The sequence below is a fragment of the Pseudomonas sp. LBUM1673 genome (assembly GCF_059695645.1).
The window spans coordinates 975839-1431596 of sequence record NZ_CP166780.1; the positions used below are offsets into that span (position 1 = coordinate 975839).

Below are 455758 nucleotides of genomic sequence, written 5' to 3' on the forward strand. Positions count from 1 at the left end.
ATCGGTGTCACCCAGTGTGGATATCTGCCCTTGGCTCGGGAGCAAACTGCCCACTATCAGGTTGGCAAACGTGGACTTTCCGACGCCACTGGTACCCATGATCACAACGACTTCATTCTCATGGAACGATTGGTTGAACTGTTCGAGCACCGTTGAGCCGCTGTTCGGGTTAACGAACGTGACATCGGAAAAAGACACTAACGGAGCATTTGAACCGACCTTTGTTTGCACCGGCGAAGTTCGCGGTTGAAGGCTGGCAACTACCAGTCGATCAGCACTGTCCAGGACTTGCCTGAGTTCAACGAGGCATCTGCCGAGTCGTGAAAAAATAGCAATAAGGCTGTAGGAGAGACTGATTGCCAAAACGTTCGCCATGCTGACCGTGCCCGTTAAATGGAAGTAAATCGTTGACGCGACGATGCTAGACAGGAAAAAAACGCCCATCAAATCCAGCTTGTAGCTATACCAGCGTCGCGTTGCAGCATTGTCCAGCGAGGCGGATGCACGAGTGACCAGACTGAGTGACAACCAATCCAGAATCATCGAATTGTTGTGTGCATTATCAAATCGACCACCCGCCCAATTCAGTGCCTGAACATGTGAAAACAAGGTGGACGTGGCGTCGATTTCCCCGGTATTGAATCGCTGTAGTAACTCGCCGGATTGTCTTGCGCCATACCAGTAACAAAGACCGATGACAATGAACGGCAGCAGTACATAGAGGTTGTTCAGCATGACGTAGCCGATTGTTATCGACAGCAAGGTTGCAGCGCCAAGCGTTTCCAGTAGCAACACCGGCAGAACCTCGTCGACGCGACGCTGATCCCAGGTCAGCTTGTTCTGGCTGTCACGATTAACTTCTTGAGCCAGAGTGTGGTCCAGGCTTGGATTCATCAAATTCGAGAAGTAATGAATGCATTGGGTTGAGGCTGCATCAATACTTTTCCTGACGGTATTCAGCGCCCCGAAAATCGATAGGACAGCACTCACCACTAAAACACTGACCAGCCCGATCAAGGACAGCTGCAAGTGTGTGGTCAGGTAACCGCTGGCAATAATGTAATCACCCGCAATGGTAAAAACTTCTTTAAGGGCGAATAGCACGAAGGCTATCAACGTGATTCTCCATAGGCCGAAATCCAGCAGGCTTTTTGTGATTGACCTTGAGCGTGTCGCAGCAGGATCTGACGGCTCGGGTACAGAGAGAGGCTCTGCTTCGTCTGCCGGAACAATCGGGGTGAGGTTTTCGGTGCGGGTGCCAGCAAGTCTCGAACGCGTTGCAAGTTGATTGGTTTGCACGTGCGAAATGCTGCCGCCCGCCACTGTCCAGATTTCTTGCGCGGCCACTTTCTCTTCCTGTTTGTCCGTGACGAAAATGACGTTGGTATTGCGCCATGGACCTTGCAGAAGTGAAACAAGCAGGCCCGCCGCGAGGTTTTCGTCCAGACCTGAAGTGGGTTGGTCAATAAAGATCCATTGCGGTTGTGCGACCAAGGCTCTGGCCAACTCAAGGCGCTTTCCCTGGCCTCTGGAAACGTCCCAGTTGCCCTCTGCGCCATGGGTGAGCTCTCTCAGGTAATCAACGTAAAAGTGCTCGGGCAAGCGGGACAGAGTGAGGGCGCGGCAGACCTCGTCGTCTGAAAAGTCTCTGCGGTAAAGGCTCAGGTTCTCGCGAAGCCCTCCGGCAAATATCCACGGCTCGTCCGGAATGAAGATTGCTCGGCCGTCAGTGTCGTCAAGACATTGCGCTCGGTTTCGTAGCACCGAGGTCTTGCCGCTGCTAGCGGTCCCGACAATCGCAATATGTTTAGCTTGGGTGGTCGGTAGCTGTACCCGTGCAAGGGGGGACGAGTCGGCGTGATTGTCACGAAGGAAATGCTCAATGTTTTTGTGCCCGACAAATCCTTGAGAGATGCTTTGCACAATATCCGGAATGTTATTGGCGACGGATCTCAAGCCGCCAATCAATGCAATGGCCGCCAATACTCCCGGCGCATCGATGTGACCCAGATAGACTAGCTGCAACAGTGCCGCACTGAGCAGCGCCGCAATGGGCGTCATCGTCGAGATCAAGCTGATCGCCGCCACCAAGCGGGCCGCTTTTTTCAGCGACGCTGCTTCGAGGTTTCGTTTGTCGGCGTAGTCGCTTATCAGTTTGGCATTCCAGTTCTTAAGCCAGGCCTGACGTCGGTTTTTTTGGGCGAACGCGCCTATCTCGATGCGTTGCGTGGCGTTCAGCGACAGTTGTGCATAGGTCATGCTCAGTCGTTGAGCCATCCAGAACACGGCTAATGAACTGACGGCAATGACCGCCAACGCGGCCAAGGCACTGACGCCTAGGGCAAAGAAGAAGAATGTTGAGGTAAAGATGACCGTGGCGAGTGCCAGCGAGATTGTTATAAGTCCAGACCATGAAGATTCGACACGTGCCGCTTCGCGGTCAAACAGCGTGGTGAGGCTAAGTGGAGACGAGCCACCCAGTGCACTGTTCTTTTTGAGCAGAAGGCGTTGTTCCACATAAGAGCGACCGCCAACACCCACCAGTTCAGCCAGAAAAAACGAGTGGTTGAGCGCCAGCCAGGCGCAGTAGGTCAGCGCCATGCAGGTGGCACCGAGTGCGATGTTCGACATGACCGCCAAGTCGTCTTGTATGAGCCGCGCCAGTAACGACTTGAGGATAATGGCGGCGCCAAACGCCGCCGCGGTATGCAGACCGATGGCTACAAACGCCAACACGATATCTTGTCTGAGGGCCGCAAAAATCCTGAGGTGAAGCCTGTCCTTCCCCGTTTCTTTCCCTGCATCCTGTATCGCAGCGCGACGCCAGCGCTGCCAGCGGGACGCGTGTACAGACCGCGCGCCTCGATGGCGTTCAAGTTCAGGGATCTGAAACCATAAAATTGTGTTCAGGATTTCTGCAATCTTCATGGGGTCAGTTGTATGCCGGCTTGGTTGGAGGTGTTGTATCCATTGCACGATGCGAGTGGTCAGCGCAGGCGATGTCGGCAAACCGGTCGCAAAGCAGAGTGATCATGTTCCACCCTTCGCTCAGGGTTTCACGCAGCTCTTCTATTTCTTTGGGCGATGCCTGATTCAGCAGTTCTATGCCCATACTGACGTGGCTGCCGTCATCTTCACCGTGCTCTTGAAAGTGGGGCATGCTGGCAAACACACGGGCCGCCTCGCTATGGAAAATCTCGCCGCTGCCTTCCAGCACGATGTGCATCAGCAATGTCTTGACCATGTCGTTCTTGTAGAGCATTTGATGCCTGAACCATTCCATGGTGGACAGGAATGCCGCGTCCCATATGGGCGAGTGAGTTGAATCGCGCTGATTGCGCAGGTTGTTGTTGTGTCCCAGTTCTTCCACTAGGTGTTCAAGCGCGATTTTCTTGTGTGCAGGATCAAGCGTCATCGCCACACGTATATGCAGCAGGTTCTGAAACATGTCTGACCAGGTCTGTAGGCAATCGAGAAGCCTTTCACGTACTTCGGGCTGATCGATCGACGGCGAATTGATCAGCGAAAGCAGCCGACTGTTCCTGAAACTCTCCAGATAACCATCGTTATCTTTTAACAGCGCGTCGGTGGGCTTGGCATTGACTGTTTCTTGAGTATTGAAGACGACCTTCGGTTGGAGGGTGTCCTCGTACAGGGCCTTACCGTTGAACTGGATGGAGAGTGCCCAGAAACCATCGTTGGTGCCTTTGAAACCGTGCAGCGAGTGGGGCGGCACCAGCACCATATCGCCTGCTTCAATATTTCGTTCTGTATCTCCAAGGGTTTTTCCTGAGCCGTCACAAATCAGGATCAGACTCGCCTCGGGATGTTGGTGAACCGACAGTTCCTGGTCTTTTTCGAGTCTGACCCAGCTAAGGGCCAGCTCGCTTTTGGACGAAATGAACTGGGCCAGCGTAGGATGTTGGGAGAATATTTTTACAACACCCAAATCGTGTAAGGCGCCATTCACCACCACGCTGTTGAGGGGGGCGATGTCGCTTCTAGAGATAACTTCCATATTGTCTATTCCTTTTGTTGGCAATTAACTTGCGGAACTTAATCTGTTCAGGTGTTCAATGGCGGTATAGAACTTCTTGCAATCATTGCTGGCAATGACCACCAGGCCGATTTTGTCATCATTGATTTGCGGTCTGCCCAGCGGGGGATTGGCTTCACCCATTACTAGTCTGATGATGTCCACTTCCTGCATGTAATTCCTGATCAGGTCCGGGTTCAGTGGTTCATAAAAGAGATGAGAGCCCGCGAATTTGTAGTGTGTCAGTTGAGCGTCGTTAGTGTCTGATTTGGCTTCATGGCTATGGAAGCGCAGTGTTTCTCTAAAAAGATCAACGCCTGTTGTGAGCTCGACCAACAATCCTATGTAATCGCCACCGACGCGGTTGTTGACCTCTATCAGGTGAAATTCTCCATCCGCTATTGTTACTTCAATATGGCAAGGACCATGTGTGTGATTGATTGCGGTCAGCAGGCGCTCGCAATAACGGCTCAATTCTCTGAATGTGTCGCTGTCGAGATTGTCCGGCGAGATGATGTGCTGCTCTTCTGCGAGCGATGTTTTGTATAGTTGTTTATTAGTGACGGCGAGGACTTGGTGTTGTGAATCGATGGTCAGTGTTTCGACACTGACTTCCCGTCCGTTTAAAAACTCTTCCGCCAGCATGACGAAATTTTCCTGATTGAGTCTCTCCAGCGTATCGAGCAGGGACGCAGAGTCTTTGATGATGAAGACGTTTTCGCTACCTGAGCCCGTTGGGTCTTTTAAGACCATTCCGTTTGGATAGCAGTTGAAAAACGCTTTGACGTCCCTTCTGGTTCTACAGATCTTGCTGGCAACGGCGAATTCAGTATGTTTCAGCCTGGATCGCATCAAAGGTTTGCAGATGCATATTTCGCAGGTTTCGTAATCGATGCCCGGGATGGCGTAATGTTGACTGACACGTGCGGCGGGTAGCAGCCCATCCTCCGTGAATGAAAAAATGAAATCGACAGGTTGCGTTTTTAATATTTTATCCATTTTTTCGATGATGGTGATTTCGGAGAGGTCATTGACGAGATGAATATGGTTGGTAAGTGCAACGAGGTTTTTGCCTAATGACTCAGGAAGTTGTAGGACGATGAAGTTAAAGCCTAAGCCTTCGTAGTGAATGAAGGTCTCGTCATGTCCGCCTATCAGTACAATGTTTTTCATAGGGTTCCATTGTTGGCGAGTGGGGTCGATGGTCAAGACTGTTGTCTCATGCTTTTAGGAATGACATGAGCCTGATTTTAATGGGTGGAAATTCAACTGCACATAATGAATTGGTTGGGTGGTTGGTGTACGGCAAGAGCTATCTATAACTGGATATTAGCTCGGTTAAAGTTGGCAGGAAATGGTGTGTGGAAAAAACAGATCCATCTTACAGTGGCTGAGCGGTATGCCTTAATTTGATGAGAGATGTTTCCTGAAAGCGTGTAAGTTGTTTCCTTCAGAAATGTTGGCGCTCGTATAGAGTTGTTTTCTATAACTCAGCGATCGACCGTGAGATCCCGGGCGATGGCGGCGGATTCATCATTACAAATCATCAGACACCCCCCCGGCTTCCGCCAGGCAATAAAAAACGGCGATCATTTCGGTGATCGCCGTTTTTGTGTTCGGGTTATCGAATCACTGCATCAACACTTCAATCGCCCCATCCGCCGTCATGCTGACCTGGCTGGTGCCCGCTTCAACCTCGGGCGTCACTGGCGCTGAATCCATGCCGGCGGCTTTCATCATCATCGGCCCGCGCATGTACGGTTGTGGATAACCGTTGCTGTTGAGGTTCAGGTTGACGATTTTGTAGCTCTTGCCGCCCAGGGCGTCGGTGGTGAGTTGGGCGCGGGCCTTGAAGGCGGTCACGGCTTCTTTGAGCAGGGCGTCTTCGCTGGCTTTGCGGGTTGGGGTGGCGATGGCGAAGTCCATGCCGCCCATTTTCAGGTCGGTGAGCAGTTCGCCGGTGAGTTTGGACAGGGCGGCGAAGTCCGAGCTTTCCAGGCGCAGTTCGGCGCGTTCACGCCAGCCGGTGATTTTCTGGCCTTTGGTGTCGTAGATCGGGTAGCTGTTGCGGCTGCCCTGACGCAGGGTGATGTCTTTGACTTCTTTAGCCTGGGCCAGCGCCTTGTTCATGGTGGTGCTGACGTCGGCGGCGAGTTTGGCCGGGTCGGTGTTTTGCTCTTCGGTGTAGAGGGTCACGATCATCAGGTCGCGGGCCACTTCCTGACTGACTTCGGCGCGCAGGGAGATCTGGTTGTAATGCAACTCGTCGACGGCCAGGGCCGGGAGGCTGGCGACGGTGCCAACGCTTAAGGCAAGAAGGGCGGCGCTGCGGCGCAATGTGTGCATGAAAAGCTCCTTGGACGATGCGCAGGGGTTAGGGTCCGAACCTGCGTGAAACCATCAGACTCTAGCTTCAATGGCCTGGTTCGCCCAGTTACAACTTCTATACAGATGGAATGCAGGTGACCCTGTGGCGAGGGGGCTTGCCCCCGTTGGACTGCGAAGCAGTCCCAAAACCAGCCACCCGTGTTTTATCAGTCAAACCGCGTCAGCCGATCCGCGACTGCTGCGCAGCCGAACGGGGGCAAGCCCCCTCGCCACAGGGGTACTTCGTCACAGATACATTGCTTGGTGGCTGTGGTCGTTTGCCGCACTTTCGCCTCTCAGGCCCGTGGCTTGGTTATACTCCGTGCGATCCGCCTGGAGCGCTCATCAGGAGAGCTCATGCTCGCCCCCGTTCAAATCACTTCCGCCACTCGCCAGAACCTCTGGCGGCTCACGTTCATCCGCACGTTGGTGCTGGCCGCTCAGGCCGGTTCCGTAGGCCTGGCCTATTGGTTCGACCTGCTGCCGTTGCCGTGGGTACAACTGGCAATGACCCTGGGTTGCTCGACGCTGCTGTGCGCGTTCACGGCGATTCGTCTACGCACCTCGTGGCCGGTGACTGAGCTGGAATATGCCCTGCAACTGGCCTGCGACCTGTTTATCCACAGTGCCTTATTGTACTTCTCCGGCGGTTCGACCAACCCGTTCGTTTCTTATTACCTGGTGCCGCTGACCATCGCTGCCGTGACCTTGCCGTGGCGCTATTCGGTGATTTTGTCGGGTATCGCCCTGGCGCTTTATACGCTGCTGCTGGCGCGGTTCTATCCGCTGGAAACCTTCCCGATCGCCCGGGAAAACTTGCAGATCTACGGCATGTGGCTGAGCTTCGCCCTGGCGGCGGCAGTCATCACCTTCTTCGCCGCGCGCATGGCCGAAGAGCTGCGTCGTCAGGAAGAATTGCGCGCCATTCGTCGCGAAGAAGGTCTGCGCGATCAGCAATTGCTGGCCGTCGCGACCCAGGCTGCCGGTGCCGCCCATGAACTGGGCACGCCGCTGGCGACCATGAGCGTGCTGCTCAAGGAAATGCGCCAGGACCATCCCGACCCGTTGCTGCAGGACGATTTGAGCGTGTTGCAGGATCAGGTCAAACTCTGCAAAGAGACTTTGCAGCAGTTGGTTCGGGCGGCGGAAGCCAATCGTCGTTTGGCGGTGGAGATGCAGGACGTCACCGACTGGCTCGACGAAGCCCTGAACCGCTGGCACCTGATGCGCCCGGAAGCCAGTTATCGCTTCCAGCGCCTGGGCCAGGGGACCGTGCCGCGCATGGCGCCGCCGCCGGACCTGACCCAGGCCCTGCTGAATTTGCTGAACAACGCCGCCGATGCCTGTCCCGAAGGCTTGCAAGTGACCCTGGACTGGAATGCCGAGGACCTGACCATCAGCATTCGCGACCATGGCGCCGGTGTGCCACTGGCCATTGCCGAGCAGATCGGCAAGCCGTTTTTTACCACTAAGGGCAAAGGTTTCGGCCTGGGCCTGTTTTTGAGCAAGGCCAGCGTGACACGCGCCGGCGGCTCAGTGAAACTCTACAGTCATGAGGAAGGTGGCACGCTCACCGAGCTGCGCCTGCCCCGTGTCGCCCGAGGAGACGAACATGAGTGACGAGATCCAAGTCGAAGGCGAAGAACTGCCGCATTTGCTGCTGGTAGACGACGATGCAACCTTTACCCGCGTGATGGCTCGCGCCATGGCCCGCCGTGGTTTTCGCGTCAGCACTGCCGGTTCCGCTGAAGAAGGCCTGATCATCGCTCAGGCTGACATCCCGGATTACGCCGCCCTGGACCTGAAAATGGACGGCGACTCGGGGCTGGTGTTGCTACCGAAACTGCTGGAACTCGACCCGGACATGCGCGTGGTGATCCTCACCGGTTACTCGAGCATTGCCACCGCCGTCGAGGCGATCAAGCGCGGCGCCTGCAATTACCTGTGCAAACCGGCGGACGCCGATGACGTGCTGGCCGCGTTGCTCTCCGAGCACGCCGACCTCGACACCCTGGTGCCGGAAAACCCGATGTCCGTGGACCGCCTCCAGTGGGAGCACATCCAGCGCGTATTGACCGAGCACGAAGGCAACATCTCCGCCACCGCCCGTGCCTTGGGCATGCACCGCCGCACGCTGCAGCGCAAACTGCAGAAGCGCCCGGTCCGTCGCTGAACCGGCGCTGAACAATTGTTGTCACACCTCGTTATAAGCCGAGCCGTTCATTTATGATCGGCTCGTGTGTGTTCTTTTCTTTATCGAGCCTTATCCATGAATCAGAACGCTGAATATTCCGCGGTCAACGATGCGGTGCGCGGGCAGTTTTTTCGCAAAGTCTGGGCGATGACCACGCCTTACTGGCGCAGCGAAGAGAAGGGCAAGGCCTGGACGTTGCTGATCGCCGTGATCGCGTTGTCGTTGTTCAGCGTGGCGATTTCGGTGTGGATCAACAGTTGGTACAAGGATTTCTACAACGCCCTGCAGAAGAAGGACGAAGCGGCGTTCTGGGAGTTGATCCTGTATTTCTGCGGCATCGCCGCCGTGGCGATTCTCGGCGCGGTGTATCGGCTCTACCTGACTCAAATGCTGACTATTCGCTGGCGAGCCTGGCTCACCGAAAAGCATTTCACCCGTTGGCTCGGCAACAAGAACTACTACCAGCTGGAGCAGGGCGGTTACACCGATAACCCAGACCAGCGGATTTCCGAAGACCTCAACAAGTTCACTACCAACACCTTGGGCCTGGGCCTTGGTTTGATCCGTAACGTCGTCAGTCTGGTGTCGTTCTCGATCATTCTGTGGGGCGTGTCGGGCAGCATCGAAGTGTTTGGCTTCACGATCCCCGGCTACATGTTCTGGTGCGCGCTGGTTTATGCCGCCGTCGGCAGCTGGCTGACGCATGTGATCGGCCGTCGCTTGATCGGCCTCAACAATAACCAGCAACGTTTCGAAGCCGACCTGCGTTTCTCCATGGTGCGGATCCGCGAGAATGCCGAAAGCATTGCGCTGTACAACGGTGAACCCAATGAGAACCGTCGTCTGAGCAGCCGCTTCGGCCTGGTCTGGCACAACTTCTGGGACATCATGAAAGTGTCCAAGCGCCTGACCTTCTTCACCTCCGGTTATGCCCAGATCGCAATCATTTTCCCGTTCATGGTCGCTGCGCCGCGTTACTTCGCCGGCAAGATCGAGCTCGGTGAGCTGATGCAAATCAACTCCGCGTTCGGCAACGTGCAGGAGAATTTCAGCTGGTTCATCAGCGCGTACCAGGACCTTGCCGAGTGGCGCGCCACCTGTGATCGTTTGCTGAGTTTCCGTCAGGCCATGACCGACAACGAAGAGCGCGCACCGGCCATCGATGTGCAGAATCAGGGTTCGGCGCTGAGGGTGCACAACCTTGGGCTCGACCTGGCTGACGGTCGTCATCTGCTGACCAGCGCCGACATGACCGTGGAAGAGGGCGAGCGCGTCATGCTCAGCGGGCGTTCCGGCAGTGGTAAATCGACGTTGCTGCGGGCGATGGGGCATCTTTGGCCGGCTGGCCACGGCAGCATCCGTCTGCCGACGGCGCGTTATCTGTTCCTGCCGCAAAAACCCTATCTGCCGATTGGCAGCCTGCGCGAGGCGCTGAGTTATCCACAGCCGGGCGACACCTACCCGCACGAGCGCTACGTCCACGTGCTGGAAACCTGCCGCTTGCCGCACCTGGTTTCGCGTCTGGATGAAGCGAATCACTGGCAGCGCATGCTCTCACCGGGTGAGCAGCAACGGCTGGCCTTCGCCCGTGCGCTACTTTATGCGCCGCAATGGCTGTACATGGACGAAGCGACATCGGCGATGGATGAAGAGGATGAAGCATCGCTGTATCAGGCGTTGATCGATGAATTGCCGGGCTTGAGCATTGTCAGCGTCGGGCATCGCAGCAGTCTGAAACGTTTCCACCCACGGCATGTACGCATCGAGAATGGCCATTTGGTGGACCAGGCCGTCACCGCCTGAACCTGTAGGAGCGAGGCTTGCCCGCGAAGAACGATAACGCGGTCCTCAGTCGGAAACCGCGTGAAGGCCTTCGCGGGCAAGCCTCGCTCCTACAGAGGCGGTGGTGATCGTACAACCGTGTTGAGCTATGATGCGGGTTCAGCCGAATTTTCGAGAAAGACGTTCACCATGGAAAACCCGATCGACGCACCTCGCCTCCCGCGCAAGCGCCGTAGCCTCGCGCAGGAACTGGTGACGGTGCTGTCCGAACAGATTCGCGATGGCCACCTCAAACGCGGCGACAAGTTGCCTACCGAATCGGCGATCATGGATGCCCATGGCGTCAGTCGCACCGTGGTACGTGAAGCTATCTCCCGTTTGCAGGCCGCAGGGCAAGTTGAAACCCGCCACGGCATCGGCACCTTTGTGCTCGACACGCCGAGCCCGAGCGGTTTCCGTATCGACCCGGCGACCGTGGTGACCTTGCGCGATGTGCTGGCGATTCTGGAATTGCGTATCAGCCTGGAAGTGGAATCTGCCGGCCTTGCCGCGCAACGTCGCAGCCCTGAGCAACTGGCCGCGATGCGTGCGGCGCTGGACGCGCTCAATGAAAGTGCTGCTCACGCCAGCGATGCCGTGGCCTCGGACTTTCAGTTCCACCTGCAAATTGCCCTGGCCACCGGCAACCGCTACTTCACTGACATCATGACCCACCTGGGCACCAGCATTATTCCGCGCACACGCCTCAACTCCGCGCGCCTGGCCCACGACGACCAGCAGCACTACATGAGTCGACTGAGCCGTGAGCACGAAGAGATTTACGATGCGATTGCCCGGCAGGATTCGGATGCGGCGCGGGCGGCGATGCGCTTGCACCTGACGAATAGCCGCGAACGGCTGCGTCAGGCCCATGAAGAGGCGCAGGCCCAGCGTTAAATTGTGCGTGGCAGGAAGACGCTTGGCACAAAAACGCGCCTGACCGCTAAACGATCAGGCGCGAAGAGGGTCAGGCTTCGATATACAGTTTCAGGGGCTCCGAACACGGCTCCAGACTGGACTCATCCGCGAATTTGTAACGCAATTCGATTTCTGTGTTCTGGTACTTTTCCAGTTCCACTTTCGGGATTCGCAGTTCAATTCCCGTCAGCTTTGCCATGTCGTCGCTGGCATCATCCCAGACGCCGGTAGTCTCTGCGAGACCCTCCCAATCGGGTGCTTCCGTATTCGCCCCAAGGATTGGATAGACATCCCAGTTCGGCGGAATATCGTTCGGATCCGGGACGCGGACTATCAAGGAATCACTCAAGTTCGATAGCTTGACGATTGCTTTGTCGGGCTCGTGAGAAGGGAACTGAGGAAGAACCGGGATAGAAAAAGTCATGATAATCGCTCTCCGTGCGAAGTCTGCCACGATCCATTCATGGCAGTGGTCACACTGTACGTGGCGCATTTACGACGTGCCGAGAACGATTTTGACCAGGCATTTCAGAGTAAGACTCAGGCCCTTTCGCAGTCACTTCAGCCAGCCCCAAGAATTGAGCGATCCACTCTCACTGCCAGTTCAGCAGCCCCGGGTTTGGCATCGAAGACCGCATGCCCCTCGGGCAATCGGCAGATAACGCCCCCAATGGAAACAGCGCCGAGACGAAACTGCCGCCGCCGGTGATTTTGTTCCACTCTTCCGACAACGTATCTCCGAGGGAATCATAAGCCTCGTGAGGCTGTTTACCGTCCCTGATCGCTTGATTGACGGCGGCGATTTCCTTCTGCATGACACCAAGAATCAGCTTGGCCTCGGCATCTGAGGCGGGCAGTACCGACAGCGAGTTGAAGGCGTTGGCAAAACGCTGAAGTGGGTCTGCGGCTGTTGCACCTTCGCAGATCGGTTGACTCAAGGAATTACCTTTTCTGACTCAAATGTTGAGACCGGCGATGAAATGCAGTTGACGGTTGTATTTTAAGTTGTACGATGACCTACAACTTCGGCGAAGGCTGAACGGTTATTTCACACAACGTGCTATCCAGGGTGTTCGAATAATGAATCCACAAGAACTGAAGTCCATCCTCTCTTCCGGGCTGCTGTCGTTCCCGGTCACCGACTTCAATGCTCAGGGCGATTTCCATCGCGCGGGCTACATCAAGCGTCTCGAATGGCTGGCCCCATACGGCGCCTCGGCATTGTTCGCCGCGGGCGGCACCGGTGAGTTCTTCTCTCTGGCGGCCAGCGAATATTCGCAAATCATCAAGACTGCCGTCGACACTTGCGAAACCAGCGTGCCGATCCTGGCCGGTGTCGGCGGTTCGACTCGTCAAGCCATCGAATACGCTCAGGAAGCCGAGCGTCTGGGCGCCAAAGGCCTGTTGCTGCTGCCGCACTACTTGACCGAAGCTAGCCAGGACGGTGTTGCCGACCACGTTGAAGCGGTATGCAAATCGGTAAAAATCGGCGTGGTGGTATACAACCGCAACGTCTGTCGCCTGACCGCTCCTTTGCTGGAACGTCTGGCCGAGCGCTGCCCGAACCTGATCGGTTACAAGGATGGCCTGGGTGATATCGAGTTGATGGTGTCGATCCGTCGCCGCCTCGGTGATCGTTTCAGCTACCTGGGCGGTTTGCCGACCGCTGAAGTCTACGCCGCGGCCTACAAGGCGCTGGGCGTGCCGGTTTACTCCTCGGCGGTGTTCAACTTCATCCCGAAAACCGCGATGGATTTCTACCACGCCATTGCTCGCGAAGATCACGCCACCGTCGGCAAAATCATCGACGACTTCTTCCTGCCGTACCTGGACATCCGTAACCGCAAGGCCGGTTACGCGGTGAGCATCGTCAAGGCCGGGGCAAAAATTGCCGGCTATGACGCAGGTCCTGTGCGTGCGCCGCTGACCGATCTGACGGGCGAAGAGTACGAAATGCTCGCCGCGCTGATCGACAAGCAAGGTGCGCAATAACACTCGATAAAACCAGGGCCGCTGAGCAATCAGCGGCTTTTTGCGTGAGGAGAGATTTCCGTGGCTGATTCAAAGCGTTTCGATAACTACATCAACGGCGAATGGGTGGCGGGCAGTGATTACTGCGCCAACATCAACCCGTCCGAACTGACCGATACCATCGGCAACTACGCCAAGGCCGATCTGGCTCAGGTCCGCGCCGCCATCGACGCCGCTCGCGCCGCGTTCCCGGCCTGGTCCACTTCGGGCATTCAGGCTCGCCACGATTCACTGGATAAAGTCGGCAGCGAGATCCTCGCCCGCCGCGAAGAGCTCGGTACTTTGCTGGCCCGGGAAGAGGGCAAGACTCTGCCCGAAGCCATCGGCGAAGTGACTCGCGCCGGCAACATCTTCAAGTTCTTCGCCGGTGAATGCCTGCGCCTGTCCGGCGACTATTTGCCGTCGGTGCGTCCGGGCGTCAACGTTGAAGTGACCCGTGAAGCGTTGGGTGTGGTCGGCCTGATCACCCCGTGGAATTTCCCGATCGCGATCCCAGCGTGGAAAATCGCTCCGGCCCTGGCTTACGGCAACTGCGTCGTGCTGAAGCCTGCTGATCTGGTACCGGGTTGTGCCTGGGCGCTGGCCGAAATCATTTCCCGCGCCGGTTTCTCGGCCGGCGTGTTCAACCTGGTGATGGGCAGCGGTCGTGTGGTTGGCGATGCGCTGGTGCAAAGCCCGAAAGTCGACGGCATCAGCTTCACCGGTTCCGTGGGCGTGGGTCGTCAGATCGCTGTCAGCTGCGTCTCGCGCCAAGCCAAGGTTCAGCTGGAAATGGGCGGCAAGAACCCCCAGATCATTCTGGATGACGCCGACCTCAAGCAAGCGGTCGAGCTGTCGGTACAGAGCGCGTTCTACTCCACCGGCCAGCGTTGCACCGCGTCGAGCCGCTTCATCGTCACCGCCGGGATTCACGACAAATTCGTCGAAGCCATGGCCGAGCGCATGAAGTCGATCAAGGTTGGTCACGCGTTGAAAACCGGCACTGATATCGGTCCGGTCGTCTCGCAGGCTCAGCTTGAACAGGACATGAAGTACATCGACATCGGCCAGTCCGAAGGCGCGCGTCTGGTCAGCGGCGGTGGTCTGGTGACCTGCGATACCGAAGGCTACTTCCTCGCGCCGACGCTGTTTGCCGACAGCACAGCTGCGATGCGTATCAGCCGCGAAGAGATCTTCGGCCCGGTGGCCAATATCGTTCGCGTGGCCGATTACGACGCGGCGCTAGCGATGGCTAACGACACCGAATTCGGCCTGTCGGCGGGCATCGCCACCACGTCGCTGAAGTATGCCAACCACTTCAAGCGCCACTCCCAGGCCGGGATGGTGATGGTCAATCTGCCGACCGCCGGCGTGGATTACCACGTTCCGTTCGGTGGGCGTAAAGGTTCATCCTATGGATCACGTGAGCAAGGTCGCTATGCGCAAGAGTTTTACACGGTCGTGAAGACTGCCTACATCGGTTCCTGATACACCGCAGTACCTGTGGGAGCTGGCTTGCCTGCGATAGCATCACCGCGTTGAGACTGACACTGCGCGGTGCCTGCATCGCGGGCAAGCCCGGCTCCCACAAAAGCCAGATATGACAAAAAAATTGTTATTACCCGCATAAAAATAATCAGTGGGAGTACATCTACAATGCAATCGACCAAGCCGACTCACGTCCGCTATTTGATCCTGCTCATGCTGTTTCTGGTGACCACGATCAACTACGCCGACCGGGCCACCATCGCAATCGCCGGCTCCAGCCTGCAAAAAGACCTCGGCATCGACGCGGTCACCCTCGGTTATATCTTCTCCGCATTCGGTTGGGCCTACGTGGCCGGGCAAATTCCCGGTGGCTGGCTGCTGGATCGTTTCGGTTCGAAAAAAATCTACGCGCTCAGCATCTTCACCTGGTCGTTGTTCACTGTGCTGCAGGGCTATGTCGGTGAGTTCGGCATGTCCACGGCAGTGGTTGCGCTGTTCATGCTGCGCTTTTTGGTGGGCCTGGCCGAAGCGCCATCCTTCCCCGGCAACGCACGCATCGTGGCGGCCTGGTTCCCGACCGCTGAACGCGGCACTGCCTCGGCGATCTTCAACTCGGCGCAATACTTTGCCACCGTGTTGTTCGCGCCGCTGATGGGCTGGATCGTTTACAGCTTCGGCTGGCAGCATGTGTTCATCGTCATGGGGGTGATCGGTATCATCTTCTCGGGGATCTGGCTGAAGGTGATCTACAGCCCGCGCCAGCACCCGATGATCAACGACGCCGAGTTCAAGCACATCGCCGACAACGGCGGCATGGTCGACATGGACCAGGACAAAGGCAAAGGCAAAAAAGGCGACGGTCCGAAGTGGGACTACATCCGCCAGCTGCTGACCAACCGCATGATGCTCGGCGTGTACCTGGGCCAGTACTGCATCAACGGCATCACTTACTTCTTCCTGACCTGGTTCCCGGTGTACCTGGTGCAGGAACGCGGCATGACCATCCTCAAGGCCGGTTTCATTGCCTCGCTGCCGGCGATCTGCGGGTTCATCGGTGGTGTGCTTGGCGGGGTGATTTCCGATTACCTGCTGCGCAAGGGGCATTCACTGACGTTCGCCCGCAAGGCGCCGATCATCGCCGGCCTGCTGGTTTCCAGTAGCATCGTGGCTTGCAACTATGTGGATGTGGAATGGATGGTCGTCGGCTTCATGGCCCTGGCATTCTTCGGCAAAGGCGTGGGTGCGTTGGGCTGGGCGGTGGTGTCCGACACCTCGCCGAAACAGATCGCCGGTCTCAGCGGTGGTCTGTTCAACACCTTCGGCAACATCGCGTCGATCACCACGCCGATCGTTATCGGTTACATCATCAGCTCCACCGGCTCGTTCAAATGGGCGCTGGTGTTCGTCGGTTGCAACGCGCTGGTAGCCGTATTCAGCTATCTGGTGATCGTTGGCCCGATCAAGCGTGTGGTACTCAAAGAGCCGCCTGTCAGCGGTCCTGAAACCAACAATAAGTTATCTGAAGCGCATTCCTGAGGAGCGGCGTCATGCAGTTGATTGAACATTCCGACTCGCCGCGCTACATCCGCCTGCACGAGCGGGACAATGTGGTGATCGTGGTCAACGATCAGGGCGTGCCGGCCGGCACTGAATTCCCCGATGGCCTGGTCACCGTGGATTTCGTGCCGCAGAGCCACAAGGTCACTCTCGAGGACATTCCCGAGGGTGGTCAGGTGATTCGTTACGGCCAGACGATCGGGTATGCGTTGCAGCCGATTCCTCGCGGCAGCTGGGTCAAGGAAGATCAATTGCGCATGCCGACCGCGCCACCGCTGGACAGCCTGCCGCTGTCCACCGAAGTGCCGGCCGCGCAGGCACCGCTGGAAGGCTTCACCTTCGAGGGTTACCGCAACGCCGACGGCACCGTCGGCACGCGCAACATTCTCGGCATCACCACCACTGTGCAATGCGTCACCGGGGTGCTTGATCACGCGGTAAAACGCATCAAGGATGAGTTGCTGCCCAAGTACCCAAACGTCGATGACGTGGTGGCGCTGACCCACAGTTACGGCTGCGGCGTGGCAATCACCGCCACCGACGCATACATCCCGATCCGCACCGTACGCAATCTGGCGCGCAACCCGAACCTGGGTGGCGAAGCGCTGGTGATCAGCCTGGGCTGCGAGAAATTGCAGGCCGGGCAGGTGATGCACGAGAACGACAGTTCGGTGGATTTGAGCGAGCCGTGGTTGTACCGCTTGCAGGATTCCAGCCACGGTTTCACCGAGATGATCGAGCAGATCATGGCGCTGGCCGAGACTCGTTTGAAAAAGCTCGATCTGCGTCGTCGGGAAACCGTCCCGGCGTCCGAGCTGATCCTCGGCATGCAGTGCGGCGGCAGCGATGCGTTCTCTGGAATCACTGCCAACCCGGCGCTCGGTTATGCCTCAGACCTGTTGTTGCGGGCGGGGGCGACGGTGATGTTTTCCGAGGTCACCGAAGTGCGCGATGCGATTTATCTGCTGACTTCCCGTGCGGAAACCGAAGAAGTCGCTCAGGAACTGGTGCGGGAAATGGACTGGTACGACCGTTACCTGGCCAAGGGCGAAGCGGACCGCAGCGCCAACACCACGCCGGGGAACAAGAAGGGCGGGTTGTCGAACATTGTCGAGAAGTCCTTGGGCTCGATCGTCAAATCCGGCAGCAGCGCAATCAACGGGGTGCTTGGCCCTGGCGAACGCGTCAAGCGTAAAGGGCTGATTTTCTGCGCGACCCCGGCCAGTGATTTTGTCTGCGGGACGTTGCAGTTGGCGGCGGGGATGAACCTGCATGTGTTCACTACCGGTCGCGGCACGCCTTATGGCTTGGCGATGGCGCCGGTGGTGAAGGTGTCGACCCGGACCGAGCTGGCGCAGCGCTGGCCGGATTTGATCGATATCGATGCCGGGCGGATTGCCACCGGACGGGCGTCGATTGAAGACCTCGGTTGGGAGTTGTTCCACTACTACCTGGACGTGGCCAGCGGCAAGAAACAGACGTGGGCGCAGCAGCATAAGCTGCATAACGACATCACCTTGTTCAACCCGGCGCCTATCACCTGATACCGCGTTATCGTTTATCGCGAGCAGGCTCGCTCCCACAGTGGATCTTCTTCGTACACAGATTTTGTGTTCGACACTGGACAAATGTGGGAGCGAGCCTGCTCGCGATGGCGGTCTACCTGACGCCGGTGTCCTCGGTGGCTTATTATTAGCCCCCTAACGACGCCCACCCAAGGTTACCCCCGGCATGCTGGCTATTTTCCTCGAAACCCTGAACATCACCGCGCCGGTGTTTGCCATGCTGTTTCTGGGGGCGCTGCTCAAGCGCATCGACTGGATCAACGACAATTTTATTCATACCGCGTCGGCCCTGGTGTTCAACGTCACCATGCCGGCGTTGCTGTTTCTGGGCATCTTGCATGCCGACCTGCACGCCGCGCTGCAACCGGCGCTGCTGATCTATTTCTCGGTTGCGACGCTGCTGTGTTTTGCGATTGCCTGGGGCTGGGCGATCTGGAAATGCCCTCGGGAAGACCGAGGCATCTATACCCAAGGCGCGTTTCGCGGTAACAACGGCGTTATCGGTCTGGCATTGGCGGCGAGCATGTATGGCGACTACGGGATTTCCCTCGGGGCAATTCTCGCGGCGTTGGTGATTGTGTTCTACAACACGCTCTCGACCATCGTGCTGGCGGTCTACAGCCCGGTGATCAAGTCTGACCCGTGGAGTATCTGCAAAAGTGTGATGGTCAACCCGTTAATCATCAGCGTGTTTACAGCGGCGCCATTTGCCTATTTCGAAATCGGTTTGCCGGGGTGGCTGGAAAAGTCCGGCCAGTACCTGGCACAAACCACCTTGCCGTTGGCGTTGATCTGCATCGGCGGCACGTTGTCGCTGGCGGCGATGCGCAAAAGCGGCACGATGGCGCTGAGTTCAAGCCTGGTGAAGATGATCGGCCTGCCGGTGCTGGCGACGCTGGGTGCCTGGCTCTGGGGTTTTCGCGGGGCGGAGTTGGGTATTCTGTTTCTGTACTTCGGCAGCCCGACCGCCGCGGCCAGTTTTGTCATGGCTCGACAGGCCAATGGTAATCATGAGCTGGCGGCGGCGATCATCGTGATTACCACGCTGATGGCGGCGGTCACTACCAATGTCGGGATCTTTTTGTTGCAGTGGGGTGGGTGGATTTAGCCGAAGGTTTTGCGGTGTTCTTCAGGGCCTCATCGCGAGCAGGGGAATGCATTCCAAATGTGGGAGCGAGCCTGCTCGCGATAGCAATCTTTCTAACACTACAAACGCCAGCCTATTACTCCGGCTTCTGGTAGCTATCAATCACTTCCTGCGCCGCCCGAAACGCATCGATCGCCGCCGGCACGCCGGCATACACCGCGCAATGCAGCAGCGCCTCGCGAATTTCTTCCACGGTGCAGCCGTTGTTCAGCGCACCGCGCACATGGCCTTTGAGTTCTTGCGGGCACTTCAATGCGGTCAGCGCGGCGAGGGTGATCAGGCTGCGGGTTTTCAGCGGCAAACCTTCGCGATTCCACACACCGCCCCAGGCATGCTCATTGACGAAGTCCTGCAACGGTTGGGTGAACTCGGTGGCATTGCCCAAGGCGCGGTCGACGAACGCGTCGCCCATCACTTGGCGACGGACTTCAAGCCCAGTCTTTTTATCAGTGCTCATGGCAATTCCCTCTTGTGGTGTTGGCGACGCCAGGCGCGCAGCGAGGTGAACAGCAAAAATGCCCCCAGCGCCGGCAGGACGAAAAGCAGCATCAGGTGTTCAAGCTTGCCGGCCAGCGGCATGCCGGTGGTGAACGACACCACGTGCAGCCCATACGCCAGGTACAAACCCAAAAACAGCAGGCCTTCGGCACGCGTCACCCGGTAGCCGGAATAGAACACCGGCAGGCACAGCACCGCGACACCGAGCATCACCGGCAGGTCGAAATCCAGGGCGTTGGGCGAGACCGACAGCGGCGACGGTGCGATCAATGTGGTAAGCCCGAGCACACCCAAGAGGTTGAACAGGTTGCTACCGATCACGTTGCCCACCGCGATGTCCCGCTGACCGCGCAAGGCGGCGATCAACGACGTGGCCAGCTCCGGCAGGGAAGTGCTGACGGCGACGATGGTCAGGCCGATAATCCGCTCCGACAACCCCAGGTCGGTCGCGACCGCCACCGCGGCGCCGAGCAGCAAGTGCCCGGCGAATACCAGCATCGCCAGCCCGGCGACGATCATCAGCAGACTGGTGACCCACGGTGCCTGCGGCGCTTCATGAGCCCCCGATGGCGGACGGGCCGAGTGCCGCGACTGGCGCAGCAGCAAGCCCAGATACAGCACCAGCGCGGCCAGCAGAATCATGCCGTCGACCCGGTTCAGTTCTTCGTTCCACGCCAGTACGAACACCAGCAGGCTGGCGCCGATCATCAGTGGAATATCCAGGCGCACCAATTGCCGCGAAACCCGCAGCGGAATGATCATCGCCGAGAGCCCGAGGGTGACGAGGATGTTGAAGATGCTGCTGCCGATCACGCTACCGACCGCGATGTCGGCGTTTTGCGCCAGGGTGGCTTGCAGGCTGACCGCCATCTGCGGCGCGCTGCTGCCGAGGGCCACGATGGTCAGGCCGATGATCAGCGGCCGCACATGCAGTCGCGCGGCCAGGCGCACGGCGGCGCGCACCATCAGCTCGGCGCCGGCGATCAGTAAAAATAGACCGCTGAGCAATTCAATCACGCTAATCAGGGGTAAATCGGCAAGTCCGAAAATAGTCAGCGCTCCGTCTATCAGTCGTCGAGGGCTTGCACGCGAACCTTCGCGGTGCCACTGCGCAGCATGCCCAACTGTTCGGCCGCTTCACGTGACACGTCGATCAGGCGCCCACGAGAGTATGGCCCGCGGTCGTTGATGCGCACCACGCAGGACCTGTCGTTATTCATGTTGGTAATCTTCACCCGGGTGCCGAACGGCAACTGGCGATGGGCGGCGGTCAGGCCGTGCTGGTTGAAACGCTCGCCGCTGGCGGTGCGTTTGCCATGGTGTTTGGCGCCGTAATACGAAGCTACGCCGGTCTTGTCGTAGCCGTGTGGATCAACAATATCCGTACTGGCACAACCGGCCAGCAAAGAGAGCAGGGCGCAGGCACTGAGCAGACGCTTCATAAAAGGTATCCCGGAAACAAATGTGGGAGCGGGCTTTGTGGCGAGGGGGCTTGCCTCCGTTGGGTCGCGAAGCGGCCCCAAAACCAGAAGTTCTAGGACTGCTGCGCAGTCCAACGGGGGCAAGCCCCCTCGCCACAAAAGCCCGCTCCCACAGGGAATGGAGCCAGGCTTGAGATCTGGCCCCATTCCGGTCAGCCTTCGAGCTTGCTTTTAAGCAGTTCGTTGACCTGTTGCGGGTTGGCCTTGCCTTTGGAGGCTTTCATGGCCTGGCCGACGAAGAAGCCGAACATCTTGCCGCGTTTGGCTTCGTCTGCCGCACGGTACTGTTCGACCTGTTCAGCGTTGGCCGCGAGCATTTCGTCCAGCACCGCCGAGATTGCACCGGTGTCAGTCACTTGCTTGAGGCCGCGCTTGTCGATGATCTCGTCCGCGCTGCCTTCGCCGTTGGCCATGGCTTCAAAGACCACCTTGGCGATCTTGCCGGAGATGGTGTTGTCCTTGATGCGCAGCAGCATGCCGCCCAGTTGCTCGGCCGACACCGGCGACTGGTCGATGTCCAGGCCTTGTTTGTTCAACAGGCTGCCCAGTTCAACCATCACCCAGTTGGCCGCCAGTTTGGCGTCGCCGCCGATGCTCACGACTTTCTCGAAGTAATCGGCTTGTTCACGGCTGGTGGCCAGAACGCTGGCGTCGTAGACCGACAGACCGAACTGTTCCTGGAAGCGCTCGCGTTTCTGCGGTGGCAGTTCCGGCAGGGTGGCGCGCACGTCGTCGAGGAACGAGTCTTCGATGACCACTGGCAGCAAGTCCGGATCGGGGAAGTAACGGTAGTCGTTGGCTTCCTCTTTACTGCGCATTGGACGGGTTTCGTCCTTGTTTGGATCGTACAGACGGGTCTGCTGGATTACCTTGCCGCCGTCTTCGATCAGCTCGATCTGGCGCTGCACTTCACTGTTGATCGCCTTCTCGATGAAACGGAACGAGTTGACGTTCTTGATCTCGCAGCGCGTGCCGAATTCAACCTGGCCCTTTGGACGGATCGAGACGTTGCAGTCGCAACGCAGCGAACCTTCGGCCATGTTGCCGTCGCAGATGCCGAGGTAGCGTACCAGCGCGTGGATGGTCTTGACGTAGGCCACGGCTTCCTTGGCGCTGCGCATGTCCGGCTCGGAAACGATTTCCAGCAGCGGCGTACCCGCACGGTTCAGGTCGATGCCGGTGGCACCGGTGAATTCTTCGTGCAGGCTTTTGCCGGCGTCTTCTTCCAGGTGCGCACGGGTTACACCGACACGTTTGATCGTGCCGTCTTCCATGGCGATGTCCAGGTGGCCTTTGCCGACGATCGGCAATTCCATCTGGCTGATCTGGTAGCCCTTGGGCAGGTCCGGGTAGAAATAGTTTTTACGGGCGAACACGTTGTGCTGGCCGATTTCGGCATCAATGGCCAGACCGAACATCACCGCCATGCGCACCGCTTCCTGGTTCAGCACCGGCAATACGCCGGGCATGCCCAGGTCAACCAGGCTGGCCTGGGTGTTCGGCTCGGAACCGAAGGTGGTGGAACTACCGGAAAAGATTTTCGACCGGGTGGTGAGCTGGGTGTGAATCTCCAGCCCGATCACGACTTCCCATTGCATGTGTTTCTCCTCAGAAGCCGGTTGGGGTGCGGGTGTGCCAGTCAGTGTTGAGCTGATACTGGTGGGCAACGTTCAACAGGCGGCCTTCCTGGAAATACGGAGCAAGCAGTTGCACGCCGACCGGCAGACCATCGACGAAACCTGCAGGCATGGACAAGCCCGGCAGACCGGCGAGGTTGGCGGTGATGGTGTAGACGTCTTCCAGGTACGCAGCGACCGGGTCGCTGTTCTTGGCGCCGAGCTTCCAGGCCGGGTTCGGCGTGGTTGGGCCGAGGATGATGTCGACCTCATTAAAGGCAGCCATGAAGTCGTTCTTGATCAGGCGACGGATTTTCTGCGCCTTCAGGTAGTAGGCGTCGTAGTAACCGGCCGACAGCGCGTAGGCACCGACCATGATCCGGCGCTGCACTTCCGGGCCGAAACCTTCGCCACGGGAACGCTTGTACAGGTCTTCCAGGTTTTTCGGGGCTTCGCAGCGATAGCCGAAACGCACGCCGTCGAAACGCGACAGGTTGGAAGACGCTTCCGCCGGGGCGATCACGTAGTACGCAGGGATTGCGTGCTGCATGTTCGGCAGGCTGATTTCCTTGACCACGGCGCCGAGCTTTTTCAGCTCCTCAACGCTGGCCATGACCAGGTCGGCGATGCGCGGGTCGAGACCGGCGCTGAAGTATTCCTTCGGCACGCCGATGCGCAGGCCTTGCAGCGAACCGTTGAGGCCGGCGCTGTAATCAGGCACCGGCTCATCGATGCTGGTGGAGTCCTGCGGGTCGAAACCGGCCATGCCTTGCAGCAGGATCGCGCAGTCTTCGGCGGTGCGGGCCAATGGGCCGCCCTGATCGAGGCTGGACGCGTAGGCAATCATGCCCCAGCGCGAAACGCGACCGTACGTCGGTTTAAGGCCAGTGAGGTTGGTCAGTGCGGCGGGCTGACGAATCGAACCGCCGGTGTCGGTGCCCGTCGCCGCTGGCAACAGACGAGCGGCAACCGCAGCAGCCGAACCGCCGGACGAACCGCCCGGAACGTGTTCCAGGTTCCACGGGTTTTTCACCGCGCCGTAGTAGCTCGACTCGTTGGCTGAACCCATGGCGAATTCGTCCATGTTGGTCTTGCCCAGGGTCACGGCCCCGGCAGCAGCCAGTTTGGCGACCACGGTGGCATCGTACGGTGCTTTAAAGTTGTCGAGCATCTTCGAGCCGCAGCTGGTGCGGATGCCCTGGGTGCAGAACAGGTCTTTGTGTGCGATCGGCGCGCCGAGCAGGGCGCCGCTCTCACCGTTGGCCCGACGAGCGTCAGCGGCTTTCGCCTGCTGGAGCGCCAGGTCTTCGGTGAGGCTGATGAAACTGTTGAGCTGCGGGTCGAGCTGGGCGATACGCGCCAGCAGGACTTTGGTCAGCTCTTCGGAAGAAAACTTTTTATCGGCGAGTCCGCGGGCGATCTCGGCCAGAGTCAATTGATGCATTGCAGGCTCTTTCCCTTTAGTCGATGACTTTCGGAACCAGGTACAGGCCGTTTTCGACCGCTGGTGCGATGGACTGATAGGCCTCGCGATGATTGGTCTCGGTCACGACGTCTGCACGCAGGCGCTGGCTGGCTTCCAGTGGGTGGGCGAGCGGCTCGATACCGTCGGTATTGACCGCTTGCATTTCGTCGACTAACCCCAGAATGCTGTTCAGGGCCGAAGTGATGTGTGGAAGATCGGCATCATTGAGGCCAAGGCAGGCCAAATGAGCGATTTTTTCCACGTCGGAGCGTTCAAGCGCCATGGGAATCTCCAGTGGAAAACAGAACGGACGGCGTCCGTGTGTTAGATTGTCGGAACACTACCGCATTTCTACGGTCGTAAGGCCGCGATTGTGGGGTTTGGTGCACAGAAAAGCGGCCAATTTAACATATTGGCGCCTTGCCCAAAATCCCTGTCGTTGTTAGAGTTTGCCGCACTTTTTTACCCACGCGTTGCCTAGGGTCCCTTTCCCATGTTCAAGAAACTGCGTGGCATGTTTTCCAGCGATCTTTCCATTGACCTGGGCACTGCCAACACCCTTATTTACGTGCGCGAGCGCGGTATCGTCCTGAATGAGCCCTCCGTTGTGGCTATTCGGACACACGGTAATCAGAAAAGTGTCGTTGCTGTCGGCACCGAGGCCAAGCGCATGCTCGGCCGTACGCCGGGCAACATTGCTGCCATTCGTCCGATGAAGGACGGCGTGATCGCCGACTTCAGCGTCTGCGAAAAGATGCTGCAGTACTTTATCAACAAGGTTCACGAAAACAGCTTTCTGCAGCCTAGCCCTCGTGTGCTGATCTGCGTTCCGTGCAAATCCACCCAGGTGGAGCGTCGTGCCATCCGTGAGTCGGCCCTCGGTGCCGGTGCCCGTGAAGTGTTCCTGATCGAAGAGCCAATGGCTGCTGCGATCGGTGCCGGTCTGCCGGTTGAAGAAGCACGCGGTTCGATGGTTGTCGATATCGGTGGTGGTACCACTGAAATCGCGCTGATCTCCCTCAACGGTGTGGTCTATGCCGAATCCGTACGGGTTGGCGGCGACCGCTTCGACGAAGCGATCATCACCTACGTGCGTCGCAACTACGGCAGCCTGATCGGCGAATCCACCGCCGAGCGCATCAAACAGGAAATCGGTACGGCCTACCCGGGCGGCGAAGTGCGTGAAGTCGACGTTCGTGGCCGTAACCTGGCCGAAGGCGTTCCACGCGCATTCACCCTGAACTCCAATGAAGTGCTGGAAGCTCTGCAAGAGTCCCTGGCCACCATCGTTCAGGCTGTGAAAAGTGCACTGGAGCAATCGCCTCCGGAGTTGGCATCGGATATCGCCGAACGTGGTCTGGTACTGACCGGTGGTGGCGCCTTGCTGCGCGACCTCGACAAGTTGCTGGCCCAGGAAACCGGTCTGCCGGTAATCGTCGCCGAAGACCCGCTGACCTGCGTTGCTCGCGGCGGTGGCCGTGCATTGGAAATGATGGATAAACACACCATGGATCTGCTTTCCAGCGAATAAATCGCCGGATCGCCTCTATGCTGTTGAGCGCGCAGGCAGCACTTTGCAGTGCTGCCTGTTGCGTTTATCTTCTGTCAGTCTGCATCCAGGCCGGTTTGATGCCGTATGAATAAAGAGAACATTTGCCTGGGAGGAGCGGCTTATTAAACCGCTTTTCACCAAAGGCCCCTCACTGGGCGTGCGCTTGTTGGTGCTGGCCGTGCTATCGGTCGCGCTGATGGTGGTCGATGCCCGCTTCACACTGCTCAAGCCAGTGCGTAGCCAAATGTCGCTGGTGCTGATGCAGTCTTACTGGATCACCGACCTGCCGCAGCGGCTATGGCAAGGTGTGGCCAGCCAATTCGGCAGCCGTACCGAACTGGTCGCCGAAAACGAAAAACTCAAAACCGAAAACCTGCTGTTGCAGGGCCGCATGCAAAAGCTGGCCGCCCTCACCGAGCAGAACGTTCGGCTGCGCGAGTTGCTCAACTCTTCCGCGCTGGTCAACGAAAAGGTCGAAGTGGCCGAGTTGATCGGCATGGACCCCAACCCCTTTACCCATCGCATCATCATCAATAAAGGTGAGCGCGACGGTGTGATCCTTGGTCAGCCGGTACTCGATGCCCGTGGCCTGATGGGCCAGGTGGTGGAGTTGATGCCATACACTTCCCGCGTACTGTTGCTGACCGACACCACCCACAGCATTCCGGTGCAGGTGAACCGTAACGGTCTACGGGCGATTGCCAGCGGCACCGGTAACCCGGAACGCCTTGAGCTGCGTCATGTGGCCGATACCGCCGACATCAAAGAAGGTGATTTGCTGGTCAGCTCCGGCCTCGGTCAGCGTTTCCCGGCGGGTTACCCGGTGGCGACGGTCAAGGAAGTCATCCACGATTCCGGTCAGCCGTTTGCCATCGTCCGTGCCGTGCCGACCGCGGCATTGAACCGCAGTCGTTATCTGTTGTTGGTGTTCACTGACGGCCGCACAGCCGAGGAACGCGCCAACGAAGCCGCCCAGGCTCAGGAAGCGCTGGACCAGCACGGCGGTGGGCCGATCATTCCTGCGACCGTGCCGAAACCGGCCGCGTCAGTGATTCCGACTGCCGTCGCTGCTCCGGCGGCTGCACCTGCTGCACCTGCCGCCGCGACCCCGGCCAAACCCGCTGCCGCCCATCCTGCCGCCGCCAAGCCACCCGCGACAGCACCTGCGGCCGCCAAACCACCGACGGCCCAGCCCGCTGCCGTGAAGCCTGCTGCCAAACCGCCTGTCTCCGCGCCGGCTACCACTGGGGGAAGAGAATAATGGGTGGTACAACTTCATCCCAAAACGGCTGGATGGTCTGGTTGACGTTCGCCATCGGCATGCTGCTCAGCATTTCGCCGTTGCCGCAATTCATGGAAATCCTGCGTCCTCTGTGGCTGGCCTTGCTGTTGGCCTTCTGGGCGTTGGCCCTGCCGCAGAAAGTCGGCATGGTGACCGCCTGGTGCCTGGGGCTGGCCGAAGACGTGCTGTATGGCACGTTGCTGGGCCAGAACGCGTTGATCCTCACGCTCATTACGTTTTTGGTGCTGTCGCTGCAACAGCGCCTGCGCATGTTCCCGATGTGGCAACAGAGCCTGGTGATTCTGGTGATCTTCGGCCTCGCCCAACTGGTTCAGTTGTGGCTGAGCGCCCTGACCGGCAATCGTCAGCCGACGCTGGCGCTGGTGTTGCCGGCGCTGGTCAGCGCGTTGCTTTGGCCATGGATCAGCTACGGTTTGCGCGGTTTGCGTCGACGCTACAAAATCAATTAATTCGGTCAGGCATGTGCCCGCACCTGGTGCCCTGTCTCGCCAAAAAGGAACCGTATTTGTGAGACCAGGCACCAGACAGGGAGATGTCTTGATGAAACAGCTCTACCTCGCCTCAGGCTCGCCGCGTCGGCGTGAACTGCTCACGCAGATCGGCGTGCCGTTCTCCGTCATCAGCGCGGACATCGATGAAACCCCTTTACCTCAAGAATCCCCATCGGCTTATGTCGAGCGTCTGGCGCGCGGCAAGGTTGAGGCCGGGCGCGTGACGGTCGTGTCCGATACGGATTTCTGCGTGCTGGGCGCCGATACCGCCGTGGTGCTGGACGGGAAAATTCTTGGCAAGCCGGTGGACGAAGCCGACGCATGCGCCATGCTTATGCTGTTGTCCGGTTGTGAGCATGAAGTGCTGACAGCGATTGCGGTGCGCGATGGCGAGCGCTGCGAGTCTTTGGTGGTGCGCAGTCTGGTGCGTTTTCGCAACATCGGACGCGACGAAGCGGCGGCCTATTGGGCCAGCGGCGAACCCCGGGACAAGGCTGGCGGCTACGGGATTCAAGGATTGGGCGCGGTGTTCGTTGCCGGGCTCAATGGCAGTTACTCGGCGGTGGTCGGATTGCCGCTGTGCGAAACCTTCGAGCTACTCGGCCATTTCGGCATACCCTGTTGGCAAACCCTTAACGCGCGCTGAGCGTCGTACTGACAAGATGCGGCCATTATCGTGAACATGCCTGAACGAGACCCTGCCATGAGTGAAGAGATTCTGATCAACATCACGCCGATGGAGTCGCGCGTGGCGGTGGTCGAAAACGGTGTCCTGCAAGAGGTCCACGTCGAGCGCACGCAAAAGCGCGGGATCGTCGGCAACATCTATAAAGGCAAGGTCGTGCGGGTATTGCCGGGCATGCAGGCAGCCTTCGTCGACATCGGTCTGGACCGCGCCGCATTCATTCACGCCTCGGAAATCTCCCTGCGCGAAGGCCCTGCGGTGGAGAGCATCAGCGCGCTGGTTCATGAAGGTCAGAGCCTGGTGGTGCAAGTCACCAAGGACCCGATCGGCTCCAAAGGCGCGCGCCTGACGACGCAACTATCGATTCCGTCGCGCTATCTGGTGTACATGCCGCGCACCGCCCACGTCGGCATTTCCCTGAAGATCGAGGACGAAACCGAGCGTGAACGTCTCAAGCAGGTGGTCACCGACTGCGTCGCCAAAGAAGGCATCAAGGAAGCTGGCGGCTTCATTCTGCGCACCGCTGCCGAAGGGGCCGGGGCGGATGAAATTCTCATGGACATCCGCTACCTGCGCAGGCTCTGGGACCAGATCAACGAACAGATCAAGACCATCAGCGCGCCGAGTGTGATCTACGAAGACCTCGGCCTCGCGCTGCGCACCTTGCGTGACCTGGTGAGCCCGAGGATCGAGAAGATCCGCATCGACTCCCGGGAAACCTTTCAGAAAACCACGCAGTTCGTCGCCGAACTGATGCCGGAAATCGCCGACCGTCTGGAGCATTACCCTGGCGAACGGCCGATCTTCGACCTGTATGGCGTCGAAGACGAAATCCAGAAAGCCCTGGAACGCAAGGTGCCGCTCAAGTCCGGCGGTTATCTGGTGGTCGATCCGGCGGAAGCCATGAGCACCATCGACGTCAATACCGGGGCCTTCGTCGGTCACCGCAACCTCGAAGAAACCATCTTCAAGACCAACCTCGAAGCCGCCACCGCCATTGCCCGTCAGCTGCGCCTGCGCAATCTGGGCGGGATCATCATCATCGACTTCATCGACATGGAAGACGAAGAGCATCAGCGTCAAGTGTTGCGCACCCTCGAGAAGCAGCTGGAGCGCGATCACGCCAAGACCAACATCATCGGTATCACCGAACTGGGCCTGGTGCAGATGACCCGCAAGCGTACCCGCGAAAGCCTTGAGCAAGTGCTGTGCGAACCGTGCAGCAGTTGTCAGGGGCGCGGCAAGCTCAAGACCCCGGAAACCGTGTGCTACGAGATCTTCCGCGAAATCCTGCGTGAGGCCCGGGCCTATCAGGCCGAAGGCTATCGGGTGCTGGCGAATCAGAAAGTGGTCGACCGCTTGCTCGATGAAGAGTCGGGCAACGTCGCCGAACTCGAAGGCTTTATCGGGCGCACCATTCGGTTCCAGGTTGAAACCATGTATTCCCAGGAACAATACGACGTGGTGCTGCTCTGAAACGTTGTGTTTCAACTCCACTAGAACGGCTGGCCTCAGCTTTTTGCAGTATTTTTGCCATGGGAGCCAACTGACATGGACCGTCTGACACGCATTCTGGCCGCACTGACCCGCTGGGGTCTGGGCCTGTGTGCGTTGGTTTTAGTGCTGATGGCGTTGTTCGTCAGCCTCGGCCGGGAGCTGACGCCGCTGGTGGCCGAGTACCATGCCGACGTCGAAACCAAAGCCAGCGATGCCTTGGGCATGCCCCTGCAGATCGGCAAGCTGGAAGGCAACTGGAGCGGCCTTGCCCCGGTTCTGCTGGCCCATGACGTGATGGTCGGCGAGGGTTCCAATGCCTTGCGCCTGGATCAGGTGCGCGCGGTGCCGGATCTCTGGGCCAGCCTGCTGGCTCGCGAAGTGCGTATTGCACATCTGGAACTCAGTGGCCTGAAGATCAGCCTCAAGGAAGGCGAGGACGGTCATTGGGCGCTGGAAGGTTTGCCGGTGCAGCAGGATCAGTCATTCGACCCGGAGCAGTTGCTCAATCGCATGCAAAAGGTTCAGCAATTGTCGGTGCTCGACAGCCAGGTGACCTTGCAGCCTCTGGAACAGCAACCTCTGACCCTGACTTACGTCGGCCTGAGTCTGAAGACCGGGGTGTCGCGTCAACGGCTCGATGCCCGTCTGACCCTGCCCGATGGTCAGCCAGTTGCGATGAGTTTGCGTACCCGCTTGCGCGCGGGCCAATGGAAGGATGGGGAGGCGGAGGCTTACCTGAGCCTGCCGCAAAGCGATTGGTCGAAATGGTTGCCCGAGCGCCTGACCCAGCAATGGAATTTCTCCGAGATCAAGGCCGGTGGCGAGCTCTGGGCGAGCTGGGGCAAGGGTACCCTGCAAAGCGCCGCGATCCGTTTGAACGCGCCGCAACTCAAGGGCGCCTACGCCGAGCGCAAGCCGATCCAGATCAACAATCTGGCGCTTAACGGGTATTTTCAGCGCAGTTCCACAGGTGTTCAGGTGACCCTGGATTCTCTGGCCATGAACCTGGGCGACACCCGTTGGGAATCGAAACTGCAGTTTCAACAAACGGCGGCGACCGACTCGACGCCAGAGCTCCAGCATTTGCAAGCCGACCGTCTCGACCTCACGCCGCTCACCCCGTTGCTGAACGCCTTGGGGCCGCTTCCGGAAGGTCTCGCCACGACGGTTGAGCGGCTCAAGGTCACCGGGGTTTTGCGCAATGTGCTGATCGACTTCCGCCCCGAGGCGACCGATGACAGCAAATTCAGCTTTGCCGCCAATCTGGAACAGGTTGGCTTCGACGCTTATCACGGTGCGCCGGCGGCGCGAAATGTCAGCGGCAGCATCAGCGGCGACCTCGGGCAGGGCGAGCTACGCATGGACAGCAAGGATTTCTCCCTGCACCTGGACCCGATTTTCGCCAAGCCATGGCAGTACATTCAGGCCAACGCCCGGCTGACCTGGAAACTCGACAAAGAAGGTTTCACCCTGATCGCGCCGTACCTGAAGGTGCTGGGCGAGGAGGGCAAGATTGCCGGCGACTTCCTGATTCGCCTGCATTTCGATCACGCCCAGGAAGACTACATGGACCTGCGGGTCGGCCTGGTCGACGGCGACGGTCGCTACACCGCCAAATACCTGCCGCAAATGTTGAGCCCGGCGCTGGACGAATGGCTGCGTACGGCGATTCTCAAAGGCGCGGTGGACGAAGGCTTCTTCCAGTACCAGGGTTCGCTGAACCACGGGGCCGCCGAAACGGCTAGCAGCATCAGTCTGTTTTTCAAGGTTCACGATGCCGAGCTGGCATTTCAGCCGGGTTGGCCGCATGTCAGCAAGGTCAGCGGCGATGTATTCGTTGAAGACAGCGGCGTGAGGATCCTTGCGAGCAAGGGCCAATTACTCGACACCCAGATCAGCGACATTTACGTCAATATTCCCCATGTGCCAACCGGGCAGAGCAATCATCTGTTCCTCGACGGCGCGTTCGCTGGCGGGTTGGGCGATGGCCTGAAGATTCTGCAGGAAGCGCCGATCGGCACCGCCGACACGTTCGCCGGTTGGGAAGGCGAGGGCGATCTGCAAGGCAAGCTCAAGCTCGATATCCCGCTGGTCAAAGGCGAACAGCCGAAAATCCTCGTCGACTTCAAGACCGCCAAGGCCCGTTTGAAGCTCAGCGAGCCTACTTTGGAACTGACGCAACTCAAGGGCGATTTCCGTTTCGACAGCACCAGGGGGCTGAGCGGGCAAAAGATCACAGCGCGAGCATTCGACAAGCCAGTGACCGCACAGATCTTCGCCGAAGGCAGTGCGGGCAAGCTCAATACTCGGGTCGCCGCTGCGGGTGAGGTTGAGGTCAAGAAACTCACCGAATGGCTGAACGTCACTCAGCCGTTGCCGGTGACGGGCAGGATCCCTTATCAGTTGCAGTTGAACCTTGATGGCGTCGACAGCCAATTGATGGTCAGCTCCAGCCTCAAAGGCGTGGCGGTGGATTTGCCGGCGCCGTTCGGCATGGCGGCCGATGTCGGGCGCGATACCGTGTTCCGCATGACCCTGCAAGGCCCGGAGCGACGTTACTGGGTCAATTACGGTGAGCTGGCGAACTTCACGTTTGCGGCACCGACCGGCAATTTCACCGATGGTCGCGGCGAGTTGTTTCTCGGTGGTGGCGATGCCGTGTTGCCCGGTACCAAAGGCTTGCGCGTACGCGGTGTACTGTCCGAGCTGGATGTCGCCCCCTGGCAGGATCTGGTGAGCAAGTATGCCGGTCAGGACCCGGGTGGCAGTGCCAAACAGTTGCTCAGTAGCGCGGATTTGAAGGTCGGCAAGCTCAGCGGCTTCGGCACTACCCTCGACCAGGCGTCGGTGCAGTTGGCGCGTAAACCGGCTTCGTGGGCCTTGCAACTCGACAGTCAGCAGGCCAAGGGCAGCATCGGCCTCCCCGATGCGAAAGGCGCACCGATTGCGGTCAATTTGCAATACGTGCGTTTGCCGGCGCCAGACCCGACCGTGCTGGCTGACGAGAATTCTCCTGATCCGCTGGTCACCGTGGACCCGACGAAGATCCCGGCGCTGGATATCACCATCAATCAGCTATTACAGGGCCAGGATCTGGTGGGTGCCTGGCAACTGAAAGTCCGGCCGACCGCCAAGGGTATTGCCTTTAATACTCTTGATCTGGGCCTCAAGGGCATTCTCTTGCAGGGCAGCGGCGGTTGGGAAGGCACGCCGGGTAACTCCAGCAGTTGGTACAAAGGCCGGGTCAGTGGCAAGAACCTCGCCGATGTGCTCAAGGGCTGGGGCTTTGCACCGAGCGTTACCAGCGAAGAGTTTCACATGGATGTCGACGGTCGCTGGCCCGGATCACCGGCGTGGCTCGCCACCAAACGCTTCTCTGGCAGCCTTGATGCTTCGTTGAATAAAGGTCAGTTCGTTGAAGTCGAGGGCAGCGCCCAGGCGCTGCGCGTATTCGGCCTGCTCAATTTCAACTCCATCGGTCGCCGCTTGCGCCTGGACTTTTCCGATCTGTTTGGCAAAGGCTTGAGCTATGACCGGGTCAAAGGTCTGCTGGTCGCGAGTAACGGGGTCTACGTGACCCGTGAACCGATCTTGCTGACGGGGCCGTCGAGCAATCTGGAACTCAATGGCACGCTGGACCTGGTGGCTGATCAGGTCGATGCCAAGCTGTTGGTGACTTTGCCGGTGACCAACAATCTGCCGATTGCCGCGCTGATCGTGGGTGCACCGGCCATCGGCGGGGCGCTGTTCCTGATCGATAAGCTGATCGGTGACCGCGTGGCGCGTTTCGCCAGCGTCAAATACACCGTCAAAGGCCCGTGGAAAGAACCGAAAATCACCTTCGACAAGCCTTTTTGAATTCTTTTGAAAAAGCACTCTTTGGGCCTATGGAGTAGCATGGCCAAAGGTTTTTTGTAGCGGCCACATTCCGTGTAGCAGCCGAACGCAGGCTTCGCCAGCTGCTACAAGGGAGCGTCGTTGACCTGCGGCAGTGTGAAATCACAAGAAAGGAATAGGCCATGTCTGTAGCGGTGATTCAAATGGTCAGCCAGAGCGACGTGCTGGCCAACCTGACCCAGGCCCGTCGTCTGCTTGAGCAGGCGGCGAGCGGTGGCGCGCGACTTGCCGTGCTGCCGGAAAACTTCGCTGCCATGGGCCGTCGCGACATTGCCGACATCGGCCGCGCCGAAGCCTTGGGCGAAGGCCCGATCCTGCCGTGGTTGAAACAGACCGCTCGCGACCTCAAGTTATGGATAGTGGCCGGCACGTTACCGTTGCCGCCGGTGGATCAACCGATGGCCAAATCGCATGCGTGCTCGTTGCTGGTCGATGACCAGGGCGAGACCGTGGCGCGTTACGACAAGTTGCACCTGTTCGACGTGGACGTGGCGGACAATCGCGGGCGTTATCGCGAATCCGATGACTATGCTTATGGCAGTGGTGTGGTGGTTGCCGATACGCCCGTCGGTCGAGTCGGCCTGACCGTCTGTTACGACTTGCGATTTCCGGAGCTGTACAGCGAACTGCGTGCTGCCGGCGCGCAATTGATTACCGCACCGTCGGCTTTTACCGCGGTGACTGGCGCGGCGCATTGGGACGTGCTGATTCGCGCCCGGGCCATCGAGACTCAGTGTTACGTGCTCGCGGCCGCCCAGGGTGGGACGCATCCAGGGCCACGAGAAACTTTTGGTCATGCCGCCATCGTTGACCCCTGGGGGCGTGTGCTGGCACAACAGGATCAGGGCGAGGCCGTGCTGCTGGCCGAACGCGACAGCAGCGAACAGGCGTCCATCAGGGCGCGGATGCCGGTGTCCACTCACCGGCGCTTTTTCTCGCAGGGCGTCCAGCGACCTGCATCAGAACGACGAATTTAAGGTGTAAAGCATATGAGCGAGTTGTTGTCCTCCGTCAGTGAACACCTCCTGGCGCCCGGCGGCGTAACGATCGAGAGCCTGCAAGGTGTGCTCGGCGATCTGGCCGGCCCGGGCATCGATGCCGCCGACCTGTATTTCCAGGGGCAGATTTCCGAGTCCTGGGCGCTGGAAGACGGAATCGTCAAGGAAGGCAGCTTCAACCTCGACCAAGGGGTCGGCGTGCGTGCGCAATCGGGTGAAAAAACCGGTTTCGCCTACAGCAATGCGATCACCCTCGAAGCGCTGGGCGCGGCAGCTGGTGCGGCCCGCTCGATCTCCCGGGCCGGGCAGAACGGCACCGTGCAGGCGTTCACCACCCAGGATGTTGCCCAGTTGTATGGGCCGGACAACCCGCTGGAAGTGATGAGCCGTGCCGAGAAAGTCGAACTGCTCAAGCGTATCGACGTGGCGACCCGCGCCCTCGACCCGCGTATCCAGCAAGTCACCGTGAGCATGGCCGGGGTTTGGGAGCGGATTTTGATCGCTTCCACTGACGGCAGCCTGGCGGCGGATGTGCGACCGCTGGTGCGTTTCAACGTCAGCGTGATCGTCGAGCAGAACGGTCGCCGTGAACGCGGCGGTCATGGCGGTGGCGGTCGTACCGATTACCGCTATTTCCTCAGCGACGACCGCGCCATGGGCTATGCCCGTGAAGCGTTGCGTCAGGCGCTGGTGAATCTGGAAGCCATCCCGGCTCCGGCCGGTACGTTGCCGGTGGTGTTGGGGTCGGGTTGGTCCGGCGTGTTGCTGCACGAAGCCGTCGGCCATGGTCTGGAAGGCGATTTCAACCGCAAGGGCAGTTCGGCCTACAGCGGACGCATGGGCGAGATGGTTGCATCGAAGCTCTGCACGATCGTCGATGACGGCACCCTCGCCGGGCGCCGTGGTTCGCTGAGCGTCGACGACGAAGGCACGCCGACCGAGTGCACCACGCTGATCGAAAACGGCGTGCTCAAAGGTTATATGCAGGACAAGCTCAACGCGCGTCTGATGGGCGTGGCCCGCACCGGCAACGGCCGTCGCGAATCCTACGCGCACCTGCCGATGCCGCGCATGACCAACACCTACATGCTTGGTGGCGAAAGCGACCCGGCGGAAATCATCGCCTCGGTGAAAAAAGGCATTTACTGCGCCAACCTCGGCGGTGGCCAGGTGGACATCACCAGCGGCAAGTTCGTGTTCTCCACCAGCGAGGCGTACCTGATCGAAGACGGCAAGATTACCGCCCCGGTGAAAGGCGCGACGTTGATCGGCAACGGCCCGGAAGCCATGAGCAAGGTGTCGATGGTCGGTAACGATCTGGCGCTGGACAGCGGTGTAGGAACGTGTGGCAAGGATGGGCAGTCGGTGCCGGTGGGTGTCGGCCAGCCAACGCTGAAAATCGATGCGATCACTGTGGGTGGTACAGGATCGTAAAGGGCTCTTGAAAAAGTGAAGCTTCGGGTGAACCGCTTGGCGGCTCACCCGAGAAGGGACTTAACGCAGACCGCGTTGAGTCTCGTCCAGCTCACGGATGTACTTGAAGATTTTACGGCTCGAAGCCGGTGGCTTGTTGGTCGCCAGTTCGTGCTGGGCCTGACGGATCAGGGAGCGCAATTGTTGACGATCGGCCTCCGGGTAATCGACGACGAATTTCTCCAGGACGCCGTCGTCGCCCGCGATCAAGCGATCGCGCCAGCGTTCCAGGCCGTGGAAACGTTCGTTGTACTGCCGGGTGGAGGCATCGAGTTGATCGAGCAGAGTGAGAATGGCGTCAGTGTCCTGATCGCGCATCAGTTTGCCGATGAACATAAGGTGCCGTTTACGCGCGATATTCGCGGTGTGCTTGGAGGCATCGCCCAGAGCCCGGCGCAAAGCGTCGGTCAACGGCAGTTTTGCCAGCAAGTCAGGCTTGAGCGTTGTAAGGCGCTCGCCGAGGTCAACCAGAGCATGCAGCTCGCGTTTAACCTGGGATTTGCTTTTTTCTCCCGTATCGAGGGAGTCGTCGTAAGAATCAACCATGGTGGCCGTCCGCAAAGAAACGCCGCCATGATAACCAGTCGGGGGCCGCTTGTCCGGCCCGGTCGCTCGAAGGCCCCAGCCGAAAGCAGAATTTGAGTGGAGAACAGCATGAGTGCAGTTGAAAGCGTCGGCCCACAAGCGTTGCCGGCACTGCAAGAACAAGTCGAGCAGATCATCGCTGAAGCCAAGCGTCAGGGTGCCAGTGCCTGTGAAGTGGCGGTGTCGCTGGAGCAGGGCCTGTCGACCACGGTGCGTCAGCGGGAAGTCGAAACCGTTGAGTTCAATCGCGACCAGGGTTTTGGCATCACCTTGTATGTGGGGCAGCGCAAAGGCTCGGCCAGCACTTCGGCCAGTGGTTCAGAGGCGATCCGCGAAACCGTCGCCGCCGCGCTGGCCATTGCCAAACACACATCTGAAGACGAAGCCGCGGGCCTGGCGGATGCCGCGCTGATGGCCAAGGATCTGCAGGATTTCGATCTGTTCCACCAATGGGACATCACTCCGGAGCGAGCCATCGAGCAGGCCCTGGCTTGTGAAGCAGCGGCGTTTGCCACCGACAGCCGGATCAAGAACGCCGACGGTACCACCCTCAGTACTCACCAGGGCTGCCGGGTTTATGGCAACAGCCACGGTTTTATCGGCGGATATGCGTCGACCCGTCACAGCCTCAGCTGCGTGATGATCGCCGAAGCCGATGGCCAGATGCAGCGCGATTACTGGTACGACGTGAACCGTCAGGGCAATTTGCTGGCCTCTGCGCAGAGTATCGGCCAGCGTGCTGCGCAACGGGCTGCGAGTCGTTTGGGCGCGCGTCCGGTGCCAACCTGCGAAGTGCCAGTGCTGTTTTCCGCGGAACTGGCCGGTGGCTTGTTCGGCAGTTTCCTGTCGGCGATCTCCGGCGGCAATCTGTACCGCAAATCGTCGTTCCTCGAAGGCACGCTGGGGCAGAAGCTGTTCCCGGAATGGCTGACTATCGACGAACGTCCGCACTTGATGCGCGCCCTGGGCAGTTCGGCCTTCGACGGCGATGGCCTGGCGACCTACGCCAAGCCATTCGTGGAGAAGGGCGAACTGGTGTCTTACATACTCGGTACCTACTCCGGCCGCAAGCTTGGCATGCCGAGCACCGCCAACGCCGGCGGTGTGCACAACCTGTTCGTCACCCATGGCGATGAAGATCAGGCAGCCTTGCTGCGCCGCATGGGCCGTGGCCTGCTGGTCACCGAACTGATGGGCCAGGGCCTGAACATGGTCACTGGCGATTATTCCCGTGGTGCGGCGGGTTTCTGGGTCGAGAACGGCGAAATACAGTTCGCGGTCCAGGAAGTGACCATCGCCGGCAACATGCGCGACATGTTCAAGCAGATCGTGGCGGTCGGTAATGATCTGGAGCTGCGTAGCAACATTCGCACCGGTTCGGTGTTGATCGAGCGGATGACGGTGGCGGGTAGCTAACCTTCGATCGCTGCACAAAAAGGCGCGCCACCCAATGGGGTGGCGCGCCTTTTTTATGAGTTGGAAAAGATCCCTGTGGGATCGGGCTTGCTCGCGAAGAGGCCATCACATTCGACATCCGCGTCGGCTGGTACACCGCTTTCGCGAGCAAGCCCGCTCCCACAATGAACGCCTTGGATTGTCGTGCTTGTTTTGGTTCTGATTATCATCCAATAATAAATCTCATTACCGAATGAGCCCGGATCATGAGTTCTGCCTTGCACGAGCAGCCTTACCTCGAAAGCTGGCGCTGGATGAGTCGCCAGATCCGTTGTGCCATGGACCCAGACGAGCCGCGCCTGATCGAACATTACCTGGCCGAAGGCCGGTATCTGGCCTGTTGCACGGCGACCTCTCCCTGGACCATCGCCGAAACCTCCTTACGTTTATTGCTCGACACTGCTGCCGACGTCGCGTTGCCCTGGCACTGGCGCAGCCTGTGTCTCGACCAGGCCTGGCGACCGCTGCGCGATCTCGAACGGCAATCACTCTGTAAATGCCGCCTCAAGCGCTGGCAGAGCTACGCCTGGCAACTGGCGACCTGCGAGTTGCAACCCTCCATCCCTCTCATAGAACTGGTGCAAGGATCTCCTGATGAATAACACTCGTATCGAACGCGACAGCATGGGCGAGTTACAGGTCCCGATTGATGCTTTGTATGGCGCACAGACCCAACGCGCTGTGGATAACTTCCCGATCAGTGGCAAACAGATGCCCGTGCAGTTCATCCGGGCGCTGATCCTGGCCAAGGCTGCCGCTGCCCGAGCCAACGTCGAGCTCAAGCAGATCAGCGAATCCCAGGGCAAAGCCATCGTCGACGCAGCTCAAGGCCTGCTCGAGGGCGACTTCATGCAGCACTTCCCGGTCGATATCTTCCAGACCGGCTCCGGCACCAGCTCCAACATGAACGCCAACGAAGTGATAGCCACCCTGGCCAGCCGCTTGCTGGGTGAGCCGGTGAACCCCAACGATCACGTCAATTGCGGCCAGAGCAGCAACGACATCATTCCGACCACCATCCATGTTAGCGCTGCGTTGGCCTTGCATGAGCAATTGTTGCCGGCGCTGGTGCATCTGGTGCAGGTGATCGAGCACAAGGCCGAGCAGGTGCATACATTCGTCAAAACCGGGCGTACCCATTTGATGGACGCCATGCCGGTGCGCATGAGCCAGGTGCTCAACGGTTGGGCGCAACAGCTCAAGGCCAATATCGGTCACTTGCAGGATCTGCTGCCGAGCCTGCAATCCCTGGCTCAGGGCGGTACGGCGGTGGGCACCGGGATCAATGCCCATCCGGAGTTTGCGGCGCGTTTCAGCCAGCAACTCAGCCAACTGACTCAGGTGCAGTTCACGCCGGGCAAGGACCTGTTTGCACTGATCGGCTCGCAGGACACGGCGGTCTGCGTTTCCGGGCAGCTCAAGGCCACAGCGGTTTCGTTGATGAAAATCGCCAACGACCTGCGCTGGATGAATTCCGGCCCGCTGGCCGGTCTCGGTGAAATCGAACTCGAAGCCTTGCAGCCGGGCTCATCGATCATGCCGGGCAAGGTCAACCCGGTGATCCCGGAAGCCACTGCGATGGTCGCCGCTCAGGTGATCGGTAACGACACGGTGATCACCGTTGCCGGTCAGTCGGGTAATTTCGAGCTGAACGTCATGCTGCCGATCATCGCCCAGAACCTGCTGAGCAGCATCGAGTTGCTGGCCAACGCCAGCCGTCTACTGGGCGACAAAGCCATCGCCAGCTTCAAAGTCAACGAGGACCGGCTCAAGGAAGCACTGTCGCGCAATCCGATTCTGGTCACTGCACTCAACCCGATCATCGGTTACCAAAAAGCCGCTGAAATCGCCAAGAAGGCGTATCAGCAGGGCCGTCCGGTGATTGATGTCGCCCTGGAACACACCGACCTGTCACGCAGCCAACTGGAAGAGTTGCTCAACCCAGAAAAGCTCACCGCAGGCGGTGTGTAATCCCCGCTACCGCTTTGGAGGCTCACCATGGAGCACTGGAAACGCACGATCGAAAGAGCAAATCGCTGTTTCATGCTAGGCGAGCTGGTCGATGCCCGCGAGGCCTATTTGCAGGCATTGGCCCTGGCCCAGGTGTTGTTCGAGCGCTGGGCGGATGCCGACGAAGCGGTGGCGGCCTGCGTGATCTCCCATCACAACCTGGCGGACCTGCACTTGCGTCTGAACCAGCCGGAGGAGAGCGCCGAGTATTTGTGCGCGATCCATCAACGGCTGTTGCAGACCATGCAGGACCCGCGACTGTCGCCGGCCCTGCGTGAAGCCGCGTTGCGCCAGAGCAGCAAAACCTATGTCGAACTGCTGAACTTTATTAGCGAACACGGCGAGTATCCGCGCACCCACCGATTGCTGCACACCGAGACGTCGCCCGGGCATCAGCCTGCGCCCTTACAACATGGAGCTCATTGAAAATGGCTTTTACCTTACCTGCCTTGCCGTACGCCTACGATGCCCTGGAACCGCACATTGATGCGCAGACCATGGAAATCCACTACACCAAACACCACCAGACCTACATCAACAACCTCAACGCAGCAGTCGAAGGCACCGAATTTTCTGAATGGCCTGTGGAAAAACTGGTGGCGGCGGTCCAGCAATTGCCGGAAAAACTCCGTGCGGCGGTGATTAATCAGGGCGGTGGGCATGCCAACCATTCACTGTTCTGGGAAGTCATGGCGCCCAACGGCGGTGGCCGGCCTGAAGGTGCGCTGGCCAAGGCGATCGAGGAACAACTGGGTGGTCTCGACAGCTTCAAGGAGGCTTTCACCAAAGCTGCGTTGACCCGTTTCGGCAGCGGTTGGGCCTGGTTGAGCGTGACACCGCAAAAGACTTTGATCGTTGAAAGCAGTGGCAACCAGGACAGCCCATTGATGAGCGGCAATACGCCGATCCTCGGGCTGGACGTCTGGGAGCACGCTTATTACCTGCGCTATCAGAACCGCCGTCCGGAATACATCAATGCATTCTACAACGTGATCAATTGGCCCGAAGTCGCTGCACGCTATCAGGCTGCACTGGTTTAAGTCTCTATAAAACAATCCAGGGCTGACTATGGGCACTGAAACACTGGCGATCGGAAGTGGACGGATGTTTCGTTACGCACTGGGATCGCTGTTGCTGCTGGCGGGCATGACATTACTGGTTGCCCAGGGGCTGAGCTGGCTGGACCTTGAACCGAAACTGCTGCGCGCCCTGCAAGGCGGGGCGATCTGCGCCTTGGGCACAGCCCTGGGCGCTGTGCCGGTGCTGGTGATTCGGCGGATGCCTCAGGCGGTCAGCGACACCCTGCTCGGTTTCGGGGCCGGGGTGATGCTCGCGGCGACGGCATTTTCGCTGATCGTGCCGGGCATTACCGCGGCCGAAAACCTCGGGCTGACGCCTTGGGTGGCCAGCGGTCTGATCAGCTTTGGCATCATGCTGGGCGCATTCGGGCTGTTTCTGGTGGATCGCAAGGTGTCTGGCGCTACGGCTGAAATGCTTGTGGGGACGCTGGAGCGACCGGTGATTCCACCGCGGATCTGGTTGTTTGTGTTTGCCATCATTGCCCACAACATCCCCGAAGGCATGGCGGTCGGCGTCTCGGCCGGTGGTGGCATGCCTGACGCCGACAGCCTGGCCATGGGCATCGCTTTGCAGGATGTGCCGGAAGGGCTGGTGATTGCGTTGGTGTTGGCCGGAGCGGGGATGTCGCGGGTCAAGGCGTTCCTGATCGGTGCTGCGTCAGGATTGGTCGAGCCGGTCTTCGCATTGTTGTGCGCCTGGCTGGTGAGCCTGGCCGAACTGCTGTTGCCGTTGGGTCTGGCACTGGCGGCCGGTGCGATGCTGCTGGTGGTGACCCACGAAGTGATTCCCGAGTCGCGACGCCATGGTCACGACAAACTGGCTAGCCTTGGGCTGCTGATCGGGTTTTGCCTGATGATGGTGATGGATACCGCGCTCGCCTAGAGCGCGTTACCCGCCTTCGCCGAAGTAGTCATTGATCAAATCCACCAATGCCTGCAGCGCCTCATCGGCCCTTTCTCCTTCGGTGCTCAGGTGAATTATGGTGCCCTTGCCCGCCGCGAGCATCATCATTGCCATGATGCTCTTACCGTCGACAGTCGATTCCGGCGTGCGTCCTACTCTGATCGTGCAATCCTTGAACTCACCGGCGACGCCAACGAATTTTGCTGAAGCGCGGGCATGCAGGCCCAGCTTGTTGATGATTTCGATTTCCAGAGCAGGCATCGCGATGTGAATCCTTTAGCTGAGGTCGCGGTGGCGAACCTGGACGTTCTTCAGGGATTGTTGCAGGACCTGACCCAGACGTTCGGTCAGGTAGACAGAGCGGTGATGCCCGCCGGTGCAGCCGATGGCAATGGTGACATAGGCGCGGTTGCTGGCGGCAAAGCGGGGCAGCCACTTGAGCAGGTAGGAGGAAATGTCCTGGAACATCTCCTCGACGTCCGGCTGTGCCGCCAGGTACTCGGCCACCGGTTGATCGAGCCCGGACTGTGCTCGTAGCTCTGGCTTCCAGTAAGGGTTGGGCAGGCAGCGCACATCGAACACCAGATCGGCATCCACCGGCATGCCACGCTTGAACCCGAAAGATTCCACCAGGAACGCAGTGCCCGGTTCCGGCTGATTCAGCAGGCGCAGCTTGATGGTATCGCGCAGCTGATACAGGTTCAGATTGGTGGTGTTGACCTTGAGGTCGGCCAGATCGGCAATAGGCCCCAGCAGATTGGTTTCGTCCTGTATTGCCTCCGCCAGTGAGCGATTGGCGCTGCTCAGCGGGTGACGACGGCGGGTTTCCGAAAAGCGTTTGAGCAGGGTTTCTTCATCGGCGTCCAGGTACAGCACATCACACTGGATATGCCGGCTGCGGACTTCTTCCAGCAGTTCGGGAAACCGTGACAGGTGGCTCGGCAGGTTGCGCGCATCGATGGACACGGCCACCAGCGGTTGTGCCAGTTCGGTGTGAATCAGCGCGCGTTCAGCCAATTCCGGCAGCAAGCCGGCAGGCAGGTTGTCGATGCAGTAGTAGCCGTTGTCCTCGAGAACATCGAGGGCGGTGCTTTTACCTGAGCCGGAGCGGCCACTGACGATGATCAGGCGCATGATTAGTGACCGTTTTGCTCGTCCAGGACAACCTGATACAAGGCTTCGTTGCTCGGGGCGCTGCGCAGTTTTTCACGCACTTCCTTGCGATCAAGCATGCTGGCGATCTGGCGCAGCAGTTCCAGGTGCGCATCGGTGGCGGCTTCCGGGACCAGCAGTACAAACAGCAGGTCAACCGGGGCACCGTCGATGGCGTCGAAATCGATGGGCGCATCCAGGTGCATCAGGGCGCTGATGGGCGAGGTGCAGCCCTTCAGGCGACAGTGGGGGATTGCAATACCGTTGCCAAAACCGGTCGAACCGAGTTTTTCACGGGCAATCAGAGCCTCGAAGACATCTTGCATCTCCAGATCCGGCACTTCCCGGGCGATCAGGTTGGCAATTTGCTCGAGGGCTTTCTTTTTACTGCCGCCCGGCACGTTCACGAGAGAACGGCCGGGGGTCAGGATGCTTTCAAGTCGGATCATGGGTTGGGAGTGTTAACGACCGGTCGCGCCCTGGAGGAGGCTTTGGGTCTTTTCCTTATGCTTTTTGAGTTGTTTATCCAGCTTGTCGGTCAGTGCGTCGATCGCCGCGTACATATCGGTATGCTCCGCGTTTGCGACTACTTCATTGCCGGGAATATGCAGCGTGGCTTCGATTTTCTGCTTGAGCTTTTCGACCGTCATCGTGACCTGCACGTTGGTGATCTTGTCGAAATGCCTCTCTAATCGTTCGAGTTTTTCGCCGATGTAGGTGCGAAGAGGTTCGGTCACTTCCAGTTGGTGTCCACTGATGTTGACTTGCATACAGCTTCTCCTTCGTTGCCAGTGCATAAAGCGGCAGGCAGAAATACCTGCCACTGGAACGCTGTGGCGTGGCTTACATCAACCGCTTGCGTTCGCTCGAAGGCGCGATCCCGAGGGATTCGCGGTACTTGGCGACGGTGCGGCGAGCCACCTGAATGCCTTGTGCCTCCAGTAAACCAGCGATCTTGCTGTCACTCAACGGCTTTTTCTGATTTTCCGCGGCAACCAGTTTTTTGATGATCGCGCGAATCGCCGTGGACGAGCATTCACCGCCTTCGGAGGTACTTACGTGGCTGGAGAAAAAATATTTCAGTTCATAAATTCCCCGTGGGGTATGCATGAATTTTTGTGTGGTCACCCGTGAAATCGTCGATTCGTGCATGCCCACCGCTTCGGCGATGTCATGCAGCACCAACGGCTTCATGGCTTCGTCGCCATATTCAAGAAAGCCGCGCTGATGCTCGACGATCTGGGTGGCCACTTTCATCAGGGTTTCGTTGCGGCTTTGCAGGCTCTTGATGAACCAGCGAGCCTCTTGTAACTGATTGCGCATGAAGGTGTTATCCGCGCTGGTATCGGCGCGGCGCACGAAACCGGCGTATTGGGCATTGACCCGCAGGCGCGGCACCGACTCCTGATTCAGCTCCACCAGCCAGCGCTCGTTGTCCTTGCGCACGATCACATCGGGAACCACGTATTCGGCTTCGGTGGACTCGATCTGCGAGCCCGGGCGCGGGTTGAGGCTCTGGACCAGTTCGATGACCTGGCGCAGTTCATCTTCCTTGAGCTTCATGCGGCGCATCAGCTGGCTGTAGTCGCGGCTGCCGAGCAGGTCGATGTAATCGGTGACCAGACGTTTGGCCTCGGCTAGCCAAGGGGTCTTGGCGGGCAGTTGGCGCAGTTGCAGCAGCAGGCATTCGCCCAGGTTGCGGGCGCCGATGCCGGCAGGTTCGAATTGCTGGATGCGGTGCAGGACGGCTTCGATTTCGTCCAGCTCGATGTCCAGTTCCGGATCGAAGGCCTCGAGGATTTCCTCGAGGGTTTCGTCCAGATAGCCCTGATTGTTGATGCAGTCGATCAGGGTTACGGCGATCAGGCGATCAGTGTCGGACATTGGTGCCAGGTTCAGTTGCCAGAGCAAGTGACTTTGCAGGCTTTCACCGGCCGACGTACGGGTGGTGAAATCCCATTCGTCGTCATCGTTGCTCGGCAGGCTGCTGGCGCTGGTCTGGTAGACGTCTTCCCAGGCCGTGTCGACGGGCAGTTCGTTGGGAATGCGCTCGTTCCAGTCGCCTTCCTCGAGGTTATCCACCGTCGGGGCGGTTTCCTGGTAGGAGGGTTCCTGAACGTCGGCGTTGGGTTGCTGTTCGGTTTTGTCGGCCAAGGGGTCGGCGTTATCGAAGTCGTCGCCTTCTTCCTGGCGTTCGAGCATCGGATTGGACTCCAGGGCCTCCTGGATTTCCTGTTGCAGGTCCAGGGTCGACAATTGGAGCAGGCGGATGGCCTGTTGCAGCTGCGGTGTCATCGTCAGCTGCTGGCCCATTCTCAAGACTAGCGATGGTTTCATGGCAGGGGCTTAACACCTTATTCGCCGGCGCACATGCGCCATCCACTACAGGGCGCCGAAGCGCCAAACATAAGCAAATTATATGCCTGAAACTGAAGTGTTTGCCTAGAGCGCTGTAACAATAAAAATCTATTGATTTTTTATTGAAACGAGCGCTTGGGCGACTGGCCAGCACCTCAGCGCTTACAGGCGGAACTCATGGCCCAGATACACTTCCTTGACCAGTTCGTTGGCCAGGATGGTGGCGGAGTCACCTTCGGCGATCAGCTGGCCATCGTTGACGATGTAGGCGGTTTCGCAGATATCCAGGGTTTCACGGACGTTGTGGTCAGTGATCAGCACGCCAATGCCTTTGGCCTTGAGGTGATGGATGATCTGCTTGATGTCGCCGACCGAAATCGGGTCCACGCCGGCGAAGGGTTCGTCGAGGAGGATGAATTTCGGGTTGGTGGCCAGTGCCCGGGCGATTTCCACGCGGCGACGCTCACCACCGGACAGGCTCATGCCGAGGTTGTCGCGGATGTGGTGGATGTGAAATTCCTGCAGCAGGCTTTCCAGCTCTTTGCGGCGACCGGCCTTGTCGAGTTCCTTGCGGGTTTCGAGGATGGCCATGATGTTGTCGGCCACCGAAAGCTTACGGAAGATCGACGCTTCTTGAGGAAGATAGCCGATACCCGCCTTTGCACGACCGTGCATCGGTTGGTGGCTGACATCCAGGTCGTCGATCAGCACGCGGCCCTGATCGGCCTGCACCAGGCCGACGATCATGTAGAAGCAGGTGGTCTTGCCGGCGCCGTTGGGGCCAAGCAGACCGACGATCTGACCGCTGTCGATTGACAGGCTGACGTCACGCACGACCTGGCGGCTCTTGTAGCTCTTGGCCAGATGCTGAGCTTTCAGAGTTGCCATTACTGGGCCTTTTGCTCGTCGGTTTTCTTCTTCGGCTGGATCACCATGTCGATGCGAGGACGCGCCTCGGTGACCTTGTTACCCGTGGCGCGACCGGCGCTCGCGAGTTTTTTGACCGTGTCGTAGACGATTTTCTCTCCTTGGGTGACGTTGTTGTCCTTATCGATGACCTTGGCGCGATCGATCAGCACGACGCGGTTTTGCGAGGCGTGGTACTGGATAGTCATCCCGTAACCCTGAACCGGCTTCGTGTCGCCTGCAGTTTGCAGTTGCTCGAAGTAGGCGAGGTTGCCCACCGAAGTCACCACGTCGATGTCGCCGGCCGGGGTGCGGGTGATGGTCACGGTGTTGCCGGTGACCTTCATCGAGCCCTGGGTGATGATCACGTCGCCTTTATAGGTGGCAACGCCATTCTTGTCGTCCAGTTGGGCATCGTCGGCCTGAATGCGGATAGGCTGCTCTTGATCGTTCGGCAGAGCCCAGGCGCTCACGCTTCCCAGTGCTGCGCCCAGACTGAGCAAAATAGGGAGAGTTTTAACGAGCCTCATACTGTCCTCTTACGTTCGATAGCAGGTGTATCCTGCTTTCTTTCAAGTACGCTTTCATTCCGTTGCCTGTCGATACACCGCCAGCGCCGTCGATTCTAACGGGTTGATCGGTCTGCGCATATTGCTGCTGCGGGAACACTGTCATACGGGTGGTGGTAATCAGGGTTTTGCGGTTTTTTTCGTCGAAGCGCGTGATACGTACCGAGTCAATCAGCTCGACCTGGGTGCCGTCCGGGTTAACTTCGCCGCGCTCGCTCTGGACGTGCCAGGGGAACTCCGTGCCGCGAAACATGTTCAGGTCAGGATTGGTCAGCAACGTCACTTCGGTTGCTTTCAGGTGTTCGACCTTGTCGGACGTCATTTCGTACTGCAATTTGCCGTCCGGCAAGTACTGCACGCTGTGGGCGTTGATGGCGTAATAGTCGATCGCCGCTTCATCGACCTGCACCGCCTGCTTGTCGAGGAAGCGTTCCGGGCTGATGTTCCAGTAGCCGACCGCGGCGAACAGCGCTGCGATGCAACCGAATATCAGAATGTTGCGAATCTTTTTGCTCAGCATGATGGGCTCACAGGTACGCGGCGTTGGCCGCATCGAGATGGCCTTGGGCGCGCAGGATCAATTCGCAGAATTCGCGAGCGGCACCCTCGCCACCACGGGCCTGGGTGACGCCATGGGCATGTTCGCGCACGAAGCTGGCAGCGTTGGCCACTGCCATGCCCAGGCCCACACGGCGAATCACCGGCAGGTCTGGCAGGTCGTCGCCGAGGTAGGCCACTTGTTCATAGCTTAGGTTGAGTTGGGCAAGAAGCCCGTCGAGCACCACCAGTTTGTCTTCGCGACCCTGGAACAGGTGTGGAATGCCGAGGTTCTTCGCTCGCCGCTCGACCACCGGCGTCTTGCGGCCGCTGATGATAGCGGTCTGCACGCCGGCGGCCATCAACATCTTGATACCCTGGCCGTCGAGGGTGTTGAAGGTCTTGAACTCGCTACCGTCTTCGAGGAAGTAGAGGCGCCCGTCAGTCAGCACGCCGTCGACGTCGAATACCGCCAGTTTGATCTGTTTGCCGCGTTGCAGCAGGTCCGTGCTCATTACATTACTCCCGCACGCAGCAAGTCGTGCATGTTCAAGGCGCCGACCGGGCGGTCTTCGCTGTCGACCACTACCAGTGCGTTGATTTTGTGGTCTTCCATGATTTTCAGCGCCTCGGCGGCGAGCATCTCGGCGCGGGCGGTCTTGCCGTGGGCAGTCATCACTTCGTCAATGGTCGTACTGTGGATATCAATGGTGCGGTCCAGGGTGCGGCGCAGATCGCCATCAGTGAAGATCCCGGCGAGCTTTCCATCGGTGTTCAGTACGACGGTCATGCCTAGCCCCTTACGGGTCATTTCCATCAAGGCATCCTTGAGCAGGGTACCGCACACCACTTGCGGTAGCTCGGCGCCGGCATGCATGACGTTTTCCACTTTCAGTAACAAACGACGGCCAAGGGCGCCACCCGGGTGGGAAAAAGCGAAATCTTCAGCGGTAAAACCACGAGCTTCAAGCAAGGCAACGGCGAGGGCGTCACCCATGACCAGCGCCGCGGTGGTCGATGAAGTAGGTGCCAGATTCAACGGACAGGCTTCGTGTTCGACGCTTACATTGAGATTGACTTCCGCTGCCTTGGCCAGTGGCGACCCGGGGTTACCGGTCAGGCTGATCATTTGAATGCCCAGGCGCTTGATCAGCGGCAGCAAGGTGACGATTTCGTTGGTGGACCCGGAGTTCGACAGTGCCAGAATGATGTCATCACGGGTGATCATGCCCATGTCGCCGTGACTGGCCTCGGCCGGGTGCACGAAAAAGGCTGTGGTACCGGTACTGGCCAGGGTGGCGGCAATCTTGTTGCCGATGTGCCCCGATTTGCCCATGCCGACCACGACCACGCGGCCTTTGCTGGCCAGAATCATCTCGCAAGCGCGTACGAAATCTGCGTCGATATGGGGTAGCAAGCCTTGTACGGCTTCCAGTTCGAGGCGGATGGTACGTTGTGCTGATTGAATCAGGTCGCTGGATTGGTTCATGTCGGAAATCGTATAGCCTGATGAAAAGGCGGCGATTATAGCGGTAATGATCGAAACCCTCACGCAAGTTCGTCGCGGTTTGTCATTCCTTGTTACCGAATCCCTCTAAATAGATGATTTCAGGCCGTCATCTTGCTGACCGTGCCCGGCTTGGGCCTTGGGCGCTTGGCCTTTGCAGTGATATAGTTCGCCGCCAGTTCGGCCTGCCCGGGGAGGTATGTGCTTTCGCCAGAAAGCCAGGCGTCCGAGTGAGAGGCTGCATCGCAAGGAGTTTAGATGAGTGCCGATAACGCCTACGCGGTCGAGCTGAAGGGACTGACCTTCAAGCGCGGTTCGCGCAGCATTTTCAATAACGTCGATATCCGCATCCCACGCGGCAAGGTCACCGGCATCATGGGGCCTTCCGGGTGTGGCAAGACCACGCTGTTGCGGCTGATGGGTGCACAATTGCGCCCCACCAGCGGCGAAGTCTGGGTCAACGGCCAGAACCTGCCAACGTTGTCGCGCAGCGATCTGTTCGATGCGCGCAAGCACATGGGCGTGCTGTTTCAGAGCGGCGCACTGTTTACCGATCTCGATGTGTTCGAGAACGTCGCCTTTCCGTTGCGCGTTCATACCGGGCTGCCGGAAGAAATGATTCGTGACATTGTCCTGCTCAAGTTGCAGGCCGTGGGTTTGCGTGGCGCCATCGACCTGATGCCCGACGAATTGTCCGGCGGCATGAAACGTCGCGTCGCGCTGGCCCGGGCGATTGCTCTCGATCCGGGAATCCTCATGTATGACGAGCCCTTTGTCGGCCAGGACCCGATCGCCATGGGCGTGCTGGTGCGCCTGATCCGCCTGCTCAACGATGCGCTGGGCATCACCAGCATCGTGGTCTCCCACGATCTGGCCGAGACCGCGAGCATCGCCGATTACCTCATTGTGGTGGGCGACGGACAAGTGTTGGGGCAGGGCACGCCAAAGGAATTGATGAAATCCGACGAACCACGTATTCGTCAATTCATGACAGGCGAACCCGACGGCCCGGTCGCATACCACTTTCCAGCGACGGATTACCGCGCAGATCTTCTGGGGAAGCGCTGATGCGCAAGATTTCACTGATAGAAAGAGTGCGCCGGTTTGGCTATGCCGGCATCGATGTGCTTGCGGTGTTCGGGCGTTCGGCGCTGTTCCTGTTTCATGCCTTGCTCGGTCGCGGCGGCATCGGCGGCGGTTTTGGCTTGCTGGTCAAACAACTGCATTCGGTGGGCGTGATGTCCCTGGTGATCATTGTGGTCTCCGGGATGTTCATCGGCATGGTGCTGGCGCTGCAGGGCTTCAATATTCTGTCCAGCTACGGTTCGGAGCAGGCCGTCGGGCAGATGGTTGCGCTGACGCTGCTGCGCGAGTTGGGTCCGGTGGTCACGGCCCTGCTGTTCGCCGGGCGCGCGGGTTCCGCGCTGACCGCCGAAATCGGCAACATGAAGTCCACTGAGCAGTTGTCCAGTCTGGAAATGATCGGGGTCGACCCGCTCAAGTACATCATTGCCCCGCGCCTGTGGGCCGGTTTCATTTCCCTGCCGGTGCTGGCGATGATTTTCAGCGTGGTGGGGATCTGGGGCGGTTCGTGGGTGGCCGTCGACTGGCTGGGGGTCTATGAAGGCTCCTATTGGTCGAACATGCAAAACAGCGTGACCTTTGTCGATGATGTGCTCAACGGCATTATCAAAAGCATCGCTTTTGCTTTCGTCGTGACCTGGATCGCCGTATTCCAAGGCTATGACTGCGAGCCCACTTCCGAGGGGATCAGTCGTGCCACTACCAAGACCGTGGTGTACGCCTCTTTGGCGGTACTCGGCCTGGACTTTATTCTGACCGCCTTGATGTTTGGAGATTTCTGATGCAAAACCGCACCCTGGAAATCGGTGTCGGCCTTTTCTTGCTGGCTGGCATCCTGGCTTTGCTGTTGCTTGCGTTGCGGGTCAGTGGTCTGTCCCCGAGCTCAACCACCGAAACTTATAAACTTTATGCGTATTTCGACAATATCGCCGGTTTGACGGTCAGAGCTAAAGTGACCATGGCCGGTGTGACCATCGGCAAGGTCACGGCGATCGATCTGGACCGCGACAGCTTCACCGGTCGGGTGACCATGCAACTGGAAAAGCGCGTAGATAACCTGCCGACTGACTCCACGGCATCTATCCTGACCGCTGGTCTGTTGGGTGAGAAATACATCGGTATCAGCGTGGGCGGGGAAGAAACCCTGCTCAAGGAGGGTGGAACCATCCACGACACGCAGTCGTCGCTGGTGCTCGAGGACCTGATCGGTAAATTTCTGCTCAATACCGTTAGCAAAGACGCTAAATGAGGAGCTTTTGAATGATCTCTATCTTACGACGTGGCCTGTTGGTAATACTCACGGCCTTGCCGTTGATGGCTAACGCCGTGGCGGGGCCTTCCGCGCACGATCTGGTACAGGACACCACCACCCGGTTGCTGGCGGATCTTGCCGCCAACAAAGAAAAGTACAAACAGGATCCGCAAGACTTTTATGGGGCGCTGAACAGCATCGTTGGCCCCGTCGTGGATGCCGAGGGTATTTCCAAGAGCATCATGACGGTCAAGTACTCGCGCAAAGCCACGCCCGAGCAGATGCAGAAGTTTGTCGAAAACTTCAAAAAAGGCCTGTTCCAGTTCTATGGCAATGCATTGCTTGAGTACGACAACCAGGGCATCGTCGTCGATCCTGCCAAGGATGAGTCGGGAGACCGTACCAGCGTTGGCATGACGGTCAAAGGCAGCAATGGCGCGATCTATCCTGTGTCTTACACACTCGAAAAGATCAATGGCGAGTGGAAGCTGCGCAATGTGATCATCAATGGCATCAATATCGGCAAGCTGTTCCGCGATCAGTTCGCTGATGCGATGCAGCGCAATGGCAACGACCTGGACAAGACCATCAACGGTTGGGCCGGAGAAGTCGCCAAAGCCAAGGAAACCACCGAAAAATCTACCGAGAACCAAACCCAATGAGTGAATCGGCCATTCGCATGAGCGAATCCGGCGAACTGCTGCTCAGTGGCGTGCTGGATTACCGGACAGGCCCGAACCTGCGCAAGCAGGGGCAGGCGCTGATCAAGTCCAGTAACGCGGCTGCGCTGGTGGTTGATTGCTCCTCGGTGGAGAAGTCCAGCAGCGTCGGCTTGTCGCTGCTGCTGTGCTTCATGCGCGATGCCCAGGCGGCCGGCAAGGCCCTGAGCATTCGTGCGATACCCGAAGATATGCGTGAAATCGCTCAGGTCAGCGAATTGACCGAGCTGTTGGCGCATCCCTGAACCGCATCTATAAAGAAGCCCCCCGTCAGAGTCCTGCTTCGCGGGGTTCGCAGGCGCGGGGCTTTTTTGTATGATGTCCGACCCGCGCGCACAGGGCGCCGATTGAGGTTGAGCATGCAGGCTGTAGAAGTGAAGAGCTTCCTTGAAGGAAAGCTGCCAGGAACTCAGGTAGAAGTTGAGGGCGAAGGCTGCAACTTTCAGCTGAACGTGATTAGCGATGAACTGGCGGCGTTGAGCCCGGTGAAGCGTCAGCAGCAGATCTATGCCCATTTGAACCCATGGATCACCGATGGCAGCATCCATGCGGTCACTATGAAATTTTTCAGCAGCGCGGCCTGGGCCGAGCGCACCTGAGCCCAAGGGCGTCGAGATTCTTATGGATAAATTGATTATTACCGGCGGCGTTCGTCTTGATGGCGAAATCCGCATCTCCGGGGCAAAGAACTCTGCCCTGCCGATCCTGGCTGCAACCCTGCTGTGCGATGGCCCGGTTACCGTTGCCAACCTGCCGCACCTGCACGACATCACCACCATGATCGAGCTGTTCGGTCGCATGGGCATTGAGCCGGTGATCGACGAGAAGCTCAGCGTCGAAATCGACCCGCGCACCATCAAGACCCTGATCGCGCCGTACGAACTGGTGAAAACCATGCGTGCCTCGATCCTGGTGCTGGGCCCGATGGTTGCCCGTTTCGGCGAAGCCGAAGTCGCACTGCCTGGCGGTTGCGCCATCGGTTCGCGTCCGGTCGACCTGCACATCCGTGGCCTCGAAGCCATGGGCGCGGTCATCGACGTAGAAGGTGGCTACATCAAGGCCAAGGCCCCTGAGGGTGGCCTGCGCGGTGCGCACTTCTTCTTCGACACCGTCAGCGTGACCGGTACCGAGAACATCATGATGGCGGCCGCTCTGGCCAAGGGCCGCAGCGTGCTGGCAAACGCCGCTCGCGAACCTGAAGTCATCGACCTGGCGAACTTCCTAAACGCCATGGGCGCCAAGATCACTGGCGCCGGCACCGACACCATCACCATCGATGGCGTCGAGCGTCTGCACCCGACCACTTACAAGGTGATGCCTGACCGTATCGAAACCGGCACCTATCTGGTGGCGGCAGCAGTGACCGGCGGTCGCGTGAAGGTCAAGGACACCGATCCGACCATCCTTGAAGCCGTTCTGGAAAAACTCCGCGAATCGGGTGCCGAAATCACCTGCGGTGAAGACTGGATCGAGCTGAACATGCACGGCAAACGGCCGAAAGCCGTCAACGTGCGGACCGCTCCATACCCGGCGTTCCCGACCGACATGCAGGCGCAGTTCATCTCCCTCAACGCCATCGCCGAAGGCACTGGCGCTGTGATCGAGACGATCTTCGAAAACCGCTTCATGCACGTTTACGAACTGCACCGCATGGGGGCTCACATCCAGGTCGAAGGCAACACTGCCATCGTTACCGGCATCGAAAAGCTCAAGGGCGCGCCAGTGATGGCCACCGACCTGCGTGCTTCGGCCAGCCTGGTGATATCGGCGCTGATCGCCGAAGGTGATACCCTGATCGACCGCATCTACCACATCGACCGTGGTTACGAGTGCATCGAAGAGAAACTGCAGATGCTCGGCGCCAAGATCCGCCGCGTACCGGGCTAGTTTCTGCTGCATGGGCGCAAGGACGCTGCCCGTTGATTTGTTGAAGTCGAGCCGGTTTCCGGCTCGATGTGTGTCCGGCGCCGTTTGCGACCGGGCATGAGTACCTTGATAAGGACTGACGTTTCCCATGCTGACTATCGCACTGTCCAAGGGCCGCATCCTTGACGACACCCTGCCGCTTCTGGCTGAAGCGGGCATCGTGCCGACCGAGAATCCGGACAAGAGCCGCAAGCTGATCATCCCCACGACCCAGGCCGATGTGCGCTTGCTGATCGTGCGCGCCACCGATGTGCCGACCTACGTCGAGCATGGTGCCGCCGACCTCGGCGTCGCCGGTAAAGACGTGCTGATGGAATACGGCGGTCAGGGCCTGTACGAACCGCTGGACCTGCAGATCGCCCAGTGCAAGCTGATGACGGCCGGTAAGGTTGGCGCGATCGAGCCCAAGGGTCGTCTGCGCATCGCCACCAAGTTCGTCAACGTCGCCAAGCGCTACTACGCCGAACAGGGTCGTCAGGTCGATATCATCAAGCTCTACGGCTCGATGGAACTGGCGCCGCTGATCGGTCTGGCGGACAAGATCATCGACGTGGTCGACACCGGTAACACGCTGCGGGCCAACGGCCTGGAGCCACAGGATTTCATTGCCGCCATCAGCTCACGGCTGATCGTCAACAAAGCATCGATGAAAATGCAGCATGCCCGTATCCAGGCGTTGATCGACACCCTGCGCAAGGCAGTGGAGTCTCGACACCGCGGCTGATTCACCTGCGCGACGTTAAGTTGCGCCCGTCTATCCGCCTCATAGCCAGAATCTCAGGTGCCCAAGCGGAAACGACTGCTAAGTTAGGGCGCCTGAGTTCTTGCCATTCCTATGAGGCTATCGCTATGACCGTACCGACTACAATTCGCCGACTCAACGCTGCTGACCCGGATTTCGCGCATCATCTGGATCATCTGCTGAGCTGGGAAAGTGTGTCTGACGACTCGGTCAATCAGCGGGTGCTGGACATCATCAAAGCCGTGCGTGAGCGTGGCGATGCGGCGCTGGTGGAATTCACCCAGAAGTTCGACGGCCTGGAAGTCGCGTCCATGGCGGATCTGATCCTGCCTCGCGAACGCCTGGAACTCGCCCTGACCCGAATAACCGTGCCTCAGCGCGAAGCGCTGGAAAAGGCTGCGACCCGCGTGCGCAGCTACCACGAAAAACAGAAACAGGATTCCTGGAGCTACACCGAAGCCGACGGCACGGTGCTGGGCCAGAAGGTCACACCGCTGGATCGCGCCGGTCTGTATGTGCCGGGCGGCAAGGCGTCGTACCCGTCGTCGGTATTGATGAACGCGATTCCGGCCAAGGTGGCCGGCGTGACCGAAGTGGTCATGGTCGTGCCGACCCCGCGCGGCGAAATCAACGAGTTGGTGCTGGCTGCGGCCTGCATCGCTGGCGTCGACCGCGTGTTCACCATTGGCGGCGCCCAAGCGGTTGCCGCGCTGGCTTACGGCACCGAAAGCGTGCCGAAGGTCGACAAAGTGGTTGGCCCGGGCAACATCTATGTCGCCACCGCCAAGCGCCATGTATTCGGTCAGGTCGGCATCGACATGATCGCCGGCCCGTCGGAAATCCTCGTGGTGTGCGACGGCCAGACCGACCCGGACTGGATCGCCATGGACCTGTTCTCCCAGGCCGAGCACGATGAAGACGCCCAGGCGATTCTGGTCAGCCCGGACGCCGAGTTCCTCGACAAGGTCGCCGCCAGCATCGCCAAACTGCTGCCGACCATGGAACGCGCCGAGATCATCGAAACCTCGATCAATGGTCGTGGTGCGCTGATCAAGGTCCGCGACATGGAACAAGCCATCGAAGTCGCCAACCGCATCGCGCCGGAGCACCTGGAGTTGTCGGTCGCCGATCCGCAGGCCTGGCTGCCGCAGATTCGTCACGCTGGCGCGATCTTCATGGGCCGTCACACCTCTGAAGCCTTGGGCGACTACTGCGCCGGTCCGAACCACGTGTTGCCGACCTCCGGCACCGCGCGTTTCTCCTCGCCGCTGGGTGTGTACGACTTCCAGAAACGTTCGTCGATCATCTTCTGCTCCGAGCAGGGTGCCTCCGAACTGGGCAAAACCGCTTCCGTGCTGGCCCGTGGCGAGTCGCTGACCGCTCACGCCCGCAGCGCCGAATACCGCATCGTTGACGACAAGAAAGGGAACTGAGCATGAGTAAATTCTGGAGTCCCTTCGTCAAGAGCCTGGTGCCTTACGTGCCGGGCGAGCAGCCGAAGCTGGCAAAACTGGTGAAGCTCAACACCAACGAAAACCCGTACGGTCCATCGCCCAAAGCGTTGGCCGCGATGCAGACCGAACTGAACGACAACCTGCGTCTGTACCCGGACCCGAACAGTGACCTGCTCAAGCAGGCTGTTGCCAAGTACTACGGTGTGCAGGGCAATCAGGTATTCCTCGGCAACGGTTCCGATGAAGTCCTGGCACACATTTTCCACGGTTTGCTGCAGCACGATCAGCCGCTGCTGTTCCCGGACATCAGCTACAGTTTTTATCCGGTTTACTGCGGGTTGTATGGCATTGCGTACGACGCGGTGCCGCTGGATGAGCAATTCCAGATCAATCCGGCGGACTACGCCAAGCCGAACGGCGGGATCATTTTCCCTAACCCGAACGCGCCGACTGGTTGCCTGTTGGCGCTGGACGCTGTCGAACAAATCCTCAAGGCCAGCCCGGATTCGGTGGTCGTGGTGGATGAGGCTTACATTGATTTCGGCGGTGAAACGGCGATCACGTTGGTGGACCGTTATCCTAACCTGTTGGTTACTCAGACCCTGTCCAAGTCCCGTTCGCTGGCGGGTCTGCGGGTTGGCTTCGCGGTGGGGCATCCGGACCTGATCGAGGCGCTGGAGCGGATCAAGAACAGCTTCAACTCCTACCCGCTGGATCGTCTGGCGATTGTGGGGGCTGCGGCGGCGTTCGAAGATCGTGAGTATTTCGACAAGACCTGCCGGTTAGTCATCGAGAGCCGCGAGAAGGTGATCGCGCAGCTGGAGGCGAAGGGGTTTGAGGTGTTGCCATCGGCGGCGAACTTCATTTTCGCGCGTCACCCGAAGCACGATGCGGCGGGGCTGGCGGCGAAGTTGCGTGAGCAAGGCGTGATCGTTCGTCACTTCAAGCAGGAGCGGATTGCCCAGTTCCTGCGGATTTCCATCGGCGCGCCAGAGCAGAATCAGGCGCTGATCGACGGCCTCGGCGATCTGTAAGGCTTCCCCGATCCTGTGGGAGCGTGGCTTGCCCGCGATAAACGATAACGCGGTCCACCAGTTGCACCGCGGTGTCTCCATCGCGGGCAAGCCACGCTCCCACAAGGTTTGGTGTGTTACTCGTGATGTGGTTCGCCAAGGAACGTCAACGAACTGAAGAGCCCGCGCGTCGCCACATCCGGATTGTCCTTGAGCTGCATTTCTACATGCGCCGCAATCACATTCAACCCTTCATTACGCACCAATACTTGTGCCCGACCGTCTGCATCGGTTTCGGTGCTCAAGGTATTCGGCGCGCTGCGATAGTCGCCCACCAATTTCACGCCCGCCGCCGGTTTGCCATCCAGTAGCACCCGTACCGGCAACGATTTCCCCGGCCCGACCGTCAGCGGATCGACCTCCGGCAAAATAAGCAATTTCATCTGATCGAGCTTTGGCAACTTCGTCCCCGCCTGATAAATCGCCAGGCTGTACTTGAAGGTCTGGGTCGACTCGATCGCTCCCGGCACCTTGCTGCGTCCTTCGTTGATCCACTTCTTGTCGGCGGTCCGCGACCACATGCCATTGTCCAGAGCGACTGCCAGCACCGCGGGTGATTTGAGTGGCTGCAGGCGCGCATGGTCGGCCAGGCGTTGCACGGTAACCGGGATCATCTTGCCCTCGGCGTCATAGGCCCAGGCGCCGCTGATTTTCTGCGCCTTGAAAGCATTGTCCTCGGCGCCTTCACCGTAGATGGCTTCGATATTGCCGCGACGTTGTTCGGTCCACAGGCCATGGGCCGAGACGTGAGTGGCGAACATCGCGCCGAGCAGACCCAGCAGAGCCAGTGATTTAGCTTGTTGCATGGCGATTCCCTTTTACAGATTGAGTGTCAGGCTGACGGTGAAATTGCGCGGCTCGCCGGGGTTGAGCCAGTAGTTGCTGTAGGAGCGCTCGAAATATTTCTCGTCGAAAAGATTGTTCAGGTTCAGCCCCACGGTGACGTTTTCACTGGCCTTGTAATGGGCCAGCAGGTCGACGGTGTGGTAGGCCGGCAGTTCGAATTCGCTGCCGGCCTCGCCCGAGCGATCGCCGACATAGGTGAACGCTGCGCCGAGGTCCGAACCGCGCAAATGGCCATCCTGAAACTCATAAACCCCCAGCAAACTGCCGCTGCGTTTTGCCACGCCGAGAATTCGGCTGCCGGTGGGAATGACTGTATCGCCTTGGGTGACTTCGGCGTCGATGTAAGCGAAAGCACCGATCACTCGCACGGCGTCGGTTACTTGCCCGGTGATTTGCAGGTCGACACCCTGGCTGCGGGCTTTGCCCATGGCGCGGTTGGAGTCGGTGCTCGGGTCAAGCGTGAGGACGTTTTCCTTTTCGATATGGAAGGCGGCGAGGGTGGCGCTCAAACGTTCGTCGAACAGCTCGCTCTTGATCCCGACTTCATAACCGACACCTTCTTCCGGGTCGAAGGATTTGCCGGCGGCATCCAGACCGTTGTTCGGTTTGAACGAGGTGGAGGCATTGGCGAACAGCCCGACTTGCGGCGTCAGTTGATAGAGCAGACCGGCCCGTTGAGTCAGTGCGTCGTGGCTCTGGCGACTGGTCGCGTTGAGGCTGTGATCGTCGATGCTTTGTTCGAAGTGTTCGACGCGTGCACCGAGCATGCCGCGCAGTTTGTCGGTGAAGACGATTTGGTCCTGCAGATTCAGCGCACGGCTTTCGACGTGTTCGAAGAAGTCGCTTCCCGAGCGCGTGCCATCGGGTTTTGGCTGGCCGTAGATCGGGTTGTAAAGGTCGATGGCATACGGGCTGCCGGCAATGTTGGTGACCCGTTCGTTTTTGCGGTAGTTCTCGTATTCGCTGCCGATCAGCAGTTCATGCTGCCAGCTGCCAATGTCGAACAGGCCACGCAGTTCAAGCTGAGTGATGCTGTCATGCCAGTTCATATCGCGTTCGCGGTAGCGGCGGTTGAGGGTGTGGCCGTCTGCATTCAAAGGACGGTTTTCGGAGGCGAAACCCCACAGCTTGCCTTCCTTGTAATGGCTGGCTAGGCGCAGTTTCCAGCTGTCGTTGAGCTGATGCTCGAGGGCGGCTTGCAGCATGTTGTTGTGGTTGTCGATGTTGTCGTCATTGGGTTCGCCGAGAAAGGTCGAACGGGAGACGCCGCTCCACTTATTGTTCGGCGCGACGATGCCGCGATCGAATGTCGAGCTGTGGCGGACGAACTCGCTTTCCACCAGCAGGCTGGTGTCCGGGTTCAGTTGCCAGCTGAACGAGGGTGCAACGAATACGCGCTGACTGTCGACGTGATCGCGGAAGCTGTGGTTGTCCTCGATAGCCAGGTTCACCCGGGACAGAACGTTGCCGTCATCATCCAGCGGCGTGTTGACGTCGAGGGCGGTGCGATAACGATCCCAACTGCCAGCGCTGGTTTGCAAGGTCGTGAAGGCTTCGGGCTGAGGTTTCTTGGTGACGATATTGACCGTTCCGCCGGGGTCGCCACGGCCATACAGGCTGGCCGCAGGGCCTTTGAGTACTTCGATGCGCTCGATGTTGGCGGCATCCGGCGTGCTTGGGTAACCGCGGTTGGCGCTGAAACCGTCCTTGTAGAACTCCGAGGTGCTGAAGCCGCGCACGCTGTATTCGTAGAGGGTCAGGCCGCCGAAGTTGTTTTGTTTCGAGACGCCGCCGGCAAACTCCAGTGCGCGTTCGACGCTGGTGCTGCCCAGATCCTTGAGCACGCTGGCGGGGATTACGCTGATGGACTGCGGAATATCCCGGATAGCCGTATCGGTTTTGGTCGCGCTGGAGGAGCGAGTGGCGCGATAGCCCTTGACCGGGCCGGTGGGGGATTCGTAATCGGAGGTGACGCTGATGGCGTCCAGCTCAAGGGTTTGGGACTCTTCAGCGAAGACCGGATCCCCCAGCAGGCCGAGGGTAAGGCCAGCCAGGGAAGCGATTGTTCGAGGCGACATGTTATTTTGTTCCAAGAGTGATGTCGAAATAATATAACATGTCTAATGAGAATGTATATTGTTAGCGGCTTCACAATGGAGTAGGGCGCAAAAAAGATCGTCCGAACCTTCGGCAGCTCCCTGTGGGAGCGGGCTTGCTCGCGAAAACGGACTGACACTCAACATTGGTGTCGACTGACACACCACCTTCGCGAGCAAGCCCGTTCCCACCAAAAGCAGCTTCTGCGGCTTACTCTCCTTCTTTTTCCTTGATTGGCGCAGGTGGTGGACGCAGACCGATTTCTGCCGTGAGCTTGAGCTCTTTACCGTTGCGCATGACCTGGATCGTGACCTTGTCGGTCGGCTTGATTCGCGCCACCTGGTTCATCGAGCGGCGACCGTCGCCGGCCGGTTCACCGTCGATGCTGAGGATCACGTCTCCCAGTTGCAGGCCGGCCTTCTGCGCCGGGCCGTCACGGAAAATCCCCGCGACCACAATTCCCGGACGTCCCGACAGACCAAACGACTCCGCCAGTTCCTGACTCAACGGTTGCACTTCAATGCCGAGCCAGCCGCGAATCACCTGGCCGTGTTCGATGATCGACTTCATCACTTCCATCGCCAGCTTGACCGGGATCGCGAAGCCAATGCCCTGAGAGCCGCCGGACTTGGAGAAGATCGCCGTGTTGATACCGGTCAGGTTGCCATTGGCATCCACCAGCGCGCCACCGGAGTTGCCGGGGTTGATGGCGGCGTCGGTCTGGATGAAGTCTTCGTAGTTGTTCAGCCCGAGCTGATTACGCCCGGTGGCGCTGATGATGCCCATGGTCACGGTCTGGCCGACGCCGAACGGGTTGCCGATGGCCAGGGCCACGTCGCCGATGCGAATGTTGTCGGAACGGCCGACGGTGATCGACGGCAGGTTTTTCAGGTCGATCTTCAATACCGCGAGGTCGGTTTCCGGGTCGCTGCCGATGACCCGGGCCAGGGTTTCACGGCCATCCTTGAGCGCCACCACGATCTGGTCGGCACCGCTGGTCACGTGGTTATTGGTCAGCAGGTAACCTTCCGGGCTCATGATGACGCCCGAACCAAGGCTCGATTCCATGCGTTTCTGCTTGGGCGAGTTGTCGCCGAAGAAGCGGCGGAACTGCGGATCCTCGAACAGCGGATGGCTGGGCTTGTTGACCACTTTGGTGGTGTACAGGTTGACCACCGACGGCGCGGCCGTGGTCACCGCGTCGGCATAAGACACTGGGCCCTGCTGCAGACCGATGGTTTGCGGAGCTTGCTGCAGATTGACGTCCAGGCTCGGTAGCCCGACCCACTGCGGGTAACGCTGCATAATCAATAGAGCGATAAGCACGCCGGCCAACAGTGGCCAGCCGGAAAAACGCAGCGCCTTGAGCATTAAGCACGTCCTACGGAGGTTGCAGGCAGTGTGAGACCGCCCATAATGTCGCGCATTATACGAGGCCGCGCGCGCCTCTGAACGGGATATTTAGGAGTCTTTTATGGCCGTCGCCCTGAGCACCCTGGTCGAAGAAGCCGACCGCTACCTTGCCAGTCCCAGGATCGCCGATTACTGCCCCAACGGTTTGCAGGTCGAAGGCCGGCCGCAAGTGATGCGCATCGTCAGCGGCGTCACCGCCAGCCAGGCGTTGCTGGACGCTGCGGTGGAGGCCCAGGCCGATCTGGTGCTGGTGCATCACGGCTATTTCTGGAAAGGCGAGAATCCGTGCATCACTGGCATGAAGCAGCGCCGGTTGAAAACCCTGCTCAAGCACGATATCAGCTTGCTGTCCTATCACTTGCCGCTGGATCTGCACCCGGAAGTCGGGAACAACGTGCAGCTTGCCCGGCAACTGGACATTACTGTCGAAGGCCCGCTGGACCCGGACAATCTGAAAGTCGTTGGCCTGGTCGGCTCGTTGAACGAACCGATGACCCCTCGCGATTTCGCCCGGCGCGTGCAGGAAGTCATGGGGCGTGAGCCATTGCTGATCGAAGGCAGCGAGATGATTCGTCGGGTCGGCTGGTGCACCGGTGGCGGCCAGGGTTACATTGATCAGGCGGTGTTGGCTGGCGTCGATCTGTACCTCAGCGGCGAAGCCTCCGAGCAGACGTTCCACAGCGCCCGGGAAAACGACATCAGCTTCATCGCCGCCGGTCACCACGCCACCGAGCGTTACGGTGTGCAGGCGTTGGGCGATTACCTGGCGCGACGTTTCGCCCTCGAGCACATCTTCATCGATTGCCCGAATCCCATCTGATTTCAGAACTGAATGGGGTTGCCCTGTAGGAGCGAGGCTTGCCCGCGAAGAACGATAACGCGGTATGGCTGATGCACCGCGTTCTCGTTCTTCGCGGGCAAGCCTCGCTCCTACAGGGAAGAAGCCCCAAACGAGGGGGTATATTCATATACCCTTTCGATCTAGCCGCCGTCCTGATTAGAAGAGGGCGCTGTGCTAGGATTCCCCGCTCGAACACGGCCCGCAGGCCGTCCATAAGATCGTTTTCGTGAGTAGCCATGGTCGACAAACTGACGCATCTGAAACAGCTGGAGGCCGAAAGCATCCACATCATCCGCGAGGTCGCCGCCGAGTTCGATAACCCGGTGATGCTGTACTCCGTCGGTAAAGACTCCGCCGTGATGCTGCACCTGGCACGCAAGGCATTCTTCCCGGGCAAACTTCCGTTTCCGGTGATGCACGTCGACACCCAGTGGAAGTTCAAGGAAATGTACGCGTTCCGCGACCGCATGGTCGAAGAACTCGGCCTGGACCTGCTGGTGCACGTGAATCCCGAGGGTGTTGCGCAGGGCATCAACCCGCTCACTCACGGCAGTGCCAAGCACACCGACATCATGAAGACCGAAGGCCTCAAACAGGCCCTCGACAAGTACGGCTTCGACGCCGCATTCGGTGGCGCCCGTCGCGACGAAGAGAAATCCCGCGCCAAAGAGCGCGTGTATTCCTTCCGCGACACCAAGCACCGCTGGGACCCGAAAAACCAGCGCCCGGAGCTGTGGAACGTCTACAACGGCAAGGTCAACAAGGGCGAATCGATCCGCGTATTCCCGTTGTCGAATTGGACCGAACTGGACATCTGGCAGTACATCTACCTTGAAGGCATCCCGATCGTGCCGCTGTATTTCGCGGCCGAACGCGATGTCATCGAGATGAACGGCACCTGGATCATGATCGACGACGAGCGCCTGCTCAATCACCTGAGCGACGAAGACAAGGCGCGCATCGTCAAGAAAAAGGTCCGTTTCCGTACGCTGGGCGACTACCCGTTGACCGGTGCGGTCGAGTCCGAGGCCACCAGCCTGACCGACATCATTCAGGAAATGCTCCTGACGCGAACTTCCGAACGCCAGGGCCGAGTCATCGATCACGATGGCGCAGGTTCGATGGAAGAAAAGAAACGTCAGGGTTATTTCTAAGGGGTTGTCATGTCGCACGCATCTGATTTGATCAGCGAGGACATCCTCGCCTACCTGGGCCAGCACGAACGCAAGGAAATGCTGCGCTTTCTGACCTGTGGCAACGTCGATGACGGCAAGAGCACCCTGATCGGGCGCCTGCTGCACGACTCCAAAATGATCTACGAAGATCATCTGGAAGCCATTACCCGCGATTCGAAAAAAGTCGGCACCACTGGCGAAGACATCGACCTGGCGTTGCTGGTCGACGGCTTGCAGGCCGAGCGTGAGCAGGGCATCACCATCGATGTCGCCTACCGGTATTTCTCCACCGCCAAGCGCAAATTCATCATTGCCGATACCCCTGGCCATGAGCAGTACACCCGCAACATGGCCACCGGTGCATCCACCTGTGACCTGGCGATCATCCTGGTCGACGCTCGTTATGGCGTGCAGACCCAGACCCGTCGCCACAGCTTTATCGCCTCGTTGCTGGGCATCAAGCACATCGTTGTCGCCATCAACAAGATGGACCTCAACGGCTTCGACGAAAGCGTGTTCGAGTCGATCAAGGCCGATTACCTGAAGTTCGCCGAAGGCATCGCGTTCAAGCCGACCACCATGGCGTTCGTGCCAATGTCGGCGTTGAAGGGCGACAACGTGGTGAACAAGTCCGAGCGCTCGCCGTGGTACACCGGCCAGTCGCTGATGGAAATCCTGGAAACCGTCGAAATCGCCAGCGACCGCAACTACACCGACCTGCGTTTCCCGGTGCAGTACGTCAGCCGTCCGAACCTGAACTTCCGTGGTTTCGCCGGCACCCTGGCCAGCGGCATCGTGCACAAGGGCGACGAAGTCGTTGTGTTGCCGTCGGGCAAGAGCAGCCGCGTGAAATCCATTGTCACCTTCGAAGGTGAGCTGGAGCATGCAGGTCCTGGTCAAGCGGTGACGCTGACCATGGAAGACGAGATCGACATCTCCCGCGGCGACTTGCTGGTGCATGCCGACAACCAGCCGCAAGTGACCGACGCCTTCGACGCCATGCTGGTGTGGATGGCCGAAGAGCCGATGCTGCCGGGCAAGAAATACGACATCAAGCGCGCCACGACTTACGTGCCGGGTTCGATCACCAGCATCGTCAATCGCGTGGACGTGAACACGTTGGCCGAAGGCCCTGCCAGCTCGCTGCAGCTGAACGAGATCGGTAAGGTCAAGATCAGCCTCGACGCGGCCATCGCGCTGGACGGTTACGACAGCAACCGCACCACCGGTTCGTTCATTGTCATCGATCGTTTGACCAACGGCACGGTCGCGGCCGGCATGATCATCGCCCAGCCGTTGAGCCATGGCAGCAGCACCCACCACGGCAAACTGGCTCACGTGGCCACCGAAGAACGCGCCCAGCGTTTCGGTCAGCAGCCGGCCACTGTGTTGTTCAGCGGCTTGTCGGGCGCTGGCAAAAGCACCCTGGCCTACGCGGTTGAACGCAAGCTGTTCGACCTGGGCCGTGCAGTGTTTGTACTTGATGGCCAGAACCTGCGTCATGACCTGAACAAAGGCCTGCCCAACGATCGCGCCGGGCGTACCGAGAACTGGCGTCGTGCGGCGCACGTTGCGCGTCAGTTCAACGAAGCCGGTCTGCTGACTTTGGCAGCCTTCGTTGCGCCGAGTGCCGAAGGTCGTGAGCAGGCCAGGGAGCTGATCGGCAAGGAGCGTCTGCTGACGGTCTACGTCCAGGCCTCGCCGACGGTTTGTGCCGAGCGTGACCCACAAGGCCTGTACGCGGCGGGTGGCGACAACATCCCGGGCGAATCTTTCCCGTACGACGTGCCGCTGAATGCCGATCTGGTGATCGACACCCAGTCGCTGTCGGTGGAAGAAAGCGTCAAGCAAGTGCTGGATCTGCTGCGTAAGTGTGGCGCGATCTAAGCGTTAGCTGAAAATAAAAAACCCGCAGATGAGTGATCGTCTGCGGGTTTTTTTGTGTCTGGGAGCACGCCTTCGCGGGCAAGCCTCGCTCCTACAGGTTAACGTCGGGCCATGGTGCGATCGTCCAAAAACTGTAGGAGCGAGGCTTGCCCGCGAAGAGGCCGGTACAGGCACCTCAAACCTTGGCGGGATACTCGCGGTGCATCTGCCTCAGCAGCGCATCCTTGTCATTCCACAGCTGATTGATCCAACCCTGAAACTCCAGGCGATACACACTATCCTGGTCGTAGTTTTTACCGACGAACTGCGGTGGAATTTTCAGTTCCTGAAAGTGCACCACCACATCCTTAACGTTCCCACAGAGCAAATCCCAATAACCCGGACGCCCCGCCGGATAGTGGATGGTCACATTGACGATGGCTTCCAGCTGGTCGCCCATGGCATCCAGCACGAACGCAATGCCGCCCGCTTTCGGCTTGAGCAGGTAGCGGAACGGTGAGCTCTGCTGTACGTGTTTACCCTCGGTGAAGCGCGTGCCTTCGACGAAGTTGAAAATCCCCACCGGGTTATTGCGGAATTTGTCGCACGTCTTGCGGGTGGTTTCCAGGTCTTTGCCTTTTTTCTCTGGATGCTTTTCCAGATAGGCCTTGGAATACCGCTTCATGAACGGAAAGCCCAGCGCCCACCATGCCAGACCGATCACCGGCACCCAGATCAGTTCCTGTTTGAGGAAGAACTTCAGCGGGCGGATGCGACGGTTGAGCACGTACTGCAACACCATGATGTCGACCCAGCTCTGGTGGTTACTGGTAATCAGGTACGAGTGCTGATAGTCCAGGCCTTCCAGCCCGCTGAGCTGCCAGCGCGTGTGCCCCAGCAAGTCCATCCAGGCTTTGTTGTTGCTGATCCAGGTTTCGTGGATGTGGCCCATCAGCCAGTTGGTGAGACGCTGGGCGGCGGGGAAGGGCAGCAGCAGTTTGAAGATCGCCACGATGAATAACGGCGTGCAGCAGACAATAGTGTTCAGTGCCAACAACAGCAAGGCGATCACGCCGCGCACGGGGGCAGGTAGAAAATCCAGCATTTAAACATCCATAGGTCGGTTGGCAGCTTGAATCGCGGTCAACGCGATGGTGTAGACGATGTCGTCGACTTGCGCGCCGCGCGGCAGGTCGTTCACCGGTTTGCGCAGGCCTTGCAGCATCGGCCCGAGGCTGACGCAGTCGGCGCTGCGCTGCACGGCTTTGTGGGTGGTGTTGCCAGTGTTCAGGTCGGGGAACACGAACACCGTGGCACGACCGGCCACCTGGCTGTTCGGCGCCAGTTGCCGGGCTACGGTTTCGTTGGCAGCGGCGTCGTACTGCAACGGGCCGTCGATCAGCAGCGAGTTTTGCTGTTCGTGGGCGAGTAATGTGGCCTCGCGAACCTTCTCGACTTCTTCGCCGCTGGCCGACTCACCGCTGGAGTAGCTGATCATTGCCACGCGCGGAGTGATGCCGAACGCGGCTGCCGAATCGGCGCTTTGCAAGGCGATCTCGGCCAGTTCGCTGGCGCTCGGGTGCGGGTTCATCACGCAGTCGCCGTAGACCAGAACTTCTTCTGGAAACAGCATGAAGAATACCGACGACACTAACGTGCAGCCCGGCGCCGTTTTAATCAGCTGCAGGGCCGGGCGGATGGTGTTGGCGGTGGAGTGAATGACCCCGGACACGAGGCCGTCGACTTCATCCAGCGCCAGCATCATGGTGCCGATCACCACGGTGTCTTCCAGTTGTTGCTCGGCCATCGGCGCATTGAGGCTTTTGGTTTTGCGCAAGGCGACCATCGGTTCGACGTAACGCTCGCGGATCAGGTCCGGGTCGAGAATCTCCAGCCCTGGCGGCAACTCAATGCCTTGGGCGCGGGCCACGGCTTCGACGTCTGCCGGTTTTGCCAGCAAGACACAACGGGCAATGCCGCGCGCCTGGCAGATCGCTGCGGCCTGCACGGTCAACGGCTCGCTGCCTTCCGGCAGAACGATGCGCTTGTTGGCGGCCTGGGCGCGCTGGATCAATTGATAGCGGAACACCGCTGGCGACAGGCGCATTTCCCGTGGCGTGCCGCAGCGCTGGTGCAGCCAGTTGGCGTCGAGGTGGCTGGCGACGAAATCGGTGATGATTTCCGCACGCTCGCGGTCGTCGATCGGGATTTCCTTGTTCAAACCGTTCAACTGGTTGGCGGTTTCGTAGGAACCGGTGCTCACCGACAACACCGGCAGGCCAGCCTGCAAGGCGCCACGGCACAGATCCATGATGCGCGGGTCGGGCAGGGTGTCGCTGGTCAGCAACAGGCCTGCCAGAGGCACGCCATTCATCGCCGCGAGGCTGACCGCCAGGATGATGTCGTCGCGATCGCCGGGGGTTACCACCAGCACACCGGGCTTGAGCAACTCCACGGTGTTACGCATGGTGCGGGCGCAGATGATGATTTTGGTCATGCGCCGGGTTTCGTAATCGCCGGCGTTGAGCACCTGAGCGCCCATCAGGTCGGCCACGTCGCGGGTGCGCGGCGCGTTCAGTTCCGGCTGGAACGGGATGCAGCCGAGCAGACGGAAATCACCGCTGCGCAGCAACGGCGAATGCTCTTTCAAACGCGAAGCGAAGACTTCCATGCTTTCGTCGGCTTTGACCTTGTTGAGGATCACGCCAAGGACTTTCGGGTCTTTCGGACCACCGAACAGTTGCGCCTGCAATTCGACCCGACCAGACAGTTCGGTCAGTACTTCGTTTTCCGGTGCCGAGACCAGAATCACATCGGCGTCGAGGCTCTTGGCCAAATGCAGGTTGACCCGCGCCGCGTAACTGGCGCTGCGGGTCGGGACCATGCCTTCGACGATCAGTACGTCCTTGCCGACGGCGGCCTGCTGATAGAGGGTGATGATTTCTTCGAGCAGTTCGTCCAGCTGGCCGTCGCCGAGCATCCGCTCGACATGGGCCAGGCCCAGTGGCTGAGGCGGTTTCAAGCCGTGGGTGCGGGCCACCAGTTCGGTGGAGCGCTCAGGGCCCGTGTCGCCCGGGTGCGGCTGGGCAATCGGTTTGAAAAAGCCGACTTTGAGACCGGCCCGCTCAAGCGTACGCACCAGCCCGAGGCTGATGGAGGTCAGACCCACACCAAAATCGGTGGGCGCGATAAAAAAAGTTTGCATGCGGATTCTCTGGAAGTGCATGTGGGCAGCCGTGGCCGCCAGGCGATCATCTATATCTGACGATCTACCGAATTTCAGTCGCCAAGGTTATCGCTAACCGAGCCTTGTGCGCACCAACCGCAATCAAAGGGCTGGCCTATTTTTTCATTACGCAGCAAAGGGTCCAGCACCCAGGCCCGGGATTGCCACGGAGGCTGGTGCCGCAAGTGCTGTGTATGACCGCAGGAAAGCTCGGCCACCCAGTGGCCATCCTCGTCCTGATGAAAGCCTGTGACGGTCGAGGCTTTCGCCGCCACCCGTCTGTCCGGGTTGTGTTCGCTTTCGGGCGATTGCTTCGCTAAACTTGGACATTCATCTTTCTTATGCAAAAGGTCTCGCCCCATGCTGATCGCCGCAAATAAGGCTGTCTCCATCGACTATACCCTGACCAACGACGCTGGTGAGGTCATCGACAGCTCCGCCGGCGGCGCGCCGCTGGTCTACCTGCAAGGCGCAGGTAACATTATCCCGGGCCTGGAAAAGGCACTGGAAGGCAAAGCAGTCGGTGACGAACTGACTGTCGCCGTAGAACCTGAAGATGCCTACGGCGAATACGCTGCCGAACTGGTCAGCACGCTGAGCCGCAGCATGTTCGAAGGCGTCGACGAACTGGAAGTGGGCATGCAGTTCCACGCTTCCGCTCCGGACGGTCAGATGCAGATCGTCACCATTCGCGATCTGGACGGCGACGATGTCACCGTCGACGGCAACCACCCGCTGGCCGGTCAGCGCCTGAACTTCCAGGTCAAGATCATCGACATCCGTGACGCCAGCCAGGAAGAAATCGCTCATGGTCACGTCCATGGCGAAGGTGGCCATCACCACTGATTTCTGCGCTAAGCTCAGAGAGCTGGAGAGGCGCCCGAGGGCGCCTTTTTAGTCCGCCGCTGTCCTTGGTGACACCGTCAGGTGGCTGTTTCGAGAAGAACACGGGAATTTGGAGTTCGTCATGAGTGCTTTTCACGACCTTAAATTGACAGCCCTGGATGGTCAGGAGCTTCCGCTGGCGCCCTTTAAAGGGAACGTCGTGCTGGTGGTCAACGTTGCCTCCAAATGTGGTTTGACCCCACAGTACGCGGCGCTGGAAAACCTCTACCAGCAGTACAAGGACAAGGGTTTCTGTGTGCTGGGCTTGCCGTGCAACCAGTTTGCCGGACAGGAACCGGGCACCGGGGAGGAGATCCAGGCATTCTGCAGCCTCAACTATGGCGTGACCTTTCCGTTGTCCAGCAAGCTGGAGGTCAACGGTCATGAGCGTCATCAGTTGTACCGACTGCTGGCGGGCGAAGGTGCCGAATTCCCTGGCGACATCACCTGGAACTTCGAGAAATTCCTGCTGGGCAAGGACGGTCGCGTGCTGGCGCGGTTTTCGCCGCGCACACCTCCGGATGATCCGGCTGTGATTCAGGCGATCGAAAAAGCACTGAGCTGAGTTCCCCTCTGTAGGAGCGAGCGGTGCGGCGATCCGACTTGCCCGCTCCTACAGATGTTTCCTATCTTTTAGACCTTAATCACCGCAATCAATAGTGCTGTTCAAGCCTTGCGACTCTCCATATTATCGCCGTCATAAAGTCTATATCCCGTGGAGCGTCCCCATGCCCGTCAAAGCCCTGTTCAAGCCTTTTCACCTAGGCGCTCTCGAGTTGCCGACCCGCGTCGTCATGGCGCCGATGACCCGTTCGTTTTCGCCGGGCGGCGTTCCCAATTCCAAAGTGATCGAGTACTACCGTCGTCGCGCCGCCGCCGGGGTTGGGCTGATCATCACCGAAGGCACCACTGTTGGTCACAAGGCCTCCAACGGCTATCCGAACGTGCCGCACTTCTACGGTGAAGCGGCATTGACCGGTTGGAAGAAAGTCGTCGACGCGGTGCATGCCGAAGGCGGAAAAATCGTTCCGCAACTGTGGCATGTGGGCAGCGTGCGCCGCATCGGTACCGAACCGGATGCCAGCGTGCCGGGTTACGGTCCATCGGAAAAATTGAAGGACGGTCAGGTCGTGGTTCACGGCATGACCCAACAGGATATCCAGGACGTGATTGCTGCGTTCGCCCAGGCAGCCAAAGACGCTCAGAGCATCGGCATGGACGGGGTGGAAATCCACGGTGCCCACGGTTACCTGGTGGACCAGTTTTTCTGGGAAGGCAGCAACCAGCGCACCGACGAATACGGTGGCAGCCTGGCGAACCGTTCGCGCTTCGCCATTGAATTGATTCAGGCGGTGCGTGCAGCGGTCGGCGAGGGCTTCCCGATCATCTTCCGTTTCTCCCAATGGAAGCAGCAGGACTACACCGCGCGTTTGGTACAAACCCCGGAAGCGTTGGGTGAGTTCCTCAAGCCATTGTCCGACGCCGGCGTGGACATTTTCCACTGCTCGACACGGCGTTTCTGGGAGCCTGAGTTCGACGGGTCCGAGCTGAACCTGGCCGGCTGGACCCGCAAGCTCACCGGCAAGCCAACCATCACCGTCGGCAGCGTCGGCCTGGACGGCGAGTTCCTGCAGTTCATGGTCAACACCGACAAGATCGCGCAACCGGCCAGCCTGGAAAAACTGCTGGAACGTTTGAACAACGATGAATTCGATCTGGTGGCGGTAGGCCGTGCGTTGCTGGTGGACCCGGACTGGGCGCAGAAAGTGCGTGACGGTCGTGAGCAGGACATTCTGCCGTTCAGCCGAGAGGCGTTGATGACGCTGGTTTAATGTGGCGAGGGGGCTTGCCCCCGTTGGGCCGCGAAGCGGCCCTGAAACCTCAAAATATGTTTCATCAGGCACACGGTGTGCGCTGGGTTTACGACTGCTTCGCAGCCGAACGGGGGCAAGCCCCCTCGCCACGAGGATCGTGACAAGCCCCCCGCAACTGCCCCTCAAACTGCTCGATAATCGCCGCCCAGCCTTGACGGCTCGCATGCTGGCGAGCATTGAGCCGTACGCAACGCAAGGTTTCGCGCTCCTCCAGCAGCCAACATGCTGTATCGCAGAACGCCTGTTCATCCCCGGGCATCGCCAGTACGCCGTTGTAGCCATGGCGAATATGTTGGGCCGCCGCGGCCTGATCGTACGCCACCACCCCCAGCCCAGAGGCCAATGCCTCAAGCACCACATTGCCGAAGGTTTCGGTCTGGCTCGGAAACAGAAACACATCTCCCGACGCATAGTGACTGGCCAGGGCTTCGCCGCGTTGTGAGCCGCAGAAAATCGCCTCGGGCAATTCCCTCTCCAACGCCGATCTTTGCGGACCGTCACCGACCACAATCAATTTCATTTTTCGCTGTGGATAAGTGGCTTTCAGCGTGTCGAAACTGCGCTTGAGCAAGCCAAGGTTTTTCTCCGGTGCCAGGCGTCCTACGTGGATGACGGCAATATCATCCTCGGTCAGTCCCCATTGCTCGCGCAGCGGTTTCAGCCGTTTGGCCGGATGAAACAACTGACTGTCGACGCCTCGAGAGAGCAATGCCAGGCGCTGGAAACTGCGGCGCTCCAGCTCCAGTCTCTGGCTGGCGCTGGGCACCAGGGTCAGGGTCGAGCGATTGTGAAACCAGCGCAGGTAGTGGGTCAGCAGGCGCGACAGCAGACCGAGGCCGTACTGGCTGGAGTACTGCTGGAAATTGGTGTGAAAACCGCTGACCACCGAAATCCCCAAGCGCCGTGCCGCGCGCAACGCCGATAAGCCCAGCGGTCCTTCGGTGGCGATGTACAACACATCCGGGCGATGCCGTTTCCAGCGCCGCAACAGCTTGTGCATCGACGACTGACCCCATTGCAGGCCGGGATAACCCGGCAGCGGCCAGCCCCGGCACAGCAGCAACTCATCGTTGTTGCCCGTGAGCGGATCGCAGCCCTGACGTGGCCGCACCAACTCGACCTGATGGCCACGCGCGCGCAAACCGTCGAACAAGCGGCCAAGGGTATTGGCCACGCCGTTGATTTCCGGTGGGAAGGTTTCGGTGATCAGGGTGATGTGCAGAGCTGTCGTCATGACCCCAGTGTCGGCTGAGGCCATGTCGTCATTGTGACGGTTGAATGATGGATTTGTGACGTGATTAACGGCGCTCTGCCACCAGGTTTTCCGCCCCACGCTCACGCACCCAGAACAGCGTCGCCCCAGCCACTGCCGCCGGCATCATCAGAATGTTGACCACCGGAATCAGCAACACCAGATAAACAATCCCGCCAAAGCTCATGCTCTGCCAGCGTTTCTGCCGCAGCCAGGCGAGCATCTCGTTCCAGCCCAGTTTGTGGTTATCCGCCGGGTAGTCGATGTACTGGATTGCCATCATCCAGACCCCGAACAGTAGCCACAGCGGCGCGGCGATGATGTTCACCACGGGGATGAGCGAGAGGATGAACAACCCGATGGCGCGCGGCAGGAAGTAGCCGAGTTTGCGCATTTCCCGGGCCAAAGTCCGGGGGATCATGGCGATCAGTTCGCCCCAGCTGAAGGCCGGGAAGTCGTCGGTGCCGCGCACCACCACTTCGACTTTCTCCGCGAGGAAGCCATTGAACGGCGCGGCAATGACATTGGCGAGCATGGTGAAGGTGAAGAACACCATCAAAACCACCAACACGACAAAAATCGGCCAGAGGACATAGCTGAGGAAGCTCAGCCAATCGGGCAGCGACGGCATCAGCGTATCGACCCACAGGCTGAACTGATGGCTGGCCAGATAGATCAATCCGACGAACAGCACCAGATTGATCGCCAGCGGCAACAATACGAACAAACGCAGGCTTGGGCTCAGGACCAGCTTGAGGCCCTCGCGTAAATATTGCGGGCCAGACAGAACAGGGGCGGGCATAACGTGCTCCGAGCAAAGGGTAAACGCGCCGACCTTACCGGCTTTACCTGACAGGCGAAAGCGCGGTAGCGGCATCGACATTAACTGTAACAAAGGCGCCTATATGTTCACTGCAACGGCATAGAGACCGCCTATGAGCTGGATTGTTAAACCGTATTTCCTTAATCTTCGCCCCCTCGATACGCTGCACCCATTCTTTTTACAGGACTGTCGAGCCCAAGCCTTCCCCAAGTGCTTTCAACGGTCCTTTTTTATTCCCGCCGGCAAGCCGGCGTTCCGCGCCCAGTGATTCGGGCCGGTCAACAGGAGCAGGTCATGTCTGAAGTTCGTCATTCGCGAGTGATTATTCTCGGTTCCGGCCCTGCCGGTTACAGCGCCGCAGTTTATGCTGCCCGTGCCAACCTCAAGCCACTGCTGATCACCGGCATGCAGGCCGGCGGTCAACTGACCACCACCACCGAAGTCGACAACTGGCCGGGCGACGTCCACGGCCTGACCGGCCCAGCGCTGATGGAGCGGATGAAAGAGCATGCCGAGCGCTTTGAAACCGAGATTGTGTTCGATCACATCAATGCCGTGGACTTCGCTGCCAAGCCATACACCTTGATTGGCGACAGTGCGACTTACACCTGCGATGCACTGATCATCGCCACCGGCGCCAGCGCTCGGTACCTGGGGCTGCCGTCGGAAGAAGCGTTCATGGGCAAAGGCGTTTCGGCCTGCGCGACCTGCGACGGTTTCTTCTACCGCAACAAGCCAGTGGCTGTGGTCGGTGGCGGTAACACTGCTGTCGAGGAAGCCCTGTACCTGGCCAACATCGCCAGCCAGGTCACCCTGATCCACCGTCGCGAAACCTTCCGCGCCGAAAAAATCCTGATCGACAAGCTCAATGCCCGAGTTGCCGAAGGCAAGATCGTCTTGAAGCTGAACTCGACTCTGGACGAAGTCCTGGGCGACAACATGGGCGTAACCGGTGCTCGCCTGAAGAACAACGACGGCAGCTTCGACGAGCTGAAAGTCGACGGCGTGTTCATCGCTATCGGCCACACCCCGAACACTTCGTTGTTCGAAGGTCAGCTGACGTTGAAAGACGGCTACCTGGTGGTACAGGGCGGCCGTGAAGGCAACGCCACTGCCACCAGCGTCGAAGGTATCTTCGCCGCCGGTGACGTGGCTGACCACGTTTACCGTCAGGCCATCACCTCGGCCGGCGCCGGTTGCATGGCGGCACTGGATACCGAGCGCTACCTCGACGGTCTGCAGAACGCTTCGTTCTGATTCCGTAGAAATTAAAAAACCGGCTTCGGCCGGTTTTTTTGTGCCCGCGATTTATTGCCTGATCACATTTCCAGTGTGGGAGCGGGCTTGCTCGCGAATGCGATGTGCCAGGCAATATGAATGTCGACTGACACACCACATTCGCGAGCAAGCCCGCTCCCACATGGACTGCATGGAATTTATGATCAGGCCAATTTCTGCAGGCACGCCTCAAGAATATCCAGCCCTTCCTCCAGCACAGTCGCTTCGGTGGTCAATGGCGCCAGCAGCCGAATGATGTGGCGCGACTTGCCGCTGGGCATCAGCAGCAAACCCGACTCTCGCGCCAGGGCCAGCAGCTGTGTCAATTGCGCCGAGGCCGGTGTGCCGTCGGCATTAATCAGTTCGATGCCGCGCATCGCCCCAACGCCAGTCAAACGGCCCAGATAGGGTGACAGTTCGCGGGCTCGCCAGGCTTCGTAGCGACTGACAATCGCTTCTTCCTGTTGCGTGCCCCAGGCGTGCAGGTGTGCATCACTCATTTCGTCCAGGGTCGCCAACGCCGCGGCGCAGGCGATGGGATTGCCCGAGTAGGTCCCGCCTAACCCGCCCTTGGGCAAGTTGTCGAGTAGCGACTTGCGCCCGACAACCGCACCCAGCGGCACGCCGCCGGCAATGCTTTTGCCCAGCAGGATCAGGTCCGGTTCAATCCCCAGTCGCGAGAACGCAAACCGCTGGCCGGTGCGGCCGAAGCCGGACTGGATTTCATCGGCGATCAACAGGATGCCTTTGTCATCACACAAGCGTCGCAGCGCCTGGGCGAATTCCACGTCCATCGCCAGAAAGCCGCCTTCGCCCTGTACCGGCTCGACGATAAAACAAGCCACGTCATCCACGTCGATCTCGACGCTGAACAGCCGCTCCATGGCTTTCAGGGCCTCGGCGCAGGTCACGCCATTGTCTTTGCTGGGGAAGGGCAGGTGATACACCGGCCCTGGTAGCACACCGACTTTCTGTTTGTAGGGGGCGACTTTGCCATTGAGGTTGAGAGTGGCCAGTGTGCGGCCGTGGAAGGCGCCGTCAAAGGCAATGATCGCGGTGCGACCGGTGGCGCCACGGACGATCTTCAAGGCGTTTTCCGCAGCTTCGGCGCCGCTATTGGTGAGCATGCCGCTGACCGGGTAATTCACCGGAATAAACGCGGTCAGGCGATCCATCAGTTCGAGGTAAGGCACATGGGGAGCTGCGTTGAACGCATAGTGGGTCAGCCGGGTGGCTTGTTCACGAATGGCCTCGACGATGCGCGGATGGCAATGACCGAGGTTCAGCACGCCGATTCCTCCGACAAAGTCGATGTAGCGCTTGCCATTGGTGTCCCACACCTCGGCATTTTTTCCGTGGCTGAGGCTGACGGGGTGAACGATGGAGATCGACTGACTGACAGATTCGCTGCGCATGGATGGCTGACTCTGAAGAAGGGATGCTTCTTTTTATCTAAGCCGCGAGCAGAGGTGCCCGGCAAACGAAATAAAGTTGCCGGATCAATATTAAAAGTCGGGATGTGTTCGAATGCCTATCAGATGAGAGCTGGGGTAGGCAAAGCGCAACCTGTGGCGAGGGAGCTTGCTCCCGCTGGACCGCGCAGCGGTCCCTCTTTTTTTGGGCCGCTACGCGACCCAGCGGGAGCAAGCTCCCTCGCCACAGGTTCAGTGTTACACGGAGCGTTTTTTGCGGGCTTTAATCAGCGGCGAGTCAGCGGCTGCTGAGTGAATTTCACACCGGCCAAGCCATTGGCAATCAATGCCCGGATATTGCCGTGATCGCTGCCTTCAGGCGTGGCAACCACCGAACGGTAATGCTCACCGAATGCCAACAGTGCTTCTTCATCACTCAAACCTTCCAGCAGCGCCAGACCGAGGGTCTTGCACGAACCTTCGTTTTGCCCGGCGGCGTTTTCCACACCACCGTTATTGAAGGCTTGGGGCTGATAGTCGTAACCGACGGCGATGAACGCCAGAGTATCGGCGAAAACATGTTCGCCGCTCTTGAGGCTGGTGCGCAGGGTGTTCAGATCACTCATTGGGTTTTCCTTTGGCGAACGCCGCTTGTTGGTCGGCGCTGGCTTCTTGCTGGTATTGGGCTTTCCACTCGGCGTACGGCATGCCGTAAACCACTTCGCGGGCTTCGTCGAGGCTGACGTCGATCTGGCGTTCGTCGGCCGCGGCCTTGTACCACTTGGACAGGCAGTTGCGGCAGAAACCCGAGAGGTTCATCAGGTCGATGTTCTGCACGTCCTTGCGGCTGTCCAGGTGGGCAACCAGCCGGCGAAAGGCGGCGGCTTCAAGTTCCAGGCGTTGTTGATCGTTCATGATGGGCTCTGTGCAATCAAATCGTGGCGCGGATGATAAAAGCCTGGCGACCGATGCGCCAGACGCGGTCAGCGGCTCGCGGCCAGGGTAATCGATACCGACTCGGCGAAGCGCAAGGCGTGGGGCTTGTCGACTTCGACTTCGGCATACAGCACCGACTCGTTGGCCATGACCAGGTCCAGCAACTCCTGGGTCAGGCGCTCGAGCAGGGCAAAGCGATTGCCCTCCACGTGGGCGATGATCGCCTTGGTGATGGTGCGGTAGTTCAGCGCGTGATCGATGTCGTTGTCACGCACGGCGTCCTGGGCGGCATACAGGATGGTCAGGTTGATCAGCACATCCTGCTTGTTGAGGATTTCGTCCTCGTTGATCCCGATGAAAGTCCGCAAACACAGGTCCTTGACCCGGATGCGTGCCATTCCTGGTTGAAGTTGTGGCATTGCTACTTGCTCCGTCCAATCAATTGCAGGAACTCCTGGCGGGTGTTGCTCGACTCGCGGAAGGCGCCGAGCATCACCGAGGTGTTCATGGTCGAATTCTGTTTTTCGACGCCGCGCATCATCATGCACATGTGCTGGGCTTCGATGACCACCGCGACACCAGCGGCGTCGGTCACTTGGTGCACGGCGTCGGCGATTTGCCGGGTGAGGTTTTCCTGGATTTGCAGTCGGCGGGCGAACATATCCACAAGCCGTGCAATCTTCGACAGGCCCAGCACCTTGCCCGTTGGAATATAAGCCACATGAGCCTTGCCGATGAAGGGCAGCATGTGATGTTCACAGAGCGAGTACAGCTCGATGTTGTCGACGATCACCATTTCATCGTTGTCGGAGGCGAACAACGCGCCGTTGACGATTTCCTCGACACTTTGTTCATAACCATGACACAGGTATTGCATCGCCTTGGCGGCGCGAACCGGGGTGTCTTGCAGCCCTTCACGGTCGGGGTTTTCACCGAGGCCGATCAGGATCTCGCGATAGCTCTGGGACAGGGAGTTGTGTGGCAGGAATAACGTCATGGGACATCCTCGCGGGGGCGACTTATTTGACGTGCCGTCCGCCGTTGACGGTCAGGGTCGTGCCGGTGACATAAGGGTTGTCGAGCAAATAGCGCAGGCTCTGGTAGATCACTTCGCTGCCGGGCTCGATGCCCAGTGCCGATTTGGCCAGAACCCTGGCGCGGTACGCCGCGTCGTCGTCGGGATTGAACAGTAACAGGGCTGGCGCGATACCGTTGACCTTGATGCCTGGCGCGTACTTTGCGGCAAAGGACAGGGTCAGGCTGTCGAGCCCCGCTTTGCTGGCGCAGTAGCCGATGTGCTTGCTGCTGCCTTTGCGGGTCACGTCATCGCTGATATGGACGATGTCGGCGGGGCTTGAGCGTTTGAGCAAGTCGGCACAATGCAGGTTGATCAGGTAGGGCGCCAGCATGTGCACGCTGAACATGCGGGTAAAGGCTTCGGCTTCGGTGCCTGGGGTTTCGACCAGCCATTCGGAGGCGTTATGGATAATCGCCCGCAGGCTGTCGGTGTGGTTCTTCAGTTCGCCGATGAACGCGAGGATTCCGGCCTCGCTGGAAAAGTCCGCGAACACGGCGATCGCCCCCAGATCGCGCAGGTTTTGCACACCAGGGCGTTCGCTGCGGTAGCTGAAGATCACCGGATGGCCGTCTTCGAGAAAACGTTGCGCACAGTGCAGGCCGACACGCTGACCGGCACCGGTGATGAGGATGGGGGCTGCGGAAGAGGTCATGAACGGCTCGCGTCGCGGTAAGAGTAAAACTATACCAGCGACGGGAGTTGTTCACCTATGTCCTGTAGGAGCGAGGCTTGCCCGCGAAGAACGATGACGCGGTTTGGCAAATAGACCGGGTTGTCTTCTTCGCGGGCAAGCCTCGCTCCTACAAAGGGATTATTGATTTTGGGTTGAGGGTTCGGCGGGCAACGGACGCGCAGATGGGGTATGCAGCCAGCCGGCCAATAGACGAGTCGACAGCGGAATGAAGAAATACACCATCAATGGCGTCAGGCACAGGGTGCTGACAAGCACGCGGGTCAGCAAACCCGTTTCAGCCAATAGCGGCCCGAAGGCAAAGTTGAACAACAGGGACACCGGGAAGAACGCCAGCCAGATGGCCACGGCCTGTTTCCAGCGTGGCGGGCGTTGGCCGACCGCACCAAACCAACCGTCGATGCCACTGACCCGATGCTCCGAAGGGTGGGCGAACAAATCACTGCCGCGCCCCAGCCAGGCCGTGCGCGAGGCGGAATGCTCCCAAGCGTGCATGGTCTGCTCGTCGGCGAAGCGGAAGATAATCTGGAATTCGTTATCGTCGGGTGGTGGAGCGAGCACGCCAGAGCCGAGATAACCGGGGAAGTCAGTGGCCAGTTGTTCGCCTTCGCGCAACCAGGCCATCAGGTCCTGATAACGCCCATCGGCGACGCGGCGCGCGACCATCAGCGTGACGGGTGAAGTAGACATTGTGTATCTCCATATTACTAACGCGTCGCTCCGGATAAGAGCTTCGCCAGGCACAGCGCCGGGGTGGTGGGCTGCGTCTCGGGACAAGCAAGGATTATTCCTGATTATACCTGGAACGTCAGTGCCTGCTTCTTTCAACAACGTGTTGAATGCTGTCGGGTTAGAATACGTCCAAATTTTTACATGGATGTAGATTCAAAGATGCCTGTGCTGACCCACCTTGCGCCTAGCTTTCCCCGCAGTACCTCCCTGATTCGAGAAGAGCTGTTTCCGATCCGTGAGGTGGCGCGCCTGACGGGGGTCAACCCGGTCACACTACGAGCATGGGAACGACGCTACGGTCTGATACTGCCCACGCGAACCGAAAGCGGGCACCGCTTGTATTCGATGACTGATATTGAGCGTGTTCGCAGCATCCTTGGCTGGCTCGAGCGTGGTGTCGCGGTCAGCAAGGTTGGAAAAATACTGGCCAAGACCGAGCCGTTTAAAGCGCTGCCGCCGATCATCTGCGATGAACAGGTCCAGATTGACTATGCGCAATGGCAAGAGCAGCTCCAGGCTGCCGTCAGTGCCTATGACGATGTTCAACTGGAACGAATCTATGGGCAGATCTTTTTCAGCTATCCCAAGACGGTGGTGTTTCAAGACATCCTGATTCCGCTGTGGAAGCGGTTATTGCAGCGTCAGGAGACGTTCGGCCCGGTCAGCGAGTGGCTGTTCCTGGATGCCTTTCTGCGTTCTCGAGTGTCGAAACGGCTGCTGCTGATGCGCTCTACGCAAACACGCCGCGTGCTGCTCAGCGCCTTGGACAGTCAGTGCCGCGAGCTCGAACTGTTGATCGCGGCGTTACTGCTCAGCAGCACTGAGGCCAATATCCGGATGCTGACTGTCGGCCAGCCGTTCGATGAACTGACACTGGTCTGCGAGAGAAGCAAACCTGCGGTGCTGGTGCTGTTTTCCAATCACCTGCCTGCCCCAGAACTGCCACGGCGTTTGAGCCGCCTGGCCTTGAGCCTGGATTGTCAGCTGTTACTGGCCGGGGATGCATCGGACCTGGCACAGGAGAGTCTGGCCGGATCGTCGATCGGTTGTCTGGGAAACGAGGGAGTGTTGATGCGCCAGCGTCTGAAACAGTTCCTGGCGGGAAACCTGGATACCTGAGCCCGGGTAGCCAGGCCGATCAGATATGCAGTGCGGGATGGGTCTGGCGATGTTGCTGAAGGATGTACTGACGCAGACGTTCGGTTTCATCCTTATCGCTCTGGCTCAACTCGTAGGCGTAGAAACCTTGCTCGGCTTCACGTTCGAAAGTGCCGCGCAACGCAATCCGCTCATAGCCTGACGGGCTGAACCACAACGCGAAGTGCTTTGGTGCCTTGGTTTTGTTGCGAACTTCCAGCAAGACCCCTTTGAACGATATTTCATGCACCCACATCGTACCGGGTTGCCCCTTGGCATTTTCCAGCGCCACTGGCTCTTCGAGCATCAGACGCCATGGCCGCATCATCGGCCCGTCCTCATAGATGCTCGGGACTCCGAGGCGTAGATGCAGCGCGTGAAATTCATCTTCCACCAGGTGCAGCGGGAAGGTCATTTGCTGATTTTCGAAATTGGCCTGGATGGTGACTTGCTCATGAGCGGCCAGGCGTGTGAGCAAGTCACGAATCTGCGAACCACCGTTGACGAGCAGGCTCGACGTCGCATCCCGCACATTGAGTTGCGGGTTGTGCTGCATGGTCTGGATAAAATCCAGCTCATCCTGGGTCAGGAGTGCGTCGCGCATGATTTAGCTCGAAAGGAATAATTACAAAGTCATCGGTGATTGTAGTAAATGACCACTAATTCGCAGATTGGTTTGAGCCGTTCGTCGTTTTGAATGCAGCAATTTCTGCCTGTGTCTCGGCCAATTGCGCTTGCGTCCTTTGCGTATAGATTGGCAGGTTGCATTCTAAAAGATCAAAAAGGGCCGTGCTGTTAATATCTCGGCCTTTTACTCAGCTTCAGGATCAGATTGATGAAAGTCGCCATCCTTTCCGGCTCGGTGTACGGCACGGCCGAAGAAGTCGCCCGCCACGCTGCAAACATTTTGAAAACCGCCGGTTTTGAAACCTGGCACAACCCGCGCGCGACACTCGCCGATGTTCAGGCCTTTGGCCCCGAAGCATTTCTGGCGGTGACCTCGACCACCGGCATGGGCGAGTTGCCGGATAACCTGCAGCCGCTGTATTCGGCGATTCGCGATCAATTGCCCGCGCTCTGGCGTGGTTTACCGGGGGCGGTGATCGGGTTGGGCGATTCGAGCTATGGCGATACGTTCTGCGGCGGCGGTGAGCAAATGCGTGAATTGTTCGGCGAACTGGGCGTGCGCGAAGTCCTGCCGATGCTGCGTCTGGATGCCAGCGAAACCGTGACGCCGGAAACCGACGCCGAGCCTTGGCTGGCGGAGCTGGTCAGCATTTTGCGGGGCTGACCGGCCACTCGCGCCTTTATTGGCGGCAGTGCTTTGACCTGGATCCAGACTCACCCCGCACTGACCCGCTCGGCCATCAAGCTGGCTGCCAATGCAACTACACGAAATCCGGAGGCTGACTAGACTGCTGTAACGTCAGAAAAATAAAAAACAAGAAAAATAAAAAGAGAGATCCTTGCCGTGAGCGTAGCCCCCGTCCAATCGTCACATAGCGTTAAAGACAAGGTCAGTGCCGCCGAGTGGCAGGCCCGCGTCGATCTGGCGGCCTGTTATCGTCTGGTCGCCCTGCATGGCTGGGACGATCTGATCTTTACCCACATTTCGGCCAAGGTGCCCGGCACTGAAGACTTCCTGATCAACCCGTTCGGCCTGATGTTCCATGAAATGACCGCATCGAGTCTGGTCAAGGTCGATCAGGCTGGCAACAAGCTGATGGACAGCCCCTACGAGATCAACCCGGCGGGTTACACCATCCACAGCGCCGTGCATGAAGTCCGTCATGACGTCGTGTGTGTGCTGCACACTCATACGGCGGCGGGGGTGGCGGTATCGGCGCAGAAGCAGGGCATCTTGCCGATCAGTCAGCAGTCCTTGTTCGTCCTGTCCAGCCTGGCTTATCACGCCTACGAAGGCGTTGCGCTGAACCATGAAGAGAAAGCGCGGCTGCAAGCCGACCTTGGGGAAAACAATTTCCTGATGCTGCACAACCACGGTCTGCTGACCTGTGGCGGCACCATCGCCGATACATTCCTGATGATGTTCACCTTCCAGCGCGCCTGCGAGATTCAGGTCATGGCGTGCAACGGTGGCGCGGAGCTGATAGCCATCGAACCGCAGATTCTGGCGGGCGCCAAGGCGATGATCGCCGGCGTCACCAAAAGTGCCCAAGGGATGGGGGGCGCGCTGGCCTGGCCGGCACTACTGCGCAAACTCGATAAACAAGACCCGGGTTACAAACTCTAAATGGCACTCGCCGAGATTCCTCTATGTGTCTGGCGAAAACGCGGCCAGACGTTCGTATTTCGCGGTCAAACCATCCGCTATTGGACAGCGGGGCAGGGGGAGCCGCTATTGCTGATCCATGGCTTCCCGACCGCCAGTTGGGACTGGCATTACCTGTGGCAGCCGCTGGCGCAGCGCTATCGGGTGATTGCCTGCGACATGCTTGGCTTCGGCGATTCGGCCAAACCGGTGAACCATGACTACAGCCTGCTGGAACAGGCCGATCTGCAACAGGCATTACTGGCGCATCTGAATGTCGAGCAACCGATGCATGTGTTGGCACACGATTATGGCGACAGCGTGGCCCAGGAACTGTTGGCCCGGCACTACGAAGCACGCATCCATATCGCCAGTTGCGTGTTCCTCAATGGTGGCCTGTTTCCCGAAACCCATCGCCCGGTGTTGATGCAAAAACTCCTGCTCAGCCCCTTGGGCTGGATGATCGGACGAGCCTTTACCCGTGGCGCTCTGGTGAAGAGTTTCCAGCGGATCTTCGGTCCGCAGACCCGACCCACCGAAAGTGAACTGGATGATTTCTGGAGCCTGGTCGACAGCAATCATGGGCAACGGATCATGCACAAAGTGATCAGTTATATCCCGCAGCGACGTGTCCAGCGTGAGCGTTGGGTCGGTGCCATGCAGCGCGGCGAGGTGCCGTTGCGGGTCATTGATGGCGAGGTCGATCCGGTGTCCGGCGCACACATGGTGGCACGCTATCGGCAACTGATTCCCGACCCGGACACGGTGCTCCTGCCGGGGATCGGTCATTACCCGCAGATCGAAGCGCCGGTGCAGGTGCTCAAGCACTATCTGGAGTTTCGCGACCGGTTGGTTTTACCGCCGCGCAAGGTGGCGTGCTCCTGACTATCCTGCTGCCTTATCGCGCACCATTCAGGCCCACCCGTGTTTATTGTGACCGGCAGCCCCGTGCCTGACACTCGCACTCATTGTCCCTGCCTGCTGGAGTTCCCCATGAATGAGTCTGTGCGCTTCGAAGATAAAGTGGTGATCGTCACCGGTGCGGGCGGCGGCTTGGGGCGGGCGCATGCGTTGCTGTTCGCAAAACAGGGTGCCAAAGTGCTGGTCAATGATCTTGGCGGCTCGACTCAAGGTGAAGGCGCGAACGCTTCGGCAGCGGATCGTGTGGTGGCGCAAATTCGCGAAGCGGGCGGCACCGCCGAGGCCAACCATGACTCCGTCACCGACGGTGACAAAATTGTCCAGAATGCTCTCGATACTTTTGGTCGCGTCGATGTCGTGGTGAACAATGCGGGCATTCTGCGGGACAAGACCTTTCACAAAATGGATGACAGCGACTGGGACCTGGTTTACCGCGTCCACGTCGAAGGCGCCTACAAGGTCACTCGCGCCGCCTGGCCGCACCTGCGCGAGCAAAACTATGGCCGTGTGATTTTCACCGCGTCGACCTCGGGCATCTACGGCAACTTCGGTCAGTCCAACTACGGGATGGCCAAACTTGGTCTCTATGGCCTGACCCGCACGCTGGCGATCGAAGGCCGCAAAAACAATATCCTGGTCAACGCCATCGCCCCGACAGGTGGCACCCGCATGACCGAAGGCCTGATCCCGCCGCAAGTGTTCGAACAACTCAAACCGGAGCTGGTCAGCCCGTTGGTGGTGTACCTGGCCAGCGAACATTGCCAGGAAACTTCGGGGTTATTCGAAGTGGGTGGCGGCTGGATGGGCAAGGTGCGCTGGGAGCGCAGCCTGGGCGCCGGGTTTGATCCTCGGGTGGGTTTTTCGCCGGAAGATGTGGCGGCGCATTGGCAGCAGATCTGCGATTCCGAAAGCGCTGCTCATCCGCAGGACAATATTGAAGCGCTGAAGGAAATGATGGAGAACTTGCAGAGGTATTCGATTTAAGTGGGGTGGGCCACCAAGCTGAGACTTGGTGGCCCACTTGCTTGTTAAGAGTATTTGTTTTGGGTCATGAACTTGGGGGCTTTCCAGTTCGGGCCTTTGATAGCGACTGGGCCTTCACCATTGGCCAGTACACCCTCCTCGAAAAGCCTTGCGTAGGTTTTTAGCAGCTCGCCACTTTCAATGACTTCATATCGATAGCGTCCAAACATTCTGTCTAGAGATGGAATAGCGGAACCGAGTGCGAAAACAGTCAAGACATCTTCTACTGTTTCATTTTTAACGATTTTCTCGACGATGCTCACTGTTTGCCTCCTTTCAAAAAATTTTTGAAAAACACTTCATCTTGTCGATCCGCAGCCGCTATGGCGTCTTTTGTGTAGAGCAACGACTCATCATCATGAAGCTTGAAATCTTCCAGGGTTGCCGTGTGCGCGTTGTTCCAGATCGGCAAATCTTTGTCGGGATTGAAATCATCGCTGAGCCCCAACGCTCGAAACCTTTCAAGCTCCCTCATCTCATGAGTGTAGTAGCGCAGATCCGTGTCAGTGGGTTGCCAATATCCGTTCAGGATTTTCTCAAGGCGTTGCACCATCATGTCATTGGCATCGGATTGATCGAGCCGTGCGATGTGTAATTTCACCGCATTAATTCCGGTTTGGGTAATGACCACCGTACGCCAGTCCAGATCCAGTATCGGCCCTCCCACCTGCTCCGGATTGAAAAGACGCCCGCTGTATTTGCCTTCAACGGAAGCCCCTTGATAGGGACTGCTGATAACGACATACAGCGGCGCAATTCCCGAGTCATCCGGAAATACGATGATGAACCTGTCCCAACCCTCCACCAGAACCGGATGAAGATCCAGCCGACCCTCGACTGGTGCGATCGGAGCACCGGAATACACCGGAGTTTCAGCTGGAACAATCGGCCGTTCGGTCGAACTGTTACCCGGCGTAATGGCGGGTGTCCAGGTCAGGAAGTCGGTTGGCGAGTCCGGCAATGCTGTCTCGTAGACGTCATTCAGCAAATCGTAAGTCGCGTGCAGTACGGGGACGCTTGAGCGAACGTTGAAGTCGTCGGCCGTGACGACGAACACCTCTGCGCCTGAGCCGATTGGCCTTACACCCAACCCCACGGGCAGATCCAGCGTTCCTTGTCGATCAGCGATCTCTCGCAGTGCCTGCGAGGTTTCAGACGTCAATTCCGAGAGCGGCACACTGATGGTGAAGCGCTCGCCGTTTCCTAGACGGGAAGGCATCAGCAGGGCTGCGAAGCCAACTAACACCGGTGCGAGCAACGCTGTTCCCGCCGCCGTTATTGTCGATATTGCTGATCGCAGTGCCGTGAGTATCGCGAACGACGTTGCGGGGGTGAGGCGGATGGCGGTCGAGGCAAAGGAAAAGACCGGGCTGGTGGCAGCCACCGCACCTGAGGCGGGATAAACATGGTGGGCTTCCAACGCCGCCTGCTGTTTCTCGCGTTCTCGCCGTTCAGTTTCCGCACGAAGCAATTCAGCCTGACGTTGAGCTTCAGCCAGCGCTGCAAGGTGAGCTTGTTCGGCAGCCACTTGTCGGGCGGCGGCTTCGGCGGCAATCCGCGCCTGTTCGGTAGCCAACCGCAGGGCTTCTGCCACCGCTGCAAGTCGTGCTTGCTCTCGAGCTCGCACCGCGGCTTGCTCGTTGATCTGTGCCAACTCGGCGGCGACCCGTCGGGCTTCCTGTTCCGCGGCCATCCGCGCCTGATCATTGGCTTGCACGGCGGCCAGCCAGTTGAGCACTTTGACCTGTTGCTGGTTAAGCATCTGGATGGTTTGGGACAGCAGTCTTGTGTCGTAGGCCGCTTTGTACGACGCGACCCAGGCCTGTATCGCGATACTATTCGGCCGGACCGGTTTTTCCATGGTCAAGGCTTTTGGGTAGAACTCCTGCAAAGGCCTGTTAATGGGGTCGACGCCGTAAAAACTATTGGCTATCGCTTTTTTGTCATGAAACTCAGCGGTCTTTCGAAGTAAAAGTTTGTTACGCACGCCCACTTCGCGAATGATCGCGTCTGCGGGTGGAAGCGGGACGGTTGAACCTTCCAGTCTTGTGGTGGCCAGTTCATGTTCAATGGTCTGCGGTAGTTGGCTGGATCGGACTTGATACTCCTGTTCTGAAGTCTTGGTGGTAGTCCGCAATGTGTTCAGGATACTCCCGACTGCCGGCTGGAAACCGAATTGGCCGCCGTTAGGAAAACGTTGTGAAGTTGCGGGTACAGGGTTTGCGCCTGGAGGCGCTACTGCTGTGATGTGCACAGCTTCGGTCAACTCCCATGTTGGAGGTCTTTGCATATTCATATCCTTATTAAATGTGCGTTGTATTCAAGAAGTGTTTGTGGGTCGGTGATTGCTTCGTGTCATTTAACGTTACAGTAGAAATGACGGGTGTGAGTCCGAGAGGTGTGTAAGTGGTTACATATAAAAGAGAGGGATATTTCGGTGAGAAAGAAATAAAGGCAGGATGTTCGTTCGCATAAAAAGACATTTCCTATGCTGTTACGGGAAATATCTTTCAAGGAAGTCTTCAACAGTAAAGGGGGCGCTATCGCTGAAAAACCACTGCCCATAAAAAAGGCCGCTGCAAACGCAGCGGCCAAAGAAAGACGTGGATCAAGGAGCTACAAATCAACGTCAGTGAGCACGGGGCGATGAGTCGAAAAATACGCTTCAAATCATCTGGATTCTGTCGCCAATGGGGGGGGGTTATCACCTCCATCGATTCGTGCTTTCAGGCCGTTTGCCGTGAAAGCCCGGCAAGAATAAGGGTTTGAGCGCAAAGGAAAAATAGCGATTCCAGACATGCACTGTTGCAGTCCGAGCAACAGTCTCGGGCTGGCCGTGTAGCAGCTGCCGAAGGCTGCGTTCGGCTGCGAAGCAGTCGTAAACCCTGAATCCACAATGTGCCTGACGGAACGCAGCGCCTGATTTTGCGACTGCTTCGCAGCCGAACGCAGCCTCGCGAGCTCGGCAGCTGCTACCAGCGAACGCAGCCTTCGGCAGCTGCTACACCCCCGGTTTCCCCCCTGTCCCATGCGCTGCGCTGATAACCCTTCATCCAGCCCATCCATACCCTGCGCAAACCCCCGCCCCATGCGGGCATTCATCCTTTGGAGGTACATCACGAATACCTCCTTGGTGCGCTTATCGCTCCCGGCGAGCGGCAGTAGGGTGGGGCCTTCTGTCACTCACCGGGGAAGACGCATGACAAAAACAACAATGCGCGCCATCTTCAAACCGCAAGCGCTGGCCGCTGCGGTGGCCTTGGGCTGCTGCGCCCAGGCGCAGGCTGTTTCATTCAACATCGGCGAAATCGAGGGGCAGTTTGATTCTTCGTTGTCCGTCGGCGCGAGCTGGGGCATGCGCGATGCCGACAAGTCGCTGGTGGGCACCGTCAATGGCGGGACCGGCCAGGCTTCGACCGGTGATGACGGACGCCTGAACTTCAAGAAAGGCGAAACCTTCTCCAAGATATTCAAGGGCATCCACGACCTTGAATTGAAGTACGGCGACACAGGTGTATTCGTCCGTGGCAAGTACTGGTACGACTTCGAGTTGAAGGACGAAGACCGCGAGTTCAAGCAGATCAGCGACAGCGGTCGCAAAGAGGGCTCCAAGTCTTCCGGTGCGCAGATCCTCGATGCGTTCGTCTATCACAACTATTCCATTGCCGATCTGCCGGGCACCGTGCGCGCCGGCAAGCAGGTGGTCAGCTGGGGTGAAAGTACCTTCATCGGCAACTCGATCAACAGCATCAACCCGGTGGATGTTTCCGCCTTCCGGCGCCCTGGCGCAGAGATCAAGGAAGGCCTGATTCCGGTGAATATGCTGTTCGCCTCCCAGGGTCTGACCGATCAGCTCACGGTGGAAGGTTTCTACCAACTGGAGTGGGATCAGACCGTTCTCGACAATTGCGGCACCTTCTTCGGCGGTGACGTGGCGGCGGATGGTTGCACCACCGGTTACACCGTCGGCAGCCCGGCGATCGCCCCGTTGGCGCCGCTGGCGGCAGCCTTTGGCCAACCTATCCAGGTCACCAGCGAGGGAGTGGTCATTCCTCGCGGCGGCGACCGCGATGCCCGGGATTCGGGGCAGTGGGGCACGGCCTTACGCTGGCTCGGTGACGACACCGAGTACGGCCTCTACTTCATGAACTACCACAGTCGCACACCGACCGTCGGCACCACCACCGCCGGGTTGTCGACACTGGCCAGCCTGCCAGGCATGGTCAGCGTTGCCAACAGTCTGGCTGCTGGCAGCGGTGCGGCCCTGGCCCGAAGCGTGATGCTCGGGCGCGGCCAGTACTTCCTCGAATACCCGGAAGACATTCGCCTGTACGGCGCGAGCTTCTCCACCACCTTACCCACCGGTACTGCCTGGACCGGTGAAATCAGTTACCGGCCCAACGCTCCGGTGCAGCTCAACACCACCGATCTGACCCTGGCGTTGCTTAACCCGATTGCAGGCGGCGCGGCATCGCCTATCGCTAGCACGGCAGGTGCCGACAACACCGGTTACCGCCGCAAGGAAGTGACCCAGGTCCAAAGCACCCTGACGCACTTCTTCGATCAAGTGCTGGGCGCCCAACGGCTGACCCTGGTCGGTGAAGCAGCGGTGGTGCGGGTCGGTGGTCTGGAGTCGAAGACCAAGCTGCGTTACGGCCGTGATTCGGTTTACGGCCAGTACGGTTTCGGTGGCGATACCGACGGCTTCGTCACCTCCACCTCCTGGGGCTACCGCGCCCGGGCGATCCTCGATTACGCCAACGTGATCGGCGGGATCAACCTCAAACCCAACCTGTCCTGGTCCCATGACGTCGCCGGCTACGGCCCCAACGGACTGTTCAACGAAGACGCCAAGGCCGTCAGCGTCGGTGTCGATGCCGACTACCGCAACACCTATACCGCGAGCCTCAGTTACACCGACTTCTTCGGCGGTGACTACAACACCCTGGAAGACCGCGACTTCCTGGCGCTGAGCTTCGGCGTGAACTTCTGATCTGGCTAAGAAGGATGATGTTAATGCGCAAGATAATTCTGCAATGCGGCGCCCTGGCACTGAGCCTGCTGGCCGCCAACGTGATGGCGGCGGTCTCGCCGGAAGAAGCCAACAAACTCGGCACCACCCTTACCCCGCTGGGCGCCGAGAAGGCCGGTAACGCCGATGGCTCGATCCCGGCCTGGACCGGTGGCATCCCGAAAAACGCCGGTGCGGTCGACAGCAAAGGCTTTCTCGCCGACCCGTTCGGCAGTGAAAAACCGCTGTTCACCATCACCGCCGCGACCGTCGACAAGTACAAGGACAAGCTCTCGGATGGCCAGGTCGCGATGTTCAAGCGCTACCCGGAAACCTACAGGATCCCGGTCTACCCGACCCACCGCACCGTGGGTGTGCCGCCGGAAATTTACGAATCGGCCAAGCGCAGCGCACTGAACGTGACCAGCATCAACGACGGTAATGGCCTGGCCAATTTCACCGGCAACCGCTACTACGCGTTCCCGATTCCGAAGAACGGCGTCGAGGTGCTGTGGAACCACATCACCCGTTACCACGGCGGCAACCTGCGTCGCATCATCACCCAGGTGACCCCGCAGACCAACGGCAGTTACACGCCGATCCGCTTCGAGGAGGAGATCGCCGTTCCGCAATTGATGAAGGACCTGGACCCGGAAAAAGCCGCCAACGTGCTGACCTTCTTCAAGCAGTCGGTGACCGCGCCGGCGCGGCTGGCGGGTAACGTGCTGTTGGTGCACGAAACCCTCGATCAGGTGAAAGAGCCGCGTCTGGCGTGGATCTACAACGCCGGTCAACGCCGCGTACGTCGCGCACCACAAGTGGCCTATGACGGGCCGGGCACTGCCGCCGATGGTTTGCGGACTTCGGATAACTTCGACATGTTCTCCGGTGCACCGGATCGCTACGACTGGAAACTGATCGGCAAAAAGGAAATGTACATCCCCTACAACAGCTACAAACTCGACTCGCCGAGCCTCAAGTACGATGACGTGGTGAAAGCCGGGCACATCAACCAGGACTTGACCCGCTACGAGTTGCACCGGGTCTGGGAAGTGGTTGGCACGGTCAAGCCGAGCGAGCGGCACATCTACGCCAAGCGCCACATGTACCTCGACGAAGACAGCTGGCAAGTGGCGCTGGCGGATCACTACGACGGTCGCGGCCAACTGTGGCGAGTGGCCGAAGGTCACGCTCAGTATTACTACGATCACCAGACTCCGGCCTACACCTTGGAGGCGCTGTACGACATCATTGCCGGCCGATACATTGCCCTGGGAATGAAGAACGAAGAGAAGCACAGCTTCGAATTCGGCTTCGATGCCAAGTCTGCGGACTACACCCCGTCGGCCCTGCGCGCCGAGGGTGTTCGGTAAGGGTTTTGATACATTGGCATCACGAGAGGCGACCTGTGGGTCGCCTTTTTTATGGGGGCCAATCAGCGTGCTGAATACTTCTCAACAAGCGGGTCAGGGAGGGCTAGGGTGGCCGGACAATTATAAAAAGGCACGCCACAATGACCGCCATGAATCCGTGTCTGGACCGTTCTGGATTCCTGCCCCGCCTGTCCTCTCATCACCTGTCGCGGGCTCGCTTGACCGAGCCGTTACTGGCCTCCACGGCACGGGTGAAATTGCTCTGCGCACCCGCCGGCAGTGGCAAGACTGCGTTGCTCGCCGAATGCTTTTTGCAAGCGCCAAACCAGTGCCGAGTGCATTGGCTGCCGTTGTCTGGCGTGGCGTCGAGCGCGGCTGATTTTCGTCATCGTCTGGCACAGACGTTGGGGTTGGTTTCGTCGGACGAAGCCGAGTTGCTTGGCTATCTGGCGCGATTGCAGACACCGACCTGGCTGTTTCTCGATGACTACAGCCGTCTGCCGAACCCGGAGCTGGACTCACTGCTGGATCGCATGCTGGCGATCAGCAGTCCGATGCTGACCTGGTGGCTGGGCGCTCGCCGCCGGCCGCCCTGCAACTGGCCAAGGTTGCTGCTCGATGACGAGTTGTATGAGTGCGAAGGCGCGACGCTGGCGCTCGCGCAGGGCGAGATCGCACAGTTTTTGTTTCACCTGCCTTCGGTACAGGCCGACAAGGTGGCCGGAAATATTTTGCAGCGCACCGGCGGCTGGTGTGCCGGCGTGCGGATAGCGCTGCTGCAAAAATGCGATTGGTCGCGTCAGGACAACCCCCAGGGACGGACGCAGACCTTGCTCGATTATCTGGAGCACGAATTATTCAGCACGCTGACGCCAGAGTTGAGCGAGGCCTGGCGCGTGCTGGCCCACTTGCCACGCTTCAATGCCCGGCTGTGCGATCACCTGTTTGGGGCCGGGGAGGGCGCGCAGTACCTGAAGACATTGCAAACGCTGGGGTGTTTTATCGAGCCTTGGCGGGAATCCACCGACTGGTTGCAGATTTTCACCCCGTTCACCCAACTGATGCGCGATGAGCAATGGCCAACGGGACGCTCCTGGCATCGGCGCGCCTGCCAATGGTTCTGCGCCGAACAGGACTGGAAATCGGCCTTCGAACAGGCACTGCTCGCTGAGGAGTACGAAGTGGCGGTCAGCCTGCTGCAGCATTTCAGTTTCGAGCAGTTGTTCGAGGAGCAGACCGTGGTGCTGTTGCTTCGTTTGCATGAGCAGCAAGGCGAGGAACTGACGTTGGGTAGTCCGCAGTTGGTCGGATTGATTACCGCAGCGCTGCTGTTCGCCGGACGATTCGAACAGGCGACCACCTGCATTGCTCATCTGGCGGATTTCACGCCTCAACCCTCGGCACTGCTGCAGCGTCAATTGATTGCGCGTTGGCAGGCCTTGCAAGGTTGGTTACTGCATTTGCAGGGACGAATGGAGACTTCGCGCGCGCACTTTCTTGACGCGTTGAACGCGCTCGATCCCGACTGTTGGACGGCGCGGCTGATGTGTTTGTCCGGTCTGACGCAACAGGCACTGCTTAGGGGCGAGCTCGACGTGGCGCAAGCTCATAACCGCGAGGCCTTATGCCTGGCGCGGGCGCAAGGTTCGCTGGTGTTCGAAGGCCTGATGGAACTCGATCATGCGCAATTGCTGGAGCAACGAGGCGCGGCGGTGCGGGCCGAAAGTTTGCTGGCCAGTATCCATGAACTGCTCTGCCAGCGAGCGGATCGGCCCACACCGCTGCTCGGGCGCATTGCGTTGCGCCGTGGGCGATTGGCATTGAGCATGGGGCAGGAAGAAAAGGCCGCGGGCTTTTTTCAGCGCGGCCTGGAGGACTGTCTGCGCAGTCACGACAAGCGCGTGTTGTATGGGTATCTCGGTCAGGCACAACTGGCGGCCAATCGGGGCGATTACGCCTACGCGTTTGAACGACTGCGCGAGGCCGAAAGGCTGATGCAGCGGCGGCAGATTCCGGACACTGTCTATCGCGGTGTGCTGTTGCAGGTCAGCAGTCAGTTCTGGTTGCAGCAGGGGCGCCCGCAGCTGGTGCATGAGGCCCTGAGCCGTGTGTTGCGCCACTATCAGGAGCCAAATGCATTACAGGCGCCTCCGGCGACGGTCGAGCTGATCCCACGTATCGAATACTTACTGATATTGGCAAAGGCTTACCTGCGACGGGCCGGCAATCCGGTCAGTCAACTCCAGTCACTGCTGCACAAAGCGCACAACGGTGGAGCCCTGGCACTGGAGGCCGAGTTGCATTTCGCCCTGGCCGAAGTGGCGTTGCTGCAGAACGAACCGTTGCTCGCTCGGCAGCATTCAGAACAAGCGCTAGGGCTTGTTCAACGATTTGATTTGCACGGGTTGATCCGCCAGGTTGCTTTACGCCAGCCGAACCTTTTCCGAGAAGTTGCGGCAACAGATTCGATACCTGATACCTGCGTCGTGTCGGAAGGTGGAAACCCGCTCAGTCAGCGAGAGTTTCAAGTACTGAAGCTTATTGCTTCAGGCGATTCAAACCAACAAATTGCACAAAAACTTTTCCTTTCATTGCATACCGTAAAAACTCATGTGCGAAGAATATATGGGAAGTTGGGCGTGGAGCGTAGAACCCATGCCGTGGCAAAGGCAAAGTCGATGGGGCTCCTTTAAGGTATTTGTAACTGAAGTGCTTTGATGGTGGGGGGGCTCAATACTATAAAGATTTGCAATGTATACTTGTTGAAATAAAGTGGGTCTACTTGTTTTTCGAAGGAGAATCTATCTTGTGGTTACTTGGCGTGGCGGCATGTCGCTGTCACGAATGAAGTAATCAGGATTAAATGATGGATAAGATGTTTGAAAGTCTCATGCACGGCTCCGAAAGTGAGCAAGTAACCTGGCGGATGGAGTGGGAAAAGGCATCCGACGCGCAGCGCGAACTTTTTGCCATTGTCGATGCGATACCGACGGTTAGGTTCATCGCCCGGCAGGTGTTGGAAGGCGGATTGAAACGGATGAGGAAGTCGATTGATATCGATAAGGTATATGTCAATACGGAGGATTTGCCAGGTGACAATGAAAGGCGACCGTCGGGAGCACTTTCCGAGGTTTTGTTTTATTGCCTGGATAATAATGTAGTACCAGGTTATGTGTTGGGGGGTGATGGTGTTTTTTATCTGCCGGATACTTTGAATGATCAATTTAAAGTTGCGGATTTTAGCATTTTTGATGTAGAGGATGTCATTACAGATACATTGCAGAAGCTGGAAAAAAATCTCCATGCAGAGCTTGAAAAATTTTGGGCGGCTCCTGCGAAATCTGCGTCATCTGAAAAACCAGTGCTGACAAACAAAGAGGCCTTTCAACAGGCTTATGCGTTGGTGCTGACGGCGGAACTTTCGCTAACGGCCATGGCCGGTTATCTTGACTATAATCTGGCCAGGCGATTTGCTTATCTGTTGAAATCGGAAAATGGCCTGGGTGCTTATAACGTTGTTTTGAGTCCTCAATATGACTATCTGGCCGGGCTCGGGCCTAGCTTCATTCTTGACAACGCCGAGCGGGCAAATTCTGAAATGAAGTTGGTTAACGAGTCTACCAGCTATATTATGCATACGCCTGAAAATGGTTTCGAGTATTTCGAAAAAAATCTCGAATTGCACGACAAGCTGCGAGTTCGACTGTCTCTGCCCGACAGCAGAATCAGTTACCCTAAATCAATGCAAAGTGTCTTTTCCTATTGTGTCGATGCTCACCTGAAAGGCCAGCTTGAGACGGTTTCAACTCTTTTGCGTGACCGTGGCGATCATGATCAGCCCTTGAGCACCCTATTGCAGAACAACCAGAACCTGCATGTGCTGCGCTATGGAATCAGTACTCGCTTTTCCCTACTCTGGGCTGCTCTTAAACGTAACGAATGGCCACTTTGGTTGAGGAAATCCAATAATAGTGTCCAAGAGCGCTTTGCGAAACTTGAAGATTCGATGGGTCAATACGAAGTCGAATACCAACAAGCCTTCGACGTAAGTTTCTCTTTCAAGGATTATGTATTACGGACGTTTTCCGAATGGTCGATGAGAACGTTGGGAGAGGATCTCGATCCAGACGCAATCGAGGTGCATAGCCTTTACAAAGTGCCGGTAGGCGGTCGTACCATCGAGCAGGAAGATACCCGAACCCTGACCGAGTTCATTATTTTCGGTCTGCATGATACTGGCTATAGAGCTGAGATCAGCATCTCCGGCACGTCTCCCGGCAGTAGGCTGTCCTCCGTAGTGCTTGAGCAATGGTTGAGCCAGCGCAATATGCGCACGCAGTTTGTATTGGATATTCCGGCCGGGGCATCGCCTGAGTTCCAGCAGGCTTACCGCAACTACCTGTACAGCAAGATGGAGGTCGCACTGTTCATTGCGCGTCATTCCGGAAGTTACAATGATGCGGAAGCGAAAATTATTGAGCGGGCATTGGCAGGCGATCCATCGGTATTGGTCCGTGGCATTAAATTGAAAGATCAGGCGCCCGCCCTGAAAGATGTGCTGGTTTTCTCGGTTCGAGAACATCAAGGGTATTTGGTGTTTGCAAAAACACCTGGGGGGAAGTTTGAATTTCTGAAGTTTTTCCAAGGCTATGATCTGAATAAGTGGTTTGAAGCGGCGCTGTCCGCTGACCGCGACTATGCCGCGTCGTTGATTAGCCCGGAATACTTGCAGGGTGCCGGAAAATTGCAAGGTACAAACCGCGAGCATTTAAGATATACCTATGTGATGGATGCACGACTTGCTGATCTTTTTCTGAAAGCCGAGACACCATTGTCCGATTATGTGATCTTCGCTTATCGGGCGGAGGTCGCGCTACATAAGACCATCGCGCCTGTGGGTTATCGGTATCTCGGAGTCGAAGGTCGCAAACGATATGCTCGATTGAATACTGAACTCAAAGCGTTCTCAACGGTTGATACAAGAGAGAATGGTTTTCCCTTCTTTGAACGGTTTACTTACGAGGAAGTGAAGAAGACAATCGAAAGCGTATTGCAGTCTCGGGGGCGATATGTCGAAGTTGATCCGGATCGGATTTTTGTTCAGACTGATGATTTTCGCAAGAGTGTCACTGAACTGCTAATCGAAGGCCTCGCATTTGAAGCGAGTCATCCGGCGTATGCTGCAAAAAACGATCCGATCTATTTTCTAACAGGTGGGCATCCTGCGATTGATGAGCTGGATATTCGGGATCTTTCTTCAATCTCGAAGACGTTCCGTCCAGGGGATAAATATACGGCGATGCTCAAAAAAGAGTACTTGGACAAAAAACATCCTGATTATGCGTTCAAGCGAGCTGTGCATGCAAAAAAAGTTCGCTGCGAAATGCATTACGATGCCTTGTCTGATTATGTTGATGGCAGGCTTTCGCTGGAATTCCTGGGTGGCGTACAACGAATCATTGACAGTTTGAAAGAGAGTGGAGGCTATAACCCTGTTTCTAATAGTGTGTCCGAAGGCGACGAAGGTTTATACAAGTTAAATTTGGGGCAGCTCGGTTTGACGACAGCAAATGATCGAACGGTTGAAGGTGTCTATATTTTTCGCTTGAAAATTGGCCTTGGATTCCATGATCTGCTATATACGCCAGAGGCTCCGGATCGTATTTCGTTCCGGCCGATTCAGGAATTCATTCCTTCCATCCGCCATCGATTCGGTCCATTCAGAAATTATTATATCGATCGAATTTTGCTTGTTGATCAAAAGGTGATCAATGATTACTTTGATAACCTTGTGGCAACAGTTGATACCCGGCCGCCGATCAAGACGCAACATCGTGCCAAATTGCTCGATCTGTATACATTCCATGATGAACGAGTCCGTCGTGTGTTGAGTGATATCGATGAGAGAACCACCAGTTTGAAGGAGGTTATTGCAGGTCTTATTTACGATAATTTAATAAAGGCAGCGAGTCTCATCAGTATTGCGGTTCCTCCGATAGGGACAGTGGTAACCGCCATTCAGATGATGAAAAGCATCTACGATGGAGCGCAAGCGCATAAGCGCGGCAATTACTCGGCAGCCCAGGGCCACATAAAGGACGCGTTGATTGGTCTGTTCACGCTGGGCAAAGCAGGTGCGGCCGGCCAAGAGGCCAAGAAAGTTACAAACGCCCAGCGATCGTTCCTCAGTCTTTTCGAAGATGCCAGATCGGTGGCGCAATTTGTTACTGAGATCTCGGGCCAGAAAACGGCGGATCAAGTGTTGATCGATTTCTTCAAGGACTTGATGAAGGATTTACAATCAAGCCCTAGCAAAACAACAGTACGGTGAAATTCCGATGAGTGTGTGCAGGGCACCAGCATGAATTAATTGCCTTGCTCATACCCCATCCGCCAACTCACGGCCCGCGTCGCAGCCAATAACCGCTGCGCCGCCGGGCCGTTTTCGTCGGCGTGGAACAGCGAGGTCGGGCCGACGATGGTCAGCACCGCGGCGATCTGTCCGACGGCGTTGAACACCGGCGCCGACAACGCATCCACCCCTGGCATCAGCAAACCATGCACGTGATGCAGGCCGCGTTCGCGGATCTGTTCACACAACGTCGCGTAAGCCTTTTCGTTCGCCAGAGGATGGGCATCGACGGCGATTTCCCGTTCGCGTAACTCATCGGTTTCCCGATGCGGCAAATAGGCACTGAACACCAGCCCTGTCGATGAGCTGAGCAACGGCAATACCGAGCCCAGTTGCGTCACCACCGTCACCGCGCGCACCGCCGGTTCGATGTGCACCACCGTCGCGCCCTGATTGGCCCATACCGCCAGAAAACAGGTTTCGTTGAGGTCGTCGCGCAGTTCGGACAGGGGCAGGGAGGCGACTTTCAGCACGTCCATACTGTTCAGAGCCGCCAGGCCCACGCGCAACGCTTCACGGCCCAGGCCGTAGTGGTTGGTGGCGGGGTTCTGCTCGGCAAACCCGCTGGCGATCAGCGCCTGTAGATAGCGGTGAACCTTGCTCGCCGGCATCTGTACGTGTTCGGCCAGGCGCGACAGCGAGGTGGATGGCGACAACTCGGCCAGGGCCTTGAGGATGTCGGTGCCGACCTCGGCCGAGCGGACTTTCTGTTTATCGTTGCTGCGCGGCGTTTCCATGGAGGCGGTCTGATCCCGGGACGAATGGGCGTCTTTATAGCTTGACGGTCAATACCAATCAAATTACGTTAAGCGTAATCGAATTACGATAAAAATAACCCGGGCGTGCCGAGACCTCTTAAGCGGAGCGACAGGCCATGTCTACTCCCTGTTCAGGAGGCTCCATGAACCTCGATTCAACGGCGCCAGCGCTGGCTTATCAGTCCGGCTTCGGCAACGAATTCAGTAGCGAAGCGTTGCCCGGCGCACTGCCCGTCGGCCAGAATTCCCCGCAAAAAGCGCCTTACGGTCTCTACACCGAACTGTTCTCCGGCACGGCATTCACCATGCCTCGCAGCGAAGCGCGGCGCACCTGGATGTACCGCATTCAGCCGTCGGCCAATCACCCGGCGTTCGTCAAACTGGATCGGCAACTGGCCGGCGGCGCGTTGGGTGAAGTGACCCCCAACCGTCTGCGCTGGAACCCGTTGGACATCCCGACCGAGCCAACCGATTTCATCGACGGACTGGTAAGCATGGCCGCCAACTCGGGCGCGGAAAAACCGGCCGGGATCAGCATCTTCAGTTACCGCGCCAACCGCTCCATGGAGCGCGTGTTCTTCAACGCTGACGGCGAACTGTTGCTGGTCCCTGAGCTGGGGCGTCTGCGCATCGCCACCGAATTGGGCGTGCTTGAATTGGAGCCGTTGGAAATCGCCGTGCTGCCGCGCGGGCTGAAATTCCGCGTCGAACTGCTCGATCCGCAAGCCCGCGGCTACATCGCCGAAAACCATGGCGCCCCTCTGCGCTTACCGGATCTTGGGCCGATCGGCAGCAACGGTCTGGCTAACCCCCGCGACTTCATGACCCCGGTGGCCCATTACGAAAACCTCAAGCAACCGACCACCCTGGTGCAGAAATTCCTCGGCCAGCTGTGGGGTTGCGAGCTCGATCATTCGCCGCTGAACGTGGTCGCCTGGCACGGTAATAACGTGCCGTACAAATATGACCTGCGCCGTTTCAACACCATCGGCACGGTCAGTTTCGATCACCCGGATCCGTCGATTTTCACTGTACTCACCTCGCCGACCAGCGTGCATGGCCTGGCCAACCTCGACTTCGTGATCTTCCCGCCACGCTGGATGGTGGCCGAGAAGACGTTCCGTCCGCCGTGGTTCCACCGCAACCTGATGAACGAATTCATGGGCCTGATCAAGGGCGAGTACGACGCCAAGGCCGAAGGCTTCCTGCCCGGCGGCGCATCGTTGCATAGCTGCATGAGCGCCCATGGCCCCGACGGCGAAACCTGCACCAAGGCGATCAACGCGGAACTGGCACCGGCTAAAATCGATAACACCATGGCTTTCATGTTCGAGACCAGCCAGGTGTTGCGCCCAAGTCGATTCGCCCTCGATTGCCCGCAACTGCAAAACGATTACGACGCCTGCTGGGCTACGTTGCCCGCCACTTTCGACCCGACCCGGAGATAACCCATGACTCAGACTTCCATCACTCGTAGCTGGGTTGCCTCCGCCAACGGCCACGCGGATTTTCCGCTGCAAAACCTGCCGTTGGGCGTATTCAGCGCGAAGGGCGCCGCGCCGCGCAGTGGCGTGGCAATCGGCGACCATGTCTTTGATCTGGAAGCAGCATTGGATGCCGGGCTGTTCGATGGCATTGCGAAGAGAGCAGTCGAAGCCACCCGTGGCGGCCAGTTGAATGCGTTCTTCGAACTGGGCCGCGATGCTCGCGTTGCCCTGCGCGAACGGCTGTTGGAGCTGTTTACCGAAGGCAGCACCCTGCACGGCAAGATCGAAGCCCAAGGCGCAAAACTGCTGCCACTGGCGGCGGATTGCGAAATGCACCTGCCGGCGAAGATCAACGACTACACCGACTTCTACGTCGGCATCGAGCACGCACAAAACGTTGGCAAACTGTTCCGCCCGGATAACCCGTTGCTGCCGAACTACAAGTATGTGCCGATCGGTTACCACGGCCGCGCCTCGACCATTCGCCCATCTGGCACCGACGTGCGTCGGCCGAATGGCCAGACTCTGCCGGCCGGCCAGACCGAGCCGACGTTTGGCCCGTGCGCGCGTTTGGACTATGAACTGGAACTGGGGATCTGGATCGGTCAGGGCAACGCGATGGGCGACTCGATCGCCATCGGTGACGCCGCCGATCACATCGCCGGTTTCTGCCTGCTCAACGACTGGTCGGCGCGGGATATCCAGGCCTGGGAGTACCAGCCACTGGGGCCATTCCTGTCCAAGAGTTTCATCACCAGCATCTCGCCATGGGTGGTGACGGCCGAAGCGCTGGAGCCGTTCCGTCGTGCCCAGCCTGCGCGCCCGGAAGGCGATCCGCAGCCATTGCCGTACCTGTTCGACAAACGCGATCAGGCGGCGGGGGCTTTCGACATCGAGTTGGAAGTGCTGCTGCTCACCGAAGGGCTGCGCGAACAGAATTTGCCGGCCCATCGTCTGACCCTGAGCAATACCCGACACATGTACTGGACCGTGGCGCAAATGGTCGCGCATCACAGCGTCAACGGTTGCCAGTTGCAGGCCGGTGACCTGTTCGGTTCGGGCACGTTGTCGGGGCCGGAAAACGGTCAGTTCGGCAGCCTGCTGGAAATCACCGAGGGCGGTAAAAAGCCGATCGAGCTGGCGTCGGGCGAGGTGCGCAAGTTTCTTCAGGACGGCGACGAAATCATTTTGCGGGCGCGTTGCAGTCGCGAAGGTTTTGCTTCCATCGGTTTCGGCGAATGCCGCGGCAAAGTGCTGCCGGCGCGCTAAGAGGGTCAGGTCATGGAACTCTATACCTACTACCGTTCGACCTCGTCTTTCCGGGTGCGTATTGCACTGGCGCTCAAGGGGCTGGATTACCAGGCGCTGCCAATCAACCTGATCGCGCCGCAAGGTGGCGAACATCGGCAGGCGGCGTACCTGGGCATCAACCCCCAAGGCCGGGTGCCAGCCTTGCGCACCGATGACGGCGAGCTGTTGATCCAGTCACCGGCGATCATCGAGTACCTGGAGGAGCGTTATCCACAGGTGTCGCTGCTGTCTAAAGACCTCGTCGCTCGCGCTCGCGAGCGCGGTGTGGCAGCGGTGATCGGTTGCGATGTTCACCCGCTGCACAACGTCAGCGTGCTCAATAAGCTACGGCAGTTGGGGCACGATGAGCCGCAGGTGGTGGAGTGGATCGGGCACTGGATCAGCCAAGGGTTGGCGACGGTGGAGCAATTGATCGGTGACACCGGTTACTGCTTTGGCGATCAACCGGGGCTGGCGGACGTTTACTTGATTCCACAGCTCTATGCGGCCGAGCGCTTCAGTATTTCCCTTGAGGCCTATCCGCGAATTCGTCGAGTGGCGGCGCTGGCGGCGACACATCCATCATTCTTCCAGGCCCATCCGTTGAACCAGCCCGATACCCCGTAGGAGCGAGCGGTGCGGCGATCCGACTTGCCCGCGAAGAACGATAACGCGATATTCCTGATGGACCGAGGCGCCTGGTTCGTCGGCAAGCCTGGCTCCTGTTAATGCACAACCGAATTGGGCGGCAAATGCCCCAGCCGTTCGGTCAGGCGAATCCGCTGGATCGGGTCGTCACAGAGCAGCAGCGCATGCTCCAGATCAAAGCGCTCGGCATTCGGGCAGTCCAGTCGTTGATAGAGGCTGGCCCGGGCCAGGTAGTCGGAGGTGCTGGCGTTGCCCAGTTCCAGCACGCGCTCGGCGTCGACCAGGGCGTCGATGTAGTCATCGTTCGAAAGGTGCAACTGGCGCAGGTTGCGCGACAGCCGTTGCAGCATCTGCGCAGGTTCGGCGGTTTGCAGATGCTCGGCGCTGAGCTGCATGTTCGGGCCGTACTGGCGTTGCAGCAGTTCGCGGCAATCATTGGGGTACAGCCGCCGCCCGCCGCACGGGTCGAGCAGGTGATCGGCGCCTTGCACCCGCAGCAGGAAATGCCCGGGGAAGTTGACCCCGACCATGGGAATCTCCAGCCTTCTGGCCAGCTCCAGCGCAATCAGGCCCAGCGCCAGCGGCTGGCCCCGCCGACGCTCCAGCACTTTATTGAGTAACGCCACTTGCGGGCGCAAGGGCGTGGAGTCGTCCTGAGCGAACCCCAGGTCATTCATGCGCCGCAACAATGGTTGGGCCAATTCACTCACCGGCAGCATCGGCAACCCGTAGCTGACCCGCTGTTGCAGGTCCTTGAAGTCCACCAGCACGGTCTCGGGGTTCAGCTCTTTGTCGTGTTCGGCGGCGATCCACAGCGCCGCCTCGAACAGCGCGGGCGGTGATCGTTGCAGGCAGTCGAAAAAACGTTGGCGCGGGGTCATCAAAATCTCCGGGGAATGCCTCGTTTTAGCCCCGTAACAGGCTTTCGTCCAGTGCTGCACACAGGCGGTAACAGGTTATGTCCGAAAGCGTTCAAAGCGGCGCCGCTTATTCCGGTGCGCTTCTGCAATTTTTGTGCGCAAGCCTATACTGGCGACTACAAGAAGTGATTCGGGAGCCCTACGATGTTCGCTCTCATGCAAAGCACTCGCCTTGAATCGCTGCACCTGAGCGTCGATCCGGTCACCGGGTTGAAGGCGGTGATTGCCATCCATAACAGCCGTCTGGGACCTGCCCTGGGCGGGTGTCGTTACCTTGCATACCCCAGCGATGAATCCGCGATCGAGGATGCTGTGCGCCTTGCCCAAGGCATGAGTTACAAGGCGGCCCTGGCCGGCCTGGCTCAGGGCGGTGGCGTTGCGGTGATTCTTCGCCCGGCCCATGTGGAAAACCGCGCCGCGCTATTTGAAGCCTTCGGGCGCTGCATTAACGAACTCGACGGTCGCTACATCACCGCCATCGACGCCGGCACCTCGGTGGCGGACATGGATTGCATCGCCCAGCAAACCCAATTCGTCACCAGTACCACCGCCGCGGGCGACCCTGCACCGCACGCCGCCATGGGCGTATTTGCCGGCATTCGCAGCACTGCCATGGCCCGCTTGGGCAGCGATAATCTCGAAGGACTGCGCATAGCCATTCAAGGCCTGGGCAATGTCGGTTATGCCTTGGCCGAACAGCTACATGCGGCCGGTGCCGAGTTGCTGGTCAGCGACATCGATCACGGCAAAGTGCAGCTGGCCATGGAGCAGTTGGGTGCTCATCCGATCGCCAACGATGCGCTGCTCAGCACACCGTGCGACATACTCGCGCCCTGCGGCCTGGGCGGTGTGCTTAACAGCAACAGTGTGTCGCAACTGCGCTGCGCGGCGGTCGCAGGTTCTGCAAACAACCAATTGATCCATCTGGAAATCGCCGATCAGCTAGAGCGCCGGGGCATTCTGTATGCGCCCGATTACGTGATCAATGCCGGCGGGCTGATCTACGTGTCGCTCAAACACCGCGGGGAAGAGCTGACGACCATCACCGCGCACCTGTCGAAAATCAGTTCACGGCTGACCGAAGTCTTCGCCCATGCCCAGGCGGAAAAGCGTTCCCCGGCCCGGGTGGCGGATGAGTTGGCGGAGAAAGTGCTGTACCGGTGATGCTGTACGAGTGAAAAGTTTGAACCGATGAAGGAGTGAGGGCCTATCCAGCCCACTTGCTCCCCAAGCCCTGCGCCACAAGTGTCGGGCCTGACCATTGCACGCCGACCCCGCGTGCCAGGAGCCCTTTTGATGCTTCACAAGGTTGAGCTGCCTTACACCCGTTTTTTATCCCCCGATGGCCAGTTGCTCGGCGATCTTCCCCCTTGGGCCGACGACTTCAATCTGCTGACGCGCCTGTATCGGCAGATGGTCCTGACCCGCCTTTTCGATCAGAAAGCTGTCGCCCTGCAACGCACTGGACGCATCGGCACCTACGCGCCGACCTTGGGCCAGGAAGCCATTGGCGTCGCGGTCGGCAGCCTGATGCACGCCGAAGACGTACTGATCCCGTATTACCGCGACACCGCCGTGCAGTTGATGCGCGGCGTGCGCATGGAAGAAATTCTGCTGTATTGGGGCGGCGATGAGCGTGGCAGCGACTTTGCCGACCCGGCGGTCGCTCAGGATTTCCCGATCTGTGTGCCGATTGCCACCCAGGCCCTGCATGCCTGCGGCGTCGCCAGTGCATTCAAAATCCGTGGCGAGCATCGGGTCGCCGTCACCACTTGCGGCGACGGGGGAACCAGCAAAGGTGACTTCCTCGAGGCCCTCAATGTTGCCGGTGCCTGGCAGTTGCCGGTGGTGTTCGTGGTCAACAACAACCAATGGGCGATCTCGGTACCGCGACGAATCCAGTGTGGCGCCCCGACCCTGGCGCAGAAAGCCATTGGCGCCGGGTTCCACGGCGAGCAAGTCGACGGCAATGACATGCTCGCCGTTTACGACCGCGTGCAAGCAGCCCTCGAACGGGCGCGCCACGGTAAAGGGCCGGTATTGCTCGAATGCCTGAGCTATCGCCTCGGCGATCACACCACCGCCGACGATGCCACGCGCTACCGGTCGGCGGACGAGGTCAAGCAGGCCTGGCTCGAGGAACCGATCAAACGCCTGCAACGCTTCATGGCCGGGCAAGGCGTGTGGGACGAGGGCCGCGAACAGGCACTGATCAGCGAATGCCAAGGCTTGGTGCAGGGGGCTGTGGATAACTTCGAGGCGGCGGGCCTGCAGGCACCGGAATCGGTGATTGATCATGTCTACGCCCAGTGGCCGCAAGCCCTGGCCGAGCAGCGCGAAGAGTTTCTGGAACGGGTGGCACGCCGGACGGGAGGTTCGGGCCATGAGTAACGGTAAGGTGACGCTGCTGGAAGCGGTGAATCTGGCGTTGCATCGGGCCATGAGTGAAGACGAAAACGTCATCGTCCTCGGTGAAGATGTCGGGGTGAACGGTGGCGTGTTCCGCGCCACGCTGGGCTTGCGCGACAGCTTTGGCTTCAAGCGAGTGATCGATACACCGCTGGCCGAAACCATGCTCGGCGGGCTGGTGGTGGGCATGGCGGCCCAGGGCCTGAAACCGGTGGTGGAAATTCAGTTCATGGGGTTCATTTACGCCACCATGGAGCATCTGGTGTCCCACGCCAGCCGCATGCGCAACCGCACGCGAGGGCGGATCACCTGCCCGATGGTGCTGCGCTCGCCGATGGGTGCAGGGATTCGCGCGCCGGAGCATCACAGCGAAAGCACCGAAGCGCTGTTCGCACACATTCCGGGGTTGCGGGTGGTGATCCCGTCCTCGCCGGCCCGAGCCTATGGCTTGTTGCTTGCGGCCATCGACGACCCGGACCCGGTGATATTTCTCGAACCCACCCGGCTCTATCGAATGAATCCGCAACCGCTGCTGGATGACGGCAAACGTCTGCCGCTGGACAGCTGTTTCACCCTGCGCGAAGGCAGCGACATCACCCTGATCAGTTGGGGCGCCAGCGTGATGGAAACCCTGCAGGCCGCGATGAAACTGGCGGAGCAGGGCGTCTCGGCGGAAGTGATCGATGTCGCCAGTATCAAACCGCTGGATCTCGACACGATGGAAGCCTCGGTGCGCAAGACCGGTCGCTGCGTGATCGTGCATGAGGCGCCGCGCTCCTGCGGGGTTGGCGCGGAAATCGCCGCGAGCCTTTACGAACGGGTGTTGGTGGAATTACAGGCACCGATCCAGCGAGTCACCGCGCCAGACATCCCGCCGCCGCTGTATCGACTGGAATCGCTGTACATGCCCAGCGTCGAAGACATTCTTCACGCCTGCGACACCGTACTGCTGCACCACCCCTGAAGAGACGCCTGAGGCCGAGGAGGTTGCGATGAAATATTTCAAACTGCCGGATCTGGGCGAAGGCTTGCAGGAGGCGGAAATCGTCCGCTGGCACGTCAAGGTTGGCGATACCGTCAAGGCCGACCAACTGCTGGTGTCGGTGGAAACCGCCAAGGCGCTGGTGGACATTCCCGTGCCCTACGACGGCGTGGTGGCGAAAACGTTCGGTGGAGAGGGCGACATCCTTCACGTTGGCGAACCCCTGCTCGGTTACGAAGGCGAAGCGGATGCGGGTACTGTGGTCGGGCGGCTCGAAGGCGGCGGTAGCAGTCAGGAGGATGCATTTTTCATCGGCGCTGCGCCTTCGACTCGTGAGCACCTGGCCAACCGTGCCATGCCGGCCGTGCGTCAACTGGCTCGGCAGCTTGGTGTTGAGCTGAGCGCATTGGTCGGCTCCGGCCAGGACGGCCTAATTACCCGCAGCGACGTAGAAAACGCGGCCCAGACGGAACGTGAGCGTTTCGGTGGCGAGAAGCTGCGGGGCGTGCGACGCAGCATGGCGCTGAACATGGCCAGGTCCCATGCCGAAGTAGTGCCGGTGACGATTTTCGGCGACGCCGACCTGCATCGCTGGGGACAGGCGCGAGAACCGCTGATTCGTCTGGCCAAGGCCATGGCGGCGGCCTGCACGGTGGAACCGGTGCTCAACAGCGCCTTCGAGGGTATAACCCTGTCGCTCAAACAACACGAACGGCTCGACCTGGGCATTGCCGTGGACACCCCGGACGGCTTGTTCGTGCCGGTGTTGCGCGATGTCGGCAATCGTACGTCAGCGGAGTTGAAAGAGGGCGTCATGCGCCTGCGGGCCGATGTGCAGGCGCGCTCGATTCCGCCTCAGGAAATGATGGGCGCGACCCTGACCCTGTCAAACTTCGGCACTTTGTTCGGCCGCTACGCCAACCCGGTGGTGGTGCCGCCGCAAGTGGCGATCCTCGCCGCCGGGGCGATCCGCGATGAGCCGGTGGCGGTCGAGGGCGTGGTGGTGGTGCATCCAATCCTGCCGTTGTCCCTGACCTTCGATCACCGCGTGGTCACCGGCGGCGAGGCAGCGCGGTTCTTCAAGGCTCTGGTCGAAGCGCTGGAACAACCTGAGGCCTAGGTTTTCCACAGGCATGAAAAAGGCCCTGAGCCATTTGACTCAGGGCCTATTCAATTCGGGTGTTGCTTACTTTGGCGTCTTGGCGGCTTTGACTGGCTTGGTGGGCTCAGTTCCCGCCTCTTCAACAGGTGCAGCCTTTTCAGTGACTTCAACCGGCACATTCAGCAGTTCGGACAGTGCGTCCGGCTGGCTCTTGAATGCCTTGGCGAACACATCACGGTTCTTCGCCATGTAGATCCCGGCTTCTTCCACTTGCTGTTCGGTCAGGGACGGAACGGCTTTTTGCAACACTTCAGCCAGCAATTCGGCCAGTTCGAGCATTTTGTCATGACGGTCAGCTTCGGCTTTATCCATGAACAAGCGCTCCAGATCTCGGCTGCTGCGGTATACCACTTCGACGGCCATTCACCACCTCACATGCCTTCACATTAGTTGTCTGTTTCGACCACTGTATCTATATACAGCGCAAAGGATAAGCGAATCCCTGCGCTTTGGGTAGTGGCTTTTTAATGTAGACCGGATTCAGGGTTTGTCAGGTGAACCGTGTCGTCCCCATTCGCGAGCAAGCCCGCTCCCACAGGTTTGGTGTTGACTGGGAGAGGTGCGACCAAACGCCACGGAGCGAGTTTTAAAGCACCTCGCCATCATGTGGCAGGCAACCTCTGGCCTTTTTTCTGCATGCAGAAACCGTCACGTCCAACCCGCATCATCCGCTCGAACCGAGCTAAGGAATAATCATCGTGAAAATCAACTGGGCCGAGAACCTGCGGCAGAACGTGCACCAACTGGCCGAGTCCCTGGGCAACCTGTTCGTCGAGACGTTCCACTACCTGGCGCTGTTCGCCATCGGTGCGGTGACTGCCTGGGCGGCGGTCATGGAGTTTCTCGGGATGCTGGAACAGGGGCACATCAAGATCGATGACATCTTGCTGCTGTTCATCTACCTGGAACTGGGGGCGATGGTCGGGATTTACTTCAAGACCAACCACATGCCGGTGCGCTTCCTGATCTACGTGGCGATCACAGCCCTGACACGGCTGCTGATCTCCAATGTCTCGCACCACAATCCGCCGGACCTTGGGATCATCTACCTGTGCGGCGGGATTCTGCTGCTGGCGTTTGCGATTCTGGTGGTGCGTTACGCCTCGTCGCAATTTCCTTCGGTGAAGATCGAACACCCGCAGCGCAAGATCGGTGCGGGTTCCGGTGAGCACCCGGAAGTGGAGAAGGGCGAGCTTTAAAGCCCCATTGAAGGTCGGGACCGGGATTTGATCGGTGGCGGCGGCAGGTTACGGTTGTCGCCATCGGTCATGGCTTCGAGGATGGCCACGGCGCTGTGGCCCTGTTCGATGGCAATGCCGAACTGAATGCTTTGCACCAGGCGTTTGAGGCGCTTGGGGTCATTGCGCTGTTCGGCGCTGATCATCCGTTTGGCCACCACGCGGCCACTTTTGGAGAGGGTCAGCATAATGCTGCCGTCCAGACCCTGAATGCTCAGGTTGATTTGAAAATCCGGTGCAAAGGCATCGGTAATGAGCTGAAAAGGGTTGTCCATGATGCGTCACCGCCTGATTGAACGTGCAGTTGTTGACGGCCGTGATCGGGATTAGTTCGCAACACCAGACCACCGGCCTTCCATGTTCATGTGCTTTCATCCGTGCCGCGTAAGGGATAAAGCAAGGGGCATGCCGGGAAAACTGTCGGACAATGGATACGGCAAAAAAACGGCGGGCACCCTGGCCCGCCTTCTTTTTGCCTGCCCGTTTCAGGGCATGAATGAGTAGATGATCGCAGACAGTGCAATCAAACCGATCAACACCACGAACACGTTCGAGGCCTGGCCCGAGTACTGGCGTAAGGCTGGCACGCGGCGGATGGCGTACATCGGCATCAGGAACAACAGGCACGCGATGATCGGCCCGCCGAGGGTTTCGATCATGCCCAGAATGCTCGGATTGAAGGTCGCCACGGCCCAGCAACTGAGGATCATGAACAGCGCAGTGATGCGGTTCAGCCAACGGGCGGACATGACCCGACCACGGCCACGCAGGCTTTTCACTATCAGGCCCTGAAAGCCTTCACTGGCGCCAATGTAATGGCCGAGGAAAGATTTGGTGATTGCCACCAGTGCAATCAACGGCGCGGCATAAGCGATGACCGGCGTCTGGAAGTGGTTGGCCAGGTACGACAGGATCGAAATGTTCTGCGCTTTTGCAGCGGCCAAATCAGCCGGGGACAACGCCAACACGCAGCTGAAGCAGAAGAACATCACCGTGACGACCATCATGGCGTGAGCGATCGCGAGAATGCCGCTGCTTTTGCGTTCGGCTTGCTCGCCATAGCGCTGTTTTTGATCGACGGCGAAGGCGGAGATGATCGGTGAATGGTTGAACGAGAACACCATCACCGGAATCGCCAGCCACAAGGTCTTGAAGAACAACGGCAGCGGCATGCCTTCACTGGCGGTGGCGAAGAACGTGCCATTCCAGTTCGGGATCAGGCTGATGCCGAGTAGTAGCAATGCCGCGACGAACGGATAAACCAGCACGCTCATGCATTTGACGATGACGCCTTGGCCGCAACGGACGATCGCCATCAGGCCGAGAATCAGCCCCAGCGACAGAATCGCCCGAGGTGGCGGCGTCATGTGCAACTGGTGCTCCATGAGGCTGCTCAGGGTGTTGGTCAGCGCCACGCTGTACACCAGCAGAATCGGGAAGATCGCGAAGAAATACAGCAGCGTGATCAGCTTGCCGGCGCCGATGCCGAAGTGTTCTTCCACCACTTCAGTGATGTCCCCGGAGCGTCCGGACAATACGAAACGCGTCAGGCCTCGGTGGGCGAAGAAGGTCATCGGAAAGGCCAGTATCGCCAGGAGCAGCAGCGGCCAGAAACCACCGACGCCAGCGTTGATCGGCAGGAACAACGTGCCGGCACCAATCGCCGTGCCATAGAGGCCAAGCATCCAGGTGGTGTCGTGTTTACTCCAGCCTTTGTGGGTTATTTCGCTATTACGTGTCAGGTCTACAGCGGGATTATCGGCAGCAGGTGTACGTATATCGGTCATCGGTATCGCCTCGTTATTGTTCTTGCTCGGGCTCACGCGAAACGGTCAGGAAATGTTCGTCAACACTCCACCCAGCTCACCGCCAGGCCGCCCCGTGAAGTTTCTTTGTATTTGTCATGCATGTCGGCGCCGGTATCGCGCATGGTGCGGATCACCCGGTCCAGGGAAATGAAGTGTTTGCCGTCGCCGCGCAGGGCCATTTGCGTGGCGTTGATCGCTTTCACCGCGGCAATCGCGTTGCGCTCGATGCACGGCACTTGCACCAGCCCGCCGACCGGGTCGCAGGTCAGGCCCAGATTGTGTTCCAGGCCGATTTCGGCGGCGTTTTCCAGTTGCTCGGGGGTGGCGCCGAGCACGTCGGCCAAACCGGCGGCGGCCATCGCGCAGGCGGAACCGACTTCGCCCTGACAGCCGACTTCGGCGCCGGAGATCGAGGCGTTTTTCTTGCAGAGAATGCCTACGGCGGCAGCGCCCAAAAAGAACGCCACGACGTCATCGTCCGACGCGTCCGGGTTGAATTTCATGTAGTAGTGCAGCACGGCGGGAATGATCCCCGCCGCCCCGTTTGTAGGCGCGGTGACCATCCGTCCGCCGGCCGCGTTTTCTTCGTTCACGGCGAGGGCGAACAGGTTGACCCACTCCATGGCCGAGAGGGTGGAGCTGATGACATTCGGTTTGCCAATTTCCAACAGGCTGCGGTGCAATTTCGCGGCGCGGCGCGGAACATTCAGGCCGCCGGGCAGGATGCCTTCGTGACGCAAACCTTGCTCGACGCATTCACGCATCACCGACCAGATGTGCAGCAACCCCTGGCGGATCTCGGCGTCACTGCGCCAGACCCGTTCGTTGGCCATCATCAGCTCGGAAACCCGCAGACCGTGCTGGTTGCAGAGCTTGAGCAATTCGGCGGCGCTGGAGAAATCGTAGGGCAACACCACGTCGCTGGCCGGCGCAATGCCGGATTCGGCTTCGGCCGCTTCGATGATGAAACCACCACCGACCGAGTAGTACGTTTGCTCCGATAATTCACCGGTTTCGCCGAAGGCTGTCAGGGACATGGCGTTGGGGTGGTAGGGCAGACTTTCGTCAAGCAGCAGCAGATCGCGCTTCCAGTTGAAGGCAATCGTCATTTTGCCAGCCAGGGACAGTTCGCCGGTTTCGAGCAAGCGCTGGATTCGCTGGTCGATCGAGTTCGGATCAATGCTGTCCGGCCATTCGCCCATCAGGCCCATGACACAGGCGCGGTCAGTGACATGGCCGACGCCGGTGGCCGAAAGCGACCCATAGAGTCGGATTTCTACCCGGCGCACATCACCCAATAGACCTTGGTCGGACAGGGACTGGGCGAAGGTCGCGGCGGCACGCATCGGGCCAACGGTGTGGGAACTGGACGGGCCGATGCCGACTTTGAAGAGATCGAAAACACTGATAGCCATGCTAAAGCCTTACAAGCAATGGAAGAGGAATCGCTGCCATGTTTTGTAGGACAAGCGCAATGTGGGCGATACTGCCTACCTCGGTCCTACGTGACCAACGAAATTTCCTAAGAAAGCCTTTAGCAGGACTAAACAATGAGTCGTCAATTGCACGCCCAGACTTACGTCTGGCTGCACGTGTTTTCCTGTGCCGCGCGGCACTTGTCGTTCACCCGGTGTGCCGAAGAACTGCACATCACGCCGGGGGCGGTCAGTCAGCAAATCCGACAACTGGAAGACCGGCTTGGGTTTCGACTTTTCCACCGCCGCGCTCGGGGCGTGGAGCTGAGCGCCGAAGGCCAGCGACTGGCCATCACGGTCAATGAGGCTTACGGCAGCATCGATGCGGAATTGCGACGACTGGATGCGGGAATGATCAGCGGGATTTTGCGCTTGCGTTCGATTCCGTCGTTCCTGAGCAAATGGCTGACCCCGCGTCTGCCGCGTTTGCAGCAGCGCTTTCCGGATATTCAGTTGCGGCTGGTGGCCGAGGACAGCAGCGTGCCATTGCATGAGGGTGACTTCGATTTGGCCATCGACCTCAATGACGGCAGTTATCCCGGATTGTTATCCACAGCCTTGCTCGACGAGCAGATTTTTCCTGTGTGTTCCCCGAGCCTGTTGCGCGGGCGCCCACCGCTGCATGGCCCGGCAGACCTGGTGCATTTTCCGTTGCTGCACGACATCACCGCCTGGCGTGGCAGTTACGAGTACGCGGAGTGGGAGTTCTACCTCAACGCCATCGGCTTCGAAGGGGCTGATGTGCGGCGCGGGCACACGTTCAATCGCAACCACCTGACCATCGAAGCGGCGACTGCCGGGATGGGCGTGGCGATTGCGCGGCGAACGCTGCTCAACGACGAACTGGAGCGCGGGACATTGATCGTGCCATTTGGCTTGGCGGTGCCGAATCACAAGCGTTACGTGCTGCTCTACGCACCGGGTGCGTTGAGTCATCCGGGCGTACGCGCGGTGCATGACTGGCTGGTGGAGGAGGCGGGGATATTTCGTGACCTGCATCCGCTGGGGGGCGGCAACGAGCCATTGTGATAACCGAGAGGGGCGACCCAACTCCCGACATTAACAGCGCTTTTGCCCGTTGTCCGGCTTTTTTTGCGAATGAATATTTATCTTTTTTTAGGGCTTGAAATGTTCGGCGCACACACCGATTGTGTAATCAGGAGGTCACGGTGATGACGCCCAAGGGCCAGCCGATGTGCCTCTCGCGAGCTAGCTGAAATAAGGGAAGAACTATGCAAATCCAAGTCAATAGCGATAACCATATTCAAAGCAGCATCCGACTGGAGGAGTGGGTACGTACTACCATTGAGAGCACGCTCGAACGTTATGAAGAGGACCTGACCCGCGTCGAGGTCCATCTGCGGGACGAGAACGGCGACAAGCCCGGTCCCCATGACATGCGCTGCCAGCTGGAAGCGCGGCCAAAAGGCCACCAGCCGATTTCTGTCACCCATAAAGCCGCTAACCTGGAACTGGCGATCGACGGAGCGGCCGAAAAACTCGAACATGCGCTTGAACATCTGTTTGGCAAACTGCGGGGCAAACCGCGCGCCGCTGTGGTGCCGTTCGATAGGCCTACTGCCGATGCGCTGTTGGAAGACGAGTTTCTCGAGAACGAACAGGCTGCACTCAACGGCTGAGGCCTGATTCACTTTTTACCTTCCCACTGAAAACGGGCCTGCATTGCAGGCCCGTTCTTGTTTCAGCGGTCACAGACCTCTGTGGCGAGGGAGCTTGCTCCCGCTGGGGTGCGAAGCGGCCCCCAAAACCATCCAGTGCGGTGTGTCAGGCAAATCTCGTCAGCAGGTTTTACGACTGCTTCGCAGCCGAGCGGGAGCAAGCTCCCTCGCCACAAAGTATCCGATCTCAGCCCCGGGGTCAGTCATCAAAACGCGACAGACGTCTGCACATACACCGTCCGTGGTTCCCCCACGTACTTGCCCTTGTTGTTGTCATCGAACGAGCGGGTGAAGTACTGGTGATTGAAGATGTTCTTCACCCCCACCGCCATATTCAGGTCCGACAGTTTCGGCCCGAAATCGTACGCCGCGCGGCTGCTGAACAGCATGTAACCCGGGATCCTGCCGGTACTGCCATCAGCGCTCTCGGCCGAAGTGTTGGCGTTGTCGGCGAACTGGTCGCTCTGGTAGCTGCTGTCCAGGTTCAGTTTCCACGCGCCTTCGGTATAACCGACTCCGACCGTGCCTTTATGTTTCGAGGAGAACGGTACGCGATTGCCTTTGTTCGGCCCGTCTTCGCGGATGGTCGCGTCAACGTAGGCATAAGTGGCGTACACATCGAAACCGGCCAGGGCCGGGCTCAAGTCGTCGAGGGCGTAGTTGACGCTGGTTTCGATGCCTTGATGACGTGTTTCGCCACGGGCGATCACCGAGTCGTTGGTTTGATTGCTTTCATACTGGTTGTCGAAGTTGATCAGGAACGCGCCAATCTCTGCGCGTAACGCGCCGTTGTCGTAACGGGTCCCCAGCTCCCAGGTGCGGGCCTTCTCCGGTTTGACTTCGCCGCTGGTCACCCGGTTAGGCATCTGGCTGTACTGCACGCTGCCGAACGAGCCTTCGGTGTTGGCGTAGAGGTTCCAGCTGTCGGTCAGGTGATAAAGCACGTTCAACGCTGGCAGGGCGGTGTTGTAGTCGCCTTTGTACTTCACGTTGGTCAGGTTGTTGGTCTGCTGCGACTCGATCATCTCGTAGCGGATGCCTGGCGTGATCGTCCACTTGCCGATATCGATCCGGTCATCGACGAAGAACGCATTGGCCTCGGTGCCGCCACGGGTATCGCGGTCGTTGCGGCTGTTGGTGGTCGGGTATTCGTTACTGGCGATCGGCGTGCGATAGCGCAGTTCGTGGCCGGCCTCATTGATATAGCGATAGCCGACGCCGACTTCATGGCTGGCCTGGCCGAGATCGAAGCCCTGGGCGAAACGGGTTTCCAGACCGCGTACCCAATACTCGCGGGGCGATAGCGAGAGGAACGTGCCCTGGTCCAGATAACCGCTGCGCAGGGTTTTGGTAAAGAAGGTGTTGGCAGTGAACTCGCGGCGATCTTCCTGATAGCGATAGCCGACGTTGAACATCGTGCGGCGGCCCCAGAACTGGTCTTTCGGGCGGGTCGACTGGTACGGGTCGGCATCGTAATCGGCGACGTTCAGCCCGCCGGGCATGTCCGCCTTGCCTTCGTAGTATTGGGCCATGGCGTTGAAGCTGTTGGCCTCGTCGAGCTGATATTTGCCCTTGAGGATCAGGTCGTCGATTTCGGTGTCGCTGTGTTCGCGCCAGTCACCGCCGCGGGTGCCCGAGTACAGAATCGCGCCGCCCAGACCGTTATCGGCCGTGCCGCCGGCCAGCAGGTTGCCGGTGGTTTTGAAGCCGTCGTGGCTGGACGACGGACTGGTTTCGGTCTGGAAGCCGCCCTTGACTGTTGGCTCATCAGGAATCGCCCGGGTCACGAAGTTGACCACACCGCCGACGTTCTGCGGACCGTAGCGCACCGCACCGCCGCCGCGCACCACGTCGACTGCGTCCATGTTGCCCATGCTGATCGGCGCGAACGAAAGCTGCGGCTGGCCATACGGTGCAAAAGGCACCGGAATGCCGTCCATCAACACCGTGGAGCGCGAGGCCAGCCGAGGATTGAGCCCGCGAATGCCGAAGTTCAGCGCCATGTCATGGCTGCCGGTGCCGTTGTTGTCTGGTGCGTTGCCCCCCGGAATGCGGTTGAGCACGTCCCTGGCCTGAGTCGCGCCCTGGCGTTCGAACTCCTCGCGACGGATCACGTCGCGAGCGCCGGGGTGTTCGAAGACGTTGGTCTGCGCCGCATCCCCGAGCCAGTCGCCGACCACTTTCGAGGTGTCCAGCTCCAGCGCGGCATCGCCCACTGGTTGCAGGCTGAAGGCATTATTGCCCTCGGCGCGGGCTTGCAGGCCGGTGCCTTCGAGCAAGGCGTTCAAGCCCTGCGAGGGGGTGTAATTGCCTTCCAGGCCTCGGCTCTGGATACCGCTGGTGACTTGCGAGCCAAAGGAAATCAGCACACCGGCTTCACGGCCAAACTGGTTGAGGGCGTTCTCCAGCGAGGACGGCGCGATTTGGTACGGCCTGGCGTCAGCGGCATGCACCAGAGGCAGGGCGCCGAAGCTCAGGCTGGCGCCCAGCAAGAGTTGGCGCGCAGTGCGGGCGAGTGGGGCCAGCGGGATAAGACGGGTGGATTGCATGGAGGGTCCTGAGAAGGTTGAATCAAGGGGGCTTTCCTTCTCTGTCACGCCAGATCTGAAAAACGGCTCACGCTGGATGAATATTTTTTCTGGGGTGACGCAGATTGGCTTTTGTGGCGAGGGAGCTTGCTCCCGCTGGGTTGCGAAGCAGCCCCCAAACTTGCCGCTGCGGTCTTTCATAAAGATTGCGTGCATCGGGTTACAACTGCTTCGCAGCGGAGCGGGAGCAAGCTCCCTCGCCACAGGTTATGTGTGTTGATCAAGATTCAGGCTCGTGCCTCAACGGTCACCCAATACCGCGTAAAACGCCTCACCTTCACCGGCAAACTGATTTCCAGAAAATCAAGAATCCGCTCGCTGTCGTCCAGTGGGTACGTGCCGGAGATCAACAGATCGGCGACATTCGCGGCGCAATTGAGCTGCCCGCGGCGATAGCGACCGAGTTCGTCGAGAAAATCCCCCAGGCGCATATGCGCGGCCACCAGCATGCCGTCGGCCCAGGCGCCACTGTTGGCGTCCAATGGCAGGGAATTGCCGATGCCGCGAGCACCGAAGCTCAACTGCCGGGCGGTTTGCAGCATCAGCGGTGCGCCGCCATCGGGCGTCAATTCGACGCTGCCTTCGAATACCGCCACATGAGTGTGATCGGAAAACTGCCGCACGTTCAGCCGGCCACCTTGGGTTTTCAACAGGCCTTGTGCGGTCTGTACTTGAAACGCTTGGGCGGCGGTCAGCAGTATCTCGCCTTCGAGCAAGCGGATCAGCCGTTGCTGACCTTCGACCCGCACATCGACCGCACTGGCAGTGTTGAGCTGCACTTGGCTGTCACCGCCGAGTGGCACTTTGCGTCGCTGGCCGATCGAGCTGCGGTAGTCGGCCAGCAATGGCGTCAATGGATTGTGCTCGCGCAGGCCCCAGGTGACCGCGCAACCCGCGCCGAGAATCAGCAACAGTTTCAACGCCTGACGACGGCCGGCGGACTCCGGCGCGTTGAGGGCGGCGTGGGCCAGCGGTGAGGACAATCCCCGCAAGCGTTGATTGACCCGCTGAATATGTTCCCAGGCCCGTCGATGTTCGCCATGGGCGTCGAGCCATTGCTGCCAGGCGATTTGCTGGCGCGGGCTCAACGGCCCTTGCTGGATTTCCATCCACCAGCGCACGGCCTGCTCGGCGACTTGAGAGGAAAAATCCCCAGGGCTGTTCATCGTGCGAAGTAGCAGCGCATCGCCGCTTTGTTCAGGTGGCGTTTGACCGTGGCGATGGAAATGCCCAGTTCGGCGGCAATCTGTGGATACGTCAAACCATCGAGTTGAGCCAGCAAAAAGGCGCGTTTGACCAAGCGCGGCAAGCCATCGAGCAACTGGTCGAGCTCCATCAGGGTTTGCACAATGATCGCCCGGTCTTCCTCCGACGGTGCGACGATTTCCGGCATCTGGGCCAGTGCGTCGAGGTAGGCGCGCTCCAGATCCTGACGGCGGTAATGATTGAACATTACGCGCTTGGCGATGGTGGTGAGGAACGCCCGCGGTTCGATGATCGGCGGCGTTTCCCGTGCCGTCAGCACTCGCATGAACGTGTCCTGAGCCAGATCCGCGGCGCTGTCAGGGCAGCCGAGCTTGCACCGCAACCAACCGGTGAGCCAGTTGTGATGGGTGTGATAAAGGACTTCGACGGTAGTGGCTGACGACAACGGAACCGCTCCGGACGCATGTTGATACATTAGAGAACAAGAATTGTTCGCATTGTAGGGGCGCGGACCTGCATCCGGCAATTGGCTGTTGGCGGTTATCTCATCGGACTCTTTTGCGTATGAGAATATTTATCATTAATATTGCTGACTTGTTGGTCCCGTGGCATTCACGAGGCCGTACCCGGTTTTCTCTGACCCGATGATCACCAGCCCTCCCGAATCCCATGACGCCGAGCACGATGAACATCGCGGCGCCCGTGCGCATTTTCTTCAAGTGTTTCTGTCCCAGCGTTCGCAGATGGAAGCGCTGGTGAGCCGTCGTGTCGGCTGTCGGGCGACGGCGGCGGATCTGGTGCAGGACTTGTTCCTGCGTTTCTGGCGCCGGCCGCTGGTGCAGGTCGAAGAGCTCAGTACTTACCTGTTGCGCTGCGCTGGCAACATCGCCATCGACCATCTGCGCAGTGAAGGTGCGCGGGTGCGGGTCAGCGAAGGCTGGATGCCGGAGCAACCGGACAGTCAGGGCAGCGAGCCGCAAGCGGCGCTGGAGGCGGGCAACGATCTGCGTCACGTCGAAGCGGCGTTGCGGGCATTGCCCGAGCGCACGCGGCAGATCTTTCTGCTCAACCGCATCCATGGCCGCAAGTACGCCGAGATCGCCAAGGCCATGGGCCTGTCCCAAAGCGCCGTGGAAAAACATATGATGCGCGCCCTCGAGGCTTGCAAGGCCAGCCTGCGGGAGCCCGAACCGCGCACGCCAGGGAAAGCACCGTGAACCACACCGAACGCGCCACGCCGACACCCGCTCAAGAACAAGCCGCCTTCGCCTGGCTGAGTCTGTTGCACGACCAGCCCGGCAGCGGCGATCAGCTCACGTTCAGTCGCTGGCTACAGGCCGATCCCGCCCACGCCGAGGCCTATGCCCAGGCGCAAGTGGTGTGGGAGTTGAGCGAAGGCCCGGCGCGGACCCTGGCCGATGAAGACGCTTTTGCCTTGCAGGGTTACCTCAATGCGATGAATCGTTCGCGCCGTACCAGCGTTCGGCGTTGGTCCGGCGCCTTGGCCATGGCAGCGTGTCTGGTGCTGATGATCAGCCTGGGGGCGGGCTGGCAGCCGTCGCGCTGGGTCGATGATTTGGGCGCGGACTATGTCTCGGCACCGGGAGAAATTCGCACCATCACCCTGGCGGATCAGTCGCAAGTCACCCTCGATGCCGACAGCGCCATCGCGGTGGATTTCAGTCGCGGCGAGCGGCACGTTCAGTTACGGCGCGGGGCCGGGTTTTTCAGCGTGACGCATACCGGCGAGCCGTTTGTGGTCGACGCTGAAAAGGGTCAGACGCGAGTGCTGGGCACGCAGTTCGAAGTGCGCTTGCAACCCCATGGCGCGCAGGTCACGGTGTTATCGGGGCGGGTCGGGGTAACGGCGGACAACAACGCCGCGCAGCAAATTCTGGGCGCCGGCCAGCAAGTCGCTTATGGCGACGGCTCGGCGGAAAAACTCCACACCGTCGACAGCGAAGCGCAGTTGGCCTGGCGTCAGGGGTGGCTCAATTACTACAAGGCGACACTGGCCGATGTGGTGCAGGATCTGCGGCGTTATTACCCGGGGCGCATTGTGTTGCTCAATGAGGAACTGGCGGCGCGGCGGGTCAGTGGCAGTTTTCCGAGCAAGGATCCGCAGGCGGTGTTGAGTTCGTTGCGGGGGGTGATGGGGTTTGAGCAGCACACCGTCATGGGGCAGTTGATTATTTTGCGTTGAAGCGTCTGGCCCCTTCGCGGGCAAGCCTCGCCCCTACATTGGATTGCTTGCTCCTGTAGGAGCGAGGCTTGCCCGCGAAGGCGCCAGATCAAACACCCCATCACTCCAATAAAAATATTTTCAACTTTCTGGTGAGGTAAACCCGATCGCCATCCGTGTAGTGACTGAAACTGCGAGTCATTCGCATCCGTAGCGGTTCTACACAGGTCATGAGCAATGAAGTCCAGGGCAAAATCGGGTTCGGTCAAACAATGGTTCGGTGCGTCTGCATTAAGCATCTCAGCGTTGGCATTGCTGCCGTTGAGCGTGGCATTGGCGGCTGAGGCCAGCAGTAACCAGCAGCGCACGCAGTTCAACTTTGCAATGGCCGCCAAACCGCTGCCCCAGGCCCTGAGCGACTTCAGCCGGATCACCGGCATCAGCGTGGTCTACACCGACGAAGCGCCTTACGGCATTACCGCTCCAGCGGTCAGCGGGCAGATGGGCGTCGAGCAGGCGCTGCAGCGTTTGCTCAGCGGTTCGGGCTTCACCTTCCGCCGCACCGATGCCCACACCCTGGCACTGGAACCCGTGCCCACCGAAGGCACGTTGAACCTGAGTGCGACCACCATCACGTCGGTGGCGGATCAATCCATGAGTTATCAGCCGCCGCCCACCAGCTCGGTGATGCGCTCGTCGGCCTTGCTCCAGGAAATTCCCCAGACCGTGAACGTGATCCCGGCCCAGGTCATTCGCGATCAGGCGCCGCGCAATCTGGATGATGCGCTGGCCAACGTCAGCGGCATCACCCAGGGCAACACGCTGGCGAGCACCCAGGATTCGGTGATGACCCGCGGCTTTGGCGACAACCGCAACGGCTCGATCATGCGCGACGGCATGCCGGTGATCCAGGGTCGTGGCCTGAATGCCACCGTCGAGCGGGTCGAAGTGCTTAAAGGCCCGGCCTCATTGCTCTACGGTATTCAGGACCCGGGCGGTGTGGTGAACATGGTCAGCAAGAAGCCCGAGCTTGAGCAATACAACGCGCTGACTCTGCGCGGCTCGACCTACGGCGATGGCAAGAATGGCAGTGGTGGCGCCTTCGACAGCACCGGCGCCCTCGGTGATTCCGGGCTGGCCTATCGCATGGTTCTGGACCACGAAGACGAAGATTACTGGCGCAACTTCGGCACCCACCGCGAGACGCTGGTGGCGCCGTCCCTGGCCTGGTTCGGTGAAAGCACCAAACTGCTGTTCTCCTATGAACACCGGGAATTTCTGACCCCGTTCGACCGTGGCACCGTGATCGATCCTCGCACCAACCACCCGTTGGACATCTCGCGCAATGAGCGCCTCGACGAGCCGTTCAACAACATGGAAGGTCGTTCGGACCTGTATCACTTCGAGGCCGATCACGAACTCAACGACAACTGGAAGGCCCACTTCGGCTACAGCTGGAACCGCGAAACCTATGACGCCAGTCAGGTACGCGTCACCGCCATCGACACCAACAAAGGCACGCTGACCCGCAGCATGGACGGCACTCAGAACGCCATCAGTACCGACCGTTTCACCACCGCCAGCCTTGAAGGCAAAGTCGATGCGCTGGGTATGCGGCACGACCTGGTGTTCGGCGTCGATGACGAATACCGCAAAATCTACCGCGAAGACCTGATCCGCCAGAAAAGCCTGAGCACCTTCAGCTACGTCAACCCGGTGTATGGCCGCGAAGTAGTGGGCACCACCGTCAGCCCGGCCGACAGTGCCCAGACTGATGAACTGCGCAGCGATTCGCTATTTTTGCAGGACTCGATCCACCTCACCGACCAGTGGATTCTGGTGGCCGGCGGGCGTTTCCAGGAATACGACCAGTACGCCGGCAAAGGCGTGCCGTTCAAGGCCAATACCGACAGCAACGGCCAGAAATGGGTACCGCGCGCCGGGCTGGTGTACCGCTACACCGACGCGCTTTCGTTCTACGGCAGCTACACCGAATCCTTCAAACCCAACTCGACCATCGCGCCGCTGAGCGGCAGCAGCACCGTGCTCGACGGCAGCGTTGCACCGGAAGAAGCCAAGTCCTGGGAAATCGGCGCCAAGCTCGATATTCCGGGGCGCGTGACCGGTAACGTCGCACTGTTCGACATCAAGAAACGCAACGTGCTGGTGGCCAACTCCGAGGGGCCAGTGACGATCTACAGCGCTGCCGGCGAAGTGCGTTCCCGTGGACTGGAAGTGGATTTGACCGGCCAGCTCAGTGACCGCTGGAGCATGATCGGCAGCTATGCCTACACCGATGCCGAGGTCACCGAAGACCCGGACTACAAAGGTAAAAAACTGCAAAACGTCGCCAAGAACACCGGCTCGCTGTCGGCGGTGTACGACTTCGGCAGCATTGTGGGTGGCGATCAGCTGCGAGTCGGTGCGGGTGCGCGTTATGTCGGTGAGCGAGCGGGTAACGCGGTGAACGATTTCGACCTGCCGAGCTACACCGTGGCTGATGCGTTCGCCACCTACGACACCAAGGTCGAAGGGCAGAAGGTCAAGTTCCAACTCAACGTGAAAAACCTGTTTGACCGCACCTACTACACCTCGGCGGCGAGCCGGTTCTTTGTGTCGATGGGGGATTCGCGGCAGGTGTCGCTTTCCAGCACCCTGGAGTTCTGACCAGAGACCGCGTCATCGTTCTTCGCGAGCAAGCCCGCTCCCACATTGGATCTGTGTCGTTCACAAATCCTCTGTGGGAGCGGGCTTGCTCGCGAAGGCGGCATCCCAGACATCGAACATCTCATCACTACCGCAAAAACGCCTGCCGATACTCGCCAGGCGTCCCACCCAAAGCCAGGCGAAACCGGTTGGTGAAATGGCTCGCACTGGCAAACCCACACGCCAACGCAATCTCCCCCAACGGCTGCGACGTCCCGCGTAACAACGCCCGCGCCCGGCTCAGTCGCCGGGCCAACACATACTGATGCGGTGGCAAACCGAAGCTCTCACGAAACATCCGCGCAAAGTGATATTCCGACAGCGCACACAACCCCGCCAACTGCCCGAGGCTGATCGCCTCGGCCAACTGATGATCGATGAACTCCACCAACTGCCGCCGCTGATGCGTCGCCAACCCACCCTTGAGGCGCAAACCCTGACGCATGCCGACCTGGCTGAGCAGCGTGTGGCTGAGCATCTCGTGGGCCAGGCTGCTGGTGAGCAGGCGTTCGCCCGGTTCGTCCCAGTTGAGGGCGATCAGCTGCCGAAAGCGCCGGGCCTGCTGCGGGTCTTCGAGGAACGTGCGCTCGCGCAACTGCAATTCCCGGGGTTCGCGATCCAATAGCGTGACGCAGCCAAGGGCAAATTGTTCAGCGCTGAAATACAGGTGGGCCAGGCGAATGTCGCCGTTGATCACCCAGCCGGACTGATGGTCGGCCGGCAGAATGCACAGCTTGTCCGGGCTGCCCTTGGTGCCGGGCTGGTCGCGGCGAAAGGTGCCAGTGCCGCCGGCGATGTAGCACGACAGGGTGTGATGACTCGGCGCTTCGTAGTCCTGGGCGTCGTGGTGGTTGTTCCACAAGGCTGCAGCCATGCCGTCACCGAGCTCGGCGCTGTGCTCCAGGCGAGCATTGGGCGAGCGGTTAAGCGCTTGAAAGACTTGTAAGGTTTCCAGTGCGGCCATGATCGGTTCTCTTCAACGCCTTGCATCCTACTCCGTAGACGTTGGCCTGCCAGCCTCTGCCACGACAAAAGCGCAAGTTTATGCAAGTGCGCCCACGATTGGCGCAGCACACTGGATCCCTAATCAGGCAATGCACTGTGGCGAGGGAGCATGCTCGCGCTTGAGTGCGCAGCGCTCACAAAACTGGCGAAATTTGCCAGGATTTGGGGCCGCTACGCAGCCCGGCGCGAGCAAGCTCGCTCGCCACAAAGTGAACAGCATTGCCCATCCCGGAGCTGTCGCCATGAACCTTTCGTTGTATTTATTGACCGTGCTGATCTGGGGCACCACCTGGATTGCCTTGAAATGGCAACTGGGCGTGGTAGCCATCCCGGTGTCGATCGTTTACCGCTTTGGCCTCGCCGCGTTGGTGCTGTTCGCGCTGTTGCTGCTCAGCCGGCGCCTGCAAGTGATGAACCGTCGCGGGCATCTGATTTGCCTGGCGCAGGGTTTGTGCCTGTTTTGCATCAACTTCATGTGCTTCCTCACCGCCAGCCAATGGATCCCCAGCGGTCTGGTGGCCGTGGTGTTTTCCACCGCCACCTTGTGGAACGCCTTCAATGCGCGGGTGTTCTTCGGCCAGAAAATTGCCCGTAACGTGCTGATGGGCGGCGCGTTGGGCTTGCTCGGACTTGGCCTGTTGTTCTGGCCCGAACTGGCCGGTCGTACCGCCAGCCCGGAAACCTTGCTCGGGTTGGCGCTGGCGTTGCTCGGAACCTTGTGTTTCTCGGCGGGCAACATGCTGTCGAGTCTGCAACAGAAGGCTGGCCTGAAACCCCTGACCACCAATGCCTGGGGCATGGCTTACGGCGCGGCGATGTTGTCGGTGTGGTGCCTGGTCAAAGGCATCCCGTTCGACATGGAGTGGAATGCCCGCTACATCGGGTCATTGCTGTACCTGGTGATTCCGGGCTCGGTGATCGGTTTCACCGCCTACCTGACGCTGGTCGGGCGCATGGGGCCGGAGCGGGCGGCGTATTGCACCGTGTTGTTCCCGGTGGTGGCGCTGAATGTGTCGGCGTTTGCCGAGGGTTATCAATGGACCGCGCCGGCACTGATGGGGTTGGTGCTGGTGATGCTGGGTAACGTGTTGGTGTTTCGTAAACCCAAGGCACCGATGGTGCAGGGGAACGGCAAACTGGCGTAAACAATATGGAGGTCGAGTGCAGTCACTACTAGCGCTCGACCTTCAGTGTCATATAAATCAATAGCGGCAAGATGAAATCAACAATGTGCCGTGCCCAGTCCTTGGCATTCCATATTTGTGATTCATCCATGTCGAACCATTCAACACCGACCACTTGTATGCATACGTAGTAGACAAATATGGCAATCAATAAACCAATGATCGAAAATTTTTTTGCCTCATGAAAGTCTTCAACTGAAGCATTGATGTTTCTATAGAGGTGATAGGTGCCCATCAAGAAATAAACGGTATACATCACTTCCAGGGTAATACTGACCCAGTAGATACGATGGTGGATCATTGGCGAGGTGATTGCCCGGTAGCGGATGTTCAAATTTTCGCGGGTGGTATCCATGCTCAGGATGTGGCTGATGTACTCATGGTTTGATGAGTAGTCGGTGATGTTGCTGTACATCACCAGCAGCCCGAAAAAACTGACGAAAGCCATCAGTATTACTTTGCTGTGTCTAATGACTTGGTTGGTTGTTAGTGAATTCAACGCGAGTGTTCTCCATGACTAAATTCCGCAATGGGATAAGTAGTGAAGAGTCTATAGTGCGTATCATTTTTTCGACGACGGACTGAATTGCAAAGTGTGTAAGTAGCGGGCAGGCGTTTAAACGCCTGCCCGTTTTGATCAGCCTTTCCACACTTGCGGGTTCACCAGATCCTGCGGCCGCTCACCCAGCAAGGCGCTGCGCAAGTTGGCCAAGGCGCGGTTGGCCATGGCTTCACGGGTATCGTGAGTCGCTGAACCGATGTGGGGCAATGTCACCGCGTTTTTCAGCTGGAACAGCGGCGACTCGGCCAGCGGTTCTTTCTCGTAGACGTCCAGCCCGGCGCCGCGAATACGGTTGTTTTGCAGCGCTTCAATCAGGGCCGGTTCGTCCACCACCGGGCCTCGCGCGATATTCACCAGAATGGCGCTCGGTTTCATCAGCGCCAGTTCGCGGTGGCTGATCAGGTGCCTGGTTTTTTCGCTGAGGGGCACCACCAGGCAGACGAAATCGGCTTCGGCCAACAGTTGGTCCAGGCTGCGCAACTGTGCGCCGAGTTCCTGTTCAAGTTCGGTCTTGCGGCTGTTGCCGCTGTAGATAATCGGCATGTTGAAGCCCAGCCGACCACGACGGGCGATGGCCGCGCCGATGTTGCCCATGCCGACGATGCCTAAGGTTTTGCCATGCACATCGCTACCGAAGAACGGCGCGCCGACGGTGGCTTGCCATTGGCCGGCCTTGGTCCAGGCGTCCAGCTCGGCGACGCGGCGGGCGCTGCTCATGAGCAGGGCGAAGGCCAGGTCGGCGGTGCTTTCGGTGAGTACGTCAGGGGTGTTGGTGAGCATGATCCCGCGTTCGTTGAAGTAGGCGAGGTCGTAGTTGTCATAGCCAACGGAGACGCTGGAGACCACTTCCAGTTTGCTGGCGTCTTCCAGTTGCGCGCGACCGAGTTTGCGACCGACGCCAATCAGGCCGTGGACGTGGGGCAGGGCTTCGTTGAATTGGGCGTTGATGTCGCCGTTTTTCGGGTTCGGCACGATCACGTCGAAGTCTTGTTGCAGGCGTTCGATCATGGGTGGAGTGATGCGGCTGAAGGCGAGGACGGTCTTTTTCATGGGAGGAGGGCTCGTCGGGCTTGGAGAATGCCAAGCACGCTAACATTCTTCCCGGACATTATGCGAGTGCTCGGATTGCCGGGTGAACGCCATCCAAAACTGTAGGAGCGAGGCTTGCCCGCGAAGGCGGCCTGACAGCCAACCAATCTCTTGCAGATGTACACGGTTCAACTGTGGGAGCGAGCCTGCTCGCGATGACGGCGTGTCAGGCGACATCCATGTTGAATGTGAGAAAGCCTTCGCGGGCAAGCCTCGCTCCTACAACGGGTCAGCTGTGTGGCGCGGGTTTTGGTACGCCGACGTTATCGAGCATCCGGTTCACCGCCAGCTCGGCCAGCATGACGATCTGCTGAATCGCCATCGCGGTATGTCGGTGTGGGCCTTCCAGGTATCCCGCAAAATCGCTGGCCATCACACTGGCCTGGGCCAATGATTCGCAGGTGTGGGCCAACAGGTCTTCATCTTTGATATCCGGCGCAACCATAAACATCGTGCTTGGCTTGCGGGCCACGGGGGATTTGAGGGCGGAGGGGTTGAGGTAGTGATTGAGCGCCCGTTCAGCGGCGTCGTTGAGCTTTTTGGAATCGAGGGATTCGTAGGGGGAAACGTCGTCGGTTTCAGGGGGATTTGGTGTTTCTTTAATCATGGCATTTACCTCTTTTGAGTTAAGGGGCTGCCATCTGTCGTTTTCCAGACGAAAGGGTGGCAGCTGTACGCGGACTGGAAAAACCGAGATAAAAGGTCAAAACCCGGCAGACCCGAAGGTCTCCCACGTACAGCCGCCATAACTCAGAACTGCGAGCAAAAAAATGCGCTGCAGTATGCCATGGGGCATGACTTTTAATCTTCGGGTTTTCCAGACCCGGTCGCTGAATTGCCAGCGACCCACAAAGCCTACCCATTTCCCTTCCGACCCAACAACCGACAGAACTCGTCGGAAACATCCTCAAAATTCACCCCGTCTGTAGGATCTGCCGAAGGCTGCGATCTTTTGATCTTTACGTCATTGATAGCGGCGGAAGATTAAAAGATCGGAGCCTTCGGCAGCACCCATAGTGCCGCCATTAAAAAACTCGGACTTCCCCTACACGCAAAGTCGAATCGCCCGGCATCCCCCCTTGAGCCCACTCCCCAAAGTCCCAGGTTTTCAAGGAACGGGACACGAGCGTGACCAGACTCATCCCCCAGAACCAACTCGCCGGCCAGCGTGGCCAGGTGCTAGACAGTCATCAGGCGGCCACCGACCTGCGCCAGGCGCTGAGCTACCCCGACGACCTGCAAGGCTTCGACGATCTGCTAAGCGCGATCGGCGCCAACCGCTCCAACTACATGCAAGCCGCCAACCAGCAAAAACTTATCAACGCCGTGAGCAACGGCGACTGGGTGATGGTCACGCCACGAATCGATCCCGATAACGGCGGCGCTTCATGGAACGCCTTCAAACCCAAACCCGAACCACCACCGGCGCAACATCTGGTCGAAGAACACACCTTCGCCCTGCCCAAACCGGCTGAGTCCGGCTTCCACATCATCCAACGCCCCATGACCCTCGAAGCGCTGGAACGCTCGCTGTACGAAAAACCGCCAAGCGACGCATTGCGCCGCGAATTCCGCTCGCTCAATCGCCATCTAGGTGAGCGGGTGAAACCGGGGCAAATGGTGATTTTCAGCGACTCACGGCATTACATGTGCCGTCGCGAAGAAGCGCAAATGATGATCGCGGCGGAGAAGGTGAACGACGCGCTGAAGGACTTGAGCGATGAAGAAGCGGCATTTCTGGTCGAGCATCATGACGTGATCGAACCGTTTCTGGGCGTTGCCTCGGGGTCGTTGGGGGTCACATCTTTCATGGTTGGCCAGCACCTGGAAACACTAAAAGACACCTTAAAGGAACTTGAGCGGTTACATACGGAGCAATACCGCCAGTATGGCCACCTGAAATCCCCCGATTTTTTTGCAAAGCGAAAGCGACTCATGACGAAACTGGATGCGGGCTTGGGGCCTTTGGTTCGCAAGGCCACAGGCATCCCGGATCATCCCAAACTTAAACGTGCGTTGGGGCTTTCTACGCGTCGAACAGTTCATCATTGGAACAAGGCCGGTGCACCCAGCCAGTTGCCCGGCTATGCCACCCATATTGATGGCGTGGCGCGAGCCTCTAAGTACATAAAAGCAGGTGGTTATGTGGCGATTGGTTTGGGCGCAAGCTCGGCGGCGATGAAAGTTTACGAGACATGTCGCGTCGGCCGCGAAGAGGAATGTCGCGAGGTCAAATTTTTGGAGGGTGGGAAGCTGCTGGGGAATGTAGCTGGAGGAGCCGTAGCGGGTGCAATTGGAGCGACAGTCGCTGAGGGCACTTGTTTAGCTATTGGCGCAGGGACTTATGGATTGGGCGGGATGGTTTGCCTGCTGGTTGTAAGCGCAATATTGGCGGCGCAAATGGGAGACAGTGGCGGTCATACCGGTGAATACATCGGCGAGAAGCTGTATGAGGTTATTAAGTAATGTCGCTTGACCAGATCATTGGCTTGTCCGGTATTCCGCTTTTTGCGCTATTTTTTCTGAACTACGGATTTTTGGCGTATGTAGCGACCTACAAACTCAAAGAGATACAAAGTCATTTTCAACACTCCAGCTTCGTCAAGTTTCACCGTGGTGACGCCAATACACCGCTCATCTTCAGGACCGGAAATTTGTTGTTGATATGGTCGCTTTTGGTAATCAGGCCCTTTTGCAAATTGGACCCAGTCACAATCGAGGAAGTAAAACATTTTCCTAAGCACTTGCGGCCTTGGGTCATTGTCCCGGGCCATATCAATGCTTTTTGCCTCGTATGGGGATTTGGCATTGTGGTTTGGATCAATATGAAGGGTTACCTGTGATTTCTCCCTATCTTGATCCCATTCCGCTCACTTTATGGATGCTTGTTGGAGGGCTGATGCTCCTCAGCCAAACCATCATTTTGTTTGCCGCCTACTTCAAGCTCGATCAGATTGAAGATCACTTCATCGCGTCTCACCTAGTGAGTATCAATCGAAACATTGCGGGCAATGGCCCGCTTGGACGGATGAACAGACTCAGATTGATAGGTGCATTAACGGGTAATTTCGATCAGCATCAGATGCTGGACCCGTATGCTTTTATGGAAGCTGAAATCTTGCCGGCGAGCTTAAAGAAATGGGTGGAAATCCCCACAAACCTTATGCGGATTACGCTGGTCGGCGCGGGGGGACTCGTGCTTTGGTACGGTTTCGTGTCTTTGTGCATAACAATTGCTCTAGCCCAATGAGCGATCTGAAATTGTTCTGGATTGCCACTTTGGTGGGCTGTATTGCCCTGATGTTTATGTTTCTACTGCTGCGTGTATACATCAGTTTTCTCAGACTTGAAGAAGTCGAATCTCACCTCAATGAGTCCTACTTCGTAGGTCGCAATCGTCGTGTCATGGGGGATGGTTTTTATGGTCGCTATTATCGCTTGGCTCACATCTCGACCATGCTCTTTCAGGACGATGTCTTTCTGTCGAGAAGCGACCCATACGCTATGGATGACATCAAGCGCTTCCCCTTGTGCCTGCGACGATTGGTTGTGATTCCCGACCAGATTTTTTCCTATTCATTCGTTGGCTTTTGCGTGTTTTGGTGCGGAAAAGTCTTCGGACTGCTTACCTGACCCGCAGTCCACACACCTCAATTCGCCAGCCGAGCCCCACCCAAACTCCCACTCAACTCATACGCCGCCAATTCCGCCTGATGCGCCGCCAAAATCTCCGGCAACGACCCGCGCAAGTACTCGACCCACGTCTTGATCTTTGCATCCAGGTACTGCCGCGACGGGTAGATCGCATACAGATTCAGTTCCTGCGAGCGGTAGTTCGGCATCACCCGCACCAGCGTGCCGTTACGCAGCCCTTCAATCGCCGCATACACCGGCAACACCCCAACCCCCATGCCACTGGTGATCGCGGTTTTCATCGCGTCAGCGGAGTTCACCAAAAACGGTGAGCTGTTGATGGTGACCATTTCCTGGCCTTCCGGGCCGTCGAAGGTCCATTTTTCCAATGGGATCACCGGGCTCACCAGGCGCAGGCAGGCGTGGTTGAGCAGGTCGCTGGGTTTGTGCGCGCAGCCGTTGGCTTTTACATAGGCGGGCGATGCGCAAACGATGCTGTAGGTGATGCCCAGGCGCTGGGAGACGAAGCCGGAATCCGGCAATTCACTGGCGAGCACGATGGACACGTCGTAGCCCTCGTCGAGCAAATCCGGCACGCGGTTGGCCATGGTCAGGTCGAAGGTCACGTCCGGGTGAGTTTTGCGGTAGCGGGCGATGGCGTCGATCACGAAGTGCTGACCGATGCCGGTCATGGTGTGCACCTTGAGTTGCCCGGCCGGGCGCGCGTGGGCGTCGCTGGCCTCGGCTTCGGCTTCTTCGACATAGGCCAGGATCTGCTCGCAGCGCAATAAGTAGCGCTTGCCGGCTTCGGTCAGGGCGATGCGGCGGGTGGTGCGGTTGAGCAAACGGGTTTGCAGGTGGGCTTCCAGGTTGGAGACCGCGCGCGAGACGTTGGCCGTGGTGGTGTCGAGTTGCACGGCGGCGGCGGTGAAGCTGCCGGCCTCGGCCACGTAACTGAAGGCGCGCATGTTTTGCAAAGTGTCCATGGGGTGCTCTCTTGGCGAATGGCAAATTGTGACACGAAGTTTCTGATTTTTTACAGGCGACTAAAGATGGACCCAGGGATTATCTCGTTAACGGTAACAAAGATTCACAGGAATCCCGGCTTATCGCCAACAAGGCCCACCCCTAGAATTGCGCCGCTCCTACAGGATCCCTCCCTATTTCAGGAAATCGCAGCAGTGCCGCGTCGCATCAACAGAGCGCTCAAGACGCTCAGTGTTTTGGCTTTAACCCTAGCAATCAGCGGCTGCATCGCAACCGCTGGTATTGCCCCACAAGGCAAGGCACTGGAGGCTAATTCACTGGCCACCGACGAAGCTATTCAGAGCGCCGCTCGGGACGCTCACTGGCCCACCGCCCAATGGTGGAAAGCCTACGGCGACCCGCAACTGAATCGCTGGATCGACCTCGCCCTGCAAGGCAGCCCGAGCATGGCCATGGCCGCCGCGCGCGTGCGTCAGGCCCGGTCCATGGCCGGCATTGCCGAGGCCGCCGAGTCGTTGCAGATCAATGGCCAATCCACCCTCAAGCGCCACAACTGGCCCACCGATCAGTTCTATGGCCCCGGCGAGTTGGCCAACACCACCACTTGGGACAACAACGCCGCGCTGGGTTTGAGCTATACCCTCGACCTTTGGGGTCGCGAAAGCAACGCCACCGAGCGTGCCGTGGACATGGCCCACATGAGCGCCGCCGAAGCGCGGCAGGCCCAGCTTGAATTGCAGAACAACATCGTGCGCGCCTACATCGAACTCTCGTTGCATTACGCGCAACTGGACATCGTCGCCGCGACCTTGAAGCAGCAACAGCAAATTCTCGATCTGGCGCAAAAACGTCTGGGCGGTGGCATCGGCACCCATTTCGAAGTCAGCCAGGCCGAAACGCCGCTACCGGAAACCCATCGCCAACTCGATGCGCTGGATGAGGAAATCGCCCTTAGCCGCAATCAGCTCGCCGCGCTTGCAGGCTTTGGGCCGGGGGAGGGTGCGCAATTGCAACGGCCGACGCTGGCGTTGGGCACGGCGCTGAAGTTGCCGTCGTCGCTGCCGGCGCAGCTGCTCGGTCAACGCCCGGACGTGGTTGCCGGTCGCTGGCAAGTGGCGGCGCAGGCGCGGGGTATCGATGTCGCCCACGCCTGCTTCTACCCCAACGTCGATCTGGTCGGCAGCCTCGGCTACATGGCCACTGGCGGCGGTGCTCTGGAGTTTTTTTCTGGCAAGAAGCTCAACTACAGCGTCGGCCCGGCGATCTCGCTGCCGATCTTCGACGGCGGCCGCTTGCGTTCGGAGTTGGGCGAAGCCTCGGCCGGTTACGACATCGCCGTGGCCAGGTACAACCAGACGCTGGTCAACGCACTGAAGAATATCTCCGACCAGTTGATTCGCCGCCAGTCGATGGACAAGCAACAGGCCTTCACCGCCGAGTCGGTGGCCACGGCGCAGAAGACCTACGACATCGCGATGATCGCCTACCAACGTGGGCTCACCGATTACCTCAACGTGCTCAATGCGCAGACCTTGTTGTTCAAGCAGCAACAAGTGCAGCAGCAGGTTCAGGCCGCACGGTTGAGCGCTCATGCGCAATTGGTGACTGCTTTGGGCGGAGGCCTCGGCGCTGGCAACGACGTCCCGAATGCCGAGAAAACCCAGCCCCCGAAAACCCCGGTTCTTTTGCGTTGAATACAAAACCTGTGGGAGCGAGCCTGCTCGCGATAGCGGTGTGTCAGTCGACATCAATGTTGAATGTGAAATCGCCATCGCGAGCAGGCTCGCTCCCACAGGTTCCGCGACCTGACTGAATTTCATTGAGCAAAATTCCATGACTCCCTTGCCCGCACCCTTGCGCTGGCTATATTCCCTTGAATGGCGCCGGGGTTTTTTCGACTGGGCACGCAGCGACGGCGTGACCTGGGTCTACATTTTCAAGGTGCTGTTCGCGGCGTTCCTGACCTTGTGGCTGGCCATGCGCCTTGAGTTGCCGCAACCGCGCACGGCGATGATCACGGTGTTCATCGTCATGCAGCCGCAAAGCGGCCAGGTGTTCGCCAAGAGTTTCTATCGCTTGCTCGGCACCTTGGCCGGCTCGACGGTGATGGTTGCGTTGATTGCCTTGTTCGCGCAGAACACCGAACTGTTCCTCGGCTCGCTGGCGATCTGGGTTGGCCTCTGTTCGGCCGGCGCGGCGCGTTATCGCAACTTCCGTGCCTACGGATTTGTGCTCGCCGGTTACACGGCGGCGATGATCGGACTACCTGCCCTGGCCCACCCGGACGGCGCATTCATGGCGGCAGTCTGGCGCGTGTTGGAAATCTCCCTGGGGATTCTCTGCTCGACGCTGGTGAGCGCCGCGATCCTGCCGCAAACCGCCAGCGCCGCAATGCGTAATGCGCTGTATCAGCGCTTCAGCGTGTTTGCCTTGTTCGTCACCGATGGCTTGCGCGGTCGCAGTCAGCGCGAGGCGTTTGAAGCGGGCAACGTGCGCTTCATTGCCGAGGCCGTGGGCTTGGAAGGGCTGCGCAGCGTGACGGTGTTCGAAGACCCGCACATGCGTCGACGCAACGGGCGGCTCAGTCGCTTGAACAGCGAATTCATGGGCGTTACCACGCGCTTCAATGCGCTGCATCAGTTGCTCGAACGCTTGCGCAGCAGCGGCACCGATCACGTTGTCGCGGCGATCAAACCGGGATTGCAGGACCTGGCCGAAGTGCTCGACGGCTTCAGCGGTCGCGCCTTGACCAGCCCCGACGCTGCACGCCTGGCCACCGCGTTGGCGACCTATAAGGAAAACTTGCCGGCGCGGGTCCGCAGCCTGCGGGCGACCTTTCAGGAAAGTGATCCGAGCGACGCCGAGCAGCTGGATTTTCATACCGCCTACGAGCTGCTTTATCGCTTCGTCGACGACCTGCACAGTTATGCACAGACCCATGCGTCCCTGGCCGATCACCGCCACGAACGGGAGCGTTGGGACGAGCCTTTCACCCCGCAAACCAACTGGCTGGCCTCGGCGGCGTCGGGCATTCGCGCAGCGTTCATTCTCGTGGTTCTCGGCAGTTATTGGGTGGCCACCGCGTGGCCGAGTGGGGCGACCATGACCTTGATCGCTGCCGCCACCGTAGGCCTTAGCGCGGCGACACCGAACCCCAAGCGCATGGCTATTCAGATGGCCTACGGGACGTTGCTCGGGGCGCTGATCGGTTTCGTCGAGATGTTTTTCATCTTCCCCTGGATCGACGGTTTTCCGTTGCTTTGCGTGATGCTGGCGCCGGTGATCGTGCTCGGCTCGTTCCTGACCTCACGGCCGCAATACGCCGGGGTCGGCCTGGGGTTGCTGATTTTCTTCAGCACCGGTTCAGTGCCGGACAACCTCACGGTCTACAACCCTTACGCCTTCGTCAACGACTACATCGCCATGATCATGGGCATGCTGGTGTGCGCGGCGGCCGGGGCGATCATTCTGCCGCCCAACAGCCGCTGGTTGTGGCGGCGCCTGGAGCAGGATTTGCGCGGGCAAGTGGTGTACGCCATCAGCGGCAAACTCAAGGGCCTGGCGTCGAGTTTCGAAAGCCGCACGCGGGACTTGCTGCATCAGGCCTACGGTCTCGCAGCGGGACAGCCGCAGGTGCAACGGGACTTGCTGCGCTGGATGTTGGTGGTGCTGGAAGTCGGCCACGCGATCATCGAGTTACGCAAGGAACAGGCGATTTTGCCAGTGCACCCGGCGTACGCCGAATCACAACCGTGGCGCGAGTCAATTCGGGTGATGGGGCGTTCGTTGGTGCGACTGTTTCTGCAACCGAGCCAGAGCAATCTGGAACGTGCTCTGGTCGCGGTCGACCACGCGATCAGCCACGTGCAGGCCACCGACGAGCCCTTCGCGCCGCACTTCGACACCTCTGCATTGCGCCGGGTGAAAAGCTACCTGCACTTCATCCGTACCTCGTTGCTGGACCCGCAATCGCCACTGGCCACTTATGCCGTCGCCAAGCCTCAAGGACTTGCCCATGCCTCGTGAAATCGCCTTCCACGGCGTGTACATGCCCACCATGACCCTGATGTTTTTCATTGCGGCGGCGCTGGCCTGGGCCCTTGACCGGTTCTTGTCCGGATTCGATCTGTACCGCTTCTTCTGGCACCCGGCGCTGCTGCGCCTGAGTCTGTTTATCTGTCTGTTCGGCGCTTTGGCGCTGACTGTCTACCGTTGACTCACTACCACTGAGAATGCCCTGATGAAAAAGCTTTTCAGCCTGCTCGCGACCCTGCTGGTGTTGGCCCTTGCCCTGTGGATCGGCCGGACGCTGTGGGTGCATTACATGAACACCCCCTGGACCCGCGACGGCCGCGTGCGCGCGGACATCATCAATGTCGCCGCCGACGTCACCGGTGAGGTCGTGGACGTGCCGGTGCGCGACAATCAGTTGGTGAAAAAGGGCGACCTGCTGATGCGCATCGACCCCGAGCACTATCGCATCGCGGTGAAACAGGCGCAGAACCTGGTCGCATCGCGCAAGGCCACGTGGGAGATGCGCAAGGTCAACGCCCATCGCCGCGCCGACCTCGACAACCTGGTGATCTCCAGGGAAAACCGCGACGACGCCACGAACATCGCCGACTCGGCCCTGGCCGACTATCAACACGCCCAGGCACAACTGGAAGCGGCTGAACTGAACCTCAAACGCACCGAAGTGCGCGCGGCAGTGGACGGCTACGTGACCAACCTCAACGTGCATCGCGGCGACTACGCGCGCATCGGCGAAGCGAAAATGGCGGTGGTCGACATGAATTCGTTCTGGGTTTATGGCTTCTTCGAAGAAACCAAACTGCCCCGTGTGCACGTGGGGGATAAAGCCGACATGCAATTGATGAGCGGCGAAGTGCTCAAGGGGCATGTGGAAAGCATTTCTCGGGGCATCTATGACCGCGACAACCCGGAAAGCCGCGAGCTGATCGCCGACGTGAACCCGACCTTCAACTGGGTGCGCCTGGCGCAGCGAGTACCGGTGCGGATTCACATTGATGAAGTGCCGGAGGGAGTGTTGTTGGCGGCGGGGATTACTTGCACGGTGGTTGTTAACTAACCGTTAGACCGAGTCGCGCCCATCGCGAGCAGGCTCGCTCCCACATTGACCGAGGTCGGACGCTGATTCGGTGAACGACGCAAGTCCCCTGTAGGAGCGAGCCTGCTCGCGATGGGAGCGACTCAGGTTCACTCCTTGCAAAACGTCTCATGCAAATGCCGCCAAATCACCTTGCCATCGGCCTGTTTCTCAAACACCACCGAGGATCGCCGATCAGAATGCAGCCCTGTCGCATCAGTCTGCTGCTCGCGGTAACTCACCACTGCGCCACCGCCATACAGCGCGACACCTCGCAACTCGCTGAGATCAATCCTGAACCCGAGTTTCTTCCCGCCCGCCAGCAGAAACAATTCATTCAACGCCTCGAAATCCAGCACCCGGCCCAACGGCGAGACCATGGAAAACTGCGGCGAAAAACGCGTCAGCAATTGCTCAAGCTCGGACTCGTCTCGCTCCTCGGCCAACCATTGCTCGATGGCTATGTGGGCCTGGATCACTTCGTCAAAGTATTCGGTGTAGTCGATCATGGGACGTTCGGTCACTTATGGATATCAGAAAAGTTTCGGAATTTTCGGTGATTGTGCCGACGCGTTCGCGGGCAAGCCTCGCTCCTACAGGTCGTGCGCTAATTTTGAGATGGCGTTCATCCTGTAGGAGCGAGGCTTGCCCGCGAACGCGTCGACCCGGTATCAGAGCTGCCCGCGCAACCCGAACCGCTTCATCAACCCCGACTCCAGCAACCCCTTGGGCAGCAATCCCGCCATCAACGGCAACGCCCGGCTACCGTTACCCAAACGCACCAGACGCGGCGGTTTGCTCTGCTGCACAGCCTTGAGCAAACCGGCGGCAAACTCGCTGGCCGGCGTCGGTTTGTCCTGAGACGCTTTGGCCCGTGCCCGAATGCCTTCACGCAGCGGCCACCACGGCGATTGTTCGGTGATCAGTTGCTCAGCCTCATGGCCGGCATTCTTGGCGAAGCTGGACGCGATGGCCCCCGGCTGAACTTCCATGACTCGCACGCCGAACGGCGCCAGTTCCATGCGCAAGGCATCGCTCAAGGCATGCACCGCGGCTTTCGAGGCGCAGTAGGCGCCGGCAAACGGCGTGACCAGAACCCCGGAAACACTGCCGATGTTCACCACCAGGCCCCTGGCGCGGCGCAGCACCGGGAACATCGCGCGAGTGACGCCGACAATCGCGAACACGTTGGTTTCGAACTGGCGCTGCATGGCCGGCACACCGCCGTCGAGCAATGGCCCCATGGCGCCATAACCGGCATTGTTGATCAGCACATCGAGGCCGCCGAGTTGCTGATTGATCCGCTCGCTCAGCTGTTCGAGGGCCGGGCCATCGTTAACGTCCAGTTGCACGGCGGTGAAGCCGGCGGCAGTCAGGGCCGTCACGTCTTCAGCTTTGCGGGCGCTGGCCCAGACTTCGTAACCGGCACTTTTGAAGGCATCGGCGAGGGCGCGGCCAATTCCGCTGGAACAACCGGTAATCAATGCAACGGGCATGGCGCGGTCCTTGTGCAAAAAAGTGGGATCAGTCGGAGAAACTACCCTGCAAACGCTCGGCGCGAAACTCCAGGGTTTGTGGGCGGTAGCCAGGGCGTAGCGGTGGCAGCGGCAAACAGTCTTCCCAACTGGCGCCGGCCTGCAGTTCACCGGGGCCGCGATAACGTGGTGCGGCGTATTGATTATCGGCCAGATTGACCGTGTCGCCCGGCGCATAAGCGGCGACGCGCCAGCGCAGTTCAGTCAGCGGCACGTCGTTGCCGTTGTTCATGGTCAGCTGCAACGGCCGGTCTGCCGGACAATGTTCTGGCGCGTAGGTAATGCGCAACTCAAGGCGTGCCAGTTGCTTGACCTCGCGGTTGTCCGACCAGATCACCCAGGTCGCCAGCAGACCCAACCCGACGGCGGCGGCCATGGACACCGGCAGGGCCTTGGCCGGATAGCGCAGCAGCAAGATCAGCCAGGTGATGACCAGCAGGACGCCGATGAACATGTTTGAACGCTCCTTGAACTCATGACCACCATCCTACCGAAGGGGCACGGGAATGGACATTCGGCGAGCAAGGGATTGTACCGCTGGTCGGTACTGTAATTTCTGACAGTAGCCAGCCATGCGCTCGAAACGTTAGAAGACATTGGACAACAGGGCAGTTATTCGATGGACGGTGGAAATGGGAATACATCACAAGACACCCACACTGACGGTCGTCGATCCGCGTGGCTTGTCGATCCGTTCGGTTGATTATTGGCGCACCGTCGAAAACCTGCCCACCGAGGCCCGCATTAACCGCACTGTTCACGATGGCGCAGGGCGTGCGGTGAAACAGTGGGATCCGCGATTGTGGGCGCTGCAAGTGGGCGATCCCCTGGCCACTCCCAATCTGACCACGGTGTACTCGCTGTCCGGGAGCGCGCTGCGCACGGACAGCGTTGATGCTGGAACGCAGATCAACCTGCATGGCTTGGCCGACGAAGTGTTGTTGGGCCGGGACAGCCGCGAAACCCGTCGCGAGGTTGAATATGACGATTTGCTGCGGCCAGTGGCGGTGTTGGAGCAGGGCGCTGCGCAACCGCGTCGCTGTGTCGAACGCTTTGCCTATGGCTGCCCTGGCCAGGGCAATCAGGACCGTAACCAGTACGGCCAACTGATTCGTCACGATGATCCAGCGGGCAGTGTGCTGTTTGATGCGTTTGCGATCAGCGGTCAATGTGTTGAAAACACCCGCCACTTTACGTTGGACCCGGTGTCCCCGGATTGGCCACCACTGGAAACTGATCGCCAGCACTTGCTTGAGTCCGGTTTGGGCGCGACATCCGCCTGGCGGTTCGGCCCACTGGGTGATGTGTTGGAACAGACCGACGCCAAGGGCAATCGTCAGGTCTTCAGTCTGACCCGTGATGGTCAGTTGCGTGAAACCCGTCTGCGACTCCATGGACTGACCACCTGGCAAACGTTGGTCAGCGATATCCAGTACAGCGCGCAGGGGCAGATCGAGCACGAAACGACGGGCAACGCAGTGCAAACAACCTTCGTTTATCGTCCCGAAGATGGTCTGTTGATGGAACGTCGGGCACAGGATGCCGGCGCCCGAATGTTGCAGCATCTGATTTACGACTATGACCGGATAGGCAACGTGTTGAGCATCGAGGACAAGGCGCTGCCGGTGCGCTACTTCGCCAACCAGCGCATCGATCCGATCAGTCGCTTCTGCTACGACAGCCTTTACCAGTTAATCGAGGCCTCTGGTTGGGAGGCGGGTGGTCCCAATCAAGGGCCAGAGTCGGTTGGTCGCGCCGATCCGGCGGCAGTCAGCAACTACCGCCAGACCTACTGCTATGACGAGGGTGGCAATCTGCTGAAGTTGACCCACGTCGGCGCGCAAAAACACGGACACAATTTGAAAGCCGCCAGCTACAGTAATCGCTGCCTACCCTGGCGCAACGGCGTGCCGCCCACCGAAGAAGAAATCGCTGCGGCGTTCGACGCCAGGGGCAATTTGCTGGAGTTGGATCAGGGTCGGCTCTTGACGTGGAATCTGCGTAATCAGTTGCATTCGGTCAGCCCGGTGGAACGTGCCTCCGGGCGCAATGACCGGGAGTCGTACGTCTACGATGGCGGTGGCCAGCGGGTACGTAAAATTCGCTCATTGCAGACCAACGCCCGAACCGTGGTCGCTGACGTGCGTTACTTGCCGGGGCTGGAGCTGCGCACCGATACCGGCACCGGCGAGGTACTACAGGTGATCACCGCCCAGGCCGGACTCAATAGCGTTCGGGTGTTGCACTGGGAGAGTCTCCCGCCTTCGGGCACAAACGACCAATATCGATATGGCTGCACCGATCATTTGGGCTCGATCAGCCTGGAGCTGGCTGCTGATGCACGGATCATCAGCCGGGAAATTTTTTATCCGTTTGGCGAGACGGCGTATCTGGCCGGGGATGATGTGATCGAGGTCAGTTACAAAACCGTTCGCTACTCGGGCAAGGAGCGGGATGCGACGGGGATTTATTACTATGGATACCGCTATTACATCCCGTGGTTGCAGCGGTGGGTGAATCCGGATCCGGCGGGGGCTATCGATGGTCTTAATCTGTACCGGATGGTGCGGAACGACCCGATCGGGCTAGTCGATGAAAACGGGCTTAACCCGGATAACAAGGAAAAGGGTGGTGTAGTTTCAAAACTGAAAGGACTTTTTTCTGAAAACAATGTTTCCGAGACCCCGGCATCTGCACGTCCCCCTGTTCCGCCGAGGCCAGTAGCAGGCCCATCTGCTGCTCCCCGTCCACCCGTGCCCGGGGTGCGGATGACGATAGCTGCGCCAGTGAAAGAGGTCGCCCCCAAGCTACCACCGAAGCCGCAAGTTGCATTATTCACTGAACCTCTGCCGACAAGGCCACTCCCTTCATACGCGACCGGTTCAATGGTTGTCGGCTCGCACTCATTGTCGATTGGTCAACGCGGGGGGGTTGTGGTCATGAGGGCAGATGATCGTTCACCCGATCAAATCCGTGCCGCAGGTGGTTTTTATCCCAAGGACAACCGGGGGGGAGAAATCAAGCAGGAATTCAGGCACGCAGTAGTGTCCAAAGGGATGAATACCGTCGCCAACGAACATGTGAGGAGTCCTGTTCCTAGATACGTATCCACGGGCATGGATGAAGACTCTGGCGGATTTGGTGACACCAGGAATTATCTGTATCGGATGGAAATTCCTGACCTTAAAGAACGGGATATCAATGCGCAAACGATGGGGCTCGGATCGCCTTTCAAATTCACTCCGAAAGGAAGGCTGGATGCGAGGGTGTTGATGAGTGGCGACACCCTGGATCAATCCCTATTCGTTGTGATGATTCCACCCACGACTGTGGAAATGACGTTCATTACTCCGATTCCGAGTGCCTACATCGTCGCTTACAGGCCGGCGAAGAGCAATCAATGGATACCTTTTTAACCATGATGACCCAGATGTAAAAAGCCCCCACCCAACCCACTGCGGATAGGGAACGCAGCGGGCTGGACGGGGGCTTTTTGTTTTACCGGGCAATCACTGCGCGATGGTTTTCACCGACACGCCGCGTTCGATCGGGGTGGAGCGACCGTAGATATCTTCAAACCGCTCGATATCGTCTTCGCCCAGGTAGCTGCCCGATTGCACTTCGATGATCTCGAGGGGAATCTTGCCCGGGTTGCGCAGACGGTGAACCGAGGCGATCGGGATGTAGGTCGACTGGTTTTCAGTGAGCAGGAACACGTTTTCGTCGCAGGTCACTTCGGCGGTGCCGCTGACCACGATCCAGTGTTCGGCGCGGTGGTGGTGCATTTGCAGCGACAGGCAGGCGCCCGGCTTGACCGAGATGCGCTTGACCTGGAAGCGGCCGCCCATGTCGACCGAGTCGTAGGAGCCCCACGGACGATAGACTTCGCAGTGGGTCTGGGTTTCGCTGCGGCCCTGTTCGTTGAGGGTGTTGACCATCTGTTTGACGCCTTGGACCTTGTCCTTGTGGGCGATCATCATGGCGTCCTTGGTTTCGACGACCACGATGTTTTCCAGGCCGATCACCGACACCAGTTTGCCGTTGCCGTGGATCATGCAGTTTTTGCTGTCCTGGATGACCACATCGCCCTTGGTGACGTTACCGTTGGCGTCTTTTGCATTGACTTCCCACAGCGACGACCAGCAACCGACATCGCTCCAGCCTGCGGTCAGCGGTACTACGCAGGCGCGCTGGGTTTTTTCCATCACCGAATAGTCGATGGAATTGTCCGGGCAGCAGGCGAAGGTGGCGGCGTCGATGTCGACGGTATCGGCATCCTGCGCGCTGCGTTCCAGCGTCAGTACGCAGGTGTCGTAGATGTCCGGATCGTGTTTTTTCAGTTCTTCGAGGAAACGGCTGGCGCGGAACAGGAACATGCCGCTGTTCCAGAAGTAACCACCGGACTGGACGAACTCGGTGGCGCGTTTCACGTCGGGTTTTTCGACGAAGTGCGAGACGCGGCTGACGCCTTCCGGCAGCAGGGCATCGTTGGTGGATTTGATGTAGCCGTAACCGGTTTCCGGTTTGGTCGCCGGCACGCCGAACAGCACCATCTCGCCACGCTCGGCCGCTACGGTGGCCAGGGCCAGGGCACGTTGCAGGGCTTTCTGGTCTTCCAGCACGTGGTCGGCCGGCAGCACCAGCATCAACTCGTCGCGACCTTCATTGACCAGCATCATCGCGGTCAGGGCCACTGCTGGCGAGGTGTTGCGGCCGAAGGGCTCCATCAGCACGCGCTGCACGTCCAGGTTGCGGGCGCCCAACTGCTCGTTGACGATGAAACGGTGTTCCTTGTTACACACCACGATCGGGGTGTCCATGCCTTCGAACACCAGGCGTTCCAGGGTTTGCTGGAACAGCGTTTGTTCGCCGGTCAGGGCGAGGAATTGCTTGGGGAATTGCTTACGCGAAAGCGGCCAAAGACGTGAGCCGCTACCACCTGACAAGATCACCGGAATCATGTTGTTACTCCTTGAATATCGTATGGGTCAGAGCTACTGCGTTCTGTCGTTTCACTCTTGTTCTTGTTCCGTGTCCCGACTGACTCCTCAGTTCATTGTGGGAGCGAGCCTGCTCGCGAAGGCGGCGTATCAGTCGACATCAATGCTGAATGTCAGACCGTAATCGCGAGCAGGCTCGCTCCCACAGGGGGATGCGTCAGTCAGGAAAATTAATCAGCGTGTCGAAACCGGGCGTTTCACCCACACTGGCGACAGGCTGCTGCCTTTGCCGGTGACGTACAGCACCGCGGCTTCGCCTCGTTCCAGGGCAACCGGTTTCACGTCGCCGACTTTGGTGGCGCCGTCGTACAGTGCCAGGCTGACTTTCACCGGGTTGATTTCACGCTCGCCACGGCCCTTGGCCGCCACGGACGGGACCACTTCGGTCTTGCCGTCGGCGGTTTTCAGGGTCAGGGCCTTGTCGCTGAGGTTCTGTACGCGAACCAGGGATTTCTGCTTGTTCTTGAACGGCGGCTCTTCGATCAGTTGTGGCGCGCCGCTGGCGTTGTTGACCAGTGTGTAATAGTGGTCGCCGGCCAATTTCACCGGCAGGGTCTGGCTGCCGACCTTGGCGCTGTAGTCGCCGCCTGGCATGAAGCTGAAATCGGTGCTGGACAGCGGCGCGACTTCGCTCAGGTTGGTGGTGCCAACGGTGGCGCTGACTTCGGCGTTACCAGCGTTGTAGACACGTACGAAGCTGGAGCCTTTTGGTGCGGTCGGGCCGTAGAGCGCGGCGTCACCGGCGAAGGCCTGCATGGACAGAACGCTCATGCCAGCGACGAGGGCAACTGCTTTTAAGGAGCGAGCGGCGAGACGGCGAGGAGTAGTAGTGAAAGTCATGGTAGTACCTCTCTTTCAGTTTTGCGCCCGGTCGGGCGTCTCGGATTTAGTGTTTGCAGCTACGTTTTGTTGGCGTGCGCCGGCTTGTTTAAGCTCTGCGACCCACTGCGGGTCGGCGTCACCGATTTCGTTGTTCACAGGCAGATATCGTTCAGGGAACTCCCAGATCAGCACTTGTGGCGGGCTGTTCTTGAAAGCATCGCTTTTCAGGTAGCTGAGCATCGGCAGAATCGGGCCATGGCCGTCTTCGGCGTAATTGACCACGTCGCTGTGCAGTGCTTCTTTCAGCGCACCGACGAAGTTCCAGTTCGGGTTGGCGCTGTAGCTGGTGCCAATCAGGGCCACTGGCACTTCTGTGTTGGCGAACAGGGCGTCGTCACCGGCAGCCTGATCCTGGGTAGCCACGGTGTTGCGCTTTTGCAAAGGCTCTTGCGCCGGCATCAGGTTTTCGAACAGCGGGTCCAGCGGCAGGAACAACCGCAGGTCACCCTTGTGCGTTACCTTCTCCGCAGGTTCGGTGACGAAGTTTTGCGGTTCGCCGCTGAGCGGAGCCTTGTCGGCAATGGTTTTGGCCAGGGTCTCGGCAGCGATTTGCGCGCCTTCCGGGGTCCAGTGGGTGTCGGTGCGCAGGAACACTTGCTGACCGTTTTGCTTGCCCCTTTGCAGCGGGCCGAGCAGGTCGGGAGCGAGGATCTTGGTGGCCGCCACACGAGCGTGGAAGTCCTGATAGAGGTTGGCGTGGATACTCGCCGGCTTCACTTCACCTAGGTGTTCCGGGTACAGGCGAGTCTTGGCCGGCACGATCGCCATCACCAGTTTCACGCCTTTCTCTTTCAGTTCCTGGCGCACGCCTTCGACCAGCGCGTAGTTGCCTTGCAGGTTCAACTCTTCGTTGACGATCGGGTGAAACTCTTCATCGCTGTAGAGCCACTGATCGCGACCGAGCACCACGCCCGGACGACCTTCGTTGAACAGTTTGAAGTCCAGTGCGGCCCAAATATTGGTGCCCAGGCGCTTGATCGGGAACTCGTCGTCGTAATGCGTCTCGACGGCTTTGCTCCAGCGACCGTTGAGCACGGTGGCATCGGCGTTGGTACTGAAGCCGAAGAAGCTGCGTACCGACCACACGCCCAGGACCAGCAAGGTCACCAGGAACAGGGCGATGTAGAAGATGCGTAATGAGCGGGTCATGGTCAGATCCCTCAGAACTGGAAGTAAAGGAACGGCGAGAAGCTTTGCGCCGAGAGTTTGAGAATCGAGGCGATGAACAGCAGCAGCACCAGGGCGCGCATCACGTAACGGGACCAGTCAGCGGTCCAGTAGGCCGGTTGCACAGTCGCTTCAACGCCGACGGTGTAACCCGGCTCGTGGATGCTGGCCGGGTTGTCGCCCGGTACGGCTTTGATCATTCCAGGCGTAGCCGTGGCAGGGCCATCGGCCTCGACGTTGACGGCAGGCTTGGTCTTGACCGGCGGCCGGTTGGTGTAGAAATCACGGATGCCGAAGAACGCCAGGGTTGCGTACGCCACCACCAGGGTTGCCACTTGCAGGCCGGTGAGGCTGGCCTGGTTGAGTTCCGACAGCGACCATTCGCCGAAGCTGAACATCGCGCCGTACATGCGACCGGCGACGTGCAGGTTCTCCGAGCGGAAGATCACCCAGCCCATGACCACCAGCAGGAAGGTCAGCGCCCAGCGGATCGGGTTGATGCTGCGCGGCGAGGTGTTCAGGCCGAGGGCTTTTTCGATTGCCAGCCACATGCCGTGCCAGGCGCCCCAGACGATGTACGTGATGTTCGCGCCGTGCCACAGACCACCAAGCAACATGGTCAGGAACAGGTTGCGATAGGTCATCAGCGTGCCTTTACGGTTACCGCCGAGGGTGATGTACAGGTAGTCACGCAACCAGGTCGACAGGCTGATGTGCCAGCGACGCCAGAACTCGGTGATCGACTGGCTGATGTACGGCTGTTTGAAGTTTTCCATGAAGCGGAAACCCATCATCAAGCCCAGGCCAATCGCCATGTCGCTGTAGCCGGAGAAGTCGAAGTACAGCTGCGCGGTGTAGGCCAGGGCACCGAGCCAGGCGTCGCCCGTGGTCGGGTTCTGCAAGGCGAAGCAATGGTCGGCCACCACCGCCAGGGTGTCGGCGATGAAGACCTTCTTGATGAAGCCCTGCATGAACCGCGTGGCACCTTCGGAGAACTTGTCGAGGGTGTGGGTGCGGTTGTTGAACTGGTCGGCCAGGTCGCGGAAACGCAACACGGGGCCCGCGATCAAGTGCGGGAAGATCGCCACGAATGCGGCAAAGTCGATCAGGTTGCGAGTCGCCGGTGTATCACCACGGTAGACGTCGATGATGTAGCTGATGGACTCGAAGATGTAGAACGAGATCCCGATCGGCAACAGCACGTGGGTCAGGATGAACGGCGACAGACCGACCGAGGTCATCATCGCGTTGATGCTGTCCACGCCGAAGTTGGCGTACTTGAAGTAGCCGAGGATGCACAGGTCGACGCCCACGCCCAGGAGCAGCCAGCGCTGGGCCGGTTTAGTCCGCACGCCAGCGGCGCCGACTTTCAGGCCGATCCAGTAGTTCCACAGCGTGACGGCTGCGAACAGCGCAAGGAAGTCCACACGCCACCAGGCGTAGAACACGTAGCTGGCGATCAGCAGCAGCAAGTTGCGATAGCGTATTCCGCTCAAGTAGTACATGCCGAGAAAGATCGGCAAGAACAGAAACAGGAACACGTTGGATGAAAATACCATCCTGATCTCTCCATGTTTAACCAACAGTCAAGGGCCAACGGCCCCCCCAAACCCCCCATGAAAAATCAGAGGGCGTAATACTCAACTCATGCCTGACACTGACCCTGTGGGAGCGAGCCTGCTCGCGATTGCGATCTGACATTCAACATTGATGTCGACTGGCAATCAGTCATCGCGAGCAGGCTCGCTCCCACAGGGGTTTTGCGTGTGTCTTAAGAGCCTTTGCCCTTCTCGCTGGCCGGGTCGTAGACCTTGGTCAAATCCCCACCGAGGCGGAAGGTCTTGAACGGCTGCATCTTGTGCTTGCGCTCCAGCACATCCGGCGGGCAGGTGTAGAGCGAGCAGAACGGTTCGAGCCAGGCGAATTTCGAGTCGACCTTGAGGTCGGTCATGTCCTGCTCTTTACCGTTCTTCTCCTCGAATTCATCCGGGTCTTCCACGCCTGCAAGCACGCGATCACCCAGACGTTTCAAGGCGCCGTTGTTTTCCTGGCGCAAATCGACACCGTTGACCTGGGCGAAACTGGCGATCATCGCCAGTGGCGGCAGGGCATAGTTGTGATAGGCGAGGGCGCGTTGCTGGCGCTTGAGTTCGTTGGGCAGGAAGCCTTGGGCGTCGACCTGATTGACGCCGACCTTGTATTCCTTCACGGCCCAGTCGAACAGGTCGCGGCGGTTGGTGGCGACCGACGTGGCCATCACCGACCAGGCGGCCCAGTACGAGTGGTTGTTGGTTTGCTCGAGCGGCAGGTTGTCCCAATCGCTGACTACCTGATCGGCCATTTTGCTGAACCAGGCTTCAATCACTTGCGCTTCTTGCTGGTGGGTAGCCAGCGGATGCGAGTCAGAGAATTTCAGGCGAACATAGGACGAAGCCATGCTACCCAATGCCCATTTGCGCATGGACTTGCCGGTGTGGTTGAAGTCCTTGGACATCAACGCGTCCGCCCGAGCCCAAGTAGCCAGCCAGTTGAGGGTGCATTCCAGTTGTTCCGGACGACCGTCACGCATGAACTGCATCACCCGCTTGCTGGTGGCGCGCTCGATCTTGGTGATGTCGGCGGTGGTATCGCGGAAAGCCTTTTCCGATGCCTCGTTCAGGGTCGAACGGGCCTTGTCGGAGCCTTCGTATTTGCTGCGAAATTGCAGGGCGCCGGTGTAGGGCGTCGGCATCGCGTCGCAGCCTTCACTCTTGTCGCCGGTTTTGACTTTTTCAATTGGCGCGAAGTAACCCTGGGGCGGGCGCAGGGGCGCGGCGGCCTGGGTGGCGCCGGCGAACATCGCCAGTGTCAGCAGGGAGGGCGCGAGTAACTTTTTCAGCGTTCGGGTTTGCATGCAGTTCATAAGAGGTAGCCTCATTGCCCGGCTTGAGCGGTACGCTGCTCGGCGCCGGAGAACACGTTGCGTTTGCAGATTTTCGCTTCGACTTTCTGAGGCGTGGTACCTGGTTTTTCAGGGCCCTGGACTTCGACGGCCAGCAGATTCTGCGAGGCCCAGTCTTCGTCCGTGCGCAACTCGAAGGCGAAACGCCCGTCGGTATCGGAGGTTTCCGGTTTGTCGATCTTGATGTCCTCGTGGCGCCCATTCATGTACCAGAGGGTGGCTTGCAAGGTTTTCACCGAGGTGTCGGCGAAGCGGATATCGACCTGGTGACTGCTGTTGCGCAGGTCCTGGTTCTTGCTGTTGACCATCAATTCGTTTTTGCCCGGTTTCAGCGTGGCGCTGGCGCTCATCTGTGCGTCTTTGCCTTCGCAACCGTTGTCCAGCAGCGCCATCATCTGGCGGTAGATGGTTTCCTGGTCGAGGCGATAAAGCGGCGAGAATTCCCAGATGAGAATCTTCGGCGGTTTGGTCTGGAACTCTTCGCTGCCCAGGTACTGCAGCATCGAGCCTTCAAGGCCACCGCCGGGGAACGCCACGTTGAGGATGTCGGCGCCGATGGCCTCTTCGAGGAAACCGGCGAAGTTGTAGTTCTTGCCACTGTGGCTGGTGCCGACCAGGGTGATTTCCGGATTGCCGGAATCGCTGAACAGATCGCCATCGCCCGCTTCGCCTTTTGGCTCGGTGGTGAACTGATCCATGTACTGGATCGCGTAGCTGGTGCCACAGAGTTGACCCGCCATGTTGTGTAACGTTCCGGTCTTGCCCATGCGACCCGACTTATGGGTCTCGAATTCACGCTTGGGAACGTCGGCGAAGGCCGGCAATTGTTTGACCTTCTCTGCGACAATTTTCGCTGTGCGCTGGGCGCCATACGGCGTCCAGTGTTGGTCGCCGCGGAAGTAGAAATCGTGAGCCGGCAGGGTATCGGGCAGCGATTCGTTGGTCAGCGGCGACAGGTCCGGAACCACGTAGCCCATCTGCGCGAAACGCCCGAGCATGGTTTTGTAGTTCTTCAGCGCTTTGTCGAAGTCGTAGCTCGCCTTCTCGGCCGGGTTCAGCTTGTTGCGGTTCACCAGGCCACGGGTCGGCTGGTAAACGATGACCAGTTCCACGCCTTTGCTCTTGAACGCATCGTGCAGTTGTTTCATGCGTTTGTAGCCAGCGGGTGTGGTGTCGAACTCGGTGCGCAAGTCTTCTTGCGTACGGAATAGCCAATCGCCCTGAGCCTGCACTAGCGTGGTGAAATTCTGCTGATAGCGGGTGGTGTAGTTCTTCGGGTCGTGGGCTTCGGGGCAGAGATTGCAGCAATCATCGGCCTTGAATTTCGGTGGGCTTACGCCGGCGGCGTCATCGGCGCGAACACCGCCGCTGGCCGCGAGAATGCCCGCGGTCAGGGCCGACAGGCTGAGTAATTTGATCAAGTGTGAGTGCATAAAATTATCCTCAGTCCTGCATTTCGGTCTGGCGTTCGACAGGGTCGATCAGCACGGCTTTCTGCTGGCGCACCAGCAGGTCGAGAATTTCATCCTGGCGCTCGCCGAGAATCCCCGAGAAGCTGATGCCGCTGGATTTGGTCGGCGCGAGCATCGACACGCGATACAACTCCACGCTCAGCGGCGAGTCGATCGACAGTGGTCCACTGCCATTGGCGGCCAGTTCACCACCCACCACGATCAGCGACACCTCGGTGTCGAACGGGTCGAGCTTGATGTCCCGGTCGGTGTCGCTCAGGTCTTTGATGTGCCCGTAGACACCGGTCAGGCCGTTGGCCATCGAGACGTTTTCATACAGGCGAATGTTCACGCTGTTACGAATACGGATGCCGTGGCGCCGGTTGCTGATCACCTTGTTGCCCCACAACAGGTTGTCGGCACTCTCGTAGAGGGTGATGCCGTCGGTGTGGTTCTTGTAGATCTCGTTGTAGGCGATCAGGTTGTTCACACTGTTACGGTCGATCACCAGGCCTGACAGCTTGTTGTCGTAGCTGCGGTTGTTGAAGATGAAGCTGTCGTTGACCTCACGGGAAATAATGATCCCGTGCTTCTTCTTGGTCCCGAACACTGTGTTGTCGGCGATGATCAGACCGTGGGAACGGTCGTGGGGGTCGATGCCGTAGACGATGTTGTCTTTGTAGGTGTTGCCCTTGACCACGAAGTCGCGGGTTTCGTAGCAGTAGAAGCCGTACCACATGTCCGAGAACTCGGAACCGACGATCCAGCCGGTCGGTTCCTGGCGCTTGAGCACTTTGGCCATGTTCGGCGTGTATTGGGAAATACTCACGCCGTAGGACTTACTGTTGGCGTAACCGAAACTGGCGATCTTGCTGTTGGCGATGTAGGTCTCGGTGCCGCCCCAGGACAACAGGAACGGACGGAATTCCTTGGGCGACGTGAAGGTCGCCGGGCCGTTTGTCTTTTCGCGCCAGCCAGTGATTTTGGTATCACGCACAAACAGCTGACCGTCGTTGACCAGGAACGAACCGGCCTCTTGGGACAGGCGTAACTCCTGGGTCTGCTTGTCGATTTCCAGAATGCCTTTGTGACCGACCACGATCGGCAACTTCGCCAGGAACACGCCCGGAGAGGTTTCGCTGAAGTACTGCTTCGGCAGCTTCTTGGCCAGGTCCTTGAGGTTCATATAGCCGTCGTCGACGAAGATCGCCTGCGGGATGCCATGCTGACGCACCACCCACTCGGCCATCTTGTTGTCGCCGCCGATGAAGTCCTTCAGCGCGTCTTCCTGCATCATCCGGCGCACGCTGATTTTGCCGGGCTTGGTACGCACAATTTTTGCGGCGATGGCGTCGGCGGTGTAGCCAGAGGTGTCCGGCAATTTCGGTTTGGCCAGGTCCAGCGGCGCGGTTGGCGCGCTGCTGACGGTGTAGGTCTTGGCCTGTTGCAGTCCCTTGGCCGTGGTCGCCGGTTTACCCTGTTGTGCAGGCTGGGCCGGTTCGACGGTGGCGAAGGCGGCTGCGCTGGCCAGCAGCAACGCGCCGGCCAGCAGGCTGATCGAGCCTTTCTTGGCACTGTTCATGTCGGGCACTCCCTTCGCGGTTTGCATCAGAAGCGCCAGACCACGTCGACAAACGCGCGGTGCATGTAGGAGTCGACTTCTTTGCCATACGCATCGCCAGGCTTGAATACGCCGCCACGGAACCGTACCAGGGCCGAAGGCTCATCGATCGATTGGCTCAACGCTGCCGGCAGCAGGCCTTGCTTGAAGTACTTGGTGACCACCAGGTCCATTTCCTGACCGAGGTCTTTGTTGCCATCTTCCAGCGGCAGGGAGGTGCTGGAGAGGATCGCGCCGGTCACGTCGTCGGTGTTGTTTTCGACGGCGTTGATGCCGTTGCTGCCCACCGGCTTGTTGCCGTCCACGCGCCAGAACTTGTGGTAAATCACACTGGCGTCGTATTCGTCATTGAGCATCCACGAGCCGAACAAGGTAGCGGTCTGCATGTTGTTCATTTCGCCACGGAAGGCTTCGCCGAAACGGTGAACCCGCGAGCGTGTACCGGTGTAGTTCGAGCGATTGCTTTCCAGGCCGGTCTGTTCGTATTCGGCGCTGGCACGGGCATACGCTGCACCGACTTGCCACTGCGGATCGAGGCGCAGACGCACGCCAATGTCGGTGGCCCAGCCATTGAGGTCTTCACCGCGTTTGGCTTCGGTCGGACGCGTGCCATCGGCGTTCAGCGGGTTGACCGTGTCGGTGTCGCCGCTCATGCCGGTGATGCTGCCCCAGTAATTGACGGTGTTGGTGTTGCGCCAGTTATAGGCGTCGCTGTCGGCGGTGAGGCCGAGCCAGCTGATGTCGCCGTTCTGTTTTTTATCCAGCGAATCGCCGGCCACGCCCGGCTCCGGGTAGTCGAGCTTGCCGTCATCGTGGGTGTGATGACCGCGAATGCCGACCCAGTTGCCCGGCGACCATTGAGTGGCCACGTCGCCGAAAACGTGCAGGCGATCCTTGTCCTTGGGCGCCAGTTCTTTCAAGTCGGTGCGGTATTCGCTGAAGCGTTCGGCGATACCGACGTTGGCGCGCAACAGGGTGGTGTCGAAGGTCCAGTTCAGGGCTTCGATGTTGGTGTCGCGCCATTGGCCGTCGTCATTACGCAGGCGTTGGCGACCGAGCTTGAGGATCTCGCCAGGATAAGGTGTGAGGCCGCTGTAGCCGACCCAGAACTCGCGCATTGCCAGGTAGTTTTTCTTGGTTTTGCGATCACCGTTGTCGGTGGTCTGAGTGCCGTCATTGTCGGACTGCTGCAGCGTGTCTGTTTCGATGATGTCGGTGGATGTCACGGCCTGGCCCATGGCGTAGGCGCTCCACGCGCCGCTCTCGCCATATACCCACGGACGCAGGTCGAGGCCGACGCCGGAAACGTCGCCGCCGCTGGCAGTACCCAGGTCACGATCGTCTTCGGACTGGCCGGTAACTTTGACTTCGAGGCCGAAGTTCTTGTCTTCGGTCAGGGCTGCCAGGGTCGGGCACGACCACAGCAGGGCGAATGTCAGGCCAATACCGGCCTTAACGAATGGATTGAGTTTCATAGGGATTCCTCGCCGTCTTCTTCTTGCAGGGCGTGCAGTTCCAGCGTGTCCGAACTCACGGCGCTACGAATGGCCTGTTCCTGTTTCAGCAGGCGTTGGGCCTCGGCCAGCCGGTCAGGCGGCAGTTGCGCTTCGAGTGTTTGTGCAAGCTCATTGGCTAGCGGGGTGTTTTGAGCCTTGGCCAATTGGCTGAAGACGTAAGCGTTGACCGGGTCGGGGCGGGTGCCCTTGCCTTGGGAGAACAGTTGGGCAATGGCGAAGTCGGCGCTGTTTTGGCCGTTGCGCGCAGCGGTCAGCAGGTGATCCAGGGCTTTCTGCGGATAGACCTTGCCCAGGAAACCACGACGGTAAATCTGGCCGAGGTAGTAATCGGCGGCGACTTCCTTGCCGACGGCTTTCTGGAAATGCTCTTCGGCGGCCTTGGCATCGGCCGGCACCCATTTGCCGTCGAAGTAGAGCTTGCCCAGCAACAGTTCGGCGCGGGGTTGGTCGGCGGCGCGACCGTTGTCCAGGTACTTCATCATCGTGTCGACGTCGCCCAGTTCAGGGAAGTCGTAGAGCAGTTGTGCGAGGCTGACCCAGGACGCCGGGTAGCCAGGGGCGATGCCTTCGAGCAGCGACTGAGCGGTTTTCTCGTCGGTCTTGCCCAGGCTTGCATCGCCCAGCACGCGGGCCACGCTGTCCACGCGTTGAGCGGTAACCGTGCCACGGCTTTGAGCGGCCTGCATCTGTTTGATCAGCTCGGCCTGTTGCTCCGGCTGGCCACGTTTCTGATAGACCGTGGCCAGTTCGACGTAGCAGATGTCGGTGGTGTTCAACGCCGCTTTGCAGATTTTTTCCACGTCATCCAGGTGCTGGTCGTAAGTGCCCTGGGTGCGATAGAGCAGCACCTGGGCCAGACCCGCTTCCGGCTTGCCTTCGGTGCGCCATTGGCTGATCTGCTGCTGCGCGTTGACGTTCGGGAAACTGTGCGGGTACTGCAGGTACAGCATCGCCAGCGGGATCAGGGTGTTGCCTTCGCCATTGGCCGAAGCTTTCTTCAACAGCGCTTCGGCTTCGTGGTGTTCGGCTTCGGTGGCGCCGGGTTTGGCCACCAGCAGGCGACCCAGGCGAGCCTGAGCCCGCGGCGAGACGCTGGCCGCGGCGCGGTAAGTCGCCTCGGCCTTTTTGATTTGCGCCGGGTCGCGGCTGTCGACCTGCAGATCGGCCAGGCCAACCTGGGCTTCGCTGTAGCCCAGGTCTGCCAGTTGCTGGTAGTTCTGCGCCGCCAGCGCGATGTCGCCGCGCTTGAGGGCTTCATTGGCCAGACGCTGGTCGGGCAGACCGGCGCAACCGGCCAGGCTCACGGCTAAAGCAACTGCACACAATGATCCTATGTGGGAGCGAGCCTGCTCGCGATTCGGGCGGCTCGGTGCATCAGACAGACCGCGCTGATCCCATCGCGAGCAGGCTCGCTCCCACAGGGTGTGCGGTGTTCTGAGGAAATATGGAGTCGTCACGGGCATGTCCTCTGTTTAAAGACCGGCGGCCATGGCTTTGTTGACCAGCCAGTTCAGGTTCGGGCCTCGAGTGCTGTTCACTTCCACCGGGCGACCGGCGAAGGCGCTGTCCAGTGGCTCGTCAGGTTTGATCTGCACGCGGATGTCGGACGACAGGTCGGCGCTTTTCAGGCTGGTGCTGCTGACGATCTTGCCGGTACGGGTTTGGTCTTCACCGGCGATCTGGAAGCTGACCGAGGTGCCTGGGCGCACGTCGCCGAACTGGCGATAAGAGAAGCGTGCTTCAACGTTGGCTTCGGTATTGCGCGGCACCAGTTGGAAGATCACGTCGCCTTTGCTGGCGTACTGACCGTTAGCCACCAGTTGCTGAGACACGGTGCAATCGCACGGCGACGTCAGGGTGCCGGTCATTTGCTTGCCGAACAGTTCTTCAACCTTGGACGGTTGCAGTTGGTCTTCGTCCAGATGGCCCTTGAGCACGTCGAGCATGCTGGTGCTGAAGGTCGCCAGCGGTGCGCCTTTGGCGGCAACGCCGTCAGCCTTGATCAGACTCTGCACGGTGCCGTCGCGTGGCATGGTGATGTTCATGCCCTGCACGCTGACCAGACCGGCCTGGGCGTGGCTGACGAAGTACATGCCGTACACGGATTTGAAGATGAAACCGAACGCCACCAGGCCGACCACGAAGATACCGGCGCTGAAGGTCACTGCTTTCAGACGGCCGAGCGGGGTCATGCCGTGGCCGCCATCCTTGACCTTGCGCGCCTTGGTGAAGTTGTCGCGCTGCAGGGTCGCCAGCATTTCACCCACGCTGACGATGTCGCCGGCCAGGTGCGAGGTGATCAGGTGGCGCAGGGTGGAAATGTCACGGGGTTCCAGGTTCTGGAACTGGCAACCGATACGACCGGTCTGGCGATCGACGGAGCGGATTTGCAATTCCACGTCCATGGCCAGGCCGAGGTTATCGATGACGAATTGCAGGCGGGCCTTGTGCACATCGCCAACCTTCAGCGGCAGCTGACCGGCGTTGAACGCCAGGCCGCCCGCGGAAAGGTCGATGACCCGGGCTTCGACCGGAGCCCGGTCAGGACCGAAGAAACGCAGCTTGGCCGGGATTTTCACGCGGGCGTGTTGGCGCTGGGCTTCGGATTCATGCACTACGTTGGAGTTGACGGCGGTATTCATATGGGCGATTTCCTAGTTAATTCAGGCGAGTTCGGTCAGACCATCATCAGCAGCACGGCGACAAAAATGCTGCCGGCGGAGAAGGTCATGGTCCGAGACGACCAGGTGTTGAACCAACGTTGAAAGCTGGCGAGATCACGGGTCAATTTGGTGTCCTGGCGGGTCCAGGATTGTTGATCGAGGCGGAAGAACACGTAGATCTTCACCAGCGCGCCGACGATCTGGTTGTAATAGAGAATCGCCGGGTAGGCCGGGCCGATCCGGTGACCGGAGCAGGACAGCAATAGGGTCAGGATCAGACGGGTGATGCCGATCCACAGCAGGTAAACCAGGATGAACGCGGTGCCGTATTTGAAGCTGGCGAGGATTGCCACGGTCAGGCCCAGCAAGGACGTCCACATCGATACACGCTGATCGAACAGCACCACCGAAGTGAACAGGCCGAGACGTTTCATCCCCAAGCCCAGGGCGCGAGAGTTCTGCCGCAGGTTGTTGCCGTACCAGCGGAACATCAGTTTGCGGCTGGCCTTGATGAAGCTCTTTTCCGGCGGGTGTTCCACGGTATGGATCGCGGCGTCGGGCACGTAGAACGTGTCGTAGCCCAGGCGCATCAGGCTGAACCAGCTCGACTTGTCGTCACCGGTGAGGAACTTGAAGCGGCCCAGGCGCCAATGTTGCAGCGAATCGCTTTCCACGTCGGCGATGAAGTCCGGGTCGGTCACCACGGTGGCGCGGAACACCGACATCCGGCCAGTCATGGTCAACACGCGCTTGGACAGGGCCATGGAGCACATGTTGATGTGACGCTGGGCGAATCGCAGTTTGTGCCATTCGCTCATGATGTAGCCGCCGCGTACTTCGCAGAACTCGTTGGTGGTCAGGCCGCCGACGTTGCCGAACAGCTGGAACCACGGCACGGTCTTGAGCACGACGCCTTCGGCCAGCACGGTGTCGCCATCGATCACGGCAACCACGGCGCGGTCGTCCGGCAAGTGGCGGGAAATGGCGCGGAAACCATAGGCCAGGCCATCGCGCTTACCGGTGCCGGGAATGCGCACGAAGTCGAGCTTGACTCGTGACGGTGGGTTCATGCGTTTCCAGAGGCTCTTGACCAGCAGCTCATCGGACATTTCGACGATGGAGCACACCACGGTGGTCGGCAGGTCGCAGTCGATGGCCTCGCGGATCACCGAGCTGTAGACCTGAGCGGTGGTCAGGGCGTCGATACGGAAACTGGTGACCATCAGAAACACATGGGACGGGTTTGCCGCTTTACCCAGCTTGCGCACTTTGCGCCGCAGGTGCGGGTAGACCACGTACAGAAACAGCATGCCGCGCAGAAAGTGCGTGGCACCCATCGAGTAGCGCCAGATACCGACGATACCGATCAGGAAGATGAAGTCCTTCGACTCGGAGTCGAACGTGGACACAGGCAACGCCATGGCGATGCCCATCAGTAAACTTAGGTAAAACAGCCAACCGGCGGCCTGAAGTAGGCCGTGCTTTAGCCTGTGCATAATCTGCATCCGTCTCGATCTCGGGCGAGCCAGTGGGGTGGCCCGATGGGGTTAAGGCAGGCGTAAAAAGCCGTAGGAGCGAGGCTTGCCCGCGAAGGCGGCGTGCCTGACACACCGCGTTGCCTGGTTCGCCGGCAAGCCTGGCTCCTGCGGGGAAGGTGTTACCAGCAGATGCCTTCGGTCCGGCCACTCACGCTGGTGGCTTTGGACATGAAGCCAACCAGGTCGACCACTTGCTTGCCGTGTGGAGCTTCCTGCGCCAGGGCGCGGAATTTCTCGTCACGGTTGCCGAGGATGATCACGTCGGAGTTTGCGATCACATCGTCGAAGTCGGAGTTGAGCAAGGACGAGACGTGAGGGATCTTCGACTCGATGTAATCCTTGTTCGCGCCATGGACACGGGCGTACTCGACGTTGCTGTCGTAGATGCTCAGGTCGTAGCCCTTACCGATCAGCATTTCCGCCAGATCAACCAGCGGGCTTTCGCGCAGGTCGTCGGTGCCGGCCTTGAAGCTCAGACCCAGCAGGGCGACTTTGCGTTTGTCGTGGCTGGAAACGATGTCGAAGGCGTTCTGCACCTGGGACTCGTTACTGCGCATCAGCGAGTTGAGCAGCGGTGCTTCCACGTCCAGGGAACCGGCGCGGTAGGTCAGGGCGCGGACGTCCTTGGGCAAGCAGGAGCCGCCGAACGCAAAGCCTGGGCGCATGTAGTACTGGGACAGGTTCAGTGTCTTGTCCTGGCAGACCACTTCCATCACTTCGCGACCATCGACACCGACGGCTTTGGCGATGTTGCCGATCTCGTTGGCGAAGGTCACCTTGGTGGCGTGCCACACGTTGCAGGTGTACTTGATCATCTCGGCAACGGCGATGTCCTTGCGGATGATCGGCGCGTCGAGTTCTTCGTACAGCGACTGCAGAACGTCGCCCGAGGCCTTGTCGAACTCGCCGATAACGGTCATTGGCGGCAGGTCGTAATCGGCGATCGCGGTGCTTTCACGCAGGAACTCAGGGTTCACTGCAACGCCGAAATCAACACCGGCTTTCTTGCCGGAGCAGTCTTCGAGGATCGGGATGACAACGTTTGCGACAGTGCCCGGCAGTACGGTGCTGCGAACCACGATGGTGTGGCGAGTGGTCTTGTCACGCAGGACAAAACCGATCTCGCGGCACACGGCTTCGATGTAGTTCAGTTCCAGGTCGCCGTTCTTCTTGCTCGGCGTACCGACGCAGATCATCGACAGGTCGGTGTCGCGAATCGCCTCGGCGAAGTTGGTCGTGCCGCGCAATTTGCCCGTCTCGATACCCTTCTGCAGAAGTTCGCCCAAACCCGGTTCAACGATAGGCGATTTGCCGGCGTTGATCATATCGATTTTGTCTTTGGCAACATCGACGCCAATGACGTCATGGCCCCGTGCAGACAGGCAACCGGCACATACTGCGCCGACGTAACCCAAACCAAATATGCTGATGCGCATCGCAATTACCTCTGTATTTATCAAGCCATTACATGGCCGGAGTTAATGGTGTTCAGCGGTCATAGTGCACTCGGAAGTGCGCCTTACAGGCGCCACAATGCCGTGTGCAGGCATACTAAGTTCCGAGTGTCTAAATAAGTGCACTCAAGGTGTGCGCAACCAGGCCTTATTGTTATGACGTGCCCTGTTATGCAGCCGATCCTCTTTTCAGAAGACATCCGTGCAAAGGTCTTGCGCGCTCAATGCCAGGCCAGAAGCCTGTAAATCAAGCGGTTGGGTGCTCAGGTGAGCACGTTTATAGGGGCGCAGCCGTGGCCTTGTAGGGGATAGTAATGGTGCGTTATCTCCTGTCCTTCATGTGTTGCCCAAATAAGGGATCAGTAAGCAGAAGTGTGTGTGACAACTTCGCTACATGGATCTCTTGTCTGTGTAAGTTATCTCGCACAATCACCGAGAGAATCGTTACCGGTGGTATGAGCGGCGCATTTGGACATAGTTCCTGTCCGCCCATCGCGAATTCTGAAATTTCTTGAAATATTGAAAAAGATGGCACTGCTTTCATACTGATAGCACTTGCCGTTTGGTCCTTGATATATGGGGTGATTATTGCGTTGGATACTTTTTTGCCACTACGAATAAAAATTTTCAGTGCCACTACTGAAAAAAATGATCAATGTCGAGTGAAACTAAAGTTAGGAAATGGAGTGCTTGAATTTTGGCGCCAATAAAGCGGCGAAATGGAGGGGGTTGTTCGACGATCAAGGGGGGCGCGCACGACGAAGTAATGGGTGTCGTGCGCTGACTTAGTGCAGGTCTCCCTTACTCCGGTGCGTGATCGCGCAGGAACACCAGATTGTCCGGTTTAGACTGCTCGCTGCTGTAGCGATACCCCTGGACGTCGAACTGCTTGAGGGCGGCCGGGTCGTTGATGCGTTCCTCGATGACGAAGCGGCTCATCATCCCGCGGGCCTTTTTCGCGTAGAAGCTGATGATTTTGTACTGGCCGTTCTTCAGGTCCTTGAACTCGGTATTGATGATGCGCGCGTTCAAGGCACTGCGTTTGACCGCCGAGAAGTACTCGTTGGAGGCCAGGTTCAGCAGTACATCATCGCCTTGATCGGCCAAGGCTTCGTTCAGCCATTCGCTGATTTGCGTGCCCCAGAATGCGTACAGGTCCTTGCCACGGGCATTGGCCAGTTTGGTGCCCATCTCCAACCGATAGGGCTGCATCAGGTCCAGAGGGCGCAGCAGGCCGTACAGGCCGGAGAGCATGCGCAAGTGTTGTTGGGCGTAATCGAAGTCGGCTTCGCTGAAGGTTTGTGCATTGAGGCCGGTATAGACATCACCCTTGAACGCCAGCAAGGCCTGCTTGGCATTTTCTGGCGTGAAGGCTGGAGTCCAGCTGCCGAAACGCGCGGCATTGAGGCCGCCAATCTTGTCGGAGACGTGCATCAGCTCGCTGATCTGCGCCGGCGTCAGGTCGCGCAGTTGCAGGATCAGCTCCTGGGAATGGTCGAGGTATTGCGGCTGAGTGAAGCGCTGGGTCGCCGGCGGTGTTTCGTAATCGAGGGTCTTGGCGGGGGAAATCACCATCAGCATGAAGTCGTCTCCTTTAATCGTGGGGGCGATTCTAGGGGGTTGTCCTTGTTGACTCCAGCTATGGGTGTCATAGGTGATCGGTGGTGTCATGGGACAAGATCGCAGCCTCGCTTCGCTTGACAGCTCCTACAAGGGAACGCATTCCAACCTGTAGGAGCTGTCAAGCGAAGCGAGGCTGCGATCTTTTGATCTTCCCGCGATATAGTGCCGCGCGGGTTTTGTTATGGAGACATCCCATTGCGTATCGTTTTTCTTTTCTCGGCCTGGCTGTTGAGCTTTGGCGCTTTGGCGGCGCCGGGCGATGTGGCGACGCTGGATCGCAGCACCTGGCCTGAGCAGCTCAGCAGCCCGACACTGTTCGACGTGGCCTCGCGGGCCGAAATCCTCATGTTTGCCCGCGTCCTGCTGGCCAGTGAATCGCTGGATGAAGTGAGCCTGGCTCAACGCCTGGGCCTGCGCACCCTCAATCTGGAGTCGGTCAACCAGTTGCGCCAGCGCCTGTGGCAGCGATTGCTGACCAACTACAACTTCGCCCAACAGAGTTGCGATCAGGATGCTTCCTTCTGTTTTCTGGTCGAGGACATGGTCACCTTGCGCGAGCAAGCGGCCAAGTTTCAAGTCAGCGACGACAGCTATTACATCAAGTGGGCCGAGCCGAGCCGGTTGTTCCACGCCCAGTACCTGGACGAGCAGTTGCGCAAGGCCGCGCTGTTCCCGCAGACCAGCAGCGAAGTCGATCGTTTTGGCGACTATGAGCGCAATGGCGATGCCATGAATGACCGCCTGTTCCTGCTGACCTTCGACAGCGCCGCCAATGCCACACCGGATAACACGGCCTGGGTCACGGAGTACCTGCGCAAGTCGAACATGAGCGCTACGTTCTTCGTCCTCGGCAAGGACATTCAGGCCCGTCTGGCCGAACGTTCGGTGGCCAGCCTGCAAGGGACTTATTCGCAGCAATGCGTTGGCGTGCAAGGCTGGGAGTTCCGCTCCCACAGCCACTGGCAGGACTGGCAGGACTCGGTGCGACGCAGCATCGAGCTGGTCAAAGGCAAGTTGCCGGAGAATTACGTGCCGCTGTTCCGCCCGCCCGATGGCCAGCGTCGGTCCGACGCTGAAGGCTTTTTCAAGTCTCAGGGTTTGCAGGTGGCGTTGTGGGATATCGATGCCCAGGACGGCGCCGGCAAGCTCAAGGGCAACCAGAGCGCACAACGGGTGTTGACCCTGATGCTGCTGTGGCGGCACGGGGTGATCAATTTCAATGTTAAGCAGGATGCGTTGAAAACGGCGATGCCTTGGCTCATCACGCAAACGGCGCCAAGCGGGATCGGTTGGGAAAACTGTCAGGACGCGTTTCGCTGAAACGACGAAAGCCCGTAAACATTGGGTCAGGGGCGTTTTTGGGAGCGATTTCGGTGCAGGCGGACTTCCGACTTTAGCGGGGTAGTGGCAGTCCGCCAAGTGCTATTGGTCATTCTGCAAAATAAACTTCAAAAAAACGTCAAAGTGCTTTTTTCTGTCACAGGTTTTGGAGTATTACGAAGACAGACCGCCGAAACCTGCAACACAGGTGGCGTCTTCCAAGACTCCGTTTGAGTTGCAATCACTTGAGTCCCCGCAGGTGATTTCGGTGGCCACTTCGAGGCGCAGCACTGTCAAGGTATTGCGTCGACTGGCTCCCACAAAGGTGACCGAGTATGGATGATCACGGACGTAGCTCTTCTTCCAACCAGCCAATCCTTTATGTACTCGATACCAACGTATTGATTCACGATCCAAACGCCCTGCTTAATTTCGAAGAACACCACGTCGCGATCCCGATGACCGTGCTTGAAGAGCTGGACAAGCTCAAGAGCGGGCATCACAGCGTGGCCGCCGAATGCCGTCAGGCCATTCGGCTGATCGACAAGACCCTGGGCGATGCCTCTCCCGAAGACGTTGAACAAGGGGTGCCGATCCAGCGCGGCAAGAGCGGGCCGAAGGGCTTACTGTCAATTCTGATGAGCAAGCGTGCTGAGCCGAACATCATTCTGCCCGAGCACCTGAACGACAACATCATCATCAACCAGTTGATCGACCTGCACGCGCGCGATCCGAAACTGCCCGTGGTGCTGGTCACCAAAGACATCAACATGCGCCTCAAGGCGCGGGCCTGCGGGATCGCGTCCGAGGACTACAGCACCGACCAACTGGTCGACGACGTGTCCCTGCTGCCCAACGGCTACCACAACATGACCGGCTCCTTCTGGGACCGGGTGAGCAAAGTCGAAACCCGGCAGGATCATGGCCGCACCTGGCACCAGGTGCAGCTGATCGATAACCTGCCAGCGGTGCACATCAACGAGTTCATCATCGATGAACAGGGCTTTGTCGGCTGGATCAAGGAAATCCAGAGCGACAAATTGCTGATTCTCGACCTGCATCAGGAACCCCTGTTGCACCAGGAAGCCTGGGGCCTGAAACCGCGTGACATCTATCAAAGCCTGGCGCTGTACGCCTTGCTCGATCCGGATATTCACCTGGTCAACCTGTCCGGCGCGGCCGGCTCCGGTAAAACCATCCTGGCCCTGGCGGCGGCCATCGAACAGACCATGGTCAGCAAACGCTACCGGCGCATCATCGCCACCCGTAGCGTGCAGGGCCTGGACCAGGAAATCGGCTTCCTGCCCGGCACCGAAGCGGAAAAAATGGAGCCTTGGCTCGGCGCCATCACCGACAACCTCGAAGCCCTGCACATGGATGACGAAAACACCCATGGCAGCGTCGACTACATCCTCAGCAAAGTGCCGTTGCAGTTCAAATCCCTCAACTACATTCGAGGCCGCAGCTTCCAGCAGAGTCTGATCCTGATCGATGAATGCCAGAACCTCACGCCGCACCAGATGAAAACCATCATCACCCGTGCCGGCGCCGGTTCCAAAGTGGTGTGCCTGGGCAACCTGGCGCAGATCGACACCCCTTACCTGTCCGCGACCAGCTCCGGGCTGACGTACTTGACCGAGCGCTTCAAGGACTTCCCCAACGGTGTGCATATCACCCTGCAAGGGGTGCCACGCTCGATTCTGGCCGAATACGCCGAATCGCATCTGTAACCCTCACCAGAACCGGGCGGCCCAAAGCCGTCCGGTTTTTTTATGCCCGACGAATAACCCTGTGGGAGCGGGCTTGCCCGCGATGGCATCACCGAGGTGTCCCTGTTGAACCGCAGCGTCTGCATCGCGGGCAAGCCACGCTCCCACAGGGTTCGGTATAAACGCATAATCAAACGTGCGGAAATTTGACCCGCAGGTTTACAATCGATGCTCCTGATCAGGAGTAACGCTGTGCTGACTCATCTCGATTCCCAAGGTCGTGCCAATATGGTCGACGTCACCGACAAAGCCGTGACGTTTCGCGAAGCGACGGCCCAAGCGCTGGTGCGCATGCTGCCCGAAACCCTGCAGATGATCGTCAGTGGCGGTCATCCCAAGGGTGACGTGTTCGCCGTGGCGCGGATCGCCGGCATCCAGGCGGCGAAGAAAACCAGCGATCTGATTCCTCTGTGCCACCCGTTGATGCTCACCGGCGTCAAGGTCGAACTCAGCGCCGAAGGCGACGACACCGTGCGCATCGTGGCGCGTTGCAAGTTGTCCGGGCAAACCGGCGTCGAGATGGAAGCGCTGACCGCCGCCAGCGTTGCGGCACTGACTATTTATGACATGTGCAAGGCTGTGGACCGCGGCATGACCATCGAGAGCGTGCGGCTGCTTGAGAAACTCGGCGGCAAGAGCGGCCATTTCCAGGCGGATCAGCCATGAACGTTACGGTGAAGTTTTTCGCCCGTTACCGTGAAGTGCTCGGTGTGGACTCGGTGCAGGTCGAAGGTGAATTCACCACGGTCGACGATGTGCGCGCGCTGCTCGCCCAGCGTGATGGCGCCGAGGTGCTGAGCGAGCAGAACCTGATGTGCGCCCGCAACGAAGACCTCTGCCAACTCGACGAACCGGTGAGCGATGGCGATGAAGTGGCGTTTTTTCCGACCGTGACCGGAGGCTGAGCCATGGCGATTCGCGTGCAGCCCACGCCGTTCGACCCGGGCGCTGAAGTCAACGCCATGCATGCGGCCAATGTGGGCGTCGGTGCGGTGGTGAGTTTTGTCGGCTACGTACGCGACTTCAATGACGGCCTCGACGTCGCCGGGATGTTTCTGGAGCACTACCCGGGCATGACCGAAAAAGCCCTGGGCAAGATTGCCTCGGAGGCCGAGCAGCGCTGGCCGCTGTTGAAGCTGGAGGTGTTGCACCGCATCGGTGCCCTGGGGCCGGGCGAGCCGATCGTCTTCGTCGGCGCTGCCAGCGCCCACCGTCAAGCGGCGTTCGATGCCTGCGCTTTTGTCATGGACTACCTGAAAACCCGAGCGCCGTTCTGGAAGAAGGAAAACACCCGTGATGGACCGCGCTGGGTGGAAGGGCGTGAAAGCGATCATGCGGCGGCGGATCGCTGGAACAAGTAAGCGGTCAGTTGTTTCTTTGTTGGCTGTCAGTCCGTCTTCGCGAGCAAGCCCGCTTCACATTGGATTTGTGAACGACACAGATCAACTGTGGGAGCGGGCTTGCTCGCGAAGAGGCCATCCGCATCACTTCAATCCCGCTGATTCCCCTCCCGACCAGAGGCCGGAAGAACTGTGCGCGGTCGATTGACGATTAATACATAAAAGTCCAGTATGGAATTATAAGTACAAAAAAGGTGTTTCCTGTTTCAGTCTTTTCTTCTGTCTTGCCAAACCAACAACAACCCGCGAGAGAACGAACATGAAGAAATTCCCCCTCATCACCGGTCTGGCCCTGAGCCTGTTGGCGTGCAGTAGCCTGTTCGCCGCCGAGAAAAACCTGCGCATCGGTATTGAAGCGGCTTATCCGCCGTTCGCGTCCAAAACCGACAAAGGCGAGATTGTCGGTTTCGACTACGACATCGGCAATGCCCTGTGCGCACAGATGAAGGTCAAGTGCGTGTGGGTAGAAGGCGAATTCGACGGTCTGATTCCTTCCCTGAAAGTGAAGAAAATCGACATGGCGCTGTCATCCATGACGATCAACGAAGACCGCAAGAAGTCGGTGGACTTCACCCACAAGTACTACTTCACCTCATCGCGCCTGGTGATGAAGGAAGGCGCGGTAGTGGATGACCAGTACGTCAGCCTCAAGGGCAAGAATATCGGCGTGCAGCGCGCAACCACCACCGACCGTTATGCCACCGAGGTATTCGAGCCGAAGGGCATCAACGTCAAGCGCTACGGCAATAACGAAGAAATCTACATGGATCTGGCAGCCGGTCGCCTCGATGCCATTTTTGCCGACACCATTCCACTGAATGACTTCCTGTCGATGCCGCGTGGCAAAGGCTACGCGTTTGTCGGGCCGGAGCTCAAGGATCCGAAATATGTGGGCGAGGGCGCCGGGATTGCCGTGCGCAAGGGCAACACGCAGTTGGTGGCGGATCTGAACAAGGCTATCGACGACATTCGCGCCAATGGCGAGTATCAGAAGATTTCGCAGAAGTACTTCAAGTCCGATATCTACGGCGATTGATTAATCGCTTTCGCGAGCAAGCCCGCTCCCACAGGTTCTGCGGTGTACTCATGTTTTGTGCACGACACGGACACTGTGGGAGCGGACTTGCCCGCGATGAGGCCGGAACAGTCACTACAAATCTTTAGCCCTTCAATTCCTTCAAATGCTTGTACACCGTCGCTCGGCCCATGTTCAGCACATTGGCCACATAGTTGGAGGCGCTTTTGCCTTTGAAGGCGCCTTCGGCGTGCAGCGCCAGCACCAGTTCGCGTTTGTGGTCGCGGGTCAGCACATTCAGGCTCAACTGACGCTCACGCAGCCAGGCGTGCAGAAAGGTGTTGATCCGCTCTTGCCAGTCATCGCGAAACAGTGAGTCCGGTTGCGGGATCAGCTTGGTCGGCGACAGGAACAGATCCAGCGCCGCCTTCGCGTTTTCGAACAACGAGATGTTCAGGTTGATGCACAGCACCGCCAGCGGATGACCATCGCTGTCGCGCAGCACGCTGCTGAGGCTGCGAATTTTCTGGCCGTCCCAGTTGAGCTTTTCGTACGGCCCGATGTTTCGTTCACTGACCTCTTCGCTGAGCATGTCTTCCAGCGACGAGTCGTCACCGATTTCCCGTTTGGACAGGTTGTTGGCGATGTAATCGACCTTTTGCGTGCGCAGGTCGTGCAGCACCACCTCGGCATGAGGGAAGAACAACGTGGCGATCGCATCGGCAATCGCACGGAAGTTGTCCATGGACGCATTGTCCAGGGCCGAGTTTTTTTCAGGTGCGTTCATACAGTGGAGCTCCAGGCAGCGTCAGCGCCCCGTTAAAAAAGGGGCGCTGGAAGTTTGCCGCAATCGTGTGGACACGTCACCTGAGGGGCAGGATCAGGATCAGCCCAGGCGGGCGGGGGAGAGCATCTCGGCGTCCAGGCCGAAACGGGTGAGCTGCTCGGGCAAGGCTTCACCGCGTACCAGGGCAGCGCTGGCCTGGCCCATGGCCGGCGACGTCTGGATGCCGTAGCCACCTTGCGCCGCGACCCAGAACAGCCCCGGCACCTGCTGATCGAAGCCGGACAGCAAATCCCCGTCGCGCACGAAACTGCGCAGGCCGGCCCAGGTGCGGGTCGGGCGGCGGATGGTCAAGGTAGTGGCTTCTTCGATCTGGTAGATGCCCATGGCGATGTCCAGCTCTTCGGGTTGCACGTCATGCGGTTCCACCGGGTCGGCGTTGGCTGGTGAGCCGAGGAACATGCCGGCGTCGGGTTTCATATAGAAGGACTCATCGAGGCTGACCAGCATGGGCCAGTCATGGATATCCAGGCCCTCGGGGCCGGCGAAGATGAAGGCTGCCCGGCGCTTGGGTTGCAGGCCCAGGGTTTTGGCGCCAGCCAGCTCGCCAATCTTGTCGGCCCAGGCACCGGCGGCGTTGATGATAATCGGGGCGCTGAAGGTCTGAGTGGCGGTGTGAACCTGCCACAGCCCTTCGGCATCCCGGGTCAGGCTCAGCACTTCGCTGTCGGTATGAACCTCGCCTTTATTGCGACGGATACCGCGCAGATAGCCCTGATGCAGGGCGTCGGTATCGATGTCGCTGGCACTCGGGTCGTAGATTGCGCCATGGACTTTTTCCCGGCGCAGGATGGGCAGGCGCGCGCAGGCCTCGTCGGCGCTGAGTAGTTGCATCTGCGGCACCGTGGCTTTGGCGCTCAGGTATTGATTGTTCAGCTCGGCCGGATCGCCAGTGAAGTCGACGGTCATCTCGCCGCGCGGGGTCAGTAACGGGTGTTCGCAGAAACCGGGTGGCGGTGCGTCGAAGAAGTCGCGGCTGGCCTGGGTCAATGCCCGAACCTGCGGTGTGCCGTAGGCGGCGGTGTACAGTGCCGCCGAGCGTCCGGTGGAGTGATAGGCCGGATGGGATTCGCGCTCGAGCACAATCACCCGCCCATGCTGCGACAGCCAGAAACCGGTGGAAGCACCGGCAATCCCGCCGCCGATGATGATGAAATCTGTCTGGCTCATGAACGTCTCCTGAAAGGGCGCAAATGCCGAAATTGTGGAATTCCCTGTAGGAGCGAGGCTTGCCCGCGAAGGCGATGTGTCAGTCTCTATATCTGTTTACTGATACGGCGCCTTCGCGGGCAAGCCTCGCTCCTACGGGGGGTGTTAGCGCTGTAATTGGTAAAGGGCATTGGCCAGTGCGATGTCTTCCAGGCCCAGGCCGATGGAGCGGAAGAACACCGGGCGGTCGTATTCAGGGCGCTGGACTTTTTCGCTGAGCAGGTCGGGCAGGTCGCCGATAATCAAGCGCTTGTCCCAGCCATGTTGTTCGCCAGCGATCAGCATCTCGCCGGCCGAGCCTGGGGTGGTCTGACGATAGTCGCAGAACACTTGCATGTCATTGAGGCTCTGCGGCGGTACTTCATGGGCGCGTGGGGCGTTGGTGCTGATGGAGGTGATCAGCGCCGGTTTGCTCAAAATTGACGGGTCGATTACCGGGCCGGCGGACGAGGTGCAGAGCATGATCACGTCGGCGTCCTGAATCGCGGCTTCGCAGCTGTCGGCGAGGGTCAGTCGTGTGTCTAGGCTTTCAAGCTGTGCCAGCGCTTCGGGATTCTTGTCGCTCAGGCTCGGCGAGTAGAGGCTGATGCTTTGCCAGTCTCGCAGGTCCTTGACGTAGTGCAGGTGCGCCTGGGCCACCTTGCCGCTGCCGATGATCGCCAGGCGTTGGGCTTTCAGCGGAGCGAGGGCATCGACCGCCACCGCTGTGGTCGCTGCGGTGCGTGCCGTGGTCAGTTCACCGGCATCGCAGAGCAACAGCGGCTGGCCAGTCTGCATCGACATCAGCAGCGTCCAGGCCGTCACCAGCGGGCCTTGCTCGCGCACGATGTAAGGCGACGTCTTGACGCCATACACCCCGTCCTCGGCCAGCACGCCCAGGTAGTTGATGAAGTCCCCGGCACCCTTCGGGAATTCCACCAACTGTTGCGCCGGCTGTACGGCTTGCCCGGCAGCCAGGTCGCGGAACAGTTTGCGCAGGATCTGCGGCACGTCAACGTGTGCCAGCAGTTCACGAGCCTGGGGTTGGGTGATCACGTAAGGCGTGCTGGGCATGGTTGGCTCCGGGTGCTGAGAGTAAACTAATTTGTCCATTATGGACTTTTAGTTATCTCTAGCAAGCTCCTGTTGAAAAAAGCCGGACGAAAAAAAAGCGCAGTCCGTTTCCGGCTGCGCTTCTTTCTGAAAGGCCCGAGTTACGGACGCTTGCGCTCAACCGCCCGCAGCAGATGCGTCGGTGGCGTTTCACAACTGATCTTGCGACCCAGCAACGCCTCGATGGACGGTAGCTGGTAGGAGTCGTCTTCACCGGCAAAACTGATGGACACGCCATCGGCGCCGGCACGACCGGTACGACCGATGCGGTGCACGTAGTCATCCGGGACTTCCGGCAGGGTGAAGTTGATCACGTGGCTGATACCGTCGATGTGAATACCGCGCCCGGCCACATCGGTGGCCACCAGCACGCGGATCTTGCCTTCGCGGAAACCTTCCAGAGTCTTGATGCGCTTGTGTTGCGGCACATCGCCAGACAGTTGCGCCGCGTTGACGCCATCGCGCACCAGGCGTTCTTCAATGCGCCGCACTTCGTCCTTGCGGTTGGCGAAGACCATCACCCGCTCCCAGCCGTTATCGTTGACCAGGTTATAGAGCAGTTTGTATTTGTCGGCACCGGCCACCGCGTAGATGTGTTGCTCGACGTTTTCGCTGGCCACGTTCTGCGACTCGATCTCGACGATCGACGGGTCGGTGGTCCATTGCTTGGCCAGGTTCATCACGTCTTCGGTGAAGGTGGCGGAGAACAGCAGCGTCTGACGCTCGTTTTTCGGCGGAGTCTGGCGAATGATCTGACGCACTTGCGGGATGAAACCCATGTCGAGCATCCGGTCGGCTTCGTCCAGCACCATGACTTCGACCATGTCCAGGTGCACGTCGCCGCGCTGGTTGAAGTCGAGCAAGCGGCCCGGAGTGGCCACGAGGATGTCGCAGTGACGGGCTTCGAGGTGCTTGAGCTGCTTGTCGAAGTCCATGCCGCCGACAAACGTCATGACGTTGAGGCCGGTGTACTTGGTCAGGTCGGCTGCGTCCTTGGCGATCTGCACCACCAGTTCCCGAGTCGGGGCGATGATCAGTGCGCGCGGTTCACCCATGTAGCGTTCTTTGGGCGGTGGTGTTTGCAGCAGCTGAGTAATGATCGAAATCAGAAATGCGGCGGTTTTGCCGGTGCCGGTCTGGGCGCGACCGATGGCGTCTTTGCCCGCCAGGGTGAAGCCAAGCACCTGTGCCTGGATCGGCGTGCAATAGGGAAAGCCAAGGTCCTGGATGGCGTGCATCAGTTCGGGGGCGAGCTTGAAATCGTGGAAGCGGGTTTTGCCTTCCTGGGGTTCGACGACGAAGTCTTCGAGTTTCCAGGGAATAACCGGCGCTTTTGGTTTCGGTTCGCGACGCGGTTTTGCCGGTTTCGGGGCTTCGCTGCGTGGCTGCTCAGAGGCAATGGCCTCCACAGAGGGGGCGGTCGGTGGGGTCACCGGCTCGTGCTTCGGTGCCGCTACGGTTGCGGTCCGGCCAGGCTGATTACCGTCGGTGCGGTGGCTGGGGGTATGAGAAGGAGCGCTGGAGCCTGGCGCGAGCTGCTCAGCCTCGCTTTTACCGAACATTTTCTTGAGTGCTTTGAGCACGGTCATCTCATCAATTGGTTAAGGAATATACGCCGGGCAGTGTAATGCAAGAATCGGGCGCGGCGTAGTGCATTGGTCACCCGGCTACAGAAGTTTCGATTTCAGCGCAAGCGGTCGGCCAGCCACACGCCTATATCGCGGATTTCTTCGGGTAACACTTCGTGGCCCATTGGGTATTCCTGCCATGTCACGGTGACATCAAGTCGCTTCAAATGCTCATAGGCGGTTCGACCCATGGCATTTTGCACGACCTCATCGTAATGACCATGCAGGCAATACACCGGAATCCGCTGTTGGCTGGCCGATAGTTGCAGTTCGTCACTGAATGTCGGTGCGTAAGTTGAGAGGGCAAGTACGCCCCCCAAAGGGCCCTGCCACTTCAAAAAGGCCGTGTGTAAAACCACTGCGCCGCCCTGGGAAAAACCGGCGAGAAAAATCCGCGAGGCGTCTATTCCGCTGTTTCGCTGCTCTTCAATCAAATTGACGAGCGTTTGCGCGGACTCATCCAGCTGCTCGCGGTTGATTGCCCGCGCCGGGCTCATGGCCAGAATGTCGTACCAGCTCGGCATCTCGTAACCGCCGTTGATGGTCACGGCGCGGGTCGGTGCCTGGGGCAAAACGAAGCGGGTGGTCAGCAGACTTTCTTGCAACGCCTCGGCTACCGGCAGGAAATCGTAGCGGTCCGCGCCCAGGCCATGAAGCCAGATTACGCAGGCATCGACGGGCTTGCTGGGCTGAAGTATCAAGGTTTGGGTCATATCTGCACCATTATTGTGCGCGCGCTCTCATCGGTAGCTCGGTCGGTGCGCGCGGCTGGTTGTTCTGTTAATAAAATGTCGCAATGCTGCAAGTTTTGCTATTGAACTACCGCTGAAACGCTTTGGCGAGCGGTGTGGTACGGGCTTTGCTATAGGGAAATCCGTGTAAGTAATCCTGCGCCGAGCGGTAACACTATCAGGGTACCTTCGGTTGTGGGATAGCAAAGAATCCGGTGATGGATGTTCGCCAGTGGCCGCTACGGGCTTCGCGAACGTGAAAGGGTTACAGCCCGTTCGGCCGATTGGTGAGAAAGGGAGTTGTCCATGATGTGGATTTTCTCCTACTAGACTCATAGCGACGGTCCTTAACGTCGGTTGACCCTAAAAAAAGCCAACACGGGTCAACAACGCCTCAAAAAGGTGCGACAGGACTGAAGCTCCGACACAACAAGAGCAAAACTGGAGGTTTGAATGAAGATGTTGAAATCCACCCTGGCCATCGTGACTGCAGCCGCAGTGCTCGGTGTCAGTGGGTTCGCTCAGGCGGGTGCAACCCTGGATGCAGTGCAGAAGAAAGGTTTCGTACAGTGTGGTGTGAGTGACGGTTTGCCGGGTTTCTCGGTTCCGGACTCTACCGGCAAGATCGTCGGTATCGATGCTGACTTCTGCCGCGCTGTGGCTGCTGCCGTTTTCGGCGACGCGACCAAGGTCAAATTCAGCCAGTTGAACGCCAAAGAGCGCTTCACTGCGCTGCAGTCCGGTGAAATCGACATCTTGTCGCGCAACACCACCATGACCAGTTCCCGTGATTCCGGTATGGGCTTGAAGTTTCCTGGCTTCATTACTTACTACGACGGCATCGGCTTCCTTGTGAACAACAAGCTGGGCGTCAAGAGTGCCAAAGAGCTGGACGGTGCGACCATCTGTATTCAGGCAGGGACCACCACTGAGTTGAACGTTTCCGATTACTTCCGCGGCAACGGCCTGAAGTACACCCCGATCACGTTCGACACCTCCGACGAAAGCGCCAAGTCGCTGGAATCCGGTCGTTGCGACGTACTGACCTCCGACAAGTCCCAGCTGTTCGCCCAGCGCAGCAAGCTGGCCTCGCCGAAGGACTACGTGGTTCTGCCGGAAACCATTTCCAAGGAACCGCTTGGCCCAGTCGTGCGTAATGGCGACGACGAGTGGCTGGCTATCGTGCGCTGGACTGGCTACGCCATGCTCAACGCTGAAGAAGCAGGCATCACTTCGAAGAACGTCGAAGCCGAAGCCAAAGCCACCAAGAACCCGGATGTTGCTCGTATGCTGGGCACTGACGGTGAATACGGCAAAGACCTGAAAGTGAAGAAAGACTGGGTTGTCCAGATCGTCAAGCAGGTCGGTAACTACGGCGAAGTGTTCGAGAAGAACCTCGGCAAGAGCACTGCGCTGGAAATCGACCGCGGGCTGAACGCTCTGTGGAACGCTGGCGGCATTCAATACGCACCACCAGTGCGCTGATGGTTCTATCACCCGGTGGGCCAACCACCGGGTGATGTTCTGTTCCATTATTTTCGGGGCACTTCATGCAAAATTCAATCGGCGCACCAAAGCAGAGGCTCAGCCTCAGCGATCCGCGAGTGCGTGCGTGGGTATTTCAGATCATCACGATTGTCGCGGTGGTCTCGCTGGGCTGGTTTCTGTTCGACAACACGCAAACCAACCTCCAGCACCGGGGCATCACCTCGGGTTTCGACTTTCTTGAGCGCAGTGCCGGCTTCGGTATCGCTCAGCACCTGATCGACTACACCGAATCGGACAGCTATGCCCGGGTGTTTGTCATCGGCCTGCTCAACACCTTGCTGGTGACTTTCATCGGCGTGATCCTGGCGACGCTCCTCGGTTTCATCGTCGGTGTGGCACGGCTGTCGAAGAACTGGATCATTGCCAAGCTGGCGACGGTGTATGTAGAGGTCTTCCGTAACATTCCGCCGCTGCTGCAGATCCTGTTCTGGTACTTCGCGGTGTTCCTGACCATGCCGGGGCCGCGCAACAGCCATAACTTCGGTGACACCTTCTTTGTCAGCAGCCGCGGCCTGAACATGCCCGCGGCGTTGGCGGCGGATGGTTTCTGGCCGTTTGTGGTGAGCATCATCGTGGCCATTGTCGCGATCGTGTTGATGTGCCGCTGGGCCAACAAGCGTTTCGAAGCGACCGGCGTACCGTTCCACAAATTCTGGGTCGGCCTGGCGCTGTTCCTGGTGATCCCTGCGCTGTGCGCCTTGATCTTCGGCGCTCCGTTGCATTGGGAAATGCCACAGCTGCAAGGTTTCAACTTCGTCGGTGGCTGGGTGCTGATCCCGGAACTGCTGGCGCTGACCCTGGCCTTGACGGTGTACACCGCGGCGTTCATCGCCGAAATCGTGCGTTCGGGTATCAAGTCGGTCAGCCATGGCCAGACCGAAGCGGCGCACTCGTTGGGATTGCGCAACGGTCCGACGCTGCGCAAGGTGATCATCCCGCAAGCCCTGCGCGTGATCATTCCACCGCTGACCAGCCAATACCTGAACCTGGCGAAAAACTCCTCGCTGGCGGCCGGTATCGGTTATCCGGAGATGGTGTCGTTGTTTGCCGGTACGGTGCTGAACCAGACCGGGCAGGCGATCGAAGTCATTGCCATCACCATGAGCGTGTACCTGGCGATCAGTATCAGCATTTCCCTGCTGATGAACTGGTACAACAAGCGCATTGCGCTGATCGAGCGGTAAGGAAAAGCGCATGACGACTCATACTTTCAAACCCGACATGCCACCACCGAGCAGTAGTATCGGTATCGTGGCGTGGATGCGGGCGCACATGTTCTCCAGCTGGATCAACACCCTGCTGACGCTGTTCGCGTTCTATCTGATTTACCTGATAGTCCCCCCTATCGTGAGCTGGGCGATTCTCGATGCCAACTGGGTCGGTACCACCCGCGCCGATTGCACCAAGGAGGGCGCCTGCTGGGTGTTCATCCAGCAGCGCTTCGGCCAGTTCATGTATGGCTACTACCCGACAGGCCTGCGCTGGCGCGTGGACCTGACCGTATGGCTGGCAGTGATTGGTGTGGCGCCGTTGTTCATCTCGCGCTTCCCGCGCAAGGCGGTCTACGGGCTGAGCTTTCTGGTGCTCTATCCGATCATTTCCTACACCTTGTTGCACGGTGGCTGGTTTGGTCTGACCGAAGTGGCGACCAGCCAGTGGGGCGGCCTGATGCTGACCCTGGTGATCGCTACCGTCGGTATCGTCGGCGCGCTGCCGCTGGGTATCGTTCTGGCCCTGGGCCGTCGTTCGAACATGCCGGCGATCCGGGTGGTCTGCGTGACCTTCATCGAATTCTGGCGCGGCGTGCCGTTGATCACGGTGCTGTTCATGTCTTCGGTGATGTTGCCGTTGTTCCTGCCCGAAGGCATGAACTTCGACAAACTGCTGCGGGCGCTGATCGGCGTGATCCTGTTCCAGTCGGCCTACATCGCTGAAGTGGTGCGTGGCGGTCTGCAAGCGATCCCCAAAGGTCAGTACGAAGCGGCAGCGGCGATGGGCCTCGGTTACTGGCGCAGCATGGGCCTGGTGATTCTGCCGCAAGCCCTGAAGCTGGTGATCCCTGGCATCGTCAATACCTTCATTGCGCTGTTCAAGGACACGAGCCTGGTGATCATCATCGGCCTGTTCGACCTGCTCAACAGCGTCAAGCAAGCCGCCGCCGACCCGAAATGGCTGGGCATGGCCACTGAAGGCTATGTGTTCGCGGCCCTGGTGTTCTGGATTTTCTGTTTTGGTATGTCCCGCTATTCCATGCATTTGGAACGCAAGCTGGACACTGGCCACAAGCGCTAAAGCAGTACCTAATTTAGGAAGTTCTCTGATGAGCGAAGCAATCAAAAAGACAGTGAGCCCCGAAGGCATTATTCAGATGCAGGGCGTGAACAAGTGGTACGGCCAGTTCCACGTGTTGAAAGACATCAACCTGAACGTCAAGCAAGGCGAGCGTATCGTTTTGTGCGGCCCGTCGGGTTCCGGCAAATCCACCACCATCCGCTGCCTCAATCGTCTGGAAGAACACCAGCAGGGCCGCATCGTGGTCGATGGCGTGGAACTGACCAACGACCTCAAGCAGATCGAAGCGATCCGCCGTGAAGTCGGCATGGTGTTCCAGCACTTCAACCTGTTCCCGCACCTGACCATCCTGCAGAACTGCACCCTGGCACCGATGTGGGTGCGCAAGATGCCCAAGCGCAAGGCCGAAGAAATCGCCATGCATTACCTGGAACGCGTACGCATTCCGGAGCAGGCGCATAAATACCCGGGGCAACTGTCTGGCGGTCAGCAACAGCGTGTGGCGATTGCCCGTGCCCTGTGCATGAAACCGAAAATCATGCTGTTCGACGAACCGACTTCGGCACTCGACCCCGAGATGGTGAAAGAGGTTCTGGACACCATGATCGGCCTGGCCGAAGACGGCATGACCATGCTCTGCGTAACCCACGAAATGGGCTTCGCCCGTACCGTGGCCAACCGCGTGATCTTCATGGACAAGGGTGAAATCGTCGAACAAGCCGCGCCGAACGACTTCTTCGACAACCCGCAGAACGAGCGCACCAAGCTGTTCCTGAGCCAGATCCTGCATTGATGCCAGGCTGACTCGCAAAAACAAACCCGGCCTCGCGCCGGGTTTGTTTTTTGTACTTCTGGCATCCGCGAGCAAGTGCGGATAGCGATCAAGCAGGCCCTTAAAGGGTAATTTTGACTAATCGAAAATCCCGCTCCATTCCCTCACTCTGACAGTAGGCGGTTGTCGTCCTACGCATTGCTGACTAACATGTCAGAAAATTCATCCTATGATTGGATGAAAGGGCGAATCCTATGTCAGACATTTCTCCGTTAATTAAGCGATCTTTGGTCGATCAGGCCCTGGACCAGTTGCGCCTGCGCATCACCGAAGGCGTCTGGACGGTCGGCCAGCGCTTGCCCACAGAGCCAGAACTGGCGACCGAACTGGGCATCAGCCGCAACACCGTGCGCGAAGCCATGCGCGTGTTGGCGTTTTCCGGGTTGATCGAGATTCGCCAGGGCGACGGCAGCTATCTGCGGGCGGTGATCGATCCACTGGACACCATGAAGGCGCTGTCCCGTTGCACTCAGGAACAGGCTCGGGAAACCCGGCACATTCTGGAAGTCGAAGCCATTGGCCTGGCCGCGTTACGCCGCACCGATGAAGACCTGGTGGCATTGCGCGAAGCGCTAGGCGTCAGCGGCAGTCACTACCACGGCGATCTCGACACCTACATTGCCTGCGACCTGGTGTTTCACCGTCGACTGGTGGATGCGGCGCACAACCCGACTCTCAGCGAGCTGTATCGCTACTTCTCCAGCATCGTTGGCGCGCACTTGCGCCAGACCCTGAACATCTCACCTCGACGCCAAGCGGTGTTCGACCTTCATGTCGAACTGCTCGATGCCGTCGAGCAACGCGACCCGGAACGGGCCAAAGCCTTGTCGAGGCAGTTGATCAATGAACCTTGAAACCGAGAACCCGATATCCCGCCAGCAGGCCAGCAACAGCAGCACCACCGAGTTCAAGCGCACGGCGGAGCTCGAAGAACTGTTGATCGACGCCGAGGCCGATGACGAACAGGTTCAGCAAAGTCACCCGATCCTGCGGCGCCCGTGGCTGCTGTTGCTTGGCTTGATTCTGGTGGCGCTGAACCTGCGTCCGGCACTGTCGAGCATGGCGCCGATGCTCAGCGAGATATCGAAAACACTGGGGTTATCGGCGGCCCAGGCCGGGTTGCTGACGACCTTGCCGGTACTTTGCCTCGGTCTGTTCGCTCCGTTGGCACCGCTGCTGGCCCGACGTTTTGGTGCCGAGCGGGTGGTGTTGGGGATTCTTCTGATGCTGGCCGGCGGGATCATTTTGCGCAGTTCGTTCGGCGAGGTCGGCCTGTTCGCCGGCAGCGTGCTGGCCGGCGCCAGCATCGGGGTGATTGGCGTGCTGCTGCCCGGCATTGTCAAACGTGACTTCCCGAAACAGGCCGGCACGATGACTGGCGTCTACACCATGGCCCTGTGCCTGGGGGCGGCCATGGCGGCTGGCGCGACCGTGCCGTTGAGCCAGCAATTCGACAACAGCTGGGCCTTGGGCCTCGGCTTCTGGGTGGTTCCGGCCTTGGTCGCGGCGATGTTCTGGCTGCCGCAAGTCGGCCAGAAACACGGCGCGCACCACGTTGCTTATCGGGTCCGAGGCCTGTTGCGTGATCCGCTGGCCTGGCAAGTAACCTTGTACATGGGCCTGCAATCGTCTTTGGCCTACATCGTGTTCGGCTGGTTGCCGTCGATTCTGATCGGCCGCGGTCTGACACCCACCCAGGCCGGACTGGTGTTGTCGGGCTCGGTGATTGTCCAGTTGATCAGCTCGCTGGCAGCCCCTTGGCTGGCGACGCGCGGCAAGGATCAGCGGCTGGCGATCGTGATCGTCATGGCAATGACGCTCGGCGGTTTATTCGGTTGTCTCTATGCACCGATTGACGGTTTGTGGGGCTGGGCGATCCTGCTGGGGTTGGGGCAGGGCGCTACGTTCAGCCTGGCGTTGACCCTGATTGTGCTGCGCTCGCGGGACGCTCATGTAGCGGCCAACCTGTCGAGCATGGCCCAGGGCTTCGGTTACACCCTGGCGTCCATGGGGCCGTTCGCGGTCGGTGTGGTGCATGACTGGACCGGCGGCTGGAGCGCCCTGGGCTGGATCTTCGGCGTCATCGGCCTCGGCGCGATCATCGCCGGCCTCGGTGCCGGGCGTGCGCTGTACGTTCAGGTCGAAAGCGAGAAGGTTTGAAACTTGCGCACTGTCGGTATTCGGGCCGCGAATGCCGATAGTGTTCCGCGCATTTGTTGACTATCGTGCAGGCAATCTTTCGAAGTCATTTTGCACATCTATTTGCACATCCAGAGGGAGCCTGTCCATGAGTGATACCCACAACGCCTTGATCACCCGGTTCTACCAAGCCTTCCAGCGGCTGGATGCCGAGGCCATGAGCGCCTGCTACACCGACGACGTGGTGTTCAGTGATCCGGCGTTCGGCGAACTGCGCGGGCGCGATGCCGGCGACATGTGGCGCATGCTCACCACCCGGGCCAAGGATTTCTCCCTGACCTTCGATAACGTGCGCAGCGATGAGCGCACCGGCGGTGCCCATTGGGTGGCGACGTACCTGTTCAGCCAGACCGGCAATATCGTGGTCAACGACATTCAGGCGCGTTTCGTGTTTCGCGACGGCAAGATATGCGAGCACCACGACAGTTTTGATCTGTGGCGCTGGTCGCGTCAGGCGCTGGGCTTCAAAGGGCTATTGTTGGGCTGGACGCCTGCGGTGAGAAACGCCGTTCGTGCTCAGGCCTTGAAGGGGCTGAAGGCATTTCAGGCCAGTCGCTGATAAGATCGCGGCTTGTTTCCTTTCAAGCCTTGATCGTCACGTGAGCACCTCGAGCGAATCTTCTGTTATTGCTGCCGAACCGTCGCTGCCCGTCAGCAAGCCTTGGTTCGTCTACCTCGTTCGCGCGGCCAATGGTTCGCTCTACTGCGGGATCAGCGACGATCCCGTCCGCCGCTTCGCCACCCACCAGAGTGGTAAAGGTGCGCGTTTTTTCCTGTCCAGCCCGGCTGTGGCGCTGGTCTACACCGAAGTCTGCCGCGACAAAAGCGAAGCACTGCGACAGGAGCGGTTGATCAAAAAACTCAAGAAAAGCGCCAAGGAATGTCTGGTGGCGAGCGCGGTTGCGGGCTTATCAATCTGACTGATAAGCGCCCATCAGGCAGATGTGTAGGCTGCTTGTGGATTGCGCGATAAGCTGCGGGTTCCTTATCCGAGCGGCGGAGCCGAGCATGTCCGAGTTGATTCTGCATCATTACCCGACGTCCCCTTTCGCCGAAAAGGCCCGCTTGCTGCTGGGCTTCAAGGGGCTGTCCTGGCGTTCTGTGATAATTCCCCGGATGATGCCAAAACCCGATCTGACGGCCCTGACCGGTGGCTACCGCAAGACGCCGGTCTTGCAGATCGGTGCCGATGTCTATTGCGATACCGCGTTGATCGCTCGTCGCCTGGAGCAGGAAAAAGCTTCACCGGCGTTTTTTCCGGAAGGCCAGGAAATGGTCGCGGCGACCTTCGCGGCGTGGGCCGATTCGGTGGTGTTCCAGCATGCGGTCAGCCTGGTGTTCCAGCCAGCATCGGTGGCGGTGCGCTTCGGCAAGTTGTCGCCGGAAGCGATCAAGGCCTTCCTGGCCGATCGCGCCGGCTTGTTCAGCGGTGGCAGCGCCACACGGTTGTCGGCTGAGCAGGCCCGGCATCAGTGGCCGACGATCATGGCGCGGCTGGAGCAGCAGCTTCAGCGCGAACAGGGCGACTTCCTGTTCGGCGAGCCGTCGATTGCCGACTTTGCCCTGGCCCACCCGTTGTGGTTCCTCAAAGCGACGCACGTGACGTCACCGTTGGTGGATGCTTACCCGGCCGTGTCGGCGTGGTTTGGCCGTGTGATGGGCTTTGGTCATGGCGCGTTCAGCGAGATGACTTCTGAGGAAGCGCTTGAAGTCGCGCGCAATGCCACACCGGCTGCGTTGCCGGATGAGCAGTTTGAGGAGCCAAACGGGTTCGAGGTTGGTCAGCAGGTGGTGATCGCTGCGACCGATTACGGCGTTGATCCGGTGGCGGGTGAGTTGTTGTTTGCAGGTAGCGAAGAATTGATTTTGCGTCGTGAAGATGAACGGGCCGGCATAGTGCATGTGCACTTTCCGCGGTTCGGGTTTCGTATCGAGGCTTGCTGAGGCACACCCTGTGGCGAGGGGGCTTGCCCCCGTTGGGCCGCGAAGCGGCCCCAGCATTTCAACGGTAAACCTCATGCATAGGGTTTACGACTGCTGCGCAGCCGAACGGGGGCAAGCCCCCTCGCCACAAGGGATTGTGTGAGCCAGTGGGTTATTTCAACGCCGCAAGAACCTTGTCCGGATCATACCCGCGTATCAACGTTCCGTTCACATCGATGATCGGAATCCCGCGTCCACCGAGTGCCTCATAGGCCTTGCGCGCTTCGGAATCCTTCTCGATATCGAACTCCTTATACGGAATGCCCTTCTGGTCGAGAAAGCGTCGGGTAAGCTTGCAGTAGCCGCACCATTCAGTGGCGTAGAGCACGACGTTGGCCTTGGCCTGGGTCTGCTCGGACACCACCTGTGAGGGGTGAAGCAACCGCTCGATTTTGCCCCAGTTCTGGTAAATAACGACCACCAGCAGGATCAGCAGGCATTTCTTCAACACGCCGCCGAGCATCAGTTGCGTCGCTTGAGCTGGTCGGTCAGTTGGGTCGGCAGGCCCTTGATGATCAGCGTGCCGGCCTCTTCGTCGTATTCGATCTTCGAGCCCAGCAGGTGAGCTTCGAAGCTGATGGACAAACCCTCAGCGCGGCCGGTGAAGCGGCGGAACTGGTTCAGGGTGCGTTTGTCCGCAGGGATCTCAGGCGACAGGCCGTAGTCCTTGTTGCGGATGTGATCGTAGAAGGCTTTCGGGCGTTCTTCGTCGATCAGCTCGGACAATTCTTCCAGGCCCATGGGCTCGCCCATTTTTGCCTGGCTGCTGGCGTAATCCACCAGGGTCTTGGTCTTTTCGCGCGCGGACTCTTCCGGCAGGTCTTCGCTTTCGACGAAGTCACTGAAGGCCTTGAGCAGGGTGCGGGTTTCGCCGGGGCCGTCGACGCCTTCCTGGCAGCCGATGAAGTCGCGGAAGTACTCCGAAACCTTTTTGCCGTTCTTGCCTTTGATGAACGAGATGTACTGCTTGGACTGCTTGTTGTTCTGCCACTCGGAGACGTTGATCCGCGCTGCCAGGTGCAACTGGCCAAGGTCCAGGTGTCGCGAAGGGGTCACGTCCAGCTGATCGGTCACTGCCACGCCTTCACTGTGGTGTAGCAGGGCGATGGCCAGGTAATCGGTCATGCCCTGTTGGTAATGCGCAAACAGCACGTGGCCGCCCACAGAGAGGTTCGACTCTTCCATCAGCTTTTGCAGATGTTCCACCGCCACCCGGCTGAAGGCCGTGAAATCCTTGCCACCGTCGAGGTATTCCTTCAGCCAGCCGCTGAACGGATGCGCCCCGGACTCGGCATGGAAGAAACCCCAGGCCTTGCCTTGTTTGGCGTTGTAGCTCTCGTTGAGGTCGGCAAGCATGTTCTCGATGGCGCTGGATTCGGCCAGTTCGGAATCGCGGGCATGAAGAACTGCGGGTGTGCCGTCGGGTTTTTTGTCGATCAGGTGGACGATGCAATGACGGATCGGCATGGGCTTCTCGGCTGATTGAAGAGAGGAGGGCGTGCTCCCCCGAAAAAGCGCTCAGTGTACCGCAACCACTGGTTTTGGCGTGGTGCCAAGGGCAATTTGCAGCTGTCCGCTGGCCCTTATGCAGTTTTTTGCCGATTTAGAGCAATAAAGCTGACCAAATGGGTAGCTAGAGGCGGATATTTCCCCGTCTCTGTGCTAGTTTTGCCCGGTCTTACGCGAAGTCACTGCGTTAAGCGTGCATTCAGCATTTGTCAGGTCGAACCAAACCCTGATTTCGGTATCTATAACCCCGACTCGTCGTGGTTATGGCCGAGGGTGCCAGATCCAGAAGATCGGGCTCGATGGCTGACACTGCACTCTGCAATCCATATGAATTTGATAGGGAAGGAACATTACATGGCTCTTACTAAAGACCAACTGATCGCCGACATCGCTGAAGCTATCGACGCGCCAAAAACCACCGCGCGTAACGCTCTGGACCAACTGGGCCAAATCGTTGCTGATCAGCTGGAAAACGGCGGCGAAATCACCCTGCCAGGTATCGGCAAGCTGAAAGTGACTGAGCGTCCTGCCCGTACCGGCCGCAACCCTTCGACTGGCGCTGCCATCGAAATCGCTGCCAAGAAAGTTATCAAGCTGGTTGTGGCCAAAGGCCTGACCGACGCTGTTAACAAGTAAGACTTGTTAAAAAAAACCGTGCTCCGGAGCAATCCGGGCACGGTTTTTTTGTGTCTGCGATTTAGCGATTGACCTGCAACACCTTTAAACCAATGTGGGAGCGAGCCTGCTCGCGATAGCTGCATGTCAGTTAACGATGATGTCGACTGATGCACCGCCATCGCGAGCAGGCTCGCTCCCACATTTGATTTTTCGCAGCTCAGGACCAACCGTTACTCAGCTCTTGCGAACCCAACGTTCGCGCCAGACCTGTTGTTCGGATTTGGTCTGGAATGTCCAAGCGACGAAACGGCTTTGCTTCTGTCCTTGGGACATTTCCACGACCTGGCTTTCCAATACGCCGGCCTTTTTCAGCGCCGTCTGGATCGCAGGCAGGTTTGAGGCTTTCGAGACCAGGGTGCTGAACCAAAGCACTTTGTGTTGAAAATGCGCGCTCTCGGCGATCAGTTGCGTCACAAACCGTGCTTCGCCACCTTCACACCACAGTTCGGCCGATTGACCGCCAAAGTTCAGCACCGGCAGTTTGCGTTTTGGGTCGGCGCGGCCCAGTGCGCGCCATTTACGCTCGCTGCCCTTGGTTGCCTCGTCCATCGAGGCGTGGAACGGCGGGTTGCACATGGTCAGGTCGAAGCGCTCGCCGGGTTCGAGCAGGCCCAGAAGAATGTGCTTGGGATTGCTTTGCTGGCGCAGCTGGATAGCTTTGTTCAGCCCGTTGGACTGCACGATGGCTTTGGCGGCGGCCACGGCCGTCGGGTCGATTTCCGAGCCGAGGAAGTGCCAGCGATAGTCGCTGTAGCCGATCAACGGATAGACGCAGTTGGCGCCCATGCCGATATCGAGCACCTTGACCGGCGCACCGCGAGGAATTTCGCCGTCGTTGACGCTGGCCAGCAGGTCGGCCAAAAAGTGCACGTAGTCGGCACGGCCCGGAACCGGTGGGCACAGGTAATCGGCCGGGATGTCCCAATGGGCAATGCCGTAGAACGACTTGAGCAGCGCCCGGTTGAACACCCGCACCGCGTCCGGGCTGGCGAAGTCGATGCTTTCCTTGCCATACGGGTTGATGATCACGAACTTGGCCAGTTCCGGCGTGGTTTTGATCAGCGCAGGGAAGTCGTAACGGCCCTGATGGCGATTGCGCGGATGCAGGCTGGCCTTCTCGCGCGGTTCCACGGCTTTGGCCGGGGTAGCGGATTCAGGCTTCTTGCGCGCAGGTCTTGGTGTGCGGGGGGCGTTCATGGGCGTGGTCGATTCGGGTATGGCTAAAAGTGGCGGGTATTGTCCCACAGACAATAGCAGCGCGGGGGATCCCGTAGGAGCGAGGCTTGCCCGCGAAGAACGATAACGCGGTATGTCTGTTTGACCGCGTCGCGACCTTCGCGGGCAAGCCTCACTCCTACAGAAAGCGAAAAGGGCAGGCACAAAAAAGGGAGGCCACATGGACCTCCCTCTTTCATCGCGATTTACCCGTTACAAACTGGCAATCCGCGCATGCTGCTCGGCCAGCTTGCCCAGGGCTTGTTCAGCCTCGGCCAGTTTGGCGCGTTCCTTCTCGATGACGTCGCTAGGGGCCTTGTCGACGAAACCGGCGTTGGACAGCTTGCCGCCGACGCGCTGAACTTCGCCCTGCAGACGCAGGATTTCCTTGTCCAGACGTGCCAGTTCAGCGTCCTTGTCGATCAGGCCGGCCATTGGCACCAGCACTTCCATCTCGCCGACCAGTGCGGTGGCGGACAGTGGTGCTTCTTCGCCGGCCTTCAGGACGGTGATCGATTCGAGGCGAGCCAGCTTCTTCAGCAGGGCTTCGTTCTCGGTGAGACGGCGCTGATCTTCGGCGCTGACGTTTTTCAGGAACAGGTTCAGCGGTTTGCCCGGACCAATGTTCATTTCGCCACGGATGTTGCGCGTGCCGAGCATCAGGCCCTTGAGCCATTCGATGTCGTCTTCGGCGGCCTGATCGATGCGTGCCTCAACGGCCACTGGCCACGGTTGCAGCATGATCGTCTTGCCTTCGATACCGGCCAGCGGCGCGACGCGCTGCCAGATTTCTTCGGTAATGAACGGCATGAATGGATGCGCCAGACGCAGCGCGACTTCCAGCACGCGAACCAGCGTGCGACGGGTGCCACGCTGACGTTCGACCGGCGCGTTTTCGTCCCACAGCACAGGCTTGGAGAGTTCCAGGTACCAGTCGCAATACTGGTTCCAGATGAACTCGTACAAGGCTTGTGCCGCCAGGTCGAAGCGGAACTGATCGAGCTGACGGGTCACTTCGGCTTCGGTGCGTTGCAGCTGCGAGATGATCCAGCGATCCGCCAGGGACAGCTCGTAGGCTTCGCCGTTCTGGCCGCAGTCTTCGCCTTTGTCCAGCACGTAGCGCGCGGCGTTCCAGATTTTGTTGCAGAAGTTGCGATAGCCTTCGACGCGGCCCATGTCGAACTTGATGTCGCGACCGGTCGATGCCAGCGAGCAGAACGTGAAGCGCAGGGCGTCGGTGCCGTAGCTGGCGATGCCGTCGGCGAACTCGTCGCGGGTCTGCTTCTCGATCTTCTTCGCCAGTTTCGGCTGCATCATGCCGGAGGTGCGCTTCTGCACCAGCTCTTCCAGCTCGATGCCGTCGATGATGTCCAGCGGGTCCAGGACGTTGCCCTTGGACTTGGACATCTTCTGGCCCTGGCCATCACGTACCAGACCGTGCACATAAACGGTCTTGAACGGAACCTGTGGCGTGCCGTCTTCGTTTTTCACCAAGTGCATGGTGAGCATGATCATCCGGGCAACCCAGAAGAAAATGATGTCGAAACCGGTCACCAGCACGTCGGTGGAGTGGAATTTTTTCAGGAATTCGGTCTGCTCTGGCCAGCCGAGCGTGGAGAAGGTCCACAGGCCCGAACTGAACCAGGTATCCAGAACGTCGTTATCCTGTTGCAGTGCAACGTCCGGGCCGAGGTTGTTCTTGGCACGCACTTCGGCTTCGTCGCGACCGACATAGACCTTGCCCGACTCGTCGTACCAGGCCGGAATCCGGTGCCCCCACCACAGCTGACGGCTGATGCACCAATCCTGGATGTCGCGCATCCATGAGAAGTACATGTTTTCGTATTGTTTTGGCACGAACTGAATGCGGCCGTCTTCAACCGCAGCGATGGCCGGCTCGGCCAATGGCTTGGTGGAGACGTACCACTGGTCGGTCAGCCACGGCTCGATAATGGTGCCGGAGCGGTCGCCTTTCGGCACTTTCAGGGCGTGATCGTCGACGCTGACCAGCAGGCCGGCGGCTTCGAACGCAGCAACGATCTGCTTGCGCGCTTCGAAACGGTCCAGGCCGGCGTATTCGGCTGGAAGCTTGCCATCGACTTCGGTGTTCAGCGTGCCGTCCAGGTTGAACACCTGGGCTGCGGGCAGAACATTGGCGTTCTTGTCGAAGATGTTCAGCAGCGGCAGGTTGTGGCGCTTGCCGACTTCGTAGTCGTTGAAATCGTGGGCCGGGGTGATTTTCACGCAACCGGTGCCGAATTCAGGATCGCAGTAATCGTCGGCGATGATCGGGATGCGGCGGCCAACCAGCGGCAGCTCGACAAATTTGCCGATCAGGGCTTTGTAGCGTTCATCGTTGGGGTTAACGGCCACGGCGGCGTCGCCGAGCATGGTTTCCGGACGCGTGGTCGCGACGATCAGGTAATCGTTGCCTTCAGCGGTTTTGGCGCCGTCGGCCAGCGGGTACTTCAGGTTCCACAGGAAACCTTTCTCGTCGTGGTTTTCCACTTCGAGGTCGGAAATCGCCGTGTGCAGCTTGGTGTCCCAGTTGACCAGACGCTTGCCGCGGTAGATCAGGCCGTCTTCGTGCAGGCGCACGAACGCTTCTTTAACCGCTTCCGAGAGGCCGTCATCCATGGTGAAGCGCTCACGGCTCCAGTCCACGGACGAGCCGAGGCGGCGGATCTGACGGCTGATGTTGCCGCCGGACTGATCCTTCCACTCCCAGACTTTCTCGAGGAATTTTTCGCGGCCCAGATCATGGCGATTCTGGCCTTGGGCTTCGAGTTGACGCTCCACCAGCATTTGCGTGGCGATACCGGCGTGGTCGGTGCCCGGCTGCCACAGGGTGTTGCGACCCTGCATGCGGCGGAAACGGATCAGGGCGTCCATGATCGCGTTGTTGAAGCCGTGACCCATGTGCAGGCTGCCGGTGACGTTCGGCGGCGGGATCATGATGGTGTAGGACTCGCCCGCGCCTTGCGGGGCGAAGTAATTCTCGGACTCCCAGGTGTTGTACCAGGAAGTTTCAATGGCGTGCGGCTGGTAGGTCTTATCCATGCGCGGCGGGACCCTATTGGCATTTATTCAGGAAAAGCCGGCAAGTATAGCGGGGCGTGGGGCGTAGGGCGAGCAGGTGCGGACTGTGGCGAGGGGGTTTACCCCCGTTGGGTCGCGAAGCGGCCCCAAAACCTGCCACCGTGGTGGTCTGGCGGACCGCATGCTCAGATATTGCGACTGCTTCGCAGCCGAACGGGGGCAAGCCCCCTCGCCACAGCAAGCCCGTACCCACAGGGGATTGGTGTTACTCGTATTGGCTGAGCAACCGTTCCATCCGCGCATCCAACCGGCGTTTGATTTCGGTTTCGATGTGCGGGGCAAAGTCGTCGATCACGTCTTGCATGATCAATTGCGCGGCAGCGCGCAGTTCGCTGTCCAGGTGCAGCAGCGCGTCGGGGCCTTTGCTGGCGGCAGGTAAAGGTTGTGCGGCAGGGGCGGAGGGCGGCTGTTCGACCTGTGGCGCATTGCTGACGGTGTCGAACAACATCGGAATCTGTTCCTGATCACCTTCGATGACCGCGTCGGTCAGCAAGGGCGGTTGCAGGTTGTCATTGCCGAGCAGTTGGCGGATCGACTCGAGGTCATCCAGCAGGTGCGCGGACTTTTGCTGCGGTTTTGGAGTGTCCATCGGAATGCTCAGAGTCGCTGTAAACGGTGGTCTTGCAGAGGATAGCCCTGTTCGCGGTAGAAACGGAAACTCTCCCGCGCAGCCATACGAATCGTCGGATCTTCCACCACCACTTCCGCCACACGGGCGAATTGGCTGGCGAAGGCCGGGACTTTCAGGTCGAGATTGACCAGCAGATCCTGATGCTGACCGCAGTCATCGCCAAGACCCAGGACAATCAGACCCTCCGGCTCGCTTTCGGCGGGACCGTGGGGCACGAAGCTTTCGCCCTTGAAGGCCCACAAGCGCGCATCGAGGTCGTCACGCTGGGCGGCATCGCTGCAATGCAGGTAAATGCGGTGGCCCATGCGCCAGGCTTTTTCGGTGAGCTTGCAGGCGAAATCCAGCCGTGCCGAAGGATCGGCGCTGGGCAGGATATAGAAGTCGACTTTGGTCATTGCGGTTCCTGAGCTTTGAGCGGCGTCACGGAAGGCGACGCCGCTCAAAGTCATCGGTTTCAGGCTTTGGCGCGGTCCAGCAGGTATTGGGTCAGCAGGGGAACCGGACGGCCAGTGGCGCCCTTGTCCTTGCCGCCGCTGGTCCAGGCCGTGCCGGCGATGTCCAGGTGCGCCCAGTTCAGGTTCTTGGTGAAGCGCGACAGGAAGCAGGCAGCGGTGATAGCGCCGGCTTTCGGGCCGCCAATGTTGGCGATGTCGGCGAACGGGCTGTCCAGCTGCTCTTGATATTCATCGAACAGCGGCAGTTGCCAGGCGCGGTCGTCGGCGGATTGGCCGGCGCTCAGCAGTTGGCCGATCAGCTCGTCGTTGTTGCCCAGCAGGCCCGACGTGTGAGAACCCAGTGCGACAACACAAGCGCCGGTCAGGGTGGCGATGTCGATCACGGCTTGCGGTTTGAAGCGCTCGGAGTAGGTCAGGGCATCGCACAGCACCAGACGGCCTTCGGCGTCGGTGTTGAGGATTTCCACGGTCTGGCCGCTCATGGTGGTGACGATGTCGCCAGGGCGCGAAGCATTGCCGCTCGGCATGTTCTCGGCGCAGGCCAGGATGCACACGAGGTTGATCGGCAGTTTCAGCTCAAGCACGGCACGCAGGGTGCCGAACACGCTGGCGGCGCCGCCCATGTCGTACTTCATTTCATCCATGCCGGCACCGGGCTTGAGGCTGATGCCGCCGGTGTCGAAGGTGATGCCTTTGCCGACCAGCGCGTATGGCTTCTCGGATTTCTTGCCACCGTTGTATTGCATGACGATCAGGCGTGGTGGCTGGGCGCTGCCCTGGCCGACCGCGTAGAACGAACCCATGCCCAGGTCCTTGATCTTTTTCTCATCGAGGACTTCGACTTTCAGGCTCTTGAATTCTTTGCCCAGGCTCTTGGCTTGTTCGCCAAGGAAGGTTGGGTGGCAGATGTTTGGCGGCAGGTTACCCAGGTTGCGGGTAAGCGCCATGCCGTTGGCAATCGCGGTGGCGTGGGCCGCGGCGCGTTCGATTTCAGCCTGTGCCGCCTTGATGGTCACCAGGGTGACTTTCTTCAGGGTGCGAGGTTCGGCTTTCTGGCTCTTGAGCTGGTCGAAGGTGTACTCGCCGTCCACCAGGGTTTCGGCCAGCAGGCGGGTCTTGCCGTAGCTGTCGCGGCCTTTGACCACGACTTCGTCCAGGGCCAGCACTGCGTCGCTGCCGCCCAGGCCTTTAAGGGTGTTGAGGATGCCGGCGATGATTTTACGGAACGGGCGGTCGCCCAGCTCTTCATCTTTGCCCACGCCCACCAGCAGCACGCGTTCGGCCTTGAGGTTCGGCAGGCTGTGCAGCAACAGGCTCTGGCCGACTTTGCCGGCCAGGTCGCCGCGCTTGAGTACTGCGCTGATAGCGCCGCCACTCAGTTCGTCGAGTTGTTTGGCAGCGGCGCCGAGCTTGCGGCCTTCGCCGACGGCGACCACCAGCGTGGCGGTCTTCAACGTTTCCGGGCTAACGCTTTTTACAACCAGTTCCATGTCTGGGTCCCTGAATTAATGGTCAAAGTGCGCGACGCGCAGAGGCTTGCTTATAAGTAGAAAGACGCAGGTAGCAGTGCCAGCGACAAAGGCCGCAGTTTGAACCTCGCTACCGGCGCCTGACAACCCTCGGTCGCGCGAACTTCGGTGGTTCAGGTGTCTGCTTGAGCGTGCGCAGTGACAGGCGCACCCAATCACAGGATAATGCGCCATCTTTTTCGGCGGCTCTGCCTTGCGGGCCGACCGATACGTTTGTTTGTTTGGCCGCTTAGCCTGACAACCCTGGAGTGTCTGGTTTGATTGTCTTCCGTTATCTATCCCGCGAAGTCCTGTTGACCTTGAGCGCCGTCAGCGCCGTGCTGCTGGTCATCATCATGAGCGGACGCTTTATCAAATACCTCGCCCAGGCGGCTTCTGGCGCCCTGGATCCGGGCTCGCTGTTCCTGATCATGGGCTTCCGGATGCCGGGTTTCCTGCAGTTGATCCTGCCTTTGGGGCTGTTTCTCGGGATTTTGCTGGCCTACGGTCGTCTGTACCTCGACAGCGAAATGACCGTGCTGTCGGCTACCGGCATGAGCCAGCAACGCCTGTTTCAGATGACCCTGTTTCCGGCCACGCTGGTTGCACTGGTGGTGGCATGGCTGAGCCTGAGCCTGGCGCCACAAGGTGCCAACCAGTTCCAGCTGCTGCTGAACAAACAGGACGCACTGACCGAATTCGATACCCTGGAGCCAGGCCGCTTTCAGGCCTTGCGCGACGGTACTCGCGTGACCTACACCGAACAATTGTCGGATGACCGCATCAATCTGGGCGGCGTGTTCATTTCGCAAAAGAATATAAATTCCGACAAAAAGGATCGGGGAATTTCCGTGCTGGTGGCCGAGAAGGGACGTCAGGAAATTCGCCCCGACGGTAACCGTTATCTGATCCTCGACAACGGCTACCGCTACGATGGCAATCCGGGTCAGGCCGACTACCGCGCTATCAAATACGAAGAGTACGGCGTACTGCTGCCCAAGCCGGACGTCAGCGACGAAGTGACCGATCGCGATGCGATGACCACCCGCTCTCTACTGGGCAGTGATGACATCCGCTCGCGTACCGAACTGCAATGGCGTCTGTCTCTGCCGTTGCTGGTCTTCATCGTGACCCTGATGGCGGTGCCGCTGTCGCGGGTCAACCCGCGCCAGGGGCGTTTCCTCAAGCTGCTGCCGGCGATTCTTCTTTATATGGCTTACCTGACCATCCTGATTGCCGCTCGCGGCGCCCTCGAGAAGGGCAAGATCCCGCCGGCATTAGGCTTGTGGTGGGTGCATGCGATCTTCTTGGTCATCGGTCTGGGCTTGCTGTACTGGGAGCCGTTGCGCTTGAAGATGGCGAGTCGCCGCAGTGCGCTGGAGGTGGCCCGTGGATAAGCTCGATCGCTACATTGGTAGCAGCGTGTTCATCGCGATCCTGGCCGTGCTGGGGATCATTCTGGGTCTGGCGACGCTGTTTGCCTTCATCGACGAGATGAGCGACGTCAGCGATACCTACACGCTGGTGGATGTCCTGAGCTATGTACTGCTGACTGCGCCCCGCCGTCTGTACGACATGTTGCCGATGGCGGCGTTGATCGGTTGCCTGATCGGCCTCGGCAGCCTGGCCAGCCACAGCGAACTGACCATCATGCGCGCCGCCGGTGTTTCCATCGGGCGGATCGTCTGGGCCGTCATGAAGCCGATGCTGCTTTTGATGGTGGTGGGGTTGGTGATTGGCGAATACGTCGCGCCGGCCACGGAAGTCACTGCTCAGGCCAACCGCTCGCTGGCCCAGGGCAGTGGCGATGCGCAAAGCGCCAAGCACGGCCTGTGGCACCGTCAGGGTGACGAGTTCATTCACGTCAACTCCGTGCAACCCAACGGTCTGCTGTATGGCGTGACCCGTTATCGTTTCGACGATCAACGCCACATGCTGTCTTCGAGTTTCGCCAAACGCGCGGAATTCGATGCGGATCATTGGCAGCTGACCGATGTCACGACCACGCTGTTCCATGACAAAAGCACCGAGGTGGTCACCACCCCGGTCGAGCGCTGGGACGTGGCGTTGAGCCCGCAGCTGCTGAGTACCGTGGTGATGGCGCCCGAGTCGCTGTCGATCACCGGTCTGTGGGGTTACATCCACTATCTGGCCGACCAAGGCTTGAGCAACGGTCGTTACTGGCTGGCATTTTGGGTCAAGGTGTTGCAGCCGCTGGTGACCGCCGCATTGGTGCTGATGGCGATTTCCTTCATCTTCGGTCCGCTGCGTTCGGTGACCCTCGGTCAGCGGGTGTTTACCGGTGTTCTGGTGGGCTTCACCTTCCGCATTGTCCAGGATTTGCTCGGGCCTTCGAGCCTGGTGTTCGGTTTCTCGCCGCTGTTTGCGGTGCTGGTGCCGGCCGGTGTCTGTGCCCTGGCCGGTGTCTGGTTGCTGCGCCGGGCCGGTTGATCGCGGGTTATTCCCGATATGACTTGTCACTCAAAACGCCCCTGTCGCAAGACCGGGGCGTTTTTTGTAGGCGCCGTCTGACCTGCGAACGTGACGCTTGCGCCGTGGATCAGGTACAATTCCCGGCTATTTTTCGGCGGGCTATGCCTGCAGCCTTTTTGAGTGTTGATCCGTGAGTGATTTGAGTCATATCCGCAATTTCTCCATCATCGCCCACATTGACCATGGCAAGTCGACGCTGGCCGATCGCTTCATCCAGATGTGCGGCGGCCTTGCCGAGCGCGAAATGGAAGCCCAGGTGTTGGACTCCATGGACCTGGAGCGTGAACGCGGGATCACCATCAAGGCCCACAGTGTCACCCTTTATTACACCGCTCGCGATGGCATCAAGTACCAGCTGAACTTCATTGACACCCCCGGCCACGTCGACTTCACCTACGAAGTCAGCCGGTCGCTGGCGGCCTGTGAAGGTGCGTTGCTGGTGGTCGATGCCGGTCAGGGCGTTGAAGCGCAGTCGGTTGCCAACTGCTACACGGCGATCGAGCAGGGCCTGGAAGTCATGCCGGTCCTGAACAAGATCGACCTGCCTCAGGCCGATCCGGAGCGCGTCAAAGAAGAAATCGAAAAAATCATCGGCATCGATGCCACCGACGCGGTCGAGTGCAGTGCCAAGACCGGTCTGGGCGTCGACGAAGTGCTCGAGCGCCTCGTTACCACCATTCCTGCGCCAACCGGCAACATCGAAGATCCGCTGCAAGCGTTGATCATCGACTCCTGGTTCGACAACTACCTGGGCGTTGTTTCCCTGGTTCGCGTGCGTCACGGTCGTGTGAAAAAGGGCGACAAGATTCTGGTCAAGTCCACCGGCAAGATCCACCTGGTGGACAGCGTCGGCGTTTTCAACCCGAAACACACCGCCACCGTTGACCTGAAGGCCGGCGAAGTGGGCTTCATCATTGCTGGCATCAAGGACATTCACGGTGCACCGGTCGGTGACACCCTGACCTTGAGCTCCACGCCAGACGTTGACGTGCTGCCAGGTTTCAAACGCATTCAGCCACAGGTGTACGCCGGTCTGTTCCCGGTCAGCTCCGACGACTTCGAAGATTTCCGTGAAGCCCTGCAAAAGCTCACCCTCAACGACTCGTCCCTGCAGTACACCCCGGAAAGCTCCGACGCCCTGGGCTTCGGCTTCCGTTGCGGGTTCCTCGGCATGCTGCACATGGAAATCATCCAGGAGCGCCTGGAGCGCGAGTACGACCTGGACCTGATTACCACCGCGCCGACGGTAATTTTCGAGCTGTTGCTGAAAACCGGCGAAACGATTTACGTCGACAACCCGTCCAAGCTCCCGGACCTGTCGTCGATCGAAGACATGCGCGAACCGATCGTGCGGGCCAATATCCTTGTGCCGCAAGAGCACCTCGGTAACGTCATCACCCTGTGTATCGAAAAGCGTGGCGTGCAACACGACATGCTGTTCCTCGGTACCCAGGTACAAGTGACCTACGATTTGCCGATGAACGAAGTGGTTCTCGACTTCTTCGATCGTCTGAAATCCACCAGCCGTGGCTATGCTTCGCTGGATTACCATTTCGATCGTTATCAATCGGCTAATCTGGTGAAGCTGGATGTGCTGATCAACGGTGACAAAGTCGACGCCCTGGCGCTGATTGTGCACCGCGACAATGCGCACTACAAAGGTCGCCAGTTGACCGAGAAGATGAAAGAACTGATTCCACGTCAGATGTTCGACGTCGCGATCCAGGCCGCCATTGGCGGGCAGATTATTGCGCGGACCTCTGTCAAGGCACTCAGAAAGAACGTATTGGCCAAATGCTACGGCGGTGACGTTAGCCGTAAGCGCAAGCTGTTGGAAAAGCAAAAGGCCGGTAAGAAACGCATGAAGCAAGTCGGTAACGTGGAAATTCCACAAGAAGCCTTCCTTGCAGTGCTCAGGTTGGATAGTTAGGTCCTATGTCACTAAATTTCCCGCTGTTGCTGGTCATCGCCGTGTTCGTCTGCGGCCTGTTGGCGTTGCTCGATCTGCTTTTCCTGGCGCCGCGTCGGCGGGCCGCCATTGCCTCCTATCAGGGCAGCGTCAGCCAGCCTGATGGGGTGGTGGTCGAGAAACTGAACAAAGAGCCGCTGCTGGTCGAGTACGGCAAGTCGTTCTTCCCGGTATTGTTCATCGTGCTGGTACTGCGTTCGTTCCTGGTGGAACCGTTCCAGATTCCTTCCGGCTCGATGAAACCGACCCTGGACGTCGGCGACTTCATTCTGGTGAACAAATTTTCTTACGGGATCCGCCTGCCGGTAATCGACAAGAAAGTCATCGAGGTCGGTGATCCGCAGCGCGGCGATGTCATGGTGTTCCGCTACCCGAGCGACCCGAACGTCAATTACATCAAGCGTGTGGTGGGCCTGCCGGGTGACCAGATTCGTTACACCGCCGACAAGCGTCTGTTCGTCAACGGTGAGTCGATCGCCGAACAACTGGTCGGCTCTGAGCCGGGTACGTTGGGCAGCGCCGAGCTCTACAAGGAAAAACTCGGTGTCGCCGAGCATCTTATCCGCAAGGAAATGAGCCGCTACCGCGCAACGCCGGATCGTTCGTGGACCGTGCCTGCCGGGCACTACTTCATGATGGGCGACAACCGCGACAACTCGAACGACAGTCGCTACTGGGATGATCCGAGTATTCCCAAGGATCTGCTGGGCATGGTTCCCGACAAGAATATCGTCGGCAAGGCCTTCGCAGTCTGGATGAGCTGGCCGGAACCCAAACTCAGTCACCTGCCGAATTTCTCGCGGGTTGGCCTGATCAAGTAATCACACACGGCGCTGTTGAACACAGCGCCGAATGCATTTCTGGAGCCGGCACAACCCGCGCCAGAAGCATGAAGCCAACGATATTCAGGACGTTATTTTTGAACACAGCGTTAATTGTCCCAAGCCTACGCCGCACCACGGCGATGGCGGTGGAATCCAGCCACGAACTCAGCGTGGGTAAACCGTGAGCGTCTCCTTAAGCCGTCTCGAGCGTCAGCTCGGCTACACCTTCAAAGACCAGGAGCTGATGGTCCTGGCCCTGACTCACCGCAGCTTTGCCGGGCGCAACAACGAACGCCTGGAGTTCCTCGGTGATGCCATCCTCAACTTCGTCGCTGGCGAGGCGCTGTTCGATCGTTTCCCGTTGGCCCGTGAAGGCCAGTTATCGCGTTTACGCGCACGCCTGGTGAAAGGTGAGACCCTGGCCGTACTGGCCCGTGGTTTCGACCTGGGCGAATACCTGCGCCTGGGCTCCGGGGAATTGAAAAGCGGCGGTTTCCGTCGCGAGTCGATTCTGGCCGATGCCCTGGAAGCGCTGATCGGTGCGATCTACCTGGACGCCGGCATGGACATGGCGCGCGAGCGCGTGCTGGCCTGGCTGGCTGGAGAGTTCGAAGGCCTGACGCTGGTCGACACCAACAAAGATCCGAAAACCCGCCTGCAAGAATTCCTGCAGTCCCGTGGTTGTGAGCTGCCGCGTTACGAAGTGGTGGATATCCAGGGTGAGCCGCATTGCCGGACGTTCTTCGTCGAATGTGAAATCATCTTACTGAATGAAAAAAGCCGAGGTCAGGGTGTGAGTCGTCGTATTGCCGAACAGGTAGCGGCCGCCGCAGCACTGATTGCCCTGGGCGTGGAGAATGGCCATGACTGATTCAACCGCAACTCGCTGTGGCTATGTCGCCATCGTCGGCCGTCCCAACGTGGGCAAGTCCACACTGCTGAACCACATTCTGGGTCAGAAGCTGGCGATCACTTCGCGCAAACCGCAGACCACCCGTCACAACATGCTCGGCATCAAGACCGAAGGCGACGTGCAGGCGATCTACGTCGACACCCCGGGCATGCACAAGGGCGGCGAAAAGGCCCTGAACCGCTACATGAACAAGACCGCTTCGGCGGCGTTGAAAGACGTCGACGTGGTGATCTTCGTGGTTGACCGCACCAAGTGGACCGATGAAGACCAAATGGTCCTCGAGCGTGTTCAGTACGTGACCGGCCCACTGATCGTGGCGCTGAACAAGACCGACCGTATCGAAGACAAATCCGAGCTGATGCCGCACCTGACCTGGTTGCAGGAACAGCTGCCGAACGCGCAGATCATGCCGATCTCGGCCCAACACGGGCACAACCTGGACACGCTGGAGCGAGTGATCGCCGAGCACCTGCCGGAAAACGATCACTTCTTCCCGGAAGATCAGATCACCGACCGCAGCAGCCGCTTCCTTGCTGCTGAGCTGGTGCGCGAGAAAATCATGCGCCAGTTGGGCGCCGAGCTGCCGTACCAGATCACCGTGGAAATCGAAGAGTTCAAGCAACAGGGCAAAACCCTGCACATCCATGCCTTGATCCTCGTCGAACGTGACGGCCAGAAGAAAATCATCATTGGTGACAAGGGCGAGCGCATCAAGCGCATCGGCACCGAGGCGCGCAAGGACATGGAGCTGCTGTTCGACTCCAAGATCATGCTAAACCTGTGGGTCAAAGTGAAAGGTGGCTGGTCCGACGACGAACGCGCCCTGCGTTCGCTGGGTTACGGCGACCTGTAAACCCGGTCTGCGCTGCACCGTAGAACCCTGTGGGAGCGGGCTTGCCCGCGATGAGGATGTAACATTCAGCGCAGATGTTGAATGTAAGTCTGCCATCGCGGGCAAGCCCGCTCCCACATTGGTTTTGGGTTGTTTGTAAAACTGCGCTCTTTCATTGAGAACTGCGATTTCCATGTCGACCACCGCGCCAACCGGCCAACCCGCCTACGTACTCCACAGTCGCGCCTACCGCGAAAGCAGTGCACTGGTGGATTTCCTCACGCCGCAAGGTCGGCTGCGGGCGGTGTTGCGTAGCGCGCGGGGCAAGGCCGGGACGTTGGCGCGGCCTTTCGTGCCGCTGGAAGTCGAGTTCCGTGGCCGGGGCGAGTTGAAAAACGTCGGCCGCATGGAAAGCGCCGGTGTTTCCACCTGGCTCAACGGCGAGGCGCTGTTCAGCGGTCTCTATCTCAACGAATTGCTGATTCGCCTGTTGCCCGCCGAAGACCCTCATCCCGCGGTCTTCGATCACTACGCCGCGACCTTGCTCGCTCTGGCCGAAGGCCGTCCGCTGGAGCCGTTGCTGCGCTCCTTCGAATGGCGTTTACTCGACGACCTCGGCTACGGCTTCGCGTTGAACACTGACATCCACGGCGATCCCATTGCACCGGATGGCCTCTACCGCTTGCAAGTGGATGCAGGTCTGGAGCGGGTCTATCTGCTGCAACCGGGTCTGTTCAACGGCACTGAACTGCTAGCCATGGCCGACGCCGACTGGTCCGCGCCTGGTGCGCTGTCCGCCGCCAAGCGCTTGATGCGTCAGGCGCTGGCCGTTCACCTGGGCGGACGTCCACTGGTCAGTCGCGAGTTGTTTCGAAAGCCGTAGGATCTGTTGATGCTTGCGTCAACAGACCTTATCTCCCCGTGTATGCTGTGCACCGAACTTTTCCATTTTCAGGAGCGCTTCCGTGACCACCAGCAATCGCATTCTTCTTGGCGTGAACATCGACCATGTTGCCACCCTGCGTCAGGCCCGGGGTACTCGCTACCCGGATCCGGTCAAGGCTGCACTGGACGCGGAAGAGGCGGGCGCTGACGGCATCACCGTGCATCTGCGCGAAGACCGTCGGCATATTCAGGAGCGCGACGTGCTGCTGCTCAAGGACGTGCTGCAAACCCGCATGAACTTCGAAATGGGCGTCACCGAAGAAATGATGGCCTTCGCCGAGCGCATCCGCCCGGCCCACATCTGTCTGGTCCCGGAAACCCGTCAGGAGCTGACCACCGAGGGCGGTCTGGACGTGGCGGGGCAGGAGGCACGGATCAAGGCTGCGGTGGATCGCCTGGCGAAGATCGGCTGCGAAGTGTCGCTGTTCATCGACGCTGACGAGCGACAGATCGAAGCATCCCGCCGTGTCGGTGCGCCGGCCATTGAATTGCACACCGGGCGTTATGCAGACGCCGAGACGCCAACCGAAGTCGCTGAAGAGTTGAAGCGCGTGGCCGATGGCGTGGCATTCGGTCTGGCTCAGGGCCTGATCGTCAACGCCGGTCACGGCCTGCATTACCACAACGTTGAAGCGGTTGCGGCGATCAAGGGCATCAACGAACTGAACATCGGCCATGCGCTGGTGGCCCATGCGTTGTTCGTCGGGTTCAAGTCGGCTGTATCGGAGATGAAGGCGCTGATCCTGGCTGCCGCACTAAAGGGTTGAGGTCGGCGGCGCTCCCTTCGCGGGCAAGCCTCGCTCCTACAGGTTCGAATCGATCCGCAATTGTGTGTTCGACGCAAACCTGTAGGAGCGAGGCTTGCCCGCGAAGGCGTCATCGGAGACAACAACAATTTAAAGCGGCGGGGTTTCCTGATTCGGCTTGGTCTTGTCGACCCCCGGCACATGGAGGTTGCCCTCCGCGACCTGATTGCCTTCCAGTTGCGGCTGCGTGACCCACGTCAGAATGTCGTAGTAACGACGGATGTTCGCCACAAAATGCACCGGCTCGCCGCCTCGGGCATAGCCGTAACGAGTCTTGCTGTACCACTGCTTCTGCGACAGGCGCGGCAGGATCTTCTTCACGTCCAGCCACTTGTCCGGGTTCAACCCTTCCTTGGCCGCCAGTTTGCGCGCGTCATCCAGGTGACCGCTGCCGACGTTGTAGGCTGCCAGCGCGAACCAGGTACGATCCGGCTCCTGGATCGACTCGTCCAATTGCTCCTTCATATAGGCCAGGTACTTCGCGCCGCCCATGATGCTTTGCTTGGGGTCGAGGCGATTGGACACGCCCATGGCTTGCGCCGTGTTCTGGGTCAGCATCATCAATCCGCGCACGCCGGTCTTGGACGTGACCGCCGCTTGCCATAGCGATTCCTGATAGCCGATCGCCGCCAGCAGGCGCCAGTCGACTTTCTCTTTCTTGGCGTACGTCTTGAAGTGCTGTTCGTACTTGGGTAGGCGCTGCTGCAAATGCTGGGCGAAGGTGTAGGCGCCCATGTACCCCAGCACGTCGACGTGCCCGTAATAGCGGTCTTTGAGGCGTTGCAGGGTGCCGTTTTTCTTCACTTTGTCGAGGTAGGTGTTGATCTCGTTGAGCAGGCTGTTGTCTTCGCCGGCGGCCACGGCCCAGCTCTGATTGCTGGCGTCACCGAGATCGAAGGCGACTCGCACGTTGGGGAAGTAGACCTGGTTCATCGCGACTTCGTTGGAATCGACCAGGGTCAGATCGATCTGAGCTTCGTCGACCATGCGCAGCAAGTCGACGACTTCAAATGCGTCGGATTCTTCGTATTCAATGCCAGGGTACTTCTTTTTCAGCTCTGCCAATTGCTCGGCGTGGGTGCTGCCCTTGAGCACCATGATCTTCTTGCCGACCAGATCGCCTGCGTCGGTCGGCCGTGACTGGCCGTTGCGGTAGATGATTTGTGGGGTGACTTCGAGGTAGGAGTGGGAAAACCGCACCTGCTGTTTGCGTTGCTCGCTGCTGACCAGGCCGGCAGCCGCCAGCACCGGGCCATTCGGCTTGCCCACCTGGCTGAACAGGTCGTTGAGGTTGTCGGCGGTTTCGATCTTGAGTTCCACCCCCAGATCGTCGGCGAAGCGCTTCACCAGCTCGTATTCGAAGCCGGTTTCACCGTTGCGATCCTGAAAGTAGGTGGCGGGACTGTTACGGGTAACCACCCGCAGCACGCCATCCTCCTTTACGCGCTCCAGCGTGTTGGGTTTATCAACACAGCCACTGAGCACCAGGAAGAGTCCGGTTGCGATCAGCCATTTGGCGTACCGCGGACGCAAAGCCGTTGGGGAAAACATTTGCGCAGTATACGCAAAGGACCACGAGCGCCATATCTCGACAGCGAAGGGCTTGTCTGCTAGAGAGTCTAAAACCCGCTTGGAGCCCGCAGGAATGGGCTCGAACAGCATTTTGTGACAGAAAAAATAACCCCCGGCGCGTATCTATTTAAGGCCAGAATACCCGGCCCGACGTTCGGGTACAGCCTTGCGTACCGTTTCGGGTGATGTCGCGGGCGGTTTAGGCTAGAATGCACGGCCTCAAAGCACACCCCTTCCCGAGGCTGTCCCGAAGATGTTGATCCTGCGCGGCGCTCCTGCCCTTTCTGCCTTTCGCCACAGCAAACTCCTTGAGCAACTGAGCCAGAAGGTTCCGGCTGTCAGTGGCTTGTATGCTGAATTCGCTCACTTCGCCGAAGTTACCGGCGTCCTGACCGGCGACGAACAGCAGGTGCTCGCGCGCCTTCTGAAGTACGGCCCTAGCGTTCCGGTACAAGAGCCGACCGGTCGTCTGTTTCTGGTGTTGCCGCGTTTCGGTACCATCTCGCCGTGGTCCAGTAAAGCCAGCGACATCGCTCGCAACTGCGGCCTGACCAAGATCCAGCGCCTGGAGCGCGGCATCGCGTTCTACGTCGCCGGCCAGTTCAGCGATGCCGAAGCGCAGCTGGTCGCAGGCGTCTTGCACGACCGCATGACCCAGATCGTATTGGGCAACCTTGAACAAGCCGCCGGCCTGTTCAGCCACGCCGAACCCAAGCCCCTGACCGCGATCGACGTGCTGGGTGGCGGCCGCGCCGCGCTGGAAAAAGCCAACGCCGAGCTGGGCCTGGCCCTGGCCGAAGATGAAATCGACTACCTGGTCAACGCCTTCGTCGGCTTGAAGCGCAACCCGCACGACATCGAACTGATGATGTTCGCCCAGGCAAACTCCGAGCATTGCCGTCACAAGATTTTCAACGCCAGTTGGGATATTGACGGTCAGAGCCAGGAAAAAAGCCTGTTCGGCATGATCAAGAACACCTACCAGATGCACAGCGAAGGCGTTCTGTCGGCTTATAAGGACAACGCCTCGGTGATTGTCGGCTCCGTCGCCGGCCGTTTCTTCCCGGACCCTGAAACCCGCCAGTACGGCGCGGTGCAGGAGCCGGTGCACATCCTGATGAAAGTCGAAACTCACAACCACCCGACCGCGATTGCCCCATTTCCGGGCGCCTCCACCGGTAGCGGCGGCGAGATCCGCGACGAAGGTGCAACCGGTCGCGGCGCCAAGCCCAAGGCTGGCCTGACCGGTTTCACCGTATCCAACCTGCAAATCCCGGGTTTCGAACAGCCGTGGGAAGTGCCGTACGGCAAGCCTGAGCGCATCGTTACCGCGCTGGACATCATGATCGAAGGCCCACTGGGTGGCGCCGCGTTCAACAACGAATTCGGTCGTCCGGCCCTGACCGGCTACTTCCGTACCTTCGAACAATCGATCACCACCCCGCGTGGCGACGAAGTTCGCGGTTACCACAAGCCGATCATGCTGGCTGGCGGTATGGGTAACATCCGTGCCGAACACGTGCAGAAAGGCGAGATCACCGTTGGCTCCAAGCTGATCGTCCTCGGCGGGCCGGCAATGCTCATCGGCCTGGGCGGCGGTGCAGCCTCTTCCATGGCCACCGGCACCAGCTCGGCGGATCTGGACTTCGCATCCGTACAGCGCGAAAACCCGGAAATGGAGCGCCGCTGCCAGGAAGTCATCGACCGTTGCTGGCAGTTGGGTGAACACAACCCGATCAGCTTCATCCATGACGTCGGCGCCGGCGGTCTGTCCAACGCCTTCCCGGAACTGGTCAACGATGGCAACCGTGGTGGCCGTTTCGAACTGCGCAACATTCCAAACGACGAGCCGGGCATGGCCCCGCACGAAATCTGGAGTAACGAATCCCAGGAACGCTACGTTCTGGCGGTCGGCCCGGCGGACTTCGAACGCTTCCAGGCGATCTGCGAACGTGAGCGCTGCCCGTTTGCGGTGGTAGGCGAAGCCACTGCCGAGCCGCAACTGACCGTGACCGACAGTCACTTCGGCAACAGCCCGGTGGATATGCCGCTCGAAGTGCTGCTGGGCAAAGCCCCGCGCATGCATCGTTCGGCAGTTCGCGAAAACGAGCTGGGCGATGATTTCGATCCGTCGACCCTCGAGATCGCCGACTGCGTCGAGCGCGTCCTGCATCACCCGGCCGTAGCGAGCAAAAGCTTCCTGATCACCATCGGCGACCGCACCATCACCGGCCTCGTGGCCCGTGATCAGATGGTCGGCCCGTGGCAGGTTCCGGTGGCCGACGTTGCCGTCACCGCCACCAGCTTCGACGTCTACACCGGTGAAGCCATGGCCATGGGCGAGCGTACTCCGCTGGCACTGCTGGACGCTCCGGCGTCGGGCCGCATGGCCATCGGCGAAACCCTGACCAACATCGCGGCTTCGCGCATCGCCAAAATCTCCGACATCAAACTGTCGGCCAACTGGATGTCCGCTGCCGGTCACCCAGGTGAAGACGCGCGTCTGTACGACACCGTGAAAGCGGTCGGCATGGAATTGTGCCCTGAGCTCGGCATCACCATTCCGGTGGGCAAGGACTCCATGTCCATGGCCACGCGCTGGAACGACGAAGGCGTCGACAAGACTGTCACTTCGCCGATGTCGTTGATCGTGACCGGTTTCGCGCCAGTGGCTGACATCCGTCAGACCCTGACCCCGGAACTGCGCATGGACAAGGGCACCACCGACCTGATCCTGATAGATCTGGGCCGTGGCCAAAACCGCATGGGTGCCTCGATCCTGGCCCAGGTTCACGGCAAGCTCGGCTCGCAAGCGCCGGACGTTGACGATTCCGAAGACCTCAAAGCCTTCTTCGCCGTGATCCAGGGCCTCAACGCCGACGGTCACCTGCTGGCTTACCACGACCGTTCCGACGGTGGTCTGCTGACCAGCGTGGTGGAAATGGCTTTCGCCGGCCACTGCGGCCTGAGCCTGAACCTCGACGGTCTGGCAGAAACCTCCGCCGACATCGCCGCGATCCTGTTCAACGAAGAACTGGGCGCCGTGATCCAGGTTCGCCAGGACGCCACCCCGGACATCCTCGCGCAGTTCAGCGCCGCTGGCCTGGGCGATTGCGTGTCGGTGATCGGTCAGCCAATGAACAACGGCCAGATCAACATCACCTTCAACGGTGACACCGTGTTCGAAGGTCAGCGTCGTCTGCTGCAACGTCAGTGGGCAGAGACCAGCTACCAGATCCAGCGTCTGCGTGATAACGCCGACTGCGCCGAACAAGAATTCGACGTGCTGCTGGAAGAAGACAACCCGGGTCTGAGCGTCAAGTTGAGCTACGACGTCAACCAGGACGTCGCCGCGCCTTACATCAAGAAAGGCATCCGCCCACAGGTTGCCGTGCTGCGTGAGCAGGGCGTCAACGGTCAGGTGGAAATGGCGGCTGCGTTCGACCGCGCTGGCTTCAACGCGATCGACGTGCACATGAGCGACATTCTGGCCGGCCGTGTCGACCTGAACGAGTTCAAAGGTCTGGTGGCTTGCGGCGGTTTCTCCTACGGCGACGTACTGGGTGCCGGTGAAGGCTGGGCCAAGTCCGCGCTGTTCAATAGCCGTGCTCGCGATGCGTTCCAGGGCTTCTTCGAACGTAATGACAGCTTCACCCTCGGCGTGTGCAACGGTTGCCAGATGATGTCCAACCTGCACGAACTGATCCCGGGCAGCGAGTTCTGGCCGCACTTCGTGCGTAACCGTTCCGAGCAGTTCGAAGCTCGCGTGGCGATGGTGCAGATCCAGGAGTCGAACTCGATCTTCCTGCAAGGGATGGCTGGTTCGCGCATGCCGATCGCCATTGCCCACGGTGAAGGCCATGCCGAATTCGCCAGCGAAGAAGCGTTGCTGGAAGCCGATCTGTCGGGTTGCGTGGCGATGCGTTTCGTCGACAACCACGGCAAGGTCACCGAAAACTACCCGGCCAACCCGAACGGCTCGCCGCGCGGGATCACCGGTTTGACCAGTCGTGACGGTCGCGTGACCATCATGATGCCGCACCCGGAGCGTGTATTCCGCGCCGTGCAGAACTCGTGGCGTTCGGAAGACTGGAACGAAGACGCACCTTGGATGCGTATGTTCCGTAATGCTCGCGTCTGGGTTAACTAAGAGCGGGTTAACTAAGAACGAGTGAACTAAGCGCCATGTACAAGCTCTGCTTTTTTGTTCCGGCCAGTCATGTCGAGGTGGTCAAAAGCGCCGTGTTCGCTGCGGGTGGTGGGCGGATCGGGGCTTATGAACACTGTGCCTGGCAGGTGTTTGGCTTGGGTCAGTTTCGTCCACTGGATGGCAGTCAGCCGTTCATGGGTGAAGCGGGGCAGGTCGAACAGGTTGAGGAATGGAAGGTTGAGCTTGTGGTCAGCGATGAGTTGATTCGGGCGGTGGTGGTGGCTCTGAAAGAGAGCCACCCCTATGAGACGCCGGCTTATGAAGTGTGGCGGTTGGAGGATTTCTGATCTTCCTGGCCGCTGAAATGAGAAACCCGCTGAAGTGATTTCAGCGGGTTTTTTATTGGCTGCGATTTAGAACGTGGCGGCCTGACAGCCGACCAACCTCTCTCAGACATACACCGACCCACCTGTAGGAGCGAGGCTTGCCCGCGAAGACGGCCTGACAGCCGACCGAAACCCTGGCCTCGGCGAATGTCATGGCCAGTGAATTGGCTTTCGATCTCACCGGCCCAAGCTGCAATCTGGCCTTGGGCATTCAGCAGATGATTTCCCTGGCGGAGTTGTCGGTGAACCGGGTGCTGGATCATCTGGACCTGTGACGGTCAGCGGTCTTTGAGATTTTCATTGGTCGTGCGGACCTCTTCGCGGGCAAGCCTCGCTCTTACAGAAGGATGGTGTTGGATACTTAACGTGCGACCGACACATAACCCGTAGGAGCGAGGCTTGCCCGCGAAGACTGACTCTCAGCCGCCAAAAATCTAAACCCTGGCACTCACCTCACTACGATTGACCAAAGCCTCCAGCGCATTTTTGAAAGCAAAGATCGCAGCCTGCGGCAGCGCCTACAGGGAGAATTGGTATCTAGCCCGCAGGCTGCGATCTTTTTAATTTATTTTTCGATGCCGACCGAAGGTAGCGGCCAGACATGTGGCGAGGGAGCTTGCTCCCGCTGGGGCGCGAAGCGGCCCTCGAATTAGCGAATGCGGTTTCAGATAGCGCTTTGGGGCCGCTCCGCAGCCCAGCGGGAGCAAGCTCCCTCGCCACAGGCAAGCCCCGCCATAAGTGTGGGTTAAGGACGAATCTCAATCATCGTACCGTCCGGCACCAGGCCCCAGACTTCGCGCATGTCCATGTTGCGCATGGCGATGCAGCCATCGGTCCAGTCCAGCGTGTGGAACAAGTCTTCAGGATTCTCTTCGGTGTCTGGAGTACCGTGGATCATGATCATGCCGCCAGGCTCGACGCCTTCACGCCGGGCGCGGGCGGCGTCGCTGATGTTGGGGTAGGAGATGTGCATCGACAGGTTGAAACGGTCACTGATCTTGCGCCAGTCCACCCAATAAAAGCCTTCGGGGGTGCGTTTGTCACCCTCCATCAGCTTTGGCCCCGTGGGGCGTTTGCCCAGGGAAATGCGATAGGTCTTGATCGGCTTGCCGTCATTGATCAATTGCAATTGGTGGGCAGATTTGAGAACCAGAACTTTTTCGATGACTTTGCCGTCCAGCGTTTCCGTGGAGGAAGCTTGGCTGACAGCGACGAACGATAAGCAAAAAACGGCAAGCAACCAGCGCATTGAAACGATATCCCTAAGAGGTGTCGCGATTATTAATTTTATAGATGCTTTTATGTGTAGGCGCGTTAAATGATGGCAGGTTGGACCAGCGGCGGGATCGATTCGGATCGCACGGGGTAGACCTCGGTCCGCCGGTCAGCGAAGAAGTATTCTAAGGTACGCCCCACCGTGCGGAAAGCCAGTTCGCCCCAAGGGATGTCGGCTTCTTCGAACAGTTGCACTTCCAGGCTCTCGGGGCCCGCGGAAAAATCCAGGTCCACCAGCTCGGCGCGAAAGAACACATGCACCTGGCTGATGTGCGGCACGTCGATCAGCGTATAGATACTCAGGTTGCGCACCCGGGCACAGGCTTCTTCGGCGGTCTCGCGAATGGCGGCCTGTTCGATGGTCTCACCGTTTTCCATGAAGCCGGCGGGCAGGGTCCAGTAACCGAGCCGTGGCTCGATGGCGCGACGGCACAGCAACACCTTCGAACCCCAGGTCGGCACGCAACCGGCGACAATATTGGGGTTCTGGTAATGGATGGTATGACAGCTGTCGCAGACAAAACGCAGGCGCGAATCGCCTTCGGGAATGCGCTGGGTTACCGGGTTGCCGCATTGGCTGCAAAATTTCATGCTTGGGTTCCTGAATGCTGCGCCTATCTTGGCGTGCAGCGGTGTCGGTCGGCAAGTTGTCGTTTCGCGACATGAGGCTGTTCGGGGCTTGGGCGGCCGGTGCGATTGGTGCATGATGCAGGGTAAGGCACAGATCGAGAAGACTCATGCTGGACGAGCTACTGCACCGGGTAAGCAATCACACGCCGCGTACGCTGGAAACCGACCTGCGTTTCCCCGAAGCCGCGGTATTGGTGCCTATCACGCGCAGTGACGAACCGGAATTGGTCCTGACCCTTCGCGCCAGCGGGCTCTCGACCCATGGCGGCGAAGTTGCCTTCCCCGGCGGTCGACGCGACCCCGAAGACCCTGACCTGATTTTTACCGCCCTGCGCGAAGCCGAAGAAGAAATCGGCCTGCCACCGGGGCTGGTCGAAGTGGTCGGCCCACTGAGCCCTCTGATCTCCCTGCACGGCATCAAGGTCACGCCCTATGTCGGCGTGATTCCGGATTTCGTCGAATACCGGGCCAACGATGCCGAGATCGCCGCGGTGTTCAGCGTGCCGCTGGAGTTCTTCCGCAAGGACCCGCGAGAGCACACCCACCGCATCGACTATCAGGGCCACAGTTGGTACGTGCCGAGCTACCGTTATGGCGAATACAAGATCTGGGGGCTGACGGCGATCATGATCGTCGAGTTGATCAACCTGCTCTATGACGCGAAAATCAGCCTGCATCAGCCGCCCAAGAGTTTTATCAACACCTGAAGCCATCGTTTGTATGGCGTTAATTCGCGGCTGCCTGAGCCCTTGAGGACAATAAGATGAAATATCGCCTGGGCGACGCCCGCGTCGACACCCATCCGCAGAGCTGGGTCGCACCCAATGCCGTACTGGTGGGCAAGGTCAAACTGGAAGAGGGTGCCAACGTCTGGTTCAACGCCGTGTTGCGTGGCGACAACGAATTGATCCTGATCGGCAAGAACAGCAACGTTCAGGACGGTACCGTAATGCACACCGACATGGGCTACCCGCTGACCATCGGCACCGGCGTGACCATTGGCCACAACGCCATGCTCCACGGCTGTACGGTGGGCGATTACAGCTTGATCGGCATCAACGCGGTAATCCTCAACGGCGCGAAAATCGGCAAGAACTGCATCATCGGCGCCAACTCACTGATCGGCGAAGGCAAGGAGATTCCTGATGGTTCGCTGGTCATGGGCTCACCGGGCAAGGTGGTACGCGAATTGACCGAGCCGCAAAAGAAGATGCTCGAAGCCAGCGCCGCCCACTATGTGCACAACTCGCAGCGTTATGCCCGCGATCTGGTCGAGCAGGAAGAATGAGTGCCACTGAACGACCTGTCCCGTCGCCGTGCGTGAACATTTGTGCGCTGGATGAAGATGACATTTGCACCGGGTGTCAGCGCACGGTGGGAGAAATCACCCGCTGGAGCCGGATGGACAACGCAGAGCGGCGCAAGGTGTTGGGGTTGTGCCATGAGCGGGCGAAGTCGAGTGGGTTGGTTTGGATGTTGCCTTCCAAATCCAAATCCTGAGTCGTTTGGCGTTTTTGTGGCGAGGGAGCTTGCTCCCGCTGGGCTGCGAAGCAGCCCCCAAACCGACTACGTTCTATCTGACGCACCGCATCCGCTGATTTCAGGGCCGCTTCGCAACCCAGCGGGAGCAAGCTCCCTCGCCACAGGTGATCTGTGCGCTGGAGATGAAGTACCCTGTGCACCAAATTGACAGGTATCCCCACGCCCATGCTCTTCCTGATCGCCTACATCAGCAGCGTCGTGCTGATCAATTATGCTTTTTCCACCGCCCCGCACCTGGACATCATCTGGTCGGCTTGGGGTGGTCTGGTGTTCGTGCTGCGCGACATGGTGCAAACCCGCTTCGGCCACGGCGCGATCGCGGCGATGCTGGTGGCGCTGGTGCTGTCCTACGTCACCTCCGACCCGTCTATTGCCCTCGCCAGTGCCACGGCGTTCGCGGTGTCCGAGTGCATCGACTGGCTGGTGTTCAGCATCACCAAGCGTCCGTTGCATGATCGTCTGTGGATAAGTTCGGCCCTGAGCATCCCGCTGGACACCTTCATCTTCTTCGGCATGATCGATGCGCTCACACCGGGCGTGATCCTTACCGCACTGGGTTCGAAGTTCGCCGGTGTGACGGCCGTTTGGCTGATCATGGCCTGGCGCTTGCGAAATCAGGCCGTCGCCAGCTGAAGCGAAACCCTCAGGTTCATGTAAAATGCCGCGCTTTCTCCCCATGGGAAGCGTGCTTCCCTCGATGATCCGCTTCTTGAGGACCTGAGATGACCCGTATCGGAACTCCATTGTCGCCAACCGCGACCCGCGTATTGCTGTGTGGCTGTGGTGAGTTGGGCAAGGAAGTGGTGATCGAGCTGCAACGCCTGGGCGTTGAAGTGATTGCCGTGGATCGTTACGCCAACGCGCCGGCCATGCAAATCGCCCATCGCAGCCATGTGATCAACATGCTCGACGGCGCCGCCCTGAGGGCGGTGATCGAAGCCGAGAAACCGCACTTCATCGTGCCGGAAATCGAAGCCATCGCCACCGCGACCCTGGTGGAGCTGGAATCCGAAGGCTTCACCGTGATTCCGACCGCTCGCGCCGCGCAGCTGACCATGAACCGCGAAGGTATCCGTCGCCTGGCCGCTGAAGAGCTCGACCTGCCGACCTCGCCGTACCACTTCGCCGATACCTTCGAAGACTACAGCAAAGCCGTCGAAAACCTCGGTTTCCCATGCGTGGTCAAGCCGGTCATGAGTTCCTCGGGCAAAGGCCAGAGCCTGCTGCGCAGCGTCGATGACGTGCAGAAGGCCTGGGATTATGCTCAAGAGGGTGGCCGCGCCGGTAAAGGTCGCGTGATCATCGAAGGCTTCATCGACTTCGATTACGAAATCACCCTGCTGACTGTGCGTCACGTTGGCGGCACTACGTTCTGCGCGCCAGTGGGCCACCGTCAGGAGAAGGGCGACTACCAGGAATCCTGGCAGCCACAAGCCATGAGCCCGGTTGCCCTGGCTGAATCCGAGCGCGTTGCCAAAGCCGTGACCGAAGCCCTGGGTGGCCGTGGTCTGTTTGGCGTCGAGTTGTTCATCAAGGGTGATCAGGTCTGGTTCAGCGAAGTCTCGCCGCGCCCGCATGACACCGGTCTGGTGACCCTGATTTCTCAGGACCTGTCGCAGTTCGCGCTGCACGCACGGGCGATCCTGGGCTTGCCGATTCCATTGATCCGTCAGTTCGGGCCTTCGGCTTCGGCGGTGATTCTGGTGGAAGGGCAGTCGACTCAGACTGCTTTCGCCAACCTGGGTGCTGCGCTGAGCGAGCCGGATACCGCGTTGCGTCTGTTCGGCAAGCCTGAGGTCAATGGCCAGCGTCGAATGGGTGTGGCGTTGGCGCGTGATGAATCGATTGAAGCGGCTCGTGCGAAAGCGACCCGTGCTTCTCAGGCTGTTGTTGTAGAGCTGTAAACCGAGACGCGGCATTCGCGGGCAAGCCTCGCTCCTACAGGGGTCGCGTCAAACGACAGTAATGCGTTCGACAAATGACTCGTAGGAGCGAGGCTTGCCCGCGAAGCTTTTGGCTTCAGGCAACCCGATTCAAATCGTTATGCCGCGTCTCCTTCAGGCACAGCACCGCGATCAAGCTCAGCACCGCCGCCCCTGACACATACCCGCCGACATAACTCAAACCGCCCATCGCCACCAGTTTTTGCGCAAAGAACGGCGCCGCCGAGGCTCCGACAATCCCTCCCAGGTTGTAGGCCGCTGATGCGCCGGTATAGCGCACGTGGGTCGGAAACAGCTCTGGCAGCAGGGCGCCCATCGGCGCAAACGTCACGCCCATCAGAAACAGTTCGATGCACAGGAACAGCGCCACGCCCCAGGTCGAGCCTTGGGTCAGCAGCGGCTCCATCAAGAATCCGGACAGAACCGCCAGCACGCCACCGATGATCAGCACCGGTTTACGCCCGAAACGATCACTGGCCCAGGCCGACAGTGGTGTTGCGGCCGCCATGAACAGCACGGCGAAACACAACAGGCCGAGGAAGGTTTCGCGGGTGTAGCCGAGCGTCGAGACGCCGTAACTCAGTGAAAATACGGTCGAGATGTAGAACAGCGCGTAACACACCACCATCGACCCGGCACCGAGCAGCATCGGCGCCCAGTATTGGCTGAACAGCTCGAACAGAGGGATCTTCACTCGCTCCTGGCGGGCCATGGCGTTGGCGAACACCGGGGTTTCGTGGAGCTTGAGGCGTACGTACAAGCCCACTATCACCAGCGCAGCACTGAGCAGGAACGGAATCCGCCAGCCCCACGAACGGAACTGCTCGTCATCCAGGCTCATGGCCAGGATCAGGAACAGACCGTTGGCCGCCAGAAACCCGATTGAAGGGCCGAGTTGCGGGAACATGCCGAACCAGGCGCGCTTGCCTTTGGGCGCGTTCTCCGTGGCCAGCAATGCGGCGCCACCCCACTCGCCGCCCAGCCCAAGACCCTGGCCGAAGCGCAGTATGCAAAGCAGGATCGGCGCCCAGGCGCCAATGCTGTCGTAACCGGGCAGCACGCCGATCAGCGTGGTACACACGCCCATCAGCAGCAGGGAGGCGACCAGCGTCGATTTTCGTCCGATGCGGTCACCGAAATGACCGAACAACGCCGAACCCAGTGGCCGTGCAAGGAAGGCGATACCGAAGGTGAGGAACGCCGACAACATCTGGGCGGTGCCGGAGGATTGCGGAAAGAACACCGGCCCGATCACCAGCGCTGCCGCAGTGGCATAGACGTAGAAGTCGTAGAACTCGATGGCCGTGCCGATGAAACTCGCGGTGGCCACGCGGGTGGCGGAGTTCGTGGGTTGGGCAGCCGTGGTGTCGCTATAAGTCGTGCCGGTCGTCATGCGGTTATCCCTGACAGTCATGTGCCCCAGTGGAGCGAATTATTATGGTAGAACACCCAGGGATGTGGGTTTAACGCAGAGTGCGGGTAGCACTGGAGTGGGGCAGGGCTTGGGTAAGCGGCTCGATTATAGGAAGGCGGCTAATGATTCAACAAGCGGCTTGGAGGATACGATGGCTCTTCTGGCGAGGGAGCTTGCTCCCGCTCGGGCGCGTAGCGGCCGCAAACGGCTGAATACATTCTTTCAGGATAATCGCGCTGTCTGTGATCGGGCCTGCTTCGCAGTCCAGCGGGAGCAAGCTCCCTCGCCACAGGCAAGCCCCTTTACCACAAGGGATCGTGTCAGATTTTGGAAAGGGCAGGCACTGAGCTGGTATGCCAGATCAGCACGCGTGTGACCCGATTCTCTTCCGTCTCCAGAATCTCCAGCCGATAACGCCCGATCTTCAGGCAAACCGCACTGTCCGGAATCGTCTCCAGCGCCTCGGTCACCAATCCGTTGAGGGTTTTCGGACCGTCGCTGGGCAGGTGCCAGCCGAGGCTTTTGTTCAGGTCTCGGATGGACGCTGCACCGTCAATCACCAGTCGGCCATCGGCCTGCGGGTGGATATGCGGGTTATCCAGGCTGTGCTGGCTTTCGAACTCGCCGACGATTTCTTCGAGAATGTCTTCCAGGGTCACGATGCCCAGCACTTCGCCGTATTCGTCGACCACCATGCCCAAACGCCGCTGCTGCTTGTGGAAGTTCAGCAATTGCAGCTGCAACGGCGTGCTTTCCGGTACGAAGTACGGTTCGTGGCTGGCTGCCTGCAACGCTTCCCGGGTCAAGCTTGAATCCGCCAGCAAATGGCGGATCTGCCGGGTGTTGAGCACCGCTTCGACCTGGTTGATGTCGCTGTGGAATACCGGCAGGCGGGTGCGCCTGTTGTGGCGCAGTTGCTCGATGATTTCTTCGAGGGAGTCGTCCAGGTTGATCCCGTCGACATCACTGCGGGGCACCAGAATATCGTTGACCGTGATGTTATCCAGCGCGTGGATACCTGACAGCGGGCGATAGGCTGCGTGTTCGTGATCGTCGTGCCGATCTGCCGGTGCCTCGTCTTCGCTTTGTTGCACCACGCTGACCTTGCGGGCGAATGGCCGCATCAGCAGTTGGCTGATGCCATTGAGCAGCCAGGCGGCCGGGTAGACGATCTTCAACGGTATGCCGAGCAATGTGTTGCCCAGGGCCAGGACAGCATCCGGATAGCGCACGGCAAAGGTGCGTGGCAGGTAGTCGGCGAACACCAGCAACACCGCGCTGGCACCCAGGCAGGCAATCCATGGGCCGTTTTGCGCCCAGGTGAAAATCGCCAGCAAGGTGCTGATGATCACCACCAGCGCGCGGCACAGGGTGTTGCAGAGGATAAGGCTATTAAGTGGGAAGTTCAGTTTGGCCAGCGGTTTGTCGCTTGAGCGCGAGGCCTTGCGCTGAGCCAGCAACTGTTGTTGTGCACTTTCGATGGCGGTAAACAGCCCTGACCACAAAATCAGCAGCGCCAGCACCGCGAGCATCGGCCCTATGGGCAAGTTGTCCATTAATGCCGCCCGTCAGATATGCAGAATGTATTCGCGGACCAGCTTGCTGCCGAAATACGCCAGCATCAGCAGGCAGAAACCGGCAAGGGTCCAGCGGATGGCTTTGTGTCCGCGCCAGCCGAGGCGGTTGCGACCCCATAGCAGCACGCTGAACACGATCCAGGCCAGGCACGCTAATAGAGTTTTATGCACCAGGTGCTGGGCGAACAGATTCTCGACGAACAGCCAACCGGAGGCTAGCGACAACGACAGCAGACTCCAGCCGGCCCAGAGGAAACCGAACAGAAGGCTTTCCATGGTTTGCAGTGGCGGGAAGTTCTTGATCAGCCCGGACGGATGCTTGTGCTTGAGCTGATGGTCCTGAACCAGCAGCAGCAAGGCCTGGAACACCGCGATGGTGAACATGCCGTAAGCGAGGATCGACAAGAGGATATGGGCGAGAATGCCTGGCTCTTCGTCAATGATCTGCACCGTACCGGCGGGGGCGAACTGTGCCAGCAGCACGGTTGCGGCGCCCAGCGGGAATAGCAATAGCAGCAGGTTTTCCACCGGAATCCGCGAGCAGGCCAGCAGGGTCAGGGCGATGACTGCCGCGGCAATCAGGCTGGCAGCGCTGAAGAAGTCCAGGGCCAGGCCGATCGGTGTCAGCAGGTAGGTGGTCAGGCTGACGCTGTGGGCCAGCACGGCCAGCACACCGAGCGTGACCAGCAGGCGCTTGTTCGCCTTGGCGCCGGTGGCCAGACGAGTGCCTTGATAGATAGTCGCAGCGGCATATAGGCAGGCGGCGGCGAGGGTGGTGAGCAAACTGGGTGACAAGGGGAGCATAAATCCTGTTAGGCAAGCCCGAAAGGCGCTGAGTTTGGCATAGAACCCACACAGCACGAAAGACCATGCAACCTGACGGCGAGGTGTCCGCCAGACGCAGTCTTCGCTATAATCCGCGACCTGCCCATGCCGCAGGCTCGCCGAGCACATGTTTATTCCGGTCTGGGCCGCCATTATCCCGGTCTACACAGGGCCTGAAAGGATCGCGCAATGTTTGAAAACTTAACCGACCGTCTCTCGCAGACGCTGCGCCATGTCACCGGCAAGGCCAAGCTGACCGAGGACAACATCAAAGACACCCTGCGCGAAGTGCGCATGGCATTGCTCGAAGCCGACGTCGCCTTGCCGGTGGTCAAAGACTTCGTCAATTCGGTCAAGGAGCGCGCTGTTGGCACCGAGGTGTCACGCAGCCTGACGCCGGGCCAGGCCTTCGTGAAAATCGTCCAGGCCGAACTCGAAAGCCTGATGGGCGTGGCCAACGAAGACTTGAACCTGAGTGCCGTTCCTCCTGCGGTCGTGTTGATGGCCGGTTTGCAGGGTGCGGGTAAAACCACCACCGCCGGTAAACTCGCGCGCTTCCTTAAAGAGCGCAAGAAGAAGTCGGTCATGGTCGTGTCCGCCGACGTTTACCGTCCGGCGGCGATCAAGCAGCTGGAAACCCTGGCCAACGACATCGGCGTGACGTTCTTCCCGTCCGACCTGAGCCAGAAGCCGGTCGACATCGCGCAAGCGGCTATTAAAGAAGCCAAACTGAAATTCATCGACGTGGTCATCGTCGATACCGCAGGCCGTCTGCACATCGACGAAGAGATGATGGGCGAGATCAAGGCGTTGCATGCCGCGATCAATCCGGTCGAAACCCTGTTCGTGGTCGATGCCATGACCGGCCAGGACGCCGCCAACACGGCCAAGGCCTTCGGTGATGCGCTGCCGCTGACCGGTGTGATCCTGACCAAGGTCGACGGCGACGCCCGTGGCGGTGCCGCGCTGTCGGTACGTGCCATCACCGGCAAGCCGATCAAGTTCATCGGTATGGGCGAGAAGAGCGAAGCGCTCGAGCCGTTCCACCCTGAGCGTATTGCTTCGCGCATCCTCGGCATGGGCGACGTGCTCAGTCTGATCGAGCAGGCCGAACAGACCCTCGATAAAGACAAGGCCGATAAACTGGCCAAGAAGCTGAAGAAAGGCAAGGGCTTCGATCTCGAAGACTTCCGCGATCAGCTGCAACAGATGAAAAACATGGGCGGCCTTGGCGGCCTCATGGACAAGCTGCCGAACATGGGCGGCGTGAACCTGGCGCAAATGGGCAACGCCCAGGGCGCGGCAGAGAAGCAATTCAAACAGATGGAAGCCATCATCAATTCCATGACCCCGGCCGAGCGCCGCGACCCTGAGCTGATCAGCGGTTCGCGCAAACGTCGGATCGCCATGGGGTCCGGCACTCAGGTGCAGGACATCGGTCGCTTGATCAAGCAGCACAAGCAGATGCAGAAAATGATGAAGAAATTCTCCGCGAAAGGCGGAATGGCCAAAATGATGCGCGGCATGGGCGGTATGTTGCCCGGCGGCGGCATGCCGAAAATGTAAAAGATTCGCGCCGGCAGTCATGTCGGCGCTGCCCACATGGACGTGGGATCTCCAGCAAACCCGCACTTGGCGGGAGCTGACTGGCCATCTTCAACGATGGCTCTATAGCAAATCTGGATGGCGACCGATAGGCCGCCGGAAAAAGACATTTGCAAAAGTCCGGATATTCCTTAGAATATGCGGCCTTTCGGGCACCTATGCCCGCTGTGCCTTTAGATTTGCAGCACCGACTACAGGAACGATGTTCACATGCTAACAATCCGTCTTGCCCTTGGCGGCTCCAAAAAGCGCCCGTTTTACCACTTGACCGTAACCGACAGCCGCAACCCGCGCGACGGTTCGCACAAGGAACAGGTTGGTTTCTTCAACCCTGTTGCTCGTGGTCAAGAAGTTCGTCTGTCCGTGAACCAAGAGCGCGTAGCCTACTGGCTGAGCGTTGGTGCACAACCTTCTGAGCGCGTTGCTCAGTTGTTGAAGGAATCTGCTAAGGCTGCGGCCTGAGCAATATGAACGCGACGCCAGCTGTTGCCGATGATTTGATCGTTATTGGCAAAATTTATTCTGTTCATGGCGTTCGCGGCGAAGTGAAGGTGTATTCCTTTACTGATCCGACTGAAAATCTGTTGCAGTACAAAACCTGGACGCTCAAGCGCGAAGGCAATGTGAAACAGGTCGAGCTGGTCAGCGGACGTGGGAACGACAAGTTCCTGGTCGCAAAGCTCAAGGGTCTTGATGATCGTGAAGAAGCACGTCTTCTGGCTGGTTATGAGATCTGTGTGCCGCGCAACCTGTTCCCTGAATTGACCGATGGCGAGTACTACTGGTACCAGCTGGAAGGTCTGAAGGTTATTGATCAACTCGGGCAATTGCTCGGGAAAATCGATCATCTTCTGGAAACCGGCGCCAATGATGTAATGGTGGTCAAGCCTTGCGCTGGCAGCCTGGATGATCGCGAACGCCTGTTGCCCTATACGGAGCAATGCGTGTTGGCTGTCGACCTTGCCGCAGGCGAGATGAAGGTGGAATGGGATGCGGACTTCTAAACGTGGCTAACCTGCGCGTAGAAGTGATCAGTTTGTTTCCCGAGATGTTCTCCGCCATCAGCGAGTACGGCATCACCAGTCGTGCGGTGAAACAGGGGCTGTTGCAGCTTACCTGTTGGAATCCGCGAGACTACACGACGGATCGACATCACACTGTGGACGATCGCCCATTTGGCGGTGGTCCGGGCATGGTGATGAAGATCAAGCCCCTGGAAGATGCTCTGGTTCAGGCCAAGGCAGCAGCCGGGGAGGCGGCGAAGGTAATTTACCTGTCCCCCCAAGGCCGTCAACTGACTCAGTCGGCGGTACGCGAGTTGGCGAATCTGGACGCATTGATCCTGATTGCCGGTCGCTATGAAGGCATTGACGAGCGTTTTATTGATGCTCATGTCGATGAAGAGTGGTCGATTGGCGACTATGTACTGTCTGGCGGCGAGCTGCCGGCGATGGTCCTGATCGATGCGGTTACACGACTGCTGCCTGGAGCTTTAGGGCATGCGGACTCCGCCGAGGAAGATTCCTTTACGGATGGTTTGCTGGATTGCCCGCACTACACCCGACCGGAGGTGTATGCGGATCAGCGTGTTCCCGACGTATTGCTAAGTGGCAATCACGCGCACATCCGGCGTTGGCGTTTACAGCAGTCCCTTGGTCGGACCTATGAACGACGCGCCGATCTTCTGGAAAGCCGCTCGCTTTCTGGAGAAGAGAAGAAGCTGCTCGAGGAATACATCCGCGAGCGGGACGATAGTTAACAACGTATCGATGGTAGATCCGACGATTTACCTTAGGAGCACAGCATGACTAACAAAATCATCCTTGCACTCGAAGCAGAGCAGATGACCAAAGAGATCCCTACCTTTGCCCCGGGCGACACCATTGTCGTTCAGGTGAAAGTGAAGGAAGGCGATCGTTCGCGTCTGCAAGCGTTCGAAGGCGTAGTTATCGCCAAGCGTAACCGCGGCGTAAACAGTGCTTTCACCGTTCGTAAAATCTCCAACGGTGTTGGCGTAGAGCGTACTTTCCAGACCTACAGCCCGCAAATCGACAGCATGGCCGTTAAACGTCGCGGTGACGTACGTAAAGCCAAGCTGTACTACCTGCGTGACCTGTCTGGTAAAGCAGCTCGCATCAAGGAAAAACTGGCTTAAGTCCAGCTTCCGATGCAGAAAAGCCGGTTTGCATAGTCTGCCAGGCGATTCAAGAAAATGCCCCGTATCGAAAGATGCGGGGCATTTTTCGTTTCGGCTGCATTTAATGCAGGTCAGTTAAGGCGCGGAACCTGTGGGGGCGGGCTTGCTCGCGAAGACGGATTGCCAGTCGATACATGTGTTGAATGACGTGCCGCCTTCGCGAGCAAGCTCGCTCCCACATGGGTTGTTTGGCGTTGGGGGGATTTTGTCCGCACAAAAGAAAACGCCCCGAACCAGTCGGGGCGTTTGCTTGAGGTGCTTAGGCTTTTTGTGCTTGAGCGCTTAGCGCTTCAGCGAAGCTGGCAGGTGCGGCTGGATGGCCGTCAATACTGCCTTGAAGCACTTGGTGTTGCCGGCGACGACGTGGCCTTTCTCGAGGAAATCGTGACCGCCGGTGAAGTCGCTCACCAAGCCGCCGGCTTCCTGGATCAGCAGGGCGCCTGCAGCCATGTCCCACTCGGACAGGCCTGATTCCCAGAAAGCGTCGAAACGGCCGGCAGCCACATAGGCCAGGTCCAGGCTCGCGGAGCCAGCGCGGCGGATGCCAGCAGTCTGGCCGACCAGGGCGCGGAACATGCCCAGGTAATTGTCGAGGTTGTCCATCTGGTCATCGCGGAACGGGAAGCCGGTACCCAGCAGGGCGCCGTCCAGGCTGGTGCGGCCGCTGACGCGCAGGCGACGACCGTTCAGTTGGGCGCCGCGACCACGGCTGGCGGTGAATTCTTCCTGGCGAACCGGGTCCAGAACAACAGCGTGTTCCAGGCGGCCGCGGTATTTGCAGGCGATGCTGACAGCGAAGTGAGGGATGCCGCGCAGGAAGTTGGTGGTGCCGTCCAGCGGATCGATGATCCACAGGTATTCTTCGCCTTCGATGCCGCTACCGGCGTGCATGCCGGTTTCTTCACCCATGATCGAGTGATTCGGGTAGGCCTTGCGCAGTGCATCGATGATTTTCTGTTCGGCGGCGCGATCCACCTCGGATACGTAATCCTTGGCGTCTTTTTCGTCGACCTTGATGGTATCCAGGCGCTCGATGGAGCGGAAGATCAATTCACTGGCGCTGCGGGCGGCGCGCAGCGCGATATTCAGCATGGGCTGCATGGATGTGTCACCTAAGGTTGTTAAAGAAAGCCGAGCATTCTATCAGAAAGTTTCTACAGGTGAAGGTCGACGTTCGCTTTCATAGCTTAACGGTAGGTTGAGCTGTAAGATTCTGCTCCCCATTAAAGTGTTCGAGAGCGCCTCCCTTGCTGCAAAACATTCGTGTCGTCCTGGTCAATACCAGCCACCCCGGAAATATCGGCGGGGCTGCGCGCGCCATGAAGAACATGGGGCTGTCGCGGCTGGTGTTGGTCGAGCCTCGGTTGTTCCCGCACCACGAGGCGGATGCGCGTGCGTCCGGCGCCGGGGACATCCTTGAAAATGCTCAGGTGGTCGCCACCCTGGAGGATGCCTTGGTCGGCTGCAATCTGGTGCTCGGAACCAGTGCCCGTGATCGTCGCATTCCCTGGCCGTTGCTCGATCCCCGCGAATGCGGTGTGAAGGTGGTAGAGGAGGCGGAGCAGGGTGCCGAGATCGCGTTGGTGTTCGGTCGTGAAGATTCCGGCCTGACCAACGAAGAGCTGCAGCGATGTCATTATCACGTGCACATCCCATCAGACCCCGAGTTCAGTTCGCTGAATCTTGGGGCGGCGGTGCAGGTGTTGAGCTATGAAGTGCGTATGTCCTGGTTGGAGGCTGCAGGTCAGCCGAGCAAGGTCGAGAAGGATGAAGTGGCGTCCACCAAAAGTGGTGAGCTGGCAACCATGGATGAGCTGGAGCGATTCTATGAACACCTGGAGCAAACGCTGGTGGCCATCGAATTCCTCGATCCGGAAAAACCACGGCACTTGATGGCGCGTCTGCGCCGGTTGTACGGACGCAGCTCGGTCAGCCGGGCGGAAATGAATATATTGCGTGGCATCCTCACGGAAACCCAGAAAGCGGCCCGTGGCGAGCTTCTAAAGCGGAAGGATTAATGATGTTCGAGCGTTTGCGTGAAGATATCCAAAGTGTTTTCCATCGTGACCCAGCGGCGCGTAATGCTTTTGAGGTTCTGACGTGCTACCCGGGCATGCACGCCATCTGGATCCATCGCCTGTCGTCAGCGTTGTGGGGCATGGGCTGGAAATGGCTGGCGCGGCTGGTGTCGAACTTCGGTCGCTGGTTGACCGGGATCGAGATTCATCCGGGTGCCAAAGTTGGTCGTCGCTTCTTTATTGACCACGGCATGGGCATCGTTATCGGTGAGACTGCCGAGATCGGCAGCGACGTCACCCTGTATCAAGGCGTGACCCTTGGCGGCACCAGCTGGAACAAGGGCAAGCGTCACCCGACTCTGGAAGACGGCGTAGTGGTCGGGGCGGGCGCCAAGGTGCTCGGCCCGTTCACTGTCGGTGCCGGGGCCAAGGTGGGTTCCAATGCCGTGGTCACCAAGGCGGTTCCGCCCGGGGCGACGGTGGTGGGGATTCCGGGGCGGATCATCGTCAAGTCCAATGAAGAACAGGACGCCAAGCGCAAGGCCATGGCCGAGAAGATTGGTTTCGATGCCTACGGTGTCGGTGAAGACATGCCGGACCCGGTGGCTCGAGCCATTAACCAGCTGCTCGATCATCTGCAGGCTGTAGATGGTCGACTGGAAGGGATGTGCGGGGCGCTGAAGGACCTGGGTAGCAATTACTGTGCGAAAGATCTGCCTGAACTGCGCGAAGAAGACTTTGCCTGTGTGAAGGACAAGGATCAGAGCCAGGCCGGCTAGACCGAGTCGGCTTCATCGCGGGCAAGCCCGCTCCCACAAGAGTCTGTGTATGCCCTCGATGATGTGCATGACGCAAATCCATGTGGGAGCGGGCTTGCTCGCGAAGAACGATAACGCGCAATTACTGGCTGTTCACGGTCAGCCTTTGCTATGATGCGCGCGCTCTTTTGCGGGTAAACCTGAGTAAAGTACTAGGTCTTATAGTTGACTTAAATACTCGGGAATTGCATACTCGCCCCATTCCGAACTCCGTGGTAATTGTCCATGCGACTGACTACAAAAGGCCGATACGCCGTGACCGCCATGCTTGACCTGGCGTTGCACGCGCAGCACGGGCCGGTGTCCCTGGCCGATATCTCCGAGCGCCAAGGCATCTCCCTGTCCTACCTCGAGCAGCTTTTTGCCAAATTGCGCCGCAGCAATCTGGTGTCCAGTGTTCGCGGTCCAGGCGGTGGTTACCAGCTGTCCCGCGACATGCAGGGCATCCAGGTCGCCCAAGTGATTGATGCGGTCAACGAATCGGTCGATGCAACCAAATGCCAGGGCCAGGGCGATTGCCATCAGGGCGACACCTGTCTGACCCACCACTTGTGGTGCGATCTGAGCCTGCAGATTCACGAATTTCTGAGCGGTATCAGCTTGGCTGACCTTGTAACTCGCCGTGAGGTGCAAGAAGTAGCCCAGCGTCAGGACCAGCGTCGTTGCAACAGCAAGGCGCCACGCCTGGACAAGATTGAAGCGTCCGCCGTCGAATGACAGCCAAAGAGCTAGCGGCACGCCAGCCAGCCTGATTTAGGAGATAGTCCATGAAATTGCCGATTTACCTTGATTACTCTGCGACCACCCCGGTTGATCCGCGTGTCGCGCAAAAGATGAGTGAATGCCTGCTGGTCGACGGAAACTTCGGTAACCCGGCGTCCCGTTCCCACGTGTTCGGCTGGAAAGCTGAAGAGTCCGTCGAGAACGCTCGCCGTCAGGTCGCTGACCTGGTCAACGCCGACCCGCGTGAAATCGTCTGGACCTCCGGTGCCACCGAGTCCGACAACCTGGCAATCAAGGGTGCGGCGCATTTCTACTCCACCAAAGGCAAACACCTGATCACCACCAAGATTGAGCACAAGGCTGTCCTCGACACCATGCGCCAACTGGAGCGTGAAGGTTTCGAAGTGACCTACCTCGACCCTCGCGAAGATGGTCTGGTGACTCCAGAGATGGTCGAAGCAGCCCTGCGCGATGACACCATTCTGGTGTCGGTCATGCACGTGAACAACGAAATCGGCACCATCAACGATATCGCAGCCATTGGCGAACTGACCCGTTCCAAGGGCATCCTGTTCCACGTCGACGCCGCTCAGTCCACCGGCAAGGTCGAGATCGACCTGTCGAAACTGAAAGTCGACATGATGTCGTTCTCTGCCCATAAAACCTACGGCCCTAAAGGCATCGGCGCACTGTACGTCAGCCGCAAGCCGCGTGTTCGCATCGAAGCGACCATGCATGGCGGCGGTCACGAACGTGGCATGCGCTCCGGTACCCTGGCGACCCACCAGATCGTTGGCATGGGCGAAGCTTTCCGTGTAGCCAAGGAAGACATGGCTGCTGAGAACGTACGCATCAAGACCTTGAGCGACCGCTTCTTCAAACAGGTCGAAGGCCTGGAAGAGCTGTACGTCAATGGCAGCATGACCGCCCGCGTACCGCACAACCTGAACCTGAGCTTCAACTACGTTGAAGGCGAGTCGCTGATCATGGCGCTCAAGGACCTGGCGGTTTCGTCCGGTTCGGCCTGCACCTCGGCTTCCCTTGAGCCTTCGTACGTACTGCGCGCCCTGGGCCGCAACGACGAACTGGCACACAGCTCGATTCGCTTCACCTTCGGTCGTTTCACCACCGAAGAAGAAATCGACTACGCCGCGCAGAAAGTCTGCGAGGCCGTTACCAAGCTGCGCACCTTGTCGCCGCTGTGGGACATGTACAAAGACGGTGTCGACATTTCGAAAATCGAGTGGGCGGCACACTGATTTCAAGTCGCCGCAAAACAGCCCTGCCAACCTTCGGGCGCAGGGCCTCAAGAGCGACTCTCTGATGAGTGAGGATTAAGAATCATGGCTTACAGCGAAAAGGTCATCGACCACTACGAGAACCCGCGCAACGTCGGCAAGATGGACGCGGAAGACCCTGATGTCGGCACCGGCATGGTCGGCGCCCCGGCGTGCGGCGACGTGATGCGTCTGCAAATCAAGGTCAACGAAGCTGGCATCATCGAAGACGCCAAGTTCAAGACCTACGGTTGCGGTTCGGCGATCGCCTCCAGCTCCCTGGCGACCGAGTGGATGAAAGGCAAGACTCTGGATGAAGCAGAGACCATCAAGAACACTCAGCTGGCCGAAGAATTGGCTCTGCCGCCAGTGAAAATTCACTGCTCCGTACTTGCTGAAGACGCTATCAAAGCGGCCGTTCGCGACTACAAGCAGAAGAAAGGCTTGATCTGACTTTCAAGATTTGGCGACGAGTAAGGAGTCACCGATGGCTATCAGCATGACAGAAGCGGCTGCTCAACACGTGCGACGCTCCCTCAACGGGCGCGGCAAAGGTGAAGGGATTCGTCTGGGTGTTCGCACCACAGGCTGTTCCGGCCTTGCCTACGTGCTGGAGTTTGTCGACGAGGTGGTTGCAGAGGATCAGGTGTTCGAAAGTCACGGCGAGAAAGTGATCATCGACCCGAAAAGCCTGGCATACCTGGACGGCACCGAGCTCGATTTCGTCAAGGAAGGGTTGAACGAAGGCTTCAAGTTCAACAATCCCAACGTGCGCGGTGAATGTGGCTGCGGCGAAAGCTTCAACATCTGAGGCTGCTTGTGGGTACTCCTTGTCATTTCGCTTTATTTGAACTGCAGCCGAGTTTCCGTCTGGATCTCGAGCAGTTGGCCACGCGCTACCGTGAGTTGGCGCGCGGTGTTCATCCGGACCGCTTTGCCGACGCTTCCGAGCGTGAGCAGCGGCTGGCGCTCGAGCAATCCGCGAGCCTCAACGAGGCCTACCAGACGCTCAAAAGTCCCCCCAAGCGCGCGCGTTACTTGCTCGCCATGGGCGGTCGCGAGCTGCCGCTGGAGGTCACGGTGCATGATCCGGCGTTTCTTCTGCAGCAGATGGAGTTGCGTGAAGAGCTCGAAGACCTGCAAGACAGCGCCGATCTGGCGGGTGTTGCAGTGTTCAAGCGTCGCCTGAAGACCGCGCAGGATGAGCTGAACGAAAGCTTCGCAGCCTGTTGGGATGATGTAGCGCAACGTGAGCAGGCCGAACGCCTGATGCGGCGCATGCAGTTCCTCGACAAGCTCACCTACGAAGTGCGCCAGTTAGAAGAGCGCCTCGACGATTAACCCAGTGCCGCTCCGGTCGCACGCCTGATATACAGATAAGTCCTGATCACGATGGCCCTACTGCAGATCGCCGAACCCGGCCAAAGTCCTCAACCGCACCAGCGTCGTCTGGCTGTGGGGATCGACTTGGGCACTACCAATTCGCTGGTCGCTGCATTGCGCAGTGGTCTTTCCGAGCCTCTGGCCGACGCGCAAGGGCGGGTCATTCTACCGTCTGCCGTGCGTTATCACGCCGATCGCGTCGAAGTTGGCGAATCGGCCAAACTGGCCGCCGCCACCGATCCGTTGAACACTGTGCTGTCGGTCAAGCGCTTGATGGGTCGTGGTCTGTCCGACGTCAAGCAATTGGGCGATCAGCTGCCGTACCGTTTTGTCGGCGGCGAGTCGCATATGCCGTTCATCGACACTGTGCAAGGCCCGAAAAGCCCGGTCGAAGTCTCCGCTGATATCCTCAAGGTACTGCGTCAGCGCGCTGAAGCGACCTTGGGTGGCGAATTGGTTGGTGCAGTGATCACCGTTCCGGCCTATTTCGATGATGCTCAGCGTCAAGCCACCAAGGATGCGGCCAAGCTGGCCGGCCTGAACGTGTTGCGTTTGCTCAACGAACCGACCGCTGCTGCGGTGGCATACGGTCTGGATCAGCAGGCCGAAGGCCTGGTCGCCATTTACGACCTGGGCGGCGGCACCTTTGATATTTCGATTCTGCGCCTGACCGGCGGTGTGTTCGAAGTGCTGGCTACCGGAGGCGACAGCGCCCTGGGTGGCGATGACTTCGATCACGCAATCGCCGGCTGGATCATCGAGAGTGCCGGTCTGTCGGCCGACCTCGATCCGGGTACGCAACGCAATCTGCTGCAAACCGCTTGTGCGGCCAAAGAGGCCCTGACCCAGTCCTCGTCCGTCGAAGTTGCTTATGGCGACTGGAAGGCCGAGTTGACCCGTGAAGCCTTCAATGCGCTGATCGAGCCGATGGTTGCTCGCAGCCTGAAAGCCTGCCGACGCGCTGTGCGTGATTCCGGTATCGAGCTGGAAGATGTTCATGCTGTGGTCATGGTGGGCGGCTCGACTCGCGTGCCTCGCGTTCGCGAAGCCGTTGCGCAAGCCTTCGGTCGCGAACCGCTGACCGAAATCGATCCTGATCAAGTCGTGGCCATCGGTGCCGCGATCCAGGCCGATACCCTGGCCGGCAACAAGCGTGACGGCGGCGAACTGCTGTTGCTCGACGTGATTCCGTTGTCCCTGGGGCTGGAAACCATGGGCGGCCTGATGGAAAAGGTGATTCCGCGCAACACCACCATTCCCGTCGCCCGGGCCCAGGACTTCACGACTTACAAAGATGGCCAGTCGGCCATGGCAATCCATGTGCTGCAGGGCGAGCGTGAGTTGATCAGCGACTGTCGCTCCCTGGCACGCTTCGAATTGCGCGGTATTCCGGCGATGGTGGCTGGTGCGGCGAAGATTCGCGTGACCTTCCAGGTCGACGCCGACGGTCTGCTCAGTGTCTCGGCCCGCGAATTGGGTTCGGGCGTCGAAGCCAGCATCCAGGTCAAGCCGTCCTACGGTCTGACCGACGGCGAAATCGCCAAAATGCTCAAGGATTCGTTCCAGCACGCCAACGACGACAAGGTCGCCCGCGTGTTGCGTGAGCAACAAGTCGATGCCCAGCGCTTGATCGAAGCGGTGCAGGGCGCTCTGGATGTCGACGGCGAACGTCTGCTCGACGCCGAAGAGCGCATGGTCATCGAATTGCAGATGCAGGAACTGACCGAATTGATGAAAGGCACCGATGGTTACGCCATCGAGCAGCAGACCAAGCGTCTGTCGCAGGTGACCGATGCTTTTGCTGCCCGCCGCCTGGACTCGACGGTGAAAGCCGCTCTGGCGGGGCGCAACCTGAATGAAATCGAGGATAACTGATGCCGCAGGTCATTTTTCTGCCACACGAGAAGTTCTGCCCGGAAGGCATGGTTGTGGAGGCTGAGCCCGGGATATCCATTCTCGAACTGGCCCATGAACACCATATCGAGATGGAAAGCGCCTGTGGCGGCGTCTGCGCCTGCACCACCTGCCACTGCATCATCCGCGAAGGTTTCGACTCGCTGGAAGAGGCGGATGAGCTGGAAGAAGACTTTCTTGATCGGGCCTGGGGTCTGGAGGCGCAATCGCGTCTAGGCTGTCAGGCGATCGTCGGAAATGAAGACCTGACCGTCGAGATTCCGAAGTACTCGCTCAACCACGCTGCCGAAGCGCCGCACTGATTCAAGGAGCTTTCATGAGTCTGAAATGGGTTGATGTGCTGGAAATCGCGATCCAACTGGCTGAATCCAGGCCGGAAGTGGATCCGCGTTACGTGAACTTCGTCGATCTGCACCAATGGGTGCTGGCATTGCCGGAGTTCAGTGATGATCCGACCCGCGGTGGCGAGAAGGTGCTTGAAGCCATTCAGGCCGCCTGGATCGAAGAAGCAGACTGAGTCTGCACCGTACGCAGTTAGGCAATACCCAAGAACCCGCGTATAATTCGCGGGTTTAATTTTTCACAAATTACCGTTTCTGGAGTTACACCATGGCTGTTCAACGTACTTTCTCCATCATCAAGCCTGACGCTGTTGCTAAAAACGTTATCGGCGAGATCACCACTCGTTTCGAAAAAGCAGGCCTGCGCGTTGTAGCTTCGAAACTGAAGCAACTGTCCAAAGCCGAAGCTGAAGGCTTCTACGCTGAGCACAGCGCTCGTGGTTTCTTCGGCGACCTGGTTGCTTTCATGATCTCCGGTCCGGTTGTCGTTCAGGTTCTGGAAGGCGAAAACGCTATCGCTCTGAACCGTGAGCTGATGGGCGCTACCAACCCTAAAGAAGCTGCTGCCGGCACCATCCGTGCTGACTTCGCTGATTCCATCGACGCCAACGCTGTACACGGTTCGGACTCCGAAGCCGCTGCCGCTCGCGAAATCTCGTACTTCTTCGCAGCTACTGAAGTAACCACTCGCTAAGCATTGGCTTATGAGTGAAGGTGAATCCATGACTACATCGACTATAAAAACCAACCTGCTGGGTCTGACTCAACAGGAAATGGAAAAATTCTTCGACTCAATCGGGGAGAAGCGTTTCCGTGCCGGTCAGGTAATGAAATGGATTCACCACCTTGGCGTCGATGATTTCGACGCCATGACGAACGTCAGCAAAGCCTTGCGCGACAAGCTCAAGGCGATTGCTGAAGTTCGCGGCCCCGAAGTGGTCAGTGAGGACATCTCCACCGACGGCACCCGTAAGTGGGTGGTGCGCGTGGCGTCCGGTAGCTGCGTCGAGACCGTGTACATTCCCCAGGGCAAACGCGGCACATTGTGCGTTTCGTCCCAGGCAGGCTGTGCCCTGGATTGCAGTTTCTGCTCCACCGGCAAGCAAGGTTTCAACAGCAACCTCACCGCCGCCGAAGTCATCGGCCAGGTGTGGATTGCCAATAAATCGTTCGGCAGCATCCCGGCGACCGCCGACCGTGCCATCACCAACGTGGTGATGATGGGCATGGGCGAGCCGCTGCTGAACTTCGACAACGTCGTGGCCGCCATGCATCTGATGATGGATGACCTGGGCTACGGGATCTCCAAGCGCCGCGTGACCCTGTCCACTTCGGGCGTGGTGCCGATGATCGATGAGCTGTCCAAGCACATCGATGTCTCCCTGGCGTTGTCCCTGCACGCACCGAATGACGCATTGCGTAACCAATTGGTGCCGATCAACAAGAAGTATCCGCTTAAGATGCTTCTGGAGTCGTGCCAGCGCTACATGTCGTCCCTGGGCGAAAAGCGCGTGCTGACCATCGAGTACACCTTGCTCAAGGACATCAACGACAAGGTTGAACATGCCGTTGAGATGATCGAGTTGCTCAAGAACATTCCGTGCAAGATCAACCTGATTCCGTTCAACCCGTTCCCGCATTCCGGTTACGAGCGTCCGAGCAACAACGCGATTCGCCGTTTCCAGGATCAGCTTCACCATGCAGGCTTCAATGTCACCGTACGCACCACCCGCGGTGAAGACATCGATGCCGCGTGTGGCCAATTGGTAGGGCAGGTGCTGGATCGCACCCGTCGCAGCGAACGTTATATCGCCGTGCGCGAGTTGAGCGCCGAAAACGATATCGCAACAAACGCTGCGAACAATAATTAAGAGAGGATCTCTATGTCCCTGCGCTTCGCGCTGCTTGTGCTGTTGGCCAGCCTTTGTGCTGGTTGTGTCCTGTCGGGCGATTTCAACCCGATGAAGACCAGCAAGGGCCGTGATGAAGCGCGTGCCGCCTACGTGCAGCTGGGCCTGGGGTATCTGCAGCAGGGCATGACCGAGCGTGCCAAAGTCCCGTTGAAGAAGGCTTTGGACCTGGATAGCTCGGATCCTGACGCCAACGCGGCCTTGGGGCTGGTGTTCCAGGCCGAGATGGAGCCGGAACTGGCCGATCAGCATTTTCGCAAGGCGCTGTCTTCTCGTCCCGCCGATGCGCGAATCCTGAATAACTACGGCAGTTTTCTTTTCGAAGAGAAACGTTACAAAGAGGCGTACGAACGCTTCGAACAGGCCGCCGCCGATACCTTGTATCCTGAGCGTTCACGGGTTTTCGAAAACCTGGGCATGACCGCTTCAAAGCTTGGCCAGCGTGACTTGGCCCGCCAGCAACTGGAAAAAGCCCTGCGTTTGAATCGCCAACAGCCACGTGCATTGCTGGAAATGGCTGAGTTGTCTTACGAAGACAGGCATTATGTGCCCGCGCGTGACTATTACGACCGTTTTAGCCTGCTCACCGAACAAAATGCACGTAGTCTATTGCTCGGCGTTCGGCTGGCAAAAGTGTTCGAAGATCGCGACAAGGCCGCCAGTTTTGGCCTGCAATTAAAACGACTCTATCCCGGTACGCCGGAATATCAGCAATACCTGTCGGAGCAATGATGAAAGCGGCGCATCCCGAAGTTGTAGCAGCGAATCGCGTTAACCCCGGTGAGACTTTGCGCCAGGCCCGCGAAAGCAATGGCTGGTCGCTGGCCGAAGTGGCCCTCAAGCTCAACCTCACCGTCAATTCCCTGAGTAATCTGGAAGCCGGCGCTTTCGACAAGCTGCCTGGGCACACCTTTGCTCGTGGCTATATTCGCGCGTATGCCAAATTGCTCGGCATGGACCAAACCGTTCTGGTCCAGCAGTTCGACCAATCCACCGGTACCGACTCCCAGGGCAGCAACGTCCACAGCCTGGGGCGTATCGAAGAGCCGGTTCGGGTTTCCCACACCATTTTGCGAATCGTCAGCCTGTTGCTGCTGATTGCGGTGATCGGCGGTGGTTTTGTCTGGTGGCAGGATCAGACCTCATTGCGCACCAAAGACCTGGTCAGCCTGAGCCCGGAACACGTTGAAGTGGAAGGTGCCGACGGCACCACGCAGATCCATCCGCTGGACGAGCCGGAAGACCAGGCTGTCGCGGAAGGTCAGGCTGAAGGCTCGACGTCGCTGGCGTTGCCACAGGCCGAGGACTCCACTGAAGCACCGGCCGAAGCTGAAGCCACTGCGCCTGCTGCCGCTCCGATTGCACCGGCGGCCCCAGCGCCTGCTGCACCGACGCACAGCACTGCGCCGGTTGTCGCAACTCCGGCCCCGACCGCTCCTGTGGTATCGACCCCGCCTGCGAGCGCTTCGGTCACTCCGACCATTCCTGCTCCAGCAGTGGCTGCTCCGGTTGCCGGACAGGGGCAGGTCCAGCTGCAATTCACCGCCGACTGCTGGACGCAAGTCACCGACGGCACCGGCAAAGTGCTGTTGAGTGGTCTCAAACGTAAAGGCGAAAACGTTACTGTCAGCGGCAAGCCGCCGTTTGCCGTGCGCCTGGGCTTTGCCCGTGGCGCGCAGGTCAGCTACAACGGGCAGGTGGTTGATGTCGCTCCGTTCACCAGTGGCGAGACTGCTCGCCTGAAGTTGGGTCAATAAGTCATGCACGGCGAATCTCCAATCAAACGTCGCGAATCCCGGAAAATCTGGGTCGGTAACGTGCCTGTTGGCGGCGATGCGCCCATCGCTGTGCAGAGCATGACCAACAGCGACACCAATGACGTCGCCGCCACGGTCGCCCAGATCAATCGTCTGGAAGCGGCTGGCGTCGATATCGTGCGGGTTTCCGTACCGGACATGGACGCCGCCGAAGCCTTCGGCAAGATCAAGCAACTGGTCAAAGTACCGTTGGTGGCCGACATCCACTTCGACTACAAAATCGCGCTGCGTGTTGCCGAACTGGGTGTCGATTGCCTGCGGATCAACCCGGGTAACATCGGTCGCGAAGACCGCGTGCGTGCGGTGGTCGATGCCGCCCGTGATCGCGGGATTCCAATCCGCATCGGCGTGAACGCCGGTTCCCTGGAAAAAGACCTGCAAAAGAAATACGGCGAGCCAACCCCCGCTGCGCTGGTCGAGTCTGCCTTGCGTCACGTCGAACACCTCGAGCGCTTGAATTTCCAGGACTTCAAGGTCAGCGTAAAAGCCTCTGACGTGTTCATGGCCGTTGCCGCCTACCGCTTGCTGGCCAAGGAAATCGTCCAGCCATTGCACCTGGGTATCACCGAAGCCGGTGGTTTGCGTTCAGGTACAGTGAAATCCGCCGTGGGCCTCGGTATGCTGCTCGCCGAAGGGATTGGCGATACTATTCGCATCTCGTTGGCGGCCGACCCGGTCGAGGAAGTGAAAGTCGGCTACGACATTCTCAAATCCCTGCACCTGCGTTCCCGTGGCATCAACTTCATCGCCTGCCCGAGTTGCTCGCGGCAGAACTTCGATGTGGTCAAAACCATGAACGAGCTGGAAGGACGCCTCGAAGACCTGCTGGTGCCGCTGGATGTCGCGGTCATCGGTTGCGTGGTCAACGGGCCGGGCGAAGCCAAGGAAGCCCATATCGGCTTGACCGGCGGCACACCAAACCTGATTTACATCGACGGCAAGCCGTCGCAGAAGCTGACGAATGACAATCTGGTGGATGAGCTTGAACGCTTGATCCGCCAGAAAGCGGCCGAAAAGGTCGAAGCTGACGCAGCAGTCATTGCGCGCGGCTGAGCCCGACTGAAGAGCCGAACGGAATTTAAGGATTTAATGTGAGCAAGTCTCTGCAAGCCATTCGTGGCATGAACGACATCCTGCCCGAACAGACTCCCCTGTGGCGTCATTTCGAGGGCACCGTCTCGCGTTTGCTGGATAACTACGGTTACAAGCAGATTCGCATGCCGATCGTCGAGTTCACCGAGCTGTTCAAGCGCTCCATCGGTGAAGTGACCGACATCGTCGAAAAAGAGATGTACACCTTTGACGACCGCAACGGCGATTCCCTGACCCTGCGCCCGGAAGGCACAGCGGCGTGCGTTCGTGCGGTGCTCGAGCACGGCATCACCGGCGGTGGCCAGGTGCAGAAACTCTGGTACATCGGCCCGATGTTCCGCCATGAGCGTCCGCAGAAAGGCCGTTATCGCCAGTTCCACCAGATCGGTTGCGAAGTCTTCAACCTCGATGGTCCGGACATCGACGCCGAGCTGATCGTGCTGACCTGGCGCCTGTGGGGCGAGCTGGGCATCCGTGATGCGGTCAAGCTCGAACTCAACAGCCTGGGCACCAGCGAGTCCCGTGGCCGTTATCGTGAAGCACTGGTCGAATACCTGTCTGCTCGCCTGGATCAACTGGACGAAGACAGCCAGCGCCGTCTGAAGACCAACCCGCTGCGGGTTCTGGATACCAAGAACCCCGACACCCAAGCGGCATTGGCTGACGCGCCAAAAATGGCCGACTACCTCGACGAAGAATCCCGTGTGCACTTCGAGGGCCTCAAGGCTCGTCTGGACGCTGCCGGCATTCCTTACGTGATCAACCCGAAGCTGGTTCGCGGGCTGGATTACTACAGCAAGACCGTTTTCGAATGGGTCACCGACAAGTTGGGCGCTCAGGGCACTGTGTGTGCCGGTGGTCGTTACGACGGTCTGGTGGAGCAGATGGGCGGCAAGCCGACCCCGGGCGTTGGTTTCGCCATGGGCATCGAGCGTCTGGTGCTGCTGCTTGAAACCCTGGAGCAGATCCCGGCAGAAATCTCCCGTCAGGTCGACGTCTACCTCTGCGCCTTCGGTGAAGCCGCCGAGCTGGCCGGTCTGACCCTGAGCGAGCGTGTTCGTGATCAATTGCCCAACCTGCGCCTGCAAGTCAATGCCGGCGCCGGCAGCTTCAAAAGCCAGTTCAAGAAAGCCGACAAGAGCGGTGCGCTTTACGCATTGATCCTCGGTGACGACGAAATGGCCCAGCAAGTGGTAGGTTTCAAACCCCTGCGTGGCCAGGGCGAACAACAAAGCATTGCCTGGGATGCGCTTGCTGCACACCTGGCCACCTGCGTCGTGCAGGGTTGAAGCTGTCAAACAGCCGATTTAGCGATTAAGGAGTATTGGGGTGTCGAGTACCGAAGACGAACATCTGGCGGAGTTGAAGGACTGGTGGATACGCAACGGCAAGCCCCTGGTCACTGGCGGCCTGTTGGCGCTGGTCATCGTGTTCGGCTGGCAGGCCTTTCAGAAGTATCAGAGCAATCAGTCGCAAGGCGCCTCGATTCTCTATCAGCAATTGCTCGAAACCACGCTGACGCCTGACGGCAAGCCTGATGCTGCACGTGTTTCGGATCTGGCCGGCAAGCTCAACGCCGAGTTCGGCGGCACCGCTTACGCGCAATACGGCAGCCTGTTCGTGGCGAAAGTCGCGGTCGACAGCGGCAAGCTGGACGATGCAGCCAGCGAGCTGAAAGCCATCGTCGACAAGCCGGCCAACCCGGCACTGGGCGAAATCGCCCGTCAGCGCCTGGCGCAAGTGCTGGCCGCGCAGAGCAAGGTCGATGAAGCCCTGAAGCTGCTCGAAGGCGATGCCGACAAGGCCTTCCTGGCCACTCGCGAAGAACTCAAAGGCGACCTGCTGGTGCAATTGGGTCGTACCGACGAAGCGAACGCGGCGTATCAAAAAGCCAAGGCGGCACTGTCGGATGAAGCGGCGGTCGGTGGCCTACAAATCAAGCTGGACGACCTGGCCAAAGGGGATGCGTGACGTGATCCGTTGGAAACATGCAGCATTGCTGGCTCTGGCCATATTGGCCGCGGGTTGCAGCAGCAACAGCAAAAAAGAATTGCCACCGGCCGAGTTGACCGACTTCAAAGAAGAAGTGGTTCTGCAAAAGCAGTGGAGTCGTTCGATCGGTGACGGTCAGGGCGAAACCTACAACATGCTGGTTCCGGCGATCGATGGCGATACCATCTATGCCGCCGACGTCACCGGTGTGGTGATGGCGATGGATCGCAGCAACGGTGACGTCAAATGGAAGAAAGATCTCGAACTGCCTGTTTCCGGCGCTGTCGGCGTCAGCTACGGTCTGCTCCTGATCGGTACGATCAAGGGTGAAATCGTTGCCCTGGACGCCATCAACGGTGAAGAGAAATGGCGCGCTCGCGTGTCCAGCGAAGTCCTCGCGCCGCCGGCCAACAACGGTGATGTCGTTGTGGTTCAGACTCAGGATGACCGTCTGATCGGCCTGGATGCCGCTACCGGCACCCAGCGCTGGTTGTATGACAGCACTCCGGCGGTATTGACCCTGCGCGGCACCAGTGCGCCGATCGTCACCAATCGCCTCGCGGTGGCTGGCCTGTCGACCGGTAAAGTGGTCGCTCTCGATATTTCCAACGGCGTGCCGGTGTGGGAACAACGTGTAGCGATTCCACAAGGTCGTTCGGAACTGGAGCGTGTTGTCGATATCGACGGTGGCCTGCTGCTGTCCGGCGGTACACTGTATGTCGCCAGCTATCAGGGTCGCGTTGCGGCATTGGATCTGGAAAGCGGTCGTCAGCTCTGGCAGCGTGATGCTTCCAGCTATGCCGGTGTCGCCCAGGGTTTTGGCAGCGTCTACGTGAGCCTGTCTTCGGGCACTGTTGAAGGCGTTGACGAACGTTCCACCACAGCCTTGTGGAGCAACGATTCGCTGGCTCGCCGTCAACTGTCGGCTCCGGAAGTGTTCTCCAGCTATGTTGCAGTCGGTGATATGGAAGGTTACCTGCATCTGCTGAGCCAGGTGGACGGTCGTTTCGTCGGCCGCGAACGCATCGACAGCGACGGCCTGCGTGCCCGTCCGCTGGTGGTGGGTGACACGATTTATCTGTATGGCAACAGCGGCAAACTGGAAGCCCTGACCATTAAGTAAAGGTTTGACTATGCTTGGGGTTAAATCCCAGGCAGCCCCGTTTCACGGGGTTCGCAGCACTCCCAAGTGCTGCCCCGAGCACCAGCCGCTGCCTCGCAGCGGCTTTTGTATTTTCTGAAATAACGAAGTGGAGAGCCGCATGGTTCCCGTAATCGCCCTGGTGGGCCGACCGAACGTCGGCAAGTCCACCTTGTTCAACCGCCTGACCAGGACTCGCGACGCCATCGTCGGCGACTTGTCCGGTCTGACCCGTGATCGCCAATACGGTGAGGCCAAGTGGCAAGGGCGTTCCTACATTCTGGTCGACACCGGCGGTATCTCCGGTGACGAGCACGGTATGGACGAAAAAATGGCCGAGCAGTCGCTGCTGGCCATTGAAGAAGCGGATGTCGTTCTGTTCCTGGTAGATGCCAAGGCCGGTTTCACCGCGGCCGACCAGATGATCGCCGAGCACTTGCGCAAGCGTAACAAGCGTTCCTACGTGGTCGCCAACAAGGTCGATAACATCGACCCTGAAATGGCCCGCGCCGAATTCGCCCCGCTGGGCATGGGCCACGCGATCCCGATCGCGGGAGCTCATGGTCGTGGCATCACCCAGATGCTGGAAATCGCCCTGAGCGACTTCCCGAAAGACGACGAAGAACCTGAGGAAGGTGAAGAAGAGATCGTTGCCGAAGGTGAGGAAGCCAAGCGCATTCCTGGCCCGAGCGAAAAAGACGGTATCAAGATCGCCATCATCGGCCGTCCGAACGTTGGCAAGTCGACCTTGGTCAACCGCATGCTGGGTGAAGACCGGGTCATCGTGTATGACCAGCCCGGCACCACCCGCGACAGCATCTACATCCCGTTCGAACGTAACGACGAGAAGTACACGCTGATCGACACCGCCGGTGTGCGCAAGCGCGGCAAGATCCACGAAGAAGTCGAAAAGTTCTCCGTGGTCAAAACCCTGCAAGCGATCAAAGACGCCAACGTGGTGATCTTCGTGATGGACGCTCGCGAAGGCGTGGTGGACCACGACCTCAACCTGCTGGGCTTTGCCCTTGAAGCAGGTCGTGCGTTGGTCATCGCGATCAACAAGTGGGACGGCATGACGCCGAGCGAGCGCGACTTCGTGAAGATCGAGCTGCAACGTCGACTGTTCTTCGTCGACTTCGCCGACATCCACTTCATCTCGGCCCTGCACGGCACTGGCGTAGGCAACCTCTACGCGTCGGTACAGAACTCGTTCAAGTCCGCGGTCACCCGCTGGCCGACCAACCGCCTGACCCAGATTCTGGAAGATGCGGTCGGCGAGCACGCGCCACCGATGGTCAACAACCGCCGGATCAAGCTGCGTTATGCCCACTTGGGTGGCGCCAACCCGCCGATCATCGTGATCCACGGTAACCAGATCGAGAAGGTTCCGAAGTCTTACGTCCGTTACCTGGAAAACACTTACCGTCGGGTGCTCAAGCTGGTCGGCACGCCGATCCGTATCGAGTTCAAGGGCGGCGAGAACCCGTACGAAGGCAACAAGAACACGCTCACCGACCGTCAGGTCAACAAGAAGCGTCGTTTGATGACTCACCACAAGAAAGCCGAGAAGAAGCGTAAAGACAAACGCTGATTCACTACCTCACTCTTTTTTGTGAGGGGCTTGTTGTGGCGAGGGAGCTTGCTCCCGCTCGGCTGCGCAGCAGTCGCAAATCAGCCGATACGTTCTGCCTGAACGACTTCGGTTGCAGATATTGGGACCGCTTCGCGGTCCAGCGGGAGCAAGCTCCCTCGCCACAGGTTATGCGGTGTATGTATTAGAAGAAGGGCGCCGGTTGGCGCCCTTTTTTTATGGGCGCCGTTTGGGCTATCCTCGGGCTCTCCCGTGCCGCCGTAGAGCCGGGTGTAGAGCAGGGAATCACCGATGATCACCAGTAAGCTGCCGAATGTCGGCATCACTATCTTCACGCAGATGTCTCAGCTCGCGGCGCAAACCGGGGCGATCAACCTGTCCCAGGGCTTTCCCGATTTCGATGCCCCGCAGGCCCTGTGCGATGCGGTAGCTCGGCATATCGCCAGTGGCCACAACCAGTATTCGCCGATGACCGGCCTGCCGGCGTTGCGTCAGCAGATTGCGGCGAAGATCGCCTGCAGCTACGGCGTTCACGTGGATGCCGACCATGAAGTGACAGTCACACCCGGCGCCACCCAGGCGATCTTTTGCGCCATTCAAGCGGTTATCCACAGCGGTGACGAAGTGATCGTCTTCGATCCGGCCTATGACAGTTATGAACCATCGGTTGAGCTGGCCGGTGGTCGATGCGTCCACGTGCAGCTGGGCGTGAATGACTTCGCTATCGACTTCGAGACGCTCGCCAAGGCGATTACGCCGCGCACGCGGATGATCGTTCTCAACACGCCGCATAACCCTAGCGGTGCGCTGATCAGCCGTGCCGAACTGGATCAACTGGCGGCGTTGATCCGCGACCGCGACATTTATGTGATCAGCGACGAAGTCTACGAACACCTGGTGTTCGATGGCGTGCCTCACGTCAGCGTGCTGAATCACGAAGAACTGTATCAGCGCGCGTTCGTGGTCAGCTCCTTCGGCAAGACCTATCACGTCACTGGGTGGAAAACCGGCTACGTGGTCGCACCGCCGGCGCTCACCGCCGAGCTGCGCAAGGTTCACCAGTACGTCAGTTTCTGCGGCGTGACGCCGTTGCAATACGCCTTGGCCGATTACATGGCCGAGCACCCGGAACACGTCGAAGAGTTGCCGGGCTTCTATCAGGCCAAGCGCGATCTGTTCTGCGATCTGCTCACGCCATCGCGCTTCAGTTTCACCCGTGTAGCCGGTACTTACTTCCAGTTGGTCGATTACTCGCAGATCCGCCCGGACCTCAATGATGTCGAGATGGCGCTGTGGATGACCCGCGAACATGGCGTCGCGAGCATCCCGATCTCGGTGTTCTACCAGACGCCACCCGAAGGCCAGCGCCTGGTGCGTCTATGCTTTGCCAAACGCGAGGAGACCCTGCGTGAAGCAGCGGCAAAACTATGCGTGATCTGAGTGCTCTGCCCAATCTGAATGTTGCGCTGATCCAGACCACCCTGGCCTGGCATGATCGTCAGGCCAATCTGGGGCATTTCGAGCCGTTGCTGGAACAGGCTCGCGGCGCTGACTTGATCATCCTGCCGGAGATGTTCACCACCGGTTTCTCCATGGAATCGGAAACCCTCGCCGAGCCGGAAAATGGCCCCACCAGTAAATGGTTGCGGGCTCAGGCGGCGAAACTGGACGCGGTAATCACCGGTAGCATCATCGTTCAGGTGGCTGACGGCAGTCATCGCAATCGTCTGTTGTGGGCGCGGCCGGACGGGGAGGTGTGGCACTACGACAAGCGTCACCTGTTCCGCATGGCGGGCGAGCACAACCACTACACCCCGGGTGAGCGTCAGGTGCAGTTCGAATTGAAGGGCTGGCGAGTGCGGCCGCTGATTTGCTACGACCTGCGATTCCCGGTCTGGAGCCGCGACCCCCAAGACACCGATCTGTTGCTGTACACCGCCAATTGGCCGGGCGCTCGGCGCCAGCACTGGAACCGTTTGCTACCGGCACGGGCGATTGAAAACCTCTGCTATGTGGCGGCGGTGAACCGCATCGGCACCGATGGCAAAGGCTTTGCGTATACCGGTGACAGTCAGGTCCTGGATTTTCAGGGTGAGACGTTGCTCAGCGCAGGCGATGCCGATGGGGTCTTCAAGGTTGTTCTGGACGCGGCGGAGCTGGCGGCTTATCGCACACGGTTTCCGGCGAATCTGGATGCGGATACCTTCGAGTTCACCTGAGATTGTCTTTGCCTGACCTGCCGTCATCGCGAGCAGGCTCGCTCCCACAGTAGATCGTGTAAACCCCCCATTTTGTGTTCACCCAAAATCCACTGTGGGAGCGAGCCTGCTCGCGATGAGGCCATGACAGCCAATACATAATCTGCAGGCAAACAAAAAGGCCCCGAGGTTCTCACCCCGGGGCCTTTTGCATTGCAGCGTAGGGTGTTTACGCCGCTTTCGCTTCCGGCTGGCTCAGGGAGCGGTTCAGCGCGCTGAACAGGGCCTTGAAGCTGGCGGTGGTGATGTTTTCATCAATACCCACGCCGTGCACCGCACGCTCACCATTCACACGCAGCTCGATGTAGGCCGCAGCCTTGGCATTGGTGCCCGCGCCGATGGCGTGTTCGTTGTAGTCCATGATCTCAACCGGGATCGGCAGACCGGCCACCAAGGCCTCCAGAGCGCCGTTGCCCTTGCCACGCCAGTGCAGGTTGGTTTCGCCCTGGCCTTTGCTGGAAACTTCCACTTCCACGGCGCTGTGACCGTTTTCTTCCTGCAAGCGATGGCTGACCAGCGCGTACGGGGTGTTGGCCTGCAAGTACTCGCTGTGCAGCAGCGCATGGATCTGTTGAGCCGTCATCTCAAGGCCCAGGCGATCGGTTTCACGCTGCACGACCTGGCTGAACTCGATCTGCATGCGGCGCGGCAAGCTGATGCCGTATTCCTGCTCCAGCAGGTAGGCGATACCGCCCTTGCCCGACTGGCTGTTGACGCGAATCACTGCCTCGTAGCTGCGACCGATGTCGGCCGGGTCGATCGGCAGGTACGGCACTTCCCACAGGGCGTCCGGTTTCTGCTGGGCGAAGCCCTTGCGGATCGCATCCTGGTGCGAGCCGGAGAACGCGGTGTGCACCAGGTCGCCAACATACGGGTGACGTGGGTGCACTTGGATCTGGTTGCATTCTTCGACGACTTTGCGCACGCCGTCGATATCGGAAAAGTCCAGCTCAGGGTGGATGCCCTGGGTGTAGAGGTTCAATGCCACGGTGACGAGATCGACGTTACCGGTACGCTCGCCGTTGCCGAACAGGCAACCTTCGACACGGTCGGCGCCGGCCATCAGGCCCAGCTCGGTGGCGGCCACGCCAGTGCCACGGTCGTTGTGGGTGTGCAGGCTGATGATCACGCTGTCACGACGGTTGATGTGGCGGCCGAACCATTCGATCTGGTCGGCATAGATGTTCGGGGTAGCGCATTCGACGGTCGCAGGCAGGTTGAGGATCACTTTGTGCTCAGGCGTCGGGTTCCACACTTCGATCACCGCGTCGCAGACTTCCTTGGCGAATTCCAGTTCGGTGGCGCTGAAGGTTTCTGGCGAGTATTCGAAGGTCCACTCGGTTTCCGGCTGCTGGGCGGCGTATTTGACGAACAGCTTGGCGGCGTTCACGGCGATGGCCTTGATCCCGTCCTTGTCCTGGTTGAAGACAATGCGGCGGAAGGAAGGGGAGGTCGCGTTGTACAGGTGAACGATGGCTTTCTTGGCGCCGCGCAGGGATTCGAAGGTTCGCGCGATCAAGTCTTCACGCCCCTGGGTCAGCACCTGAATGGTGGTGTCGTCCGGGATGTGGCCGTCTTCGATCAGGGTACGCACGAAGTCGAAGTCGGTTTGCGAAGCGGCCGGGAACGAGGCTTCGATTTCTTTCACGCCGACCTGCACCAGGGTTTTCCAGAAGCGCAGCTTTTTGACCGCGTCCATGGGCTCGATCAGCGACTGGTTGCCGTCACGAAGGTCCGAGCTGCACCAGATCGGCGCTGCGGTAATGGTCTTCGATGGCCAGGTGCGGTCCGGGATGTCGATGGTCGCAAATGCGCGGTATTTCGAAGACGGGTCTTTGAGCATGCTCATCGGAAAATCCTTATTGTGTGGGCCGAAAAAAGGCGGCCTGCCGGTGGATCAAATGTTCTGGGGATAAAGCGTAAGACGAGGCACCGCGATTCAGCCCGGCAGTCGTGCACTGACGAGGCACAGACTGCGGTGCTGGCGAAGCTGAATGAGGGTATGAGAGGTTTTCATGCCTTCAACCCTAACCGCGGGGGTGAAGGATGGCAAGCAGTCGAAAAAAATTGAGAGAAATACTCGAAAAGTTGGGTTTGTAGAGATTTTATTGCGGTGAATGGCGTTGATTCTATCGATGTTTGCGCAAGGTTTGAGCGATGCGCAATTGGAAGTTGGCGGTATTGTCTCGCTCGGTGCAGCTATTCTTAAAGCCCCAACCAGACACTGGCAAGCAGGAGTCGCGATGAACGAATCGGATTGGAAGCTTTATGGCGCACTGCGTCCGGTGGCCCATGAGCGGATGTGTACCCGGATCATGGAGGAGGTCGAGCGTACGGTGCTGAATAAAAGTCTGGCGCCTTATGAGCGTATTGAAGCCAGTGAAGAAAGGCTGAAGGCCAGCCAGCAGGAGCTGTATTGGGCGTTTGGCGTTTTCAGTCACTCACGCAATGAGGCGCCTGCTCATTTGCTGGGGCTGTGTACTCATGAGCTGATCACATCTGAAGAATTGGCTGGTTTCTCGCAGGAAACTCAGACCTGGATCAAAGAGCGTCTGGCGCACAGGGAGGTCCACGGGATTGAGGACCTTGAGGCGGAATAAGCGGTGCCTGTGACATCGCCTTCGCGGGCAAGCCTCGCTCCTACAGATTTTGGGGCGAATGCACCATGTGGGCATGACGTAAATCTGTAGGAGCGAGGCTTGCCCGCGAAGAGGCCATCAGCCTCAACCACTATTTACGGCTGAAACGCCCCAATAAAAATCGCCGGATCCACCCGCGCATCATTCAGGCTGATGTTCCAGTGCATATGCGGCCCGGTCGCGCGCCCGGTGGAGCCGACTTTGCCGACCACACCACCGCGCGCCAATTGCTGCCCAACCTTCACGTCGATCTTCGACATGTGGCAGAACATGCTGATAAAGCCCTGGCCGTGGTCGACAAACACCGTGTTGCCATTGAAAAAGTAGTTGCCGATCAGAATCACCTTGCCCGCCGCCGGGGTCTTGATCGGTGTACCGGCAGGTACTGCGAAGTCCAGGCCTGCATGCGGATTGCGCTCTTCTCCATTAAAGAAGCGGCGCACGCCGAACTTGCTCGACAGTGGCCCGTTAACCGGTTTGTCCAGCAGCAGATTGCTCGGGGTGTTCGGGCTGAAACTGCGGTAAGCGTTGATCTGCTCGGCCAGTTCACCCTCGATGCGCTTGAGATTCTCCGGGTTCGGATTGACCTGCTGGGTATTTTTCAGGGTGATGTGCTGTTCCGGGTATTTCTTGCTGCTGACCGTGAAGTTCAGGTTACGACCGCCGCTGCTGAGGGATTGGTTGCCCGGTTTGACGGTCAGCGGCACGCCGACGATGGCCAGCCAATTGTTCTGTTCCTTGACCACCAGCACCGGTTTACCTTGATAACTGGCCTTCGGTGCCTGGGCAGAGCTGCCCAAATCCACCACCGCCACGCCACCCGGCACCGGTTTATTCAACAGGCGAGTGATGTAACTGTCGGCGTGGGCGTTGAAGGTCAGGCACAGCAACAGCAGCGGAGCTAAAAAACGCGGCATGGATCAATCCAGTAAAGAAAGGGTGACAGGCGTCAGGTGATTGTCTTCGATCCGCACTTGCAACTCGCCGTCGCCCAGTTTGGCTTTCAGGCGCTGGCCGGTGTGGGTCTGCGCGGCGCTACGGATCGCATTGCCGCGCTCGTCCAGCAGAATGCTGTAGCCACGAGCGAGGGTCGCCAACGGGCTGACCACGTGCAGCGTCTGCATCTGGCTTTGCAGTTGCAGGCGGCGAGACTTGAGCCCTTCACGCATGGCCCGGGGCAGGCGTTCGGCGAGGCTGTCGAGACGCTGGCGGAGCATCGCCAGTTGCCGTCCCGGATGTTGCCCGGCGAGGCGGGTTTCCAGGCGGATCAAGCGTTCGCGACGGGTATTGAGGCTGCGTTCGAAAGCGCGGCGCATGCGCATGTCCAGATCATCCAGACGTTGTGCTTGCTGGCGCAGCCGTTCGCCGGGATGGCGCAGGCGCCGGGCCATGCCTTCCAGACGCAGCCGGTCACGCATCAAACGATCGCGGATGCGCATCACCAGGCGTCGATGCAGGCTTTCGACCCGACGCACCAGATCGCTGGAATCCGGCGCGAGCAGTTCGGCCGCGGCGGACGGTGTCGGGGCGCGAACGTCGGCAACGAAGTCACTGATCGATACGTCGGTTTCATGGCCGACGGCGCTGACAATTGGCGTCACGCAGGCATCCACGGCGAGGGCCACGGCTTCTTCGTTGAAACACCAGAGGTCTTCCAGCGAGCCGCCGCCACGGGCCAGGATCAACGCGTCGAAACCACGGGCGTCCGCCAGTTTCAGCGCACGGACAACCTGTGCAGTGGCTTCGCGGCCTTGCACGGCGGTGGGGATCAGCGTCAGTTGGATCTGCGGGGCGCGGCGGCGGAACACACTGATGATGTCGCGGATCACCGCGCCGGTGGGCGAACTGATGATGCCGATGCGTTGCGGATGCGCCGGCAATGGCACTTTGCGCTCGGCGCTGAACAGGCCTTCGGCGCTGAGCTTTTCTTTCAGCGCATCGAAGGCCAGGCGCAGGGCGCCGTCACCGGCCGGTTCCACGGTGTCGAGGATCAGTTGGTAGTCACCACGGCCTTCAAACAGCGAAACCTTGCCGCGAACCTTGACCGCCAGGCCATCCTTCAGCGCCTGCCGAACCCGCGCGGCGTTCTGCCGGAACAACGCGCAACGCACCTGGGCGCCGCTGTCCTTGAGGGTGAAATACACGTGGCCGGACGCCGGGCGGGCAAGGTTGGATATTTCGCCTTCAACCCAGATGTTGCTGAACACGTCTTCGAGCAACACCCGCGCGCGGCCGTTGAGCTGGCTGACAGTCAGGACTTCCCGGTCCAGGCCGAGTCTTGCAAAGGGATCTTTAATCATGGGGCGCAGTTTAAAGGCTTTCGGCAAACAATCTCCATGATCCGGCGAAAATCCCCTGTGGGAGCGAGCCTGCTCGCGATAGCAGTGTGTCAGTCGACATTGATGTTGAATGTTGAACCGCTATCGCGAGCAGGCTCGCTCCCACAATGATCTGTGCAGGTGTTGATGAAGTGTTGGACCAGCGCCGTGGGATTCTGCCGGCAGGCGAGGGCGACGGTGCTGTGGCAATCGGGGTCGGCCAAGGGCAGAAAGTGGATGTCCGGCGGCGCGATGTCCTGCATCGATTCTGGTAACAGCGCAATGCCTAACCCGGCCTGGATCAATTGCAGTTGCGTGGTTTTGCGCGACACCACTCGAGCGGCCCGGGGGAAGAATCCCTGGCGCATGCACAGCTCGGCGCACAAATAGCTCAGGCCGCCACGCTGTGGATGAGGGATGGAAATAAACGCTTCATTCTTCAGCTGTGCCAGATCGATGCCTTGGGCGGACTTATCCACAGCCAGCCGATGATTCGGCGGCACCGCCAGCAACAGACGCTCGCTGTACAGTGGAACAATCTGCACCCCTTCACGCTGACGCAACACCGGCAGGCGCAACAGACCCACATCGAGGCGACCTTCGGCCAATTCTTCCTGTTGCGCCTCGGAGGACAGCTTGACGATGTCCAACGACACACCGGCGCGCCGATCCAGATAAACGCCGATGCTTCGCAGCAGCCGACCGCTCATGGGCACGGTGCTGGAGTGACTCAGGCGCAAGACGCCAAGTTGACCGGTGCCCACCTGAGTGGCCATCTCGCTGGCCTTGGTCAGTTCGTTCAGCAGATTTCTGGCCCGAGGCAAAAAGGCCTCACCCGCTGCCGTCAGTCGGGGCTGGCGCGCGGTGCGTTCGAACAGCGGCGTTTGCAGCCGGGTTTCCATGTCTTTGATCTGTCGGCTCAAGGCTGATTGAGCAACGAACAGTCGTTCGGCTGCAGCGCTGAAGCTGCCGCTCTCGGCGATTTCCACGAAGTAGCGCAATTGGCGGGTTGAAAGCATCAGATATGCCTTTTCGAGATGGGTAGTCGACTTTGAAGATATTAGTCGCAACCCCTGGCGCTGGCTAAAGTCATCACAGGAATAAAAGGAAACCGTGTCGATGAATGTGCTGGAGTTGTTGAACCAATGGCCGTGGGGTGCGGTGGATTGGCTGGTGATCGGGTTGGGTGTTGCCCTGGCCTACATCGTGTTCGGCATCGCCGGTTTCGGCACCGCGCTGGTGGCGGGGCCGATTCTGATTCTGTTCATGCCACTGTCGAAAATCGTGCCGCTGCTGGTGTTGCTGGATTTTGTCGCGGCGTTCGGCAATTTACTGCCCTCGCGACGGGATGTGGCTCGCCCTGAGTTGCTGCGACTGCTGCCGTGCATGGCGGTGGGTTGCACGTTGGGGGTGATTTTCCTGCTGAACCTGAAATCCGATGTCTTGCTGCTGTTGATGGGGCTGTTTATCAGCGCCTATGCGATTTACAGCCTGTGGATTAAAACCCGTCCAGCGCAATTGTCTGCCGGGTGGGCGGTGCCAATGGGCACCGTGGGCGGGATGTTCGGCGCGCTGTTTGGTAGTGGAGGCTTTTTATATGCGATCTATTTGAACAGTCGGTTGCCCAAGGACGCCGCCCGGGCGACCCAGAGTGCGCTGATCAGTTGCAGCACCGTGGTGCGTTTGAGCCTGTTTGCCGTCGCTGGTGTGTATGCCGAGCTACCCTTGTTGGTATTGGCGCTGTGTTTGTTGCCGGCGATGGCGCTGGGGTTGTGGATCGGCCGGCGGTTGACCATGAAATTGTCCCGCGAGGCATTCGTGCGGCTGGTGACCTGGCTGGTGCTGGCCAGCGGGATTGCCTTGATCGGGCGTTATTTGAGTACTTGACCGGATTTCGTCAGGGATTAAGCTGCCGCCGCAAATCCTGTGGGAGCGAGCCTGCTCGCGATGGCGGTGGGTCAGGCAACATCAATGTTGGCTGCAATGACCTCATCGCGAGCAGGCTCGCTCCCACAAGGGTGGATCATTCAGTATTTGTAGGCCTGCACCATGAATTCGCAAAGCATCATCATCCCGAAAATCTCCACGCTGCCGGTACACGAACCCCGGGCCCGGGCGGTCGTGCGTTGGCTGGTGCGCAAGAACATCATTAAAGAAGAACTGAGTACCTGTGGCCGCACCGGCAATCGCATGGCCCATGCCATCGCCGACGGCGCCCGCGCGGTGGTCCTGCACCCTGACGCGCTGCCGTTCGGCGAACCGATCAATGGCCTGGAGATCATCAGCAAGCGCTGCATCTATACACCGGCCAAGGGATTCCTCGAAGAAGCCGGCTGCGCCGAGTGCCGCAAGGAAGTCGGCGAAGCGCTGTTCGAAAGCCTGGAAGACTGGATGCCGGGGCGCACCGATAACTTCACATGTCCTGAATGCGGACATGAAGACGACATCAACGGGTTTCTGTTCTTGCAGGAGTGCGGCTTTTCCAACCTGGGGTTCATCTTCAACAACTGGCTCGAGGCCGGGTTCAAGCAGAGCTTTATCGACGAATTCGCCGATTGGCTGGATCAGCCCGTGAGTTGGGTCAAGGTCGAACTGTAAATGTAGGAGCGAGCGGTGCGGCGATCCGACTTGCCCGCGAAGGCATCGATTCGGTCTACCTGATGTACCGCGGTGATGCCTTCGCGGGCAAGCCTCGCTCCTACGGGATTTGTGTGCCAAAAGCTCCGTCGATCACCGCGTCGATAATAGACAGAGTTTTACATTGAACCCGAGGGGGTGTCTGACTATAATGGCGCGCTTCCATTTTCCCGCTCGGGAGCCCCCGCGATGCTGCGTATCAGCCAAGAAGCTCTGACCTTCGACGACATTCTTTTAGTGCCCGGTTATTCCGAGGTTCTTCCTAACGAAGTCAGTCTCAAGACCCGCCTTACCCGTGGCATCGAGCTGAACATTCCACTGGTTTCCGCCGCCATGGACACCGTTACTGAAGCCCGTCTGGCAATCGCCATGGCTCAGGAAGGTGGCATCGGCATCATCCACAAGAACATGACCATCGAGCAGCAAGCTGCCGAAGTGCGTAAGGTCAAGCGGTACGAGGCCGGCGTGGTCAAGGACCCGATCACCATCGAGGCTGACGCCACGGTTCGTGAACTGTTCGAACTCACCCGCCAGCACAACATCTCCGGCGTTCCGGTACTGCACGATGGCGACCTGGTCGGCATCGTCACTTCCCGTGACGTGCGTTTCGAAAACCGCATGGACGCCAGCGTCCGTGAAGTGATGACGCCTAAAGAGCGTCTGGTCACGGTCAAGGAAGGCGCCGACAAGAACGACGTCCGTGAGCTGTTGCACAAGCACCGTATCGAACGCGTACTGATCGTCGACGACAAATTCGCCCTCAAAGGCATGATGACCGTCAACGACATCGAAAAAGCCAAGGCCTACCCGCTGGCCAGCAAGGACGATCAAGGTCGTCTGCGCGTTGGCGCTGCGGTTGGTACCGGTAAAGACACCGGTGACCGCGTAGCCGCACTGGTCCATGCCGGCGTTGACGTGGTGGTGGTCGACACCGCTCACGGTCACTCCAAAGGCGTGATCGACCGCGTTCGCTGGGTCAAGCAGAACTTCCCTGAAGTGCAGGTCATCGGCGGCAACATCGCCACCGGCGCTGCGGCCAAGGCCCTGGCCGAAGCCGGCGCTGACGCGGTCAAGGTCGGTATCGGCCCAGGCTCGATCTGCACCACCCGTATCGTCGCCGGTGTCGGCGTCCCGCAAATCAGCGCCATCGCCAACGTCGCCGCTGCCCTTGAAGGCACTGGCGTTCCGTTGATCGCCGACGGCGGCATCCGTTTCTCCGGTGACCTGTCCAAGGCCATCGTGGCCGGTGCTTCCTGCGTGATGATGGGCTCGATGTTCGCCGGTACGGAAGAAGCGCCAGGCGAGATCGAACTGTTCCAGGGCCGTTCGTACAAGGCTTACCGCGGCATGGGTTCGCTGGGCGCCATGTCCCAGGCTCAAGGTTCCTCCGACCGTTACTTCCAGGACTCCTCGGCAGGCGCCGAGAAACTGGTTCCGGAAGGCATCGAAGGGCGTGTTCCGTACAAGGGCACCCTGAGCGCCATCATCCATCAACTGATGGGCGGCCTGCGTTCTTCCATGGGCTACACCGGTAGCGCCGATATCGAAGAAATGCGCACCAAGCCTGAGTTCGTGCGGATCACCGGCGCTGGCATGGCCGAGTCCCACGTTCACGACGTGCAAATCACCAAAGAAGCGCCAAACTACCGCGTAGGTTGAGGCTTCCAGCAATAAGTTAAGTAACCGGGGCTGTTTTCAGCCCCGAGTTGTTTCTGATTCTCTTCACCGAACTGCATAGACGAGACTGACCACATGGCCCTCGACATTCACGCCCACCGCATCCTGATCCTCGACTTCGGTTCCCAGTACACCCAGCTGATCGCCCGCCGCGTGCGTGAAATCGGCGTGTACTGCGAACTGCATCCGTTCGACATGGACGACGAAGCGATTCGCGAATTCGCTCCAAAAGGCGTCATTCTCGCCGGCGGCCCCGAGTCCGTGCACGTAGCCGACAGCCCGCGCTGCCCGCAAGCGGTGTTTGACCTGGGCGTACCGGTCTTTGGTATCTGCTACGGCATGCAGACCATGGCTGAACAGCTGGGTGGCAAGGTTGAAGGTTCCGAGCTGCGTGAGTTCGGTTACGCCCGTGTCGACGTGGTCGGCAAGAGCCGTCTGCTCGATGGCATCGAAGACCATATCGACGCCGATGGCCTGTTCGGCCTCGACGTGTGGATGAGCCACGGTGACAAGGTCACCAAGATGCCGGAAGACTTCCACATCCTGGCCAGCACCCCGAGCTGCCCGATTGCCGGCATGTTCAACGATGCTCGCGGCTACTACGGCGTGCAGTTCCACCCGGAAGTGACCCACACCAAGCAGGGTGGTCGCATCCTCTCGCGCTTCATCCTCGACATCTGCGGCTGCGAAGCCCTGTGGACGCCTTCGAAGATTGCTGAAGACGCCATCGCCCAGGTCCGCGCCCAGGTTGGCACCGACAACGTGTTGCTCGGCCTGTCCGGCGGCGTTGACTCCTCGGTGGTTGCCGCGCTGCTGCACAAGGCCATTGGCGACCAGCTGACCTGCGTGTTCGTCGACAACGGCCTGCTGCGTCTGCACGAAGGCGAGCAAGTGATGGCCATGTTCGCCGAGAACATGGGCGTAAAGGTGATCCGCGCCAATGCCGAAGACCAGTTCCTCGACAATCTGGCAGGCGAAAGCGACCCAGAGAAAAAGCGCAAGATCATCGGCCGTACCTTCATCGACGTGTTCGATGCCCAGTCCAACAAACTGGACAACATCAAGTACCTGGCCCAGGGCACCATCTACCCGGACGTGATCGAGTCGGCTGGCGCGAAAAGCGGCAAGGCGCACGTGATCAAGTCCCACCACAACGTGGGCGGCCTGCCGGAAGAAATGAACCTCAAGCTGGTTGAACCCCTGCGCGAGCTGTTCAAGGACGAAGTCCGTCGTCTGGGCCTGGAACTGGGCCTGCCGTACGACATGGTCTACCGTCACCCGTTCCCGGGCCCGGGCCTGGGTGTACGGATCCTCGGTGAAGTGAAGAAGGAATACGCCGACCTGCTGCGTCGCGCCGACCACATCTTCATCGAAGAACTGCGCAAGGCCGACTGGTACCACAAGGTCAGCCAGGCGTTCGTGGTGTTCCAGCCGGTGAAATCGGTTGGCGTTGTCGGCGATGGCCGTCGTTACGCCTGGGTCGTTGCCCTGCGTGCCGTGGAAACCATCGACTTCATGACCGCGCGTTGGGCACACCTGCCTTACGAACTGCTGGAAACCGTCAGCGGCCGCATCATCAATGAAATCGAAGGCATCTCCCGCGTCACCTATGACGTGTCGAGCAAGCCGCCAGCGACGATTGAGTGGGAGTGATCCTGCTTCACTTCGACGCCCGGCATCGAGTGACTGAGAAACCCCTGGCTTAGGCCAGGGGTTTTTCGTTTCTGCGATCATCAAAAAACGGCTGCTGTTGTGGCGACCGTTTTCAGTCAGGAATGCGGCTCTGCAACGTCAATCCCATCTGGGTCAGTTTCTGTGACAGCTGCTCTACGCTGGCGAAAGCAACGTCGTTCGCCTGGGGCCATGATGGGCGGTGAATGGAAAAGTGGTCGTCGGCCAATTGTTGCACCGGGGTGCGAACAATCATGCCTTGCTGGCTACGATGCAACAGCGTGTAGTTTTCTGAAGGTTTCTCGAACAGGTACATGCCCCGACGATGCAGCAGGTTTTCTAGCTGCTGCTCGTTCCAGCTCACCGGTGGTGCTTGCATTTGCAGGCGCAGATCGGCGTGAAGAGGATCATAAGTCCCCCGCATCATGTCGACGTCGTTAAAGGGGCCCCTGGCCACTTCGATTCCCGGATCGATATCAACACCAGTATCTTCTTCCGGATTGACTTCTTCTATCCGCAAGCCGATGCCTCCCTCCAGTTCGCTGATGCCTGCAAGTCCTCTGAACGTGTTGGTGTTTTCAGCCCCGGTCAACACTATCCACTTGCCGGTTTTGTTGAGGAGTCTGTCCCCCCATATGATGTCGTGCGTCAGGTAGTTGGCATACATTTGCTCTTCACGCGGCGACGAAGGATTTTTCATCTTGTAACTGGCCGCACAATCAAGGCCCTGGATTCGGACACCGTTTTGTCTGGCTGTCTTGACCAGTTCTAGCTCATTGAATTTTCCTGCCGGGTCAGTGCCGAGGCCAGTCAGATAGGCTTCCAGGTCCTCGGACATATTCCCTGTTTCGAAGTAGGTATTGAGCTCGACCTGAGCGAAATCACCGAGCAGGCGGCGTACGTAGAGTGTTTTAGCGTGCCGAGCCAGTGCTGGCATGTTTTCAATCATGAAGCGCATGCTGGTGATGCGGTCCAGGGTTTCACCCACCACCAGGCCGGGTGCTGCTGCAAAAATACGCTCGATGAGATCGGCAATTGGCATCGCACGACTAATGCCGGGCATTGCCGGGCGCGGAGGCAGGTTGGCCCAGGGAAGATTTTTGTAAAAAGTTCCGGCGATGCTCTGGAGTGCTATTCGTTTGCTTGCAACATGAAGCTCGAACAGGTCTTGCACCCTTAGAACGCCCCTCCCTTCGGGACTCATCTCTGCGTGGCTTTCGGGCAAATTCAAGGCCCACCTTTTCAGCGATGTCTGCTGTGATGGCGGAACCTCATACGAGGTGTTTACAACACGAAGGGGGCGTGATGTCGAGAGTTGTGGTTCGACTTGAAGAGGGCGTGATGTCGAAGATTGAGGCCCGACGACAGGTTGCTCCGGCGGTTGATCCAGCGTTGGCTCACGAACCTCGAGTTCGATGTCGACCGCGCACTCTTTGCCCATGCACTGACCGCCGCCGTTGAGTCTCAGTGACCGCATCCGTTCCCAATTACCTTCGGCATTCAAGCGAACCGGCAATGAATGAACAAATTGGTTGGGTCTCTCTGGATCGACAATCGCCCAGCAACCGCCGCCCCTGGAGTCCGCGAAGTAGCGCACGTAATACGGGTTGTCATTCATCAGGATGGCATAGGGAGGATCTGCGTCGAGTCTGTAGATACCCCGGAATTTCCCGGGATCGTTATCTGGTGTCACGCCTTCGAGCAGTTCATTGCATTGATACTTGGCGGGTACTTCAGGGGGATGAGAGGTTTCAGCCGGGGGCGGGGGGCGCTCTTCGAGGGGGAGCGGTGTGATGTCTGCCTCGTCCGGGACGATGACCTCGGGCTGGCCGCGCGTCGGGGCCGACGGCTCAACCGTTGGGGTGGACTCAGCCAGCCCGGCCATTTCAGCAGCTTCGGCGGCTTCAACCTGTGCGCCAACTTCCAGCCTCGCGCCGGTGCCTTTGAGGAAAGGAATATTGAACAAGGCATCAATGCCGCTCAGAACTGCTCCAAGTATGCCTGCTTTACGTTCGGCAGCCGTCTTGCCGTTGACGGCCTGATCGATGTTCAGGCCCATGCTGGCAATGCTGGCCCCAATCACTGGCAGCGCTACGGGCCAGCCGACAGCGGCCATCGGGCCAAACACTTTGAGGCCGGCGCTCAGGTAGCCAATCCACAACTTTTTGCGTAAATCGCTGTTGGAGGTCAGCGACAGGCTGGCCTCTGCAAACATGGCACTACGGGTCGACTCCCGCAACCAACTGAACGCATCACCGCTCACCGGACGGTTTTTCTGATTGATCAGGTGATGCTCGGACCTGCCCCAGGTGCTCACCAGCCGGTTCATGATATCGGTGATGTTCTGCGTTATTTCGTGACGATCGGCCAAGGGAAAGTGGGTCATGAATGCCTTGCGAAGAGCGTCTTCGTTCATCTGTTCCAATATCCACCAATGCATGTCCGCTTCAGTCTCCATTATCTGGAAGGCGGCGGTTTCACCGGGAAGATAGACAATTTGCCGGCCGTTGGGGTCAACGATACGCAGCAGGTGGGTGGCAACGTGGCCAGCGACATCCAGGGCTCGCACCTCGCTGCCAACAGGATGTGTCGATTGCAACATCTGCAGGCTGACGGGCCAGGTGACAGGACCTGTGACAGCGTCGATGACGCGCTGAAAGTCACCGCCGGCCAGTTGCTTTTGTTCCAGGGCCTGAACCGCGCTGCTGAGGAAATTGCACTTGGCCAGCGTGCGGAAATCGTTGGAAGACTTGTCCCAGAACGCTGTCAACCGGTCGGTGTAGAGCGTGCTGAAGTCGATGTTCCAGAACGCCTTCAATACCTCGTTGCCGTGCAGGCGCACCTCATTGGTTTCGTTAAAATTCTTAGCGTCCGGCCCGGCCGTGTAGAAGCCTGCGTAGAGATCCAGTAGATCGGCATTGTCCTTGTCGGTGGCGCGCAAGCGATGAATCACGAGCTGCGTCAGGGTCAAGGATTCATAGGGTTTTTCGAGGATGTGTTCCCAGCCGGTAAACGTCTTTGCACTGCTCTGGGCAGCCTTGAATCGATGGAAGTAAACGCGATCCGGGTCGATGCCTTGGAGGCCCTGTTTTTTGAGTAGATCGCTGGCGATCTCGTGCGCCGTGTCCTGCAGGCTCGGGCAGGATTGAACAACGGTCGCGGCGATGGTCTTGAGTGTTGCCTTGTCTGCGGCGTTTGGCAGAAGGCGGGTTTCGGGTGAGTTCATGCTCTCTCCATCCTTGAGAAACGGCCACTGAGAATGGCTCATCCACTCAAGGGGAGTGCACTACATATGTATCGCACAACGGCGTTCGCGGCTGTGTAGTGTCAGCGCCGGGCTACATCGGAAAAGTAGAACTTGTCCAGGGTATGTCGCGACTCGGTGTACTCGAATTGTCGACCGTCCTGCAGGAAGGTCTGGTTACTGACCACGATCACATGGCTCTGGCCGTCGAGGTCCAGGTGTTGCTGGTCGTCTTTGCTGCGGGGCACGGCTTCGATTGTGCGCTGGGCGTAGGCGATTTGCAGTTGCAGGGTCTGCTCGATGAAGGCGTAGATCGATTGCTCGGCGATGTCGCGGGACAGGCCGGGAATCACGTCACTGACGAAATGGTTGATGTCGAGGATCACCCGTTTGCCATCGATCCGGCGCACTCGCTTGATCCGTGTGATCAGGCTGCCTTCCTCTGCCTTGATGTGTTCGAGCAAGGGGGCTTCGAGGGGGATCTGGGTGAATTCGACCACTTCGGTGCGGACGTCGTTGCCCAGTCGCGGGTAGGTTTCCTGGAAGCTGACGATGCCGCCGAGCTGAAATTCGATCGGGTTGGTCGACAGCACGAAGGTGCCTTTGCCATGGACTTTCTGGGCGAAACCGCGCTCCTGCAATTGCTCGATGGCCTTGCGCACGGTGCCGCGACTGGCCTGATAGCTGTCCATCAGTTCGGTTTCGGAGGGCAATCGGGCGCCGCGTTCCAGACGTTCGGTCGTGATGCTGGCAAGCAGATCGCTGTAGATCTGGTTGTATTTACTCATGGGATGGCTCTGTGCCGCGCTGTGCTCAAGGTTTTGAACCTTAAGGGCAGGGTAGGGGTTTGTCCATGGCGCAGATGATGTGTGTGTAGCATCTGCCGAAGGCTGCGTTCGGCTGCGAAGCAGTCGTCGACCCTGCGCACGCGGTTTTCCTGACAGAACTCACCGTCTCATTTCACGACTGCTTCGCAGCCGAACGCAGCCTCCGGCAGCTGCGACAAGGGTGAGTTTTTCGGCGGGAAAACGTGCCGTTTGTCAGGTGGTGGATAAACAAAATCAAACTCGTCTGTACGAGTTGTTGCTTTAACTCGTACAGACGAGTACTTTTCGCTTCGGCGTGCTGCCAATAACAAAAAACTACAGCGGAAGAACAAGCATGAGCCACGACTATCCGAATATCGCCTCTGAGCTGCTGAACAGCCTCGGTGGCAGCGACAACCTCGAGCAGGCCGCGCACTGTGTCACACGTCTGCGCCTGGCCCTCAAGGACCCCAGTCTGGTCAACAGCGCCACGCTGAACCAGATCGATCTGGTCAAAGGTTCGTTCTTTACCGGCGGCCTGTTCCAGGTGGTCATCGGCCCCGGCGAAGTGGAAAAGGTCTACGCCGAGCTGCGCCGTCAAACCGGTCTCGCCGCCTCGACCATCGCCGACGTAAAACAGAAAAGCGCCGCCAAGATCAACGCCATGCAGAGATTGGTGCGGGTGTTTTCCGACGTGTTCATGCCGATCCTCCCGGCGCTGATCATTGCTGGCCTGCTGATGGGCATCAACAACCTGATCGGCGCCAAGGGCATGTTCATCGAGGGCAAGACCCTGCTGGAGGCCTACCCGACGCTTGATGGCCTCTGGAGCCTGATCAACCTGATGGCCAACACTTCCTTCGTGTTCCTCCCGGCGCTGGTGGGCTGGTCGGCGGCCAAGCGGTTTGGCGGCAGCGAAATCCTCGGCATCGTGTTGGGCCTGATGCTGGTGCACCCGGACCTGCTCAACGCCTGGAACTACGGTAAAGCGGTGGCGGGGCTGGAGGGGCAGAGCCTGCCGTACTTCGACATCCTCGGTGTGTTCCAGATCGAGAAAGTCGGTTATCAGGGGCAAATCCTGCCGATCCTGCTGGCGGCCTATGTGATGAGCGTTATCGAAAAGTGGCTGCGGGCGCGGGTGCCTAACGCGGTGCAATTGCTGGTGGTGCCAATCACCACCATCGTCGTCACCGGAGTACTGGCGCTGGCGGTGATTGGCCCGGTGACCCGCCATCTGGGGATTCTCATCACCGAAGGCGTGGTCACCTTGTTCGACCTGGCGCCCATGGTCGGCGGAGCGATTTTCGGCCTGCTCTACGCACCGCTGGTGATCACCGGCATGCACCACATGTTCCTCGCAGTCGATTTGCAACTGATCTCCACTCAGGGCGGCACCTTCATCTGGCCGATGATTGTCATGTCCAACCTCGCCCAAGGCAGTGCGGCACTGGGGGTGTTCTACATGACTCACAGTGTGCGAGACAAAAGCATGGCCTCGACCTCGGCTATTTCCGCTTACTTCGGCATCACCGAACCGGCCATGTTCGGGGTCAACCTGCGCTACAAATTTCCATTCTATGCGGCCCTGATCGGCTCGGCCCTGGGCTGTATCTTCCTGTCGTTGAACAAGGTCCAGGCCTCGGCGATCGGCGTTGGCGGCTTGCCCGGTTTCATCTCGATCATTCCGCAGTTCATTCCGATGTTCGTGGTCGGGATGGTGATTGCCATGGTTGTGCCGTTTGTTCTGACCTGCGGGTTGAGCATGAGGATTGTCCGGCCCGGGTATCGGGTCGCCTGATAGATCGCATTCGCGGGCAAGCCTCGTCCTACATTTGGACGCGAAACCCTGTAGGAGCGAGGCTTGCCCGCGAAGAGGCCCCCAAGGCCAGTACAAAACTTACTGAAGGAATCCCGCCATGCAAGACTGGCAACGTTCGGTGATCTACCAGATCTACCCGAAGAGTTTTCATAGCCACGCCGGCAACCCCACCGGGGATTTGCTCGGGGTCGTGGCCAAACTCGATTACCTGCACTGGCTGGGTGTCAATTGCCTGTGGATCACACCGTTCCTGCGTTCACCCCAACGTGATAACGGTTACGACATCAGCGATTACTACGCCATCGACCCGAGCTATGGGACCATGGCCGACTGCGAATTGCTGATCGCCGAGGCCGGCAAGCGCGGGATCAAATTGATGCTCGACATCGTGGTCAATCACACCTCGGTCGAACACACCTGGTTTCAGCAGGCCCGCAGCAGCCTCGATAACCCTTACCGAGATTTCTACATCTGGCGCGACCAGCCGAACAACTGGGAATCGAAGTTCGGCGGTTCGGCCTGGGAGTACGAAGCCCAGACCGGTCAGTACTACCTGCACTTGTTCGACCACACTCAGGCCGACCTGAATTGGGACAACCCCAAGGTGCGCACCGAAGTCTTCAAGATGATGCGTTTCTGGCGCGACAAAGGTGTGGGCGGTTTCCGTCTGGACGTGATCAACCTGATTTCCAAACCTGCGGATTTTCCCGAGGACAACACCGACGGTCGGCGTTTCTACACCGACGGCCCGAACGTCCACGAGTACTTGCAGCAGATGCACCGTGAAGTGTTCGAAGGCCATGACCTGATCAACGTCGGCGAGATGTCGTCCACCAGCCTGGAACACTGCATTCGCTACTCGCGGCCGGAGTCGAAGGAACTCTCGATGACCTTCAACTTTCATCACCTGAAAGTTGATTACCCGAACCTGCAGAAGTGGATTCGCGCCGATTTTGACTTCCTCGAACTCAAGCGCATCCTTTCCGACTGGCAGACCGGCATGCAGGCCGGCGGCGGCTGGAACGCGCTGTTCTGGTGTAACCACGACCAGCCACGGGTGGTCTCGCGTTTCGGTCATGACGGCGAGTATCGGGCGGTGTCGGCGAAGATGCTCGGCACGGCGCTGCATTTCCTGCAGGGCACGCCGTTTGTGTACCAAGGTGAAGAACTGGGCATGACCAATCCGGGGTTCGATCACATCGATCAGTACCGCGATGTCGAAACCCTGAACATCTTCCGGCTCAAGCGCGAGGCCGGTGTGAGCGACGCCGACAATATGGCGGCGATCATGCAGAAGTCCCGGGATAACGGCCGCACGCCGATGCACTGGAATGACGAACCGAATGCCGGTTTCAGCGCTGTCGAACCCTGGATCGGGGTGCCGGCCAACGCGGCGCAGATCAACGTTGCCCACCAACTCGACGATCCTGATTCCGTGCTGCACCACTACCGTCAACTGATTGCCCTGCGCCGCAGTGAAACGCTGATGTGCGAGGGCGTGTACCGGCAGTTATTGCCTGAGCACACACAAATTTGGGCGTACGTGCGTGAGGGCCATGGCGAGCGTTTGCTGGTGCTGAACAACTTCTACGGCACGCCGTGCGAAGTCGAACTGCCGGATGACCTGATCAGCGAATCGATGGCTCAAAGTCTGGTGATCAGCAATTACCCTGACTCTGCGCCACGAAACCGGCAGGTCTTTCTACGGCCCTATGAGTCGTTCGTTCTGCACCTGACCGACCGCTAAACAACACTTTTTCAAACACACGCAGAACGCTGCGCGGGGGAGTTTTGCGCGCCGATTTTTCTGCATCACACAATAAAAATAATGGGGTGGCTCTTGAAAACAACAATAAATCGCAGCCTTGTAGCGGCGGGCGTGTGCCTGGCATTACCGCTGTCGGCCCAGGCGCTGGAATTCGCCGGTTACTTGCGTAGCGGCGTCGGGACCTCGGTTAACAGCGGTAAACAGCAGTGTTTCCAGCTGCCGGGAGCGCAGACCAAATACCGCTTGGGTAACGAATGTGAGCAGTACGCTGAACTTGAATTGCGCCAGGATCTGTACACCCTGGACGATGGTTCGGTGCTCAGCGTCGACGGCATGGCATCACTGTATAACCAGTACGACAAGGACCTGACGTTCAACGGTGACAACGGCTCGGTGCGCATGCCGCAGCTGTACGCGCAATGGTCGAACATGCCCAGTCTCAACGGCGGTTCGCTGTGGGCCGGTCGGCGTTACTACAAGCGGAACGATATCCACATTTCCGACTTCTACTACTGGAACCAGAGCGCCACCGGCGGCGGGATCGAAGATGTGTTGATCGGCGATCTGAAGTACAGCTACGCCTTCTCGCGCAAGGACAACCTGTACCAGAAGGACTACATCAACCGTCACGATATCAACGTCGCCGGCTTCAACACCAACCCCGGCGGTGAACTGGAGTTCGGCCTGAGTTACATCGACAAACCCGACAGCCGCGATGCTCAGCGCGGCTGGGCGATCACCACCCAGCATGTGCAGAAGGGCTTTCTGGGCGGCAAGAACAAACTGGCCTTTCAGTATGGCGAAGGCCCCGGCACCGGGTTGGGTTATACCGGCAACGTGAGGCTGGACGACAGCAGCAAAAGCTACCGGGTGGTGGAGTTCTTCGACTGGCAAGTGACGCCGCGTTTCGGCGGGCAGGTCGAAGCGGTCTACCAGAAAGACATTCGTCCGGATGGTGCCGACCAGAACTGGATTTCCCTGGGGATTCGCCCGGCCTATGCGATCACCGAGCAGTTCAAACTGGTGACCGAACTGGGCCACGATCAGGTGGACGCCACGGGCGGGACGCGCAAGCTGAGCAAGTTCACCTTCGCCCCGACCTGGTCGCCCAAGGGCCCGGAATTCTGGGCGCGCCCCGAGGTGCGTCTGTATTACACCTATGCCAGCTGGAACGAGGCGGCCAAACGGGCGGCCAATGAACTGGCGGCAGGTTCGGCGTTGTCCGACACCGGCGCCTTCGGCACGTCGCGACACGGTTCGAACGTTGGATTGCAGGTCGAGTATTGGTGGAAATAAGCGATGCTGTCGGAGCCTCGCGCTCCACCGGCACTTCAAAGAACAAAACAGCAGGTGACGTCATGGCCACACCCCAACAATTGCAACTGCTGGCACCCTTGTCCGGCGTACTGATGCCGCTGGACCAAGTGCCCGATCAGGTGTTTTCCAGTCGCGTGATCGGCGACGGTCTGTGCATCGATCCGACCTCGCAAACCTTGTGCGCACCGCTGGCCGGGGTGATCAGTAACGTGCAGGCCAGTGGGCATGCCATCAGCATCACCGACGACAATGGCGTGCAGGTGCTGATGCACATTGGCCTCGACACGGTGGACCTGGCTGGAAAGGGCTTCACCCGGTTGGTGGAAGAAGGTCAGCGGGTGGCCGTGGGGCAGGCTCTGATCGAGTTCGATGCCGATTACATTGCCTTGAACGCCCGCAGTTTGTTGACCTTGATGCTGGTGGTCAGCGGTGAGCCGTTCACCTGGCTGACGCCCGAAACGGGTGTGGTGCAAAGCGGTCAGCCGCTGCTGAGCCTGAATCCATCCGAAGTGGTGGCCGATGAGCGGATGCCGGAGGAGGGCGAGGCGCTATTCTCCAGACCGGTGACGCTGCCCAATGCCAACGGCTTGCACGCTCGCCCTGCGGCAGTGTTTGCCCAAGCGGCGAAAGGCTTTTCGGCGAGCATTTGCCTGCATAAACAGCAGGACAGCGCGAATGCCAAATCCCTGGTGGCGATCATGGCTTTGCAGACCGCCCACGGTGACATCCTGCAGGTCAGCGCGGCGGGCGCGGATGCCGAAGTGGCGATCAAGACGCTGGCCGAGTTGCTGGCCGCCGGTTGCGGGGAAGCCGTGGCGGTGAGGGCCGAGGTTGAGACGGTTACCGCTGAGGTCTCATCGCTGAAGGTGCTGCGCGGCGTCTGTGCATCGGCGGGGTCGGCGTTTGGCCAAGTGGTACAGATTGCGCAGCAGACCCTCGAGGTGAGTGAGTTCGGCGTGAGTCCTCAGGTTGAGCGTGAGCATCTGTCCCGAGCGTTGGCTGAGGCGGTTCTGGCCTTGCAGCAGCTGCGTGACAAGGCCACGGGTGACGCCCAGGCAGACATCTTCAAGGCTCATCAGGAACTGCTCGAAGACCCAGGTCTGCTGGACCAGGCCTTGGCACAGATCGACGCAGGCAAAAGCGCCGGTTTCGCCTGGCGTGCAGCCACCGAGTCGACGGCAGCCTTGTTCAAAAGCCTGGGTAATACCTTGCTGGCCGAACGGGCAGCGGATTTGGCCGACGTTGGTCAGCGGGTACTCAAGCTGATTCTCGGCGTAGAGGATCGTGCGATGGAGTTGCCGGAAGGGGCGATTCTGATTGCCGAGCAACTGACGCCCTCCCAGACGGCTGGCCTGGACACGCGCAAGGTGCTGGGGTTCGCGACGGTGGGCGGTGGCGCCACCAGCCACGTGGCGATTCTCGCGCGGGCCTTCGGTTTGCCGGCGATCTGTGGCTTGCCGGTTCAGGTGCTGGCACTGATCAATGGCACCCGGGTTTTGCTCGATGCCGACAAAGGCGAGCTACAGCTGGATCCTGATCTGGCCGCCATTGAGCAGTTGCAGGTCAATCGTCAGCGACAAAAGAAACGCCAGCAATACGAGCTGGAAAATGCAGGACTGGCCGCTTGTACCCGCGATGGGCATCACTTTGAAATCACGGCCAATATCGCGTCGCTGGCCGAAGCCGAACAGGCCATGGCGCTGGGCGGCGAGGGCGTCGGTCTGTTGCGTTCGGAGTTTCTTTATCTGGATCGCAACCACGCGCCGAGCCATGACGAGCAGGCATCCACCTACAGCGCCATCGCCCGGGCCCTGGGGCCGATGCGCAATCTGGTGGTGCGAACCCTGGATGTCGGCGGTGACAAACCGTTAGCCTATGTGCCAATGGACTGCGAAACCAACCCGTTCCTGGGCATGCGCGGAATTCGTTTGTGCCTGGAGCGTCCGCAGCTGTTGCGCGATCAGTTCAAGGCGATTCTGAGCAGCGCCGGGCTGGCTCGTCTGCACATCATGCTGCCGATGGTCACGCAGCTGTCGGAGTTGCGGCTGGCTCGTCAGATGCTTGAAGAAGAGGCGCTGGCATTAGGGCTTACGGAACTGCCGAAACTGGGGATCATGATCGAAGTGCCGGCGGCGGCGCTGATGGCTGATCTGTTTGCGCCCGAGGTGGATTTTTTCTCCATCGGCACCAACGACCTGACCCAATACACCCTGGCCATGGACCGCGATCACCCATGGCTGGCCAGTCAAGCCGACAGTTTTCACCCATCGGTACTGCGCCTGATCGCCAATACCGTGAAAGCCGCTCATGCCCATGGCAAATGGGTCGGCGTGTGCGGCGCCATGGCTTCGGAAAAACTGGCGGTGCCGCTGTTGCTGGGGCTTGGGGTGGATGAACTGTCGGTGAGCGTGCCGTTGATTCCGGCGATCAAAGCGTCGGTTCGAGAAGTGGATCTGCTGGATTGTCAGGCCATCGCCCAGCAGGTGCTGGGCCTGGAAAGTGCCGAGCAGGTACGCGAAGCACTGCGGCTGCACCATGAGGCGACGGTCGATACTTCATTGATTCTGGAGAACTGAGCATGTTCGAGAAAATGCAGCGGGCGTTCTGGAAAGCGTTGACGCCGGACCTGGTGGTGGATGAGCCGAAAGTGGTGGCTCAACCTGTTTCCGGTTTGGCCGCGAATGTCGTCGCCGCGCTTGGCGGAGTGGATAACCTCAAGTCGCAACAACCGGTGGCGCTGACCCGGGTGCGGGTGGAATTGCGGGATATGACGCGAATGGATCGACAGGCGTTGACGGTGGCAGGGGTGCCGGGAGTGATGATGCTGGAGGATGGAGTGGTTCATTTGATCACCGGGCTTCAGCCATAACCGGACCATTGTGGTGAGGGGACTTGCCTGTGGCGAGGGAGCTTGCTCCCGCTGGGCTGCGCAGCAGCCCCCCGAAACCTGAGACCACTGTGGCGAGGGGGCTTGCCCCCGTTCGACTGCGCAGCAGTCGCCAAACCAAACACCGCGGTATGCCTGACAAAACCGGATTGCTGATTTTAGGGCCGCTCCGCAGCCCAGCGGGAGCAAGCTCCCTCACCACAAAAGCCACTCGGCGCTAGTCCGAAGGCCGAGCCCGCAACCGCCGCCCAATCACATCCAGCACATCACACCCATCGCGTAATGGAATGGAGTGGGAATGATGGGACGCCCGGCACTGACTAGAGTGCAGCGCTAGATTCGGAGGAGCGCAGGAAGGGGTTTAGCCAATGCCAGTCAGTTATGCTGACTGGCATTTTTTTGGGTGGAAAGCTCCGAAGCAAGAGCTGTCGTTTTCAATGAGCGGCAAAGGCTGGCGTAGGTATTAGAGAAACTGCGATCGAATCAAATCCGTATCGAACGGCGTTGTCCCTTGATCAGGCGCAAACACCGCCTGTGCCTGCTGGGGCGAAGCCACTCGTTCCCCCCGTGCTCGTACATGTAAATCGAACAGAGTCTCCAAATCAGGCCGTGGTGTATGTACCAAAGCCCGTAGCATCAACGATATCCCACTGAGGTTGTTCCTGACATTGTTCCACCGGGGAGATGAAGTTAGTCCCAGATCGGCCCAAATCATGCGTCGTTCCTGCAAGTCCATAACGAATGGCAGACAGATCCCTGTGTCGGATGCGATATCGATACGGTCGAACACGGATCGCGGCTCGAATACTTCACCCGACGCCGTGTCGGTGCGGGCCATCCAGCCAGCGAAGCATTCTGGAAGATCGCAGTACGGCTGCTCGGTGAATGAGTTGATAGACGTTACGACGTAGCGGATACCCTTTTCGACGAGGACATCAAGGTCGAGGTCGATGAACTCCGAAGCCCCGTGTGGCGCGTCGATGATGTCGCCGCTGTGGTAGCCGCCGAAACCCTTCAGGTTGTAATACGCGACCGTTTGTATGAATACGAAGTTGGCGTCGAAAAATGCGGCGGACAAGTCGATGTCCGTGCGTTCACTGCCATTCTTCCACCACAGGAACAGGCGAATGAAACGTGTGTCAGGCATAGGCAACCGACTGCCCCGCACCAGCGTCCGTAGCGACTTCGATGAGGCACGCTGCGCCAGCGGCACCCTGTATTCGCGTAATGCTGGATCGATGAAACAGCGGCCTAGTGGCGGCAGCGACGCAAAACGCATTACGAGAGCGTCCTCGCAGATTCGGGCTGCACGAGCCAACACGTCGGGTGTGAGAGGTTCGCGTCGATCCTTGATGCCATAGACCTTGGCCAATGCACCTTTCGGTGTGAAGGCCCGCAGGGGCAGGGGGCGCGGAGCACGTACCTGGGCCAGCAACTGCAGCAGGACAGGTGAGGACACTTGTGTCGCAACAGCCTCGAACGCGTCGAGAACCGACTCTGGTTCCGTCGCGCGCCGCAGGGTCGCGTCCAGCCGTCGTGCGAACTCACCAGGACGGCTCTGTAGTATGGGCGTAAGCGTGGCGATGTGGCGCTGGGCAAGCAATGTTTCGACACGTGATCCAAATGAGGCTGGCGCTTCGTTTCGACGCGCTGCCGTGATGGCGGCTAGAGCTCGTGGGTACTTATCGGCATAGTCGCCCGGATGCAGTACTTCGGCCAGGCGTTTCCAGCGCTCAGCATGTCGCATCACGTCTTCTGCAGCATTGGGTATGTGATCGAGTAGGCGCAACAGCAGACGGCGCATCGAGCGCTTCATCGCTGTGAAACGTGTCGAAGCTGTCGTCAGTGACACGTCTCCTCCATTCAGCGCGACCGCCAGTCGTAGCACGTCAGTCGCCGTTTCGACGTTTTGCTCCAGGAATGCGTCCACCCGTGCATCGCTGGCTACATGCAGGATAAGTGCGCCGCCAACCAGTGCACGGATCTCCCGGAACGGGACGGCCTCAGGCAGCAGACGGAACACATCGCTTTTGTACTCTCGGATAAACCAGGCGACATCGGCAGTTTCCTCTTCGGAGAGCGAGGTGCGCGATGAAACCAGCGGCTCGAGCAGTGACTCGAACTCAGAGACACTTCCCGGTTCGATAACGCGGGATATGAAGTTGCCTTCAAGCATCGCAGGTCTAGAATGTTCTGTCGGTGGTAAACGCCGGAGCGTGAGGTAGTGCATGACGGCGTTAAGATACAACTCCGCCTCTGAGGCCGTCAGAACTTGCTCCGGAAAGTCAGGATAAAACGGCCGGTGGTGCACATGAGCGCCAGTCTCCCGCCGAAGCACTCCGACAATGTCGCGCAGCCAGTGCTTGAGTTCTGTCGCTGACAATATGCCGATTCGCTCGATCAGAGGCTCTGATAGTACGCATCGGAACGCCGCGACTTCCCGGACAGCCGACGCGACCTGAGCGCGCGTGGCACCGCCAGTGCCCATCGGGACGTGAACTTTGGTACGGCGACGCAGGAACAGCTCCTGATTCATGCTTGATTTTCTCCCTTGGCCGCCGTCGTGGACGAGCTGCAGCATCGTGTCTACAGCCGATGTAAAAACGCCTGCAAGAAGCAGGCGCGGTGTGGAGAGCGGAACCCCTAGGTCATAGGAGGTTTAGAAGGAAGGTGTTCCATAGCCACGAAGGCATTCTACGGGAGGTTGTCCCTGTCTGTCAGGTTGCTGCGTATCTCAACGGTAACAAGCTGCTTCGCCACAAGAATAGGGTCTGACGAGCGATAAGTCGTTTGTCCATCGTCCAGACGAGTGGCGGCGTTATTGGCCAAGTGTGCCTTCAGGGTCGGCGAAGTGCCCACAAAGTCAGCCAGGTGTTTGTAGTGTTCCAGCCAGTGAAATCGGTTGGCGTTGTCGGCGATGGCCGTCGTTACGCCTGGGTCGTTGCCCTGCGTGCCGTGGAAACCATCGACTTCATGACCGCGCGTTGGGCTCACCTGCCTTGCGATCTGCTGGAAACCGTCCGGCCGCATCATCAATGAAATCGAAGGCATCTCCCGCGTCACCTACGACGTGTCGAGCAAGCCGCCTGCGACCATTGAGTGGGAATAAGCTGAATAACGAGGGCGCCGCGAGGCGCCCTTGTTGCATTTGCAGGAAACGTTTTCATCTATTTATTGCGCTTACTGGCTGGAAGCTGGTGCTCAGAAGATAGGTGATGTCAAAATAGTGTCAATTTCACCGGATCGCTGGATTCGGATTTCGACAACATGGATGTGGGCAGGCTGTGCACCAGCCTGAGTAAGGGATATATGGTTTCCATCTACGTGAACGGTACAGACAAGACTAGTCAGATCAGTGACTGGACAATAAAGAGCGACGGGCGCGGTGGGTTCTCGCTGACTTGCCACTATCACTCCGGCAAGAGTTGGCCCAGCCCATTGGATGAATGCAAGGTGGTTCCTACCCGGGAAGTCAAAGGTCAGCTTCTGCGCAAAAAGACCAGTTCGGTGGCAACTCCCTTCAGGGCAGCTGCAATCTACGGTGAGAAATACGCCGTCATCCAGTATGCCGAAGGTGGGAAAAAGTACGCTTACAAACTGAGCGATATCGAATTTGTCCCGGCGACGCAAATGAAGTGCGAGCCAGTATTCAAGTATTTCCATTCTGTGGCCACTGCCCGGATTGATCATGTCGAGCCGCAAGAGAGGCCGATCGCCGAGAATGTGTTGCGCCAAGTGGACGCAATCATTGCAAGCGCGGACACCGCATTGAACGCCTACTGCACCGGGCAGAATGCACAGCATGAACCGGCCGGGGACTTAATCTTTCCCTTTGGTATTAACGAAAGCCAGTTGCAAGCCGTCGAACAGGCCTTCACCTCGCAGATCAGTCTGATCGAAGGGCCGCCCGGTACCGGCAAGACTCAGACGATTTTGAACATTGTTGCCAACATCCTGTTGCGTGGAAAAAACGTGGCGGTGGTGTCCAACAACAATTCGGCCGTTGCGAATGTCTGTGAAAAGCTGGGCAAGTCTGGTCTGGACTATCTGGTCGCGACATTGGGCAGCAAAGACAACCGTGAGGCTTTTTTTGCCAATCCGCGGCCGCGCCCGTCGGCGGCACCTCAAACTGCACCTGCGATGGAGCACATTCAGAGCATCTTGCAGCAGCTCAAGGGTCAGTTGACTGCACGTAATGAGGCAGCGCAGTTACAGGTCGAAATCGATGAGCTTGAGGTCGAGAGGCGTTATCTGCAGCAATGGCAGCAAGACAACGGTGTGCAGATAATCAATCTGGACAAGTACAAGCTTTCGCCGAAAAAGACCACGGATTTGATGGCTTACCTGACGCATCTCGCAGGCGGCAGCGTCAGGATCAGGGACAGAATCGAATTGCTGTTCAATTTCAGGATTTTGCGCATTCGACCATTCGACAGCTGGGAAAAGCGCAAGTCGGCCTTCTATGGCCTACAACTGCACTACTACGACAAGGCGCTGGCGAAGAAAAGAGCGGCACTGGTAAGCCATCAGCAAGCGTTGCAGCTGGGCAACTATCAGGTATTGCTGGATGAATTGACCAGCACTTCGATGAAGTACCTGAAACAGTACCTTCATCAGCATGTAGCGAATGCTGGCGCCTTTACGGTGGAAAATTACCGAGATCAGTTCGACGGGTTCGTGAAGCGTTATCCGATCATCTCCAGCAGCACCCATTCGATCATCAATTCGCTCAAGCGTGGCACAGTGCTCGATTACGTCATCATCGACGAAGCTTCGCAACAAGACATCGTTCCGGGAATTCTGGCGCTGGGTTGCGCGAAGAACTTAATCATCGTGGGAGACAGGAAGCAGCTAGCGCACATTCCGGCAAAGCTGGACATTCCGGCGCCCACGGATCATTACGATTGTGAGAAATACAGCCTGCTCGATTCGTGCGTCAGTGTGTTCAATGGAGTAATCCCGACAACTTTGCTTAAAGAGCACTATCGTTGCCACCCGCGAATCATTCAGTTCTGCAATCAGCAGTTCTACGACAACCAACTGGTTCCAATGACCAAAGACGGTGGCGAAAAACCGTTGTCATTGCTCGTCACCGCCAAAGGCAATCATGCGCGCGCGAATACTAACCAGCGTGAGCTCGACTCTTTGTTGGCGATGTTTGAAGCGCAAGGCGAGAGTGTTTGGCAGGAGGCTGGGGGCCGGGGCTTCATTGCACCCTACAAAGATCAGGCAGCACTCTCGCGCAAGCTGCTACCGGCAGACTTCGTTAATGAAACGGTGCACAAATTCCAAGGACGCGAGTGCGACGAGATTGTCTTTTCAACCGTGCTCGACAAAAAGAGCAACGTCCAGGATCGCCTGGATTTTGTCGATGATGCACGCATGGTCAATGTGGCGATCTCACGAGCCAAGCATCGCTTCACTCTGATCACAGGAGACGACGTCTTCACGAAGAACAACGGGCATATCGCGGCACTGGTGCGATACATCGAATACTACGCAGAGAAACAGCAGTTGCACCGCGCGCCGCTGATTTCCGCTTTCGACCTGCTCTACACGGAATACGATCAATCGCTGGAGCGGTTGAATACCCGATTGCGCAGAGAAGACTCCGAGTTCAAATCCGAGCAGATCGTTGCGCAGATACTGCGTGAGACACTGGAGCAAGAGAGGTGCCGGGGGCTCAAGTTTCAGCCGCAGATCGAACTCAACCAGTTGGTGTCGACCACTAATCAAAACCTGACTGCTCGTGAGCGTGAATTCATGAGGAACGCTGCCAGCTGTGATTTCGTACTTTATTTCAAAGTGGGCAAAACCCCGCTTGGAGTGATTGAGGTCGATGGGGGCAGCCATGATTTGCCGGAGCAGGCGGAGCGCGATGCTTTGAAAGACAGCATCCTGAGCAAGAGCGGTATCCCTTTGCTTCGTTTGCGCACCGTCGAAAGTCGCATCGAGGCGCGGGTCGGTGCATTTGTGAGCCAGTGGGCAACCGGCGTTTCGACAGCGTAGTCGGAGCAACAGGCGCGCCGTGAGGCGTCCTTGTCCACTGCGCGATCATTGACCGAACGGCTGGCGCGACAACACTTCACTTAATCTTTCTCAATTGCAGGTGTATCGTATTCGCCTTTTGCAGGCCCCGCGCCTGTGGCTGATACGTGAGGTAGTTGAGTTCATGTCCTTTACCCGTCGACAAATACTCGGTGGTCTGGCCGGTCTTGTGGTGGTTGGCGTGGGGGCCGGTGGCGCGTCGCGTTACTGGCTGGGCAAAATGGCCGACGCTGACGCCGGCCACGACTATGAGCTGATCGCCGCACCGCTGGACGTCGAACTGGTGGCCGGGCACAAGACGCCTGCCTGGGCGTTCGGCCCATCGGCGCCGGGCACTGAGTTGCGCGTGCGTCAGGGGGAATGGCTGCGGGTGCGCTTCATCAACCATCTGCCGGTGGCGACCACCATTCACTGGCACGGCATCCGCCTGCCGCTGGAAATGGATGGCGTGCCGTACGTGTCGCAGTTGCCGGTGCTGCCGGGCGAGTACTTCGACTATAAATTCCGCGTGCCTGACGCCGGCAGCTACTGGTATCACCCGCACGTGAACAGCAGCGAAGAGCTCGGTCGCGGATTGGTCGGCCCGTTGATTATCGAAGAGCGCGAGCCCACCGGTTTCAAATACGAAAAGACCTTGAGCCTCAAGAGTTGGCACGTCGATGAAGAGGGCGCTTTCGTAGCGTTCAGCATTCCTCGTGAAGCGGCCCGTGGCGGCACGGCGGGGGGGCTGTCGACCATCAATGGCGTCTCGCAAGCGGTGATCGACTTGCCCGCCGGGCAGATCACTCGCGTACGGTTGCTCAACCTCGACAATACGCTGACGTACCGCCTCAACATTCCTGGCGTCGAAGCGCAGATCTACGCGCTGGACGGCAATCCGATTGAACCGCGCCCACTGGGCAAGGAATACTGGCTGGGGCCTGGCATGCGCATTTGCCTGGCGATCAAGGCGCCGCCGGCCGGCGAAGAACTGTCCCTGCGCAACGGCCCGGTACGCTTGGGCACCTTCCGTTCAGTGGCGAACACCGATGCGCCAACCGAGTGGCCGCCGGCGCTACCCGCCAACCCGGTTGCAGAGCCGGACCTGGCCAATGCCCAGAAACTCAACTTCAATTTTGAATGGGTAGGCTCGGTGTCGGTCAATGTCGAAAACGGCAAGCCGCCAAGCCTGTGGCAGATCAACGGCAAGGCTTGGGACATTACCGACAAGACCTGCGCCGATCGACCGATTGCCAAGCTCGAAAAGGGCAAAAGCTATATTTTCGAATTGAAGAACATGACTCAGTATCAACACCCGATCCACCTGCATGGCATGAGCTTCAAGGTCATTGCCTCGAACCGGCACAAGGTCATCCCGTACTTCACCGACACGTACCTGTTAGGCAAGAACGAGCGTGCGCAAGTGGCGCTGGTGGCGGATAACCCTGGGGTCTGGATGTTCCACTGCCATGTGATCGACCACATGGAAACCGGCCTGATGGCCGCCATCGAGGTGGCGTGATGCGTCAGATTCGCCCCGCAGCGATTATCGACCGCAGCCGTGATCGTGATTTCATGCGCGAAGCCCTGGCCCTGGCCGCTCAAGGCGCGGCCCTTGGCGAAGTGCCGGTGGGTGCGGTGCTGGTGCAGGACGGTGAAATCATCGGGCGCGGTTTCAACTGCCCGATCAGCGGCAACGACCCCAGCGCCCACGCCGAGATGGTCGCGATCCGCGCTGCGGCCCAAGCTGCCAGCAACTATCGCCTGCCGGGCAGTACGCTCTACGTGACCCTGGAGCCGTGCAGCATGTGCGCCGGGCTGATCGTGCACTCGCGGATCGCGCGGGTGGTGTATGGCGCGCTGGAGCCCAAGGCCGGGATTGTGCAGAGCCAGGGGCAGTTCTTTACCCAGGGCTTTTTGAATCATCGGGTGTTGTATGAGGGTGGGGTGTTGGCGGAGGAGTGTGGCGCGGTGTTGAGCGAATTTTTCAAGGCCAGAAGAGCCAAGCCCGCAGACTAAAACACAAACCAAATGTGGGAGCGGGCTTGCTCGCGAAAGCGGTGGATCAGTCAGCATCTCTGTTGACTGTTAGTCCGTATTCGCGAGCAAGCCCGCTCCCACAGGTTTATCTGGTGTCTGGGAGATTGCGGCTACTTGCGGGCGACGATGACGGCGCGCATCGGCGCCGGCAGCCCTTCAACCGTTTTGCTGTGATCTTCCGGATCAAGGAAGTCGCTCAACGACTGATACTTCATCCACTCCGTCCCGCGCTGCTCCTCGACCGTGGTCACGCTCACATCCACGCAACGCACATCGCTGAACCCGGCGCGGCGCAGCCACAGTTCCAGCGCGGGCACTGATGGCAGGAACCACACGTTACGCATCTGCGCGTAACGGTCTTCGGGCACCAACACCTGCTGCTGATCGCCTTCGATCACCAGCGTCTCGAGCACCAGTTCACCGCCCTTGACCAGGCAATCCTTCAGCGCCAGCAAATGCTCGATCGGCGAGCGGCGGTGGTAGAACACGCCCATGGAAAACACTGTGTCGAAGCCTTCCAGATTGGGAGGAAGATCCTCAAAAGGAAACGGCAAGTGCCAGGCATTGGGCTCGGACAGGTAACGCTGCACGGCCTGGAACTGGCAGAAGAACAGCCAGTTGGGGTCGACGCCGATCACGCTGTCGGCGCCGGCGCCGAGCATGCGCCACATGTAGTAACCGTTGCCGCAGCCGACATCGAGGATGCGTTTGCCTTTCAGGTCCAGGTGCGGAGCTACCCGGGACCACTTCCAGTCCGAACGCCATTCAGTGTCGACATGCACGCCGAACAGGTCGAACGGGCCTTTGCGCCATGGCGACAAACCCATCAGCGCGGTACGCATCTGGCCCCGGGTTTCGTCGTCGCAATCGGTGTCCAGTTTCAAGCCATTCAACAAGTCGACTTCGCTTGGCTGAATCTTCGGCAGCGCGTCCAGCGCACTCTGCCAGCGCTCGAGATCGCCGTGACCTTTTTCCATTTTCTTGTCGAGTTGCGCTTGCAGGGTGTTGGCCCATTCGGCCAGCGGAGTACCGGCCAGACGGCGGGCGAGGGGGGACAGATCAATCATGGCAAGGCAATCAACGAGGCAAAGTTAAGACACTGGAACCACGGCACGACTTTCGAGAACCCGGCGGCCAGCAGGCGTTCGCGGTGTTCTTCGAGGCTGTCGGGCTTCATGACATTTTCGATGGCGCTGCGCTTCTGGGCGATTTCCAGTTCGCTGTAGCCGTTGGCGCGTTTGAAGGCCACGTGCAGGTCGGTGAGCAGCGCGTGTTCTTCGGGGTCGTTGAAGCGCAGCTTCTCCGAGAGGATCAGCGCGCCACCGGGCAACAACGATTGGCGGATGCGCGAGAGCAGCGCGGTGCGCTGGTCCGGGGCGATGAATTGCAGAGTGAAGTTCAGCGCCACCACCGAGGCCGGCTGGAATTCCAGGGCAAGGATGTCGCCTTCAATCACTTCCACCGGCAGTAACTCCTGGAACATCGAGTCCTGGCCGTTGAGGTATTCGCGGCAACGCTCGACCATGGCTGCGGAGTTATCCACAGCGATGACGCGGCAACCGTCGGTGCGCACGTGACGGCGCAACGCTTGAGTCACGGCGCCCAGGGACGAGCCCAGGTCGTAGAGCACGCTGTTGGGCTGGGCGAACTGCGCGGCGAGCACGCCGAGGTTTTCCACGATGGTCGGATAACCCGGCACCGAGCGCTTGATCATGTCCGGGAACACCCGAACCACGTCCTCGTTAAAGGCGAAGTCAGGCACCTGGGTCAAAGGCTGGGCGAAAAGGCGATCGGATTCTTTGCTCACGGCGGTTCCAGCGGCGTAGGTGGAAAAGGCCGGCATTTTAGCCAAGTTGGCGCGTGGATGCGCGGGTTGTCTGATAAACCGGCAGGGCTGATGCTACTTGAATGGTGAGAGGGCTGTTGTGGCGAGGGGGCTTGCCCCAGTTCGGCGGCGCAGCCGTCGTAAACCCGGTAGATGCAATTGATTAGAAAGGATGCGGCGGTTGGGTTTGGGGCCGCTTCGCAGCCCAACGGGGGCAAGCCCCCTCGCCACAGAGCTCAGCGCAATTTTGGGCCGAACGCGGAAGCCGCAATCCCCCACTGCCCCAGCCAGTAGCTGAGGATGATCACGTAAGGTGCGGCATGAAATGGCATCACAAACCGATCAATGCCAATCACGCTGTCAGAAAACACAAACGCCACGGCGCCCACTGCTGCCAGCAGTGCCGAGCGTTTGGGCACGTTAGTGCCGAGTCGGGCCAGGGCGCGCCAGAGCATGGCGCTGATGGCCAGACCATAAACGATCACCGGGATCAGCAATGGACCCAGCCCATTGGAAATCAGAATCCCCAGCAGTACGGCGCCGACGCTCAGGGCGATGATCAACGGCAACAGCGCCAGACGCCGGCAATCGCTCAAGTAAGCTTTCAGGTACGCCAAATGCGCGACCAAAAACGCCCCAAGGCCAAACACAAACAAATCCCCCGGCCATGCCAGCAACACGTCGCCGACCAAGGAAAAAATCAAACCCAGGCTGATCCAGCGCCGATAGTCACTGGGCGGTGCATCGTGTAACCAGCCGAGCAGGGCCAACACTGGCAACGGTTTGACCAGCAGGCAGAGCAGCGAGGCATGCACGCTCAGGCCATAAAGGAAGGTCACCGCGCCCATCAGCGCCAGAATCAGCCAGCCCACGATCAGTTAACCGCGATGGCGCAGTCGAAGGTTTTCACGGCCGGCACTTCCGGTGCCCACGGTTGTGAGTAAGTTAGCCGCAAGCGGCCAGTGCCGGTAGCGAAGGCCTGGAAGCGCCAGGTCGAGAGGCCGGCACTACCGACGATTCCGGCATCTTCCGGGTTGCTGTAGACCTCGGGGCTGAGCGCACGCAACACGCCCCCGGCCGAATCCTGGATCGCCCAGCGGTAACCCGTGGTCGGGTTGCTCGGCAGGGTCAGGATCAGGTTTTGCCCGTTGTGCAGTTTCGCCGGGCATTCGCTTTGTTTTTCCACGGTCACGTTCTGTTTCGGTTGCGTGGCGCAAGCGCTCAGCAGAGCAAGGGCGAGGGGGACAAACAGGCGAGTGGGGGACATAAGATCAGCGGCTCCGGCGTTCACGACGAACGGCGAGCATAACTGAAGATGAGACAAAGTGTGACGGTCACCCATTATGGATGATGGGGGCGGGAGGTGGGTGATGCCAGTCTATTAAACACAATTCATGTGGGAGCGGGCTTGCTCGCGAAGGCGGTGTGTCAGTCGACATCAACTTTGACTGACACACCGCTTTCGCGAGCAAGCCCGCTCCCACAGGGTTTAGAGCGTGCCGAAGACTTTCTTCGCCAGGCTGGTCGCCGCCGCCGCAGGGTTCTGGCGAATGGTTTCTTCCTGTTTGCCAATCATCTCGAACAAACCGTTCAACGCCTGCTCGGTCACGTAGCTTTCGATGTTGGCATTTTTCGCATCCAGCACGCCCAGCGTCGCGGCTTGCCCGGCAAATGCGTTGTACTGCTGGGCCAGGCCGACCTGGTCGGTGGCTTGCTTGACGATCGGCAGGAATTTGGTGCGGATCTGTTCGCGGCTGGTTTTACTCAGGTACTGGGTGGCCGAGTCCTTGCCGCCGCTGAGAATCCCCTTGGCATCCTCCACGGTCATCTTCTTCACCGCATCCACCAGAATCGGCTGGGCCTGCGTCACCGCCGCTTCAGCCGCTTTGTTCATGCTGGTTTCCAGTTGATCGACCTGTTCACCCATGCCGAACTGTTTCATTTTCTTGGCGACTTTACCCAGCTTGCCCGGCAGTTCGATTTTCACGTCCGGGTTATTGCTGAAGCCGCCGGGCGTGCCGAGTTGCTTGACGGCCAGTTGCGCGCCTTGGGTCAGGGCGTCCTTGAGACCGCCGGTGGCGTCTTGTTGCGACAGGTCATTGAGTGACAGAGCCAGGGCGTTGGCGCAGATCATCAAGCCTGCGCACAGGCCGGCGAAGCGAAGGGTAGGGCGGAGCATGGCGGCTTCCTTGTTCAGAAAAAAGGTTTAGAAAAGTGAGTTAGCGGACCGCGTCCACGCGGATTTTCAGTGGCTGCGGATCTTTGCCGTCCAGTTGCACGGCGTGATGTTCAGTGGTGATGAACATTAACTTGCCGTCCACTTCGATCCGCGCGCTGACCGAATAGCGATGGCCGGGTTTGACCTGGGCCGGGTCGTAGCTCAGATGAAACGGCAACGGCACCTGGCCTTTTACCTGACCTTTGTGTTCGTCGAGCACCAGGGCCGGTGCGTCTGCCAATGATACGTCCTGCAGGCTGACGCTCAAGATGGCGCTTGGCGGCAGGGCGATGCGTTGCAGGTAGAACACTTCGCCATCGAGGCTGGTTTTGGCGGCGGGTTGCATCGACTGACAGGCTCCCAGCAAAGCGGCCATGGCCAATAGAGAGAGTTTTTTCATCGAGGATCTCCGTATCGAAGGCGCCAGAAGAAGCCTGGCGCCTGTAGAAATTTAGTCGGTCTGCGCCGCAGCCGCGATTTGATCCGCCGCGTCTTCACTGCGATGCAGTGCCACCTGACGGATCGATAAGCGAATCTCCGCCGGCAGTACCCGTTTGGCCGCACCTTCGGCCAGTTCGCCGAGCAGTTCGTGATAGCTCAACTTCCCGGCTTCGTCGAGGCGCAGCACGTCGAGGTCCAGCATCGTCTGGATGAAGTGACGGAACAGGCTCTTGTCGAAGAACTCCGGGGCGTTCAGGCCATGGAGGATCGACAGGCGCTGGGCCATGACCGTGCACAGGTCTTCCAGCTCTTCGGCGCTGATGCTGTTCTGGCCGCTGTTGAGCAACAGGGAAACGGTCATGTAGAAGCGCTGCAGGGTCTGGGCGATGCTTTTCGACAGTAGCGTCAGTAGTACGAAATGCCGTGAGTTCGGTGCCGGACGCAGGTACACGTCTTTCTCGAAACGCAGCAGGCCTTGCTCGACGAAGGCTTCGAGCCATTGATCGACCACGCCATCGAGTTCGTCCAGCGACCAGCGAATGAACAGCTCCGATTGCAGGTACGGGTACAGCGCGCGGGTGTAGCGCAGGATCTGCTCGCGGCTCATGCGCGAGGTGCTCTGGAAGAAACTCGCCAGCAACGCCGGCAACGCGAAGATGTGCAGCACGTTGTTGCGGTAGTAGGTCATCAGGACGGCGTTTTGTTCGTCCAGGTACAGAATCTTGCCCAGGGCATCGCTCTGTTCGGACAGCAGGTCCATGTCCTTCACATGCTCGATCAGCGCCCGACCGTCACCGTCCGGCAGGGTGGTGTGCGGCGAGTAAGGGACTTTGCGCAACAGCGCCAGATACAGATCGAGCACCCGCGCCATGGCGCGATCGTCCAGGGCCAGACGGCTGGTGGACAGCAACGCCAGGGCCACCAGATTCACCGGGTTGATCGCCGCCGCTTCGTTCAGATGCTGTGCGACTTTCTCGCCGAGACGGTGGGTGGTTTCGTTGAGCCAGGCCGGTTTGAACTGCGGGCCGAGCTCCTGTTGGCGCCAGTCGGGCTGTTCGCTGTCGAGGAATTCCGCCAGTTTGATCGGCTCACCGAAGTTGACCGCGACCTGACCGAAGCGTTGTTTGAGCGCGCCGATGACTTTGAAGATGTCGAAAATCGATTCTTTCTTCTTGCTCGCACCACGCAATTCGCCGAGGTAGGTGCGGCCTTCCAGCACGCGCTCGTAACCGATGTATACCGGCACGAACACGATGGGCATGCGCGACGAACGCAGGAAGCTGCGCAGAGTGATCGCGAGCATTCCGGTTTTCGGTTGCAGCATGCGCCCGGTGCGTGAACGACCGCCTTCGACGAAGTACTCGACCGGGAAGCCCTTGGTGAACAGGGTGTGCAGGTATTCGTTGAACACCGAGGTGTAGAGCGGATTACCCTTGAACGTGCGGCGCATGAAGAACGCGCCGCCACGGCGCAGCAGGCTGCCGATCACCGGCATGTTGAGGTTGATCCCGGCGGCAATGTGCGGAGGGGTCAGGCCGTTGCGAAACAGCAGGTACGAGAGCAGCAGGTAATCGATGTGGCTACGATGGCACGGCACGTAGATCACTTCGTGACCTTGGGCGACTTTCTGCACACCTTCGATGTGGTTGACCTTGATCCCGTCGTAGATCTTGTTCCAGAACCAGCTCAGCACCACCTCCAGAAAGCGGATCGCGGTGTAGGTGTAGTCCGAGGCGATCTCGTTGCCGTAGCGCAAGGCCTGGGCCTTGGCTTTCTCCGGGGAGATGTTTTCGCGCTCGGCTTCGTCGAGGATCGCTTGCTTGACCAAGGGTTGATTGAGCAGGCCTTTGACCAGGTTGCGGCGGTGGGAAATATCCGGGCCGATCACCGCGGCTTTCAGGTTGCGAAAATGCACCCGCAGGATCCGCTGGGCCATGCGCACGGTGCGCTCGTGGCCTTTGTTGTGATCGATCAATTCCCGCAGGTGAATCGGTGCCGAGAACTGCACCCGGGTCTTGCGCCCCAGCACGATGATGCTCAGCAGCCGACGCAAACGCCCGGTAACGGCCCAGCTATCGGCGAACAGCAGCTTCCACGGGCTCGACTCGCTGTCCGGCGACTGGCCCCAGAACACGCTGACTGGAATGATCTGCGCATCTTCGGCGGCGTTCTGGCTCAGGGCACTGACCAGACGGGTCAGGGTCGGTGGCGCACCGCGTTTGTCCTGACGGCCGAGCCAGTCGGGCTCCGGCGTCAGGTAAAAGAATGCGGCGGGTTCCACCAACGTACCCACCGACACCGGCAACACCGGGCGGGGCAGGCCGGCCTTGCTGCATTCGGTATTGACCACGGCGAGGTCGGTCAGTGAAGGATTTTGCAGGACGTAAAACACCGGCCGGCTGCGGTCGAGGTTAAGGGTGAACGACGACTGGTTGATCGTCTCCGAGCGAACCCAGAGGTACAGCAGTCGGCGCAGGGTGCCAAACACAAGACGGCGAAACGGGGAACGGGTCATACGGCTTCTGCGTGAGTGAATAAAACCGAGCGTTTGCTCGGGCCGATAGTGTGCCGTATTCGCCGAAAATCGGCAAAAAAGCGGTTAAGTAAACTTGAGTTGAGAGTTTTCCCGGCTGTCATATACTCGGCCGTTCAAAATAAAAACAAGGGGGTAACGAGAGATGGCTACGCGCGAAACCGGCAATGTCAAGTGGTTCAACGACGCCAAGGGCTACGGCTTCATTCAACGCGAGGACGGGGTGGACGTGTTCGTGCACTACCGCGCGATCCGCGGCGAAGGGCATCGCTCGCTGACTGAGGGTCAGCAGGTTGAGTATGCGGTGGTGACCGGCGAGAAGGGCTTGCAGGCTGAGGATGTGGTGGGCCTGTAAACCGTATCCTGCGGATCACATAACACCCTGTGGGAGCGTGGCTTGCCCGCGAAGACGGCGGCACATCCAACAATGATGTGACTGACAAACCGCAATCGCGGGCAAGCCCGCTCCCACAGGTCTGGTGTACTGCTTTTACGCGGTTTTCCAGGTGATCTCTTCTTCGCCATCAACGCTGATGCGCATCCAGCGATCAGCCGTCTCTTCCCCTTCTTCCTCGACCCAACTGCCCGGTGCGCAACGTACTTCGACGTTCAGCGCAGCAAAGGCGGCGCGGGCGCAGGCGATGTCGTCTTCCCACGGGGTCTGGTCGCTTTCCAGGTACAGGCTGTTCCATTTGCCGACGGCTTTCGGCAGCCAGGTGACCGGCACGTTACCGGCCTTGCACTTGTAGGTCTGGCCTTTCTGAACCCAATCGGTGCACGGGCCTAAAGCCGCGCCGAGCCAGGCTGCGATAGCCTTGTAGTCGACGTCGGCGTCTTTCAGGTAAATCTCGATATCGGGTTGGCGCATGGATGTCCTCACTGCGGGTCTGAAAAATCCATTCGCGGATTTAGCCGGCCTTGATCTGTTGCTCAAGACCAAAAATTAAGAGTTGCTCTCTAACTACTACTGCAGAACAAAATAATCGTAGCGCATCGACACGGTGACCTCGAACGGCTCGGCCTGTTCGATGACCGCCGCCCGGCGTTCGGCACTGGCGCGCCAGCCATGGGGCGTCATCGCCAACAGGTTCGCGCGATCCTGACCATTGGCAAGCAGCAGTTTGAACTCCAGGGTTTCGCTGTGCTGCAGCGCCATGCCTTCCGGCACCAGCGCCAAATGCTTGTCGTCGGTGTACTCGCGCACTTCGTCGTACAGCCGCTCACGCAGTTCCATCAGATGGCCGCTGGTCGGCCCGACTTTCATCAAGCCGCCGCCGGGGCTGAGCAGGCGTTTGGCTTCTGCCCAGTCCAGCGGGCTGAAAACACTGGCGAGAAACTGGCAGCTGCCTGAGGCCAACGGCACCCGCGCCATGCTGGCGATCAACCAGGTCAGCGCAGGGTTGCGTTTGCAGGCGCGTTTGACCGCTTCCCGGGAAATGTCCAGGGCGTAGCCATCGGCGTTGGGCAAGGCTTCGGCGATTTGCGCGGTGTAGTAACCCTCGCCACAACCGATGTCCAGCCAGCGCTGGGGCGCGTACTGCGCTGCCAGTTCCGCCAGACGCTTGGCCACCGGCGCGTAATGGCCGGCATTCAAGAAGTCGCGACGGGCTTCGACCATCGCCAGGTTATCCCCAGGGTCGCGGCTGTTTTTGTGCTGCACCGGCAACAGGTTCAGGTAACCCTGCCGCGCACGGTCGAAACGATGCCCGGCGGGGCAGGCCACACCGTTGTCCACTGCGTTCAGCGGTTCGCTGCAGATCGGGCAGGCGAGCATCAGGCGAGCAACTTGATCAGAGTCTGGTAGTAGATTTCGGTCAGCACGTCGAGGTCGGCTGCCAGTACACGCTCGTTGACCTGATGGATCGTCGCGTTGACCGGGCCCAGTTCGACCACTTGGGTGCCCATGGTCGCGATGAAGCGCCCATCGGAGGTGCCGCCGCTGGTGGAGGCTTTGGTTTCACGACCGGTGACGTCCTTGATGCTTGACGCGACGGCATCCAGCAACGCACCCGGTTCGGTGAGGAACGGCAGGCCGGACAATGCCCAGTCGACGTGCCAGTCCAGACCATGTTTATCGAGGATATCGGCGACGCGTTTTTGCAGGCCTTCGACGGTGGATTCGGTGGAGAAGCGGAAGTTGAACACCGCCACCAGATCACCCGGAATCACGTTGGTCGCGCCGGTGCCGGAATTGACGTTGGAGATCTGGAAACTGGTCGGCGGGAAGAAATCGTTGCCGTGGTCCCAGTGCTCGGCGGCCAGTTCGGCCAGGGCCGGGGCGGCGAGGTGGATCGGGTTCTTCGCCAGGTGCGGATAGGCCACGTGGCCCTGCACACCGCGCACGGTCAGTTTGGCGCCGAGGGAGCCGCGACGGCCGTTCTTGACCACATCGCCCACCAGGGTGGTGCTCGACGGTTCGCCGACGATGCACCAGTCCAGACGTTCCTTGCGGGCGGCAAGGCGTTCAACGACAGCCTTGGTGCCGTGGTGCGCCGGGCCTTCTTCGTCGCTGGTGATCAGGAACGCGACCTTGCCCTTGTGATCCGGGTAGTCGGCGACGAAACGTTCAGCGGCCACGGTCATTGCTGCCAGGCTGCCTTTCATGTCGGCCGCGCCACGGCCGCAGAGCATGCCGTGTTCATCGATCAGCGCGTTGAACGGGTCGATCTGCCAGGCCGTTACCGGACCGGTTGGAACTACGTCGGTGTGGCCGGCGAAGCACAGCACCGGACCGTCGTGTTTGCCGTGAGTCGCCCAGAAGTTATCCACATCTTCGATGCGCATCGGTTCCAGTTTGAAACCAGCATCGCCCAGGCGCTGCATCATCTGCTTCTGGCAATCGGCGTCAACCGGCGTCACGGACGGACGGCGGATCAGGTCGATGGCGAGTTGAAGGGTCGGCGAAAGGTCGGCGTGGGCCGTCATGGAAAGCTCCGAAAACTGTAAATGTGGGAGCGAGCCTGCTCGCGATGAGGTCGGTACATTCAACATTGAAGTTGATTGTCAGACCGCTATCGCGAGCAGGCTCGCTCCCACAGGTATTGGGTCAGGCCATAAAGGCCAAGGCCTGCAAAATGGCGGTTATCTTAAAGCAAAACGGCGGCCATTGGCCGCCGTTTAGTGCATCTGTACTGATTTAGACAGCCGGTGCGGTCGTGGCTTCGGCTACCGGTTTGGGCAGCGACGACAGGAACGCCATGATCAGCGCGGCCAGGTACGGCAGCGACTGCACCAGCAACATGGTCACCCAGAAGCGCATGTCGTTGCTCGGCAAGCCGTTCACCAGGAAGATCCCCAGCGCCGCACCCCACAACAACAGCATGATGAACACCTCTTCCCGCGCTTCGGAAATCGCTACCCAAAAGCCGTGGTTATCGGCGTTTTTCGGGGTACGGAAGAACGGAATGCTGCTGGTGAAGAAGCCGTACAGCACCGCTTTGGCGATCGTATGCGACAACGCCAGCCCGGCCAGTGCCGCGCAGAAGGCATCTTTCAGGTTGACCCCGACCGCACGGCGGTAGAGGAAAATGATCTTGCCGACCTTGAACACGAACAGCGCCAATGGCGGGATCGCGAAAATCAGCAACGGCGGATCGACCCGTTGCGGCACGATGATCATCGCCGCCGACCACAACAGCGCGCCGACGGTGAAGAAGATGTTCATGCCATCCGCGACCCACGGCAACCAGCCCGCGAGGAAGTGGTAACGCTGGCCACGGGTCAGCTCGGTGTCCTTGCCGCGCAGCAGGCTGGCGGTGTGACGCTTGATGATCTGAATCGCTCCGTAGGCCCAGCGGAAACGCTGTTTCTTGAAGTCGATAAAGGTATCGGGCATCAGGCCTTTGCCGTAGCTGTCGTGGTAATACGCCGCCGACAAGCCTTTTTCAAACACGCGCAGACCCAACTCGGCGTCTTCACAAATGCACCAGTCGGCCCAGCCCAGTTCCTCGAGCACCGAGCGCCGGGTCATGGTCATGGTGCCATGCTGGATGATCGCGTCACGGTCGTTGCGGGTGACCATGCCGATGTGGAAGAAGCCTTTGTATTCTGCGTAGCAGAGCTTCTTGAAGGTGCTTTCGTTCTGGTCGCGGTAATCCTGCGGCGACTGCACCACAGCGATTTTCGGATCGGCGAAGTGCGGCACCATGTGCTTGAGCCAGTTCGGGTCGACGCAGTAGTCCGAGTCGATTACCGCAATCACTTCGGCATCTTTAGCGGTGTGCGGAATAAGGTAATTCAGCGCGCCACCCTTGAAACCGGCCAGCGGTGCAACGTGGAAGAACTTGAAGCGCGGGCCGAGGGTTTCGCAATAATCGCGCACCGGTTCCCAGACCGCCGGGTCTTTGGTGTTGTTGTCGATAATCAGGACTTCGAAGTCCGGATAATCGAGGTTGGCCAGGGCGTTGAGGGTCTGTTTGACCATCTCCGGCGGCTCGTTGTAGCAAGGTACGTGAATCGACACTTTCGGTCGGTAGTCCGAATCACCCACCACTGGCAGGAATTCACGCCGGCGTTTGTGGGTCCAGACCGCTTCGGCCAGTTCATGGGCCTCGGTCAGCAGAACGATAAACACCCCGAATGCACCGAGGGCGAGCAGGAAGCCCACCGTCAGGCTGAACCAGGTGCTGTATTGCTGGCTGTAGTCGTACCCGATCCACACCAATACCGAACCGCAGAGGAACGCGATAAAGGTCAGGAAGGTGCGGCCACGTTGACGCAGGGCCGAACCGTCGATCATCAGCAGGGTCAGCGACAGCAGGGCCAGCACTACCGAGCCGATAGCCAGTACGCGCCATTGCGGGATCGCGACGACCGGGCCTTCGAAGTTGAATTTCTGCTGGCGCGCGGCGTTGAACACGCCCCAGTACGCGCCCACCGAACCTTCGTCACTGGCCTTCCACGGCTGGTCGAACGCTTCGATCACGAAGTAGTTGAAGCCCTGGCGGTTGAGCTTGTTGACCAGGGTGCGCAGGTAAATCGCCTGGTCCGCCGGTGACGCATCGGCGCCACCGCGCATGCGGCCGTTGCTCGGCCAGCCGACTTCGGAGAGCAGCAGCGGTTTTTTCGGGAACATCTTTTTCAGATCACGGGCGCGGTCGAGAACGAACTGACCGGCCTTGTCCACCGGAACGAACTCCCAGTAGGGCAGAACGTGAGCCGCGATCAGGTCGACGTGCTTGGCCAGGCTCGGGTTTTCTTCCCAGACGTGCCATTGTTCGGAGGTGGTGACCGGAACCTTTACGGCCGCGCGGACGCGATCCAGGATCAGGCTCAGCTCTGCCGCGGTAATTTCCTTACGGAAGATGGCTTCGTTACCGACAATCACGCGAACCACGCTGCGCGAGGAATTGGCGATTTCGATGGCGCGGGTGATCTCGCGCTCGTTGCGCTCTTCGTCCGGGCTGATCCAGATCCCCAGGGTCACCCGCAGGCCGAATTCTTCCGCCAGTTTGGGGATGTTTTCCAGCGTACCGTCGACCGAGTAGGTACGGATGTTGTCCGTCAGCTTGCTCATGATCTCCAGATCGCGACGCATTTCATCGTCGGTCGGGTACTGGGCTTTTTGCGGGTACTGGCCTTGTTGAAACGGCGAGTACGAAAAGCCGGAGATCTGCTCCGGCCAGTTGGGGGCGGTGACCGGGCGATTGACCAACGCCCAGAAACCGGTGAACAAGGCGGCGATTGCAAGAACCACTACCAGGTTGAGTCCAAATTTACGCGATGACATAGCTATTTCAGGTTCCAGGAGCTGCTGAACGAAGGAACGGTCGGCGGCCGGCTGCCAAGGGGCGGGGGCGCGCATCCTACACCGGGCGTTCACTGACCGTACAGCGGACAGGGAAATGCCGGACGTTGGGCAATCCAAGTCGACTTAAGTTCTTTGACCGGGGCGGTAGAGCCCAATTCCAATAAATTTGTGGTCAATTAAAGCAATCAAGACCGCCGTTCATAGCCCAAAGATGCTCTTGACCGCCGAGAGCCCTATAATGCGCGCCGGTTTTTGGGGTAATGGTCATGAGTACAGAAGATCCGCGGTTTGCGGGCATCGCCCGTTTATATGGCATCGAAGGCCTTGAGCGCTTGCGCGCGGCCCATGTGGCGATCGTCGGCGTCGGTGGTGTCGGTTCCTGGGCGGCGGAAGCCGTTGCCCGGTGTGGCGTGGGCGAGATTTCGCTGTTCGACCTGGACGACGTCTGTGTCAGCAACGTCAACCGTCAACTGCATGCGCTGGACAGCACCGTCGGCAAGCCCAAGGTCGAGGTGATGGCCGAGCGCCTGCGCGGGATCAACCCGGACTGCACGGTGCATGCGGTGGCGGACTTTGTCACCCGCGAAACCATGGCCGAGTACATCACGCCGAACATCGACTGCGTGATCGACTGCATCGACAGCGTCAACGCCAAAGCGGCGCTGATCGCCTGGTGCAAACGCCGCAAGATCCAGATCATCACCACCGGCGGCGCGGGCGGGCAGATCGACCCGACACTGATCCAGGTCTGCGACCTGAACCGCACGTTCAATGATCCGCTGGCGTCAAAAGTGCGCTCCACGTTGCGCCGCGACTACGGCTTCTCCCGCACCGTGACCCGCCACTACAGCGTCCCGTGCGTGTTTTCCACCGAACAACTGCGCTACCCGAAACCGGATGGCAGCATTTGCTTGCAGAAGAGTTTTGTCGGTGATGGTGTGAAGCTCGACTGCGCCGGCGGCTTTGGCGCGGTGATGATGGTGACGGCGACGTTCGGCATGGTCGCGGCGACCAAGGCTGTGGATAAGATTGTGGCCGGTGTGCGGCGCCCGGCGGATCGGAGCAAGCCTGCCTGAAACCGATCATTCCCACGTTCTGCGTGGAATGCCTCCACGGACGCTCTGCCGAACGCGGAGCGCGGGAACGATCAATCTGTAGGAGCGAGGCTTGCCCGCGAAGGCGTCGTACCTGACACACCGCTTTCGCGGGCAAGCCTCGCTCCTACACGTCGCTCAGGCTCCGCATCCGCTGGAGCACGGCATTGAGGCCATTGCTGCGCGACGGCGACAACTGACGGCTCAGACCCAGCTGATTGAACCACTCCGGCAAATCCACCTGCCGCAGCTCAGGCGCGGATAACCCGTTGACCCGCGCCAGCAGCAACGCCACCAACCCGCGAATCAACCGCGCATCGCTGCTGGCGCTGAACTGCCAATGCCCATCCTGCAGCGTACCCACCAGCCAGACCTGGCTTTCACAACCATGCACGCGGTTGGCCTCGACTTTATCCACATCGCTCAACACTGGCAGGCGGTCACCCCATTGCATCAGCAACCGCGCTCGCTGTTCCCAGCTCGCCGCCTGCTGAAAAGTGCTCAGCGCCGTGACGGCATCGGCGGGCAAGGTCATCGCAACAACTCCAGGGCCTGATCCAGCGCTTCAAAAAAGCGCTCCAGGTCTTCGGAGTCGTTGTACAACGCCAGCGACACCCGAATCGCCCCGGCCAGCTCGAAGCTTTTGAGCAATGGCATGGCGCAATGGTGACCAGCGCGTACGGCGATTCCTTGTTCAGTCAGCAAATGCGCCAGATCAGAGTTATGCACACCTTCGACGACAAAACTGGCCAGCGCCAGTTGCGGCTTGCCCAGCAGACGAATGCCGTTGCGCGCTTCAAGGCCTTTGAGCAAATAGTCATGCAGCGCCGCTTCGTGGACGGACACGGCGTCCTGATCCAGCCCAGTGAGGTAGTCCAGCGTCGCGCCCAGGCCGATCACGCTGGAAATCGGCGGCGTACCCGCCTCGAACCCCAATGGCGCGGGACGAAAGCGGGCGTCGTGGTAGTTGGCATCCAGCACCATTTCGCCGCCGAACTGCCACGGACGCAGTTGCTCAAGCGCTTCATGACGACCGAACAGCACACCCAGGCCATCCGGGCCGTAGAGCTTGTGGCTGGAAAACACATAGAAGTCGCAACCCAGTGCCCGCACGTCATGCCGACCGTGCACCACGCCTTGAGCGCCGTCGACCACGGTCAGCGCGTTGTGCACTTTGGCCATCGCCAGTAACGCGGGCAACGGCTGCCACGCGCCGAGCACGTTGGACAACTGACTGACTGCCAGCAGACGGGTACGCGGGCCGATCAGGAGAGCGGCGGCTTCAAGGTCAATCAAACCATCGACCTTCAGCGGCAGAATCACCAGTTTCAAGTCGCGACGGTGGGCCAGTTGCTGCCATGGCAACAGGTTGGCGTGATGCTCCAGCGCGCTGATGGTAATTTCATCGCCCGGATTGAATAAGTGTTCCAGGCCATAGGCCAGGAGGTTCAGCGCGGATGTTGCGCCGTGGGTAAAGATGATTTGCCCGCAATCGCCGGTATTGAGCCATTGGGCGACTTTGCTGCGGCTGTCCTCGAACGCCTGGGTGGCATGGGCGCCGGGCAAGTGTTGCGCCCGATGCACGTTGGCCGCGCCATTGGCGTAGTAATGCGCCAAAGCGTCCAGCAGGGCTTGAGGTTTTTGCGTGGTGGCGGCGTTGTCCAGATAGGTCTGGTCTTGCCGTTGCAGCGCGGCGATGGCCGGGAAGTCGGCGCGCCAGGGAGAGGGAATCATCATGCTATCGGGCCCTGGTCAACATGGGCGGGTGTACGCCTGACCTGATGGTCGGGTCTACGCCGAACCTGTAGGAGCGAAGCTTGCTCGCGAAGGGGCCCTTGAGGCCGCCAAAAGCTTCGCGGGCAAGCCTCGCTCCTACAGGTGATCGTGTGACGCTACTTAGTTGTGAGCGTGCAGCGCTTCGTTCAGTTCGATCGCCGATTTGTGGGTTTTGCATTCCACGGCACCGGTTTCCGAATTACGGCGGAACAGCAGGTCAGGCTGACCGGCCAGTTCGCGGGCCTTCACGACTTTGACCAGCTGATTTTTTTCATCCAGCAGCGCCACTTTGGTCCCCGCGGTCACGTACAGGCCCGACTCAACGGTATTGCGGTCACCCAACGGAATACCGATACCGGCGTTGGCGCCGATCAGGCAGCCTTCGCCGACCTTGATCACGATGTTGCCGCCACCCGACAGGGTGCCCATGGTCGAGCAACCGCCGCCCAGGTCCGAACCCTTGCCGACGAATACGCCAGCGGATACACGGCCTTCGATCATGCCCGGGCCTTCGGTGCCCGCGTTGAAGTTGACGAAACCTTCGTGCATCACGGTGGTGCCTTCGCCCACATAAGCGCCCAGACGAATACGTGCCGCGTCAGCGATACGCACGCCGGCCGGAACTACGTAGTCGGTCATTTTCGGGAACTTGTCCACCGAGAACACTTCCAGCAGCTCGCCGCGCAGACGGGCTTCCAGCTGATGCTCGGCCAGTTCGGCCAGATCGATCGCGCCCTGGCTGGTCCAGGCCACGTTTGGCAGCAACGGGAAGATACCGGTCAGGTTCAGGCCATGTGGCTTGACCAGACGATGAGACAGCAGGTGCAGCTTGAGGTACGCCTCAGGCGTGGAGCTCAGCTGTGCGTCTTCGGCCAGCAGTGTGGCGACCAGCGGCTTGTGGCTCTCGGCCAGACGGGTCAGCAGTGCCGCTTGTGCAGCGTCGACGCTTTTCAGTGCTTCAGCCAGTTGTGACGCCTGAGCGGTGCTGAAGGCGATGGCCTGATTGCCGTCGGTATAGCCCAGAATCGGCGCAATGGCCGCGACCAGTTCGGCCGACGGGTTGAGCAAAGGTTGTGCGTAAAACACTTCCAGCCATGCGCCTTGACGGTTTTGAGTGCCGACACCAAAGGCCAGGCTGAACAGAGTAGTGGACATGTTGATACCTCTAACAAAATGGAACGGGCTGCCTTATTTGAGTGCTGCCGCGTAGATATCTGGCTTGAAGCCAATCAGGGTTTTGTCACCGAGATCAAGCACCGGGCGCTTGATCATCGAGGGTTGTGCGAGCATCAGTTCGATGGCTTTCGGCTGGTCGAGATCGGCTTTGCGTTCGTCGTCGAGCTTGCGAAAGGTCGTGCCTGCACGGTTCAACACCACTTGCCAGCCGTGCTCGTCGCACCACTGAGTCAGGTGTTCACGGTCGATTCCGACTGCTTTGTAATCATGGAAGTCATAGCTGACAGCGTGTTCATCTAGCCAGGTGCGCGCCTTTTTCATGGTGTCGCAGGCTTTGATGCCGAAAAGGTGCAACGTTTTGCTTGAAGCGGTCAAGGAATTGCCCCCTTTGCAAGTGCTGAAAATTAAAGGTGACGGATTATGCCATGACCGGACGGTTTCGCGTCGGCTGTGGTCGGGTTTGTCTTTTTGTCTTTTTGTCTTTTTGTCCGTTTGTCAGGGCGATCAGCGGTTGCAGGCTGTCAGAGACAGCTTATCTGCCCCTGACAGGGTTTAGGTTTATCGTCCGCTATAAATACCTGTCATCAGCTTTACGTCGTTTGCAGATAAGCGGCTGTTACGTGCTATCGCTACACCGTCGAGAGTAAGTTCAGCCTGGATAGGGTAGTGCATGATTGAGGTGCTGTCATAAGGCGATGTTCTAGTGTTTGATCTTTCTAATTTTCTTAACAGATTGGAATGAGTCACCTGTCTTGACCATTTTTGTGTCCGACTCATGAATTCGTAAACGGCAGTTTCGTTCCAGTTAATATTGGCATCTGGATGTTGATGCTCGTGTTCAAGTCCAAGAGCATGGCCAAACTCATGCAGCACGGTACCGAAGAAGTTTTGATCCAGTCCTCGCCATTGCAAATTCATAGTCGGTTCATCTTTCGGTACAGTCAGTGCGTCAGTGCCCAGATAGGACAAATTCCCTGAATGGAACTTGTCAGATATCCGGATATCACCCTCCGGACCTTCGACGAAAAGGATGCGAACGTCAAAGACGGCAGGTATCCATTGGTGGATTGCGCCTTTTGTGGAATCGATGAACCATGGGTTTTGGCTCAGAAAAGCCACTTTTAGTGTCCGACCTTTTTTCCAGAACTTGGTGTGGTCGCCTACACCGCGTTTTTGTCGACCTCCCGGTATTGTCTGGGGGGCGTTCGCTCGGTCTTCATTAGTTGCCGCATCATAAGAAGCCTGAATGTCATCGGGCTCAATGCACTTACATAAGTCCATGCTCATCATCCTTGTGAGTGTGTGTTGTTTGAAGTCTCCATTGTTGGAGGCTCATTGGTTTATTTAGCTATGTGATTTTGTTTTGATCTGATGTTCAGATGGGTTTTTATAGTGTGTATTGCTGGGTGCCGTCAATTGGCAAGCGAAAGCGACATGTAAGTTTGTTTTTTTGAATGAGAGTGTTGTTGCTTTTTTTTGTACTGGGTGTGGAGGTGTTATTAGATAAATAGCTTGGTTGATAGTGCTCCGCACTACATTGCATAGTGCGGAGCTTTTATGAGTTATTTGTTACGTGTAATAAACGCGCGAATTCTCTCTGCGGCTTCAATGCATTCTGCCAGCGGTGCAACCAGCGCCATACGTACTCGGCCTGCGCCGGGGTTTGAACCGTTCACTTCGCGAGACAGGTAAGACCCTGGTACGACCGTCACATGCTCTTCGACAAACAGGTCACGGCAGAACGCTTCATCATCACCGGCAACGCTCGGCCACAAGTAGAAACCGCCATCCGGGCGCTGCACGTCCATCACCGGGCTAAGGATTTCCAGCACGGCATCGTACTTTTCACGGTACAGCGCACGGTTGGCCCGTACATGCACTTCATCATTCCATGCGGCAACGCTGGCCAGTTGGGTCTGAACCGGCATCGCGCAACCGTGGTAGGTGCGATACAGCAGGAAGCCTTTGAGAATGTCGGCATCACCGGCGACAAAGCCCGAACGCAGGCCCGGAAGGTTGGAGCGCTTGGACAGGCTGTGGAACACCACGCAACGCTTGAAGTCCTGACGGCCCAGTTCCACGCAGGCGCTGAGCAGGCCGGCCGGTGGGGTTTGCTCGTCGAAGTACAGCTCGCTGTAGCACTCGTCCGCGGCGATCACGAAGTCGTATTCGTCGGCCAGGGCGATCAGCTTCTTCAGGGTGTCGATCGGGATCAGCGCGCCGGTCGGGTTACCTGGGGAGCAGAGGAACAGGATCTGGCAGCGCTTCCAGATGTCTGGCGATACGGCATCGAAATCCGGGTTGAAGCCGTTTTCGTCCAGGCACGGGAGGTAGTGCGGCTTGGCTCCGGCGAGGAACGCCGCGCCTTCGTAGATCTGATAGAACGGGTTCGGGCTGACCACCAGCGCATCTTCGCCACGATTGACCACGGTCTGGGTGAACGCGAACAACGCTTCGCGGGTGCCGTTGACCGGCAGCACGTTGCGCGCCGGGTCGAGCCAGCCTTTCGGCACGCTAAAACGGCGTTCGCACCAGGCCGCGATGGCTTCGCGCAGGGCCGGGATGCCGAGGGTAGTCGGGTACACGGCCATCTGATCCAGGTTGCTTGCCAGGGCTTCGGCCACAAAGGCTGGCGAGCGGTGCTTCGGTTCACCGATGGACAGCGCGATGGCGCGTTTGTCCGGGTTTGGCGTGACGCTGCCGAGCAAGGCGCGGAGCTTTTCGAACGGGTAGGGCTGCAACTGGTTCAGAGCGTTGTTCATGAGGGCCTCGTTCAGTGTGGGAGGACTAATGTGGTGCTGGGGGCTTGTTGTGATGAGGGGGCTTGCCCCCGTTCGGCTGCGCAGCAGTCGTAAAACCTTTGCATGCGGTGTATCTGATACATCGCGGTGCAGGTTTTGGGGCCGCTTCGCAGCCCAACGGGGGCAAGCCCCCTCGCCACAACAATCCCCCCTCGCCACACAGGCCCGCTCCCACAGGGGGAAATTGTTGGTTCAGATGCTGATGCGCGAAAGTTTGATATCGGGTTCCTGGTCGACGCTCAACTGTTCGACGATCGCATCCTGCAAACGGCTGCACAGCAACGGGTCGGACAGCGGCTGATTGTTCGCATCGGTGATGAAGAACACGTCTTCCACGCGCTCGCCCAGGGTGGCGATCTTGGCGTTCTGCAGCGACAGGTCGAACTCGAGGAAGATCGTCCCGATCCGCGCCAGCAACCCCGGGCGGTCGGGGGCGCTGAGCTCCAGCACGGTGACCGGACGCTGGGCGTCGTTGTGAATCGTTACCTGGGGTGCAAATGCAAAATGCTTGAGCTGGCGCGGCACTCGACGCTGAATAATCGTTGGGTAGTTGTCCGGGTTGCGCAGGGCTTCGGTCAGGCCTTCGCGGATCTGCTTGACCCGCGCCGGGTTGTCGCCGATCGAATCGCCATCGGTGTCGAGCACGATATAGGTGTCGAGGGTGAACTGGCTGCTGGAGGTGATGACCCGGGCGTCGTGAATGTTCAGGTTGAGCTGGTCCATCGCTGCCACGGTCACGGCGAAGAAGTCGTGCTGGTCCGGTGCATAGATAAAGATCTGCGTCCCACCCTCGAACTCGCGCTGAGTGGTTTCCTTGATCAGCACCAGCGGGCCACCGTCGAGCGGCTGCTGCAGGATCGCATCCGTGTGCCAGGCCACGTCGCCGGCGGTGTGGCGCAGAAAGTAGTCATCGCCCAATTGTGCCCACAACTGCTCGACGTCATCCGGATCGGTGCCGCCGCGTACCAGAATGTCCAGCGCCGCGCTCTGGGTCTGGCGGATCTGCTCTTCGCGATCCACCGGGTTTTCCAGGCCACGACGCAAGGCGCGCTTGGTCTCGGTGTAAAGCTGGCGTAACAGACTCGCGCGCCAGGAATTCCACAGCGAAGGGTTAGTCGCGTTGATGTCCGCAACGGTCAGTACGTACAGGTAATCGAGGCGGGTTTCATCGCCTACAATCTGCGCGAAATCATGGATCACGTGCGGGTCGGACAAGTCCTTGCGCTGGGCCGTGGTCGACATCACCAGATGGTTCTGCACCAACCAGACGATCAGGCGGCTGTCCCAGACCGGTAACTGGTGGCGCTGGCAAAAGGTTTCGGCATCCACAGCGCCGATTTCCGAGTGATCGCCATGCCGGCCCTTGCCGATGTCGTGGTACAGACCGGCCAGATAAATCAGCTCGGGCTTGGGCAGTTTGGCCATGAGCTTGCTGGCCAGCGGGAATTTTTCCGACACCTGGGTGTACTGCAGTTTACGCAGGTGCTTGATCAGGTTCAGGGTGTGCGCATCGACCGTATAGATGTGAAACAGGTCGTGTTGCATTTGCCCGACAATGAAGCCGAACTCCGGCAGATAGCGCCCAAGGATCCCGTAACGATTCATCCGTCGCAGGTTGCGGTGGATACCAATCTTGCACTTGAACAGTTCGATGAACAGGCTGGTATTACGGATATCGTTGCGGAAGTCGTCGTCGATCAGATGACGATTTTCCCGCAGCAGACGGATGGTATCGGCGCGTACACCTTTGATCTCTGGCTGCTGGGCCATTAGCACGAAAATTTCGAGCATGGCGAATGGCGTACGGCGGAACACGTTGTCGTTACGCGCCTCGATGTAGCCGTCGTGCAGCTGGAACCGCGAGTTGATCGGCTGCGGCGGTGCTTCGTCCTCGGGCGCGAGGATCACTTCCTCGAAGTGCTGGATGATCAGGTCGCTGAGCTGGGCAATGCTCATGACCACCCGATAGTATTGCTGCATGAAGTTTTCGATGGCGTGCTTGGCGTCATCGCCGTCGAACCCCAGCAACCCGGCAATCGTGCGCTGGTGATCGAACAGCAGGCGGTCTTCGGAACGGCCGGCAAGCATGTGCAGGGCGTAACGTACCTTCCACAGAAACTCCTGGGACGAGGCCAGCAGGGCGTTTTCGCTCTCCACCAGAAAGCCTTCGCCCGCCAGAGCCCGCAGGTTCAGGGTGCCGTACTGACGACGGGCGACCCAGAGAATCGTCTGAATATCCCGCAGGCCACCGGGCGAGCCTTTGACGTTGGGTTCCAGGTTGTATTCGGTGTCGTTGTACTTGTGGTGACGGGCTTTCTGCTCGGCATGCTTGGCCAGGAAGAAGTCCTTGCTGGGCCACATGTGTTCGGTGCTGGTGACGTCCAGCATGCGCTGGCGCAGGCGCTCGGGGCCAGCAATGGTGCGGCTTTCCATCAGGTTGGTGATCACCGTCAGGTCGGCGCGGGCTTCCTCGGCGCATTCGTCCACCGAGCGAACGCTCTGGCCGACTTCCAGGCCGATATCCCACAACAATGTCAGGAAGCGCTCGATGGAATCACGGAAAATTTCGTGGTCGGCGCTGTCCAGCAGGATCAGCAGATCGATGTCGGAGTAGGGATGCAACTCGCCGCGACCATAGCCGCCGACCGCCACCAGTGCGATATCGGCGTCTTCACTCCAGTTGAACTGCTCCCAGGCCTTTTGCAGGATGTTGTCGACGAACCAGGCACGATCCTCGATCAGTCGGCGAATGTCCCGGCCGCTGCGAAACCGCTCGTCGAGCACCTCGCGAGCCTGACGGATCGCCTTCTTGAAAGCAGCAATAGGGCTTGCCTTCAGGGCCAGTTCAGCCTGGAACTGGCCGCGGTCGAAGAGTTCGGGATCCACCTGCGGCATTGATTGGCTTTCCTTTCTATATAAAAGCTGGGAGCGGAACTGGCGGGATCAGGCCGAAACGCGCGCGATGGTGTCGTCGCTGCGCAGGGTGAAGATCTCGTAACCGGTTTCGGTCACCAGCAGGGTGTGTTCCCACTGCGCCGACAGCTTGCGATCCTTGGTAATTGCAGTCCAGCCATCGCCCAGCACCTTGGTGTCGGCCTTGCCCTGGTTGATCATCGGCTCGATGGTGAAGGTCATGCCGGCTTTCAGTTCCATGCCGGTGCCGGCGCGGCCGTAGTGCAGTATCTGCGGTTCTTCGTGGAACACCTTGCCGATGCCATGGCCACAGAACTCGCGAACCACCGAGAAGCCGTTCTTTTCCGCGTGCTTCTGGATCACTTCACCGATATCGCCCAGGCGGCAGCCTGGTTTGACCAGTTCGATGGCCTTGTACATGCATTCCTGAGTCACCTGGGACAGACGCTCGGCCCAGACCGGCACGGTACCGACATGGAACATGCGGCTGGTATCGCCATGGTAACCGTCCTTGATCACGGTGACGTCGATGTTCAGCGTGTCGCCATCCTTCAATGGCTTCTCGTTCGGAATGCCATGGCAGACCACATGGTTGATCGAGGTGCAGATCGACTTCGGGAAGCCCTTGTAATTGAGCGGGGCAGGGATGGCTTTCTGCTCGTTGACGATGTAGTCGTGGCAGATGCGGTCCAGCTCTTCGGTGGTGATGCCCGGTTTGACATAATCGGCAATCATTTCCAGCACATCGGCGGCCAATTTGCCGGCGATACGCATTTTTGCGATGTCCTCTGGGGTTTTGAGGGTGACGGTCATACAGGCTCTCTCTGCGCTCAATGGCGCCTTCTAAAACGAAATGGGCATTGCGCGAGCGATCATCGCGGCCCTGAAAAACGCGATTCTACCAGACGATCAACGCAAATCTGAGCCTCTGTGCATCGCTTCTCTCTATAGGATGGCGCATTCCGGGAGGATTCCAAGGACGGGGCGAAAAGCATTCGCCAGGTTTTCAGAATCCGGGTTCCGTTTTTTTCTGCCTTGTGGTATAAAATGCGCCGCTTTCCGGGGATACCCTGAAAAGCTTAAATCCACACACGTGTCGACACGATGACCTGGGTGCCTTCAGCTGATGCTGCTGGTTGGTCATTGGGATACGTGGAGGCCAAACCCGACTTACTTAAGGAACTATCATGTCCCAAGTCAACATGCGCGATATGCTGAAGGCCGGTGTGCACTTCGGTCACCAGACCCGTTACTGGAACCCGAAAATGGGTAAATACATTTTCGGCGCGCGTAACAAGATCCACATCATCAACCTTGAAAAAACCCTGCCAATGTTCAACGAAGCTCTGACTTTCGTAGAGCGTCTGGCCCAGGGCAAAAACAAGATTCTGTTCGTCGGCACCAAGCGTTCCGCTGGCAAGATCGTTGCTGAAGAAGCAGCACGTTGCGGTTCGCCGTACGTCGATCACCGCTGGTTGGGCGGCATGCTGACCAACTTCAAAACCATCCGTGCTTCCATCAAGCGTCTGCGTGACCTTGAAGTGCAAGCCGAAGACGGTACTTTCGCCAAGCTGACCAAGAAAGAAGCGCTGATGCGCACTCGCGATCTTGAGAAGCTGGACCGTTCCCTGGGTGGTATCAAGGACATGGGCGGTCTGCCAGACGCTCTGTTCGTTATCGACGTTGATCACGAGCGCATCGCGATCACCGAAGCCAACAAGCTGGGCATCCCGGTTATCGGCGTAGTCGATACCAACAGCAGCCCGGAAGGCGTTGACTACATCATCCCAGGCAACGATGACGCAATCCGCGCTATCCAGCTGTACATGGGTTCGATGGCTGACGCTGTTATCCGCGGTCGCAACCACGTTGCTGGCGGCACCGAGCAGTTCGTCGAAGAAGCTCCGGCGGCTGCAGCTGAGTAATTGACGCCCTGGCGTTGACTCAGTAAGCAAAAAGGGGGCTTGGCCCCCTTTTTGCCACCTCGAAAACCATTTGTGAGCAGCGCAGCTACAGCATCTGTAACGTGCAGCGGCTAACAAGGGTGGTTCGGGAAGAATTGATCGCCCGTTCGATCGGGTGGAATGGTTGAAAACCTATCCAAGAGGAATTTGAAAATGGCAGAGATTACTGCAGCGTTGGTCAAAGAACTGCGCGAGCGCACCGGCGAAGGCATGATGGATTGCAAAAAGGCCTTGACCAAGGCTGGCGGCGACATCGAAAAAGCCATTGATGACATGCGTGCTTCGGGCGCCATCAAGGCTGCCAAGAAAGCTGGCAACGTTGCCGCTGAAGGCGCTATCGCTCTTAAAGAAGACGGTAAGTCCGCCGTTCTGCTGGAAGTGAACTCGCAGACCGACTTCCTGGCCCTGCAAGACGACTTCAAGGCATTTGTTGCTTCCAGCGTAGAAAAAGCTTTCGCTGACAAGCTGACTGACGTCGCTCCGCTGATCGAAGCTCAAGAAGCCGATCGTCTGGTTCTGGTCGGCAAGGTTGGCGAAAACGTCAACATCCGTCGCCTGGCTCGCGTTGAAGGTGATGTTGTTGGTGGTTACCTGCACGGCAACAAGATCGGTGTCGCGGTTGTTCTCAAGGGCGGCAACGTTGAGCTGGCCAAAGACATCGCTATGCACGTAGCGGCCACCAACCCTGAATTCCTGCTGCCATCGGAAGTTTCCGCTGAAGCGGTCGAGCGCGAGAAAGGCGTGTTCCTGACCCTCAACGCTGACAAGATCGCTGGCAAGCCAGAAAACATCGTTGAAAACATGGTCAAAGGTCGTATCAGCAAGTTCCTGGCTGAAGCGAGCCTGGTTGAGCAGGCGTTCGTCAAGAACCCTGAAATCAAGGTCGGCGAACTGGCCAAGAAAGCCGGTGCTGAAATCGTTTCTTTCACCTACTTCAAAGTAGGCGAAGGCATCGAGAAGCCGGTCGACAACTTCGCTGAAGAAGTTGCTGCCCAGCTGGCTGCCGCCAAGCAATAAGACAGTTTTTTAACTGTCGCCCTGAAGAGGCTGCCCGCTTACGCGCGCAGCCTCTTTTCAGATGGGGCACCAATTTTTAATTGGTTTCCCTTTGGAACTGGCTTACAAAGCCATGTTCCGATGGCGCTGAAGCAGCGCCAAGCTAGAGTGAACGCCAGCTGTAAACAGCTCGCAAAGAATTTTTAAAATACGCCGCAGGAGAGATTCGCAATGGCTCAGCAGGGCAGTGGTTATCAGGCTCGCTATAAACGCATTCTACTCAAGCTTAGCGGCGAGGCCTTGATGGGCTCGGAAGAGTTCGGTATCGATCCGAAAGTTCTGGATCGCATGGCGCTGGAAGTTGGCCAACTGGTCGGCATCGGTGTCCAGGTCGGTCTGGTGATCGGTGGCGGCAACCTGTTCCGTGGCGCAGCGCTCAGCGCCGCCGGCATGGATCGGGTCACTGGCGACCACATGGGCATGCTGGCCACTGTGATGAACGCCCTGGCGATGCGCGATGCGCTGGAGCGTGCCAATATCTCGGCCATCGTGATGTCGGCCATTTCCATGGTTGGTGTGACCGATCACTATGATCGTCGCAAAGCCATGCGCCACCTGAACGCCAAGGAAGTCGTGATTTTTGCAGCTGGTACCGGTAATCCGTTTTTTACTACGGATTCGGCAGCTTGCCTGCGAGCCATTGAGATCGATGCTGATGTCGTACTCAAGGCAACCAAAGTCGATGGCGTCTACACCGCTGACCCGTTCAAAGACCCACATGCCGAGAAGTTCGATCATCTGACTTATGATGAAGTGCTGGATCGCAAGCTGGGTGTAATGGATCTGACGGCCATTTGTCTGTGCCGCGACCATAAAATGCCGCTGCGCGTATTTAACATGAACAAGCCCGGCGCCCTGCTGAACATCGTGCATGGCGGCGCTGAAGGGACCCTGATCGAGGAAGGCCAACAATGATCAACGAAATCAAGAAAGACGCTCAAGAGCGCATGAAAAAATCCGTCGAGTCGCTGGCGCATAACTTTAGCCGTATTCGTACGGGCCAGGCGCACCCAAGCATTCTTGAAGGCGTGATGGTGCCGTATTACGGTTCCGACACTCCGATCAAGCAAGTGGCGAACATCACCGTTAAAGATGCCCGTACCCTGCAAGTCGTAGCCTTTGAGCGCAACATGCTCGGTGCTGTCGACAAAGCCATCGGTAGTGCGGGTCTGAACCTCAACCCGACCAACCTCGGTGAGTTGCTGCTGATCTCCATGCCGGCCCTGACCGAAGAAACCCGTAAGGGCTTCACCAAGCAGGCTCGCGATGTCGCTGAAGATGCCCGTGTTGCGGTGCGCAACATTCGTCGTGATGCGAACAGCCAGCTCAAGGATCTGGTCAAGGAAAAAGAAATCAGCGAAGACGAAGAGCGTCGCGCCACTGGCGAAATTGATGATCTGACCAAAAAGTACGTGGCTGAAATCGACGCGAATTTGGCGCAGAAAGAAAAAGACCTGATGGCCGTATAAGGGTCACGTTTTAATGGATAAGACAAAGCAGACTGCGCCGTCCGCGGTGCCGCGCCATGTCGCGATCATCATGGATGGTAATAATCGCTGGGCGAAAAAACGCTTTATGCCGGGTGTCGCCGGGCATAAAGCGGGCGTGGATGCAGTGCGTGCAGTGATCGAGGTGTGTGCCGAGGCCAAGGTCGAAGTGCTGACCCTGTTCGCCTTCTCCAGCGAGAACTGGCAGCGTCCGGCCGATGAGGTCAGTGCCTTGATGGATCTGTTCTTCAAGGCATTACGTCGCGAGGCCAAGCGCCTGAATGACAACAACATCAGTTTGCGCATCATTGGCGACCGTTCGCGTTTTCATCCGGAGCTTCAGGCCGCCATGCGCGAAGCCGAGGCAATGACTGCCGGCGCCAACCGCTTCGTCCTGCAGATCGCCGCCAACTACGGCGGTCAGTGGGACATCGCACAAGCTGCGCAGCGTCTGGCGAGGGAGGTTCAGGCCGGGCACCTGCGTCCGGAAGACATCACCCCGGAACTGTTGCAAACCTGTCTTGCCACGGGTGATTTGCCGTTGCCGGACTTGTGCATCCGTACCGGTGGCGAGCATCGCATCAGTAACTTCCTGCTGTGGCAACTGGCTTACGCCGAGTTGTACTTCTCCGACCTGTTCTGGCCGGACTTCAAACACGACGCCATGCGCAATGCGCTGGCCGATTTCGCTTCTCGCCAGCGCCGCTTCGGTAAAACGAGCGAGCAGGTCGAGTCTGGAGCCCGGGTTTAATGCTTAAACAACGAATCATCACGGCACTGATTCTGCTGCCGATTGCCTTGTGCGGGTTTTTCCTGCTCGAAGGGGCCGGTTTTGCGCTGTTCATCGGGCTGGTGGTGACGCTCGGGGCGTGGGAATGGGCGCGCCTGGCAGGTTTCGCTGCCCAGTCGATCCGGGCTGCCTATGCGGCTGTGGTCGCGTTGATGCTGTTTGTCATGCATGTTCTGCCGGGGCTCGCGCCTTGGGTGTTGGGCGCCTCGGTGCTCTGGTGGGGCGTGGCCACGTACCTGGTGTTGACCTATCCACGATCCAGCGGGCACTGGGCCAGTGCGGCTTGCAAGCTGGTGATCGGTTTGTTGATTCTGTTGCCGGCCTGGCAGGGGCTGATCTGGATCAAGCAAGGCACCCTGGGTAACTGGCAGATCTTGGCGGTGATGGTGCTGGTCTGGGGTGCTGATATCGGTGCGTACTTCTCCGGCCGGGCCTTCGGCAAACGCAAGCTGGCGCCACAGGTCAGTCCTGGCAAGAGTTGGGAAGGTGTCTACGGCGGCTTGCTACTGAGTCTGGTGATCACGGCAATCGTCGGTTTTGTGCGGGACTGGAGTTTCGCCCAGATGCTGTTGGGTCTGTTCGGTGCCGCAGTCATTGTGTTCATTTCGGTCGTGGGCGACCTCACCGAAAGCATGTTCAAGCGCCAGTCGGGGATCAAGGACAGCAGTAATCTGCTGCCGGGTCATGGCGGTGTGCTGGATCGCATTGACAGCCTGACGGCGGCGATTCCTGTGTTCGCCGTGCTGCTGTGGATGGCGGCACCGTGAGCCGCCCGCAACAAATTACGGTACTGGGGGCGACCGGTTCGATTGGTCTGAGCACCCTCGACGTCATCGCCCGTCATCCAGAGCGTTATCAGGTTTTCGCCTTGAGCGGTTTCACTCGATTGAGTGAGTTACTGGCGCTGTGTGTGCGTCATACGCCACGGTTCGCCGTCGTGCCGGAGCCAGGCATTGCTCGAGGCTTGCAGGACGACTTGCGCGCGGCCGGTCTGTCGACCCGCGTTCTGGTGGGGGAGGCGGGCTTGTGTCAGGTCGCCTCCGACCCGGAAGTCGATGCGGTGATGGCAGCCATCGTGGGGGCGGCGGGCTTGCGTCCGACCCTGGCGGCGGTGGAGGCCGGCAAGAAGATACTTCTGGCCAATAAAGAAGCACTGGTGATGTCCGGTGCGTTGTTCATGCAGGCCGTGCGTAAAAGTGGTTCGGTGCTGCTGCCGATCGACAGCGAGCACAACGCGATTTTCCAGTGTATGCCACAGGATTTCGCCCGTGGGCTTGGCGCGGTCGGTGTACGTCGGATTTTACTGACAGCCTCTGGAGGCCCGTTCCGGCAGACGCCCGTGGCCGAGCTGGCGCATGTTTCCCCCGAGCAGGCGTGCGCCCACCCGAATTGGTCCATGGGACGCAAGATTTCGGTGGATTCGGCCAGCATGATGAACAAAGGGCTCGAGCTGATTGAAGCCTGCTGGTTGTTCGACGCTACGCCCTCTCAGATCGAAGTGGTCATTCACCCACAGAGCGTGATTCATTCGCTGGTCGATTACATCGATGGTTCGGTGCTGGCGCAGTTGGGTAATCCGGACATGCGCACGCCAATTGCCAATGCCCTGGCCTGGCCAGAGCGGATCGACTCGGGTGTTGCGCCGCTGGACCTGTTTTCCATCGCTCGCCTGGATTTCCAGGCGCCCGATGAAGAGCGCTTCCCTTGCCTGCGCCTTGCGCGTCAGGCCGCCGAGGCTGGTAACAGCGCGCCGGCCATGCTCAATGCTGCGAATGAGGTGGCTGTAGCGGCCTTTCTCGACGGACGGGTTCGCTACCTGGAAATCGCGAGTATTATCGAGGAAGTCTTGAACCTCGAGCCGGTGGTTGCAGTAGATGATCTCGAGGCAGTGTTTACGGCCGATGCGAAAGCACGGGTACTGGCCGGGCAATGGTTGAGTCGTCACGGGCGATAGGTGCTGCAATACATTGCCCCATGCAGCACTGATAGGATTGCGGAGAAAGTAGATGAGCGCGCTCTATATGATTGTCGGCACCCTGGTAGCGCTGGGCGTGCTGGTCACCTTCCACGAATTCGGCCATTTCTGGGTCGCGCGTCGCTGTGGGGTCAAAGTGCTGCGTTTCTCCGTGGGCTTCGGCATGCCGTTGCTGCGCTGGCACGACAGCAAAGGTACTGAATTCGTGGTCGCCGCCATTCCGCTGGGTGGCTACGTGAAGATGCTCGACGAGCGCGAGGGCGAAGTCCCGGCCGATCAGGTCGATCAATCCTTCAATCGCAAATCCGTCCGTCAGCGCATTGCCATCGTGGCGGCCGGCCCGATCGCCAACTTTCTATTGGCGATGGTGTTTTTCTGGGCATTGGCAATGCTGGGCAGCGAGCAGGTGCGGCCGGTTATCGGTGCGGTCGAGTCCGGTAGTATTGCCGCTAAGGCAGGTTTGAGCCCGGGCCAGGAAATTATGGCCATCGATGGCGAGCCGACCTCCGGCTGGGGCGCGGTGAACCTGCAGTTGGTCCGTCGTCTGGGTGAGAGCGGTTCCCTTCAATTGCTGGTCCGCGAACAGGGTTCCACGGTGGATTCTCCCCGTGAGCTGGTGCTGGACAAATGGCTCAAAGGCGCTGACGAACCGGATCCGATCCGCTCGCTGGGTATTCGTCCTTGGCGTCCGGCGTTGCCTCCGGTCCTGGCCGAATTCGATCCGAAAGGACCTGCGAAGGCTGCGGGGCTGAAGACCGGTGACCGCCTGTTGGCCCTTGATGGCAAGGCGCTGGATGACTGGCAGCAGGTGGTCGACATCGTCCGTATGCATCCGGATACCAAAATCATGCTGCGCGTCGAGCGCGATGGTGCTCAAATCGACGTCCCTGTGACGCTGGCTGCTCGCGGCGAGAGCAAGGCACCCAGTGGTTATCTGGGCGCCGGGGTGAAAGCGATCGATTGGCCGCCAGAGATGATTCGCGAAGTCAGTTACGGTCCAGTGGCTGCGATTGGGGAGGGCGCCCGACGCACCTGGACCATGAGCGTACTGACCCTCGATTCGCTCAAGAAAATGTTGTTCGGCGAGCTCTCGGTAAAAAACTTGAGTGGACCGATAACCATTGCTAAAGTGGCGGGCGCTTCTGCCCAGTCGGGCGTCGCTGATTTCCTGAATTTCCTTGCTTATCTGAGTATTAGCCTGGGGGTTCTGAATTTGTTGCCCATTCCTGTACTGGATGGGGGACATTTGTTGTTTTATCTGATCGAGTGGGCGCGTGGTCGTCCCTTGTCGGATCGGGTGCAAGGTTGGGGGATACAGATCGGTATCAGTTTGGTGGTCGGGGTAATGTTGCTTGCTCTGGTCAATGATCTGGGTCGACTGTAACGCTTCGCTGAATTGCGAATCTGCCGCATTTTGCGGCAGTTTTTATTGCCAGTTGGAATAAGAAAGGACTTCATGAAACGTCTGCTGCTAACTGCGGTTCTCACCGTATTGATGATCGCCGAAGTTCACGCCGAGTCCTTCACCATCTCTGATATTCGCGTCAACGGCCTCCAGCGGGTCTCCGCGGGTAGCGTCTTTGGTGCCTTGCCGTTGAACGTCGGCGAACAGGCGGATGATCGTCGCCTGGTGGAATCCACTCGTGCGCTGTTCAAAACCGGGTTCTTTCAAGATATCCAGCTGGGTCGCGATGGCAACGTCCTGGTCATCACTGTAGTCGAGCGCCCATCGGTCGCCAGTATCGAGATCGAAGGCAACAAGGCGATCTCCACTGAAGACCTGATGAAGGGCCTCAAACAATCCGGTCTGGCTGAAGGCGAGATCTTCCAGCGTGCCACCCTCGAAGGTGTGCGTAACGAGCTGCAACGTCAGTACGTCGCTCAGGGCCGCTATTCGGCTACCGTCGACACCGAAGTGGTGCCGCAGCCGCGTAACCGCGTTGGCCTGAAGGTCAATATCAACGAAGGCACCGTGGCAGCTATCCAGCACATCAATGTGGTGGGTAACACTGTCTTCCCTGATGAAGACCTGATCGACCTGTTCGAACTCAAGACCAGCAACTGGTTGTCGTTCTTCAAGAACGATGACAAGTACGCCCGTGAAAAACTCTCCGGTGACCTGGAGCGTCTGCGTTCCTACTATCTGGATCGCGGCTATATCAATATGGATATCGCTTCGACCCAGGTGTCCATCACTCCGGACAAGAAACACGTCTATATCACCGTCAACGTCAACGAAGGCGAGAAGTACACCGTTCGTGACGTCAAGCTCAGCGGCGACCTGAAAGTTCCTGAAGATCAGGTCAAGTCACTGCTGCTGGTTCAGAAAGGCCAGGTGTTCTCGCGCAAGCTGATGACCACCACGTCGGAACTGATCACCCGTCGTCTGGGTAACGAGGGTTACACCTTCGCCAACGTCAACGGCGTGCCTCAGCCTCACGATGACGACCACACCGTCGACATCACGTTCGCTGTCGATCCGGGCAAGCGGGCTTATGTCAACCGCATCAACTTCCGTGGCAACACCAAGTCCGAAGACGAAGTGCTGCGCCGTGAAATGCGTCAGATGGAAGGTGGCTGGGCTTCGACCTACCTGATCGACCAGTCCAAGACGCGTCTGGAACGGTTGGGCTTCTTCAAGGAAGTCAACGTTGAAACGCCGGCCGTACCCGGTGTCGATGACCAGGTTGACGTGAACTACAGCGTTGAAGAGCAGGCGTCCGGTTCGATTACCGCCAGCGTCGGTTTCGCCCAGAGCGCCGGCCTGATCCTCGGGGGTTCGATCACTCAGAACAACTTCCTGGGTACTGGTAACAAGGTCAGCATCGGTTTGACCCGCAGTGAATACCAGAGCCGTTATAACTTCGGTTATGTCGACCCCTACTGGACTGCTGACGGTGTGAGCCTGGGTTACAACGCTTTCTACCGCACCACCGACTACGACGAGCTCGATGCCGACGTGGCCAGCTATGCCGTAGACAGCCTGGGGGCGGGCGTGAGCGTCGGTTACCCGATTAGCGAGACTTCGCGTCTGACCTTCGGTCTGACCGCGCAACAGGACAAGATCAAGACCGGTCAGTACACCGTTGACGAAATTTTCGACTTCGTTAATCGTGAGGGCGACAGCTACCTGAACTTCAAGGCTTCGGCCGGTTGGTCCGAGTCCACCCTGAACAAAGGCGTGCTGGCGACCCGTGGCCATTCCCAGAGCCTGACCCTGGAAACCACGACGCCTGGCAGCGACTTGTCGTTCTTCAAGCTCGATTACCGTGGCCAGTTGTTCCAGCCATTGACCGAAAACTACACCATGCGTCTGCACACCGAGCTGGGCTATGGCGATGGTTACGGTTCGACCGATGGCTTGCCGTTCTATGAGAACTACTATGCTGGTGGTTTCAACTCGGTTCGTGGCTTCAAGGACAGCACCCTTGGTCCTCGCAGTACCCCTAGCCGCGGCGTGGATGTGACAGGCAACACCGGCACACTTGCCGACCCGGATCAGGATCCGCTGCCGTTCGGTGGTAACGTGCTGATCCAAGGTGGTGTCGAGGTTCTGTTCCCGCTGCCATTCGTCAAAGATCAGCGTTCTCTGCGTACTTCGGTATTCTGGGATGTGGGTAACGTATTCGATTCCAAGTGCGAAAAAACGACAAACGCAAATGTTGGTTCAACCTCTCAAACAGCGTGCAACGACATCAGCTTGAGCAACATGGCCAGTTCTGTCGGTGTAGGTGTGACGTGGGTCACCGCACTGGGGCCTCTGAGTTTCGCGTTGGCGATGCCGATCAAGAAACCGGATGAGGCTGAAACCCAAGTGTTCCAATTCTCCCTCGGCCAGACGTTCTAAGCGTCTGACCCAAGATAACGACAATGGATTTTGTAGGAGTGCATCGTGCGTAAGTTGACTCAATTGGTTCTCCTGGCGACCGTACTGGTCGCAGGACCGGCTTTTGCCGACATGAAAATCGCCGTTCTGAACTATCAGATGGCACTGCTGGAATCCGACGCGGCAAAAAAATACGCCGTGGATGCCGAGAAAAAGTTCGGCCCGCAACTGACCAAGCTCAAAAGCCTGGAAAGCAGCGCCAAGGGTATCCAGGACCGCCTGATGGCTGGTGGCGACAAAATGCAGCAAGGCGAGCGTGAACGTCTGGAACTCGAGTTCAAGCAAAAGGCCCGTGATTTCCAGTTCCAGTCCAAGGAACTGAACGAAGCCAAGGCCGTTGCTGACCGTGAAATGCTGAAGCAGCTCAAGCCGAAACTGGACAGCGCTGTGGAGGAAGTCATCAAGAAAGGTGCTTTTGACCTGGTCTTCGAGCGTGGCGCAGTGATTGATGTCAAGCCTCAGTACGACATCACTCGCCAGGTTATCGAGCGCATGAATCAGCTGAAGTAACCCATGACAGCGACTATAAAGCTCGGCCAGTTGGCCGAGTTCCTCGGCGCCACCTTACGTGGTGACCCGAAGAAAGAAATTACTGGGCTAGCCACTTTGCAAGAGGCTGGCCCAGCTCAGTTGAGCTTTCTGGCAAATCCTCAATACCGTAAGTACCTGGCTGACAGTCAGGCCGCAGCTGTATTGCTGAAGGCCGCTGACGCTGAAGGTTTTTCCGGTAGTGCGCTGGTGGTGCCCGATCCGTATCTGGCCTACGCGCGCATTTCCCACCTGTTCGATCCCAAGCCCAAGGCGTCTGCCGGTATTCATCCGACAGCGGTGGTGGCAGCGGATGCAGTGGTCGATCCGGCGGCGAGCATCGGTGCCTTTGCGGTCATCGAAAGTGCTGCGCGTATTGGGGCCGGTGTAACCGTTGGGGCTCATTGCTTCATCGGTGCGCGCAGCGAAATCGGCGAGGATGGCTGGTTGGCCCCGCGCGTCACGCTGTATCACGATGTGCGCATCGGCAAACGGGTGGTGATTCAATCCGGTGCCGTGCTCGGTGGTGAAGGCTTCGGTTTTGCCAACGAGAAAGGTGTCTGGCAGAAGATCGCCCAGATCGGCGGCGTCTCGATCGGGGACGACGTGGAAATAGGCGTAAATACCGCTATCGATCGCGGTGCGCTGGCCGATACCGTCATTGGTAATGGTGTGAAGCTCGACAACCAGATTCAGATTGCCCACAACGTTCAGGTCGGTGACCACACTGCCATGGCCGCGTGTGTGGGAATCTCCGGCAGCACCAAAATCGGCAAGCATTGCATGCTCGCTGGTGGCGTGGGGCTGGTGGGGCATATCGACATTTGCGACAACGTTTTCCTGACCGGGATGACTATGGTGACCCACTCGATTAACGAGCCAGGTTCCTATTCTTCCGGTACGGCGATGCAACCGGCAGCCGAATGGCGCAAAAGCGCGGCACGTATCCGTCAGCTCGATGATATCGCGCGACGTCTGCGACAGCTGGAAAAGCGTGTAGGGGACGTGACCCCTGACGGTAATGCTTCATCAGATGGCTGATACCATTTCCATATCAAGTGTGCACAGCCGCTAGACTGCCTCCTTGATTTGCTAGAGGAGTGCGCGTCAGTCGCGCGCTCCCAATCTTTACATAGGCTTCCCCCCGAAATGATGGACATCAACGAGATTCGCGAATACCTGCCTCACCGTTACCCGTTCCTGCTGGTGGACCGGGTCGTGGATCTGGATGTGGAAGGCAAGCGCATTCGCGCCTACAAGAATGTCAGCATCAACGAGCCGTTCTTCAATGGTCACTTCCCTGCGCATCCAATCATGCCGGGCGTACTGATCATCGAAGCGATGGCTCAGGCTGCCGGGATCCTTGGTTTCAAAATGCTGGACGTGAAACCGGCCGATGGCACCCTTTACTACTTCGTCGGTTCCGACAAGCTGCGCTTCCGCCAGCCTGTATTGCCGGGCGATCAACTGATCCTTGAAGCCAAGTTCCTGAGCTGCAAGCGTCAGATCTGGAAGTTCGAATGCCAGGCTTCGGTCGATGGCAAGCCAGTCTGCTCTGCTGAAATCATCTGCGCGGAACGCAAACTATGAGTTTGATTGACCCTCGCGCAATCATCGATCCGACGGCCGTTCTGGCCGACGACGTCGAAGTCGGCCCTTGGTCGATCATCGGCGCAGGTGTGGAAATCGGCGAGGGGACAGTGATCGGGCCGCATGTGATTCTCAAGGGCCCGACCCGAATCGGTAAGCACAACCGCATCTACCAGTTTTCTTCGGTAGGCGAGGACACGCCCGATCTGAAATACAAGGGCGAAGAAACCCGTCTGGTCATCGGTGACCACAACGTCATACGCGAAGGCGTGACGATTCACCGCGGAACCATTCAGGACCGTTCGGAAACGACCCTGGGCGATCACAACCTGATCATGGCCTATGCCCACATCGGCCATGACAGCGTCATCGGCAACCACTGCATTCTGGTCAACAACACCGCGTTGGCGGGCCATGTGCATGTCGAGGACTGGGCGATCCTGTCCGGTTTTACCCTGGTCCATCAGTATTGCCACATCGGTGCCCACAGTTTTTCCGGCATGGGCACTGCCATAGGCAAGGACGTTCCAGCCTATGTCACGGTATTCGGCAACCCGGCCGAAGCCCGTAGCATGAACTTCGAAGGCATGCGCCGTCGCGGTTTCAGCGAAGATGCGATCCACGCCCTGCGTCGTGCCTACAAGGTGGTTTACCGCCAGGGCCTGACCGTCGAACAGGCGCTCGCCGAGCTGGCCGAACCCTCGCTTCAGTTCCCGGAAGTCGCGGTGTTCCGTGATTCCATCCAGTCTTCGACCCGCGGTATCACCCGCTAATCATGGCCAATCTGCGTATTGCGCTGGTGGCGGGAGAGGCTTCCGGTGACATTCTGGGTGCAGGCCTTATGCGCGCGCTCAAGGCTCAGCATCCGGCGGTCGAGTTCATCGGTGTCGGCGGTCCGCTGATGCAGGCCGAAGGTCTGAGCTCGTATTTCCCGATGGAACGCCTTTCTGTCATGGGGCTGGTGGAAGTGCTGGGCCGTTTGCGCGAGCTGTTGGCACGTCGCAAGAAACTGGTCGCGGACCTGATCGCCGAGAAGCCGGACGTGTTCATCGGTATCGATGCCCCGGACTTCAACCTCAATATCGAACTCAAGCTGCGTCAGGCCGGGATCAAGACCGTGCATTACGTCAGCCCGTCGGTCTGGGCCTGGCGGCAGAAGCGGGTGCTGAAGATTCGCGAAGGTTGCGACCTGATGCTGACGCTGTTCCCGTTCGAAGCTAAATTTTATGAAGAAAAGGGTGTGCCGGTGCGGTTTGTCGGGCATTCCCTGGCCGATGCGATCCCGCTTGAGGCCGATCGTGCCGCCGCGCGGGCCGAGCTCGGTTTGCCGGACGGGCCGCTGGTTGCCCTGATGCCGGGCAGCCGGGGTGGAGAGGTCGGGCGCCTCGGCGCGTTGTTCCTCGACACCGCCCAGCGCTTGCGGGCCATGCGTCCCGGCGTACGGTTCGTCATGCCATGCGCGAGCCCGGAGCGCCGGGCCCAGCTGGAAGAACTGCTGGCCGGTCGCGATCTGCCGCTGACCTTGCTCGACGGCAAATCCCATCTGGCCCTGGCTGCTTGCGACGCGGTGTTGATCGCTTCGGGAACGGCTACGCTGGAAGCATTGTTGTACAAGCGGCCGATGGTGGTCGCTTATCGCCTGGCACCGCTGACGTTCTGGATTCTCAAACGGATGGTGAAAAGTCCCTACGTCTCCTTGCCGAATCTGCTGGCCCAGCGCCTGCTCGTGCCGGAGTTGTTGCAGGACGATGCGACGGTCGAAGCCTTGGCCCAGACCCTGTCGCCACTGATCGACGGTGGCCAGGAGCAGACCCGAGGCTTTGACGAAATCCACCGAACCCTGCGCCTGGACGCCTCCAATCAGGCAGCGGACGCGGTACTGAACCTGATTGGCAGAGCATAATGAGCAAAGCGAGTAAGCAGCTGGGCCTGGATTTTATGCTGGTCGATGAAGTTGAAGATTTGGTGGCAGGTGTCGATGAAGTCGGTCGCGGCCCGCTGTGTGGCGCCGTGGTGACGGCGGCGGTGATCCTCGATCCGAGCCGGCCGATTCTCGGCCTCAACGATTCGAAGAAGCTCACCGAAGCCCGCCGCGAAAAGCTTTACGACGAAATCTGTGAAAAGGCCCTGAGCTGGTGCATCGCGCGTGCCGAAGTCGAAGAAATCGACGAGCTGAACATCCTTCACGCCACCATGCTGGCCATGCAGCGCGCGGTCGAGGGGCTGCACATCCAGCCGAAACTGGCGATGATCGACGGCAACCGCTGCCCGAAACTCTCGATGCGCGCCGAAGCGGTGATCCAAGGCGATGGCAAAGTACCGGCCATCGCAGCAGCGTCGATTCTGGCCAAGGTCAGCCGTGATCGCGAAATGGCGGCGTTCGAATTGATTTACCCGGGCTACGGCATCGGGGGCCATAAAGGCTACCCGACGCCCGTTCATCTGGAAGCGCTGGTACGGCTGGGGCCGACGCCGATTCATCGGCGCTCGTTCGCCCCGGTTCGCCTGGCGTATGAAGCGCGGGAAAACCTGATCGAGAGTTAGTCGCAGGCTGATGTTTTACTCAAGGCCCGGTACAATCCGGGCCTTGTTGTCTTCACGTTTCTAGTTTCTAGACAGGATCACTATGCCGGCTTCATTCGTTCATCTACGCCTGCACACTGAATATTCCCTGGTCGACGGTCTGGTGCGGATCAAACCGCTGGTCAAGACTCTGGTCGGCATGAACATGCCTGCCGTGGCGGTCACCGACCAGAACAACATGTGTTCTCTGGTCAAATTCTATAAAGCTGCCATGGGCGCGGGCATCAAGCCGATCTGCGGCGCCGACCTGTGGCTGTCGAACAAGGATCCGGACAACCCCTTGAGCCGGATCAGCCTGCTGGCGATGAACGCCGTGGGTTATCGCAACCTCACCGAACTGATCTCCCGCGGCTTCATCGACGGCCAGCGCAATGGCTCGGTCATCATCGAGCGCGAGTGGGTGGCCGAAGCCAGCGAAGGCTTGATCATGCTGTCGGCGGCGAAAGAGGGCGAAATCGGTCTGGCCATGCTCAGCGGCAACCCTGGCGAAGCCGAAACCCTGGCTCGCGAATGGATGGCGGTGTTCCCGGATCGTTTCTATCTGGAAGTCCAGCGCACCAGCCGCCCCAATGACGAAGAGCAACTGCACGGCGCCGTGGCCCTGGCGGCGAAAATCGGCGCGCCGCTGGTGGCGACCAACGACGTACGCTTCATCAAGCGGGAAGACTTCGAAGCCCACGAAACCCGCGTTTGCATCGGTGAGGGCCGCGCCCTCGACGATCCGCGGCGTTCGAAGAATTACAGCGATCAGCAATACCTCAAAAGCGCCGAGGAAATGGCCGAGCTGTTCAGCGACCTGCCCGAGGCGCTGGAAAACACCGTCGAGATCGCCAAGCGCTGCAATATCGACGTGAAATTGGGCAAGCACTTCCTGCCCAACTTCCCGATTCCCGATGGCATGACCATTGACGAGTACTTTCGCAAGGTTTCCTTCGACGGTCTGGAAGAGCGCCTCACCGTTCTGCTGCCCAAGGACACCACCGAAGACTACGAAGCCAAGCGCCAAGTCTACGTCGACCGGTTGAATTTCGAGCTGGATATCATCATCCAGATGGGCTTCCCCGGTTACTTCCTGATCGTGATGGACTTTATCCAGTGGGCCAAGAGTAACGGCGTACCGGTCGGTCCGGGTCGTGGGTCGGGTGCCGGGTCGCTGGTAGCCTATGTGCAGAAGATCACCGACCTCGACCCGTTGGAATATGACCTGCTGTTCGAACGTTTCCTTAATCCGGAACGGGTTTCCATGCCCGACTTCGACGTCGACTTCTGCATGGACGGCCGCGACCGGGTCATCGATTACGTGGCCGAGAAGTACGGCCGTAACGCGGTTAGCCAGATCATCACCTTCGGTTCCATGGCGGCGAAAGCGGTAGTCCGTGACGTGGCGCGGGTGCAGGGCAAGTCCTACGGCCTGGCGGATCGTCTGTCGAAGATGATTCCGTTCGAAGTCGGCATGACCCTGGAAAAGGCCTACGAGCAGGAAGAAATCCTGCGCGACTTCATCAAGGTCGATGAAGAGGCGGCGGAAATCTGGGAAATGGCCCGCAAGCTTGAGGGCGTTGTACGTAACGTCGGCAAGCACGCCGGTGGTGTGGTGATTGCGCCGACCAAGCTGACCGACTTCTCGCCGATCTATTGCGACGAAGCGGGCGATGGTCTGGTAACCCAGTTCGACAAGGACGACGTCGAGGCGGCCGGTCTGGTGAAGTTCGACTTCCTGGGACTTCGGACCCTGACGATCATCGACTGGGCGCTGAAAACCATCAACCGCGACCGCGCCAAGGTCAACGAGCCGCCGCTGGATATCGCTTTTATCCCGCTGGACGACAAACCGACTTACACGCTGCTGCAAAAAGCCGAAACCACCGCGGTGTTCCAGCTCGAGTCGCGCGGCATGAAAGAGCTGATCAAAAAGCTCAAGCCCGACTGTCTGGAAGACTTGATCGCACTGGTGGCCCTGTTCCGTCCGGGCCCGCTGCAATCGGGCATGGTGGACGACTTCATCAACCGTAAGCACGGTCGCGCCGAACTCGCGTACCCGCACTCGGATTACCAATACGAGGGCCTCAAGCCCGTCCTGGCACCGACTTACGGCATCATCCTGTATCAGGAACAGGTGATGCAGATTGCCCAGGTCATGGCCGGTTACACCCTCGGCGGCGCGGACATGCTGCGTCGAGCCATGGGTAAGAAAAAACCCGAAGAAATGGCCAAGCAGCGCGGCGGTTTCATTGAGGGTTGCGCCACCAACAATATCGACGCCGACCTGGCCGGTAACATCTTCGACCTGGTAGAAAAATTCGCCGGTTACGGCTTCAACAAATCCCACTCCGCCGCATATGGCCTGGTGTCGTACCAGACCGCCTGGCTGAAAGCCCACTACCCGGCGCCGTTCATGGCCGCGGTACTGTCGGCGGATATGCACAACACCGACAAGGTCGTGACCTTGATCGAAGAAGTGCGGACCATGAAGCTGCGCCTCGACGCACCGGACGTGAACACCTCGGAGTTCAAGTTCACGGTGAACGACGAAGGCCGGATTATTTACGGGCTGGGCGCGATCAAGGGGGTTGGCGAAGGGCCGGTCGAGGCGATAACCGAGGCGCGTCAGGAGGGGCCGTTCTCGGATCTGTTCGACTTCTGCGCCCGTGTCGATCTCAAGCGTATCAACAAGCGTACCCTGGACGGCTTGATCCGCAGCGGCGCACTGGATCGTCTTGGCCCTTACTTCCATGACGAGCCGAAAGCCTATCAGGCCAACATCGACCGCAATCGCGCGGTCTTGTTGACGGCCATGGAAGAAGCGATCAAGGCTGCCGAACAAACCGCTCGTACCCACGACAGCGGTCATGCCGATCTGTTTGGCGGCCTGTTCGTTGAAGAAGACGCCGATGTCTATGCCAATCACCGCAAGGCCAAGGAACTGACCCTCAAGGAACGCCTGAAAGGGGAGAAAGACACCCTGGGCCTGTACCTGACCGGTCACCCGATCGATGAATACGAAGGCGAGATCCGTCGCTTCGCCCGTCAGCGCATCATCGACCTGAAGCCGGCTCGCGATACCCAGACGGTCGCGGGCATGATCATCGCACTGCGAGTGATGAAAAACAAAAAGGGCGACAAGATGGGGTTCATCACCCTCGACGACCGCTCCGGGCGGATCGAAGCCTCGTTGTTTGCCGACGCCTTCCATTCCGCGCAGTCGCTGTTGCAGACCGACGCGATGGTGGTGGTCGAGGGCGAAGTCAGCAACGACGACTTCTCCGGCGGCCTGCGGCTGCGGGTCAAGCGGGTGATGAGCATGGAAGATGCGCGCACCAGCCTGGCCGAAAGCCTGCGCCTGAAGTTGCACACCAAGGATTTGAAAGGCGATCAGCTACGCTGGCTGGGTGAGCTGTTCAAGCGCCACCGCGGCGCATGCCCGATCACCATGGAGTACACCAGTCCCGATGCGAAGGCCTTGTTGCAGTTCGGCGAGACCTGGCGGATCGATCCGGCGGATGCCTTGATTCAAGCCCTGCGTGACCAGTTCGGGCGAGACAACGTCTTCCTCCAATACCGTTGACGGTCAGGTGCCATTCTTTACCATTAGAGCGCGCCTGATCCCGACCCAAATTTTTAATCTCGACCTGAACGCGCCTGTCCCTTAAGGTAGGGCGCGAATAGACAACTGGCCGGCCCAAGCTCTCTTGGATGTCGACCCAAGACGGACGCCTATGAACCCGAATTTTCTAGATTTCGAACAGCCGATCGCCGACCTGCAAGCCAAGATCGAAGAGTTGCGCTTGGTCGGTAATGACAATTCGCTGAATATCGGCGATGAGATCTCCCGCCTGCAGGACAAGAGCAGCACGCTGACCGAAGACATCTTCGGCAAGCTGACCAGTTGGCAGATCGCACGTCTCGCGCGTCATCCGAAACGTCCGTATACCCTGGACTACATCGAACACATCTTCACCGAGTTCGATGAGCTGCACGGCGACCGTCACTTCTCTGACGACGCTGCCATCGTTGGCGGTATTGCCCGCCTGGACGACCAGCCGGTGATGATCATCGGTCACCAGAAAGGCCGCGATGTGCGCGAGAAGGTTCGCCGCAACTTCGGCATGCCGCGTCCGGAAGGCTACCGCAAGGCGTGCCGTCTGATGGAAATGGCCGAGCGTTTCAAAATGCCGATCCTGACCTTCATCGACACCCCGGGCGCTTACCCTGGCATCGACGCCGAAGAGCGCAACCAGAGCGAAGCGATTGCCTGGAACCTGCGCGTCATGGCTCGCCTGAAAACCCCAATTATTGCCACCGTGATCGGTGAGGGTGGTTCCGGTGGTGCACTGGCGATCGGCGTCTGCGATCAGCTGAACATGCTGCAATATTCGACCTACGCGGTGATTTCGCCGGAAGGTTGCGCTTCGATTCTGTGGAAAACTTCCGAGAAGGCTCCGGATGCTGCCGAGGCCATGGGCATCACTGCCGAGCGTCTGAAGGGCCTGGGCATTGTCGATAAAGTGATCGGCGAGCCATTGGGCGGCGCTCATCGTGATCCGGCCGCTACGGCTGCCTCGATCCGCGCCGAACTGAGCTCGCAACTGGCGATGCTGAAGAAGTTCGACAACGACGCGCTGCTGGCCCGTCGTTACGAGCGTCTGATGAGCTACGGTCTCTGATCTGACCAAGCTTCAATGTGGGAGCGGCGGTGCGACGATTCGACTTGCTCGCGAAAGCGGTATAACAGTCGACATCTTTGTTGAATGTTAAGCAGCCTTCGCGAGCAAGTCGAATCGTCGCACCGCCGCTCCCACATTTGATTTGTGCGAAGTGATCGATATGAGTCAGCCTACGATTGATCTGCCAGCCAGACTTCTTCTGAATCTGGCTCCGTGGCGCAACGCCACAACCTGGCGCATCGCGTTCTCCGGTGGTCTTGACTCCATCGTTCTGCTGCACCTTCTCGCGCACCTTGCGAAAAACCAATCCCTGCCGGCGCTGACTGCCATCCATGTCCATCACGGCCTTCAGGCTGCGGCTGATGCGTGGCCGGAACATTGTCAGTCGGTCTGTGATGCGTTGGGAGTGCCGCTAGAGGTTGTGCGCGTTCAGGTTGAACCGGGTGCCAGCCTTGAACGTGCGGCGCGGGATGCGCGTTATGGCGCCTTCATTGCGGTGACTCACGCCGGCGAAGTGCTGCTCACTGGCCAACACCGTGACGATCAGGCGGAAACCCTGTTGTTTCGGCTGTTACGTGGGGCAGGAGTGAGAGGCTTGTCGGGGATGCCAAGCGAGCGACCTTTGGGTCAAGGGCACCTGCTGCGGCCGTTACTTGATGTCACGCGCGCCGAGCTTGAGGCCTACGCGACTGAATATCAGTTGAGCTGGATCGAAGATCCTTCGAACCAGGACCGACAGTTCTCGCGCAATTACCTGCGTCATCAGGTGTTCCCTGTTTTGACCGCACGCTGGCCGCAAGCGGTGACGACCATGGCTCGCAGCGCCGCGCACCTGAGCGAGGCGCAGGGACTGCTCGACGAATTGGCGCAAATCGATCTGGCCCACGCCCGCACCGTCAACGATTTCGATTGGCTGGGTTTGCCGTCGCTGGAGCTGGCACCACTGGAAAAACTGTCTGATGCGCGTCAGCGCAATGCGTTAAGCCATTGGCTCAAGCCACTGACGACTTTGCCGGACAGTGACCATTGGTCGGGTTGGGAAAATTTGCGCGATGCGACCGGCGATGCGCGTCCGGTCTGGCGGTTGGCGGAGGGTGAACTGCATCGCGCCGGCGGGCGTCTCTGGTGGTTGTCGGGTAGTTGGTTGCGCACTGCGCCATCCCCGGGGTCTTGGGCTGATCCCACGGTATCACTGGTGTTGCCGGATAACGGTGTGCTCACACTCACAGGTCAGATCCCCAATGGCCCGCTGCAGATCCGCTATCGCGAGGGAGGCGAGGTCATGAATCTGGCCGATCGCGGTCACCGTGACTTGAAGCGTTTGCTCAACGAAAGCGGCATCCCGAGCTTCGCCCGTGGCAGATTGCCGCTGGTCTACAGAGGCCAGCAATTGCTGGCGGTGGCGAACCTGCAGGGGCTAAATGGCGATATGCAGAGTGGCTGGAATTTGCACTGGCAGCCGCTGATCGAAGATCAAGGTTTGAGCTGAAAGGGGCTTTCCGGTAGACTACGCTCCCTTCTTGATACAACTTCTGTGGATTCGCCTGAATCGCAGGAGTTGCCGATTACCAAGCAGTCTTTGCTGGGCGATTCCAAAAAATGTGTAGCGAGCAACCTACTGGTGTTTCATCTACCGGTCTGTCCCAACGCGGCGGTTTTTTTGAAAGGTGCACTGTGATTAATGCAGGTGATCGGGGGCTTCGGCCTTCCTTCGCTTTCCCCGGCGGCTCGGACCGCTTTAACGCAGACTTCTAGGGTTTTTCATGACGCGCTACATATTCGTCACGGGCGGTGTTGTTTCTTCATTGGGGAAAGGCATTGCCTCGGCTTCATTGGCGGCCATCCTGGAGGCGCGGGGACTTAAGGTCACCATGCTGAAGCTGGACCCGTACATCAACGTTGACCCGGGCACCATGAGCCCGTTCCAGCACGGTGAAGTGTTCGTCACCCATGACGGCGCCGAGACCGACCTGGACCTGGGCCACTATGAGCGGTTCATCCGCACGACCATGACCCAGAACAACAACTTCACTACCGGCCGTGTCTACGAACACGTGCTGCGCAAAGAGCGCCGTGGTGATTACCTGGGCGCAACCATTCAGGTGATCCCGCACATCACCGACGAAATCAAGCGCCGGATCATCAAAGGCGCCGGCGATGCCGACGTGGCCATGGTCGAAATCGGTGGCACCGTGGGTGACATCGAGTCGCAACCGTTCCTCGAAGCGATCCGTCAATTGCGTTTCGAAGTCGGCGCCAAGCGCGCGATGCTGATGCACCTGACACTGGTGCCGTACATCGCCACCGCCGGCGAAACCAAAACCAAGCCAACTCAGCACTCGGTCAAGGAACTGCGTTCCATCGGCCTGCAACCTGATGTGCTGGTATGCCGCTCCGATCACCCGATCGATATCTCTTCGCGTCGCAAGATCGCGCAGTTCACCAACGTTGAAGAACGTGCGGTGATCGCGCTGGAAGACGCCGACACCATCTACAAGATCCCGGGCATTCTGCACTCCCAGGGCCTGGATGATTTCGTCGTCGAGCGTTTCGGTCTGCAATGCGATAGCGCCGATCTGTCCGAGTGGGAAGCGGTGGTCGATGCCAAGCTCAACCCTGAGCACGAAGTCACCATCGCCATGGTCGGCAAGTACATGGAGCTGCTGGACGCCTACAAATCGCTGATCGAAGCGATGAGTCACGCCGGCATCAGCAACCGTACCAAGGTCAACCTGCGCTACATCGACTCCGAAGACATCGAAAACCAGGGCACCGCGCTGCTGGAAGGCGTCGACGCCATCCTGGTACCGGGTGGCTTCGGTCTGCGTGGCGTGGAAGGCAAGATCACCGCCGTTCAATACGCTCGCGAAAACAAGGTTCCGTACCTGGGCATCTGCCTGGGCATGCAAGTGGCCGTTATCGAGTTCGCTCGTAACGTCATGGGCTGGAAAGACGCCAACTCCACAGAGTTCGATCGCGCCAGCGGTCACCCGGTGGTGGGGCTGATCACCGAGTGGGAAGATGCCACCGGCGCAGTCGAAACCCGTACCGAAGCCTCCGACCTGGGCGGCACCATGCGCCTCGGCGCTCAGGATTGCCTGCTTGAGCCAGGTTCCCTGGTGCACGATTGCTACGCCAAGGACGTGATCGTCGAGCGTCACCGTCATCGCTACGAAGTGAACAACAACCTGCTGCCGCAAATCATGGAGGCCGGCCTGAAAATCTCCGGTCGTTCCGGTGATGGCGCGCTGGTTGAAGTGGTCGAAGCGCCGGATCATCCGTGGTTCGTCGCTTGCCAGTTCCACCCTGAGTTCACCTCTACTCCACGTGACGGTCACCCGTTGTTCAGCGGTTTCGTCAAAGCCGCTTTGGCTCAACATCAGAAGAAGGCTTGAACTTCATGGCGCAGAAAATCATCCGCGTAGGCAACATCGAGATCGCTAACGACAAGCCGATGGTGCTGTTCGGTGGCATGAACGTACTGGAAAGCCGCGACATGGCGATGCAGGTCTGCGAAGAGTACGTAAAGGTTACCGAGAAACTCGGTATCCCTTACGTGTTCAAGGCCAGTTTCGACAAGGCCAACCGTTCTTCTGTGACCTCTTACCGTGGCCCCGGCCTGGAAGAGGGCATGCGGATTTTCCAGGACATCAAGCAAGCGTTCGGCGTGCCGATCATCACCGACGTCCACGAGCCTGATCAGGCCGCGGTCGTCGCTGAAGTCTGCGACATCATCCAGCTGCCGGCCTTCCTGTCACGCCAGACTGACCTCGTGGTCGCGATGGCCAAGACCGGTGCGGTGATCAACATCAAGAAAGCCCAGTTCCTCGCGCCTCAGGAAATGAAACACATCCTGAACAAATGCGTAGAAGCCGGTAACGATCAGTTGATCCTCTGCGAGCGTGGTTCGAGCTTCGGCTACAACAACCTGGTGGTCGACATGCTTGGCTTCGGCATCATGAAGCAGTTCGAATACCCGGTGTTCTTCGACGTGACCCACGCGCTGCAAATGCCCGGCGGTCGCTCCGATTCCGCCGGCGGTCGTCGCGGCCAGGTCACCGACCTGGCCAAGGCCGGCATGAGCCAGTCGCTGGCCGGCCTGTTCCTCGAAGCGCACCCGGACCCGGACAACGCCAAATGCGACGGCCCCTGCGCCTTGCGTCTGGACAAACTGGAACCCTTCCTGGCTCAACTCAAAGCACTGGACGAACTGGTGAAGAGTTTTCCAACGGTAGAAACCGCGTAAACCCCGATTCTCCGGTAAAGTACCGCACGGTTTATTGCTCAGGCCCTCAGGCTTGAGCCTTATCGTCCGCAAGCCTGCCCGCTGTCTGTCTCTGCCGACGATAAAAGATTTCCTTCAGCTGCGTCGTTTTCGTCAACTTTGGAGTGTTTACAACAATGGCAAAAATCGTCGACATCAAAGGTCGTGAAGTTCTCGACTCCCGTGGCAATCCCACTGTGGAAGCAGACGTGCTTCTCGATAACGGCATCATCGGCAGCGCTTGCGCGCCGTCCGGTGCTTCTACTGGCTCGCGTGAAGCGCTCGAGCTGCGTGATGGCGACAAGAGCCGTTACCTGGGTAAGGGTGTGCTCAAGGCAGTAGCCAACATCAACGGTCCGATCCGTGATCTGTTGCTGGGTACAGACCCAAGCGACCAAAAAGCGCTGGATCACGCGATGATCAAGCTCGACGGCACTGAAAACAAAGCGACCCTGGGCGCCAACGCGATCCTCGCCGTTTCCCTGGCCGCGGCCAAGGCAGCAGCACAGGACCAGGACCTGCCGCTGTACGCTCACATTGCCAACCTGAACGGCACCCCGGGTGTTTACTCGATGCCGGTTCCGATGATGAACATCATCAACGGTGGCGAGCACGCTGATAACAACGTCGACATCCAGGAATTCATGGTTCAGCCGGTAGGCGCCAAGTCTTTCTCGGAAGGTCTGCGCATGGGCACCGAGATTTTCCATCACCTCAAAGCCGTTCTGAAGGCCCGTGGCCTGAGCACTGCCGTCGGTGACGAAGGTGGTTTCGCGCCGAACCTGGCCTCCAACGAAGACGCTTTGAAAGTGATCTCCGAAGCCGTGGCCAACGCCGGTTACAAGCTGGGCACCGACGTGACCCTGGCACTGGACTGCGCGGCCAGCGAATTCTACGAAGACGGCAAGTACAACCTGTCCGGCGAAGGCCAGGTGTTCACCGCTGAAGGTTTCGCCGACTACCTGAAAGGCCTGACCGAGCGTTACCCGATCATCTCCATCGAAGACGGTCTGGACGAGTCCGACTGGGCTGGCTGGAAAATCCTCACCGACAAAATCGGCGAAAAGACCCAACTGGTGGGCGACGACCTGTTCGTGACCAACACCAAGATCCTGAAAGAAGGCATCGATAAAAAGATCGCCAACTCGATCCTGATCAAGTTCAACCAGATCGGCACCCTGACCGAAACCCTGGAAGCCATCCAGATGGCCAAGGCCGCTGGTTATACCGCCGTGATCTCGCACCGCTCCGGCGAAACCGAAGATTCGACCATTGCCGACCTGGCTGTGGGCACTGCGGCTGGCCAGATCAAGACCGGCTCCCTGTGCCGTTCCGACCGCGTTTCCAAGTACAACCAACTGCTGCGTATCGAAGAGCAGTTGAATGGCAAAGCCAAGTACAACGGTCGTAGCGAATTCCGCGGCTGATTGCTAAACGGTAAAAAGACACCGGATTGTGTCGGAAAAATCGCGACAGCGATGGATTTGCCACTAATCTGATGCCTTAAGAGCACAAGCCTGGTTATTCCAGGCTTCGTGCTATCAGAAGCTTCAAAGTTTTGGCATGGCTGTCTTTTTTTACTGGATACCTGATATTCGATGCGCAGTCCCAATTGGTTGTTCCTCGTCTTGCTCTTGCTGCTGGCCGGCCTGCAGTACCGCCTGTGGGTGGGTAATGGCAGCCTGGCGCAAGTGGCCGAGCTGAAGCAGCAGATTGCGGATCAGCATGCCGAGAACGAGGCGTTGCTGGAGCGTAATCGGGTGATGGACGCCGAAGTCAGCGAATTGAAAAAGGGCATGGAGACCGTTGAAGAACGGGCTCGTCATGAGTTGGGCATGGTCAAGGATGGTGAAACCCTTTACCAGTTGGCCCAATGATTGAGTCGTTACCGGCCTTCTGGGCTGTAATTCCTGCCGCGGGCGTCGGTGCCCGTATGGCCGCGGACCGTCCCAAGCAATACTTGCAGCTGGGCGGGCGCACTATTCTCGAACACAGCCTCGGCTGTTTCCTCGATCATCCTGCCCTGAAGGGGTTGGTGGTCAGTCTTGCAATCGACGATCCTTACTGGCCGAACCTGGCGTGTGCAGCCGATCCGCGTATTCAGCGGGTCGAAGGTGGCGCCGAGCGTTCCGGGTCGGTGCTCAATGCCTTGCTGCATCTGCATGCCCAGGGCGCTGACGATGAGGATTGGGTGTTGGTTCACGATGCCGCACGGCCAAATCTGGCGCGTGACGATCTCGATAAATTGCTCAGTGAACTGGCTGACGATCCGGTGGGCGGTCTGTTGGCGGTGCCTGCGCGCGATACCCTCAAACGAGTCGACAAGCATGGGCGTGTGCTGGAAACGGTGGATCGCAGTGTGATCTGGCAGGCTTATACACCGCAGATGTTTCGTCTTGGCGCCTTGCATCGGGCACTGGCGGATAGTCTGGTGGCGGACGTTGTCATCACCGATGAAGCCTCGGCCATGGAATGGTCGGGCCAGGCGCCGCGTCTGATTGAAGGGCGATCCGATAACATCAAAGTCACTCGCCCCGAAGACCTTGAGTGGTTGCGGCAGCGTTGGGCCAACCGCCGCTAAGTCTTTTCGTGTTCAGTCGGGGCACCGCGTCGCGCCTTTCGCGAGCAAGCCTGCTCCCACATTCGATCTCGGTCGGTTGTATGTTTGGAGTCTGACGCAGAACCAGTGTGGGAGCGGGCTTGCTCGCGAAAGCGGTAGCCAAGGCAATGAACCTGCCATTACGTTCACTGATAGAGCTAACTCCGGTACTCCGGCCGTTCGGCCAACCCTTCCTTCAAGTAATCCACCAACTTTCGTACCTTCGGCGACAGATGCCGTTGCTGTGGGTAAAGCGCCCAAACCGCTGTGTTTGGCGGCTGATGCGCTTCCAGCAGCGAAATCAATTCACCGCTTTTCAGATGCTCCAGGACGTAGTAATCCGGCAACTGACACAACCCAACCCCTTGTAGCGCCGCATCCAGCACTGCTTGCCCACTGTTGCAGCGCCAGTTTCCCTGTACTCGCTGGGAAAATTCCCGCCCGTTCTGCTCCAACTGCCAGATATCCGAGCTGCCGATGAGGCAGTTATGTCGACTCAGTTCCGACAGGCTGTGTGGGCGACCGTACCGTTCCAGGTAGGACGGCGAGGCGCACAGGTACATGCGTCGTGGCGCCAGGCGTGTTGCGACCAACCTTGAGTCCTGCAGGCGGCCGAGACGGATGGCCAGGTCCAGCCCTTCATGCACCAGATCGAGCGGTCGGTTGCTCAGCTCGATGTCGACGCGCAGTTGCGGATACAACCCCATGAAGCGAGTCACCAGAGGCACGATGAATCGTTCGCCGTAGGCCACGGCACAGGTCATGCGCAGCATGCCCTTGGGTTCGCTGGTCAGGTCGCCGACAGCGCGCAGTGCTTCTTCGCGACCGTCCTGCAAACGCTGGCAATGTTGCAAAAAGGTTTGCCCGGCCTCGGTCAGCGTGACCCGGCGGGTACTGCGATAAAGCAAACGGGTTTGCAGGCGCTCTTCCAGCCGTACGATTTGGCGACTGATGTGAGAGGAAGAAACCCCAAGGCGCTCAGCCGCAGCGGTGAATTGGCTGCACTCGGCCACGGCGACGAACTCATCGATGCCTTCCCAGCGGTTTTCGGACATCAGGATTATCCCTGTATGGCAATAATGTTTTGCTTTTGTTCTGATTATTCATCGTAAGGCGCTGTATTACACTCCTTGTCTCGTTTTTATTTACTGGAGAGCCAGCATGATCAAGTCGCGCGCCGCCGTTGCCTTCGAGGCCAAGAAACCCCTCGAAATCGTTGAAGTCGATGTCGCCATGCCCAAGGCCGGTGAAGTTCTGTTGCGCGTGGTCGCTTCCGGTGTCTGCCATACCGATGCCTACACCCTCTCGGGCGCGGACCCGGAAGGCATCTTCCCGTCGATTCTGGGTCACGAAGGTGGCGCGGTGGTCGAAGCGATCGGTGAGGGCGTGACCTCGGTCGCCGTCGGCGATCACGTGATCCCGCTGTACACCCCGGAATGTGGCAAGTGCAAATTCTGTCTGTCGGGTAAGACCAACCTCTGCCAGGCGATTCGTGCGACTCAGGGGAAAGGCCTGATGCCGGATGGAACTTCGCGTTTTTCCTACAAGGGTGAAACGATTTTCCACTACATGGGCACCTCGACGTTCTCCGAATACACCGTGCTGCCGGAAATCTCCGTCGCCAAAATTCCTAAAGAAGCACCACTGGAAAAAGTCTGCCTGCTGGGCTGCGGCGTCACCACCGGCATTGGCGCGGTGATCAACACCGCCAAGGTCAAACCGGGTGACACCGTCGCCATCTTCGGCTTGGGCGGCATCGGTCTGTCGGCTGTGATCGGCGCAGTCAAAGCCAAGGCCGGGCGGATCATCGCCATCGACATCAATCCGGCCAAGTTCGAAATCGCCAGGCAATTGGGCGCTACCGATTGTGTAAACCCGAAAGACTTCGATCGTCCGATTCAGGAAGTGATCGTCGACATGACCGATGGCGGCGTCGACTTTTCTTTCGAGTGCATCGGCAACGTCCAATTGATGCGTGCTGCACTTGAGTGCTGCCATAAAGGTTGGGGGGAGTCGGTGATCATCGGCGTGGCCGGTGCCGGTCAGGAAATCTCCACCCGTCCGTTCCAGTTGGTTACCGGTCGCGTCTGGCGCGGTTCGGCATTCGGTGGCGTTCGCGGGCGTACCGAGTTGCCAAGCTACGTCGAAATGGCCCAGACCGGCGAGATCCCGCTGGATACTTTCATCACCCACACCATGGGCCTGGAAGATATCAACAAGGCATTCGACCTGATGCATGAAGGCAAAAGCATCCGTAGCGTCATCCATTTCTGAGGTCGGTCATGAGCCTGGAAAATATCTCCTGTCAGAAGAGCTTCGGCGGTTGGCACAAGCGCTATCGCCATCGCTCAGAAGTGCTTGGTTGCGACATGGTGTTTGCCGTGTACCTGCCGCCGCAAGCGGAGCAGGGCGGCAAACTACCGGTGCTGTACTGGTTGTCCGGCCTGACCTGCACCGACGAGAACTTCATGCAAAAGGCCGGCGCCATGCGCATGGCCGCCGAGCTGGGGCTGATCATCGTCGCACCGGACACCAGCCCTCGCGGTCCTGATGTGCCGGGTGATCCGGACGGCGCCTGGGACTTCGGTCTCGGTGCCGGGTTTTATCTGAATGCCACGCAGGAACCCTGGTCCCGGCACTATCGGATGCATGACTATGTCGTGCAGGAATTGCCGGCATTGGTCGAAGCGCATTTCCCTGCGTCGGACAAGCGTGGCATCAGCGGTCACTCCATGGGTGGCCACGGTGCGCTGGTTTGCGCGTTGCGCAATCCGGGGCGTTATCTATCGGTGTCGGCGTTCTCGCCGATCAACAACCCGATGGATTGCCCCTGGGGTCAGAAAGCCTTTTCCCGTTATCTGGGCGAAGACCGTTCGAAGTGGCGCGAGTGGGATGCCTGTGCATTGATCGCCGAGGCTGACGAGAAGCTGCCGCTGCTGGTCGATCAGGGTGATCGCGATGATTTCCTGGCCACCCAGCTCAAGCCTGAAGCCTTGCAACAGGCAGCCAAACTGGCGGGTCATCCGCTGACGTTGCGTTTGCAACCGGGCTACGACCACAGTTATTTCTTCATCGCCAGCTTCATTGACGACCACTTGCAGCATCACGCACGCGCCCTAGGCGTCTAATGCAGGTAGAATCACGCCCTGACAAAAATCGGGGCGTTTTTTTATGCGTATTGGCCACGGCTACGATGTGCACCGTTTCGCTGAAGGCGATTTCATTACTCTGGGCGGTGTGCGGATTGCACACGGCTTCGGGCTGCTCGCCCATTCCGACGGTGATGTCCTGCTGCACGCCTTGAGCGATGCCTTGCTCGGTGCTGCCGCGCTGGGTGATATCGGCAAGCACTTCCCCGACACCGACCCGCAATTCAAGGGGGCCGACAGCCGGGTATTGTTGCGTCACGTCGTCGCACTGATCCACGCCAAGGGCTGGAAAGTCGGCAACGTGGATAACACCATCGTCGCCCAGGCCCCGAAAATGGCCCCGCATATCGAATCGATGCGCGCGCTGATTGCCGCGGATCTTCAAGTTGAGTTGGATCAAGTGAACGTGAAAGCTACCACCACCGAAAAGCTTGGCTTTGTCGGTCGCGAAGAAGGCATTGCCGTGCACTCCGTTGCCCTGTTGTTGCGCGCATGAACGAACTGCAATTGCTCGGCCCGCGAGCCTATGGTCAAGCCCTCGGCAGTGCGGTGCTGAAAGCCACCGCGGAAGATTTTCAGGTCGATGAAGTCCTCGATATTCCCCTCAGCGGCGAAGGCGAACACCTGTGGATCTGGGTGGAGAAGCGTGGCCTGAATACCGAAGAAGCAGCACGGCGTATCGCCAAGGCGGCGGGCGTGCCCTTGCGTACTGTCAGCTATGCGGGCCTCAAGGATCGTCAGGCACTGACTCGCCAGTGGTTCAGCGTGCAACTGCCGGGCAAGGCCGATCCTGATCTGTCGGCGGCGGAAAACGACACACTGAAAATCCTCAAGACCGGCCGGCATAAACGCAAACTGCAACGCGGTGCCCATTCGGCCAACGGCTTCACTTTGCGCCTGACCCAGTTCGCCGGTGACAAGGTGGCAATCGAAGAGCGTCTGCAACTGATCGCCAGGCAAGGTATTCCCAATTATTTCGGTGCTCAGCGTTTTGGTCATGACGGTGGCAACGTTGTCGATGCCCGTGCCTGGGCGGCGCGCAAGGCCTTGCCGGAGCAACGCAATGTGCGTTCGCGCCTGCTCTCCACCGCGCGCAGTTTTCTGTTCAACCAGGTGTTGGCGGCGCGCGTCGCCGATGGCACCTGGCAGCGCGCTCAGGTGGGCGATCTGCTGGCGTTCACCGACAGCCGCAGTTTCTTTCCGGCCGGTGTTGCCGAATGCAGCGACCCACGTCTGGCAATTCTCGACCTGCATCCGACCGGCCCGCAATGGGGCGAAGGTGACTCACCAGCGTCGGGCGCTGTCCATGAACTGGAGCAGGCAATTGCCGCTCGCGAAGCGGATCTGCGCGATTGGTTGATTAACGCCGGAATGAACCACGAACGTCGAATTCTGCGGCTGCCCATTGGCGGGTTGACGTGGCATTATCCCGAGCCTGACATTCTGCAACTGGAATTCGTCCTCCCGGCCGGATGCTTCGCCACTGTATTGGTGCGCGAACTCGTCGATCTGGTGCCGGTGGGGCAGACGGACAGCCCATGCGTATTCTGATTTCTAACGACGATGGGGTAACAGCACCCGGTCTCGCCGCGCTTTATGCTGCGCTGGCGGATTACACCGAATGCGTGGTTATCGCCCCGGACCAGGACAAAAGCGGCGCCAGCAGTTCGCTGACGCTCGACCGTCCGTTGCACCCGCAAACCCTGGCCAACGGCTTTATCAGCCTCAACGGCACACCCACCGACTGCGTGCACCTGGGCCTTAACGGCTTGTTGGAGTTCGAGCCGGACATGGTGGTTTCCGGCATCAACCTGGGGGCCAACCTGGGGGATGACGTGCTGTATTCCGGCACCGTGGCAGCGGCCCTCGAAGGACGTTTCCTTGAGCGTCCTTCGTTTGCCTTTTCGTTCGTCTCACGGCAAGTAGAGAACCTTCCCACAGCCGCCTATTTTGCGCGCAAACTGGTAGAGGCCCACGCGGATCTTGATCTGCCACCGCGCACGGTACTGAATGTGAACATTCCCAACTTGCCGCTGGATCACATCCGCGGTATCCAGCTGACCCGTCTCGGCCACCGCGCCCGGGCTGCCGCGCCAATGAAAGTAGTCGACCCGCGCGGCAAATCCGGTTACTGGATCGCCGCAGCGGGGGACGCTGAAGATGGCGGCCCGGGCACCGATTTCCATGCGGTGATGCAAGGCTATGTTTCAATCACTCCACTGCAACTGGATCGCACCTTTAATGATGCCTTCAGAAGTCTCGATGGCTGGCTGGAGGGATTGCGCTAATGGCTCGTGAACAAGACGATATTCTGCATCGCGGTATTGGGATGACCTCCCAACGGACCCGCGAACGCCTGATTCAGCGCCTCTATGAAGAAGGGGTGTCGAACACCAAGGTGCTGGAAGTCATCCGCCGCACGCCGCGTCACCTGTTCGTCGATGAGGCGTTGGCCCATCGCGCCTATGAAGATACGGCGCTGCCGATCGGGCATAACCAGACCATCTCCCAGCCTTATATGGTGGCTCGCATGAGCGAGCTGCTGCTGGAAGCCGGTCCTCTGGATAAGGTGCTGGAAATCGGTACCGGTTCGGGTTACCAGACGGCGGTGCTGTCGCAGTTGGTCGAGCGGGTTTTTTCCGTGGAGCGTATCAAGGTTCTGCAAGACCGGGCCAAGGAGCGCCTGGTGGAACTGAACCTGCGCAACGTGGTATTTCGCTGGGGCGATGGCTGGGAAGGCTGGCCAGCGCTGGCGCCTTACAACGGCATTATCGTCACCGCCGTGGCCACCGACGTGCCTCAGGCATTGCTCGACCAATTGGCACCGGGCGGACGGCTGGTGATTCCGGTTGGTTCCGGTGAGGTTCAACAATTGATGTTGATCATCCGTGAAGAGCAGGGCTTTTCCAGGCGTGTTCTGGGGGCGGTGCGCTTTGTGCCATTGCTCAATGGGCCATTGGCCTGAGCATTTGTTTCAACGCGCTGAATTCTCTTCGATTGCCCGGGTCTTACAGCGGCATCGATTGGCTAAACGCAATTCATCGTCATGCAGTAAACGTATGTGTGAAGTGAATCCGCTTCATTGAAGGTAAAGCCTGTTCGGCCCGATATACTTGCGACATTTCGTGCCGGAGTACGGCAATCCACATTTTCAGCCACCACAAAGGGAGCGGCGGGTGAGTCTCACAGTCATTGCGCAGCGAATGGGTATAACGAGCTTTCAGCGTCTGGTGACTGGCCTTGTCTTGAGTACCTTGCTGGTCGGATGTTCCAGCACCAAATCAGGTAGTGCGAGTGTCGTCGATCGCAATAACGCGGTCGCCCAGCGTCCGGCTGTGACCACTGGCCAGTACGTTGTCCGACCCAAGGACACCTTGTTCTCCATCGCTTTTCGCTACGGTTGGGACTACAAAGCCCTCGCGGCACGGAACAACATTCCTACGCCTTACACGATCCATCCGGGTCAGACGATTCGCTTTGACGGTCGCAGTGGTTCAACGCCGACGGCGGTCGTGAGTTCGTCCAGTTCTTCGCCTTCGTCGTCGAGTAAAACCACAGTAATTCGGCGCCAGGCAAATGGCGCGACAACCACTACAACAGTGCTTGCACCGTCCGTCGCCAACAAGCCGGCACCCGCGCCACTGCCTCCTGCCGGTCCGGCCCCGACGGGCTGGGGGTGGCCTTCTAGTGGCATTCTGATTGGTAAATTCTCTTCAAACGGTAGTTTGAATAAAGGAATTGATATCGCCGGAGATTTGGGACAGCCTGTTTTAGCTGCGTCTGATGGGACGGTGGTATACGCCGGGAGTGGCTTAAGGGGCTACGGCGAATTAGTCATCATCAAACACAGCGATACCTACGTCAGTGCCTACGGACATAACCGCAGGTTGTTGGTTCGGGAGGGGCAGCAGGTCAAAGTCGGACAGACAATTGCCGAAATGGGGTCAACAGGTACAGACCGGGTGAAGCTGCATTTTGAGATTCGCCGACAAGGTAAACCGGTAGATCCGCTGCAATTCCTGCCACGTCGTTGATTTGTTAGCCAGCCTGTTCCGTCACGTAGAGGGAACAGGCTCCAGCGTTGCCAGGGATAAAGGCGCCGCTTGAGCTTGAGGTCGAACTCACCAAAGGACTATAACAATGGCTCTCAGTAAAGAAGTGCCGGAGTTTGACATCGACGATGAGGTTCTCCTGATGGAGACCGGCATCGCTACGGATTCGATGTCGAATGATGAAGGGGATGCACCACCTTCCGTTCGTGCCAAATCCAAACACTCCGCTTCGCTTAAGCAACACAAGTACATCGACTACACACGGGCACTCGATGCCACGCAGCTGTACCTCAACGAAATCGGCTTTTCCCCATTGCTCTCCCCGGAAGAAGAAGTTCATTTTGCGCGCTTGTCGCAAAGTGGTGATCCGGCCGGGCGCAAGCGCATGATTGAAAGCAACCTGCGGCTGGTGGTGAAAATCGCCCGGCGTTACGTCAATCGTGGGCTGTCGCTGCTGGACCTGATCGAAGAGGGCAACCTCGGCCTGATCCGGGCAGTAGAAAAGTTCGATCCCGAACGTGGCTTCCGCTTTTCGACCTACGCGACCTGGTGGATTCGTCAGACCATCGAGCGCGCGATCATGAATCAAACCCGGACCATCCGGTTGCCGATCCATGTGGTCAAAGAGCTCAACGTGTACTTGCGAGCTGCACGGGAGCTGACTCAAAAGCTCGATCACGAACCCTCCCCCGAAGAAATCGCCAACCTGCTGGAAAAACCGGTAGGCGAGGTCAAGCGCATGCTCGGCCTGAACGAGCGGGTTTCTTCGGTCGACGTCTCGCTGGGTCCGGATTCGGATAAAACCCTGCTGGACACCCTTACCGATGATCGCCCGACCGATCCATGCGAACTGTTGCAGGACGACGACCTGTCACAGAGCATCGATCAGTGGCTCTCGGAGCTGACCGACAAGCAACGCGAGGTGGTCGTACGCCGCTTCGGCTTGCGAGGTCACGAGAGCAGCACGCTTGAAGATGTAGGCCTGGAAATCGGCCTGACCCGGGAGCGGGTCAGGCAAATTCAGGTTGAAGGCCTCAAGCGTCTTCGGGAGATTCTCGAGAAAAACGGCCTGTCGAGTGAATCGCTGTTCCAATAAGCAATTCGCTCAACCGATAACAAAAAGCCCCGACTGATTCGGGGCTTTTTGTTGCCGAAAATATGGAAAGGGAGTCGTCTCCGACATCCATCTCAGGTTTGTAGTCTCGTGCTGTAAGTCTTTGCTTACTCTTTCGTAAGTGTTCGTTATTTTTACACCCTGGCAGTCGTCTATTCCAAACTTTGTGATGGTGTATCTAATTGATTTATATGATTATTATTTTATACGAACAACATATGACAAACGATTTTAGCGCCAGGGGCCGATTGCTCTTGGTGGGGAACTCTCTAGTATTTGAACTGTGTCGACGGATAGACACGCCCTTCAAGGAAGAGGGGAATGGACATCGCAGGAAGCGGTTCATCAGGACGATGAAAAGGAACACAAGGAATAGGGAAAAAATGTGGGCGGGTAATACCGCCCCTTTTTTTGCCTGCAGAAAAGCAAAAAGGCCCGCAAGGGGCCTTTTCGGGAACGCAGGAATAATCAGCGTTCGAGGTCTTTGATCTTGCCTTTGACGCCATCCCACTCTTCGGCATCGGGCAACGATTCTTTCTTCTCGGTGATATTGGGCCAGATTTCCGCCAGCTCAACGTTCAGCTGAATGAATTCCTGCATATCTTCCGGAACTTCATCTTCGGAGAAGATGGCCACGGCAGGGCATTCGGGTTCGCACAGGGCGCAGTCGATGCACTCATCCGGGTGAATCACCAGGAAGTTCGGGCCTTCGTAAAAGCAGTCCACCGGACAGACTTCTACGCAGTCGGTGTACTTGCACTTGATGCAGTTGTCGGTGACGACGAAGGTCATTTCTAATTCTCTCCTCAGGCGGCGGCAGCGGAGCCCCTTCAGGACGGGGTCGCCAGGTTCGGGAGCGATAGTCTGCAGGCCAGGCTATTAGCCTGCAGCATCCCAAACCGCGCGAGATTCTAACAGCTTGCACGCAAGTGCGTTAGATCCGTGTCTTTAATGTATAGAGCATTTCCAAAGCCCTGCGTGGTGTCAGGTCATCCAGGTCGAGCTTGGCCAGCTCATCCAGCACCGGGTGCGGCAGGCTGGCGAACATGTCGCTTTGCTGCGGCGTGACCGGTTTGCCTTTGGCCGGCTTCGGAACCTCATGAGGCAGCGCTGTGGATTCCAGTCGGCTCAAGTGTTCGCGAGCGCGCACGATCACTTCGCTCGGCACACCGGCCAACTGAGCAACCGCCAGGCCATAACTCTGGCTGGCAGGCCCAGGCAACACGTGGTGCAGGAACACGATGCGTTCGTTGTGTTCGGTGGCATTGAGGTGCACGTTGGCCACCAGCGGCTGGGCTTCCGGCAGCACCGTCAGCTCGAAATAGTGGGTGGCGAACAGTGTGTAGGCCCGCAGGTGCGCCAAACGCTCGGCCGCGGCCCAGGCAAGGGACAGGCCGTCGAAGGTGCTGGTACCGCGTCCGACTTCGTCCATCAGCACCAGGCTGCGTTCGGTGGCGTTGTGCAGGATGTTCGCGGTTTCGCTCATTTCGACCATGAAGGTCGAGCGCCCGCCAGCCAGGTCATCGCTGGAACCGATCCGGGTGAAGATCCGGTCGACCAAGGACAATTCGCAACTGGCTGCCGGCACGAAACTGCCGATATGCGCCAACAGTACGATCAACGCGGTCTGACGCATGTAGGTGGATTTACCGCCCATGTTCGGACCGGTGATCACCAGCATGCGGGTGTTGTCGTCGAGGTTCAGGTCGTTGGCCACGAACGGCGTGGTGAGTACTTGCTCGACCACCGGGTGACGGCCCTGGCTGATGCGCATGCACGGCTCGCTGACGAAGCGCGGGCAGTTCAGGTCCAGGTTCAGTGCACGCTCGGCGAGGTTGCTCAGCACGTCCAGTTCGGCCAGTGCGGCGGCGGTGTCTTGCAAGGGCGGCAACTGGGCGATCAGGTCTTCGAGCAGCGCTTCGTACAGCATCTTCTCGCGAGCCAGGGCCCGGCTCTTGGCCGACAGCGCCTTGTCTTCGAACGCCTTCAGTTCTGGCGTGATGAAGCGCTCGGCGCCTTTAAGAGTCTGGCGGCGGATATAGTCCGCCGGCGCTGACTCGGCTTGCTTGCTCGGCAACTCGATGAAGTAACCATGAATGCGGTTGTAGCCGACTTTGAGGTTGGCCAGGCCGGTGCGGGCCTTCTCCCGGGCTTCAAGATCGATCAGGAACTGCCCGGCGTTTTCGCTCAGCGATTGCAACTCGTCGAGTTCGCTGTCGTAACCGGTTTTCAACACGCCGCCGTCACGGATGACGGCGGGCGGATTATCGATAATGGCTTTTTCCAGCAGCGCCGCCAGTTCCGGGTAGGTGCTGGTGGTCGTGGCCAGTTGAATGATGTGCGGGGCTTCAAGCTCGGCCATCGCTCGCTGCAACTCTGGCAATGCACCGAGAGCATCGCGCAGACGCGCCAGGTCACGAGGACGGGCATTGCGCAGGCCGATCCGCGCCAGAATCCTCTCGATGTCACCGATTTCCTTGAGCTGCGGTTGCAGTTTTTCGAAGCGGTAACCGTCGAGCAGGCAAGTGATCGAGCTCTGACGCGCCAGCAATACGGTCAAATCCCGCAGCGGACGGTTCAGCCAACGGGTCAGCAGGCGGCTGCCCATGGAGGTCTGGCAGCGGTCGACCACCGATTGCAAGGTGTTGTCGCGACCGCCGGCCAGGTTGGTGTCCAGTTCCAGGTTGCGACGGCTCGCGCCGTCCAGCACCACGGTGTCGTCCAGGCGTTCATGACGCAGGCTGCGCAAGTGCGGCAGGGCGGTGCGTTGGGTTTCCTTGGCATAGCTGAGCAGGCAGCCAGCAGCGCCGATCGCCAGGGTCAGGTTCTCGCAGCCGAAACCTTTCAGGTCCTGGGTGGAAAACTGCTGGCAAAGACTTTTCAGCGCCGAGTCGCGCTCGAAATCCCACGGCGCACGGCGACGAACCCCACGACGTTTCTCCGCCGGCAGGTCCTTCGGCCAGTCGTCCGGGATCATCAACTCAACCGGATTGACCCGCTCCAGTTCCGCCAGCAGGTTTTCCCAGCCTTTGATCTCCAGTACGGTGAAGTTGCCGCTGGTGATGTCCAGCACCGCCAGACCGAACAGACGCTCGTCACCCAGCACCGCCGCGATCAGGTTGTCCCGACGCTCATCCAGCAGCGCTTCATCGCTGACCGTGCCGGGTGTGATGATCCGCACCACCTGACGATCCACCGGGCCTTTGCTGGTGGCCGGATCGCCGACCTGCTCACAGATCACCACCGACTCGCCCAGCTTCACCAGTTTCGCCAGGTAACCTTCCGCGGCGTGGTAAGGAATCCCACACATCGGAATCGCCTGACCCGCCGATTGCCCGCGAGCCGTCAGGGTGATGTCCAGCAACTTGGCGGCCTTCTTCGCGTCTTCATAGAAGATCTCGTAGAAGTCGCCCATGCGGTAGAACATCAGCTGGTCAGGGTGCTGGTTCTTCAGGCGCCAGTACTGCTGCATCATTGGCGTGTGAGAGGAGAGATCTGAAATCGCTTTATTCATCAGTGGCTTGGCGTTATTCGTTCAAGTGTGTGGGGCAAAAATGGGGCGTTTCGAATGGGCATGGGGCCGATATTTTGAGAACCTCCACGCTGCAACGCTATTTTGTGCGCGTGAGGGTAACATGGGGGAAGGTCCTATGGCTTCGCGGGAGCGTAGAGACGATCACTCATCGGAAGGGGTAGGAAAATGACTCAGTGATTTCGGTGAGGACGACGTCAAAGCGAACTGATCAACCTATCAGTCTGGATATGCTCTTCGTCCAAAAGTGTTTAATTCTGAACAAAATCTTACTCATGGGGGTGGAAACCAACTTCCTGCGGGCCTCTCGCGCCAGCTCCAAGTAATGGCGAGACGGATTGAGCATAGACTCAGGCTCGACGAAGAAGTCGATAGACACAGCGCGGCGCCCATAGAAAATCTGATGCGCAACGAGACGACTATCCACCACCCACACATCCCCTGGCTCGAAGAAACCTATATGACGCGGTTGGTCATCCCACCATTCCCGACTTGTTTTGCCGAACACGGACCGGTTCATCTCGGTCCACAAGTCATTGTCTGAAAGGTCGGAGAGACTGGTCATGCTCACGCGCTGGCTTGCCAGCTCAACCACCTTGTCCGCTTGCCAGCTCGTATGCCAGATGCGCGGCTGGTTGTCGAGGTTGATGAACATCCGAGCGAAGTGATGCGGCAGCGCTTCACGATATGTGTCTACGTGTAGGTTTTCTGCGCAAATCTCATTAAGCCGCCAAACGACCTGTCCCTTCGTGAATCGGTATCCCTCAAACAGTTTCCGGTAAACCGGAAGCACCTGATCCAGTAGCGACGACATGTGCTGACTAATAGTCTGTGCAATTGCTGGGTCAACCCCAGAACGCTCAATCCGTTTTATCTGGTCGGCTGCATCAACTTCCGGCGCCGTCGTAATGCTCGGTGTTGTGGACAACTTCTTAAGAGCTGGCAAAGAATTTGTGTCTAACTTCGCCCAGAAATCAAAGTCGATACTAGGCCGCAAGTCAGGGAAATACAGAGCTTTCGCGTCCTCGTACTGAGAGACGATAGAGGGGATTTCGTGAGTCGGTGTATGCACCGACACCCCGGGTATCTCAACAAAATAGTCAGGAAGATTCGGGTTCTTCTTGATAATCGCCATTCTTTTTCCTGATTTATCGCTGAGGCGTCATTGCCGCATTTTTCGCGCGGGACTCTAACATAAGAAAGAGTTATTTTTGCCATGCTTCTACAGTTTCTCGGCGGCGAGCGGCGCACTTGCCATAAGCCTTCAGCACCACTTATTCCAGCCAGATTGCCAGGCATCGTAGTCCGCCTCCCCCCCTGCTTGCTTAATTGGGCGCATGGCTCCGCGAGCTTGCTGCCCAATTCAAATTATGCAAATCAGCATTTGTCTTCCGAAAAAAGATCAAGCACTATGCGCGTTATGCAAAAACGCAATGTTTCTACCGTCTTAAGAGCGCTGCTCGACCAGCACGGGATCTCCCCCACGGAGCTTCACCGTCGCACCGGCGTGCCTCAATCCACTCTCTCGCGCATCCTCAGCGGGAAGATCGTCGATCCTTCGGATAAACATATTTCGAAGATTGCCGAATACTTCGCCGTGAGCACCGATCAGTTGCGGGGCCGCGCGGATGTCACACCAGCCGCCAGCGCCGGGCGCGATGAGTTGCATTCGGAACTGAAGGATATAAGCCTGTGGGACGACGATACGCCCGTCGATGACGACGAGGTGTCGGTCCCCTTTCTTCGCGAGGTTGAATTGGCTGCTGGATCAGGAAGATTCGTCATCGAAGAGAGCGAGCGCTCTAGCCTGCGCTTCGGCAAGCGCAGTTTGCGCCACAACGGTGTGCAGTTCGACCAGGCCAAATGCGTAACCGTACGCGGCAACAGTATGTTGCCGGTGCTGCGCGATGGCGCAACGGTCGGCGTGAATGCCGGTAAATGCGGGATTGGCGATATCGTCGATGGCGACCTGTACGCCATCAACCACAATGGCCAATTGCGGGTGAAACAGCTTTATCGCCTGCCGACAGGGATTCGCCTGCGCAGCTTCAATCGCGATGAGCATCCGGACGAAGACTACAGCTTCCAGGAAATCCAGGAAGAGCAGATTGTCATCCTCGGCCACGTCTTCTGGTGGGGCATGTACGCCCGTTAACCTCACCGCTGTCAGATAAAACCCGCTGCCCGGCGGGTTTTTTTTCGCCTGTCGAAAACCGCCAACCCCTTTGTCTGCGGGACTTTTATGCGTTCGCGCATTTTCAATGCATAAATAAATGCATTTATGCATTGACTGTATATGCATCCATGCATATTCTTTGTCTCAAGCCGCCCAACAAGACGGCTCGAAACGAAGCTCTTTAGTTCCACCACAAAGGCAGCGATGAACCGGCCTCAACGGTTCAGAGGGTTGGCAACTGACCCGGGTGTGCAGCGTAAAGCACCAGAAGCAGTTATCCGGCGGGCAGGGACCGCGGTCGGAAAAACAATTTGAATGGATCCGTACCGCGCCAGTAGCGCCGAAAGATCGCACAAGAGCATTACTGAAAAGCCTGGGTAACCGGGCTTTTTGGAATGCCTGCCTAACGTCAGGTACATCAACCCTCATTGGGGGCTCCCTGTGTAGCAATCGCTGCGCAACTCACTCATTCAACGCAATAGGTAAACCATGAACGTATTCAACAAAACCATTGGCCCACTGATGCTGGCGCTGGCTCTTTTCGGCGCTGGGGGCAGCGCTACTGCTGCGAACCTCCTGGTTAACGGCAGCTTTGAACAACCCGGTTGCAGCGACAGCTGTGTACTGGACACTCCGGTGGAAGCCAACTTCATCACGGGCTGGACCACCTTTCTGTCGGGTGCCGAGTATTTCAAAGTGAGCGGTTCAATCCCTGGCACGGCAGCGGAAGGCGCAGTGATTGTCGATCTGGCCAACTATGTGTATGGCAATGGCGGCGGGATTCAACAGAACTTTGCCACCGTGGCAGGGGCCAAGTACCGATTGACCTTCAGTGCGGGTAATGCTCGGTACGCCGGTCGCTCCGGTGAGGGTGTCGTGCAAGTGAAAGTGGCCGGTCAGACCGTCACCTTCAACACGCCGACCGCCACGGGAGTCTTCATCGAGTGGAGCAGCATTACTTACGACTTCACCGCCACCACGACTCAAACGACCCTGGCTTTCTCCAACGAACAGAACCCGTACGCCAACTTTGCCTTCATCGACAACGTAATCGTTGAGCAACTGTAATTCTTTGTCGATCGACTTCAAAAAGCTCACCTATCCCCGTCACTCATCAATCACCCCAGGAGGCGTGACATGACAAACGAGCAACAAGCGTTGCTGGACATGCCGATCTGGCTGGTCATCCTCCTCGCCGTGGCGGGCGGGGTGTCCGGCGAAATGTGGCGCGCCGACAAGGAGGGCGCCCGTGGCTGGTCGCTGCTGCGGCGCCTGGCGTTGCGCTCCGGCGCCTGCATGATCTGCGGGGTGTCGGCGATCATGCTGCTGTACGCCGCCGGCGTGTCGATCTGGGCCGCCGGTGCCTTTGGCTGCCTGACGGCGATGGCCGGGGCGGACGTGGCCATCGGGCTTTACGAACGCTGGGCCGCCAAGCGGATTGGCGTTTGCGAAGTGCCACCGGGGGATTCTCGCCCCGATCAACAGTGAACCGGTGTCGCTGATCTTCGCGTTGCTATAGGAACAGGAAGAAGCGCAGGCGGTCGGCGAAGGTGAAGTGCGAAAAATGGGCCGTGAAAAGCTCAAGGTGAAAATCAGCTGTCCGGGCAATCCTGACTTTTCGGCTGAAGGGCTGGTACTGCTGGACGATACTTGGCCGGACTTCATGCGCGGTCGCTGGTCGATCGACAAAGTCACCGCCAGCGGCGATCGCACCAACAGCTATCGCTGCATGATCGAGGCGACTTGCCTTGACCCAAGTGCTGACGCCCTCGCCTGATCCAGGTTCCCTCCCAAAGCTGTAGCCAACACGCAGAACCCTGTGGGAGCGGGCTTGCCCGCGAAGACGGCAGTACATCCAACATCAATGTTGACTGACCCAGCGCTTTCGCGAGCAAGCCCGCTCCCACATTGTGTTCAGTGTTCCATACAACCCCTGCATGCAACCGAACATCCCCTGTGCGGGCTTATGTGGCGAGGGGGCTTGCCCCCGTTCGGCTGCGAAGCAGTCGTGAGTCCCGATAACTTGGTTTGTCTGGACTCACGCGGGGGGCCGCTTCGCGACCCAACGGGGGCAAGCCCCCTCGCCACATAAGCTCGCTCCCACAGGTTTCTGACTGCACCTTCCATACAACTGGAGCGCCCTCATGAAGATCACTCCGATCCTCACGCAGTTGCGTGAGCAATGCCCAACGCTTGCCAATCGCGTGGCCGCCGGCATCGACCTCGCCACGCTGCAAGCCAACACACCACTGCAAACCCCTTGCGCCTACGTCGTCCCCATGGCCGATGTGGCAAGCAAGAGCGTTGCGCAAAACCTGATGCTGCAACCGATCCGCGATCGCTTCGAAGTGACGCTGGTGCTCGATACCACGGACGCCGCGGTAGCGCTGGATCAACTGCATGACTTGCGCGCCGAATTGTGGCGCGCACTGGTGGGTTTCAAGCCCAGCAACGACTACAGCGCCATCGAGTACGACGGCGGCGAACTGGTTTCCATCAACAGCAGCCGCGTGCTCTACCGCCTGCGATTTTTTACCGAATTCCAGCTTGGCCGCAATCTGCCAGGTCAACCTGCGGAAAGCTGGCACGAGCGTGAACTGGACGGCTTGTCGTCCTTTACCGGGGTCACCGTGCGGGTCGATGCGATCGACCCGGCGGACCCCAATCTGCAACGTCCAGGCCCCGACGGGCGCCTGGAACTGACTTTCTCTGGAGACGTAACCCCATGAGCAAACGCATCACCGTGCTGCCGGCCCCCGGCCGCGCCGTGCCAGACCCGGAAGCGGGCGATCTGTTGCCCCTCGAGGGCCGTGAAGTGCCGGACAACGCCTGGTGGCGTCGACGTCTGGCCGATGGCGATATCACTACCAAAGCCGTGAAAACGGCGAAACCACAGGGAGCCAAATAATGGCGATCGGATTCAGCAACATCCCCGCGGACATTCGTGTTCCGCTGTTCTACGCCGAAATGGACAACTCGGCCGCCAATAGCGCGTCGTCGGCCATGCGCCGCCTGATCGTCGCTCAGGTCAACGACAACATCGCACCAGCCGACGTCGGCAAACTGGTGCTGGTGTCCAGCGTGGCGCTGGCCAAAAGCATTGGCGGCCAAGGCTCGATGCTCGCCTCGATGTACGAAACCTGGCGCAAGACCGACCCGATCGGCGAGATCTGGTGCCTGCCGCTGCACAACACCGAAGGCAGCATTGCCAAAGGTGTGCTGACCCTGACCGGTGCGGCGACGCAAAGCGGCGTGCTCAACCTGTACGTCGGCGGCGTTCGTGTTCAAGCGGCCATCGTCAACGGTGCCACGGCGGCTCAAGCAGCCACCGCGCTGGCGTTGAAAATCAATGCCGCTGCGGATCTGCCAGTCAGCGCTGCTGCGGTCGAAGGCGTTGTGACCCTGAGCGCCAAATGGACCGGCGACAGCGGCAATGACATCAGCCTGCAATTCAATCGCCTGGGCAAGAGCAACGGCGAAGAAACCCCGGCGGGCCTGACCTCGGCCATCACCGCCATCACCGCCATGACCGGCGGTGCCGGTGTGCCAGATCAAGTGGCCGCCGTGGCGGCGCTGGGCGATGAACCGTTCGAGTTCATCTGCATGCCGTGGTCGGATCTGTCGACCCTCAACACCTGGCAAGCCGTCATGGATGACAGCGCCGGTCGTTGGTCCTGGGCCAAGCAATTGTTCGGCCACGTCTACAGTGCCAAGCGCGGCACCCTCGGTACTCTGGTGGCAGCCGGTCAGGCGCGTAACGACCAGCACATGACCATCCAGGCGCTGGAACCGGGCGTGCCGCAACCGTTCTGGGTACAGGCCGCTGCACTGGCTGCGCGCACTTCGGTGTTCATCTCTGCCGACGCCAGCCGGCCGACCCAAAGCGGCAGCCTGCCAGGTCTTGACCCGGCACCGGCCAGCGAGCGTTTCACCCTGACCGAGCGTCAGTCGCTGCTCAACTACGGCATCGCCACCGCGTACTACGAAGGCGGCTACGTGCGCATTCAGCGTTCGATCACCACCTACCAGAAGAACGCCTACGGCCAGGCAGATAATTCCTACCTGGACAGCGAAACCATGCACCAGTCGGCGTTCATCGTGCGTCGTCTGCAAAGCGTGATCACCAGCAAATACGGTCGCCACAAACTGGCTTCCGACGGCACCCGTTTCGGCGCCGGCCAGCCCATCGTCACCCCGAGCACCATTCGAGGTGAGCTGATCGCCCAGTACGCCAAGCTCGAACTGGAAGGCCACGTGGAAAACGCCGAACTGTTCGCCGAACACCTGATCGTCGAGCGCGATGTTCAGGACCCGAGCCGGGTCAACGTGCTGTTCCCGCCGGATTACATCAACGGCCTGCGCGTATTCGCGCTGCTTAACCAGTTCCGTCTGCAGTACGACGACGCAGCCTGATCGCTGCCTTTGACTGTGTGATTTCAGCCCACCCCGCGTGGGCTTTTTATTTGAAGGGAGAAACACCATGGGTCAACTGATTGCGGGCACCTGCTACGTCAAAGTGGACGGCGCTCAACTGACTATCAACGGCGGCTGCGAAGCGCCATTGATGGCCGTTAAACGGGAAACCGTCGTGCCGGGCTTCTACAAGGAAACCGACATCGCGCCGTCGTTCAAAGTGACGGCGCTGCACACCGCGGACTTCCCGCTCAAGCAACTGATCGCAGGCTCCGACATGACCGTCACCTGCGAATTCAGCAACGGCAAAGTCTACGTACTGGCCGGCGCTTATCTGGTGGAAGAGCCGGTATCCAAAGGCGATGACGCCACCATCGAACTGAAATTCGAAGGCATCAAGGGGACCTGGCAATGACCAACGCCGTGAAGCTTCAAGTTGCGATCGAAGCCCACGGTGAGCCCTTGACCGAACTCAACCTGCGCCGTCCGACGGTGCAGGAAGTGCGGGCGATCAAGGCGCTGCCGTACAAGATCGACAAGAGCGAAGAGGTCAGCCTCGACATGGACGTCGCGGCCAAATACATCGCGGTGTGCGCCGGCATTCCGCCGTCGTCGGTCAACCAGCTGGATCTGGCTGACCTCAACGCGTTGAGTTGGGCCGTCGCGAGTTTTTTCATGAGTGCGGCGTCGGCGCCATCACCGACCTGATCGCAGTCGCCTATGACCTGGCCTGGTTCTGGAAGGTTGACCCCGAACAGATGATGGCCAGGCCACTGGATGTGCTCCGCGAATCCCTGGAGCACGCGCAACGGATCAATGCGATGCAGCAGGTGCAGTGATGGCAGACACAGAAACGAAAGAGAAAACCTCGGTGCCGCTCACGGGCATCGATGAACTGTCACCCAAGCTCGGTGCCCTTCGGGCAAAGGTCGAGAGCTTCAAGAAAAACCTGGAGCAGACCGGCCTCGGCAAACTGGACATCAGCGGTTTGTTCAAGGGCGGCAGCGTGATCACGCCGTTCGTGGACGGGATCAAGGCGTCTGCTGCGTTCCAGGGCAAATTGGCCGAGGTCAGTGAGACGGCCAAAACGGTCGACATGCCCGCAGCGCCGAAAACCGCCGCGCAGAACCTGAATGTGTTCAGCGCGTCGATGGAAAAAGTCTCCGCCGCCGTGGACGCCGCGCTGTTGCCGGCGGTCGGTGCGGTAGCGGTCGGTCTTGAGCCGTTGCTGACTGGTGTCGGCAGCCTGCTCAACGACAACCCGAAACTGGTCGAAGGCCTGGCGGCAGGTGCCATTGCGTTCTCGGCGATGCAAACCGCCGTGACCGGCGCCACTCAGGTGTTCGATCTGATGAGCATGGTGCTCAAGACCAATCCGATCATGCTGATCGCCATGGGCATTGCCGTGGCGGCCGGTTTGATCGTGGCCAACTGGACACCGATTTCTGCTTTCTTCGGCAATCTGTGGGAGGGGGTGAAAAACGCCGCGGCGAACGCCATGGCGTTATTGAAATCGGTGCTCGACTGGCGACCGCTGGATACACTGGCGGCGCTGTGGGAACCGCTGACGGGATTCTTCTCGGGGATCTGGGAAAACATCAAAGCGGTCACCGCCCCGGTAATCGACTTCTTCAAGACAGTGTTCTCCTGGACCCCCTACGGCATGATCCTGGAAAACTGGGGGCCGTTGACCGGCCTGTTCTCGGCGATCTGGGAGCTGCTCAAAGCGTTAAGCGTACCGGCGATGGCCTTCCTCAAAGGCCTGTTCGACTGGACACCGTTGGGCATGGTCATCAACAACTGGGGCGCGCTTACCGGGCTCTTCGCCTCGATCTGGACGGCGTTGCAACCGGCGGCGCAAGTCATCAAGGACTTTTTCCGCACGCTGTTCGATTTCTCCCCTCTGGGGATGATCGTCAATAACTGGGGCAGCATCGTCACATTCTTCGAACCGATCTGGGCAGCGCTGCAAGCCTCCGCGCAACAGGTCAAAAGCTTCTTCGCGAGCCTGTTTGAGTGGTCGCCGCTGGAGCAGATTGCGATGTACTGGCAGCCGATCAGCGAAGTGTTTTCGGCGCTGTGGGGCGTGGTGCAGGCGTTGGCCGCTCCGGTGCTGGAGTTTTTGCACAACATGTTCGAATGGACGCCGTTGGGACAGATCATCAAGAACTGGGGACCGATTACCGAGTGGTTCGGTGAGCTTTGGCAAAAATTGCAGACCGTGATCGCACCGATCAAGGAACTGTTCGACGGCGGCTTCGCCGGGTTGATCGCCAACGTCACCGGCAAGGTCGAAGGCCTCACCGAGGCGCAACGCCAGACCAATGCTGAAGGCAAGGGTGAGCTGGCGCCGGCGTTCTTTGGTGCGAGCCCTTCACCGGCGGCGAACAATGCGCTGCAGGGCGGCTCTCTGCCGCAAACCTCCAGCACCCTGATCCAGCAAACCGCCGCCAACAACCGCACGCAACTCGAAGGCGGCCTGACCGTGCGCTTCGAAAACGCGCCGGCCGGGATGCGCACCGATCAACCGCAAACCAATCAACCGGGGCTGTCGCTCAATTCGCGCATCGGCTATCGCTCGCTGTCTATGGGAGGTTCCAATGAACTGGCGTGACCGTTTGTTGCCGGCATCCTTTCGCGGTGTCGGTTTTTGGGTCGATCAGGCGAAAACCCCGGTCGGCCACAAGGGCCAGTTGCACGAGTATCCGCAACGTGATCAGCCGTTTTTCGAAGGCCTTGGCCAACAGGCGAAGATCCACGACTTGACGGCCTTCATCGTCGGCGCCGATTGCCTGGAGCAGCGTGACAAACTGCTCAAGGCACTGGAGCAGGGCAGTGGTGAACTGGTCCACCCGTGGCTGGGGCGGATGCAGGTCAAGGTCGGTGAATGCGACATGACCCACACCCGCCAGGACGGCGGGCTGGTGACCTTTGCCCTGAAGTTCTACCCCGATCAACCCCTGCAGTTTCCGACGGCCACGGTCAGCACGCAAAAGGTGCTGCTGTCATCGGCGGACACGCTGCTGGGCTCGGCGGTGGCGCGTTTCGAACAGGCCATGACCCTGATCAAGGCCGCGCGGATCGGCATCGCCAATCTGCGTAACAGCCTGACCGGGGTCTATGAAGTGATCCAGGAACAGCTCAAACCGTTGATCGAGGAGTACCGGAAAATCAGCGAGCTGGTCAAGGCGGTCAAGGAGCTGCCCAAGGAAGTGGCGGCGGAATTCAAGGGCTTGCTCGGCGATATCAAATCGCTCAAGGACTTCGCGAAGGAGGGCTATCGTGGCGTGATTGCCAACGTTTCCCAGCAGATCGAAGCCATCCGCAAGGCCGATGCACCGAAGCTCACCACCGGCAAGGACACCACGGCGGCGGCGCAAGCCATGGCCGATCTGGTGCAGGACACGCTGCTGGTGCAGGTGGCGCAATGGGTCGCCTCGATGCCAGTGGCGTCGACGCCGGTGAAACTGACCTCGCAGCCGTCTCTGGATCATCAGACACAGCAGCCGGTCACCCGTCAGGAAGTGCCGGTCACCGACGATTTGCAGTTGTTGCAAAAGGAGTTGAACGAAGCGCTCCAACTGGCATTGAACAAGGCCAATCCCGCGCACTACCAGGCCATCAATGATGTGAAGCAGGCGTTGAATGCGCACCTCAAGGCGGTGGCGTCGTCCGGCGTGCGGCTGGTCAGTAAATCCTTTCAGGAGAGCTTGCCTGCCGTCGTCGTGGCCTATCGGCAATTTGCCGATGCCACGCGGGTCACGGAAGTGACTCAGCGCAACGGTGTTGCCCATCCGAGTTTCCTCCCGCCGAACGATTTGAAACTCTCCAGGGAGTGAGCCATGAGTGAACTGGATAACAAGGTCACCCTGACCGTCGGCGGCCTGGAATACGGTGGCTGGAAAAGCGTGGAAATCACTGCGGATCTGGAGCGTCAGTTCCGCACCTTTAAACTCAACATCACCTGGCAATGGCCGGGGCAGACCGTGGACAAACGGATCCAGCCCGGTGACGCCTGTGAAGTGCGCATCGGCCAGGATCTGGTGCTGACCGGGTATGTGTTCAAGGCCCCGATCAGTTATGACGGGCGGCAGATCAGCCTGAACATCGAAGGCAGTTCTAGTACCCAGGACCTGGTGGATTGCGCCGCGACCAACCGCCCGAACCAATGGCATGAGCAATCGTTGTTGAGCATCGTCGAAGCGCTGGCGATTACCTACAAGGTCTTTGTGGCCAGCGAAATCCCCGAGACCGCCCGGCTCAGCAGTCACACCATTGTGCCGGGGGAAACGGTGTTTCAATCCATCGACCGCTTGCTGACGTTGTTCCGGGTGTTTTCTACCGATGATGCCCAGGGCCGGCTGGTGCTGGCCCGGCCTGGCAGTGGTGGCCGGGCCAGCGATGCGCTGGAGTTGGGCAAAAATATTCTGTCGGCCAACGCGTCGATGGATTACAGCCAGGTGTTCTCCGAATACCGGGTAATCGGTCAGCACAAAGGGACGGACAAGAAGAGCGGGGCAGCGGTCAGCGAGGTTGAATCGGTGTCCACCGACCTGAGCTACAAGCGTCGGCGGGTCACGGTGATCAACGAAGGCATGCAGATCAATCCCGATCTGGCATTGCAACGGGCCAACTGGGAAAGCGCCACCCGCGTGGGCAAGGCCAAAGCCACCACCTATCAGGTGCAAGGCTGGCGGCAATCCAATGGTGATTTGTGGCGTCATAACACGTTGGTGCGGGTCAAGGATCCGGTGCTGGGGTTTGATGACGACATGCTGATCTCGAAGGTGACCTACTCGCTGTCGGCGCAAGGTTCGGTCACCACCCTGCAAGTCGCACCGCCGCATACCTTCGACGCCAATCCCGAGCCCCCGAAGAAAACCTGAGCCTTACACCGAACCCTGTAGGAGCGGGTGTGGCGAGGGGGCTTGCCCCCGTTGGGGTGCGAAGCGCACCTAAAACCAGTCACCGCGATCATGAATTAGAAAGCAGTTACCGGTTTTGCGACTGCTTCGCAGTCGAACGGGGCGATGCGGCGTTCCGACAAGCCCCCTCGCCACACAAGCCCGCTCCCACACGACCGCGTCCGACCTGATCATTGAAGGACCCCCCAATGAGCCTACTGACACGCCTCCTGGCGCGCGGCACTGTCGTGCTCGCCAACTCGGCCACCAAGCTTCAATCGCTGCAAATGCGCCTCACCGCCGGCGAAGTGAACGACGACATGGAACACTTCGAACCCTACGGTTTCACCAGCAATCCGCTGGCCGGCGCTGAAGGTATCGCCACTTTTCTGGGCGGTGATCGCTCCCACGCCATCGTGCTGGTGGTCGCCGACCGCCGCTATCGCCTCCAGTCCCTGGCCGCTGGCGAAGTGGCGATCTACACCGATGAAGGCGACAAGATCCACTTCAAGCGCGGGCGGATCATCGACATCGAAACCGCCACCCTGAACATCCGCGCCAGCAGCGCCGTGAACATCGACACACCGACCCTGACCCAGACTGGCAAGATCGTCTCCCAGGGCGATCAGATTGCCGGCGGCATCAGCCAGATCAAACACGTGCATGTCGGCGTTCAAGCGGGTAACGGCCAGACCGGCGTACCGGCGGGAGGGCAGTGATGTTCATCAGCCAAAACCTGCATGCCGCCCTGACCCGTTCAGTGCTGATCAGCCTGTTCACCTGGCGCCGCGCCGCCGATGACGATGCCCTCGACGACGAAGAACGTTTCGGCTGGTGGGGCGACACCTTTCCTACGGTGGCCGACGACCGCATCGGTTCGCGCCTGTGGCTGCTGCGCCGGGTCAAGCTGACCCGACAAACCCAGATGGACGCCGAGTTTTATGCCCGCGAAGCCCTGCAATGGCTGATCGACGACGGCCATTGCAGCGCCATCGGCATCATCAGCGAACGCCTCGACGCCCAGCGCCTGAACCTGCGCACGGTCCTGACCCTGGCCGATGGCGAGCGCCTGGACATCAACCCTGATAACAGTTGGCAGGTGATCTATGCCGTTTGAAACCCCTTCGCTGCCGGTGCTGATCAAACGCACCCAAAGCGACCTGGCCAGCGATTCGCTGCGCCAGTCCGATGCGCAAGTGCTGGCCCGCACCCTCGGTGGCGCCGCCTATGGCCTGTATGGCTACCTGGACTGGATCGCCGAGCAGATCCTCCCGGACAAGGCCGATGAATCGACCCTGGAACGGATCGCCGCACTACGCCTGAACCAGCCGCGCAAAGCCGCACAAGCGGCCAGCGGTAGCGTCAGCTTTACCGCCAGCGCCGGTGCCGTGCTGGACGTCGACACCCTGCTGCAATCAAGCGACGGTCGCAGCTACAAAGTGACCGCCGCACGCACCACCAGCAATGGCCTCAACAGCACCACCATCGCCGCACTCGAGACCGGTAGCCTGGGCAATGCCGAGGCCGGCATGACGCTGATTCCGGTGCAGCCGATCCTGGGCATTGCCGGCAACAGCTTCATCGTGCTGGCGCCGGGATTGATCGGCGGCATCGCTCGGGAAAGTCTGGAATCCCTGCGCTCCCGGGTCATCAGTTCCTACCGCATCATTCCTCACGGCGGTTCGGCCCAAGACTATGAAACCTGGGCGCTTGAATGCCCGGGCGTGACTCGCGCCTGGTGTCGCGGTAGCTATCTGGGGCCCGGTACTGTCGGCTTGTTCATCATGCGCGATGACGACCCGCAACCCATCCCGACCGCTGCGCAACTGGCCGAAGTCCAGGCCTACATCGAACCGCTGCGCCCGGTTACCGCCGAGTTGCACGTGCTGGCACCGGTACAAATGCCGGTCATTTACAGCTTGCGCCTGACCCCGGACACCACTGCTGTTCGCGCCGCCGTCGAAGCGCAATTGCGCGATCTGCATAACCGCGAAGCCGGCCTTGGTGACACGTTGCTGCTGACCCACATCGCCGAAGCCATCAGCAGCGCCACCGGCGAAAGCGACCACAAACTCTTATCGCCGACCGCCGATGTTGCAGCAACCAATAACCAGTTGCTGACCTTCGGAGGTTGCGTATGGCAGGCATAAGAACCGCCGCTCAATACCACGCCCAACTGCGCAGCCTGCTGCCCAGCGGCCCGGCCTGGGACCCCGAGCGGGTGCCGGAACTGGAAGAGGTGCTCGAAGGCGTCGCCCAGGAACTGTCCCGCATCGACGCCCGTGCCGCCGACCTGCTCAATGAAATGGACCCGGCCGGCGTCAGCGAACTGGTGCCCGACTGGGAACGGGTAATGAACCTGCCCGACCCGTGTCTGGGAGCCACCCCGTTGTTCGATGACCGCCGCCTCGCCGTGCGTCGCCGCCTGCTCGCCGTCGGCAATCAGACCATCAGCTACTACGTCGAAATCGCCAAGAGCCAGGGTTACCCCAACGCCGCCATCACCGAACTCAAAGCCCCGCGAATGGGACGGGCGCGGTTTGGCGCGACGCACTTCGGGACCTGGCAGGCGCAGTTCATGTGGACCCTGAATACCGGCGGCCGATTGCTGTTGGGGCGGCGCTTTGGCGCGAGCTATTGGGGTGAGCGCTTCGGGGCTAACCCGGGCAACGCTCTTGAATGCTTGATACGTCGGCACGTTCCGGCACACACCGTTTTACACATCAATTATGACTGAGAGGTAAGAACATGGATTTTCCAATTAGCGCGCCCGGCGTTGGGCTGGTAGGTGGCAAATTTGTAGATGAAGACCCATTGCTTGGGACGCCGGGATCCTTGATTCCTTCCCAGTGGGGCAATGCGGTCACTGAGGAAATACTCAATGTGATTTCAGCGGCGGGCCTTGCCCCGGATGAGGAAAGTAACAATCAACTCATTGCTGCCATCCGTCTTGTAAATAAACAGCCGACTCTTCTCGCGGATACTGGCGCGGCCAATGTGTATTCGGCAACTAACTCCCCAGCGTTAACTGCGCTTCCAGATTCTGGCTACTTTCAGCGCCTTGTAATCGCCCATGCCAATACTGGCGCATCGACCTATGCGCCTGATGGTTTGGCAGCCAAGCCGATTTATGGTCTGGGTTTGCAACCTCTTCAAGGAGGCGAGTTGCCCGTCGGTGTGGCTGTGCTGATGTATCTGGTACAGGCAGGGGTAAACGGCGGGAACGGCGCCTGGATTGTCATCGAATCGTTGGGCGGTGCATCGCAAACTGCTCCAGCCACGCAAAGCCGGCACGCCATGCAATTGGGGCAGGCTGTAGGTCGGCTGCTCAACATCCAGACCATTACTGCCAGCGGCACGTATACCAAGACAACAGGCACAACCAAAATCAGGGTGCGCGGTGTCGGCCCTGGCGGCGGCGGAGGTGGCACTGCGGCTACCAGTGCATCCCAGTCTGCGGCTGGCGGTGGCGGTGGTGCTGGCGCCTATGGGGAAGGCATTTATGATGCGACCGGGTTCACCACTCAATCGGTTGTGATCGGCTCCCCCGGGACTGGTGTGCCTGGCGCTAACGGTACTGCTGGCGGTACGAGCAGTTTCGGTAGCCTGCTGACCTTGCCGGGCGGTAATGGCGGCGGTTTTAGCACTGCTGCTGCCAGTTTTGCACAGCAAGGCGGAAGTGGTGGCGGTCCAAGTACCGCCCCATCCGGTGCCAACATTCTCGGAACTCCTGGCGATGCCGGTGGCGTCGGCCGCCTTTACCAGCTATCCAGCGTAGAAGGGGGGGCGGGCGGGAAATCGCCATTTGGCGCAACAAACAATTTTGGAGCTGTTGCCGGTTATGGCGTTGGAGGCGTCGGTCAGCGCGCTTTAGCATCTTCAAGCGCAAGCGCAGGCTCTATAGGTGGACCTTCATTTTTCAGTGTCGAGGAATACGCATGAGAACTTTTTCCCGAATTGAGAACGATATCGTGGCGGAGCTTTTCCCACCTTCCGGGTTCCCTGTAGAGCTGATCCCGGAAGACGGCGATATCCGGTCGCTGTTCCATCCAACCCTGATTTGGGTGGAAGTTACCGACCTTGATCCTCAGCCAGCAGTGGGCTGGACCTACAAAGCCGGAGTTTTTTCCGCGCCTGTTCCGTATGTGCCAGCCCCCGATGAAATCCTGACAGCAAACAAAATGCAGCTTGAATCGCTTCAGACAGCAGCGTCGCAGGTAATGACGCCGCTTCTGTTATCCCTTCAGTTGGGTGATGCGACCGATGCTGAAACGGCCCAGGCAAGGCTTTGGCAGGCGTACTCACGGGCGCTGAAAGCCGTTGATCTGACGATTGACAGACCGGTTTGGCCGACAGTCCCGGCCTGATCGAAATAGAACACACAGCCGCCTACGGGCGGCTTTTTTTTGCCTGGAAACAGTGATGACTGTAACCGAAAAAGACAGTGACATTCTCGCGCGCACGCTGTGGGGGGAGGCGCGAGGCGAAAGCCTGACCGGTCAGATCGCCGTGGCCTGGACCATCCGCAACCGCGTGAATGACGGAAAGGCCAGGTCGTGGTGGGGGGAGGGCTATGCTGGCGTTTGCCAGAAACCCTACCAGTTCAGCTGCTGGAACAAGAACGACCCGAACTTTCCATACCTGAGCGGCGCGAAGTCGATCCCGGCCGTTGAATTCTCTCGGGCGCAAAAGGCTGCCGACCTGGTGATGTCCGGCGTCGTGCAGGATCCGACTGGCGGCGCCACGCACTATTACGCCACCACGATGCCGAAGGCTCCGGCCTGGGCCGATGGGGCCAAACAGACGCTGAAGCTCGAGCGGCACGTCTTCTTCAAGGAAGTGCCATGAGTCCCACGGCGATGAAAACGGTGGGTGTGCTGGTACTGGTGCTGATGACGGCAGGTGGGGTGTGGACGGTGCAGGGATGGCGCTACGGCAATCAGCTAGCCGAGCAGGCGGCGCTCCACCGGGCCGATCTAGACATCATCGACAAGGCGGCCATCGCGCAGCAGCAGGCAGAGCAGGGTAAACGTCTGGTGCTCGAGCAGCGGCTTTCGTCCAGCGAACAATCTCACTACAAGGAGCTGAGCGATGCTCAAACCAATCAAGCGCGCCTGCGTGATCGCCTTGCCACTGCTGATATGCGGTTGTCAGTCCTTCTCGACACCTCGGATCCAGTCGGTGGCCGTTCAGTGCCCGCCAATACCGGTTCCGGCGGCGTGGTTCATGGAGGCACGCGCGCCCGACTTGACCCAGCGCATGCTCAACGAATTATCGGAATTACCGACGCCGGCGATCAAGGACTGATCGCTCTGACAGCATGCCAGGCGTATGTGCGAGAACTGCATAAATAGGGATTGTGCTTGGTTTATGCGAACAGCAAATTTAACCTCTTAAGATAGGGATAATGAACATGATGAAGAAAGGTTTGCCACTTGTATTGGCTCTGATGGCCAGTGTCGGAACAGCGTGGGCTGAAGATGTCCTGACAGCAACCCGCAAGGCTAGCGACATGGCAGCGAGTGCTGTATTTCCTTCGAGCATGGTGACGACAGACTATGTAGAGGCCAACGCGGCAGGCGAGCCATACCTGATAAAGTGCACCGCCCAAGCGAATCGCATCATTCTTTACCTGCACACATGGTCTGCTGATTACCAGAGCGTCAAAACTGTTTTTCCCGAGCTGGCGGGTCTGAGCCGTGCCTGCATTATTTCGCCGAACTTCAATGGGCCAAACACTACGCCGCAAGCAATGGGTTCTGACGATTCGCTGGCGCGCATCGATATCGTCCTGCAGGAAGTGCAGTATAAGACAGGCCTTTCACGCATCTATGTAGCTGCGGCGTCAGGCGGTACGATGGCGGCCCTGAATTACATGGGCAAGTACCCGGGCAAGGTGCACCTGGCATCGTTGTGGCTGGTGATCCACGATTTGGCGTCGATCTACACCACGACTCAGGATCAGCAGCTCAAGGACAACATGCTGACGGTCCTTGGCGCTCCACCGTCCGGCCCGAACGATCCTGCCTATCTGGCAAGGTCGCCGCGGGCTCGGTTGGAGACAGTCAAAGGTCCTTCCAGGCTCATGCTGAACGTGGGCACACTGGACGTCAGCACACCCGCCGCTCAAGCAGATATGGCAAAGGCGCAGATCAATTCTGTGGCGCCTGATGTTGGCGTTTCCATAAAGGCTTGGCCAATTGCACATACGTTTGATGCATCATCTCGGCTGGAGGCAATCAAGCAACTGCTCCTCGAGTAATGGATGAGCAGTTTTGGTCCGGTGTGACCGCGGACTGATTGCCCTGCAGGCTTGTCAGGCCTATGTCAGAGCCCTCGCTCGCTAACATTTTGATCGGTCCTGAACCTTGCAAGCGTGATCGGCTCGTGTACGGTAGGCCTCATTCCGCTCGATCAGGAGAGAGCCGTGAAAGATATCACTCAGCTGGCCGCTGAACTTGGCAGACGCTTGCAGGTTCTCAATGCCCACGTTACCGCTGCCGAATCCTGCACCGGCGGTGGGATTGCCGAGGCAATCACCCGTATTCCGGGGAGTTCGGCGTGGTTTGAGGCTGGTTATGTCACGTACTCCAACCGCCAGAAAACCCAGCAATTGAATGTCCCTGCCGAGTTGTTTGAGACGGTCGGGGCGGTCAGTCGCGAGGTGGTCGAGGCCATGGTCCGCGGCGCGCAGGAAAAAAACCGGGCGCGTTTTGCCGTGGCGGTCAGTGGTGTGGCCGGGCCGGACGGCGGTTCGCCGAGCAAGCCTGTGGGCACGGTGTGGCTGGCCTGGGGCGTCGGTGAGCAGGTGTTCAGCGAGGTGCAGTACTTTGTCGGTAACCGTGATGAGGTCCGCCGACAAACGGTGAAGGCCGCGCTAGAGGGGCTGCTGCGGCATGCCGCTGGAGAAATCTCAAATCAGGGGTAGGCGATCCTGAAACGCTGTGGAATAATACTGGCTACTTATACAGGTGTTGGCCGTCAGGCCTTATTGATTACGTGAGGACTTTAATGGACGACAACAAGAAGAAAGCCTTGGCTGCGGCCCTGGGTCAGATCGAACGTCAATTCGGCAAGGGTGCCGTAATGCGTATGGGCGATCAGGACCGTCAGGCGATCCCGGCCATTTCCACGGGCTCTCTGGGTCTGGACATCGCGCTCGGCATTGGCGGCCTGCCAAAAGGCCGTATCGTTGAAATCTACGGTCCTGAATCCTCCGGTAAAACCACCCTGACACTGTCGGTGATCGCCCAGGCTCAAAAAGCCGGCGCGACCTGCGCATTCGTCGACGCCGAACACGCCCTCGACCCTGAGTACGCCGGCAAACTGGGCGTCAACGTCGACGACCTGCTGGTTTCCCAGCCGGACACCGGCGAGCAGGCCCTGGAAATCACCGACATGCTGGTGCGTTCCAACGCGGTTGACGTGATCATCGTCGACTCCGTGGCCGCTCTGGTGCCAAAGGCTGAAATCGAAGGCGAAATGGGCGACATGCACGTGGGCCTGCAAGCCCGTCTGATGTCCCAGGCGCTGCGTAAAATCACCGGTAACATCAAGAACGCCAATTGCCTGGTGATCTTCATCAACCAGATCCGTATGAAAATCGGCGTGATGTTCGGCAGCCCGGAAACCACCACCGGTGGTAACGCGCTGAAGTTCTACGCATCGGTTCGTCTGGACATCCGCCGTACTGGTGCGGTGAAAGAAGGTGATGAAGTCGTCGGTAGCGAAACCCGCGTCAAAGTCGTGAAGAACAAGGTCGCTTCGCCGTTCCGTCAGGCCGAGTTCCAAATTCTTTACGGCAAGGGCATCTACCTCAACGGTGAGATGATCGACCTGGGTGTTCTGCACGGTTTCGTTGAGAAGTCCGGCGCCTGGTATGCCTATGAAGGCACCAAGATCGGTCAGGGCAAGGCTAACTCGGCCAAGTTCCTGGCAGACAATCCGGAAATCGCCGCCAAGCTCGAGAAGCAGTTGCGTGACAAGTTGCTGACCCCGGCGCCGGACGTCAAAGCATCGCCGGTCAAAGAGACTGCCGACGACCTGGCTGACGCTGATATCTGATTGATCCGATGACCGCCGTACTCGATACACTCGTCGCGGTGCGGCGAACCGCAATGGACCTGCTCGCGCGACGCGAGCACGGTCGAGTCGAGCTGACGCGTAAATTGCGTCAGCGCGGCGCCCTCCCTGAAATGATCGACACAGCACTCGACCGCTTGACAGAAGAGGGCCTGTTGTCCGAGTCCCGTTACCTCGAAAGCTTCGTTTCCTACCGTGCCCGTTCCGGCTATGGCCCTATGCGTATTCGCGAAGAGTTGAGCCAGCGCGGCCTGCAACGTACCGACATCGAACTGGCGTTACGCGAGAGCGGCATCAACTGGCAGGAACAACTGGAAGACACCTGGCGGCGCAAATTTTCCGGGCATTTACCGATAGACGCCCGGGAACGTGCCAAACAGGGCAGGTTCCTGAGTTATCGGGGATATTCCATGGAAATGATCAGCCGCTTGTTCAGCGGCCGAGGGATGGACGATTGACTGAAACGGCTCGCTATTTCGATAGCGGGCCGTTTTTTTTGCTTCACGTTACCTTGGACGGTTCCCGTGTGCGTTGTTGCGCCTGGGGTTTGGACTGGGCCCAGTTTTCCGGCAGGTTGATGTAATCCACCAATTCCCGCAGACGACCGTGGTCACGGGCGTTGAAGGTGAAGGCCAGTCGTGCCAGATGGCTGAATTGCGCTTCGTCGTGCTCCTCGCCGCTGTAGGCATGCTGATGGAAATGATCGCTCAGGCACAGGTCGGCGAATGCCTCCTGCATGTGTTCGAGCGCCCGGTCGCTGAGTTTGTGGTTCATGCGAATCACAAACTGATGCTTGAGCCAGCGGCTGGAGTGGAAGTTGCTGTAGAACTGGTTGATCTGCTCCACGGCCTCTTCGGCGCTGTAGACCAGGCTCAACAGCTTCATGTCGGTGGGCAGGATGTAGCGATTTTCCTCCAGTTGATGGTGAATGAAATCCAGCGCGCCCTGCCAGAACGTGCCGCCCGGCGCGTCCAGTAGCACCACCGGCACCAGCGGGCTTTTGCCGGTCTGAATCAGGGTCAGCACCTCCAGCGCTTCATCCAGCGTACCGAAACCGCCTGGGCACAGGACCAGTGCATCGGCTTCCTTGACGAAGAACAGCTTGCGGGTAAAGAAAAAGTGGAAGGGCAGCAGATTCCCGGTGCCATTGACCGTGGGGTTGGCATGCTGCTCGAAGGGCAGGGTGATATTGAATCCCAGGCTGTGTTCCAGGCCGGCACCTTCATGGGCCGCCGCCATGATGCCGCCGCCGGCACCGGTGATGACCATCATGTCCGAGCGCGCCAGGGCGGCGCCAAGTTCTCGGGCCAAACCATACAGTGGGTGTTCTATCGGCGTGCGGGCCGAGCCGAAAACGGTGACTTTGCGTCGCCCCTTGAACTGCTCCAGCACACGGAAGGCATGCTCGAGTTCGCGCAGGGCTTGCAGGGTGATCTTGGCATTCCAGCGGTTGTGATCTTCCTGGGCCATGCGCAGCACAGTCAGGATCATGTCGCGGTAAATCGGGATGTTGGGGCTGTTGGGTGAAACCAGGTTGAGTTGTTCTTCGACCTTGCTGGCGAGGTCGTGGCCGCTTTCTTGAAAATGACGGCTCAGGAGGTCATTCGGTTGGTAAGGCATTCAACTTCTCCTTCTGCACAGAACCCTCGGCCCGACAAAACAATTGTCGGCGCCGCGACACCCCTTGTGTCGCTGTCTGCCCAAGCCCATGCCTGGGCGCTCCACCTGACTCGGTTGCAATCGAGCCATCCATACGGGCTCTGCTTATCCCTTGAATGAAAGAAACGTTCGCACAATAAGACGCGTAGTGGGCAGCCCCTTTTCTGCCCTGAAAAAAACCAACGAGAACACTTTGAATTTAGACCCTCGCAACGATTTTCGCTGCTTGATCATTGCGCCGCAAAGTCTTTCCTGGCAACCGCTTATTGACGATTTGCAAGGTGCTTTCACCGCTCGTCTGAACGCAAGCCGTATGTCCTGCGCTCTGATTTACTAAGTGACAGGCGTGACCCGACAACTTTGCCTCAATGGCAGGACGCAACGTACAAGCAGTTCAGGGATTTTTCGCGTGATCAACAGCGATCAATGCGTGCAGGGAGGCGGGAAACCATGGCCAGAGTCACTCTGGAGATCGATGCGCAACTGTATCGATTACTGAAAGCATCGGCCGAGACCCATCATTTGAGCCTCGAAGAGGAGTGCTGCCGACGTCTGGAGGGCGGGGAGCGGCGTTCGCGCTACTTGCTGGCGCTGTTGGCAGAACTGCGCGCCGAGGATGAGCAGCGGCGCGCTAATTCCCGATGATTACTTCTTCTTGGCCGGGGTCGCTTTCGGGCAGTCCGATTCCTGATAGCTGGCGGAACCGACTGAGCGGTTGGTCTTCACTTCAGTGAAGTCGTAACGCATGACCGCGCCCTTGGCCATCAGTTTGCGGAATGATGGGTTGTTGCATACAGAGGCGCCAAGCTGGAAATACACGGCTTTCGGGTCGGCACGCATCTTGTTCGCGTGGCTGCTTTGTACGCTCAGGTGGTTGATCAGCACGTTGCCTTCGACGGTGTAGCCCTGATCAAGAATGTCTTCGTTGATCGCCCGTGGAGTGCCAACACTGCTTTGTGTGGCGACGTTTCGCAGCTCTCTGTTTAGATTCTGCTCACTCAAGGAAGCAGCCTGAGCGCTGAAGGACGACGCCAGCAAAACGGCAGCGGTGGGAACGATAAGGCGCAGCATGAAACTCTCCTGGTTCAGTGACTGGTGGTTCGACCCGTCACATGACTGTGCGTTCAGTGGCGGCGAATTATAGGGGAGGCGGCCTGGACGGTACAGGCTTGCGCCGGCCGCTCTGATAAACTGCCGCCACTTTCTGCCCTGCCGAGTGTTTTTGTGTCGATTTTCTTCCCTTGCCGGCGTTGCCCGCGATGAACCCTGAAACCCCACACTTTGCTGCAAACGCCGTAGCCCGTTTGCGCGACGAGCGCGAAGAGGCGGGCATCAAGCCGATTCAGGCCCGTGGCTGGCGGGCACCACGTTGCCGCGCCTGTCGCGTGATCGAGAGCCACTGCCTGTGTGCCTGGCGACCGCAGGTCGAAACCCGCAGCGGCGTGTGCCTGATCATGACCAACAAAGAAGTGTTCAAACCGAGTAACACCGGTTGGCTGATTGCCGATGTAGTGCGCGACAACCATGCATTCATCTGGTCGCGCACCGAAGTCGATGAACAACTGCTGGCGCTGTTGGCCGATCCCCAATGGCAACCGTACCTGGTGTTTCCGGGCGAATACGTCGAGCCCGAGCGAGTGACCCACAGCGTCGAGGTCGATAGCACCAGGCGGCCACTGTTTATTCTGCTGGACGCCACCTGGACCGAAGCCCGGAAGATTTTCCGTAAAAGCCCCTATTTTGATGCGTTGCCGATTCTGAGCCTGCTCCCCGAAAAGCTTTCGCGGTACCGGCTGCGCAGGTCCACCCGCAGTGAGCACCTGTGCACGGCGGAAGTGGCGGCGCTGTGCCTCGATCTTGCCGGCGATACGGACGCTGCATCGGCACTGGACGCTTATTTTGATGTGTTCAGCCAGCATTACCTGGACGCTAAACATCAGTTGGATATGAATGTTGCTACACCGGCCCATGCCGAGCTGATGCCCTTCGTGCTGCACGCGGCGCCCGTCGTTTGCTGAACGTCGCCCATACTGCAAAGAACAAGGCTGGCTGGCAGGGCCAGGCAACTTGACCACCCCGGCTTCGCTGGGCATGCTTGGCGCCGATTAGGGCGCGGCCAAAGTTTGATACGCCGTATTTCTTTACGTGAAGAGCTCCGTGAAGAGCCACGTGATTGGCGTTCAACGTGCCCTGTTGGTGCCGCTGCTTGGCTGCACCTCGAGTTGTTTTGGCGAGGCCTGAATGCATCGGGCGTCCCTATAAAAAAACAGGATCATTTGAAAAATGGCCACATACGAAATCCTGATTGCCGATGACCATCCTCTTTTTCGTAGCGCCTTGCATCAAGCATTGACCCTGGGCCTGGGCCCGGATGTCCGCCTGGTGGAAGTGGCGAGCATTGCGGAGCTGGAAAGCCGTCTGACTGAAAAGGCCGACTGGGATCTGGTATTGCTGGACCTGAACATGCCGGGGGCTTACGGTTTTTCCGGGCTGGTGCTGTTGCGTGGGCAGTACCCGCAGATTCCGGTGGTGATGGTGTCGGCTCAGGAAGAAGCGTCGATCATGGTGAAGTCCCGTGAATTTGGCGCCAGTGGTTTCATTCCCAAGTCCAGTGACCTGAGCGTCATCCAGAAAGCCGTACGCGCGGTACTGGATGGCGATGTTTTCTGGCCGCCTCAGGCCTTCGAAGCGGTCAGCGTTTCCGACGAAGCCAAGGCTGCCAGCGAAGGCCTTGCCAGTCTGACACCCCAGCAGTTCCGGGTGTTGACCATGGTCTGCGAAGGTTTGCTGAACAAGCAGATTGCTTACGAATTGAGCGTTTCCGAAGCGACGATCAAGGCCCACGTCACGGCCATTTTCCGTAAATTGAATGTGCGGACCCGGACTCAGGCGGCGCTGCTCTTGCAACAACTTGAGTCAATTTCAAGCCACTAAGGTGCTACGTGTTCACGCTTTTTTGACTTTGCTTAATCTAGCTTTCCCACTCCTTTTTGGTCAGTTGCCTACTTTATGTCACCTTTCAAAGGCCAGACCGGCCTCAAACGCATCCTCAACGCCTCCGGCTACTCCCTGGACGGCCTGCGCGCGGCCTTCACCGGTGAAGCGGCTTTCCGGCAATTGGTGTTGCTCAATGCCATCCTGATTCCGCTGTCGTTCTTCCTGAACGTCAGCCGTGTCGAGCAGGCGCTGCTGATTGCAGTCTGCCTGTTGGCGTTGATCGTCGAATTGCTCAATTCGGCGGTGGAAGCGGCCATTGACCGCATTTCCCTGGAGTTGCACCCGCTGTCCAAGAACGCCAAGGACATGGGCAGCGCTGCTCAGTTCGTGGCGTTGAGCATGATCGCGCTGGTGTGGGCGGTGATCCTGCTTTAAGCAATGGTGGGCAGGACGATCTCGTCGCTGCGCTGAACCCCGGCAGTGAAAGCGCGGCACAATTCGAGGAATTCGCGCATCGCCGACGTCTGGTATTTCTGTTTGTGCCAGATGAAATAGAACTGCCGCGCCAGGTCCAGATCCGGTGTTTCCACCGGCATCAGACTGCCGCGGCGGAACGCATCGCGCAGTGCCAGGCGCGAAATGCAGCCAATCCCCAACCCCGACTCCACCGCGCGCTTGATCGCTTCGGTGTGTTCCAGCTCCAGGCGAATGTTCAGCGCGCTGCGGTGGTGACGCATGGCCTGGTCAAAGGTCAGTCGCGTGCCCGAGCCTTGTTCACGGAGAATCCACGCCTCATGACTCAGCTCCTCCATGGTCGCTGTGCCGCGGTTGGCCAATGGATGCTGAGGCGCACAGAACACCACCAGCTCATCTTCGACCCAACTCTGCACTTCGATGTCCGGATGGCTGCAGTCGCCTTCGATCAGACCCAGATCAATTTCATAGTGCGCGACCTGTTGCACGATGTTGGCGGTGTTCTGCACATGCAGCTTCACCTGGCTTTCCGGATGGCGCTGCATGAAGCTGCCGATCAGCAAGGTGGCCAGGTAATTGCCGATGGTCAGGGTCGCGCCGACCGCCAGGGAGCCGAAACCGGACTTGCCGTTGAGCAGGTCTTCGATTTCCTTGGCCTGATCGAGCAGGGCCACCGCTTGCGGCAACAGCTGTTTGCCGAGGGCGTTGAGGCTCAGCCGTTTGCCGGCGCGATCGAACAGCTGGCAGCTGCACTGACGCTCTAGCTCGGTGATCGAGGTGCTTGCCGCCGACTGCGAGAGGTTGAGCAGACCCGCGGCACGGGATACGCTTTCCTGCTGGGCGACGGCGACGAATACTTGAAGTTGACGGAGAGTAAATCGCATATCGATATAACCGATAACCCTTATCTTAATAATCCATTTAACAGATATTGTGGCTGCCATTAGAATGCGATGCAATTGCGCACAGCAGCTCATTTTTCGCAGAGCAGGCGCAGAGCATGCGCAGACAAAATCTCCCAGGAGTCCCACGTACATGAGCAACATGAACCACGAGCGTGTCCTCAGTGTTCACCACTGGAACGACACTCTGTTCAGCTTCAAGTGCACCCGCGATCCGGGCTTGCGCTTCGAGAACGGTCAGTTCGTGATGATCGGCCTGCAACAGCCCAACGGCCGCCCGCTTATGCGCGCTTACTCGATTGCCAGCCCGAACTGGGAAGAGCATCTCGAGTTCTTCAGCATCAAGGTGCCTGATGGCCCGCTGACTTCCCAGCTGCAGCATCTGAAGGAAGGCGATGAGATCATCATCAGCAAGAAGCCTACCGGCACGCTGGTGCTGGATGACTTGAAGCCTGGCAAACATTTGTACCTGCTCAGCACCGGTACCGGTCTGGCGCCGTTCATGAGTGTCATCCAGGACCCGGAAACCTACGAGCGTTTCGAAAAAGTGATCCTGTGCCACGGCGTGCGTTACGTCAACGAAGTCGCTTACCGCGAGTTCATCACCGAGCACCTGCCGCAGAACGAGTTCTTCGGTGAGGCCCTGCGTGACAAGTTGATCTACTACCCGACCGTGACCCGCGAGCCGTTCGAGAACGAAGGCCGCCTGACCGACCTGATGCGCAGCGGCAAGCTGTTCAGCGACATCGGTCTGCCACCGATCAACCCGCAAGACGACCGCGCCATGCTGTGCGGCAGCCCGAGCATGCTCGACGAGACCAGCGAAGTGTTGAACAGCTTCGGCCTGAAAGTTTCGCCGCGGATGCGCGAGCCGGGTGATTACCTGATCGAGCGTGCGTTCGTCGAGAAGTAAGAAACCTGCATAACTGAAAAGCCCCCATTGCCTGTGAGGCAATGGGGGCTTTTTTATGCCCGACACAAACCTTGTAGGAGCTGTCGAGTGAAACGAGGCTGCGATCTTTTGATCCTGTTTTTTAAAGCAACATCAAAAGATCGCAGCCTCGTTTCACTCGACAGCTCCTACAGGTTGGACACAGGAATGACTTCGAGGACGCGGATCAGGTCGGGCGTGGGGTAATGCCAGCGCACGTCCACATCCCAGAACTGCGCGCCGTATTCCCTTTCCGGTGCAGGAATCTGATACGCCGGGCGTGGGTCTTGTGCCAGGCATTGCTCGATCAGCTCGATCAAGGGCTCATCAAGCCGCTGAGCGTGGCTGTGAGCCTGTTGCAGCGCTGAGTCCGTCCACTGCACGGGAATCAGCGGTGGCGGGGCGCTGGCGATGCTGTTGGACGCCGTGTCGATGATGTCGGCGTAAGGCACGTAGGGTTTGATATCGAGAACCGGTGTGCCGTCCAGCAAGTCGATGCCGGAGATCCACAGCCGATTGGCTTCGACTTTGTCCAGTTTGACCACCGATTGACCGATGCCATTGGGTCGATGCGTCGCCCGAGTGGCAAATACGCCCATGGATTTGTTACCACCCAGGCGCGGAGGGCGGACTTTCAGGCGTGGCTTTTCTTCCAGGGCCTGATGGAACAGGAACAGCAGCCAGACATGGCTGACCTGCTCCAGCCCCTGCACCGCATCACCCTGATCGAAGGGTGCCACCAGCTCCAGCACACCCCGAGCGGCCGGGGCCAGTTGCGGCTGGCGCGGAATGGCGAACTTCTCCTTGAAGCAGGAGCGCACGAAGCCGATGGGGGAAACGCTGTAGGTCATGGTGTGGGGTCGAGGCGGGGTGTGGGCGGGCATGATAACCCGACGAGCCTCAAGTCTGGTGGTGGCAGAGCCGGCCTCATCGCGGGCAAGCCACGCTCCCACAGGTTTTATGGCGTACACAAAATTTGTGTTCGCTCGAGAACCCTGTGGGAGCGTGGCTTGCCCGCGATGGCCGCACCGCCAATCTCAGAGACTGAACCCACCATCCAAAGGAATAATATTCCCAGTCATATACGCCCCGGCCGTACTCGCCAGGCTGATCGCCAACGCCGCCATTTCTTCCTCCCGCCCCCAGCGCTTCATCGGAATCAGCGCCGTATCCTGCGCCAGCGCCTGTTCATCATTGCCGATGTGCTGCGTCATCTTGCTCGGGAAGCGCCCCGGTGCGATGACGTTGACGTTGATGTGCTGGCTCACCAGTTCCCGCGCCAGAATCCGCGACAACTGATGCAGGGCAGCCTTGCTCGGGCCATAGGCATACGCCTGTTCGCCAAAGGACGAAATCCCCGCCACCGAGCCGATATTGATGATTCGCGCCGGATTGGCTTCGGAACCTGCTTTTCGCAATAGCGGTAAAAACTGCTGGATACAGTTGAACACCGACGTGACGTTGAGCTGCATGACCTTTTCCCAGCCCTTGACCGGGTAACTCTCCAGCGGCGCGCCCCACGTGGTGCCGGCGTTGTTCACCAGAATATCCAGCTGACCGATCTGTTCACTCAGGTGCGCAGCCAATTGCTGGACGCCTTCTTCATGGGCCAGGTTGGCAGCTAACGCGTGACAAACCCCGAAGGCACTCAGTTCGTTGGCAGTTTGCTGACAGGCCTCGGCATCCCGGGCACACACGTACACGGTGGCGCCAGCCTCGACATAAGCCTTGGCGATCATTTTGCCGATACCGCGGGTGCCGCCGGTCACCAGAGCGGTGCGGCCTTGCAGGGAAAAGTACGGGTGCATAGGGCGAGTCCTGAGGGCAAAGGGTCAGTACACCCTAGTTGTCAGCCGCCGGAAGCGGAGCCACTATTTTTGAGAGGAATGAGGGTCTATATAGCCTTGAGCGGCCACGGCCCGTGTAGGAGCACAGCTTGCTGGCGAAGGCGTTTTGAAGATCGCCTTCGCGGGCAAGCCTCGCTCCTACAGGGACCGTGGCGTTCGTGGGCGATTTACTGCGGGCGAACGCGCAGGGTCAGGCCCTTGAGGAAGTTGCGCAGCAACTGGTCGCCGCAGGTGCGGTAGTTGGTGTGGCCGAACTTGCGGAACAACGCGCTCAGCTCAGGCTTGGATACCGGGAACTCGGACGCCTTGAGGATGGCGTGCATGTCGTCTTCCTTCAGTTCGAAGGCCACGCGCAATTTCTTGAGGATGATGTTGTTGGTCACCGGCACTTCGATCGGCTGCGGCGGACGGCTTTCGTCCTTGCCGCGCTTGAAGATCACCAGGCCATCGAGGAAATGCGCCATGACCTCGTCCGGGCAGCGTACGAAGCCTTCCTCGTCTTCCTCTTTCTTATCGAGGTACGTCAGCAGGTCTTCCAGGGCCACGTCCATGCCGCCGAGCTTGATGATCTCGATGACTTTCTTGTCGCTGATGTCGAGCATGTAGCGAACGCTGCGCAGTACGTCGTTATGAATCATGGTGTGCAATCCTGATATTCAGCAGTGGGCGCCGCAAGCAGCGGCGCCGAAATGTGTGGCGGCATGAAAAGTCTTAGAACTTCTCTTTGCCGGACAGGTAGCGCCATTGCCCCACGAGCACTTTGCCAATGGACACGCCGCCGATGCGGATGCGACGGATGGCGACGACCTTCAGGCCGACGGCCTGGCAGAACAGGGCGATCACGCCCGGTTGTGGGTTCTTCATGGCAAAGCGCAAACGGTTTTCGTTCTGCCAGCTGGCTTTGACCGGCGGCAGTTCCTTGCCCTTGTACGTCAGGCCGTGATTCAGGCGGTTGAGGCCGTGAGCCACCATGTCGCCTTCGACCTCGACCACATACTCTTGCTCGATCTTGGCGGAATCGGCCGTGAGCTTGCGCAGGATCTTCCAGTCCTGGGTGAACACCAGCAGACCGCTGGCGTTGGCCTGCAGGTCGGTGCTGGCGGTCAGGCGCAGGAAGTGGCCCTTGAGCGGACGTTTGCTGAAGCGGTGCTCTTCGCTCAGGGTTTCGGCGCTGATGGTTGCCATGGCCGTTTCCGCGTCCATGCCCGCCGCAACGTTGAACAGGATGGTCACCGGCTCCGGCGCAGTGGCCTTGGCCTCTGGGTCGAGCTCGACTTTCTGGGTGTCGACCTTGAACTGCGGCTCGTCGATGACTTCACCGTCCACGGTGACCCAGCCGCCCTCGATGAACAGCTCAGCCTCCCGACGGGAACAGCCGACGAGTTCGATGAGGCGTTTGGAGAGACGAATCGGGTCAGTCATGACAGGGCCGTAACAAAAAAGGGGTGGGCATTGTACCTGCCTGGCGCGGGTTAATCCCGGCTCCATTTGCCGCATGTGCTTTTAATGTGGGAGCGAGCCTGCTCGCGAAGGCGTCATTAGCTTCAACATCAATGTTGATTGATAAGCCGCTTTCGCGAGCAGGCTCGCTCCCACAAGGGTTTCATGTTGTGTCAGCCATTGCGCGTCAATTGCTGGTTTTGGCGCAAACGCATGTGCAGCAACGGATAGGGCTGACCCATGCCGTCGTGCTCGGAGCGGCCGATCACCTCAAAACCCTGTTTGAAGTAAAAACCCAAGGCCTGCGGGTTCTGCTCATTGACGTCCAGCTCATCGGCGTTCAGGTGTTCCAGGGCGTAGCGCAGCAATTGCTTGCCCAGGCCCTTGCCGCGGTGGTCCGGATCGATGAAGAGCATTTCGATCTTGCCCGCCGCCACGCCGGCGAACCCGGTGATGCGCTGACGTGAGTCTTTGGTGCAGATCAGCATCACCGCATCGAGGTAGCGGGTCAGCACCAGATTCTTCAACAGTTCGATGTAGCTGTCGGGCAGAAAGTCATGGGTGGCGCGCACCGAGGCTTCCCACACTTGGGTGAGTTCTTCGTAGTCGCTCTGTTTCGGTGTGTGAATGACCGAGTGTTGGTGCATGCCCGCTTGCCTCTCTTGCGTGGATGACGCGAGTTCTTTCTCTTACAAAACGATAGACGTAAAAAAGCCCCGCATCTCGTCAAGAGAGCGGGGCTTTTTGTATTTTTTGCGTTTAGATCTGTTCAGCCCACAGGTCGTATTCGTCGGCGTCGGTCACTTTGCACCAGACTTTGTCGCCCGGTTTCAAGTTGCTGCCGTTATCGATGAACACGTTGCCGTCGATTTCCGGGGCATCGAAGAAGCAGCGGCCGACTGCGCCTTGCTCGTCCACTTCGTCCACCAGTACTTCAATTTCACGGCCAACGCGCATTTGCAGACGCGCCGAGCTGATGGCTTGCTGGTGCGCCATGAAGCGGTCCCAACGGTCTTGCTTGACGTCGTCCGGCACAATGGCCGCGTCCAGCAGGTTGGCCGGTGCGCCTTCGACTGGTGAGTACTGGAAGCAGCCGACGCGATCGAGTTGCGCTTCGGTCAGCCAGTCCAGCAGGTACTGGAAGTCTTCTTCGGTTTCGCCGGGGAAGCCGACGATGAAGGTCGAACGGATGATCAGGTCCGGGCAGATCTCGCGCCAGTTCTTGATGCGAGCCAGGGTTTTGTCTTCGAAGGCCGGGCGTTTCATGGCTTTCAGGACTTTCGGGCTAGCGTGCTGGAACGGGATGTCCAGGTACGGCAGGATCTTGCCGGCGGCCATCAGTGGAATCAGCTCATCGACGTGCGGGTACGGGTAAACGTAGTGCAGACGCACCCAGACACCGAGGGTGCTGAGGGCTTCGCAGAGTTCGGTCATGCGGGTTTTCACCGGCGCGCCGTTCCAGAAGCCGGTGCGGTATTTCACGTCGACGCCGTAGGCGCTGGTGTCCTGGGAGATCACCAACAGCTCTTTGACGCCGGACTTGACCAGGCGCTGGGCCTCATCGAGCACGTCACCGACCGGGCGGCTGACCAGTTTGCCGCGCATCGACGGGATGATGCAGAAGCTGCAGCTGTGGTTGCAGCCTTCGGAAATCTTCAGGTAGGCGTAGTGGCGCGGGGTCAGTTTGATCCCTTGCGGCGGCACCAGGTCGATCAGCGGGTTGTGATCCTGACGCGGCGGCACAACGGCGTGCACGGCGTTGACCACTTGCTCGTACTGCTGCGGACCGGTCACGGCCAATACGCTTGGGTGCACGTTGCGGATGTTGCCTTCTTCGACGCCCATGCAGCCGGTCACGATGACCTTGCCGTTTTCCTTGATGGCTTCGCCGATCACTTCCAGGGATTCGGCCTTGGCCGAGTCGATGAAACCGCAGGTGTTGACCACCACGACGTCGGCGTCCTGATAGGTGGACACAACGTCATAGCCTTCCATGCGCAGTTGGGTAAGGATGCGCTCGGAGTCGACCAGTGCTTTGGGGCAACCCAGGGATACGAAACCAACCTTTGGATTGGCCGGCGCAGGAGTGGTGGACATGTCTAACCTCGGTGTTTTGGGACGCCTCCAGCCGAAGACGGCAAGGCGACTGACGGGCGCTTGGCGTCCTGCCTCGTGAATACGCTGCTTTTTGACGAGTGACTGTTGTTGCCAGGCAAGGCGCCGCGCCGAGTCATAGCTCGCTATGGCGAGAAGCGGCAACGCAGCATGGCAACAACAGGCGCCGTCAAAAAACAGCAGTATTCGCGAGGCAGGACGCTTAGCCTCTGATCAAAAAGTGCGCAATTCTAGCGGTGAGAGGTGCACTTGACCAGCTTTATGCAGGGAAATACGACGAGTGCTGCGCTATGCTTCGCGCCGTTACGCTTTACCGAATTTTTACAGTCAAGAAAACGTCTGTAACAACAAGTAAAACAGCGCATGCTGCACGGCAAAACATAGTGCTTCTTCGAAGAAGTCCGGGTCTGAGTAGTAGGAGTGATGGATGGGGCAGGCAAGTAGTCAGGCGATAGCCGCCGGGCATTCGGCGGCGAAGCCGATCAGTATGCTGGTCGCGGCGGTCGGGGTGGTTTACGGCGATATCGGCACGAGCCCGTTGTACACCCTCAAAGAGGTTTTTGCCGGGCATTATGGGGTTCCGGTCAACCATGACGGAGTATTCGGGATTCTGGCACTGATCTTCTGGTCGCTGATCTGGGTCGTTTCGATTAAATATGTGCTGTTCATTCTTCGCGCCGACAATCAGGGTGAAGGCGGGATCATGGCGCTGACGGCACTGGCTCGTCGTGCTTCGACGCCTTATCCGAAGTTGCGCGCGCTATTGGTGATTCTGGGATTGATCGGTGCTGCGCTGTTTTATGGCGATAGCATGATCACCCCTGCCATTTCCGTTCTGTCGGCGGTGGAAGGGCTGGAACTGGCGTTCGAGGGGCTGGAGCGCTGGGTCGTACCATTGTCGCTGATCGTGTTGGTGGGGTTGTTCCTGATCCAGAAACATGGCACGGACCGCATCGGCAAGCTGTTTGGCCCGGTGATGGTGTCGTGGTTTGTGGTGCTGGGTGTACTCGGCATCAACGGGATAATCAAACATCCTGAAGTACTCAATGCACTCAACCCGGTGTGGGGTGTGCGTTTCTTCATTGTGCATCCGGGCATGGGGGTGGCGATTCTCGGCGCGGTTGTGCTGGCCTTGACCGGTGCCGAAGCGCTTTACGCAGACATGGGCCACTTCGGCCGTAAGCCGATCGCTCGTGCCTGGTTCGCGCTGGTGTTGCCGGCGTTGGTGCTGAACTACTTCGGTCAGGGCGCCTTGTTGCTGGAAAACCCTGAAGCTGCACGTAACCCGTTTTACCTGTTGGCGCCAGGCTGGGCGTTGATTCCTCTGGTGATCCTGTCGACGCTGGCCACCGTCATCGCCTCGCAAGCGGTGATCTCCGGTGCGTTCTCGTTGACCCGTCAGGCGATTCAGTTGGGCTACATCCCGCGCATGCGCATTCAGCACACCTCCAGTGCCGAACAGGGGCAGATTTACATTGGTGCAGTGAATTGGGCGCTGATGGTTGGGGTGATTCTGCTGGTGCTGGGGTTTGAGTCTTCCGGTGCGCTGGCCTCGGCCTACGGTGTCGCCGTGACCGGGACCATGTTGATCACCAGCATTCTGGTGTCGGCGGTGATGCTGCTGCTTTGGAAGTGGCCGCCGGTGCTGACGGTGCCGATATTGATCGGCTTCTTGTTGGTGGACGGGCTGTTCTTCGCCGCCAACGTGCCGAAAATCATTCAGGGTGGTGCCTTTCCGGTGTTGGCCGGGATTGTGCTGTTTGTCCTGATGACCACCTGGAAACGCGGTAAAGAGCTGCTGGTCGATCGTCTGGACGAGGGCGGGCTGCCGCTGCCGATTTTCATCAGCAGTATCCGCGTGCAACCGCCGCATCGGGTCCAGGGCACCGCCGTGTTCCTTACCGCTCGCCCGGACGCCGTGCCTCACGCGCTGTTGCACAACTTGCTGCATAACCAGGTGCTGCACGAGCAAGTGGTGTTGCTGACGGTGGTGTACGAAGACATCCCGCGCGTCCCGCCGCAACGGCGTTTCGCGGTCGATTCCTACGGCGAAGGGTTCTTCCGGGTGATCCTGCATTTCGGCTTCATCGACGAGCCGGATGTGCCGCAAGCGCTGAAGCTGTGTCACCTCGACGACCTGGACTTCAGCCCGATGCGCACCACTTACTTCCTCAGCCGTGAAACGGTCATCGCCTCCAAACTCGAAGGCATGGCCCGCTGGCGAGAGGGGCTGTTTGCTTTCATGCTGAAGAACGCCAACGGCAACCTGCGCTTCTTCAACCTGCCGCTGAACCGGGTGATTGAGTTGGGTACCCAGGTCGAGATGTAAGCCCCATGAAAAAGCCCCCGTTGCCAGTGCGGTAGCGGGGGCTTTTTTGTGGGCGGTGTCAGATCACTCCTGAGCAGCCGTCTCCTTCGCTTGACGCTTCTCGATCACATCCACCAGCCGCTGGGCCAGCGCCGGGTAGTTCTCGTCGAAGTGATGCCCACCAGGCAGTTTCATCGCTTCGCCCACGGCGGTCTTGTCGGTGCAGCCGCTCTCGTCGACTTCTTCCTCACCGTAAATGCACACCACTTTCGCAGGCGGCAGCTTGGCCATTTCCGGGCCGGTGGCGGCTTCTTTGCCGGCGTTGCCGAGCCAGCCTTCGACTTCGATCTCGAAGCTGCCGGTGCGGGCGAAGGCCAGCAGGATGATTGCGTCGACCCGCTGCTGCTCCGCTTCCGGCAGGCGGTTGTAGATGGCGGGCAATACGTCGGCACCGAATGAGTAGCCGGTCAGGATGAAGCGCTTGGTGCCCCATTTCTGCCGGTAGTGCTGCATCAGTTCGGTGAGGTCCAGAGCGCTTTGTTCCGGGCTCTTGTGCTGCCAGTAGTAACGCAGGGTGTCGATGCCGACCACCGGGTAGCCGATCTTGGCCATTTCGCCAGCCACGTCGCGGTCCAGGTCGCGCCAGCCGCCGTCGCCGGAGAGGAACAGGGTGACGGTGTCCCTGGCCTGGCCGGCCGGGACTTCGACCACCGGGATCTGTAGGCCACCAGCGGCTTTATCGCCGCCGACGAGTTTTTTGCGCAGTTCGTTGTTCAGCACTTGCGGCAGGTTGATGTCGTAGTCGCTGATGCTGGTTTCGGCATTGGGCTGGTCACGCACGAAGCCGGCGCTGGTGTCGTCCGGGTTGTCGTTCCAGGCCACCAGCCAGTGCCCGTGAGCGGCACTTTTTGGCAGCAGGTGAGTGCAGCCGGGTTTTTCCAGGGCCAGGTCAACCGAAATGGCCTGAGTCTTGTCGTCCTTCTGTTCGGACAACCAGCGCCACGCCAGTACAGCGCCAGGGCCGATACCGCTGACCAGGGTTGCCGGGCCTTTGAGTTCTCTTAAACCCGATTGCAATGCGCGGCTTTGCAGCAGGCAGTCTTTGGGCAAAATCACTTGAACAATCTGCGCCGAGCCGCTGCGGCTCAGGGTCAGCAACTGTTTGTCGCTGAGCTTCTGGTCTTCATTGACTGCCACCAGCACCTGGGCCCGTGGCGTGGTGCCGGGGATGACGCGGGTCATCGCGGCGCCGTCGGCCGGCGTCAGCCGTTCGAGGGTCGGTTCTGGTGCCGGGCGTTTCAGGTACCAGTAACCGCCACCGACAATCAGGGCCAGCACTACCAGTGTGGCCAGTACGTACCGCAGGGAGCGTTGAATCATCAGCGTTTCACCAATCCAGTCAAGCCGCCTGCAATCAGGGCGGCAGTGTCGGCCAGGGCAACCAGCGGATCGAGTCCGGCGGGCACGGCCATATAACGGGGTTCCCAGTCGGGCTGGAATTTGTCTTTGAAGCGGCGCAAACCTTGGAAGTTGTACAGCTGCTCACCACGGCGGAATACCATCGAGCCCAGACGCTGGGTCAGTGGTGCGCCGCGTCGGGGTTGTAACCCCGACAATGGCACCATGCCCAGGCTGAAGCGCGCGTATCCATGATTTTTATAATGTTGAATCAGGCCGACCATCATGAACTCCATGGTCAGCTTGGGGGCGTCGGGGTGTGCGCGCATCAGGTCGAGGCTGGCCAGTTCATGGCCGTAGGTCTCGAGCAGGTTGGCGAACGCCACCGGGCGCCCTTCGAAACGAATCACTGCGACGCGGAAGTGCCTGAGGTAATCATCACTGAAACGCCCAAGCGAGAAGCCTTTTTCGCGCACGTTCTTGCCGGTCAGCCAGGCGTCCGAAATGGCCTTGAGCTCATCCATCGGCGCTTGCCCCGGCTCATGGATCTCCAGCGACAGGCCGTCACGGGTGCCGCGGTTCCAGGTGTAGCGCAGGTCCTTCATCTCTTTGCCCTTGGCTTCGAGATCAAAGCGGTGCAGATCGACCCGGGCTTCTTCGCCGAGCTTGATCGCGGTCAGGCCGATGTCCATGTAGTACGGCAGATTCTCGGCGCGCACTTGATAGAACACAGGGCGGGCGTGGTGGATATCGCACAGGTCGCGGAACTGCCAGATCATTTCCGCCCGTTGCTGGGTCGGGCCGATCGGGTCATACAGCGCCACCAGGCTGCGACCACGGCGGGCGTACATCAGAAACGCCTCGTCGTTGGGGTGAAACAGCAGCGCCTTGTCACCGGTCAGGGCCAGGCCGCCATCTGGTTGGGACGAGGCCATGAGAATTTTTACCGCGCGATCCAGCTCATCGGGCGTTGGCAGATGGATCACCGGGCGCGCGGTGCGCAGCAGCCAGGTCAGGGACACCACCACCAGCAGGACCGCGGCGCCGAGCAGAGAGCGCAGGCCACGCGGGGCATCAGCATCGAGGGTGAACTGCCACCAGAGTTGATGACTGTAGGGAACGTCCTGATAGGCGAACAGCAGCAGCCAGATCGACGCGCCGAGTACGCAGAGGCTGGCCACCAGATATAGCGGCGAAAACGGCACTTCGGTCAGGCGACTGGGGCGATAGAACGAGCGCCGGAAAACCCCCAGCAAACTCGCCGTCAGGGTCATCAGGCAAGCCTCTTCCCAGTCGAACCCTTTAAGCAGAGAGAGTAGGGCGCCGACCAACAACAGAATGGTGGTCAGCATCCACGCGGCCGACAGCCGGCGACGCAGCCCCTGAGCCAGCAGCAGGCAGAGCACGCCCACCAGGCTGGCGCCGAAGTGCGAGGCGTCTACTAGTCGATGCGGAATCAGAAAACCGATGTGTTCAAGGCGGGTATCGATCTCCGGCGTCACGCCGGAAAACAGCAGCACCACGCCGGACAGGAACACCAGCACCGCCAAAATCGGCGCGGCCATGCCAGATGCAGCACGCAAGGACTGGCGCGATTGAAACAGGCGCTGGCCTTCGTTGACCAGCAGCAGTACGCAAGCCACCAGCAGCGGCAACACCACGTAGATCAGGCGGTAGAGCAGCAGGGCAGCAGCCAGTGGCGCGGCACCGAGCTTGTCGGCGAAGGCAGCGAGCAAAATCGCTTCGAACACCCCGACACCACCCGGCACATGGCTGAGCACGCCAGCGGCCAGGGCCAATAGATAGACCAGCAGGAATGCACCAAAGGGTGGCGCTTCCGGCAGCAACAGATAGAGCACGGTCGCGGCGGCGGCCACGTCCAGAGCGGTGATGACCAATTGCAGGAACGTCAGACGGCGACCCGGCAGACGCAAGGTGCGGCGACCGACCTTGACCAGCAGGTTGTCCGGGTAAGGCTGTTCCGGTAAGCGACGGCGATAGATGCCAATGGCCAGCACCGTGGAGAGCAGCAGCACGGCCACTGCAATCGCACCCAGTAATGTTTCGGAGAAGCCCAAGGCCATGGAGGCGGCGGGCAGGTTGCTGAGGGTGGCGAGGGCGGCTAGGGGCGGAAGGGCGCAGCCGAGTGAGAGGCTGGCAAACAAGGTCATGTGCGCGACTTCCGAAGCCCCCACACCATGACGTGCATATAAACGGTAGCGAACCGAGCCCCCCGACAGCAGCGACAAACCGATGGCATTTCCGATGGCGAAGGCAGTGAAACCGCCCAGTGCCAGTACGCGCGGCGCGAGCGTGACGCCGGCATAACGGCTGGCCGACCATTCGTAGCCCAGAAGAATGATGAAGCCGGCGACGGTCGCTGCGAGCGCACCCAGCAAGGCCGGTTTAGGCACTTCCAGAATCGAGTCGTGCAGCGCGTACAGATCGAGTTCGCTCAGCAGGTGACGACAGGCAATCAGCGCGATGGCGAACAACAGCAAAGTGACCGCCAGCCCGATGGGCTGACGGTATTTGCTGATTCGATCCAGCAAGCGCAGACGCTCGGCTTTGATCGGTTGTGTCGCTGTGACGGTGTCTTGTGGATCAGACGAGTTGGCGCGCATCAATCACCTCTTGGATTGTGCGCGACAGGATGGAGGTATCCAGCCAAGTTACCAATCCCTGTAGAAAAAAATAATCACAAATATTAACGCCTCTCACCGGATGTGGGCGATGGCGCGTCATCAGTCGTACAGGGTTCTGTCTGTGGTTCAGCATGGACTGAACTCACAGTCTGGCGATCCCGAACGGCTCACTGCACGGTGACAGATCATTGTTGCGAAAGGACTTTTTCAACAGATACAAAAAAGGCCACTCTTTCGAGTAGCCTTTTTTGATGTTTGGTTGCGGGAGCCGGATTTGAACCGACGACCTTCGGGTTATGAGCCCGACGAGCTACCAGACTGCTCCATCCCGCGTCTGTGTGGCGGCATTCTACAGGCGAACGCCTGAGTGTCAACCGTTAATCCAAGTATGGGTCAAATAAGCGAGAAGCAGCGGCGAACAGTCGCAGGGAAGACCTAAGTTTCAGAATCAGAACGATTTCTTTTTTTGCCGTAAGGCATGGAACGCTGATTTTTTACAAAACAGGCGCGCACAAAAAAGGCCACTCTTTCGAGTAGCCTTTTTTGATGTTTGGTTGCGGGAGCCGGATTTGAACCGACGACCTTCGGGTTATGAGCCCGACGAGCTACCAGACTGCTCCATCCCGCGTCTGTGTGTCGGCATTCTACAGAGGATCGCCGGGCTGTCAACCTTCAATCTCGGTAAAACCTGTTCCTGTTCAATCGCTTAGGTGAAATTAAGGGCGGGAGATCGGCCTGAAACGCAGGCAGAGCAAGGCTTGTGGTTCTATCGGGAGGGGGTTTTCGATTGAGAAAATAAATTCCTGTGGCTTTTCCTACGGGTAGAAAAGAACATTCAGACTACTGGTGCTATATACAGGTGTCGGTGAGATACTGCCCGTCCGGCTCGCCAATACTTCATTTCTTTGCCATGAACAGCGCTTTTATATGACGCAGCGAAAAATCATCCACGTCGATTGTGACTGTTTCTACGCCGCCATCGAGATGCGTGACGATCCGCGCCTGGCCGGTAAGCCTTTGGCGGTGGGCGGCTCGGCGGATCGGCGGGGGGTGATTGCCACCTGTAACTATGAAGCACGGGCTTATGGCGTACGCTCGGCCATGTCTTCCGGACATGCCTTGAAACTGTGCCCGGACCTTACCATCGTCAAGCCGCGCATGGAGGCCTATAGAGAAGCTTCGAAGGAAATTCATACGATCTTTCGCGATTACACCGACCTGATCGAGCCGCTTTCCCTGGATGAGGCCTACCTCGACGTGTCGGACAGTGCGCATTTTGGTGGCAGCGCCACGCGAATCGCCCAGGACATTCGCCGCCGCGTGTCCAACCAGTTGCACATCACCGTGTCGGCCGGCGTGGCGCCGAACAAGTTTCTCGCCAAGATCGCCAGTGACTGGAAGAAACCCAACGGCTTGTTCGTGATCACCCCGGATCAGGTGGAAGACTTTGTCAGTGGTTTGCCGGTGAGCAAACTGCACGGCGTTGGCAAAGTGACCGCCGACAAACTGAGCAAGCTCGGCATCGTGGATTGCTCGCAATTGCGTGAGTGGAGCAAATTGGCGCTGGTGCGCGAATTCGGCAGTTTCGGCGAGCGACTCTGGAGCCTGGCTCGTGGGATTGATGAGCGGTTGGTGCACAACGACAGTCGCCGGCAGTCGATCAGCGTCGAAAACACTTACGACGTGGACCTGCCGGATCTGGTGAGTTGTCTGGATAAATTGCCGGAGTTGCTAGAGTCCCTGAATGGCCGCGTAGCACGGATCGACAGCAGCTATCGTCCGGGCAAGCCGTTCGTCAAAGTGAAATTTCATGATTTTACCCAGACCACGCTGGAGCAGGCCGGGGCAGGGCGGGATCTGGGGAGTTATCAGTTGCTGCTGACCCAGGCCTTCAATCGCGGCGGGAAACCGGTGCGGTTGTTGGGGATTGGGGTGAGGCTGGAGGATTTGCGGGGCGGGTTTGAGCAGATGGAGTTGTTTGAGCGGTAGGGGCAGGGTTTTGGTGCGGTGGTGAATGTAATGACGCCTTCGCGGGCAAGCCTCGCTCCTACAGATTCATGCCGGTTGCGAATTTCGCGCATGACGGAAAACTGTAGGAGCGAGGCTTGCCCGCGAAGCTTTTGGCTTTAATTCGGCCCCGGATCCGCCACCAGTCGCCCGGCATCCTTGGTCAGCGACTTGAGGAATTCGGTTTGCAACTCGGGATCGTTGCGGGTCAGTTCGATCAGGCTCTGTTCCAGTTCGCTGGCTTCTTCTTCCAGACCCAGTTCCGACAGACGTTTGACCCGGTGCACCCACTGGCTCACTTCGTCATCTTCGAGATCGTCGTAAATCAGCCCGTGAGCTTCGAGCAGCTTGCCGCGCAAGGTGTTGCTGATCGCCAGGGACGAGTCGGTATGCACATCGTCCTTGTTATCCTCGACGCTGATCTGCAGCTTGCCCAGATGATTGAGGTCATGTTCGGCGAACGGGCTGTCCAGCAAATTCAGGCGCAGCACGCCATTGCGGTCGGTGCTCAGTTCGAACGTATTTTTGCCGGCCTTGACCTGCACCGGGCGCTCGCTCCACGGCAGGCTCGAGTATTCCGTGCGCTTGTCGCGCTGGACTTCGTCGATGCCCGCCAGGTTCTGTTGCGCACGACCATGAGACTGCGCGTTCATGAACGGGTTGAGCCCGGCGAAACCATAGCTGAGCCAGTCCTTCGTCACGCTGTCCGGCAGATTGCCGAGGGTGAACACGTTGACCACGTTCGCGCCGACACCGGCCACCACGGCCACCGCGCCCAGCGGGATCTCATAGACCTCCCGCCAGGGTTGGTAAGGTGTGTAGCGATCATAGTGGCGCGTGACTTCGAACTCGGTGACTTCGAAGGTCTTCTGCTCGTGGATTTTCACCCGGCGTTGCGGCAGCTCAAGCACCTTGGGCTCACCGACATCGATCTGCAGGCTGTGATCGAGCAATTTGCGCTCGACCCGTTCCTCGTGCTCGCTGCGTTGTGACATCTGATTGGCACAGCCGCTGACCAGCAGGGCGCCGCACAGGGCGGCGCCACCGAGGCCTAAGGTGTTTCGCTTGAACATGACGTCTCTATCTGGTGTCAGCGGCGGATACGGGCCTGGAGGAAAGACAACACATCAGCGACCGGCAGCGCTTGCGCCTCGGCCTCTGTGCGGCTCTTGTATTCCAGATTGCCGTCGGCGAGGCCACGGTCACTGACCACGATCCGGTGAGGAATGCCGATCAGCTCCATGTCCGCGAACTTGATGCCCGGGCTGGTTTTCTTGTCGCGGTCGTCCAGCAGCACTTCGAAGCCGGCGGCAGTCAGTTCTGCGTAGAGCTTGTCGGTGGCTTCGCGAACCTGTTCGGTTTCGTAGCGCAGCGGTACCAGAGCAATCTGGAACGGGGCCAGAGCGTCGCTCCAGATAATCCCGTTCTCGTCATTGTTCTGCTCGATGGCCGCGGCCACCACGCGGGACACGCCAATACCGTAGCAGCCCATTTCCAGGGTGACCGGTTTGCCGTTCTCGCCCAGCACTTCGCACTTCATCGCTTTGCTGTACTTGTTGCCCAGCTGGAAGATGTGCCCGACTTCGATGCCGCGCTTGATTTCCAGGGTGCCTTTGCCGTCAGGGCTCGGATCGCCCGCCACGACATTGCGCAGGTCGGCAACGGTCGGAACCGGCAAATCGCGTTCCCAGTTCACGCCGAAGTAGTGCTTGTCGTCGATGTTGGCACCGATACCGAAGTCGCTCATCAGTTCGACGGAGCGGTCAATGATGATCGGCAGTGGCAGGTTCAACGGGCCGAGGGAGCCGGCACCGGCGCCAATGGCGTCGCGCAGTTCGGCTTCGGAGGCCATGACCAGCGGGCTGGCAACGCCAGGCTGGTTGGAAGCCTTGATTTCGTTCAGTTCGTGATCGCCACGGATGATCAGGGCAATCAGCTTGCCTTTCTCTTCTGCGTGCACCACCAGGGTCTTGATGGTTTTTTCGATAGGCAGGTTGAAGCCTTCGACCAGTTGCGCAATGGTCTTGGCGTTTGGCGTATCGACCAGACGCAGCGCTTCGGTCGCGGCGGCGCGCGAGGTTTCCCGCGGTACGGCTTCGGCCTTTTCGATGTTCGCAGCGTAGTCGGAACCGTTGCTGAAGACGATATCGTCTTCACCGGATTCGGCCAGCACGTGGAACTCGTGGGAGCCGGCACCGCCGATCGAGCCGTTGTCTGCTTCAACCGGACGGAACTTCAGGCCCAGGCGGGTGAACACGTTGCAGTACGCCTGATGCATGCGGTCGTAGGTGATCTGCAGCGAAGGCTGATCAGCATGGAACGAATAGGCGTCCTTCATGATGAACTCGCGGCCGCGCATCAAACCGAAGCGTGGGCGGATTTCGTCACGGAATTTGGTCTGGATCTGGTACAGGTTGATTGGCAGCTGTTTGTAGCTGCTCAACTCGTTGCGCATCAGGTCGGTGATGACTTCTTCGTGAGTCGGGCCGGCGCAGAAGTCGCGACCGTGGCGATCCTTGAAGCGCAGCAATTCAGGGCCGTACTCTTCCCAGCGACCGGATTCCTGCCACAGCTCAGCCGGTTGGGTGCTCGGCATCAACACTTCGAGAGAGCCGGCGGCGTTCATTTCTTCACGCACGATGGCTTCGACCTTGCGCATTACTCGCAAGCCCATGGGCAGCCAGGTATACAGGCCCGAGGCGAGTTTGCGGATCATGCCGGCGCGCAGCATCAGCTGATGGCTGATGACGACCGCGTCGGAAGGCGTTTCTTTCTGTGTGGCGAGCAAAAATTGACTGGTGCGCATGGTTGGCCGTTGTCGGTTGCTGATGACGAGAAATGACGGAACATTGTACGGGCGAGATCTGCTGGCGTACAGGAGTGCGGCCGGCTGTGTGGCAGGAGGGCGAGAATCTGCTCGCCCTCGGCGATGTCCTGCGTAAAGAGCCTACGATTCTTCTGCGACGGGGGTCTGAGCCGGTTCTGTTGTCGGTGTCGGACCTGCGCGGCGGTTTTCCTGAAACCAGTGCAGGGCGATCAACAGCAGGGTCGGAACGCCCAGCAGGGCGGTGATCAGGAAGAAATGGTGATAACCGAATTTCTCCACCATGACCCCTGAGTAACCGCCGATCAGGCGGGGCAGCAAGAGCATGATCGAGCTGAGCAGGGCGTACTGGGTGGCGGAGAATTTGAGGTTGGTCAGGCTCGACAGGTAAGCGACGAATGCCGAAGTCGCCAGGCCCGAGCTGAAGTTATCCAGCGAGATGGTGGCGATCAGCATCTGCAGGTTGGCACCCATGTCCGTGAGCATCAGGAACAACAGGTTGGTAGCGGCCGATGCAACGCCACCGATGAACAGGATGGGCAGAATGCCGAAGCGTACGATCAGCAGGCCGCCCATACCGGCGCCGACCAGCGTCATGATCAGGCCGAAAATCTTGCTGACGCTGGCAATCTGATCCTTGGTGAACCCCTGGTCGATATAGAACACGTTGGCCATTACGCCCATGACCGTATCGGACATCCGATAGGTGGCAATCAGCCCGAGCAGCAGCAGGGCTTGCCAGCGGTAACGCAGAATGAAGTCGTTGATCGGCATCAGCACTGGCGCCAGGCCACGGCGGCCCATGGCCGACAAGCACAGACCGGTCAGCGTGATATAGAGGATCGCCCGCAGGAATGCGCGGTCTTCGAGCAGCAGGTCGAGCAGGCTTACACCCTGGAACAGTACGCTGGCGAAGTCAGTGTTATAGAGCTGGGTGAACATGGCCGGCACGGACACCAGCAGAACGATCAGCACGAACACTGACATCAATTGATGTACAAAGCTGTAGCGTCCGGCCTGTAATTGAGTGCGCAGTGGCACCGGGGGTTCGCGCATGAACAAGGTGGTCAGCAGCGCCGGGATCATCAAGACGCCGAACAGCACGTAGGTGCCGGTCCATGCCGCATGCTTGTAGTTGAAGCCTGTGGAGCCGAAGCCTTCGGCGAAGAACAGTGCGCCAGCCGTCGCCAGCAGGGCCGCGACCCGATAACCGGCCATGTAGCTGGCCGCCAGCGCGGCTTGACGGGTTTCGTCGGCGATTTCCAGGCGATAAGCGTCGACGGCGATGTCTTGCGTCGCCGAGGCGAAGGCGACCACCACGGCAATGGCGATCAGCCAGGACAGGTGCTTTTGCGGGTCGCAGAACCCCATGCCGATCAGGCCGAGGATCACGAGTGTCTGGGCCAGCACCAGCCAGGAGCGTCGTCGACCGAGCTTGCCGAGTAATGGCAGGCGCCATTGGTCGAGCAGCGGGGACCAAACCCATTTAAAGGCGTAGGCCAGGCCGATCAGGCTTGCGTAGCCGATGGTTTCGCGGGCAACACCAGCTTCGCGCAACCAGACTGAAAGCGTCGAAAACACCAGCATGTAGGGCAGGCCGGCGGCGAAACCAAGCAGCAACAGCACGAGCGTTGAGGGGCTGGCATAGGCGGCGAGCGCGGCGCGCCAGGTTTTACGGGGCATGGGCTGGAGTCTGCCTCAAGAATTACGGAAACAAAGCGCGCACTCTAACCGCTGTGCTCTACCGGGCGCCAGCCATGGCGCTGAATATCAACACGATTGTTCAGGACACTGATGCCTTCCATACGCAATCGGGCCCGTTGTTCATCCCCAGAAGGGCTGCCTGCGGGCAGGCTGATCCGACCGCCGGCACCCAGTACGCGGTGCCAGGGTAATTTTGTGTCGCCGGGCAGTTGGCTCAGTGTTCGTCCGACCCACCGGGCGGCGCGACCCAGTCCTGCCAGCTCGGCGAGCTGGCCATAACTCACCACTTTACCCTCAGGCACTTGCGCCAGGGTCAGGTAGAGCGCCGTGCGTCGGATTTGCGCCGCGCTTTCGGTTTCAGCGGTTGGGTCGGTCACGTCGGGGGTTCCTGAAAAGTACCGTCTGTAGAGTAAATCCTGGATTGCCGGCTGAGAAATGAACTCAATAGAAATAGTCGGGTCAGTGCTTGCTATGGCCTTATTCCTACGGATAATGCCGACTTTTTTTCGCAAAGTTGAGCTTTCGATTCGCTTATGTTGTCCAGAACCTTGCTGTGCCTCGCTGTCGTCAGTGCGTCTACTCCTTTGTTCGCCGATACCGTGTGGTTGAAGAATGGTGACAAATTGAGCGGCAAAATCACCGTCTTCGATGGTGGCAAACTGCTGATTCAGACCGAATACGCTGGCGCGATCCCGATCGACTGGAAACAGGTCAAAACCCTGGAGAGTGACCAGCAATTGCTGGTCAAACAGGATGCCTACACCGGCGAGAAGGCCAAGTCGCTGCACGCGGCAGAGGACGGCAAGGTGACCCTGGCCAACGGCGATGGCCCCAAGACCGTGGAGCTGGCCAGCATCCAACAGATGCTCAAGCCCAAACCGGTGGTTGAAGATCTGGTGTGGAAAGGTAATGTCGACATGGCGCTGGATTATCAGCGAGCCGAAAAAGACACTGATGATTATGACGTCGGATTCAAGACCACTGCGCGTCATGGTCGGTGGCGTCATACGGCGGAAGGTGAGTACAACCGTGAATTTCAGGATGACGTCGTCACCACTGACAACTGGCGTGCCGAGTATTCTCTGGACCGATTCCTCACTGAGAAATGGTTCTGGCAAGGTCGTTTGAACTATAAGCGCGACAAGGTCGAAGAGCTCTCTCGTCAGCGTGTGGTCGGTACCGGTCCCGGCTATCAGTTCTGGGATGACGAATTGGGAGCCTTCTCCCTTGGGTCCCTGCTTAACCATACGGATTATGAGTACAGGGATGGTGGCAAGGATAGCTTCTATTCCCTGGCCATGAAGTGGGACTACAACCGCTACCTGATCGGCAAGAAGGTCGAGTTCTTCACCAACGGCGAAGTGGGTAAGCCGTTGTCGGGCGTGGCGGATTACGCCCTCGATGCCGAGGTCGGCCTACGCTACAAAGTCACCGATTGGGCGTCGCTGAACCTGAAGGCGGAGAAAGACATCATCAGCGGTACCGATGATGCTGACTTGAGCAAGACTCGCTACACGGCGGGGTTTGGCGTGGCCTGGTAACGCACTGAAAGATCAAAAGATCGCAGCCTTCGGCAGCTCCTGCAGGGATCCAGATGTAGGCGCTGCCGAAGGCTGCGATCTTTTTTGCCAACACAAAACACACAGGCACAAAAAAGCCCCGCTTTTGAGGGCGGGGCTTTTTACTAAAGCTGTTACAAGTTAGATAACTTGAACTTCTTCAGCTTGCATGCCTTTCTGACCGCGGGTAGCGATGAAAGAAACCTGTTGGCCTTCTTTCAGGCTTTTGAAGCCGTCGGATTGGATAGCTTTGAAGTGAACGAACAGGTCGTCACCGGATTGTGGAGTGATGAAGCCGAAGCCTTTTTCATCGTTGAACCACTTAACGGTACCGGTTTGGCGATTAGACATGGTGTAACTCCTTGAACAAAGATAACTGCGACGCAGGAAGAACCCTGGCCGAGACTGAGTGCAAAGAGCAGGAAAAATTCTTGTAGATGGTTGGATCGAAATTCAACATATCGTGTAGAGATTCTCAGTGACACAAGCAGCACAGTGGCGCCACCTTAACCCTTTTTCCGGAACGTGCCAATGGTTCTTGCGAAGGTTTCTCTGTTTTCATGACTGACGGTGCATCGAATGGCGGTGAAGACCCGGAATTCACGGGGGATCGTCGAGAATTGTCTCCCGGACTTTGAACCCGGAGCGCCTGCCCGGTAAGATGCCGGACAGAATTTTTCCACCTCGCTATTCAGGACACCCGCCATGAGCATCAAATCGGACAAGTGGATTCGCCGCATGGCGCAAGAGCACGGCATGATCGAGCCTTTCGTCGAGCGCCAGGTGCGCGGCAGCGACGATAGCCGTGTGATCTCCTACGGCGTGTCCAGCTACGGCTACGATGTGCGTTGCACCAATCACTTCAAGGTGTTTACCAACATCAATTCGGCGATCGTCGACCCGAAAAACTTCGATGCTGGCAGCTTCGTCGACATCCACAGCGACGTGTGCATCATTCCGCCGAACTCCTTCGCTCTGGCCAGCACCGTCGAATACTTCCGCATCCCGCGTAACGTATTGACCATTTGCCTGGGTAAAAGCACCTACGCGCGTTGCGGCATCATCGTCAACGTCACGCCGCTCGAGCCTGAGTGGGAAGGTCACGTGACCCTGGAGTTCTCCAACACCACCAATCTGCCGGCGAAAATCTACGCGAACGAAGGCGTGGCGCAGATGTTGTTCCTTGAGTCGGACGAAGAGTGCGAAGTCTCCTACAAGGACCGTGGCGGCAAGTACCAGGGCCAGCGTGGCGTGACCTTGCCGCGTACCTGAGTCAGCCGTCTGACAAACCGTTGGAATTCCTGAGCGGGCGTACACTCTATGAAGTGTACTGCTCCGATTCGCGCAAGGCGGATCGGGCCATCGCTCAGGAGTGCTCCATGAAGATCGATCCGCGAATAAGTGCCGAACTGGCAAGGCTTGAGCCCAATCAGGTTGGCGTGCTGGCCTGGTCCTTGTTGGCACATCCGCCTGTCAGCATGGCAGGGGGCATCCCCGGCCAGCCTGATCCCGACACCCCCAACGAACAACCGACAGAACCCGGAGAGCCGACTATTCCGGACGAACCACCACCCGCGCCAGTCGCCTGATATCTGTTAGCGAAATCCGCTTTTGTAGGAGCGAGGCTTGCCCGCGATGAAGGCAACTCGGTCTATATGATGACCGCGTTATCGTTCTTCGCGGGCAAGCCTCGCTCCTACAGGACGGTGGGTTACTTGAGGTTGCCGCTGAGGAACTGCTTCAACCGCTCACTCTTCGGATTACCCAGCACATCTTCCGGCGCACCTTCTTCCTCCACCAGGCCCTGGTGCAGGAACAGCACCTGGCTCGACACCTTGCGGGCGAAGCTCATTTCGTGGGTGACCATGATCATGGTCCGGCCTTCTTCGGCCAGGCCTTGAATCACTTTGAGCACTTCGCCCACCAGTTCCGGGTCGAGCGCCGAGGTCGGTTCGTCGAACAGCATGACTTCCGGTTCCATGGCCAGTGCGCGGGCAATGGCTACCCGTTGTTGCTGGCCACCCGAAAGAAACGCCGGGTACTGATCTGCGACGCGTTCCGCCAGGCCAACCTTGTCGAGGTAACGTCGGGCACGGTCTTCGGCCTCTTTCTTGCTGCAGCCCAGCACCCGGCGCGGGGCCATGGTGATGTTTTCCAGCACCGTCATGTGGCTCCACAGGTTGAAGTGCTGGAACACCATGGCCAGGCGGGTGCGGATCCGTTGCAATTCATCGGCGTCGGCCACGTGGATGCCGTGACGATCCTTGACCATGCGGATGTTCTGGCCGTCCAGGCTCATGGTGCCGTCGTTGGGTTGTTCGAGAAAATTGATGCAGCGTAAAAAGGTGCTTTTGCCCGAGCCGCTGGCGCCGATCAGGCTGATGACGTCGCCGGTTTTGGCCTTGAGCGAAACGCCTTTGAGCACCTGATGATCGCCATAGCTTTTATGCAGGCCTTCGATGGTCAGTTTGTACATGGGGCATGCATCCTCAAGGCGAAAGTAGATAGCCGCTGCGATAGGCTTCGGTGCCCGCGACGTGGGCGATCACCATGCCGGCAGTGGCCATGCGCCGCAGCGAGCGGGCGTACATCAGCCCGGCGGCGGTGCAATGAACAGGGGTGACGCGATCATTGATCGGGTCGATGACTTCGGCGATCAGTTGCCCGGCTTCCAGGTATTCCCCAGGCAGGGCAGTGAACACCAGCAATCCGCCCACGTGTGTCGCCACCGGTTCGACACCGGCCAGCGGCGTGGCCGGGTAGGGCAGTTGCGGTAAGGGGGCCGGTTCACCGGCAATCGCACCGAAGTAAATCAGATAATCGATCAGCGCCTGGCAATCGAGGCTGGCCAGCGGGTGATTGACGTCGCCCTGGCCGCGCAATTCGACGGTGACTGAAAAACTCCCCAGCGGAATCTCGAAATGCTCGCCGAAGCGTTCTTTCAACTGCCACCAGAGCAGAGTGAAGCATTCATCGAACGATTGACCACCCGAGTCGGTGGCCAGCAGGCTGGCTTCGGAACCGATGTAGCGCGCCAGCGGTTCGACCTGAGGCCAGGCCTCGGGCGTGGTGTAAAGGTGCGCCACGGCTTCGAAATCGCAATGCAGGTCCAGCACCATGTCTGCATCGCAGGCCAGCCGTTGCAAGGTCAGGCGCTGGGATTGCAGTTGGGTGGCGGCGGTCTGCCGCGCCAAAGCCTTGCGCAGTCTGTTGCGGATCAGTTCGAGGTTACGTTGCGGATCGTCGCCGAGCAGGCCTTCGATCTCGTTACCCACTTCTTCACTCAAGTCGACGAACCAGCGATTGAAATTCTGCCCGCTTTCCAGCTCGTAGCGGCCCAGTGGAACGTCCATCAACACTTGTTCCAGGCCGACCGGGTTGGCCACGGGCACCAGCACGATTTCGCTGCGCAGCCGGCCAGCGGCTTCCAGCTCCGCCAGACGTTGCTTGAGGTGCCAGGCCACCAACATGCCGGGCAATTCGTCGGCATGCAGGGAGGACTGGATGTAAATCTTGCCTTTGGCCGCCTGCGGGCCGAAGTGGAAACTGTGAATCTGTCGCACGGTCCCCGGCAGCGGGGCCAGCAGGTCATGAATCTGGTGGCGCATGTACGAATTGTCCTAGTGAGTCGGCCCGAGGAAGGCCAGCCATCGGCGTTCGGCGAGACGGAACAGGCCGACCAGCGCAAAGGTAACGGTCAGGTAGATCAGCGCGGCGATGCCGAACGACTGGAACGTCAGAAAAGTCGCAGAGTTCGCATCGCGAGCCACTTTCAATACATCCGGGATGGTCGCGGTGAACGCCACGGTGGTCGAGTGCAGCATCAGGATCACTTCGTTGCTGTAATACGGCAACGAGCGACGCAGGGCTGACGGCATGATCACGTAGGCATAGAGCTTCCAGCCTGACAGACCGTATGCCTTGGCCGCTTCGACTTCACCGTGTGCCAGGCTGCGAATCGCCCCGGCGAAGATCTCCGTGGTGTAGGCGCAGGTGTTCAGGGCGAAGGCCAGGATCGTGCAATTCATCGCATCGCGAAAGAACGCATCGAGGACTGGCTGGGCACGCACAGCGGCCAGACTGTAGATACCGGTGTAGCAAATCAGCAGCTGGATATACAGCGGCGTCCCCCGGAACAGGTAGACGTAAAACTGCACCGGCCAGCGGACGTAGATCTTGGGCGAAACCCTGGCGATGGACAGCGGGATCGACACCACAAAACCGATGAAGATCGACGCGCTGAGCAGCCACATGGTCATGGCCAGGCCGGTGATGTTGTAGCCATCGGTGTAAAGGAAGGGCTTCCAGTATTCCTGCAAGAGTTCGATCATCGTACGGCCTCCCTGGAACCGGCGGCGTAGCGGCGTTCGAGCCAGCGCAGAACGACGTTGGAGACGCTGGTGATCACCAGGTAAATCAGTGCGGCCAGCACCAGGAAGTAGAACAGTTGATAGGTGCTTTTACCGGCGTCCTGCGCGGCCTTGACCAGGTCGGCGAGGCCGATGATCGAAACCAGCGCGGTGGCCTTGAGCATCACCATCCAGTTGTTGCCGATGCCCGGCAGCGCGAAGCGCATCATTTGCGGGAACACCACGATACGAAAACGCTGGCCGCGTTTGAGGCCGTAGGCGGTGGCGGCTTCGACCTGGCCTCGTGGCACGGCGAGGATCGCCCCGCGAAACGTTTCGGTGAAGTACGCGCCATAAATGAAGCCCAGGGTGATGACCCCGGCGCTGAACGGGTTGATCTCGATGTATTCCCATTCCATGAAGTCGGTAAACGAAGTCAGCCAGGTTTGCAGGCTGTAGAAGATCAGCAGCATCAGCACCAGGTCCGGCACCCCGCGAATCAGCGTGGTGTAGAGCTGGGCCGGAACCCGCAGCAGTTTGACTTTTGACAGCTTGGCACTGGCGCCCATCAGGCCGAGCAACACGGCTACCAACAGCGACAACACCGATAATTTGATGGTCATCCAGGTGCCTTCCATCAGCAACGGACCGAAGCCCTGGAGGCTGAAGGCTGAGAGCCCCAGGCTTTGTAATAGGTTTTCGAACATAAATCAGCAACCTGATCGGGTGAAAAAAGCGCCCATCGCGAGATGGGCGCCGGGCATTATTTGCCGCTGTACAGATTCAGATCGCCAAAGTGTTTCTTCTGAATGGTGGCGTAGGTGCCATCGTCGTGTAACGCTTTGATACCTTTATCCAGAAGTGCTTTCAGCTCTTTGTTACCTTTCGAGATACCGATCGCAGTTTTGGAAGGCAGCAATTCGCTGTCGACTGGCTTGCTGACTTCGTAATCGGCGCCTTTTGGCGACTTCAAGAAGCCCAGTTCGGCTTGCAGCATGTCCTGGATCGCGGCGTCGAGACGGCCGGAAGTCAGGTCGGAATACACCTGATCCTGGTTCTGATAGGCCTGGGTTTTCACGCCAGCCTTGTCCAGCACGGCCTTGGCATAGGCTTCCTGAATGGTGCCTTGCTCGTAACCGACGGTTTTACCCTTCAACGATGCGACGTCTTCGGTCAGGCCGGAACCTTTCTTGAACACGTAAGCAGTAGGACCGGAGAACAGCTCGCTGGAGAAGTCGATGACTTTTTCGCGGGCCGGGGTGACGGTCATCGAAGAGATCACACCGTCGAATTTATTGGCCTTGAGGCCCGGAATCATGCCGTCGAAATCGCTTTCGACCCATTTGCACTTGACCTTCAACTCGGCGCAGATCGCATTGCCCAGATCGATGTCGAAGCCTACCAGGCTACCGTCGGCTGCTTTGGACTCGAACGGGGCGTAGGAAGGGTCGACGCCAAAACGCAATTCTTTGTATTCCTTGGCCAGCGCGGAGCCGGCAGCCATGCACAACGCCAGTGCAGAAAGGGTCAGCAATGCTTTTTTCATTATTCAATCCCTAAGAACCAATATGAGCGCTCGTGCGCAGAAGTACTGTTACTGGAAAGCGTAAGACATATTGAAAGTAGCAATTTCTGAACCAGAGTGCCGAACAAGCGTTTAAAAGGTAGTACAAGAAGTGGCGATGCGGGATTTGTGCACGAAAACGGGCATCGCCAGATCCTTGCGTCTGGATGGTGCGCTGTGTGGCTAGGGAGGCTTGATGCCAGTCAGTGAAGCGCAATCCATGTGGGAGCGGGCTTGCTCGCGAAGGCGGTATGCCAGGCAACCTTGATGTCGACTGACACTCCCTTTTCGCGAGCAAGCCCGCTCCCACAGTTGACCGAGCCAGGCGCAAGCTTTGCGCACGACGCCGATCAACTGTGGAGGTGGGGTTACTTGCCAGGCGTCAGCGTCAACCGCGTCTTGCCATACACCTTGTCAAAGTTCTGCGGTTGCATCGGCAGGCTTATGTATTGCCCCTTGAGCCATGGATCAACGCTGTCGAGATAGTGCGGGCTGGCCGGGTTGCCGGATTGGCCGGTACCGTTCTGGCCCATCAGCGGTTCGGCTTGGCCGAAATCGACGATAAAGCGCATGGCCGGCGCCTGCGTGGTGTTGAAGTCCTGACCCCAGGCGAATGCGGCGGTGTTGAGCGTAGTGTGGTCGCCGCCGGCCTCCAGCGGACCGCGCACGGTCTGGCCACTGGCATTCTTCCATTCATAGCGGTGCAGTTTGCCCCACTGCCAGGCGTTGTGATCGCCGCCCAACTGACTGTCGCCAGCGCTGATCGCCGCTGCCAGGCTGCGAGCCAGGATCGCCGGCTTATCTTCTTTTTGCGGTGTGCGAGCGTCATCCCAGAAGGGACTGTCCTCACGCCCCAGCAGGTGATCGGCCTGGGCTGCGTAGGACAACTTGCCGTTGGCGATAAAGGCTTTCCACGCCGGGCTGCTTTCCGGGCCCAGTTCGTCGAGGAAAATCTGTTTAGTGGTTTCCTGCAGGAACAGCTCGTAAATCGCCGCGTCGGCTGAGGTCGGGCTCAGTTTGCCGTCGAAGGCCATCAAGCGGGTGTACGCCTCGCGAGCCTTGCCGCGATCGGCAACCGGCAACGCTTCGATAGCCTGTTTGAGTGGCTGGGCCATGCCCGGTGCTTCAAACATTTTTTTCAGTTTGGCGGCGAAGGTGGTGGTCTGGTCGTATTGCATGGCGATCAGGCTGCGTGTGTCGTGTTTGCCCACGCCCGCCAGTTCGGCCATGCGTTCGCCGCGCTCCGGCGCCGACCAGGAATTGGACAATTGCATGCCGTAACCATGGGGAATGACCCGTTGGTTGGCGGTGCCGAGCCAGCCCTGAGCCGGGTCCTGGTCATACGGATGGAGCATCGGGTCGGCGTAACCGTCCCAGTCGTAACGACCTTCCCAGCCCGGCGACGGCAGTAGACCTTCGCCTTCGCGACGGTTCGGGTAGCGACCGGTGACTTGCCAGCCGATATTGCTGGCATCGGCAAACACCAGGTTCAGGGCGATGGCGCGTATTTCACGGCTGGCGTCCGACGCTTTCTCGGCGCTCTGCGCTCGGGACAGATCGAAAAAGGCGTCCAGGGTTTTGTCGTCGGTGAAGGTCGGCGTTTGCAAGGCCACGCCGAAACCATTCGCCAGCGCGGTGCCTTGGGCGCTGTTGAGCAATGGCCCGTGGCGGGTTTCATACACCGCTTCGCGAATCGGCCGTTGGCCTTTGACGAAGTAGGTTTCGTTACGCACGATCGCCGGCTGCCATTTGCCACCCACTTCGTAGGAAAGGCCATTGCCCTGACGTTTGATTTTTTCCAGGAACACGTCCTGGTTATCGCCCATGACCGTGGTCATGCTCCACGCCACTTTGCCGTTGAAACCGCCGAGCACCATCGGTAACCCGGCAATGGTCACGCCGGAGGCCTGGTATTTCGGCGCGCGAATCTGCACGTAACTGAACAGCGACGGTACGCCCAGCGGCCCATGATTGTCGCTGGCCAGCAGGCTTTTGCCGCTGCGGCTGCGTTGCGGGGCAATCGCCCAGTTGTTCGAAGACGTGGCGCCCGGCAGGTGCAGGTCGGACAGTTGGCCCGTGGCTTTGCTGATTTCGCTCAGCCCCGGGATTTGCCCGTTGAGTTTGATGCCCTGAAGTTTTTCGGCTTCAGCCACCGGCAGTTTTTCATCGGGGGCGGAGGGCGTCAGCCACGCCAGTTTGTCGGTGCTGATCGTTTGGGCCAGCATCAGCGAGGCAATCTCTTCTGGCAGGTTTGCCGACTGACTGAAGTTCAGCAGGCAGAAAATCAGCGCCGAATCTTCCGGTTTCCAGTATTCAGGCTTGTAGCCGGTGGCCGCGAGGTCCGCAGGCAGTTTGTCGCGGTAGCGGAACAGGTAGGCGTTGACCCCACGGGCATAGACTTCGAAGAAACGCTTGAGGCGCGGCGAAGAGGCTTTGTACAGCTCACCCGCGCTTTTATTCAGATTGACCGCACGCATATAGCGGTCGGCGTCGAGCAGGTCAGCGCCGGACATTTCCGCCAGACGGCCCTGGGCCAGCAATCGCAGGGTGACCATTTGGGTGATGCGGTCGCTGGCGTGCACGTAGCCGAGGGTGAACAGCGCATCGTGGAAACTGTTGCTCTCGATCAGCGGCATGCCCATGGCATTGCGTCGAATCGAAACGTTCTGCGCCAGGCCCTTGAGCGGCTGCACGCCGGAGGTCGGCGGGAGGGTGTCCTGGGTGTTCCAGGTCTGACAACCTGTCAGGCTCAAAACACTGGCCACTGCTGCGGCAACGCCGAACCGGGGAAGAAAATGTGTGAGGGCTGGCGAGGCCATGGCAAAGCTCCTGCGGGGGTAGCGTCATTAAAGGCGCTACGTTAGTGAGCAGGAGGTGGCCGCGCAAGCGGGGGACAGGTCTTATTTCAGGATTTGTCTGATAAACCCAAGACTGGCGGGCGATGCACTCTCTGTGGCGAGGGGGCTTGCCCCCGTTGGACCGCGAAGCGGTCCCAAAACCCGCAACGGCGATTTTCAGGGAGAACAGCGGTGACGGTTTCACGACTGCTGCGCAGCCGAACGGGGGCAAGCCCCCTCGCCACAACAAGCCTCCTGGCCAAAGGGTTAGTGTTTGTCTCAGGATTTCGGCGGGTTGACCTTGGCCACCAGCGCATAGGCCTTCACCGTCGCCGGGCGGTTCTGGATGTGGTTGAACCAGCGCAGCACGTTAGGGAAGTCTTCCAGGTTCTGGCTCTGCCACTTGTGAGAAACGATCCAGGGGTAGATCGCCATGTCGGCAATGCTGTATTCGTTGCCGGCGACAAAGTCATGGTTCGCCAGTTGCTTGTCGAGCACCCCATAGAGGCGGGTGGTTTCGTCGATGTAACGCTTGATGGCGTAAGGGATTTTCTCCGGCGCGAATTGGCTGAAATGATGATTCTGCCCGGCCATCGGTCCCAGGCCGCCCATTTGCCAGAACAGCCATTGCAGTGCTTGCTGGCGCCCGCGCAGATCCTTGGGCAAAAACTTGCCGGTTTTCTCCGCCAGGTACAGAAGAATCGCCCCCGACTCGAACAGCGACAGTGGAGCGCCGCCATCGGCTGGCTCATGATCGACGATGGCCGGGATTTTGTTGTTCGGGGCTACTTTCAGGAATTCGGGTTTGAACTGGTCATTCTGGCTGATGTTGATCGGGTAAATGTTATACGGCAGGCCGGCTTCTTCCAGGAATATCGAAATCTTGTGGCCGTTGGGGGTGGTCCAGTAATACAGGTCGATCATGAAGTACTCCAAATCAAGAGACATCGTCAGGTACGGACAGCGACCGCCGGCATTAGGTCGGTTTGCGTTTGATGGCTTGCCAGTAGCAAGAGGTGATGCTGAAGTGCGGGGAATTCAATGACCTTGCATGAGAAAAGTCGGCATGGAGCTCAAGACAAACGCGGCGCTGATCATCATCGATCAACAAAAAGGCATTCTGCATCCCAAGCTGGGTCGTCGAAACAATCCACAGGCTGAAGAGCGCATGCTGGAATTGCTGGGGCATTGGCGTCAAACCGGGCGGCCGGTGGTTCATGTGCAGCACCTGTCCCGCTCAGCGGATTCGGTGTTCTGGCCGCAGCAATCGGGTGTCGAGTTTCAGGAGCGCTTTGAACCCTTGACCGGCGAGCGCGTGATTCAGAAGCAAGTGCCGGATGCGTTCTGTTCGACGGGGCTGGAGGCGCGTTTGCGCGAGGCGGGGATCGATCAATTGATCATCGTTGGCGTGGCGACCCACAACTCGGTGGAGTCCACGGCGCGAACGGCCGGGAATCTGGGGTTTGAGACCTGGGTTGCGCAGGATGCGTGCTTTACCTTCGACAAGGCGGATTTTTTTGGCAACGACCACTCAGCCGAGGAGGTGCATGCGATGTCGCTGGGGAATTTGCAGGGTGAGTACGCCACTGTCATCAGTACCGCGAAAATTCTGCAGGACGACTGAAAAACCTGTGGGAGCGGGCTTGCCCGGGATGGGGGTCTGACTGAAACAGTTGTATTGAATGTGCCGCCGTCTTCGCGAGCAAGCCCGCTCCCACATGGAGTCTGTGGTTACACACAAGGTGTGGCTGGCGCAGTTCCCATGTGGGAGCGGGCTTGCTCGCGAAGACGATTCAACAGGCGAAAAAGATATTCGCTCGAAGCATCAAGCGCCGTGGCACTTCTTGAATTTTTTGCCATTGCCGCATGGGCAAGGATCATTGCGGCCGACATCTTTCAGGGCGTTGCGCACCGGTTCCTGGTGGGCGTGGCCGCAGTTCGGACCGTGGACATGGTCATGGTCGTGATCATGGTGGTCGTGATGGTCATGATCGTGGTTGCAGTCAGGGCCATGGACATGAGGTTGCTGGGTCATCGGGGTCACTCCGGAATTAAATCGGCGGCGATTATCACGCCATTGCGCGCCAGGTGCACGTAGTGCGCGATGAATAAACCGGTTTCCAGTTCACCTTCCAGACGATAGGGAACGGGTTGGTCGGGTTTTTTCAGCAGTTTCACCAGGTCCCGGACCTTGGGCCACAGGTTGGTGCGGATCGGTACCTTGAAGTAGGCACTGCGTTTGGGGCTGACGGTGAACCAGTGTTCGTGCTCGCCTTCGGTCAGCAGTATGTCCCCCAGGTGAATGCGATACTCCAGGGCGCGCACCGTCAGGTCTTGGTCATTGGGATTGTCGACGCGAAAATGCAGCAGGAATTTCTGCTCCAGCAGATTGGCCCGAACCACCTCGACCTTGACCAGATGCACCTGCGGATCCGGCAGGTCGTCGCTGAACCACGACGCACAGCCGCCGAGCCCCAAAAACAGGAGCAGGGTGAACAGCTGTAATGCGCGCCGCTGGGTGTTCATGGTCGTGTTTCTCCCTTGTAGCAGCTGTCGAGCCTGCGAGGCTGCTGCTACAGCCGAACGCAGCTTTCGACAGCTGCTACAGGGATCACCTCAAGCGCTGAAATAACTCGCGCAGCACTTCTTGAACTTCTGCCCACTGGCGCACGGGCACGCATCGTTGCGTCCGGCCTTGAGTGGCGCGGTGGGGTCGATGAAGTACCAGTGGCCGGCGTTCTGCACGAATGACGAACGTTCGCGGTGGCTGTGCTCGCCAGCGCTGTCGTGCCAGCGAGCGGTGAAGGTGACGAAGGCGTGCTCCGGCTGACCGCCGAAGACCTCGGCGCTTTCCACCTCCAGGCCCAGCCAGGTACTTTGGGCGCTCCAGTCGCTAATCGACTGGCGGTCCAGGGCGGCCTGTTGCGCGGGCAGGGTGGTCGCTACCAGATAGTCGATCAGCCCCAGTACATAGGCGCTGTAGCGCGAACGCATCAAGACTTCGGCGCTGGGGGCCGGATGGCCGGCATGGTAATGGCCGCAGCAGGCATCGAGCAGTGTGCCGCTGCCGCAAGGGCAAATAGATGTACTCATTGCGTTACCACCAATATTTCCCGAAGTTTTCCGGATTGGCCCAGAAGCGTGAGTTGAGCCAGTCGGGCACCTGTTTATAGTCAAGCAGATCGTAGGTAAACAGGGTCAGTACTTGATCGTCACGCTGGAAGCGTTCGCTGGCTTGCAGCGCCAGGGAGAAAAAATCCGTCTCCTGCCAGCCACTGGCCGGTAAGTCGGCCAGCACCGCAATGCGACTGGCATTGAGGTTGCGTATACCACCGAGCAGATTCAGGCCGTCGCGCTTGGGCAAGTGTTCGAGGCAATCGACCACCAGCGCCAGATCGAACCGCTGCGCCGCCAGTTCGGCCGGCAGTGGCCCGGGCGCAGCAAAGGCGACGCTGCTGTCCGGGTGCGCGAGTTTGAACGCCTCGAGGGCGGGGAATTCACTGGCGCCAATCAGCAACAGACGCGCCGGGGCGTAACGATCAAGCAAAGCGGCCAACGCCTGCTGGGGCGTTCGCGAAGAAATACTTGCAATCATCGAAGATCCTCAATCAGAGCGCCAAGATTAGCTCGTAGCGTGGGTTTAACCAAAAAGCGTCGATCTTCCATGAACAGGGGGCAAAACAGCAATGGCCTATTGCTGGCGGAGATTAAAACTCGGGTCTTTACTCCCTAGAATCGGTTTTGAGCCGATCCCTCAGGAGAAAACTAGATGAGCATAGTTCGGACAGCATTACCCTTGGTTCTGCTAACCAGTGTGTTGACTGGTTGCGCAGGTTTGCAGAAAACCGACTGGCCGACCTGTGCGGCGGTAGGCGGTGTCGTCGGTGCGGGGCTCGGCGCGACCGAAAGCTCGGCCTGGGCCGGTGGGGGCGCATTGGTCGTCGGCGGCCTGGCTGCAGCTTACTGCTGGGTCCATGGTGATGGCGACGAAGACGGCGATGGCGTGCCGGACAGCCGCGACAAGTGCCCGGGCACGCCTAGGGGCGTGCAAGTCGATGCCAACGGCTGCCCTCCACCCGTGCCTGCGTCGGTGGTCGAAGAGGTGGCGGTGGTCAAGGAAGAAGTCATCGTTATCCGTGATGTTCACTTCCAGTTCGACTCGGCCAAACTCACCCCTTCCGATAAAGACGTACTCAACACCATCGCCACGCGCCTGAAACAGGAATCCTCCAGCGCCCAATTGACCGTGACCGGTCATACCGACAGCGTAGGCAGCGATGCCTACAACCAGAAACTGTCGGATAGACGCGCCCATTCGGTGGTGGAATACCTGATTTCCCAAGGCGTCCCACGCAGCCGTTTCGTGTCTGTGACCGGTGCCGGTGAAAGCCAGCCGGTGGCGGATAACAAAACTGCTGATGGTCGCGCGTTGAACCGTCGCACGGAAATCAAAATCAACCGCTAGGCCCCAGACGCTTCGCGGCTTGTGCAGTCGCGGATGCGGGTCTTTACTCCTGTGTGACCGGTATGGGCCGGTGACACAGGAGCATTTCACAATGAGCGTTCTCACAAGGACCGTCTTGCCGGTTCTGCTGTTTGGCAGCCTGTTGACCGGTTGCGCGACTCACAGCGATGGCACTGCCCCCCTCAATCAACGTACCTGGCCAATCTGCAGCGTCATTGGCGCACTGGTCGGCGGCGGCTTGGGCGCAATCGAAAGCGGTGGCTGGGCGGCGGGTGGCGCGGCGCTCGGTATCTTGACCGGCGGCTTGATCTGTTATGCCCAGGATGGCGATGAAGACGATGATGGTGTCTTCGATCGACGTGATCGCTGCCCCGATACACCTGCCGACACCCCGGTCGAACATCACGGTTGCCCGCTGCCGCAATACCCGGCTAGCGTGAAACCTGCCGAACCACCGGCATCCGAAGTCATCACCCTGAACGATAACGTGCTGTTCGCTTACAACCAATCCGACCTGATGCCTGAAGCGCGCAGTGAGCTGGATTCGCTGATGGCCAAATTGCAGAACGCCGATGTGGTGAGCGTCAAAGTCGTTGGCCATACCGACAGCCAGGGTGCGGACGCCTATAACCAGAAACTGTCAGAGCGTCGTGCCAGCAGCGTCGCAGCCTACCTGTTGAGACAGGGGTTGGCGCCGGACAAACTCACCAGCGAAGGCCGGGGCGAAAGCCAGCCGGTGGCCGAGAACGACACGGAAGAAGGACGGGCGCAAAACCGTCGCGTGGAGTTGTATATCAATCGCTAACCCCTGTGATAGAGCCGTCGGACAACGATCAAGGTTGATCCGGCGGCCAAGCGGCGGACCTTGCGGAAGAATTTTTTATTGCCCTCTGGCTTATCCCGCGTGTAAGCCGTTACTGTGCGTGCAAAGAATAATTCTCAACGGGGGAGCGTATGAAGGTGTTTTGGGGGCTGGGGAAGTTATTGACCCTGCTGTTCTGGCTGGTGGTGCTGGTCAATCTGCTCATACCGTTTATTCATCCGTTGCACCTGCTGGTCAATCTGGCCGGCAGCCTGTTGGCAGGGCTCCATCTTCTGGAGCTGGTGTTCTGCAACCGCAGCCTCAAAGGTCGAGCCCACCCTTGGCGTGATCGCCTGAAGATTGTCTTTTTCGGCGTATTCCACCTGCAAACCATTCCGGCCCCGGCCACTGTGAAGGCTTCCCATGCGTAAACTCTGTCTGCTCGCCGCACTTATCAGCCCATTGGCCTGCGCCCAGGTAGTGAGCGTCGAAACCAACTCACTGATGCGCTTGCCCAACACCGCAAGTTCCTTGCAACTGGAACGGCTGGAAGTCGCCGATTACGGCACCTTGCTGATTCCCTCGAACGTGACCGAAGTGACCGTCGGTGAGTTGCACCTGGGACGCGACGCGCGGATCGCCATTGTGCCAAGCGAACAGGCTCTGGCGTTGACGGTCAGCCGTGCCGAGTTGGCCGAAGGCAGCCAGATCACCACGCGCGGCGCGCCGGGGACTTATCAGAAGGCCGCGCGCTCCGGGCGTAATCTGAACTTGCAGATCAAAGCCTTGAAAGCACCGCAACTGTCGGTAGACGCACGCGGTGGCGCGGGTGCGCCGGGTTTTGTCGGCCTCGATGGCGGCAACGGCGAGGCACCGGGTTGCACCTGGGGTCAAGGCGGCGATGGCGGCGACGGCGGTGATGGCAGCGACGGTCAGCCGGGGGCCCCGGGTGCGCTGGTTCGGTTGGAAGTGCCGCGTGATTTCCCGGCAGAGCAAATCAAGGTCGAAGTGGCGGGCGGTGCCGGTGGCGTGGCAGGTACTGGTGGCAAACCGGGAGCGGGCGGCAAGGCCAAGGGCTGCATCGTGTATAAGGCCGATGGCGGCAAGAGCGGTCGTCCTGGCGCTGACGGCCAGCCGGGGCCTGTGGGTGCGGCGGGGGCGGTGACGATTCAGCGGTTGTAAACCCTCCTGTGGCGAGGGGGCTTGCCCCCGTTGGGTCGCGAAGCGGCCCCGAAACCAGCGACCCCATTCTTTCAGAATGACCGCGGTGACTGGTTTACGACTGCTTCGCAGCCGAACGGGGGCAAGCCCCCTCGCCACAAAAGCTCCCCAGAACCATATATTCCTCAAAACATCGGCCGAGCCGCAGCAATCGCCACCAGCACCAACCCGACCATCAGGTTAATCCCCACCAACCGGCGAATCTTGCCCAGCGTCGCCGCACCCGTCGGCCAATCCTGAGCCGCCACCGCCGTGCGCAATTGCGGCAACATCAACGCCTGAATCCGGATAAACAGCGCCGTCATCACCACGTACAAGCCCATCATCACCTGCACATAACGCGGCGCCGCTTCAAATCCGGTGAACTGCAAATGAATCATGCCCACACCGCTGATCGGCAAAAGCACCACCGCGACCCAGACCCAGCGAAAAAAACCTTGAAACACTTCCACCCACAGCTTCAATCGTGCAGGGCCTTCCAGCGCCTTCATCGCCGCGGGACGCAGGACCATCCAGGCGAAAAACATGCCGCCGACCCACACCAGGGCGGCCAGGACATGCAGGGTATAAACGATGCCAAAAGGTGTCATTGAGGTACTCCGTTCTGCGCGGGATTAATTAGCGCGGTATGATAGCCGCCGATCCGAACCACTGAAAATTTATCCAGCGTTTTTTGCGCCCGACAATCCATGATCAGCACCGAACTCAAAACCACGATCCAGGGCGCCTACTCGCGTTTTCTCGAAGCCAAGAGCCTCAAGCCGCGCTACGGCCAACGCCTGATGATCGCCGAAATTGCCAAAGTCCTTGGTGCCATCGACACCGACGACGAAGGCCGGCGCAGTGGCGACCCCGCGATTGTCGCGGTGGAAGCCGGCACCGGTACCGGCAAAACCGTGGCCTATAGCCTGGCGGCCATTCCCACCGCAAAGGCTGCCGGCAAGCGTCTGGTGATTGCCACGGCCACCGTGGCCCTGCAAGAGCAGATCGTCTACAAGGATTTGCCCGACCTGATGCGCAACAGCGGGTTGAATTTCAGCTTTGCCCTGGCCAAGGGGCGGGGGCGCTACATGTGCCTGTCCAAGCTCGACATGTTGCTTCAGGAAGGTCACGCGCAAACCGCCACCGCGCAGCTGTTCGAGGAAGAAGGCTTCAAGATCGAGGTCGATGAAGCCAGTCAGAAGCTATTTACCAGCATGATCGAGAAGCTCGCCGGCAATAAGTGGGACGGCGACCGCGACAGTTGGTCGACGGCGCTGGAAGACGCCGACTGGGCACGCCTGACCACCGATCACAGCCAGTGCACCAACCGCCATTGCCCGAACTTTGGCCAGTGCGCCTTCTACAAGGCCCGCGAAGGTATGGGCAAGGTCGACGTGATCGTCACCAACCACGACATGGTCCTGGCCGACCTGGCCCTGGGCGGCGGCGCGGTATTGCCGGACCCGCGCGACACGATCTACGTGTTCGACGAAGGCCATCACCTGCCGGACAAAGCCATCGGCCACTTTGCCCATTACACACGCCTGCGTTCCACCGCCGACTGGCTGGAAACCACCGCTAAAAACCTCACCAAATTGCTGGCCCAGCACCCGTTGCCGGGCGATCTGGGCAAGTTGATCGAGCAGGTGCCGGAACTGGCGCGGGAGATCAAGACCCAGCAGCAGTTCATGTTCAGCGCCTGCGAGCAGGTCGCCGACTTCAAACCCGGCGAAGACGTCGAAGGTCGTGAGCGGCCGCGTCACCGTTTCGTCGGCGGGGTGATTCCCGAACACATGCGCGAAATGGGCATCGAGCTGAAGAAGGGCTTTGCCCGGCTGACCGACCTGTTCACCCGGCTCACCGAACTGCTCAAGGAGGGCATGGACGGCGAGGTCAACATCGGCATCGCCAGCAACCAGGCCGAAGAGTGGTATCCGCTGTTCGGCAGCCTGTTGTCGCGTTCTTCGGGCAACTGGGAGTTGTGGACCGCCTTCACCGTCGAAGACCCGGAAGACAACCCGCCCATGGCTCGCTGGCTGACCCTGGCCGAAAGCGGTTCGCTGTTCGACATCGAGGTCAATGCCAGCCCGATCCTCGCGGCGGACATGCTCCGGCGCAATCTGTGGAACGTGGCTTACGGGGCGCTGGTGACATCGGCAACCCTGACCGCCCTCGGCACTTTCGACCGTTTCCGCATGCGTGCCGGTCTGCCTAAAACAGCCGTGACCGCTGTGGTTCCGAGCCCGTTCCATCATGCCGATGCCGGCGTGCTGCGGGTGCCGGACCTGAAAGCCGATCCGCGTGACGCGCCGGCTCACACCGCGGCGATCATTCGCGACTTGCCGGAACTGGTCGAGGGCTCCCGTGGCACCCTGGTGCTGTTCTCATCTCGTAAACAGATGCAGGACGTGTTCGACGGTCTGGATCGCGACTGGCGCAAGCAAGTGTTCATTCAAGGCAACCTGTCGAAGCAGGAAACCCTGAACAAGCACAAGGCGCGGGTCGATGGCGGGGATTCCAGCGTGTTGTTCGGCCTGGCGAGTTTCGCCGAAGGCGTGGACTTGCCCGGTGCCTACTGCGAGCACGTGGTGATCGCCAAGATTCCGTTCTCGGTGCCTGACGATCCGGTCGAAGCCGCGCTGGCCGAGTGGATCGAGGCCCGAGGTGGCAATCCGTTCATGGAAATCTCCGTGCCGGATGCCTCGCTGAAACTGGTCCAGGCCTGCGGTCGTCTGCTGCGGACCGAAGAAGACCGCGGCACCATCACCTTGCTCGACCGCCGTCTGGTCACGCAGCGCTACGGCAAAGCTATTCTCAATGCATTGCCGCCATTCCGTCGTGAAATTTCCTGATGCACCGGTGGGCAAATAGGCCCACCGCGTTGTCTACCTCACTGCCACCGCTTTTCCACTGGCCCATTGATGATCGCTTGGGAGAACCACGTTCCTATGATTCGCCGTTCGTTGCCTGCTGTTTTTGCCTTGATGTTCGCAGCCCCTTTGCTGGCGGCCCCTGTCGGCCAGCAAACGTTGTTCAACTTTGTGCGTCCCGCCGACGTGGTCCAGGTGGCGACCCAGGACGCCAGCCTGCCGCAATCCAACGCGGAGCAAACGGCCGAAGGTGAAGTGCTGCGCCGCGTGACCTTCAACCCGGTCGCCCAGCCGACCTTGCGCCTGACGCCGCAGACCGGTGCCTGGGACTGGTCGCAGTCGGGCGTCATGAGCCTGCGGATCCAGAGCGCGATGAACTGGGCCGTGACCCTGTACGTGAAAATCCAGAGCAATGACGGCAAAACCCTGGTCAGCCGTGTCGATCTGCCGGCCGGCCCTGCGCAAACCCTGCTGGTACCATTGCAGCCGAGTACACCTTTGAGTCAGGGCATGAAAGCCGGCCCGCCGATGCCGATCAACTTCGAAGGCCAGCGTGTATTGCTGGCCAGCAGCGCCGGTGAGCTGGACCGCAGCCAAGTGGTGTCGGTGACCTTGTCGATGGATCAGCCGAAAGTCGCCCAAAGCATTCTGCTCGAGCGCTTCGGCGTGCAGGATGGCGAGGCCGTCACCCAAGCCGCTTATGGCGGTCTGGTGGACGCTTACGGTCAATCGACCCGGGCCAAATGGCCGGAGAAGGTCAGCAGCGACGAGCAACTGAAATCCGCCGCGACCAAAGAACAGCAACAACTGAAAACCTGGCTGGCCGAGCGCGAGAAAGCGTCCCTGGACAAGTTCGGCGGCTGGACCAAAGGCCCGACGTTCAAGGCCAGCGGTTTTTTCCACACCGAAAAGCGTGACGGTCGCTGGTACCTGGTGACCCCGGAAGGGCATCCGTTCTATTCCCTCGGCGTCAACACCGTGACCCCGAACGTTAACCAGACTTATGTTGCCGGGCGCGAGTGGATGTTCGAATCCCTGCCCAAACCCGACGAACCCCTGGCCAGCCACTATGGCGAAGGCGACAACCGTGGCGGCAACGGCGCCGATCAGGGCCGAGGCTACAACGCCGGTCGCTGGTATGACTTCTATGGCGCCAACCTGCAGCGTCTGTATGGCGAGCCTTGCGCACCGGGCCGCGACACCAAGGCCGGTGTTGCCGAAGCAGCCAAGGCCGACGCGGTTGAGGCGACGGCTGATAAAACCGCCGAGCAATCCAACGCTCCTGCGGCTACCGAATCCACCGCTGGTGTTGCCGAAGCGGCCAAGACCGGCGCGATTGAAGCATCGGTCGAAAAAGTGGCCGCCGAACCCTGCAAAGTGGTTTTCGATGAAAAACGCTGGGCCAGTCACACTCTCGATCGTCTGCAAGCGTGGGGTTTCAACACCCTCGGCAACTGGAGCGCGCCGGTGTTGGGCAACGCTGACCGTGTGCCGTACACCTTGGCGCTGTCGATCGTCGGCGATTACGCCAGCATCAGCACCGGCACCGATTGGTGGGGCGGCATGCCCGACCCGTTCGATCCACGTTTCGCCATGGCCACCGAACGCGCCGTGGCCATCGCCGCCCGGGATCATCGCGACGATCCGTGGCTGATCGGTTACTTCGCCGACAATGAACTGGCCTGGGCCGGTCCCGGCGATGACCCGAAGGCTCATTATGCCTTGGCCTACGGCACCTTGAAGATGACCACCGACGTGCCGGCCAAACGCGCCTTCCTCAAACAGCTGCGCGACAAGTACCGCAACCAGGCGGGTCTGTCGAAAGCCTGGGGCATTGATCTGCCGGCCTGGGAATTGATGGAAGACCCGGGCTTCGTGCCGCCGCAGCCGAGCGCCGAATACCCGGAAATCGAAGCTGACTTCAAATACTTCCAGAAAGTCTTCGCCGACATGTACTTCAAAACTGTCTCCGACTCGCTCAAATGGCACGCGCCAAACCAGTTGTTGCTGGGTGGCCGCTTTGCCATCAGCACCCCCGAAGCGGTCGAGTCCTGCGCGCAATACTGCGACGTGTTGAGTTTCAATATGTACACCTTGCAACCGCAGGATGGTTACGACTTCGCCAGACTGCGCAGCCTGGACAAGCCGGTACTGATCACCGAATTCAATTTCGGATCAAAGGATCGCGGCCCGTTCTGGGGCGGCGTGACACAACTGGCGAAAGAAGAAGACCGCGGCCCGGCCTACGCCAACTTCCTCAAACAGGCGATGAGCGAACCGTCGATTGTCGGGGTGCACTGGTTCCAGTACCTCGATCAACCGGTGACGGGTCGCCTGCTGGATGGCGAGAACGGCCACTTCGGGCTGGTAGGCGTTACTGACCTGCCGTTTCAGGGATTTGTCGACACTGTTCGCAAAAGCAACTTGCTGACCGTCGATCAGCTCGGTAAAGAGGCTGAGAAGGCCAAAGTCGAGGCGGAAAAAGCCACCGAGAACCATGAGGGCGAGGGCGGCAAGCAAGGCGCTGGTCATGCGGGTGGGCATTCGGGCAATGGTCATTAATAGCTGAGACCGCGTTATCGTTCTTCGCGGGCAAGCCTCGCTCCTACAGGGATTGCGCAATCCCTGTAGGAGCGAGGCTTGCCCGCGAAGGCGTCGGTACATTCACTATATATTCTCGATCATTTCCATGGCCGGGCGACCGCCCGGCCCGACCCTGTTCCCAAAACCCTCAAGGGCTGGAACAATGCTGGCCACTTTGTAGAGCGTTTATCCGGGAGAGTTGCGGGTGCAGATTCAGGGTCATTACGAGCTTAAGTTCGAAGCGGTGCGCGAAGCGTTTGCGGCGCTGTTCGACGATCCTCAGGAGCGTGGCGCGGCGTTGTGCATCCGGATCGGCGGTGAAACCGTCCTCGACCTCTGGGGCGGAACCAGCGATAAGGACGGCCTTGAGGCCTGGCACAGCGACACCATTGCCAACCTGTTTTCCTGCACCAAGACCTTCACCGCCGTGACGGCGCTGCAATTGGTGGCCGAAGGCAAGCTGCAACTGGATGCCCCTGTCGCCCGCTACTGGCCCGAGTTTGCTGCAGCCGACAAAGAATCCGTGACCCTGCGCCAGTTACTCTGCCATCAGGCCGGTCTGCCGGCCCTGCGCGAGTTGTTGCCCGCCGAATCGCTTTACGACTGGCAGACCATGGTCGATGCCCTGGCCGCCGAAGCACCATGGTGGACGCCGGGTGAAGGTCACGGTTATGCGGCGATCACCTATGGTTGGCTGGTCGGTGAATTGCTGCGTCGCGCTGACAGTCGTGGGCCGGGCGAATCCATCGTGGCGCGGGTCGCGAAGCCTTTGGGGCTGGACTTCCACGTCGGCCTAGCCGACAAAGAGTTCCATCGTGTGGCGCACATTGCCCGTGGCAAAGGCAACCTCGGCGATGCCGCGGCCCAGCGCTTGCTGCAAGTGACCATGCGCGAACCGACGGCCATGACCACCCGGGCCTTCACCAACCCGCCGTCGATCCTGACCAGTACCAACAAACCGGAATGGCGACGCATGCAGCAGCCGGCCGCCAATGGTCACGGCAATGCCCGCAGCCTGGCCGGTTTCTACGCCGGTCTGCTCGACGGCAGCTTGCTGGAAAGCGAAATGCTCGACGAGCTGACCCGCGAACACAGCATTGGCGAAGACAAGACTTTATTGACCCGGACCCGCTTCGGCCTGGGTTGCATGCTCGATCAACCGGACGTCCCCAACGCCACCTACGGCCTCGGCCCACGGGCGTTCGGTCACCCGGGTGCCGGCGGTTCCATCGGTTTTGCTGACCCAGAACACGATGTGGCCTTCGGCTTTGTGACAAATACCCTGGGGCCGTACGTTTTGATGGATCCACGAGCTCAAAAGCTTGTGCGAGTACTGGCCACTTGTCTGTAAATCACGCTCAAGGGGGCCAGGGCCGGAACCCGAAAGCCTTTGTGGTTTCAAACCGTCTGTTTATCCGGGGCAACCCGGTCTGATTGTTCATTACTTCATTTTGTGGAAATCCCATGTCGTCCAATAAAACCCTCGCCCTGGCCCTGTGCTTCGCTATCACCGGTTGCGCACAAACCCCACAAAATGACGCTGCAGGCGGCAGCAGCTGGTGGCCGTTCGGTTCTTCCGACAAGGTCGCGGCTAAAGACCCAGCTCCGGCCCCGCTGAAACCTGCTGCAACAGCACCCGTCGCCAAGGCTGAAAGTGCATCCCCTTGGTACTGGCCGTTCGGTTCCGATGATGGCGCCGACAAGGTCGCCAAGCCGGACGTGAAGCCGGAAGTTAAGCCAGAAGTTAAGCCAGAAGCCAAACCGGCTGCCGTGGCTAAGGCTGCTGAAGCCGAGGCCGGTGGCAAGTGGTGGTGGCCGTTCGGCGGCAAGGAGCAGAGCACCGCCAAAGCCGTGCCGATGCCCGACCCGAAAGTCACTCAGGCCTGGCTCGACGATTACGAACCGCGCCTGCGCGAGGCGATCAAGGACAGCAACCTGAAACTCGAGCGCCGTGAAAACGTGCTGGTCGTCACTGCGCCGGTAGAAGGCTCATTCAACCCTGACCGTCCGGCCATGCTGCTGCCGGTGACCCTCGGCCCGTTCACTCGTGTCGCGAAAATCCTCGAAGTCGATCCAAAGACTGCCGTGTTGGTGCTCGGTCACAGTGATACGTCGGGTTCCGCACCGGCCAACGTGAAAATGAGTCAGGAGCGCGCCCAAGCGGTGGCGGCGATCTTCCGTCTCAGCGGTCTGGGGCGCGATCGTCTGATGCTGCGCGGTATGGGTGGTGATGCTCCGCGTGCCGCCAACGACAGTGCTGAAGGTCGTGCCTTGAACCGTCGCGTCGAGCTGTTGGTGACGCCGGCAAACACCATGGTCGCGTTGTTGAGCAAGTACAACATGCCGGCTCCGGCGCCGGTGTCCAAGGTCGTCGCGCAAGACGTCAAGCCGGTGGCCAAGCCTGTCACTCCTGCGCCAGCCACCAAAAAAGCAGCTGCGAAAAAAGCACCGACCAAGAAAGCGGCCGCCAAGGCTCCAGCCAAAAAAGCACCGGCTAAAACCGCGACCCCAGCGAAGAAGACGGCGCCGGCCAAAGCCGCTGTCGATTCCAAGAGCACCACCGCCGCCGATGACACAAAGAAGTAATTCGTTAACCAAAAGGAATGCGCCATGACCAAGGCCTTGGCTGATATGCGTCGCGACTACACCCGTGACGGCTTGACCGAGGCGCAAGCCCCGGCCGAGCCGTTCGCACTGTTCCATCAGTGGTTTGCCGACGCGGTGAAAACCGAGCAGGTGCCGGTGGAGGCGAATGCCATGACGTTGGCCACTGTCGATCAGGACGGTCGGCCGCATTGCCGCATTCTGTTGCTCAAGGGCCTGGACGAGCAGGGCTTCACCTTCTTCACCAACTACGAAAGCGACAAGGGGCAGCAAATGGCACTCAATCCATTTGCGGCCATGACGTTCTTCTGGCCAGCCCTGGAGCGTCAGGTGCGCATCGAAGGGCGGGTGGTGAAGGTCACACCTGAAGAGTCCGACGCCTATTATCAGGTTCGTCCTCTGGGCAGCCGTCTCGGTGCCTGGGCATCGCCCCAGAGCCGGGTGATCGCCGATCGCGGCGAACTGGAAGCGCTGCTCAAAAACACTGAGCAACGCTTCAGCGATACCCAGCCTCACTGCCCCGAGCACTGGGGCGGTTATCGCTTGTTACCCGAGCGCATCGAATTCTGGCAGGGCCGTCCGAGCCGTCTGCACGATCGCCTCAACTACCGCTTGCAGGGCGCTGACTGGGTTCGTGAACGCCTGGCGCCGTAAACAGTCTACTGATTGGAGTAACCTGCCGCAGCGGCCTCAAGCCACTGAGGCAGGTCCCGACGCTTGATCTTCTGCGCTTGAGCGTTCGCCAGTTGCTGGAGCATGAAGGCTCTTTTCTGTTCGTCTTTACCCGCCAGTGACAACGCCAGATCGCGGTCCATCCAGCGTTTGATCCGCACGTACAGCCACCCATGGAAGTACAAGCCGGCGACGGTCGTGACGACAATGATGAAGTAATCCATGAAAATCCTTGGGTCAGCGGCGCAGGTTTCGTCATTTGACGCTACTGTGTGGTGAGTTCGAGAAAGCGCCTGTACCGGGCCTGAATGAAACCAGTTTTATCCGGGCGGTGCCGTGACAGGCGTCAAGCTGCGGAGTTTAATGAATACCTGTCCTTTGGAGTTTGATGCTATGCGTAAGTCTGTTCTGCTGGTTGCTTCCTTTTCCACGATGGCGATGTTGCTCACTGGCTGCCAATCCAGCCTGACCGGTGACTCCTACTCCCGTGACGAAGCGCGTCGAGTGCAGACGATTCGCATGGGCACCATTGAATCCCTGCGTCCGGTGAAAATCGAAGGCACCAAAACCCCGATCGGCGGCGCCGCCGGTGCAGTCGTGGGCGGTGTGGGCGGCAGCGCCATCGGCGGCGGTCGCGGCAGCATCGTCGCAGCGGTCATCGGCGCCGTCGCCGGTGGCCTGGTGGGTTCGGCTGCCGAAGAGGGCCTGACCCGTACGCAAGGTGTTGAAATTACCGTGCGCGAAGACGATGGCAGCATGCGCGCCTACGTGCAGGAAGTTCAGCCAAACGAAGTGTTCCGTGTGGGTGAGCGGGTGCGGATTTCCTCTGTGGGTGGGACCAGCCGCGTTTCGCACTAAGCGGGAATGCAGGATGAAAGAAAACCCCGATCAGGTGACTGGTCGGGGTTTTGTTTTTGGCTGTGGGGTTGAACCAGAGTGTTTACTTGCTTGCATAGCAACCGAGCTGAAAATCGTATTGTGGATCGTAGAATGATCGACCGACTAACGTTTCCAGTTTTGTTATCTGCTGGGAGTCAAGGTCATAGCCATAGATCTCTTCTTCAGCTTCAGTCCAACTCATTATCTCCCTCAGCTGTTCAATGCTGTCTGCGGGGACGGGCACTTCGAATACCAGCGCTTCTGTTTCTTTATCAAAAGCATAAATTACGTGGTTCACGGTTCTATCCTTCTTTTCGGATCTGCCGGCTTGTTTTGATTACCTGTTTCAGCATCAAACTCACCAAGATGGCGACCTCGTTTGTCGTACATTTCTACTGCTCCATGCTGATAATCCCATTCTAGAATTCGCCCTTCAGCAGTTCTCCAGCGCATTCGGGTGCCTCTACCTTTGACCCGTGTCTTCTGTTTTGCCGGTGTGGCATCAGGAAAAGCGGTAAGCCCCTTTGGCGCCGGATGATATTTGTGGTCCGCAATACTCACCACAATATAAACCGGCAACACCCCCGAATCCGCCGGAAACACAAGAATGAAATCCTTGTACTCAGGCGGATAAACCGGGTTCACGATAATGCTGTCAGCCGCCTTCGTCGGCGGATACACCCAGATGTGCGGCGCTTGCGGTGCGGCTTCCAAAGCGGGGATGCCGAGGATATTTGAACCGTCCTCGGCCGGTGTCCAGATCAGCTCAACGCCATCCCCGAGATCAGCCACCTGCTGACTGCCGCGCAAGCTGAATTGCACGACATCGACCATTTCCCAGTCACGGTTTCTGCCGGTGTAGAAACCGTATCCCTTGAGCGTGCCGTCGCCCTGTTGCTCGACTCGCAGGCGCACACGAGTGCGGGCCTGTTTGAGAGCGCGCAGTTGGTCTTCGGTGTAGAGCGAGCTGTCGCCAAGGCTCGACGGCATGACCAGGGCCACCAGGCCTGCCAGCGTGGCCGCAGCGGTACTGGCTGCGACGGCGGGTAATGTGGCGAACGCTGAGCCACTCAGGGCGAAGCTGCCGAAACCCGCCGGAATGGCGGTTCCGCTGATTTTCTTGAGCGGGATGCCACCGCTTTCATCGGCCTCGCGGGCACCGAGCAGGATCAGTTCGCCGTAATCCTTCAGGCTGTCGGTGGGCACCATGCCTGAGGGGTTCGAGTAATCGATGATGGCGTCAGGCAGTTTGCAGGACTTGGCGAACACGCATCCCGCTCGGACAACGTTGTCCTTTCTCGCAGCGACTTGCAGGCCATCTTCAAAGGCCTGCTGCCTCGCCAGCATGGCGTCATAGGCTTTTTGCCTGGCGTTCCGCTCGGCCAGTTCGGTGGCCGTCATGTAGCGGTGAGTGACGTGATGCCCGTCGCCTGACGGTGGGTTTTGCACCCGGGGGATGTCCTTGTTGCCAGCCACTGATTGTCCTTTCGCTCGTTCATCGGCAACCCCGGAAGAGGGGCTGCGCGACGTTAACGAACGGGGCTAATCGTGGCTGTAGGACGAATCCTCAATGTTGCTAAGAGTGTTCTCTATCGCTCAGGATGGCAGTCCAGTGCTCTTGCGACTCGCCGCCGCCGTCACTGCATAACCGATCAAGGCCGCCAGTATCGAGCCGGTCAAAATCCCCATCCGATCCATCCCGGCGTATTCACTGGTGCCCGGCACGAAGGCCAGGGAGCCGACGAACAGGCTCATGGTGAAACCGATGCCGCAGAGGATTGCCACACCCAGCACCTGGCCCCAGTTGGCGCCTTGGGGCAGGGCGGCAATGCCGATTTTTACCGCCAGCCAGGTCAGGCCGAAAACACCGATGGTCTTGCCCAGCAGCAGGCCGACGGCGATGCCCATCGGCACGTGGTGGGTGAAGCTTTCGACGGTCACGCCGCTCAGGGACAGGCCGGCGTTGGCAAAGGCGAACAGCGGCAGGATGCCATAGGCCACCCACGGGTGCAGGGCATGTTCCAGGGTCAGCAGCGGCGAAGGCTCGGCGTTTTTCGTGCGCAGTGGAATGCAGAAGGCCAGGGTCACACCGGCCAGCGTGGCGTGTACGCCGCTTTTGAGCACACAGACCCAGAGGATCAACCCGATGATCATGTACGGCCCAAGCTTCACCACGCCGAGTCGGTTCATCCCGATCAAGGCCGCAATGCAGGCCGCGGCCAGCGCCAGAGAGAGGGTCGACAGCGCGCCGGAATAGAAGATCGCGATGATGATGATTGCGCCCAGGTCGTCGATGATTGCCAGGGTCATGAGGAACAGTTTCAGCGACACCGGCACCCGTTTGCCCAGCAAGGCCAGCACGCCGAGGGCGAAGGCAATGTCGGTGGCCGTCGGGATGGCCCAGCCACTCAGGGCGGACGGGTTGTCGCGGTTGAGGAACCAGTAGAGCAGCGCCGGCACTACCATGCCGCCAATCGCCGCCGCGCCGGGCAGGACGATCTGCGACGGTTTCGACAGCTGGCCGTCGAGGACTTCGCGCTTCACTTCCAGGCCGATCAACAGGAAGAACAGGGCCATCAGGCCGTCGTTGATCCACAGCAACAGCGGCTTGGCGATTTTCAGCGCGCCGATCTGAGCCACCACGGGGGTGTCCAGCAGGCCGCTATAGAGCCATGACAGCGATGAATTGTTGATGATCAGGGCGAGGACAGCCGCGACAATCAATAACAGACCGCTGGCAGCTTCCAACTGAAAGAAACGCGTGAACGTGCTACGCAGAGGCAAGGTCGCTCTCCATCGATGAATTCAAAAGGTGGCACACCCTAACCCGTACCGTTAGTTGTTAAAACAAAAGTTATATTCTTTTTTGTTATATGTCGTAACAACGTGGGCAGTCAGCAAAGGCCTGAGCCTAGCAGTTGCCGGACGTATTGGACCTCAGCTGTATCTGTGCATGATGTAGGTTCTTTCCTAAGCTTGTGGGCTGAGCCTTGCGACAAGGCCGACTCTTTGCCTGATTCAACGAGAAAACCATCATGAGTGACAACCGACAGTGGGCCCGCGAAGCCATCCGGATCATCGAAGCCGACTTCCAGCGCAGCGCCGATACCCACCTGATCCCCTTGCCGCTGCCGGGGTTACCGGGCATCGAGTTGTACTTCAAGGATGAGTCGAGCCATCCCACCGGCAGCCTGAAACATCGGCTGGCCCGCTCGTTGTTCCTCTACGCCCTGTGTAACGGCTGGCTCAAACCCGGTGCGCCGGTGATCGAGGCCTCCAGCGGTTCGACGGCTATTTCCGAGGCGTACTTCGCCCGCTTGCTGGGGTTGCCGTTCATTGCGGTGATGCCGGCGACCACCTCCAAAGAGAAGATCGCGCAAATAGCTTTCTACGGTGGCAAGAGCCATCTGGTGGATGATCCGACGCAGATCTACGCCGAGTCCGAACGCCTGGCTCGCGAACACGACGGGCACTTCATCGACCAGTTCACCTACGCCGAACGCGCCACCGACTGGCGGGCGAACAACAACATCGCCGAATCGATCTTCCAGCAGATGCGCTTCGAGCAGCATCCGGAACCGAGCTGGCTGATTTCCAGCCCCGGCACCGGCGGCACCACCGCGACGCTGGGCCGCTACGTGCGCTATCGCCAGCATTGCACCCGCGTACTGTGCGCCGATGCCGAGCGTTCGGTGTTCTTCGATTACTACCAGACCGGCGATGCCAGCCTGCGCCTGGATTGCGGGTCACGGATTGAAGGCATTGGTCGGCCGCGGGTGGAGGCGTCGTTCCTGCCCAAGGTCATCGATGCGATGGTCAAAGTGCCGGACGCGTTGTCGCTGGCGGCCATGCATTACCTGGCGCGGCGTTTGGGGCGACGGGTTGGCGGATCGAGCGGGACCAACCTGATAGGCGCCTTGATGGCAGCCCAGCAGATGGCGGCGGCGGGGGAGTCGGGGTCGATCGTGGCGATTCTGTGCGACGGCGGCGAGCGCTATGCGACCACCTATTACGATCAGACCTGGCTCAAGGCCCAGGGGTATGAGTTGAGTGGGTTGATGGATGCTGTTGCGGCCAGCGTCGAGCGCGGCGAGCCGCTGCCGGCCAGCGTGCTGCGCGCAAACATCTGACACCAGAAACCGCCCCCTGTAGGAGCGAGGCTTGCCCGCGAAGAACGATAATGCGGTCTTTCAGAAAGACCGCGTCAATTTCTTCGCGGGCAAGCCTCGCTCCTACGAGGGCCTGTGATCGTTTCCTTAGGCCTCGAGGCCGAGGATGTCTCGGGCAACCGCTTCTGCGATGCGAATCCCGTCGACGCCCGCCGACAGAATCCCGCCCGCATAACCCGCGCCTTCACCAGCTGGGAACAAACCCTTCACGTTCAGGCTTTGCATCGACTCGTTACGGGTAATCCGCAGCGGCGATGACGTGCGTGTCTCGATCCCGGTCAACACCGCATCGTGCAGCGAGTAGCCACGAATCTGTTTCTCGAACGCCGGCAAGGCTTCGCGAATGGCTTCGATGGCGAACGCCGGCAAAGCCAGGGCCAAATCACCCAAGGCAACGCCCGGTTTGTAGGACGGCTCGACGCTGCCCAACTCGGTCGACGGCTTGCCTGCAATGAAGTCGCCGACCAGTTGCGCCGGCGCTTCGTAATTGCTGCCGCCCAGCACAAAGGCATGGGATTCCAGGCGTTCCTGCAGCTCGATGCCGGCCAGCGGGCCGCCCGGGTAATCGACTTCCGGGGTAATTCCTACAACGATCCCGGAGTTGGCGTTGCGCTCGTTACGCGAGTATTGGCTCATGCCGTTGGTGACCACGCGGTTCGGTTCGGACGTTGCCGCCACCACGGTGCCGCCCGGGCACATGCAGAAGCTGTAGACCGAACGACCGTTCTTGGCGTGGTGCACCAGTTTGTAATCGGCAGCGCCGAGTTTCGGGTGGCCGGCGTATTTGCCCAGGCGTGCGCGGTCGATCAGCGACTGCGGATGCTCGATGCGGAAACCCACCGAAAACGGCTTGGCTTCCATGAACACGCCACGGCCGTGCAGCATGCGGAAGGTGTCCCGGGCGCTGTGGCCGAGGGCCAGAATCACGTGTTTCGAATGGATCTGTTCGCCGCCATTGAGCTCGACGCCGACCAGTTGGCCGTCTTCGATCAACACATCAGTGACGCGCTGCTGGAAACGCACTTCGCCGCCCAAAGCGCGAATCTGCTCGCGCATGTTTTCCACCACGCCAGTCAGGCGGAACGTCCCGATGTGCGGTTTGCTGACGTAGAGGATTTCTTCCGGAGCGCCGGCCTTGACGAACTCGTGCAAGACTTTGCGCCCGATGAACTTCGGGTCCTTGATCTGGCTGTAGAGCTTGCCGTCAGAGAATGTCCCCGCGCCGCCTTCGCCGAACTGCACGTTGGACTCGGGGTTGAGCACACTTTTGCGCCACAGGCCCCAGGTGTCCTTGGTGCGCTGACGCACTTCAGTGCCGCGCTCGAGGATGATCGGCTTGAAGCCCATTTGTGCCAGCAGCAATCCGGCGAAGATCCCGCACGGGCCGAACCCGACCACGATCGGGCGCTGGCTCAGGTCGGCCGGCGCCTGGCCGACCACTTTGTAGCTGACATCCGGCGCCGCGTTGACGTTACGGTCATCGGCGAATTTGTGCAGCACCGACGCCTCATCGCGAACGTTGAGGTCAATGGTGTAGATGAAGCACAGTTCGGAGGACTTTTTGCGCGCATCGTAGCTGCGCTTGAACAAGGTGAAATCGAGCAGGTCATCACTGGCGATGCCCAGGCGCTGCACGATGGCAGGGCGCAGGTCTTCTTCGGGATGGTCGATCGGCAACTTGAGTTCGGTAATTCGTAACATGACGGGATCCGGTTCGCGGGGCGCACAACTGCGCCAAGGCGTTTGAAGCCCGCGATTATAAGCCCCAAAGAATGATTCCCGTGAGGCTAAAACGATCAGTCGTTACGCGATCCGCCGAAATACCCGCAGCCGCGTTGCACCTGGCCATTGATGCGCAGTTCGGCGCTCATGTGCTGCACGCTGCCGGTGCTGCTGTCGACGCAACGTTGCGGCGCGACCCAGAGTTCAATGCGCTGATTATTGGCTTCAGTGCTGAGGTTGAAGCGGCCATCGCCCAGTTGCTCTTCAACATATGGCAGGGCCAGGGGCGGCTGGTCGGCGCGGTCGATGACCATGCCCTTGCCACTGACCTTGACGTTCCATTCAGGGCCATGGCCGGCGGCGCGCAAGATCAGCAGTTTGAAATTGGGATCGTCGCACGCCGTGCCCGAGCGCTCGACGCGGTACAGCTGCGCCAGATCGAGCTGGTTGCCGGCCCCTGTGGCAGTGAGCCGGCCGCGCACGTCGGCGAACAGCTTGCCCTGGTCGTCGGCCAGGGTCGCCGCTTCTTGCAGGACGCTGGTGCCGCCGGTGTCGTTGACCACGTAACTGCGCTGCTCATTGCACGGCTGGAACAGCAACTTGCCGTCGGCCGCCGTCAACTGGCCCTGCATGCGGGTCTGGCCCACATGAGAGGCGCTTTCGCGCGGGCCATCAAGCAACTGGCAGGCGGCGAACAGCGGAAGCAGGGCAACAAGCACTAAGGAACGGGCAACACGCATCTTTGAGTCTCCAGACAAGTGCCGCCACGTTACTCAGCCTGACCGTTCATCACAACCCTGCAATGTCCTCGCCTTCCGTAGGAACTGGCGAAGCCTGCGATCTTTTGATCGTTTAGCCGACGCGGTAGGTCTGGCCAGTTTGCAAGCCTTCCACGCTTTTGGCGTAGGCCAGCGCCACATCTGTTGCGGGAACTGGCTTGTAACCACGGAAATACGGCGCGTAACTGCCCATGGCTTCAAGCAGGACGGTCGGGCTGATCGAGTTCACCCGCAGGCCGCGAGGCAGTTCGATGGCCGCCGCACGAACGAAACTGTCCAGCGCACCGTTGACCAATGCAGCCGAGGCGCCACTGCGAATCGGGTCGTGGCTGAGCACGCCGGTAGTGAGGGTGAACGAGGCGCCGTCATTGGCGAATTCACGGCCGATCAGCAGCAGGTTGACCTGGCCCATCAGCTTGTCTTTCAGGCCCAGCGCAAAGCTTTCTTCGGTCATTTCATCCAGCGGCGCAAAGGTGACGTTGCCGGCAGCGCAGACCAGTGCATCGAACTTGCCGGTCTGTTCGAACAGTTTACGAATCGAGGCGCTATCGCTGATATCTACATGAAAGTCGCCGCTGTTACGGCCGATGCGGATGATTTCGTGACGCTGGGACAGCTCCTTGTCGACCGCCGAACCGATGGTGCCGCCTGCGCCTATCAAAAGAATTTTCATCGTACTGTTCCTTGAAGTGGTTGAACGAGGTTGCAGTCTAGGGTGGTTTTTTCTGTTGATAAACGTACTAATAGGCAACCTTTGGTTTTCAAATGGAAACAATCCGATGAGCGAAATGGACGACCTGGCGGCGTTCTCGGTGTTGATCGAGGCGGGCAGTTTCACCCTGGCCGCCCAGCAACTGGGTTGCAGCAAAGGGCAACTCTCCAAGCGCATCAGCCTGCTGGAAACGCGATTTTCCGTGGTATTGCTGCAACGCACCACCCGCCGCTTGAGCTTGACAGCGGCGGGTGCGGCGCTGTTGCCGCAAGCCCAGGCACTGGTGATTCAAGTCGAGCGAGCGCGTCAGGCCTTGGCGCGGTTGAAAGACGACATGGCCGGCCCGGTGCGGATGACGGTTCCGGTTTCACTGGGGGAAACCTTCTTTGACGGTGCACTGTTGGAGTTTTCCCGACAGTACCCCGAGGTGCAGATCGAACTGGAGCTCAACAACCACTACCGCGACCTGTCCCGGGACGGGTTCGATCTGGCGATCCGCTCGGAAGTGGCCAACGACGAACGCCTGGTCGCCCGACCGCTGCTGGCCTGGCACGAGATGACCTGCGCCAGCCCTGCGTACCTTGAGCGATTCGGTGAACCGCTGACGCCTGCGGCACTGGCCGAACACCGCTGTTTGCTCAACAGCCATTACAGCGGTCGCGAAGAATGGCTCTATCACCAACAGCACGAGTTACTGCGGGTGCGAGTGTCGGGGCCGTTCGCCAGCAACCATTACAACCTGCTGAAAAAAGCTGCCTTGGCGAGCGCTGGTATTGCGCGTTTGCCGTCCTACCTGCTGCAGGAGGAATTGGCCGACGGGCGTTTGCGTTGGCTCCTGCGCGATTATCAGACCCGCAGCATGCCGATGTACCTGGTGCACCCGTATCAGGGCGGTTTGCCGAAGCGTACCCAAGTGTTGGCGGATTATTTGATGGGTTGGTTCAAACGCAGTGGTGAGGCATTGGATCGGCTTTAGCGTGGGTTCCACCACACAAACCCTGTGGGAGCGGGCTTGCTCGCGAATGCAATCTGACATTCAACATTGATGGTGCCTGACCCACTGCTTTCGCGAGCAAGCCCGCTCCCACATTGGTTCTTTATCGTCTGGAAGTCCGAGGTCGGCATCAGCGGGCGTAACGTCGGGCGATCAGATGATCGATCGACAACTTGCCCGGCCCGGTCGCCATCAAGTACAGCAACACCGCCGCCCAGGTGCCGTGGGTCGGATAAGCATCGGGGTACACGAACAGCTGAATGGTCAGGGTCATGCCCAGCAGTGCCAACGCCGAAAAACGTGTGGCGAAGCCGATCAGGATCAGGAGCGCAAAGAAATGCTCGGCGAAGGCCGCTAGGTGCGCCGCCAGTTCCGGGGAGAGCAATGGCAGGTGATATTCGCTCTGGAACAACGGGATGGTCGAGTCCGCCAGCCTTGGTACGCCGAGTTGAAACGTGCCGTCGATCAAGTCGATGGCCAGGCCTTCCACCTTGGTCTGCCCGGACTTCCAGAACACCGCGGCAATGGAAAAACGCGCGATAAAGGCGATCAGGCTGTGGGGGATTTTTTCCAGCAGCGTGATGGCGCGGGCGATGGGGTTGCGATGGAGGTTCATGGCGATACCTTGTGGTGTAAATGGGTAATGACGTTGTGGCTGATGAGCAGCGCCAGGGTTTGGCTGAGGTCGAAGGCGGGCGCTGTCTCTAACGCTTGGGTCAGGGATTGGCCGTTTCGCAGGTTCTGAATGAAGGTGCTGGCGCCGTGGTCGATGGCAAAGACCTCAACCTCCAGACCATTGCGCAACACCAGCGCGTGTTGCCCGTGGTCGAGGTTGATCCCGGCCAGCGTTGCGTCCTGTTGATGGGCCGCCCAGATCGCGACCACGGCAAAAGCTGAAGTCAGCAGATTCAGGGAGGGATGAAAACCAACCGTCAACTCGCTCAGCGCTTGCGGGGCCGACAGCACGGCGGCGATCTGCTCATGGCTCAGGGGCTGGGCATCGGCGGCGTGATAGGCTTGAACGCGCAACCGCTCCAGCCGCGCCACGTCGGCCAGATAAGGCACGCTGGCTGCCGGTTCAAAGCTGTCGATGAACTCGGCGAAGTCCTGGCCGTAGTCGTTGATGAGTGGGCTTTGAGGCGGGCAACTCTGTACATACAGCCCCGCCATCGCCCGAAAGAACTCATCGCCCACTAACTGCGAAATCACCGGGTAACTGTCGGCCAAGGCGTTGATCAGCGAGCTCTGCACATTGTTTCGATACACCGCGAAACGGCTGGTGGGATCGGCACCATTGGCGCTGAACAAGCCCTCGGGGCAGGGCCGTCGCCTATCGAGCAGGGCGGCGGCAAAAGCGGCTTGGCTGCTCATGACAGGCCCCCGGCGCAACGCAGCAGTTCATCGGCCTGACGGGCTTCGGCGTGCAGCACGCTGAAGGCCGGTAACTGGTTGTCGCGCTCGATCAACGTGGCGATCGGGCCGACTCGTTCCAGCACCCGCCTGTACAGCGCCCACACCGCGTTATCGATGGGGGCGCCGTGATCGTCGATCAGCAGACGGTCGCCGAGGCTGTCGGTGTCTTCGGCAAACCCGGCCAGATGAATCTCTCCCACCGCCTGCAGCGGTAGCGCGTCGATGTAGGCCAGCGGATCTCGTTGGTGATTGATGCAGGAGACGTAGACGTTGTTGACGTCCAGCAGCAGTCCGCAGCCGGTGCGGCGAATGACTTCGTTGATGAAATCCGCTTCATCGATTGTCGAGCGCTGGAACGCCAGATATGTCGCCGGGTTTTCCAGCAGCATCGGGCGTTTAAGGATGGTTTGCACCTGATCGATGTGCTCGCAGACGCGATTCAGCGTCGGCGCATCGTAGGCCAGGGGCAGCAGGTCATTGAGAAACACCGGGCCATGGCTGGACCAGGCCAGGTGTTCGGAAAAGGACTGGGGTTGATAACGTTCGATCAGCGCGGCAAGCCTTCGCAGGTGCTGAAGATCCAGCGGACCTTCGGCACCGATGGACAGGCCAACACCGTGCAACGAAAGCGGATACTGCTCGCGGATCAACCCCAGGTAATGATGAAACGGGCCACCGTCCACCATGTAGTTTTCGGCGTGGACTTCGAAGAAACCGATGTCCGGTTGTGCACCGAGCACTTCACGAAAGTGCTCGGTCTTGAGCCCCAGCCCGGAGCGGGGCGGGAGCCCGGAAGATAAAGGGTTCATGGTCGATACTCAGGCTGGGTGCTGATTACGACTTGGCTTTGTAGGCTTCCAACTGGCCGAAACCGGTTGGCGAGGTTTGGCTCATCGTGGTGGCGCAGGAGCCTTTAGGGACCAGTTTCCAGGCGTTGGCCTGGTAGTCGGTTTTTGCGGTACCGGCGCAGGTGGTGCCAGCGCCTGCGGCGCAATCGTTTTTGCCTTTCATGGCCACGCCGAAGCATTTTTCCATGTTGTCGTCAGCGGCATGGGCAGTCGACACAGCGGCGATGCTCAGGGCAGAACCGAGGGCCAGAACCAGGGCGGTGGCGGACAGGGTGCGGGTGGTAGCAGTCATGATGTTTCTCCGAAATTGAGCTTGGGTTGGCAAGCGTTTGTGCTTGCTTACCGCTCTAGAGAAACGACAGGGCGATGCGTTACAGCCCACCCCAAAACTTTTTCAGAAATCCTCAAAATACCACGAATCTCCTGTGGGAGCGGGCTTGCTCGCGAAGGCGGTGTGTCAGCCAACATCTCTGTTGAATGTGATACCGCTTTCGCGAGCAAGCCCGCTCCCACATTGGATCTTTGTTGTTGTCAGGTTTGTGGCGGGTATAAAAAAAACGGCCTGCGAAGGCCGTTTCTTTTTTACTGCAAAGCCTCAACCACCCAAATACGCCTCGCGCACTTTCGGATCGGTCAACAGTGCTTCACCAGTCCCCTGCATCACCACCCGGCCGTTCTCAAGAACGTAGGCACGGTCGGCGATTTTCAAGGCCTGGTTGGCGTTCTGTTCAACGAGGAACACCGTCACACCGTCCTTGCGCAGTTGTTCGATGATGTCGAAGATCTGCTGGATGATGATCGGTGCCAGGCCCAGCGACGGTTCGTCGAGCAACAGCAGCTTGGGTTTGCTCATCAGCGCGCGGCCGATGGCGAGCATTTGCTGTTCGCCGCCAGACATGGTGCCGCCGCGCTGGGCGAAGCGTTCTTTCAGGCGTGGGAAAAGTCCGAGGACCTTGTCCATCTGTTCCTGATAATCGCCCTTGTCGGTGAAGAATCCGCCCATGGCGAGGTTTTCTTCCACGGTCAGTCGGGCAAACACCCGACGACCTTCCGGCACCACGGCGATGCTTTTACGCATGATATGCGACGAGTCCTGGCCGACGAGTTCTTCGCCCATGTAGCGGATGCTGCCGCTGTGGGCTTGCGGCGAACCGCAGAGGGTCATCAGCAGGGTCGACTTGCCGGCACCGTTGGCACCGATCAGCGTCACGATCTCGCCCTGACGGACTTCGACGTTGACGCTGTGCAGCGCCTGGATCTTGCCGTAGAAGGTGGAAACGTTTTCGAACTGCAGCATTTACGATTCCCCCAGGTAGGCTTTGATCACTTCAGGATTGTCGCGGATCTGTTCCGGCGTGCCGTTGGCCAGCGGTGTGCCCTGGTTGATCACGAAGATGTGGTCGGAGATGCTCATGACCAGTTTCATGTCGTGTTCGATCAATAGAACGGTTACACCATGCTCTTCACGCAGGGTGCCGATCAGTGCCTTGAGGTCTTCGGTTTCCCGCGGGTTGAGGCCGGCGGCCGGTTCGTCGAGCATCAGGATCCGCGGACGGGTCATCATGCAGCGAGCGATTTCCAGGCGACGTTGCTGACCGTAGGCCAGGGTGCCGGCCGGACGGTTGGCGAACTCCTTGAGGTTGACCTTTTCCAGCCAGTACTCGGCGTACTCCATGGCCTCGCGTTCGCTTCTGCGGAACGCCGGGGTCTTGAACAGACCGGCCAGGAAGTTGGTGTTCAGGTGACGGTGTTGCGCGATCAAGAGGTTCTCGACCGCCGTCATTTCCTTGAACAACCGCACGTTCTGGAAGGTGCGCACCACGCCTTTGAGGGCGATCTTGTGGCCCGGCAGGCCCTGGATCGGCTCGCCGTCCAGCACGATGCTGCCGGCGGTGGGCTGGTAGAAACCGGTCAGGCAGTTGAACACGGTGGTCTTGCCGGCACCGTTGGGGCCGATCATCGATACCACTTGTTTCTCTTTGACGGTCAGGGCCACGCTGTTGACCGCCAACAGGCCGCCGAAGCGCATGCTCAGGTCAGTTACTTTCAGGATCTCACGGCTCATTTGCGCAGCTCCATGTGAGGGCGTTGCATCGGCAGCAGACCTTGAGGACGCCAGATCATCATCAGCACCATCAAGGCGCCGAACATCAACATGCGGTATTCACTGAACTCACGCATCATTTCCGGCAACAGGATCATCACCGTGGCAGCGAGCACGACGCCCAGTTGCGAGCCCATGCCGCCCAGCACCACGATGGCGAGGATGGTCGCCGACTCGATGAAGGTGAAGGACTCCGGTGTCACCAACCCTTGGCGCGCGGCGAAGAAGCTGCCGGCGAAACCGGCGAAGCAGGCACCGAGGGTGAAGGCCGACAGCTTGATGACTGTAGGGTTGAGACCCAGCGCACGGCAGGCGATTTCGTCTTCACGCAGCGCTTCCCAGGCACGGCCCAGGGGCATGCGCAGCAAGCGGTTGATGACGAACAGGGCGAACAGCGCCAGCAACAGCGCGATCAGGTAAAGGAAGATCACCTTGTTGATCGAGTTGTATTCCAGGCCGAAGTATTCATGGAACGTCTGCAGGCCTTCGGCGGCTTTACGTTCGAAGGTCAGGCCGAAGAACGTCGGTTTCTCGATGTTGCTGATGCCGTTCGGGCCGCCGGTGAGGTCGGTCAGGTTACGCAGGAACAGACGGATGATTTCACCGAAGCCCAGGGTCACGATGGCCAGGTAGTCACCGCGCAAACGCAGTACCGGGAAACCGAGCAGGAAGCCGAAGGTGGCTGCCATCATCCCGGCGATCGGCAGGCAGATCCAGAAGCTCAGGCCGTAGTAGTGCGACAGCAGCGCGTAGCTGTAGGCGCCCACGGCGTAGAAGCCGACGTAACCGAGGTCGAGCAGGCCGGCCAGGCCGACCACGATGTTCAGGCCCAGGCCGAGCATCACGTAGATCAACACCAGCGTGGCGATATCCACCGCCCCGCGCGAGCCGAAGAACGGCCAGACCAGTGCACCGATGATCAACGCGATGATGATCCAGCGCTGGGTGGTCGGTAGGGTCAGGAAGGTACTGGCCTTGGCCGGCATCACCGGCAGGTTGGGCGAGGCTTTCCAGGCCGAACTGATTTGCTGGTCGAACAGCACCCGCAGAAACATCAGCACCGAGCACACGGCGATGGTGATCAGCGTTGCAGTGCTGGTGCCATGGACTTCGAGGTTGATGCCGACGATGGTCAGTTTCAGACCGAGCACCGGGTAGGCCACGGCCCACACCAGCAAGGCGCTGAACAACGCCTGTTTAAGATTCCTAGTCATACTTTCTCAACCTCCGGACGGCCCAACAGGCCGGTTGGCCGGAACAACAACACCAGGACCAATAGACCGAACGCCACGACGTCCTTGTACTGGTCGCCGAAGATATCGGCACCAAAGGCTTCCGCCACCCCAAGCACCAGCCCGCCGAGCATCGCGCCGGGGATGCTGCCGATACCCCCCAGTACCGCGGCGGTGAAGGCCTTGAGGCCGACGAGGAACCCGGCGTTCGGGTTGATCACGCCGTATTGCATGCTCAGCAGCACAGCCGCGATGGCCGCCAGTGCCGCACCGACGACGAAGGTCAGAGCGATGATGTTGTTGGTGTTGATGCCCAGGAGGTTGGCCATCTTGATGTCTTCGGCACAGGCGCGGCAGGCGCGACCCAGGCGAGAGCGCGAGATGAACAGCGTCAGGCCGAGCATGGCGACCAGGGTCACCACGAACACCACGATTTGCATGTAGGAAATCAGCACTTCATGTGCGCCACCTGGCCCGATGGAGAAGTTTCCGGGGATCAGGTTGGAGATGGATTTGTCCTTGGAGTCTTGCGCCAGCAGAACCGTGTTCTGCAGGAAGATCGACATGCCGATGGCGGAAATCAGCGGGATCAGACGGTTGCTGCCGCGCAGGGGGCGGTAGGCGATCCGTTCGATGCTGTAACCATAGGCACTGGTAACGACGATGGTCGCGATGAAAGCCGCGGTCATCAAGAGCGGGACACTGTCGAGTCCCATCATGGCCAGCCCGGCGATGGCGATGAACGCCACGTAAGAGCCGATCATGTACACCTCGCCGTGGGCGAAGTTGATCATTCCAATGATGCCGTAAACCATCGTATAGCCGATGGCGATCAGGGCATATGTGCTGCCAACGGTCAGACCGTTAACCAGCTGTTGGAAGAAGTGATAAATGTCAGGCATTACAGCGCTCCTAAAAACCTGATACGCATTTCACTGGTGGAGTCATTTTCCCGCTCGAGTCCCGTGGATCTGCATCCACTTCGAATTCGAATTCGAGTTTGCCAGCGAACCGCTGATGACGGTTTTGAGATTTTCAGGTGGGGAGACTGGCGGATCACGCCAGCGCGGCCCAATACGTTCGTAAAACAAAGCCCACGGCACGCCGTGGGCTTTATTGGCAGTCAGTCAGGCCAAGGCCTTACTGAGGCGAAACTTCAGTTTTAGGTTTGCCAAAATGCCACTGGTAAACCACGAATTTGAAGTCTTTCAGGTCGCCCTTCTCGTCGAAAGCCAGATCGCCGGTCGGGGTTTTGAACGTGCCTTTGTGGATGGCTTCAGCCACTTTGGCAGTGTCTTCGCTCTTGGCGGTCTTGATGCCTTCGGCGATGACTTCCACAGCCGAGTAGGCCGGGAACACGAACGGACCGCTCGGGTCTTCTTTCTTGGCTTTGAACGCGTCAGCCAGGGCGACGTTGGCCGGATCCTGGTCGAAGGATTTCGGCAGGGTCACCAGCAGGCCTTCGGAAGATTCCTTGGCGATCTGCGAAATGGAGTCGTTACCCACGCCTTCCGGCCCCATGAACTTGGCTTTCAGGCCTTTTTCCTGGGATTGACGCAGGATCAGACCCAGCTCCGGGTGGTAGCCGCCGTAGTAGACGAAGTCGACGTTGGCTTGCTTGAGCTTGGCGATCATCGAGGAGAAGTCTTTGTCGCCAGCGTTGATACCTTCGAACACGGCAACCTTGACGCCTTTGCCTTCGAGGGTTTTCTTCACGGCGCTGGCGATGCCTTCACCGTATTGCTGTTTGTCGTGCAGAACAGCAACGATTTTCGGTTTGACGTGATCGGCAATGTAGTTACCGGCGGCAGGGCCCTGGGCGCTGTCCAGACCGATGGTGCGGAAGATCATTTTGTAACCACGGGCGGTGATATCCGGGCTGGTCGCCGCCGGGGTGATCATGATCACGCCTTCGTCTTCGTAGATGTCGGACGCCGGTTGAGTGGAGCTGGAGCACAGGTGGCCGACCACGAACTTGACGCCGTCGTTGACGACTTTGTTCGCGACAGCAACCGCTTGTTTTGGATCGCAGGCATCGTCGTATTCAACGGCGACGAGCTTCTTGCCGTCGACGCCGCCCTTGGCGTTGATTTGTTCGATGGCCATTTTGGCGCCACTGAACTGCATGTCGCCGTATTGGGCTACAGGGCCGGTTTTAGGGCCAGCGATGCCGATCTTGATGGTGTCAGCGGCGAACGAATGGCTGGCAACCCCGGCCAGAACCATAGCGGCAAACAGTTTTGAAATCTGCTTAGTAGCCTTAGTCATAGTGCTCCACTCTTACTGTTGTAGTTTTTATAGTCCTGGCGCCGTGGCAGCAGAACCGGGTCAGATATCGTCGATATCCTCCGGAAAATGCCCCCGGCAACTGTACCGGTACAGTGTAGAGCGCCGATTGTTAGCCTGGGAAGCTGGCGCCAGGGGGCAATACCAGAGGGTGTCGCTTTATTGAAAGAAAAAGACAGAATCAGGAAGGGATGTTAGCTGGCTAATACTTGATTCAGCAGCATTCCCTGGCTTTTCCTGCGAATTTCAATCGGTGACGCAATTGCATCCGGGTTTTTCTGGCGCCATAGCGACGTTATCATTCACGTCGATCTCTATTGCGGACAGGAACCCATGACTGAAGAACCTAGCACCCTCTATGCCAAGCTGCTTGGTGAAACCGCATCTATTACCTGGAAAGAGTTGGAGCCATTCTTCGCCAAGGGTGCCCTGTTGTGGGTCGATCCTGGTCTGGATTTGATCGCTGCAGCAGAAGCGGTGGCGACCGATGAAGGCGAGAAAGTGGCTGCCTGGCTGGCCACCGACAAGGTCGCCAAGCTCTCTGAAACGCGGGCGCTGGATCTTTTTGAACGCGATCCGCAGCTGTGGGCCGTGGTGGTTTCGCCGTGGATTCTGATTCAGGAAAGAGCGCAGTCTTGATGTATTGCACTGATTTGGTGCTCGCCTTCGCCGGGCAAAAGTGTGTAGCCGAGTAGCGTGATGGCATGTTGCCGTAGAGAAAGGCCACAGAAGGGTCTTGGCGAGGGTGACGTAAACGTAACGGGAACAGTTTATTGAGCAGCCGATTGGCTGCTTAATTGTTTCTGGATGTTGGTAAATCGGTGACAGATGCGGTGAATGTCAGGCCGCTTTCGCGAGCAAGCCCGCACATTTAACCGGCTTCCTCCAGAAGGAATGCGGTCAAAAATGTGGGAGCGGGCTTGCTCGCGAATAGCTGCACCGCTGATTAAGCGGTTTTACCAGTATGGTTATTAAGCGAAATAACCTTGGTCTTGCCAATCCGGTGACGGTAGATCTCGCGCAGGTACTTGATCGCTTTTTTCACGCAATCCCGGGACAGGCGGATGTCGTTGATCGAGACGAATTTATCCTTGTCGCTGATCAGCTCGCGGTACTTCTTCTCGTACATCGGTTTGATCGCGTACCAGTTGGTATCGAGGATCTTCGCCGGGTTTTCGAATTCGTTGAGCAGTTCGTCGATCCGGTCTTCGTCGAAGTCTTCATGGATGATGAAGTCCAGGATCGAGTTGTCCAGCGTCTCATCGAAGCGGTACGGGTTTTTCGCAAAGCAGCGCTTGATGAAGGCCACGATCAGGGTCAGGAAGTCGTCCGACAGGCACGGGCTCTTGGCGATCAAAGTGGTCAGCGACAGGTTGGCCGAGGCGCCGATCACCAGCGCATAGCGCTTGAGCGTGGTGTTGGGGAACAGGCTGTTGAGGTGCGTCTTCAACCGGTTCAGGTCCATGTAGGACAGCTTGTAGTCTTTGGGCAACGAAACAATCGACACCACCGACGAGCAATTCTTGAAGAAATGCAGGTCGTGCAACGCGGCCGCGTCATAGCCCGAATTCTTGTACTGCTCAAGCGAGGCGCGGTAGCGCTTGGACTCGATCGGCAACAGGCTGATGCCTTCGATCGCCTGGGTAACCTTGTTGAAGTGCGGCAGGTCGATGGAGCGGAAGAACAGGTCATCGATGTTCAGGCGCTGCGGCTCTTTCTCGAACACCTTGAACTTGTCACTGCTGGGCGGCGGGGTTTCCGGCACCACGGACTCGGCGTAGGCAATCGCTACAGGGCCGGCCAGACTCATGAACAGGTCGTTGGCGTCCAGGCGAATGGTTTCGCCGATGTCGATGCCGGCGCGACGGAAATAGTTCTGGTCGTAGTCGGTGGTCACCGCCTGCGCCGTCAGAATGTTGAAGATCTGCTGTGAGATGTACTGGTTGGCATGCTTTTCCATGGCATTGACATCAATGTTCTGGATGTTGCCGTCATCGCTTTCTTCGGCATAGCGCATGATGTCGTTGGAGATCAGCATCATCGCGTTCCAAGGGCGGATACGGCCCATGACGCTGGCTTCGCTGCTGTCTTCGTTGGCGAAGTTGTAGGAGAAGTCCCACTCTTCCGAGAGGTATTTGCACAGCAGGCGACCGGCGTTGATGTGCAGCGCCTCGGACATTTCGCTGCGGTGATCGGAAATGTTCGGCAGTACGCAAATGCCGCTGGTGAAAATCGGTTCGAAGACGAAGGAATGACCACTCTTGCCGTCGTGCTCGTCCATCGGTTTGGTGTCGAACGTCTTGTTCATGTACGAGTGCTGCTGAGCCAGGCCGAATTCCGAGGCCATGCCCGAACCGGTACCGCCGCCGGCACTGAAGATCGAGAAATACAGGCGCGATTGGTTGGCCTTGATCCCACAGCTGTCGATCAGGTACGAGTGAATCATCTTCCAGTCAGGGCTGGAGAACCGCTGGGTGTCCTTGTTCAGGATGATCTTGGCCAGGTACTGGCCGAGGATCGGCGCGTTACCGGCGCCACCGGCGTGGACTTCCGACAAGTCCATGATTTTCATTTTGCTGTAGTCGCGCAAGAAGCCGCTTTTTTCGCCCTTGCGCGAGAAACGGATACGACCGGCGATGTCCTTGTCCAGGTCGCCGAGCATCACCAGCGGTTCTACCAGAAACACCGGTTTGCTGGCCTTGTTTGGCCCCAGGCGCAAGTTGTTGCGAATCCACTGCGCCGGGCTGTAACCCTTCTCGGCGTAGCGTTTGTCCGGCGACAGACGGTCTTCGTTGTTGAATTCGTTGAGGTAGAACTTGCGGGCGTTGTACACCAGCTCCGCCACGTCCAGCGCGATGTTCGAACCACAACGGCCCAGGCCGATCAGGCACACCGAAGGGAATTCTTGATCGCTGTGCTGCTCGTTGTCGCCTTCCAGATGGGGCGGGCGCGGGAACACCAGGTCGCGCAGGCCGTCGAGGTTGTCGAGGATGCGGTCGGTATTGGTTTCGGTGAAGTACAGGTATTGCTGAGTCGCCAGCGGACGCGATGGGGTCAATGGCTTCGACGATGAGGGGCTGTTCGCCGCGGGGCTCAGGGTCAGGTCGGATACCGCGGTGGCCGGATTGTTTTTAGAAGTCATTGTGCGCCATATACCTGGAGTGGTCGGCTCGGCGACAAGGTGTCATCGAGTCATCACGGAGTGGGATCTCGCGTCTTTTTGCAGCGCGAAGGTGGTCCAAGCGTCAGGGTATTGGCCTGAGCATCGCTCGGGGGAATCCTTTCCTTATTCATGATGAATCGGCCAATATTCGATGATCTTTAATCAAAAGGAGGCTAAATGATGGCAGCGTTACCTTCGCTGGGGTTTGCCGGAATCGGCCTGATGGGCTTGCCGATGTGCCGACGCCTGTTGGCGGCGGGTTATCCGCTGACGGTGTGGAATCGCAACCTGGCCAAGTGCGCACCGCTGGTCGAGGCCGGCGCACGGCAAGTGGCGACACCGGCGGAGCTGTGTCAGCACGCCGACGTGGTGATGCTGTGCCTGGCCGACACTGCTGTTGTACGTGAGGTGGTGTTTGGCGCGGCGGGCGTTGCCGAGGGGGCGAAAAGCGGCCAGTTGCTGGTGGATTTTTCTAGCCTGGAACCCACCGCGACGCGGGAAATGGCGACGGCGCTGGCCAGTAAAACCGCAATGAGTTGGCTTGATGCGCCGGTGTCTGGCGGGGTGGTCGGTGCCGAGGCCGGCAGCCTGGCGATCATGGTCGGTGGCGAGACGGCGGATCTTGAACGCGTGCGACCGGTGTTGTTGACCCTTGGCCTGCGCGTGACCCACATGGGCGCCGTCGGCGCGGGGCAGGTGACCAAGGCCTGTAATCAGATGATCGTCGCCTGCAATGCCTTGGTCATTGCCGAAGTGGTGGCCCTGGCCGAGCGTTCCGGGGTCGATGCCCGTCTGATCGCCGAGGCGTTGGCCGGTGGTTTCGCCGATTCAAAACCGTTGCAGATTCTCGCGCCGCAAATGGCCGAAAGCCGTATCGAACCGGTGAAATGGCACGTACGCACGCTGCTCAAGGACCTCGACACCGCCGTGAAGTTTTCCCGCGAACAGGGCTCGGCCACGCCGATCAGCGGATTGGCCGCACAACTGATGCGCCTCCATGGGGGGCAGGGGTTCCTGGAAAAGGATCCGTCGACGCTAGTGCAGTTGTACCGCGCGCCAGACTCAACGGGTTGACGGTGTGCGCGTGCTTGCGTTGGTTGAGTTCGGCCAGTACCGGGCGCAACTCAACCAATGGCACCGGACGGCTGAGCAGGTAGCCCTGAACGAAATCGCAGCCGTGGCGTTCGAGAAAGTCGTATTGCTCGAAGGTTTCGACGCCTTCGGTGACGACCTGCAAATGCAGGGTATGGGCCATGACGATAATGGCCTGGACGATTTCCATGTCCTGGGTGGCCTTGGGGATGTCCTGAATGAACGAGCGGTCGATCTTCAGTGTGTTTAACGGCAGGCGCCTGAGGTAGGCCAGGGATGAATAGCCGGTGCCGAAGTCGTCGATCGACAACGAGACCCCAAGGGCGCGAATCTGCCGCAGCAACACCAGGGTGTTGGTGATATTGCCCATCAGCGCATTCTCGGTCACTTCCAGCTCCAGCCGGTGTGGCTCCACCCCGAAGGCGTGCAGGGCGTGTTCGATTTCATTGGCCAGTTCTTCTCGCGCCAGGTTCAGGGGCGAGCAATTCACCGCGATTTTGAGTTCTTCGCAATCGTGTCGGGACAGCTCGCCCAAGTCCTCGCAGGCCTTGCGCAGCACCCAGTTGTCCAGCTCGGCGATCAGGCCGTTGGCTTCGGCAATGGTGATGAACCGATCCGGCGTGAGCAATCCGTGAACCGGATGTTGCCAGCGAATCAGCGCTTCAAGTTTGGTGACCTGGCCGGTTCTCAGGTCATAGATCGGTTGGTAATACAGCATCAACCCGGTGTTTTCGCGCAGGGCGTGGCGCAGTTCCTCTTCAAGCTGCAACTCCAGGGTGGCGCGGGTTTTCAGGTTTGAACTGAAAAAATGCAGGGCGTTACGACCGCAATCCTTGGACTGGTATAGCGCCAGGTCGGCGTTTTTCAGCAGTTCTTCACAGGTCTTTCCATCTTCCGGAAACAGGCTGATGCCGATGCTGGTGGTCATGACCATGCGCCGTCCGGACAATTCGATGGGTTCCTTCATTTTCAGCATGATGCGCTGGGCCATTTGCCGCGCCTCTTCACGGTCGTACAGACCGATGAGGATGCAGAATTCGTCGCCTCCAAAGCGCGCCACTACGTCTTCGTGACTGCGTACCGAGGCCTTGATGTGGCTGGCCAGGACTTTGAGCAATTCGTCGCCGGCGTCATGGCCGAGGCTGTCGTTGATCCGCTTGAAGTGGTCGATGTCGAGGAACATCACGGCGAGCATGCCGCCTTCGTTGGTTTTCTCGATGAGTTTCTCGGCGAAGATCTGGTTGAAGCCTCGGCGGTTGATCAGGTTGGTCAGGGGGTCGTAATGCGCCACCTGTTGCAGCGACATGCGCGCCTGATCCAGTTGACTGAGCAGGGCATTGACCCGCTGCAGGTCGTGTTCCTTGTGTTGCAGTTTCTTGTCCGCCAGTGCAGCGCTGATACTGCTGCCGATGATCAGCAGTGTTATCACCGCCACCGTCAGCCCCAATTGCAGGTGATTGTTGTCGTCGGGCAATGGCTGAAGGCTGCCAGCGGGCAACACCAGGCTGAGCGCCGCCATACCGGTGAAATGCATACTGACGATGCCGGCCCCGAGCACCAGGCTGGCGGTGTATTTGAGCAGTTGATGAAAGCCGCCAGCGCCGTCGCGCAGGTGACTGGAAATCAACAGGGCGGCCAGGCTGGCACCGATGGCGATCACAATGGAAAGGGCGAACAGGAAGGGTTGGTAATAGATCAGCGCATTCGATCGCAGGGCGGCCATGCCCACGTAGTGCATGGTCGCGATGCCCAGGCCGATCCACACCGCGGCCTGCAGGTATCGCCGGAAACTCGGCTGAGGATGGCTGAGGGTGTGCATGGCCAGCCACGAGGCGGTCAGGGCGAACAACAGCGAGAGCAGGGTGGTGGGCAGGTGGTAATGGATTTCGATCGGTGCCTGGAACGCCAGCATGCTGATGAAATGCATGGCCCAGATACCGCCCGCCAGACACCCGGCACCGGCCCAGCGCCAGAGTCGCTGGGAGGCGGATTTCTCCACATGACCGACCCGCTCGGTCATGTCCAGCGTGGCGAAGCCGGCGACGCAGGCCACCAGATAGGCGAGCAGCACCAGAAAAGGGTTATGGGTGCAATCGAGTATGACCTGCCCGCTCTCTGGCAGCCCGGTCATGAAATGCAAACCCAGCCACTCCATAGCATGCCCCGTCTCTGAATCATCCTGGCCTGCGCCGTACACGCTGGCGAATGCTTGCAGTATAGAGGCCATGCATGGAGCGCAAGGCGTGGTGGCACATCAGTGCCAATGTTTTTGGAATGGTCTTTAGAACAATTGGCAATAAATTGTTGCATGGGCCGCGCTGGCTGCCATGGATGGATATCAGCTTTACGAATAATTACAGACAGCGCTGGCGGGCCTGACTAGATTGAGGGTCCTGGGCTCGAATGCGTTGGCAATGAAGCCCCAATAACAATAAAAGAGACGGACCCATGCAGAACTCGACCCAAGCGGCGAATGCCTGGCGCATTCTGTTCCTGTTGTTCCTGGCCAACCTGTTCAACTTCTTCGACCGCACCATCCCGGCCATCATCATCGAGCCGATTCGCATGGAGTGGCACCTCAGCGACTTTCAGCTGGGGATCATCGGGACCGCATTCACCATCGTTTACGCCATTGCCGGCCTGCCCCTGGGGCGATTGGCCGATACCGGTTCGCGCAGCAAACTGATGGGCTGGGGCCTGGCGGCGTGGAGTGGGCTGACCGCGGTCAACGGGTTGGTGGGCAGTTTCTGGAGTTTCCTGATCGTGCGCATGGGGGTCGGCATCGGTGAAGCCAGTTACGCGCCGGCCGCCAACTCGCTGATCGGCGATTTGTTTCCGGCTCATCGTCGGGCTCGGGCCATGGGCATTTTCATGCTCGGTTTGCCATTGGGCCTGCTGCTGGCGTTCTTCACCATTGGCGCGATGGTTAAGGCGTTCGACAGCTGGCGCGCGCCGTTCTTCATCGCGGCGGTGCCGGGGCTGATCCTGGCGGTCTTCATGTTCTTCATCAAAGAGCCGAAGCGCGGGGCGGCAGAAAGCGTGCAAGTGTCTCAGGCGCGCGTGGATCGCCCGATCCGTCGAGTGCTGGCGGTGCCGACTTTCCTGTGGCTGGTGATGGCGGGGCTGTGCTTCAACTTCGCCACGTATGCCTGCAACTCGTTTCTGGTGCCGATGCTGCAGCGTTATTTCCTGATGCCGTTGCAGGACGCGGCGGTGGCGACCGGGGTGATTGTGGGGGTGACCGGGTTGTTCGGCCTGACACTGGGCGGTTGGGTCGCGGACAAGATTCACCAGCGGGTGGCCAATGGGCGACTGCTGTTTGCCGCGTTCAGCTTGATTATCTCGACCTTGTGCACCGCTTGGGCGCTACACGCCGGACGGATCGAGATTGGGGTATTTGTCGCGGTGTTCAGCCTCGGTTGGTTGTTCGCCTACAACTTCTATACCTGTGTGTACACGGCCATTCAGGACGTGGTCGAACCGCGCCTGCGGGCGACGGCGATGGCGTTGTTCTTTGCCGGGTTGTATCTGTTGGGCGGTGGTTTGGGGCCGGTGGTGGTGGGCGGTCTGTCCGATCACTTCGCGCACACGGCCATGCTCTCGGCCGGTGCCGAACAGATGACCGAGGCGTTCAAGGCTGTCGGCCTGCATGACGCGATGTACTTGATCCCGGTGGCGTTGTTTTTCACCATGGTGTTTCTGTTCCTGGCTTCGCGGTGTTTTGTGCGTGATGCCAAGCGGATGAAGGAAGGGTTGGTGGCGGTGGTTGAGCCTGGGGGGGCTGCGGTGACTGCCTAATCGCCTTCGCGAGCAAGCCCGCTCCCACATTTGACCGAGTTCTTTCAGGAGGAATGCGGTCGAAAGTGGGAGCGGGCTTGCTCGCGAAGAGGCCATCAGCAACACCAGAACAATCAAGCAGACAAAAAAAGGCCCGCATCGCTCAGACTGTGTGAAAACACGCTGAAGGCGGCCTAAGCAAACGCCCCGACTTGTTCGGGGCGTTTGCTTTTGTGCAGGTAACAGGCGAAAAAAGGCTTTTCAGCCCATCAACTCCATCATTTGACGTACACCCAGCACATTGATCGCTCTTTTGAGGTTGTAGGCGTTCACCGCCAGGGCAATTTCCGCTTTTGCCCCCTCTAACTGTCGCAGCAGGAAGCGGCCGTTTCCAAACAGCCATTGTTTAAGGTTGCCGAAGGGATGCTCAACGATGGACCTTCGGCTCACCATCATTTCGGGATGCGCCTGCATGCGCTGCTCCATTCGCTCGAAGGCATCTTCGTGGGCGTGGCGTGAGACGTATCGGCGCTGAGCGTCGGTGCATTGACCTTTCAGTGGGCAGTTGGCGCAGTCGCTGATAGCTGCGTGGTAAATGCGCTCACCTTTATTCAGCTGTTTGAGTGTCAGCAGTTTGCCGGCAGGGCATTGGTACTGATCCTGCTGCGCATCGTAAGCAAAATCTTTTCGCTCGAAGAGTTCCTTCTCCTTGCTACGGGGGTTAACCGCTCGGTTGGGCGGCACGTACGCCGTAATGCCCGCGTCTTCACACGCCTGGAACTGCTTGCCGTTGGAGTAGCCCGCATCGGCGGTCACGCTCAGTTCGCTCTGCTGCAACTGTTCTTTGGCGGCCTTGGCCATGGGCTCAAGTTGCTGGGTATCGTTGCCGTCTTGTGTCACGTCGTGATGCAGGATCAAGCAATGTTCAGCGTCCACGGCGGTTTGTACGTTGTAAGCCACCCGCGGACCTTTGGGCGTGCGCATCATTCGGGCATCGCTTTCGCCGGTGTTGAACTGCTCGATCCCCATCGACTTCATCAGCGCCTGGCAGGTCAGATTGTTCAGTTGCCGGGCTTCAAGTTGCTTCAGCGCTGTCTTGATGGCGCTGCGATCAATGGTTTCACCCGCTTCGGCTTTATCGGCCTCATCCAGTTCAGCCAGATATTGGGCGATGCGCTTATCCAGTTTTTCCTGCTGGCGTTTGAGTTGTTTCACGTTCAGATGGCGCCGCGACGAGGCTACCGCCTGGAATTTACTGCCATCAATGGCAACCAGGTCGCCAGCGATCAAACCGACCGTACGACAGAACTGAACGAAGACCCGGCACGTTGCACTGAACGCCTGTTTGTTGTCCTTGCGAAAGTCGGCAATGGTCTTGAAATCGGGTTTGAGGCGGTTGAGTAACCACATGACTTCGATGTTGCGCTGGCATTCGGCTTCGAGACGACGGGAGGAGCGGATACACTGGAAATAGCCGTACAGATAGAGCTTTAGCTGATCGGCCGGATCGTAAGAGGGGCGACCTGTGCTTTTGGGCACCGCCTTGTCAAACCCCAGACGTATGAGATCGAGCTTGGCAACGAAGGCATCAATCACGCGAACGAGGTGATCCTCAGGGATTAAATCTTCCAGCGAAACCGGAAAAAGGCTGGTCTGATCGCGCGCTTGGCCCTGGATGTAAGCCATAACAAGAATGCCCCGTATCTTTCGATACGGGGCATTTTCTTAAACCGCGATGCAGATTGCTAGGTTTTCACACAGTCTGATCGCTGCGGGCTTTTTGTTTTAACGGGGCAGGGCAGGGCTTAACCCGCCACCAACACCCGAATCGCTTCCAGTCGCAGCGCCGCTTTATCGAGCATCGCCAGGCCTTGTTCACGTTGCTTGCGCAGCGCAATCAGTTCGCTGTCGCGCACGCTCGGGTTAACCGCTTGCAAGGCGGTCAGGCGTGCCAGTTCTTCGTCGGTGTCCGCCGCCAGGCGACGTTGCGCCTCGGCCACGCGCTCGGCGTGACGCGGGGTGATCTTTTCTTCGCCGGCGTTGATCCGTGGCGTCAGCTGGTCGCGCTGGGCCTGGATGAACTTGTTGGCGCTGGCGCGGGGAACGCTTTCCAGTTGATCGTTCAGGGTTTCGAACGACACCCGGGTCGACAGGTCGTTGCCGTTGGCGTCGAGCAGGCAGCGCAGGGCAGCCGGCGGCAGGTAACGGCCCAGCTGCAGCGAGCGCGGAGCAACTACTTCGCTGACGTAGAGCAACTCCAGCAATACGGTGCCCGGTTTCAGCGCCTTGTTCTTGATCAGCGCCACGGCGGTGTTGCCCATCGAGCCGGACAGGACCAGGTCCATGCCGCCCTGCACCATCGGGTGTTCCCAGGTGATGAACTGCATGTCTTCGCGGGACAGCGCCTGGTTGCGGTCGTAGGTGATGGTCACGCCTTCGTCGTCACCCAGCGGGAAGCTGGCGTCGAGCATTTTTTCGCTTGGCTTGAGGATCAGCGCGTTTTCCGAATGGTCTTCGCTGTCGATGCCGAAGGCGTCAAACAAGGTTTCCATGTAGATCGGCAGGGCAAACTGATCGTCTTGCTCAAGGATGTCCTCGACCAGCGCATCACCTTCGCCAGCGCCGCCAGAGTTGAGTTCCAGCAAACGGTCGCGACCGGTGTGCAGTTCGGCTTCCAGACGCTCACGTTCGGCGCGGGCTTCGTCGATCAGCGCTTGCCACTCGCCATCGTCGGCGTTTTCCAAAAGCGGCAGCAGGCGCGGGCCAAACTGATGCTGCAAGGCGTTGCCGGTCGGGCAGGTGTTGAGGAATGCGTTCAGCGCTTCGTGGTACCACTGGAACAGCCGTTCTTGCGGGCTGGTTTCCAGGTACGGCACGTGCAGTTCGATGATGTGCTTCTGGCCGATCCGGTCGAGACGACCGATACGCTGCTCCAGCAGGTCCGGGTGCGACGGCAGGTCGAACAGCACCAGATGGTGCGAGAACTGGAAGTTGCGACCTTCACTGCCGATTTCCGAGCAGATCAGCACCTGTGCGCCGAACTCTTCGTCGGCGAAGTAGGCGGCGGCGCGGTCACGCTCAAGGATGTTCATGCCTTCGTGGAAGACCGTGGCCGGGATGCCGGAACGCACGCGCAGGGCGTCTTCCAGGTCCATGGCGGTTTCGGCGTGGGCGCAGATCACCAGCACTTTGGTGCGTTTGAGCATTTTCAGCTGATCGATCAGCCACTCGACGCGCGGGTCGAACTTCCACCAGCGCTCTTCTTCGTTGGCGTCCGGCTGGGCCTGGAAGCTGACTTCCGGGTACAGCTCGGCGTGATCGCCCAGTGGCAGTTCGAGATATTCGGCCGGGCATGGCAGCGGGTACGGGTGCAGTTTGCGCTCCGGAAAGCCCTGCACGGCGGCCCGGGTATTACGGAACAGCACGCGGCCGGTGCCGTGACGGTCCAGCAGTTCGCGCACCAGACGGGCGCTGGCTTCGGTATCGCCATCATTGACAGCGGTCAGCAGTGCTTCGCCTTCATTACCGAGGAAACCGTGAATGGTCTTGTGCGCTTCAGGCGACAGGCGCCCTTTGTCCAGCAGCTCCTGAACGGCTTCGGCCACCGGGCGATAGTTTTCGCTCTCGGCGCGGAAGGCGTGCAGGTCATGAAAACGGTTCGGGTCGAGCAGGCGCAGACGGGCGAAGTGGCTGTCCTGACCCAGTTGTTCCGGGGTCGCGGTCAGCAGCAATACGCCGGGAATGACTTCGGCCAGTTGCTCCACCAGTGAGTACTGAGGGCTGACCTGGTCTTCGTGCCACACCAGGTGGTGCGCTTCGTCGACCACCAGCAAATCCCAACCGGCGGCGAACAGCGCGTCCTGGGCTTTCTCGTCGTCCACCAGCCATTCGAGTGCCACCAGAGCGAGCTGGGTGTCTTCGAACGGGTTAGCGGCATCGCTTTCGATGAAGCGCTCTTCGTCGAACAGCGCGACTTGCAGATTAAAGCGGCGGCGCATCTCCACCAACCATTGGTGCTGGAGGTTTTCCGGTACCAGGATCAACACGCGGTTGGCGCGGCCCGAGAGCAGTTGGCGATGGATCACCAGACCGGCTTCGATGGTCTTGCCCAGACCCACTTCGTCGGCCAGCAGAACCCGCGGTGCAATGCGGTCGGCAACTTCACGGGCGATGTGCAGCTGGTGCGCGATCGGTTGCGCACGCACGCCGCCCAGGCCCCAGAGCGAGGATTGCAATTGGCGGCTGGTGTGTTCCAGGGTGTTGTAGCGCAGGGAGAACCAGGCCAAGGGGTCGATTTGCCCGGCGAACAGACGGTCGCTGGCCAGACGGAACTGAATGAAGTTCGACAGCTGGGTTTCTGGCAGCGTGACCACTTCGTTCTGCGCGTTGAGGCCGTGGTAGACCAGCAGGCCATCGACGTCGTCGACTTCCTGGACGGTCAGTTTCCAGCCTTCGAAGTGAGTGATCGAGTCACCCGGCGAAAACCGCACACGGGTGAGGGGCGCATTCCGTAGCGCGTACTGGCGAGTCTCGCCAGTGGCCGGATAGAGCACGGTCAACAAGCGGCCGTCCTGTGCCAGAACGGTGCCCAAACCCAGCTCGGCTTCGCTGTCACTGATCCAGCGTTGCCCCGGTTGATACTGCTGCGCCATGCTGCCTGACTCCCACCTTGAAAAAGCGGGCTATCTTAACGGAATGAGCCTTCAGGGCCAAAGGATTACTCATGCCGGAACTGCCGAAGGCTGCGATCTTTTGATCTTCGGGAACGCTTGAGTTCTACGTTGTCCGATGAAAGATCGCAGGCTACGCCAGCTCCTGCGGTGCCAAGCGGATCACAAGTTTGCGACCGATGGCTCAAGTCGCGATCCCCGCAGCCGACAGCCTGCTGACAGGAGACTAATTATATGTTGCCACCGATGCTCCCCTTGAGCGCCGTGCCGATTACTTCACAGCAGGATCCGATCCGCCAGCGCCCGGATATTCCGCCCGTGGTGCCGGTGCAGGAAAGCTCCAACGAAAGCACCATCGACCTGCAAAAGCGCGACCCGGAAGAGGCGGGCCTGCAGCTGCGCGAGGAACAGCGTCGGCAGCAGGAGCGAGAGCGGCGCCGTCGTGAGGCCGATGACGATCCCGAAGAACATCTGGCGATTCCCGGTAATGAGCTCAATGCCGACAACACCGTGCCGGTGGTGCCGTTGATGGAGAATCAGCCACGTCAGGGCTTGTGGGTCGATATCGAGATCTGAAGTGTCGGATCACTGGTCAGCGCCTGCGCCAGACCGCATTATTGGTGCAATCCTGTCGCCTTTAACCGGCAGCTGAATTCATTTCCAAGTGATGCACTGAACGCCATGAGCCAAGATGACAAGCTGATCGATCTCAACACTGAACGCGCCAAGCGGGTTCATGACCTTAATGAAAAGCGCCTGAACGAAGTGCGCCAGGCATTTGAGCAGGCGATGCCGTTGGGCAAAGCGAAGAAAAAGCCAAAGAAAAAACCGAAAAAGCGTTGAAACACCCTGCATCGCTTGATGCAGGTCAGTTATTTCCCTTCCTTTACGCCCCGTCTCAGCCGGCATTGATCCCGGTCAATTTTCTCTCCTGCCCGATTAGTTAACTTAGCCCCATCGCAACAGGGCAAGTGCAGGAGGCCAATCATGTTTTTCGATAACGTGGTGATCGCCGGAGTGCTGACAGTCGGCCTCATGGTTCTGTTTTTTGCAGGATTTGGATTTTTTATCTGGAAGGATTCGCATAAGCGGAAAAAGCCGTAGGTCTTTCCGGGGTCATGAGCACGCAAGGCATTTTGGGCGACTTCGGTCGCCCTTTTTTTGCCTGCGAATTTCTATCGGGTATACAGAGAACCACTGTGGGAGCGGGCTTGCTCGCGAAGGCGGTGTATAAGCTGACATTTATGTCGTCTGACACCCCGCTTTCGCGAGCAAGCCCGCTCCCACAATTAATCGGTGGTGTAGCGAAGATTGCAGCAATAAAAAAGGCGCGAACCTCACGGAACGCGCCTTTTCAGTAGCGGTGTATCAGCTACCCAGTGCCTTCGATGCCAGCCAGAACAGGCCGGCCGACAGGGCCACGGTGGCTGGCAGGGTCAGGACCCAGGCCAGCAGGATGGTTCTGACGGTGCCACCTTGCAGGCCGCTTTTGTTGGCGACCATGGTGCCGGCCACGCCTGAGGACAAGACGTGGGTGGTGGAAACCGGCAGGCTGAAGACGTTCGCCGCGCCGATCATGCACGCGGTGGTGATCTGCGCCGACATGCCCTGGGCATAGGTCATGCCTTGCTTGCCGATTTTCTCGCCGATGGTCAGTACCACGCGTTTCCAGCCGACCATGGTACCCAGGCCGAGGGCCAGTGCGACCGCCAGAATCACCCAGAACGGGGCGTATTCGGTGGTAGTGGTCAGGTCCTTGCGCAGTTTGTCCAGATCAGCCTTTTCACGGGCAGCGAGGCCTGGCAGCTTGGCGACTTTCTTCGCGGTGTCGTCCAGGCAGAGCAGGTAGCGACGTACTTCGATGCGGCTTTCCGCCGGCAGCGAATGGTAGTCCGCTACACCTTTAAGGGTGCTGAGCAGAGCTGCAATGGTCGGTTCGGTCTGTTGCGGGTTGCAACGGAATTTCTCCGGCAGATCGCCTTTCACGCTTTTGCCCAGTGCCAGGAACTCACCCAGGGATTCGCGGTTGCGCTCGTAGAACTGGCTCAAGTGCAAGGTCGCGTCGCGGGTACGTTCGATCTGGTAGGTGGTGCTGTTCAGGTCGAGTACGAACTGCGCGGGCACGATACCGATCAGTACCAGCATGATCAGGCCGATACCTTTCTGGCCATCGTTCGAGCCGTGCACGAAGCTGACCGCCATTGCCGAAATCACCAGGACCAGACGGTTCCAGAACGGCGGGTGTTTCTTGTCGTCGATCTTGCGGCGCTGTTCCGGTGTCTTGTGCATCTTGGACAGCGGACGCCACCATTTAAGGCCGATCAGCACCAGGGCGGCGATCAGGAAGCCGGCCATCGGCGAGAACACCAGGGATGCACCGATATCGATCGCCTTCTGCCAGTTCACCCCATCGGCCAACGGAATGTCGTTGATCAGGGCGTTGGCCAGGCCGACACCGAGGATCGAACCGATCAGCGTGTGGGAGCTGGAGGCCGGGATACCGAAGTACCAGGTGCCCAAGTTCCAGGTGATGGCGGCGGCGAGCAACGAGAACACCATGGCCAGTCCATGACCGGTGTTCACATTGATCAGCAGTTCTACCGGCAGCAGGTGAACAATGGCATACGCCACACCCACACCGCCCAGCAGTACGCCGAGGAAGTTGAACACACCGGAAAAGAACACCGCCAGATGAGGCGGCATGGCTTTGGTGTAGATAACAGTGGCCACCGCGTTTGCGGTGTCATGAAAGCCGTTGATGAACTCGAAGGCGAGGACAAAGGCCAGGGCGAGCAAGAGGCTCACAAGCACCCAAGCATCCAGTCCGCTGAATAAATCGATCATGAAGGTTTTCTGACCCGGTCGTAAGGGGGCGCGATTATGCCAGAAAAGACTGCTAATCGATGCACTTGCTGCTCATCGGTAACATTCTTCAACGAATTAATTTGTTGCAATCCCCTAAACCCGAGGCTTTTTCGGGGGTTTACAAGTCGTTGAATTTTCTTGGAAAGACAGCAGCCGCAAGGGTTTCTCTCGTCGGGACAAGAGGCTTGAACGCGTATGTGAAATATCTGAGAAGAAGGTCCGACAGGAGCCATTTGCCCTATCCAACGGATGAGAGGGCCGCCGCCCGCTTGTAGCGGGCGCGAAAAGCATCATCGATACAACCCGCTTTTAACGGGTGTAGACGCAGGCTCTTGAAAGGATTCAGGCCGAGGCGGTCATGGCTCTTCGGCTTTGAGTTCCTTTTCCATCTTCTGCAATTCCTGGGTGAAGGCCTGATCCTGAACAGTGGCGCGTTTACGCCAGGGTTTGCGTTCGGGTTCGGGCTGAGCGGCGTAGGTGGTGACTTCCCCGCCGTAAACTTCCTTGTAACGTTGTTCCTGGCGCTCAAGTTCTGCGCGCAGTTCGTCTTTCGTCACAGTGCTACCTGATTGAGTTGAGATTAATTCTGGTGAAACGCGCTGCATCGATTTATTGACCGTGCTCGTCGAAAGGACAAGGCCTGACACGGCATTGTTCCCACGGCGCAATCAATACTTCCATGTTGCAGGCGGCCACGGCACCAGAGAAAAACAGCTGACGTAGCATCAGTCTCCTGTTTCAGCGAGCGCGCTGGCGGAGCATATGAAATGAGCGTCAGGCGCTTGCTGCGGACAGCGGCAATGGATATTGCGCTGCCGGTTGACGGAATCGGTACGTAAAAAACCGGTCGCCACTCAGATGCATTATAGCGGTCGATCCGAAGAACACTATCTCTTGAGAGTTAAAAGTAGTTCCTCATGTGTGATTGTTTTGTCACTCGCAACTCTACCGGTAATTACGGTGCGGGTAACGCCAGTTGCGGCGGTGACTTTCTGGCGTCATTAAGCCGAACAAGTTATTACATCGGCCTCCTCATAAGCCAGTGACCGAAAATAACAACCGTGTGGTGGGGGAGTGAAAGCGCTAAGGCTCAGTAAACAGCGTCGATTGCGATTATCGGCCGATGGTTCGATAATCGCCCAATCATGGTGGCCCGTGGCTTGTGTGCCAGACCGGGAGCCGCTTGTAATAGTCGCTGATCCGTGTGGGAAAGAACCTGATATGAATGATCAAATGCGCAATTCCTTCGCTTCGGTGGCCCCGCCGATCGTCGCCTCGCCCGCCAAACGGATCCAGGCCCTGACCGGTGACCCGGATTTCATGACCTCCCTGGCTCGTGGTCTGGCGGTGGTGCAAGCGTTCCAGGAACGCAAGCGACACCTGACTATTGCGCAGATCAGCCACCGCACGGAAATTCCCCGTGCCGCTGTGCGACGTTGCCTGCATACCCTGATCAAACTCGGCTACGCCACCACCGACGGGCGTACTTATTCGCTGCTGCCCAAAGTGCTGACCCTGGGCCATGCCTACCTGTCCTCGACGCCGCTGGCGGTTTCTGCCCAGCCATACCTGGACCGCATGAGCGAGCAACTGCACGAAGCCTGCAACATGGCCACACTGGAAGGCGATGACATTTTGTACATTGCGCGCTCGGCAACGACCCAGCGGCTGATTTCCATCGACCTCTCGGTGGGTGGACGATTGCCGGCCTATTGCACCTCCATGGGCAGGATTCTTCTCGCTGCGCTGGACGACACGTCGCTGCGCGAGTACCTCGACCATGCAGAATTGCAAGCCAAGACCAGTCGCACCTTGCATACCCCCGAGGCACTGCTCGAATGCCTGCAAGAGGTACGGCAACAAGGCTGGTGCATCGTCGATCAGGAGCTGGAGCAGGGCCTGCGCTCGATTGCCGTTCCGGTGTACGACGCTTCCGGGCAAGTGGTGGCAGCGCTGAATGTCAGCACCCATGCCGGCCGGGTCAGTCGCAGCGAGCTGGAGCAGCGTTTCCTGCCCGGCCTGCTAAGCGCCAGTCGTGACCTGAGCGCGCAACTCTTTGCTTAGGGGGCGTTCTCAGTCAGTTTCCCCACCGCGTTGTCGCCTTAAAGCGGGCCAGGCAAGGCGCAGGCCGCAGGGAATGGTTGTTCCCTTTCCAAGGCCTGCAACGCAGGCTGGCCCGCTTTAAGGCACAACCCGAAGGGCCGGGCCTGCTGTTGTGCAGGGCTGCGTTGCTCGAAGCTTATTTGGAATGACCAAACCACGCTTCTCGCGCCTTGCCCTGCACAACAGCAGACCCGGCGCGGCGGGGAAACTGACTGAGAACGCGCCTAAGCTGTTCGATAAACGCACAGAGTTGTGTTTATCGAATTGACGCTCTTTCCCTTCGATCATTAATGTCGCGGCAGCGTCATCCGGCGCTGCTGGCTTCGGTCATTCGCCGGACGACGACTCCAATAAGAATGAGAAGAGGCATCGTCATGCGCACGTTTCCCGACTGTCGCTATTCCCTCCGGTTTAGCTGCCGAAACCGGATCGCCTGATCCCGACCTCCTTTTCTTTTGATGGCGTCAGCCGCGGCTGGTAGCTGTTCGACTGCGTTCTTTGCGTGGAATAAAAATAATGAACCAGCCTCAGTCTGCTGTAGGAAACTGCCTCGACGTGCAGTCCTTCATTAATGCTCAACCCATTTCGCGCTACCAGTGGCGGGTGGTGATCCTGTGTTTCCTGATTGTTTTCCTCGATGGCCTCGACACCGCAGCCATGGGGTTTATCGCGCCTGCACTGTCCCAGGACTGGGGCATTGATCGCGCCAGTCTCGGCCCGGTGATGAGCGCGGCGTTGATCGGCATGGTCTTCGGCGCCTTGGGTTCCGGCCCGTTGGCTGACCGCTTCGGGCGAAAAGTCGTACTGGTGGGGGCGGTGCTGTTGTTCGGCGCTTTCAGCCTGGCATCGGCCTACAGCACCAACGTCGATCAGCTGCTGGTACTGCGCTTTCTTACCGGCCTGGGCCTGGGCGCCGGCATGCCGAACGCCACCACGTTGCTGTCCGAATACACCCCCGAGCGCAAGAAATCCCTGCTGGTGACCAGCATGTTCTGCGGTTTCAACCTCGGTATGGCCGGGGGCGGGTTCATCTCGGCCAAACTGATCCCGGCCTTCGGCTGGCACAGTCTGTTGATGATCGGCGGGATTCTGCCGCTGATCCTCGCCGTCGTATTGCTGTTCTGGTTGCCGGAATCGGCGCGCTATCTGGTGGTGCGCAATCGTGGTACGGACAAAGTGCGCAAGGCCCTGGCGCCGATCGACCCGACGGTGGTGGCCCAGGCTTCGAGCTTCAGCGTGCCGGAACAGAAAACCGTGAAGGGCCGAAACGTATTTGCAGTGATCTTCTCCGGTACTTACAGCACCGGCACGTTGTTGCTGTGGCTGACGTACTTCATGGGCCTGGTGATTGTTTACCTGCTAACCAGTTGGCTGCCGACGCTGATGCGCGACAGCGGCGCGAGCATGGAGCAGGCAGCATTCATTGGTGCGCTGTTCCAGTTCGGTGGGGTGTTGAGCGCAGTGGGTGTGGGGTGGGCGATGGACCGGTTCAATCCGCACAAGGTCATCGGCACTTTCTACTTATTGGCCGGGGTGTTTGCCTACGCGGTAGGGCAGAGCCTGGGCAACATCACGATATTGGCGACCCTGGTGCTGGTAGCGGGGATGTGTGTCAACGGCGCGCAATCGGCGATGCCGTCGCTGGCGGCGCGGTTTTACCCGACTCAAGGGCGAGCGACCGGTGTGTCGTGGATGCTTGGGATTGGCCGTTTCGGCGCGATCCTCGGTGCATGGATGGGCGCAACGTTGCTGGGCCTGGGCTGGAACTTCGAGCAGGTGCTGACGGCGCTGGTGATTCCGGCCGCGTTGGCGACCACGGCGGTGGTGATCAAGGGCATGGTCAGCCATGCGGATGCGACCTGAGGGCAGTTTCCGAGATTGTTGGTGAATGTGCGGGCCTCTTCGCGGGCAAGCCTCGCTCCTACGGGATGTGCGTGATATCCGCGACCCTACACATCTGTAGGAGCGAGGCTTGCCCGCGAAGCTTTTCAGGATCGGTAGGGAGATAACAATCTGTTCGATAAACGAACGCTCAGTCGATTATCGGATTGTTTGGGGTTTTCCAGGGGCTTAATCTGCAGTCATTCCGGCGCTGAACCTCGCGCCTTTTTCTACCACTGTCGGTTCATAACAAAACGGGAGCCTGCCCCATGGCTGAAATCCTTTCGCTGCATGACGCGGTGAAGCAATTCGTCAACGACGGCGATACTGTCGCGCTCGAAGGCTTCACTCACCTGATTCCTACTGCGGCGGGTCATGAAATCATTCGCCAGGGCAAGAAAGACCTGACCCTGGTGCGGATGACGCCTGACTTGATCTACGACCAGTTGATCGGTGCCGGTTGTGCTCGCAAGCTGATTTTCTCCTGGGGCGGTAACCCCGGCGTGGGCTCACTGCACCGTCTGCGTGACGCGGTCGAGCGGCAGTGGCCGCATGCGCTGGAAATCGAAGAACACAGCCATGCCGACCTGGCCAATGCCTACGTCGCGGGCGCTTCGGGCTTGCCGTTCGCGGTGTTGCGTGCCTACGCCGGTTCCGACCTGCCGAAGGTCAACCCGCTGATCAAAACCGTTACCTGCCCGTTCACCGGCGAAGTGCTGGCGGCGGTGCCGTCGGTGCGCCCGGACATCACCGTGATTCACGCGCAGAAGGCCGACCGCCAAGGCAACGTGCTGCTTTGGGGCATTCTCGGTGTGCAGAAAGAAGCCGCACTGGCCGCCAAGCGCTGCATTGTCACTGTCGAAGAAATCGTCGACGACCTCAACGCGCCGATGAACGCTTGCGTGCTGCCGACCTGGGCCTTGAGCGCGGTCTGCCACGTACCGGGTGGTGCGCATCCGTCCTACGCCCACGGTTACACCGAGCGTGACAACCGCTTCTACCAGGCCTGGGACCCGATTGCCCGCGATCGTGAAACCTTCACCGCGTGGATCAACGAGTACATCCACGGCTGCGCTGACTTCAGCGAGTTCCAGGCCAAGCTGGCCGCTGCTTCGGAGGCCAAGTAATGACCTACACCACCAACGAAATGATGACCGTTGCCGCCGCCCGCCGTTTGAAAAACGGTTCGGTGTGCTTCGTCGGTATCGGCCTGCCGTCGAAAGCGGCCAACCTGGCGCGGCTGACTTCCTCGCCAGACGTCGTCCTGATCTACGAATCGGGTCCGATCGGTGCCAAGCCGAGCGTACTGCCGCTGTCGATCGGTGATGGCGAACTGGCGGAAACCGCCGACACTGTCGTCCCGACCGGTGAGATTTTTCGCTACTGGCTGCAGGGCGGACGCATCGACGTCGGTTTCCTCGGTGCCGCGCAAGTCGACCGCTTCGGCAATATCAACACCACGGTGGTGGGCGACTACCATCAGCCGAAAGTTCGCCTGCCGGGTGCCGGTGGCGCGCCGGAGATCGCCGGTTCCGCCAAGAGCGTGCTGATCATCCTCAAGCAATCGGCGCGCTCCTTTGTCGACAAACTCGACTTCATCACCTCGGTCGGTCATGGCGAGGGCGGGGATTCACGCAAGCGTCTTGGCCTGCCGGGCGCCGGTCCTGTCGGTATCATTACCGACCTGTGCATCATGGAACCCGAAGCGGACACTCATGAGTTCGTGGTGACCGCGCTGCACCCAGGCGTCACTCGCGAGCAAGTGATTGCTGCCACCGGTTGGGCAATTCGCTTTGCCGATCAGGTGGAAAACACCGCCGAGCCAACCGATGTCGAGCTGACCGCTCTGCGCGATCTGGAAGCCCGCACCGCTGCGGCCCACGGCCAAGCACCCGGAGAAGCCTGATGCGTGACGTTTATATCTGCGACGCCATTCGCACCCCCATCGGCCGTTTCGGCGGCGGCCTGTCGACGGTTCGCGCCGATGACCTGGCCGCCGTTCCGATCAAGGCCTTGATGGAGCGCAACCCGTCGGTGGACTGGAGCGCGGTGGACGAGGTGTTCCTCGGTTGCGCCAACCAGGCCGGCGAAGACAACCGCAACGTGGCACGCATGGCGTTGCTCCTGGCTGGGTTGCCGGAAACCACTCCGGGCGTCACCCTCAACCGCCTGTGCGCTTCGGGCATGGATGCGATCGGCACGGCGTTCCGGGCGATCGCCAGCGGTGAGATGGAGCTGGCGATTGCCGGCGGCGTCGAGTCCATGTCTCGCGCACCGTTCGTGATGGGCAAGGCCGATGCGGCGTTCTCGCGCAACATGAAGCTGGAAGACACCACCATCGGCTGGCGCTTTATCAACCCGTTGATGAAAGCCCAGTATGGCGTCGATGCGATGCCGCAGACCGCTGATAACGTGGCCGATGATTACGAAGTTTCCCGCGAGGATCAGGACGCTTTCGCCCTGCGCAGCCAGCAACGCACGGCTGCCGCGCAAGCCGCAGGATTTTTCGCCGAAGAAATCGTTGAAGTGCGTATTGCCCACAAGAAGGGGGAAAATGTCGTCACGCAGGACGAGCATCCACGCGCTGACACGACATTGGAAACCCTGGCCAAACTCAAACCGGTCAACGGCCCGGACAAAACCGTCACTGCTGGTAATGCCTCCGGTGTGAACGACGGTGCGGCGGCGCTGATTCTGGCCTCCGGCGATGCGGTGAAAAAACATGGCCTGACCGCCCGTGCCAAAGTGCTCGGCATGGCCAGCGCCGGTGTCGCGCCGCGAGTGATGGGTATCGGGCCGGTGCCGGCGGTGCGTAAATTGACCGAGCGTCTGGGCCTGGCGGTCAGCGATTTCGATGTGATCGAACTTAACGAAGCCTTCGCCAGCCAGGGTTTGGCCGTGCTGCGTGAACTGGGATTGGCGGATGACGCTGCCCAGGTCAACCCGAACGGTGGTGCCATTGCTCTGGGCCATCCGCTGGGCATGAGTGGTGCACGCTTGGTACTAACCGCGCTGCATCAACTGGAAAAGACCGGCGGCAAGAGAGGTCTGGCGACCATGTGTGTCGGTGTTGGCCAGGGTCTGGCCTTGGCGATCGAACGTGTCTGACGCACAGAAGCGACTAATAAGAACTGAGGAAAGCGCAATGACTGACAAACCTGGTTACCGTCGCCCGCAGGCGGGCACTCAGCCGGAATACCTGCACCCTCCTTATCAATCCAGCAACCTTCGCTCGCCGTCCAAGCCGTTGGTGTTTTTGCCTCATTCGCTGTCGGAAATCACCGGGCCGACCATCGGCGCCGAGCGCATCCAGGAGCAGGACAACAACCTGACCGCGCAGCATCAGGGCGAACCACTGGGTGAACGAATCATCATCCACGGCCGTGTGCTGGATGAAAACGGTCTGCCGGTGCCGGGAATTCTGATAGAGATCTGGCAGGCCAACGCCGCCGGTCGCTACAACCACGAGCGCGACCTGCACGATGCCCCGCTGGACCCGAACTTCACCGGCACTGGCCGCACCGTGACCGACGCCGATGGCTGGTATCAGTTCCAGACCATCAAGCCCGGCGCTTATCCGTGGGGCAACCACCCCAATGCCTGGCGCCCGGCGCACATCCATTTCTCGCTGTTCGGGCCGAGCATTCTCACGCGCCTGGTGACCCAGATGTATTTCCCGGGCGACCCGTTGCTGGCTTACGACCCAATCTACAATTGCGTGCCCGATACCAGCGCCAAAGAGCGTTTGATTGCCAGTTTCGACCTGGAAAAAACCATCCCTTCCTACGCCCTCGGTTATCGCTGGGACATCGTCTTGCGCGGCCGCGAAGCCACGCCGATGGAGAAATAAGATGACGCTGAACGCGACCACGTCCCACACCGTCGGGCCGTATTACCACATTGGCCTGACCTGGCTGAACCGCGAAGACCTGACCGTTGCACAGACCCTCGGTGAGCGCGTGGCGATCACCGGGCAAGTCGTCGATGGCAATGGCGACTTCGTCAACGACGCGATGCTCGAAGTCTGGCAGGCCAACGCCGCCGGCAAGTACGACCACCCCGAAGACGATCAGGACAAACCCCTGGACCCGAACTTCGAAGGGTTTGGCCGGGTACCGGTAGATGCACAAGGGCGGTTCCGGTTTACCACGATCAAACCGGGCACGGTGGAAGGCTTGAAAGGCACGACCCAGGCGCCGCATTTGGTGGTGCTGGTGTTTGCTCGCGGGTTGGTGAAGCACCTGCTGACGCGGATTTACTTTGAGGGCGAACCGGCCAACGTAGCGGATCCGCTGCTGGAATGCGTGCCTGCCGAGCGCCGCAGCACGTTGTTGGCGAAGCAGGATGCTGCGGGTGTTTATCAGTGGAATGTGATTTTGCAGGGGACGGATGCGGAGACAGTGTTTTTTGATTATTGAGTGACGAGGGCTCTACTGGCCAGGGAGCTTTTTGTGGCGAGGGGGCTTGCCCCCGTTCGGCTGCGAAGCAGTCGTAAATCGGTTAGCGCGGTCTGCCTGACAGGCCGCGCCAACCGATTCAGGGCTTGCTTCGCAAGCCAACGGGGGCAAGCCCCCTCGCCACAATTGTTGCAAAGTGTGTCTAGACTCTCACGGTCCCCAAAAGAGTGAAAACGATGACAACCCTCACAGCGCTCTATACCGGTGAAGAACGCAGTAAAAGAATTTTTGCGATTGTCGGTGCCTCGTCCGGCAACCTGGTCGAGTGGTTCGACTTTTACGTCTACGCCTTCTGCGCGATCTATTTCGCCCCGGCGTTTTTCCCCTCCGATAACCCCACGGTGCAGCTTGTGAACACGGCGGGCGTCTTCGCTGCCGGGTTTCTGATGCGGCCCATCGGTGGCTGGATTTTCGGCCGTGTCGCGGATAAGCACGGGCGCAAGAACTCGATGATGATTTCGGTGTTGATGATGTGCTTCGGTTCGTTGCTCATCGCCTGCCTGCCGACCTACGACAGCATCGGCGTCTGGGCACCGATCCTGCTGCTGTTCGCGCGCTTGCTGCAGGGCTTGTCGGTGGGGGGCGAATACGGCACCACCGCGACCTACATGAGCGAAGTCGCTCTCAAGAGCCAGCGCGGGTTCTTCGCTTCGTTCCAGTACGTGACGCTGATTGGCGGGCAGTTGCTGGCGGTGTCGCTGGTGGTGATCCTGCAACAGTTGCTCAACGAGGATGAATTGCGTGCCTACGGCTGGCGGATTCCATTCGTGGTGGGCGCCGTGGCCGCGGTGATTTCGTTGTTCCTGCGTCGTTCGCTCAAGGAAACCAGCAGCAAGGCCATGCGCGAAGACAAGGACGCCGGCAGTGTCCTGGCGCTGTTCCGCGATCACAAGGCAGCTTTCATCACCGTGCTGGGCTACACCGCCGGCGGCTCGCTGATTTTCTACACATTCACCACGTACATGCAGAAGTACCTGGTGAATACCGCCGGCATGCACGCCAAGACCGCCAGCTACATCATGACCGGCGCGCTGTTCCTTTATATGTGCATGCAGCCGTTCTTCGGCATGCTGGCCGACAAGATCGGCCGGCGTAATTCGATGCTCTGGTTCGGCACCCTCGGTACGCTGTTCACGGTGCCGATTCTGCTGAGCCTGAAAAGCGTCACCAGTCCATTCCTGGCCTTTGTACTGATTACCCTGGCGCTGGCGATCGTGAGTTTCTACACCTCGATCAGCGGTCTGGTGAAAGCCGAAATGTTCCCGCCGCAAGTGCGCGCACTCGGTGTCGGCCTGGCGTATGCAGTGGCGAATGCAATCTTCGGCGGTTCGGCGGAGTATGTGGCGCTGAGCCTTAAAGCCGTGGGCATGGAAAACTCATTCTACTGGTACGTGACGGTGATGATGGCGATCGCATTCCTGTTCAGCCTGCGTCTGCCGAAACAGGCGAAGTATTTGCACCACGACCTTTGATCTTTACGCGGGGGCCTGACCGGCTCTCGCCTGCAAGGACTGTTTATGAACCAGCGACCGGGCAATCAATTGTTCGATGCCTACTTCACGGCACGCGACATGCGTGAGGTGTTCTGCGATCAGGGCCGGGTTCAGGCCATGCTTGATTTCGAAGCAGCACTGGCCCGGGCCGAGGCACGAGTTGGCCTGATTCCGCAGACGGCCGTCGCGTCTATCGACGCAGCGTGTCGGGCCGAGCATTACGACTTCACCGCCCTTGGCGAGGCGATTGCCACGGCAGGTAATTCGGCGATTCCATTGGTCAAGGCACTGGGCAAGCAGATCGCCAAGAGCGATGCCGAAGCCGAGCGCTACGTGCATCTGGGCGCGACCAGCCAGGATGTAATGGACACCGGCCTGGTGCTGCAACTGCGCCGCGCGCTGGAATTGATCGAAGCTGATCTGATGCAGCTGGGGGAAACCCTCGCGACCCAGGCCTGGCGTTACGTCGCCACGCCGTTGGCCGGGCGCACCTGGCTACAGCACGCGACGCCCGTCACCCTCGGCATGAAAATCGCCGGTTGGTTGGGGGCGGTGACGCGCAGCCGTCAGCGTCTGCTGGAACTCAAACCGCGCCTGCTGGTGCTGCAATTCGGTGGCGCCTCCGGCACCCTCGCAGCACTCGGCGAACAGGCGATGCCGATTGCCGAAGCCTTGGCCGCAGAACTGCAACTGACCTTGCCGGAACAACCCTGGCACACCCAGCGTGATCGTCTGGTGGAGTTCGGCGCAGTGCTTGGATTGATCGCCGGCAGCCTCGGCAAACTCGGCCGCGACATCAGCCTGTTGATGCAGACCGAAGCCGGCGAAGTGTTCGAACCTTCGGCACCGGGCAAGGGCGGTTCCTCGACCATGCCGCACAAACGCAACCCGGTGGGCGCCGCGGTGATGATCGGTGCGGCGACGCGGGTGCCGGGTTTGCTCTCGACCTTGTTCAGCGCGATGCCGCAGGAGCACGAACGCAGTCTGGGCCTGTGGCATGCCGAGTGGGAAACCCTGCCGGAGATCTGCTGTTTGGTGTCGGGTAGCCTGCAGCAAGCGCTGTTGGTGGCCGACGGGCTGGAAGTGGACGCGATGCGAATGACGCGCAACCTCGACCTGACCCAGGGCCTGGTGCTGGCCGAAGCCGTGAGCATCGTCCTGGCGCAACGGGTCGGTCGCGACACCGCGCACCATCTGCTGGAGCAATGCTGCAAGCGCGCAGTGGCCGAGCAACGTCATCTGCGCGCGGTACTCGGCGACGAGCCGCAGGTGACTGCCGAGCTGTCGGACGCTGAACTCGATCGTCTGCTGGATCCCGCCCATTACCTCGGTCAGGCCCACACCTGGGTCGAGCGAGCGGTGTCTGAACATTTTGCGTTGACTGCTTGAAGGAGACTGCTGTGGCATTCGTACAACTCGCCGAGGGCGAACTGCATTACCAACTCGATGGACCTGTCGGGGCGCCGGTGCTGGTGCTGTCCAACTCACTGGGCACCGACCTGCATATGTGGGACGCGCAGATCCCGGCGTTCACCGAGCACTTTCGCGTGCTGCGTTTTGACACCCGTGGTCACGGCCAATCGTTGGTGACACCGGGGCCGTACAGCATCGAGCAATTGGGCCGCGACGTGCTGGCGCTGTTGGATGCCTTGCACATCGAACGCGCGCATTTCTGTGGTCTGTCCATGGGCGGGTTGATCGGCCAGTGGCTGGGGATCAATGCCAGTCAGCGATTGAACAAACTGATCGTGTGCAACACCGCGGCGAAAATCGGCGATCCATCAGTGTGGAATCCACGGATCGAAACCGTGCTGCGTGACGGCGCGGCGGCGATGGTTGCCCTGCGCGATGCGTCGATTGCGCGTTGGTTTACCCCGGATTTTTCTGAAGCCAATCCGGCGGCGGCGAAACAGATTACCGACATGCTAGCGGCCACCTCGCCTGAAGGTTACGCGGCCAACTGCGCGGCAGTGCGCGATGCCGACTTCCGCGATCAGTTGTCCTCGATCAAGCTGCCACTGCTGGTGATCGCCGGCACCGAAGACGCGGTGACGCCACCGTCCGGCGGGCATTTCATTCAGGAACATGTGCAGGGCGCCGAGTACGCCGAGTTCTACGCCGCGCACCTGTCCAACGTCCAGGCCGGCGCTGCGTTCAGCGATCGAGTACTGGCGTTTTTGTCAGCTCATTGAGGGGATTGTTGTGGACGAGAAACAACGTTACGACGAGGGCTTGAACGTCCGTCGCGCGGTACTTGGCGACGCCCATGTCGACCGCAGCCTGAACGCGCTGACCGAGTTCAACTCAGAGTTCCAGGAGATGATCACCCGTCACGCCTGGGGCGACATCTGGACCCGCCCGGGCCTGCCGCGCCACACCCGCAGCCTGATCACCCTCGCCATGCTGATCGGCATGAACCGCAACGAAGAACTCAAACTGCACCTGCGCGCCGCCGCCAACAACGGCGTGACCCGTGGCGAGATCAAGGAAGTGATCATGCAGAGCGCGATCTACTGCGGCATCCCGGCGGCCAATGCGACGTTCCACCTGGCCGAGTCGGTGTGGGATGAGTTGGGGGTTGAATCGCGGGAGTGATCCGCGAAAGTTGTGTTGCCTGAGCTGACGCCTTCGCGGGCAAGCCTCGCTCCTACAGTTGTGCGGTGTGACGCTAATTTTGTGTTCACCGAAGATCCCTGTGGGAGCCGGGCTTGCCCGCGATGACGGCCGTACATTCAATATTGATGCGGCTGAAAGATTGCCATCGCGAGCAGGCTCGCTCCCACAGGTGTGCGGCGTGAACGCTGATTTTGTGTTCACCGAACATCCCTGTGGGCGCGAGCCTGCTCGCGATGGCGGTAGTGAGGTTTACAACAAACTGATCGGATAGCTGACGATCAACCGGTTCTCATCGAACTCGTTGTTGCTGAAGTCCCGGCGGATGGTGGAGTTGCGCCATTTGACGTTGAGGTTTTTCAGCGTGCCGCTCTGCACCGTATAGCCCAGTTCGCTTTCACGGCCCCATTCCTTGCCGTCGCTGGTGGTTGCGGTGTGGACGTTGTCGCCGCTGATGTAGCGGTTCATCAGGGTCAGGCCCGGCACGCCAAGGGCGGCGAAGTTGTAGTCGTGGCGCAGTTGCCAGGATTTTTCCTTCGCGTTGTCATAGCTGGCGTTGTAGCTGTCGTTGGCCAAGGTGCCGCCGCTGGTGCCGTTGACCCGCATCCAGGCACTGTCGCCGGTAAGCTTTTGCAAGCCGACATAGAAGGTATTACCGCCGTACTTGGCGGAGAACAGGCCCGACCAGGTCTTGTTGTCCAGCTCGCCAGCCCGGGCGCTGCCGTCATCCTTGCCATAAAAGAACCCGAGGTTGGCGCCCAGCGTCCAGTCGCCCAGTGGTTGGGTGTGGATCAGGTTGACGTATTGCTGGTTGTAGATGTCCTTGAGTTCAGCGTTCCACAGGCCGATCTGAGTGCGCTTGTCGTTGAAGGCATATTCGCCGCCCTGGAAGTTGAAGCGGTCTGAGGTGAACGCCGTTTTACCGGTCATCGACATGTCGCTCATGCTGCTGTCATCGCGCGGGCTGTTGGCGCGGAACTGGCCGCCGTAGAGCGTCAGGCCGTCGATTTCCTTTGAGGTGATCTGGCCGCCACGGAAGGTTTGCGGCAGCGAGCGCCCGTCGTCCGAACGCAGGATCGGCAGCACAGGCATCCATTCGCCGACCTTCACTTCGGTCTGGGACAGCTTGGCCTTGAACGCCACGTTGGTGCGACCGAAGTTGTTCGCCGGGCGACCATCGTGATCCAGCGGCAGCAACTGCGTACCGCCGGTGCCTTTGCCGCCGTCGAGCTTGACCGAATACAACCCCAGCACATCCATGCCGAACCCGACGGTGCCCTGGGTGAACCCGGACTTGGCGTCGAGGATGAAGCTTTGTGTCCACTCTTCAGCCTTGCCTTGGCTCTTGGTCGGGTTGGTGAAGTTACGGTTGATGTAGAAGTTGCGCAGGTTCAGGTTGACCTTGGCGCCTTCGACAAAGCCGGATTCTTCGGCCATGGCGGGCAGGGCCGCACCGGCCAGTGCGATGGCGATCAGGCTGGGAAAGAAATACTGCGGGGTGGAGGGAGTCATGGGCTCGGGTCTCTCTAATTATCAGGAATGACGCAGTACGCAGCCGCAACCAGAGGTCGCAGACAAAAAATCGAATTCGGATAAACGAGCGGACAAGCTCAGCCGGAGCGGGTAGGGCGTGTAGTCATGGTGTCGGACCTGTTGTTGTTGGTTTTTGCAGGTGCGGCAATGGTGCGAGGGATCGGTGAGGGGATTCAATCGGGGAAAATGGGATTTTGGGCGATTAACGAACACTAATCGACGCCTGCCGGGTCACGGTCAGAATTAGGCATTCTTAATTAAATCCCATAGTTATCCGGGAGAATAATGGGGGGCAGGATTTGTGTTCTGTTAATGACGCTTTGTTCATTTATGTTGAAGTTAGATGGGAGTGCTTAATACTTTGGTGGTAAGAAGTTTCCCACGGCTCTTTCTGTTATTAAAGGCATATGGATAATCGCCAGTTAAACTTAATGATTGGTGTTGTCGGTTATCGTGAAAAGATTTAAAGGGAGTCGTTGATGTGGCTGGAAAAGAAAGGAGGCCTTGCTATATTCAAAATCCTCAGGGCGGGCAAAGGAAATCTTGTGCATCGTCAGGAGTACATTTTTGTCATGCCGAAATAACAAGGAGAAACACCATGGCCACAAGAGCTGTTAATCAGGAGCGTCTTGCTTCGGTTGTAGGTCGCGCCCTTATCGATAAGGAATTCGCTGCACAACTGCATGCAGATGCCGAGGCGGCTGCAAAAGGAATTGGCGTGCATTTAACTGCTGCGGAACTCACAGCTGTAAAGAACATTGATACTGTAAAGCTGGGAAGTGCCGGCGCGGGTATTCGCGACAAACTGGGTAATGCTGCGATTTTCGATCAGCAGAATGTACAAGCGCAAATGGATTAAACACCGGTGATGCCGTTTGGCGTCCCACGGAAAGCCGGTCGATTTCCGAGGTACGTCAAATGGCTCGATTCAATGCCATGACGCAACGTGGTCGAGCAAGGAGTGAATGACCCATGCCTGTCACCTTGGCTCCAATGGACAATGCAGACTTCGTGACTTTTACCGAAAGAGCCGTTGCCGAGTATGGCCAGGGCATGGTCGCCTCAGGTGAATGGGGCGAGGAAGAGGCATTGCAAAAGTCCAGGAATGTCTTCGAGCAGTTGTTGCCGCAAGGGCGACTGTCTGAAAACAATCAACTTTGGGTGATCAAGGACGAAAATCGACATCTTGGTGAACTGTGGATCGCTCAACGACACGCCGGTATCCGGCCGATTGCCTTTATTCTGGATATATACATTGAGCCCGGCGAGCGCCATCAGGGGTATGCCAGACAATCAATGCTGGCCGCCGAATCGTGGGCGCGCCAGGCCGGGTGCGAAGAAGTGCGCTTGCATGTCTTTGGTCGCAACAATGCTGCTCGTCGTCTTTATGAACAACTCGGTTATGGCGTCGCCAGTCTGACGATGGCGAAGCCGTTGCTGTCAGCCTAAAGGGATGGTTTGAAAAATGGATATCGGGAACTGTGGGCAACGTGAGCTATCCGTCGACGATTTATTTCAGGGCACGACCTTTCTCCCTGATACGGAGTCTTCACGATTTGAAGTATTGCTGGAGCGTGTCAGTCGAAATCGCTATACGACCTTTACTGTGCTGTATGCTGAACTTTTCAAACTGTTTCCCGACTCGCCGCACTTGGCGGGCTTTTTTGAACACGCCGTGAACCTTATAGTGCTCCCGTCTCAGGAACAACATCTGATTATTAATGATCCGGTGTTTCAAGTGTGGCATGGGCTGACCTTTCGTTATACCAATCTGGTGTTGACCAAAAAGTCTGAAGAGACGGCCGCGTTGGAGAAAATGCTGATCGAGTTCCCCGAAGTGCTGGCTCGTATAAAATCAAAGGACAAACCCCGTGTAATTCATGATTGCCCACCGGTGTATCGATTCGATGTCGATCCGCTCATCGCGATGGCGACCCCACCCAGTTATGAGTTTCCGGAAGATGAAGCGGCCCGTAAACAACTGGAGCGTAGTGGCCACCCTGTGCGTTTCTTTAGCGATGTCGTGAACATTGCTTTGTTGCGAATAGAGCACACCTGGCCGGCCTGCCATGAGCGGTTTAAAAAACTGGTCAAGTCTATTTGTTATTTGCCCGATGGTTCATTTCGAAGTTGTTCGGCTTCCCGTTACACCGGGGTCATCCTGTTGTCGAGCCGGGACAATTCGATACTCGATCTGGAAGAATCCCTGGTGCATGAGGCCACTCATCAACTGCTCTACTACATTGTCGAAATGTGCCCGGTCATCGACGAAGACGCCTCGCGGGAAGCGTCGTTCACCCTGCCTTGGTCGGGGCAGAAGCGTGATTTGTATGGCTATTTTCACGCGTTTTACGTGTATATCGCGTTGGTCAAATACCTGGAGCGGGTCCGCTTGCGTTCGTCCCATGAACTGCAGCAAGCGCAAAACCGTCTGGCGTTCATCATGCGGGGTTTGACCCGGGCCTTGCCGGAACTGGAAGCCAGTGGCGATTTCACGCCTCAGGGACGCCAGCTTCTGGAAAGCCTGGCCAAAGAAGTCAGAGCACTGGAGAGCAAGCACGCCGGGCTGTTGGCGCAGACGGCGTCGGCGACTGTGCCTGAACGCGCGTTGGGTGCGACTGCTTAAGCCTGGGAGGCGATCATGGCGATGTTTGATGCTTCGCAATTTCCCGAGGCAGGGGTGGGGCTGGAGTACCACTTGCCGCGACGCGGTGCTCAGGATGACAGGTCGCAGGAAGGGCTTGATCCAACCGTCGAACGGATTCTCACTGAAGGTCTGCCGCACTTCGACTACGTCGAATTTCAGCCGACTCATTGCATCCTGGAACCACGCTTGCTCGACGTCGGCGCTCAAACACCGAGCTTGCTGCATTCGTCCAGTTTGTCCCTGGGCAGCGTGGGTATCGCGATGGATCGCGAGTTTCTGCACATGACACGGCGACTGTGCGACAAAACCCGCTCGCCGTGGTTGGCCGAGCATATTTCCTGGTCGCGTTTCCACGGTGGCGACACTCAGCACTTTATTTTGCCGACGCTGGCCCAGGAGGTGGCTGACACGGTGGTGGCCAATGCGATTGAATTGCGCGAACTCACGGCAACGCTGCTGGTGCTTGAAAACGCGCCGCGGTTGTTTTCGTTGCGCGACGCACAAGAGCAGTCCGAAGGCGAGTTCATCTGCAGTGTGGTGGAGCGCAGCGGCTCGGGCTTTCTGTTGGATCTCGACAGCGCGATCGCAACCGCCAGAACCCAGGGTTACGACCTGAACGAGTATTTGCGTTCGTTGCCGCTGGACCGGCTGATTGAAATTCACACCGGCCATCCGCGGCGGGATTGGGACATCTTGCGTGATTTGTTTGCATCATCCCCGGTGAAAGCCATCACCCTTGAGTGGGATATTTCCCGCAAAACCAATGACGCGGAACTGTTGACGTTGATCAAGGCCATCAAGTCCTTGAAACCCAAGGCGCTGTTCTGGCAGGGGTGCGATAGACAGGGCGATAAACAGGGTGCGCAACAGACGTCAGCGGAGGGCGCGCAGACCCTGTTGAAACTCAAGGAGAGCGCCTGGCTCAGCATCGGCCCGACGTCGTTTTTTATCCGGGATCGGCAGCAGGACCTGAGCCTGGAGTTTGGCGTGACGTTTCTGCCGTTACTGCGCCACTTCCTGAGCCCGCAGACGCTGGAGAGTGCCTTGTTGCTGCCGGGTGTTTTGCAAAGTCCTGCGCAGGACGACAACCTGGCGTTCCTGAGGACGCTGGTCAGCCACGGCGTTTTGCTGCCCGTCGCGAATCAATCGCCTGACGAGGCTAAACATTCGCTCGACCTTTGGGACCACTGGGACGCGGCGCTGGAGTTTTACCTGAGTACCCGGACCGGCTCGCACACGCCCTACATCAGCGTTGTCGAGCTGGAAACGGAGCTTGAGCAAAAGGCCTCGATGCAACGCCAACCGTCGACGTTCAAGGACTATTGGTCCCATCCGTTCATTGCCCTGGAAAACCCGCTACTGACTTCCTGCGCGATCGCTCAGCCGACGTTGCTGGACTCGCTGTGCAATCGCCGCACGTCGCGAACCTTCAGTGACCAGCCGTTGAGTTCGGCACAGCTGTCTCTGTTGCTCTACTACACCTGGGGCGCGACAGTCATGGAGCCGAACCGCATGGGAGACTACTTCCTGAAGAAAACCTCGCCGGCCGGCGGTTCGCTGCAGGGCACGGAGGTGTATGCGGTGCTGATGAATGTGCAAGGTGTCGAGCGGGGTCTTTATCACTATTCGGTACGCCGTCACGGGCTTGAGTTGCTTTCCCAGGAGGATCCGCGGGCCTGGATCAGCGAGGCCTGTGGCGGGCAGCCGTGGATCAAGGACGCGGCGGCGGTGTTCGTTTCCACGGCGCGGGTCGAGCGGATGGCCTGGAAATACGAATTCAGCCGCGCACTGCGGGTGGCGCTGATGGATGCCGGGCATCTGAGTCAGACCTTTTCACTGCTGGCCACCGCCCTGGACCTGGGCTGTTTCACCACGGCGGCATTACGCGACGAAATGTTCGAAAACCGGCTAGGACTCGATTATCTGGAGGAGCCGGTGTTTCTGGTCAATGGTGTTGGGGGGGATTACGAACGCGCTGCCTTTTTTACGGCCAACAAAAAGCCCACCATTTAGTCGATGCCAGTCAGTCAGGCGCGGACCCTGTGGGAGCGGGCTTGCTCGCGAAGACGGCGGCACAGTCAACATTGATGTCGCCTGATACACCGCTTTCGCGAGCAAGCCCGCTCCCACAGGTTTCGCGCCTTACCTGACGGGCATTACACCGCTGGGTGGGCTTCGTGTTTACAGCGCTATCAGAACAACTTCATCTTCGGCGCTTCTTCTTTCAACGGCTCGTTCTTCGCCGTCTGTTCATTCCAGCCACCACCCAGCGCTTTGTACAGATTGACCGCGCTGGTCAGCTGCGCCAGACGGTCGGTGATCAGGGCCTGTTGGGCACTGAACAGCTGACGCTGGGCATCGAGGAAGGTCAGGTTACTGTCGACACCGATACGGTAACGACGCTCGGCCAGACGGTAGTAGTCCTGGTTGGCGCTGACGAAATCACGCTGCGCCTGCAACTGCTCGGTGTAGGTCTGGCGTGCGGCCAGGCCATCGGCGACTTCCTGGAAGGCCGTTTGAATGGACTTCTCGTAGTTCGCCACGCCGATGTCTTTCTGGATCTTGGAGTAATCCAGGCTGGCGCGCAGGCTGCCGGCGTTGAAGATCGGCAGGTTGATCTGCGGCTGGAACAACCAGGTGCCCGAACCACCCTTGAACAGACCGGACAGGTCTGGGCTCAGGGAGCCGGCATTGGCGGTCAGGCTGATGCTCGGGAAGAACGCGGCACGCGCCGCGCCGATGTTGGCGTTGGCAGCTTTGAGGTTGTACTCGGCCTGAAGAATGTCCGGACGACGTTGCAGCAAGTCCGACGGCAGGCCGGCCGGTACTTCGCTCAGCAGGTCGTCCGACAGTGGCTTGGCCGCTTGCAGATTGGCCGGGATACCGGTGCCGAGCAGCAACACCAGGCTGTTTTCGTCCTGAGCGACCTGACGGGTGTATTTGGCCTGTTGCGCGCGGGCGTTTTCCACCGAGGTACGCGACTGGGCCAGATCCAGCGCCGAGGCTACACCCACTTCATTGCTGCGCGAGGTGAGTTTGAAGCTCTCCTCGTAGGCACCGAGGGTTTCCTGGGTCAGTTTCAGCAGTTCCTTGTCGGCCTGCCAGGTCAGGTAGGCATTGGCCACACTGGCCACCAGGCTGATCTGCGTGCTGCGGCGCGCTTCTTCAGTGGCGAAGTACTTCTGCAGGGCTTCTTCGCTCAGGCTGCGCACCCGGCCGAACAGGTCGAGTTCATAAGCGCTGATGCCGACGGTGGCCGAGTAGGAGCTGGTGATGCCGGCTTCACCGGTTTGCGAGGCCCGTGCCGGAACCCGCTGACGGCTGCCGCTGCCGGTGGCCGAAACCGCCGGGAACAGATCGGCGCGCTGGATGCGGTATTGAGCCGCATAAGCGTCGATGTTCAGCGCCGCGACGCGCAGGTCACGGTTGTTCTCCAATGCGGTCTGGATCAGCTGTTGCAGCGCAGGGTCGTGGAAAAACTGCTTCCAGCCCTGTTCGGCGGCGGCCTGGTTAGGCGCCTGGGCCGGCGAATACGCCGGGCCTTGCGGGTATTGGCCCGCCACCGGTGCTTCAGGCTGCTGATAATCGGGTATCAGCGAGCAGCCGCTCAGCACGAAGGCGGCGACTGCGATGGAGAGTAGCGACTTGCTCATTAGCCAGCCTCTTTAGAAGGTTCAATTGCGTCATCCTGGTCAGCAATTTTGCGCTGGCCCATGGCGGACACGGTGACGAAAAACAGCGGGACCCAGAAGATCGCCAACACAGTGGCAGTGATCATACCGCCAATCACCCCGGTACCGATCGCATGCTGGCTACCCGAACCTGCGCCCGTGGAAATGGCCAGTGGTACCACGCCGAGCACGAACGCGAGCGAGGTCATGATGATCGGTCGCAAACGCATCCGGCAGGCCTCGATCGCTGCATCGCGCAGGCTACGTCCTTGCTCATGCAGTTCCTTGGCGAATTCGACGATCAGAATGGCGTTTTTTGCCGCCAGACCGATGGTGGTCAACAGCCCCACCTGGAAGTACACGTCGTTGGACAGGCCGCGCAGGCTGGTCGCCATCAGCGCACCGATGATCCCCAGCGGCACCACCAGCATGACCGCGATCGGGATCGACCAGCTTTCATACAACGCCGCCAGACACAGGAACACCATCAGCAGCGACAGGGCGTACAGCGCTGGCGCTTGTGAGCCGGACAGACGTTCCTCGTACGACAGGCCGGTCCAGGAAATACCGACACCGGCCGGTAGTTTCTTGGCCAGGGCTTCGACTTCGGCCATGGCTTCACCGGTGGAATAGCCTGGCGCCGGGGCACCGAGGATTTCCATCGCTTCTACGCCGTTGTAACGCGACAGCTTCGGCGCACCGTAAATCCACTCACCCTTGGCGAAGGCCGAGAACGGAACCATGGTGCCGGCGCTGTTGCGCACGTACCACTTCTTGACGTCTTCAGGGCTCATGCGCGCACCCGGCTGGCCTTGTACGTAAACCTTCTTCACCCGACCGCGGTCGATGAAGTCGTTCACATAGCTACTGCCCAGGGCAATCGACAGGGTGTTGTTGATGTCGGTGAGGGTCACGCCCAAGGCGCTGGCCTTCTCATCGTCGATTTCCAGTTGGTATTGCGGCTCATCGTTCAGACCGTTGGGACGGACTTGCGACAAGACCTTGCTTTGCGCCGCCATGCCGAGGAACTGGTTGCGTGCCTCCATCAGCTTCTCGTGACCGATACCGGCGCGGTCCTGCAGGAACACGTCGAAACCGGTGGCGTTACCCAGTTCCAGTACCGCTGGTGGCGCGAACGCGAACACCATGGCGTCACGGAAGGTGAAGAAGTGCTGCTGGGCACGGGCCGCGAGTTTGAACACGCTGTTGTCAGCGTTACGTTCGTCCCACGGTTTGAGCATGATGAACGCCATGCCCGAACTCTGACCACGGCCGGCGAAGTTGAAGCCGGTCACGGTAAACACCGAGGCCACCGCATCGCCTTCGCCGCCATCCTTGCTTGGACGCAGCAGGTACTCGCGCATTTCGTCCACGACCACTTGCGTGCGCTGGGAGCTGGAACCGGCCGGGGTCTGCACCTGAGCAAACAGTACGCCCTGGTCTTCTTCCGGCAGGAACGCCGTTGGAATACGGGTGAACAGCCAGATCATGCCGATCACGATGATCAGGTACGCCAGCAGATACGGAGCCTTGTGCGCGAGCATGTTGCCCACGCCGCGCTCGTAGCTTTTGACGCCACGGTCGAAGCTGCGGTTGAACCAGCCGAAGAAGCCGCGTTTCGGCGTGCCGTGCTCGCCCTTCGGAATGGCCTTGAGCATGGTGGCGCAGAGCGCTGGGGTGAAGATCAACGCAACCATCACCGACAAGGCCATGGCCGAAACGATGGTGATCGAGAATTGCTTGTAGATCACGCCGGTGGAGCCACTGAAGAACGCCATCGGCAGCAGTACCGCCGAAAGAACCAGGGCAATACCGACCAGTGCACCCTGGATCTGCCCCATGGATTTCTTGGTGGCCTCCTTGGGTGACAGGCCTTCTTCGCTCATGACCCGTTCGACGTTTTCCACGACGACGATGGCATCGTCCACCAGCAAGCCGATGGCCAACACCATACCGAACATGGTCAGGGTGTTGATGCTGAAGCCGAACGCCGCGAGGATCCCGAACGTACCCAGCAATACCACCGGCACGGTCATCGTGGTGATGACGGTGGCGCGGAAGTTCTGCAGGAACAGGAACATCACCAGGAACACCAGTACGATCGCTTCGACCAGGGTTTCAACCACACCCTTGATCGACTCGGTCACCACCGGGGTGGTGTCGTATGGGAACACCACTTCCATCCCTTCCGGGAAGAACGGTTTCAGGTCTTCGATGGTTTTGCGCAGGGCCTTGGCGGTATCGAGGGCGTTGGCACCGTTGGCCAGTTTCACCGCCAGACCGGAGGCCGGGCTGCCATTGAACTGGGCGCTGACCGAGTAGTTTTCACCGCCCAGGCCGACTTCCGCGACGTCGCCGACACGCACTTGCGAGCCGTCCTTGTTGACCTTCAGCAGGATCGCCTTGAACTGCTCGGCGGTTTGCAGACGGGTCTTGCCGATGATCGTAGCGTTCAGTTGCTGGCCGGGCAGGGCAGGCAAGCCGCCGAGTTGACCGGACGATACCTGGACGTTCTGCGCCGCGATGGCGGTTTTCACGTCCACCGGGGTCAGGTTGAAGTTGTTCAACTTGGCCGGGTCGAGCCAGATCCGCATCGCGTACTGGGCACCGAAGACCTGGAAGTCACCGACACCGGCGGTGCGCGAGATCGGGTCCTGCATGTTCGACACGATGTAGTTGGACAGGTCGTCCTTGGTCATGCTGCCGTCGCGCGACACCACGCCGATGACCATCAGGAAGTTCTTCACGGACTTGGTTACACGGATACCCTGTTGCTGCACTTCTTGCGGCAGCAGCGGGGTGGCCAGGTTCAGTTTGTTCTGGACCTGAACCTGCGCGGTATCGGAACTGGTGCCCTGCTCGAAAGTCGCGGTAATGGTCATGCTGCCGTCGGAGTTACTTTCCGACGAGACATAACGCAGGTTGTCGATACCGTTGAGCTGTTGCTCGATCACCTGCACCACGGTGTCCTGCACGGTTTGTGCGGATGCGCCAGGGTAGGTCACAGAGATAGCGATCGCCGGAGGCGCAATGCTCGGGTATTGGTTGATCGGCAGTTTGAGAATCGATAGAGCCCCGACCAGCATGATCACCAGGGCAATCACCCAGGCGAAAATCGGACGGTCGATAAAAAATTTCGACATGGTTTACTCCCCTTTGCCGCCGACAGCTGTATTAGCTGCCTGTGCGGGGGCCGGGCTC

At 59.2% G+C, this 455758-nt stretch carries 415 protein-coding genes, 2 tRNA genes and 5 pseudogenes (2 of these 422 cut by a window edge); 246 read left to right on the forward strand and 176 right to left on the reverse strand.

The genetic code is table 11. From position 1 onward, the window contains the following. The 4 genes from ACA044_RS04295 to ACA044_RS04310 all read right to left on the reverse strand — a co-directional run. Positions 1-2928: the 5' portion of an ATP-binding cassette domain-containing protein gene (locus ACA044_RS04295; protein ID WP_497445293.1), read on the reverse strand. The gene continues 453 nt to the left of window position 1, outside the view; the window shows 2928 of its 3381 coding nt (coding positions 1-2928); its start codon is at positions 2926-2928; its stop codon lies beyond the left edge, outside the window. Positions 2929-2932: 4 nt separating this feature from the next. After that, complete coding sequence (locus tag ACA044_RS04300; RefSeq protein WP_497445294.1) at positions 2933-4018, reverse strand: cupin domain-containing protein; 1086 nt, start codon at positions 4016-4018, stop codon at positions 2933-2935. 24 nt (positions 4019-4042) lie between these two features. Next, positions 4043-5245, reverse strand: coding sequence for an ATP-grasp domain-containing protein (locus ACA044_RS04305; protein WP_497445295.1), 1203 nt, complete (start codon positions 5243-5245; stop codon positions 4043-4045). Positions 5246-5665: 420 nt separating this feature from the next. Continuing rightward, complete coding sequence (locus tag ACA044_RS04310; protein ID WP_497445296.1) at positions 5666-6382, reverse strand: SIMPL domain-containing protein; 717 nt, start codon at positions 6380-6382, stop codon at positions 5666-5668. 378 nt (positions 6383-6760) lie between these two features. On the opposite strand from ACA044_RS04310, the gene ACA044_RS04315 reads away from it, so the two are divergent. The 4 genes from ACA044_RS04315 (at position 6761) to ACA044_RS04330 (ending at position 11315) form a co-directional block, all read left to right on the forward strand. Further along, positions 6761-8023 carry an ATP-binding protein gene (locus tag ACA044_RS04315; protein WP_497445297.1) on the forward strand — a complete coding sequence of 421 codons (1263 nt, stop codon included), beginning with the start codon at positions 6761-6763 and terminating at the stop codon, positions 8021-8023. After that, positions 8016-8576: a response regulator transcription factor gene (locus ACA044_RS04320; protein WP_305423561.1), complete on the forward strand. Its 561-nt coding sequence runs from the start codon at positions 8016-8018 to the stop codon at positions 8574-8576. The genes ACA044_RS04315 and ACA044_RS04320 overlap by 8 nt, the downstream gene beginning before the upstream one ends. A 96-nt stretch (positions 8577-8672) precedes the next feature. After that, on the forward strand, positions 8673-10400 hold the full coding sequence (locus tag ACA044_RS04325) for an ABC transporter ATP-binding protein/permease (RefSeq protein ID WP_497445298.1): 1728 nt from the start codon (positions 8673-8675) through the stop codon (positions 10398-10400). A gap of 168 nt (positions 10401-10568) precedes the next feature. After that, positions 10569-11315: a FadR/GntR family transcriptional regulator gene (locus tag ACA044_RS04330; protein ID WP_497445299.1), complete on the forward strand. Its 747-nt coding sequence runs from the start codon at positions 10569-10571 to the stop codon at positions 11313-11315. A gap of 70 nt (positions 11316-11385) precedes the next feature. Here ACA044_RS04330 and ACA044_RS04335 read toward each other — a convergent pair whose 3' ends face one another. Together ACA044_RS04335 and ACA044_RS04340 are read right to left on the reverse strand one after the other, a co-directional pair. Next, positions 11386-11760 (reverse strand): hypothetical protein, encoded by a 375-nt coding sequence (locus tag ACA044_RS04335; RefSeq protein ID WP_497445300.1) that lies wholly within the window; start codon positions 11758-11760, stop codon positions 11386-11388. A 241-nt stretch (positions 11761-12001) separates the two neighbouring features. After that, positions 12002-12268, reverse strand: a pseudogene (locus ACA044_RS04340) (phospholipase); the annotation flags it as partial. A gap of 148 nt (positions 12269-12416) precedes the next feature. On the opposite strand from ACA044_RS04340, the gene kdgD reads away from it, so the two are divergent. The 5 genes from kdgD to ACA044_RS04365 all read left to right on the forward strand — a co-directional run bounded on the left by kdgD (position 12417) and on the right by ACA044_RS04365 (position 19064). Then, complete coding sequence (kdgD, locus tag ACA044_RS04345) at positions 12417-13328, forward strand: 5-dehydro-4-deoxyglucarate dehydratase (RefSeq protein WP_497445301.1); 912 nt, start codon at positions 12417-12419, stop codon at positions 13326-13328. A 60-nt stretch (positions 13329-13388) separates the two neighbouring features. Next, positions 13389-14834 carry an aldehyde dehydrogenase family protein gene (locus tag ACA044_RS04350; protein ID WP_497445302.1) on the forward strand — a complete coding sequence of 482 codons (1446 nt, stop codon included), beginning with the start codon at positions 13389-13391 and terminating at the stop codon, positions 14832-14834. A gap of 168 nt (positions 14835-15002) precedes the next feature. Next, on the forward strand, positions 15003-16370 hold the full coding sequence (locus ACA044_RS04355; protein WP_008015294.1) for an MFS transporter: 1368 nt from the start codon (positions 15003-15005) through the stop codon (positions 16368-16370). 11 nt (positions 16371-16381) lie between these two features. Next, entirely contained in the window at positions 16382-17935 is a 1554-nt protein-coding gene (garD, locus tag ACA044_RS04360) for a galactarate dehydratase (RefSeq protein ID WP_497445303.1), read from the forward strand. Between the two features lie 187 nt (positions 17936-18122). Further along, positions 18123-19064: an AEC family transporter gene (locus ACA044_RS04365; RefSeq protein ID WP_497445304.1), complete on the forward strand. Its 942-nt coding sequence runs from the start codon at positions 18123-18125 to the stop codon at positions 19062-19064. Positions 19065-19179: 115 nt separating this feature from the next. Here ACA044_RS04365 and ACA044_RS04370 read toward each other — a convergent pair whose 3' ends face one another. From ACA044_RS04370 to gatC, 6 genes are all read right to left on the reverse strand, one after another. Continuing rightward, on the reverse strand, positions 19180-19560 hold the full coding sequence (locus ACA044_RS04370) for a carboxymuconolactone decarboxylase family protein (protein WP_497445305.1): 381 nt from the start codon (positions 19558-19560) through the stop codon (positions 19180-19182). Further along, positions 19557-20618: a calcium/sodium antiporter gene (locus tag ACA044_RS04375; RefSeq protein ID WP_497445306.1), complete on the reverse strand. Its 1062-nt coding sequence runs from the start codon at positions 20616-20618 to the stop codon at positions 19557-19559. The genes ACA044_RS04370 and ACA044_RS04375 overlap by 4 nt, the downstream gene beginning before the upstream one ends. A 50-nt stretch (positions 20619-20668) precedes the next feature. Continuing rightward, positions 20669-21043 (reverse strand): septal ring lytic transglycosylase RlpA family protein, encoded by a 375-nt coding sequence (locus ACA044_RS04380; RefSeq protein ID WP_497445307.1) that lies wholly within the window; start codon positions 21041-21043, stop codon positions 20669-20671. A 191-nt stretch (positions 21044-21234) separates the two neighbouring features. After that, positions 21235-22680, reverse strand: coding sequence for an Asp-tRNA(Asn)/Glu-tRNA(Gln) amidotransferase subunit GatB (gatB, locus tag ACA044_RS04385; RefSeq protein WP_007901424.1), 1446 nt, complete (start codon positions 22678-22680; stop codon positions 21235-21237). Positions 22681-22690: 10 nt separating this feature from the next. Further along, positions 22691-24142 carry an Asp-tRNA(Asn)/Glu-tRNA(Gln) amidotransferase subunit GatA gene (gene gatA, locus ACA044_RS04390; RefSeq protein WP_123355898.1) on the reverse strand — a complete coding sequence of 484 codons (1452 nt, stop codon included), beginning with the start codon at positions 24140-24142 and terminating at the stop codon, positions 22691-22693. A gap of 16 nt (positions 24143-24158) precedes the next feature. After that, positions 24159-24446 carry an Asp-tRNA(Asn)/Glu-tRNA(Gln) amidotransferase subunit GatC gene (gene gatC, locus ACA044_RS04395; RefSeq protein WP_007901429.1) on the reverse strand — a complete coding sequence of 96 codons (288 nt, stop codon included), beginning with the start codon at positions 24444-24446 and terminating at the stop codon, positions 24159-24161. A gap of 210 nt (positions 24447-24656) precedes the next feature. On the opposite strand from gatC, the gene mreB reads away from it, so the two are divergent. The 8 genes from mreB (at position 24657) to tldD (ending at position 36020) form a co-directional block, all read left to right on the forward strand. Continuing rightward, the gene (mreB, locus tag ACA044_RS04400; protein WP_002555108.1) at positions 24657-25694 is read left to right on the forward strand and encodes a rod shape-determining protein MreB; all 1038 of its coding nucleotides are present in this window, start codon (positions 24657-24659) and stop codon (positions 25692-25694) included. A gap of 142 nt (positions 25695-25836) precedes the next feature. Next, positions 25837-26976: a rod shape-determining protein MreC gene (gene mreC / locus ACA044_RS04405; RefSeq protein WP_497447163.1), complete on the forward strand. Its 1140-nt coding sequence runs from the start codon at positions 25837-25839 to the stop codon at positions 26974-26976. Further along, entirely contained in the window at positions 26976-27467 is a 492-nt protein-coding gene (gene mreD / locus ACA044_RS04410) for a rod shape-determining protein MreD (RefSeq protein WP_497445308.1), read from the forward strand. Before mreC ends, mreD begins: the two co-directional genes overlap by 1 nt. Positions 27468-27558: 91 nt before the next feature. Next, positions 27559-28155 carry a Maf family protein gene (locus ACA044_RS04415; protein WP_497445309.1) on the forward strand — a complete coding sequence of 199 codons (597 nt, stop codon included), beginning with the start codon at positions 27559-27561 and terminating at the stop codon, positions 28153-28155. A 57-nt stretch (positions 28156-28212) separates the two neighbouring features. Then, positions 28213-29670, forward strand: a complete 1458-nt coding sequence (gene rng, locus ACA044_RS04420) for a ribonuclease G (protein WP_497445310.1) — start codon at positions 28213-28215, stop codon at positions 29668-29670. A gap of 75 nt (positions 29671-29745) precedes the next feature. Then, the gene (locus tag ACA044_RS04425) at positions 29746-33549 is read left to right on the forward strand and encodes a YhdP family protein (RefSeq protein ID WP_497445311.1); all 3804 of its coding nucleotides are present in this window, start codon (positions 29746-29748) and stop codon (positions 33547-33549) included. A gap of 161 nt (positions 33550-33710) precedes the next feature. After that, positions 33711-34565, forward strand: coding sequence for a carbon-nitrogen hydrolase family protein (locus tag ACA044_RS04430; protein WP_497445312.1), 855 nt, complete (start codon positions 33711-33713; stop codon positions 34563-34565). A gap of 12 nt (positions 34566-34577) precedes the next feature. Next, positions 34578-36020, forward strand: coding sequence for a metalloprotease TldD (gene tldD, locus ACA044_RS04435; protein ID WP_497445313.1), 1443 nt, complete (start codon positions 34578-34580; stop codon positions 36018-36020). A 60-nt stretch (positions 36021-36080) separates the two neighbouring features. Here the strand turns inward: tldD and yjgA are convergent, their stop codons facing one another. Continuing rightward, positions 36081-36605, reverse strand: a complete 525-nt coding sequence (yjgA, locus tag ACA044_RS04440) for a ribosome biogenesis factor YjgA (protein WP_497445314.1) — start codon at positions 36603-36605, stop codon at positions 36081-36083. 108 nt (positions 36606-36713) lie between these two features. On the opposite strand from yjgA, the gene pmbA reads away from it, so the two are divergent. The 6 genes from pmbA (at position 36714) to ACA044_RS04470 (ending at position 42071) form a co-directional block, all read left to right on the forward strand. Next, entirely contained in the window at positions 36714-38060 is a 1347-nt protein-coding gene (gene pmbA / locus ACA044_RS04445) for a metalloprotease PmbA (RefSeq protein WP_497445315.1), read from the forward strand. Between the two features lie 245 nt (positions 38061-38305). Continuing rightward, the gene (locus tag ACA044_RS04450; RefSeq protein ID WP_497445316.1) at positions 38306-38701 is read left to right on the forward strand and encodes a FagA protein; all 396 of its coding nucleotides are present in this window, start codon (positions 38306-38308) and stop codon (positions 38699-38701) included. Then, positions 38694-40070 (forward strand): class II fumarate hydratase, encoded by a 1377-nt coding sequence (locus ACA044_RS04455; RefSeq protein WP_497445317.1) that lies wholly within the window; start codon positions 38694-38696, stop codon positions 40068-40070. Before ACA044_RS04450 ends, ACA044_RS04455 begins: the two co-directional genes overlap by 8 nt. Before the next feature lie 27 nt (positions 40071-40097). Then, positions 40098-40535, forward strand: coding sequence for a DUF2753 family protein (locus tag ACA044_RS04460; RefSeq protein ID WP_497445318.1), 438 nt, complete (start codon positions 40098-40100; stop codon positions 40533-40535). 2 nt (positions 40536-40537) lie between these two features. After that, on the forward strand, positions 40538-41149 hold the full coding sequence (locus ACA044_RS04465) for a superoxide dismutase (protein ID WP_497445319.1): 612 nt from the start codon (positions 40538-40540) through the stop codon (positions 41147-41149). A 28-nt stretch (positions 41150-41177) separates the two neighbouring features. After that, entirely contained in the window at positions 41178-42071 is an 894-nt protein-coding gene (locus tag ACA044_RS04470; RefSeq protein WP_497445320.1) for a ZIP family metal transporter, read from the forward strand. 6 nt (positions 42072-42077) lie between these two features. On the opposite strand, the gene ACA044_RS04475 is transcribed toward ACA044_RS04470, so the two are convergent. From ACA044_RS04475 to ACA044_RS04520, 10 genes are all read right to left on the reverse strand, one after another. Further along, entirely contained in the window at positions 42078-42353 is a 276-nt protein-coding gene (locus tag ACA044_RS04475; RefSeq protein WP_497445321.1) for an HPr family phosphocarrier protein, read from the reverse strand. Positions 42354-42368: 15 nt separating this feature from the next. Next, positions 42369-43226: an RNase adapter RapZ gene (gene rapZ, locus ACA044_RS04480; RefSeq protein ID WP_497445322.1), complete on the reverse strand. Its 858-nt coding sequence runs from the start codon at positions 43224-43226 to the stop codon at positions 42369-42371. Positions 43227-43228: 2 nt separating this feature from the next. Next, positions 43229-43693, reverse strand: coding sequence for a PTS IIA-like nitrogen regulatory protein PtsN (ptsN, locus tag ACA044_RS04485; RefSeq protein WP_347803529.1), 465 nt, complete (start codon positions 43691-43693; stop codon positions 43229-43231). A 12-nt stretch (positions 43694-43705) separates the two neighbouring features. Continuing rightward, complete coding sequence (hpf, locus tag ACA044_RS04490; protein ID WP_007941242.1) at positions 43706-44014, reverse strand: ribosome hibernation-promoting factor, HPF/YfiA family; 309 nt, start codon at positions 44012-44014, stop codon at positions 43706-43708. A gap of 73 nt (positions 44015-44087) precedes the next feature. Beyond that, a complete protein-coding gene (locus tag ACA044_RS04495; protein WP_497445323.1) occupies positions 44088-45581 on the reverse strand; it encodes an RNA polymerase factor sigma-54 in 1494 nt (497 codons plus the stop codon). A gap of 183 nt (positions 45582-45764) precedes the next feature. Next, entirely contained in the window at positions 45765-46490 is a 726-nt protein-coding gene (lptB, locus tag ACA044_RS04500; protein WP_007901537.1) for an LPS export ABC transporter ATP-binding protein, read from the reverse strand. Next, positions 46490-47038, reverse strand: coding sequence for a lipopolysaccharide transport periplasmic protein LptA (gene lptA, locus ACA044_RS04505; RefSeq protein WP_497445324.1), 549 nt, complete (start codon positions 47036-47038; stop codon positions 46490-46492). The genes lptB and lptA overlap by 1 nt, the downstream gene beginning before the upstream one ends. Next, positions 47025-47597, reverse strand: coding sequence for an LPS export ABC transporter periplasmic protein LptC (gene lptC, locus ACA044_RS04510; RefSeq protein ID WP_497445325.1), 573 nt, complete (start codon positions 47595-47597; stop codon positions 47025-47027). The genes lptA and lptC overlap by 14 nt, the downstream gene beginning before the upstream one ends. Before the next feature lie 7 nt (positions 47598-47604). Then, on the reverse strand, positions 47605-48129 hold the full coding sequence (locus ACA044_RS04515) for a KdsC family phosphatase (protein WP_497445326.1): 525 nt from the start codon (positions 48127-48129) through the stop codon (positions 47605-47607). Next, positions 48129-49103, reverse strand: a complete 975-nt coding sequence (locus ACA044_RS04520; protein ID WP_497445327.1) for a KpsF/GutQ family sugar-phosphate isomerase — start codon at positions 49101-49103, stop codon at positions 48129-48131. The genes ACA044_RS04515 and ACA044_RS04520 overlap by 1 nt, the downstream gene beginning before the upstream one ends. Positions 49104-49379: 276 nt before the next feature. Between ACA044_RS04520 and ACA044_RS04525 the strand changes: the two genes are divergently transcribed. The 10 genes from ACA044_RS04525 to hisC all read left to right on the forward strand — a co-directional run bounded on the left by ACA044_RS04525 (position 49380) and on the right by hisC (position 57331). Next, complete coding sequence (locus tag ACA044_RS04525; RefSeq protein ID WP_497445328.1) at positions 49380-50189, forward strand: ATP-binding cassette domain-containing protein; 810 nt, start codon at positions 49380-49382, stop codon at positions 50187-50189. Beyond that, on the forward strand, positions 50189-50986 hold the full coding sequence (gene mlaE / locus ACA044_RS04530) for a lipid asymmetry maintenance ABC transporter permease subunit MlaE (RefSeq protein ID WP_497445329.1): 798 nt from the start codon (positions 50189-50191) through the stop codon (positions 50984-50986). The genes ACA044_RS04525 and mlaE overlap by 1 nt, the downstream gene beginning before the upstream one ends. Further along, entirely contained in the window at positions 50986-51453 is a 468-nt protein-coding gene (mlaD, locus tag ACA044_RS04535; protein WP_497445330.1) for an outer membrane lipid asymmetry maintenance protein MlaD, read from the forward strand. Before mlaE ends, mlaD begins: the two co-directional genes overlap by 1 nt. An 11-nt stretch (positions 51454-51464) precedes the next feature. Further along, positions 51465-52118, forward strand: a complete 654-nt coding sequence (locus ACA044_RS04540; RefSeq protein ID WP_497445331.1) for an MlaC/ttg2D family ABC transporter substrate-binding protein — start codon at positions 51465-51467, stop codon at positions 52116-52118. Beyond that, positions 52115-52420, forward strand: a complete 306-nt coding sequence (locus tag ACA044_RS04545; RefSeq protein ID WP_201061924.1) for an STAS domain-containing protein — start codon at positions 52115-52117, stop codon at positions 52418-52420. Before ACA044_RS04540 ends, ACA044_RS04545 begins: the two co-directional genes overlap by 4 nt. Positions 52421-52534: 114 nt before the next feature. Continuing rightward, on the forward strand, positions 52535-52774 hold the full coding sequence (locus tag ACA044_RS04550) for a BolA family protein (protein WP_046052891.1): 240 nt from the start codon (positions 52535-52537) through the stop codon (positions 52772-52774). A gap of 22 nt (positions 52775-52796) precedes the next feature. After that, positions 52797-54062, forward strand: a complete 1266-nt coding sequence (gene murA / locus ACA044_RS04555; protein ID WP_007901567.1) for a UDP-N-acetylglucosamine 1-carboxyvinyltransferase — start codon at positions 52797-52799, stop codon at positions 54060-54062. A 127-nt stretch (positions 54063-54189) separates the two neighbouring features. After that, entirely contained in the window at positions 54190-54825 is a 636-nt protein-coding gene (gene hisG, locus ACA044_RS04560; protein WP_095144983.1) for an ATP phosphoribosyltransferase, read from the forward strand. A 125-nt stretch (positions 54826-54950) separates the two neighbouring features. Continuing rightward, positions 54951-56276: a histidinol dehydrogenase gene (gene hisD / locus ACA044_RS04565; protein ID WP_497445332.1), complete on the forward strand. Its 1326-nt coding sequence runs from the start codon at positions 54951-54953 to the stop codon at positions 56274-56276. Between the two features lie 2 nt (positions 56277-56278). Then, positions 56279-57331, forward strand: coding sequence for a histidinol-phosphate transaminase (hisC, locus tag ACA044_RS04570; RefSeq protein WP_497445333.1), 1053 nt, complete (start codon positions 56279-56281; stop codon positions 57329-57331). 116 nt (positions 57332-57447) lie between these two features. Here hisC and ACA044_RS04575 read toward each other — a convergent pair whose 3' ends face one another. From ACA044_RS04575 to algW, 3 genes are all read right to left on the reverse strand, one after another. Continuing rightward, positions 57448-58176, reverse strand: a complete 729-nt coding sequence (locus tag ACA044_RS04575; protein ID WP_497445334.1) for a DUF4198 domain-containing protein — start codon at positions 58174-58176, stop codon at positions 57448-57450. A 12-nt stretch (positions 58177-58188) separates the two neighbouring features. After that, on the reverse strand, positions 58189-60294 hold the full coding sequence (locus tag ACA044_RS04580; protein ID WP_497445335.1) for a TonB-dependent siderophore receptor: 2106 nt from the start codon (positions 60292-60294) through the stop codon (positions 58189-58191). A gap of 229 nt (positions 60295-60523) precedes the next feature. Beyond that, a complete protein-coding gene (gene algW / locus ACA044_RS04585) occupies positions 60524-61684 on the reverse strand; it encodes a Do family serine endopeptidase AlgW (RefSeq protein ID WP_497445336.1) in 1161 nt (386 codons plus the stop codon). Between the two features lie 103 nt (positions 61685-61787). On the opposite strand from algW, the gene ACA044_RS04590 reads away from it, so the two are divergent. The 3 genes from ACA044_RS04590 (at position 61788) to cysN (ending at position 65629) form a co-directional block, all read left to right on the forward strand. Next, positions 61788-62546 carry a Nif3-like dinuclear metal center hexameric protein gene (locus ACA044_RS04590; RefSeq protein WP_497445337.1) on the forward strand — a complete coding sequence of 253 codons (759 nt, stop codon included), beginning with the start codon at positions 61788-61790 and terminating at the stop codon, positions 62544-62546. A gap of 257 nt (positions 62547-62803) precedes the next feature. After that, on the forward strand, positions 62804-63721 hold the full coding sequence (gene cysD, locus ACA044_RS04595; RefSeq protein ID WP_008008639.1) for a sulfate adenylyltransferase subunit CysD: 918 nt from the start codon (positions 62804-62806) through the stop codon (positions 63719-63721). Positions 63722-63730: 9 nt separating this feature from the next. Beyond that, complete coding sequence (gene cysN / locus ACA044_RS04600; protein ID WP_497445338.1) at positions 63731-65629, forward strand: sulfate adenylyltransferase subunit CysN; 1899 nt, start codon at positions 63731-63733, stop codon at positions 65627-65629. A gap of 175 nt (positions 65630-65804) precedes the next feature. Here the strand turns inward: cysN and yihG are convergent, their stop codons facing one another. The 3 genes from yihG to ACA044_RS04615 all read right to left on the reverse strand — a co-directional run bounded on the left by yihG (position 65805) and on the right by ACA044_RS04615 (position 69226). Next, positions 65805-66713: a 1-acylglycerol-3-phosphate O-acyltransferase, YihG family gene (gene yihG / locus ACA044_RS04605; RefSeq protein WP_497445339.1), complete on the reverse strand. Its 909-nt coding sequence runs from the start codon at positions 66711-66713 to the stop codon at positions 65805-65807. Beyond that, the gene (gene pta, locus ACA044_RS04610; RefSeq protein ID WP_497445340.1) at positions 66714-68813 is read right to left on the reverse strand and encodes a phosphate acetyltransferase; all 2100 of its coding nucleotides are present in this window, start codon (positions 68811-68813) and stop codon (positions 66714-66716) included. Between the two features lie 74 nt (positions 68814-68887). Beyond that, complete coding sequence (locus ACA044_RS04615) at positions 68888-69226, reverse strand: DUF3565 domain-containing protein (RefSeq protein WP_497445341.1); 339 nt, start codon at positions 69224-69226, stop codon at positions 68888-68890. Here ACA044_RS04615 and ACA044_RS04620 point away from each other — a divergent pair. The 3 genes from ACA044_RS04620 to ACA044_RS04630 all read left to right on the forward strand — a co-directional run bounded on the left by ACA044_RS04620 (position 69195) and on the right by ACA044_RS04630 (position 71551). Further along, positions 69195-69680 carry an FKBP-type peptidyl-prolyl cis-trans isomerase gene (locus ACA044_RS04620; protein ID WP_007901600.1) on the forward strand — a complete coding sequence of 162 codons (486 nt, stop codon included), beginning with the start codon at positions 69195-69197 and terminating at the stop codon, positions 69678-69680. The genes ACA044_RS04615 and ACA044_RS04620 overlap by 32 nt on opposite strands. A 121-nt stretch (positions 69681-69801) precedes the next feature. Further along, on the forward strand, positions 69802-70284 hold the full coding sequence (locus ACA044_RS04625; protein ID WP_497445342.1) for a glutathione peroxidase: 483 nt from the start codon (positions 69802-69804) through the stop codon (positions 70282-70284). A 163-nt stretch (positions 70285-70447) separates the two neighbouring features. Beyond that, entirely contained in the window at positions 70448-71551 is a 1104-nt protein-coding gene (locus tag ACA044_RS04630; protein WP_497445343.1) for an NADH:flavin oxidoreductase, read from the forward strand. 88 nt (positions 71552-71639) lie between these two features. Here ACA044_RS04630 and ACA044_RS04635 read toward each other — a convergent pair whose 3' ends face one another. Together ACA044_RS04635 and cysZ are read right to left on the reverse strand one after the other, a co-directional pair. After that, positions 71640-72851, reverse strand: a complete 1212-nt coding sequence (locus ACA044_RS04635) for a glycosyltransferase family 4 protein (protein WP_497445344.1) — start codon at positions 72849-72851, stop codon at positions 71640-71642. 40 nt (positions 72852-72891) lie between these two features. Further along, positions 72892-73647, reverse strand: a complete 756-nt coding sequence (cysZ, locus tag ACA044_RS04640) for a sulfate transporter CysZ (protein WP_497445345.1) — start codon at positions 73645-73647, stop codon at positions 72892-72894. A 315-nt stretch (positions 73648-73962) separates the two neighbouring features. Between cysZ and trxB the strand changes: the two genes are divergently transcribed. Further along, a complete protein-coding gene (gene trxB / locus ACA044_RS04645) occupies positions 73963-74925 on the forward strand; it encodes a thioredoxin-disulfide reductase (protein ID WP_497445346.1) in 963 nt (320 codons plus the stop codon). Between the two features lie 185 nt (positions 74926-75110). Here trxB and ACA044_RS04650 read toward each other — a convergent pair whose 3' ends face one another. The 7 genes from ACA044_RS04650 to ACA044_RS04680 all read right to left on the reverse strand — a co-directional run bounded on the left by ACA044_RS04650 (position 75111) and on the right by ACA044_RS04680 (position 79753). Beyond that, positions 75111-76361, reverse strand: coding sequence for a 2-aminoadipate transaminase (locus ACA044_RS04650; protein ID WP_497445347.1), 1251 nt, complete (start codon positions 76359-76361; stop codon positions 75111-75113). 284 nt (positions 76362-76645) lie between these two features. After that, complete coding sequence (locus ACA044_RS04655; protein WP_497445348.1) at positions 76646-76984, reverse strand: HopJ type III effector protein; 339 nt, start codon at positions 76982-76984, stop codon at positions 76646-76648. Next, positions 76977-77273 (reverse strand): DUF1244 domain-containing protein, encoded by a 297-nt coding sequence (locus ACA044_RS04660; protein ID WP_497445349.1) that lies wholly within the window; start codon positions 77271-77273, stop codon positions 76977-76979. Before ACA044_RS04660 ends, ACA044_RS04655 begins: the two co-directional genes overlap by 8 nt. A 68-nt stretch (positions 77274-77341) precedes the next feature. Further along, the gene (folX, locus tag ACA044_RS04665) at positions 77342-77713 is read right to left on the reverse strand and encodes a dihydroneopterin triphosphate 2'-epimerase (protein WP_105340102.1); all 372 of its coding nucleotides are present in this window, start codon (positions 77711-77713) and stop codon (positions 77342-77344) included. Positions 77714-77715: 2 nt separating this feature from the next. Beyond that, positions 77716-78291 carry a GTP cyclohydrolase I FolE gene (gene folE / locus ACA044_RS04670; protein ID WP_497445350.1) on the reverse strand — a complete coding sequence of 192 codons (576 nt, stop codon included), beginning with the start codon at positions 78289-78291 and terminating at the stop codon, positions 77716-77718. 22 nt (positions 78292-78313) lie between these two features. Then, positions 78314-79024 carry a dihydromonapterin reductase gene (folM, locus tag ACA044_RS04675; RefSeq protein WP_497445351.1) on the reverse strand — a complete coding sequence of 237 codons (711 nt, stop codon included), beginning with the start codon at positions 79022-79024 and terminating at the stop codon, positions 78314-78316. Between the two features lie 159 nt (positions 79025-79183). Then, entirely contained in the window at positions 79184-79753 is a 570-nt protein-coding gene (locus ACA044_RS04680; protein ID WP_497445352.1) for an antibiotic biosynthesis monooxygenase, read from the reverse strand. Positions 79754-79954: 201 nt separating this feature from the next. On the opposite strand from ACA044_RS04680, the gene ACA044_RS04685 reads away from it, so the two are divergent. Continuing rightward, positions 79955-80914: a MerR family transcriptional regulator gene (locus ACA044_RS04685; RefSeq protein ID WP_497445353.1), complete on the forward strand. Its 960-nt coding sequence runs from the start codon at positions 79955-79957 to the stop codon at positions 80912-80914. A 19-nt stretch (positions 80915-80933) separates the two neighbouring features. Here the strand turns inward: ACA044_RS04685 and ACA044_RS04690 are convergent, their stop codons facing one another. After that, positions 80934-81539 (reverse strand): hypothetical protein, encoded by a 606-nt coding sequence (locus ACA044_RS04690; RefSeq protein WP_497447164.1) that lies wholly within the window; start codon positions 81537-81539, stop codon positions 80934-80936. Between the two features lie 228 nt (positions 81540-81767). Between ACA044_RS04690 and ACA044_RS04695 the strand changes: the two genes are divergently transcribed. From ACA044_RS04695 to ACA044_RS04710, 4 genes are all read left to right on the forward strand, one after another. Then, complete coding sequence (locus ACA044_RS04695) at positions 81768-82223, forward strand: flavodoxin (protein ID WP_497445354.1); 456 nt, start codon at positions 81768-81770, stop codon at positions 82221-82223. Positions 82224-82403: 180 nt separating this feature from the next. Further along, the gene (locus ACA044_RS04700) at positions 82404-83186 is read left to right on the forward strand and encodes a class II aldolase/adducin family protein (RefSeq protein ID WP_497445355.1); all 783 of its coding nucleotides are present in this window, start codon (positions 82404-82406) and stop codon (positions 83184-83186) included. Then, positions 83187-84089: an alpha/beta fold hydrolase gene (locus tag ACA044_RS04705; RefSeq protein WP_497445356.1), complete on the forward strand. Its 903-nt coding sequence runs from the start codon at positions 83187-83189 to the stop codon at positions 84087-84089. It abuts the gene before it with no gap. Positions 84090-84197: 108 nt separating this feature from the next. After that, positions 84198-85109, forward strand: coding sequence for an SDR family oxidoreductase (locus ACA044_RS04710; RefSeq protein WP_497445357.1), 912 nt, complete (start codon positions 84198-84200; stop codon positions 85107-85109). A gap of 44 nt (positions 85110-85153) precedes the next feature. On the opposite strand, the gene ACA044_RS04715 is transcribed toward ACA044_RS04710, so the two are convergent. Both ACA044_RS04715 and ACA044_RS04720 read right to left on the reverse strand, forming a co-directional pair. Continuing rightward, entirely contained in the window at positions 85154-85411 is a 258-nt protein-coding gene (locus ACA044_RS04715; RefSeq protein WP_497445358.1) for an immunity protein, read from the reverse strand. Beyond that, entirely contained in the window at positions 85408-87438 is a 2031-nt protein-coding gene (locus ACA044_RS04720) for an S-type pyocin domain-containing protein (RefSeq protein ID WP_497445359.1), read from the reverse strand. The genes ACA044_RS04715 and ACA044_RS04720 overlap by 4 nt, the downstream gene beginning before the upstream one ends. A gap of 909 nt (positions 87439-88347) precedes the next feature. On the opposite strand from ACA044_RS04720, the gene ACA044_RS04725 reads away from it, so the two are divergent. The 4 genes from ACA044_RS04725 (at position 88348) to ACA044_RS04740 (ending at position 97863) form a co-directional block, all read left to right on the forward strand. Next, positions 88348-90141, forward strand: a complete 1794-nt coding sequence (locus tag ACA044_RS04725) for a DUF1302 domain-containing protein (RefSeq protein ID WP_497445360.1) — start codon at positions 88348-88350, stop codon at positions 90139-90141. A gap of 23 nt (positions 90142-90164) precedes the next feature. Beyond that, the gene (locus ACA044_RS04730; RefSeq protein WP_497445361.1) at positions 90165-91532 is read left to right on the forward strand and encodes a DUF1329 domain-containing protein; all 1368 of its coding nucleotides are present in this window, start codon (positions 90165-90167) and stop codon (positions 91530-91532) included. A gap of 140 nt (positions 91533-91672) precedes the next feature. Next, positions 91673-94225, forward strand: a complete 2553-nt coding sequence (locus tag ACA044_RS04735; protein ID WP_497445362.1) for a LuxR C-terminal-related transcriptional regulator — start codon at positions 91673-91675, stop codon at positions 94223-94225. A gap of 182 nt (positions 94226-94407) precedes the next feature. Then, positions 94408-97863: a dermonecrotic toxin domain-containing protein gene (locus tag ACA044_RS04740; protein ID WP_497445363.1), complete on the forward strand. Its 3456-nt coding sequence runs from the start codon at positions 94408-94410 to the stop codon at positions 97861-97863. 35 nt (positions 97864-97898) lie between these two features. Here the strand turns inward: ACA044_RS04740 and ACA044_RS04745 are convergent, their stop codons facing one another. Beyond that, complete coding sequence (locus tag ACA044_RS04745; protein ID WP_497445364.1) at positions 97899-98681, reverse strand: IclR family transcriptional regulator; 783 nt, start codon at positions 98679-98681, stop codon at positions 97899-97901. Positions 98682-98845: 164 nt separating this feature from the next. Here ACA044_RS04745 and hmgA point away from each other — a divergent pair, with 164 nt between their 5' ends. Genes hmgA through maiA form a run of 3 tightly spaced genes read left to right on the forward strand, consistent with a single transcriptional unit; the run spans position 98846 to position 102106 of the window. Further along, positions 98846-100150 (forward strand): homogentisate 1,2-dioxygenase, encoded by a 1305-nt coding sequence (gene hmgA / locus ACA044_RS04750; RefSeq protein ID WP_497445365.1) that lies wholly within the window; start codon positions 98846-98848, stop codon positions 100148-100150. 3 nt (positions 100151-100153) lie between these two features. Continuing rightward, positions 100154-101458, forward strand: a complete 1305-nt coding sequence (gene fahA, locus ACA044_RS04755; protein WP_497445366.1) for a fumarylacetoacetase — start codon at positions 100154-100156, stop codon at positions 101456-101458. Positions 101459-101470: 12 nt separating this feature from the next. Beyond that, positions 101471-102106, forward strand: a complete 636-nt coding sequence (gene maiA, locus ACA044_RS04760; RefSeq protein ID WP_497445367.1) for a maleylacetoacetate isomerase — start codon at positions 101471-101473, stop codon at positions 102104-102106. 98 nt (positions 102107-102204) lie between these two features. On the opposite strand, the gene ACA044_RS04765 is transcribed toward maiA, so the two are convergent. Next, entirely contained in the window at positions 102205-103008 is an 804-nt protein-coding gene (locus ACA044_RS04765) for a SirB1 family protein (protein WP_497445368.1), read from the reverse strand. 183 nt (positions 103009-103191) lie between these two features. Here ACA044_RS04765 and ACA044_RS04770 point away from each other — a divergent pair, with 183 nt between their 5' ends. The 4 genes from ACA044_RS04770 (at position 103192) to ACA044_RS04785 (ending at position 107558) form a co-directional block, all read left to right on the forward strand. Then, entirely contained in the window at positions 103192-104211 is a 1020-nt protein-coding gene (locus ACA044_RS04770; protein WP_429424261.1) for a Glu/Leu/Phe/Val dehydrogenase family protein, read from the forward strand. A gap of 132 nt (positions 104212-104343) precedes the next feature. Then, complete coding sequence (pdhA, locus tag ACA044_RS04775) at positions 104344-105438, forward strand: pyruvate dehydrogenase (acetyl-transferring) E1 component subunit alpha (protein ID WP_497445369.1); 1095 nt, start codon at positions 104344-104346, stop codon at positions 105436-105438. Next, positions 105431-106420 (forward strand): alpha-ketoacid dehydrogenase subunit beta, encoded by a 990-nt coding sequence (locus ACA044_RS04780; RefSeq protein ID WP_497445370.1) that lies wholly within the window; start codon positions 105431-105433, stop codon positions 106418-106420. The genes pdhA and ACA044_RS04780 overlap by 8 nt, the downstream gene beginning before the upstream one ends. Before the next feature lie 28 nt (positions 106421-106448). Continuing rightward, on the forward strand, positions 106449-107558 hold the full coding sequence (locus ACA044_RS04785; protein ID WP_497445371.1) for a dihydrolipoamide acetyltransferase family protein: 1110 nt from the start codon (positions 106449-106451) through the stop codon (positions 107556-107558). A gap of 165 nt (positions 107559-107723) precedes the next feature. Here the strand turns inward: ACA044_RS04785 and ACA044_RS04790 are convergent. Further along, positions 107724-107963: pseudogene (locus ACA044_RS04790) on the reverse strand (YebG family protein); the annotation flags it as partial. Positions 107964-108298: 335 nt separating this feature from the next. Between ACA044_RS04790 and ACA044_RS04795 the strand changes: the two are divergent. Next, a complete protein-coding gene (locus ACA044_RS04795; RefSeq protein ID WP_367374226.1) occupies positions 108299-108799 on the forward strand; it encodes a phosphate-starvation-inducible protein PsiE in 501 nt (166 codons plus the stop codon). Here the strand turns inward: ACA044_RS04795 and ACA044_RS04800 are convergent. The 3 genes from ACA044_RS04800 to ACA044_RS04810 form a co-directional block, all read right to left on the reverse strand. After that, positions 108796-109113 carry a DUF3509 domain-containing protein gene (locus ACA044_RS04800; protein WP_497445372.1) on the reverse strand — a complete coding sequence of 106 codons (318 nt, stop codon included), beginning with the start codon at positions 109111-109113 and terminating at the stop codon, positions 108796-108798. The genes ACA044_RS04795 and ACA044_RS04800 overlap by 4 nt on opposite strands. A gap of 210 nt (positions 109114-109323) precedes the next feature. Then, complete coding sequence (locus ACA044_RS04805) at positions 109324-110625, reverse strand: serine/threonine transporter (RefSeq protein ID WP_497445373.1); 1302 nt, start codon at positions 110623-110625, stop codon at positions 109324-109326. Positions 110626-110684: 59 nt separating this feature from the next. Beyond that, positions 110685-112061, reverse strand: coding sequence for an L-serine ammonia-lyase (locus tag ACA044_RS04810; protein ID WP_497445374.1), 1377 nt, complete (start codon positions 112059-112061; stop codon positions 110685-110687). Between the two features lie 135 nt (positions 112062-112196). Here ACA044_RS04810 and ACA044_RS04815 point away from each other — a divergent pair, with 135 nt between their 5' ends. Continuing rightward, complete coding sequence (locus tag ACA044_RS04815; RefSeq protein WP_497445375.1) at positions 112197-113150, forward strand: LysR substrate-binding domain-containing protein; 954 nt, start codon at positions 112197-112199, stop codon at positions 113148-113150. Between the two features lie 203 nt (positions 113151-113353). Beyond that, positions 113354-113761, forward strand: a complete 408-nt coding sequence (locus ACA044_RS04820; protein ID WP_497445376.1) for an HPF/RaiA family ribosome-associated protein — start codon at positions 113354-113356, stop codon at positions 113759-113761. A gap of 245 nt (positions 113762-114006) precedes the next feature. Here the strand turns inward: ACA044_RS04820 and fecA are convergent, their stop codons facing one another. The 3 genes from fecA to ACA044_RS04835 all read right to left on the reverse strand — a co-directional run bounded on the left by fecA (position 114007) and on the right by ACA044_RS04835 (position 118039). Continuing rightward, positions 114007-116349 carry a TonB-dependent Fe(3+) dicitrate receptor FecA gene (gene fecA, locus ACA044_RS04825; protein WP_497445377.1) on the reverse strand — a complete coding sequence of 781 codons (2343 nt, stop codon included), beginning with the start codon at positions 116347-116349 and terminating at the stop codon, positions 114007-114009. Between the two features lie 266 nt (positions 116350-116615). Next, a complete protein-coding gene (locus ACA044_RS04830) occupies positions 116616-117554 on the reverse strand; it encodes a FecR domain-containing protein (protein WP_497445378.1) in 939 nt (312 codons plus the stop codon). Then, positions 117551-118039, reverse strand: a complete 489-nt coding sequence (locus ACA044_RS04835) for a sigma-70 family RNA polymerase sigma factor (RefSeq protein ID WP_497445379.1) — start codon at positions 118037-118039, stop codon at positions 117551-117553. Before ACA044_RS04835 ends, ACA044_RS04830 begins: the two co-directional genes overlap by 4 nt. A 199-nt stretch (positions 118040-118238) precedes the next feature. Between ACA044_RS04835 and ACA044_RS04840 the strand changes: the two genes are divergently transcribed. From ACA044_RS04840 to ACA044_RS04850, 3 genes are all read left to right on the forward strand, one after another. After that, the gene (locus tag ACA044_RS04840; RefSeq protein WP_497445380.1) at positions 118239-118811 is read left to right on the forward strand and encodes an RNA polymerase sigma factor; all 573 of its coding nucleotides are present in this window, start codon (positions 118239-118241) and stop codon (positions 118809-118811) included. Beyond that, positions 118808-119797, forward strand: coding sequence for a FecR family protein (locus ACA044_RS04845; protein ID WP_497445381.1), 990 nt, complete (start codon positions 118808-118810; stop codon positions 119795-119797). The genes ACA044_RS04840 and ACA044_RS04845 overlap by 4 nt, the downstream gene beginning before the upstream one ends. A gap of 216 nt (positions 119798-120013) precedes the next feature. After that, entirely contained in the window at positions 120014-122443 is a 2430-nt protein-coding gene (locus ACA044_RS04850) for a TonB-dependent siderophore receptor (RefSeq protein WP_497445382.1), read from the forward strand. 127 nt (positions 122444-122570) lie between these two features. On the opposite strand, the gene ACA044_RS04855 is transcribed toward ACA044_RS04850, so the two are convergent. After that, a complete protein-coding gene (locus tag ACA044_RS04855) occupies positions 122571-123446 on the reverse strand; it encodes a helix-turn-helix domain-containing protein (RefSeq protein WP_497445383.1) in 876 nt (291 codons plus the stop codon). Between the two features lie 283 nt (positions 123447-123729). Here ACA044_RS04855 and ACA044_RS04860 point away from each other — a divergent pair, with 283 nt between their 5' ends. After that, positions 123730-124632, forward strand: coding sequence for a DMT family transporter (locus tag ACA044_RS04860; protein ID WP_497445384.1), 903 nt, complete (start codon positions 123730-123732; stop codon positions 124630-124632). Between the two features lie 28 nt (positions 124633-124660). On the opposite strand, the gene ACA044_RS04865 is transcribed toward ACA044_RS04860, so the two are convergent. The 3 genes from ACA044_RS04865 to ACA044_RS04875 form a co-directional block, all read right to left on the reverse strand. After that, the gene (locus ACA044_RS04865; RefSeq protein WP_497445385.1) at positions 124661-125170 is read right to left on the reverse strand and encodes a DUF2165 family protein; all 510 of its coding nucleotides are present in this window, start codon (positions 125168-125170) and stop codon (positions 124661-124663) included. Positions 125171-125308: 138 nt separating this feature from the next. Continuing rightward, the gene (locus tag ACA044_RS04870; protein WP_497445386.1) at positions 125309-126283 is read right to left on the reverse strand and encodes a 2-hydroxyacid dehydrogenase; all 975 of its coding nucleotides are present in this window, start codon (positions 126281-126283) and stop codon (positions 125309-125311) included. A 268-nt stretch (positions 126284-126551) separates the two neighbouring features. Further along, positions 126552-126929 (reverse strand): DUF6124 family protein, encoded by a 378-nt coding sequence (locus tag ACA044_RS04875; RefSeq protein WP_497445387.1) that lies wholly within the window; start codon positions 126927-126929, stop codon positions 126552-126554. Between the two features lie 521 nt (positions 126930-127450). Here ACA044_RS04875 and ACA044_RS04880 point away from each other — a divergent pair. The 4 genes from ACA044_RS04880 to ACA044_RS04895 are packed head-to-tail and all read left to right on the forward strand — an operon-like array spanning position 127451 to position 129955. After that, a complete protein-coding gene (locus tag ACA044_RS04880; protein ID WP_497445388.1) occupies positions 127451-128788 on the forward strand; it encodes a hypothetical protein in 1338 nt (445 codons plus the stop codon). After that, positions 128788-129165, forward strand: a complete 378-nt coding sequence (locus ACA044_RS04885; RefSeq protein WP_497445389.1) for a hypothetical protein — start codon at positions 128788-128790, stop codon at positions 129163-129165. The genes ACA044_RS04880 and ACA044_RS04885 overlap by 1 nt, the downstream gene beginning before the upstream one ends. Continuing rightward, the gene (locus tag ACA044_RS04890) at positions 129138-129572 is read left to right on the forward strand and encodes a hypothetical protein (RefSeq protein WP_497445390.1); all 435 of its coding nucleotides are present in this window, start codon (positions 129138-129140) and stop codon (positions 129570-129572) included. The genes ACA044_RS04885 and ACA044_RS04890 overlap by 28 nt, the downstream gene beginning before the upstream one ends. Next, complete coding sequence (locus ACA044_RS04895; protein WP_497445391.1) at positions 129569-129955, forward strand: hypothetical protein; 387 nt, start codon at positions 129569-129571, stop codon at positions 129953-129955. The genes ACA044_RS04890 and ACA044_RS04895 overlap by 4 nt, the downstream gene beginning before the upstream one ends. A gap of 17 nt (positions 129956-129972) precedes the next feature. Here the strand turns inward: ACA044_RS04895 and ACA044_RS04900 are convergent, their stop codons facing one another. Further along, the gene (locus ACA044_RS04900) at positions 129973-130941 is read right to left on the reverse strand and encodes a LysR family transcriptional regulator (RefSeq protein ID WP_447788420.1); all 969 of its coding nucleotides are present in this window, start codon (positions 130939-130941) and stop codon (positions 129973-129975) included. Between the two features lie 195 nt (positions 130942-131136). Here ACA044_RS04900 and ACA044_RS04905 point away from each other — a divergent pair, with 195 nt between their 5' ends. The 4 genes from ACA044_RS04905 to ACA044_RS04920 all read left to right on the forward strand — a co-directional run bounded on the left by ACA044_RS04905 (position 131137) and on the right by ACA044_RS04920 (position 136031). Continuing rightward, a complete protein-coding gene (locus tag ACA044_RS04905) occupies positions 131137-132636 on the forward strand; it encodes an efflux transporter outer membrane subunit (RefSeq protein ID WP_497445392.1) in 1500 nt (499 codons plus the stop codon). Between the two features lie 139 nt (positions 132637-132775). Further along, a complete protein-coding gene (locus ACA044_RS04910; RefSeq protein ID WP_497445393.1) occupies positions 132776-134968 on the forward strand; it encodes an FUSC family protein in 2193 nt (730 codons plus the stop codon). Continuing rightward, positions 134958-135158: a DUF1656 domain-containing protein gene (locus ACA044_RS04915; protein WP_322220720.1), complete on the forward strand. Its 201-nt coding sequence runs from the start codon at positions 134958-134960 to the stop codon at positions 135156-135158. Before ACA044_RS04910 ends, ACA044_RS04915 begins: the two co-directional genes overlap by 11 nt. Before the next feature lie 24 nt (positions 135159-135182). Beyond that, on the forward strand, positions 135183-136031 hold the full coding sequence (locus tag ACA044_RS04920) for an efflux RND transporter periplasmic adaptor subunit (RefSeq protein ID WP_497445394.1): 849 nt from the start codon (positions 135183-135185) through the stop codon (positions 136029-136031). Between the two features lie 128 nt (positions 136032-136159). Here the strand turns inward: ACA044_RS04920 and ACA044_RS04925 are convergent, their stop codons facing one another. The 3 genes from ACA044_RS04925 to ACA044_RS04935 form a co-directional block, all read right to left on the reverse strand. After that, positions 136160-136558, reverse strand: a complete 399-nt coding sequence (locus tag ACA044_RS04925) for a DUF4440 domain-containing protein (protein WP_497447165.1) — start codon at positions 136556-136558, stop codon at positions 136160-136162. Between the two features lie 162 nt (positions 136559-136720). Then, positions 136721-137545: an SDR family oxidoreductase gene (locus ACA044_RS04930; protein ID WP_497445395.1), complete on the reverse strand. Its 825-nt coding sequence runs from the start codon at positions 137543-137545 to the stop codon at positions 136721-136723. Between the two features lie 28 nt (positions 137546-137573). Then, on the reverse strand, positions 137574-138038 hold the full coding sequence (locus tag ACA044_RS04935) for a multidrug transporter (protein ID WP_497445396.1): 465 nt from the start codon (positions 138036-138038) through the stop codon (positions 137574-137576). Between the two features lie 178 nt (positions 138039-138216). Here ACA044_RS04935 and ACA044_RS04940 point away from each other — a divergent pair, with 178 nt between their 5' ends. After that, positions 138217-141000, forward strand: a complete 2784-nt coding sequence (locus tag ACA044_RS04940) for an RHS repeat-associated core domain-containing protein (RefSeq protein ID WP_497447166.1) — start codon at positions 138217-138219, stop codon at positions 140998-141000. Between the two features lie 93 nt (positions 141001-141093). Here the strand turns inward: ACA044_RS04940 and ACA044_RS04945 are convergent, their stop codons facing one another. The 13 genes from ACA044_RS04945 to yaaA all read right to left on the reverse strand — a co-directional run bounded on the left by ACA044_RS04945 (position 141094) and on the right by yaaA (position 159399). After that, positions 141094-142545, reverse strand: coding sequence for a mannose-1-phosphate guanylyltransferase/mannose-6-phosphate isomerase (locus ACA044_RS04945; RefSeq protein ID WP_497445397.1), 1452 nt, complete (start codon positions 142543-142545; stop codon positions 141094-141096). A gap of 213 nt (positions 142546-142758) precedes the next feature. Beyond that, entirely contained in the window at positions 142759-143424 is a 666-nt protein-coding gene (locus ACA044_RS04950) for an alginate O-acetyltransferase AlgF (RefSeq protein WP_497445398.1), read from the reverse strand. A 15-nt stretch (positions 143425-143439) separates the two neighbouring features. Further along, positions 143440-144615, reverse strand: coding sequence for an alginate O-acetyltransferase (locus tag ACA044_RS04955; RefSeq protein WP_497445399.1), 1176 nt, complete (start codon positions 144613-144615; stop codon positions 143440-143442). An 11-nt stretch (positions 144616-144626) separates the two neighbouring features. After that, a complete protein-coding gene (locus ACA044_RS04960) occupies positions 144627-146192 on the reverse strand; it encodes an MBOAT family O-acyltransferase (RefSeq protein WP_497445400.1) in 1566 nt (521 codons plus the stop codon). A 212-nt stretch (positions 146193-146404) separates the two neighbouring features. After that, positions 146405-147535 (reverse strand): mannuronate-specific alginate lyase, encoded by a 1131-nt coding sequence (locus tag ACA044_RS04965; RefSeq protein ID WP_497445401.1) that lies wholly within the window; start codon positions 147533-147535, stop codon positions 146405-146407. An 11-nt stretch (positions 147536-147546) separates the two neighbouring features. Then, on the reverse strand, positions 147547-149007 hold the full coding sequence (locus ACA044_RS04970) for an alginate O-acetyltransferase (RefSeq protein ID WP_497445402.1): 1461 nt from the start codon (positions 149005-149007) through the stop codon (positions 147547-147549). A gap of 10 nt (positions 149008-149017) precedes the next feature. After that, positions 149018-150607 carry a mannuronan 5-epimerase AlgG gene (gene algG / locus ACA044_RS04975; RefSeq protein WP_497445403.1) on the reverse strand — a complete coding sequence of 530 codons (1590 nt, stop codon included), beginning with the start codon at positions 150605-150607 and terminating at the stop codon, positions 149018-149020. A gap of 26 nt (positions 150608-150633) precedes the next feature. Beyond that, positions 150634-152121, reverse strand: coding sequence for an alginate export family protein (locus tag ACA044_RS04980; protein WP_497445404.1), 1488 nt, complete (start codon positions 152119-152121; stop codon positions 150634-150636). After that, positions 152118-153626, reverse strand: a complete 1509-nt coding sequence (algK, locus tag ACA044_RS04985; RefSeq protein ID WP_497445405.1) for an alginate biosynthesis TPR repeat lipoprotein AlgK — start codon at positions 153624-153626, stop codon at positions 152118-152120. Before algK ends, ACA044_RS04980 begins: the two co-directional genes overlap by 4 nt. Before the next feature lie 9 nt (positions 153627-153635). Beyond that, positions 153636-154805 carry a PilZ domain-containing protein gene (locus ACA044_RS04990; RefSeq protein ID WP_497445406.1) on the reverse strand — a complete coding sequence of 390 codons (1170 nt, stop codon included), beginning with the start codon at positions 154803-154805 and terminating at the stop codon, positions 153636-153638. Between the two features lie 35 nt (positions 154806-154840). After that, the gene (alg8, locus tag ACA044_RS04995) at positions 154841-156322 is read right to left on the reverse strand and encodes a mannuronan synthase (RefSeq protein ID WP_497445407.1); all 1482 of its coding nucleotides are present in this window, start codon (positions 156320-156322) and stop codon (positions 154841-154843) included. Positions 156323-156483: 161 nt separating this feature from the next. Further along, positions 156484-157800, reverse strand: a complete 1317-nt coding sequence (locus ACA044_RS05000) for a nucleotide sugar dehydrogenase (protein ID WP_497445408.1) — start codon at positions 157798-157800, stop codon at positions 156484-156486. A gap of 819 nt (positions 157801-158619) precedes the next feature. Next, positions 158620-159399, reverse strand: coding sequence for a peroxide stress protein YaaA (gene yaaA, locus ACA044_RS05005; protein WP_497445409.1), 780 nt, complete (start codon positions 159397-159399; stop codon positions 158620-158622). Positions 159400-159636: 237 nt separating this feature from the next. Between yaaA and ACA044_RS05010 the strand changes: the two genes are divergently transcribed. From ACA044_RS05010 to ACA044_RS05035, 6 genes are all read left to right on the forward strand, one after another. Continuing rightward, positions 159637-160761 (forward strand): polysaccharide deacetylase family protein, encoded by a 1125-nt coding sequence (locus ACA044_RS05010; RefSeq protein ID WP_497445410.1) that lies wholly within the window; start codon positions 159637-159639, stop codon positions 160759-160761. Between the two features lie 335 nt (positions 160762-161096). Further along, positions 161097-162491, forward strand: coding sequence for a PhoH family protein (locus ACA044_RS05015; protein ID WP_497445411.1), 1395 nt, complete (start codon positions 161097-161099; stop codon positions 162489-162491). Positions 162492-162722: 231 nt separating this feature from the next. Further along, positions 162723-163196, forward strand: coding sequence for a cyclic pyranopterin monophosphate synthase MoaC (moaC, locus tag ACA044_RS05020; RefSeq protein ID WP_253436675.1), 474 nt, complete (start codon positions 162723-162725; stop codon positions 163194-163196). Continuing rightward, the gene (moaD, locus tag ACA044_RS05025; protein WP_497445412.1) at positions 163193-163435 is read left to right on the forward strand and encodes a molybdopterin converting factor subunit 1; all 243 of its coding nucleotides are present in this window, start codon (positions 163193-163195) and stop codon (positions 163433-163435) included. The genes moaC and moaD overlap by 4 nt, the downstream gene beginning before the upstream one ends. A gap of 3 nt (positions 163436-163438) precedes the next feature. Then, on the forward strand, positions 163439-163891 hold the full coding sequence (gene moaE / locus ACA044_RS05030) for a molybdopterin synthase catalytic subunit MoaE (RefSeq protein ID WP_497445413.1): 453 nt from the start codon (positions 163439-163441) through the stop codon (positions 163889-163891). A gap of 298 nt (positions 163892-164189) precedes the next feature. Next, positions 164190-164966, forward strand: a complete 777-nt coding sequence (locus ACA044_RS05035) for an ABC transporter substrate-binding protein (protein ID WP_497445414.1) — start codon at positions 164190-164192, stop codon at positions 164964-164966. Positions 164967-165090: 124 nt separating this feature from the next. On the opposite strand, the gene ACA044_RS05040 is transcribed toward ACA044_RS05035, so the two are convergent. The 5 genes from ACA044_RS05040 to ACA044_RS05060 all read right to left on the reverse strand — a co-directional run bounded on the left by ACA044_RS05040 (position 165091) and on the right by ACA044_RS05060 (position 170431). Beyond that, on the reverse strand, positions 165091-165732 hold the full coding sequence (locus ACA044_RS05040; RefSeq protein ID WP_497445415.1) for a helix-turn-helix transcriptional regulator: 642 nt from the start codon (positions 165730-165732) through the stop codon (positions 165091-165093). A 99-nt stretch (positions 165733-165831) separates the two neighbouring features. Then, complete coding sequence (locus tag ACA044_RS05045) at positions 165832-166959, reverse strand: NAD(P)/FAD-dependent oxidoreductase (RefSeq protein ID WP_497445416.1); 1128 nt, start codon at positions 166957-166959, stop codon at positions 165832-165834. Positions 166960-167103: 144 nt separating this feature from the next. Then, on the reverse strand, positions 167104-168051 hold the full coding sequence (locus tag ACA044_RS05050; protein WP_497445417.1) for an ornithine cyclodeaminase family protein: 948 nt from the start codon (positions 168049-168051) through the stop codon (positions 167104-167106). 140 nt (positions 168052-168191) lie between these two features. Beyond that, positions 168192-169679: an ATP-dependent RNA helicase RhlB gene (gene rhlB, locus ACA044_RS05055; RefSeq protein WP_497445418.1), complete on the reverse strand. Its 1488-nt coding sequence runs from the start codon at positions 169677-169679 to the stop codon at positions 168192-168194. 95 nt (positions 169680-169774) lie between these two features. Then, on the reverse strand, positions 169775-170431 hold the full coding sequence (locus ACA044_RS05060; RefSeq protein ID WP_497445419.1) for an alpha/beta hydrolase: 657 nt from the start codon (positions 170429-170431) through the stop codon (positions 169775-169777). Positions 170432-170902: 471 nt separating this feature from the next. On the opposite strand from ACA044_RS05060, the gene ACA044_RS05065 reads away from it, so the two are divergent. From ACA044_RS05065 to ACA044_RS05105, 9 genes are all read left to right on the forward strand, one after another. Beyond that, entirely contained in the window at positions 170903-171934 is a 1032-nt protein-coding gene (locus tag ACA044_RS05065; protein WP_497445420.1) for an amino acid ABC transporter substrate-binding protein, read from the forward strand. 65 nt (positions 171935-171999) lie between these two features. Beyond that, positions 172000-173181: an amino acid ABC transporter permease gene (locus ACA044_RS05070; protein ID WP_497445421.1), complete on the forward strand. Its 1182-nt coding sequence runs from the start codon at positions 172000-172002 to the stop codon at positions 173179-173181. Positions 173182-173191: 10 nt separating this feature from the next. Continuing rightward, a complete protein-coding gene (locus ACA044_RS05075; RefSeq protein WP_497445422.1) occupies positions 173192-174289 on the forward strand; it encodes an amino acid ABC transporter permease in 1098 nt (365 codons plus the stop codon). Between the two features lie 28 nt (positions 174290-174317). Further along, on the forward strand, positions 174318-175082 hold the full coding sequence (locus ACA044_RS05080; RefSeq protein ID WP_123719451.1) for an amino acid ABC transporter ATP-binding protein: 765 nt from the start codon (positions 174318-174320) through the stop codon (positions 175080-175082). A 233-nt stretch (positions 175083-175315) separates the two neighbouring features. Then, positions 175316-175975, forward strand: coding sequence for a FadR/GntR family transcriptional regulator (locus ACA044_RS05085; RefSeq protein WP_497445423.1), 660 nt, complete (start codon positions 175316-175318; stop codon positions 175973-175975). Beyond that, positions 175965-177281 (forward strand): CynX/NimT family MFS transporter, encoded by a 1317-nt coding sequence (locus tag ACA044_RS05090; RefSeq protein ID WP_497445424.1) that lies wholly within the window; start codon positions 175965-175967, stop codon positions 177279-177281. Before ACA044_RS05085 ends, ACA044_RS05090 begins: the two co-directional genes overlap by 11 nt. 127 nt (positions 177282-177408) lie before the next feature. Beyond that, the gene (locus ACA044_RS05095; RefSeq protein WP_497445425.1) at positions 177409-177879 is read left to right on the forward strand and encodes a nuclear transport factor 2 family protein; all 471 of its coding nucleotides are present in this window, start codon (positions 177409-177411) and stop codon (positions 177877-177879) included. A 40-nt stretch (positions 177880-177919) separates the two neighbouring features. Beyond that, positions 177920-178240, forward strand: coding sequence for a GIY-YIG nuclease family protein (locus ACA044_RS05100; RefSeq protein ID WP_497445426.1), 321 nt, complete (start codon positions 177920-177922; stop codon positions 178238-178240). An 88-nt stretch (positions 178241-178328) separates the two neighbouring features. After that, positions 178329-179264 (forward strand): glutathione S-transferase family protein, encoded by a 936-nt coding sequence (locus tag ACA044_RS05105; RefSeq protein ID WP_497445427.1) that lies wholly within the window; start codon positions 178329-178331, stop codon positions 179262-179264. 151 nt (positions 179265-179415) lie between these two features. Here ACA044_RS05105 and ACA044_RS05110 read toward each other — a convergent pair whose 3' ends face one another. After that, complete coding sequence (locus tag ACA044_RS05110) at positions 179416-179766, reverse strand: glutaredoxin family protein (RefSeq protein WP_497445428.1); 351 nt, start codon at positions 179764-179766, stop codon at positions 179416-179418. Continuing rightward, on the reverse strand, positions 179766-180770 hold the full coding sequence (yejK, locus tag ACA044_RS05115) for a nucleoid-associated protein YejK (protein ID WP_008026670.1): 1005 nt from the start codon (positions 180768-180770) through the stop codon (positions 179766-179768). The genes ACA044_RS05110 and yejK overlap by 1 nt, the downstream gene beginning before the upstream one ends. Positions 180771-181166: 396 nt before the next feature. Between yejK and ACA044_RS05120 the strand changes: the two genes are divergently transcribed. After that, a complete protein-coding gene (locus tag ACA044_RS05120; protein ID WP_007905514.1) occupies positions 181167-181448 on the forward strand; it encodes an HU family DNA-binding protein in 282 nt (93 codons plus the stop codon). A 216-nt stretch (positions 181449-181664) separates the two neighbouring features. On the opposite strand, the gene rlmF is transcribed toward ACA044_RS05120, so the two are convergent. From rlmF to ACA044_RS05145, 5 genes are all read right to left on the reverse strand, one after another. Next, positions 181665-182687: a 23S rRNA (adenine(1618)-N(6))-methyltransferase RlmF gene (rlmF, locus tag ACA044_RS05125; RefSeq protein WP_497445429.1), complete on the reverse strand. Its 1023-nt coding sequence runs from the start codon at positions 182685-182687 to the stop codon at positions 181665-181667. 231 nt (positions 182688-182918) lie between these two features. Continuing rightward, positions 182919-185765 carry a valine--tRNA ligase gene (locus ACA044_RS05130; RefSeq protein ID WP_497445430.1) on the reverse strand — a complete coding sequence of 949 codons (2847 nt, stop codon included), beginning with the start codon at positions 185763-185765 and terminating at the stop codon, positions 182919-182921. 244 nt (positions 185766-186009) lie between these two features. After that, complete coding sequence (locus tag ACA044_RS05135) at positions 186010-186393, reverse strand: DNA polymerase III subunit chi (RefSeq protein ID WP_497445431.1); 384 nt, start codon at positions 186391-186393, stop codon at positions 186010-186012. 8 nt (positions 186394-186401) lie between these two features. After that, entirely contained in the window at positions 186402-186830 is a 429-nt protein-coding gene (locus tag ACA044_RS05140; RefSeq protein WP_497445432.1) for a DNA polymerase III subunit chi, read from the reverse strand. A 59-nt stretch (positions 186831-186889) separates the two neighbouring features. Next, complete coding sequence (locus ACA044_RS05145; protein ID WP_497445433.1) at positions 186890-188380, reverse strand: leucyl aminopeptidase; 1491 nt, start codon at positions 188378-188380, stop codon at positions 186890-186892. A 296-nt stretch (positions 188381-188676) separates the two neighbouring features. Here ACA044_RS05145 and lptF point away from each other — a divergent pair, with 296 nt between their 5' ends. The 8 genes from lptF to pdxJ all read left to right on the forward strand — a co-directional run bounded on the left by lptF (position 188677) and on the right by pdxJ (position 197141). Then, positions 188677-189795, forward strand: a complete 1119-nt coding sequence (lptF, locus tag ACA044_RS05150; protein WP_497445434.1) for an LPS export ABC transporter permease LptF — start codon at positions 188677-188679, stop codon at positions 189793-189795. Beyond that, entirely contained in the window at positions 189788-190849 is a 1062-nt protein-coding gene (lptG, locus tag ACA044_RS05155; protein ID WP_497445435.1) for an LPS export ABC transporter permease LptG, read from the forward strand. Before lptF ends, lptG begins: the two co-directional genes overlap by 8 nt. A gap of 172 nt (positions 190850-191021) precedes the next feature. Then, on the forward strand, positions 191022-192821 hold the full coding sequence (gene lepA / locus ACA044_RS05160; RefSeq protein WP_497445436.1) for a translation elongation factor 4: 1800 nt from the start codon (positions 191022-191024) through the stop codon (positions 192819-192821). Between the two features lie 5 nt (positions 192822-192826). After that, a complete protein-coding gene (lepB, locus tag ACA044_RS05165) occupies positions 192827-193681 on the forward strand; it encodes a signal peptidase I (RefSeq protein WP_497445437.1) in 855 nt (284 codons plus the stop codon). Positions 193682-193865: 184 nt separating this feature from the next. Beyond that, positions 193866-194555, forward strand: coding sequence for a ribonuclease III (rnc, locus tag ACA044_RS05170; protein ID WP_052966248.1), 690 nt, complete (start codon positions 193866-193868; stop codon positions 194553-194555). Then, positions 194548-195450 carry a GTPase Era gene (gene era / locus ACA044_RS05175; protein WP_007936226.1) on the forward strand — a complete coding sequence of 301 codons (903 nt, stop codon included), beginning with the start codon at positions 194548-194550 and terminating at the stop codon, positions 195448-195450. The genes rnc and era overlap by 8 nt, the downstream gene beginning before the upstream one ends. 172 nt (positions 195451-195622) lie before the next feature. Then, positions 195623-196312 (forward strand): DNA repair protein RecO, encoded by a 690-nt coding sequence (gene recO, locus ACA044_RS05180; protein WP_305446811.1) that lies wholly within the window; start codon positions 195623-195625, stop codon positions 196310-196312. Positions 196313-196394: 82 nt separating this feature from the next. Further along, entirely contained in the window at positions 196395-197141 is a 747-nt protein-coding gene (gene pdxJ, locus ACA044_RS05185) for a pyridoxine 5'-phosphate synthase (RefSeq protein WP_008004962.1), read from the forward strand. 129 nt (positions 197142-197270) lie between these two features. On the opposite strand, the gene mltF is transcribed toward pdxJ, so the two are convergent. Further along, positions 197271-198731, reverse strand: coding sequence for a membrane-bound lytic murein transglycosylase MltF (mltF, locus tag ACA044_RS05190; RefSeq protein WP_497445438.1), 1461 nt, complete (start codon positions 198729-198731; stop codon positions 197271-197273). A 274-nt stretch (positions 198732-199005) separates the two neighbouring features. Between mltF and purL the strand changes: the two genes are divergently transcribed. From purL to ACA044_RS05205, 3 genes and pseudogenes are all read left to right on the forward strand, one after another. Next, entirely contained in the window at positions 199006-202902 is a 3897-nt protein-coding gene (purL, locus tag ACA044_RS05195) for a phosphoribosylformylglycinamidine synthase (protein WP_497445439.1), read from the forward strand. 35 nt (positions 202903-202937) lie between these two features. Next, the gene (locus ACA044_RS05200; RefSeq protein WP_497445440.1) at positions 202938-203249 is read left to right on the forward strand and encodes an NGG1p interacting factor NIF3; all 312 of its coding nucleotides are present in this window, start codon (positions 202938-202940) and stop codon (positions 203247-203249) included. A 167-nt stretch (positions 203250-203416) separates the two neighbouring features. Next, positions 203417-203563: pseudogene (locus ACA044_RS05205) on the forward strand (DUF6124 family protein); the annotation flags it as partial. A gap of 470 nt (positions 203564-204033) precedes the next feature. Here the strand turns inward: ACA044_RS05205 and ACA044_RS05210 are convergent. Beyond that, positions 204034-204537, reverse strand: coding sequence for a L,D-transpeptidase family protein (locus ACA044_RS05210; RefSeq protein ID WP_497445441.1), 504 nt, complete (start codon positions 204535-204537; stop codon positions 204034-204036). 65 nt (positions 204538-204602) lie between these two features. Beyond that, on the reverse strand, positions 204603-205154 hold the full coding sequence (locus tag ACA044_RS05215) for an NUDIX hydrolase (protein ID WP_052966545.1): 552 nt from the start codon (positions 205152-205154) through the stop codon (positions 204603-204605). 146 nt (positions 205155-205300) lie between these two features. Between ACA044_RS05215 and ACA044_RS05220 the strand changes: the two genes are divergently transcribed. The 5 genes from ACA044_RS05220 (at position 205301) to purT (ending at position 208639) form a co-directional block, all read left to right on the forward strand. Then, positions 205301-205900: a CoA pyrophosphatase gene (locus ACA044_RS05220; RefSeq protein WP_497445442.1), complete on the forward strand. Its 600-nt coding sequence runs from the start codon at positions 205301-205303 to the stop codon at positions 205898-205900. Positions 205901-205956: 56 nt separating this feature from the next. After that, on the forward strand, positions 205957-206481 hold the full coding sequence (locus ACA044_RS05225) for a gamma carbonic anhydrase family protein (RefSeq protein ID WP_003221962.1): 525 nt from the start codon (positions 205957-205959) through the stop codon (positions 206479-206481). Continuing rightward, positions 206478-206693, forward strand: coding sequence for a DUF1289 domain-containing protein (locus ACA044_RS05230; protein ID WP_497445443.1), 216 nt, complete (start codon positions 206478-206480; stop codon positions 206691-206693). Before ACA044_RS05225 ends, ACA044_RS05230 begins: the two co-directional genes overlap by 4 nt. A gap of 207 nt (positions 206694-206900) precedes the next feature. After that, complete coding sequence (locus ACA044_RS05235; protein ID WP_497445444.1) at positions 206901-207368, forward strand: preQ0 transporter; 468 nt, start codon at positions 206901-206903, stop codon at positions 207366-207368. A gap of 89 nt (positions 207369-207457) precedes the next feature. Then, a complete protein-coding gene (gene purT, locus ACA044_RS05240; RefSeq protein WP_497445445.1) occupies positions 207458-208639 on the forward strand; it encodes a formate-dependent phosphoribosylglycinamide formyltransferase in 1182 nt (393 codons plus the stop codon). 115 nt (positions 208640-208754) lie between these two features. Here the strand turns inward: purT and ACA044_RS05245 are convergent, their stop codons facing one another. From ACA044_RS05245 to ACA044_RS05255, 3 genes are all read right to left on the reverse strand, one after another. Continuing rightward, positions 208755-210071: an MFS transporter gene (locus ACA044_RS05245; protein WP_497445446.1), complete on the reverse strand. Its 1317-nt coding sequence runs from the start codon at positions 210069-210071 to the stop codon at positions 208755-208757. 341 nt (positions 210072-210412) lie between these two features. Continuing rightward, positions 210413-211648: an HlyC/CorC family transporter gene (locus ACA044_RS05250; protein ID WP_497445447.1), complete on the reverse strand. Its 1236-nt coding sequence runs from the start codon at positions 211646-211648 to the stop codon at positions 210413-210415. Positions 211649-211660: 12 nt separating this feature from the next. Then, entirely contained in the window at positions 211661-212473 is an 813-nt protein-coding gene (locus ACA044_RS05255; protein ID WP_497445448.1) for a cytochrome C assembly family protein, read from the reverse strand. Positions 212474-212683: 210 nt separating this feature from the next. Here ACA044_RS05255 and ffh point away from each other — a divergent pair, with 210 nt between their 5' ends. The 5 genes from ffh (at position 212684) to rplS (ending at position 216254) form a co-directional block, all read left to right on the forward strand. Beyond that, positions 212684-214060 (forward strand): signal recognition particle protein, encoded by a 1377-nt coding sequence (ffh, locus tag ACA044_RS05260; protein WP_497445449.1) that lies wholly within the window; start codon positions 212684-212686, stop codon positions 214058-214060. A 249-nt stretch (positions 214061-214309) separates the two neighbouring features. Beyond that, positions 214310-214561, forward strand: coding sequence for a 30S ribosomal protein S16 (rpsP, locus tag ACA044_RS05265; protein WP_003198088.1), 252 nt, complete (start codon positions 214310-214312; stop codon positions 214559-214561). Between the two features lie 5 nt (positions 214562-214566). After that, positions 214567-215103: a ribosome maturation factor RimM gene (rimM, locus tag ACA044_RS05270; RefSeq protein ID WP_008014731.1), complete on the forward strand. Its 537-nt coding sequence runs from the start codon at positions 214567-214569 to the stop codon at positions 215101-215103. Next, entirely contained in the window at positions 215085-215858 is a 774-nt protein-coding gene (trmD, locus tag ACA044_RS05275) for a tRNA (guanosine(37)-N1)-methyltransferase TrmD (RefSeq protein ID WP_172901170.1), read from the forward strand. Before rimM ends, trmD begins: the two co-directional genes overlap by 19 nt. A gap of 45 nt (positions 215859-215903) precedes the next feature. After that, complete coding sequence (gene rplS / locus ACA044_RS05280; RefSeq protein WP_003175895.1) at positions 215904-216254, forward strand: 50S ribosomal protein L19; 351 nt, start codon at positions 215904-215906, stop codon at positions 216252-216254. A 324-nt stretch (positions 216255-216578) separates the two neighbouring features. Here the strand turns inward: rplS and suhB are convergent, their stop codons facing one another. After that, positions 216579-217397, reverse strand: a complete 819-nt coding sequence (suhB, locus tag ACA044_RS05285; protein ID WP_085709393.1) for a type III secretion system regulator SuhB — start codon at positions 217395-217397, stop codon at positions 216579-216581. 146 nt (positions 217398-217543) lie between these two features. Between suhB and trmJ the strand changes: the two genes are divergently transcribed. The 21 genes from trmJ (at position 217544) to ACA044_RS05390 (ending at position 236532) form a co-directional block, all read left to right on the forward strand. Further along, positions 217544-218314, forward strand: coding sequence for a tRNA (cytosine(32)/uridine(32)-2'-O)-methyltransferase TrmJ (gene trmJ, locus ACA044_RS05290; protein ID WP_497445450.1), 771 nt, complete (start codon positions 217544-217546; stop codon positions 218312-218314). 2 nt (positions 218315-218316) lie between these two features. Continuing rightward, positions 218317-219093 carry a serine O-acetyltransferase gene (cysE, locus tag ACA044_RS05295; RefSeq protein WP_497447167.1) on the forward strand — a complete coding sequence of 259 codons (777 nt, stop codon included), beginning with the start codon at positions 218317-218319 and terminating at the stop codon, positions 219091-219093. Between the two features lie 264 nt (positions 219094-219357). Beyond that, positions 219358-219849, forward strand: a complete 492-nt coding sequence (iscR, locus tag ACA044_RS05300) for a Fe-S cluster assembly transcriptional regulator IscR (protein WP_007903581.1) — start codon at positions 219358-219360, stop codon at positions 219847-219849. 50 nt (positions 219850-219899) lie between these two features. Next, positions 219900-221114, forward strand: coding sequence for an IscS subfamily cysteine desulfurase (locus tag ACA044_RS05305; RefSeq protein WP_497445451.1), 1215 nt, complete (start codon positions 219900-219902; stop codon positions 221112-221114). An 84-nt stretch (positions 221115-221198) separates the two neighbouring features. Further along, positions 221199-221585 carry a Fe-S cluster assembly scaffold IscU gene (iscU, locus tag ACA044_RS05310; RefSeq protein ID WP_028620148.1) on the forward strand — a complete coding sequence of 129 codons (387 nt, stop codon included), beginning with the start codon at positions 221199-221201 and terminating at the stop codon, positions 221583-221585. 34 nt (positions 221586-221619) lie between these two features. Further along, the gene (gene iscA / locus ACA044_RS05315) at positions 221620-221943 is read left to right on the forward strand and encodes an iron-sulfur cluster assembly protein IscA (protein ID WP_007903589.1); all 324 of its coding nucleotides are present in this window, start codon (positions 221620-221622) and stop codon (positions 221941-221943) included. 8 nt (positions 221944-221951) lie between these two features. Continuing rightward, positions 221952-222473 (forward strand): co-chaperone HscB, encoded by a 522-nt coding sequence (gene hscB, locus ACA044_RS05320; protein WP_497445452.1) that lies wholly within the window; start codon positions 221952-221954, stop codon positions 222471-222473. 51 nt (positions 222474-222524) lie between these two features. Further along, a complete protein-coding gene (hscA, locus tag ACA044_RS05325; RefSeq protein ID WP_497445453.1) occupies positions 222525-224390 on the forward strand; it encodes a Fe-S protein assembly chaperone HscA in 1866 nt (621 codons plus the stop codon). After that, positions 224390-224731: an ISC system 2Fe-2S type ferredoxin gene (fdx, locus tag ACA044_RS05330; RefSeq protein WP_048395462.1), complete on the forward strand. Its 342-nt coding sequence runs from the start codon at positions 224390-224392 to the stop codon at positions 224729-224731. Before hscA ends, fdx begins: the two co-directional genes overlap by 1 nt. A 14-nt stretch (positions 224732-224745) precedes the next feature. Then, entirely contained in the window at positions 224746-224946 is a 201-nt protein-coding gene (iscX, locus tag ACA044_RS05335) for a Fe-S cluster assembly protein IscX (RefSeq protein ID WP_007903597.1), read from the forward strand. 92 nt (positions 224947-225038) lie between these two features. Continuing rightward, a complete protein-coding gene (ndk, locus tag ACA044_RS05340; RefSeq protein ID WP_007916882.1) occupies positions 225039-225464 on the forward strand; it encodes a nucleoside-diphosphate kinase in 426 nt (141 codons plus the stop codon). Positions 225465-225492: 28 nt separating this feature from the next. Then, the gene (gene rlmN / locus ACA044_RS05345) at positions 225493-226641 is read left to right on the forward strand and encodes a dual-specificity RNA methyltransferase RlmN (protein ID WP_497445454.1); all 1149 of its coding nucleotides are present in this window, start codon (positions 225493-225495) and stop codon (positions 226639-226641) included. A gap of 12 nt (positions 226642-226653) precedes the next feature. Further along, a complete protein-coding gene (pilW, locus tag ACA044_RS05350) occupies positions 226654-227412 on the forward strand; it encodes a type IV pilus biogenesis/stability protein PilW (protein WP_007903601.1) in 759 nt (252 codons plus the stop codon). After that, complete coding sequence (locus ACA044_RS05355; protein ID WP_497447168.1) at positions 227412-228437, forward strand: RodZ domain-containing protein; 1026 nt, start codon at positions 227412-227414, stop codon at positions 228435-228437. Before pilW ends, ACA044_RS05355 begins: the two co-directional genes overlap by 1 nt. 3 nt (positions 228438-228440) lie before the next feature. Next, positions 228441-229550, forward strand: coding sequence for a flavodoxin-dependent (E)-4-hydroxy-3-methylbut-2-enyl-diphosphate synthase (gene ispG / locus ACA044_RS05360; RefSeq protein ID WP_007903603.1), 1110 nt, complete (start codon positions 228441-228443; stop codon positions 229548-229550). A 38-nt stretch (positions 229551-229588) separates the two neighbouring features. Then, positions 229589-230878 carry a histidine--tRNA ligase gene (gene hisS / locus ACA044_RS05365; protein ID WP_497445455.1) on the forward strand — a complete coding sequence of 430 codons (1290 nt, stop codon included), beginning with the start codon at positions 229589-229591 and terminating at the stop codon, positions 230876-230878. A 40-nt stretch (positions 230879-230918) separates the two neighbouring features. Then, positions 230919-231560, forward strand: coding sequence for a tetratricopeptide repeat protein (locus ACA044_RS05370; RefSeq protein ID WP_497445456.1), 642 nt, complete (start codon positions 230919-230921; stop codon positions 231558-231560). Continuing rightward, positions 231553-232704 carry an outer membrane protein assembly factor BamB gene (gene bamB, locus ACA044_RS05375; RefSeq protein WP_497445457.1) on the forward strand — a complete coding sequence of 384 codons (1152 nt, stop codon included), beginning with the start codon at positions 231553-231555 and terminating at the stop codon, positions 232702-232704. Before ACA044_RS05370 ends, bamB begins: the two co-directional genes overlap by 8 nt. Positions 232705-232843: 139 nt before the next feature. Continuing rightward, on the forward strand, positions 232844-234313 hold the full coding sequence (gene der, locus ACA044_RS05380; RefSeq protein WP_497445458.1) for a ribosome biogenesis GTPase Der: 1470 nt from the start codon (positions 232844-232846) through the stop codon (positions 234311-234313). 291 nt (positions 234314-234604) lie between these two features. Then, positions 234605-235753, forward strand: a complete 1149-nt coding sequence (locus tag ACA044_RS05385; RefSeq protein ID WP_497445459.1) for a pyridoxal phosphate-dependent aminotransferase — start codon at positions 234605-234607, stop codon at positions 235751-235753. After that, positions 235741-236532, forward strand: coding sequence for an amidohydrolase (locus ACA044_RS05390; protein ID WP_497445460.1), 792 nt, complete (start codon positions 235741-235743; stop codon positions 236530-236532). Before ACA044_RS05385 ends, ACA044_RS05390 begins: the two co-directional genes overlap by 13 nt. A 208-nt stretch (positions 236533-236740) precedes the next feature. Here ACA044_RS05390 and leuA read toward each other — a convergent pair whose 3' ends face one another. Then, positions 236741-238420: a 2-isopropylmalate synthase gene (leuA, locus tag ACA044_RS05395; protein ID WP_497445461.1), complete on the reverse strand. Its 1680-nt coding sequence runs from the start codon at positions 238418-238420 to the stop codon at positions 236741-236743. A gap of 268 nt (positions 238421-238688) precedes the next feature. Here leuA and ACA044_RS05400 point away from each other — a divergent pair, with 268 nt between their 5' ends. After that, on the forward strand, positions 238689-239171 hold the full coding sequence (locus ACA044_RS05400; protein ID WP_497445462.1) for a hypothetical protein: 483 nt from the start codon (positions 238689-238691) through the stop codon (positions 239169-239171). 134 nt (positions 239172-239305) lie between these two features. On the opposite strand, the gene ACA044_RS05405 is transcribed toward ACA044_RS05400, so the two are convergent. The 3 genes from ACA044_RS05405 to ACA044_RS05415 all read right to left on the reverse strand — a co-directional run bounded on the left by ACA044_RS05405 (position 239306) and on the right by ACA044_RS05415 (position 242547). Continuing rightward, on the reverse strand, positions 239306-240127 hold the full coding sequence (locus ACA044_RS05405; protein WP_497445463.1) for a peptidoglycan DD-metalloendopeptidase family protein: 822 nt from the start codon (positions 240125-240127) through the stop codon (positions 239306-239308). 3 nt (positions 240128-240130) lie between these two features. Then, complete coding sequence (xseA, locus tag ACA044_RS05410) at positions 240131-241510, reverse strand: exodeoxyribonuclease VII large subunit (RefSeq protein ID WP_497445464.1); 1380 nt, start codon at positions 241508-241510, stop codon at positions 240131-240133. An 89-nt stretch (positions 241511-241599) separates the two neighbouring features. Continuing rightward, positions 241600-242547 carry a LysR family transcriptional regulator gene (locus ACA044_RS05415; protein WP_497445465.1) on the reverse strand — a complete coding sequence of 316 codons (948 nt, stop codon included), beginning with the start codon at positions 242545-242547 and terminating at the stop codon, positions 241600-241602. A 100-nt stretch (positions 242548-242647) separates the two neighbouring features. Here ACA044_RS05415 and ACA044_RS05420 point away from each other — a divergent pair, with 100 nt between their 5' ends. From ACA044_RS05420 to guaA, 4 genes are all read left to right on the forward strand, one after another. Beyond that, positions 242648-243415 carry a sulfite exporter TauE/SafE family protein gene (locus ACA044_RS05420; RefSeq protein ID WP_497445466.1) on the forward strand — a complete coding sequence of 256 codons (768 nt, stop codon included), beginning with the start codon at positions 242648-242650 and terminating at the stop codon, positions 243413-243415. Between the two features lie 162 nt (positions 243416-243577). Next, the gene (locus tag ACA044_RS05425) at positions 243578-244126 is read left to right on the forward strand and encodes a sugar ABC transporter ATPase (protein ID WP_497445467.1); all 549 of its coding nucleotides are present in this window, start codon (positions 243578-243580) and stop codon (positions 244124-244126) included. 228 nt (positions 244127-244354) lie between these two features. After that, positions 244355-245824, forward strand: a complete 1470-nt coding sequence (guaB, locus tag ACA044_RS05430; protein WP_030129862.1) for an IMP dehydrogenase — start codon at positions 244355-244357, stop codon at positions 245822-245824. 93 nt (positions 245825-245917) lie between these two features. Next, positions 245918-247495 (forward strand): glutamine-hydrolyzing GMP synthase, encoded by a 1578-nt coding sequence (gene guaA, locus ACA044_RS05435; RefSeq protein WP_007903619.1) that lies wholly within the window; start codon positions 245918-245920, stop codon positions 247493-247495. Between the two features lie 112 nt (positions 247496-247607). Here guaA and ACA044_RS05440 read toward each other — a convergent pair whose 3' ends face one another. Beyond that, a complete protein-coding gene (locus tag ACA044_RS05440; RefSeq protein ID WP_497445468.1) occupies positions 247608-250739 on the reverse strand; it encodes a membrane-targeted effector domain-containing toxin in 3132 nt (1043 codons plus the stop codon). A gap of 101 nt (positions 250740-250840) precedes the next feature. Continuing rightward, a complete protein-coding gene (treR, locus tag ACA044_RS05445) occupies positions 250841-251545 on the reverse strand; it encodes a trehalose operon repressor (RefSeq protein WP_497445469.1) in 705 nt (234 codons plus the stop codon). Between the two features lie 373 nt (positions 251546-251918). On the opposite strand from treR, the gene treP reads away from it, so the two are divergent. The 5 genes from treP (at position 251919) to ACA044_RS05470 (ending at position 259336) form a co-directional block, all read left to right on the forward strand. Next, entirely contained in the window at positions 251919-253361 is a 1443-nt protein-coding gene (treP, locus tag ACA044_RS05450; protein WP_497445470.1) for a PTS system trehalose-specific EIIBC component, read from the forward strand. A 118-nt stretch (positions 253362-253479) separates the two neighbouring features. After that, complete coding sequence (gene treC, locus ACA044_RS05455; RefSeq protein ID WP_497445471.1) at positions 253480-255129, forward strand: alpha,alpha-phosphotrehalase; 1650 nt, start codon at positions 253480-253482, stop codon at positions 255127-255129. A 93-nt stretch (positions 255130-255222) separates the two neighbouring features. After that, positions 255223-256446 (forward strand): maltoporin, encoded by a 1224-nt coding sequence (locus ACA044_RS05460; protein WP_497445472.1) that lies wholly within the window; start codon positions 255223-255225, stop codon positions 256444-256446. A 62-nt stretch (positions 256447-256508) separates the two neighbouring features. After that, a complete protein-coding gene (ptsP, locus tag ACA044_RS05465) occupies positions 256509-259043 on the forward strand; it encodes a phosphoenolpyruvate--protein phosphotransferase (protein ID WP_497445473.1) in 2535 nt (844 codons plus the stop codon). Between the two features lie 2 nt (positions 259044-259045). Continuing rightward, positions 259046-259336, forward strand: a complete 291-nt coding sequence (locus tag ACA044_RS05470) for a PTS sugar transporter subunit IIB (protein WP_497445474.1) — start codon at positions 259046-259048, stop codon at positions 259334-259336. Positions 259337-259817: 481 nt separating this feature from the next. Here the strand turns inward: ACA044_RS05470 and ACA044_RS05475 are convergent, their stop codons facing one another. Further along, the gene (locus ACA044_RS05475; protein WP_497445475.1) at positions 259818-261890 is read right to left on the reverse strand and encodes a TerD family protein; all 2073 of its coding nucleotides are present in this window, start codon (positions 261888-261890) and stop codon (positions 259818-259820) included. A gap of 320 nt (positions 261891-262210) precedes the next feature. Here ACA044_RS05475 and ACA044_RS05480 point away from each other — a divergent pair. The 4 genes and pseudogenes from ACA044_RS05480 to tadA all read left to right on the forward strand — a co-directional run. After that, a pseudogene (locus ACA044_RS05480) lies at positions 262211-262463 on the forward strand (GMP synthase (glutamine-hydrolyzing)); the annotation flags it as partial. A gap of 200 nt (positions 262464-262663) precedes the next feature. Then, complete coding sequence (locus ACA044_RS05485; protein WP_497445476.1) at positions 262664-265363, forward strand: AAA domain-containing protein; 2700 nt, start codon at positions 262664-262666, stop codon at positions 265361-265363. A gap of 163 nt (positions 265364-265526) precedes the next feature. After that, positions 265527-266903, forward strand: coding sequence for a multicopper oxidase family protein (locus ACA044_RS05490; protein WP_305425370.1), 1377 nt, complete (start codon positions 265527-265529; stop codon positions 266901-266903). Next, positions 266903-267400, forward strand: coding sequence for a tRNA adenosine(34) deaminase TadA (tadA, locus tag ACA044_RS05495; RefSeq protein ID WP_008014671.1), 498 nt, complete (start codon positions 266903-266905; stop codon positions 267398-267400). Before ACA044_RS05490 ends, tadA begins: the two co-directional genes overlap by 1 nt. Before the next feature lie 131 nt (positions 267401-267531). On the opposite strand, the gene cmoB is transcribed toward tadA, so the two are convergent. From cmoB to plsB, 7 genes are all read right to left on the reverse strand, one after another. Further along, on the reverse strand, positions 267532-268488 hold the full coding sequence (gene cmoB, locus ACA044_RS05500; RefSeq protein WP_497445477.1) for a tRNA 5-methoxyuridine(34)/uridine 5-oxyacetic acid(34) synthase CmoB: 957 nt from the start codon (positions 268486-268488) through the stop codon (positions 267532-267534). Next, positions 268485-269264, reverse strand: a complete 780-nt coding sequence (gene cmoA, locus ACA044_RS05505) for a carboxy-S-adenosyl-L-methionine synthase CmoA (protein WP_177409423.1) — start codon at positions 269262-269264, stop codon at positions 268485-268487. The genes cmoB and cmoA overlap by 4 nt, the downstream gene beginning before the upstream one ends. 218 nt (positions 269265-269482) lie before the next feature. Then, positions 269483-270118, reverse strand: coding sequence for a lysoplasmalogenase (locus tag ACA044_RS05510; protein ID WP_497445478.1), 636 nt, complete (start codon positions 270116-270118; stop codon positions 269483-269485). A 2-nt stretch (positions 270119-270120) separates the two neighbouring features. Further along, positions 270121-270513: a protease inhibitor I42 family protein gene (locus ACA044_RS05515; protein ID WP_497445479.1), complete on the reverse strand. Its 393-nt coding sequence runs from the start codon at positions 270511-270513 to the stop codon at positions 270121-270123. Between the two features lie 222 nt (positions 270514-270735). Beyond that, the gene (locus ACA044_RS05520; RefSeq protein ID WP_497445480.1) at positions 270736-271425 is read right to left on the reverse strand and encodes a DUF4197 domain-containing protein; all 690 of its coding nucleotides are present in this window, start codon (positions 271423-271425) and stop codon (positions 270736-270738) included. Positions 271426-271465: 40 nt separating this feature from the next. Further along, positions 271466-271864: a YbaY family lipoprotein gene (locus ACA044_RS05525; RefSeq protein WP_497445481.1), complete on the reverse strand. Its 399-nt coding sequence runs from the start codon at positions 271862-271864 to the stop codon at positions 271466-271468. 51 nt (positions 271865-271915) lie between these two features. After that, complete coding sequence (plsB, locus tag ACA044_RS05530) at positions 271916-274420, reverse strand: glycerol-3-phosphate 1-O-acyltransferase PlsB (RefSeq protein WP_497445482.1); 2505 nt, start codon at positions 274418-274420, stop codon at positions 271916-271918. Positions 274421-274583: 163 nt separating this feature from the next. On the opposite strand from plsB, the gene ACA044_RS05535 reads away from it, so the two are divergent. Beyond that, positions 274584-274793: a cold-shock protein gene (locus tag ACA044_RS05535; RefSeq protein ID WP_007964248.1), complete on the forward strand. Its 210-nt coding sequence runs from the start codon at positions 274584-274586 to the stop codon at positions 274791-274793. A gap of 135 nt (positions 274794-274928) precedes the next feature. On the opposite strand, the gene ACA044_RS05540 is transcribed toward ACA044_RS05535, so the two are convergent. From ACA044_RS05540 to ACA044_RS05555, 4 genes are all read right to left on the reverse strand, one after another. Next, positions 274929-275306: a hypothetical protein gene (locus ACA044_RS05540; RefSeq protein ID WP_038979139.1), complete on the reverse strand. Its 378-nt coding sequence runs from the start codon at positions 275304-275306 to the stop codon at positions 274929-274931. 96 nt (positions 275307-275402) lie between these two features. Further along, complete coding sequence (locus ACA044_RS05545; RefSeq protein WP_497445483.1) at positions 275403-276212, reverse strand: putative RNA methyltransferase; 810 nt, start codon at positions 276210-276212, stop codon at positions 275403-275405. Further along, complete coding sequence (gene dapE, locus ACA044_RS05550) at positions 276212-277363, reverse strand: succinyl-diaminopimelate desuccinylase (protein WP_497445484.1); 1152 nt, start codon at positions 277361-277363, stop codon at positions 276212-276214. Before dapE ends, ACA044_RS05545 begins: the two co-directional genes overlap by 1 nt. A gap of 211 nt (positions 277364-277574) precedes the next feature. Beyond that, entirely contained in the window at positions 277575-280166 is a 2592-nt protein-coding gene (locus ACA044_RS05555; RefSeq protein WP_497445485.1) for a glycosyltransferase, read from the reverse strand. Between the two features lie 281 nt (positions 280167-280447). Here ACA044_RS05555 and tcdA point away from each other — a divergent pair, with 281 nt between their 5' ends. Next, a complete protein-coding gene (gene tcdA / locus ACA044_RS05560; RefSeq protein WP_497445486.1) occupies positions 280448-281263 on the forward strand; it encodes a tRNA cyclic N6-threonylcarbamoyladenosine(37) synthase TcdA in 816 nt (271 codons plus the stop codon). Between the two features lie 145 nt (positions 281264-281408). On the opposite strand, the gene ACA044_RS05565 is transcribed toward tcdA, so the two are convergent. The 8 genes from ACA044_RS05565 to map form a co-directional block, all read right to left on the reverse strand. Then, complete coding sequence (locus ACA044_RS05565) at positions 281409-281816, reverse strand: SufE family protein (protein ID WP_497445487.1); 408 nt, start codon at positions 281814-281816, stop codon at positions 281409-281411. Next, positions 281813-283018, reverse strand: a complete 1206-nt coding sequence (locus tag ACA044_RS05570) for an aminotransferase class V-fold PLP-dependent enzyme (protein WP_497445488.1) — start codon at positions 283016-283018, stop codon at positions 281813-281815. The genes ACA044_RS05565 and ACA044_RS05570 overlap by 4 nt, the downstream gene beginning before the upstream one ends. A gap of 159 nt (positions 283019-283177) precedes the next feature. Further along, positions 283178-284212 carry a 2,3,4,5-tetrahydropyridine-2,6-dicarboxylate N-succinyltransferase gene (dapD, locus tag ACA044_RS05575; RefSeq protein ID WP_497445489.1) on the reverse strand — a complete coding sequence of 345 codons (1035 nt, stop codon included), beginning with the start codon at positions 284210-284212 and terminating at the stop codon, positions 283178-283180. Positions 284213-284245: 33 nt separating this feature from the next. After that, positions 284246-284608, reverse strand: coding sequence for an ArsC family reductase (locus ACA044_RS05580; RefSeq protein WP_497445490.1), 363 nt, complete (start codon positions 284606-284608; stop codon positions 284246-284248). A gap of 183 nt (positions 284609-284791) precedes the next feature. After that, positions 284792-285514, reverse strand: coding sequence for a M12 family metallopeptidase (locus ACA044_RS05585; protein WP_497445491.1), 723 nt, complete (start codon positions 285512-285514; stop codon positions 284792-284794). A 281-nt stretch (positions 285515-285795) separates the two neighbouring features. After that, positions 285796-286995 (reverse strand): succinyldiaminopimelate transaminase, encoded by a 1200-nt coding sequence (gene dapC / locus ACA044_RS05590; protein ID WP_497445492.1) that lies wholly within the window; start codon positions 286993-286995, stop codon positions 285796-285798. 231 nt (positions 286996-287226) lie between these two features. Next, positions 287227-289929 carry a [protein-PII] uridylyltransferase gene (locus ACA044_RS05595; protein ID WP_497445493.1) on the reverse strand — a complete coding sequence of 901 codons (2703 nt, stop codon included), beginning with the start codon at positions 289927-289929 and terminating at the stop codon, positions 287227-287229. 48 nt (positions 289930-289977) lie between these two features. Further along, complete coding sequence (map, locus tag ACA044_RS05600) at positions 289978-290760, reverse strand: type I methionyl aminopeptidase (protein ID WP_497445494.1); 783 nt, start codon at positions 290758-290760, stop codon at positions 289978-289980. A gap of 374 nt (positions 290761-291134) precedes the next feature. Between map and rpsB the strand changes: the two genes are divergently transcribed. The 23 genes from rpsB (at position 291135) to ispD (ending at position 317315) form a co-directional block, all read left to right on the forward strand. Then, a complete protein-coding gene (gene rpsB, locus ACA044_RS05605) occupies positions 291135-291872 on the forward strand; it encodes a 30S ribosomal protein S2 (protein ID WP_007907989.1) in 738 nt (245 codons plus the stop codon). A 192-nt stretch (positions 291873-292064) separates the two neighbouring features. Continuing rightward, a complete protein-coding gene (gene tsf, locus ACA044_RS05610) occupies positions 292065-292928 on the forward strand; it encodes a translation elongation factor Ts (RefSeq protein WP_063342635.1) in 864 nt (287 codons plus the stop codon). 210 nt (positions 292929-293138) lie between these two features. Next, positions 293139-293882: a UMP kinase gene (gene pyrH / locus ACA044_RS05615; RefSeq protein ID WP_003172271.1), complete on the forward strand. Its 744-nt coding sequence runs from the start codon at positions 293139-293141 to the stop codon at positions 293880-293882. Continuing rightward, a complete protein-coding gene (frr, locus tag ACA044_RS05620; protein WP_497445495.1) occupies positions 293879-294436 on the forward strand; it encodes a ribosome recycling factor in 558 nt (185 codons plus the stop codon). The genes pyrH and frr overlap by 4 nt, the downstream gene beginning before the upstream one ends. A 13-nt stretch (positions 294437-294449) precedes the next feature. After that, complete coding sequence (gene uppS, locus ACA044_RS05625) at positions 294450-295205, forward strand: polyprenyl diphosphate synthase (protein WP_497445496.1); 756 nt, start codon at positions 294450-294452, stop codon at positions 295203-295205. Next, positions 295205-296011: a phosphatidate cytidylyltransferase gene (locus ACA044_RS05630; RefSeq protein ID WP_497445497.1), complete on the forward strand. Its 807-nt coding sequence runs from the start codon at positions 295205-295207 to the stop codon at positions 296009-296011. The genes uppS and ACA044_RS05630 overlap by 1 nt, the downstream gene beginning before the upstream one ends. Continuing rightward, positions 296008-297198 carry a 1-deoxy-D-xylulose-5-phosphate reductoisomerase gene (ispC, locus tag ACA044_RS05635; RefSeq protein ID WP_497445498.1) on the forward strand — a complete coding sequence of 397 codons (1191 nt, stop codon included), beginning with the start codon at positions 296008-296010 and terminating at the stop codon, positions 297196-297198. The genes ACA044_RS05630 and ispC overlap by 4 nt, the downstream gene beginning before the upstream one ends. 52 nt (positions 297199-297250) lie before the next feature. After that, positions 297251-298603, forward strand: coding sequence for a sigma E protease regulator RseP (rseP, locus tag ACA044_RS05640; RefSeq protein WP_497445499.1), 1353 nt, complete (start codon positions 297251-297253; stop codon positions 298601-298603). 72 nt (positions 298604-298675) lie between these two features. After that, a complete protein-coding gene (gene bamA, locus ACA044_RS05645; protein WP_497445500.1) occupies positions 298676-301066 on the forward strand; it encodes an outer membrane protein assembly factor BamA in 2391 nt (796 codons plus the stop codon). Between the two features lie 45 nt (positions 301067-301111). Then, entirely contained in the window at positions 301112-301615 is a 504-nt protein-coding gene (locus tag ACA044_RS05650; protein ID WP_007907155.1) for an OmpH/Skp family outer membrane protein, read from the forward strand. Between the two features lie 3 nt (positions 301616-301618). Further along, positions 301619-302674: a UDP-3-O-(3-hydroxymyristoyl)glucosamine N-acyltransferase gene (gene lpxD / locus ACA044_RS05655; RefSeq protein ID WP_497445501.1), complete on the forward strand. Its 1056-nt coding sequence runs from the start codon at positions 301619-301621 to the stop codon at positions 302672-302674. A gap of 108 nt (positions 302675-302782) precedes the next feature. Then, positions 302783-303223, forward strand: a complete 441-nt coding sequence (fabZ, locus tag ACA044_RS05660; RefSeq protein ID WP_007907157.1) for a 3-hydroxyacyl-ACP dehydratase FabZ — start codon at positions 302783-302785, stop codon at positions 303221-303223. Further along, positions 303220-303996 (forward strand): acyl-ACP--UDP-N-acetylglucosamine O-acyltransferase, encoded by a 777-nt coding sequence (gene lpxA / locus ACA044_RS05665; RefSeq protein WP_205887353.1) that lies wholly within the window; start codon positions 303220-303222, stop codon positions 303994-303996. Before fabZ ends, lpxA begins: the two co-directional genes overlap by 4 nt. Before the next feature lie 2 nt (positions 303997-303998). Then, positions 303999-305126 carry a lipid-A-disaccharide synthase gene (lpxB, locus tag ACA044_RS05670; RefSeq protein WP_497445502.1) on the forward strand — a complete coding sequence of 376 codons (1128 nt, stop codon included), beginning with the start codon at positions 303999-304001 and terminating at the stop codon, positions 305124-305126. After that, entirely contained in the window at positions 305126-305767 is a 642-nt protein-coding gene (gene rnhB, locus ACA044_RS05675) for a ribonuclease HII (RefSeq protein WP_497445503.1), read from the forward strand. Before lpxB ends, rnhB begins: the two co-directional genes overlap by 1 nt. An 82-nt stretch (positions 305768-305849) precedes the next feature. Then, entirely contained in the window at positions 305850-309371 is a 3522-nt protein-coding gene (gene dnaE, locus ACA044_RS05680) for a DNA polymerase III subunit alpha (protein ID WP_497445504.1), read from the forward strand. 151 nt (positions 309372-309522) lie between these two features. Continuing rightward, the gene (locus tag ACA044_RS05685; RefSeq protein ID WP_497445505.1) at positions 309523-310470 is read left to right on the forward strand and encodes an acetyl-CoA carboxylase carboxyltransferase subunit alpha; all 948 of its coding nucleotides are present in this window, start codon (positions 309523-309525) and stop codon (positions 310468-310470) included. Positions 310471-310630: 160 nt separating this feature from the next. Beyond that, positions 310631-311959, forward strand: a complete 1329-nt coding sequence (gene tilS / locus ACA044_RS05690) for a tRNA lysidine(34) synthetase TilS (RefSeq protein WP_497445506.1) — start codon at positions 310631-310633, stop codon at positions 311957-311959. Between the two features lie 274 nt (positions 311960-312233). Continuing rightward, positions 312234-313865 carry a CTP synthase gene (gene pyrG, locus ACA044_RS05695; RefSeq protein WP_497445507.1) on the forward strand — a complete coding sequence of 544 codons (1632 nt, stop codon included), beginning with the start codon at positions 312234-312236 and terminating at the stop codon, positions 313863-313865. A 5-nt stretch (positions 313866-313870) separates the two neighbouring features. Beyond that, the gene (kdsA, locus tag ACA044_RS05700; protein WP_497445508.1) at positions 313871-314716 is read left to right on the forward strand and encodes a 3-deoxy-8-phosphooctulonate synthase; all 846 of its coding nucleotides are present in this window, start codon (positions 313871-313873) and stop codon (positions 314714-314716) included. 155 nt (positions 314717-314871) lie between these two features. Then, positions 314872-316161: a phosphopyruvate hydratase gene (eno, locus tag ACA044_RS05705; RefSeq protein WP_008072676.1), complete on the forward strand. Its 1290-nt coding sequence runs from the start codon at positions 314872-314874 to the stop codon at positions 316159-316161. 171 nt (positions 316162-316332) lie between these two features. Then, on the forward strand, positions 316333-316611 hold the full coding sequence (ftsB, locus tag ACA044_RS05710) for a cell division protein FtsB (protein WP_007907178.1): 279 nt from the start codon (positions 316333-316335) through the stop codon (positions 316609-316611). Next, a complete protein-coding gene (gene ispD, locus ACA044_RS05715; RefSeq protein ID WP_497445509.1) occupies positions 316608-317315 on the forward strand; it encodes a 2-C-methyl-D-erythritol 4-phosphate cytidylyltransferase in 708 nt (235 codons plus the stop codon). The genes ftsB and ispD overlap by 4 nt, the downstream gene beginning before the upstream one ends. Before the next feature lie 176 nt (positions 317316-317491). Here the strand turns inward: ispD and ACA044_RS05720 are convergent, their stop codons facing one another. Then, complete coding sequence (locus ACA044_RS05720; protein WP_497445510.1) at positions 317492-318388, reverse strand: LysR substrate-binding domain-containing protein; 897 nt, start codon at positions 318386-318388, stop codon at positions 317492-317494. A gap of 106 nt (positions 318389-318494) precedes the next feature. Here ACA044_RS05720 and ACA044_RS05725 point away from each other — a divergent pair, with 106 nt between their 5' ends. The 8 genes from ACA044_RS05725 (at position 318495) to rpoS (ending at position 325630) form a co-directional block, all read left to right on the forward strand. Continuing rightward, positions 318495-319607, forward strand: coding sequence for an S-(hydroxymethyl)glutathione dehydrogenase/class III alcohol dehydrogenase (locus tag ACA044_RS05725; protein WP_018927002.1), 1113 nt, complete (start codon positions 318495-318497; stop codon positions 319605-319607). A gap of 8 nt (positions 319608-319615) precedes the next feature. Then, positions 319616-320461 (forward strand): S-formylglutathione hydrolase, encoded by an 846-nt coding sequence (fghA, locus tag ACA044_RS05730; RefSeq protein ID WP_497445511.1) that lies wholly within the window; start codon positions 319616-319618, stop codon positions 320459-320461. A 43-nt stretch (positions 320462-320504) separates the two neighbouring features. Further along, positions 320505-320978 (forward strand): 2-C-methyl-D-erythritol 2,4-cyclodiphosphate synthase, encoded by a 474-nt coding sequence (ispF, locus tag ACA044_RS05735; protein ID WP_007907189.1) that lies wholly within the window; start codon positions 320505-320507, stop codon positions 320976-320978. Then, positions 320975-322033 carry a tRNA pseudouridine(13) synthase TruD gene (truD, locus tag ACA044_RS05740; protein WP_497445512.1) on the forward strand — a complete coding sequence of 353 codons (1059 nt, stop codon included), beginning with the start codon at positions 320975-320977 and terminating at the stop codon, positions 322031-322033. Before ispF ends, truD begins: the two co-directional genes overlap by 4 nt. Further along, complete coding sequence (gene surE, locus ACA044_RS05745) at positions 322021-322770, forward strand: 5'/3'-nucleotidase SurE (RefSeq protein WP_497445513.1); 750 nt, start codon at positions 322021-322023, stop codon at positions 322768-322770. Before truD ends, surE begins: the two co-directional genes overlap by 13 nt. A 41-nt stretch (positions 322771-322811) precedes the next feature. Beyond that, complete coding sequence (locus ACA044_RS05750) at positions 322812-323447, forward strand: protein-L-isoaspartate(D-aspartate) O-methyltransferase (protein WP_497447169.1); 636 nt, start codon at positions 322812-322814, stop codon at positions 323445-323447. 211 nt (positions 323448-323658) lie between these two features. Further along, entirely contained in the window at positions 323659-324516 is an 858-nt protein-coding gene (locus ACA044_RS05755) for a peptidoglycan DD-metalloendopeptidase family protein (protein ID WP_192344226.1), read from the forward strand. A gap of 106 nt (positions 324517-324622) precedes the next feature. Beyond that, the gene (gene rpoS / locus ACA044_RS05760; RefSeq protein ID WP_007907200.1) at positions 324623-325630 is read left to right on the forward strand and encodes an RNA polymerase sigma factor RpoS; all 1008 of its coding nucleotides are present in this window, start codon (positions 324623-324625) and stop codon (positions 325628-325630) included. A 486-nt stretch (positions 325631-326116) separates the two neighbouring features. Here the strand turns inward: rpoS and fdxA are convergent, their stop codons facing one another. The 3 genes from fdxA to ACA044_RS05775 all read right to left on the reverse strand — a co-directional run bounded on the left by fdxA (position 326117) and on the right by ACA044_RS05775 (position 330315). After that, the gene (gene fdxA, locus ACA044_RS05765) at positions 326117-326440 is read right to left on the reverse strand and encodes a ferredoxin FdxA (protein ID WP_003222178.1); all 324 of its coding nucleotides are present in this window, start codon (positions 326438-326440) and stop codon (positions 326117-326119) included. A 142-nt stretch (positions 326441-326582) separates the two neighbouring features. Next, positions 326583-329150, reverse strand: a complete 2568-nt coding sequence (gene mutS / locus ACA044_RS05770) for a DNA mismatch repair protein MutS (protein WP_497447170.1) — start codon at positions 329148-329150, stop codon at positions 326583-326585. 241 nt (positions 329151-329391) lie between these two features. After that, positions 329392-330315: a hypothetical protein gene (locus ACA044_RS05775; protein ID WP_497445514.1), complete on the reverse strand. Its 924-nt coding sequence runs from the start codon at positions 330313-330315 to the stop codon at positions 329392-329394. Between the two features lie 285 nt (positions 330316-330600). Between ACA044_RS05775 and ACA044_RS05780 the strand changes: the two genes are divergently transcribed. From ACA044_RS05780 to recX, 24 genes and pseudogenes are all read left to right on the forward strand, one after another. Beyond that, positions 330601-331335 carry an XRE family transcriptional regulator gene (locus tag ACA044_RS05780; protein WP_497447171.1) on the forward strand — a complete coding sequence of 245 codons (735 nt, stop codon included), beginning with the start codon at positions 330601-330603 and terminating at the stop codon, positions 331333-331335. 510 nt (positions 331336-331845) lie between these two features. Further along, positions 331846-332424, forward strand: a complete 579-nt coding sequence (locus tag ACA044_RS05785) for a DUF642 domain-containing protein (RefSeq protein ID WP_497445515.1) — start codon at positions 331846-331848, stop codon at positions 332422-332424. Between the two features lie 69 nt (positions 332425-332493). Next, a complete protein-coding gene (locus ACA044_RS05790; RefSeq protein WP_497445516.1) occupies positions 332494-332844 on the forward strand; it encodes a phage holin family protein in 351 nt (116 codons plus the stop codon). Between the two features lie 37 nt (positions 332845-332881). Beyond that, positions 332882-333133 (forward strand): annotated as a pseudogene (locus tag ACA044_RS05795) (phage late control D family protein); the annotation flags it as partial. Positions 333134-333500: 367 nt separating this feature from the next. Further along, the gene (locus tag ACA044_RS05800; protein ID WP_497445517.1) at positions 333501-334085 is read left to right on the forward strand and encodes a phage tail terminator protein; all 585 of its coding nucleotides are present in this window, start codon (positions 333501-333503) and stop codon (positions 334083-334085) included. Further along, positions 334082-334264: a DUF2635 domain-containing protein gene (locus tag ACA044_RS05805; protein WP_053152846.1), complete on the forward strand. Its 183-nt coding sequence runs from the start codon at positions 334082-334084 to the stop codon at positions 334262-334264. The genes ACA044_RS05800 and ACA044_RS05805 overlap by 4 nt, the downstream gene beginning before the upstream one ends. Then, on the forward strand, positions 334264-335769 hold the full coding sequence (locus ACA044_RS05810) for a phage tail sheath subtilisin-like domain-containing protein (RefSeq protein WP_497445518.1): 1506 nt from the start codon (positions 334264-334266) through the stop codon (positions 335767-335769). Before ACA044_RS05805 ends, ACA044_RS05810 begins: the two co-directional genes overlap by 1 nt. Before the next feature lie 67 nt (positions 335770-335836). Next, positions 335837-336184: a phage tail tube protein gene (locus ACA044_RS05815; protein WP_018926973.1), complete on the forward strand. Its 348-nt coding sequence runs from the start codon at positions 335837-335839 to the stop codon at positions 336182-336184. Continuing rightward, complete coding sequence (locus tag ACA044_RS05820; RefSeq protein ID WP_497445519.1) at positions 336181-336477, forward strand: phage tail assembly protein; 297 nt, start codon at positions 336181-336183, stop codon at positions 336475-336477. The genes ACA044_RS05815 and ACA044_RS05820 overlap by 4 nt, the downstream gene beginning before the upstream one ends. A gap of 130 nt (positions 336478-336607) precedes the next feature. Beyond that, on the forward strand, positions 336608-338383 hold the full coding sequence (locus tag ACA044_RS05825; RefSeq protein WP_497445520.1) for a phage tail tape measure protein: 1776 nt from the start codon (positions 336608-336610) through the stop codon (positions 338381-338383). Continuing rightward, complete coding sequence (locus tag ACA044_RS05830; RefSeq protein ID WP_497445521.1) at positions 338370-339608, forward strand: DNA circularization protein; 1239 nt, start codon at positions 338370-338372, stop codon at positions 339606-339608. The genes ACA044_RS05825 and ACA044_RS05830 overlap by 14 nt, the downstream gene beginning before the upstream one ends. Before the next feature lie 3 nt (positions 339609-339611). Further along, the gene (locus tag ACA044_RS05835) at positions 339612-340655 is read left to right on the forward strand and encodes a phage baseplate assembly protein (RefSeq protein ID WP_497445522.1); all 1044 of its coding nucleotides are present in this window, start codon (positions 339612-339614) and stop codon (positions 340653-340655) included. A 227-nt stretch (positions 340656-340882) separates the two neighbouring features. Continuing rightward, positions 340883-341392 (forward strand): phage baseplate assembly protein V, encoded by a 510-nt coding sequence (locus ACA044_RS05840; RefSeq protein WP_038979176.1) that lies wholly within the window; start codon positions 340883-340885, stop codon positions 341390-341392. Beyond that, a complete protein-coding gene (locus ACA044_RS05845; RefSeq protein WP_497445523.1) occupies positions 341392-341790 on the forward strand; it encodes a phage GP46 family protein in 399 nt (132 codons plus the stop codon). The genes ACA044_RS05840 and ACA044_RS05845 overlap by 1 nt, the downstream gene beginning before the upstream one ends. Continuing rightward, positions 341780-342823 carry a baseplate J/gp47 family protein gene (locus ACA044_RS05850; protein WP_497445524.1) on the forward strand — a complete coding sequence of 348 codons (1044 nt, stop codon included), beginning with the start codon at positions 341780-341782 and terminating at the stop codon, positions 342821-342823. Before ACA044_RS05845 ends, ACA044_RS05850 begins: the two co-directional genes overlap by 11 nt. Then, on the forward strand, positions 342811-343410 hold the full coding sequence (locus tag ACA044_RS05855) for a YmfQ family protein (protein ID WP_497445525.1): 600 nt from the start codon (positions 342811-342813) through the stop codon (positions 343408-343410). Before ACA044_RS05850 ends, ACA044_RS05855 begins: the two co-directional genes overlap by 13 nt. A gap of 11 nt (positions 343411-343421) precedes the next feature. Continuing rightward, a complete protein-coding gene (locus ACA044_RS05860; protein ID WP_497445526.1) occupies positions 343422-344615 on the forward strand; it encodes a glycine-rich domain-containing protein in 1194 nt (397 codons plus the stop codon). After that, on the forward strand, positions 344612-345040 hold the full coding sequence (locus ACA044_RS05865) for a tail fiber assembly protein (protein WP_497445527.1): 429 nt from the start codon (positions 344612-344614) through the stop codon (positions 345038-345040). The genes ACA044_RS05860 and ACA044_RS05865 overlap by 4 nt, the downstream gene beginning before the upstream one ends. Positions 345041-345095: 55 nt before the next feature. After that, positions 345096-345521, forward strand: a complete 426-nt coding sequence (locus ACA044_RS05870) for a cell wall hydrolase (protein ID WP_497445528.1) — start codon at positions 345096-345098, stop codon at positions 345519-345521. Continuing rightward, entirely contained in the window at positions 345518-346027 is a 510-nt protein-coding gene (locus tag ACA044_RS05875) for a lysis system i-spanin subunit Rz (protein WP_497445529.1), read from the forward strand. The genes ACA044_RS05870 and ACA044_RS05875 overlap by 4 nt, the downstream gene beginning before the upstream one ends. Before the next feature lie 59 nt (positions 346028-346086). Next, positions 346087-346935, forward strand: a complete 849-nt coding sequence (locus tag ACA044_RS05880) for an alpha/beta hydrolase family protein (RefSeq protein ID WP_497445530.1) — start codon at positions 346087-346089, stop codon at positions 346933-346935. 165 nt (positions 346936-347100) lie between these two features. After that, positions 347101-347601, forward strand: coding sequence for a CinA family protein (locus tag ACA044_RS05885; protein WP_497445531.1), 501 nt, complete (start codon positions 347101-347103; stop codon positions 347599-347601). An 83-nt stretch (positions 347602-347684) separates the two neighbouring features. After that, positions 347685-348737, forward strand: coding sequence for a recombinase RecA (gene recA, locus ACA044_RS05890; protein WP_007907270.1), 1053 nt, complete (start codon positions 347685-347687; stop codon positions 348735-348737). Between the two features lie 8 nt (positions 348738-348745). Beyond that, positions 348746-349213 carry a recombination regulator RecX gene (gene recX / locus ACA044_RS05895; protein ID WP_497445532.1) on the forward strand — a complete coding sequence of 156 codons (468 nt, stop codon included), beginning with the start codon at positions 348746-348748 and terminating at the stop codon, positions 349211-349213. Positions 349214-349256: 43 nt separating this feature from the next. Here the strand turns inward: recX and ACA044_RS05900 are convergent, their stop codons facing one another. After that, positions 349257-350375 (reverse strand): LOG family protein, encoded by a 1119-nt coding sequence (locus ACA044_RS05900; RefSeq protein ID WP_497445533.1) that lies wholly within the window; start codon positions 350373-350375, stop codon positions 349257-349259. Positions 350376-350864: 489 nt separating this feature from the next. Between ACA044_RS05900 and ACA044_RS05905 the strand changes: the two genes are divergently transcribed. Further along, a complete protein-coding gene (locus ACA044_RS05905) occupies positions 350865-351059 on the forward strand; it encodes a hypothetical protein (protein ID WP_497445534.1) in 195 nt (64 codons plus the stop codon). On the opposite strand, the gene ACA044_RS05910 is transcribed toward ACA044_RS05905, so the two are convergent. Further along, a complete protein-coding gene (locus tag ACA044_RS05910) occupies positions 351060-351485 on the reverse strand; it encodes a PA3611 family quorum-sensing-regulated virulence factor (protein WP_497445535.1) in 426 nt (141 codons plus the stop codon). Positions 351486-351673: 188 nt separating this feature from the next. On the opposite strand from ACA044_RS05910, the gene ACA044_RS05915 reads away from it, so the two are divergent. The 3 genes from ACA044_RS05915 (at position 351674) to ACA044_RS05925 (ending at position 353786) form a co-directional block, all read left to right on the forward strand. Continuing rightward, positions 351674-352432 carry a tRNA-uridine aminocarboxypropyltransferase gene (locus tag ACA044_RS05915; protein WP_497445536.1) on the forward strand — a complete coding sequence of 253 codons (759 nt, stop codon included), beginning with the start codon at positions 351674-351676 and terminating at the stop codon, positions 352430-352432. Positions 352433-352697: 265 nt separating this feature from the next. Next, positions 352698-353348 (forward strand): response regulator transcription factor ErdR, encoded by a 651-nt coding sequence (erdR, locus tag ACA044_RS05920; RefSeq protein WP_018926954.1) that lies wholly within the window; start codon positions 352698-352700, stop codon positions 353346-353348. A 75-nt stretch (positions 353349-353423) separates the two neighbouring features. Then, complete coding sequence (locus tag ACA044_RS05925; protein ID WP_007907286.1) at positions 353424-353786, forward strand: diacylglycerol kinase; 363 nt, start codon at positions 353424-353426, stop codon at positions 353784-353786. Here the strand turns inward: ACA044_RS05925 and ACA044_RS05930 are convergent. Further along, positions 353783-354709, reverse strand: a complete 927-nt coding sequence (locus tag ACA044_RS05930) for a LysR family transcriptional regulator (protein ID WP_497445537.1) — start codon at positions 354707-354709, stop codon at positions 353783-353785. The genes ACA044_RS05925 and ACA044_RS05930 overlap by 4 nt on opposite strands. A gap of 151 nt (positions 354710-354860) precedes the next feature. On the opposite strand from ACA044_RS05930, the gene fpr reads away from it, so the two are divergent. Next, positions 354861-355640 carry a ferredoxin-NADP reductase gene (fpr, locus tag ACA044_RS05935; protein ID WP_003443014.1) on the forward strand — a complete coding sequence of 260 codons (780 nt, stop codon included), beginning with the start codon at positions 354861-354863 and terminating at the stop codon, positions 355638-355640. 167 nt (positions 355641-355807) lie between these two features. Here fpr and tsaA read toward each other — a convergent pair whose 3' ends face one another. The 6 genes from tsaA to rimO form a co-directional block, all read right to left on the reverse strand. Continuing rightward, the gene (gene tsaA / locus ACA044_RS05940) at positions 355808-356509 is read right to left on the reverse strand and encodes a tRNA (N6-threonylcarbamoyladenosine(37)-N6)-methyltransferase TrmO (RefSeq protein ID WP_497445538.1); all 702 of its coding nucleotides are present in this window, start codon (positions 356507-356509) and stop codon (positions 355808-355810) included. Between the two features lie 186 nt (positions 356510-356695). Further along, complete coding sequence (locus ACA044_RS05945) at positions 356696-357466, reverse strand: SDR family oxidoreductase (RefSeq protein WP_497445539.1); 771 nt, start codon at positions 357464-357466, stop codon at positions 356696-356698. A gap of 206 nt (positions 357467-357672) precedes the next feature. After that, a complete protein-coding gene (locus ACA044_RS05950; protein WP_497445540.1) occupies positions 357673-358143 on the reverse strand; it encodes a YehS family protein in 471 nt (156 codons plus the stop codon). A 73-nt stretch (positions 358144-358216) separates the two neighbouring features. Continuing rightward, a complete protein-coding gene (locus ACA044_RS05955; RefSeq protein ID WP_497445541.1) occupies positions 358217-358927 on the reverse strand; it encodes an rRNA pseudouridine synthase in 711 nt (236 codons plus the stop codon). Positions 358928-359118: 191 nt separating this feature from the next. After that, a complete protein-coding gene (locus ACA044_RS05960) occupies positions 359119-359592 on the reverse strand; it encodes an acetyltransferase (RefSeq protein WP_497445542.1) in 474 nt (157 codons plus the stop codon). 112 nt (positions 359593-359704) lie between these two features. Beyond that, positions 359705-361042: a 30S ribosomal protein S12 methylthiotransferase RimO gene (rimO, locus tag ACA044_RS05965; RefSeq protein WP_497445543.1), complete on the reverse strand. Its 1338-nt coding sequence runs from the start codon at positions 361040-361042 to the stop codon at positions 359705-359707. Between the two features lie 445 nt (positions 361043-361487). Here rimO and ACA044_RS05970 point away from each other — a divergent pair, with 445 nt between their 5' ends. Beyond that, the gene (locus ACA044_RS05970) at positions 361488-363389 is read left to right on the forward strand and encodes a potassium transporter Kup (RefSeq protein WP_497445544.1); all 1902 of its coding nucleotides are present in this window, start codon (positions 361488-361490) and stop codon (positions 363387-363389) included. 63 nt (positions 363390-363452) lie between these two features. Here ACA044_RS05970 and ACA044_RS05975 read toward each other — a convergent pair whose 3' ends face one another. The 4 genes from ACA044_RS05975 to ACA044_RS05990 all read right to left on the reverse strand — a co-directional run bounded on the left by ACA044_RS05975 (position 363453) and on the right by ACA044_RS05990 (position 368039). Then, complete coding sequence (locus ACA044_RS05975; RefSeq protein ID WP_497445545.1) at positions 363453-364748, reverse strand: virulence factor family protein; 1296 nt, start codon at positions 364746-364748, stop codon at positions 363453-363455. Continuing rightward, complete coding sequence (gene mprF / locus ACA044_RS05980) at positions 364748-367390, reverse strand: bifunctional lysylphosphatidylglycerol flippase/synthetase MprF (protein WP_497445546.1); 2643 nt, start codon at positions 367388-367390, stop codon at positions 364748-364750. Before mprF ends, ACA044_RS05975 begins: the two co-directional genes overlap by 1 nt. 277 nt (positions 367391-367667) lie before the next feature. Next, positions 367668-367744, reverse strand: a tRNA-Met gene (locus tag ACA044_RS05985). A 218-nt stretch (positions 367745-367962) separates the two neighbouring features. Further along, a tRNA-Met gene (locus ACA044_RS05990) sits at positions 367963-368039 on the reverse strand. Positions 368040-368338: 299 nt separating this feature from the next. On the opposite strand from ACA044_RS05990, the gene dinB reads away from it, so the two are divergent. Continuing rightward, positions 368339-369400: a DNA polymerase IV gene (gene dinB, locus ACA044_RS05995; protein ID WP_497445547.1), complete on the forward strand. Its 1062-nt coding sequence runs from the start codon at positions 368339-368341 to the stop codon at positions 369398-369400. A gap of 137 nt (positions 369401-369537) precedes the next feature. Here dinB and ACA044_RS06000 read toward each other — a convergent pair whose 3' ends face one another. The 4 genes from ACA044_RS06000 to ACA044_RS06015 form a co-directional block, all read right to left on the reverse strand. Then, the gene (locus ACA044_RS06000; protein ID WP_497445548.1) at positions 369538-370491 is read right to left on the reverse strand and encodes a hypothetical protein; all 954 of its coding nucleotides are present in this window, start codon (positions 370489-370491) and stop codon (positions 369538-369540) included. A gap of 17 nt (positions 370492-370508) precedes the next feature. Continuing rightward, a complete protein-coding gene (locus tag ACA044_RS06005) occupies positions 370509-372224 on the reverse strand; it encodes a proline--tRNA ligase (RefSeq protein ID WP_497445549.1) in 1716 nt (571 codons plus the stop codon). 141 nt (positions 372225-372365) lie between these two features. Then, a complete protein-coding gene (locus tag ACA044_RS06010) occupies positions 372366-373925 on the reverse strand; it encodes an AmpG family muropeptide MFS transporter (RefSeq protein ID WP_497445550.1) in 1560 nt (519 codons plus the stop codon). Between the two features lie 44 nt (positions 373926-373969). After that, positions 373970-374323 (reverse strand): MGMT family protein, encoded by a 354-nt coding sequence (locus ACA044_RS06015; protein WP_497445551.1) that lies wholly within the window; start codon positions 374321-374323, stop codon positions 373970-373972. Between the two features lie 156 nt (positions 374324-374479). Between ACA044_RS06015 and ACA044_RS06020 the strand changes: the two genes are divergently transcribed. Further along, positions 374480-375487 carry a DUF481 domain-containing protein gene (locus ACA044_RS06020; protein WP_497445552.1) on the forward strand — a complete coding sequence of 336 codons (1008 nt, stop codon included), beginning with the start codon at positions 374480-374482 and terminating at the stop codon, positions 375485-375487. A gap of 159 nt (positions 375488-375646) precedes the next feature. Here the strand turns inward: ACA044_RS06020 and ACA044_RS06025 are convergent, their stop codons facing one another. Continuing rightward, positions 375647-375856, reverse strand: a complete 210-nt coding sequence (locus tag ACA044_RS06025) for a cold-shock protein (protein WP_002554837.1) — start codon at positions 375854-375856, stop codon at positions 375647-375649. A 354-nt stretch (positions 375857-376210) separates the two neighbouring features. Here ACA044_RS06025 and dcd point away from each other — a divergent pair, with 354 nt between their 5' ends. Both dcd and ACA044_RS06035 read left to right on the forward strand, forming a co-directional pair. Further along, positions 376211-376777: a dCTP deaminase gene (gene dcd, locus ACA044_RS06030; protein ID WP_007904652.1), complete on the forward strand. Its 567-nt coding sequence runs from the start codon at positions 376211-376213 to the stop codon at positions 376775-376777. Between the two features lie 107 nt (positions 376778-376884). Then, complete coding sequence (locus ACA044_RS06035) at positions 376885-377094, forward strand: hypothetical protein (protein ID WP_497445553.1); 210 nt, start codon at positions 376885-376887, stop codon at positions 377092-377094. 122 nt (positions 377095-377216) lie between these two features. Here ACA044_RS06035 and ACA044_RS06040 read toward each other — a convergent pair whose 3' ends face one another. The 7 genes from ACA044_RS06040 to ACA044_RS06070 all read right to left on the reverse strand — a co-directional run bounded on the left by ACA044_RS06040 (position 377217) and on the right by ACA044_RS06070 (position 385179). Then, on the reverse strand, positions 377217-377981 hold the full coding sequence (locus tag ACA044_RS06040; protein ID WP_497445554.1) for an ABC transporter ATP-binding protein: 765 nt from the start codon (positions 377979-377981) through the stop codon (positions 377217-377219). Between the two features lie 13 nt (positions 377982-377994). Next, the gene (locus ACA044_RS06045) at positions 377995-379113 is read right to left on the reverse strand and encodes a succinylglutamate desuccinylase/aspartoacylase family protein (RefSeq protein ID WP_497445555.1); all 1119 of its coding nucleotides are present in this window, start codon (positions 379111-379113) and stop codon (positions 377995-377997) included. Between the two features lie 12 nt (positions 379114-379125). Continuing rightward, positions 379126-379836: an ABC transporter permease gene (locus ACA044_RS06050; protein WP_497445556.1), complete on the reverse strand. Its 711-nt coding sequence runs from the start codon at positions 379834-379836 to the stop codon at positions 379126-379128. After that, on the reverse strand, positions 379833-380561 hold the full coding sequence (locus ACA044_RS06055; protein ID WP_497445557.1) for an ABC transporter permease: 729 nt from the start codon (positions 380559-380561) through the stop codon (positions 379833-379835). Before ACA044_RS06055 ends, ACA044_RS06050 begins: the two co-directional genes overlap by 4 nt. A 56-nt stretch (positions 380562-380617) precedes the next feature. Next, entirely contained in the window at positions 380618-381400 is a 783-nt protein-coding gene (locus ACA044_RS06060; RefSeq protein WP_497445558.1) for a transporter substrate-binding domain-containing protein, read from the reverse strand. A 386-nt stretch (positions 381401-381786) separates the two neighbouring features. Next, entirely contained in the window at positions 381787-384237 is a 2451-nt protein-coding gene (locus tag ACA044_RS06065) for a penicillin acylase family protein (protein WP_497445559.1), read from the reverse strand. Between the two features lie 297 nt (positions 384238-384534). Then, complete coding sequence (locus ACA044_RS06070) at positions 384535-385179, reverse strand: glutathione binding-like protein (RefSeq protein WP_497445560.1); 645 nt, start codon at positions 385177-385179, stop codon at positions 384535-384537. A gap of 142 nt (positions 385180-385321) precedes the next feature. On the opposite strand from ACA044_RS06070, the gene ACA044_RS06075 reads away from it, so the two are divergent. Continuing rightward, entirely contained in the window at positions 385322-385879 is a 558-nt protein-coding gene (locus ACA044_RS06075) for a cysteine hydrolase family protein (protein WP_497445561.1), read from the forward strand. Positions 385880-386080: 201 nt separating this feature from the next. On the opposite strand, the gene ACA044_RS06080 is transcribed toward ACA044_RS06075, so the two are convergent. From ACA044_RS06080 to ACA044_RS06095, 4 genes are all read right to left on the reverse strand, one after another. Continuing rightward, on the reverse strand, positions 386081-386290 hold the full coding sequence (locus ACA044_RS06080) for an SEC-C metal-binding domain-containing protein (protein WP_497445562.1): 210 nt from the start codon (positions 386288-386290) through the stop codon (positions 386081-386083). A 5-nt stretch (positions 386291-386295) separates the two neighbouring features. Next, positions 386296-386781 carry an LEA/WHy family protein gene (locus ACA044_RS06085; RefSeq protein WP_497445563.1) on the reverse strand — a complete coding sequence of 162 codons (486 nt, stop codon included), beginning with the start codon at positions 386779-386781 and terminating at the stop codon, positions 386296-386298. 90 nt (positions 386782-386871) lie between these two features. Further along, complete coding sequence (locus ACA044_RS06090; RefSeq protein WP_497445564.1) at positions 386872-387348, reverse strand: YchJ family protein; 477 nt, start codon at positions 387346-387348, stop codon at positions 386872-386874. 4 nt (positions 387349-387352) lie between these two features. After that, the gene (locus tag ACA044_RS06095; RefSeq protein ID WP_497445565.1) at positions 387353-387850 is read right to left on the reverse strand and encodes a DUF6231 family protein; all 498 of its coding nucleotides are present in this window, start codon (positions 387848-387850) and stop codon (positions 387353-387355) included. A gap of 174 nt (positions 387851-388024) precedes the next feature. Here ACA044_RS06095 and ACA044_RS06100 point away from each other — a divergent pair, with 174 nt between their 5' ends. The 4 genes from ACA044_RS06100 (at position 388025) to ACA044_RS06115 (ending at position 390704) form a co-directional block, all read left to right on the forward strand. Further along, a complete protein-coding gene (locus ACA044_RS06100) occupies positions 388025-388720 on the forward strand; it encodes a PA1041 family peptidoglycan-binding anchor lipoprotein (protein ID WP_497445566.1) in 696 nt (231 codons plus the stop codon). A 91-nt stretch (positions 388721-388811) separates the two neighbouring features. Continuing rightward, positions 388812-389525, forward strand: coding sequence for a PA1041 family peptidoglycan-binding anchor lipoprotein (locus ACA044_RS06105; RefSeq protein WP_497445567.1), 714 nt, complete (start codon positions 388812-388814; stop codon positions 389523-389525). Positions 389526-389674: 149 nt separating this feature from the next. Continuing rightward, the gene (locus tag ACA044_RS06110) at positions 389675-389953 is read left to right on the forward strand and encodes a DUF1145 domain-containing protein (protein WP_497445568.1); all 279 of its coding nucleotides are present in this window, start codon (positions 389675-389677) and stop codon (positions 389951-389953) included. Beyond that, a complete protein-coding gene (locus tag ACA044_RS06115; protein ID WP_497445569.1) occupies positions 389946-390704 on the forward strand; it encodes a collagen-like protein in 759 nt (252 codons plus the stop codon). Before ACA044_RS06110 ends, ACA044_RS06115 begins: the two co-directional genes overlap by 8 nt. A 164-nt stretch (positions 390705-390868) precedes the next feature. On the opposite strand, the gene ACA044_RS06120 is transcribed toward ACA044_RS06115, so the two are convergent. Then, positions 390869-391333 (reverse strand): CopD family protein, encoded by a 465-nt coding sequence (locus tag ACA044_RS06120; protein ID WP_497445570.1) that lies wholly within the window; start codon positions 391331-391333, stop codon positions 390869-390871. A 99-nt stretch (positions 391334-391432) separates the two neighbouring features. Between ACA044_RS06120 and dinG the strand changes: the two genes are divergently transcribed. The 5 genes from dinG to pdxH all read left to right on the forward strand — a co-directional run bounded on the left by dinG (position 391433) and on the right by pdxH (position 399436). Beyond that, positions 391433-393577 (forward strand): ATP-dependent DNA helicase DinG, encoded by a 2145-nt coding sequence (dinG, locus tag ACA044_RS06125; RefSeq protein ID WP_497445571.1) that lies wholly within the window; start codon positions 391433-391435, stop codon positions 393575-393577. A 96-nt stretch (positions 393578-393673) separates the two neighbouring features. Beyond that, entirely contained in the window at positions 393674-396157 is a 2484-nt protein-coding gene (locus ACA044_RS06130) for a beta-agarase (RefSeq protein ID WP_497445572.1), read from the forward strand. Between the two features lie 226 nt (positions 396158-396383). Next, positions 396384-397529, forward strand: a complete 1146-nt coding sequence (locus tag ACA044_RS06135; RefSeq protein WP_497445573.1) for a serine hydrolase domain-containing protein — start codon at positions 396384-396386, stop codon at positions 397527-397529. A gap of 113 nt (positions 397530-397642) precedes the next feature. Next, the gene (locus ACA044_RS06140; protein ID WP_497445574.1) at positions 397643-398764 is read left to right on the forward strand and encodes an OmpA family protein; all 1122 of its coding nucleotides are present in this window, start codon (positions 397643-397645) and stop codon (positions 398762-398764) included. Between the two features lie 24 nt (positions 398765-398788). After that, a complete protein-coding gene (gene pdxH, locus ACA044_RS06145) occupies positions 398789-399436 on the forward strand; it encodes a pyridoxamine 5'-phosphate oxidase (RefSeq protein ID WP_497445575.1) in 648 nt (215 codons plus the stop codon). Between the two features lie 5 nt (positions 399437-399441). On the opposite strand, the gene ACA044_RS06150 is transcribed toward pdxH, so the two are convergent. Then, complete coding sequence (locus ACA044_RS06150) at positions 399442-399678, reverse strand: hypothetical protein (protein WP_497445576.1); 237 nt, start codon at positions 399676-399678, stop codon at positions 399442-399444. Between the two features lie 169 nt (positions 399679-399847). Between ACA044_RS06150 and ACA044_RS06155 the strand changes: the two genes are divergently transcribed. Beyond that, on the forward strand, positions 399848-400312 hold the full coding sequence (locus ACA044_RS06155) for an outer membrane lipoprotein (protein ID WP_497445577.1): 465 nt from the start codon (positions 399848-399850) through the stop codon (positions 400310-400312). Between the two features lie 82 nt (positions 400313-400394). Here ACA044_RS06155 and ACA044_RS06160 read toward each other — a convergent pair whose 3' ends face one another. From ACA044_RS06160 to nhaA, 3 genes are all read right to left on the reverse strand, one after another. Further along, the gene (locus ACA044_RS06160) at positions 400395-400631 is read right to left on the reverse strand and encodes a DUF7683 domain-containing protein (protein WP_497445578.1); all 237 of its coding nucleotides are present in this window, start codon (positions 400629-400631) and stop codon (positions 400395-400397) included. After that, on the reverse strand, positions 400628-401809 hold the full coding sequence (locus ACA044_RS06165) for an S-type pyocin domain-containing protein (RefSeq protein ID WP_497445579.1): 1182 nt from the start codon (positions 401807-401809) through the stop codon (positions 400628-400630). Before ACA044_RS06165 ends, ACA044_RS06160 begins: the two co-directional genes overlap by 4 nt. A 120-nt stretch (positions 401810-401929) precedes the next feature. Further along, positions 401930-403117 (reverse strand): Na+/H+ antiporter NhaA, encoded by a 1188-nt coding sequence (nhaA, locus tag ACA044_RS06170; protein WP_497445580.1) that lies wholly within the window; start codon positions 403115-403117, stop codon positions 401930-401932. Between the two features lie 248 nt (positions 403118-403365). On the opposite strand from nhaA, the gene ACA044_RS06175 reads away from it, so the two are divergent. Continuing rightward, the gene (locus tag ACA044_RS06175) at positions 403366-404463 is read left to right on the forward strand and encodes a PLP-dependent cysteine synthase family protein (RefSeq protein WP_497447172.1); all 1098 of its coding nucleotides are present in this window, start codon (positions 403366-403368) and stop codon (positions 404461-404463) included. 126 nt (positions 404464-404589) lie between these two features. Here ACA044_RS06175 and ACA044_RS06180 read toward each other — a convergent pair whose 3' ends face one another. From ACA044_RS06180 to ACA044_RS06190, 3 genes are all read right to left on the reverse strand, one after another. Further along, complete coding sequence (locus tag ACA044_RS06180) at positions 404590-406203, reverse strand: NAD(P)/FAD-dependent oxidoreductase (protein ID WP_497445581.1); 1614 nt, start codon at positions 406201-406203, stop codon at positions 404590-404592. A gap of 95 nt (positions 406204-406298) precedes the next feature. Next, positions 406299-406964 carry a COG3650 family protein gene (locus ACA044_RS06185; RefSeq protein WP_497445582.1) on the reverse strand — a complete coding sequence of 222 codons (666 nt, stop codon included), beginning with the start codon at positions 406962-406964 and terminating at the stop codon, positions 406299-406301. 112 nt (positions 406965-407076) lie between these two features. Next, positions 407077-407676, reverse strand: coding sequence for a short chain dehydrogenase (locus tag ACA044_RS06190; protein WP_497445583.1), 600 nt, complete (start codon positions 407674-407676; stop codon positions 407077-407079). Between the two features lie 106 nt (positions 407677-407782). On the opposite strand from ACA044_RS06190, the gene ACA044_RS06195 reads away from it, so the two are divergent. After that, entirely contained in the window at positions 407783-408691 is a 909-nt protein-coding gene (locus ACA044_RS06195) for a LysR family transcriptional regulator (protein ID WP_497445584.1), read from the forward strand. Between the two features lie 148 nt (positions 408692-408839). Here the strand turns inward: ACA044_RS06195 and ACA044_RS06200 are convergent, their stop codons facing one another. From ACA044_RS06200 to ACA044_RS06240, 9 genes are all read right to left on the reverse strand, one after another. Then, positions 408840-409325 carry a DoxX family protein gene (locus ACA044_RS06200; protein WP_497445585.1) on the reverse strand — a complete coding sequence of 162 codons (486 nt, stop codon included), beginning with the start codon at positions 409323-409325 and terminating at the stop codon, positions 408840-408842. Then, positions 409322-410080 (reverse strand): HvfC/BufC N-terminal domain-containing protein, encoded by a 759-nt coding sequence (locus ACA044_RS06205; protein ID WP_497445586.1) that lies wholly within the window; start codon positions 410078-410080, stop codon positions 409322-409324. The genes ACA044_RS06200 and ACA044_RS06205 overlap by 4 nt, the downstream gene beginning before the upstream one ends. Beyond that, positions 410077-410931, reverse strand: a complete 855-nt coding sequence (bufB, locus tag ACA044_RS06210) for an MNIO family bufferin maturase (protein ID WP_497445587.1) — start codon at positions 410929-410931, stop codon at positions 410077-410079. The genes ACA044_RS06205 and bufB overlap by 4 nt, the downstream gene beginning before the upstream one ends. 25 nt (positions 410932-410956) lie before the next feature. Then, positions 410957-411262, reverse strand: coding sequence for a BufA1 family periplasmic bufferin-type metallophore (locus ACA044_RS06215; RefSeq protein ID WP_497445588.1), 306 nt, complete (start codon positions 411260-411262; stop codon positions 410957-410959). A 303-nt stretch (positions 411263-411565) separates the two neighbouring features. Then, positions 411566-412267 carry an ABC transporter ATP-binding protein gene (locus ACA044_RS06220; protein WP_095054074.1) on the reverse strand — a complete coding sequence of 234 codons (702 nt, stop codon included), beginning with the start codon at positions 412265-412267 and terminating at the stop codon, positions 411566-411568. Next, entirely contained in the window at positions 412268-413035 is a 768-nt protein-coding gene (gene livG, locus ACA044_RS06225; protein ID WP_497445589.1) for a high-affinity branched-chain amino acid ABC transporter ATP-binding protein LivG, read from the reverse strand. After that, a complete protein-coding gene (locus tag ACA044_RS06230; RefSeq protein ID WP_497445590.1) occupies positions 413032-414288 on the reverse strand; it encodes a high-affinity branched-chain amino acid ABC transporter permease LivM in 1257 nt (418 codons plus the stop codon). Before ACA044_RS06230 ends, livG begins: the two co-directional genes overlap by 4 nt. Further along, on the reverse strand, positions 414285-415208 hold the full coding sequence (gene livH / locus ACA044_RS06235; protein ID WP_497445591.1) for a high-affinity branched-chain amino acid ABC transporter permease LivH: 924 nt from the start codon (positions 415206-415208) through the stop codon (positions 414285-414287). The genes ACA044_RS06230 and livH overlap by 4 nt, the downstream gene beginning before the upstream one ends. 238 nt (positions 415209-415446) lie before the next feature. Next, positions 415447-416574 carry a branched-chain amino acid ABC transporter substrate-binding protein gene (locus tag ACA044_RS06240; protein ID WP_497445592.1) on the reverse strand — a complete coding sequence of 376 codons (1128 nt, stop codon included), beginning with the start codon at positions 416572-416574 and terminating at the stop codon, positions 415447-415449. A 351-nt stretch (positions 416575-416925) separates the two neighbouring features. Here ACA044_RS06240 and ACA044_RS06245 point away from each other — a divergent pair, with 351 nt between their 5' ends. After that, a complete protein-coding gene (locus ACA044_RS06245) occupies positions 416926-417231 on the forward strand; it encodes a DUF2288 domain-containing protein (protein ID WP_497445593.1) in 306 nt (101 codons plus the stop codon). Positions 417232-417538: 307 nt separating this feature from the next. Here ACA044_RS06245 and ACA044_RS06250 read toward each other — a convergent pair whose 3' ends face one another. Next, on the reverse strand, positions 417539-419734 hold the full coding sequence (locus ACA044_RS06250) for a hypothetical protein (protein WP_497445594.1): 2196 nt from the start codon (positions 419732-419734) through the stop codon (positions 417539-417541). 198 nt (positions 419735-419932) lie between these two features. Between ACA044_RS06250 and ACA044_RS06255 the strand changes: the two genes are divergently transcribed. After that, positions 419933-420829, forward strand: a complete 897-nt coding sequence (locus ACA044_RS06255; RefSeq protein WP_497445595.1) for an NAD(P)-dependent oxidoreductase — start codon at positions 419933-419935, stop codon at positions 420827-420829. Here the strand turns inward: ACA044_RS06255 and ACA044_RS06260 are convergent. Further along, the gene (locus ACA044_RS06260) at positions 420720-423002 is read right to left on the reverse strand and encodes a putative bifunctional diguanylate cyclase/phosphodiesterase (RefSeq protein WP_497447173.1); all 2283 of its coding nucleotides are present in this window, start codon (positions 423000-423002) and stop codon (positions 420720-420722) included. The genes ACA044_RS06255 and ACA044_RS06260 overlap by 110 nt on opposite strands. A gap of 74 nt (positions 423003-423076) precedes the next feature. Here ACA044_RS06260 and ACA044_RS06265 point away from each other — a divergent pair, with 74 nt between their 5' ends. Together ACA044_RS06265 and ACA044_RS06270 are read left to right on the forward strand one after the other, a co-directional pair. Beyond that, positions 423077-423226: a hypothetical protein gene (locus tag ACA044_RS06265; RefSeq protein WP_497445596.1), complete on the forward strand. Its 150-nt coding sequence runs from the start codon at positions 423077-423079 to the stop codon at positions 423224-423226. A gap of 69 nt (positions 423227-423295) precedes the next feature. Further along, positions 423296-424645: a spinster family MFS transporter gene (locus tag ACA044_RS06270; RefSeq protein ID WP_497445597.1), complete on the forward strand. Its 1350-nt coding sequence runs from the start codon at positions 423296-423298 to the stop codon at positions 424643-424645. 240 nt (positions 424646-424885) lie between these two features. Here ACA044_RS06270 and ACA044_RS06275 read toward each other — a convergent pair whose 3' ends face one another. After that, positions 424886-426310, reverse strand: coding sequence for an IS1182 family transposase (locus tag ACA044_RS06275; protein ID WP_497444779.1), 1425 nt, complete (start codon positions 426308-426310; stop codon positions 424886-424888). A gap of 119 nt (positions 426311-426429) precedes the next feature. Continuing rightward, on the reverse strand, positions 426430-429276 hold the full coding sequence (gene rapA, locus ACA044_RS06280; protein ID WP_497445598.1) for an RNA polymerase-associated protein RapA: 2847 nt from the start codon (positions 429274-429276) through the stop codon (positions 426430-426432). A 252-nt stretch (positions 429277-429528) separates the two neighbouring features. On the opposite strand from rapA, the gene ACA044_RS06285 reads away from it, so the two are divergent. From ACA044_RS06285 to ccoM, 3 genes are all read left to right on the forward strand, one after another. Next, on the forward strand, positions 429529-429870 hold the full coding sequence (locus tag ACA044_RS06285; RefSeq protein WP_497445599.1) for an aspartate-semialdehyde dehydrogenase: 342 nt from the start codon (positions 429529-429531) through the stop codon (positions 429868-429870). A gap of 105 nt (positions 429871-429975) precedes the next feature. Beyond that, the gene (locus tag ACA044_RS06290) at positions 429976-430137 is read left to right on the forward strand and encodes a hypothetical protein (RefSeq protein WP_497445600.1); all 162 of its coding nucleotides are present in this window, start codon (positions 429976-429978) and stop codon (positions 430135-430137) included. 144 nt (positions 430138-430281) lie between these two features. After that, a complete protein-coding gene (ccoM, locus tag ACA044_RS06295) occupies positions 430282-430398 on the forward strand; it encodes a cytochrome c oxidase subunit CcoM (RefSeq protein WP_007906619.1) in 117 nt (38 codons plus the stop codon). A 264-nt stretch (positions 430399-430662) separates the two neighbouring features. Here the strand turns inward: ccoM and ACA044_RS06300 are convergent, their stop codons facing one another. After that, positions 430663-432138 carry an inorganic phosphate transporter gene (locus tag ACA044_RS06300; RefSeq protein WP_497445601.1) on the reverse strand — a complete coding sequence of 492 codons (1476 nt, stop codon included), beginning with the start codon at positions 432136-432138 and terminating at the stop codon, positions 430663-430665. Positions 432139-432515: 377 nt separating this feature from the next. After that, positions 432516-432716, reverse strand: coding sequence for a hypothetical protein (locus ACA044_RS06305; protein WP_007935837.1), 201 nt, complete (start codon positions 432714-432716; stop codon positions 432516-432518). A 664-nt stretch (positions 432717-433380) separates the two neighbouring features. Here ACA044_RS06305 and pcaR point away from each other — a divergent pair. The 11 genes from pcaR to pcaC all read left to right on the forward strand — a co-directional run bounded on the left by pcaR (position 433381) and on the right by pcaC (position 444688). Further along, positions 433381-434223: a pca regulon transcriptional regulator PcaR gene (pcaR, locus tag ACA044_RS06310; RefSeq protein WP_497445602.1), complete on the forward strand. Its 843-nt coding sequence runs from the start codon at positions 433381-433383 to the stop codon at positions 434221-434223. Positions 434224-434778: 555 nt separating this feature from the next. Continuing rightward, on the forward strand, positions 434779-436125 hold the full coding sequence (gene pcaK, locus ACA044_RS06315) for a 4-hydroxybenzoate transporter PcaK (protein WP_497445603.1): 1347 nt from the start codon (positions 434779-434781) through the stop codon (positions 436123-436125). A gap of 287 nt (positions 436126-436412) precedes the next feature. Next, positions 436413-437270 (forward strand): CoA transferase subunit A, encoded by an 858-nt coding sequence (locus ACA044_RS06320; RefSeq protein ID WP_018926877.1) that lies wholly within the window; start codon positions 436413-436415, stop codon positions 437268-437270. Then, positions 437270-438049 (forward strand): CoA-transferase subunit beta, encoded by a 780-nt coding sequence (locus ACA044_RS06325; RefSeq protein WP_008005876.1) that lies wholly within the window; start codon positions 437270-437272, stop codon positions 438047-438049. The genes ACA044_RS06320 and ACA044_RS06325 overlap by 1 nt, the downstream gene beginning before the upstream one ends. Continuing rightward, positions 438046-439251 carry a 3-oxoadipyl-CoA thiolase gene (gene pcaF / locus ACA044_RS06330; protein ID WP_497447174.1) on the forward strand — a complete coding sequence of 402 codons (1206 nt, stop codon included), beginning with the start codon at positions 438046-438048 and terminating at the stop codon, positions 439249-439251. Before ACA044_RS06325 ends, pcaF begins: the two co-directional genes overlap by 4 nt. Before the next feature lie 37 nt (positions 439252-439288). After that, the gene (pcaH, locus tag ACA044_RS06335; protein ID WP_497445604.1) at positions 439289-439993 is read left to right on the forward strand and encodes a protocatechuate 3,4-dioxygenase subunit beta; all 705 of its coding nucleotides are present in this window, start codon (positions 439289-439291) and stop codon (positions 439991-439993) included. Between the two features lies 1 nt (position 439994). Further along, positions 439995-440561 carry a protocatechuate 3,4-dioxygenase subunit alpha gene (gene pcaG / locus ACA044_RS06340; protein ID WP_497445605.1) on the forward strand — a complete coding sequence of 189 codons (567 nt, stop codon included), beginning with the start codon at positions 439995-439997 and terminating at the stop codon, positions 440559-440561. Positions 440562-440776: 215 nt separating this feature from the next. Then, a complete protein-coding gene (locus ACA044_RS06345; protein WP_497445606.1) occupies positions 440777-442072 on the forward strand; it encodes an MFS family transporter in 1296 nt (431 codons plus the stop codon). Between the two features lie 45 nt (positions 442073-442117). After that, the gene (locus ACA044_RS06350; RefSeq protein WP_497445607.1) at positions 442118-443482 is read left to right on the forward strand and encodes a 3-carboxy-cis,cis-muconate cycloisomerase; all 1365 of its coding nucleotides are present in this window, start codon (positions 442118-442120) and stop codon (positions 443480-443482) included. A gap of 11 nt (positions 443483-443493) precedes the next feature. Beyond that, positions 443494-444285: a 3-oxoadipate enol-lactonase gene (gene pcaD / locus ACA044_RS06355; RefSeq protein ID WP_497445608.1), complete on the forward strand. Its 792-nt coding sequence runs from the start codon at positions 443494-443496 to the stop codon at positions 444283-444285. Positions 444286-444295: 10 nt separating this feature from the next. After that, a complete protein-coding gene (gene pcaC, locus ACA044_RS06360) occupies positions 444296-444688 on the forward strand; it encodes a 4-carboxymuconolactone decarboxylase (RefSeq protein WP_017336845.1) in 393 nt (130 codons plus the stop codon). Positions 444689-444958: 270 nt separating this feature from the next. On the opposite strand, the gene ACA044_RS06365 is transcribed toward pcaC, so the two are convergent. After that, positions 444959-446218, reverse strand: coding sequence for an OprD family porin (locus ACA044_RS06365; protein WP_497445609.1), 1260 nt, complete (start codon positions 446216-446218; stop codon positions 444959-444961). Between the two features lie 619 nt (positions 446219-446837). Between ACA044_RS06365 and ACA044_RS06370 the strand changes: the two genes are divergently transcribed. From ACA044_RS06370 to ACA044_RS06385, 4 genes are all read left to right on the forward strand, one after another. After that, positions 446838-447098, forward strand: a complete 261-nt coding sequence (locus ACA044_RS06370) for an Os1348 family RiPP precursor (RefSeq protein ID WP_497445610.1) — start codon at positions 446838-446840, stop codon at positions 447096-447098. 113 nt (positions 447099-447211) lie between these two features. Beyond that, on the forward strand, positions 447212-447688 hold the full coding sequence (locus tag ACA044_RS06375) for a GNAT family N-acetyltransferase (protein WP_497445611.1): 477 nt from the start codon (positions 447212-447214) through the stop codon (positions 447686-447688). A 16-nt stretch (positions 447689-447704) separates the two neighbouring features. Beyond that, positions 447705-448865 (forward strand): aKG-HExxH-type peptide beta-hydroxylase, encoded by a 1161-nt coding sequence (locus ACA044_RS06380; protein WP_497445612.1) that lies wholly within the window; start codon positions 447705-447707, stop codon positions 448863-448865. Positions 448866-448880: 15 nt separating this feature from the next. Further along, a complete protein-coding gene (locus tag ACA044_RS06385; RefSeq protein WP_497445613.1) occupies positions 448881-450899 on the forward strand; it encodes a multinuclear nonheme iron-dependent oxidase in 2019 nt (672 codons plus the stop codon). A 179-nt stretch (positions 450900-451078) separates the two neighbouring features. Here ACA044_RS06385 and emhC read toward each other — a convergent pair whose 3' ends face one another. The 3 genes in view from emhC to emhA are tightly spaced (at most 3 nt apart) and all read right to left on the reverse strand, a layout consistent with a single transcriptional unit that may run on beyond the window. Next, complete coding sequence (gene emhC / locus ACA044_RS06390) at positions 451079-452539, reverse strand: efflux RND transporter outer membrane subunit EmhC (protein ID WP_497445614.1); 1461 nt, start codon at positions 452537-452539, stop codon at positions 451079-451081. Next, positions 452539-455700, reverse strand: a complete 3162-nt coding sequence (gene emhB, locus ACA044_RS06395) for an efflux RND transporter permease subunit EmhB (protein ID WP_497445615.1) — start codon at positions 455698-455700, stop codon at positions 452539-452541. The genes emhC and emhB overlap by 1 nt, the downstream gene beginning before the upstream one ends. Positions 455701-455703: 3 nt before the next feature. After that, a protein-coding gene (gene emhA, locus ACA044_RS06400) for an efflux RND transporter periplasmic adaptor subunit EmhA (protein WP_497445616.1) crosses the window boundary here: on the reverse strand, positions 455704-455758 show its 3' portion. It continues 1103 nt past the right edge of the window; the window shows 55 of its 1158 coding nt (coding positions 1104-1158); its start codon lies beyond the right edge, outside the window; it ends in the stop codon at positions 455704-455706.

What these genes read in the sequence shown, in the direction of transcription:
- ACA044_RS04300 (WP_497445294.1), bottom strand. Translation starts at nt 4,018, where the DNA reads ATGGAAGTTATCTCTAGAAGCGACATCGCCCCCCTCAACAGCGTGGTG.
- ACA044_RS04310 (WP_497445296.1), bottom strand. Translation starts at nt 6,382, where the DNA reads ATGCACACATTGCGCCGCAGCGCCGCCCTTCTTGCCTTAAGCGTTGGC.
- ACA044_RS04315 (WP_497445297.1), top strand. Translation starts at nt 6,761, where the DNA reads ATGCTCGCCCCCGTTCAAATCACTTCCGCCACTCGCCAGAACCTCTGG.
- ACA044_RS04320 (WP_305423561.1), top strand. Translation starts at nt 8,016, where the DNA reads ATGAGTGACGAGATCCAAGTCGAAGGCGAAGAACTGCCGCATTTGCTG.
- ACA044_RS04325 (WP_497445298.1), top strand. Translation starts at nt 8,673, where the DNA reads ATGAATCAGAACGCTGAATATTCCGCGGTCAACGATGCGGTGCGCGGG.
- ACA044_RS04330 (WP_497445299.1), top strand. Translation starts at nt 10,569, where the DNA reads ATGGAAAACCCGATCGACGCACCTCGCCTCCCGCGCAAGCGCCGTAGC.
- ACA044_RS04335 (WP_497445300.1), bottom strand. Translation starts at nt 11,760, where the DNA reads ATGACTTTTTCTATCCCGGTTCTTCCTCAGTTCCCTTCTCACGAGCCC.
- kdgD (WP_497445301.1), top strand. Translation starts at nt 12,417, where the DNA reads ATGAATCCACAAGAACTGAAGTCCATCCTCTCTTCCGGGCTGCTGTCG.
- ACA044_RS04355 (WP_008015294.1), top strand. Translation starts at nt 15,003, where the DNA reads ATGCAATCGACCAAGCCGACTCACGTCCGCTATTTGATCCTGCTCATG.
- garD (WP_497445303.1), top strand. Translation starts at nt 16,382, where the DNA reads ATGCAGTTGATTGAACATTCCGACTCGCCGCGCTACATCCGCCTGCAC.
- ACA044_RS04365 (WP_497445304.1), top strand. Translation starts at nt 18,123, where the DNA reads ATGCTGGCTATTTTCCTCGAAACCCTGAACATCACCGCGCCGGTGTTT.
- ACA044_RS04370 (WP_497445305.1), bottom strand. Translation starts at nt 19,560, where the DNA reads ATGAGCACTGATAAAAAGACTGGGCTTGAAGTCCGTCGCCAAGTGATG.
- ACA044_RS04380 (WP_497445307.1), bottom strand. Translation starts at nt 21,043, where the DNA reads ATGAAGCGTCTGCTCAGTGCCTGCGCCCTGCTCTCTTTGCTGGCCGGT.
- gatB (WP_007901424.1), bottom strand. Translation starts at nt 22,680, where the DNA reads ATGCAATGGGAAGTCGTGATCGGGCTGGAGATTCACACCCAGCTCACC.
- gatA (WP_123355898.1), bottom strand. Translation starts at nt 24,142, where the DNA reads ATGCATCAATTGACTCTGGCCGAGATCGCCCGCGGACTCGCCGATAAA.
- gatC (WP_007901429.1), bottom strand. Translation starts at nt 24,446, where the DNA reads ATGGCGCTTGAACGCTCCGACGTGGAAAAAATCGCTCATTTGGCCTGC.
- mreB (WP_002555108.1), top strand. Translation starts at nt 24,657, where the DNA reads ATGTTCAAGAAACTGCGTGGCATGTTTTCCAGCGATCTTTCCATTGAC.
- mreD (WP_497445308.1), top strand. Translation starts at nt 26,976, where the DNA reads ATGGGTGGTACAACTTCATCCCAAAACGGCTGGATGGTCTGGTTGACG.
- ACA044_RS04415 (WP_497445309.1), top strand. Translation starts at nt 27,559, where the DNA reads ATGAAACAGCTCTACCTCGCCTCAGGCTCGCCGCGTCGGCGTGAACTG.
- rng (WP_497445310.1), top strand. Translation starts at nt 28,213, where the DNA reads ATGAGTGAAGAGATTCTGATCAACATCACGCCGATGGAGTCGCGCGTG.
- ACA044_RS04425 (WP_497445311.1), top strand. Translation starts at nt 29,746, where the DNA reads ATGGACCGTCTGACACGCATTCTGGCCGCACTGACCCGCTGGGGTCTG.
- ACA044_RS04430 (WP_497445312.1), top strand. Translation starts at nt 33,711, where the DNA reads ATGTCTGTAGCGGTGATTCAAATGGTCAGCCAGAGCGACGTGCTGGCC.
- tldD (WP_497445313.1), top strand. Translation starts at nt 34,578, where the DNA reads ATGAGCGAGTTGTTGTCCTCCGTCAGTGAACACCTCCTGGCGCCCGGC.
- yjgA (WP_497445314.1), bottom strand. Translation starts at nt 36,605, where the DNA reads ATGGTTGATTCTTACGACGACTCCCTCGATACGGGAGAAAAAAGCAAA.
- pmbA (WP_497445315.1), top strand. Translation starts at nt 36,714, where the DNA reads ATGAGTGCAGTTGAAAGCGTCGGCCCACAAGCGTTGCCGGCACTGCAA.
- ACA044_RS04450 (WP_497445316.1), top strand. Translation starts at nt 38,306, where the DNA reads ATGAGTTCTGCCTTGCACGAGCAGCCTTACCTCGAAAGCTGGCGCTGG.
- ACA044_RS04455 (WP_497445317.1), top strand. Translation starts at nt 38,694, where the DNA reads ATGAATAACACTCGTATCGAACGCGACAGCATGGGCGAGTTACAGGTC.
- ACA044_RS04460 (WP_497445318.1), top strand. Translation starts at nt 40,098, where the DNA reads ATGGAGCACTGGAAACGCACGATCGAAAGAGCAAATCGCTGTTTCATG.
- ACA044_RS04465 (WP_497445319.1), top strand. Translation starts at nt 40,538, where the DNA reads ATGGCTTTTACCTTACCTGCCTTGCCGTACGCCTACGATGCCCTGGAA.
- ACA044_RS04470 (WP_497445320.1), top strand. Translation starts at nt 41,178, where the DNA reads ATGGGCACTGAAACACTGGCGATCGGAAGTGGACGGATGTTTCGTTAC.
- ACA044_RS04475 (WP_497445321.1), bottom strand. Translation starts at nt 42,353, where the DNA reads ATGCCTGCTCTGGAAATCGAAATCATCAACAAGCTGGGCCTGCATGCC.
- rapZ (WP_497445322.1), bottom strand. Translation starts at nt 43,226, where the DNA reads ATGCGCCTGATCATCGTCAGTGGCCGCTCCGGCTCAGGTAAAAGCACC.
- ptsN (WP_347803529.1), bottom strand. Translation starts at nt 43,693, where the DNA reads ATGATCCGACTTGAAAGCATCCTGACCCCCGGCCGTTCTCTCGTGAAC.
- hpf (WP_007941242.1), bottom strand. Translation starts at nt 44,014, where the DNA reads ATGCAAGTCAACATCAGTGGACACCAACTGGAAGTGACCGAACCTCTT.
- ACA044_RS04495 (WP_497445323.1), bottom strand. Translation starts at nt 45,581, where the DNA reads ATGAAACCATCGCTAGTCTTGAGAATGGGCCAGCAGCTGACGATGACA.
- lptB (WP_007901537.1), bottom strand. Translation starts at nt 46,490, where the DNA reads ATGGCAACTCTGAAAGCTCAGCATCTGGCCAAGAGCTACAAGAGCCGC.
- lptA (WP_497445324.1), bottom strand. Translation starts at nt 47,038, where the DNA reads ATGAGGCTCGTTAAAACTCTCCCTATTTTGCTCAGTCTGGGCGCAGCA.
- lptC (WP_497445325.1), bottom strand. Translation starts at nt 47,597, where the DNA reads ATGCTGAGCAAAAAGATTCGCAACATTCTGATATTCGGTTGCATCGCA.
- ACA044_RS04515 (WP_497445326.1), bottom strand. Translation starts at nt 48,129, where the DNA reads ATGAGCACGGACCTGCTGCAACGCGGCAAACAGATCAAACTGGCGGTA.
- ACA044_RS04520 (WP_497445327.1), bottom strand. Translation starts at nt 49,103, where the DNA reads ATGAACCAATCCAGCGACCTGATTCAATCAGCACAACGTACCATCCGC.
- ACA044_RS04525 (WP_497445328.1), top strand. Translation starts at nt 49,380, where the DNA reads ATGAGTGCCGATAACGCCTACGCGGTCGAGCTGAAGGGACTGACCTTC.
- mlaE (WP_497445329.1), top strand. Translation starts at nt 50,189, where the DNA reads ATGCGCAAGATTTCACTGATAGAAAGAGTGCGCCGGTTTGGCTATGCC.
- mlaD (WP_497445330.1), top strand. Translation starts at nt 50,986, where the DNA reads ATGCAAAACCGCACCCTGGAAATCGGTGTCGGCCTTTTCTTGCTGGCT.
- ACA044_RS04540 (WP_497445331.1), top strand. Translation starts at nt 51,465, where the DNA reads ATGATCTCTATCTTACGACGTGGCCTGTTGGTAATACTCACGGCCTTG.
- ACA044_RS04545 (WP_201061924.1), top strand. Translation starts at nt 52,115, where the DNA reads ATGAGTGAATCGGCCATTCGCATGAGCGAATCCGGCGAACTGCTGCTC.
- ACA044_RS04550 (WP_046052891.1), top strand. Translation starts at nt 52,535, where the DNA reads ATGCAGGCTGTAGAAGTGAAGAGCTTCCTTGAAGGAAAGCTGCCAGGA.
- murA (WP_007901567.1), top strand. Translation starts at nt 52,797, where the DNA reads ATGGATAAATTGATTATTACCGGCGGCGTTCGTCTTGATGGCGAAATC.
- hisG (WP_095144983.1), top strand. Translation starts at nt 54,190, where the DNA reads ATGCTGACTATCGCACTGTCCAAGGGCCGCATCCTTGACGACACCCTG.
- hisD (WP_497445332.1), top strand. Translation starts at nt 54,951, where the DNA reads ATGACCGTACCGACTACAATTCGCCGACTCAACGCTGCTGACCCGGAT.
- hisC (WP_497445333.1), top strand. Translation starts at nt 56,279, where the DNA reads ATGAGTAAATTCTGGAGTCCCTTCGTCAAGAGCCTGGTGCCTTACGTG.
- ACA044_RS04575 (WP_497445334.1), bottom strand. Translation starts at nt 58,176, where the DNA reads ATGCAACAAGCTAAATCACTGGCTCTGCTGGGTCTGCTCGGCGCGATG.
- ACA044_RS04580 (WP_497445335.1), bottom strand. Translation starts at nt 60,294, where the DNA reads ATGTCGCCTCGAACAATCGCTTCCCTGGCTGGCCTTACCCTCGGCCTG.
- algW (WP_497445336.1), bottom strand. Translation starts at nt 61,684, where the DNA reads ATGCTCAAGGCGCTGCGTTTTTCCGGCTGGCCACTGTTGGCCGGCGTG.
- ACA044_RS04590 (WP_497445337.1), top strand. Translation starts at nt 61,788, where the DNA reads ATGGCCGTCGCCCTGAGCACCCTGGTCGAAGAAGCCGACCGCTACCTT.
- cysD (WP_008008639.1), top strand. Translation starts at nt 62,804, where the DNA reads ATGGTCGACAAACTGACGCATCTGAAACAGCTGGAGGCCGAAAGCATC.
- cysN (WP_497445338.1), top strand. Translation starts at nt 63,731, where the DNA reads ATGTCGCACGCATCTGATTTGATCAGCGAGGACATCCTCGCCTACCTG.
- yihG (WP_497445339.1), bottom strand. Translation starts at nt 66,713, where the DNA reads ATGCTGGATTTTCTACCTGCCCCCGTGCGCGGCGTGATCGCCTTGCTG.
- pta (WP_497445340.1), bottom strand. Translation starts at nt 68,813, where the DNA reads ATGCAAACTTTTTTTATCGCGCCCACCGATTTTGGTGTGGGTCTGACC.
- ACA044_RS04620 (WP_007901600.1), top strand. Translation starts at nt 69,195, where the DNA reads ATGCTGATCGCCGCAAATAAGGCTGTCTCCATCGACTATACCCTGACC.
- ACA044_RS04615 (WP_497445341.1), bottom strand. Translation starts at nt 69,226, where the DNA reads ATGGAGACAGCCTTATTTGCGGCGATCAGCATGGGGCGAGACCTTTTG.
- ACA044_RS04625 (WP_497445342.1), top strand. Translation starts at nt 69,802, where the DNA reads ATGAGTGCTTTTCACGACCTTAAATTGACAGCCCTGGATGGTCAGGAG.
- ACA044_RS04630 (WP_497445343.1), top strand. Translation starts at nt 70,448, where the DNA reads ATGCCCGTCAAAGCCCTGTTCAAGCCTTTTCACCTAGGCGCTCTCGAG.
- ACA044_RS04635 (WP_497445344.1), bottom strand. Translation starts at nt 72,851, where the DNA reads ATGGCCTCAGCCGACACTGGGGTCATGACGACAGCTCTGCACATCACC.
- cysZ (WP_497445345.1), bottom strand. Translation starts at nt 73,647, where the DNA reads ATGCCCGCCCCTGTTCTGTCTGGCCCGCAATATTTACGCGAGGGCCTC.
- trxB (WP_497445346.1), top strand. Translation starts at nt 73,963, where the DNA reads ATGTCTGAAGTTCGTCATTCGCGAGTGATTATTCTCGGTTCCGGCCCT.
- ACA044_RS04650 (WP_497445347.1), bottom strand. Translation starts at nt 76,361, where the DNA reads ATGCGCAGCGAATCTGTCAGTCAGTCGATCTCCATCGTTCACCCCGTC.
- ACA044_RS04655 (WP_497445348.1), bottom strand. Translation starts at nt 76,984, where the DNA reads ATGAGTGATCTGAACACCCTGCGCACCAGCCTCAAGAGCGGCGAACAT.
- ACA044_RS04660 (WP_497445349.1), bottom strand. Translation starts at nt 77,273, where the DNA reads ATGAACGATCAACAACGCCTGGAACTTGAAGCCGCCGCCTTTCGCCGG.
- folX (WP_105340102.1), bottom strand. Translation starts at nt 77,713, where the DNA reads ATGCCACAACTTCAACCAGGAATGGCACGCATCCGGGTCAAGGACCTG.
- folE (WP_497445350.1), bottom strand. Translation starts at nt 78,291, where the DNA reads ATGACGTTATTCCTGCCACACAACTCCCTGTCCCAGAGCTATCGCGAG.
- folM (WP_497445351.1), bottom strand. Translation starts at nt 79,024, where the DNA reads ATGACCTCTTCCGCAGCCCCCATCCTCATCACCGGTGCCGGTCAGCGT.
- ACA044_RS04680 (WP_497445352.1), bottom strand. Translation starts at nt 79,753, where the DNA reads ATGTCTACTTCACCCGTCACGCTGATGGTCGCGCGCCGCGTCGCCGAT.
- ACA044_RS04685 (WP_497445353.1), top strand. Translation starts at nt 79,955, where the DNA reads ATGCCTGTGCTGACCCACCTTGCGCCTAGCTTTCCCCGCAGTACCTCC.
- ACA044_RS04695 (WP_497445354.1), top strand. Translation starts at nt 81,768, where the DNA reads ATGAAAGTCGCCATCCTTTCCGGCTCGGTGTACGGCACGGCCGAAGAA.
- ACA044_RS04705 (WP_497445356.1), top strand. Translation starts at nt 83,187, where the DNA reads ATGGCACTCGCCGAGATTCCTCTATGTGTCTGGCGAAAACGCGGCCAG.
- ACA044_RS04710 (WP_497445357.1), top strand. Translation starts at nt 84,198, where the DNA reads ATGAATGAGTCTGTGCGCTTCGAAGATAAAGTGGTGATCGTCACCGGT.
- ACA044_RS04720 (WP_497445359.1), bottom strand. Translation starts at nt 87,438, where the DNA reads ATGCAAAGACCTCCAACATGGGAGTTGACCGAAGCTGTGCACATCACA.
- ACA044_RS04725 (WP_497445360.1), top strand. Translation starts at nt 88,348, where the DNA reads ATGACAAAAACAACAATGCGCGCCATCTTCAAACCGCAAGCGCTGGCC.
- ACA044_RS04730 (WP_497445361.1), top strand. Translation starts at nt 90,165, where the DNA reads ATGCGCAAGATAATTCTGCAATGCGGCGCCCTGGCACTGAGCCTGCTG.
- ACA044_RS04735 (WP_497445362.1), top strand. Translation starts at nt 91,673, where the DNA reads ATGACCGCCATGAATCCGTGTCTGGACCGTTCTGGATTCCTGCCCCGC.
- ACA044_RS04740 (WP_497445363.1), top strand. Translation starts at nt 94,408, where the DNA reads ATGTTTGAAAGTCTCATGCACGGCTCCGAAAGTGAGCAAGTAACCTGG.
- ACA044_RS04745 (WP_497445364.1), bottom strand. Translation starts at nt 98,681, where the DNA reads ATGGAAACGCCGCGCAGCAACGATAAACAGAAAGTCCGCTCGGCCGAG.
- hmgA (WP_497445365.1), top strand. Translation starts at nt 98,846, where the DNA reads ATGAACCTCGATTCAACGGCGCCAGCGCTGGCTTATCAGTCCGGCTTC.
- fahA (WP_497445366.1), top strand. Translation starts at nt 100,154, where the DNA reads ATGACTCAGACTTCCATCACTCGTAGCTGGGTTGCCTCCGCCAACGGC.
- maiA (WP_497445367.1), top strand. Translation starts at nt 101,471, where the DNA reads ATGGAACTCTATACCTACTACCGTTCGACCTCGTCTTTCCGGGTGCGT.
- ACA044_RS04765 (WP_497445368.1), bottom strand. Translation starts at nt 103,008, where the DNA reads ATGACCCCGCGCCAACGTTTTTTCGACTGCCTGCAACGATCACCGCCC.
- ACA044_RS04770 (WP_429424261.1), top strand. Translation starts at nt 103,192, where the DNA reads ATGTTCGCTCTCATGCAAAGCACTCGCCTTGAATCGCTGCACCTGAGC.
- pdhA (WP_497445369.1), top strand. Translation starts at nt 104,344, where the DNA reads ATGCTTCACAAGGTTGAGCTGCCTTACACCCGTTTTTTATCCCCCGAT.
- ACA044_RS04780 (WP_497445370.1), top strand. Translation starts at nt 105,431, where the DNA reads ATGAGTAACGGTAAGGTGACGCTGCTGGAAGCGGTGAATCTGGCGTTG.
- ACA044_RS04785 (WP_497445371.1), top strand. Translation starts at nt 106,449, where the DNA reads ATGAAATATTTCAAACTGCCGGATCTGGGCGAAGGCTTGCAGGAGGCG.
- ACA044_RS04800 (WP_497445372.1), bottom strand. Translation starts at nt 109,113, where the DNA reads ATGGACAACCCTTTTCAGCTCATTACCGATGCCTTTGCACCGGATTTT.
- ACA044_RS04805 (WP_497445373.1), bottom strand. Translation starts at nt 110,625, where the DNA reads ATGACCGATATACGTACACCTGCTGCCGATAATCCCGCTGTAGACCTG.
- ACA044_RS04810 (WP_497445374.1), bottom strand. Translation starts at nt 112,061, where the DNA reads ATGGCTATCAGTGTTTTCGATCTCTTCAAAGTCGGCATCGGCCCGTCC.
- ACA044_RS04815 (WP_497445375.1), top strand. Translation starts at nt 112,197, where the DNA reads ATGAGTCGTCAATTGCACGCCCAGACTTACGTCTGGCTGCACGTGTTT.
- ACA044_RS04820 (WP_497445376.1), top strand. Translation starts at nt 113,354, where the DNA reads ATGCAAATCCAAGTCAATAGCGATAACCATATTCAAAGCAGCATCCGA.
- fecA (WP_497445377.1), bottom strand. Translation starts at nt 116,349, where the DNA reads ATGCAATCCACCCGTCTTATCCCGCTGGCCCCACTCGCCCGCACTGCG.
- ACA044_RS04830 (WP_497445378.1), bottom strand. Translation starts at nt 117,554, where the DNA reads ATGAACAGCCCTGGGGATTTTTCCTCTCAAGTCGCCGAGCAGGCCGTG.
- ACA044_RS04840 (WP_497445380.1), top strand. Translation starts at nt 118,239, where the DNA reads ATGATCACCAGCCCTCCCGAATCCCATGACGCCGAGCACGATGAACAT.
- ACA044_RS04850 (WP_497445382.1), top strand. Translation starts at nt 120,014, where the DNA reads ATGAAGTCCAGGGCAAAATCGGGTTCGGTCAAACAATGGTTCGGTGCG.
- ACA044_RS04855 (WP_497445383.1), bottom strand. Translation starts at nt 123,446, where the DNA reads ATGGCCGCACTGGAAACCTTACAAGTCTTTCAAGCGCTTAACCGCTCG.
- ACA044_RS04860 (WP_497445384.1), top strand. Translation starts at nt 123,730, where the DNA reads ATGAACCTTTCGTTGTATTTATTGACCGTGCTGATCTGGGGCACCACC.
- ACA044_RS04870 (WP_497445386.1), bottom strand. Translation starts at nt 126,283, where the DNA reads ATGAAAAAGACCGTCCTCGCCTTCAGCCGCATCACTCCACCCATGATC.
- ACA044_RS04875 (WP_497445387.1), bottom strand. Translation starts at nt 126,929, where the DNA reads ATGATTAAAGAAACACCAAATCCCCCTGAAACCGACGACGTTTCCCCC.
- ACA044_RS04885 (WP_497445389.1), top strand. Translation starts at nt 128,788, where the DNA reads ATGTCGCTTGACCAGATCATTGGCTTGTCCGGTATTCCGCTTTTTGCG.
- ACA044_RS04895 (WP_497445391.1), top strand. Translation starts at nt 129,569, where the DNA reads ATGAGCGATCTGAAATTGTTCTGGATTGCCACTTTGGTGGGCTGTATT.
- ACA044_RS04900 (WP_447788420.1), bottom strand. Translation starts at nt 130,941, where the DNA reads ATGGACACTTTGCAAAACATGCGCGCCTTCAGTTACGTGGCCGAGGCC.
- ACA044_RS04910 (WP_497445393.1), top strand. Translation starts at nt 132,776, where the DNA reads ATGACTCCCTTGCCCGCACCCTTGCGCTGGCTATATTCCCTTGAATGG.
- ACA044_RS04915 (WP_322220720.1), top strand. Translation starts at nt 134,958, where the DNA reads ATGCCTCGTGAAATCGCCTTCCACGGCGTGTACATGCCCACCATGACC.
- ACA044_RS04920 (WP_497445394.1), top strand. Translation starts at nt 135,183, where the DNA reads ATGAAAAAGCTTTTCAGCCTGCTCGCGACCCTGCTGGTGTTGGCCCTT.
- ACA044_RS04925 (WP_497447165.1), bottom strand. Translation starts at nt 136,558, where the DNA reads ATGATCGACTACACCGAATACTTTGACGAAGTGATCCAGGCCCACATA.
- ACA044_RS04930 (WP_497445395.1), bottom strand. Translation starts at nt 137,545, where the DNA reads ATGCCCGTTGCATTGATTACCGGTTGTTCCAGCGGAATTGGCCGCGCC.
- ACA044_RS04935 (WP_497445396.1), bottom strand. Translation starts at nt 138,038, where the DNA reads ATGTTCATCGGCGTCCTGCTGGTCATCACCTGGCTGATCTTGCTGCTG.
- ACA044_RS04940 (WP_497447166.1), top strand. Translation starts at nt 138,217, where the DNA reads ATGGGAATACATCACAAGACACCCACACTGACGGTCGTCGATCCGCGT.
- ACA044_RS04945 (WP_497445397.1), bottom strand. Translation starts at nt 142,545, where the DNA reads ATGATTCCGGTGATCTTGTCAGGTGGTAGCGGCTCACGTCTTTGGCCG.
- ACA044_RS04950 (WP_497445398.1), bottom strand. Translation starts at nt 143,424, where the DNA reads ATGACTTTCACTACTACTCCTCGCCGTCTCGCCGCTCGCTCCTTAAAA.
- ACA044_RS04955 (WP_497445399.1), bottom strand. Translation starts at nt 144,615, where the DNA reads ATGACCCGCTCATTACGCATCTTCTACATCGCCCTGTTCCTGGTGACC.
- ACA044_RS04960 (WP_497445400.1), bottom strand. Translation starts at nt 146,192, where the DNA reads ATGGTATTTTCATCCAACGTGTTCCTGTTTCTGTTCTTGCCGATCTTT.
- ACA044_RS04965 (WP_497445401.1), bottom strand. Translation starts at nt 147,535, where the DNA reads ATGAACTGCATGCAAACCCGAACGCTGAAAAAGTTACTCGCGCCCTCC.
- ACA044_RS04970 (WP_497445402.1), bottom strand. Translation starts at nt 149,007, where the DNA reads ATGCACTCACACTTGATCAAATTACTCAGCCTGTCGGCCCTGACCGCG.
- algG (WP_497445403.1), bottom strand. Translation starts at nt 150,607, where the DNA reads ATGAACAGTGCCAAGAAAGGCTCGATCAGCCTGCTGGCCGGCGCGTTG.
- ACA044_RS04980 (WP_497445404.1), bottom strand. Translation starts at nt 152,121, where the DNA reads ATGAAACTCAATCCATTCGTTAAGGCCGGTATTGGCCTGACATTCGCC.
- algK (WP_497445405.1), bottom strand. Translation starts at nt 153,626, where the DNA reads ATGCCCGTGACGACTCCATATTTCCTCAGAACACCGCACACCCTGTGG.
- ACA044_RS04990 (WP_497445406.1), bottom strand. Translation starts at nt 154,805, where the DNA reads ATGAATACCGCCGTCAACTCCAACGTAGTGCATGAATCCGAAGCCCAG.
- alg8 (WP_497445407.1), bottom strand. Translation starts at nt 156,322, where the DNA reads ATGCACAGGCTAAAGCACGGCCTACTTCAGGCCGCCGGTTGGCTGTTT.
- ACA044_RS05000 (WP_497445408.1), bottom strand. Translation starts at nt 157,800, where the DNA reads ATGCGCATCAGCATATTTGGTTTGGGTTACGTCGGCGCAGTATGTGCC.
- yaaA (WP_497445409.1), bottom strand. Translation starts at nt 159,399, where the DNA reads ATGCTGATGGTGATTTCCCCCGCCAAGACCCTCGATTACGAAACACCG.
- ACA044_RS05015 (WP_497445411.1), top strand. Translation starts at nt 161,097, where the DNA reads ATGGATGATCACGGACGTAGCTCTTCTTCCAACCAGCCAATCCTTTAT.
- moaD (WP_497445412.1), top strand. Translation starts at nt 163,193, where the DNA reads ATGAACGTTACGGTGAAGTTTTTCGCCCGTTACCGTGAAGTGCTCGGT.
- moaE (WP_497445413.1), top strand. Translation starts at nt 163,439, where the DNA reads ATGGCGATTCGCGTGCAGCCCACGCCGTTCGACCCGGGCGCTGAAGTC.
- ACA044_RS05035 (WP_497445414.1), top strand. Translation starts at nt 164,190, where the DNA reads ATGAAGAAATTCCCCCTCATCACCGGTCTGGCCCTGAGCCTGTTGGCG.
- ACA044_RS05040 (WP_497445415.1), bottom strand. Translation starts at nt 165,732, where the DNA reads ATGAACGCACCTGAAAAAAACTCGGCCCTGGACAATGCGTCCATGGAC.
- ACA044_RS05045 (WP_497445416.1), bottom strand. Translation starts at nt 166,959, where the DNA reads ATGAGCCAGACAGATTTCATCATCATCGGCGGCGGGATTGCCGGTGCT.
- ACA044_RS05050 (WP_497445417.1), bottom strand. Translation starts at nt 168,051, where the DNA reads ATGCCCAGCACGCCTTACGTGATCACCCAACCCCAGGCTCGTGAACTG.
- rhlB (WP_497445418.1), bottom strand. Translation starts at nt 169,679, where the DNA reads ATGACCGTGCTCAAAGCACTCAAGAAAATGTTCGGTAAAAGCGAGGCT.
- ACA044_RS05060 (WP_497445419.1), bottom strand. Translation starts at nt 170,431, where the DNA reads ATGACCCAAACCTTGATACTTCAGCCCAGCAAGCCCGTCGATGCCTGC.
- ACA044_RS05065 (WP_497445420.1), top strand. Translation starts at nt 170,903, where the DNA reads ATGAAGATGTTGAAATCCACCCTGGCCATCGTGACTGCAGCCGCAGTG.
- ACA044_RS05070 (WP_497445421.1), top strand. Translation starts at nt 172,000, where the DNA reads ATGCAAAATTCAATCGGCGCACCAAAGCAGAGGCTCAGCCTCAGCGAT.
- ACA044_RS05075 (WP_497445422.1), top strand. Translation starts at nt 173,192, where the DNA reads ATGACGACTCATACTTTCAAACCCGACATGCCACCACCGAGCAGTAGT.
- ACA044_RS05080 (WP_123719451.1), top strand. Translation starts at nt 174,318, where the DNA reads ATGAGCGAAGCAATCAAAAAGACAGTGAGCCCCGAAGGCATTATTCAG.
- ACA044_RS05085 (WP_497445423.1), top strand. Translation starts at nt 175,316, where the DNA reads ATGTCAGACATTTCTCCGTTAATTAAGCGATCTTTGGTCGATCAGGCC.
- ACA044_RS05090 (WP_497445424.1), top strand. Translation starts at nt 175,965, where the DNA reads ATGAACCTTGAAACCGAGAACCCGATATCCCGCCAGCAGGCCAGCAAC.
- ACA044_RS05095 (WP_497445425.1), top strand. Translation starts at nt 177,409, where the DNA reads ATGAGTGATACCCACAACGCCTTGATCACCCGGTTCTACCAAGCCTTC.
- ACA044_RS05105 (WP_497445427.1), top strand. Translation starts at nt 178,329, where the DNA reads ATGTCCGAGTTGATTCTGCATCATTACCCGACGTCCCCTTTCGCCGAA.
- ACA044_RS05110 (WP_497445428.1), bottom strand. Translation starts at nt 179,766, where the DNA reads ATGCTCGGCGGCGTGTTGAAGAAATGCCTGCTGATCCTGCTGGTGGTC.
- yejK (WP_008026670.1), bottom strand. Translation starts at nt 180,770, where the DNA reads ATGCCGATCCGTCATTGCATCGTCCACCTGATCGACAAAAAACCCGAC.
- ACA044_RS05120 (WP_007905514.1), top strand. Translation starts at nt 181,167, where the DNA reads ATGGCTCTTACTAAAGACCAACTGATCGCCGACATCGCTGAAGCTATC.
- rlmF (WP_497445429.1), bottom strand. Translation starts at nt 182,687, where the DNA reads ATGAACGCCCCCCGCACACCAAGACCTGCGCGCAAGAAGCCTGAATCC.
- ACA044_RS05130 (WP_497445430.1), bottom strand. Translation starts at nt 185,765, where the DNA reads ATGGATAAGACCTACCAGCCGCACGCCATTGAAACTTCCTGGTACAAC.
- ACA044_RS05135 (WP_497445431.1), bottom strand. Translation starts at nt 186,393, where the DNA reads ATGGACACTCCAAAACCGCAGCAAAAGTCCGCGCACCTGCTGGATGAC.
- ACA044_RS05140 (WP_497445432.1), bottom strand. Translation starts at nt 186,830, where the DNA reads ATGACCAAAGTCGACTTCTATATCCTGCCCAGCGCCGATCCTTCGGCA.
- ACA044_RS05145 (WP_497445433.1), bottom strand. Translation starts at nt 188,380, where the DNA reads ATGGAACTGGTTGTAAAAAGCGTTAGCCCGGAAACGTTGAAGACCGCC.
- lepB (WP_497445437.1), top strand. Translation starts at nt 192,827, where the DNA reads ATGTCACTAAATTTCCCGCTGTTGCTGGTCATCGCCGTGTTCGTCTGC.
- era (WP_007936226.1), top strand. Translation starts at nt 194,548, where the DNA reads ATGACTGATTCAACCGCAACTCGCTGTGGCTATGTCGCCATCGTCGGC.
- recO (WP_305446811.1), top strand. Translation starts at nt 195,623, where the DNA reads ATGTCGACCACCGCGCCAACCGGCCAACCCGCCTACGTACTCCACAGT.
- mltF (WP_497445438.1), bottom strand. Translation starts at nt 198,731, where the DNA reads ATGTTTTCCCCAACGGCTTTGCGTCCGCGGTACGCCAAATGGCTGATC.
- purL (WP_497445439.1), top strand. Translation starts at nt 199,006, where the DNA reads ATGTTGATCCTGCGCGGCGCTCCTGCCCTTTCTGCCTTTCGCCACAGC.
- ACA044_RS05200 (WP_497445440.1), top strand. Translation starts at nt 202,938, where the DNA reads ATGTACAAGCTCTGCTTTTTTGTTCCGGCCAGTCATGTCGAGGTGGTC.
- ACA044_RS05210 (WP_497445441.1), bottom strand. Translation starts at nt 204,537, where the DNA reads ATGCGCTGGTTGCTTGCCGTTTTTTGCTTATCGTTCGTCGCTGTCAGC.
- ACA044_RS05215 (WP_052966545.1), bottom strand. Translation starts at nt 205,154, where the DNA reads ATGAAATTTTGCAGCCAATGCGGCAACCCGGTAACCCAGCGCATTCCC.
- ACA044_RS05220 (WP_497445442.1), top strand. Translation starts at nt 205,301, where the DNA reads ATGCTGGACGAGCTACTGCACCGGGTAAGCAATCACACGCCGCGTACG.
- ACA044_RS05225 (WP_003221962.1), top strand. Translation starts at nt 205,957, where the DNA reads ATGAAATATCGCCTGGGCGACGCCCGCGTCGACACCCATCCGCAGAGC.
- ACA044_RS05230 (WP_497445443.1), top strand. Translation starts at nt 206,478, where the DNA reads ATGAGTGCCACTGAACGACCTGTCCCGTCGCCGTGCGTGAACATTTGT.
- ACA044_RS05235 (WP_497445444.1), top strand. Translation starts at nt 206,901, where the DNA reads ATGCTCTTCCTGATCGCCTACATCAGCAGCGTCGTGCTGATCAATTAT.
- purT (WP_497445445.1), top strand. Translation starts at nt 207,458, where the DNA reads ATGACCCGTATCGGAACTCCATTGTCGCCAACCGCGACCCGCGTATTG.
- ACA044_RS05245 (WP_497445446.1), bottom strand. Translation starts at nt 210,071, where the DNA reads ATGACGACCGGCACGACTTATAGCGACACCACGGCTGCCCAACCCACG.
- ACA044_RS05250 (WP_497445447.1), bottom strand. Translation starts at nt 211,648, where the DNA reads ATGGACAACTTGCCCATAGGGCCGATGCTCGCGGTGCTGGCGCTGCTG.
- ACA044_RS05255 (WP_497445448.1), bottom strand. Translation starts at nt 212,473, where the DNA reads ATGCTCCCCTTGTCACCCAGTTTGCTCACCACCCTCGCCGCCGCCTGC.
- ffh (WP_497445449.1), top strand. Translation starts at nt 212,684, where the DNA reads ATGTTTGAAAACTTAACCGACCGTCTCTCGCAGACGCTGCGCCATGTC.
- rpsP (WP_003198088.1), top strand. Translation starts at nt 214,310, where the DNA reads ATGCTAACAATCCGTCTTGCCCTTGGCGGCTCCAAAAAGCGCCCGTTT.
- rimM (WP_008014731.1), top strand. Translation starts at nt 214,567, where the DNA reads ATGAACGCGACGCCAGCTGTTGCCGATGATTTGATCGTTATTGGCAAA.
- trmD (WP_172901170.1), top strand. Translation starts at nt 215,085, where the DNA reads ATGGGATGCGGACTTCTAAACGTGGCTAACCTGCGCGTAGAAGTGATC.
- rplS (WP_003175895.1), top strand. Translation starts at nt 215,904, where the DNA reads ATGACTAACAAAATCATCCTTGCACTCGAAGCAGAGCAGATGACCAAA.
- suhB (WP_085709393.1), bottom strand. Translation starts at nt 217,397, where the DNA reads ATGCAGCCCATGCTGAATATCGCGCTGCGCGCCGCCCGCAGCGCCAGT.
- cysE (WP_497447167.1), top strand. Translation starts at nt 218,317, where the DNA reads ATGTTCGAGCGTTTGCGTGAAGATATCCAAAGTGTTTTCCATCGTGAC.
- iscR (WP_007903581.1), top strand. Translation starts at nt 219,358, where the DNA reads ATGCGACTGACTACAAAAGGCCGATACGCCGTGACCGCCATGCTTGAC.
- ACA044_RS05305 (WP_497445451.1), top strand. Translation starts at nt 219,900, where the DNA reads ATGAAATTGCCGATTTACCTTGATTACTCTGCGACCACCCCGGTTGAT.
- iscU (WP_028620148.1), top strand. Translation starts at nt 221,199, where the DNA reads ATGGCTTACAGCGAAAAGGTCATCGACCACTACGAGAACCCGCGCAAC.
- iscA (WP_007903589.1), top strand. Translation starts at nt 221,620, where the DNA reads ATGGCTATCAGCATGACAGAAGCGGCTGCTCAACACGTGCGACGCTCC.
- hscA (WP_497445453.1), top strand. Translation starts at nt 222,525, where the DNA reads ATGGCCCTACTGCAGATCGCCGAACCCGGCCAAAGTCCTCAACCGCAC.
- fdx (WP_048395462.1), top strand. Translation starts at nt 224,390, where the DNA reads ATGCCGCAGGTCATTTTTCTGCCACACGAGAAGTTCTGCCCGGAAGGC.
- iscX (WP_007903597.1), top strand. Translation starts at nt 224,746, where the DNA reads ATGAGTCTGAAATGGGTTGATGTGCTGGAAATCGCGATCCAACTGGCT.
- ndk (WP_007916882.1), top strand. Translation starts at nt 225,039, where the DNA reads ATGGCTGTTCAACGTACTTTCTCCATCATCAAGCCTGACGCTGTTGCT.
- rlmN (WP_497445454.1), top strand. Translation starts at nt 225,493, where the DNA reads ATGACTACATCGACTATAAAAACCAACCTGCTGGGTCTGACTCAACAG.
- pilW (WP_007903601.1), top strand. Translation starts at nt 226,654, where the DNA reads ATGTCCCTGCGCTTCGCGCTGCTTGTGCTGTTGGCCAGCCTTTGTGCT.
- ACA044_RS05355 (WP_497447168.1), top strand. Translation starts at nt 227,412, where the DNA reads ATGAAAGCGGCGCATCCCGAAGTTGTAGCAGCGAATCGCGTTAACCCC.
- ispG (WP_007903603.1), top strand. Translation starts at nt 228,441, where the DNA reads ATGCACGGCGAATCTCCAATCAAACGTCGCGAATCCCGGAAAATCTGG.
- bamB (WP_497445457.1), top strand. Translation starts at nt 231,553, where the DNA reads ATGCGTGACGTGATCCGTTGGAAACATGCAGCATTGCTGGCTCTGGCC.
- der (WP_497445458.1), top strand. Translation starts at nt 232,844, where the DNA reads ATGGTTCCCGTAATCGCCCTGGTGGGCCGACCGAACGTCGGCAAGTCC.
- ACA044_RS05385 (WP_497445459.1), top strand. Translation starts at nt 234,605, where the DNA reads ATGATCACCAGTAAGCTGCCGAATGTCGGCATCACTATCTTCACGCAG.
- ACA044_RS05390 (WP_497445460.1), top strand. Translation starts at nt 235,741, where the DNA reads ATGCGTGATCTGAGTGCTCTGCCCAATCTGAATGTTGCGCTGATCCAG.
- leuA (WP_497445461.1), bottom strand. Translation starts at nt 238,420, where the DNA reads ATGAGCATGCTCAAAGACCCGTCTTCGAAATACCGCGCATTTGCGACC.
- ACA044_RS05400 (WP_497445462.1), top strand. Translation starts at nt 238,689, where the DNA reads ATGGCGTTGATTCTATCGATGTTTGCGCAAGGTTTGAGCGATGCGCAA.
- ACA044_RS05405 (WP_497445463.1), bottom strand. Translation starts at nt 240,127, where the DNA reads ATGCCGCGTTTTTTAGCTCCGCTGCTGTTGCTGTGCCTGACCTTCAAC.
- xseA (WP_497445464.1), bottom strand. Translation starts at nt 241,510, where the DNA reads ATGATTAAAGATCCCTTTGCAAGACTCGGCCTGGACCGGGAAGTCCTG.
- ACA044_RS05415 (WP_497445465.1), bottom strand. Translation starts at nt 242,547, where the DNA reads ATGCTTTCAACCCGCCAATTGCGCTACTTCGTGGAAATCGCCGAGAGC.
- ACA044_RS05420 (WP_497445466.1), top strand. Translation starts at nt 242,648, where the DNA reads ATGAATGTGCTGGAGTTGTTGAACCAATGGCCGTGGGGTGCGGTGGAT.
- ACA044_RS05425 (WP_497445467.1), top strand. Translation starts at nt 243,578, where the DNA reads ATGAATTCGCAAAGCATCATCATCCCGAAAATCTCCACGCTGCCGGTA.
- guaB (WP_030129862.1), top strand. Translation starts at nt 244,355, where the DNA reads ATGCTGCGTATCAGCCAAGAAGCTCTGACCTTCGACGACATTCTTTTA.
- guaA (WP_007903619.1), top strand. Translation starts at nt 245,918, where the DNA reads ATGGCCCTCGACATTCACGCCCACCGCATCCTGATCCTCGACTTCGGT.
- ACA044_RS05440 (WP_497445468.1), bottom strand. Translation starts at nt 250,739, where the DNA reads ATGAACTCACCCGAAACCCGCCTTCTGCCAAACGCCGCAGACAAGGCA.
- treR (WP_497445469.1), bottom strand. Translation starts at nt 251,545, where the DNA reads ATGAGTAAATACAACCAGATCTACAGCGATCTGCTTGCCAGCATCACG.
- treP (WP_497445470.1), top strand. Translation starts at nt 251,919, where the DNA reads ATGAGCCACGACTATCCGAATATCGCCTCTGAGCTGCTGAACAGCCTC.
- treC (WP_497445471.1), top strand. Translation starts at nt 253,480, where the DNA reads ATGCAAGACTGGCAACGTTCGGTGATCTACCAGATCTACCCGAAGAGT.
- ptsP (WP_497445473.1), top strand. Translation starts at nt 256,509, where the DNA reads ATGGCCACACCCCAACAATTGCAACTGCTGGCACCCTTGTCCGGCGTA.
- ACA044_RS05470 (WP_497445474.1), top strand. Translation starts at nt 259,046, where the DNA reads ATGTTCGAGAAAATGCAGCGGGCGTTCTGGAAAGCGTTGACGCCGGAC.
- ACA044_RS05475 (WP_497445475.1), bottom strand. Translation starts at nt 261,890, where the DNA reads ATGAATCAGGAGCTGTTCCTGCGTCGCCGTACCAAAGTTCACGTCCCG.
- ACA044_RS05485 (WP_497445476.1), top strand. Translation starts at nt 262,664, where the DNA reads ATGGTTTCCATCTACGTGAACGGTACAGACAAGACTAGTCAGATCAGT.
- ACA044_RS05490 (WP_305425370.1), top strand. Translation starts at nt 265,527, where the DNA reads ATGTCCTTTACCCGTCGACAAATACTCGGTGGTCTGGCCGGTCTTGTG.
- tadA (WP_008014671.1), top strand. Translation starts at nt 266,903, where the DNA reads ATGCGTCAGATTCGCCCCGCAGCGATTATCGACCGCAGCCGTGATCGT.
- cmoB (WP_497445477.1), bottom strand. Translation starts at nt 268,488, where the DNA reads ATGATTGATCTGTCCCCCCTCGCCCGCCGTCTGGCCGGTACTCCGCTG.
- cmoA (WP_177409423.1), bottom strand. Translation starts at nt 269,264, where the DNA reads ATGCCGGCCTTTTCCACCTACGCCGCTGGAACCGCCGTGAGCAAAGAA.
- ACA044_RS05515 (WP_497445479.1), bottom strand. Translation starts at nt 270,513, where the DNA reads ATGTCCCCCACTCGCCTGTTTGTCCCCCTCGCCCTTGCTCTGCTGAGC.
- ACA044_RS05520 (WP_497445480.1), bottom strand. Translation starts at nt 271,425, where the DNA reads ATGCTCCGCCCTACCCTTCGCTTCGCCGGCCTGTGCGCAGGCTTGATG.
- ACA044_RS05525 (WP_497445481.1), bottom strand. Translation starts at nt 271,864, where the DNA reads ATGAAAAAACTCTCTCTATTGGCCATGGCCGCTTTGCTGGGAGCCTGT.
- plsB (WP_497445482.1), bottom strand. Translation starts at nt 274,420, where the DNA reads ATGACCCGTTCCCCGTTTCGCCGTCTTGTGTTTGGCACCCTGCGCCGA.
- ACA044_RS05535 (WP_007964248.1), top strand. Translation starts at nt 274,584, where the DNA reads ATGGCTACGCGCGAAACCGGCAATGTCAAGTGGTTCAACGACGCCAAG.
- ACA044_RS05540 (WP_038979139.1), bottom strand. Translation starts at nt 275,306, where the DNA reads ATGCGCCAACCCGATATCGAGATTTACCTGAAAGACGCCGACGTCGAC.
- ACA044_RS05545 (WP_497445483.1), bottom strand. Translation starts at nt 276,212, where the DNA reads ATGCTCGCCTGCCCGATCTGCAGCGAACCGCTGAACGCAGTGGACAAC.
- dapE (WP_497445484.1), bottom strand. Translation starts at nt 277,363, where the DNA reads ATGACGGCCCACGCCGACCTTTCGCCGACCCTTCAACTCGCCATCGAC.
- ACA044_RS05555 (WP_497445485.1), bottom strand. Translation starts at nt 280,166, where the DNA reads ATGTCATCGCGTAAATTTGGACTCAACCTGGTAGTGGTTCTTGCAATC.
- tcdA (WP_497445486.1), top strand. Translation starts at nt 280,448, where the DNA reads ATGGTCATGAGTACAGAAGATCCGCGGTTTGCGGGCATCGCCCGTTTA.
- ACA044_RS05565 (WP_497445487.1), bottom strand. Translation starts at nt 281,816, where the DNA reads ATGACCTTGCCCGCCGATGCCGTCACGGCGCTGAGCACTTTTCAGCAG.
- ACA044_RS05570 (WP_497445488.1), bottom strand. Translation starts at nt 283,018, where the DNA reads ATGATGATTCCCTCTCCCTGGCGCGCCGACTTCCCGGCCATCGCCGCG.
- dapD (WP_497445489.1), bottom strand. Translation starts at nt 284,212, where the DNA reads ATGTCCACTACTCTGTTCAGCCTGGCCTTTGGTGTCGGCACTCAAAAC.
- ACA044_RS05585 (WP_497445491.1), bottom strand. Translation starts at nt 285,514, where the DNA reads ATGGACTTATGTAAGTGCATTGAGCCCGATGACATTCAGGCTTCTTAT.
- dapC (WP_497445492.1), bottom strand. Translation starts at nt 286,995, where the DNA reads ATGAACAACGCTCTGAACCAGTTGCAGCCCTACCCGTTCGAAAAGCTC.
- ACA044_RS05595 (WP_497445493.1), bottom strand. Translation starts at nt 289,929, where the DNA reads ATGCCGCAGGTGGATCCCGAACTCTTCGACCGCGGCCAGTTCCAGGCT.
- map (WP_497445494.1), bottom strand. Translation starts at nt 290,760, where the DNA reads ATGACCGTCACCCTCAAAACCCCAGAGGACATCGCAAAAATGCGTATC.
- rpsB (WP_007907989.1), top strand. Translation starts at nt 291,135, where the DNA reads ATGTCCCAAGTCAACATGCGCGATATGCTGAAGGCCGGTGTGCACTTC.
- tsf (WP_063342635.1), top strand. Translation starts at nt 292,065, where the DNA reads ATGGCAGAGATTACTGCAGCGTTGGTCAAAGAACTGCGCGAGCGCACC.
- pyrH (WP_003172271.1), top strand. Translation starts at nt 293,139, where the DNA reads ATGGCTCAGCAGGGCAGTGGTTATCAGGCTCGCTATAAACGCATTCTA.
- frr (WP_497445495.1), top strand. Translation starts at nt 293,879, where the DNA reads ATGATCAACGAAATCAAGAAAGACGCTCAAGAGCGCATGAAAAAATCC.
- uppS (WP_497445496.1), top strand. Translation starts at nt 294,450, where the DNA reads ATGGATAAGACAAAGCAGACTGCGCCGTCCGCGGTGCCGCGCCATGTC.
- ACA044_RS05630 (WP_497445497.1), top strand. Translation starts at nt 295,205, where the DNA reads ATGCTTAAACAACGAATCATCACGGCACTGATTCTGCTGCCGATTGCC.
- rseP (WP_497445499.1), top strand. Translation starts at nt 297,251, where the DNA reads ATGAGCGCGCTCTATATGATTGTCGGCACCCTGGTAGCGCTGGGCGTG.
- bamA (WP_497445500.1), top strand. Translation starts at nt 298,676, where the DNA reads ATGAAACGTCTGCTGCTAACTGCGGTTCTCACCGTATTGATGATCGCC.
- lpxD (WP_497445501.1), top strand. Translation starts at nt 301,619, where the DNA reads ATGACAGCGACTATAAAGCTCGGCCAGTTGGCCGAGTTCCTCGGCGCC.
- fabZ (WP_007907157.1), top strand. Translation starts at nt 302,783, where the DNA reads ATGATGGACATCAACGAGATTCGCGAATACCTGCCTCACCGTTACCCG.
- lpxA (WP_205887353.1), top strand. Translation starts at nt 303,220, where the DNA reads ATGAGTTTGATTGACCCTCGCGCAATCATCGATCCGACGGCCGTTCTG.
- lpxB (WP_497445502.1), top strand. Translation starts at nt 303,999, where the DNA reads ATGGCCAATCTGCGTATTGCGCTGGTGGCGGGAGAGGCTTCCGGTGAC.
- rnhB (WP_497445503.1), top strand. Translation starts at nt 305,126, where the DNA reads ATGAGCAAAGCGAGTAAGCAGCTGGGCCTGGATTTTATGCTGGTCGAT.
- dnaE (WP_497445504.1), top strand. Translation starts at nt 305,850, where the DNA reads ATGCCGGCTTCATTCGTTCATCTACGCCTGCACACTGAATATTCCCTG.
- ACA044_RS05685 (WP_497445505.1), top strand. Translation starts at nt 309,523, where the DNA reads ATGAACCCGAATTTTCTAGATTTCGAACAGCCGATCGCCGACCTGCAA.
- tilS (WP_497445506.1), top strand. Translation starts at nt 310,631, where the DNA reads ATGAGTCAGCCTACGATTGATCTGCCAGCCAGACTTCTTCTGAATCTG.
- pyrG (WP_497445507.1), top strand. Translation starts at nt 312,234, where the DNA reads ATGACGCGCTACATATTCGTCACGGGCGGTGTTGTTTCTTCATTGGGG.
- kdsA (WP_497445508.1), top strand. Translation starts at nt 313,871, where the DNA reads ATGGCGCAGAAAATCATCCGCGTAGGCAACATCGAGATCGCTAACGAC.
- eno (WP_008072676.1), top strand. Translation starts at nt 314,872, where the DNA reads ATGGCAAAAATCGTCGACATCAAAGGTCGTGAAGTTCTCGACTCCCGT.
- ftsB (WP_007907178.1), top strand. Translation starts at nt 316,333, where the DNA reads ATGCGCAGTCCCAATTGGTTGTTCCTCGTCTTGCTCTTGCTGCTGGCC.
- ispD (WP_497445509.1), top strand. Translation starts at nt 316,608, where the DNA reads ATGATTGAGTCGTTACCGGCCTTCTGGGCTGTAATTCCTGCCGCGGGC.
- ACA044_RS05720 (WP_497445510.1), bottom strand. Translation starts at nt 318,388, where the DNA reads ATGTCCGAAAACCGCTGGGAAGGCATCGATGAGTTCGTCGCCGTGGCC.
- ACA044_RS05725 (WP_018927002.1), top strand. Translation starts at nt 318,495, where the DNA reads ATGATCAAGTCGCGCGCCGCCGTTGCCTTCGAGGCCAAGAAACCCCTC.
- fghA (WP_497445511.1), top strand. Translation starts at nt 319,616, where the DNA reads ATGAGCCTGGAAAATATCTCCTGTCAGAAGAGCTTCGGCGGTTGGCAC.
- ispF (WP_007907189.1), top strand. Translation starts at nt 320,505, where the DNA reads ATGCGTATTGGCCACGGCTACGATGTGCACCGTTTCGCTGAAGGCGAT.
- truD (WP_497445512.1), top strand. Translation starts at nt 320,975, where the DNA reads ATGAACGAACTGCAATTGCTCGGCCCGCGAGCCTATGGTCAAGCCCTC.
- surE (WP_497445513.1), top strand. Translation starts at nt 322,021, where the DNA reads ATGCGTATTCTGATTTCTAACGACGATGGGGTAACAGCACCCGGTCTC.
- ACA044_RS05750 (WP_497447169.1), top strand. Translation starts at nt 322,812, where the DNA reads ATGACCTCCCAACGGACCCGCGAACGCCTGATTCAGCGCCTCTATGAA.
- rpoS (WP_007907200.1), top strand. Translation starts at nt 324,623, where the DNA reads ATGGCTCTCAGTAAAGAAGTGCCGGAGTTTGACATCGACGATGAGGTT.
- fdxA (WP_003222178.1), bottom strand. Translation starts at nt 326,440, where the DNA reads ATGACCTTCGTCGTCACCGACAACTGCATCAAGTGCAAGTACACCGAC.
- ACA044_RS05775 (WP_497445514.1), bottom strand. Translation starts at nt 330,315, where the DNA reads ATGGCGATTATCAAGAAGAACCCGAATCTTCCTGACTATTTTGTTGAG.
- ACA044_RS05780 (WP_497447171.1), top strand. Translation starts at nt 330,601, where the DNA reads ATGCAAAAACGCAATGTTTCTACCGTCTTAAGAGCGCTGCTCGACCAG.
- ACA044_RS05785 (WP_497445515.1), top strand. Translation starts at nt 331,846, where the DNA reads ATGAACGTATTCAACAAAACCATTGGCCCACTGATGCTGGCGCTGGCT.
- ACA044_RS05790 (WP_497445516.1), top strand. Translation starts at nt 332,494, where the DNA reads ATGACAAACGAGCAACAAGCGTTGCTGGACATGCCGATCTGGCTGGTC.
- ACA044_RS05800 (WP_497445517.1), top strand. Translation starts at nt 333,501, where the DNA reads ATGAAGATCACTCCGATCCTCACGCAGTTGCGTGAGCAATGCCCAACG.
- ACA044_RS05805 (WP_053152846.1), top strand. Translation starts at nt 334,082, where the DNA reads ATGAGCAAACGCATCACCGTGCTGCCGGCCCCCGGCCGCGCCGTGCCA.
- ACA044_RS05810 (WP_497445518.1), top strand. Translation starts at nt 334,264, where the DNA reads ATGGCGATCGGATTCAGCAACATCCCCGCGGACATTCGTGTTCCGCTG.
- ACA044_RS05815 (WP_018926973.1), top strand. Translation starts at nt 335,837, where the DNA reads ATGGGTCAACTGATTGCGGGCACCTGCTACGTCAAAGTGGACGGCGCT.
- ACA044_RS05820 (WP_497445519.1), top strand. Translation starts at nt 336,181, where the DNA reads ATGACCAACGCCGTGAAGCTTCAAGTTGCGATCGAAGCCCACGGTGAG.
- ACA044_RS05825 (WP_497445520.1), top strand. Translation starts at nt 336,608, where the DNA reads ATGGCAGACACAGAAACGAAAGAGAAAACCTCGGTGCCGCTCACGGGC.
- ACA044_RS05830 (WP_497445521.1), top strand. Translation starts at nt 338,370, where the DNA reads ATGAACTGGCGTGACCGTTTGTTGCCGGCATCCTTTCGCGGTGTCGGT.
- ACA044_RS05835 (WP_497445522.1), top strand. Translation starts at nt 339,612, where the DNA reads ATGAGTGAACTGGATAACAAGGTCACCCTGACCGTCGGCGGCCTGGAA.
- ACA044_RS05840 (WP_038979176.1), top strand. Translation starts at nt 340,883, where the DNA reads ATGAGCCTACTGACACGCCTCCTGGCGCGCGGCACTGTCGTGCTCGCC.
- ACA044_RS05845 (WP_497445523.1), top strand. Translation starts at nt 341,392, where the DNA reads ATGTTCATCAGCCAAAACCTGCATGCCGCCCTGACCCGTTCAGTGCTG.
- ACA044_RS05850 (WP_497445524.1), top strand. Translation starts at nt 341,780, where the DNA reads ATGCCGTTTGAAACCCCTTCGCTGCCGGTGCTGATCAAACGCACCCAA.
- ACA044_RS05855 (WP_497445525.1), top strand. Translation starts at nt 342,811, where the DNA reads ATGGCAGGCATAAGAACCGCCGCTCAATACCACGCCCAACTGCGCAGC.
- ACA044_RS05860 (WP_497445526.1), top strand. Translation starts at nt 343,422, where the DNA reads ATGGATTTTCCAATTAGCGCGCCCGGCGTTGGGCTGGTAGGTGGCAAA.
- ACA044_RS05865 (WP_497445527.1), top strand. Translation starts at nt 344,612, where the DNA reads ATGAGAACTTTTTCCCGAATTGAGAACGATATCGTGGCGGAGCTTTTC.
- ACA044_RS05870 (WP_497445528.1), top strand. Translation starts at nt 345,096, where the DNA reads ATGACTGTAACCGAAAAAGACAGTGACATTCTCGCGCGCACGCTGTGG.
- ACA044_RS05875 (WP_497445529.1), top strand. Translation starts at nt 345,518, where the DNA reads ATGAGTCCCACGGCGATGAAAACGGTGGGTGTGCTGGTACTGGTGCTG.
- ACA044_RS05880 (WP_497445530.1), top strand. Translation starts at nt 346,087, where the DNA reads ATGATGAAGAAAGGTTTGCCACTTGTATTGGCTCTGATGGCCAGTGTC.
- recA (WP_007907270.1), top strand. Translation starts at nt 347,685, where the DNA reads ATGGACGACAACAAGAAGAAAGCCTTGGCTGCGGCCCTGGGTCAGATC.
- recX (WP_497445532.1), top strand. Translation starts at nt 348,746, where the DNA reads ATGACCGCCGTACTCGATACACTCGTCGCGGTGCGGCGAACCGCAATG.
- ACA044_RS05900 (WP_497445533.1), bottom strand. Translation starts at nt 350,375, where the DNA reads ATGCCTTACCAACCGAATGACCTCCTGAGCCGTCATTTTCAAGAAAGC.
- ACA044_RS05905 (WP_497445534.1), top strand. Translation starts at nt 350,865, where the DNA reads ATGGCCAGAGTCACTCTGGAGATCGATGCGCAACTGTATCGATTACTG.
- ACA044_RS05910 (WP_497445535.1), bottom strand. Translation starts at nt 351,485, where the DNA reads ATGCTGCGCCTTATCGTTCCCACCGCTGCCGTTTTGCTGGCGTCGTCC.
- ACA044_RS05915 (WP_497445536.1), top strand. Translation starts at nt 351,674, where the DNA reads ATGAACCCTGAAACCCCACACTTTGCTGCAAACGCCGTAGCCCGTTTG.
- erdR (WP_018926954.1), top strand. Translation starts at nt 352,698, where the DNA reads ATGGCCACATACGAAATCCTGATTGCCGATGACCATCCTCTTTTTCGT.
- ACA044_RS05925 (WP_007907286.1), top strand. Translation starts at nt 353,424, where the DNA reads ATGTCACCTTTCAAAGGCCAGACCGGCCTCAAACGCATCCTCAACGCC.
- ACA044_RS05930 (WP_497445537.1), bottom strand. Translation starts at nt 354,709, where the DNA reads ATGCGATTTACTCTCCGTCAACTTCAAGTATTCGTCGCCGTCGCCCAG.
- fpr (WP_003443014.1), top strand. Translation starts at nt 354,861, where the DNA reads ATGAGCAACATGAACCACGAGCGTGTCCTCAGTGTTCACCACTGGAAC.
- tsaA (WP_497445538.1), bottom strand. Translation starts at nt 356,509, where the DNA reads ATGACCTACAGCGTTTCCCCCATCGGCTTCGTGCGCTCCTGCTTCAAG.
- ACA044_RS05945 (WP_497445539.1), bottom strand. Translation starts at nt 357,466, where the DNA reads ATGCACCCGTACTTTTCCCTGCAAGGCCGCACCGCTCTGGTGACCGGC.
- ACA044_RS05950 (WP_497445540.1), bottom strand. Translation starts at nt 358,143, where the DNA reads ATGATTCATAACGACGTACTGCGCAGCGTTCGCTACATGCTCGACATC.
- ACA044_RS05955 (WP_497445541.1), bottom strand. Translation starts at nt 358,927, where the DNA reads ATGACTGACCCGATTCGTCTCTCCAAACGCCTCATCGAACTCGTCGGC.
- ACA044_RS05960 (WP_497445542.1), bottom strand. Translation starts at nt 359,592, where the DNA reads ATGCACCAACACTCGGTCATTCACACACCGAAACAGAGCGACTACGAA.
- rimO (WP_497445543.1), bottom strand. Translation starts at nt 361,042, where the DNA reads ATGTCCACCACTCCTGCGCCGGCCAATCCAAAGGTTGGTTTCGTATCC.
- ACA044_RS05970 (WP_497445544.1), top strand. Translation starts at nt 361,488, where the DNA reads ATGGGGCAGGCAAGTAGTCAGGCGATAGCCGCCGGGCATTCGGCGGCG.
- ACA044_RS05975 (WP_497445545.1), bottom strand. Translation starts at nt 364,748, where the DNA reads ATGATTCAACGCTCCCTGCGGTACGTACTGGCCACACTGGTAGTGCTG.
- mprF (WP_497445546.1), bottom strand. Translation starts at nt 367,390, where the DNA reads ATGCGCGCCAACTCGTCTGATCCACAAGACACCGTCACAGCGACACAA.
- dinB (WP_497445547.1), top strand. Translation starts at nt 368,339, where the DNA reads ATGACGCAGCGAAAAATCATCCACGTCGATTGTGACTGTTTCTACGCC.
- ACA044_RS06000 (WP_497445548.1), bottom strand. Translation starts at nt 370,491, where the DNA reads ATGTTCAAGCGAAACACCTTAGGCCTCGGTGGCGCCGCCCTGTGCGGC.
- ACA044_RS06005 (WP_497445549.1), bottom strand. Translation starts at nt 372,224, where the DNA reads ATGCGCACCAGTCAATTTTTGCTCGCCACACAGAAAGAAACGCCTTCC.
- ACA044_RS06010 (WP_497445550.1), bottom strand. Translation starts at nt 373,925, where the DNA reads ATGCCCCGTAAAACCTGGCGCGCCGCGCTCGCCGCCTATGCCAGCCCC.
- ACA044_RS06020 (WP_497445552.1), top strand. Translation starts at nt 374,480, where the DNA reads ATGTTGTCCAGAACCTTGCTGTGCCTCGCTGTCGTCAGTGCGTCTACT.
- ACA044_RS06025 (WP_002554837.1), bottom strand. Translation starts at nt 375,856, where the DNA reads ATGTCTAATCGCCAAACCGGTACCGTTAAGTGGTTCAACGATGAAAAA.
- dcd (WP_007904652.1), top strand. Translation starts at nt 376,211, where the DNA reads ATGAGCATCAAATCGGACAAGTGGATTCGCCGCATGGCGCAAGAGCAC.
- ACA044_RS06035 (WP_497445553.1), top strand. Translation starts at nt 376,885, where the DNA reads ATGAAGATCGATCCGCGAATAAGTGCCGAACTGGCAAGGCTTGAGCCC.
- ACA044_RS06040 (WP_497445554.1), bottom strand. Translation starts at nt 377,981, where the DNA reads ATGTACAAACTGACCATCGAAGGCCTGCATAAAAGCTATGGCGATCAT.
- ACA044_RS06045 (WP_497445555.1), bottom strand. Translation starts at nt 379,113, where the DNA reads ATGCGCCACCAGATTCATGACCTGCTGGCCCCGCTGCCGGGGACCGTG.
- ACA044_RS06050 (WP_497445556.1), bottom strand. Translation starts at nt 379,836, where the DNA reads ATGATCGAACTCTTGCAGGAATACTGGAAGCCCTTCCTTTACACCGAT.
- ACA044_RS06055 (WP_497445557.1), bottom strand. Translation starts at nt 380,561, where the DNA reads ATGTTCGAAAACCTATTACAAAGCCTGGGGCTCTCAGCCTTCAGCCTC.
- ACA044_RS06060 (WP_497445558.1), bottom strand. Translation starts at nt 381,400, where the DNA reads ATGAAAAAAGCATTGCTGACCCTTTCTGCACTGGCGTTGTGCATGGCT.
- ACA044_RS06065 (WP_497445559.1), bottom strand. Translation starts at nt 384,237, where the DNA reads ATGGCCTCGCCAGCCCTCACACATTTTCTTCCCCGGTTCGGCGTTGCC.
- ACA044_RS06070 (WP_497445560.1), bottom strand. Translation starts at nt 385,179, where the DNA reads ATGATCGACCTGTATTACTGGACCACCCCCAACGGCCACAAGATTTCG.
- ACA044_RS06075 (WP_497445561.1), top strand. Translation starts at nt 385,322, where the DNA reads ATGGAGCTCAAGACAAACGCGGCGCTGATCATCATCGATCAACAAAAA.
- ACA044_RS06080 (WP_497445562.1), bottom strand. Translation starts at nt 386,290, where the DNA reads ATGACCCAGCAACCTCATGTCCATGGCCCTGACTGCAACCACGATCAT.
- ACA044_RS06085 (WP_497445563.1), bottom strand. Translation starts at nt 386,781, where the DNA reads ATGAACACCCAGCGGCGCGCATTACAGCTGTTCACCCTGCTCCTGTTT.
- ACA044_RS06090 (WP_497445564.1), bottom strand. Translation starts at nt 387,348, where the DNA reads ATGAGTACATCTATTTGCCCTTGCGGCAGCGGCACACTGCTCGATGCC.
- ACA044_RS06095 (WP_497445565.1), bottom strand. Translation starts at nt 387,850, where the DNA reads ATGATTGCAAGTATTTCTTCGCGAACGCCCCAGCAGGCGTTGGCCGCT.
- ACA044_RS06100 (WP_497445566.1), top strand. Translation starts at nt 388,025, where the DNA reads ATGAGCATAGTTCGGACAGCATTACCCTTGGTTCTGCTAACCAGTGTG.
- ACA044_RS06105 (WP_497445567.1), top strand. Translation starts at nt 388,812, where the DNA reads ATGAGCGTTCTCACAAGGACCGTCTTGCCGGTTCTGCTGTTTGGCAGC.
- ACA044_RS06110 (WP_497445568.1), top strand. Translation starts at nt 389,675, where the DNA reads ATGAAGGTGTTTTGGGGGCTGGGGAAGTTATTGACCCTGCTGTTCTGG.
- ACA044_RS06115 (WP_497445569.1), top strand. Translation starts at nt 389,946, where the DNA reads ATGCGTAAACTCTGTCTGCTCGCCGCACTTATCAGCCCATTGGCCTGC.
- ACA044_RS06120 (WP_497445570.1), bottom strand. Translation starts at nt 391,333, where the DNA reads ATGACACCTTTTGGCATCGTTTATACCCTGCATGTCCTGGCCGCCCTG.
- dinG (WP_497445571.1), top strand. Translation starts at nt 391,433, where the DNA reads ATGATCAGCACCGAACTCAAAACCACGATCCAGGGCGCCTACTCGCGT.
- ACA044_RS06130 (WP_497445572.1), top strand. Translation starts at nt 393,674, where the DNA reads ATGATTCGCCGTTCGTTGCCTGCTGTTTTTGCCTTGATGTTCGCAGCC.
- ACA044_RS06140 (WP_497445574.1), top strand. Translation starts at nt 397,643, where the DNA reads ATGTCGTCCAATAAAACCCTCGCCCTGGCCCTGTGCTTCGCTATCACC.
- pdxH (WP_497445575.1), top strand. Translation starts at nt 398,789, where the DNA reads ATGACCAAGGCCTTGGCTGATATGCGTCGCGACTACACCCGTGACGGC.
- ACA044_RS06150 (WP_497445576.1), bottom strand. Translation starts at nt 399,678, where the DNA reads ATGGATTACTTCATCATTGTCGTCACGACCGTCGCCGGCTTGTACTTC.
- ACA044_RS06155 (WP_497445577.1), top strand. Translation starts at nt 399,848, where the DNA reads ATGCGTAAGTCTGTTCTGCTGGTTGCTTCCTTTTCCACGATGGCGATG.
- ACA044_RS06180 (WP_497445581.1), bottom strand. Translation starts at nt 406,203, where the DNA reads ATGTTACGAATTACCGAACTCAAGTTGCCGATCGACCATCCCGAAGAA.
- ACA044_RS06185 (WP_497445582.1), bottom strand. Translation starts at nt 406,964, where the DNA reads ATGCGTGTTGCCCGTTCCTTAGTGCTTGTTGCCCTGCTTCCGCTGTTC.
- ACA044_RS06190 (WP_497445583.1), bottom strand. Translation starts at nt 407,676, where the DNA reads ATGAAAATTCTTTTGATAGGCGCAGGCGGCACCATCGGTTCGGCGGTC.
- ACA044_RS06195 (WP_497445584.1), top strand. Translation starts at nt 407,783, where the DNA reads ATGAGCGAAATGGACGACCTGGCGGCGTTCTCGGTGTTGATCGAGGCG.
- ACA044_RS06200 (WP_497445585.1), bottom strand. Translation starts at nt 409,325, where the DNA reads ATGAACCTCCATCGCAACCCCATCGCCCGCGCCATCACGCTGCTGGAA.
- ACA044_RS06205 (WP_497445586.1), bottom strand. Translation starts at nt 410,080, where the DNA reads ATGAGCAGCCAAGCCGCTTTTGCCGCCGCCCTGCTCGATAGGCGACGG.
- bufB (WP_497445587.1), bottom strand. Translation starts at nt 410,931, where the DNA reads ATGAACCCTTTATCTTCCGGGCTCCCGCCCCGCTCCGGGCTGGGGCTC.
- ACA044_RS06215 (WP_497445588.1), bottom strand. Translation starts at nt 411,262, where the DNA reads ATGACTGCTACCACCCGCACCCTGTCCGCCACCGCCCTGGTTCTGGCC.
- ACA044_RS06220 (WP_095054074.1), bottom strand. Translation starts at nt 412,267, where the DNA reads ATGCTGCAGTTCGAAAACGTTTCCACCTTCTACGGCAAGATCCAGGCG.
- livG (WP_497445589.1), bottom strand. Translation starts at nt 413,035, where the DNA reads ATGAGCCGTGAGATCCTGAAAGTAACTGACCTGAGCATGCGCTTCGGC.
- ACA044_RS06230 (WP_497445590.1), bottom strand. Translation starts at nt 414,288, where the DNA reads ATGACTAGGAATCTTAAACAGGCGTTGTTCAGCGCCTTGCTGGTGTGG.
- livH (WP_497445591.1), bottom strand. Translation starts at nt 415,208, where the DNA reads ATGCCTGACATTTATCACTTCTTCCAACAGCTGGTTAACGGTCTGACC.
- ACA044_RS06240 (WP_497445592.1), bottom strand. Translation starts at nt 416,574, where the DNA reads ATGACTAAGGCTACTAAGCAGATTTCAAAACTGTTTGCCGCTATGGTT.
- ACA044_RS06245 (WP_497445593.1), top strand. Translation starts at nt 416,926, where the DNA reads ATGACTGAAGAACCTAGCACCCTCTATGCCAAGCTGCTTGGTGAAACC.
- ACA044_RS06250 (WP_497445594.1), bottom strand. Translation starts at nt 419,734, where the DNA reads ATGACTTCTAAAAACAATCCGGCCACCGCGGTATCCGACCTGACCCTG.
- ACA044_RS06255 (WP_497445595.1), top strand. Translation starts at nt 419,933, where the DNA reads ATGATGGCAGCGTTACCTTCGCTGGGGTTTGCCGGAATCGGCCTGATG.
- ACA044_RS06260 (WP_497447173.1), bottom strand. Translation starts at nt 423,002, where the DNA reads ATGGAGTGGCTGGGTTTGCATTTCATGACCGGGCTGCCAGAGAGCGGG.
- ACA044_RS06265 (WP_497445596.1), top strand. Translation starts at nt 423,077, where the DNA reads ATGGAGCGCAAGGCGTGGTGGCACATCAGTGCCAATGTTTTTGGAATG.
- ACA044_RS06270 (WP_497445597.1), top strand. Translation starts at nt 423,296, where the DNA reads ATGCAGAACTCGACCCAAGCGGCGAATGCCTGGCGCATTCTGTTCCTG.
- ACA044_RS06275 (WP_497444779.1), bottom strand. Translation starts at nt 426,310, where the DNA reads ATGGCTTACATCCAGGGCCAAGCGCGCGATCAGACCAGCCTTTTTCCG.
- rapA (WP_497445598.1), bottom strand. Translation starts at nt 429,276, where the DNA reads ATGGCGCAGCAGTATCAACCGGGGCAACGCTGGATCAGTGACAGCGAA.
- ACA044_RS06285 (WP_497445599.1), top strand. Translation starts at nt 429,529, where the DNA reads ATGTTGCCACCGATGCTCCCCTTGAGCGCCGTGCCGATTACTTCACAG.
- ACA044_RS06290 (WP_497445600.1), top strand. Translation starts at nt 429,976, where the DNA reads ATGAGCCAAGATGACAAGCTGATCGATCTCAACACTGAACGCGCCAAG.
- ccoM (WP_007906619.1), top strand. Translation starts at nt 430,282, where the DNA reads ATGTTTTTCGATAACGTGGTGATCGCCGGAGTGCTGACAGTCGGCCTC.
- ACA044_RS06300 (WP_497445601.1), bottom strand. Translation starts at nt 432,138, where the DNA reads ATGATCGATTTATTCAGCGGACTGGATGCTTGGGTGCTTGTGAGCCTC.
- pcaR (WP_497445602.1), top strand. Translation starts at nt 433,381, where the DNA reads ATGAATGATCAAATGCGCAATTCCTTCGCTTCGGTGGCCCCGCCGATC.
- pcaK (WP_497445603.1), top strand. Translation starts at nt 434,779, where the DNA reads ATGAACCAGCCTCAGTCTGCTGTAGGAAACTGCCTCGACGTGCAGTCC.
- ACA044_RS06320 (WP_018926877.1), top strand. Translation starts at nt 436,413, where the DNA reads ATGGCTGAAATCCTTTCGCTGCATGACGCGGTGAAGCAATTCGTCAAC.
- ACA044_RS06325 (WP_008005876.1), top strand. Translation starts at nt 437,270, where the DNA reads ATGACCTACACCACCAACGAAATGATGACCGTTGCCGCCGCCCGCCGT.
- pcaH (WP_497445604.1), top strand. Translation starts at nt 439,289, where the DNA reads ATGACTGACAAACCTGGTTACCGTCGCCCGCAGGCGGGCACTCAGCCG.
- pcaG (WP_497445605.1), top strand. Translation starts at nt 439,995, where the DNA reads ATGACGCTGAACGCGACCACGTCCCACACCGTCGGGCCGTATTACCAC.
- ACA044_RS06345 (WP_497445606.1), top strand. Translation starts at nt 440,777, where the DNA reads ATGACAACCCTCACAGCGCTCTATACCGGTGAAGAACGCAGTAAAAGA.
- ACA044_RS06350 (WP_497445607.1), top strand. Translation starts at nt 442,118, where the DNA reads ATGAACCAGCGACCGGGCAATCAATTGTTCGATGCCTACTTCACGGCA.
- ACA044_RS06365 (WP_497445609.1), bottom strand. Translation starts at nt 446,218, where the DNA reads ATGACTCCCTCCACCCCGCAGTATTTCTTTCCCAGCCTGATCGCCATC.
- ACA044_RS06370 (WP_497445610.1), top strand. Translation starts at nt 446,838, where the DNA reads ATGGCCACAAGAGCTGTTAATCAGGAGCGTCTTGCTTCGGTTGTAGGT.
- ACA044_RS06375 (WP_497445611.1), top strand. Translation starts at nt 447,212, where the DNA reads ATGCCTGTCACCTTGGCTCCAATGGACAATGCAGACTTCGTGACTTTT.
- ACA044_RS06380 (WP_497445612.1), top strand. Translation starts at nt 447,705, where the DNA reads ATGGATATCGGGAACTGTGGGCAACGTGAGCTATCCGTCGACGATTTA.
- ACA044_RS06385 (WP_497445613.1), top strand. Translation starts at nt 448,881, where the DNA reads ATGGCGATGTTTGATGCTTCGCAATTTCCCGAGGCAGGGGTGGGGCTG.
- emhC (WP_497445614.1), bottom strand. Translation starts at nt 452,539, where the DNA reads ATGAGCAAGTCGCTACTCTCCATCGCAGTCGCCGCCTTCGTGCTGAGC.
- emhB (WP_497445615.1), bottom strand. Translation starts at nt 455,700, where the DNA reads ATGTCGAAATTTTTTATCGACCGTCCGATTTTCGCCTGGGTGATTGCC.